Origin of the sequence: Solwaraspora sp. WMMD406, from assembly GCF_029626025.1 — a bacterium.
Taxonomy (GTDB): Bacteria; Actinomycetota; Actinomycetes; order Mycobacteriales; family Micromonosporaceae; genus Micromonospora_E.
The window spans coordinates 5,998,441-6,459,813 of the sequence record NZ_JARUBF010000001.1; the positions used below are offsets into that span (position 1 = coordinate 5,998,441).

Genomic DNA, 461,373 nt, shown 5'->3' on the forward strand with positions numbered 1-461,373 from the left:
GCTGGGCTGACCTGCCCGCACCGGCACGGCCGCACGCCCGCCGGTGTCTGCCAGCCGGCCTCGCCCTCCCGCGCCGTACCGACCCTCTATCCTCGCCGGGTGACGTCGACCGGGTGGTGCTTTCTCGCGGCGATGGTCGTCACCTACGGCGTGGCCCATCTGTTCCAGGCGATCGCGGCGGCACGTACCACGGTTCGGGGTCGGTGCGATCCCGGTCTGCTGTTCCGGCTCGCCCGCCACCGGATCTACCTGGCCGGCCTCGGTTGTCAGGCGGCGGCCTTCGTATTGGCGTTCCTCGCCCGACGGGACCTGCCGCTGTTCCTGGTCCAGGCGAGCGTCGCGGCGGCGCTGGGCGTCACCGCGATCCTCGGGGTGGTGGTGCTGAACTGGCGGTTGCCGCCCGCCGAGGTCTCGCTGCTGGTGCTGCTGCTGGTCGGGGTCACCGCGCTCGTGGTCTCCGCCCGACCCGCACCCGCGCATCAGCTCGGGCCACGGGCGGTGACGGTGCTGGTCCTGGCGACCGGTGCGATCGCCGGCTGCGGCGTACTGGCGGCCCGGTTGCCCGGGGCGGCCGGTGCGGTGACGCTGGGGTTGTTCGCCGGTTTCGCGTTCTCGGCGGCGGCGGTCGCTTCCCGCCCGCTGGCCGGGGCCACCTCGATAGCCACCCTGCTCGGACAGCCGCTGCTGTACGTGCTGATCGCCCACTGCGCGGTCGGTCAATGGCTGATCGGGTTGGCGATGCAGCGAGGTTCGGTGACGGCGGCGATCGCGGCCATGGACGCCGCCGGTTCGGTACCCGCCGCGATCGTCGGTCTGCTACTGCTCAACGACAGGGTCTGGCCCGGACGGGAATGGTTGGCGGTCACCGGATTCGTGGTGACCCTGGCCGCCGTCCTCGGCCTGACCCGGGTCGCCGCCACGCAGCACCTGATCACCAGTGGACTGGCTCCGATCGCGCCAGCGGCCGTCGGCGAGTCACCAGCCGGCCTCCGACGACCAGCCGACACCAGACGACCAGCCGACACCAGACAACCAGCCGCTGACGGGCCGGCTCAGGCCGCCCGCGCCCGGGTGGCCGCCGGATCGCCCGACGCGGCGGCGTCGACGATCTCGGTCGTCTCGACCTCGGCCAGGTTGATCTCCACATCGACCAGCTCGACCGAATCTCCGTCGGGCGGCTCGGCACCGGAGACCGATCCCACCGGTACGCATCGGCCACGTAGCCCGAGCACCCGGTGGTAGAGCCGCTCGACCGCGGTAGCCGTCCGCTCCCAGCTGTAGCGGCACCGGACCCGGTCGATCGCGGCGTGCCCGTAGGCGAAGCGCTCCGCGTCGTCGGCGAGCAGCCGACGTACCGTGAGCCCCAGGCTCCGGACGTCGCCGACCGGGACCAGACGGCCCGTCACCGAGTCGACCACGCAGTCCCCGACGCCGCCGTGGGCGTACCCGACCACCGGTACGCCGCAGGCCATCGCCTCCAGCGCCACGGTCCCGGCCGGGGCGTACCGGCTGGCGCAGACCACGAGGTCCACCGACCGGTACAGCTCCGGCATCTCCTGGGCAGCGACCACCCCGAGCAGCTCCACCTGGTCCGTCACCCCGCACCGGTCGGCCAGCGCGCGAAGCCGGTGCGCGTCGGGGTGGCCGCCGAGCGCGGTCGGTGCCGGCCCGCCGGCCACGATCAGGTCCGCGTCGCCGACCAGACGGAGACAGCGGATCAGATCGTCGTGTCCGTAGCCGGCGGTGAGGCCGCCGACGGACAGGATCCGCCGACGGCGGCGGGGACGCTCCTCGGTGTCGGGACAGAACCGGTCGATGTCCACTCCGGGCGGGATCATCGCCACGGAGGCGCGGTCGCGGCCCATCCGGGCGAGTTCGTCGACTTCGTCGGTGCACTGGGCGATGGCCGCGTCGACCACTCGGCTCAGGGCCTGCTCCAGCGCCACCCGTACCCGTGGTCCCCGGTAGTCGGGACCGAGTACCCGCTGCTGCTGGCTGCCGACGCTGTGGAAGGTCTGCACCAGCGGGACGCTGGTCCGACCGACCGCGCTCGCGACGGCGAGCCCGCCGGGCCAGAAGTGTCCGTGCACCACGTCCGGGCTCCAGTCGCCCCGCTGCCACTGCCCGGCCAGCCAGCTGCCGATCTCCGGCAGGTGCCCGAGCAGGTCGGCGGTGCCAAGGTCGTGCGGTGGACCCACCGGGACACTGATCACGCGGTAGCCGCCCCGCTCGTCGTCCGGCGGCTCGTCCGGGGTCGAACGGCGTTGGTAGACCCGAACGTCGTGGCCCAGCCGCGCCAACTCGGCGGCGAGCCGGTCGATGTGCTGACGGGTCCCGGTCGACGCTCGTCCGGTGGTGTCCAGGTGTGCTCCGTCCCGGTTGCCGGGGTCGCGACCGATGGAAGCTCCACCGTGTGCGGACACAAGGCCGACGCGCATCTGTCACCTCCTCCTGGCGTGCGATGGGGCCGGTGGCGGTCGCGGTCCGGGCCCCGCCACCGCCATTTCTAACCCCTGCCGCCAGCCGAATTCCGGGGTTCCGGTCAGCACCACCCCGAGGTGCGGAGTTGGCCCGGCCCGACTCCGAACATCGCCGGTATGAACAGGCCAAACCGGGGTACCCGTACGCATGGCAGCGACCAGGACGCAGAGCGGCCGCATCCGCCCATCGGGTCCGTCTCCGACGCGACCTGGTCCGAGCATCGCGGCGTACGTCGCCGAACGACGGTGTGCCCTGGTGCGTGATCGGACGGGTCCGGTGGTCCGGCTGGTCGGCACGCTGGACCGGCAGACCGCCGGTGCGGTACGCGAGGACTTGCTGACCTGCCTCGCCGATCGGGCCGAACCGGTGGCGGTCGACGTCAGCGCCGTACGGATCGCCGACATCGTGGCGGTGCGCGTCGCGTCCGACGTCGCGGCGACGGTCGAGCACTGGCCGGCCGGCGGTTTCGTGATCACCGCACCGCCAGCCGGTACGGGCCGGCTCTGGTCCGCCACCGGGGTCACCGTCGTCGCCGGTCAGCGGGTCGCCGGATACGAGTTGGTGCCGGCGTCGCCGTCCGGCGGGACGCTGCCTGACGGCGAAGCGACCTCGGCGCCGCTCGGGCTCGATCTGCTGCCGGTCGCGGGTGCGGCCCGCCGGGCCCGCGAGTTGGTCACCGACGGGTGCGCGCGGTGGGACGTGCCGCACCTCACCGGACCCGCGTGCGTCGCGATCACCGAGATGGTGAACAACGTGGTGGTGCACGCCGGCACGGCGATGTCGGTACGGGTGGCGTACCGAAACGGAACGCTGCGGTTGTCGGTGCGTGACGGTTCCGCCGATCTGCCCCGGCTGCGTGGCCCGGTCCCGCCGACCGCCCTGGGCGGTCGCGGAATGCTGTTGGTCGACGCGGTGGCACGGCGCTGGGGCGGTACGCCGATCAGCGGGGGCAAACTGACCTGGGCGACCATCGAAGCCACCGACGATCGACGTGGCGGCGTGTGATGGTGGCGCACGACAGCTCGACGGCCACGTCGCGGATCACCCGACTGGCCCTGGTGGCGTTCGGTGTCGCGGTCGGCTACCTGGTCGGACGGGAGACACGACGATCCGGGCGCAGGCTGCCGGCCGGACCGCCGCCGGTCGGACCGGCTCCGGCCGGCACCATGTCCACCGGTCCGAACCCACCCGCGGAGCCGACCGCCACCCGCCGGGCTGAACCGGCCGGCACCCACCAGGCTGAACCGGCCGGCACCCGACGGGCTGACCCCGCGGCCGGCGCGTCGGCGCCGGTACGGCCGGCGACGGCCCCACGGGGGCAGCGGCCCGGCGTCGATCTGGGCTACCGGCCCGGTCTGCCGGCGGACCAAGGCTTCGCGGCGGACACGGTGAGCGGCGCGTCGGCGACCACCGCGTCCGACTCGTACGAGGTGCTGCCCGGCCGGACGACGGCGAGCCCGACCGCGCCGATCGGGCACCCGGTCGAGGGTCGCCGTCCGGCCTCGGGTCGATCGCCGCATGCGACCCCGGATCCACCAGCCCAGCCGGATCCACCAGCCCGACCGGACGAACCGGCCCCGTCGGATCCGACGTAGGACCGCCGAGTCGCCTCAGACCAGGGTGTGTGACAGCTACGGCGCCGGGTAATGGGACGGCATGCGCGAAGACGACTTCCCCCGCCCGGTATCCGACACCGAGTCCGAAGGCATCCCGGAGACCGCCGACGACGACTCGACCGCCTACGACGACGTGGCGAGTGGCCGGGAGGCGGATGGGCCCGATCCGGCCAGCGTCCCGGGCGATGTGCCGATGGCGGTCGATCATTTCGGCAACACCGCGCAAGAGCAACGCGACGGGGAATCGCTCGACTACAAGGTTGCCCGGGAATCGTTGGAGACGCCGGTACGCGACCTGCTCAGTGGCCCCGCTGATCCGGCGTTGGGCGACGAAGCCGACAGCGAGCGGGCCGCCGCCCAGGCGCAGCTCGACGCCGACGTGATCGATCCCGGCCCCTCCTCCGACCCCGACTCGCCGGTGTCGGTCTACGACCACGGCCGGCTCGGTGGTTCCGCCGACGGGATGGTGGGGCGGCTGGTGGAACCAGACGAGGGCGCCCACAGCGACGCGGAGCCTGACGCGGTGGCGGCGGACGCCGGTGCGGCCGGCGGTGGGGCCAGCGCCGAGGAGCTGGCGATCCACGAAACCCAGCCACCGCCGGACCGACCGGTCGACCGGCAGCGGTAGTCCTGGCGACGGCGATATCCAGCTAAAGCTGACTCGGCGACGTCTGACCTGCGCCGAGGCGGGTATACCGACGGATGCACATTGACGTATATGAGCCGAAGGCTGCCGAACAGTTCTGGGAAGGGCTGCGGGACGTAGCTGCTGCCGCCACTCGCCTCAAGGATGACGAACTGTATGAGGCAATCGTCAAGATCGGCAGGGCGGGCCTGGCGCAGGGTGTCGAACTGGTGCCATCCAGCGGATTGTTTCTCCGATGCCCGGTTTGCGACGGCCTGCCCGGTCAGCGCTGCATCAACATGCCCCGACATCCCGTGAGCGACAACGCCTTGCACCCTGAGCGCATCGACTTGGCCAAGAAGGCGCTAGCGGGGGAAGTACCACTTCCCGCCCCCCTCCGTTGATGCCTCTCCTTGGCAAGATCCGGAACATGCGCGGGATGACCCACCCTGCTACCCGGTCGCCTATTCGTCGAGGCCCTGCTCGATCGCGTAGCGGGTGAGTTCGACCCGGTTGTGCAGTTGCAGCTTGCCGAGGGTGTTCTGCACGTGGTTCTGCACCGTACGGTGGGACAGCCCGAGCCGCGTCGCGATCTGCTTGTAGGACAGCCCTTTCGCCACCAGGCGCAGTACCTCGGTCTCCCGATCGGTCAATCGGGGTTCGTCACCGCCCGGATTCGGCGCGGCGGCGAGCCGGCGGTATTCGCCGAGCACCAGCCCGGCCAGCCCGGGGGTGAAGACGGTGTCACCGACGCTGGTGCGGCGTACGGCGTCGAGGAACTCCGCCGGGCTGGCCGACTTGAGCAGGTAGCCGGTCGCGCCGGCCTTCACCGCATCCAGGACGCTCTGCTGTTCCCCGCTGGCGGAAAGCATGAGGACCCGGACGCCCGGCTGGGCCGCGAGTAGCCCCCGGATCACCTCGACACCCGACATGTCGGGCAGCTGCAGGTCGAGCACCACGACGTCCGGGCGGGTCGCCTGGCAGATCCGGATCGCCTGGCGGCCCTCGCCGGTGGTGGCCACCACCTCGTGTCCCGCTTCGGACAGGTCGCGGGCCACTCCTTCGCGCCACATCGGATGGTCGTCGACCACCATGACGCGAATCGGGCCGCTGTCGTCTGTCGGCTGGTCGCCGCCCATCTACCGCTCCTCGGTCCCGGGTCGGGTAGCCGTCGTCGGCACCCGCAACTCGATCTCCGTACCCTCGCCCACGGTGGTGAGGATTCGCACCGTCCCGCCCAGTTCGACGATCCGGCCTTTGATCGACTGGCTCACGCCGAGCCGGCCTGCGGCGGCGGCCTCGTCGAGCCGGCCCGGCGGGATGCCGCACCCGTCGTCCCGGATCGACACGGTGACGACCCCTTCCTCCTCCTCGACCAGCACCCAGCACCGGGTACCCGGGCCGCCGTGCCGGGACGCGTTGTCGATCGCGGCCGCGACGGCGGCCCCGATCTGGTCGACGGCGTTCGCGCGGAGCCGGACCGGGTCGGCGGGGGTGGCGACGGTCACCGTGGGCGACTCGTAGCTGGCGATCACCGTACGCAGGTCGGTCGGCCGGGGGGCGCTCGGCGCGGTGGTGGCCGATTCGCCGCCAGCCGCGCCCCGGCTGGCGACCAGTGCGCGCAGGGCCGATTCCTGTTCGCCGGCGAGCCGGGCCAGTTCGCCGGCTTCCCCGTCGAGGTGGGCGCCGCGCCGGGCGACCATCGCGAGGACCTGGAGCACCGAGTCGTGGATGTCGCGCGCCAGGCGTTCCCGTTCTCGGGTCGCGGCGGCCAGTTCCCGGGTCGCGGCTTCGAGTTCCACGGCACGTTGCAGCCGCTGCTCGGCCTGCTCGATGAGCCGGGCGACGTGGCCGACAGCGATTCCGGCCAGCAGCATCAGCACGCCGGGGGTGACCGACGATTCGTTGAGCCGTTCCCGTACCGCCAGATCGGCCGCGGTGAGGATCAGGGCCGCGACCACACCGAGACGACGGCCGCCGGCGACGGCCCAGGCGAGGACCGGAGCGGCGAGCCAGGCGACGGCCAGGGTGGGGACGCCGTCGGCGAGCGCCGGCCGGCCGATCACCCACGGGCTGATCAGCAGGGTAGTCAGCGCCACCGCCAGGTCGGCGGCGAGCAACGGCCAGCGGCGCGACGCCGGTCGGGCGTACGCGTAGGCGGCGACGACGGTCCATGCGATCATGCCCAGGAGGACCGGGATCGCGATCAGAGGGTGTGCGTAGTCGCCCAGGTTGCGGACGTAGAGCACCAGTACGTAGCCGAGGGCGGTGAACCGGAAGACCGCGATGGCGCGCCAGAGCGGCACCAACAGGGTGCCCGGCGGCGAGGGGCTCTGGTGCACCCGACGACGATGGCACAGGAGCTGCGCGATGGCGAACCGGTCGCCGCAGTCGGCCGTACCGGATGCGAGGTCCGGTTGGCGGCTGACCCGATCTAGGGGGAAAATGACAATAAAATACCTTCCTATCTTCAGCCGGATGGATTCATGACCGACGCGGATCCCCCGTCATCGGCTACGGTCGTGCCTATCGACCCGACGGATCTACTCAGCGAGACCTTCGACCGGGGTCAGGTCACTGACCTCCGGCACCGCGTCGCATCCTGCGCACTGAGCGCCGGCATGCACGGGCAGCGGCTGGACGACTTCGTCCTGGCCGTCAACGAGCTGATCACCAACGCCGTACGTCATGGTGGCGGGCGCGGTTGGCTGCGGATGTGGCGAGAGGCACACTCGATGGTCTGCGAGGTATCCGACAACGGCCACGGGATCGAGACCGACCGACTGCACAACCGGGATCGACCCGCGCCGAACACCGCAGGCGGCTGGGGGCTGTGGCTCACCGAGCGGTTGACCGACACCATGGCCGTGGCGACCAGCTCCAGCGGCACCACCGTCCGGATCAGTCTCAGTGTCCCCGCCACCGGCTCCGCCGGTCGGGAGCCGGCCGGGCAGGCTCCGCCCGGCAGCTGACCGGCCGCCCGCGTCGTAGCCGTACAGACCCTGCGCCGCCCCGTCGCCACACGCCAGCCCGTCGCCACACGCCAGCTGCCATCCCGGCACAGCGCCGCGCCGCGACGGCGGCAGCCCGCCGATCAGGCGAACAACGCGCTGACCGACTCGCCGTTGTGAATCCGCCGCATCGCCTCGGCCAGTGCCGGCGCCACGGAGAGCACCTGCAGCTTCGGCACCCGCTTGCCCTCCGGAATCGGCACGGTGTTGGTACAGACGATCTCCAGGACCCCCTCCTGGCTACTCAGCCGGTCGAGGGCGCCACTGGAGAACAGCCCATGGGTGCAGGCGATCCGGATCGACCGGACCTTGAGGTCGCGCAGGTGGTCGATGAGTTCGATCACCGTACTGCCCTTGGCGATCTCGTCGTCGAGGACGATCACGTCGCGGTCCACGACGTCACCGATCACGGCGCTGATCTGCACCCGATCGTCACTGAAACGTTGCTTGGCACCGGCCGCCACCGGGAGACCAAGCATCCGGGCGAAGGCAGCAGCCTCCTTGGCGTTGCCGAGGTCGGGCGAAACGACCACCGTGTCGGCCAATTCGTGGCCGCGAAAGTGCGCGGCCAACTCCCGGAGCGCGTGCAGGTGGTCGACGGGGACGCTGAAGAACCCGTGCACCTGCGGCGAGTGCAGGGTCATCGCGAGCACCCGGTCGGCACCGGCGGACACCAGCAGGTCGGCGACGAGCCGGGCACCGATCGAGATTCGCGGGGCGTCCTTCTTGTCGGAACGGGCGTAGGCGTAGTGCGGCAGCACCACGGTGATCCGCCCGGCTGAGGCCCCCCGGGCGGCGTCGAGCATCAGCAGCAGCTCGACCAGGTGTTCCTGTACCGGCGGCACCAGTGGCTGGATCAGGAAGACATCCCGCTCGCGGCAGTTCGCCTGCAGCTGCACTTCCAGGCAGTCGTTGGCGAACCGGGACACCCGTACCGGTTGCAGCGGGACGTCCAGGTGAGCGCAGATCTCGGCCGCCAACTCGGGGTGGGCACTGCCGCTGAAAACCGCAATGTCGCGCACGCCGTACATCGTAGGTCAGCCGCCGTCGACGCCACCCACACCACGGTCGCCGTACCCGGGCCGCCACCCGCCGTGGCCTAGCCGAGCTGCTTGTGGACGAACTCGATCGACAGTTGGTCGAAATGGGCCCGGCCGCCCTCGTGGTCGTCCCACTCGTACACCTCGATCTCCTTCGGGCCGGAGTACGCGTGGTAAGCGGCGAAGACCGTCGACGGCGGGCAGGTCTGGTCCATCAACGCGGCGCTGAACAGCGCCGGTGCGGTCGCCCACGGCACCAGGTGCGCGGCATCGACGTAGTCGACCGTGGCGAACGCGGCGGCGGCGCGCTCTGGTTGCAGCCGGCAGAACCGGACCAGCTCGTTGTAGGGATCCGCGTCGGTGATCGTCACCGCCCGCCGGATCTGGCACAGGAACGGCACCTGGGACACCACCGCCCGGACCCGGTCCCCGGCCAACGCGGCGGCGGCCAACGCCAGCCCGCCGCCTTGGCTGGCGCCGACCACGGCCAACCGGGATCCGTCGACGCCCGGCAGGTCACCGGCGATCTCCACGGCCCGCGCGGCATCGGTGATCAGCCGACGGTAGTAGTAGCCGGCTGGATCGAGCACGCCTCGGGTGAGGTAGCCGGGAGTGGCCGGTCCGGACCCGTCCGGACCGGGATCCGGGGTGTCGCCGCCCCGCCACGAACCGCCCTGGCCGCGGGTGTCCATCACCAGATGGGCGTAACCGGCGGACGCCCAGAGCAGCCACTCGTGCGGGCGGCCCCGGCCGCCGCCGTACCCGATGAACTGGACGACGACCGGTAGCGGCCCGGCGGCACCCGACGGCACGTTGAGCCAGGCCTTGATCTCCTGACCCGCGAAGCCGGTGAAACTCACGTCGTACGTGTCGATCGCACGCAACGGGGTGGCCACCGGGGTGGCCACCGGCTTCGCCGCCATCGACCGGGCGTCCGACAGCGTGTCGTCCCAGAACGCGCGCAGATCGGCCGGCGGCGTCAGCTCGGGCTGGTAACGCCGCAGCCGATCGAGGGGAAGATCGAACCAGGCCATGAGCGGCACGCTACCAGCGACGGCGGGGCGGATGGAGTCCGATGTCCATGGCCATACTGGCCTGATGACCGCGCAGAGCAGCCCGGCCGCCGCCGGACGGTACATCGCCGCCATCGACCAGGGCACCACCTCGTCACGATGCATCGTGTTCGACGCCGACGGCACGATCGTCACCATGGCCCAGCGCGAACACCGGCAGATCTTCCCCCGCCCCGGCTGGGTCGAACACGACGCCGACGAGATCTGGGCCAACGTCGAGCAGGTCGTCCGGCAGGCCCTCGCCGACGCTGGCATCGGCGGCGCGGCCGACGCCGACGCCGACGCTGGTGGATTGGCCGCGATCGGCATCACCAACCAGCGGGAGACCACCGTGGTGTGGGACCGGACCACCGGCCGGCCGGTGCACCCCGCGATCGTCTGGCAGGACACCCGTACCGGCCCGCAGCTGCGGCGGCTCGGCGCGGCCGTCGGCGAGCAGCGGCTACGGGAACGCACCGGACTGCCGCTGGCGACGTACTTCGCCGGGCCGAAGGCGATGTGGCTGCTGGAACACGTCGACGGGCTGCGCGAGCGGGCCGAACGCGGCGAGGTGCTGTTCGGCACGATGGAATCCTGGCTGATCTGGAAGTTGACCGGCCGGCACGTCACCGACGTCACCAACGCCAGCCGGACGCTGCTGATGGACGTGCACACGCTGCGCTGGGACGACGAAATCCTGGCCGCGGCGGGCATTCCGGCCGCGATGCTGCCGGAAATCGTCTCGTCGGCGACGGTCTACGGTACGACGGACGCCGACGTCGCCGGCGGAGCGCTGGCCGGCGTACCGGTCGCCAGTGCCCTCGGTGACCAGCAGGCGGCGTTGTTCGGGCAGACCTGCTTCCAGCCCGGCGAGGCCAAATGCACCTACGGCACCGGCAGTTTCCTGCTGCTCAACACCGGTACGAGTGCGGTCACCTCACAGCACGGGCTGCTGACCACGGTGGCGTACCAGATCGGTGATGCCCCGGCCCACTACGCGCTGGAGGGTGCGATCGCGGTGACCGGGTCGCTGGTGCAGTGGCTGCGCGACAACCTGGGGCTGATCTCCAGCGCGGCGCAGATCGAGGAGCTGGCTCGCAGCGTCGACGGCAACGGCGGCTGCTACATCGTGCCGGCGTTCTCCGGGCTGTTCGCCCCGCACTGGCGGGCCGACGCCCGGGGCGTGGTCGCCGGATTGACCGGTTACATCACCAAGGGGCATCTGGCCCGCGCGGTGCTGGAAGCCTCGGCGTGGCAGACCCGGGAGGTGGTGGACGCGATGAACGCCGATTCCGACGTGGCGCTGCGCCGGCTGCGGGTCGACGGTGGGATGACCGCCAACGGGCTGTTGATGCAGTTCCTGGCCGACGTGCTCGACGTGCCGGTGGTGCGTCCGGCGGTCAGCGAGACGACCTGTCTCGGGGCGGCGTACGCGGCCGGGTTGGCGGTCGGTTTCTGGCCGGACCTGGACACGTTGCGCGCCCAGTGGCGGGCCGACGCGCACTGGCGGCCGGCGATGTCGGCGGCGCACCGGGACCGCGAGTACGCCCAGTGGCGCAAGGCCGTCAGCCGTACCCTCGACTGGGTCGACGACTGACGGCCAGCTCCTCATCGGCTCGGCTGTCCTTCTCGTCGGCTCGGCTGAGCGCCTCGTCGGGCGGCAGCAAATCGGCCGAGCGGTGCGCGACCGCCGAGGCGATGATGGCGACCGCCGAGGCGATGATGGCGACCGCGTCGGCACCGGGCATCGCCGGCAGCTGCCGGCCGTCGCGCAACCGCAACGCGACCCGACCGTACGGCGCCTCCCAGGCACCGATCACCGCCACGTACGGAATCCTGCGCCGGGCCGCCGTTCTGCCGCCGCCACCGAAACCGTTCGTCATCAACGGCGACTGGCGCGATGCTGTCCCGATGCCCACCCGCACCGCGTACGACGACGAGCTCGGCGACCACTTCGCCCGACACGCCGACACCAGCCCGTACAACGCCTATGTCGACCGGCCGGCGATGCTCGCTCTCACCGGCGACGTCGGCGGGGACGTCGGCGGGCAGCGGATCCTCGATGTCGGCTGCGGGGCCGGACATTACGCGGCGGAGCTGCTGTCGCGCGGTGCCGAGGTCGTCGGGATCGACGGCAGCTCGACACTGTTGGACCACGCCCGGCGCAGGTTGGGCGACCGGGCCGACCTGCACCGGCACGACGCCGAAGACCCGCTCGACTTCATCGACGACGCGTCGTTCGACGGGGTGATCTGCGCGTTGATGCTGCACCACGTCGCCAACCGACGGCAGTTGCTGGGCGAGCTACGACGGGTGCTGCGTCCGGGCGGATGGCTGCTGATCTCCACGACCCACCCGACCGCCGACTGGCGGCGCTTCGGCGGCTCGTACTTCACCGACGACTGGGTCGACCTTCCACTGGCCGGCGGCGCGTTGTCGATCCGCTACCAACGTATGACGCTGGAGACGTTCCTGGGCGAGCTGCTGGACGCCGGCTTCAGCCTGGAGCGGCTCGTCGAGCCACGCCCGGTGCCCAGCCTGCGTGACGTCGACGAGGCGGCCTACCACAAGCTGCGCCAGTCGCCGTCTTTCGTCGCCGTCCGGTTCCGGCGGCCCTGACGACAGGCGGTGGTCCGGTGCCCCGCTGGTCGCGGGGCACCGGACGACACCACCACTCGGGGTCAGGGGGCGAGCCGGTGCAGGTCACGCGGGAAGAGCGTGACCTGCCGGATGTTCGGCACGCCGAGCAGCCGGGCCACGAAACGTTCCAACCCGAACGCGAAGCCGCCGTGCGGCGGCATGCCGTACCGCATCGCGTCCAGATAACCGGCGTACGGGGTCAGGTCGGTCTCGCCCCGCTCGGCGAGCGCGTCGACGTAGTCGCCGTACCGGTGCAGCCGCTGCCCGCCGCTGACCAGCTCCACGCCCCGGAAGATCAGGTCGATCGCGCGCGAGTGGCCGGGCCGGGCCGGGTCCGGATGGGTGTAGAACGCCCGGTGCCGGGTCGGGTAGCCCTCGACGAAGACGAAGTCGCTGCCGTGCTCGCGCAGCGCCCACTCCCCCAGCCAGCGTTCGTGCTCCGGTGCCAGGTCCGGCTCGCCGGTGACGTCCCGGCCGGTCGCCGCGCTGATCATGTCGAGGGCGTCGGTGAAGTGCACGATCACCGGCTCGGCCGGAAGCTCCGGCAGCCGTACGGCGAGCGACTCCAGCGCCGGCCCGGCGCGTTCGGCGACCGTCGCCAGCATGCCGGCGACGGTGGCGTGGCAGGCGGCGATCACGTCCCGGTGGTCCTCGACGAAGCCGAGTTCGGCGTCGAGCGACGTGTACGCCGCCAGGTGCCGCGCGGTGTCGCTCGGCTCGGCCCGGAACACCGGCCCGACCTCGAAGACCCGTTCGAAGACACCCACCATGATCTGCTTGTAGAGCTGCGGGGACTGGGCAAGGTAGGCCCGGCGGCCGAAGTAGTCCAGGGCGAAGACGTTCGCGCCGCTCTCGGTCGCCGTACCGACGATCTTCGGGGTGTGGATCTCGACGAACCCCATGCCGGTCAGGGTGTCCCGGAAGCCGGCGACGGCGGCCGCCGCGATCCGGTGCGTGGCCGCCAGCTTCGGGTGCCGCAGCGCGACCGGCGCGTGGTCCAGGATCGTCGGCAGGTTGGCCCGCAAATCCGGTCGATAAAGATCAAACGGTACGGGCGCAGCTGGGTCGCTGAGCGGCGTGATCGTCGGACCGGTGACCTCGACGCCACCGGGGGCCGCCGGCTGGGCGGTCGCGGTACCGGTGACGGCGACGGTGGTCTCCTCCGGCAATTCTTCGAGCTGTGCCCGTACCGCCGGGTCGGTGACGACGACCTGGGCGAGCCCGGCGGCGTCCCGCAGGATCAGGAAAGCGACCGATTTCAGCAGCCGCCGCCGGTGAATCCAGCCAGCCAACCGTACGGGCTGGCCAACGTGGGCAGGGAGTTGAGCGGAAAGGATGCGTTGCATGGTGGTGACCTCCTCCGGTGTGCGCAACGCGTCCCCAGAGAGGTGTGGGCGAGCGGGATCCTCGCGGTGCCACCACACCTTCACCGCGCCACCGCGTGGTGCCGGCGGCGCGGCCTTCGCTTACCCGTGACGTGGGCGAGTCGGCGGGAGTCTACTGAGCCCGGACGGGCCGTTCTTTCCCGCAGCTCAGGAGGGTCTTCACGGCTGGGCCGGAGTCCGCCCTCTCAGCTGTGGGCGGCTCTCTGTCACTCCGGTGGGCGCAACCGCTACTCGGCTCCGTCATCGCTGTTGCCTGCAGACGTTAGCGGTACGGGGTCGCCGTCCGCATCCTGATTCCGACCGGTCAGACACGGTCCGCGCGCCGGACCCGCAGCCCGGTCACGGCCGCGATCGTGTCGAAGTCGCTGTCGATGTGTAGAACGGTCAGGCCCCAGGCTTGTGCGGTGGCGGCGATGAGGAGGTCGACTACCGATGGACCTTTGTTGTTCCCAAGGTTGACCAGTTCGTGTTGGGTACGTTCGACGAAGCCCCAGGCGCTGTCCGGCATGGGGTGCCAGGCGAACAGTGAGCGGAGGGTGGCCTGCAGTTGATCACGGTCTGCCTTGCTGGCCACCGCCCGAGTCAGCTCCGCCTCGACAGGAGGGCAGACCGCGACGAGGCCAGCACGGACCGCGTCGAGCCACTGCGGAGCGATGTCCTGTCTCCGTCGAAGGCGGACCACCATCGAGGTGTCGGCCAGGTAGGTCACGCCGCGATGTCCTTGTGATCGTCAGCCTCGTCCTGCTCGATGAGGTCGACATCGAGCCGGACGAGTAGTTCGCGGAAGGACTCCAGCAACTCGGCTCGACGGTTGGCATCGACAGCGGCGGCCAGCTCAAGCGCGGCGTTCACCGTGTCCCGCTTGGTGGTGGTCCGCAGGGCACGCTGAGCGCGGAGCAGCATCTCGTCGTCGACGTCGATCACGGTGCGACTCATATATCTCACCCACCTGCTAGATATCGAGATACCAGCCTAGCATCGTCTCCATCGTCGGTGTTGCCCTGGCGGTAGCCGTCCGTTACGGCATGCCCGGGTCGTCAGGCATCACCAGAGCTGCGAGCCGGCTTATGCCAGACAGATACGTGTTTCTCGCTGTCGGAGGTGAACGGCGAGCCGTCCCAGTCCGCTACCCGCTGCTCCAGCGTCAGGCCGGCGAGCCGGGCCATCAGGTCACACTCCGCCGGCCAGATGTAGCGAACGTTGCTGTTGCCGTAGCTCGCGCTGCCGTCGTCGCGCCGCCGGCTGGGTAGGGTCGGCGTCGTGACCGTCGCACGCTCCCTCGTCCTGTTCGTGCTCGCCGCAGTCGCCGAGATCGGCGGGGCCTGGCTGATCTGGCAGGGCTGGCGGGAGCACCGTGGCCTGCTGTGGATCGCCGCCGGGGTAATGGCGCTCGGGCTGTACGGGTTCGCGGCATCGTTACAGCCGGATCCGAACTTCGGCCGGATCCTCGCCGCCTACGGCGGGGTCTTCGTCGCCGGCTCGCTCGCCTGGGGCGTCGTGGTGGACAAGTTCCGGCCGGATCGCTGGGACATCACCGGCGCGGTGATCTGCCTGATCGGCGTCGCCGTCATCATGTACGCCCCACGCGGCTGAGCCAGCGGTACGGTCTGCCGCTCAGGGTCAATTCGCGGCGTACAAGCGGTCCAGGTCGACAAGCCGGACGCCGGGGTCCGTGGCCGCCACGGCTCGGAGGTCTTCGGCGAAGCCGCCGCCGCTGAACAGCAGCAGCCGGCACCGGTCGGCCCGGACCCCGTCGCGACCACGCAACAGGTCACGGATGTGTACAAGGCGTTGCAGGTGGCCGGTCCCGACGGTTGCCTGCCACTTGGCCTCGCCGATCGCGAGGAGTTCCTCGCTGCCCTGCTCGTCGCGGCCGAAGACCGCCACGTCCACCTCATGCCGCGTGCGGGCGGCGGGGTCGTTGACGACACCGGCAGCCACCCGGGTCGGAAAACCGCCGAGAACGTCCGGATCGGCTTCCCAGCGGGTCCATTCGCGGCAGATCGTCTCGAAGTGCGGGCCGACGACCTTGCTCAGGAACGTGCGCTGCAGCCGGGGCCAGACCTGCCGCGACCGGCCGGTACGTTCCAGATCGCCCCAGGCCGGGCGCATCACGGCGTGGTAGAAGACGAGCAGCGGCTCGGCGACCCGGTAGACGCCCCGGTTGCTTGTGAACGCGTCGTCCTCCCGCACGACCAGGCCGACGTCCTCCAGCACCCCCAACGGGTGGGCCAGGTCGGACGGCTGCCGGCCCAGGAAGTTCGCGATCTCCCCACGGCGGGTACGACCGTCCGCGATCGCCGCCAGCACCGAGTGATACAACGCGGGGTCCCGGATGTCCGGCTCCTCCGCCAACAGGTAGCGGGCCTCCCGGAACAGCGGGCGGGCCGGGTTCAACACGGCCCGCACCACCCAGTCGTCGAAATCGTCCGGCCCGGCCGGCGAGTCGTCCTGTGTGAACTCGTGCCGATAGGCAGGGGTACCGCCGACGATCGCGTTGACCAGCAGGGCGGTGCGTGGATCGGCGATCCCCCAGAACCGGGCCGCAGCCCGGTAGTCCAGTGTGCGGACCACCAACTCCAGGCCGGCCCGTCCCCGCAGCGACGCGGTGCCCGACAACAAGCCGCCCATGAACGACAGCGCCGAACCGCACAGCAGCAGCCGCACCTGGGTGTTGGACCGCTGTCCCGCCGGATCGAGCGCCCGCTGCATGATCGACGGCAACGCCGGACTGACTCGGGCCAGGAACGGGAACTCGTCGATCACCACCGGCAGCGGCCCGGCAGGGGCGAGCGTCATCGTCCGGGTGACCGCCTCGTCCCAGTTCGCGAACCGCAGCGGCGTCGCCTCACCCAGATAGCCGCCGAGCGCCTCACCGTACTGGCGCAATGCGTCAGCCTCGGACGACTCCGTGGCTGTGAACATGAACCCGCCAGCCGCCCGTACCAGTGCGTCGAGTAGGAACGTCTTGCCCTGACGACGACGGCCGGAGACCACGCCCAGCGTCGCCCCGCCCTGCGGCAGACGCGCGAACCGGACCAATTCGTCCCACTCAACGTCACGGTCGAAGATCTCCGCCGGCTTCTCCACCTCACCACCCCGTCGCACTACTATAAGTACAGTTACTATAACTCTACTTACACTTGAGGTGAGCCCTTGCAGGCGGGCGGCTCGGCTGGATCAGGCCGAGGCGGTGCCGCCGCGCCGGAGAGCGGTCACGAAGCCGGTCCAGGAGTCACCAGAGAAGGACAACACCGGACCGTACGGATCCTTCGAGTCCCGCACAACGACGCCGGGCAAGTCAGGGCCAGCAAGCTCAGCCACCTCGACACAGTTGGAGTTGGTGCCGCTCCGGCTCGACTTGAGGGCTGGCGCACCTTATTTTCGCGTTTAACGTGCGTCAGCCCTCAACTCGACGCAGGGCAGGTCAGGCCAAGGCGGTGTCGCCGCGCCGGAGAGCGGTCACGAAGCCGGTCCAGGAGTCACCAGAGAAGGACAACACCGGACCGTACGGATCCTTCGAGTCCCGCACAACGACGCCGCGCGCGTCAAGGCCAGCGAGCCCAGCCACCTCGACACAGTTGGAGTTGGTGCCGCTCCGGCTCGACTTGCGCCACGCCCGGCCCGACAGGTCGGCTGCGTCCATCCTCGCCTCACTCACGCTCGTGTTCAGCCGCGAGCCGGACCACCAGGTCGATCGACTCGGCAGGGCTCAGCGCCACTGTGAGCACCTTATCCAGTTCCTCGCGAAAGAAGCTCACCTGCTCGGGCTCCTCCAGGAACAACCCGGAGATCTTGTGCTCAAGGTGCACGACCGTCCGGTTACGGGGGAAGTCGAGGATGGCGAATGCGCCGTCCAGACCTGTGTAGCCACCAACCGACGATGGCACGACCTGCAGGGTGACGTTCGGACGGTCGGCGGCATTCACGAGATGTCCCAGTTGCCGACCCATCACCCACGGACCGCCGAGCGGCCGACGCAGCGCCGCCTCGTCCAGGATCGCGTGCAGTGCAGGTGGTTCGGATCTCGCCAGGATGGCTTGGCGCCCCAGCCGAGCGGTGACTCTGGTCTGCGTGTCGGCCTCCGAAAAGCCAGAATCCCGCAGGAGCGCTCTGGTGTAGTCGGGGGTCTGCAGTAGCCCCGGCACAAGCAGCGGTTCGAAGTCGACGATCGCCGACGCCTCGGCCTCCAGCTGGATCAACGTCCGGGACTCGACCGGGAGACCGCCCAGCACCTCCCACCAGCCGGGCTCGGAGCGCTCCGACATGGCGAGCAGCCGCTGCCGTTCCTCCCCGGTGACACCGTAGATGACCAGCAGGGATGCGACGTCCTCCAGCTTGCTGCCCTGCCGACCGGTCTCCATTCTGGACAACTTCGACGCCGGCCAGCCGAGTCTCGCCGCCACCCCACGGACGCTCAGCTTCCTGCTCTGCCGCAGCGTGCGCAGTTCGCCGGCGAGGCCACGGATGGCGATGGTGGGCGGCGTTGGCTTGGTCATCGAAATCCTCCTGTCCCCAACCTCTTGACAGGAGGCTACCGCCGTAGCCATGTTGTATGCAACGTTGCTTCTTTAAGAGATACAGCCTGAGTGAGGTGAGCCAGTGATGTTGGTGAAGGTACGGGCGTACGACCCGGCGGACAGTCCGGGGCCGATCCCGTCGGTGATCGATTGCTTCCGGCCCGGCCCGGACCTGCCCGATCAGCTCAGCGAGGCGGAGCACACGGCAGCCCGCTACACGGTGATCCTGGTGCCGCCGGAGGAGGCGGAGATCCTCGACCTCGGTCGGGAGAACCCGGGGCTCAAGCTCTACCTGGACCGCCACTGGGAGGCGGACGTATCCGACCTCGACGAGGCGGCGACGCTGATCTCCGAGCACTGCGGCAAGCCGGTCACGCTGGTCGAGCACCGGGCCGACCTCTGCTACTGGACGGCGCACGTGGAGCTGCCCTACGCCGACGGCGGGAGCTGACGCGCCGCCAGGACGGCGAACTGCGTACAGACGAACGGCTGCCGGGCTGGCCGTGATCGGCCAGCCCGGCAACGTACAGCGCGGTTTCTCAGGGTGACGGCGTGCGGTGGGCCCGGACGACGAAGTCGTGGATGGTCAGCTGCTTCGATTCGTGGTGCACCTCGCGGGTCCGGGACTCCGCGACGGCCACCTCCCACTGGGCATCGGGCAGGGACCCGACGATGGTGTCCAAGCCGATCGACGCAGTCTTCGGGGCGTGGGTCGCCGAGTGAGTGTCGGCGTGGTCGTGGCCGACGACCAGCAGCGTCCCGCCGGGGGCGACGGCGGCGGCCAGCCGTGCCACGAACTGGTCGAACGGCAGGTCGGGGTGCACGTACTGACTGGTCACCAGGTCGTAGCGCTGCGACGGCTCCCAGCTGGTCAGGTCGGCGGCGAGCCAGGTGACGTGCTGCGCGACGGCCGGATCCTGCTGCGCGGCGAGTTCCTTGGCGCGGCCGACCGCAGTCGGCGAGGCGTCGACGGCGGTCACCTGCCAACCTCGGCTGGCCAGCCAGATCGCGTCGGCGCCGGTGCCGCAGCCCGCGTCGAGCGCCGTACCCGGGGGCAGGTCCGCGACCTCGGCGACCAGCTGCGGTCCCGGCGAGACGTGTCCCGTCGGGTGTGCCTGATAGTGCTGCTCCCACCAGTGCGCGCTGAACGCGGGATGATCGGCGTGGGTGTCGTTGCTCATGTCTCGACGGTAGTGAGTCTTCCGAAAATCGGAAGGGGTCATGCGTTTTCCGCAAGATTTGGTCGAGAGCGCCTAACATGGTGGCGTGTCAGAGGTCGATCTTTCCGAGGTGGTCCGGCAGCGCATCCGTGGTCTGCGGCAGGCGCGCGGGTGGAGCCTCGACTCACTCGCCGCCCGGTGCCACCTCAGCCCGTCCACGGTGAGCCGCATCGAGACCGGCCACCGGCGGATCGACCTGGACCAGCTTGTCGCCCTGGCCAGGGCACTGGACACCACGATCGATCAGCTCGTCGAGCCGGTCGACGACGCCGATGTGATCATCCGGCCGATAAGCCACCAGGAGCCGGGCCTGGCCACCTGGATGCTGTCACGCAGCTCGGGGCAGCACGGCGGCAGCATGGTGGCGAAGATGCGGATCACCCCGGAGCGGCGTACCGGGCCTGGGCATCTGAGCGTGCACCCGGGGCGGGAGTGGTTCTTCGTACTCAGCGGCACCGCACTGCTACACCTGGGTGAGCGGCAGATCCCGGTCGGTCCGGGGAACGCGGCGGAGTTCTCCACGATGATCCCGCACTCCATCGGTGCGGTGAACGGGCCGGTCGAGATCCTCACCATCTTCGACCAGGACGGCGAACGGGCACACGCCCAGTCGTCGAGCGATGCGCCACCCAGTTAGCTACACCCAGCCTGGTCTTGCCATTATCGCAAGACCTAATGCCGATAGAGCAAGGCCGGGCTAGCTTTCCCGCATGACCTCTCCAAGCCTGTCTCCGCAGGTGTCCGCCGGGACGGAAGCCGCTGCGGCCGATTCCGACCCGACGATCCACGATCCACGCCGACGCCGCGCCGTCCTCGTCGCGGTCTGCATCGCGCTGATGGCGGTGATCTCATCCGTCACCGGGCTGGGCGTCGCCCAGCAGGAGTTCGCCGTCGCGTTCGGCGCTTCGCAGGGCACCGTCCTGTGGATCATCAACATCTACACGATCACCCTGGCCGCGCTGCTGCTGCCGCTCGGCGCGGTCGGCGACCGGTGGGGCCGCAAACCCGTACTGCTCGCCGGCCTGGCCGTCTTCGGCGCGGCCAGCGCTGCGGCCGGCCTCGCCGCCTCGACCGGAACAATGCTCACCGCGCGGCTCCTCAGCGGCGTCGGCGCGGCGATGATCATGCCGATCACGCTGGCCGTGATCACCTCGACCTTCCCGGATCAGGAACGGTCCCGGGCGATCGGGGTGTGGACCGGTGTCGCCGGTGGCGGCGGCCTGCTCGGCATGTACCTGTCGGCGTTGCTGGTCGACGTGGCGGACTGGCGCTGGCTGTTCGCCCTCCCGGTCGCGCTGGTCGTCGTGGCCGCCGGCCTGACCATCCGGTACGTCCCGAACTCCCGCGAGGACTCGGACAACCCGTTCGACGCCATCGGTTCGCTGTCGTCGGTGCTGGCCGCCGTCGGACTCATTTTCGTCCTGCACGAGGGCCCGGAACACGGCTGGACCGCACCCGCCACGCTGGTGGGTCTGTTCGTCGGCGTCGTCGGTGCCGTCGTCTTCGTCGCCTGGGAACTGCGTCGGCGCGCGCCGCTGCTCGACGTCCGGCTGTTCCGCGACCGGGGGCTGTCCAGCGGTTCGGTGGCGCTGCTCGCGGTGTTCGGCGTGCAGGCGGGCATCTTCGTCGTGCTCTTCCCGTACTTCCAGGCCGTCCTCGGCTGGTCCGGGCTGCGCTCCACGCTGGCGATGATGCCGATAGCCCTGCTGATGATGGTCGCCTCGGGCCTCGCCCCACGGGTGGCCGCGCTGGTCGGCGCCCGCGCGACCATGTCGACCGGGATCCTCCTCGCCGGCGCGGGCCTGGCCCTGATGGCCAGCTTCGTCTCGGTCGACGGCGGCTACCTGTCGGTGCTGCCCGGCATGCTCGCCATGGGGCTCGGCATGGGCCTGTCGATGACCCCCTCCACCGAGGCGATCACCAGCGCCCTGCCCCGCGCCCGCCAGGGCACCGCGTCCGCGCTCAACGACGTCACCAGGGAGTTCGGTGCCGCGCTCGGCGTGGCCCTGCTCGGGGCGATCGTGTCCGCCGGTTACCGCACCGCCGTCGGTCCCCGGCTCGACGAGTTGCCTGTCGACGCGCCCGACACCGCCCGGGAGGGCATCGCCACCGCCCTCGCCGCCGCTGACGACGCCGGCCCGTACGCCGACGAGCTGGTCCGAGCCGCGCAGCAGTCGTTCGTCGACGGCTGGCAGCAGGCGATGTGGGTAGGCGTCGGGGTGATGGCGCTGCTGTTCGGCTACGTGCTCGCCCGGGGTCCGCAGCGTCGGCCACGAGCCGAGCAGCCACCACCGTCGCCGGAACAGGTGATGTGATCGAGGGTACGGCTGCACCTGGTGAGCGGGGCTCACCAGGTGCAGCCGGTGATCCGTTCGTAGACCTCGACGTAGCGGGCCCGCGTCACGTTGTTTTCTGTGGTCCAACCGGCGGGCGGGGCGGCAGGGAACCTGGCCGTCGGCAAGGCGTCGGCGTGGCCGGTGAGCGCACGGTTAAGCTTCGATAATGCTGACTCGGCTGGAGGTGCAGGGCTTCAAGAACCTGGTGGACGTATCCATCGAATTCGGCCCTTTCACCTGCATAGCCGGTGCCAACGGCATGGGCAAGTCCAACGTCTTCGACGCGATCGAGTTTCTCTCGTACCTCGCGTCCGAGCCGCTCGTCGAAGCCTCGCAGCGGGTTCGAGGCGCATCAGGCATGCGCGGCGGCGACCCTCGGGATCTGTTCTGGGACGGCTACCGCGATCACGAGCACCGAATCAGACTTGCCGCAGAGATGATCGTGCCGGCGGAGGTAGAGGACGACCTCGGCGCGCCGGCCCAACCCACGACGACCTTTCTTCGTTACGAAGTCGTCCTCGGGTTCGAACAACCTGCCCATGCCGCCAGCATTGGCCGACTGAGCCTGCTCGGTGAGGAGCTTCGCCACATCCGACGGGGAGAAGCGGCGCGGCACATCCGGTTCGACCACAGTGCGAAGAAGTTCCGCAGTACGGTCATCCGTGGCGAGCGTCGCGGCGGCGCTTTCCTGTCAACAGAGCATCGCGAAGGCGGCACGGTCATCAACGTGCACGGCGACGGCGGCAGCTTCGGCAAACCGCAGCCGAGAGCAGCTGGTCGGGCCGGACGAACGGTGCTGAGCACGGTCACCACCAACGACTATCCGACGATTCTCGCCGCCCGTCGGGAGATGCAGAGTTGGCGGCGGCTCGCGCTGGAACCAACTGCTCTGCGTACGCCGGACGGGCTCGCCGACCCCCGCTCGCTGGGTACCGACGGTCGGCACCTCGCCGCGACCCTGTACCGGATGGCGCACGAGCAGCCGGTTGGACCGCACGACATGGGCCCGGAAGCGGTGTACGCACGGGTCGCGGGACGCCTGGCGGACCTCAGCGGCGTCGCGGTCGAAGGACTCACCGTCGAGCTCGATCCGGTCCGGGAAGTGTTCACGCTCTTTCTTCAAGAGAAAGGCGGACTACGGCTGCCGGCTCGGGCGCTCTCCGAGGGAACGCTGCGCTTCCTGGCGCTCTGCGTACTCCTTGAGGATCCGACGTTCACCGGGCTGATCGCCATGGAGGAGCCCGAGAACGGCATCCATCCCGCCAACCTACCGGCGATGGTGGAGTTGGTACGGGATCTCGCCGTGGATCCGACCGAAGCACCCGACGACGACAATCCGTTTCGCCAGGTCATCGTGAACACGCACTCGCCCGGCGTCGTTCAGCTCTGTCAGGGCGAGGACCTGCTGTTGGCCGAGGTCCGGGCGCGCAGGACGCCCGATTCGGCCATCACCCGGAGACTGTCGCTGCTGCCGTTCCGGCAATCCTGGCGGGCCGCACCGGGCGAGCCGACCTTCTCCGAGGCCGATGTCGTCGCCTTCCTGGCCGCACCGCCGGGTGCCCAGCTTCGCCTGCCACTGGACATGGTCGGATGACAAGCCGGACGTATCGCGGACTGTTCGTTTCGGAAGGCACCTCGGACCTGCCGTTGGCGGATCTCATCGAGACCCTGTTTCTCGACCGCGGTGTCGAGCTGTTTCTAAGCCGGCCGGACTTCGCCCTGCTCGGACGGGTGGAGCGCGACGTGCAGTCCAAGATCCACGCAGGCCTGCGGCTGACCGGCGGACCGGTGGACATCGTGGTCGTCCACCGCGACGCCGACACCATCGGGGCCGACGCGCGACGCCGGGAGATCGCTGGCGCGGCATCGACTGTCGCCGCCGGAAGCACGGTGATACCGGTTGTCCCGGTACGGATGACGGAAGCCTGGCTCCTCCTCGATGAGACACTCATCCGCCAGGTCGCCGGCAATCCTCGCGGGAAGATGGATCTTCAACTTCCCCGGCCGCACGAGGTCGAGAACCGCGCCGACCCCAAGGAGATCCTGCAGCAGTGCCTCCTTCGGGCAGCCGAGGTGACTGGACGGCGGCGGGAGAACCTGCGTAAGCGGTTCCCGCAGCACCGGCGACAACTGCTCGAACGTCTCGACAGATTCGGACCCGTTTCCAAGCTGACGAGCTGGAACCAACTGCTGATCGACATCGACGAGGCCGTACCGGCGATGCAGGGCTGATCAGCCTACCCGTCCCCACCGACCTGACCGGACGGGATCGGTTCGTCACCAGGTGCGGCCGGTGATCCGTTCGTAGACCTCGACGTAGCGGGCCCGGGTCACCTCGACGATCTCCGCCGGCACCTCCGGGGCCGGCGGGCGCTTGTCCCAGCCGGTGGCGGCCGCCCAGTCCCGCACGTACTGCTTGTCGAAGGAGAACTGGGCACGGCCCGGCTGGTACGCGTCGGCCGGCCAGAACCGGGACGAGTCGCTGGTCAGCACCTCGTCGGCGAGGACCAGGGTGCCGTCCGACGCCCAGCCCAGCTCGATCTTGGTGTCGGCGACGATCAGGCCACGCTCGGCGGCCAGCGCCGCACCGCGCCGGTAGACGTCCAGGGTGATCTGCCGCAGCCGCTCGGCGGTCTCCGCGCCGACCTGGGCGACCACGTCGGCGTACGTGACGAACTCGTCATGCTCGCCGACGGGCGCCTTGGTGGTCGGGGTGAAGATCGGCTCGGGCAGCTTTGACGCCTCGACCAGGCCGGCGGGCAGCGCGATGCCGGAGACCGAGCCAAACTTCTCGTACTCCTTCAAGCCCAGTCCGGTGAGGTAGCCGCGGGCGATGCACTCGACGGACACCATGTCCAGGCGGCGGCAGCGGATGGCCCGCCCGGCGAACTCGGCCGGTACGTCGGTGGCGGCGACGACGTGGTGCGGCACCAGGTCGGCGAGCTGCTCAAACCACCACAGTGACAGCGCGGTGAGCAGTTTGCCCTTGTCCGGGATCGGCGTGGGCAGCACCACGTCGTACACGCTGATCCGGTCCGAGGCGACCAGGATCAGGTCGTCGCCGTCGGCGTACACGTCCCTGACCTTGCCCGAGTGCAGCAGTTCCACGCCGGCAAGTACATCATGACGACGGATGCGGATCGCCCGGTGTCACCGCCCGCCCGTCGGCTGAAGGGCCCGTCCGCCCCTCAGCCGACGGGCGGACGGGCCAGCCAGGCGTGGGGGGATGCCGCCTGGCCGACCGGTACGCCGCCGAAGTTCCCGGATCGGCGGCGTACCGGGGTTCATGAGCCTGTCGCGCCGGCACTGCGTAAGCCGTCCCGGCGCTACACCCGTCGCCTCGGCGCTACAGGCGGGCGCCGAGGTGGGGCTGGCCGATCGGATGCAGGAATGGTGACATAGGGATGGTGCCATCGAGGTGGCGTGGCCCGGTGATCGTCGACGGGTCGGTGTTGACCAGTGACGCGTCGGTCCAGGTGCCGCCGATGTTCCACGAGTTACCGCTACCGGTGGACGAGCCGAGCGACACCGGGGTGGGGTTGGTCGCCGCCAGGTTGCCGGTCAGCACCGACGACGACCGGTTGACGGTGAAGCCGTTGCGACCGTTGTTCCAGGCGGTGTTGCGGTCGAAGCGGTGCGCGCCCGGGTTGCCGTTGTCGATGAACCCGTCGACGGCGTTGGCGAACGCGATGCTGTTACGGACGGTGTGCGGTATCGCGTCGGTTATCCCGCCGCCCATCTTGAAGCCGTTGCCGTCGCCGGCGAAGTCGGGGAAGCCCCACCGGTTGACGCCGTTGCCCCAGGCGACCGAGTTCTCGATGAGGATCGGTGACCGGAACATCCAGGCGTCGAAGCCGTCGTCGACGTTGTTCCACAGCCGCGCGCCCCGGACGACGTTGCCGACGCCGGTGCCCTCCTTGATGGCCAGGCCGTCGGCGCTCTCGCCGTTCTTGCGCGGGTCCCGGTTGCCGTACGCGTCGAGGTCGATGACCTGGTTGTACGTGGCGTCGCCCTGGATCTGCAGGCCGGATTCGTAGTTGTCGCGGGTGGTCAGGCGCTGGAAGACGTTGTGGTGGCAGGTGCGGCAGTAGACACCGTACGGACCGTTGGCGATCTCCAGGTCGACGAGCCGCCAGTACGACGCCTGCATGTGGATGGCGCCGCGTTCGATGTTGGGGATGCTGCCGCCCAGCGGGGCTGGGGTGTGTGGCATCTGCTCGCCGTCGATGAGCACCCGTTCGGTGCCGTACCGGGTGAGGGTGATCGGCGCGTCGGCGGTGCCGGAGGTGAGGATCCGGATGTTGGTGGTGGGGGCGTAGGTGCCGCCGCGCAGCCGGATGGTGGTGCCCGGTCGGGCCAGGTCGACGGCGCGTTGCACGGTACGCAGCGGTTGGGCGAGCGTACCGGGGTTGGCGTCGTCGCCGGTGGTGGCCACGATCAGTTCGTCACCGGGGCCGGAAGGCGACGTCGGCGACGCCGACGGCGACACCGACGGGGAGGTCGACGGAGACGGGGAAGCCGACAGGGTCGGGCCGGGTGTCGGGCCGCCGCCGATCGTGGTGACCGCCACGTCGTCGAAGGACGCGGTCGCCTGGTTGGTCTGCACGCCGATCCGGCCCTGGGCGCGTTGGCTGGTGCCGGAGCCGACCAGGTCACCGTCCACCCAGCCCCGAACGGTGTCCCCCGAGACCTCCAGGGTCAGGGTCGCCCAGCTGTCAGTGGTGACGGATCTGACGGCGGTGCCGAGCACCGTGACGGATCCGCTGCGTACGGCCTGCAGTTCGACCCGCCCGTCGAACAGCGCCAGCCGGTCGAAGCTGGTGGAGCCGGGCGAGCGGGCCGCGATGCCGGCGAAGCCGGCGCTGGTCGTCCAGCTCAACGGCTTGACCCGCGACTGGATCCGGTAGTCGGTCCAACTGCTGGAGCCGGCGAACATGCGGGCGAGGCCGGCGTCGGCCTTGGACTGGCGCAGTACGCGGGATCCGTCGTCGGCCACGCTCCAGGTGCCGCCGGACTTGGACCAGCCGGAGGTGTTGCCGTCTTCGAAGTCGTCGCCGAACAGGGTCGCGGCGGATGCACTGGTCACGTTGGCGGCGATCAGGACGGTGGCCACCGCTGCGGCGAGTACGGGCAGCCAGCGGCGTCGCCGGCTGGTCGGTCCGGCATGGTGGCTCATGTGCGGCGCCTCCTGTGCAAGGACGAGCTGGACGGGTTCGGTACACCACTTGGGGGCAGCGCGGCGGAAGCGGTGCGACGAGCACGGCGCGACGGCACGTGCGGACGGAATGTGTCGGTGCGACCCATCCCAGCACGGAAAGCGCTTTCCGCACTCCAGGACGCTACGACCACTTCACCGACATGTCAATGCGTCGATGCAATAGCGGCGACGACCAGCCGATCGGCCCGTTGACACCCGCCGACTCCCTTGCCTAAATGGTCGAGCCGCCCGACACCCCGGCCCTGATCAGGAGAAACCCGTGTCACGATCCACCGCCCCGACACGCAGAGCGCTCATCCGCACACTAGCGGTCGCCGTCACCGTCGCCATCGGACTCGCCGCCTGCGGCACCGGCGAGGCCGAGGAGACGACCGAAACCGGGCCGGTGGAGCTGTCCGTCTTCTGGTGGGGCGGCGAACGCCGCGCCGAGCTGACCCAGCAGGCGCTGGACGTTTACGCCGCCCGCAACCCCGGTGTCACCTTCACCGTGACCTGGCAGGGCAACAGCGGCTACTACGACAAACTGGCCAGCCAGGCGGCGGCCGGCAACACACCCGACCTGTTCCAGATCGACGACAACTACCTGACCGAGTACGCCGACCGCGACGTCGTACTCGACCTGACCGACCACGTCGACAGCGGCGCACTGGACCTGTCCGGGTTTCCCAGCAGCCTGGTCCAGTACGGGCAGATCGCCGGGCGGACCGTCGCGGTGGCCGCAGCGGCCAACACTCCCGGCATGGTCTACAACAAGACCCTGGTCGACGAGCTCGGCGTCGCCGAACCGACGATCGGGATGACCTACGAGGAGCTCATCGACTGGGCCGCCGAGATCACCGGGCTCACCGACGGCGCGGTGGCCGGGACGATGGACCCGTCGGCCGACTACAAGGCGCTCTGGCTCTGGCTCCGCTCGCAGGACCTGGAACTCTACCGGGGCCGGCAGATGGGCTTCGGCGTCCAGGACCTGACCGCCTGGTTCGAGCTGTGGGCGCAGGCCCGTGCCCGCGAGGCCACTCCCGCCGCCGAGGTGATCCGCTCCGCGAACAACGGTGACGTGACCCAGCAACTGGTCGCCACCGGGGCGGCGGCCACGTCGTTCATGTGGTCCAACCAACTCGCCGAGCTGCAGAAGTACACCAGCGACGAACTCGGCGTCGTCTCCTATCCCGGCGACCCCAGTGGCCAGTGGGCACGCGCGTCGATGTACTGGGCCGGCTTCCGGGGCACCCGGCATCCCGACGCCGTCGTCGACGTCATCGACTTCCTGGTCAACGACCCGCAGGCCGGCCGGATCCTCGGCACCGAGCGCGGCCTCAGTTCCAACCTGGAGGTACGCCGTACCGTTCAGGCGACGCTCGCCGATGACAAGATGCAGGCCTCGGTCGCGTTCGAACAGGAGATGGCCGAGCTGTTCGGCCCCGCCCCGGTCCCACCGCCACGCGGACACACCCGGATCCGCGCCCTGTTGATCACCGCTGCGGAAAGCGTGCAAAGTGGTTCCGCGACGCCGCAGGAGGCCGCCGAGCAGTTCCTCGCGCAGGCCAACGCCGCCCTGGCCAGCTGAGTCAGGCATTCGGCGCGGCGGTGTGCCGAGCACCGCTGTCTCGCCGGCGACGACCTCGGCAAGCGCCACACCGTAGGACGGACGTAACAAGTGGTTACATCTGTCGACGTGTCGCTGTTCGATACGTACGGTCGGCGTGGGAGGTACTCCGATGCCGGAGGATTACATCGGCCTGCGGGTCGCGCGGTGGCGCGACATCGCCGGCATGACGCAGCAACAACTCGCTGCCGAGATCGGGGTCAGCCGCGAGTACATTTCCATGATCGAGAACGGTAAGCGGGCCGTGACCAAACGGTCCATGCTGATCGCCCTCGCCTCCGCCCTGAAGGTATCCATGATGGACCTGACGGCGCAACCCTATCTGCCCCGCTCCCGCAACGAGCTGGCGCTGTACGCCGCCGTACCGGCGATCCGCAAGGCGATGGACGACGACGAGCCGGCCGCCGCCCGACCGGCCGCGCAACTCGCCGCCGAGGCCGACCTGGCCATGCGGGCCAGGATGGCCTGCGACAACCCGACGCTGGGCATCCTGCTCCCCCGCCTGATCGCCGAGATCCGGTCGACCGCCAACGCCGCCGGCGACGATCCCGCCTCGCTGCGGATCGCCGTCCAGGCGCTCGTCACCGGCTCACTCGCGCTCAAGCCCCAAGGCCACGTCGACCTCGCGATGCGGCTGGCCGAGCGGGCGGTACGGGCCGCCGAGCTGTCTGCGGATCCGGCGTGTCGAGCCGCCGCCGGCTACGCGCTGGCCCAGGCGATCCTCGCCACCGGCCTGCGAAAACGGTCCTGGAGCCTGGCCCGCAAGGCCGCCGAGGAGATTCAACCCCACCTCGGTACGGACGAGTGCCGCTCCTGGTACGGAATGCTGCATCTGCACGCGGCGCTCTCCGCCGCCAGCCTCAGCCAGATCGACGTCGCCGAGGAACACCTCACCGAGGCGGAGGAGACCGCCCGGCACACCACCGGGGACCCGTGGCGGATGGAGTTCACTCCGGCCAACGTGGCGGTGTGGCGTGTCGGGGTGGTGCTGGAGAACGGCGAGCCGGCGCGCGCACCGGAACTCGCCCGTATGGTCGACCAGACGGCCCTGCGCACTCCGCAGCGACACGCCAGGCTGCACATGGACGCCGGACGCGGATTCCACGCCGCCAAACGCAACGAGGAGGCGGTGCGGGCGTTCTTGCGGGCGGAGAAGATCGCCCCGCACGAGACCCGCAGCCGGGCCGCGGTCCGCGAGATCATCGCCCACATCGCCCGGGATTCCTCGCCCCGAGGCGGCTCCGACGAGCTGCGGCAACTCGCCGTACGGATGGGAATCGACCCACTCTCCCCAGAGGAACACAGAACGTAACCACACGTTACGAAATATCCACGTATGGCCTTCTATCTTCATAAGTGCGGGGTGTGGCGGCGGGTGTCAGTGGAGAGCCCCCGGCGTCACACCCCGCACTGTCGTGAAGGGAGGGATCGTGGTCTCGTACGACGAGTACCTGTTCGCCGTCGCGGCGACGCTGGCCCGGCGCCACCGCCCACAGTGGTCCTGGCGGCGGTGGCGGCACACCTGCCGCTGCGGTGCCGAACTCCCCTGCCGCACGCTGCACCGGGTGCCGATCAATCGGGGCCATTGGCCGCGTTGACCGGCCCGTCGGCGTCGGCGTCCGGCCCGTCATCGGCGGCGACCGGCCCATCGATGCCATCGGTCGCCGGTTGCGGCCGGCCCGGTGCCAGTCGGTAACCCACCGCCCCGGCTCCCAACACCAGGAGCGCGATCGCGGACAACGTCTGCGTCCGGCTGGCCCCGCCGCCGGTGTCCGTCGAACGCCCCTCCGGCCCGGCGGCGCCGGTCGGACTGAGCACCGCCCCGGTGGCGACCAGGGACGGCGCCGGTTGTTCGGCATCCGGCACGGTGTCGGTCCAGTCGTAGCCCGTACCGTCCGCGCAGCGCTGCACCGTCGGAAACCAGAACGTCTGCCCGATGCTGCCGGTCAGCCGGACCAGGACGGAGAACTCGGCGACACCGGCGGCGATCGCCGCGTCGTCGACCGGGGGCCCGGTCCAGTCGACCCGGCTGGGCGTGACCTCGGCGACCCAGCCGGGCGGTTGTCCGGTCGCCGTGGCCGCGATCGCCCCGTCCGGCATCGTGACCGTGAGCCCGGTGGTGTGTGCCGCCTCGCAGCCGTGGTCGAAGGTGAAGGTCAGCGTGGTCGCACCAGCTCCGTTGGGCTGTGCTCCGGCGAGCTGGGTGTGCGCCGCCGCCGGGACCGCCAGCCAGGCCGTGGCCACCGCTGCGGTGAGCAGTCCGAGCAGAACGGTGCCGACACGACGCCGGCCCCTTATCAGCCGGGTCAGGATCAGCCGGGTCAGGATCAGCCGGGTCAGGATCATAGGATCTCCACGGGCAGCGTCGCGATCGGGCTGTCGAACCGGGAGGTACGGGCATTCACCCGGATCTCCCACCGGCCGGGCAGCGGGAAGTCGGCTACCGCCTCGTATCGGCCCGTACCCACCTGGGCGAGTCGTCGGTCCAGCGGGCCGACCCCGACGTCGGGCTGGGTGACGGTGACCGTCGGCGGTGCCACCGGCTCCAGCGGTCGCCCGTCCGCGTCGAACAAGGCCAACTCCAGTGCGTTGATTCCGGTGGTGCCCGGAGTGATCCGGATCTCCACCCGGCCGTCGCCCAGCGTCCCGTCGACGGTGATCGCCGGATCACCGGTCTGGTCGGCTCCGGCGACGAACTCCGGGCCGGCAGGTGGTGCCGTCGGATCGCGGGTGACCAGCACCCCGGTCGTCGCCAGCACCGCGACCAGCAGGATCGCTTCCAGCCGTACGGTGTGGCGCAGCGACCGCAGCGCGGCGGCCTCGGTGTCGGGCCGGGCGGTACGGGGCACCAGCCGGTACCTGTTCCACCCGGCGATGGCGACGAGCACTCCCACCGCGGCGACCTTGGCGAGCAGCACCTGCCCGTAGGTGGTGCCGAACAGGGCCGACCAGGAGCCGAGGATCCGCCAGCCGAGCAGCACGCCGGCTACCGCCAGTACGGCCACCAGAAAGGCCGCCACCTGGGAGAAGGCAACCACCACCGCAGCCCGGTCCCGGGCCGGCAGACCGCCGCCGGCGGACACGCCGCCGGCCAGCACCAGCCCCAGTCCGACGATCCCGCCCAGCCAGACGGCGGCGGTCACCAGGTGCAGCAGGTCGCTGCCCAGCACGAGCCAGGCCGGGCCGAAGCTGCGGGTGTGCCCGCCGAGCGTCAGCGCACCGAGTGCCAGGCCGGCGCCGCCGAACACCGCCACCCCGGCGGATCGACGCCGCCGACCGGCATCGGTACCCGTACCAGGGGCCGCGACCAGCCTGACCCCGGCGAGCACCACCAGTACACCGGCGGCGGCGAGTCCGGCGGCGAGTCCGAGGTCGGAGCCGTACCCGGTGCGCCAGGTCTGCCCGCTGGCCAACGCGGCGACGTCGGCGGCGTCCTGCCATGCGGTGGTGACCGGCGGCATGGCGACCAACGCGACCAAGGCGAGCGTCCCGAACAGCCAGATCAGCCGGGTCTGCCGGCCACGGACCTGGCCGGCCGCCAACATGCCCGTCGGTCCGCGCAGAAAAGCCACGCCGAACACGGACAGCCCGACGCCGCCGAGGACCCCGATGTAGATCGCTGCCTCGGTCACCGGGCGCAGTACCCGCAGCGCGGTGTCCGGTTCGCTCACCGGGATGGCGACGCTGCCGACGCTCGGTGTCCCGACCGCGAAGCTGAATCCGCCGGCGACCGGGTGGCTGTCCGCCGAGATGACCCGCCAACTCACGACGTACGTTCCGTCGGCCAGCTCTGGCGGCAGGTCGATGACGACGGTGCTGTCCACCGACCGGGCCGTGGCCTCGACGGGTGTGCCGGCGGCGTCGAGCACGTTGACCCCGTCCGGCCGCACCTGGACCGCCTCGTTGAAGGTCAGGGTGACCGTCTGCGGTGCTTCGGCGAGCAGCGCGCCGTCGGCGGGGTCGTTGGCGAGGAGGGTGGCGTGCGCGGCGGCCGGGCTGGCCACGGCCGCCGCCAGCACGATGCCGAGCACCATCCCGGGTACGGCGAGCAGACAGGTTCGCCGTACCCGGGATGGGTGTCGCCTCGACGCCACGGATCGGACCGGCTGCGCCTCGTGGCGCAGCCGGTGACGATGATCCACGCCTACGCGGCCTTCCTCGTGCGGTGCAGGGCCAGGGCACCGGCGATGAAGCCGAGCAGACCGAGGAACAGGCCGATCCAGCCCAGCAGGGAGCTCGGTCCGGTGTCGGTGGTCGAACTGGCCGGGGTCAGCTCGGTCGACCCGGCCGCGTCGTCGGCAGCGTCGTCGGCAGCCTCGTCGGCCGCGTCATCGGCCGCGTGGCCGCCACCGGCGCTGTCGTCGTCGGCTGCGGTGATGACGAACGACGGTGCCGGGTAGTCCAGTTCGTGGCTGTCCTGGCCGTCGGCCGGGACCTGCGCCCAGGCCGCTTCGCCCTGCTCACAGGTCTGGATCGCGGGGAAGATCAGCTCCTCGCCGGCCGCGTCCGGCAGCTTCAGCGACAGTTCGAACACGTCGCGCATGTCGTCCGGCAATGGGGTCTTCGCGGTGTAGACGACCTCGGCCACCCGCTCGGTGAGTTCGTTGCCGTGGCTGTCGGTGACCGGCGGGTCGAGGTCGGCCATCACCTTTTCGACCGTCCAGCCCTGGTTGATGGTCGGCGTGACCGAGTTGATCAGGTCGGGAATCTGGATGGCGACCCTGGTGGTGGACGATCCGTCGCAGCCGTGCGGCACCGACACGGTCAGCACGGTGTAGGAGTCGGCGGTCGTCACGGTGGGACTGACCGTCACGTGGGCGGACGCCGGTGCGCCGGCCAACAGCACCGCCCCACTGGCGAGTGCGGCCACAGCGCCGGCACGCGTGACGCGCCGAAGGGAGGGGTTCATCGATGGTTGCCTTTCGTCTGTCGGCCCGCCCAAGGTGCCAGTGGGCAGGTGGCGGCTTTCGCATTGGTCGGATGCGTGCGCCGTCTGGTTCCCGACAGTTGCGACTACGTGTCGGCGGGAGCGCCAGGGCCGGAGGTCACTGGTCGCAGCGGGGTACGCCACATCGGCCACAGCGGCGGCCCGTCGGGCAACCGGACCGGGCCGCGCGGTTGGTAGCCGTGTCGGAGATAGAGCTCCCGGTTGCGCGGAGTGGTGGCTTCGAGATAGGCCGGTACGGATTCCTGGTCGAGCACCCGATGGTGGTGCCGCAGCAGCGCCGTACCGATCCCTCGGTTCTGCAGCCACGGAGTGACCGCGAGGTAGCCGAGGTAGTGGTGAGCCTCGTTCGGGTGGTGCTGGCCGAGCAGCGTGTCGAGGGCCGCGACCCGGTGTTGCCAGGCGCCGGCCGCGATCAGCATCCGCCGCTGGTGGACGGTCACCTGGTCGACGGTGACGGGCTGCTGGCGGCGGTGCCAGATCGCGACACCGGCGATCGGCCCGGCGATGTGCACCAGGCCACCGGTGTCCAGCGCGTGTTCGAGCTCGATGGTGAACAGGGTCCGGAAGGTGGTCACTCGGGCGTCGATGTCGGTGACGAGCCATTGGGACACCGGAGCGATCAGGAACGCCTCGGTGAGCAGGGTGGCGGCTTGGGCGATGTCGTCGTGCGTGGCGTTGCGAACGGCGGTCGCCGGGGTGGTCGCGGTCATCGGCGTACTCCAATGAGATGGGTGGCGGGTCGGGGCGAAGAGGTAACGCGTACGTCAGGCGCGTCCGGACAGCACGGCGTTGCCGACCGCCGCGCCGGTCTGCCGGAGCAGGTCACGCAGCGGGGTCCGCAGGGTGGCCAGCAGGCCGGCGAGATGCTGGTCGACGCCTGGCTCGGCGCCGTCGAGCAGGTAGGTGTCCAGGCCGGTCTCAGCGGCCAGTCCGGCGAGGAACAGGTCGGACTCGTCGAGGTGTTGCAGTCGACGCAGCCGCAGCGACAGCCTCGCCCACGGCCAGGCGGCGGTGTTCATGTCCACCGGCACGTACACCACCCGGGTACGGGTCCACCGGCGGACCTGTTCGGGCCGGACCACCCCGGCGGCGGCGAGCCGGCGCGCCACGTGTCGTTCGGCCCGCTCGGCGAGGACGGTGAGCCAGGTGCGTACCGCCGTGTGTTCGGGTTCGTCGAGCATCAGCCGCAACGCGGCCCGGCCCAGGGCGTCGGCCGGCGCGGCCGGGTCCCGTACCCACGCCTGACCGGCGTGGATGGCGATGGCCTCGGCGGTGAACAGCTCGGCCAGGACGGCACTGGCCAGTCCGAGACCGATCGCCCGGGAGTGCAGCCTCGGGCGGCCGGTGACATCGTGGTGGGCGAGGAGAAAGAACTCGTCAGCGAGCAGCGGCACCGTCCACCTCCTGCCGCCCGAGGGTCTGCGTACGGCGTAGCGCGGCCACGCTGACCAGCGCCTGTTGGCATGGTGGATGGTCTGGCCGGCAGTCGACGTGGTGTCCGTCGACCCACACCCAGGTGCCGTCGTAACTGCGGGCGGACGTGGTCCGCACCTTGGTGATCAGGAGGTCGAACGGCTCTCCGGGGACGGGTCCCCGTCCGTAGCGCCATTCGGACACGGCGAACCGGGCCACCGTACCTGCCGGCAATTCCGGCACTAGTGGGTGTTCCACAAAATATGTCATAGAAATGTCCAGCCGAATCACCGGACGCGAGGGCATCCGTACGCGAATGTGTCGAGGCCACCGACCGCGGCCAGGACAGGCGTCATTGAGCAGGCAATCTATGTCAGGGGAGAGCACTTGACGGACGGTCACGTGGACCAGATGAATTCCAACTCGTCTGCGGTCCCGCCGATCCGTACCTCGGCCAGCACTTTTCGGAAGGCCGCGGCGAGGCCTCCGGCGGCGGTGCGGGTCAGCAGGTCCGGATGGTGGGCCTCGACGGCGTTGAACACCAGGCGTTCGACGGTGAGCGCGTCGACCGGACTCAACCGGCAGCCGCACGGCGCACCGTACGCCCGGCCGTTGAGTCTCGTCATCGGGGTCATCTGCCGTTCGCAGGTCGCGCAGAAGAGCAGTCCGGCCAGTGGGGACGGATGGGTCACACCCGTTGTCGGGCCGCCCCCTACGCGAACATCGTTCACCTCGGGGAGATCAGCGATCTCATGGTGCGCGCCGCGGCTTTTGGCCATCGCGAACTCCTCACCATGATTCCCTGGATCGACTCGTCGCCATCGGCAGACGCAGATCGAGTCTGCCAGGGCACCCACAGTGGTGCAATGCTTAACTCGCCGGTGGAACCATAATCAAACCCGTTGAAGACCCCGAAAATACGTACAGTTCTCACGGAGTACGCCCGGGACAGGCGTTCGCACACGGCCGAGCCACACGAACGGTTGATCGACAGACGACAACCAACGATGACACCGACCCCACCGACCGACCCCCACGGCGCGCCGTTCTCCGCTAACCTTTTTCTTCCCACGCCTCGCGCGCGCGGTGAATACCGGTGGCCGGCAGGCTCCCTCCCCATCACCACTGTCTGCCGGCCACCGCCCGTCGACGGATCCGGCCCATGGCCTCGCGCGCACCCACCGAACATCGGTGTCCACGTCGGCCAGCCCATCGTCCGGCGCGCCCATCGGATCTCCAGCCGACCGTCCGCGCCCACAGTCACGGTGTGCGCGATCCAGCCTCCAGTCCTGACACGGGACCAGTGGCCGACCGTGGCACCGCTCGACCACCAGCACGAAATACATCGAGTTTCTTAGATCGCTCCAAACGATCACAGGTTGGACACGTGAGCATCCACGCAGGATCGGGCGGCACCTGCGAACGGACCTCGCGCGGCTCTGCTATGTGGATGATTGTTGGCCCGGACCCCGCTGGTACGCTCATGGCGAGATTGCGCAGTTGCTGACGATGCGGGGATGCTGGAGGTAACGTGAGCAGGCCATCCATCTTGCTACTTGGCGCAGACCCATACGTACTACGCGCGTGCGATCAACACGACATCGACACGGTGCTCCTGTGCAACTCGGGTGCCTACGACTCCGGCCGGATTCGCATGCCGGCGCAGGGGAAGATGATCCGGGTCGACGACGTGACGAACCCGGAGGACTGTCTCAGCGCGTTACACCGGGCTGGCCTGGGCAACCATCAGTTCGACGCGCTGCAGAGCACCTGGGAATTCTCCATCGTCACCGTGGCGGCACTGGGCAAGACGCTGGGCTGTCGGGCACTGGACCCCTCGGTCGCCGTGCGCTTCCGGGACAAGTCGCTGCAGAAGGCCCGGCTGAGTTCGGCCGGCGTCCCGGTCACCCGATGGGCTGTGGTCGAGGACATCTTCGACGTGAGCGGGGTGCCACTGGAATTCGAGCGGGCGGTCCTGAAGCCGATCGCCGGCGGCGGCACCACCTCCACCAGCGTCGTTCGCGACCGTAAGGACCTGGAGAAGGCGAGCCGCACCTGCCGCGAGGAGAAGGAAACCAAACGCACCTTCCTGCTGGAGGAATTCGTCGACGGCGACGAGTGGATGGCCGAAGGTGTGGTGTTCGGCGGCGAGGTGCTGTTCTTCGGTCTGGGCGCGTACACCGAGCCGTGTCTCGAAGCGCTCACCGGGCAGACGCCGATCTCGCTCCGCCGGCTCGATCCGACCCAGGACGCCGAGGCGTACGAGGTCGCCGGGCCGGTGGTCCACGACGCGATCGCCGCGTTGGGATTGCGGGACGGGGTGTTCCACATGGAACTGTTCCGCGAGCGCGACACCGGGCGGATCGTCTTCAGTGAGTGCGCCGCGCGCCGGGGCGGGGCAATGACCCAGGAGCAGATTCTCGGCAAGTTCAACGTCGACCTGGGCGAAGCCGCTCTGTTCTGCGCCCTGGGCCGACGCCCGGTCCTCAACGTGAAGGTCAATCCAAAGGTGGTGGGGTGCGCGGGACTGTTCGGTCCGGCCGGCACGCTGATCAGCTACCCCACTCCCGACGAGATGTTGGCACAGCCTGACGTCGTCTTCGCCCAATCGTGGGTACCTCCGGGAGCCAATCTCGACACCAAGTTCTCCGCGTCCGCAGACATGCTCGCCGCGATGCTGCTCGCCACCGACACCGTCGAGACGTTTGACGAACGGGTACGCCAACTGCGCGAGTGGTTCGCCGACCGGGTGGTGGTGGCCGAGCCGGCACTGACCAGCGGGCAGCGGTGGGCCTGGCAGCAGCGCACCGCTCCGGATCGGCAGTACCGCGACTGGCTGTACGACGGCCCGTGAACAGCCCAGCCGGCTCGCCCGCCGAATCGTCGTCGTCGGCATCGGGAGCGGGGGCGTCAGGAGTGGGCGCGCACCTGACGGCGTCTGCCGCACCGGCGTCCGACCACGCCGATCCGCCTGGACGGATCCGGACCGCGTTGACCCGCATGCTACCGCCGACCGGCCCGCAACGGGCGCTCGCCGGTTCGGTGTTCGCGGTGACCGTGGGCGGCGGACTTCTGCTGGGCAGCAGCACGCTGTATCTGACCCGGATCGTCGGGATGTCGGCGACCGAGGTCGGCACCGGCCTTACCGTGGGTGCCGTGGCCGGCTTGGCCGCCGGACCACTGATGGGGCACGTCGCCGACCGGCGTGGCCCGCGCGAAGTGCACATCGTGACCATGCTGTGTGGCGCCGCTGCGACCACGGGTTTCGTCCTGGTCCGGTCGTTCTGGGCGTTGGTCCTGGTCTCCCTGTTCACGACCCTGGTCAGTGCGGCCGGTCAGGCGAGCCGGGCACCACTGATCCGGGCGGTGGCCGCCGGGCGTACCACCTGGTTCCTGTCGTACCAACGGGCCATCTCCAACGTGGGCATCATGGGCGGCATGCTGATCGCGACGATCGGCATCCAGTTGGACACGGGGCCGGTCTACATCACCATGATCCTGGTCGCCGCCGCGACCTTCGTGGTGGCCGGGTTGGTCCTCACCCGGATACCGCACGTCGAACCGCTGGCGGTGATCGCCGGCCAGGGCAGCTGGATCGCGCTGCGCGACCGTCCGTACCTGTTGGTGGCGTTGATCAACGGAGCGATGTCGGTCCACCTCGCGATCCCGGCGTTCGCGCTGCCGCTGTGGATCGTGAACAGCACGTCCACGCCTCGGATCGCCGTCACCGGGTTCGTCCTGCTCAACGGCATCCTGATCGTCGCGCTCCAGGTGCAGGTGAGCCGAGGTGTCGTCAGCCCGGCCGCCGCCGCGCGGCGGATGGTGTGGGCGGGCGCGGCGCTCCTGCTGTCGCTGGGCCTCATCGGCGCGATGGCGGGTGTGCCATGGTGGGTGGCTCTCCTGCTGTTGTCGACCGCCACCGTCGTGTACACCTTCGGTGAGCTCTGGCACGCGGCTGCCTCCTTCGAGCTCGCATTCGGGTTGGCGATGCCACACGCTCAGGGCCAGTACGCCGGCGCGTTCGGTCTCGGGCAGGGCGCGGCCAACGCCGCAGGACCGGCGATCCTCGCCGTACTCTGCATCGAGGGTGGACTGCCCGGCTGGCTCCTGCTGGGGGCCGCGATGATGTCCCTCGGGCTGGTGACGCCGATCGCAGTGCGCTGGGCAGAGCGCACCCGGTCCGACGCCTCCAGCGCGTCTGAAGCGCCTGCGACGCCTGCCGTGTCTACGGTCGTGACGTGACAAACCATGCGAAGGTGAGATCGTGACGGGTGAGGATGTCTACCACAAGTTGATCACCCTGTTCGACGAGCGGGGTGCCACCTACCGGGTGATCGAGCACGAGCCGGAAGGCGTCACGGAGGCGGTCAGCAGACTCCGTGGTCACGACCCGGGTCAGGCCGCGAAATGCATCATCGTCATGGTCAAGATCGGCAAGAAGACGACCCGATTCGTGGCTGCGGTCATCCCCGGTGACCGGCGGGTCGACTTCGGCAAACTCAAGGCGCTACTCGGCGGCACGTACGCTTCCTTCGCCTCCCGCGAGGTCGCCGAGGAGTTGGCGGGTACGGCGATCGGCACCATCCCGCCGTTTTCCTTCGACGACCGGCTGGCGGTGATCTTCGACCCGGAGCTGCTCCCGCACCCCGAGGTCTTCTTCAACGCCGGCCGTTTGGACCGGACGATCGCGTTGTCCACCAGCGACTATCTGGCCATCGCCGAGCCTCGGGTGGAGTCGATCGCCCAGCCCTGACCCGGCGACACCGATCACTTCAGCATCCGCAACGCTTCGGCGTGCAAACGGCCGTCGCCGGCGGCGAGGACCTGACCCGGCGACGTCAACCGCAGATCGGCACCAGACCAGTCGGTCAGCAGACCGCCGGCCCCGCCGATGACGGCGGCCGGGGCGAACAGGTCGTACGGCTGCAGCCCGGCGTCGACCACCAGGTCGGTCCGACCGCTGGCCAGCAGGGCGTACGCGAACGAGCTGGCACCGTACATGGCGTATCGGGTGGCCCGACGGACCCGGGTGAACGCCTCAAACTCCTCGGCGGTGAAGAAGTCGGGATTGGAGCAGGTGACGAGGGCGATTGGCAGGTCCGCGCACGGCCGGGTCCGGACGGGCTGCCCGTTACGCCGGGCGAACGAACCGTTGACGCCGACCCATCGGTCACCGGTCGCCGGATAGTCGAGCACCCCGATCCAGGGTCGGCCATGCCGGCTCACTCCGATCAAGGTGCCGTACAACGGTATCCCGGCGACCAGGTGGGCGGTGCCGTCGACCGGGTCCACGATCCAGGTCACGTCCGCGTCCACGTCGACGCCGCCGTACTCCTCTCCCAGGATGCCGTGCCCGGGGTAGGCGTCGCTGATCAACTCACGCAGCCGGGTCTCGATGGCGCGATCCACCTCGGTGACGAAACTGTTGTCGGCCTTGCTGTCGGGCCGGGCGGTCGTCGGGGCGGCGGCGAGCAGCTGGTTGCTCTCATCCGCCAGCTGCTCGGCGAACCGCACCAGCTCGGCGGTGTATGTGTCGATCATCCGATCCGACCTTCCGTGGCGACCTGGCGCAGCGTGTCGGCGAACGCCCAATCGACCCAGGGCAACAGCGCCTGGATGTCTGCGGCGTCGACGGTCGGGCCTCCCCAGATCCGGATCCCGGGCGGTGCCTCCCGGTGGGCCGCTAGGTCGTATCCGGCGCCGTTCTCCTCGACTGTGGCGCACAGCCGGCGGACGAACTCGGCCTGTTCGGCACGGGAAAGCTGGTCGAGGATCGGGTGGCGCAGCCGGAGACAGATGCTCGTCGCCGAGATCGTCGCCGGGTCGCGGGCGAGGAACTCCACGTGCGGACTGTCCCGGACCCACCGGCGGACGAGGTCGAAGTTGCGCCGTGACCGGGCGATGAGTGCCGGGGCGCCGCCGAGGTCGGCGCACCAGTCGAGCGCGTCGAGCACGTCCTCGACGGCGAGCATCGACGGCGAGTTGATCGTGAAGCCGTCGAACAGGTCGTCGTCGAGCTTACCGTCGCGGGTCAGCCGGAAGATCTTGGGCAGTGGACGGTCCGGCTGGAAACAGGTGAGCCGGTCGACCGCCGCCGGCGACAGTGCGATCATGCCGTGGGCGCCCTCTCCCCCCAACGCCTTCTGCCAGGACCAGGTGATGGCGTCCAACTTGGTGTAGTCGATCTCCATCCCGAAGATCGCCGAGGTCGCGTCGCAGATGGTCAGCCCACGCCGCTCCGCGGGGATCCAGTCGGCTCCGGGGACACATACGCCGGAGGTGGTCCCGTTCCAGCAGAAGACGACGTCCCGGTCGAAATCAACGGCACTCAGGTCGGGGATCTCTCCGTATACGTCCGTCCGGTGCACGCGCACGTCGGTCAGACGTAGTTGCGCCACGATGTCGGCCAACCAGGTGAAGCCAAAGTTCTCCCAGCAGCAGACGGCCACACCGGTGTGACCGAGCAGGTTCCACATCACCATTTCGATCGCCCCGGTGTCGGAGCCGGGAACGACGGCGATCCGGTAGTCCGGTGGCAGCCCGAGGACCTGCCGGGACTTCTCGATCACGGCACGCAGCTTGTCCTGTCCCTGCGGGTGCCGATGGGACCGGCCGACGAAGGCGTCGTGGAGCTGCTCCGGTGCCCAACCTGGCCGCTTCGCGCAGGGTCCCGAGGAGAACCAGGGCCGGGCGGGCTTGCGGACGGGAGGCGCCGGTGGCGAGATCCGCATGGCGGCCCTCACCCGGCCAGGCTGACGAAGTGCCGCCGAGTGCCCTGATACGCGAACCGCCCGTGTTGCAGCACCTGGTTGTCCAGCACGAGCACGTCCCCGTCTCGCATCCGTACCGCCCGGGTGGACTGCCACAGCAGCCCGCGCAGGGCGGCGATCAGGTCTTCGTCGATCGGGGTGCCGTCGCCGTACGTCGTCGTCGCCGGGTAGTCCTGGTCGGCCAGATCCGCAGGGAAGTCCGGGTGCGACCGCCAGTAGGAGCAGTGCAGCTCGGTGACCTGGTTGAACCACAGCTGCTCGCCGGTCCCGGGATGGGTGACGAAGGCCTCCCTGCGGTAGTGGTACCGCAACTGGCCGGTGTCGGTCCACTGGTACTCGTACCCGGAGGTGCGCAGGTGCCGCTCGACGGCCGTCGGGGCGTCGGTGCCGAAGGTGTCGGACCAGCTCATCTGGCCTGGCGAGGAGACAGCAGGCAGGCTCCGGTGGTAGCGGATGCCACGGCTGCGGAAGGTTCGGGCGATGTCGTCCGGAAGATCCCGGGTGGTCTGCCGGATGTCGTTGATCGGGACTTCGCCGCCGGTGGCGGCCGCCTGCTCACAGAAGAACAGGATCGTACGTGGGAACGTCTGCAGGTACGCCATTTCGTTGTGCGGAGACAGGGTGATCCGCGGATCCTCTTCGGTGGTGGTGAGCGCGACGTCGGAGTCTTGTTTGCGAACGGCGATGCCGCCCTGGTAACCCATGCGCGGGTACCCGAGATCAGCCACCAGCCGCTCGAAGTCCGTCCGGTCGACCAGCGGCAGACCGCGCAGCAGGACCCCGCCGTGCACTGGCAGCGCCTCGTCGATGACGCGCCGCACTCCGGCGATCAGGGCGGTGCGGTGACCGTCCGGTCCGGACTCGGCTCGTAGGGTCGGGATCATCTGCCCGACGTCCGGCACGAAGTCGGGAAACGACGGGTGCGCCGATCCGGCGAGGAACGGGCGGTCACGGACCGGTATCCGGAACGGCTCGCCGTGATCGACCTGGTGGAAGGCGGGTACGCCCGCCGTCGAGTCGACCGTAGTCACATCGTCACCTCGTGGTCTACGTTGTCCGGGCCCTCAGGATGTCCACGTAGGACGACTACTTCGTGGAAGACCGGACGGGTGGGCTCGTTGGTCAGCCGCTGCCGCGCCTCCCACGCGCTGATCCGTTGACGTGCCTGTGGATCAGCGTAGAAATCGCAGGTGAAGTCCCGTTCGTAGCCCGTGCCTCGCATCGCGGTCTCCAGCCCGACGAAGAAGGAGATGTCGGTACGGCGATCCTGGCGCACGATCCGGGACGCCAGTTCCTCCGGACGGTAGCCGTTGGAACGGAACAGCTGCAACAGGATGTCCTTGCCGATCCGGCAGCCGAGGTTGAGGATGACCTGGGCATGTGGCGCGCAGGACCGGACCCGCCGCAGCAGGGCCTCGATCAGCCCGAGACCGACCACGTTGAACGGATACCGGTTGAAGGCCGCCCATGGGTAGTAGTGCGCTGCGTGGTCGTCCAACTGCCGCCCCGACCCGGTCGCCGCAGGCGGGGCGCCCAGGTCGAATCGCCTACCCAGCACGTCGCCGGGGTCCGGCACCTGCGGGATGCACGCGACGACCGCGTCCGCGCCGGCCGCCCGGGCCGCGGCGGCCGGCGGATCCAGCAGGTTCACCGCGCCTTCGACCGGGTGGAACCGGTCCAGCAGGTCAGGTACGGACTCGGCGACGAATCGATGTGCCAACCCGGTCAGCCGGGGGTCGAGGTCGCTGCCGTGCACCAGTTCCACCGCACAGTGCCGCAACAGGTAGGCGACGTTCACACCGCTGCCGACCCCGACCTCGTAGACTCGTCTGCCGCCGAGACCGGCACGACGGAGGCCGGCTTGGAAGGTCAGCGTCCACGGGTCGCGCGGGTCGAAGGCGAAGTTCGGCATCGGGCCAGCGGACCGGCGCGTCGGTTCCTGAACCGGCACCACCATGTCGGGGCTCATGTCATTGACCTCCCATCGTACGGCGGGCAGGCGGTAGCGACCGGTCCGACCGGTCCGACCGGTCCGACCGGTCCACCGAATCGTCGTCGATCAACAGGACCTCCCCGGCTCCGCCCCGCCGGCAGTGGTCGGAGCTCATCGAGGCGGCGTATCCCCCCGCGTTGAGCAGCGCCACCCGGTCGCCCTCGCACAGCCGGGTCATCCGCTGGTCGGTTGCCCAGACGTCGAGTGACTCGTTGATGTTGCCGACGACCGTGTAGGTGACCTCGTCTTCTCCCCATCGGGGTGCGACGGCGACCGGTTCGCAGGGCAGCCCGTAGAAGACCGGCTCCATCGCCAGGTTGAAACCCGCGTCGAGACTGGCGAACCGCACATCGCGCCGCTGTTCGACCGAGGTGACGGTGGTCAGCAGCAGCCCGGCGTCCTTGGCGACGTAGTCACCCGGTTCGACCGCGACCCGCAGGCCCTTGGCGGCGAACCGGTCGGCGATCGTCTCCGCCCAGGCGGTCAGGTCCAGCGGCGTGTCCTCTGGGGTGTGCGGCACACCGAGACCGCCCCCGACGTTGATCTCCCGCACCTCGCCGAAGGCGGCGACGAACTCGTCGGCCGCGTCGAACGCGGCGGCGAGTTGGTCGAGTTGCCCGTCGAGATAACCACATCCGACGTGCATGTGCAGCCGCACGACGCGCAACCCCCACTGCCGGGCGATCGCCGCCGCCTCGTCGAGGTGTTCCCGGTAGATGCCGAACTTGGTGGTGGCACCGCCGCTGTAGTTGAGCAGGTCGTTGTCCTGGTAGCCGACGCCGACGGCCGGGTTGATCCGCAGGCCGACGTCCCGACCCGGACAGGCCCGACCAAGCCGCGCCAGCGACGACACCGAGTCCACGTTGATCCGCAGATCGGCGAACCGGGACAGGGCGTCGATGTCGCGCACGGACAACGACGTCCCGGTGTACGAGATGGTTTCGACCGGAAACCCACAGGCGAGTACGTGTCTCAGCTCCCCGATGGAGCAGACGTCGACTCCGCACAGGTCGTGGGCGCGCAGGTAGGCCAGCAGCGCAGGGGCGCGGTTCGCCTTGATGGCGTAGTAGATGCGGTGGTCGACTCCCGCGTCCGACAGCGCCGCCGCGACTCGCCGGATGTTGTCCCGAACGCGGGCGGTCCGGTGCACGTACGTGGGGGTGCCGACCTGGGCGGCGAGCTCCTCCAGGTCGGTATCGCCGAGGTGGAGCCGGCCGTCCCGGTAACGCAGGTCGTCGCGCTGCCACCAGGGTGGCGTGTCCGGTCCGCTGTCCTGGTCGGCACGGACGTAGCGCACCCGGCCGGCGAGATCGGCCAGTGCGTCGGAGATTCGCTGGGATTCACAGTCGGGTCCCAGCGCGACCCGCAGCAGCGGGTCAGGGCTGCGGCTCGTGACCACGGCCTGCTTGATCCGCAGTACGGTCAGCGCCGGCGACAGGCCACGACAGTCGAGGATTGCGGGGGGTGCTTTCATGCTGTACCCGTCCCTAGCTGAGGTCGCCGGTGTTCAGGTCGTGCTCGGCCCGGGCGAGCGACTCGGCCATGATCGCCACGATCCGGTCGATCTCGCCTCTCGTGACGACCAATGGTGGCGACATGATGCAGAGGTTCTCGTACGGCCGCACTAGTAGGCCGGACGTCTCGCAGTACTGGTCCACCCAGCGGGCCAGTGCCTGGTTGCGGTCGGTGGGTCCGTCCTCGCCGGGCACCTGGCATTCCACGCAGGCCATCAGGTGGTCGCCGCGTACGGCGGCCACGATCGGCGATGACCGCAGCTCACGTAGTCGCCTGACGAAGTACGGCCCGACGTCGCGGACGTGGCCGCAGATGTCGTCGCGCCGCATCACCTCGATGTTGGCGAGCGCGGTGGCACAGGCGACCGGATGACCCGAGTAGGTGAATCCGTTGGAGAACACCGGCTTGGCCGGATCGGCCGACCGGGTCAATGTGTCGGCGACGTGGTCCGCGACGAGCACCGCGCCCAGCGGCTGGTAACCCGAGGTCAGCCCCTTGGCGGTGACCAGCATGTCCGGCACGATGCCGAACCGGGCCTCAGCGGCGAAGAAGTGGCCGAGCCGGCCAAAGCCGCAGACGACCTCGTCCGAGATGTACAAGATGTCGTGTCGCCGGCACAGCTCGCGGGCCGCTTGGTGGTAGCCGGGTGGCGGGACCAGGACCCCGCCGGAGGCGAGCACCGGCTCGGCGATGAAGCAGGCGATGCGCTCCGGACCGATCCGGCGGATTGCGGATTCCATGCCGGTGATCAGCTGATCGAGACGCTGCGCGGCGGTCACCGTGGACACGTCAGGGTCGTACACCGGGCAGTCGAGGTGGTGGATCCAGTCGGTTTCGTAGCGGAAGTCGGTCCGGTCGGCGCTCTTGCCGCACAGCGACGCCGCGAGGTAGGTGCTGCCGTGGTAGGCGTTCTCCAGTGACAGGACGTGATGCTTCTCGGGCCGCCCCTGACTGGCGAAGTAGTAGTGGGCGATACGGACGGCGGACTCCACCGCTGTCGACCCGCCGGTGGTGAAGTGCACCCGGTTCAGGTCGCCCGGTGCCAGCTCGGCCAGGGTGGCGGCGAGCCGAGCCGCTGGTTCGCTGCCCACGTCGCCGAACGGCGTGTAGTACGGCATCCGGCGGGCCTGTTCGGTCATCGCCTCGATGAGCTCGTGTCGGCCGTAGCCGACCGTGACGCACCACATGCCGCCGATGGCGTCGAGATATCGTCGACCTTCGCTGTCGACCACTTCGACGCCGGTGGCCTGCGACACGAGGAGCGACTCCGCACGGCCCAGCGTGCGCAGATCCGCCCACGGGTGCAGTACGTGGCGGGCGTCCATGGCTACGGGTGACGACGTCGAGGCCCGCGTACCGTTGATGTCCTGGGTGGGGTTCGACACGACCTTTCCTCTCGCTCGGCCGACCGCTACCGCGTGCCGAGGATCGCGCGATAGCTGTCGTGGGCGGCGGTGACGGCACTGGCCCGGTACATGGCCTGGTAATCGACGAGACTCGGGTAGTTCGCCTCGCCTTCCCTCGCGAGCGCCTCGACGAAGCCACCGTCGCGGATGTCGGCAAGGATCGCGCGCCCCTTGGCCCTGACCTCGTCGCCGATCACTTTGCCGAGGTAGCGCTGGACACCGAACCGGCAGGTCGGCGAGCCCTGCTGCTCGATCACCTCGTACAGGCCGGTCGTCGCCGCCTCGACCATCATCTCCGCCATCTCGCCGGAGGCGTGCATGTCCAGCAGCGCCGGCACGGGGTCGTAGCCGGCTTCCACCAGCACCTCGAAGGCCATTCGGCAGGCGTCCAGCAGCAACGGGGTCAGGAACTGCTCCTGGAACAGGTCGAGCTCGGTCTCCACCGCGTGTGTCACCGGCAGTACGCCGTACCGGGTGAAGCCGACCGCCTTGGCGACGCCGAGCGTGCGGCGCCGGGCCGTACCGGTGGCGTCCTGGACAACGTCGACGAAGGCGAGCACCCCGCCGCCGTCGAGGTAACGCTGCCGGATGGGCTTACCGAACATCTTGGGTGCCAGCAGCGCCACGTCGACGTCGTGCGGCAGCGCGATGCGTCCGTACCGGATGGAGAATCCGTGCGCCACCACGAACAGGGCGCCCTCGGCGAGGTACGGCGCGATGTCCGTGTCGTACACCTCGGGGTGCGCCTCGTCGGGAATCAGCAGCAGCACGATCGACGCGGCGCGGACCGCCGCCGCGATCGGCCTGGTGTCGAAGCCGTCGCCGACAGCGGCCGCACGGTACTCGTCGGCGCGATTGCCGACAATCACCTGAAGTCCGCTGTCGCGCAGATTGGCAGCGAACGCCTTGCCCTGGATGCCGTAGCCGATCACGGCCACGAGCTCGCCGTCGACGTCGTCGAGGCTCGCGTCTCTGTCGAAGTACATTCCTGACCACTCTCCGTATTCAGACGTACGTGTGGAGGGCCTGCCACCGTCGCCGCGCGCCATCACGCGTGGTCGTGCGTCATCGCGCCGGTGGGCGGACACGGGTACCGGGAGTCGGAAGGGACAGGTGTCGGGGTCGGCCGGTTGCCCGGGTTCTGGTGGATTGCTCGGATTCTGGTCGGTCAGTCGATCCCGCCGGCCCGGACGCGCTCGGCGGGAACCGGGGACATCTGGTGGACAGGGTGCTCGACCTGCGCGGACAGGGCCGCCGGTCGGTGTTCCCGGATGCGTGCGCCGAGATCCGCGAAGCGCATGTTGCGGGTGTAGACCTCGGCGAGCCGCGCGAACTCGGCTTCGCGCCGCTGCCCCGACCAGGCCAGCAGCTCACCCATCTCGCGCAGCGCCAGATCGAGGACGTCGAGGTCGAGGTCACAGCGACCGGCGTCGTCGAACACCACGGCGTCCCGGATCCCACCGAAGTTCAGCAGGTAGTCCGCGTAGCTGGTGGCCATCAGATGATGGACGTGGTGGGCGACCTTTTTCCGCAGGAACTGTGGATCCCGTCGAGCCGGTGGGGCGCTGTGCGGCGCGTACCGGTCATCCTCCGGTACGGCCAGGAAATCCAGCCGCTGCGTGGTCGACCGTCCGAGCCGCTTGACGCCCTTGCGGCGCAGCTCCCGAGCGATGTGCGCGGCGACTTCCCGGCCCGCCCACCGGAACTCGGTGAGCTTCACGTTGATCATGTCGTAGATGGCACCGCCGCCCTGACGCCGAACCGTGATCCGGAACATCCGGGAGATGTCCTGTACGGCTATCTCGCCGCCGTCGTTCGACGCCAGTGGCCGGATTCCGCAGAAGACGTTGAAGATGTCCCGTCGACCGATCTTCCACTGGTCGCTCACCAAAGCGTTGTAGGAGTGCAGGAGTTCCTCGATCTCGTCTTCCTCGGGAACGACGAGGTCGGGGTCGACGTGCGCCCGGTCGGTGGTGGTGCACTGGATGTACCAGAGGCCGTGCTGATGGAACGGCCGCAGGTAGTGCTGGCGTACGGCGTTGAGCGGCACCAGCCCGACCTGCAGCGCCGGATCCGCTGACAGGCTCTCGTGGATGAACCGATTCGTCGCCTCCAGGTGCGAGCCCCGGGAGTAGACCACCGACGTTCGCCCGTCCGGCTGCGCCGTCCGGCTGCGGGCCTGGTCGATCCACGGGCCGGCGGCGTTGGTGATCGTGTGGGCCTTGACGGTGATTTCCGTCGGCAGTGTGTCGTCGGCGAAACGCCGGGCCAGCGTCACCAGGAAGTGGCCGCCGGCGGGGTCGTCCGTCCACTCGTAGTGTGCGACCTCGACATGACACAGTGCGCGAATGGGATGCGTCTCGGTGCCCCGATAGTAGGCGTCGCGGATCGCCTTCACCACCAGGACCTTGTCGTTGTTCGCCTTGCCTTCCCAGTACCTGATGCCCCCGAGCACGTCGTCGGCGGCCAGGTTGGGCAGGGCCCGGTGCAGCGACTCCTTGTTCCAGTACAGTTTCACCCGGCTGAACCGGGGAACGAAACTCACCCAGGCCCACAGTGCGGCGAAGGCGTCGTAAAGCGAGATGCCGAAGAACACCGACCACTTCTTTTCGGGGCTGTCCGGCAGGACGAACACGACGTTGGGGATCTCGTCCACCGTCCGGCGACTGGTTTCGAGCAGGATCTTGCGCTCCCGGGTGCCGTACCAGACGAGCTGTAGATCCAGCCAGGCTCCCCGCAGGTTCTGCGTGAACGACTGCTTGATCTTGGGGTCGCGGCGCAGGCGGGCCGCCAGCAGCAGCCGGTGGAACGCCATCCGCAGGTAACGGATGCCAGGATGGATCGCCTTGCCCGTCTTGCTGGACGTCTCGCCCCCGAACGTGCCGCGCTCGACCAGGATAGCGCTGGCGTTGGACCGGGAGGCGAGGTCACGGAGCACCCCGGCGCCCGCCGCCCCGCCGCCGATGACCACCGTGTCGTACACGCGATCGGGTTGGGTCCCCGACTCCTCGGCCAGCTGCCGATACTGGCGCACGACGTCCGACATGGCGAACGAGTGGGCCGCCGGCCCGGTGTGCCTCGCCTCGATCACGATGCTCGACCTCCTCGATGTAGTGCGATCACCCGATGGTCGGTGTCGCGCCGAGCCCGGAAGGTGATCGCCCGGTCGGGTGGAATCGGCGAGGTCACCTGCCAGTCCCACGCTCTGTCGATCATGTACGCCATGAACGCGCGGATGTGGTCCCGTCCCATGCCACGGGCCCCGCGCCACCGCTCGACCAGTTGCTCCTGCGCTTCACGTTCCCGCACCATCTGCTCGAACGACGGCCAGTCGAAGCACCAGAGGGCGTCCATCCGGTCGAACACCGGTCGCCACGAACGCAGGTGCTCGGCGACCCGCCGACGAAGCCCGTCCGGCACCGCCAGCGGATCCACCGTGGTGTCCGCCCCGGCGAACCAGAGGTCGAACAGCAGAACGCCGATCGTTCCCCGTACCTCGAACCAGCGGTCCGGCCCGGACGGATGGTCGTCGATCTTCTTGTCGAAGTTGGCCATCCTGATCACGCTGCCTGGGTGGCTGTGCTCCATCTCCCGCAGATTCCGCAGCAGCCAGGCGAGGTCGTGGGTGCCCGGCAGCGACCGGTTCGACACCCCCGGCACCCCCGGGTCGTATCCGTCGGCGACGAGCAGTTCGCGTTCGCGCCGCCCGAGGTACCAGTGGTCGCCGCTACGCGCCACCGCCCGTCCCTCCGTGTCCGCGTCGAGCAGCTCGTCGAGCACGACCGCCAGCGCGTTGGTCAGCACCGTCTTGCCGGCACCCGGGCTGCCGTTGAAGCCGACGACGTAGAGCTCGTTGGAGCGCCGCCGCCGCTTGCGCGTCACGATCCACTCGGCGAGCGGAAGGTACAGCCGCCACAGCTCGACCAGCGGTACGGGGGTGCCGTCGGTGGAGAAGTACGCTCGCCACCACCGAGCGAACGCCGGCCACACCCGCCGCAGGGTGTGCAGCTGGCGCTCGGCTGTCACGGCTGTCCACGGCCCGTCGTTTCCTTCCCCGACGAGCAGCCCTGAGACCGGATCCTGCCGGATCGTCTCGACCAGGACCGCCAGCTCGCGCCCGCCGATGGCGGCACCGTCGACGACCGACCGCAGGATCGGATCGAGGCGGGTGTCGACGGCTGCGATCATCGGTTGGTCCTGTCTGGCTGGTAGCCGGCGAGCACCCCGTGCAGATCGCCGAGCCGCTGGTCGGGTTTCGCGATCACCGCCAGCGGTACTTCCGCGCCGAACGAGCTGGCGAAGTCCCCCCTGATCCGGGCGAAGTCCAGCGAATCAAGCCCAAGCTCGGTCAGCCTCTTCGACTCGTCCCATCGGTGCACGTACCTGCTCAGGAAGGCTCGGACGTCGTCGGTGCCGTCGACCGGCTCCGGGCCGGCGGCGCTCCGTTCAGCGGTGGTGGTGGTGCCCTCGGCAGGGAACCGGTCACCCGAGAACCGCCGGCCGGCGATCCGACGGGCGTCGGCGACCGCCGAGATCAGCGGCAGTCGCGCCCACGGCGAACGCGGCCACTCGATGTCGCAGACGACCAGGTTGCGCCGGGTCGCGCCGCCAGCGAGGGTGGCGGCGAGCACCCCACCGAGCAGGGTCAGCCCGACGCTGGTCCGTACCGGGGTTTCCCCGCTGACCCGCGCCGCCTCCACCGCCTTTGCGCTGCGCGCGGCCATCCCGGCCGCCGCCCAGCTTCCCCAGGCGATCGTGACCACGTGCGGACCACCGGACGGCGTCGACCACATCGCGTAGGTGTCCATCCACGCGTTCGCGGCAGCGTAGTTCGCCTGGCCGGGTACGCCGAGCAGCCCGCTGGTCGAGGAGAACGCCACGACCCATCCCGCGCCCGCCACCCGACCGACGTCGACCAGCTGGGACAACGCGAGCTTCGGGGCGAGCACCCCGGCGAGCCGCTCCCCGGTCAGGTTGCGCACGACGCCGTCGTCGAGTGTTCCGGCCAGGTGAAAGACGCCATCGAGCGGACCGGTGACGGCCGCGACCGCCGCCGGGTCGATCGGTGCGGCCAGGTCCAGCTCGACGAATCGGATACCCGGCCGTAGATCACCCCGGTCGGCCCGGCCGGACACGACGATCCGCTCGGGCGGTACGCCTTGGTGCTGGATGAGCCAGTCGGTGACCACCCGGCCGAGGCCACCGGTGCCACCGGTGAGCAGATACCGGCCGGTGGTGGCACCGAGCGTCCCCGCCGGCAGCCGCGGTACGGCGACCGACTGCAGCCGTTGGGCGAACAGGAGACCGCCGCGATAGAGCAGATCGTCTTCCTCCGGGTGCGCCGCCGCGAGTCGTAGGATCCGGCTGAGCAGGTCTTGGCCCGTTCCGGCAGCGGACCCGTCCGGTACGGCGACGCCGTCCGCCGGCCGGTCCCCCACGCCGTCCGCCGGCCAGGTGTCGACGTGGATCCGCTGGACGGTGAGCCCCGGTTCCTCCTGTGCCAGCGACCGGGTCAGTCCACTCACGATCCCGCTGGCCGCGTCGGCCGGCACGACCACCACCAGCCGTCCGCGTACCTCCGCGTCGGCCACCGCGCGGAGCAGGTCGAGCAGCCGGGTGGCGTGCTGGACCAGCGTGCGTCCCGGCGCGCTCCGACACAGCAGCGCGACCCGCGCGTCGGGGGCGGTCAGGGTGTCCCGCACGAACCGGACCCCGTCCGTGGTCGTGCCGGCCCAGACGTCGAGGCACCGGGTGGCGACGGTCGGCGCGACGGCGCTCGGCGAGGCGACCGGCACCCAGTTCACCTCGGCGCACAGGTCCACCGCCCGGTCGTCCGCCCCGCCGAGGATCGGGTCGAGTCGCTCGATCAGCGAGACGATTCCGTCAAGGATGCCCGCCCGCTCGCGGACCATGAAGTCGTGCGCACCGTCGTGGCATCGCACGTCGGTGATCACATTCGTGGTGATCGCTGCCCAGTCCCGCGCCGACCCGGCTGCTAAGGACGGGTCGCGCGTACCGCAGTGCACCTGCACCGGGGCATCGACCAGCGCTGCCCCGTGTGCCGCCTGACGCCGCCGGATCCGCAGCTCGGCGCGGGCATCGGCGGCCAGATCCGCTCGGAGGACCGGCAGCACCGACCTTGTCCACTGCGGATTGTCGCGGATCTCTTCCGGTGCCATCAGGTAGCTGTCCACGGGCTCGTCGCCGACGTCGACTCCCGGAACGATCGGGGCTCGGCCGACGAGGCAGAGCAGGCTCACCCGCCGGGCGTGTGCCCAGTCGGCGAGCGGGCCGCCAAGCAGGTCGAGCACCAGGGAGGCCCCGAAGCTCATGCCGCAGAAGGCGACCGCGCGGTCTCCGGCGTCCGCCCGGATACCAGCGGCGAGTCGGGCCAGCATCCGCACGTCGGCGTCGTCGGCGGCCGGCAGGTCGGCGTCATCGGCGGCCGGTGACGCGGGGCGTCCTGGCAAATCCACCGCCACGATGTCCAGCCACGTCGGGGCCGCGTGTGCCCACGACTGGAAAGCGGTCGAGCCGCCACCCGCGTACGGAAAACAATAGAGCGTCACCGTGGCGGCCGGCCTGGTCACGAACCGGACAATCCGGGCAGCTGCCGCCGTACCGTCGGTGTCGGCCCCTTCGGCGGTGCCAGCAGGCTCGACCACGGGGCTGGCGTCGCCGACGGAGCCCGGGCCGGCCGCCACCACCCCACCGACGTATATCGACGCCTCCGGCCTGGTCCAGTACCGGGTCCGTTCGAACTCGTACGTGGGTAGCCGATGCCGCACGACGGACCGCGCCGGTGACCCGGACCCGGTAGCGCGCAGCGCCCTGAAGTCGACGTCGACGCCGTGGCACCACAACTGGCCGATCGCCGCCAGCAGGATCTCGCCGTCGTCGCGGTGCGGATCGCGGGGGTCGTGCAGGAGGCTGACCGGCTCGGAGACGGGTCCACGCCCGTCGCCGGCACCGTCGCGCGGTTCCAGGCACTTCCTGGCCAGGGTGGTGAGCACACCGCCCGGTCCGACCTCCACCAGCACGTCGGGCGTCCACTTGAGCAGCGTTTCCACGTTGTCGCGCCACCGAACGGTGGAGACCGCGTGGTCACCCCAATACCTGGCCGGTTGGTACGCGGCGTCGAGCCAGGTGCCGGTCAGGTTGCTGGCCATCGGTATCGCGGCCGGCCGGGCCGGGATGTCGGCCGCCGCCGTGCGCAGCCGCTCGGCCACCGGGGCCAGCAAGTCACTGTGGAACGGATGCGACACCGGGACCGGCCGACATGTGAAGCCCAAGGTCGGCAAGTCTTCCAGGGCCCGCCGCAGCGCGGCCGGCGTACCGGACAACACCACTCGTCCCGGCGCGTTCACCACGGCGAGCCAGAGACCGGAACGGGCGACCAGCCAGTCGTGCAGCCGCTGCTCGTCACCGACGACGCTGAGCATCCCGCCGAGCGCGGAGTCGGCCGCGTCGGCGCCCGGTAGCGCCTCGGTCGCCTGGGCGCGTGCCGCCACCAGTCGCGTCGCCTCATCGAGAGTCAGCACACCGGCCAGCACCGCGGCGGCGTACTCGCCGACGCTGTGACCGGCCACCGCCACCGGACGCACGCCGATGTCGACGAGCGTCGCCGCGAGCGCGTACTCCACGGCGAACAGCCCGCACTGGGTGATCATGGGACGTCGCACCGTCTGGTCGTCGGCACCGAGAATCGCCTCGGCCGGATCGGCGGGCAGGTTCCGGGCCAAACCTCGGCAGGCGGCGTCGAAGTGGCGGCGGAACCGGCCGCCGTCGACCCGTCCCCGATAGAGGCCACGCGCCATACCCGCGACCTGGGACCCCTGTCCGGGAAAACAGAAGGCGACCGTACCCGCCCGGGCCGGCCGGCCGAGACCGGCCAGCAGCCGGGCGTCGAGACGGACCGAATCCGCGCCGGACACCGACTCTGCGGTCACGACGGCGCTGGCCCGTACGGCGTGCGCCGGCCGGGTCAGCCGCGCGACGTCGATCGCCGGGCCAACCTCGTCTGCCGGCAGTGTGGTGAGGAACCGGGTGAGCCGCGCCGCGTTGCGTCGGGCCGCCCGTTCATCGGCCCCCGAAACGGTCAGCAGATGCGGCGTACCCGGCGACGGTCGACGCTCGCCGGTGCCCGGGGAACCCTGCGACGCGGTCTCGTGCGGTGCCGCTTCTTCGAGGATGACGTGCGCGTTCGTGCCACCGATGCCGAAGCTGGAGACGCCGGCCCGGCGCGGCAGCTGGGTGGCGGGATCGGACACCGTCCAGTCCCCGTAGCTCTCCTGGACGACGAAAGGTGATCCGTCACAGTCGACCAGGTCGACCAGTTTCGGGTTGAGCGTCGCGTAGTTCACCGTCGGTACGAGTGCTCGGTGGTGCAGGCACAGCACCGCCTTGATCAGGCCGGTGATCCCGGCGGCGCAGTTGGCATGGCCGATGTTGCCCTTGACACTGCCGATCGCGCAGCTGCCGGTGGTCGGGCCGGCACCGTCACGATGGCGATCGAACGCCTCGCGTAGTCCGGCGAGCTCGATGGCGTCTCCGACGTGGGTCGCGGTCGCATGACACTCCACGTAGGAGATCTGCTCGGCGGTCACCCCGGCCATCGACATGGCGTCGGAGATGCACCGGGCCTGAGCACTGGCGCTCGGCGCGGTGTAGCCGGCCTTCATCCGTCCGTCGTTGGACACGCCGAAGCCGGTGAGGACGGCCCAGACATGATCTCCGTCAGCGATCGCGTCGTCGAGGCGTTTGAGCACGACCGCGCCGACCGCGTCGCCGAACAGCGTTCCACTCGCGTCGGCGTCGAACGGACGGACCCGTCCGTCGATGCTTCCCACCAGGCCTTCCTCGTAGCGGTAGCCGAAGTTGGGAAAATTGATCGACGACGCTCCGGCGATCGCCATCTCGCACTGCCCGGTCATGATGGACTGCGCCGCCGACGCGACGGCGACCAGGCCACTGCTGCACGCCGACGTCACCGTGACCGCCGGACCGCCCAGATCCAGCAGGTACGCCACCCGGGTCGCGATGTAGTCCTTCTCGTTGCCGATCTCGGTCAGGAACAGCCCGGCCGGGTCCAACGGCTGCGTCAAGCCGCCACCCTGGAGGTGATGGACCAGGTATCCGTCGATGCCGCAGGCGGCGAAGACGCCGGTGCGGTGGCGGTACGGATTGTCGCGCCGCGCGTACCCGGCCTGTTCGAGCGCCCCCCACGCCACCTCGATGAACACGCGGTGCTGAGGATCCATCAGCAGGGCTTCCCGTTGGCCGATCCCCCAGAATTCGGCGTCGAACGCGTCGACGTCGTCGATGACCTGCCCGACGCCTACCCACTGTGGATGGTCGAGGGCCCCGTCCGGGACGTTCTTGTCACGTAGCCGGTCGGTGGGATACACCGTGAGGGAGTCGACGCCCATCGTCAGGTTCGCCCAGAACTCGTCGATGGTCTTCGCACCGGGGAACCGCCCGGACATCCCGACGATCGCCACCTTCGTCGTCGGCGCGGCCGGGCCGGATCGCCGAGGTTGGCCGACGGGGGTCGCGACCGGCGCGGCGGTACCGGAGCATCGGGCCGCCATGGCGCGCAACGTACTGAACTGGAAGACCTCGATCACCGGCAGCGATATTCCGTACCGTTGCGCGAGCAAGCCGGACAACCGGGCGGCGCTGAGCGAGTCACCGCCGACGTCGAAGAAGTTGTCGTCCGGCGCGGGCGGTGGGATTCCCAGCACTTCCTGCCAGGCGGCGGCGAGCCGCTGCCGCATCATGGCGGCCGGCCCGGCCGGCTCTGGCCCGGCGCTGCCGCCCGAACCGGCGACGGCGTCGAACGCGGTGTCGTCGAGTGCGGCGGTGGTGGTGTCGATCGCGGTTGTCGTGTCGTCCGGCGCGGGCAGCGCGGACAGATCGAGCTTACGCGAACTGCCGCGGCTGATCGGCAGGGCGTCGAGTCCGATCACGCGCCGCGGTCTGGCGTACTCGGGAAGGTCGTTCCTGGCCCGCTGTCGCAGCCGCGCGAGAGTGGTCCGCGACGGGGCGCCGTCGTCGCCGACAACGTATGCCACCAGTCCGTTCGGCTGACCGGTGTGGGTGTCCGTCATCGGCCGCACCACGACCCGCGAAACGCCCGGCTGGCCGCTCAGAACGTGTTCGACGGCACGCAGTGACACCTTGAATCCGCGGATCTTGACCACGTCTCCGACGCGGCCCAGGATCTCCAGTGCGCCCTCGGGCAGCAACCGGGCACGGTCACCCGTTCGGTAGAAGGTCGCGCCGGCGAACGACGATCCGGCGAGAGCGGGCGGGCACGGCACGAATCGTTGCGCGGTCTTCTCCGGGTCGTTCAGATAGCCGACGGCGACGCCGGGACCGGCGACGTGGAGTTCTCCGACACCCCCGTAGGGAACGGGGCGTCCGTCGTCGCCGAGCAGGACGGCGGCGCTACCGTCCAGGACGCGGCCCACCGGCGCGTAGGCCGACGGCCGCACCGGGCGTGCGGCGTCGTCGGTCGGGCGCGGCAACAGATCCGCGTACGACACGTCCAGACTTTCCCAGGTGCTGTAGGCATTCACCAGCCGTACGTGACCGGGCAGCAGCGCGGCGGCCTTGTCGACGACCCGGGTGGGGACGACCTCGCCCATCAGGAACACCAGCTCCAGGTGGTGCAGTTGGTCGGCCAGCGACGGTCCGGCGGTCTGGTGGTCCAGCACGCTTTCCAGCAGGGACGGCGTGACGACGAGGCGCGTGACACCATGGTCGGCGACGGTACGCACGAGCCGTACCGGATCAACGATGTGGGCGTCCGGGATCACCACGGCGGGTTTGCCCACCAGCAGGGGCCGCAGACACTCCCAGGCGAAGAACACGTTGAGCCCTTCGCGAGACGACTCCTGGTACGGGTAGAGCGCGTACCGGGCGTCGAAGCAGTAGAGGCAGCCGAGGTGGGAGTTCACCACCGCCTTCGGGGTCCCGGACGTCCCGCTCGTCATGGAGATCAGCGCGGTGTCGGCCGGATCGACGTACGGGAAGCTCACCTGCCGGGCCGGGGCCGCCGCAGGTCCCTGGTCGGCCCGGGTGAACGGGTCCGTCGGTGACGTGCCGCCCAGGAGCACGAGACGTTCGGGGGCCTGGTAGGCGTCCGGGAGGAGGCCGGCGAGTTCAGCGGTGGTCACGACGGCTCGCACGCCCGCGCTGTCGAGGAACTGCGCGAGTAGTGACGCCGGCCAGTTCTTGTCCAGCAGGCAGGCGGGCGTGCCGAGGCCGAAGCAGCCGAGCAGGGCGAGACAGTATTCGGCGGAGTGCGGCAGGAGCAGACCGACCACGTCGCCTTTGTCGAGCCCACACGCGACGATGCTCGCGGCCACCGCCGTGGCGTCCCGGTCGAGCTCGCGGTAGGTCCAGGTCCGGGGCTCGTCGACCAGGGCCAGCGCTTCAGGGGTCGCCGCCACCTGCGCCTGGAACCGGTCCCACAGGCTACCTGCGGCGTGCGGCTGGTAGCCGCGATCGGCCATCACGATCGACGGACCGACCCGGGTTCGCACCTGGTCGAGGTGTCGGCTGACGCTGGCCAGCAGTGCGCGCTGGGCACTGACGGTGTAGAAGTGACCGCCGGGAAAGGTTTCGACGGTGTACGGCGCGGTGTCGGCGACATGCTCGCGCCAGGCGTGCAGGTCGGCCAGGTCGACCGTGCGGTCCTGGGCGCCGCCGTACACGACACAGGCGACTTCGAGCCGCTCGCCGGTGTCCCCGCCGGTCCGACACGGATAGGTCTCGTCGAGCTGGAGGTCGGCGCGCAGCGGGGGCAGGACGAGCCGTAGTAGGTCCCGGTCGGCGAGCAGGTCGTCGGGCACGAGTCCCCATGCGCGTACGAGCTCGACGAAGTCGTCGTCGTCAAGGGTGTGGCGGTTCTCGCCGGCAGGCACGTGTGGCGCCCGGTGCGCGGACAGGAAGAGGATCTCGGGCTGACGGCGGCCTGCCTGGCGCAACTGACGACAGACCTCGAAGGCGGTCAAGGCACCGAAACTATGGCCGAAGAAGGCGAACGGTGTGCCGTCGTCGATGCCGTCCAGCATCGCGAGGAGGTCGCTGACCATCGGCTGCCACTGTCGATAGGGGGCGACGTGTCGTCGGGTACCTCTGCCCGGTAGGGAAAACGAGACGAGTTCGACATCGTCGGGCAGGTCAGCAGGCCAACCGGAGAAGATGGAATGAGTTCCGCCGGCATGCGGGAACGCGATGAGCCGTAGGGCGACGTCCTCACGTCGAGAGAGGATCGACGCTTCGACGCCAGAGGTCGGGCCGGGCACTCGTGCGGACCGTAGCAAGCCGGCGCTCCCCCACGTGGTCGGCAGAGATGATCTTTACGCGCCATCACTGTAGCAACACGCAGTGTCAATAGACAGTCGATCATCGACAGTCGTGAATCCTCACATTCTCGACGTTCTCGCTCAGTCCGCCGCACATCCGCAACCCGGAGGAGCCACTGGGCACCGCACCATCCGGCCGCACGACCAGAGGTAGCCGAGACGTCGGCACCGCACCGGGCTCGCCGGGTTTGCCGACAGCCCGCGTGCGGTAATCAACAGGGATGAGGTGACCGTGACCCAGACAGGAGGCAGCATGCAGACCGATGGCTTCGCGAAGCTGGTCAGGTTGGGCGACACCGGTGAGATGGTGGCGGATCCGGCCGAGGACATTCGTGGCCGGAAGGTGCACGACGCGGAGGGCAACGAGATCGGCAAGGTCGACGACCTGCTGGTCGACGAGGCCGAACACAAGGTCCGGCTACTTCGGTTGGAACACGGCGGGATCCTCGGCTTCGGTGCCACGCCGTCGTTCGTCCCGGTCGACGCGATCACCCGGATCACCGATGACGTGGTGCACATCAACGAGTCGCGGGACCGGGTGGCCGGAGCGCCACCGTACGATCCGGAGCTGGTGTCGCAGGACAAGTACTACGAGGATCTGTACGGCTACTACGGGATCCCGCCGTTCTGGGGCGTCGGGTATGTCTACCCCGGCTACCCGTACTACCGCTAGCCAGCGCATCGGCGGACCTGCTCGACGGCCGGTCCACGAATCACCTGACCTGACATCCGGGCCGCGGCGACGACGCCGCGGCCCGTAGCCGTCTGGGACGCCGCGGCCCGTAGCCGTCTGGTTCAGCCGACCAGCTGCTGCCACAGGTAGTAGAGCGCGAACCCGGTGAAGAACACCACCGCCGCGACCACCAGTGTGGTCGCGGTCCGGCCGGCGCGCAGCGCGCGCGGCAGCGCACGCCGGTTGAGCCAGAGGACCAGGGCGGCGACCAGTGGAATGTGCACGGCCTCGATGGAGCCGGCCAGGGTCAGCAGCGCGACCGGGTCACCGAAGATCAGGAACACGGCGTACGGCAGGGTCGCCAGCCACACCACGACGGCGGTCCGGCTGATCACCACCGGGCGGGCGAGGGTGTGCTCGGCGAGTCGTTGCGGCAGCAGACGCCGTACGCCGTCGGTGTAGAGCCGCTGCCACCCGTCGACGTTGGTGAGCGTGGCGGTCCAGAAGGCGGACACCAGTCCGACGATCATCAGCCAGAAGCCGACGCTGCCGAACACCTCGCTGAACAGGCGGGTCAGGTCGCGGGCGACGTCGGCCTCGGCGGGCACGATTCCTTCCGGCCGCAGCAGTTCGGCGCCGAGGACCAGGAACGCGACGGTGATCAGTGCGACGCCGACCACCGCGAACGTCGAGTCGAGGGTCATCGTGCGCAGCCAGCCGCGTACCCGGTCGATCTGCCGAGCGTCGAGATCGCGCGGATCGCGGCGGTCCGTCGCCGGCACCCCGGCGTGGCCGATGCCCTTGGCGGTGACCCAGTACGAGTACCACATCAGCCCGGCCGCACCGTTGGACAGGAACCCGAGCCAGGGCAGGATCTCGGCTACCTGGAGATCGTCGGGCGGCACCGGGACGAACCCGGCGGCGGCCTCGGTCAGGTCCGGCCCGACCTGGATCGCGGCGACGACCGCGCCGAGGGCGAGCGCGACACCGAGGATCCGGGACACCCATTCCACGCCGGTGTAGCGGCCGAACAGCACCAGTCCGGCGGCGGCGGCGATGACCACGCCGGTCCAGAGCTGGATCGGACCGGGTACGGCGAGAGCGAGCGCGCTGCCGGCGGCACTGGCGATGCCGGCGATCGCGGCGATCCCGACCACCAGCTGTGGCAGCAGGATCACCCAGATGGCCCAGCCGCGCGGGCCGGGTAGGCCGGCCAGGCCGGTGAGCAGCCGGCGGCCGGTGACGACGCTGTAGCGGCCGATCTCCCTGGTCACGAAGAGCTTGAGGATCAGTACGGCGACCAGCGCCCACATCAGGCTGTAGCCGTACTGGGCGCCGACCCTTGGGGTGAACAGCAGTTCGCCGGTGGCGAGGGCGGCGAGCGCCCACAGCACACCGGGGCCGATGTAGCGGAACCGGCGCCAGCCGGTCGGCGGCTCGGGGATGCCGGTCGACCGCTGTGAGGCGGTCTCGGTCGCCTGGCTCATTCCGGGTCTCCTTCGGGGGGTGGGCTTCCTGGTCTGCGCCCTTGCCGAGCCCGTACCCAGTGACACCGGCCCGTACGCTAGATCGACTCACAGAAGGCGGATGACATCGCTCTGTAACATAGGTAGCCTTAGATGCGATCCCGTCGTGCGGTGACCGTCCTCAAGGGTCGGCGGGGCCACGGCCAGCCCACCGAGATCCACACCGGACCAGATTGGTCACGCGCACCGACCTCAGGAACCAGCACCAGCCTCAGGAAAGGAAGGACATGAAGCGTGCACTGCTGCGCGCGGCGACCGTCCTCGCCGCCGCACTCGCCGCCAGCGCCCTCGCCGCCAGCGGCGCGACCGCGAGCCCGTCGATCCTGCAACGGTTCTCCGTCCCGTCTGCGGACAACTGCACGTACGGCTACACGCAGGGCCACCTCGAATGGCGCTCCCCCGGGCCCTCCAGCGCGGTACGCCTGGCCGGGGTGATCGCCGACCGGCCGATGCCCAACGATCCGGGCACCGTCTGCCGCGACGACCGCCGGTACACCATCGCCAGCTACACCGCCTACGCCGGCAACGTCCCAGTCGACGAGGCCGCCCGCCGGGTCGACAACGGCCTCGTGGAGTTCGACTTCGTCCTCGGCGCGAACTCCTCCGCCCGGGGTATCGACCGCGTCATCATCCAGGTCTGCCGGCACGCGCTGCCCGGCAGCGTAACCCCGGCTCCGGACTACTGCAGCCGCCAGTACACCTTCACCCCGTGGACGACCAACCCGACGACGTCCTGAGACCTCGCCAGCGCACGACGACGCCCCGTACTCCGGTGTGGTGCCCACGGCCCGGTCGGACCGTGGGCACCAGTACGGCTAGCGGACGGCGACGGCGCGGCGGTGCGCCACCCAGAGAAGGAAGGTCGCCACGCACAGGATGACCATGCCCACTGCGAACGGCGCTCGGAGACCGGCCTCGGCGGCGACGACACCACCGATCGCGGCACCCGCCGACGCCGACGTGGCGCTGATGAAGCGAAAGATCGACGAGACCCGGCCGAGCATCTCCACCGGAGCCACGGACTGTTGCGTCGAGACAACCGGTACGGTGATCAGCGAGGATGCTCCACCGGCGAGCACCATCGCCACGGCGACCGCCCCCACGCCCGGCGCCACCAGCACGATCAGCCAGGAAATCGCCTGCAGGAGCAGGGCAGCCAGAACGAGCCGCATCGCGGAGGCCGATCGGAGGATACGCGGGGCCACCCAGCTACCGGCCACGCCGCCCAGGGCCCCGACAGCGAAGAGAACGCCGGTCGCTGCTTCGCTCAGCGCGAGCTCCAACGTCAGATACAGCACCAACGTCGAGGTGGCCAGCCGGAACGCGAAGTTGTAGGCGCCGCCGCTCAGGTACTGCACCAGCAACGCCCGGGACCGCCACACGAACGTCGCCGCGCACCGCAACGATTCCATGATCGAGGTGTGCCGGCCCGGTGTCGGGCTATCCACGACCGGCAGAAGTCGTACCATGACGGCCGAGACGGCGAAGGTCACCGCGTCGCCAACGAACGGCACGACCCTGCCCACGGCGAACGACAACGACCCCAACGGCGGGCCGATCAGGCCACGGCCCAGCATGTCCAGAGCCCAGTATCGGCTGTTGAACCGCTGCAGTGCGGCCTCGTCCCGGCCTACCAGCAGCGGGATCATCGACTGCGACGCGGTGTCGAAGAAGCACTGGGCGATGCCCAGTACGACGACGACCGCGATGATCGCGCCGATTCCGACCTGATCAACGACGATAAGGACGGCCAGGACGGCCAGAGCGATCACCCGCACCAGATCGGCCACGATCATCGTACGGCGCTTGGGCCAACGGTCGACCAGAGCGCCGGCGGGCATGCCGAAGAGCAGCCACGGGATGGAGAAGGCAGCGGTCACCAGCCCCAGCGCGACCGGGTCGTCGGTGATCGTCGTGGCCAGCAGCGGCGCGGCCAGAAAAAAGGCACCGTCACCGGTGGTGGAGATCCCGACTGCGGCGAGCATCGGGGTGGCCCGACGGCGACCGACACCAGGGGTAACGGACGGGGACGTTGTCGACACGTTTCCTCTCCACCGACACGGGCGGCAGTGCGATGGTGCGCGTCACCGCAGATACAGCCAGCGGTGACGCGCACCATCGCACTTAGCGGTCTCAACTCGTCAGCTGGTCCTCGAGGGTTATTCAGGCTAACGTCGAGCATAAGCTTGACCTGCGGCGATGTACACGCCTGAATAACCCTCCTCGTCGAACTCGCCCTGGCGCGCGCCGCCGAGGAAGGCAGCCCACTCGCCCGACGTGAAGGCAAGCACCGGACCCGCCTCACCTTGCTTGCTGTCCCGAACACCAATCAGACCGCCAGCATACGCAACTTCCACGCATTCACCCGTCATGCTGAGGTTTGACTTCCGCCAGCGCGCGCCGGCAAATCGGCTGTCCGTCACAGTACCTCTCCCTACCATCGGTTGGAGCTGCTACTGCTACTGACACTCCAACAAGGACCACCAGCAAGGCAACCAACCAAAACGGACCAATAGCCCGTGGCGGTCGAGTCGCGCTACTCAATTCCGAACAGCGCGCTACTCGGTTCGCGTCTGACTCCACACAGCAATCAACGAAGCGACAGTTGACGTGACGAGATTACGACAGCGGGCGCTCGCGGTGGACCATCCGGATGAACGGCCGCCCCGACGCGGCTGGCCACCTCGGTACGATGCACCGGCGGTCGCCAGCCGTCGCGGTACCCGATCGGCCCGTCGGCACCGGACCGGCCGTCGACATCAGAATGACCGTCGACACCGGACCGGCGGTCGGCGTCGCGGCGGAGCCGACGTTCGCCGTACCGGCTGCCGGGCACCGGCTCGGTCCGGATCACCGCCGGCCGTTCGACGAGGACACAGGTCTGCTCCCCCGGCCACCACCAGCCGGCGGATCGGGCCAGCGCCGCCCATTCGTCGAGCTGCCGTTCGTCGGAGCGCCGATACTGGGCCAGCCCGATCCGACGCGCCACGTCGTAGTAGGCGATCCAGGGTGCGTCCTGCTGGCCGTACCAGGCGCTCGGCACCGGCCGCCCACGGGCCGCGAGTGTGGCGCGGACCGGCAGGTAGAAGCCGTCGGCGAGACTGGTCCGCAGCGCGTCCCAGACTCCTTGCCGGAGCACCACCCGCAGTGGGACACCGGCGGCGAGGGCCTCGTCGGGCGGCAGCACCGGCCACCGTCGTCCTTCGTTCTCGGTCTTCTTCCTGGGCACCTTGCCGGATTCGCCGCGCCGGGTGGCCGGTGACGGTGGGGTGAGAATCGGATTGTCGAGGCATTCGTCGAGCGCGCCGCGCAGCCGGGACACTCCGGCCACGATGTCACTGATCAGCGGTGGTCGACCCGCCGGCTGCCGGGCCATCACCCACTGTTGCAGCTGGTCGTGGGTCGGCAGTCCGGCCACCAACGGCATCGCTTGGTCTGGTGAGTCGACCCAGCGGAACCGGGGTCGGGGACGGTGGTGGCGGGCGTAGATCCGGGACAGGATGTACTCGGTGGTCACCCGGTCGGCTGGCGCGGTGTCGAGGCCGTGGTCGAGCCATTCGCGCCGGATGGGTTCGGCCAGTCGCCAGTAGGCGACGGCCCGATCGACATAGGTTGCGGGAGCGGTGGAGCCGGCGGCGTCACGCCGCGCGGGCGCGGTCACCGCGTGAGGGCGAATCCGCCCTTCCGGTAGGAAGCGATCATGGTGACCATGGTGACGGGTCGTCCCGTCGATCGCAACCAAGAGTCCGCCGGATGCCGGGTACCCGCCTCCGACTCGGTCACCCCGTACCCCTCCGACCCGACCGACGCGAACCACTGACCAGCCGATCCCTGACCGCTCGACGGCCGGGTAGCGTGGCCGGGATCGTCGCCGCCGCAGTCGGACAGAGGAGCCATGTCAGAAATTCCCGGCACTGCCCGACGCAGGTTGGTGATCGGTGCCGTCGCCGTCGCCCTGGTCCTGGGTGCGCTGAGCGCGTGCCGGTGCGGCAGCGGCGGCTTCCTGGACTTCGACGTACTCGGCCTCACCGGTCCGGACGAGTTCGGGGTCCTGCACTCGGAGACCGGCCTGGCCGACGGCCAGGTGACTCAGGACGGTGACCGGCTGGTCGTCGTCAGCGGCTCCGAGGAACGGTCGGTGACGTATTCCGATGGGCAGCTCCGGTGACGGGCGTGACGAACAGCTCCGGTGCGGAGGACACGCCGACGCGACGGACGCGCGCAGCGGTCGCCGTCGGAGTCGTCGTGCTGCTTCTGCTGGCTGTCGTCGCCGTGACGGTCTGGCAGATGAGCCGCCGGGATTCCGCCGGACCGGCAGCCGGCGCACCGGCCCCGTCGGCCTCGCCGTCGGATGCCGTGGACGGTGACACCGACACTGCGGGTGCCGCGGTTCAGGAGTTGCTGATCACCCCGGAAGGGATCGGCGACCTGCGCATCGGCGAGAGCATCGACGAGTTGCGGCAGGCCGGGACGCTCGACGCCGATCCCGGCGGCTGCCCGGAAATCCTGGCCGGCCGAGACGAACTGACAGGGGTGATCGTCTACACCGCCGCGAGCGACACGGCGGCCGGCGACACCGCCGCGCTGATCTTCGTGGACGACCCGCCGCTGGCCACCGACGAGGGCATCGCGGTCGGCAGCACGAGTGCCGCGCTACGCGCCGCGTACGGCGACCGGCTCGTCCAGCACACCGCCGCGAACAATCCGTACGCGGAAAACTACCTGGTCAGCGACGGTACGGCGGCTATCGGGTTCGTCCTGTCGCAGGACGCGGTCAGCAAGGTGCTGGTCGCGCCGACCGACGTCCTGCGCAACGTCTTCGACGCCGGCGAGTTCCACTGCTGATTCCCCGGGTGACCCTCCGTGACGGCCGGTCAGGGCAGTGACAGCAGGTCAGGGCAGTGACAGCAGGTCAGGGCAGTGACAGCAGGTCAGGGCAGTGACAGCAGGTCAGGGCAGTGACAGCAGGTCGGCGCTGTCGGCCCACAGGGCGTCCCGAGCGTCGTCACTGCGCGCCAGGCGGGACGGGGCGGTCCAGGTGAGCTCGTTGCGTACGACGCGGGCGTAGTACTGCCCTGGGGGGGCCGTGACGGTGCCGAGGGTGAGGTCGGTCAGGGCCGCGGCCACCACCTCCCGGCGGTTGAACCGGGGTATCAGGCGGGTCGCCTGGCTGAGCAGCCGCCACGCCAGGCGCATCGCTGGCGAGGTGTCGCGCAGCAGACCGGTTCCGGGCGTCGGTCCGGGGTCGAACGCCACGACCCGCCAGTGCCCGCTACGGGCCTCGGGCCGGGTGGCCAGGGCCCGTACGGTCAGCACGTTGCACAGCTTCGACGACGTGTACGCGCGACCGCCGGCCGATCGTGGGTCGGTGTCACGCTCGGGGTCGGTCTCGGGACGGGCCAGCAGGCGCGCGTTGGCGTGTCGGGGCGGCGTCGGCAGCAGCGTGCCGTGGTCGGGATCGTGGGTACCGCTGGTGGTCACGACGACGGTCGCCTTCGGCGCGAGGTAGGGCATCAGCAGCCGAATCAGCAGGTAGTGCCCGAGGTGGTTGACCGCGAAGGTGGTTTCGAAGCCGTCGACGGTACGCCGGTCACCGGTGCGGAAGCTGAGACCGGCGTTGAGCACGAGCGCGTCGATGGGGGTGCCGTCGAGCCGGTCGGTGACGGCCTGCGCGAAGGCACGGACGCTGTCCAGCCGCGCGAGGTCCAGGGGCAGGGTGTCGGAGTCGCCCGGCGCGGTGTCTGGGCCGCCCGGCACGACGCTGCGGGTGCCGGACAGAACCTGGGTGCCGGGCTGCGTGACTAAACGCATCCGGGTTTCCGCGCCGAATCCCGAGGTGCCGCCGGTCATCACGATCGTCTTCACAGCCAGACAATATGAGTGACTGACTCACATTGTCAACCGGAGTCTTCGACTCACCTTTCCCGCTGGATAATGCCTCCGTGACCTCCTCCTCGTCTTCGCCGCAGCCCAGACAGATGCGGGCCGACGCTCAGCGCAACCGGGTCCGGATCCTCGCCGCAGCCGAACAGGTCTTCGCGGCGGCCGGCCCGTCCGCCTCGACCGAGGACCTCGCCGAGCTCGCCGGCGTGGCGATCGGCACCGTCTTCCGTCACTTCCCCACGAAGGCCGCCCTCATCGAGGCGGTGTTCGTGTCCCGGCTGCGGGAGATCACCGCGTACGCCCGGGAAATGGCCGCCGCCGCCGACGTCGGCACCGGCTTCTTCGCGTTCTTCAGCGAGGCCGTCCGGCAGTCGACGGTCAAGCACGCCTTCACCGACGCCATCGACTCCGGCGACGAGGCGATGGCTGCGGTACGAGCGGCGATCGCCTCAGCCGGCACCGACCTGCGCGACGCGATGGGCGACCTGCTAACCAGGGCGCAGGAGTCCGGAGCCGTTCGCCCGGACATCGCCACAGCCGAGTTGATCGGGCTGATGATCGGCACCGCGCGGGCGCTGGAGCAGATCGGCTCCGATCAGGAAGGCCAGCAACGGATCCTCGCCGTTCTGCGTGACGGCCTCCGGCCCCGCCCCGACCTCGAGTCGTCCACGCGGTCTCGACAGCATCGCCGCGACGCTTGACGAACCCGTGACGGGAGCATCTGCCGAGGGCGACCCAGTCGGTTAGAGCGTGTTCAGCGCGTTCGTCAGCTGCTCCTCGGTGCGGGCCGTGTCCGCCCAGTCGCGGCCGACCACGATGTACTCGACCGTACCGGTGTCGTCGGTGGTGTCGTTGTAAATGATCACGCCACGGTCCGAGCCCCGCGTGAACAGCAGTCCTTGCTCGGTCAGGAGCTTCACGAGCAGGTCGCACCCGGGAGCGGGCACGTCGATCCGCGAGGCGAGGACGTGATGGTCAAGGTAGTCGTGGCCGAGCAGCCGCCGTCCGATCGTGTCGATGCCGGTCGTGCCGCCGACCCGCCCGTTGAACTCGTTGAACAGCAACTCGCCGGACCGGGTGAGGATCGCGTCGATGTTCATCGGTCCGTGGTAGCCGAGCTGCTGGGCGACGATCGCGACCTGCTGCATGTACGCGCCCAGGTGGGCGTGCAGTCTGGGCGATAGGTTCTGCGGCGGATAGACGCTGCCCTTCCACGTTTCGGCCATCCGCAGGTCGCTGTAGCTCATCAGCGTCGGCGCACCCGTGCGCGGCACGAACACGTCGGCGGACAGTTCGCGGGCCGACTCGTGGTAGACCTCGACGACGCACCGCGCGGGGCTCGCACCGGCCGGCAGGTCGGGCACGTCGGTGAGGCTGAACGGCCTGAGCGCCGACCTGACCGTCGCCGGGTCCGTCGCGGCCAGGTGCACCACGTAGTGGGCACCGGCCTCCTTGCCGCCCCGGACCGTGGTCAGCAGGATGTTGCCGTCTCCGCCGGCGTTCACGTCCTGCTTGACGATGACGGCACCGGTACGGGCGAGCAGTTCGGACACGCTGTCGACGAGCTCGGGTCCACGATCGACGACACGTCCCTCCGCGACCGGGATTCCGCAGGCCGTCGCCATCGATCGGAAGACCGCTTTGGAGTTGACGAGTTCGGCGGTCCCCTGTGCGAAACGCACGGACTCGTCGGCGCCGAGACCGAGCAGGCGCTCCCAGCTGGCGATGTCCCGGTCGTGGATGTAGCACACCAGCCGCCACGGGTCCGCGGCGTCGCCGCTTTCGCCGATGCGGCCGCGCAGGGCGTCGGCGAGCTCGGAACGCGCGCCGGGGTACCACCCGTCGCCGGGGTAGTCACGCAGGGAGAGCACGGTGGGAACCGACACGAGGCCGAGCAGCTCGGCGACGTACGACAGCCACGCCGGGCTGACCCGGCCCGGAAGGACCGCGATGTCCTCCGCGTCCAGCGACCACAGCATCCGGTTGGCGAGTAGACGGTAGGAGTCCTTCGCGTCGTCCGGGACGTCGTCCGGCCGCGCCACCATCGCACGGCTGGTCGAATTGGCGAACATCAGCTTCGGCAAGGGTCGTCCTCCCGGTGTGGCGTGGCGCATTTCCAGATATACCGTTCCGCGCAGTCTGATAGTTGTCTTCTTCTGTATTGCTTGGTTAGCAATCAGGTCAGGGCAATTCAGAAGATGCGCCAACCCACCAACCCCACCATGATCAATATCCTGCGAACGTGCCGCGAGCGGCATTTACAGGGGGCGATGAAGCCGTGAAATACGATTCCGCCATGTCCGACGTCATGGATGTGAGATCCGAGTACATCCGCAACCGATGGGCGTTCGTCGACGGGGCGAGAATGGTCTCGCTACTGAGTTCGCTCGGCGCCACGGATGAGGACTTCGAACAGCTGAAGCTGGTGAGTGAACAGCTGCAATCAGATCCTACGCTCCCTTTCCGGAAGAGCAGGAACGGGCGGATCTGTCTCGACCCGAGGTCGCAGCGCGTTTACCGACTGGAAGCGCAGCCTTTCGTCCTCTCCCGGGAAGAGGACTTCGTCCGGCACGACTCGGAGACCCTGCGCGTGTTCGACGAAGTGCAGGACGACCTGCAACTGAACACGGCGCTGCAGGCGATGCTCGCTTTCAAGTTCCTGATCATTCACGGCGTCGAGGTGGCACGGCGCCCCCGGCTGGACTACCAACGCGCCGAGTGGATCTGCACCCTGTTCAACCTGCGGACCGTCACGACCGCAGGCCTGCTGGGCGAGCCCGCGCTCGAGGGGGTGCACTCCGACGGGGTCGATCACACGATGACCACGTTCCTCTCCGCACGGAACATGACCGCCGACAGCGCGGAGACCTTCCTCCACGACATGGGAGAAGTCAACGGCAGGCGGTGGAATGAAACGGATCCCGCGCTGGTCAAAGGCCGGGTGCAGCACCGCGACTTCCTCGACACTCTGATGGTCGTCGATCACGAGTACAAGCACAGCGTCTCCCCGGTCTACCCGATCGACGACACGGAGCCGGCCCTCCGGGACATGCTCATCTTCTTCACCAGAAAGCCCACTGAGAAGGGCCATGTGTCGTTCCGGTACGACTCGGTCGCCCCGCACCGAGGTCTGCCCATGTCGTTCGGCCTGCCCACCGACCTTCCCGCTCTCGCCACCGCGAACTGACTCTCGCCACCGCAAACCGATCGGAGTGACACCATGACCGAAGAGGCGCCGGCCACGGTCGAGCCCATCGAGCGAGTATGGTACGACGGTAGCTGTCACTGTGGCGGGGTGGTCTTCTCGGCGGCGGCCACTCGAAATTTGACCATCACCCTGTGCAATTGCGGAATCTGTCACCGGCACGGCCATCAGGAACTGATGATCCCGGAGGAGCGGTTCACGCTGCACCAGGGACAGCAGTTCCTCAAGCCGTACCGGTTCGGTAACTGCATCGCGGACCACACGTTCTGCTCGGTCTGCGGTGTGCTGCCGTTCTACCGCCCTCGGTCGCATCCCACCGGCTTCTTCAGCGTCAACGCACGGTGCCTCGATCTCAGCCCCGCCGAGCACATCGAGTTCGTGGAGTTCGACGGCCAGAACTGGGACGCGAGCATCGCCGCCGGAAAACACGTGCTGACGGAGTAGGTGACAGCGCAGGTGGGGACAGGTTCCGACGCCATCACAGTCGACGCGTTGCGCGAACACGGTGGGCTCAAGTGGGCCACCGCCGGCCCGGGAAAGCTAGCGGCGTGTGTGGCCGAGATGGACTTCGGGACCGCACCCGAGATCGCGCAGGCGTTGCGTGACGCGGTGCACCGCAGTCAGTTCGGGTATCTGACGCCTGCCCAGACGGCGCGACTGGCCGAAGCGTGCGCCGCCTGGCAGCACGACAGGTACGGATGGGATCTGTCGCCAGCGGACGTGCGGCCGTTACCGGACGTCATCCGGGCCCTGCACCTCGCCATCGAATGCTTCTCCCGACCCGGTTCCGCCGTCATCGTGCCGGTGCCCGCGTACCCGCCCTTTCTGGCCGTCCCCCGCCTGCTTGGTCGACGGGTCATCCAGTTCGAGATGGTCGAGTCCGGCGGCCGCTACGGCTACGACCTGGACGCGCTGGACCGTGCCTTCGCGGCGGGCGGTAACCTGCTCCTCGTCTGCAACCCGCACAATCCCCTCGGCGTGGTCATGGAGCCGGGCGAGCTACTGGCCGTCGCGGAGGTCGTCGAACGTCATCGTGGTCGGGTGTTCAGCGACGAGGTGCACGCGCCGCTCGTTTATCCCGGGCACCGGCACGTCCCGTACGCGACCATCTGCGACGCCGCCGCGGGGCACGCGGTGACGGCCACGTCGACGTCGAAGGCGTGGAACGTGGCGGGTCTGAAATGCGCCCAGATGTTGACCAGCAACGACTCCGATCGGAAGCGGTGGAGTCAGCTCGGGCGGCTGCACACCGACGGCACCGCCACCTTGGGCGTCCTGGCCGCCACGACCGCGTACCGGGCGGGTGGGCCGTGGCTCGACACGGTGCTCGGTCGACTCGACGGGAATCGGCGTCTGCTGGCCGACCTGCTCGACTCGCACCTGCCGTCGGCCCGCTACACCCCACCCGAAGGCACCTACCTGGGCTGGCTCGACCTGCGCGCATACCCGGCGGCTGGGGACATCGCCGAACGCGCGCTGGTGACCGTGATGGACGGTGCCGAGTTCGGCCCGCCCGGGTCAGGTTTCGTCAGGCTCAACTTCGCCACCACCCCGGCGATTCTCGCCGAGATCGTGCGACGGCTGGCGCGGGCCGCCGAAGCGCCGGGCCCGGTCCGGTCGATGACGTCCCGGAGGTTGGCCCCTTGACGACAGTGGACACGCCGCAGCGGGTACGGCCGGCCGACCACCTGCTGCGCTCCCATCGCGGGTTCCGGCTGCTGCTCGCCTCCGACGTGGTCAGCCGTACCGGCGGCCACGTCGCGCTCGTCGCCCTGCCGCTGCTCGCGGTGCTCGTGCTGGACGCCTCCGCCCAGCAGGTGGGGCTCCTGGTGGCGGCGAGCACGCTCGCTTTTCTCGTCGTCGCGCTCCCGGCCGGGGTCTGGGTGGACCGGCTACGGCAGCGGTCGGTGCTGGTCGCGGCCGACCTGGTCCGCGCGCTGGTGCTGCTGTCGGTGCCGGTGACAGCGGCGTTCGGAGCGCTCAGCCTCGGGCAGCTGTACGTGGTCGCCCTGGTGATCGGGGTCGGCAACGTCTTCTTCGACGTGGCGCAGCAGGGTTACGTCACGTACCTGGTGGGCAAGGACCGGCTGCTGGCCGGCTTCAGCAAGCTGGAGGTGGCCGGAAACGGCAGTCAGCTGGCCGGACCACCGCTAGGAGGGGCGCTGGTCCAGGTCATCACCGCCTCGGGCGCACTGGCGGTCAACGCGGTCGGCCACCTGGCCTCTGCCTGGCTGCTCAGCCGGATCCGACCCCGCGAGCCGCGGGTCCACCGGCCCGACCAGCGGCCACGGCTGGGCCGGGAGCTCACCATCGGGGTGCGGTACGTCGCCGGTCAGCCGATTCTCCGGCTGGTCGTGCTGCACGGCATGATCGCCCTGTTGTTCGAGTACGCGCTGCTCACCGTCCAGCCGTTGCTGCTGGTGAACACGCTCGGCCTGTCGCCGGCGGCGTACGGTCTGGTGACCGGGGCCGTCGCGGTCGGCGGGGTGGTCGGCAGCGTGTTCGCCAACCGCTTCGTCGCGACGTTCGGCATCGCCCGTACGCTGTGGCTGCCGTTCGCCGTGACGTTCCCGCTGCTGCTGCTCATGCCGCTGGTGGGTCAGGGCTGGCTGGTGGCCCTCTACCCGATCGGCTACGCCGCCTACATCGGCGGCAGTGCCATCCAGAACGTCGCCCAGATCACCTACCGTCAGGCCATCTGCCCGCCGGCACTGCACGGCCGGATGAACTCCGCGATGCGGTTCCTGATGTGGGGCATGATGCCGGTGGGCGGGGTGTTCGGCGGCTTTCTGGTCCAGGCCGTCGGGGAACGGACCGCGCTGTGGGTGTGCGCCGTCGGGATGCTGGCCAGCCTGCTGCCGATGCTCGGCCGGCCGGTCCTTCGGCTACCCCGGGATGGCGGCATCGACCAGGGCTGATCGGGCCCGGTCGGATCCGGTCGCTCGGGCGTCTTGCGTCATACGTGCCCGGCACGATGCTTTGCCGTCACGGGTTGTCAGTCTGCCGCGCACGCCCACTCTGAGCTGGGACCGTACGGTGCATCGATCCACTGTCCAGCCGGGGTCAGCAGTGACGGCGTGGGCTTCAGCGCGCGGGCGTCACGCCTGATAGCACGGTATGTAGCGGTCTCGTAGCGCGCGGCTGTGGGTGCCTAGATCATCGACAAGCATTGACAGTCGGGTTGGCGTGACCAGATAATGATGAATCTCAGTAAAACGATACACTGGATTCGGGTGACGATGCGACTACTTTGCGCCAGGATTCGCGGACCTCCACGATGCCGCCACCACTCGCCCCGGACCGGACCCACGTCGTCGACCACCCCGGTCAGACCCCGACCGGCCCCGACCGGCCCCGACCGGGCCCCGGCCGACCCCAGGAGCGCGCAGGGCCCGATCGATCTCCGCGTCCCCGGGCGAACAAGCCCGATCGATCTCGACATCCCGGGCGATCGAGGCAGACAGCCAACCGGCTTCTCGACGCACCGACCTCGCCGTAACAACCGTCCCGAACCGCGACACCGTCCCGAACCGCGACACCGTCCCGAACTGCGACCCGGAAGGATAACCGCACCGTGAAAACTGTCCGAACACGGGCCACGTCACTCGCACGGATAGCACTAGTAGGCCTCGTCGCCGCCGTGGCGTCCGGCACGATGGCCACCACCGCGAGCGCCGACACCGTGACCTTGGCCAATCCAGGCTTCGAAAGTGGCTACTTCGACGGCTGGGACATCGTCAACTCCCGCAAGGTGGCTCTCTCCGACGTCGGTAACAACGGTCGCCATTCGGCCAAAATCCAAGGTAAGGGCGGCGAAGTCCGGCAACACGTCACCGTGTCACCCGACACCGAATACACCTTGACGGCGTACGTCCGAGGAAAGGGCGTCATCGGCGCCACGGTGGACGGCGACACCGTCACCGCTTCCGGCGGTGGCCGCGACTTCGAGCCGGTCAGCGTCGAATTCAACACCGGTAGCGCCAGCACCGTCGAGATCTTCGCGGCCTACGGCGGTAAGACCGGCCGGTTCGACGATTTCACCCTGTCGACCGAGCCAGCACCGATCGCCGGTTTCGACCCGACCGTCTGGGACAGTTCGGAGGCGGGCGACTACATCAAGTCCAGCGACCCATACGTCTTGAGCTTCGACGGTTTGGAGAAGTTCACCGTCACCGGCAGCGGCGGCGGTCCGCGCGACGAACTGAAGACACCGGTGGCCGCCAGGAAGGCCTCGGACGAGATCTACGAGTCCTTCTCGGCCGACATCACGTTCGATCTCGACGACGGGGTCAAGCTCATCGCCCACCAGGTCCACGCCGGAACCGGTGCCGGCTTCTCCACCCAGGTCAAGCTCTACGTCCAGGATTCCAGCCCACTCGGGATCTTCAAGGGCGAGGGCGAACAGGACTTCACCATCGACGACTACCCGCTGCTCGAGGGCGTACCCAGCAACGGCGTCTTCGACGTGTACGTTCGTGTTCAAATCCCGGGCTTCGTGAGCGGTGACGGCGAGATCAACGAAGAGATCTTCGACCTCGGCACCATCCGGAGCGGAAAGACCATGAAGTACGAGTTAATCAACGACTACGGCGTGGTCACGGTCAACTCGAAAATCGGCCGTACGTCGACCAGCTTCACGTACGACATGCAGGACTCCCAGGCGTCGTACATGAAGTTCGGGAGTTACGTCCAAGCCCAGGACGCCGAGAGCGGCTGCAACGTCACCAACGATCTCGACTGTGAGTACCCCGGGTGGGTCCCGTACGGCGAGGCCCGCAGCCCGGCAGAGGCGGAGGTGCTCTGGCGGCAGTACTTCGCCGACTCCGACATCAGCAAGGCCAAGGTCACCTTCAGCAACGTCGTGCACGCCGGAGGACCGCTCCAGTAACGGAGTCGAGGAGACAGGTACCCAACCAAGGGCACAACCAGGACCAGACACAGCGTGGTCGCCGGATGACCGCCGTACTGTGTCTGGTCCTGGCCGCCTGATCGTCGCCAGCTCCCTCGGCGCGACCGACACCGGTCGCGCCGACGGTCGAGCGGCGCGAGGGCATACGCGTGACGGTGCTTCGCGGCTCGCGTGGAATCGGTGCGCGCAATCCCGCGTGCCGACTGACGCCGGCAGACCGCGCTACCTGAGCGCCCTCCCGGCGGTCGGCACCCCGCCCGGATGGCTGTCGACCCGGCACGAAACATCTTATTGACGTATCTGATTGCGTCTCCTATTCTCACCTGGCACTAGTGCTCGACAGTTCACAACTGTGAACAGAATGTGCACTCCTGGCGCGATGAATCGGCGCGCGACGAATCATCCGCCATGCGTGTCGATCGGCATCCAATCACCATCACCATCACCCGAAAGGCCACAACCGCATGACAACGCTCCGCACACAGCGACTCGTGACCACATTGCTGGCGACCACGGCTGTCCTGGCAGCATCTCTGCTCACCCCGGGAAGCGTCGCCACCGCCGCCGCCCCGTGCGACTACCCGGCCCAACAGCTCAACCTGACGAACTGGAAGGTCACGTTGCCGACCGGTTCATCCGGGTCGCCGACCGAGATCAAGCAACCCCAGCTCAAGACCTACTCGGCGAATCCGTGGTTCACAGTCAACTCCACCTGCACCGGAGTTCAGTTCCGATCCCCGGTCAACGGAGTAACCACGCCCAACTCGAGCTACGCGCGTTCCGAACTGCGCGAGATGGCCAGCAACGGCACCCAGAACGCCTCTTGGTCGGCGACCTCGGGCACGCACACCATGACCTTCCGGCTGGCGTTCAACAAGCTCCCGAACACCAAGTCCCACGTCGTCGGAGCCCAGATCCACGACGGCGACGACGACGTCACCGTCTTCCGCCTGGAAGGCACCAACCTGTACGTCACCAAAGGAAACACCACCAATCACAAGCTGATCACTAGCAACTACAAGCTGCACACAGTCTTCGAAGGCAAGTTCGTGGTCAGTGGCGGCCAGATCAAGGTGTACTACAACGGTGTCCTGCAGACGACCATCGCGCACACCGCGTCCGGCAACTATTTCAAGGCCGGGGCCTACACCCAGGCCAATTGCGGGAACTCCTCCCCGTGCAGCAGCTCGAACTACGGTCAGGTGAGCATCTACAAGTTGCTCGTCACGCACTCCTGACGACCGGTGACCTGTCGGGGTCCCCGGTTCCGGGGATCCCGACAGTCATCGACGTGCCGCGCGTCGGTGACCTCCGGTCGGTCGGGACGCAGCGGCCAATAGGCGCCGAGGGTGCAGACCGCCACCAGCAACACGATGACCGGCTGGTAGCCGGCCACCAACGCCGTACCGATGAGCGCGTGCGGGCAGGCGACCGCCAGCACGGCAGCCGGCTACTTGGTGCAGTGCGGGCCGCACAAGCAGAAGAAGACGTCGCCTACGGGCCGTCGCCCCGCGGGTGGGCCCAGCCCAACATCTGTCGCGGACCGTACGACTGGTGGGCCAGCAACACCGGTGGCCAGCTGTAGCGGCACCCGTCCGCCGCGATCGACGTCGACATGCCATGCCATGCCACTCGGTGTCATGTACGCCCGCGCCACTCGCTGTACGTCAATGCTCTCGCCAGCTTGATACCACTTTGATATAGACAGTGCACTGAGGATCGCACGGAAGCCCCGGGAACCACCAACGCTAGGATCATTCGTACCTGGGCATGAACCGAGCGACGATCGGAGTGGTGTTGGGACCGAACACGCAGACCACACGTGCGCAGATCATCCGGTTCTGGCGGACGGTGGAAATGTTCAGTCCGCAGGGTGTCGAGAAGACCGACCCTGATCGACTGGTGTTCCCGGTCAGCCCTGGGCAGCCGCTACCGTGGGAAAAGAGCCACCAGCTCGCCCGGCGGAAGCTACACCGCATGCAGGCCTGGCAACACGTCGTTTACCTGGGCATTTACCGACTCGATCGCCTGTTCGAGGAGCTGGCGACGGTCTTCAAGCCAGACCAGGACAGCTATGACGAGCGGCCGGCAGGAGAGAGCGCCCTCGCCGCCTTCGTGGTCGACGAGAACGGCTCGGCCCTTCCCGAGTCGGTAGTGCTGTCGAGTTGCGCCTGGGCCACCGGCAAGGTGGTACGGGACAAACACCTCGACAGCGGCCTGCGGTCCGAGTTCCAGGACGTGACATCCACATTCCGTACGACGGTGAAGGCGACGATCGGCTCGAACGACTTCTTCGAGGACCGCGTGCCGAGCCTGCAGTGGATTCCACATCTGATGGATCACGAGCTACTCGCCTCGTGTCTGGAGACGGCGGCGGAGGTTACAGGAATCGACACGTTGCTGTCGTGCACCGAGATCAGGATCAAGAGCCAGATCGTGGCCCGCAGCGCCGCGCAGGCCGCCGGCAGCGAGTTCCTCAACAGCTTCATCATGAGCGATCTCGATCTGGTCGCGGACGAGACAGCCAACGGCAGCATCGGCGTCGCGCTGCGGGACTACCTGCGTCCCGAGGCCGACATCACGACCAGGGACCGAGTGAACGTACGGGATCGGACCGACGCGGTGTTGACGGCGACGGCACCGGACACCGTTCCGGCGGGACGCTGGCCCAGCCAACCGGAGCACGCGCTCGCGCTCAATCAGCAACTCGCGGTCAACGAAGCCCTGAGCATGACCGACGGCGGTGTACGCGGCGTCAACGGCCCACCCGGCACAGGCAAGACCACGATGCTGCGCGACCTCGTCGCCGCGCTCGTCGTGGAACGCGCCCGCCAGCTGGCGGCGCTGACCGACCCGCGCCAGGCGTTCACCGGCCGGACACTGCGCTGGCGGACCGCGACACGGACCCGCACCGTGAACGTGTGGCGTCCGGCCCTCACCGGCTTCGAGATGGTCGTCGCTTCGGCGAACAACGGCGCCGTACAGAACGTCACCGACGAAATCCCCGCCGCTGGGGCGATCGGCGAGTCGTGGCGGGAACAGGCCGCCGCCGTGGACTATTTCCCCGATGTCGCCACGGCGCTGCTCGCCAAAGGCCCGGACGCCACGGCCACACCGGTCACGGAACACGCGTGGGCGCTGGTCGCGGCGCGGCTGGGCAACAAGAGCAACCGCAGTCGGTTCGTCGACAGGTTCTGGTACCACACCCCGGACAAACCGACGGACAGGCCAGCCGACAAACGCACGGGTGAGAGCGACGACGGTCACCGCTGGTCGGGACTGCTGTCGGTACTCAAGGAGTACGAGCAGACCGGCCCGGACGTCCCCTGGCCGCAGGCGGTGGCACAGTTTCGGGCTGCGGAAACGCGTGTGGCGCGGCTCCGTAGGCAACGGTCCGAGGTCTACCGGAACGTCCAGCGCCGGGCGCAGCTCGGCGAGAAGCTCGCTGACCTGCGTCATGCGGTGAAGTCGACGACGGACGCGGTCGAGGCAGCGCGACTACGGCACACGGCGGCCGTCGACGACGAACGCGCGCGGGCGGCGGAGGCCGACCGGTTCGCACTGACCCGCCAGGCCGAAGCCGAACAGGACGCCCGCCAGCGCCTCGTGGCCGCCGAACAGAGCATCGCGGACGGTCAACGCCACGCCGAACGCCTGATCGCGGGCCGTAAAGCGACCGCGGAGCGGGCTGTCCGGTCGTGGGAGGCCGAGCTGAGCCGGCGGTGGCAGACCCGTGCCGCGCACCAACAGTCGCGGCCGAGCCTGTGGGAGTGGTTGCGCACCCTCGGCGAGGCCTACCGGAGCTGGTCACACTACGACCGTTGGCTCCTCAACGAGGTCCACCGGGCACAAGCGTCACTCGACGCCGCGCACGCGGAGTCAAGCGCCGCCCAGCGGGAGATCGACGCCGTACATCAGGGTGTGGACGACGCACGGCGCGAAGCGGACGCGATCAAGCGCAAGCTGGACGCGGGCATTCCCAAGCCAAAGGTCGACCACCCGCCGCTGGCCGCCGCCCGGCGGTCGGTCGAGTCGGCCGCCCGCGAGGTCTCGGCCGCCAGCCGGGTCCTCCGCGAGACCGAGGACGCGGTACGGGCAGCCGACAGCGAGCTGGCCGCGCTGGACGTCACACTCGCCCGGGCGGCCGACGCCCTCGGCCGGCACTACCCCGACGCAGGCTGGCACACCGATCGTCCGCGCCGGGAAATGGTGGCGCCCTGGACCGACAAGGACTGGAACACGGCCCGCAGCGAGCTGTTTCTCGCCGCGTTGGCGCTGCACAAGGCGTTTCTTCGGCACAGCGCCGCCCCGCTGCGACGCAACCTGCAGGCCGCGATGGACCTGGTCAGCGGGGACGCCCCCGACGACGTGCCCGCCGACGCGGCGTTGGCGGCCTGGCAGAGCCTGTTCTTCGTCGTACCAGTGGTGTCCACCACCTTCGCCTCGTACGCCCGGCTGTTCGGTCACCTCGGCAAGGAGGCACTCGGGTGGCTGTTGATCGACGAAGCCGGCCAGGCGACGCCGCAGAACGCCGTCGGCGCGCTCTGGCGGACCAGACGCGCCGTGGTCGTCGGCGACCCGCTGCAGCTGGAGCCGATCACCACCCTGCCGTTCCCCACCGAACAGGCGATCCGGGACGATGCGGACGTCGACGAGCAGTGGTCGCCCAGCCGTACCTCGGTGCAGCGTCTCGCTGACCGGCTCACGCCGCTGGGCACCTGGCTGACGGACGCCGACGACAGCGACCCGACCTGGGTCGGTGTGCCGTTGACCGTGCACCGACGCTGCGACCAACCGATGTTCGACATCGTCAACCAGGTCGCCTACGACGGGCTGATGATCGACGGCACCGGTACGGCGGCCCGGGAGAGCTTTCGCGCCGACTACCCGACGCTGCCCCCGTCGAAGTGGATCGACGTCCCGGGCTCCGCGGCGCAGGGCCACTGGATTCCCGACCAGGGCCGACAACTCGACCGCGTCCTCGGAACGCTCGCCGATTTGGGCTTCGACATGTCGGAGGTGATGGTGATCGGCCCGTTCCGTGACGTCGCCCGGGAGATCAGGCGGCGTACCAGGCGCTATCCCGACCTGGTCGCCGGCACCGTACACACCGCCCAGGGCAAGCAGGCCGATGTCGTGGTGTTCGTCCTGGGCGGTGCGCCCGACCGCCTCGGCGCGCTCCGGTGGGCATCGAACAAGCCGAACCTGCTCAACGTCGCGGTCAGCCGCGCCAAACGCAGGTTGTACGTCATCGGGGACCGAAAGGTGTGGTCGACGATGCGCTACTTCGATGTCCTCGCGGCGAAGCTGCCACACCAGTCCCCTATCGAACCGTAGCGCCGCCCGGCAGGTCAGGCGGTCGTCCGGCCGAGTTCCACATCGATACGCGGCTGCTCGGCGTCACGGTATGCGGGAGCAACCAATGGGACCAGGATCAGGATTGGTCGTGCGACAGGATCTTGCCGGCCATCCTTCCCGCCGGCTCCGAGCTCACGATCTACGCGACGCGACACCAGGGAAAAACGTGGCGAAGCCGGACTTACGTGGGCACAGGCGAGAGGATAATCAAATGACGTTCGTCATGACCGACTATCACGGACATCGGGAGCTGCTGGCCGGCCCGGATGACGCCGGTGAGTGGTTCGACGAGCAGGCGTCATCCATCATGTCCCACGGCGGGTGCGGCCAGACGATCTGGTTCGGACCGGCCGACGCGCCGCCGGAGCTACGAATCGACGTGGACATCGACGTCGGACGAGCCGCCCTACGCTGGTCAGACGGCTCCTACGGCGTACAGCTCGATCCGACCGTGCCGATCGCCGTGCTGGAGTCACCCGACAGCGGGACCATCGACGTGCCCGCCTGGCTGGCCCGGGTCGGCGTCGACACCGCCCGACAGGCCGTTGTCGAATACGTGTCGACCGGCCAACGACCGACCTGCCTCACCTGGTCATCGGCACCGCGATCAGGCTGAGGCGAGGGCCGCGCGGACCAGCGAGTCGTACGTCTCGTCGGTGCGGGACGCCGCGACACCGAGTGCGGCGACGAACGCCGCCAGCTCGGCCTGCACCGCCACGCCGGACACGCCGTCACCGACGATGCGTTCCAACTCAAGGAAGGTGCCGAGGCCGGCGACGTCGTCGACGCACAGCACACCGTCGGGCAAATCGGCGGTACGGCGTACTTTGGCGATCCGTACGGTCGGGCGGAAGCCCATCGCCAGGATGGCGGCGTGCATCTGTTCGCGTTCGGCCACGATCGTCTCGTACTCGTCACAGGCCAGCGCGTTGTCGGCGGGACGCTTGAGGGTGAAGGTGTGTCGGCCGCCGACGGTCCGCAACCGTACGAAGGGGACGCCGAGCTTGCTGTCACCGTACGACCAGCTTTGCGGCGCGTACGCCTGGTCGTCCTGCACGACCGGCGGACCCGGCTCGATGCCGCGCGCGGTGAGCGCGACGAGCAACGCTTCCCGGTCCTGGACGCGGTACTTGACCTCGACCTCGCGCACCGCGCCTCCACCTGCCCGTCGCCACACTGACTGCGCAGCGTCGCACAAGCGTCACCGAGTCGCCAACGCGGCACGCCAGCGGCTACCCGCGTCGACGCAGGAGAAAAAGCGGTACAAGCCTCCGACAGCAGGTATAGTCTAGTCAGACTAGACGGAGGTACAGCTGAGATGCACTGGCAGGTCCAAGAGGCGAAGCAGAGGTTCAGCGAGGTGCTTCGCGCAGCCGAGCGGGGTGAGCCGCAGATCGTGACGAAGCACGGCGAGGAGGTGGCCGTGGTCATCGACATCTCGGAGTACCGCCGTCTCCGCGGCGAACAGACCAGCTTCATGGAGTACCTTCGTAGCAATCCCGACATGGACGACGACTTCGAGATCGAACGCCAGCAGGATCTCCCCCGCGACATCGACCTGGCTGGCTGACCGTTGGCATTTCTGCTGGACACCAACGTGGTGTCGGAACTGCGTAAGTCAAACCCGAACCAGAACGTCATCGCGTGGAACAAGACACATTCGGCCGCCGAGGCCTACCTGAGTGTGCTCGTGGTAGGTGAGATCCGGCAGGGAATCGAGCGGCTCCGCCCGCGTGACCCGCAGCGCGCTGAGTCACTTCAGCGCTGGCTGACCGGTCTGATCGCGAGCTTCCGAGATCGGGTGCTGCCCGTGACGACCGAGATAGCGATCGAGTGGGGCCGGATGAACATCCCGCCTGCGCCACCACCGGTCGTCGACGGACTGATCGCGGCGACCGCGAAGGTCCACCGCCTCACCCTGGTCACCCGCAACATCGCCGACATCTCTCGGACCGGGGTCAGCACCATCAACCCCTTCGATCATCACTGACAGGCGAGACCCCCTCACACGCCGACGTTAGACCAGCGACGGCCCGCTCGGGGTGCCGTGCCTGCCTCACCTCGATGCAGTGTTGGCGAACGATGTCGTACGACTTGTACAAGGCGTACGATCCGTACGTGACCGCAGAACCGATCAGACCCGAGCAGGAGCTGAGCATCTCGGCCGCCCGGGATAAGCTCGCCGACATCGTGTCCCGCGCCCACTACAGCGGCCGGATCACCTACGTCACTCGACGGGGTCAACGACTCGCCGCGATCGTCCCTGCCGACCTGGCCGAGGCGATCGAGCGTGCCGAGGACGCCGCCGACGTCGCGGCCGCCCGCGAGGCGCTGGCCCGCATCGACGCGGGCGAGAAGCCCGTCTCGCTGTCAGAGCTTCGCGCCGAGCTCGGGTTGTGACCGGACCGACTCGGCAGCCGCCGTACGAGATCCAGCTCGATACGAAAGCCGTCAAGCTGCTACGCAAGCTGGACCGACCCGTCCAGTCCCGACTTGTCGCGGCCATCGCCGCCCTCAGCATCGATCCACGACCACACGGGGTCAAAACCCTGACAGGACACCCTGGGCTCCTGCGAATCCGCGTCGGTGACTTTCGAATGGTCTACCAGATCGACGACGGCAAGCTCATCGTTCTCGTAGTGCACCTCGGCCATCGCAGCGACGTCTACGACCTGTTGTAGCCCGACGGCATCGGCAGCGAGGCAACGGCAGCCCAGTCCGTCGAGGCAGGTACCGGCGCTAGCGCACGGATTTCAGGATTTGTCGGTCATTGCGTTGGCGGAGCCGCTCGTTCAGGCGTTGCTCGTGCTGATGACGCTGTCAGAGGTTCAGCAAGGTGACTCGCGGGTCATTTCTTTTCGGGGTCGGCCGTCGTGTCCGCGTACTCGAACTCGACGTCCTTGACGCCTTGCCCCATGAACAGGGTCAGCCCCTCGTCGTCACATAGCCTGCGAATGACGGGGATGAGCTCCTCCCGGGTGCCGAAGGCGACGCTCTTGATTGCCTTGACGCCGTTGGGGTGCACGTATCCCCCGGAGGGGCGCACGTTCACGTTGAAGGCGCTGCCCAACACCAGGAGCTGCATGTCGTCCGGAAAGATGCCACGGAACCGGATCTTTCGACCCTTCGGGTCAGTTCTGCCCGACCTGCCCTTGAGGTAGGTCACCTTCGCCTCATCGAGGATCTTCTGTTCCTGGTCGACTTCCAGCCGGTCATTCTCGAGGCCCAGTCCGATGAAGCCTTCCTCTGCCCGGTCCCAGGCATCCAGCCGGTCGACGAAGGCGTGCTTTCCGAAGAGCCTCAACAGCCGCTTGGCGAACCCAGGCATGCCGGTAGACCCGAGCAGCTCGAAGTAGGGTCCCTCGGCGAAGTAGATCAGCGCGTTGTAGGGGTTCTTCGCCTTGCCGTACTCGACCGTGAAGCCCTTTGCGGTGTACTCCTCGACCGCCCGATCGAGGTCGTTCACCTTGTAGATGACATGACCCAGCTTCATCTCTTCACTCCAGGCAGCCGTACCGGGCGTCGATCAGCCGCAGCGCCTCGGTTGCCGTACATCGAGCGGTCGCGCGGAATCGGTAGTACTGCAGCTTCCACCCTCCGGCACGGGCACGATAGCCCATCGAGGCGCCCGTCAACCACTTCGACCAAGTCTGGCCGCCGCTCTACCCATCCGTCGGGCTCGTTCCCGGCCGGCCGTCGCTGGTGGCGGTGGTGGTCCAAGGCCAGGCGGTGAGTTCGATGATTCCACCGGCTGCGGCGACCGCGGCCACGATGTCGTGCGGGCTCGCGTCGGCGGCGAGGAGGGCACGAAGCAGGATGCGGGCCTTGTAGGGGTGGAGCCAGCCGACAGGGATGAGACCGCGACCGATGAGGTCCTGCTCCGAGCCAGGGAAGCCGTAGGTGTGGGTGAGGGTGGGTCCGGCGGGGGTGCGGGAGGCGAGGACGACGGGGATTCGTCCGGCGAGGGCGGTGAGGGTGTCGAGGAGGGGTTCCGGGACGTGGCCGACGCCGAATCCGGCGACGACGAGTCCGTCGCAGTGCCGTCCGATGGCGTCGAGGATCGTGGGGTCGTCGTCGAGGGTGACGGTGTACAGGGCGACGGTCGCGGTGTCTGCCCGGCGTGGGGTGGGGACGGTCAGCCGGTGGGGCACCCGGTTCAGCATTCGTACGGTGCCTTCGAGGACGTAGCCGAGAGGTCCGGTGTCCAGGGAGCGGAAGGTGGCACCGCTGGTGGAGTGGGTCTTGGTCACCCATCGTGCGGCGTGGATCTCGTCGGCGAAGGCGACGAGGCAGCCCTGGTCCCGCGCCGCCGGGGAGGCGGCGGTGTGGATGGCGGCGAGGATGTTCGCGGGGCCGTCGGCTCCGGCGAGGGTGGGGTTACGCATCGCGCCGGTGACGACGATCGGTTCGGGGCGGTGGTGGAGCAGGTCGAGCAGGTAGGCGGTTTCCTCGATGGTGTCGGTGCCCTGGGTGACGACGACACCGGTCGCACCGTCGGCCAGGGCGTGCGTCGCGGCGGTGTGCAGGTCGGTGAGGTCGGCGATGGTGAGGCTCGCGCCGGGGCGGCGGCGGAAGTCGACGACGTCGACCGCGATTGGGGCGTCGGCGAGTCCGGGTACGGCGTCGACGAGTTGCCGGGCGGTCAGGGTGGGGCTGACCGCGCCGCCGCCGGTGCCGCTGGTCATGGCGATGGTGCCGCCGAGGCCGAACACCACCACCCGTGGCGTGGGCGTTGCCGGAGTTGAGGACACCGGGTTCCTTCCGTACGGGCGGGAGTTGTTCGTGGTGGTGTCGGGAGCAGCGTCAGCCAGCGACGCATTCCTACGATCGGGAGGATGAGGCCATGAAGGGATACCACACCAGGTGGACTGTTCCGGACGAGCACCGGGCAAGCCCTGAGTACGTCGAGGCCGGTGCCCGCATCGCCCTTGGTCAGGCCGTTTACGACCGTCGGGTGGCTCTCGGCCTGAGCCAGGCCGAGCTCGCCGCTCGGGCTGGCACCACGCAGACCGTGATCTCGCGGCTCGAAGGTGGCGCGGTCACGCCGACACTCCCGCTGCTGCATCGCCTGGCCGGAGCACTGGAAGGCGAGCTGGACATCAAGATCACCGGCACCAGCACTCGTGCGGAGTTCCCGCTCGCTTCGTGACCCGCTGGCCTGCGGCAACGTGGCTGCAGGCCAGCGTCCGGTTCAGCCGACGCGGAGTGCTGCGGCCGTGGGTGGTTGGTCGGGTGGTGGGCCGCCTCGGCGCATCGACCACAGCGGCGGCCCGCCGGCCGGCAGGTTGGCCTTGCGTACGAGGTGGTAGCCGTGGCGGGTGTAGAACGCCTGGAACCGTGGGCTGCTCGCCTCGACCACCGCCGGCATGCTGATCCGATCGAGCCGGATGTGGTGGGCGGCGAGCAGCGCCGCCCCGATCCCCCGACCCCGAAACCAGGGTGCCGCCGCCAGGAACGCCAGATGATGATGCCGGCCGACCGGCTCCAGCTGCGCCGCCGTGGAGGCGTAATGCGTGTACGGGCCGTGCCGGTCACCACACGCCCGCAACCTGCGCCGCAGGTGTTCCGCGCCGAGGAGCCGGTCGGCCGGGTGCGGACACCAGATCGCCACCCCGTCCCGGTCGCCGACGACGTCGACGATCCCGTGCCGTACCGCGAACTCCAGCTCGGCGGTGAAGAACTGGTGCATCGTCAGATAGCGGATCGCGTAGTCCCGCATCGACCAGGCCACCACCGGGTCCAGCACGCACGACTGCGCCAACAACTCGGCCAGGGGTTCGACGTCGGCGGCGGTCGCCGCCCGTACGGTCAGCATGGCCGCCACGTCCACACCAGGAACCGGTCGAACAGCTCCGCCGCCGTCACGTCGGGCAGGTCGAACGCCGCTTCGGTCATCCGCTCCACCGCGTACGTCGCCAACCCGGCCGGCCCCAACACGGCCGCCAACTCCGACCTCGCCACCGGACACGGCCACAACCCGCCGCAGCCGGCGCACGACCAGGACGGCCGCACGGCCACATGACCACCACCGCCGCCGCCGTCGGCCGCCGGCTCCGCGCCGGTCACATCGCGGTACGCCGAGCAGCCGACCGGGTCGGTCCGAGGCTGCCCGTCATGGCGTACGACCAGCACCCCGCCACCGGACGCGGCCAGCTCCCGCAACAGCTCCCTCACCGGGCCGACCCGCCCCGGTAGACGCCGTCACCGGCGGCCGACGGGCCGGATCTGCCCGCGACACCGGGCCGGCCGGTCGGACTGAACCGCATCGAATGCCGAGGCGCGCACTCCGGACACCGCAACGTCGCCCCACACCCCGGACACCAGCGGCGGCGTGCAACGTTGAGAAGGAAACCCGCCGCGAAGCCAATGACGACTCCCACAAGTAAGCAGAGGACAAGCTCAGGCATCGGACGCCCTTCCGTCAGGTCGTGAAGATGGTGCGTCTGCGCCCTCGTTTCATGATCACCTTTTGGCAGGGCGATTCGACGCCCACTCAGCAAAGCGTCCGGGCTGCGCGCCAATCCACCCGTCACCTGTTGTCTTGGTGTTGTCTCCACACCCGACTGAACATGAATAGTCCTTTTGGTACACCTCGATCGACGCGCTCTCGGGTAGGTTGATCCGAGACGATAGGGGGACCCGTGAGAGGCGATCCTTCCCCGAGCGAGTCTCGGATCCTTGTGCACCCGCTGGCATACGTTCGGCAAGATCGAAATTGGAGTCAGCAGGATCTGGTCGACAAGATCGCCCGGCGGCTCAACACTGCCGCCCGACGTGAGAAGGCGTGGCGCTGGGAGCGTTGGGGCGTCGTGCCCGACCTCGCAACGCAGTGCGCGCTCGCCGACGAGCTTGGCGTACCTCGTCAGGCAGTCCGTGACCTGGGCTGGCCGCACTGGCTGCCGGCCGGTCAGCGCATCGACACGGAGACCCCTTGGACGATCGACGGCGGATTGGCGCTGTTGAGAGAGACGGCGGGAGCAGCAGTGATGGATCGTCGCGGGTTCATGATCCTCGGCGTAGGCGCAGCAGCGACACTCGCACAGCAGTGGCTCACGCTGGATCCGCCACCTTTGCGATCGGCCCTGGACGGCGGGCCGCTCGACAGCTCGCTCGTCGACTGCTTCGAGCAGCGACTCCCCACTCTCCGGCAGATCGACGCGTTCCTCGGCGGTGGGAGCGTCCGTGACGTCGTGGACGCCGAGCTGCAACTTGTCACCGACCTGTTGAACAACAGCTCCTACTCCGAGACCATCGGCCGGCGGATGTTCGCGGTGGCGACTGAACTCGGTCGGATCGCCGGCTGGGCCAGCTTCGACGCTGGTCACCAGGCCGCAGCCGAGCGCTACTGGGTTGCCGCACTCCACACCGCGCACCTCGCCGACGATCGGACCGCCGGCGCGAACATCCTCAAGTGCATGAGCCTGCAGCGAGTCGACAGCGACCGGGCAGACGAAGCACTCGCGCTGGCGACGGCAGCTGTCGACGGTGCCGGGGATGCTCCCGCCCGGGTGCTGGCGATGTTCGCCACGCGCCAGGCCCGCGCCCACGCCGCCCTCAACGATGCTGTCGCGGCTGAGCGCTGTCTCACCAGCGCCGAAACGCACATGGCCCGAGCAGATGACGAGCCCAGCCCTGCCTGGGCCGGCTACTTCGACCAGGCCGAATACTGCGCTCAGGTCGCAGCCTGCTACCTGATGCTCGGCCAGCACCAGCACGCCGACCGCTGGCTCGCCCAAGCCTTGGACCTGCAACCCACGACCCGCAGCCGGGACCGTGCCACCTACCTGATCTGGCGAGCGGATGTCACGGCCAGCCTCGGCGATGTCGAACAGGCCTGCGCGTACGTGCACCGCGCAGCACCCGAGGTCGTGAAGACCCGCTCGCTACGGAACCACCACCGGCTGATGGGCATCCACAGCCGCCTCGCCAAGTACGACACCCCTGCCACTCGCGAGTTGGACGAGCGCGTACGGAGTCTGGTCGCATAACACCATGACATCGGACGTCCAGCGGGTAGCCGTGGTCACCGGAGCCAATCGAGGGCTCGGCCGAGCAATCGCCCAGCAGCTCGCGCAGGCCGACCTCCGGGTCGTGGTGACCGCCAGGAGCGAGGAAGCCGCAGAACGGACAGCGGCCGAACTAACCGGACTCGGCCTGTCGGCCTCGGGTCACCAACTCGACATCACCGACCCGGCCAGCGTCGCCCGCGCCATGGCCGACGTCGGCTACCAGTACGGCCGGATCGACGTCCTGGTCAACAACGCTGCCATCGCCATCGACCGAGGACAAGCGGCCAGCGCGGCCGACATGGAGAAGGTAGCCGCGACCCTCGACGCCAACCTTATGGGCACTTGGCGCTGTTGCACGGCCGCCATCCCGGAGATGAAGCGAAACGAGTACGGCCGGATCGTCAACGTCACCAGCCACATGGGCACCTCAGCCGAGATGAGCACCGGCAGCGTCTCCTACCGCGTCTCCAAAGCGGGCGTCAACGCGCTCACCCAGATCCTCGCGGCAGAGCTACACGAGCACAACATCCTCGTGAACGCCGCCTCGCCGGGGAAGGTCGACACCCGCCTCGCCTACGGCAAAGCCAACCACACCCCCGACGAAGCAGCCGCCACCATCACTTGGCTCGCCACAGTCGACAACGACGGACCAACCGGCCAGCTCTTCTACAACCGCGAACCACTCCCGTGGTAGCAGGGACACGGGGTCATCAAATCGTGCATTGATAATCAACTCCAGGACAACTAACCAGGCTCGCGGATCGCATTTGATCGCAACCGAAATCCAATTGTGGCTTCAATTAGGTTACCCATCAAATCCTCTATCTTATCCGATTTCCGCACCGGCAAATCCATGGCCTCGCTTAGCGCCTGAAGCGCATTTCGCGACAACTTCAGCTGCCGCAGATACAAGAGACCATCGTCTCGAGAGTCCATTGCCACCAAAGTACTACGAATGCCATCGATATCGATAGATGAAGCGAAATTTCGGTTGCTACTCGGCTTAACTGATCGCGAGACAACAGCCAGCTTAGCTTCACCTTTCAGCAAACGCTCGACATCGTCAACCGAGAGGCTGCGCACGAGCTCAACGACTTCCGCCAACAGCTTGGCTGCACCCTCTGCACTACGCGGCATGTCGGTCACTAGATACCTGCCTTTATCTCAAACTCGTCGACCAGCAGCTCAAGCTCTTCGACGATATGATCAAAACCTTCATCGGACCGGAGCACCACCGGAATTCCGCTCCTCGGCGCATCCGTGAAAAATGATTTATTTTCACGCATGAACGCATCAAAGACTGGCACGCCAAGCGCCTTCGTCTGATTTATATAAGGACGCAGAGCAGATATTGGACGACCCCCATATATTTGAATCATCGTAAAGACAACACCTATAATCGAAGGTGCGATTGTTTCACCCTTCTCCCCAGACTCCAGCTTCACATACTCGTTATAATCGCCAACAAGTTCGTTAAGCCCGCGGCGCAAGTAGTCGATTCCCAAGGTCGATAGATAGTCAGCCTTCGCAGGTATGAGGATGCCGTCGCTCGCGATGATAGCATTCTTGGTGACGATATTGAAGTTTGGCGGACAGTCGATTAAAACAATATCGTACCGTTGGACTCCCTTGGCACTCAACCCTTCGGCAAGTCGCCGATGCGTCCGAAGATACTTGAGCTTTGACTGTTTCAAGGTCGCGCCGCCCAGTTCAGCCGCAAGCTCGAGATCAACATTAATAAGACCGAGGTGAGATGGGATCAAGTGAAGACAACCATCATTAGACTCGACACCAGCCGACTGCACACGGTTGGGCACCACGATTAGCCCATCCAGGGTAAGCGGCGAGGCTTCTGCGTTGAGAGAATCAAACCACCGCTTGATCGTTCTCTCATCAGCTAGATGCTGCGCCCAAACTTCGGGCGCAAATAGCGAGAATGTCAGACTCGCCTGTGGATCAAGGTCAATTAGCAGTACACGCTTACCGCGCCAAGCTAGCTCAGCACCCAGGTTTGCGGTTAGTGTCGTCTTACCGACACCGCCCTTATAGTTAATCACGGAAACGATACTTGCCACTTAGCCCTCCATGTAAATCGAATAGTCGAAGAGATAGCTGAGAGAAAACAAGCTGTCGAGTCAACTCCGACTCGAATAGAAATTGAGGGTTATTCAGGCTAACGTCGAGCATAAGCTTGACCTGCGGCGATGTACACGCCTGAATAACCCTCATTGTTGCAATGAGACATAGACACTGCCTACTTTCAATTAACTCCCGATGTGTCACTCTTGCCGGGCCTAACGGTCAGGGCTTCGGCGATGGCGGCGAACTCGCGTAGGGCGGCTTGCAGGTCTTCGACGATCTCCTGGGCGATGACCTCGGGCGGCAGGAGAGCGTCGGCGTCCTCCAGTGAGGCGTCCTTGAGCCAGGTGATGTCCAGGTTGACCTTGTCCCGGCTCAGCAGCTCGTCGTAGTCGTACGCCCGGAACCGCTCGCTCTCCACCCGCTCGCCCCGGTCCTTGCCCGGCAGGTAGCAGTCGACGAACTCCTGCAGATGCTGCCGGCGCAGCGGGTTCTGCTTGAGCGTGAAGTGCTGGTTGGTGCGGAAGTCGTACACCCAGAGCTTGCTGGTCCACGGCTCCTCGCGGGCGCGCTTGCGCTCGAAGAACAGCACGTTGGCCTTGACCCCGCCGGCGTAGAAGATGCCGGTCGGCAGCCGCAGCATAGTGTGCAGGTCGTACTGCTTGAGCAGCCGCCGCCGGATCGTCTCCCCTGCCCCGCCTTCGAAGAGCACGTTGTCGGGCAGCACCACCGCGGCCCGCCCGTCGATCTCCAGCATCGACGCGATGTGCTGCACGAAGTTGAGCTGCTTGTTCGACGTCGTCGCCCAGAAGTCGGCGCGCTCGATCTCCCGCTCCTCGCGGCTGGCCCGCCCGTCCTCACCGATCATGCGGATCGACGAGCTACGCCCGAACGGCGGGTTGGCCAGCACCAGGCTGACCTTGCCGTCCGGCTCCCGCCCCAGCGAGTCGCGGACGTCGATCAGCGACGGGCCGCTCGGCGTACCGATGCCGTGCAGCAGCATGTTCATTGCCGCGAGCCGCGCGGTGCCGTCGACCAGCTCGGTGCCGGTGATCCCGCCGTTGGCGAGGTGCCGGGCCTGGTCGCGGGTCAGGCTGTCGCCGTGGTGCCGCTGAATATGGTCGTACGCCGACAGCAGGAACCCTCCGGTGCCGCACGCCGGGTCGGCGATCGTGTCGCCCGGGGTCGGCTGCACGCAGTCGACGATCGCCTCGATCAGCGCACGCGGCGTGAAGTACTGCCCAGCACCCGACTTGGCGTCCTCCGCCCCCTTGGCCAGCAACTCCTCGTAGGCGTCGCCCTTGACGTCGACGCCGGCCTGCGACCACTGCTCCTTGTCGATCAGGTCGACGATAAGCTTCTTGAGCTTCGCCGGGTCCTGGATCTTGTTCTGCGCCTTGCGGAAGATCGTGCCGAGCGTGCCGGACTCCTGCCCGAGCCCGCTCAGGATGTTGCGGTACTGCACTTCCAGCCGGACACCGTCGCTGTCGAGCAGCGTCTGCCAGCTCAGGTCCGCCGGCACAATCTGCTCCGGCTTGAGCGGCCGGCGCGCCCGCTCGTCGGCCATCTTCAGAAACAGCAGGTACGTCAGCTGCTCCACGTAGTCGATCGTGGAAACCCCGTCGTCGCGCAGCACGTCGCAGTAGTTCCACAGCTTCTGCACCAGCCGGCGCGAATCCACGTTGCTCACAGCGGCAACTCTCCCTGCTGAAAATCGGTCCCAATCGCCCTGGTCGCGGGCGCTGCCAGCTCCTTGGCCGTACGCCGACCCCGCTGCTTCGGCACCACCACCCGTTGCGCTCGGATGCGCGCCAGCAACTCCGACGCCGGCTCATCCGCCGGATCCTGCTCCACCAACTGCCCCGCAAACGCCTCCGCCAACAGCGATGACCTCAAGGCCTTCAGACGCACCTTCAAGGTCGATAGCTCGGCCCTGACATGCTCGGCCCCAGCAGCAATACGGTCGATCTCGGCAACAATGACTCTCTGGATACCCAAGGGAGGTACCGGGATTCTAATGTCTCGAACCTTGGCTCGATTGAGCGCAGGCTGATTTCCGCCAGCAGAGCTCCGCCTACTCTCTGAGTAGCGGGCCAACAAAAAATAGTAGACATACTCCGGAACGATCGGAGTGTCAGACACGCGAATCGACGCACAATTCTGGTTGTGAGCTGCATGGATGTCGAGAACGGCCGCTTGACCGCGAGTCTTTCCCTCACCGATCATCGCCAGCAGCACCGTACCAGGAGGATGAATCTTCGGCACCCGAGCAGAACCTGAGCCCCCGATCGTCTCCCTGGTCTTCCTAATCCGACAAAACGCAACCTCGCCGCTCGATACCCAGGGAATTCCACCTCCCCACAAGTCTTTGTCCGAGCGACTCGGCGTCGATCCCACGTTGACCTCAAACAGATCTCCGATCGTCGACCATGCCCAGGTTTCCGGGACTTCCCAATCCCCGATAGATTCGCCATTTGAGTCGGCAAGCGAATTCACAAGCTCCAGTCCGGTTGACGATTCGGCATGCCCGTTCGAGACCAAGCTCCCACGCACTGCGTGGCGACAGGCAGAACCCACAAGGACGGCCGCTCGGCTCGCCGCAGACTTCACATGATCACCCACGATGCCTAGCGCTGCCAGGTGCCCGTCGAGGGCGGCGACGATGCTGCGCTGCTCGACGAGCGGCGGGACCGGGATCGCGAGATCTTCCAGGTAGCCGCGCGGAACTCGCCTGAGCCCTACGGCACCGGTCATCGCACGTGCAGCGTCCCGCCGGACCGAGTCCTGCAGCAGGTAGTAGGCAAGGTAGTCAGGGTCGATCGCGCCGTGAGATCGCAGCGAGAACAGCTCGGTGCTCCCCATCCCCCGACCGGACGACAGACCACGGGCGACCGCGATCTTGCCGTTCTCCATGCATGGTGTCACTTTGGCGAATAGGACGTCGCCATCCTGAAATCGCGTCAGGGATCGCTGCTTCAACTCTCCGTAGGGTGCCGTCTGCGAAGCATCCAACTGCCCAGACTCAGCCTCGACCGACGCCATCGGAACGAATGAGATCTGCTCATCGTCGTCTGGCTCGGCATCGAAGCGCCGTTGGTTGATGGCAACGAGTTCCGAGAGAGGTGCCAACTCCCAGCCTGGGGGGATGTCGCTCATGCGGTGAGTTCCTGGTTGAGTTCGGTGATGAGGGGCTCGGCCTGGGCGCCGAAGGCTCGGAGGTAGCCGTCGATGCCGCCGCGTTCGGTGAACGGGGCGCCGTCCAGGTCGTCGGGGGTGACGGCAACGCTTGCCGCTATCACGTTCTTGATCCTTTCCAGCCACCAGACTTGCTCGGGGGTGAAGGCGGTGCCGGCCTGCTTCTGGCGCAGCAGCCAACCTTGGAAGCGTTCTTCGACGACCGACCGGTACGGGCGCAGCTCCTGATCGAGGCCCAGCTCGTAGCGGACCAGGGTGATCAGGTCGGTGACACCTCGGTCGCCGGGTGCTTCGGCGGTGCGGCCGAGCAGCACGTACGCCTCCCAGAGCCGGTCCGGGGTCCACGCCTGCGGCGGTCGGGAGATCCGCGCGGCCAGCTCTTTGAGCTGGTCGAAGTCGACCCGGCCTTTGCCGTCGAAGAAGACCTGCAGCGCGGTGATCTCGTCGCGGTGTTCCTCCAGGTAGGCATGCCAGCTGCGGACGACCTTCTGTGCCCGTTCGGCGGCCGGCACGCCGGCGGCGGATAGCAGCGTGTCCGGGTTGACCTCGTCGATGGTGATGTCGTGGGCGCGGCGGATCTCCAAGATGCGCTGCCGCAGCTGCGGTGCGGCGGCCAGCGGCCGGAGGGCTTCGGCGAGCAGATCCCGTACCGCGTCGGGGCCGGCCTCGTGGGCGGGGATCAGCGATTCGGGGGCGACGGCGTCGGTAAGCCGGCGGGCGATCGCGGCGAGGGGTTGGCCGTCGGCGAGGTCGGTCAGCTCGGCGCGTTCCTCCGGGGTGAGTTGCCGGTCGAGTCGGGCCAGCCGGGCGGCCAGGGTCGCCACCTCATCCTGGTCGGCGGTGAGGGTGCCGGCCTTACCGAGCAGCTCCTCCAGCGAGATCTGCGCTTCGGTGCGCCGGTGCAGCGGCACCGCCTCGTCCAACTCCTGTTCGGTGACGCCGACCGCGTCGACGATGACGAACCGGTCCTTGACCTGGGCGTCCGGGGTGACAGCCTGGAACGATGCGGGGTCGATGGTGCGGGCACCCCGGCCTTTCATCTGCTCGAAGTAGGTCGCCGTGCGCACCGGGCGCAGGAACAGCAGGCATTCCAGCGGCCGGACGTCGGTGCCGGTGGCGATCATGTCGACGGTGACGGCGATCCGCAGCTCCGGGCTGTTGCGCAGCGCCTGGATCAGCTCGTCGGGGTTGTCGCCGGTGCGCTTCGACGCGTAGGTGATCTTGGTGGCGAAGTCGTTGCCGCGCTCGAAGATGTCACGGACCATGGTGACGATCTCTTCGGCGTGGTTGTCGTCCCGAGCGAAGATCAACGTCTTGGGTACGGTCGTGCGGCCGGGGAAGATCTCGGTGAACAGCCGCTCCTTGAACGCCGTCAGCACCTCCCGGAGCTGCCCGCGCGAGATCACCGACCGGCCGACATCGGAACCGGAGTAGCTGAAGTCCTCCTCCAACTCCTGGTAGCGCTCGGCACGGGTGCGCCGGTCGCGCAGCGGCACCACCGTCTTGGCCTCGATGACGTCGCCCGACTCGGTGATCTTGGTGCGGATCCGGTAGACGTCGAAGTCGACGTTGACCCCGTCGGCGACGGCCTGCTCGTAGGTGTACTCCGAGACCAGATTTTGCCGAAAGAAGCCCAGGGTCTGCTTCACCGGCGTGGCGGTCAGCCCGACCATGAACGCGTCGAAGTACTCCAGCACCGCCCGCCACTTGCCGTAGATCGACCGGTGACACTCGTCCACGATGATCAGATCAAAAGCTTCCGGCGGGATCTCCGGGTTGTAGGCGACCTGCGCCGGATCGTCCAGCTCATAGCTGTCGTACGCCTGGTCGTCGACGTCGACGTCCGGCAGGTCCCGTCCGCACAGCGCGCCGTACAGCCGCTGGATCGTGGAGATCACCACCGCCGACGAGTCGAGCATGCCCGCCCCGGCCAGCCGGTCCACGTTGAACAGCTCGGTGAACTTGCGCCCGTCCCCCGGCGTGGCATAGCCGGCGTACTCGCGCAGCGTCTGCCGGCCCAGGTTGTTGCGGTCGACCAGGAACAACACTCGGGTCGCCTTGGCGTAGTGCAGCAGCCGGTAACTGCTGGTCACCGCCATGAACGTCTTACCCGCGCCGGTCGCCATCTGGATCAGCGACCGGGGCTTGTCTGCGGCCAGCGCACCTTCGAGGCCACGTACCGCGTCGATCTGGGCCTGCCGCAGCCCCTCCTCCGCGAGTGGCGGCAGTTGCCGCAGCCGGGCCCGCAGCGTCGGGGCCGCCGGGTCGTCGTCGGCCTCGCGCATCCAGCGGGCCAGGGTCTCCGGCCGGTGAAAAGCGAAAACCTCCCGGGTACGCGGCTGCGGGTCCAGCCCGTTGACGAACGCCGTCTCGGTGCCGGTGGCGACGTAGCCGAACGGCAGCGGCGCGTCCCGCCGCCAAGCCCGCATCCGCTGCTCGCGGGTCAGCCCGCGCAGGTAACGGTCCAGCTGCGCCTCCACCCCACGCGGCGCGGTGCCTTCCCGCTTGGCCTCGACCACCCCGACCAGTTTCTGCTGTACGTAGAGCAGGTAGTCGGCGCGGCCGGTGGCCAGGGTCACCTCCCGGACGGCGACGCCCATCCCGGCGTACAGATTGAGCTGCCCCTCGTCCTGGACCTGCCAGCCGGCGGCGGTGAGTTGCCGGTCGATCTCGACCCGGGTCTGCACCTCGTTGAGCGGCTCGGCCGAGGCGCGCCGGGCGCGGCTGATGAAGTCCTCGCGTTTCGCCGCCGACACCTTCGCCGGCTTGCGGGCGGCGAACTCGGCGCTGGCCGCCGTCATCTGCGGCGCCAGGTCGGCGACCAGTTCGGCGGCGACGGTACGGCGGGCCGCCGACTCGGTGACCGCCCGGTCAGCCTCGGCTTCCGCCGCCGCCTGCGCCGCCGCCACCGACGGCTGCCCGTCGAGCAGCAGTTTCGCCTCAGCCAGCTCGCGGCGGTAGCGGTCCAGCTCGGCCCGCAGGCCGTCGACGATCTGCTGCGGCACCTGCTGCGGTGATGGGCTGGGCGGCACGAACCCGATCGGGCGGCGGTCGTCGGTCAACGCCCGGTGGAACCACACACCCAGCTCGAAGCAGTCGCGTAGCAGCTCCAGCGCGGTGCGTACCTGGTCGAGGTGGTCGTGGACGGCCTGGTTGCCGACCGTGCGCAGCCGGTGGAACGCCTCGTTGATCTTCGGCGTGAGTACGCCGTTGGCGTTGAGTGCCTGCACCTGGTCGACGAACCTGTCACTGCCGGCCTTGGTGCCGGTGCGATTCACCAGCTCACGGGCGAGGGTGTCGCCGAACGCCCGCGCCTTGAACATCGACGACTGGGCGTCCACATAGATCAGCGATTCGGCACCAACGCCGTACCAGACCAGCAACGGGTGCTCCACAAGGAACCCGAAGTTGGCGGACTGGTTGGCCAGTCGACGAATCCGCTGATGATCCACAACTCTCCACAGGGTACCTAACCGATGTAGAACGCCAGAGCATATCCGCGTGTGGATCGAGACGACATCGGCCGGAAAGCATCTGTTCGATACCGATCGGGCCGACTCCGCCAGCCGTGCGCTACACCTGTCTGACGGACCGGTCTGAGCGCTGACACAGCGGCCGGAACCGGCACTGACCCCGGGCGGGAGCCGACAGCGGTCCGGTGAATGATGGCTGGGTGAGCGAGTACCAGTACTACGACTTCCGGGCCATCGACCGGCCACTCGACCAGCAGCAGATGGCTGAGCTCCGTACGCTGTCCACCCGCGCGGAGATCACCCGTACCAGCTTCAGCAACGTGTACCACTTCGGCAGCTTTCGCGGTGATCCGCTCGCCATGGTCGAGGAGTACTTCGACGCGCACCTCTACATCGCCAACTGGGGCACCCGGCAACTGGTGCTGCGGCTACCGCTGCGGCTGCTCGACCTGGACACCGCGCGGCAGTACTGCTGGGCCGAGCCGGCCGAGGCGTACCAGTCCGGCGACAACCTCATCCTGAACTTCTTCAGTGAGGACCCCGACGGCGTCGAAGACTTCGACCGCGACGGCGACGGCTGGCTCGCCAGCATCGTCGGCGTCCGCGACCAACTCGCCGCCGGTGATCACCGCGCCCTCTACCTGGCCTGGCTGTTCCTCATCCAGGACGGCGAGTTCGGCGACGAGGCGACCGAACCGCCGGTACCGTCCGGGCTCGGCGACCTGACCGGCGCGCTGCACGAGTTCGCCGAGTTCCTGCGGATCGACCCCGACCTGATCGCCGCCGCGGCACAACGCGCCCCGGACGCCGCCGGTGCCGGCGCTGACCCAATCCGGCTGGCCGACTGGATCGCCCGGCTGCCCGCCGCTGACAAGGACACCGCGCTGATCGGCCTGCTGCGGGGCGACGGGCTGGCCGTCACCGCCGAGCTGCGGCAGCGGTTCCGGGCCGACATCGCGACGGCGGCCGGAAGCGGGACGGCGGCGGACGACGCGGCGGACGGCAAGCCCCGCACCATCGGCGAACTACTCGACGTCGCCGAGTCGCTGCGGCGTTGACCAGCGCGAGACCCGCACCTCACGGGTGGCGATCCGGCGCCACCCCGCGCCCGGGCTGTCGGGGGCCCGGTGAATGATGGCCGGGTGAGCGAGTACCAGTTCTACGAGTTCCTGGCCGTCGACCGACCTCTGGGCCACGAGCAGCTGGCCGAGCTACGGAAGCTCTCCGACACCGCCCGGATCACCCCGACGAGCTTCACCGACAGCTGCCACGGAGACACCTTCGCCGGTGACGTCACCGCCATGGTCGAGGCCTACTTCGACGGATTCCTCCAGCTGACCAGCTCCGGCAGCCGCCAGCTGGCCCTGCGGCTGCCCGCCCGGCTGCTGGACCTGGCCACCGCGCAACGGTACTGCTGGGCCGACCCGGCCGATGCCTACCAGGCCGGCGAGCACGTCGTGCTCACCTTCGGCAGCGACGACCCCGACGAGGAGAAGACCCTCGACGGCGACGGCTGGCTCGCTTCGATCGTCGGCGTACGCCAGCAGCTCGCCGCCGGCGACCACCGCGCCCTCTACCTGGCCTGGCTGGCCGCCATCCAGTCCGGCGAGTTCGGCGACGACGCCACCGAGCCACCCGTACCGGCCGGGTTGGCCGACCTCACCGCCGACCTGCGGAACCTGGCCGACTTCCTCCGCCTCGACCCGCTGCTGCTCGATGTCGCCGCCGAGCACAGCGCCAGCGTCGATGCGGCCGGGCCCGACCCGGACGAGGTCCGCGACTGGGTGACGCGGTTGCCGGACGGGGACACCGCCGACGCCGTGATCCGGCTGCTCGGCGTCGACGGGCACCTGGTCCGGGCCGAGCTGCTACGCCGCTTCCGGTCCGAGCGCGGCCAGCCACAACCCACGACCAGCGGTACGCGTACCGTCGGGGACCTGCTGGACGCGGCCGAGACGGCCCGATCGGCGATCTGAGACCGGTCGCCGGCGTGGCTGACATCTGACGGTGTGGGGGGTGCCCGGCGGCGTGGCGGCACCGGGCCCGACACCGCTATGGTGCTGCGGGTGAACCTGCCTTCCGCAGCTGCCTTCCGGCAGCGTGTCGTGCTGCCCGTGGTCGGGGTGTCGATCCTGCTGGGCGCCAACGTCCCACCGATCTACGACTTCACCAGCGGCTGGCTGCACGAACGCACCCTCAACAGCATCGAATACCAGCGGGAACACGGCTACTGGCAGGTGCTGGAGCTACCCGAGGACCAGCGGGTCAACGCCATCCACGCCGCGCTGCTGCCCACTGGCAAGGTGCTGCTGATCGCCGGCTCCGGCAACGACCGCGAACAGTTCGACGCCGGCACCTTCAAGACGCTGTTGTTCGACCCGGCCAGCGGCGACACCGAACTCGTCCCTACCCCGGCGGACGTGTTCTGCGCCGGGCATTCGTTCCTGCCCGACGGCAAACTGCTCGTCGCCGGCGGGACGCTGCGCTACGAAGTCCTCGAAGAAGACGTCGAGCGGGCCGGCGGCACCATGGTGGTCAAGAACGAATCCCCCGAAGGCGCGCCCCGGGCCTTCGTCGCCGGCACCGAATTCGTCGCCCCGGACGGCCGGCGCTACACCGCCGCCAACGATTTCGTCGTACCACCGGCCACCAAGACCGTCGAACTGATCGAACCCGGCGACCCGGACTACGACCCGGAGTACGCCGAGCACGCCGACGCCGACCATCCGGCCGAGCGGGTCACCGTCACCGCCAGCGAAACCGCCGTCTGGGTCGACGCCGCCGGTTTCGGCGACGACTACCTCATCGGCGAGCAGACCCAGTACCGGCTGCAGGGCCTGGCCGGCAGCGACGCGCAGAACATCTACGGCCTCGCCGAGTCGATCACCATGGAGAAGCAGGACTACCAGGGCCTGGCCGACGCGTACGAGTTCGACCCGTGGACCGAACGCTACGAACGGGTCGACGACATGCACGAGAAGCGGTGGTATCCGACGTTGACCGGCTTGCCCGACGGCCAGGTGCTGACCGTCTCCGGGCTCGACGGCGGCGGCAAGGTCCTCGACGGGTCACAGAACGAGATGTACGACCCGGCGACCAAGAGCTGGACGCTGCGCCCCGATCTGGAGCGCTACTTCCCCACTTATCCGAGCCTGTTCCAGACCGCCGAACCGGATCTGCTGTTCTACTCCGGTTCCAACGCCGGCTACGGCCCCGACGACCAGGGCCGCGACCCCGGCTTCTGGGACCTGTCCGACAACAGCTTCACCGAGGTCGACGGGCTACGCGACACCGACCAGCTGGAAACCAGCATGAGCGCCTGGGTCGGGCCGGTGCAGGAGCAGCGGATCATGGTCGTCGGCGGTGGCGGCATCGGCGAATCCGAACTGTCCACCGACCGGATCGACCTGATCGACCTGGACGCCGCCGCACCCCGTTTCACCCCCGGACCGGACCTGCCCGAAGGCACCCGCTACCCCAACCTGGTGCAGCTGCCCGACGACACCGTGCTGATCACCAACGGTTCCCGCGACTACCGAGGACGCGGCGACACCGACAACCACACCGCCCGGATCTACCACCCGGACACCGACACCCTGGCGGTCGCCGCCGACCCCCGGATCGGCCGCAACTATCACGCGGCGGCGCTGCTGCTGCCCGACGGCCGGGTGCTGACCGTCGGCTCCGATCCGCTGTTCCGCGACGCCAAGAACAGCATCAGCGGCGAATTCGAACAACGGCTGGAGCTGTACTCGCCGCCGTACCTGTTCCGGGGTGAGCGGCCGCTGATCGGCGGCGTACCGGAGCAGGTCACCCACGGCGAGCGGATCACCGTCAGCAGTCCCGACGCGGACCGGATCGAGACGGTACGGCTGATCCGCCCCGGCGCCGCCACCCACATGCTCAACAACGAGCAGCGGTCGGTGGCGGTCGACTTCACCGTCACGGCGGGCGGCCTGGAGCTGACCGTGCCGACCGAGGCGACGATCCTGCTGCCCGGGCCGTACCTGCTGTTCGCCGTCGACGCCGACGGAGTGCCGTCGGTCGGCGTACCGGTGCTGGTGAACTGAGGCTGGCCGGCGGTGGCCGGGTCGGCGCTCCTCAGCCGGCCCGGCCACCGCCGCGTCCGGACACTCAGCCGGCCTGGGCGGCCAGTTGCAGGGCGTACTCCGGCCACCACTGGCCGGCCGGCGGTTCACCCGGGCGGCAGTCGCCGTCCGACTCACCCGGCCGTTTGATCCACAGCAGCGCGTCCACCCGGTCCAGGCCCGGCGTGGTCGTCGGGGTCTCGCCGAGCCGGCGGCCCGGCGGATTGCACCAGGCCGGCCCGCCGGCCACGCTGGCGCCGTCGGCCGGTCCCGCGCCGTTGCGGCTGGTGTCGATCACGAACCGGGTACGCCCACCGAGCGCGTCGGAGAGACGGTGACCGTACTCGACGTTCTCCGCCGTACCGATGAAGTTGGAGACGTTGAGCGCGAAGCCGTCGGCCTGGTCGATCCCGGCCTGCCGCAACGCGTCGGCCAACCGCCCCAGGTCGCTGATCCAGCGCGGATGCCCGGCGTCGAGATACACCTGCGCGGTGCCGGTCTGCTTCAGGACGGCGACCGCCTCGGCCAGCAGCTCCAGCCGGGCACCCCCGGCACCGGCGGCACCGCAACTGTCCAAACTGTGCGCCACCGCGTCCGGTTCGACGATCACCGTGACCGGGCGACCGGCGATCCCGGCCGCGAACTGACGAATCCAGGCCTGGTAGTCGCCGCCGTCGACCGCGCCACCGCCGCTGAAGCTGCCGCAGTCGCGGTCCGGGATGTGGTACGCCACCAGCACCGGCATCCCGCCGGAGGTGGCCGCCCGGGTCAGCGCCGCGTCGACGTCCGCCGCCACCTGGGCGGTACTACTGGTGATCCAGACCGCCATCGGCTGCTCGCTGATCCGCCGCAGCTGGTCGGCCTGCTCCGCCTGCCCGGCCGCCTGCCAGAGCCTGACCTGGTCGGCAGCGGCTCCGGTCGGGTCCACGAACAGCGGCGCGCCGGCCAGGGCCACCGGGACCGACGTATCCGCCTGCCCCGGCGGGGTGGCGGTGGAAGCGACGCCGCCGGGCGCGCCCAGCGGCGGTTGCCGGTCGCCCGGCGCCGGGTCGGTGCCGCAGCCCGCCGCCAGCAGCGCCGCCGCGACGGACACCGACAGGGACAGTACGGTGACAGCCGACCGGGGTAGTGCGGGCACCAGCACCGCTCCTTCTCCGTCGTCGCAGGTCTCGGGCACGGCTGAGATTAGCTCAACCGGCCGATCCTGAGCGGGATTCGTGGTGCCGTACGATCGCGCGGTACTGCCGGTAGCCGACTGTGCGGCCGGCGTGATCGGGTGACGCGACGACGGGGCTGTGTCAGGTGGCCGAACCATTCGACATTCCGGTGTACGGGCGTTCCTGGGCCCGGCTGGAATCGTTCAGCCGGATCGCCGGGCCGCTCACCGCGCCACCGGCCGACCAGCCGTACCGGGTGCGCTACCGCAGCATGCACCGGGTGTACGGCAACCGGCAGATCGTCGGAGCGGTGGCCATCGCGCTGCTCAACGTCTGCTTCGAGATCTTCTTCTTCGTCTGGCTGCTGCAGCCGGGCCACTTCGCCGACACCAATCCGGGGCCCGTCGCCGAGATCGCCCGGTTCGCCAACATCTTCGTCATCTGCTCGATCGCCATCGTCGAGGCGTTGCGCCTGGTCAACGTACTGTCGCTGTCGTTGGCCTCGGTGATCGCCCGGGACCCGATCCCGGTCACCCCGCAGCCCGGCCTGCGGGTCGCGTTCCTGACCACGATCGTGCCGAGCAAGGAACCGATCGCCGTGGTACGGGACACGCTGCGAGCCGCCAAACGGATCCGGCACCGGGGCGTCTTCGACATCTGGCTGCTGGACGAAGGCGACGACGACGAGGTCAAGGCGGTCTGTGACGAACTCGGCATCCGACATTTCACCCGCAATGGGGTGGAACGCTATAACCAGCGACGCGGGCCGTTCAAGGCGCGGACCAAACACGGCAACTACAACGCCTGGGTCGACGCGCACGGCGACGACTACGACGTGTTCCTCTCCGTCGACCCCGATCACGTGCCGCTGGCCAACTTCGCCGAACGGATCCTCGGCTACTTCCGCGACCCCGACGTGGCGTACGTCGTCGGGCCGCAGTGCTACAAGAACGGTGAGGCGTTCGTCACCCGGGCGGCGGAGTCGCAGCAGTTCCCGTTCCACAGCGTCATCCAGCGGGCGGCCAACTCGTACGGCACCGCGATGCTGGTCGGCACCAACAACGCGGTACGGATCAGCGCGCTGCGCGGCGTCGGCGGGCTCAGCGACTCGATCACCGAGGACATGGCGACCGGTCTGGCCCTGCACACCGCCCGCAACCCGCGTACCGGTCGGCGGTGGAAGTCGGTCTACACCCCGGACGTGTTGTCCGCCGGAGACGGGCCGTCGAGCTGGAGCGACTACTTCTCGCAGCAGCGGCGCTGGTCACGGGGCACCTTCGAGCTGTTGTCCGGCCGCTACTGGCTGCGCTTTCCGCGTCTGTCGGCCGGCGGGATGCTGCACTACACGCTGATCACCACGTTCTATCCGTCGATGGCGGTCGCCTGGCTGCTCGGCATCGTCAACGCGCTGCTGTTCCTGGCGCTCGGGGTCAGTGGGATGAACATCTCGCCGCAGATCTGGTTCGCCCTCTACACCGACGCGACCGCCTTCTCGCTCTGGCTCTACCTGCACAACCGGCGGTACAACGTCAGCCCGTACGAGCCGCCGGGGTCGCGAGGGCTCAAGGGCATGCTGATGTCGATCATCTCCGCGCCGATCTACGCCGGGCAGCTGGTCAGTACGGTGTTGCGCCGCCCGGCCCGCTTCGTGGTCACCCCGAAAGGGGCGCGGAGCAGCAGCGACGGCTTCTACACGTTCCGGGCACACCTGGGCTGGATGGCGGTGTTGACGGTGGCGGTCGTCGTGTCGTTCGTACGGGACTACGCGAGCCTGCCGTCGCTGCTCTGGCCGGTGGTGGCGCTGCTGATCTGCCTGGCGCCGGTCGTGCTGTGGCGTCGCGACCGGCACCCGCAGCGGCTCGCGGCGGCGGAGACATCGACGGCGGGGTCGGGGTCGGCGGGGTCGCCGGGTACCGAGCCCGGTGGCGGCGGCGTCGCGGGCGCTGGGGTCGGCGACCGGGCGCGACGGCCGCTGGCCGTACCGCCCTGGGAAGCCCGTACGCCCGATCACGCCGGCGACATCACCATGGAGATCCCCCGCGAGCTACTCGACGCGCACCTGGCGAGCCGGGCGGCCGGGCAACAGCACGACGACGTGTCGGCGACCTTGATCCTGCCCAGAATCGAGGTACCCCGACAGGCCGGGCCGCCGGCCGTCGAACAGGACGGCGGACGGGACCGCGGACAGGACGGCGGCCAAATCAGCCCCGCATGAGGCACGGAAACGGCGCGCGCGTGCCACGACGTGAGCACGGCCTGGCGGTGCGCCCGAAGGCGGTGCCGCCCCCGAAGGGATAGTGCGATCTGGCCTGATCCCCTGAGGGGATCATGATCCCGCTGCGGGATCAGCGAGAAAACGACTATGGGTCCCCGGCTTCCAGGCGGCGTCGCGTGTTCCCCGTTGCAGACGCGAAACGGCCCGCCAGGGAATCCCTGGCGGGCCGTTCACCGTGGTAGCGGGGACAGGATTTGAACCTGCGACCTCTGGGTTATGAGCCCAGCGAGCTACCGAGCTGCTCCACCCCGCGGCGATGCGTTAACACTAGCGCATTGCGTCAGCCCGCCGCAAAACGACCCCCGAACTGCCTGGATCAGCCGCCCGGAGACGGACTGGGGTCGACCGCCGGTGGCGCCGCGCCACCGACCCCGGCCGCCTGCTGGGCCTGTTGGAAGGCCGTCATCGCGGCGTCGAGCCGGGCCAGTGCATCGCCGTACCGCTGGAAGTCACCCGCGGCCTGCGCGGCGCGGGCCTCGTCGATCGCGGCGCTGACCTCGGCGGCGGCCGCCGCCAGTTCGGGCGTGACCAGGCCCGGATCGGTCGGCGTCGTCGGCGGCGGGGTCGTCGGGCTCGGCGTACCACCCGGATCCTCGCCCTCACCTTCGCCCTCGCCCTCCGGTGGGGTCGTCGGCGCACCGCCCTGCTGGCCCTGCTCGATCAGCTGCCGGATGCCGTCCTGCACGCTGTTGGCCAGCACCACGTACGAGCCGCCGTCGCCGTAGGAGAGCAGCACCCGCTGCAGCAGCGGGTACGCGTTGGTCTGGTTGCTCTTCACGTACACCGGCTCGACGTAGAGCATGCCGTTGCCGAACGGCAGCGACAGCAGGTTGCCGTACTGCACCTGGGCCTGGTTGGAGGACAGCAGGTTGAGCTGCTGACGGATCGCGGCGTTGTTGGTCATCCGCTGGTGGACCTGAACCGGGCCGGAGATCGCCGTCTGGTCCGGCAACTCCAGGACCTGCAGCTGCGGCTCACCGTCGACGTACGAACCGGAGATCAACGCGGCCAGGTTCTGTCGGCCGGCCGGGGTCACCGCCGAGGTCAGCTGGAAACGTGGCTCGTCCTGCTCCGGCAACTGGGTCAGCAGGTAGTACGGCGGCTGCTTGACCCCGGTGTCCGGTGCGTCCGGGACGTTCGGCACCTCCCAGAAGTCCTGTCCGGAGAAGAACTCGGCCGGGTTGGTGACGTGGTAGCGGGCCAGCAGGTTGCGCTGCACCTTGAACAGGTCGGCCGGGTAGCGCAGGTGCTCCAGCAGGGCCGGCGGGATCTCCGCCTTCGGAGTCACCAGGTCGCCGCCGAAGGCCGCGTTCCACGCCTTGAGGACGGGGTCGTTCTCGTCGAACTCGTAGAGCCGTACCGTGCCGTCGTAGGCGTCCACGGTGGCCTTGACCGAGTTGCGGATGTAGTTGACGTTCTCCCGGGCCAGCACGAAGGTGCCCTGGCCGGTCAGCTCGTCGGCGGTCTCCACCTGCAGGTTGACCCGCTCCGAGTACGGATAGGTGGCCGAGGTGGTGTAGCCGTCCACGATCCACTGGATGCGCCCGTCGACCACCGCCGGGTACGGGTCGCCGTCCAGGGTGAGGAACGGCGCGACCTTCTCCACCCGGTCGCGCGGGTTACGGATGTAGAGCAGCTTGGAGTTCTCGTTGACCGCCTCGGAGAGCAGGAAGTTGGTCTCCTGTTCCTTGATCGCGTACAGCAGCTTGCGGCCGAACGAACCGACCTCGACACCGCCTTCACCGGTGTAGGTGTAGTACTGCTCGCCACCGCTGGAGGTCGGCCGGTCGAACTCGACGTTGGTGTCGCCCGGCGAGCCGACGATCGCGTAGTCGGTGCCGTCCATCTGCTCGCCGAAGTAGATCCGCGGCTGCTCGACCGGGATCTCCTCGGTGGCCGACGAACACTGCTCCTGGGCCTGGTCGCCGAGGAAGCCGGAGACGAAGTACGGCTGCCCGCCGCAGACCACCCGGTTGGCCGGGGCGCCGACCATCCCGTACCCGTGGGTGAAGACCGTGTGACGGTTGATCCAGTTGCTCTGCTGTTCGGTCAGCTCACCGTAGTTGATCTCCCGCATGCCGACGACGTAGTCCTGGGTCTGGTCGTCGATCGTGTAGCGGTCGATGTCGAGCTTGGTGCCGAAGTCGTAGAAGCCCCGGACCTGCTGCAGCTGGGTGTAGGTCTCGGAGACCAACTGTGGATCCAGCAGCCGGATGTTGGGCACCACGGCGGTGTCGGTGGCCAGGCTGTCCGGCGGGGTCAGGTTCGTCGCCGGGTACGGCGTCATCTGGCTGATGTCCAGCCCGAACGCCTCCCGGGTGGCGACGATGCCGCGTTCGATGAATGCCGACTCCTTGTCCCGCAGGCTCGGGTTGACCTCGAAGGTCTGCACCGCCCACGGGTAGATGCCACCGATCGCCACCGCCGAGATGCCGAGCAGCGCCAGCGAGATGCCTGGCCAGACCAGGTTCCGCATGACGGCGTTGGAGAAGACGATGATCGCGATCGCCACCACGATCGAGATGTACGCGAGGATCTCCTTGGCCGGCAGCAGCGCGTTGATGTCGGCGTAGCCGGCACCGTAGATGCGCGCCTGCTCGTTGTACTCCAGCAGCATGCCGCGCCGGTCCAGCACGTAGGCGACCGCCTTGAACAGCACGAAGACGGCGACCAGGGTGGTGAGGTGGGCGCGGGCGGCGGTGGTCATCCGGTCGCCGATGCCCTGCAGCCGTACGCCGCCGTAGATGTAGTGCACGGCCAGCGCCCCGATGACCGACAGCACCACGGCGGTGAACGCCAGTCCGAGTACGTAGCGCAGGAACGGGTACTGGAAGACGTAGAACCCGATGTCGACGCCGAACTCCGGGTCGGTGACGCCGAACTCCTGCGAGTTGCGGAACAGTAGCCACTGACTCCAGCGGCTCTGCGCCGACAGCCCGGCGAAGACACCGACGACGGCTGCCGCCAAGGCGATCCACATGCCGATTCGCGGGGTCAGCAGCATCCGGTAGCGCTCCAGGCTGACCTGTTCCGGGGAGTGCGGCCGCAGGTTGGGCCGCAGCCGGTAGGCGAGCCACAGGTTGCCGCCGATGACCAGCGCCATCGCCAGGCCGACCGCGGCGAACAGCAGCCCCCGCGTGACCAGCACGCCGGTGAAGACCTGCGTGTAATCGACCTCCTCGAACCACAACCAGTCGGTCCAGGCGTTCACCCCCCAGCCGAGCAGAGTGAACACGAGAAAGATCCCGACGAGTACGCCGACCGTGACGCGGCCCCGTCGACTCATTCCGGGCATTGGACTACTACGCATGACCACTATCGGCTCCGCACGTTCGGTGTGATCCCCTGGCGATCAGGCACCAAGACTACGGGGTGTGTCCACCAACACCACGGTTGAGGTCGAAACGCACCAGGGTCGGAGTCGACGCCGGCCCTGGTCCGTGTCGCCTCCGGCGGTGCTCGGCCGCTGCCGCACAGCGCCAGCGGTGCTCAGTCGCTGCCGCACAGCGCCGGTTCGCCACCGGTGCGCAACGTCTCCAACGCGTCGAGCGCCTCGTCGAGTGTGGCGACCCGCAGCAGCGGCAGGTCCTCCACGGCGTTCGCGGTGGCCTCGGCGCAGTTGGCCGCCGGGACGAGGAACGCCACCGCGCCGGCCGACTTGGCGCCGACCAGCTTCTGCGGGATCCCGCCGATCGCGCCGACGTTGCCGTCGTTGTCGATGGTCCCCGTCCCCGCGATGATCTTGCCGCCGGTCAGATCTTCCGGTTCGAGCTTGTCGATGATGCCGAGGGCGAACATCAGACCCGCGCTCGGGCCGCCGATCTCGTCCAGGTCGATGGTGAGTTCGAACGGGCGCGGCTGCGCCTCGGTGATCTCGATCCCGATCCGGGGCGGACCGCCGTCGGTCGCCTCGGTCGTGATCGGCGTGCTGCCCGGCTGATCCTGCCGCAGGTATTCGACGGTGAGCGTGGTGCCCGGCGGCCGGGCCCGGATCAGTTCGGTCAGCTCGGTGGCCGAGCCGATCGGCGTACCGTCGACGGAGGTGATCACGTCGTCGGCCCGCAGCAGCCCGACCGAAGGGCCGTCCGGGGTGACCGCCCGCACCACCACCTGTACGGGATAGCCGAGCTGCCGGAGCGCGGCTGTCTCGGCGGTGGTCTGCGAGGCGGCGAAATCCTCGGCGTTGCGCTCCTCGACCTCCTCCTGGGTCTGCCCCGGCGGGTAGATCACGTCGTAGGGCACGACCGCCTCGGAGTCGCTGAGCCAGCCGGCGACCGCCTCCCGCAGCCCGACGTTCGGCCGTACGCCGACGGTGGTCAACCGCAACTGGCCGGCGGAAGCCGAGGTTTCGGTGCCGGAGATCTGGATGACCTCGGATCCGTCGGCGCTGCCGAGTGTGTCGACCGTCGGGCCGGGGCCGAGCACCACGTACGGCACCGGGGCGGCGAAGACACCGTAGGCGAGCAGAGCGGTGAGCAGCGCGCCGAGGATGACCGTGACACCGCGACGTCTCATGAGCCGAGCGTACCGATCCGCGCCGTCGGGGTGACGTCGTCCCGGTCGGGTCCATCCGTGGACCGGCCGTCCACCCATGGACCGGCCGGGACGACCACTGACTTCGCGCTGAGCGGAACGCGCCCACCAGCGACAGGGCCACAGGTCCGCGTACCGTTGGGGCGTGCCTGATATCCCGTTCGGCTTCCAGATCCCCGGTGGCCAGCCGCCGGACCCCAACGACCCGAATCAGATGCAGCAGTTCATGGTGCAGCTGCAGCAGATGCTCGCCGCCCCGGGTAGCGGGCCGGTCAACTGGGACCTGGCCCGGCAGGTCGCCGCCAGTCAACTCGCCGCCGAGGGTGACCCAGCGGTCAACCCGCACGAGTGGCACACCGTCGAAGAGGCGCTGCGGGTGGCCGACCTGTGGCTGGAGTCGTCCTCATCGTTGCCGTCGGGGATCCGTACCTCGGTGGCGTGGAACCGCAACGAGTGGATCTATCGGACGTTGGACGTCTGGCGCAAGCTGTGCGACCCGGTGGCGGGGCGGATGGTGGGTGCCATGGGTGACCTGGTCCCACCGGAGGCGCGCAGCCAGCTGGGTCCGATGCACGCGATGATGACCACCCTCGGTGGTGCGTTGTTCGGCGGGCAGCTCGGCCAGGCGCTCGGCTCGTTGGCCACCGAGGTTCTCTCGGCCGGCGACATCGGGCTACCGCTGGGACCGGCGGGCACGGCCGCGCTGGTGCCGGCGAACATCCGGGCGTACGGCTCGGGCCTGGAACTGCCCGAGGAGGAGGTCCGCCTCTACGTGGCGCTTCGGGAGGCCGCCCACCAGCGGCTCTTCGAGCACGTGCCGTGGCTGCGGGGACATGTGTTAACAGCGGTGGAGACCTACGCCGCCGGGATCACCGTCAACCGCGAGGCGATCGAGGAGGCGTTGGGTCGGGTCGACCCGATGAACCCGGAGTCAATGCAGGAGATCGCCCTGGAGGGGATCTTCACGCCGGAGGACACCCCGGCGCAGAAGTCGTCGCTGGCCCGGTTGGAGACCGCGTTGGCGCTGATCGAGGGCTGGGTGTGCCACGTGGTGGACAGCGCCTCGGCTGACCGGCTGCCGAACGGGCTCAAACTCGCCGAGGCGTTCCGGCGGCGGCGGGCGGCCGGCGGGCCGGCGGAGCAGACCTTCGCCGCGTTGGTCGGGCTGGAGCTGCGACCCCGGCGGCTGCGGGAGGCGGCGGCGCTGTGGACCGCGCTCACCACACACCGGGGGGTGGAGGGCCGGGACGCGCTCTGGAGTCACCCGGATCTACTTCCCTCGGACGAAGACTTCGCCGATCCGGACGCGTTCGCCCGCGCGCGGGACGACTTCGACCTCGGCGACATCGACTTCGACGACCCGCCGACCACGCCCGACCCGCCGACCAGCTGAGTCCGGCGCCGCCTGGTCCGGTGCGCTGGTGCGCCCTGGTTCGGCACGGGCTGGTCCCTTCGACGCCGCGACCGGCGGGCTGGTCCCGTCAGACGCCGCTCAGCAGGGCACGGGTGGTGTCCCAGCCTTCGACCGCCGGGTCGAGGGTCGACAGGTCGGCCGGTCCGCGGATCCGCCGCCAGGCGGGGGTGAGTGCGACCGCGCCCCGGCGGGGGGCCGCCGACTGGACCGTGTGCGCGTCGGCCTCCAGGTCCAGCGCCGGGAGCCATTCGGGTGCCGGCAGCCGGGCGGCGACGCCCAACAGGCCCGTACCGGGTGGGCCGGCCGGTGCCACCGCCAGCGGCCGGGTGGTCAACGGCCGCAGCAGTTTGCCCACCAGCAGTCCGGGCAGGTCCGGGGCGTCGGCGGCCAGCACAGCGGCCTGGTCGAAGCCCTCGGCGTGGGCGGCGTCGAGCGCGGCGTTGACCGAGAGCTCCGGCAGCTGGTAGATCGGCATGCCCGGCCAGGCGACCGACCGGCCCAGCGGCAGGTCCGGTGCGATCCCGGCGAGCGCCGGTTCGATCTGGTTGAGGGTGGCCAGCAGGTCGACCAGGTCCTCGGCGAGCGCGGCCCGCCAGGTCGGCAGCGGGGTGCCGGGTGGTGCCCAGTCGACCGGGTTGAGCAGGATCACCACCGCACGTCGCATCCGCCCGACTCTAGTGCAGCGGCGTGCTGCTCCGTCAGTCGGCGAGGACGAATCCGGTGGCCGCCGCGACCCCTTCCAGATAGCCTCGGGCCCGCTCGGCCTTGGGGTAGCGGCCGACGAGTTCCCAGAACCGGGCGTTGTGGCTCGGCACGATCAGGTGCGCCAACTCGTGCAGCAGTACGTAGTCGATCACCCAGTCCGGCATCTCCTGCATGCGGTGCGAGATCCGGATCGTCCGGTCGGCCGGCGTGCACGACCCCCAGCGACTGTTCTGGTTGGTGACCCACCGTACGCTGGCCGGCACCGCGACCCGGCCGTGTTCCGGCAGGTAGCGGTCGATCAGGCGCTTGGCCCGGCCGACGAGCTCGCTGTCGGAGCGGCGGAGGCGTTCCTCGCGGGCGGCCAGCCGGGCGAGCATCCGGTCGACCCACTCGCTCTCCTCGGCCCGGGAGAACTGGTCCGGGATGAGGATGACGACCCGCTCGCCCTCGCGATAGGCGGACACCGTCCGGCGTCGGCGCTGGCTGCGCCGCACCTCGACGACTGGCTTGCGCGCCCCGGCCATTAGTGGCCCGCGCAGCCCCGGGTTTCGCTCACGATGGCACGCTAATGCGTACTGACCAGGGGAACGCAAGAGGCAACACCGGACAGCCCGCCCGAATCGCCCTTTTTGGGGCCTGATGTCGGGAAAAAAATCACCGCTCAGCCGCGATCCACCGCGCCCGAGTCGTCCTCGATCACCGTAGGCGATCACGAAGAACTTTTCATCTTCGATCCACCCCGAGGGGCGACCTGGGGATCTTCTACCGGCGTGTCACTGCGAATCTGACTTATCCGACGTATTCCGGCATGCACACTCTCGACGTCGACTTACTCACAGTGTCGACGAATTGTTGACATGGAACCGCCCAGTCCTGGGTAGGGTCCGCGGACCGGCGGTCAACAAGTGGCCGCGGAGAAAATCCCAGCGCGCGGCGCGACGGCGACCGCGACGCCGGTGCGCGCCGGGACGAAACCGCCCGGCGCGGGAGACGAGGAGGGCACCGTGGCCGACCAGGCCCAGACCTACAACGGTTACTGCGTGAAGTGCAAGGAGAAGCGGGATTTCGAGGGCACCGTCGAGGTGTCGAAGACCGGCATGAACATGGCCAAGGGCAAGTGCCCAGTCTGCGGCACAACAGTGAACCGGATCTTGGGCAAGGCCAAGGTCTGACCCCGACGACGCGGGAAGGGGCGGCTCCGGCCGCCCCTTCCCGCGTCCGGGAAGGCGCCCGGCCGACGCACACCTCGCCACGCCCGGCCGACGCACACCTCGCCACGCTCGGTCATGTCCTGGGCCCGACAGAGTTACCCGCCGGTTGTGGATAACTCACCGAGTTCTGTGGATAACCCAGCGGAGACGGCATCGTAGCTGTGGATAACGAGCCAAACACGGTTTCGATACGGTGACAGTCTGTCACTCATGACTAGGAATCCGCTGCTCCGGCCCACTCTCCTGCCCGGCGTACCTCGGCTCTGGCGAGACCCGCACACGCTCCAGCTCGGTGCCGACCCGGCGCACGCCGTACTGCTGGAAGTCGCCGATCCGGCGATCACGCGACTGCTCGACCTGCTCGACGGCAGCCGCCCCCGCCGCGCGGTCCTCGACCAGGCCGCCCGGCTCGGCGTCCCCCAAGGCCAGGCCGAGCAACTGCTCGACACCTTGCAGGACAGCGGACTGATCGTCGGTGCGCACACCCTGCTCCCGGCCAACCTTCCGGAACCGGCCCGGCTACGGCTGAGCACCGAGGCCGCCGCGCTGGCCCTGCGCGGCCGGGAGACCGGCGCCACCCCGGCCCAGATCCTGCGCCGACGCGCCGCCGCCCGGATCGTGCTGACCGGCCGGGGTCGACTCGCCCGACCGCTCGCCGTGACCGTCGCCGAGGCCGGCGTCGGCCATGTCGGCCTCGCCATGGACGACCCGCCGGTCGACCGGGCCGCGATCGCCCAGGCGGTCGCCGTGGCCGCGCCCGGGACGGCGACCGGACCGGTACGGCGAGGTCAGGCGACCCTGGTCGTCCTCCTCGGCGCGGACCGACCGGCCAATCTGATCGCGGCGAGCTACGCCCAGCACCGACAGGCTCACATCATGATCGACATCCGGGGCCGGACACCGGTCGTCGGACCCCTCGTACCGGCCAACGGCACGCCCTGCCTCAACTGTCTCGACCTGCACAGACGTGACCGCGACCCCGGTTGGCCACAGCTTGCCGCCCAACTGTCGACGATCGGCCCGGCGGTCACCTGCGACGCGGCCACCCTGTTGGCGGCGGCGAGCATCGCGGCAGCCGAGATCCTCACCTTCGTCGACGGCGGGAGCCCGGAGACGATCGGATCGGCGGTCGAGGTGCGCGCACCGGCCCAGCTGCGTCGGCGGGCCTGGTCGGCCCATCCCGACTGCCGCTGCCGCCGAAGGCGAAACCCGCAGCGTGGTATGAGCCACCCTCAGGGAGGGGTCACCGTACGCGATCGTCGGTAACAATGGCCGAGTGACCGATATCCCGCGCTGGGCCGTGTCCAGGACCGCCAAGCTCGCCGCGTTGCCACTCGGCTTCGCCGGCCGTACCGTCCTGGGCCTGGGTAAGCGGGTCACCGGACTCGCTTCCGACGTCATCTCCACCGAGATCCAGGAACGCACCGCCGAGCAGCTGTTCAGCGTGCTCGGCCAGCTCAAGGGCGGTGCGATGAAGGCCGGGCAGGCGCTGTCGGTGTTCGAGGCGGCCCTGCCGGACGAGCTGGCCGCCCCGTACCGGCAGGCGTTGACCAAGCTGCAGGAGGCGGCACCGCCGCTGCCCGCCGGCAGCGTGCACAAGGTGCTCGCCGACCAGCTCGGGGAGCGGTGGCGGGACACGTTCGTCGAGTTCGACGACCATCCGGCCGCCGCCGCCAGCATCGGACAGGTGCACAAGGCGGTCTGGCGGGACGAGTCCGGCGCGGGCCGCGACGTCGCCGTCAAGGTGCAGTATCCCGGTGCCGGCGAGGCGCTGCTGGCCGATCTCAAGCAACTGGCCCGGCTCAGCACGATGTTCCGGGCGATCCAGCCCGGCCTGGACATCAAGCCGCTCCTCGCCGAGCTGCGGGACCGGCTCGCCGAGGAGCTCGACTACGAACTGGAGGCGCGGTCACAGCGGGCCTTCGCCACGGCGTACGCAGACGACGAGCAGATCCGGGTGCCGGCGGTGCTGGCCTCGGCGCCCCGGGTGCTGGTCACCGAATGGCTCGACGGCGTCCCCCTTTCCAAGATCATCAACGATGGTACGGCTGACGACCGGAACCGGGCCGGCGAGCTGATGGCCGTCCTGCACTTCTCCGCGCCGGCCCGCGCCGGGCTGCTGCACGCCGACCCGCATCCGGGCAACTTCCGGCTGCTCCCCGACGGCCGCCTCGGGGTGGTCGACTTCGGGGCGGTGGCCCGGCTGCCCGACGGGCACCCCGAGCCGATCGGCCGGCTGGTCCGGCTGGCCTTGGCGGGCGACGCCGACGCGGTCGTCACCGGGCTCCGTGACGAGGGCTTCATCAAGCCGGACGATCCGATCGACGCGCCGGCGGTGCTCGACTTCCTGCTGCCGATGCTGGAGCCGTTGGCGGTGGAGGAGTTCCAGTTCAGCCGCAAGTGGCTGCGCGACGAGGCGACCCGGCTGGCCAGCCCGAAATCCCCGGCCTACCAGCTGAGCCGCCAGCTCAACCTGCCGCCGTCGTACCTGCTGATCCATCGGGTCACCCTCGGCTCGATCGGGGTACTGAGCCAGCTGGAGGCCCGGGCCCCGTACCGGCGGATCGTGCAACGCTGGCTGCCCGGGTTCGTCCCGGCCGGCTGACCGCCGGGTCGATCCGGCCGGGGCTGGCCGCGACCTCGTCCCGTACCACCGCCGTTGCACAGCGACGGCGACAGCGGCGCGGGCCGCAGGGGCGATGTCTGCCCCTGCGGCCCGCGCCGCTGTCAGTAGCTGGATGGTCGAAGGGATGGATGGTCAGGTGAACGCTGACGGTCCGGCGGGTGGCCGGGATCCGTCGGTCAGCGCCCGCCCAGCTCACGGGCCCAGCGCTGCCGGGCCTGCATCGCGATGGTACGGGCGGATCGGGTTGCCTCAGTACGCGTGTCGCCGGCCTGAGGCGATTGCATTCGGACCCGGGACAACGCTTCGTGCAGTAAGTTCATGGCGATTTCTCCGGTAGTGACGGTCTGTGTGGTGATGGTGGTGGTCAGCGCCGGTACCTGACCGGCGATCGTCGTGGTCGTACGCATGTCAGGCCGCCAACCGGACGGCCCGGCGGGTGCCGGCGACGCCGTCGGCCGCCAACCGCGCCTCGACCTCGCCCTGCAGGGCGGCGTCGCGCGCGAGGTCCTCCTTACGGGGGCGGCCACGCGGCCGCTTGCGCGGCACCACCGCGCCCCGCTCGAAGATCTCGCCGCCCCAGACGCCCCAGGGCTCGGCCCGCTCGACCGCGCCGGCCAGGCACTCCACCCGCAGTGGACAGTCCACGCAGAGCGACTTGGCCAGCTCCAACTCCGTCGGGGAGTCGGAGAACCACAGGTCAGGGTCGAACTTCCGACACGGTAGGTCTGCCACAACCTCCGACTGGCCCGTCGCGGCCGGCCGGCAACCCGGCTTCCAGACGCGCTCGAGTGTGGCCAACGCCAGACTCATAGCCCGGTCACCTCTTTCTTTCGCTTCGATCTTGTGGATCGCTTCCGACTTGTTCGTACCTGTGCGGGCGCAAAAACTAAGGCCGCGGATCCCGGTTGCGGGTTCCGCGGCCTCGAGGTGAGCCGGTTGGTCTGTTGGTCAGACCGGCCTTCCTCGAGGTGGAACACCGCGGGCAGCATCCAGGAACGGCTTCTTGACCGTCGGGATCATCGTGCGGAGGCTGCCCTCAGAGCTGTTGCCGGCGCTGGCCGCCACCACGGCCATGCCACGCCGCCGCTGCTGCCATGCCGAGGTCACCGGAGCCTGCCCAGCCGGCGCCGACGACGGGACAGACACGTCTGCCCGCAGTGCGGCGAAGGTGGGCCGGAGCTGGTGAGTCGGCGCGACCTGGACCTGGTGCGCCCCGGTCGACCCGGCCTGGACCCGAACCTGGTGGGTCCCGGTGGTCGGCTCGGCTGGAACCTGGTGCGCCTCGGTCGGCTGGCCGGCGGACACGACGGTGGTCGGCGCGACGGTGACCCGATAGCCACCGACCGTCGGAGCGCAGGCAGCACGCAGCGTCGACAGCTCTGGAATCGTGTAGATCTCCATCGTCGACACCTCCTGCCTGAACTCGTCGTGACTCGTCACTAACAACCGTTTCACCCCAGTCGAGCAGCGAGAACGCCCACTGCCCGCGAGGTGTGACCTGAGGCTAAGCCCCGTCGCCGGACGCTGGCAAACCATTTTCCGGGTCGGATTCCGAACTTTTTTTCCAGTCAAGATCATCTACTGCCGTGCCGTCCACCAACGCGCACACGTCCCGGCCGTAAAGGCCCAGCTTGCGCGGGCCGATCCCGGCGATCGCGAGCAGCTCGGCGTCGGTCCGTGGCCGCCGTTCGGCGATCGCCACCAGAGTGGCGTCGGTGAAGACCACGTACGCCGGCACCCGCTGATCCCCGGCCAGCCGACCCCGCCAGGTCCGAAGCCGGTCGAACAGCTCCTCGTCCAGATCCGACGGGCAGGTGGCGCACCGGCCGAGCTTGCGGTCGACCCCGGCGAGCAACGTCGTCCCGCAGACCCGACACGAGATCGGCTGTCCCCGGCGACGCTGCGCCGCACCACTCGCTGGATCGGTGCCCCCCCTGCCGGTGCCCCCCCTGCCGGTGCCACCGGCTCGTCCCGCCGCGCCGTCGGAACGGTCCAGCTGAGGCAGGAAACGGCAGGGACGACGGTTACGACCGCCCGGCGAACGAGCGGTGCCGTAGGACAACCAGAGCCACTGCCGGGCCCGGGTCACCCCGACGTAGAGCAGCCGACGTTCCTCCTCCAGCTGCTCGGCGCTGCGCGCGTACGGCGTCGGCAACGTGCCGTCGGCGAGGCCGACCAGGAACACCGCGTCCCACTCCAGCCCCTTGGCCGAGTGCAGCGACGCCAGGGTCACCCCGGACACCGTCGGGACGTGTTGCGCCGCCGCCCGACGCTGCAACTCGGCGCAGAAATCCGCCAACGACACCGCCCGCTCGCTGACCGCTGCCTCGCCGACCGGCACCAGCAGCGGCTCGGCACCGAACTCCTCGGCCAGTTGCACCAGCGCGGCCAGCGCCTCCCAACGTTCCCGGACCGCGCCACCGGCCGGTGGCTGGCCGGGAGCCCAACCCACCGCGCCCAGCCCGGCCACCACCGCCTCGACCAGCGGGGTCTCCCCCGGCGTCGAACGGACTGCGGCCCGCAACGCCACCATCGCCTGACGAATCTCGGCCCGTTCGAAGAACCGCTCCGCCCCCTGCACCACGTACGGCACCTCGGCTTCGGCCAACGCCTTCTCGTACGCCTCGGACTGCGCGTTGGTGCGGAACAGCACCGCGATCTCCTGGGCGGGCGTGCCGGCGGCGATCAGCTCGGCGCACCGGGCCGCGACCGCCGTCGCCTCGGCCGGCTCGTCGGTGAAGATCCGGACCTCCGGCTCCGGACCAGCCGGACGTTGTCCGACCAGTTCCAGACGCAACCGCGCCTCGGCCCCCCGGGCCTGCCGGATCACCGCGTTGGCCAAGCCGACCACCTGCGGAGTCGAACGGTAGTCGCGGACCAGCCGGACCACCACCGAGTCGCGGTGCCGGTGCGGAAAATCGACCAGGTAGGCCGAGGTGGCCCCGGTGAACGAATAGATCGTCTGGCTGGCGTCGCCGACCACGGTCAGGTCGTCGCGGCCACCCAGCCAGGCGTCGAGCAGGCGCTGCTGCAGCGGGTTGACGTCCTGGTACTCGTCGACCACGAAGTGCCGGTACTGGGCGCGGACCTGCTCGGCGACGTCGGGGTGGTCTTCGATGCCCCAGATCGCCGCCCGGAGCACGTCCTCGAAATCGATCACCCCGTTGGCCCGCTTGACCTGCTCGTACGCGGCGAACACCTCGGCGACCCTGGCCGGCTCGTGCGGTGTCTCCCGCATCGCCTTCGCCGCCGCCACCGCGTACTCACCCGGCTCGACCAGCGACGACTTGGCCCACTCGATCTCGCCGGCGAGGTCGCGGGCGGCGGCCCGATCGGTCCGTACGCCGAGCCGACCGGCGGCAAGGGTGACCAGTCTGATCTTGCTGTCGAGCAGCTCGGGCATCTCCCGACCGCCGAGCAGTCGGGGCGCGAAGTAGCGGACCTGGCGCAACGCGGCGGCGTGGAACGTGCGGGCCTGGACCCCCGCCACGCCGAGTTCGCCGAGCCGGGCGCGCAACTGCGCGGCCGCCCGCGCGGTGAAGGTGACCGCCAGGACGTGCCGGGCGACGATCTGGCCCGACAGGACCCGGTAGGCGATCCGACTGGTGATCGCCCGGGTCTTCCCGGTACCGGCACCGGCCAGGACGCAGACCGGCACCGCGGCCGCGGTGACCGCCGTACGCTGCTCCGGGTCGAGCCCAGCGAGCACCCGGGCGATCTCGGTACGCGCTGGGCCTGAGTCCTGGTCTGAGCCTGAGACTGAGCTGATGTCCGCCGCCACAGCTAGGAATCATCGCAGCCGTGCCGGACGTTGCACCGGCTAGCCCGGCGGCGACGACCGGGCCGTCCGCCGTACCGGCACCGGCGCGACGGAGCACCCACCCGCACCGCCAGGTGCCCGAGTTCCTGGGAGGACCCAGACGATGTTGACCATGTATTCGACCACGTGGTGCGGTTACTGCCACCGGCTCAAGTCCCAGTTCGATCGGGAGCAGATTCCGTACGAGGTGATCGACATCGAACGGGACGAGAACGCGGCGGCCTATGTGATGGAGGTCAACGGCGGCAACCAGACGGTCCCGACAGTACGATTTCCGGACGGTTCGGCATTGACCAACCCGAATATTGCTCAAGTTCGTCAGCGTCTCGCCAGCATCGCCGGTAACTGAGTCGCACTCACGGTCCGTCGCGCCGCCACGCGAGGTCGCATTTGGGCAAACACGCCCGGTGCGGGGGCCCCACTGACACGAGATCGGGGCCATACTGTTTCGGGCCGCGACACACGTCGCCGCTTCCATGGCGGATGCCGACGGATCGGGGGGAGTACCGGTGCAGCCCGAGCAGCCCATACCGAGTCCGACTATGCGCCGTCGCCGCCTCGGCAGTGAGCTGAGGCGGCTACGGGAAAACGCCGGGCTCACCGGCGAGCAGGTGATCGAGCGAGTCAACTGGGCCTCGGCGTCCAAGCTCTCCCGACTGGAGAACGGACGGAGTCGCCCGGGCGTCGGTGACGTGATGGACCTACTCGATCTGTACGGCGTCAGCGACGAGGTCCGCGACGAACTGGTCGGCATCGCCCGGGACGCCGGAAACACCCGGGCATTCCTGCGCTCGTACGCGGTGATGACCAGCCGGCAGCGGGCCTACGCCGAACTTGAGGCCGGTGCCACCGAAATCCACGAGTACGGCTCGGTGATCATTCCAGGACTTCTGCAGACCCCCGACTACGCCAAGATCCGAATCCTGTCGGCGCTACCGCTGTTCGACCCCACCAACGACAAACGGGTACCCGACGATCCCGACACAGAGGTGGCCGCCCGCACGTCGCGCCAGTCCATGCTGATGCGCAGCAACGGGGTCCCCCGCTACACCGCCGTGCTGGAGGAAACCGCACTCGGGCTACGGTGCGGGCCGCCCGACGTGATGGTCGCCCAGCTCATGCACCTGCGCTCGATGGCCCAGTTGCCGAACGTCACCCTGCGGGTGTTGCCGCAGACGGCGACCATCGCCTCCTGGTACCTGCCGGAGACCGCGTTCTCGATCTACTCGTTCGCCGATCCGGAGGATCCGAGCGCCGTGGCGGTAGAGACGCTGGCCGCCGACATGACCGTGAACGAGGGTCCGGTCCTGGACCGCTACCGGCAGGTCTTCGACTGGATGTGCCAGGCCGCCCGCGACCCCGAGGAGTCGATCGAGTGGCTCACCGAGGCGATCACCCGACACCAGGCGGCCGGCGCCACCGAATTGAGCACGCTCCCCGCACCGGACACCGCCTCCCCCGGCGGACCCCACGCGGACACCACCCCCGCCGTAGCCACCACACCACCCACCACCCCTGCCCCACTGTCCCCGCCCGCCACCGCGAGCGGGGCAGGCCCCGGCCGACCGGCCGGGCCGCCCATCCAGCGTGGACCGCACGACGCGACCACGCAGCGGGCCGAGCAGGTGACACCGGACTGACCGCACGTCGTCCAGCCCGGTCCGCCTTACCAGCAAGGAGCAGGAATGAACCCAGCAGATCAGCGCAGCGTGCGCACCGCTGGCGGGAACTCGCCCGCTTGGCGTAAGAGCAGCCGCAGCCAGAGCACCAACTGTGTCGAGGTCGGACCACTGGCTGGCGACCGGGCGCCGGTGCTGATGCGGGACAGCAAGAACCGTACCGGACCGGTCCTGTCGTTCGAGCGGACCAACTGGCGCGACTTCATCGACAGCGCGAAGGACGGGGAGTTCGACCTGAGCTGACCGTACGCCATGGGTCTGATTCATCCGCACCGGATCGTTCCGGTGCGGATGAATCGGGGCGGGAGACCACGTCCGACGCCACGCGTCGTCCCGGAGTCCACGCGCCGCCCGGAGTGTCCGGAGTCCACGCGCCGCCCGGTGTTCCGCAATCCACCGAACGGACATCTTGTTTCACCCGTTCGGCACGTTTAGCCCATCGCGATCCGGGGTTCTCTCGTGCCGGAGACATCCGGTGGAATTTCCAAGCAAGCACATTCCGACTGTGGGAACCCGCCGGCCGTCGATCATCGGTCACGGTTCCCCGGAGTCGCACATGCGATATCTGATCGTCCGCACGGAAGTCCGCGCGGTGGCCCATGACGAGCTCACCGAGGCCATCGCCAGCGGTCGACGGATCCGCGACGAATGGACCGCCCCCGAGCCTCGCCGGCAGACCGCCTGCGCCGAGAACCGCGAAGCCGCGATGAGTCTCGCGCGCGGTCCTCGGTCGGCTCGGTCCGCTCCGGCCGACAACGAGTCAAGGTGGTCCAGGTGCCGGATCCGCACGCGACAGACGTCGACCAACTGTCGGCACCGGCATCGACAACCGACCAGTCCTCGGCATCGGCATCGGTCCGCTGACCGGTGACGGACGACCGTCGCGGCTCGGCCAGCCCCGCCGTACCACCCAGGTGGCCGGCAGCGACGGGCCAGGACCTTGGCCCGTGGGCATCGCGGCAACGGCGCCCACGGGCCAGGGTTGGGCCGGCAGCCGGCTCAACCCGGCGGTCACCCACGATCGGCGACCCAGTGACCGATCAGGAAAGCCGCGATCGACGCGGGTGGCGCCAGCCGCACCGTGAACCCGTCACCCGAGTCCACCTGGTCACCGGCCAGCACCGCGCGCACCTCGGCCCGGCTGAACCAGCGAGCCCGGATGATCTCCTCCGGGTCGATCCGAACTGACTGATCCGGATCGACCCGCCCGAGGTAGCCGAGCATCAGCGTGCCCGGGAACGGCCAGGACTGGCTGCCGAGATAGGACAGCTCCGACAAGGTCATCCCGACCTCTTCCCGGACCTCCCGGGCCACCGTCGCCTCAGCCGACTCGCCCGGCTCGACGAACCCGGCCAGGCAGGAGTAGAGCCGTCCCCGCCCGTCACCGCGCCGGGCATGATGGTTGGCGAGCAGGCAGCGCCCCTGCGGGCCGGGCACGCCGTCGTGCGGCAGCACGATCACCGCCGGGTCGGTGCGCGGCCAGATGCGGACTTCGTCCGGGTCCGTCCGCGACCATCCGCCATCGCTCGGTCGGGTCGGCGACCCGGTGCCCGGCGCGTACGGATGTCGGGCATGCCAGCCGAGCAGCGCCGCCGCCGCGGTGAACAGCCCGGCGTCCCGGTCGTCGAGCTGGTGCCCGACCTCCCGCACCGTGGCCGGACGGGCCCCGGGCACCACCGGCAACGGCGCGTCCACCGCGAAGATTGGCGTTTCGTCCCGATCGACGCCGAGGAAGACCCGATCGTCCACCGCCGACGGCATCGGGTCGACCAGCACCAGCGCGACCGCCGCCGGGGAATCGGCCCGTTCGACGTCGTGGACCAGCGCCCGGCCACCAGCGGCCGTGTCCAGCACCAGCACCCGCGACCGGGTCCACGCCCGCTCCAGCCACCCCGGCTCGGTACGCCGATGCGCCGCCCGGTCCAGCGCGCTACGCGCCAACGGCGGCTGGTCGACGCCAGCCACGGCATCGCCCGACGGACCGCTACCGCTCACGCCGCGTCGCCGCTACGGCCACCACCGCTACGGTCGCCACCGGTACGGTCGCCACCAGGCGGCTCGACCGGGGTCACCGCCGCGACCGCGTCGGCGATCCGCGACACGTCACCCAGGATCACCCCGAGCGCCTGGGACGGTGCCAGGTAGCGGGCAGCGGCGGCGGCGACCTCCTCCCGGGTGACCGACGCCAACCGGGCGGCGTGTTCGGCCAGATGGTCGACGGGCAGCCCGAACCCGGCGTAGGTGCTGATCATTCCGGCCAGCCCGGCCTGCGTCGACATGCCGATCTGCAGGGTGCCGAGCGCGTACTGACGGGCCTGCTCCAGCTCGGCGGCCTCGGGCGGTACGACGGCGAGACGGCCCAACTCGTAGAAGGTCTCCAGCAGAGCCGGGGCGGTCACCTCGGTGGCGACGTCGGCAGCGAGCAGCAGCACCGATCCGGCGACCGAATGCTCCACCATCGAATGCGGTCCGTAGCTGTACCCCTTGTCCTCCCGGATGTTCTCCACCCACCGGGACGAGAAGTAGCCACCGAAGATCATGTTCGCCAGCTGCAGCGCCGCGTGATCGGGATGGTCCCGACTCACGCCCGGCAACGCGATCCGTAGCGACGACTGGACCGACCCCGGCCGGTCGACCAACGCGAGCGGAGCCGGCCGGGGGTCCGGCGCCGGTGGCAGGACGAGCTGCCGACCAGTCGGACGCCAGCCGCTGAGCGCCTGTTCGGCGGCGTCCAGAGCCCGGTTGGGGGCGATGTCGCCGACGAGCACGAGGTTCGCTCCGGCCGGATGCAACCGGTCGGTGTGCAACGCGCGCAGCGCCGCCGGCCGGACCGCTCGGATCTGGTCGACCTCGGGCATCTGCACCGCGTACGGATGCCGGCCGTAAATCCGGCGGACCAGCGCCGCGCGCGCCACGTGGGCGGGCTGGCTCAGCGCCACCTGGATCCGGTCGGCCAGCCGGTCGCGCTCGATGGCCACCTCGCCGGCCGGGTACGTCGCCCCGGTGAGCACCTCGTTGAGCAGTTCCAGGATCCGGGGCAGGCCGGAGACCAGCGCGGCGCCGGCGACCAGCAACCGGTCCGGGTCCAGGCCGGCGGACAGACCGCCGCCGACCGCCTGCAGCTCGGCCGCCAGTTCGCCGTTGGTCCGGTTGGCGGTGCCCCCGAACAAGGTCTGCGACAGCACCGTGGCCCGGCCCAGCGGGGCCCGGCCGAACGGAACCCACAGCCGGATCTCGACCAGCGGCACCGAAGGCCGCCGGACAGCGATCACCCGCAGGCCGTTGTCGAGCGTACGCCGCGCCACCTTGGGCAGCGGCGGAGTGCGGTTGGGCCCGAGCGGGGGCAGCGGCCGGCGGGGCCGGGCCGGGCCGGGCCGGGTGCTCCCACCGTCCGTGACGGTCGCGCTGGTCACTGGGTGCCTCCCGGAACGACTTCAAGCGCCGCGCGGCGCTGCGGGCGCAGGCTCGCGGCAGCCTCCCGTACCTGTGTCTCGGTGACCGAACCCAGCAGGCGGGGCAGCTGGTTGACCAGTTCCGGATTGCCGCGTTGCTGTTCGAGCACCGCCATCCGCAGCCCCCGACCGAGCACCGAGTCGGCGTCGCGCAACAGGTGGGTCGCCATCCGGGCCTGCACCCGGGCGAGTTCGCCTCGGCCGAAGCCGCCCGTCGCCAGCCGGTCCAGCTCCTCGTCGACCGCGACCAGGACCTTGTCGGCGTCGCCCCCGGGCGGCAGGTGGGCCTGCAGCACCAGAACCGACGGATCCCGTACATCGAACGGCTCGCCCTCGAAGCTGAGGTAGCCACCGAGGCTGGTCACCGTCCGGTCCCGCCGGACCAGCCGCTCCACCAGCCGGGCCGCGTCCCCGTCGGTGAGCACCTCGGCGAGCACGACGTACGGCAGATAGGCGTCCAGGTCCGCGATCGGGTCGGGGACCCGCCACGCGGCGGCGACGGCCGGCAGCGGGGCGAGCGGATCGGTGTGGACCTGCCGGCGTTCGGCGGTCAGCTCGGGTTCGGCGAAGTCCGGGATCGGCGGAGCCGGGCGGGCCGGGACGTCGCCGAAGTGCCGCTCGACCAGTTCGGTGGCGGTCGCGACGTCCAGGTCACCGGCGATCGCCAGCACCGCATTGCCGCAGGCGTAGTAGCGGGTGAAGAACTCGGCCGCCTCGGCCACCGTCGCGCTCTCCAGGTCGACGAACGATCCGTAGCCGTCGTGCGCGTTGGGGAAGGTGTCGAACATCACCGGCGGCAGGTGCAGCCAGGGAAACCCACCGTACGGCCGGTTGAGCACGTTGACCCGAATCTCTTCCTTGACCACGTCGACCTGGTTGCGCAGATTCTCCTCGGTCAACTGCGGGGCACGCATCCGGTCTGCCTCCAGGAACAACGCCCGTTCCAGCGCGTTGCTCGGCAGCACCTGGTAGTAGTCGGTGTAGTCCAAGTGGGTGCTGCCGTTGAAGGTCCCGCCCGAGCCCTGCACGTGACGGAAGTGCGCCAGCTTCTCCAGGTTCTCCGACCCCTGGAACATCAGGTGCTCGAACAGGTGCGCGAACCCGGTGCGGCCCGGAGGCTCGGAACGGATCCCGACGTCGTAGACGACGGCGACGCCGACCACCGGAGCACTCCGGTCCGGGGCGAGCACCACCCGTAGGCCATTGGCGAGGGTGAACCGCTCCACCGGGTAGGTCGTCGCGGGAATCCGAACTGTACGCGCCACCCGCCGACCCTAACCTGTCCCGGTACGCCGGGGAACCAGCGGCCGGACGGCGGCCGATCAGTCGACCCGGACCGAGGCGTACAGGTCGTCGACGATCCAGTCGTACTGCCGGTGGGTGCCGGGAATCGACACGAACAGCACCGCGGCGGTGGTCCGACCCACGTCGATGCAGGCGACCGCGACCAACTCGTCGGTGGCCCGCAGCCCGGGCTGGCTGAAGTGCAGCCGGAACACGGTCAGCCACGCCGGCCGGCCGTCGAGGACGGTCCGCTCGTCACGGATCGGATCCATCCGATTGGGCTGCGGATAGTACTCGGCACGCACATCGGCGGCGACCTGCCGGCCGACGCACTCCAGATCGAGGGAGAGCGCGTCGTTGTCGGCCGCCGGCACCGCCGCCGACAGAATGGACGCGTGGTAGTCGCTGAACCCGTTGTAGGCGGGCTCGGTGACGAAGTGCTGCCCGACCCGGTACGGCACCTGCAGCGAACCGGCGTTCCACTCGGCCCGCCACGGCTGCCACGGCTCGCCGTAGGCGGCGTAGGAGATGCCAGCCTCCGGGTCGACAGTCCGTGGATCAGACGGGTCAGACGGGTCAGACGGGTCGGACGGGTCGGACGGGTCGGACGGCGCCGCTCGCGGTGGGACCGCCGGCGACGGGCTCTGCGGTTGCTCCCCCGGCGCTCCACTGGGCCCGGGACAGAGTTGCGCCAGCGGCGGCCGGACGTCGGCCGGCGGGGCCGGGGCGCGAAACGGGTCGGCGTTGCCGGTGAGCACCAACGCCAGCACCACGATCAGGCCGGTGGCCAGCAGCCCGCCGGCCACACCGCCGAACCACCACAACCGGCGTACGTCCTGCCGGCGCCGGTCCTCACCAGCGGAGCCGGCCCGGCCACCACCGCCCGGCCCACCCGGCCCGCCCGGCCCACCCGGCCCGCCCGGCCCGGTCGGCCCGCCCGGCCCGGGGGCCGGAACACCAGTCAGCGGTGACCCGGTCGGCGGCGGACCCAGTCGGGTCACCGCGCCGGCGGACCAGTCACCGGCGGCACCGGACGGGTGCCGTGCGGGCGGCGGCGTGGCAGGCATCTTCCCTAGTGAATCACCCATGGCCGAAGAATCGGCAGCGCCCCGGCTCAGCGTGGGCGCGGCGCGCTGAGATCGGTGGCCTGCTGCGTCCGTTGCGGGGCGTGCAGTTCCACCACGGGCGCCTGATCGGTCGACGACGAACCGCCGTACCAGGGGGTGATCACGGACACCAACGCGATCAGCACACCCACCAGCGCGAATCCGACGACCAGTAGGACTTCACGTACCGCACCGATGTCGGCGGCCATCTCGCCCAGACCTCCCTGCCAAGGCAGTTCCCGGAGCCCCGTACTCCCCTGCCCCCGACAGGATCCCGGCAGACCCCGCATCCCGCAGTCGCCCATCAGACCGAAAGCGTGGGAAACCCGCTGTTTCGACCGGCCGGACGACGGTGCGACTCCGCCATCCGGGTCGATCGCTCAGCGACACTGGCGGATCTTGCCGCCGCCACGACCAGACTGATCGGCGGCGCGAACGAGTCGACCCACGTCGACCCGGGTAGGAGAGCCACACCAGGTGACGGCGAACTCGTCAGTCGACGACCCCGTCCACAGACGTGACCCCCGAGGAGGTGTCCGTGACCGACCAACTGGCGGAAATCACCGCCTGGCCGGTTCCCCAGCTCGACGACGGTTATCCGAGGATCGCCGACCATGGCCTGATCGGAGACGGGCAGACCGCCGCCCTGGTCGGGCTGGACGGCACCGTACGGTGGCTGTGTCTGCCCCGTTTCGACGGCCCGGCGCTGTTCGCGGCGCTGCTCGACAGCGAACGCGGCGGATCGTGGTCCGTCCGACCGGCCGGTCTGCGGGCGGTACGGCAGGAGTACCTGCCCGACACCGCCGTGCTGCGGACCGAACTGCACACCGCGACCGGCCGGCTGGAGCTGCGAGACGCGCTGGTGGTCGACGGAGCGCGGCGCCCCGACGGCCCGCCCGAACTCGGCAGCGCGGACGGTGAGCTGGCCAGACTGGTCACCGTGCTCGACGGCGACGTCGACCTGGAGATCGCCGTCAGCGGACGGGGCGGCATCACGGCCTCCGCGTCGGCCGAGGAGATCCGCATCAGCTTCCCGGCCGGCGCGGGACCAGCCAGCGCGGGACCAGCCAGCGCGGGACCAGCCAGCGCGGGACCAGCCGCCGGAGCCGCGACCGACAGCCCGTCGACGTTGCGCCTCACCACGACCAGACCCGTGCCCGGACTGGACCGGCTCACCGGCCGGATCCGGCTCAGCGCCGGACAGCGGCTCGGTCTGGTGCTGCGCTGGGGCGAGGGCCCCACCCGCCAGCGCAGCGCCGACCAGGTCGCCGCCGCGCTCGACCGGACCGCCGCGGCCTGGCGCTCCTGGAGCCAGGAGATCACTTACACCGGACCGTACGCCGAACTGGTCCGCCGCAGCGCGATCACCCTGAAGCTCTGCGACCACCACGCCAGCGGCGCGGTCGTCGCCGCCCCGACATCGTCGCTGCCGGAGGCGATCGGCGGCGAACGCAACTGGGATTACCGCTTCACCTGGGTACGCGACGCGGCGTACACCGTCTACGCGCTCCGCCGGGTCGGGATGACCACCGAAGCCGACGCGTTCCTGTCCTGGGTCCTCGACGCGTGCACCCGCGACGGCCGACCGCACGTCCTCTACACCCTGGACGGCACCCGGCCTGCGGCCGAACGGCTCGATCACGAGCTCGCCGGCTACCGGGGGTCACGCCCGGTACGGTGGGGCAACGCCGCCGCCGACCAGATCCAACACGACGTGTACGGGGAGATCCTCGACTGTGCCTGGCAGTGGGCCCGGGTCGGAGGGAAGGTCGACGACCGACGCTGGGCGAACCTGACCCAACTGGGCGACCTCGCGGTGGAACACTGGCGGACCCCCGATCACGGCATCTGGGAGATCCGGCACGAAGGGCGACCGTTCACCTACTCGGTGGCGATGTGTCAGGTCGCGACCGATCGGATGGCCCGGCTGGCCACCGCCACCGGCCGCCGCGACCAGGCCGAGCGGTGGCAGCGGGCCGCCGCCGACATCCGTACCACCCTGCTGACCGAGGCGTGGGACGCCGGCGCCGGCCACTTCACCGAGCATCTCGGGCAGCCGGGCACGGTCGACGCCAGCCTGCTGGCGCTGCCGCTGCGCCGGATCGTCGACGCCGCCGACCCTCGGATGGTCGCCACCGTCGACGCCGTGCAGCGCCGCCTCGGTGCCGGCGGCGACCTGCTCTACCGCTACCTGCCGGACGAGTCACCCGACGGCCTGGCCGGCGACGAAGGCGCGTTCCTGCTCTGCTCGTTCTGGTGGGTGGACAACCTGGCCGGCAGCGGTCAACTCGACCGGGCGTACGAACTGTTCGACCAGCTCTGCGGCCGGGTCAACCACGTCGGGCTGCTCCCCGAGCAGATCGACCCCGGCACCGGCGACTTCCTGGGAAACTTCCCGCAGGCGTTCAGCCACATCGGGTTGATCAGCAGCGCGGTCAACCTGGCCCGGTACGGAAGGAAACGGCCTTGACGGCGAACGTGATCGTGCTCGGTGCCACCGGCGACCTGACCACCCGGTACCTGCTACCCGGGCTGGCGCAGCTGCGTGAGCTCGGCCGGCCGGCCGGCGGGCTGCGGGTGATCGGCGTGGCCCGCGACGATCTCGACGACGACGGCTTCCGGCAGCGGGTCGGCGCCGCCCTGGACCGGCACGCGGCGGAGGTCGCTCCCGAGGCGCGGGCGGCGATCGCCGAGAACACCCGCTACATCGGCGGCGACGTGACCGACCCTGCGGTGCTGACCGCCGCGCTGGCCGCCGCCCGTACCGGCGGACTGGCCAGCACCGGCGGACTGGCCAGCACCGGCGGACTCGCCAGCACCGGCGACGACCCGGTGGTGGTCTACCTGGCCCTGCCGCACGGACTGTTCGAGCCGGTGGTCGTGGCGCTCGGTCGCTGCGAGCTGCCGCCCGGCGTACGGGTGGTGGTGGAGAAACCCTTCGGTGAGGACCTGGCCAGCGCCCGCCGGCTCAACGCCGTGCTACACCGGGTGCTCGCCGACGACCGGGTGTTCCGGGTCGACCACTTCCTGGCCAAGCAGACGGTGCTGAACCTGCTGGGGCTGCGCTTCGCCAACCGGGTGTTGGAGCCGTTGTGGAGCAACACCCATATCACCGGAGTCGACATCGTCTTCGACGAGACGGTCGACGCCCAGAGCCGGTCCAGCTACTACGACCACGCCGGGGCGCTGCGCGACATGGTGCAGAACCATCTGCTGCAGCTGCTGACCCTGGTGGCGATGGAGCCGCCACTGACCGTCGACCCGGCCGATCTGGCGGTCCGCAAGCTCGACGTGTTGCGGGCCGTACGCCCGATCACCGCCGACGACGTCGACCGGTGTACGGTCCGTGGCCGCTACACCGCCGGTACGGTGCACGGCCGCGCCGGCGAACGTCAGGTGGCCGCCTACGTGGACGCGCCCGGCGTCGACCCGCGGCGGGGCATCGAGACGTACGCCGAGCTGATCCTGCACATCGACAACTGGCGCTGGTCCGGGGTGCCGTTCCGGTTGCGGACCGGCAAGGCGCTGGACCGGGACCGGCGGGAGATCGTGGTCCGGTTCGCCGACGTGCCGCACGCCGCGTTCGCCGGCCGCGACAGCCAGTGCAACGAGCTGCGGCTGCAGCTCGATCCGGACCGGATGTCGTTGCGACTCAACGTCAACGGGATGGGCAATCCGTTCGATCTGGAGCCGGTCGAGCTGGTCACCGAGCTGGCCCGGCAGGCGCCGAGTCCGTACGGGCAGCTGCTGCTGGCGATCATCGACGGTGACACCCGGCTGTCCGCCCAGGCCCAGGAGGCGGAGGAAAGCTGGCGGATCATCGAACCGGTGCTGCGGGCCTGGGCGGCCGGGCACTCGCCGTTGCGTGACTACCCGGCCGGCAGCACCGGCCCGGAGCGCTGAGCGAGCCGCTGACCGGCCCGGCTTCGTAGTCGCTAGCGGGCGGCCGGGCGGCGGCTCGGCCGGCGACGCCCGCCGGGGCGACGGGTCGGCGCGCCACCGGCCCCAGCGGGGCTGGTGGGGCGGGCCGGCGCGGCGGCCACCGTCACTGGCACACCGGACGGTGTACGGGCTCCGGTGACCCGGGCGAGTTCGGTGTCGCCGGGACGGACCCAGATCGCCTCGGGGCGAATCCGGGCCGCGGCCAGCAGCCGGTCCATGTCCCGCCGCTGCTCGGGCAGGACCAGGGTGGCCACCACGCCGGTGGCGCCGGCCCGGGCCGTACGTCCACCCCGGTGCAGGTAGTCCTTGTGGTCTGCCGGCGGATCCACGTTGACGACAAGGTCGAGGTCGTCGATGTGAATGCCTCGGGCGGCCACGTCGGTGGCGACCAGAGCGGTGATCTGTCCGCTCTTGAACTGCTCCAGGATCCGGTTGCGCTGACCCTGGGATTTGCCGCCGTGCAGCGCGGCGGCCCGCACTCCACTGGCGAGCAGCTGCCGGGCCAGCCGGTCGGCCCGGTGCTTGGTGCCGATGAACATGATGACCCGGCCGTCGCGGGCCGCGATCGCGGCCGTCGCGGCCGGTTTGTCGGCCGCGCTGACGTGCAGCACGTGGTGGGTCATCGCGCTGACCGTGGCGGCGGACGGATCCACCTGGTGGGCGACCGGGTTGGTGAGGAACTGCCGGACCAGCCGGTCGACGCCACGGTCCAGGGTGGCGGAGAAGAGCATCCGCTGCCCGCCCGGGGCGACCTGACGAAGGATCGTGGTGACCTGGGGCAGGAAGCCCATGTCGGCCATCTGGTCGGCCTCGTCGAGCACGGTCACGGTGACCTCCTGCAACTGGCAGGAACCCCGTTCGACCAGGTCGTTGAGGCGGCCGGGGGTGGCCACGACGACCTCGGCGCCGGAGCGCAGCGCGTCGATCTGCCGCTGCATCGACATTCCACCGACGACGGTGACGCACCGCAGCCGTACCGCACGGGCGTACGGCTCCAGCGCCGCGGTCACCTGCTGGGCCAGCTCGCGGGTGGGCACCAGGATCAGTGCCAGCGGCCGACCGGGGCGGGCCCGGCGACCGGCGGTACGCGACAGCAACGGCAGGCCGAAGGCGAGCGTCTTGCCGGATCCGGTGCGGCCACGGCCGAGAACGTCGCGACCGGCCAACGAGTCGGGCAGGGTGGCGGCCTGGATGGGGAAGGGTTCGAGGATGCCGTTCGCGGTCAACGCGGCCAGCAGGCTGGCCGGCAGCGGCACGTCCTGGAAGGACGCCGGGCGGACCGGGGTGGCGGGCGTCGCGGGCGCGACGGAAGTCAGGGTAGGGCTCATGATCAGGCGGGCCTTCCGCTAGCGGCACGTAGCGAGGAAGGCGCCGGACGGACGAAACCGTCAGCGGTCACAAGCACGAACCATTGGGTGTGCGGTGCATGAGTACGAACCGGGGTGTGCGGTGCGTAGGCACCGACCGGGTGTTCGAGCGTGCACGAGCGCGAACCAGAGGTGCGCCAGCGCACGAGCACCGGGAAAGGGACTACGGTGGCGGCCCGACCCGCGCCACCGGTGTGGCGCGGGCCGGATCGACGCGTGGTTCAGAGCGGGCGGATGTTCTCCGCCTGCGGGCCCTTCTGGCCCTGGGTGACCTCGAACTCCACCCGCTGGTTCTCGTCCAGGCTGCGGTAGCCGGAGGTCTGGATGGCGGAGAAGTGGGCGAAGACGTCAGCGCCACCCCCGTCCGGGGTGATGAAACCGAAGCCCTTGTCCGCGTTGAACCACTTGACGGTGCCAACTGCCATGTAACTCGTCTCCTCGACGGAACGATCGGTCCCGAGACTGCCTACGGGCCGAAATGAGATCCCCGCTGGTGCGTGGATCGGCGTCGCGGTACTGATCGCCCCATCCGGTGCTGAGCCCGAACACAACAAAGAGCGCCTGGGCCGCAATCCCGCAGGCGCTCGCACTGTCTTAGCGACCGAGTGGGCGGCGCCAGCGGAGAGCTGACGTCGACCAAGGTCACCGGGAACCAAAACTGCAACCCGGTCAGCCTATCACGACTCCACCGGGTCACCCAGGCGTGGCAGGCCACGGATCAACGCCGCCAGGCCGTCGTGGTCCAGCAGATCGGCCGGCCGTACGGTGACACCCTCGCCGACGTAGTGGAACGCCGCCCGTACCAGCGCCACCGGCACCCCGGCCAGTTCCGCCCAGGCCAGCCGGTACGCGGCCAGCTGCACGGCGGCGGCCGACTCGGCGACTCCCGCCGGACGTCGACCGGTCTTCCAGTCGACCACGTCGTAGCGACCGGCCGGGCCGGCGAAGACCGCGTCCATCCGGCCACGTACCACCACTCCGGCGACCACCGTGGCGAACGGCACCTCCACCTCGACCGGCACCCGGTCGGCCCACTCGCTGGCCAGGAAGAGCTCCTGCAACCGCCGCAGTGCCTCGTCGGGCGCGGCGTCCTCGTCAGCCGCGCCCGGCAGTTCGTCGATGTCAAGCAGCCGGTCCGCGCCGAACCGCTGCTCCAACCAGGCGTGGAACGCGGTGCCCCGCCGGGCGTACGGGTCCGGCCGGGCCGGCAGCGGACGACGCAGCTGGCGGGCCAGCGCGAACCGGTCCCGACGCAACGCGACCAGTTGCGACACGGACATCTGCTCCGGCAGCGGTACGTCGACCGGACCGACACCGTTGGCCAACTGTTCGCGTTCGGCGAGCAGGATCTCCGCCTCGCGCCACCAGCGGCGCGCCGGCTGGTCCCGTCCCGACACCTCGGGGTCGTCGCCTGCCGGCCGATCGTCCCCGCTCGGCAGATCGACGGGATCTTCGGCATCGCCAGGGCTGGTCGGCGGTGGTCCCGGCACCGCCCGGTCCATCGCCCTCCGGACCAGCCCCGCCGCCTCCGCGATCCGGGTCCGGCCGGCACCGAGCGGATCCGCCGGCCAGTCCGCCCGTACCGTCACCTCGTCGATCGGGTTCGTCGCCTCAGCCGTCGGCTCCGGCGCCCAGTGGTCCACCAGACCCGCCCCGGCCAGGCAGTCGTCGTGGATCTCCCGCAGGAACACCGACGGGCCGCGATGCCGCTTCACCCCGGCACCCCACCAGTAACCGGAGCAGAGCAGCAGCCGCCGGGGACGGGTGATCGCCACGTACGCCAGCCGCCGCTCCTCCCGCTCGTCATGGTCGCGCCACAGCTGCCCGAACTCGGTCACCGCCCGGGCCAGCGCCCGCTGGTCGGCGACCTCGTCGAGCGCCAGCCGGGGCAAGCCGTCGGCGTCGCCGCGCAACGGGAACGGCAGCACCCCGAGGCCGTACAGGAAATGGTCCGACCCCCGTACCGGGCCGGGCCAGACCTCCCGGGTCAGGCCGGCCACCGCCACCACGTCCCACTCCAGGCCCTTCGCGGCGTGCGCGGTCAGGATCTGCACCGCGCCCTCCACCACGTCGACCTCGCCGGGCGCCAGACCGCGTTCCTCGTCCTCGGCGGCGGCCAGGAACGCCAGAAACGCCGACAGGGTCGCGGTGTCCGACTCGCCGGCGAACCGGGCGGCCACGTCACCGAGCGCGTCCAGATGCCCCTGGGCCAGACCGGCGTCACCACCGCTGCCGGCGGTACCGGCCCGGACCGCCACCTCCACGTCCAAGCCGGTGGTCCGCTCCACGTCGGCGATCAGATCCGGCAACGGCTGGTCCATCCGCTGCCGCAACAGGGCGAGTTCCCGGCCGTACGCCCGCAGCCGGGCGTAACCCTCCGCCGAGTAGAGCTGCGCCGGGCCCAGATCCGCCAACGCCTCCACCAGGCTCGCCTCGTCGAGCCCGTCCACCGCGATCTCCGGTTCGTCACCATCGGCGGCCCGGGGCAACTCCCGGCGGGCGGCGGCGATCGCCTTGGCCCGCCGGTGCAGGGCCACCAGGTCACGGGGACCAATCCGCCAGCGGGCACCGGTCAGCAGGCGCAGCAGGGCGGGACCGTCGGTCGGGTCGGCCAGCACCCGCAACGTGCTCACCACGTCCCGTACCTCGGGGGTGTCCAGCAGGCCGCCCAGACCGACCACCTCGACCGGCAGGCCCCGGGCCCGCAACGCCGCCTCGATCGCCGGGATCTGGCTACGCACCCGGACCAGGACCGCGCTGGTCGGCCGGGCGTCCACCGGGATCTCGTCGCCCCGGGCCGGATCGCCGCCGGCCGCCCCGCGCCAGGCGGCCAGCATGCTCTCGGCGACCCACTCGGCCTCGTCCAGCACCGTGCCCAGCAGGGCACAGTGCACGGTCGCGGCCGGCAGGCCACCCGCGCTGCGACCGGGAATCGGCGCGGCCACCTTGGCCGCCGCCGCCAGCGCGGCGACCTTCGCACCGGCGGCCCGCAGCGGACCGGAGAGCCGGTTGGCCACGCTGAGAATCTCCGGCCGGTTGCGCCAACTCGTGGTCAAGGTGAGCGTGCGGGCCGGCCGGCCGTCGACGCGGGCGAACTCGCCGACGAACCGGTCCAGCGTGCCGGCGCTCGCCCCCCGCCAGCCGTAGATCGACTGGCACGGGTCGCCGACCGCCACCACCGGATGCCCGCCGCCGAACAGCGACCGCAGCATCACCACCTGGGCGTGGCTGGTGTCCTGGTATTCGTCGAGCAGCACCACCCGGTAGCGTTCCCGCTCGATGTCGCCGACCGCCGGATGGTCCCGGGCCACCTGGGCGGCCCGCGACATCTGATCGGCGAAGTCCATCGCCTCGAAGTCCGCCTTGCGCTGCTGATAGGCCCGGACCAGCGGAAGCAGCCGCAGCCGGATCTGCTGGATGGTCAGCGCCCGCCGGACGTCGGCGTACATCCGGCCCGGATGCGACTGCACCTCGGCGAAGAACCGGCCGGTCCAGGCCGCCAGGTCGTCCGGGGTGACCAGGTGCTCGGCCAACTCGCCGGCGAGCGCCAGGACGGCGTCGGTGACCGTACCCGGCGCCCGCTCCACCTCGGACATGTCCCCGTCGTAGTTGCGGACCAGGAAGTCGACGATCTGCCAGCGGGACGCCTCGGTCAGGAGCCGGGCGGACGGTTCGAACCCGGCGCGCAGGCCGTGTTCGGTGACCACCCGGGCCGCGTACGAGTGGTAGGTGGCCACCATCGGCTCGCCGGAGAGCGGATCCTCCTCGGTACGGCGGCCTTCCCGGCCGAGTTGCCGGACCAGTTGTCCGAGTCGGATCCGGATCCGGTGCGCCAACTCGCCGGCGGCCTTGCGGGTGAAGGTCAGGCCGAGCACCTGCTCCGGGCGTACCTGCCCGTTGGCCACCAGCCAGACCACCCGGGCCGCCATCGTCTCGGTCTTGCCGGAGCCGGCACCGGCCACGACCAGCAGCGGCTCGACCGGCGCGGCGATGATCGCCGCCTGCTCCGGGGTCGGCGGCGGCTGCTTCAGCAGCCGGGCCAGTTCGACCGGGGTGTAGCGCGGGCCGGCGTCGGCGCGCCGGCGCGGCGGCGGGGTGACGAACAGCGACTGCTGGGTCATCGCCACTCCCGGGGCTGGGTCATGACGGCTCCGGGGGCGGTTCGACGACTTGGCGGCCTTTGCCGGAGACCGGGCAGCTGGTCTTCACCGGGCAGACCCGGCAACTGGAGTTGGCCACCGCCGAGAACGTCGACGCGGCCATGGTCTGGGCGGTACGCCGTACCATCGCCGTGGCCCAGCCGGCGTCGTCGCCGTCGGCCAACGGCGGCTGGTTCTGCTCCCGGGCATCCTTGACCGGGGTGCCGAGCTGCACCAGGGCCGCCCCGCCGGACTCCTCGCCGAAGTCGGCGAAAGCGCCCGCCTCCACCGCCGCCTGATAGGCACCGAGCTGCGGATGTTCGGCCAGTTCCGCGGCGGTGACCGCACTCGACTTGCCGGTCTTGAGGTCGATCACGACCAGCCGACCGTCAGCGTCGACCTCCAGCCGGTCGACCCGGCCGGCCAGCTCCACCGGTTGGTGCGGATCGTCCAGCCGTACGGTGAACTCGTGTTCGATGGCCAACAGCCGGCGGGGGTTCGAGGCCAGCCAGCGCAGCAGCTTGTCGACCATCGCCTCGGCCCGGGACAGCTCCGGGCCGGCCATCCAGCGGGCGGCAAGGTCGATCGCGTCGAACCGGGCGGCGACGTACTCCAGCAGCTTCGCCCGGTCCACGCTGGCGTCCTCGGCGAGCATCGCCGCCGCGTGCACCAGGTTGCCGACCCCGGCCGCCGTGCTCGACTCCCCCCGGCCGCCGTGCCGCTCCAGCAGCCAACGCAGGCTGCACCGCAGAGCGCTTTCCATGGTGGATGGTGTTACGCGCACCGGTTCGCCGTCGTCGACCAGCCGACGGTCGTCGGAGAGCCCCCGCAGCCCCCACCAGTCGTCCGGATGCGCGCCCGGTACCCCGGCGACCGCCAGCCGACCCAGGACGGCGGCGGCCTCATGGCGGCGTCGCGCGGACGCCGCGACGTCGGTCACCACCGTACGCAGCTCGGCCACCAAGGCGGGCAGGGTCAACGCCCGGGGCGGCCGGCCGACCGGCAGAGCCGGCGCGTCGGTGGGTGGTTCATCGGCGGCGGCGCCGCTCGGCGACTCGTTCACCGGTACGCCCCGTGCGGTCGACGGCGCGGCGGTCGACAGCGCGGCGGTCGACAGCGCGGCGTCGTCCGACGACCGATCTGCTCCGGCGTCGTCCGACGACCGGTCGCTGTCGGTGTCGGTGTCGGTGTCGGTGTCGGCATGTACTCCCAACTCGAGCAGAAAGCGACTCGGCTGCTCCTCGTGGTCCAACCCGCCGACCCCGGCGGACGCGACCGCGCTCACCAGCAGCCGGCGCCGCGCCCGGGTGGCCGCCACGTAGAACAGTCGACGTTCCTCGTCGAGCAGCGCCGAGGTCTGGGCGACCAGCGAGGCCGTCAGACCACTGCCGTCGGCGCGGCCGGTGAGCACGTCCACCAGGCGTTCCGAGCCGAGCAAACTGCCGCGCAGCCGCAGGTCGGGCCAGACACCCTCCTGCACCCCGGCGATGGCCACCACATCCCATTCGAGGCCCTTGGCGGCGTGTGCGGTGAGCAGGCGTACCGCCTCACCCCGGTCCCCCTCGGCGGCGAGGGTGTCGGCGGGCAACTGCTGGCCGAGCACGTGGTCGAGAAACACCTCGGTACGCGCGCCCGGCAGCCGGTCGACGAACCGGGCGGCCGTGTCGAACAACACCATCACCGCGTCGAGATCCCGGTCGGCGGCGGCGGCCCGCCACCGGGCCGCGCTGTCCGCGCCACCGGCGACTCCGACCGCGCCCGCCGGACCGGCAGGCGTACGGCCCCGCACGATCGCCCCGAACCAGCGGTCGGCCAGACCACTGGCCTGCCACACCGCCCAGAGCACGTCCTCCACGGTCGCGCCGGGCCGGGCCGCCGTTTCCCGGGCGGTCGCCAGCAACACCGCCACCGCCTGGGCCGGTGCCGCCCACCGGCGTTCGATCGCGGCGAGTTCCGCCGGGTCGCGTAGCGCGTCGACGAGCAGATCCCCGGAGGGCCGGCGGTCCCCGGCCGCCAGCGCCAACGCCCGCAGCCCTTGGCGCAGTCGCCGCTCGGCGAGCGGATCGGCACCGCCGAGCGGGGAATGCAGCAACGCGACGGCCGACTCCTCGTCGAGCCGGTCCGGTTCTAGCGCGCAGCGCAGCAACAACAGCAGCGGGGCCACCGCGGGTTGCCGGTGCAGCGGCAGGTCTTCGGCGTGCACCACGGTCGGCACGCCGGTCACCTGCAGTGCCCGCTGCAGCGGCGGCAACTGCCAGGTGGTCGACCGGACGATCACCGCCATCCGGGACCAGGGCACGCCGTCGATCAGGTGCGCCACCCGCAGGGCATGTGCCAGGTAGCTGGCCTCGCTGGTGGCCGAACGGAACACCCGTACCCGCACGGCGGCGGCCTCCGGGTCGGGCCCGGCAGCGTCGGGGGCGGGCCCGCTGGCGGCCGGTCGACGGGGCGAATCGGGGCCTGTCTCCGCCGCCGGACGCGTCAGCCGGTGTCCGGCCGGCCCGCGCAGCCGGCGGGCCACCCGGCCGGTCACGTCGAGCAGAGCCGGGTCGGCGCGGTAACAGACCCGCAGGGTGATCTGCCGGGCGACCGCGCCCGACGCGGTCCGGAAGCGGTGGCCGAAGACCGGCACGATTCCGGGATCGGCGCCACGGAAGGCATAGGTCGACGAGTCGGGGTCGGCGAACGCCACCAACGGCCGGCCGCCACCGGCGACCAGCCCGAGCAGTTCGACCTGCGCCGGGTCGGTGTCGGCGAGCTCGTCGACGTATACATGGGACAACCGGCGACGCTCGGCGGCAAGCAGCTCGGGGTCGTCGGTCAACAACCCGGCGGCGGCCCGGACCAGTTCGGCGTGGTCGTAGCCGACCGAGCCCCGGTTGCTCACGTCCCGCAGGGCCAGGACCGCGACGTACTGCCGGAGAAAGCGGGCGGCCGCCGGCCAGTCGGCGCGGCCGAGCCGCTCGCCGAGCCGGGCGAGCTGGACCGGCCCGACGCCCCGCTCGGTCGCCCGTTGCAGCAGATCACGGAGTTGGGTGGCGAACGCCCGGGTCGGTAGCGCGGCCCGCAGCTCGACCGGCCAGCCGATCGGATCGTCGATCTCGTCGGCGGGCCGTTGCGGCGGCGCGGACCGCCCGGCCGGGGCCGGATCGGCCGCGACCGGACCGGCGACGTCGAGCAGCTCCCGGATGATCAGGTCCTGTTCCGGGCCGGTGAGCAGCCGGGGCGACGGCTCACCGCGTTCGGCGGCGGCCCGGCGCAACAGACCGAACGCGTACGCCGAAAAGGTCCGTACCAGGGGCTCGTGGATGACCCGACGCGAATCGCCGGCGATCCTCGCCTCGATCTGGCGACGCAGGGTGTGCGCCGCCCGGCGGTTGAAGGTGAGCACCAGGACCCGTTCCGGGTCGGTGCCTTCGGCGATGCGGGCCACGACGGCCTCGACGAGAGTGCTGGTCTTGCCGGTGCCGGGTCCTCCGACGACGAGCAACGGTCCGTCGGTGTGGTCGACGACGGCCCGCTGATCGGGGTCGGCACGGCGCGCCGGCTCGGCCCGCGCCGGCCGGCGAACCAGCCGGTACGCCTGCACTCCGCTATCTCACCATGGTCGTGGGACAGCGGTGCTCATCCGGGGTCACCGAGCGCGCCGGGGACCACGGCCGTCCGATCGGCGGTACGGCCTCAGCCGAGCCGGGCATCGGTCGCGTCGAGCCGGGCTTCGATCGCGTCGAGCCGGGCTTCGATCGTGTCGATGGCCGCCGGCACCGAGTCGGCGACCAGCAGCAGGTCCCGGGCGCTGTGCCGGACGAACTCGGTGTCGGCCAGCCGGTCCAACCAGTCCAGCAGGCCCTGGTAGAACCCGTCGGCGTTGACCAGGACCACGGGTTTGCGGTGCATCCCCAGCACCGCCGTGGTCCAGACCTCGAAGAGTTCGTCCAGTGTCCCGAGGCCACCGGGCAGGGTGACGAAGGCGTCGGACTTCTCGATCATGAGTGTCTTGCGGCTGGCCATGCCGTCGGTGACGACCAACTCGTCGGAGGCGGTGTCGGCCACTTCGAGGTCGACCAGGGGTTGCGGAATCACCCCGAGGGTGTACCCACCGCCGGAGCGCGTACCGTCGGCGAGCGCGCCCATCATCCCGACGCATCCGCCGCCGGAGACCAGGGAGTGGCCCCGCGACGCCAGTTCGTGTCCGGTCGCGGTCGCCAGATCGAGCCACCGCTGATCGAGCGTGCTCGACGAGGCGCAGAAGACGCCTATCGCTGCCATGGCTCAGCCTCCGACATTCTCGTCCGCCCCGACGTTCTCGTCCGGTCGATGGTTCTCGGTCGCGCCGTCGGGTGTGTCCCCCGACCCGACCGGGGCTGATGTGTCCCCCGACCCGTCCGCCTCCGCCGCACGTTCGGCCCGGGTCTGCGCCAAGGCGGTGTCCCGCAGGGCCTCCTGTTCGGCGGCGAGTGCCGCGTCCGCGTCGACGATGTGCGCGACGGCTTCGGCGACGTCGTCGGTCAGACAGATCAGATCCAGATCGGCGGGACCGATCCTGCCCTGCGCCTGCATCGTGTCCCGGAGCCAGTCGATCAGCCCGGACCAGTAGGCCACGCCCATCAGCACCACCGGAAACCGGGTGACCTTGCCGGTCTGGACCAGGGTGAGCGACTCGAACAGCTCGTCCATGGTGCCGAAGCCGCCGGGCAACACGACGAAGGCCTGGGCGTACTTGACGAACATCGTCTTGCGGGCGAAGAAGTACCGGAAATTGATCCCGACGTCGACCCACTCGTTGATTCCCTGCTCGAACGGCAGCTCGATGCCGAGCCCGACCGAGACACCGCCGGCTTCGGCCGCGCCCCGGTTGGCCGCCTCCATCACGCCCGGACCGCCACCGGTGATGACCGCGTAACCGGCGGCGGCCAGGGCAGCCCCGAGCCGCTCGGCGAGTTGGCACTCCGGGCTGTCCGGTCCGCTGCGGGCGGAGCCGAAAACGCTCACCGCCGGCGGAAGGTCGGCCAACGTGTCGAAGCCCTCGACGAACTCCGACAGGATGCGCAACGCCCGCCACGCGTCCTTGGTCTTCCATTCACCACGGGTACGGGAATCGAGCAGTCCTTGGTCCGCCGTACCGCGATGAATGGCGTCCCGGCGGAGCGTCACCGCCCCCCGGTGGCGCTCCGGTCCGGGCTGGTCGGGTTCCGCCGACAGCTGGCCGGGTTCCGCCGGCCGATTGTTCAGTTGCCTCATCTGGTCAACCTTGACATCCTTCTCGCCCTAAAGCTAAAGGACGAGGATTCCCTCCACGCTGCGTGTGGAACACGCGGCGTCCGGGTAGGTTACCGCTTCACTGCGCGGTGCCGGGACAAGCCCTGGTCTTACCCGCGCTCGACGGTCGTTGAAGTCCGCCTGTCCGGCGGCCTTGATGTTGATGGCGGCGTTGATGTCCCGGTCGTGGTGACTGCCGCACGGGCAGTCCCACTCCCGGACGTTCAACGCGATCTTCTCGTTGATCCGGCCGCAGTCGGAGCACATCCGGGTGGACGGGAGCCACCGGTCCACCCGGGCGAAGGTGCGCCCGTACCGCTCCGCCTTGTACTCCAGCATGCGGGTGAAGGCGGCCCAGCCCGCATCGTGCACGGACTTCGCCAGCCGGGTCCGGCCGAGACCAACAACGCACAGGTCCTCGACGTACACCGCTTGGTTGTCGCGAATGATCGCCGTGGACAGTTTGTGCTGCCAGTCCCGCCGGGTGTCGGCCACCCGCGCATGAGCGCGAGCGACCCGCACGATGGCTTTCTCGCGGCGGTTGCTGCCCTTCTGCTTGCGCGCGAGGGCCTGCTGCAACCGTTTGAGTTTGCGGGCCGCCCGGCGCAGAAACCCCGGGGCGGTGATCTTCGTGCCGTCGGACATGACCGCGAAGTGCCTCAAGGGCGTCTCCTCGCGCCGCCGCCGGCAGGAGTTCCCCGACCTGGTGCAGCCACTACTACCGGGCCAACAACTCTGGTCCGGCTCGTACTTCGCCGGTCTGTCGGCGGCGCACCGCTGAGCGTCCCGAGCCAGACGACCCGCGCCGAGCCGGTGATCCTTGCCGCGGGCGATGAGGAAGCACGACGTCTCGTTGTCGTCCTCGCCCAGCACGACGACGATCGGCTGCTGTCGGCCGTGTAGCAGCCCGAGGAGGAAGTTCCGGGCGAGGAGCCTCTACTACTCACTCTTCATCAAGCAGTACATCGAGCAGCAGAACCGTCCCGGTCAAGGCACTGCTCGGGCCTGGCGGCCCTCCCAGCGCGGGCATTCACCCCCGGCCTGAAGGCCGGAGCACTGGCCCGCATTCCGGTAGCGGTCCGGGTCGGGCTGGTGGCGACACTGGTCAGCCGGGTCCAGTGCGGACGAAGCCGTGACGTCGACACGATCGGCGACGGTGCCGGCCGAGGGCGCGCGACAGGCGGAGAAGGAGCGCGAGAACGAGCGCGGGTAACGGGTCGGCCGCAATTCGCGGGGAAGTTAGCCGCAGGTGCAACCAAATCGGGTGCGGGTACGTCTGTGTTGACAGATACTTGGTGCGCCGGGCGGTGGGGAGGACGCCGTCACGGCACCTTCGGGGGGAGGAGCAATCATGATGACACGCAGCGAATTGATGCGGGTTCGGCGGCAGATGCATCGCCGAATCCAAGCCGTGGTGGCCGAACGTCGGATGGCCGGGGGGCGGCCCCACTCGACCGAGCCGGTCGCGGACGCCACCACCGATTCAGAGCAGATGCTGGTTGGCTGATCGGGTGATCAGTTGATCGGCGCGGTGTACGGCGGAGCCCGGGGGCTCCGCCGTACACCTTTCAGTCGGGCACGCCAGTCGGGCCCGCGCCGACGGTGAACGCCGGTCAGTCGGGCGCTCCGGCCAGCCAACGGCGCAGCGTCGCGGTCCCCTGACGGATCTTGTCGATTTCCACGTGTTCGTCGGGCGCGTGGGCCAGGTTGGGATCGCCCGGTCCGAAGTTGAGCGCGGGAATGCCGAGGGCGGCGAACCGGGCGACGTCGGTCCAGCCGAGCTTGGCGACCGCTGGCCGCGCCACCGCCGCCAGGAATTCCTGAGCCGGGGCCGAGGTCAGCCCGGGCAGTGCACCGCCGGCGACATCCGCCACGTCGAGGGCGAAGCCGTCGAAGACCTCGCGCACATGCGCCTCGGCCTGCTTCTCGTCGCGGTCCGGCGCGAACCGGTAGTTCACCTCGACCTCACACCGGTCCGGGATCACGTTGCCGGCCACCCCGCCGTCGATCCGGACCGCGTTGAGACCCTCGCGATACTCGCAGCCGTCGATCTTCACGGCACGCGGACGATACTCACCAAGCCGACGCAGCACTTCTCCGGCCGCGTGGATCGCGTTCACTCCCCGCCACGACCGCGCCGAGTGCGCCCGGCGACCGCTGGTGGTGACCACCGCCCGCATGGTGCCCTGACAGCCCGCTTCGACCACACCGTGGGTCGGCTCCAGCAGTACGGCGAAGTCGGCCAGCAGCCACTGCGGGTGCGCCTGCGACACCAGCCGCAACCCGTTGTACCGCGAGTCGATCTCCTCGGCCTCGTAGAACAGATAGGTGACGTCGTACCTCGGGGCGGCCACGTCGACCGCCAGATGCAGCGCCTGAGCGACCCCCGACTTCATGTCCGACGTACCGCAGCCGTAGATCAGGTCGCCGACCAGCCGGGACGGGAAATTGTCGGCCAACGGGACGGTGTCCAGATGCCCGGCCAGCACCACCCGCTGCGGCCGGCCCAGCTCGGTGCGCGCCATCACGGTGTTGCCGAAACGGGTGGTGGTCAGCCAGGGCACCTCGTCCAGCACCTGCTCGACACAGTCGGCGATGCGCTCCTCGTCGCGCGACACCGACTCGATGTCCACCAACGCGCGGGTCAACGTCACCGGATCGGCCAACACCTCGGGGCTCAGCGGGTTCACCATGGCTGGCACGGTACCGTCTCGACAGGGTCGGCCCGCCCACCGATGGCCACAATCGCCAGGAGGTCGGCCGGCTCCGACACGTACCCGATCGGGAAGGCGACAGTGCGGTGACGGTTTCGACCAGTGCGGTGACGGTTTCGACGCGGCCCGCGTGGGGCATCGGCCTGGCCACCATCACCGAGCAGGGTCAGGTGCTGGACACCTGGTACCCCGCCGGCCAGCTCGGGCTCGGCGAACGGCCGGCGCCGGCCGGGGACGGCACGGACGACACGGACAGCACGGACGGGTCGTCCGGTCTGCCGGCGGCGGCACTCGGCCCCCGCGCGCTGCCCGGACTGCGAACCGAAGCGGTGGTCACCGAGATCGGCTCGCTCGCCGACCCGATCAAGGACACCGCCGACGCGTACCTGCGGCTGCACTTGCTCTCCCACCGCCTCGTCCGGCCCAACGAGCTCAACCTCGACGGCATCTTCGGCCAGTTGGCCAACGTGGCCTGGACCTCGGCCGGGCCGTGCCCGCCGGACCGGGTCGACGAGCTGCGGATGATCGAACGCGCCGCCGGCCGGCACCTCGCCGTGTACGGGGTCGACAAGTTCCCCCGGATGACCGACTACGTGGTGCCGTCCGGGGTGCGGATCGCCGACGCCGACCGGGTCCGCCTCGGCGCCCACCTCGCCGCCGGCACCACCGTCATGCACGAAGGGTTCTGCAACTTCAACGCCGGCACCCTCGGCACCTCCATGGTGGAAGGTCGGATCGTGGCCGGCGTCGTGGTCGGGGACGGCTCCGACGTCGGTGCCGGGGCCTCGATCATGGGTACGCTCTCCGGCGGCGGTACCGAGAAGATCCGCATCGGGGAGCGCAGCCTGCTCGGTGCCAACGCCGGCATCGGCATCTCGCTCGGCGACGACTGCGTGGTCGAGGCGGGCTGTTACATCACCGCCGGCGCGAAGGTGACCCTGCCCGACGGCCAGGTGGTCAAGGCCCGGGACCTGTCCGGCGTCGACGGGCTGCTGTTCTGGCGCAACTCGGTCACCGGGGCGCTGGAGGCCCGTCCCCGCACGGGCGCCGGCATCGCGCTCAACGCCGCCCTGCACGCCAACGACTGAACCCGCGCGGGTCGTGGACCGCTCATCAGGGCCGACCCTGATGAGCGGTGCCACGGCCGCGCGGGCATCACCAGCCGGTCACGCGGTCAGCGCACCGTGATCCGGTACGCCTGGTGGATCGTCTGCTCCAGCGTGTTGCCGGCCCGGTCGACGACCGTGGCGCGCAGTGACACGTACCCGTCCTGCTTGGGATGGCGAACTGTGGCGGTCCACCCGGCCTTGGCCGAGGTGACCTCGGCCCGCTGCCAACTGTCGCCCCCGTCGTAGGAGACCTCGACGGTCGGCTTGCGCACCCCGATGCCGGTCACCCCGGGCTGGTGGGTGACGGTGAACGGGATATCCACCACCCGGCCCGCCGGGGCGGTGTTGGCCGGGTCCAGCTTCGGCGCGAAGCGCACCGCGAGCACCGGCAGCAGGTCGGTCCGCTGCCGCGCCACCGGCCCGGACGGAAACGTCCAGATCCCGCTGACCGTGGTCGACAGGTCGCTGACGTCGCGGGTCGCCGACACCTCCAGCCGGTAGTCGGCGTGTCGCCGGGGCACCTCGAACCACCCGTACCCGGGCTCCTCGGTCTGCCCGACCAGCTTGCCGTCCCGGTAGAGCGCCGTCCGGGCGGTGCTGGTCAGCGACGTACCCGGGTGGCCGTGTGCGTCGCTGAACATCGGTATGTCGACCGCGATCAGGTTGCCCTGCCGGCTGACCCAGCCGCTCGGCGACGGCGACGCCGGGAAGGCCGGACCGTACGGGGCCGCGTTCCAGGTGTCCTGCGTACCTTTGCCCGGCTGGTAGCGCTGCGGCAGTGACACGAGCAGCGCGGTGTACTGCGGCCAGTCCTCCCCCTCGACCGGCCGGGAGAACTCGAGGTAGCTGCTCCAGCTCAGCGTCCGGGTGACGTTGTGGTGTTCGACCCGTACCCCGGGCAACTCGACCGGTACGACGATCGCCCAGGCACCCGGATCCAGGCCGGTGTGTCCGGGGAAGACGAACCGGTCGGTGCCGCCGCCCGGGTTGGTGCCCCGGAACTGGTGCCGTACGGTGGCCAGGTCCCGTGGCCGGTAGGTCCGGGTGAGGCCGGTGGGTAGCCGGTCGGCGAAGAGCTCGCTGAGCCCGTAGAAGTAGGGACTGTCGGCGAAACCGCCTTCGTCGTCCGGGCGCAGCCACTGGCTGGCGATCGCGGAGGAGAACTCACCGTCCGGCGGCGGCGTGCCGAACTGCCCGGTGGTGAGTCCGTCGAAGCTCTCGGTCAGCAGACCGACGCCGGCTCCGCCGTTGTCGCGTTCGAACCGCAGGCTGACGTCCACCAGCGCGGTCCGGGCCGTCTCCTCGGGGATGCTCATCCGCACCGGTTTGCCGGCACGGGCGTCGAAGGTGACGGTCGCGTCGGCGTCGAGCCGGAAATTGGGTTCCGCCAGTACGGCGGTCTGCCATTCCCGCTCGCCGACCAGTCGTTCGACGACGCTGGTGAGTCCGTACCGGCCGGCCGGCAGCCGGAGGGTCACCTCGCCGTCCGGGTCGTCGCTCCAGGGCATCGCGTCCACCGGCTGGTCGAGACCGATGGCGAGGGTCCAGTAGCCGGTGGTCGGCGCGCCGGTCTGGTCGAGGTGACGCAACGTGACCTGATAGCTCTCCACCTCCTTGTGGATCCCGAACGGGGTGACCACGTCGACGTCGCCACCGGTCGCCACCAGATGCCCGGAGTACACGCCGTCCGGTCCTTCGACACTGGTGTCGGTGGTCACCGTCACGTCGGCGGTGCCGCCGGCCGGGACGGTCACCTCGGTGGCGTCGTGGGTGAACATGCCGGGCGGGGCGGGCGCACCGGTCGGGTCGACGGCCCCGAGCGACAGCGTCAGCGTCAGCGGTTCGGTGCCGCTGTTGCGGTAGGTGACCGTCTTGGCCACCGGCTCGTCGTCGTGGTGTGGCCAGGCGCTGCGCCCGAACGAGACGCTGGCCGGCTGGGTGGTCACCGGCTGGGTGACGGCTCGGGCCACGTCGACCCGGCCGGCACCCTGCTGGTACGCGGTGGCCCCGGCGGACGGTGCGGCCGACGCCATCAGCGCCGCCTTGAGCTGGCCGGCCGCCCAGTCGGGTCGCCGCTGGGCGAGCAGCGCCGCGGCGGCGGCCACGTGCGGCGTCGACATCGACGTGCCGGAAGCGGCGACGTAGTGTTCGCCGACCGGCTCGTCGAGCGTGGTGCCGGCGGCGCGGGCGGCGACGATCCCGACGCCGGGCGCGGTCAGGTCCGGCTTGACCGCGTCGTCGCCGGTGCGCGGGCCTCGGCTGGAGAAGTCGGCCAGGGTGTCGTCGCGGTCCACCGCGCCGACGGTCAGGGCGGCGTCGGCGCTGCCCGGTGAGGCGACGGTCCGCTCCTGGCCGGAGTTGCCGGCGGCGATCACGAACAGCGCTCCGGTCCGCGCGGTCAGGGTCTCGACCGCCTGCTCCAGCGGGTCGATCTCCGGCGAGTCCCAGCCGCCGAGGCTGAGGTTGATCACGCTGGCGTCCTGCCGCTCGGCCGCCCAGTGCATCCCGGCCAGGATCGCCGACTCGGTGCACCACGACGATTCGCAGACCTTGCCGGAGATCAAGGTGGCGTCCGGTGCCACGCCACGGTTGGCTCCGCCGGAGGCCGCACCGCTGCCGGCGATGATCGAGGCGACGTGGGTGCCGTGCCCGACCAGGTCGGCCGGATCGGGATCGTCGGTGAAGTTCCGCGACCGCGCCACCGTGCCGACGAGGTCGGGATGGGTGGCGTCGATCCCGCTGTCGAGGACGGCCACGGTCACGCCGGCACCGGTCAGACCGGCGGCGTGCGCCGCCGGGGCACCGATCTGCGCGGCGCTGCGGTCGAGCAGCAGTCGCCGTTTGCCGTCCAGCCAGATGCGGTACGGCCTGCGGGTCGGGCCCTCGGTGGCGGTAGCCGCGTTGGTCAGCCCGGCCCAGAACCTGGCGGCGGTCGCTTTGCCGGCGCGGGCCGCCGCGCCGTCGATCGCCGCGAGTTCCTGGGTGATCCGCAGGCCGGCGGGCAGCTCGGCCCGGCTGGCGACGCCGTCGGGGTAGGCGACGATCAACGGCAGATCGTCTCGGGCGGCGTCGTGGTAGCCGTACGAGATCAGGTTGGTGATGTTGAACAGTTGGCGGTCGAGCACCCCGGCGGCGATCAGCGGCTGCGCGTCCATCGGTACGACGTACTGGCCGTCCGCGCCGTGGCGGGTGATGAACCTCAGGTGGGACCGACCGGGCGCGGGTCGCACGGCGGTCCCCTCGGCGGTACGGACGACCTGGTCCCCGCTGATCAGTGTGACGGTGTGGGCGGGCTCTGGTTGGTCGGTGGCGGCGGGTGGTGGTGCCGCCGCTCGGTTGGCGGAGGCGACGCCGGGCTGGGCGAAGCCGATCCCGGTCGCGACGAGGACGGCCGCGAGGGTGGCGGCCGTGACTGTCCGGACTGAGTGCATGGAACCTCCCCGATCGACGTCGGACGAGACGTCAAGGTCGTGTGCGAGGTCCCAGAGTTACATACCGGATATGCCCTTAGGCACTTCGAAACACGGGGCAAAATAGACACTTTGCCGTCGCAAGATCAACAATTAGTGATGCGACGGCGACACGACTGGCTGATGGCCGCCGAGCCAGGGGACCACGTCGGTGTCACCGAGGGGGTGGGAGAAGAGGAAACCCTGCCCGAACCCGCAGCCCAGATCACCCAGCAGGTTGCGATCGACAACCGTCTCGATGCCTTCCGCCACCACATCCAGGTCGAGAGTGTGTGCCAGGCGAATGATCCCGTCCACCAGCGACCGCTGCCGGCGCGAGTCCGCGATCTCGGCGGTGAACGAACGGTCGATCTTGAGAACGTCGATCGGTAGCTGACGCAGGTAGCCCAGCGCGGAGAAGCCGGTGCCGAAATCGTCGATCGCCATCCGGACCCCGAGCTCCCGCAAGCGCGCCAGATCAGCCCAGATGTGATCGTCGGAGCCCAGCAGCAGACTCTCGGTGAGTTCCAACATCACCAGGCTGGGATCCAACCGGGCAGCGGCGAGCTCCCGCTGGACCTTCCCGATGAAGCCGGTACCTCGGAACTGCCGGGCCGACACGTTGACACTCACGTACGGCACCCGGCCGGACGACGGGCACGCCGGCCAGCGCGTCGCCGCCGCGATCGCCCGACCCAGCACCCAGTCGCCGATCGGCTCGATCAGACCGGTCTCCTCCGCCAGCTCGATGAACTGCACCGGCTGCAGCAGCCCCAGCGTCGGATGCCGCCAACGCAGCAGCGCCTCCAGACCGACCGCGTCACCGGTGGCCAGATCGACGATCGGCTGGTACTCGATTGCGAAGTCCGTTTCCGGCACCGCCCGCTCCAGCGCGGCCCGCAACTCCATCCGGCGGACCAGGCTGACGTGCAACGCCGGCTGATAGCGCCGCCACCGCCCCTTGCCGGCCCGCTTCGCCACATACAGCGCCAGGTCGGCGTGGCGGAGCAGTTCCTCGGTGCCGGTCGCGTCGACGGTCGTCGCCACGCCGACGGTGACCGCCCCGCCGACCACCCGGTCGGCCAGACGGAACGGCTCGGCGAACGCGGCCACCACCCGCTCGGCGATCCGCTCGACCACCGTCGGGTCGGCCGCGTCGTCGATCAACGCGGCGAACTCGTCGCCGCCCAGTCGCGCGACGGCGTCGGCCGAGCCCAAGGTGACGGCCAACCGGTTGGCGACGGCGATCAGCAGCTCGTCACCGGCCGCGTGGCCCATCGTGTCGTTGACCACCTTGAAGTCGTCCAGATCGATGAAGAGCACCCCGACGTCGTGGCTCCCCCGCTGGGCCCGGACCACCGCCTGCTGGACCCGGTCGTGAAACAACACCCGGTTGGCCAGCCCGGTCAGCGAATCGTGGAACGCCCGATGCGTCAACTCCCGCTCCAGCCGCCGCCGTTCGGTGACGTCCCGCAACGTGATCACCAGTCCCCGTACGGTCCGGTCGGTGCGCAAGTCCCGACAACGCACCTCGACCTGGACCACGCCGCCGTCGGCGTGCCGCAACCGCCAGTCCTCCCAGTCACGCGGCTCGCCGGACGAGCGGACCAGGCCGAGCCCTTCGGCGACCCGCTCCCAGTCGTCCGGATCCACCAGATCGGCAACGGTCGTCCCGGCCGGTGCCGTACGGCCGAGCACCGTCTCGATCGCGGGACTGGCGTAACCGATCCGGTCGCCGTCGTCGACGATCAGGATGACGTCGGAACTGTGCTGCACCAGGGTCCGAAAGTACGCCTCGGCGTCCCGTCGGTTGATCTCGTCACCGAGCCGCACCCGTTCCAGGGCCATCGCGGCCTGACCCGCCAGCACCTCGATCGCGTCGCGCAACACCCCGAGTACGGCAGTCTCCGCCGACACCAGCAGCACACCGGCCCGGGGACCAGCGCCCGGAACACCGGAGCCGGCGCCAGCGCCAGCGGCAGGACCGGGCCATCGGCCGACGGCACCCGATCCGGCGTCGGGCAGGGTGCCGCGTCCGGCGCTCAGGCCGTCGGACACGCCGCGCCCGGCGATCAGGCCGCCGGCCGGTCGGCGACCGTTGACCCGGGCATCGTCGACCGGCGGGCCGGCGGGCCGGCGTTCCGGCAACACCAGTGGGCAGAGCAGAGCGAACGGGAACGCCCCCAGCTGCCGGGCCAGGACCGGCGCGAGCGCCGGACGCCGCAGCAGACGGGTCCGCCGTACCGCGATCGTCGACGGGGTCAAGGTGCCGGACGCGGTCGCCGGGACCGCCGGACCCCAGATGCTGCTCGCCAACGCCGGCACCCCGCCGGACCGGTTGAGCACCAGCACGATCCGATGCTCGACGCCCTCCGGCATGATCCGCGCCACACCGGCCCGGACGGCCCGATCCACCTCGCCGACGTCGGCAGCGGACACCAACGCCGCGCACGCGTCGCGCAGACCCTGCTCCCGCCGTACGGTCTGCCGATGTGCCGCGAGGACGTCGCCGAACCGGCTGAGGACCAACGCGAACACCACAGCAGAGGTGATCGCGAGCATGGCACCGTCGCGGACCCGGCCGGTCATCGCCTCGACCAGCAGAATCGCCGGGGCGATCATCGTGGCGAGGATCAGCAGCACCGCCCAGGGCCGGCTGACCTTGCTCTGTTCCACGTCCAAGGGCTCGGACAGATCCGCCATCGACGGATGCAGGCCGGCCGCTCCCCAGCTCGCGTAGAGCAGCAGCCAGCCTGATTCGATCGGCCCGCCCGGCTGCCACTGTGCTCCGAGCGTGATCAGTCCGTAGAGGACGTCCGAGACCAACATCCCGGCCGCGCCGGTGATCAGCAGCAACAGCGCCGGGGTACGGGGGTTCGTCGCGAACAGCCGGATCATCACCGCCAGGATCAGCAGATCGCCGAGGGCGTACGCGGCCAGCAAGGACCGCTGCGCCTGGCTGAGCCCGGGCGCGGTGATGTACGGCCCGACGAGGAAGATCCAGGCGAGCAACGCGGCGGTGCAGAGGAACGTGAGGACGTCGAGCAGTCGGGCTCGGTCACCGATCACGCGTGCGCCCCGGGTGAGGCTGAACAGCCCGACCGCGGCCAGGACGAATACCACCAGATAACAAAGTTCCGTAAAAATCGAATCCGGAAATACGGCATACGCCGTGTCACCGGCCGCGAGAGTGACCACTGCGGCGGCCAGGCACCACCAGGCAAGCACCCGCTTCGGCCGGTACCGCCGGATGCCGAATACGATGCCGACGCCGCCGAGCACCCCGAGCGCCGGCCAGATGAACGGATGCCAGGCCGGTGCGGCGAACACCCCGGCCGACAGGACGATCATCACGATGGCGTACCCGCTGATGCGTTTCCGGACCGACACAAGCCTCCCCTCAGGCCACGTGCTGGATGACCGTCGGGCGCGGACGGCACGCCAGGCGGCGTCCAATCCGCCTACCGACGGAGGACGACACATCCACCGCTCGGTTTACCAGTCGGAGAAGCACTTTGCCATACCTCTGCCGGACAATGGTCACCGACGATGAGTTGCCGGTGTGGGCGGCAATTGTGGATCGGACCCGCCACGGCGGCCGGACAGTACGGTTCACCAGGGCGGACGAATAGCGCGCCGTCGCCGCCGGGTCAGCGTGTTCCGTCGAGCACCGTCGGCGGGCTGATCGCGAAGCGGGCCTCGACCACGGCGTGCACGGTCTGCACCTGCGGGTCGAGGTCGATCTCGGGAACCTCGCCCGGGGCCATCTCCATCGCGCCGAAACCACGGGCTGCACCGCGCAGCATCATCGGCTGGGGAGCGGACATGCCATGGTCGGCGAGCTCGATCAGCCCGGTCACCTCGGCGCCGAGAGCCAAGGCGTACTCCCGCGCCCGGCTGATCGCTTCGTCGATCGCCGCCCGACGGGCCTGTGCCAGGGCCGGACTGTCCGGGCGCAACGCCCACCACGGACCGCTGATCCGGGTCTGATCCTGGTCGGCGAGGCGGAGCATCAACTCACCGAGCACAGTGAAGTCGACCACCGTGACGGTGGTGCCGACGCTGGCGTGGTAGGCGCTGACCCGCTCACTCGAGCGCTTCAGCTCAGGCCGTACCAGCAGGCTGCCGGTCTCCCGGCGCTCGATCGCCGGTCCGTAACCGTCGATCAGGGACCGAACGGCGTCGCCGCGCTCCGCGAGGCGGGCCAGAGTGCCCGGTCGGTCCTTGCCCCGGGCGGTCACGGTGACGCTGAACCGGGCGAGTTCGGGCGGGACCTCGCGGGTCGTCTCACCCCGTACCGCCAGAACGGGGGCGACCTGCGCGCGGCCACCCGGCCGGTCGCTGGACACCGACCGGTCACCGGATACCGATTGGTCGCCGCGGCTCACGCTGTCATCCGCCATGTCAGCCAGCCTACGGCCGGCCGCCGATCCGAGCCATCCCAGCGGACCGACCACTGCCGGCCCGACCACGTCGACCCGCCGGTCCCCGTGGCCGGGACCGTGCCACTCGACCGTGCTACGGGACCGGGCTATCCGAGCCGCGCGACCGCAGCCGCGACCCGCTCGTCGCTCGCCGTCAGAGCGACCCGCACCTGGTGTTGACCCGCTGGGCCGTAGAACGATCCAGGAGCGACGAGGATGCCGCGGCTGGCGAACCAGTCCACCGTCGACCAGCAGTCCTCGTCGCGACCTGTCCAGAGATAGAGGCCGGCGGCGGAGTGGGTGACGGTGAAACCAGCACCGGTCAGGGCCGCGCGCAGCCGATCTCGCCGGGCGGCGTACCGGGCACGTTGATCCCGTACGTGGTCCTCGTCACCGAGGGCGGCGATCATCGCGGCCTGCACCGGTGCCGGCACGATCAGCCCCGCGTGCTTCCGGATCGCCAGCAGCTCCCGCACGATCCGCTCGTCACCGGCGACGAACCCGGCCCGGTAGCCGGCCAGGTTGCTGCGCTTGGAGAGCGAATGCACCGCGATCAGTCCGCTCAGGTCCCCGCCGTTGACCTGGTCGGAGAGGATGGACACCGGCTGTTCCTCCCAGCCGAGGCAGTGGTAGCACTCGTCACTGGCCACCACCGCGCCCCGCTCCCGGGCCCAGGCGACCACCTTGCGCAGATGCGCGACGGGCAGCACCTGCCCGGTGGGATTGCTCGGCGAGTTGACCCAGACCAGCCGGACGCGGCTGGTCGGACCGATCGCGGTCAGCGAGTCGGTCCGCACCACGTCGGCACCGGCCAGTCGCGCGCCCACCTCGTAGGTCGGATAGCAGACCTGCGGAATCACCACGGCGTCGCCGGATCCGAGCCCCAGCAGGGCGGGCAAACCGGCGACGAGTTCCTTGGAGCCGATCGTCGGGAGTACCCCGAGACCGTCGGTCGGGGCGTCGCACCAGCAGACGCACCAGTCCCGTACGGCCGCCCGCAACTGTGGCGAGCCGGCGGTCATCGGGTAGCCGGGGGTGTCCGAGGACGCCCGCAACGCCTCCTGGACGGTGGCGGGCACCGGGTCGACCGGGGTACCCACCGAAAGGTCGACGATCCCGTCGGGATGCCGTGCCGCGAGCGTCTTGGCCGGCTCCAACAGGTCCCACGGGAAATCCGGCAGGTCAGCGGAGCGGGCCCGGCGACGGGACCGGTCGGCTTCGCCGACCGGACCGACCGCCAGACCCGCTCTACCGGCAGTCAGTGTGCATCTCCGCGAGGCGGCTGGGCGGCGACGAACGGCGTGTCCTTCTCCACCTTGCCGATCTTGGAAGCACCGCCGGGGGACCCGAGATCCTCGAAGAACTCGTAGTTGGCGGTGGTGTAGTCCTTCCACTGCTCCGGCACGTCGTCCTCGTAGAAAATCGCCTCGACCGGACAGACCGGTTCGCAGGCACCGCAGTCGACGCACTCATCGGGGTGGATGTAGAGCATCCGATTGCCCTCGTAGATGCAATCGACCGGGCACTCCTCGATGCATGCCTTGTCGAGAACATCGACGCACGGCTCGGCGATGATGTAGGTCACTGGCCTTCCTCTCCGCACGACATGCCGCGATCGCCCGCGGCAGTTCGAGCCTAGTATCTCGCCGGAGAGGGGGTGGATCGTGCTCCGGCCACAGGATGTGGGACGCCGCGTGGTAGTCCGCAAGATTATAGGTGTCGGCGCGGGCCGTCCGCGCTACACCGATCATCTCGGCCTGCTCGCCGAGATGACCGAGACAGAGCTCACGGTCCTGACCCGGCACGGCCCGCGCCAGGTGCCGTTGACCGAGGTGCACCGCAGCAAGATCGTGCCCGCCTCGGCCAGCACCTCGGCCCGCCAGGCCGCCAGCCGGGACGCCGCCCGGGTCACCCGGTTGGAGCTGGTGGCCAACGAAGCGTGGCCCGCGCCGGAACAGCACCGCCTCGGCGACTGGCTACTGCGGGCGGCGGACGGGTGGACCGGACGGGCCAACTCGGCGCTGCCGCTCGGCGACCCCGGCCGACCGTTGCCGGCCGCGATCGACGCGGTCCGGACCTGGTACGCCGAGCGCGGGCTCCCACCGCAGTTCAACGTACCGCTGCCGGCCGCCGCGCCGGTCGCCGAGGAACTCGCCCGTGGCGGCGGGTGGCGGACCCGGCCGCTGGTGCTGGTGCAGACGGCGCCGCTGGCCGAATTGGTGGCCCGCGCCACCGAACGACCCGACCTGCCGGCGGTACGGCTCGACCCGCGACCATCGGCGGGATGGCTCGCTCTGGCCACCGCCAGCAAGTCCCCCACCCGGCCCGACGCCGCCACCCCGGCTGCCGCCGGCCCGGCCGGCACCACCTCCACCGGCACTACCGGTGGCACCGGTGCCACCGGAGACTCGGTCACGCTGCCGGCGGCGGCACGCCATCTGCTCACGACAGGCAACTCGGTGCGGTTCGCACACCTGGCCGACGGCGACGACCTGCTGGCCATCGCCCGTGCCTCGCTCAGCGCCGACGGCCACTGGTGCGCGGTGCTCCTGGTGGAGGTGGTGCCGTCGGCACGTCGTCGCGGCCTGGCGACGCACCTACTGCGGGCGATCGCGCACTGGGCCGGACACGAGATGGGTGCCCGGACCGCGTTTCTGCAGGTCGAGCAGCGCAACCCGGCGACCGAGCTCTACCGTCGGCTCGGCTTCACCACGCACCACGCGTACCTGCCCTGGCAGGCGGTCAGCGACGGACCACTCGACGCGGCTTGCTGAGTTTGGTCTCCGCGTACCGCTTCAGCGACTGCGACCGGTAGTCCCAGCCGAGCGCGGTGAGCAGCAGATAGCCGATCACGATCCCGCCCAGCGAGAAACCGAGATAGAGCCATACCTGGGAGAAGAACGCCCCGGCCCCGTTGGAAAACGCGTGGTCACCGCTGACGAACGGCCCGACGAAGATCGTCAACACCAGCGCGGCGAGCACCGTCGCGGCGAGGTCGCCGCTCCACCGGTCGACCGGGCTACGCCGGCCCCAGACGAACGCGACCGAACCGAGAACGACCGCGATGACGGCGAACATCGCCAACGAGAGCCGATCCTGCACCTCGCTGTCCGTATCGAACGCGAACCGGGTGATCAGCCTCGCCACCACGTTGACCGCGAACAGTGCCACCGCGAGCACACCGACCGGCAGCCATCGCTGCCTCATCGCTACCTCCGATCAGATGCACACCGAAAGACCGCACAGACTCACACCGAGAACGTCGATCGGTTCGACGTACCGAAATTCTAGGGAGTCAACGACGGTCGCGTCAGCTCCCACCGGTCGGTCCGATCCCACCGGTCGGTCCGATCCCGCCGTCCGATCCGGGCGGTGACGGCGGCGTACGCCGAGCCGCCGCCGGCTGGGACAGGATCATGCGGAACGCGATCACGGCGTAGGCGATCGCCCCCGCGAAGATCACCGCGAACCCGACCCAGTTGTTCCCCGCCAGCAGGATGTCCCCCTCGGTGGTCCCACCGGCCGCCAGCACCATCACCGCGAACCAGGCCGCCGCCGGCAACGCCAACGCCCACCGGGCACCGACCACCCGGACCGCGAACCAGCTGAGCCCCACGTTGGTGACCACCGCGATCAGGACCGAGACTCCCACCAGGTGTCCACCGACCCGTACGGTGGCCAGCAGCAACTCCAGGACGGCGGCGAGCAACGCCGCGACGGTGGCGAGCACGCCGCCGACGGTGCGCAGCCCCAGATCGACGAACCGGCGCCAGCGGGCCGGCGCCGACGGCTCGGCCACCGGCACCATGTCCTCCACCGCCGTCAGCTGGTCGGACGTCCCAGGCCAGGTCACCGAAGCGGCGCTCCAGCGACCGACGGGCCGGAACCCGGCGGACCGACGAGGGGTACGCCAGCGAACAGGTCGCTTTCCCAGCCGTACGGCCCGGCGCCCGGCCCACGGTCGCCGTAACCGAGGGTGAAGTATTCCACGCCCATGAACTCGCCGCCGAAGTTACCGGCGATCGAGTAGAGCCAGGAGCTGTCCGGGATCTGCGTGGCATGCGCGCGCATCGCGGCGACCTTCGCGGCGTACTCTTCGGTGCCGTCGATCCGCGCGGCGATTTCCGGGTCGGGCGTCCCGAACGGCAGGTCGTCGGCCGTCTCGACACCGGCGAACGGGTTGTTGGCGGCCCCCCGGAACGCGTCGATGCCGGCGGCGAGAACGCTCTTGGGCATCGCCGTCCAATAGATCTTGGCAGGTCCGAACCCGGCTGCGGCGGCCAGTTCAGCGGCCCGCATGGTCACCCGGTGCGCCTGGATGTGGTCCGGGTGCCCGTAGAACCCGTTGTCGTCGTAGGTGATCACCACCTGGGGCTGGAGCTCTCGCATCACGTCGAGCAGGTATCCGGCCGCTTCGTCGAGATCGGCCTGCCAGAACGCCCGAGGATGGTCGTTGGTGGGCAGCCCCATCATGCCGGAGTCCCGGTAACGGCCGGCCTCGCCCAGGAACCGGTGGTCGGCCACGCCAAGCGCCGCGCAGGCCGCCGCCAGCTCGGCGATCCGGTAGCCGCCCAACTGGTCGGCCTGCCCGGCGGCGATCCCGGCCAACGCCGGGACGTGCACCTCGCCCTCCTCACCGAGGGTGCAGGTGACCAGGGTGACGTGGGCACCGGCGGCGGCGTAACGGGCCATCGTGGCACCGGTACCGATCACCTCATCGTCAGGATGTGCGTGCACCAGCAGAAGCCGTCGAGCGGCGAGGTCGGTCACCCGGGCAACTTTACGCCGGATGGGCATCCACTCGAATTACCGGTCCCATCGCTGAACAGCCGGTTCTACGATCCGGGAGTGGAGTTTCCGGAGCTAGCCGCTCGTACCAGTGGATTCACCCGTGGCGCGCCACGGGCGGTGACGGTCGGCACCGACGGCGCGCGAGTGGTGTTCCTCCGTTCCGGCGGGCCGCAGGATCCCGCCGACCGACTGTGGTCGCTTGACACCCGTACCGGCGAGGAACGCCAGATCGCCGACCCGGCCCGGCTGCTCGCCGGCCGGGACCACCGCTCCGCGGCACCGCACACCGGCGTGGGGATCGACCGGTACGCCACCGACGCGGCCGCCCGGGTCGCCAGTTTCACCCTGGCCGGCCGACTGTTCCAGGCGGATCTGATCAACGGTGACGTGGTCGAGGTATCGGCGGTCGGCACCGTCACCGACCCTCGGCCGGACCCGACCGGCCGACGGATCGCGTACGTGTCGAACAGTTCGGACCTCCCGGACCGGTCGCCCGCATCGGACCGGTCGCACACCGTGGACCGGTCGCACACCGTGGACCGTGCCGTGCCCGCCGGGGACCCGTGGGGTGATCCGGCACCCGGACGGCTGCGGGTGGTGCACCCCGACGGCACCGACACGCTGCTCGCCGGCGAGGACGGCGACATCGTCTGGGCGGTGGCCGACCCGGTGGCCCGGCAGTTCGGTCGTGACCGGGGCTACTGGTGGTCCCCGGACGGCGCGAGCATCCTCGCCACCCGGGTGGACCAGTCCCGACTGCCGCGGTGGCACCTCGACGACCCGGCCAGCCCGCGACGGGCACCGCGAAACCGGGCGTACCCCTTCTGCGGTGGCCCGAACGCCGAGGTCACCCTGCACCTGCTCGACCTCGACGGCGGCTGGGTCGACGTGCACTGGGACCGGGAAACCTATCCCTATCTGGTGTCGGTCGACTGGTCCGACAACGGGCCGTTGATCACCGTACTGCGCCGGCTGCAACAGCACGGCCTGGTGCTCTCCATCGACCCGCGCACCGGCGAGACGCAGGTACACGCCGAACTGGCCGACCCCCGATGGGTGGAGCCGATCCCCGGCACCCCCTGCTATCTGCCCGACGGCCGGGTGCTGGTCGGCGGCGAACTCGCCCACGACGGGTACGACGCCCGCTGCCTGTTCGCCGACGGCACCCTGCTCACCCCGGCCGCGCTGTACGTACGCCGGGTCGTCGGTCGGCTACCCGGCCGGCACACCACCCCAGACCTCCTGGTCGAGGCGAGCGAGGGCGAACCGAGCGAGCAGCATCTCTACCGGGTCCGCACCGCCGCCGGTTCCAGCGGACTGGACGCCACCCGGATCACCACCAATCCCGGTTGGCACCACGGCGCCGTCGGCGGCGACGTGCTCGCGGTGGGTGCCGCCGCGCTCGACCACCACGGCGTGCGCTGGACCACTTGGCGGGACGGCACCGAGATCGGCGTCCTCAGGTCGCTGGCCGCCGCCCCGACGGTCACCCCGCGACCGGCGTTGGAGCGGGTCACCGACCGGCGGCTGCCCAGCGCCGTGCTGTATCCGCAGACGCACGTCGCCGGTCGACGGCTGCCGGTGCTGCTGGAGACGCACGGCGGGCCGGGCCACCAGCAGGTCCGCGCGGAGCAAACCAGTTGGCTGGCCCGACAGTGGTGGGCCGATGCCGGGTTCGCGGTGGTCTGCGTCGACAACCGGGGTACGCCGGGAGTGGCACCCAGCTTCGAGAAGGTGGTGCACCGGCGGCTCGCCGACGTACTGCTGGCCGATCAGGTGGACGCGTTGACCGCGCTCGCCGAGAAGCACCCGGATCTGGATCTCGGTCGGGTGGTGGTCCGTGGTCGTGGCTTCGGCGGCTGGCTCGCCACGCTGGCCGTGCTGCGCCGCCCGGAACTGTTCCGGGCGGCCGTGGCGGAAAGCCCGATCGCCGACTGGGAGTTGGCGGCCACCGCGTACGCCGAGCGTTACCTGGGTCTGCCCGAGGAGGGCGGGGAGATCTACCCGCACCACAGCCTGGTCGAATCGGCGACGGAGCCGGTGTCCGGCCCGCACCGGCCGCTGCTGCTGGTGCACCAACTCCTCGATCAGCAGACGCCGGCGGCGCACACCCTGCGGTTGTCGGCGGCGCTGCTGGCCGCCGGCCGGCCGCACGGGGTGCTACCGCTGGCCACCGGCGTCGGTCCGGACGCCGCCGAGGTCCTCCGGCTCGAGTTGGAGTTCCTTCAGCTCGCGTCGTGACGAGCTCGCGTCGTGACGGCCGGTTCCGCCGCGCCTGGCTGACCGGATTTGGCCCAGATCGACGGCTGCGACTCGTGAGGTGGCGTCGCATAGGGTCGAGCCCATGACGCACTTCGAGGTGGCCACCGCCGCGGTGCAGGCGGCCCTGGACGCGGGGGCGCGCTACGCGGATGCCCGGGTGATGCACCGCCGCTACGAGTCGATGACCGCCCGTAACGGCGAGATCGAAGCACTGGTGCAGCACACCGACGCCGGGCTGGGTGTACGGGCACTGGTCGGATCGAGCTGGGGCTTCTACGCCGTACCCGATCTGTCGGGGCCGGCCGCCCGGGCGGCCGGTGGCCGGGCCGCGAAGATCGCCGCGGCGAGCGCACAGGTGCCGGGTCCGCCGATCGATTTGGTGCCGACCGGCGCGGGTACCGCGAGCTGGGAAAGCATCTGCCTGGTCGATCCGCTGTCGGTGCCGCTGTCGGACAAGGGCGACCTGCTGGTCGGCGCCACCCGCACGATGTGCGAGCACGGCGCGGACATCGCCGAGGGGCTGTATCAGATCTGGGACACCAGCAAGTGGCTGGTGTCGAGTGCCGGACACCGGATCGACCAGCGGATCCGGGAGTGCGGGGCGGGGTTGTCCGCAACCGTGATCGGCGACGGAGAGACCCAACGGCGGTCCTATCCGAGTTATCGCGGCCAGTACGGCACCCGTGGCTGGGAGTTGGTCGACGAGCTGGACCTGCCGGCGCACGCGGCGCGGATCGCCGAGGAGGCGCGGGCCCTGCTCACCGCGCCGCCCTGCCCGGCCGGGGAGACCACGCTGATCCTCGGCAGCGAGCAGATGGCGCTGCAGATCCACGAATCGGTCGGACACGCGATCGAGCTCGACCGGATCCTGGGCTGGGAGGCCGCGTTCGCCGGCACCTCCTGGCTGGATCTGGCCCAGCTGGGCAGCCTGCGATACGGGTCCGAGCTGATGAACATCACGATCGATCCGACCATCCCGGGCGCGTTGGGCAGCTTCGGGTTCGACGACGAGGGATCGCCGGCGGTCAAGCGGGACGCGGTCCGCGAGGGACGCTGGGTGGGCGTGCTCGCCGGGCGGGACTCGGCCGCCGTCGCGGGCCTGGACTACGGCGGCAGCGTACGGGCGGACGGCTGGTCCCGGCTGCCGATGGTCCGGATGACCAACGTCGGTCTGGAGCCGGGGCCGCACTCCCTGGAGGAGATGATCGCCGCCACCGACAACGGGGTGTTGATGGACATCAACCGATCATGGTCGATCGACGACAAGCGGTTGAACTTCCAGTTCGGGTGCGAGATCGGTTGGGAGATCCGCGACGGCCGGTTGGGGCGGATGCTGCGCAACCCGACCTACACCGGGATCGGGCCGGTCTTCTGGCGCTCGATGGACATGCTCGCCGGCGACACCGTCGCCTGGGGCACCCCGAACTGCGGCAAGGGCCAGCCGGGTCAGGTCGGACACACCGGTCATCCGGCGGCCGCCGCGCGGTTCACCGGGGTACGAGTCGGAGTACGAGGTTGAGCACCAACGGAGAATCGGCCATGACAGCACAGGCGAGGGCCGGGACGGCACAGGCGGCGGCCGGGACGGTACGGGCGGCGGCGGAGACCGAGCTCGCCGGGCGGGTGGTGGAGCTGGTCCGCCGGGCGGCCGGGGCGGCCGTCGAGGCGGAGGCGTTCGTCGATCATCGCGCGCTGGCGTTGACCCGGTTCGCCAATTCGTTCATCCACCAGAACGTCGCCGACGCGACCAGCACGGTGTGGCTGCGGCTGCACGTCGACGGCCGTACGGCGATCGGGTCGACCACGATCACCGACGCCGACGGGCTCGTCGACCTGGTGGAGCGGACACTGACGGCGGCCCGGCTCTGTCCGCCCGATCCGGGCTGGCCGGGGTTGACCTCGCCGTCGGCGCTGCTGATCGGGGACGGGTGGGACGAGGCGACGGCACAGGCCGGGCCGGCGCAGCGCGCCGCCCTGGTCCGGGACTTCGTCGCCGCGGCCGAGGGCGAGGAGTGTGCCGGCTACTGCCGTACCGCCCACCGGTCGGCCGGGTTCGCCAACAGCGCCGGCCAGCAGGCGGGTGGCCGGGCGGCCGAGGCGGCGATGGACGGGGTGGTCCGCGCGGGCGGCGTCGACGGGGTGGCCCGTCTGGCCGCCGCGCGGCTGGTCGACGTCGACGGGACAGTGCTGGGGTCGCGGGCGGCGGTGAAGGCGCGCGCCGGACGGCATCCGGTGGACCTCGCCCCCGGGCGGTATCCGGTGGTGCTGGAGCCGACGGCGGTGGTGGACCTGCTGCAGATGCTGGCCCGTAACGGGTTCGCCGGCAAGGCCCACTACGAACGGCGGTCCTTCGTCGAGCTCGGTGCGGCGCAGTTCGATTCGGCGATCACCCTGGTCGACGACCCGTTGTCGGGGTGCGGGATGCCGTTCGACGCCGAGGGCACGCCGACTGCCCCTACGGTGCTGGTGGACTCCGGGGTCACCGTGGCGGTCACCCATGACCGGCGTACGGCGGCCCAGGCCGGCGCCGTCTCCACCGGACACGCCGCGCCGGGCAACGTGTCGTGGGGCCCGGTCGCTCAACATCTGCGTCTGCTGCCCGGCGACCAGATACCGCCGGGCGAGCAGCCACCGGCCGGCGAGCAGCCACCGCCGGGCGACGCCGTCCGGCCCGGCCCTGGCGGGGAGGTGCCGGGGCCGGCGGCCGACGTGGACAGCGCGGCCCTGGTCGCGTCGATGAAGCGGGGTCTGCTGGTCACCGATCTCTGGTACACCCGGGTGCTCGACCCCCGCAGTCTGGTGGTGACCGGGCTGACCCGTAACGGGGTGTGGCTGGTCGAGGAGGGCGAGATCGTCGCGGCGCTGCGGAACCTACGGTTCACCCAGTCGTACCCGGCCGCCCTGGCACCGGGCGCGGTGTCGGGCATCGGCGGCCGGGCCGCACGGTTGCCTGACGCGTGGGACAACACGTCCTGGCAGGCCCCCGCGCTACGACTGGCGAGTTGGCAGATCACCGGCGGGGCCACCGGCTGACCCTGGTTTGGGTATTGACGCCGACCAGCCTGGAATTTAGGTTAGGCATACCTCACTTCTGGTGGGTCCGCTGGCGGGTGGTGCAGGCTGGTCGACTGCGCCGCCCGCCGACCGCGACCGGCCGATCCCACCGAGCCGTGACCGGCCGATCCCACCGAGCCGTCGCCGGCTGATCCCCCCTGATCTGTGACCGGCGCCGCTGCCAACTCAGTGAGCTTCTGCACATCCACGCCCCGACGGGCAGGCCGGGCTTTCGTAACCGACGCGATACCGGCAAGACTCCCTTGCGCATACGTCCACCGGTACGCGGCGTAACGTGTGCACCGAACTGCGCCGACCCCACCGTGGGCACGGCGCAGGCTGGAGCACGCGGTCGCACGGCAGCACGGGCTCTGCCCCGCTCGCCACGGACCGGCCGAAGATATCCGGGTCCGCCTTCTGCGGGTCGGGCCCCGTCAGGGAGACAGGATGACGACTACGGCAACGATGCCGGGGCAGGCGCGGGCGCGCGCCGCCATCACGGCGAAGACGTTGCGCACCGACCGGTGGTGGCTGCCCCCGCTGATCACCGTCATCGGACTCGGTGCCTGGGTCACCTACGCCACCGTCCGGGTATTCATGCACGACTTCTACTGGGTCCAGGAGCACCACTACCTGACCCCGTTCTATTCACCCTGCGTCACGGAACGGTGTGTTCCCGAAGCGGCGCACTTCGGCCGGTTCCTACCCGGCTGGTGGATCATCCCGGACGCGGCGCTGACCCTGCCGTTCCTGCTGCTGTTCCGGCTGACCTGCTACTACTACCGCAAGGCCTACTACCGGGCGTTCTGGCTGAGCCCGCCAGCCTGCGCGGTGCCGGACGGCCACCAGCGCTACACCGGCGAGACCCGCTTCCCGCTGGTCTTCCAGAACGTGCACCGCTACGCCTTCTACGCCGCCGCGATCATCTCGCTGATCAACACCTGGGACGCGGTCCTCGCCTTCGACGGCGAGAACGGCTTCGGCGTCGGCCTGGGCAACGTCATCCTGCTCGGCAACGTGATCATGCTGTGGGCGTACACGCTGTCCTGCCACTCCTGCCGGCACATCGCCGGCGGCCGGCTGAAGCACTTCTCCAAGCACCCGGTGCGCTACCGGGCCTGGACGTTCATCTCCAAGCTCAACGTCCGGCACATGCAGCTGGCCTGGATCACCCTCGGCACGCTGGCGCTGACCGACTTCTACGTGATGGCGCTGTCCGCCGGCTGGTTCGGCGACCTGCGGTTCTTCAACTAAGGGCTTGGACGATATGACTACCCGAATCGAACGACACCACTACGACGTCGTGGTCATCGGTGCCGGTGGCGCCGGGCTGCGGGCGGCGATCGAGGCCCGGCTGGCCGGCAAACGTACCGCGATCATCTCCAAGTCGCTGTTCGGCAAGGCGCACACGGTGATGGCCGAGGGCGGCGCGGCGGCGGCGATGGGCAACGTCAACAGCCGCGACAACTGGCAGGTGCATTTCCGCGACACCATGCGCGGCGGCAAGTTCCTCAACAACTTCCGGATGGCCGAGCTGCACGCCAAGGAGTCACCGCAGCGGATCTGGGAGCTGGAGACGTACGGCGCGCTGTTCGACCGTACGAAGGACGGCAAGATCTCGCAGCGCAACTTCGGCGGTCACGAGTATCCGCGACTTGCCCACGTCGGTGACCGCACCGGCCTGGAGCTGATCCGTACCCTGCAGCAGAAGATCGTCTCGCTGCAACAGGAAGACAAGCGGGAGTACGGCGTCCACGACGCCCGGATCAAGGTCTTCGCCGAGACCACCATCACCGAGCTGATGCTGGAGGACGGGCCGGACGGCCCCCGGGTCGCCGGCGCGTTCGGCTACTACCGGGAGAGCGGAGAGTTCGTGCTCTTCGAGGCGCCGGCCGTGGTGCTGGCCACCGGCGGGGTCGGCAAGTCGTACAAGGTGACCTCCAACTCGTGGGAGTACACCGGCGACGGGCACGCGCTCGCCCTGCGGGCCGGCGCGACCCTGATCAACATGGAGTTCCTGCAGTTCCACCCGACCGGCATGGTCTGGCCGCCGTCGGTCAAGGGCATCCTGGTCACCGAATCGGTCCGGGGCGACGGCGGCGTGCTGCGCAACACCGACGGCAAACGGTTCATGTTCGACTACGTCCCCGACGTGTTCCGCAAGCAGTACGCGGAGACCGAGGAGGAAGCCGACCGCTGGTACACCGACCCGGACAACAACCGGCGTCCGCCGGAGCTGCTGCCCCGCGACGAGGTCGCCCGGGCGATCAACAGCGAGGTCAAGGCCGGCCGGGGTACGGAATCCGGCGGCGTGCTGCTGGACATCGCCAGCCGGCTACCGGCCGAGGAGATCCGCCGCCGGCTGCCGTCGATGTACCACCAGTTCAAGGAGCTGGCCGACGTCGACATCACCAAGCAGCCGATGGAGGTCGGACCGACCTGCCACTACGTGATGGGTGGCGTCGAGGTCGACCCGGACACCGCCGCTGCGGCCGGTCGGATCAGTGGCCTGTTCGCCGCCGGTGAGGTCTCCGGTGGCATGCACGGCTCCAACCGGCTCGGCGGCAACTCCCTGTCCGACCTGCTGGTCTTCGGCAAGCGGGCCGGCGAGCACGCTGCGGCGTACGTCGGCGAACTGGACCGGCGGCCCAAGGTGGCACCGGCCGACGTCGAGGAAGCGGTGGACCAGGCCCTGGCCCCGCTGTCGCGCGACACCGGGGAGAACCCGTACACCCTGCAGCAGGATCTGCAGGCGGTGATGGGCGACCTGGTCGGCATCATCCGGCGCGAGGGCGAGCTGGCGGAGTCGCTGGTCAAGCTGACCGAGCTGCGCGAACGGGTGGCCAAGGTGAGCGCGGCCGGCGGCCGACGCTACAACCCGGGCTGGCACCTGGCGCTGGATCTGCGCAACATGCTGGTGGTGTCGGAGTGCACCGCCAAGGCGGCGCTGGAGCGTACCGAGTCACGCGGCGGGCACACCCGCGAGGACCACCCGACGATGGCGCCGCAGTGGCGCACGGTCAACCTGGTCTGCGCGCTTGACGGCGACACGGTGACACTCGAACGCAAGCCGTTGCCCACGATGCGCCCCGAGCTGATCCAGCTCTTCGACCGGGCGGAGCTCGCCAAGTATCTGACCGACGAGGAACTCGTGGAGTTCGACGCGCTGGCACAGGACGCGCTCGCTGAGGAGGCGGACAACTGATGGGGACCAAGCGCCACTTCAAGGTGTGGCGGGGCGACGAGACCGGCGGCGAGCTGCAGGACTACCAGGTCGAGGTGAACGAGGGCGAGGTCGTCCTCGACGTCATCCACCGGCTGCAGGCGACCGAGGCTCCGGACCTGGCCTGCCGGTGGAACTGCAAGGCCGGCAAGTGCGGCTCCTGCTCGATGGAGATCAACGGCATGCCCCGGCTGGGGTGCATGACCCGGATGTCGACCTTCGAGGAGAACGAGACGATCAGCGTCACCCCGCTGCGGACCTTCCCGGTGATCCGGGACCTGGTGACCGACGTGTCGTTCAACTACCAGAAGTCGCTGGAGACGCCGGCGTTCAGCCCGCCGGAGGATCTGGCGCCGGGCGAATACCGGATGCAACAGGTCGACGTGGAACGCTCCCAGGAGTTCCGCAAGTGCATCGAGTGCTTCCTGTGTCAGAACACCTGCCACGTCGTGCGTGATCACGACGACAACAAGAAGGCGTTCTCCGGGCCACGGGTGTTCATCCGTACCGCCGAGCTGGACATGCACCCGTTGGACACCAGGACCGACCGCAAGGAGTACGCCCAGGCGTCGCAGGGTCTGGGCTACTGCAACATCACCAAGTGCTGCACCGAGGTCTGCCCGGAACACATCAAGATCACCGACAACGCGATCATCCCGATGAAGGAACGGGTCGTCGACCGGCGGTACGATCCCCTGGTGTGGCTCGGTAGCAAGATCTTCCGTCGTGGACACAACGGTGCCGCCGACGACGGGTCGACGCTCGGCAAGTCCGGCCTCGACCAGCCGGCTACCGTCGCGGCGGCCGGTCGGCCGGCCGACGGCGACCACAGTGCCACGGCCGACGCCGCGCGCGGAGTGAACTGGCACCGCCAGGTACCCCGGCCGCAGGCCGCCGCCGTGGACGAGAAGGGGCACCTGCCGATCAGCGAGTTGGCGTTCGACAAGCCGGCCGCGCCGTCGCCGTTCGGCGAGGACGTCACCTTCCCGCTGCCGGACAAGTCGCTCAACTACCACCACCCCGACCAGGACCGCTGACGCGGCCAGCACCCGACGCAGGACCGCTGACGCGGCCAGCACCCCCGGCACAGCCGACGATCGCCCCACCCGGTGCTTGGAGTACCAGGTGGGCGATCGTCGTAGGGTTGCCGGCACAGATCGACAGTCGTAACATCCTTCGCGGAGCCGGGAGCTGATCTCACCGATCGTCCCGTCGTGGGCGGTGTCGGGCCGCCGAGCCCACGGCATCAGTCCGCCTCGCGGGCTGCCCGCCAAAGGAGCTCCACGACCATGCCATCGCTGCGGCGCTACCGCCTGCCTTCGATAATCCTCGCCACAGCCATCGCCCTCGGCGTCACCGTCGTCTGGCTCGCACCGAACGCGGACGCCAGCGAACTCTGCGGCCGGACCGACGCGATCGACATCGCCGGCAAACGACACGTGGTGATGAACAACGTCTGGGGTGCTGACACCGCGCAGTGTCTGACGGTCGACCAGGACGGCGGATTCACCGTCAGCCACTCCGAACACGACAAGCGCACCGGATCGGCGGCCGCGTACCCGACGATCTATCAAGGCTGCCACTGGGGCAACTGCACCCTCGACAGCGGTCTGCCGATCAAGGTACGCGACATCCGGGCCGCCCGGTCGAGCTGGCGGATCGACACCGCCGACGCCGACGGTCGCTGGAACGCGACGTACGACCTGTGGTTCCACACCAGCGCCGACGTGCGCCGCTCCCCCGACGGCGCCGAACTGATGGTGTGGCTCGACCGGGCCGGCGGAGCCCGACCAGCCGGCACCCTGGTCGCCCGCGACGTGGCGCTGGCCGGGGCGGTCTGGGACGTCTACTACGCCGACTGGCACTGGAACTACATCGCATACGTGCGGGTCGACCCGACCGACCGGGTCGACGACGTCGAGCTGGCCGCGTTCACCCGCGACGCGATCGGCCGAGGCTACCTCGACCGTGACTGGTACCTCAGCGGTGTCGAAGCCGGCTTCGAGATCTGGCGCAACGGCACCGGGCTGGCCTCGAACTCCTTCCGGGTCGAGGTCACCAGCTGAGCCCTTTCAGCTCGATGTCGCCAGCTCACGAGTCGGCGAGCAGTGGCCGCAGGGCGGCCACGATCGGTACGTCGGCGGGCAGCCAGGTCACGTCGTCGAGCTCGTCGGCGGACAGCCAGCGCAGGGCGGCGTGCTCGAACGCCTGCGGCCGCCCGTCGCCACGCAGCCGGGCCTGATACACCCGCAGCACCGACCAGCCACGAGCCAGCGGTACGTCCGCACCGACTCGGTCACCGACAGCGACGGTAACGCCCAGTTCCTCCCGGCATTCACGGATCAGCGCTTCGTGCTCCGATTCACCGTCCTCTACCTTTCCGCCCGGAAACTCCCACTTGCCGGCGACCTCCGGCGGATGGGAGCGCGCGCAGGCCAGGACCCGGCCATCGAGCAGGATGGCGGCGCCGACCACCACCCGCTGCCTGCCTCGTTGCGTTCGCACAGCGAGTCAGCCTGCCAGATCAATCAGCAATTCGGGTAACCCTGCTGTCTGCTAGGACAGCAGATGCCGGAAAGGTGGACGTGGACACCCGGCCACTTAGAGGTAAGACTGAGGACCACCAATCAAGACACAGGACGGCGACAATTTGGCCACAAGCCGGCAACGACGCCTGGGAGGGGTGGCTTTGCGAGCGCTCTGGACCGGCCGGGCCGGCCGCGACTACCTTAGCGACGCGTTGACTCAGCTGGCGGGCTGGCGGCAGGACGGGCAGCAGATCCACCGCACTCTCGATCTTGACGACAGCCAGCACGCCGAGCTCACCGAGCGGATCAAGGTGGCGGCCGATGCCCTGCACCTTCGGCCCGACGTACGCCGAGCCGACGGACAGACCGAGATCATCCTCGGCTCCCTCAACGGCGACAAGATCACCGAAGGCGACGTGGCGCTCGCCGCCCGGATCGAGGAGGCCTACCGGATCATCGTCGGCACCAGCTGACCACGATCCGTGGTTGCCGGACCTGCCTACCCTTGCCTCCATGGCGAACGTGACGTACGACCGGCGCGAGCAGCTTCAGCAGATCCAGAGCGGCCTGCTCGACGGGGAACAGGTGATCGCGGTCTACGACGCGATCGGCACCGGCACCGGCTTCATCGGCCTGACCGACCGACGCGTGATCATCCAGGACAAGTCCTTCGTCGGCAAGAAGTTCGCCATCACCAGCATCCCGTACTCCAAGGTGACCAGCGTGAGCGTGGTCAGCAACAAGTCGTGGGGCGGCTCGTTCTTCTCCACCGGGGCGATCGCCATCCACGTCGGCACCCACACCTACGAGGTCGAGTTCCGGGGCGACCAGAAGGCCCACCACGTCCACAACGTGATCCTGCACTACATCTCGTAACCGACCATTCGCCGATTGTGGTCGTTTTGCGCGAGAAGACCCGGCTGGACCCTGGTTGTAACGCCGAGCTGTCTGCTCCACCCTTCGGATCAGCTGTCCCGTACGTCGCAGCGCCAGTGCGTGTCCGCATCGCGCCGGGTCTCAGCCTCACATCGTGCGGTGTCCGGTCCGGTCCGGTCCGAGCCGCTCCGCCCGCCGGGTTGGTGCGGCGCCAAGCGCGGCAGCCGGCCGCCGGATGGGTGGGGAATCGTCGACGGGGCGGGGTCGTTACACATGGTCGAGCCACGCACCCCCGCCCTACCGCGAGGCGCGCGGCGTCAGGCCCGTGAGCGGGCCGTCGGGACTGTGCAGACGCGCCGACGGCCCGCGAGCCGCCCGGGGGAATGACCGACCGGCCCGCGTGGTTGTACATGGTCACGACGCGCAGCAGCAAGCGCCCGGCACCGGACAGGCACCCGGTGCGTCCGGGCCTCCGCGTACGTGATGCGACACGATCCCGCGCATATCGCGCACCTGAAAATCACCCCGTACCACCCGGATGACCGTTTACCGCGCACCCGCCCGCACCGAGGTGCGCAACCCCCGGAAACGGAAGGTGGACCCCCCATGACCACGATCATCAGCCGCACCCTGCGTACCAGCCTGCGCACCACCGCCCTCGGCATCGCCGGCCTCACGCTTGCCGGCGGCGCGATCGCCGGCCCCGCGCTGGCCGCCGACCACGCCCCCACCAGCCTCGCCGCCCCGGCGTCGGCCGCTGCCGCCAGCGGGGTCGACACCAGCAAGCTCATCCCGCACGGTGTGCAGGGCCAGCAGTCCCGAATCGACCTGACCGCCGAACAGACCGACAACGCCAAGGGCATCATCGCCGCCACCAAGAAGGCCGGCATGGACGAACGCGCCGCCGTCGTCGCCATCGCCACCGCCCTGCAGGAATCCAAGCTGGAGAACCTCGGCCACCTCGGCGAGCGCAACGACCACGACTCGCAGGGCCTGTTCCAGCAGCGCCCCTCCTCCGGCTGGGGCACCGTCGAGCAGATCACCGACGTCGAGTACTCCACCACCGCGTTCCTCAACGGCCTCAAGGGAGTCGACGGCTGGCAGGACATGCCGCTGACCGACGCCGCGCAGAAGGTCCAGGTGTCGGCGTACCCGTTCCACTATGCCCAGTGGGAGACCCAGGCCGCCGAGATCGTCGCCGCCCACTGGAACAGCTGACCACCACCAGCCAGGACCGAAGGGCCGGACCCCGTACCCGGGGTCCGGCCCTTCGGCGCGTGCTTACCTCAGGATTGCTTGTCCGGGGTGACGAATGTGCCGCGCCCGGTGAAGGTGACCACCCGGCCTCCCTCGCGGAGCACGTCCAGCGCGGCGCGCACGGTGCCGCGCGCCACGCCGTACGTCTGCGCCAGCGTCACCTCGCCGGGCAGCTTGTGCCCGGGCGGCCACTCGCCGCTGTCGATCCTCGCCTTCAGGGCGTCGGCCACCTGCTCGGCGAACGAACGCGGCGACCAAGGGTCGATCATGCCTAACAGGCTGCCACCTGTATAGCCACGCCCAGCTGTCTATCTCATCCGTTCTATGGACATGCTGAACAGGCTGTACTAGCGTCGACGCCACTCATACAGAGCGGCCCTCGGCTCGCGTAGCAGCGCTTGCCGAGGGCCTTGACGCGAAGCGAGGTCGCGCCCGTGAGCATTCTGCCCGAAACACCCCCGCCTATCAGCGATCCCAAGGCTCCACCCGCACTGCCAGCGACCAAGGGGAACGCTCCCGGCGATGGGCCTACCAGCCAGAAAAGGGGGATCCTGGTCGCCGGGCCGAGAGAGTTGCCGGCGTACGGGACGGTGCGGATCTGGGTGGACGCCGGCTCAGGTGGGACCGGCGAGCGGGCAGACGTCGCCGTCGACCGACTCCGGCTGGCGGAGATCGACAGCGGCGAAGGGGCCACCGCCCTCTACCGACTGGCGACGTCCCACCACCAAGGCTGACCGGACGTCGGCACCCCGCTACGTCATCGAGGTGAGGCCCGTCCACGTCACCTGGCGATCGTAGGGTGGATGAGCCTCACCTCGATTCGGCGACAGTACGCAGCCGGGACGCTGCCTGTTCCCACCTACCGGATCGGTCGACTGATCATGGTCGGTGAGCCGGTCACCGGCACGTCGGCCGAGACGGGGCAGACCGTGGTGTACGCCCGGGTGTCCTCAGCCGATCAGAAACCCGACCTGGACCGGCAAGTCGCCCGGGTCACCGTGTGGGCCACCGGGCAGAAACTCGGCGTCGACCGGGTGGTGACCGAGGTTGGATCCGCGTTGAACGGGCACCGCAAGAAGTTCCTCGCGCTGCTGCGCGACCCGAAGGTGGCAACGATCGTGGTTGAGCATCGGGACCGGTTCGCCCGGTTCGGGGCCGAGTACGTTGAGGCGGCGCTGGCCGCGCAGGGCCGCCGACTGCTGGTGGTCGACCCGGCTGAGGTCGACGATGATCTGGTCCGCGACGTGACGGAGATCCTGACGTCGTTGTGCGCCCGCCTGTACGGGCGTCGCGCTGCCGCGAACCGTGCCCGCCGGGCGGTCGAAGCCGCCACCGAGAGTGGCCCGGCGTGAAAACGATCCAGGCGTACCGGTTCGCCCTCGACCTCACCTCGCGCCAGGAACGCGACGTCCTTGCACACGCTGGGGCCGCCCGGCTCGCCCACAACTGGGCGCTCGCGAAGGTCAAGGCGGTCATGGACCAGCGCATCGCCGAACGCTCCTACGGCGTACCAGACGAGTTGCTAACGCCATCACTGTCCTGGTCGCTGGCCGGTCTTCGGAAGGCCTGGAACGCCGCGAAGCCCGACGTCGCGCCGTGGTGGGGTGAGGTGTCGAAGGAGGCGTTCAACACCGGCCTCGACGCGCTCGCTCGCGGGTTGAAGAACTGGACTGACTCCCGCAGCGGGAAACGCGCCGGTCGGCCGTCGGGTTTCCCCCGGTTCAAGTCCCGCCGCCGTACCACGCCCAGCGTGCGGTTCACCACCGGGGCGATCCGGGTCGAACCGGACAAGATGCACGTGGTGCTACCCCGGCTGGGCCGGTTGAAGTTGCACGAGTCCGCCCGCAAGCTCGCCCGCCGTATTGAAGCCGGCACCGCCCGGATCATGTCCGCGACAGTGCGTCGTGATGGCGGACGGTGGCATGTGTCGTTCACCGTCGAGGTCGAACGCGCCGAACGCAGCCCGGCCCGACCCGGCTCGGTGGTTGGTGTGGACGTCGGTATCCGGCATCTCGCGGTGCTGTCCACCGGCGAGTTGGTCGACAACCCGCGCCACCTCGTGGCCGCGCGGCAACGGATGCATGCGCTCGGCCGGACGCTGTCGCGCAAGCAGGGCCCGGACCGGCGTACCGGACGACGTCCCTCGAAGCGGTGGGAACGGGCCGCGAGCCGGCTCGGTCGCGCTCACGCCCGGGTCGCTCATCTGCGCCGTGACGGGCTGCACAAGCTCACCACCCGACTCGCCACGACGTACGGCACCGTTGTGGTGGAAGACCTCAACGTCACCGGCATGCTGCGCAACCGGCGGTTGGCTCGGCACGTCGCCGACGCCGGATTCTCGGAGATCCGCCGCCAGTTGGCGTACAAGACCGGATGGAACGGCGGCCGGCTTGTGGTGGCCGACCGCTGGTACCCGTCCAGCAAGACCTGCTCGGGCTGTGGCACGGTGAAAACCAAGCTGGCCCTGTCCGAGCGTGAATACCGGTGTGAGGCGTGCGGTCTAGTCATCGACCGTGACCGCAACGCCGCTGTGAACCTGGCCGCCCTTGCGGCGGCAACCGCCGGGAGTGGCCCGGTGGCAGCACGTGGAGCCGACCAGAAGACCCGCACACGCGGGCAGGTGGCCGTGAAGCGTGAACCCGGCACCGCTCAAGCGGATCAGACCGGGACCGTCCTACCGCAAGGCAGGACTACCAACCGTGCGCTCACTAAAGCCCACTGAGAGGTAACGGTACGGTGAAGAACATTGACTGCGGGTGCCCGAATGGATGCGCCCGCCCCGCCCGGAGGGGTGGTACGCCGACGACTTGGACCACCTGCCCGAGGCACCGCGTCACACCGAACTAATCGACGGAGCACTCGTCTTCAGGCTGGTTCCCCAGCGAGCTTGGCACAGCCGGCTCGTCACCAACCTGGTGGTCGCCCTCGGTGAGCAGGCATCTCCAGGCGTCGAGGTCGAGCGGGAGATGACGATTCGGCTCGACGAACGGAACCGCCCCGAACCCGATCTCCTCGCCACGAGGGCGCCTTACTACGACCCGGACCGCACCTTCTACACGCCCGAGGAGATCCTCCTAGTCGTGGAGGTGGTGTCGCCGGAGTCGGCTCACCGCGACCGGACGGTCAAACTGCGCAAGTACGCGGAAGCCGGCATCCCGCACTACTGGCGCGTCGAGGACGAGGACCGATCACCAGTGGTCCACGCCTACGAACTCGACGAACCCACCCGGGCGTACGTGGCGACCGGGATTCACCGTCACGAGCTGCGGATCACGACGCCTTTCGAGCTCACGCTGGATCTGGACAGGCTGGTACCTGGTCGTAAGACCTGAACCGGGTACGAGTGAATTGAGGCTCACACCGAGCGATCCGTCTCGTCGGTCCCGTGCAGGAGCACCCGAGCCTCGGTCATCTCCTCGTCGGTGAACGTTCCATATTCAGCTTGATAGCGGTCCAGCTCCTCTCGGAGGAGCCTGCGCCGCTCGGCCCGCTCTGCCTCGGCCCGCTCTGCCTCGGCCAGGTAGCCGGAGTCGGTGCTTTCCTCGGCGAACACCTCGTCAAAGACGAGGCGAGCCCGATGACGCGCCTGCTCGGAGACCGGACCTTGTCGGCTCTCGTAGTCCGCCAGGTACTCGTCAAGTAACTGCCCGCGTAGTTCCCGCTCCATTGCCCCGGCGGACGCGGAGAACTGGCGCTCGCCGACCCTCGCCCGGATCGCCTCGGTGGTCTCCTCCGGCAGCGAGCGGCTCACCCGCGCCGCCGTCTCTTTCCCGATGTCGAAGGCCTTCTCACCCATGACCCCTAGTGTGTCAACGCTGGGCGACGTAAGTCCCTCGTTGTGGAACCACGAACACGACACCTTCGTCCACCAGGAGCGCGATCGATCGGCGGACCGTCGAGCGGGCCACCCCGTACTCCTGGACCAATCGGGACTCCGCCGGGACAGCCCGTCCGGGTGCCCAGTCTCCACGCCCGATCCGGGCCTTGAGGATGGCCGCGAGCTGGCGATACGGCGGAACCGGCCCCTTATGGTCGATCACCGCGTCCGGGTCCGCGCTCCCGCCGTTGGCTCCGCCCACGTCCATGGTGCGGACGTTAGACGTGCCATCACGAGCCGCAGCAACTTCATACGTATCTAGACGTATGAAGACTAGGACTTCTAGACTCGTGGTGTCCCCGGGGCGCGTCGCTGACCGGCCACGGATCACTCGGACCGCCCAGGGATGCGCCCGTACGAAACGGCCCCGAGCGGCGCGGACACGCCAACCCGGGGCCTTGATCGCCTACGAGGAGGCGACCCATGAACAGTTTCCCCGACCCGGCCCAACCGGCCGAACCCCCACCGACCCGACTGTTGGCGCGCTACGCGCCCGGAGAGAGTCCTGTCACCGACCGGGCGGAGAACGCTTTGGTTGTTCGAGGCCACCGACCGGGACAGCGCGCAACGTCCGCTGTCCCGGTCGTACCACCGCCCCGAGTTGTCCCGCCGGGATCGAGCCGCCGTACCGACCCGGTTCGATCTCACCGGTCCGGGCGAAGGGCGTCCGCCGTGACGATCCTGGCGATCTGCCCACGTGAACTGCCGACGACGGACATGGTCGAGGTGTGGTGTGACGCGGGTTCCGGCGCAACGGGACAGCTGGTCAAGGTGGCTGTCGACCGTCTGACCCTCTCCGAGCGCGACCGGGGGGAGGGTCGGACGGTGCTGTACGAGTACGAGTCGTACTACTGCCGGAGCTGAGCCGAACGCACTCGACGCACGGAGTCCCGGCCGATGGCCGGGACTCCGTCGTCCGTATGGGTCAGGTGGCCCGAGCAGGCTCGACCGCGCCGCACAGAGGAGCCGCCCGACCGCTCACTTGTCGCGCTACACGTTGAAGCGAAACTCGACGACGTCGCCGTCCTGCATGACGTACTCCTTGCCCTCGATCCGGACCTTGCCGGCCGCCTTGGCCGCCGCCATCGTCCCGGCCGCGACCAGGTCGTCGTACGAGACGATCTCGGCCTTGATGAAGCCGCGCTGGAAGTCGGAGTGGATCACCCCGGCGGCTTCCGGCGCGGTCGCCCCGACCGGGATGGTCCAGGCCCGCGCTTCCTTCGGCCCGGCGGTGAGGTACGTCTGCAGCCCGAGGGTACGGAAGCCGACCCGGATCAGCTGGTTGAGCCCCGGCTCGGCCTGCCCGGTCGACTCCAGCAGCTCCAGCGCCTCGTCGTCGGGCAGGTCGATCAACTCGGATTCGATCTTGGCGTCCATGAAGACCGCCTCGGCCGGGGCGACCAACGCCCGCAGCTCGTCCAGCAGTCCGGCGTTGCCCAACTCGTCCTCGTCGACGTTGAAGACGTACAGGAACGGCTTGGTGGTAAGCAGGTGCAGCTCGCGCAGCTCGGCCGCGTCGATGCCGGCGGCGCTCGCCCCCGCGTACAACGTGGTCCCGCCGTTGAGCAGCTCGGCGGCGGCCTTGGCGGCGGCGTGGATCGCCGCCCGGTCCTTGCGGAGCCGGGCTTCCTTCTCCAACCGGGGCAGCGCCTTCTCCAGGGTCTGCAGATCGGCCAGGATCAGCTCGGTGTTGATCGTCTCGATGTCGTCGCCCGGCGACACCTTGCCGTCGACGTGCACCACATTGGGATCGGAGAAGACCCGGACGACCTGGCAGATCGCCGAGGCGTCCCGGATGTTCGCCAGGAATGCGTTGCCCCGGCCCTGCCCCTTGGACGCGCCCCGCACCAGGCCGGCGATGTCGACGAACGACACCGGCGCGGGCAGGATCTTCTGCGAGCCGAAGATCTCCGCCAGCTTGTCCAGCCGACTGTCCGGCAACCCGACCACGCCGACATTGGGCTCGATCGTGGCGAACGGGTAGTTCGCCGCGAGCACGTCGTTCTTGGTCAGCGCGTTGAACAGGGTGCTCTTGCCGACGTTGGGCAGGCCGACGATGCCGATGGTGAGACTCACGTCGGACGAGTCTACGCAGCGTCCGGTCGGGTGCCGCATACCGCACCGGCGGCACCGGGCAGCGCCCGCCCGAGGGCTGGCCGGAGCGGACCGGAGCCGACCAGAGCAGACAGGAGCCGGGCCGCCAGGATCAGGCGCAGGCCGCCTTGATGTCGGCGGCGAGCTTCTGTACGCCGGCGATCGCCTCGTCCGTCGGCACGGCACCGTCCGGGTCGTTGATCTGGTCGACGAAGGCGGAGCCGTCGATCAGCACCTGCTTGAGGTCTTCCTCCAGCGGACCCGTGGCGAGCACGCTGAGCATCTGCGACCAGCCGCCGAGCTTGCCCCGGACGTTGGCTTCGATGGTCTCGGCGGCTTCACCGCCCTCGGCCGCCGCTTCGGCAAGGCCGGTCAGGTCCTGCTCGATGGTGGCCGCCCGCTCCTCGCTGAGCGGGATCGCCGACTCGCACGCGGCCCTGGTCGCCGACTCCACGTGCACGGCGTCGGACTTGGCGGTGTCCGCCGATCCGGCGGTGACACTCGGCAGGGCCGTGGGATAGCCCGTCGGCGGCGGTTGCGTGCCGCAGCCGGCCATCGCCAGCGACAGCAACGAGACGATGGCCGTGGTGATCATGAAACGTCGCATGGGGTTCCGTTCCGGGCTCAAGGACCGTACGAGATGGAGGACGAAGGCGGCACAGTCGCTACTCACAGACCGCCCGGAGCTTCTCCGGCACCTCCGAAACGGCGGCGATCTGCTCCTCGGTCAGCGGAGCCTCAGCGGCCCCGGCGGCCGCCTCGATCGCGGCGGCACTCTCGGTCAACGCGGTACGCAGTTCGGGGTCGACGGGGCCGGTGGCGAGCGAGGAGAGCGTCGCCGACCAGCCGCGCATCTGGGCTTCGAAGTTGTCGATGCCCGCCTGGTCCACCTCCAGCCCGTTGGCGGCGGCTTCGCCGAAGCGAGTGATGTCCCGGTTGAACCCGGCCGCGTTGTCGGAGCTCATCGAAACGGCTTGATTGCACGCCGCGTTGGTAGCGGCGAGGATGTCGGCTGCGGTGGCCGTGCTGGTCCCACCCGCAGGATCGCCGGAGGACGGGGTGGAGTCGAATCCACAACCGGCGGCGAGCGCGAAGACGGAGCCGACCGCGACGGTGATCAGCGAGCGGAGCAGGGTCGAGCTGCGGGTGAAGCGGCGCATGGTATCGAAGATCTCCTTTATCGAGGTTTACCAAACTGAGCCACTCTATCCGCTATCGCGCGGGCTGGCAGCCGACGGACGTCACCGACCGGCAGCTGTCTCACCGGGTGAATCGGGCCACGGCATCACCGGGTGAATCGGGCCACGGCCCGGCGGGCCAGCCCGGCGCCGACGACCACCGTGGCCACGGCGCCGACCGCAACGGCCGCCGCCGCGAGACCCGGCTCCCCCGACTCCACCGCCAGCTGGGCAAGGCTGACCGCGATCGGCGGCACGGCCGCCAACAGCGGCCACTCGACCAGCGGCGTCGGCAATGGGAACCATGGCACCGCCGCCGCCACCATCACCACCCCACCGAGGAGTTTGAGAATCGCCAACCCGTGCACCTTGTTGGCGGCGAACGCCGCCACGAGCAGCAGGATCAGCACCGCCTGACCGGCGGCGAGCAGCAGCACCGGAGTCAGCCGCCACAGCGCAGCCGTGGCCAGCCCGCTGATCGGCACCGCGCCGAGCAGACCCACCAGGGTCAGCAACCAGACCCCACCGGCCCGATAGCCGAGATAGCGCTCCAGGGTGACCGGGGTGACCCGCAGCAGCAACAGCCGTCGCTCGTCGACGTCGTCGAGCAACAGCAACGAGCCGACCATCCCGCCGATGATCGGTACGTGCGCCAGCACCAGCAGCGCCAGCAGCAGGCCGGCCTGGCCGCTGGCGTCCACCCCGTACCGGTCGTCAACGAGCCGTACGGCCGGCGGGTATCCGATCCGGATCGCCACCGCGAGCAGCAGTGGAGCCGCCAGTAGCACCAGCAGCAGCCGACTCGCCCCGAGGACCCGCAGATCCAGCCGGGCGAACGCGACCAGCCAGCCGAACGGACCACGTCGTGCCGGTCCGCCGTCCGCCCGGACATCACGCGCGGCCCCGCCGTCCGGCCCGCTACCGGGTCGCCGACGCGAACGGCCCGACGGATCCCCACCCGACGATTCCCCACCCGACGGATCCCCACCCGACGGATCCCCACCCGACGGATCCCCACCCGACGGATCCCCACCCGCCGGATCCCCACCCGCCGGCGGCCTGCCGACATCGAAGAAGACCCGCTGGTAGCGCCGCCGGGCCAGGGCCAGCACGCCGGCCGTCCACGCCCCGGCATACGCGAGCAGCAGCACCGGACGCCACCAGCCGCCGGGTGGCCATCCGCCGGATTCGATCCCGCTCTGGATCAGCTCGGCCATCCCGGTGGTCGGGATCAGATAGGCGGACGGATGGTCGACGAGCCCGGCCAGCCACGCCAGCGGGACCGCCAGGCCCGGCAGCAACACCAGCGGCGCGGCCGTCAGGTATCCGGTCACCGAACGGTGCGACAGGACCAACAGGTACGACACGCTGAGGATCACCAGCGCGGCCAGCCCCACGCCGAGCAGTGTCGGCAGTGGCGCACCGGGCCGCCCGGCGGCCACCACGATCGGTACGGCGCTGGCCACCGAGAGCACGGTCAGCGTCATCAGCTTCACCGCCAGGTACTCGCCGAACCGCAGTGGAGTGACCCGCAGCGCCGCGAACGCTCCTTCGCCACGCTCGTAGAGCACGAGCAGGGCGATGAAGAACGCACCGAAAGAGGCGGTGTCCACCAGCAGGACGAACGGCCCGATCGTCCGAGCCGCCGAGGCCGGTACGGCCAGCAGCAGCCCGCTCCACCCCACGGCCAGGATCGCGGCCACCGCCACCACCCGGTAGCGCCACTCGACGTGGAACTCCAGTCGCAGCGCACCGGCCACCCGTTTGCCCCGCCGGACCACCCGGACCACCCGGACCACCCGGGTCATCCGGGTCATCCGGGTCATCCTGGTCATCCGGGCGGCGGCTGTCGGCCGCTGGTCACCGCGACGAACACCTCTTCGAAGCTGGCTTCCCGGGTGTGCATGGTCTCGACCCGACCACCGCGCAGCAACGCCAGGAACGCCGGATCGGAGCCGACCGTGGCGAGGTCGAACTCGCGCCGCCCGACGGTCGCCCCGTCGCGGTACTCGACCACGACCGTGGGCCGGCCGTGCCGCAGCCGGAATCCCCGCGGCGTGTCCACGGCGGCCAGCCGACCCTCGACGACGAACGCCACCCGGTCACAGAGTCGTTCCGCAGTTGCCATGTCGTGCGTGGTGAGGAAGACCGTACGGCCACCTGCGGCCTGCCTCCGGATCAACTCCCGTACGGCGGCGGCGTGCACCGGGTCCAGGCCTGAGGTCGGCTCATCGAGGAAGACCACCTCCGGACGGTTGAGCAACGCGCGGGCCAGGTTGAGCCGCAACTGCATGCCTTTGGAGAACTCCGCCACCGGCCGGTCGGCGGCGGCGGAGAGCCCGACCTGGTCGAGCAGGACGTCGGCAGGCTCGGTCGCGGTGCGGTACAGCGCGGCGATCGCCCGCAGGTTCTGCCGCGCGGTCAGCCGGGCGAAGTGCGCCGGCAACTCGAAACCGACACCGATCCGCTCGTACAGGTCCGAACCCCAGCGATCCAGTGGCCGGCCGAGCAGCTCGGCGTGTCCCTGGTAGCCGCGTAGCAGCCGGGTCAGCACCTTTTGGGTGGTGGACTTGCCGGCACCACTCGGCCCCAGCAGGCCGAAGATCTCACCGGCCCGCACGCTGAACGAGACATCGTCGACGGCGTGCCGCGACGAATCGCGGTAACGCACCCGGAGCCGTCGTACCACGATCGGGTCCGGTCCCGGCACTGCGACGACCCTTCGCGCGACGATGGTGAGCATCGTCATGCTAGCGGGACGGGTCGACTGATCTACCGTCTGCGCAGGTGGCAGCCGGCAAACGGAAAGCGGGGCGACGGCGATGTCGGGGAAAGCGGACCAGTCGGCGGCGGCGGAGGCGGAGGCGGTGGCGGTGGCGCGTCCGGTCGTGGAACGGGCGCGGATCGCGGTCGGGATCGCCTTCGGAGTCAGCGGTCTCGCCTTCGCGTCCTGGATATCCCGGACACCGGCGATCCGCGACGGCCTGGAACTGTCCAACGCCCAGTTCGGTCTGCTGCTGCTCTGTCTGTCGATCGGCGCGGTCAGCGCGCTGCCGCTGTCCGGGCCGCTGGTCCACGCGATCGGCCCGCGCCGCACCGTGCTGGCCGGAGCGAGCGCGGTGACCGTCGGGATGCTGGCCGTCGCGGCCGGGGTGCTGCTGGGCGTCGCCCCGCTCGCCGGGGCGGGCCTGCTGCTCACCGGGACCGGAGTGAGCAGCTGGGACGTGGCGATGAACGTCGAGGGCGCCGACGTCGAGCGCCGACTCGACCGGCCGCTGATGCCCCGTTTCCACGCCGGGTTCAGCCTGGGTACGGTCACCGGCGCACTGGCCGGTGCCGGCTGCGCGTGGCTCGGCGTACCGGTCGATTGGCAGCTCGCCGCGACGGCGCTGCTGGTGATCGGCGTGATCGCCGGGTCGGTCCGCTGGTTCCTGCCGGTCCCGGCCCGGGAGGAGGGGACGCCGGCGAGCCGCTCCGGGGTGCTGCGGGCCTGGCGGGAACCGCGCACATTGCTGATCGGCCTGCTGGTGTTGGCGTTCGCGTTCACCGAAGGGGTCGCCAACGACTGGCTCACCCTGGCCGTGGTAGACGGCTACGGCACCAACGACGCGGTCGGCGCGGTGGTGTTCGGATTGTTCGTCACGGCGATGACCGGTGCCCGGATGGTCGGCGGATCGGCCCTGCAACGCTGGGGACGGGTGCTGGTGCTGCGATGCACGGCCCTGCTTGCCCTGGTCGGCCTGCTCCTGGTGGTCTTCGGGCCGGCGCTGCCGTGGGCGCTGGTCGGCGCGCTGCTGTGGGGTGCTGGCGCGTCGCTGGGCTTCCCGGTCGGGATGAGCGCCGCCGCCGACGTCGCCGACCGGGCAGCGGTACGGGTCTCCGTGGTCAGCTCGATCGGCTACACGGCGTTCCTGGCCGGCCCGCCGCTGGTGGGTTTCCTGGCCGAGCGGGACGGAATCCTGCGGGCGTTGCTGGTCGTCCTCGGGGCGTTGGTGATCGGTCTGCTGGTCGCCGGCGCCACCGCACCGCCACGTCCGAATCCCACCGCACCGCCACGTCCGAATCCCGCCAGCCGTTCGCCGCATGAACAGTCAGGATCAGACCCATGGAGCTCGACTTCGACCGCTGCTACCGAGCGGTAGACAGCCGCGACCCGCGCTTCGACGGCTGGTTCTACACCGGGGTCACCTCGACGGGCATCTACTGCCGTCCGTCCTGCCCGGCGACCACGCCCAAGCCGGCCAACGTGGCGTTCTACCCGTCGGCGGCGGCCGCGCAACGCGCCGGCTTCCGGGCCTGCCGGCGGTGCCGGCCGGACGCCACTCCGGGGTCGCCGGACTGGGACCTGCGGGCCGATCTGGTCGGCCGGGCGATGCGGTTGATCGGCGACGGGGTGGTGGACCGGGACGGGGTGCCGGGCCTGGCCCGTCGGCTGGGCTACACCGAGCGGCAGGTGCATCGGGTGCTCACCGATCAGCTCGGTGCCGGGCCGGTGGCGCTGGCCCGCGCGCAGCGGGCGCAGACCGCCCGGATCCTGATCGAGACCACCGACCTGCGGCTGGCCGACATCGCGTTCGCCGCCGGGTTCGGCAGTGTCCGGCAGTTCAACGACACCCTTCGGCAGGTCTACGGGATCGCCCCGCATCTGCTGCGCGCCGCTGGCCGGCCGGGTGGCCGGCCGGGTGGCCGGCCGGGTGGCCGATCCGACTCCGGGCCGCTGCCGGCCGGCACGATCCGGGTACGGCTGCCGTTTCGCCGGCCGCTGCACGCCGCCGGGCTGCTGGAGTTCTTCGCCGTCCGGGCGGTGCCCGGGGTGGAGTCGGTCGACGACGGCACGTACCGCCGGGTGCTGCGGCTGCCGCACGGCACCGGCACGGTCGCCCTGACCCCGGGTGACGACCACGTCGGTGCCGCCCTGCGCCTGACTGATCTGCGCGACCTGGCGCCGGCGGTGGCCCGGTGCCGACAGCTGTTCGATCTCGACGCCGACCCGGCCGCCGTGGACGACGTCCTCGGCGCAGACCCGCGGTTCACCGCCGTGGTCCGCCGTGAACCGGGCGTACGGGTGCCGGGCGCGGTGGACGGCTTCGAGTTGGCGGTCCGGGCGGTCGTCGGGCAGCAGGTCTCCGTGGTGGCGGCCCGGGGCGTCCTGGCCCGGATCTGCGCGGCTGCCCAGCCCGGCGACCCGGCCGACCGGCTCTGCGCGGCGGCTGCCCAGCCCGCCGACCCCGTACCGACGCCACCGGACGACCCGGCGCTGGTGTCGTTTCCCGACCCGGCGCGACTGCTCGACCTGCCGGACACCGCGTTCGCGATGCCGGCGGCCCGCCGCGCCACCCTGCGTGCCCTGGCCGCCGCCGTCGCCGACGGGACCATCGTGCTCGGCCCCGGTGGTGACCGTGTCGAACTCGTCCACCGGTTGCTGGCGCTACCCGGCATCGGCGCCTGGACCGCCGGTTATGTGGCGATGCGCGCCCTCGGCGACCCCGACGTCCTGCTCGCCGGCGACGTGGGCGTGCGACGCGGCGCCGACCTGACCGGTCTGCCGTCGGGCGGGTCCGCGTTGACCGCGCACGCCGACGCCTGGCGGCCCTGGCGCTCGTACGGCACCGTCCGGTTGTGGCGGGTCGCCGGTCAGCTCCAGGCAGACACCCGGCAGCCCTCGACGAACAGGAAGAACCAATGATCCATAGCAGACTGGACGCTGCCACTGTGCCCACCCCGGTCGGTCCGTTGACCGTACTGGTCGACGCCGACGGGAAGGTCCGGGCCGCCGGGTTCACGCACGACCACCGCGAGCTGTCCCCGCTGATCCATCCTGAGCTGCGTCTGCCGGTCCGTGCGCGCGAGGAACTGGGCGTCGTCACCGCCGCGGTCCGGGCCTACCTCGCCGGCGAGCTCACCGCCCTCGACGACCTGCCGGTACGTCAGCACAGTGGACCGTGGCGGGGGCGCGCCTGGTCGGTGCTGCGCGACGTCAAGCCGGGCGACCCGATCACCTACACCGCGTTCGCCGCGCTCGCCGGCCGGCCATCGGCGGTACGGGCGGCGGCCAGCGCCTGCGCCCGCAACGCGGTCGCGCTGATCGTGCCGTGCCACCGGGTACTGCGCCTGGACGGCACACTCGGCGGTTACCGGTGGGGGCTGCGGGTAAAGAGCTGGCTGCTCGACCACGAACGTCAGGCGGCCGGCCTCGGCGTTCGGAGCTGACCGGTCACGGCCTGGCCGGATCGTCGGTGACCTACGGCCATAGGCGGGCAGACCGAATCAGGGTACGCCAGGACCGGCCGATCCACGGTACGAAAGCTGACCGATCCGGGGCAGTTACGCAACGCCGACACCGGCTACCGTCGTTGTGTGGCCGCCGCATCCGATCGATCGTTGCCTGATCGGCGCGCGGTCCACCACCTCTGGCGGCTACGCAGATATCTCCGGCCCTATCTCCACCAACTCGGCTGGCTGCTGGTGGCGGCCGCCGCCGCCACCGCCGCCGGCATCGCCATCCCGTTGGTCATCGCGGCCGTCGTCGACGGCCCGCTGACCGACGGCGACCCGGTCGGGCTGGTAGTCCTCGGTGGACTCGCGCTGCTCCTCGGCTCGATCGAGGCGTTTCTCATCTTCATCCGGCGGTGGACGCAGAGCGCGTCCTCGATCGGCATGGAAAGCACGATCCGCGACGACATCTACGCTCATCTGCAACGACTGCCGGTCACGTTCCACGACCAGTGGCAGTCGGGCCAGCTGCTGTCCCGGGCGACCAGCGATCTGTCGGTGATCCGCCGGTTCCTCTCCTTCGGGCTGCTGTTCCTGATCCTCAACTCGGCGACCTATCTGACCGTCGTCGCGCTGCTGCTGCACATGCACTGGCCCCTCGGTCTCGTGGTGGCCGCCAGCGCGGTGCCGCTCTACCTGTTCAGCCGTCGCTTCACCCGCGCGTACCTGCGGGTCTCCCGGCAGGTGCAGGACCAGCAGGGCGACCTCGCCACGCTGGTGGAGGAATCCGCGCAGGGTCTGCGGACCATCACCTCGTTCGGGCGCGGACCGTTCCTCGCCGAGCGTTTCGCGCGCCGGGCCGGTGCCCTGCACGACACGGCGGTTGGCAAGGGACGGCTGCTGGCGGGTGCCTCGGCCCGCTACGACCTGGTGCCGAACGCGACGCTGGCGGTGGTGCTGGTGGTCGGCGCGGTCGCGGTCGCCGACGACCAGCTCACCATCGGCCAGCTCGTCGCCTTCGTCACCCTGCAACTGATGCTGATCTGGCCGATCAAGTCACTCGGCTGGATCATCGCTCAGGCGCAGGAGGCGATGACCGCGGCCGACCGGATCTACGAGGTGCTCGACACGCCACCGGCGATCACCGACCGGCCGGACGCGGCCCGGATCCAGGTCACCGAGATCCGCGGCGAGTTGCGATTCGACGACGTCACGTTCGGCTACCCCGGATCGGCGTCGCCGGTGCTGTGCGGCGTCGATCTCACCGTACGGGCGGGTGAGACCCTGGCCATCGCAGGACTCACCGGCAGCGGCAAGACCAGCCTGGTGTCGCTGGTGCCACGCCTGTACGACGTCGACGGCGGCCGGATCACCCTGGACGGGCACGATCTGCGGGACCTGCGGCTGGACGAGTTGCGCCGCTGCGTCGGGATGGCCTTCGAGGACCCGACCCTGTTCTCCATGTCGGTCCGGGAGAACCTCACCCTGGGTCGGCCGGACGCCACCGACGCCGACGTGCACGCCGCGATCCAGCTGGCCCAGGCCGACTTCGTCCACGACCTGCCGTGGGGGCTGATGACCCGGATCGGCGAGCAGGGACTCTCCTTGTCCGGTGGGCAGCGCCAGCGACTGGCGTTGGCCCGCGCGGTGCTCGGCCGGCCCCGGGTGCTGGTGCTGGACGATCCGCTGTCGGCGCTCGACGTCCACACCGAGGCGCTGGTGGAACAGGCGCTGCGTCGGGTCCTGGCCGGCACCACCGCGCTACTCGTCGTACACCGGGCGTCCACGGTGGCGCTGGCCGACCGGGTGGCGCTGCTCGACGGCGGGCGGATCACCGCGATCGGTACGCACACCGAACTGCTCGCGACCGTACCCGCCTATCGGGCGGTGCTCTCCGCCGACGGACACGGCCTGGTCAGGTCGTCCGGATGACCGCGAGCCGCGAGCGGCGTGCCGACCACGGACACCCCGACCACGGTCCGCGCCACGCGACTCGTCAGCCGTCGCAGCAGCCGCAGCAGCCGCAGCAGGCTGATCCACCGGCATGGACGCCGGCGCAGCCGCCGGACTGGCGCGGGATCGCCGACGCGGCGGCGGACGATCCGCTGGGGGGACCTGACGCGGTGGCCCCGGCCGCCGGACGGCTGCGGGCGCGCAGCCGGGCGCTGCTCGGTTCGCTGACCCGGCCGCACCGTCGGACTATCGCGGTCGCGGTCGTGCTGCTGCTGGTGCAGAACGCCGCCGCGATGGCCGGCCCGTACCTGGTCATGCTCGGCATCGACCGGGCCATCCCGCCGCTGCGCGACGAGGGCGACCCGGGCCTGCTGATCGCGATCGGCGTGGCGTTCGCCGTCACCACGGTCGCCGAGTACGTCGGCAAGCGCAGCTTCCTCGTGCTGTCCGCCCGGATCGGCCAGTCGATCCTGCTCGACCTGCGACAACGGGTCTACCGTCATTTCCTGCGGCTCTCGGTGGGTTTCCACGAGCGGTACACCTCGGGTCGGGTGGTGGCCCGGCTGACCAGCGACATGGACTCGATCGCCGACCTGGTCGACGGCGGCATCGACGACCTGGTGCTGGCCGGGCTGTCGGTGATCTCGGTCGCCGGCATCCTGCTCTGGCTGGACCCGCCGCTGGCCGTGGTGACTCTACTGGCCTTCCCGTTCCTGCTGTGGATGTCGGTGTGGTTCGCCCGGTCCTCCACGGTGGCCTACCGGCACACGCGGGAAGCGGTCTCGTTGCTGATCGTGCACTTCGTGGAATCGCTCGGCGGGGTACGGGCGGTGCACGCGTTCCGCCGGGAGCCCCGCAACCAGGAGATCTTCGCCGAGGTCAACGGCGGCTTCCAGCAGGCAAACCTGCGGGCGTTCCGGTTGATCGCGATCTACTCGCCGGGGTTGAAAGGCATCGGCAACGTGGCGATCGCGGTGGTGCTGACCTTCGGCGGCTGGCAGGTGCTGCAGGGCGACACGGAGATCGGCGTACTCGCCGCGTTCCTGCTGTACCTGCGCCGGTTCTTCGAACCGATGCAGGAGCTGAGCCAGTTCTACAACTCGCTGCAGTCGGCCACCGCCGCTCTGGAGAAGCTGTCCGGGGTGCTCGACGAGCGACCCGAGGTGCCGGATCCGGCCGACCCCCGCCCGCTGCCGGTGCCCGTACGCGGATCGGTCGAACTCCGGGCGGTGTCATTCGGCTACCGCCCGGACCGGGTGGTGCTGCCGGAGCTGACGCTGCGGATCCCGGCGGGGCAGACCGTCGCGCTGGTCGGCGCGACCGGAGCCGGCAAGTCGACGATCGCGAAGCTGGTCGCCCGGCTCTACGATCCGGTCAGCGGATCGGTCACCCTCGACGGGGTCGACCTACGCGACGTCCGGGACGCGGACCTGCGGCGGCACGTCATCATGGTCACCCAGGAAAACCATCTCTTCGCCGGCAGCGTCGCGGAGAACATCAGGTTCGGCCGGCCGGACGCCAGCGACGCGGAGGTGCAGGCGGCGGCGCGGGCGATCGGCGCGCACGACTTCATCGCCGGGCTGCCCGACGGGTACGCCACCGACGTGCACCGCCGGGGCGGGCGGCTCTCCGCCGGGCAGCGGCAGCTCGTCGCGTTCGCACGGGCGGTGCTCGCCGATCCGGCCGTACTCATCCTGGACGAAGCCACCTCGTCGCTGGACGTACCGACCGAACGTCTGGTCCAGCGGGCGTTGCACACCATGCTGCGGGGTCCGGCCGCCGGTAGCGGACGCGGACGGACCGCGCTGGTCATCGCGCACCGGCTGTCCACCGTGCAGATCGCCGACCGGGTGCTGGTGCTCGACGGTGGTCGGGTGGTGGAGGACGGCACGCCGGACGAGTTGATCGCCGGTGGGGGGCACTACGCGGCGCTGCACCAGCAGTGGCGGGACAGCCTCAGCTGACCTTGACCGCCTGCAGCGTGTAGCTGAGCGGCAGCCGCGCGGGACGTTCGGTGAGCCGCCACTCACCGTCGTCGCCCTTGGTCATCCGGCCGGGCAGCGCGTTCCACGGCACGCTGTCGTGCTCGATCAGCATGGTGACCCGCAGACCAGCGGCCGTGAGCGCGGTGAAGATCTCCCCCAGGCCGTGGTTCCAGGAGTGGGTGACGTTGTGGGTGAAGTTGGCGTCGGTGCTGACGTAGGTGCCGTTCTCGTTCCAGACCAGCGGTTCGGCGGTCTCGAAGTACGGCAGGTCGAGCACGAGCAGCCCGTCGGGCCGGGTCTCGTCGATGGCCCACAGCGCCGGATGGCCTTCGCGCAGGAACAGCCGCCCGCCGGGACGCAGCAGGTCGGCGACCACGCCGGCCCAGCGGTCGACGCCGGGCAGCCAGCAGAGTGCGCCGATGCCGGTGAAGACCAGGTCGAAGCCACCGGCGCCGAGCACCTCGGCCGCCCGGTAGACGTCGGATTCGACGTACTCGACCGGCGTGCCGGCGGCTTCGGCGATCCGGCGGGCCTCGACCAGCGACGCGCCGGACAGATCCACCCCGGTCATCCGGGCACCGAGCCGGGCCAGGGACAGCGTGTCGGTGCCGATGTGGCACTGCAGATGAACCCCGCGTACGCCGGTGAGGTCACCGAGTCGGGGCAGGTCGAAGCGCACCACCTCACTGAGCCGGGTCGGGTCGGCGAGCAACTGGCTCACCTGGTAGTCCGGGGAGGCGGCGTGCGCCGGAGCCCGCTCGTCCCAACTGGCCCGGTTGATCGCAAGGTAGTCAGCGGTCATCCGGCAGACGATGCCATCGTTTCCCGGTCACGGCATCCCGTTATCCATACAGCCCGGCAGACAGCACGCGGCGGGTGGCCCGGAGTAGTTCACCCCGGACCACCCAATCCGTCTCTGCCGCTCGCGGCTACGCCAGGTTCGCGCGCCTACGGGCGAGGAGAAGCAGTGCGATGCCCAGGACCACGAGGGCACCACCACTGGTGATCAGGTTCGTAGTCGCACTACCGGTGACCGGCAGTCCGACGTACCGGAAGGCGACCTCGTTCGAAGTCCCGTTCGGCGTGGTCACCCTGACGGTCGTGTGCTTGACGTCGCAGGGTGGAGTGACGAACGTCAGCGACGTTCCGGCGCTGTTGACCGTCACCGAACTCGCCGGAATGGTACGACCACAGATCGTGACCGTGGTCTGGCCGGGAACGAATCCGCTCCCGCCCACCGTCACCGTCGTGCCGCCGCCAGCCGGTCCTTGGTTCGGATCGATCGAATCGATCACCGGCGCCGGACCAGAGGTGTAGGTGAACCCGTCCGGAGCGACCGCGTCGTCACCCGGCAACACCACCACCACATCAACCGGACCCACCGGCCCCGGCGGCGTCACCACCGTCAACGACGTACCCGACGGATCCACCACCAGACCAGTCCCCGGCACACCACCGAACGTCACATCAGTCGCCCCGGAAAACCCGGAACCCGTGATCGTCACCGACGTGCCACCCGTGTTCGGACCCGAATCCGGCACCACCGAAACAATCGTCGGCGGCACATACGTGAAGATGCCCGCGTCCGCCGTACCCGCCGGGAACACCAACACCACATCAGCCGGACCAGCAGCACCCGGCGGAGTCACCACCGTGATCTCCGTACCCGCCGGATTCACCGAGAACCCCGTACCCGCCACACCATCGAACGTGACCCCGGACGCCCCCGTGAAACCCGAACCCGTGATCGTCACCGTGGTACCACCAGACGTCGGCCCGAAATCAGGATCCAACCCGGTCACCACCGCATCCGAACCATCAGCCAGATACGTGTACGCCAACGGATCCGTCGAACCACCACCAGTGGTCACCACCACATCGACCACACCAGGCGCGTGCGCCGGAGTCACCGCCGTCAACGACGTACCCGACGGATCCACCACCACATCAGTAGCCGGCAACCCGTCAAACGCCACCGCAGTGTCACCAGGCACAAACCCCGAACCCACGATCGTCACCGTCTGACCACCAGACTGCGGACCAGAATCCGGATCAATCGACGACGCCGTCGGCGGCGCGACAACATACGTGAACCCGTCCGGAGCGACCGCGTCGTCACCCGGCAACACCACCACCACATCAACCGGACCCACCGGCCCCGGCGGCGTCACCACCGTCAACGACGTACCCGACGGATCCACCACCAGACCAGTCCCCGGCACACCACCGAACGTCACATCAGTCGCCCCGGAAAACCCGGAACCCGTGATCGTCACCGACGTGCCACCCGTGTTCGGACCCGAATCCGGCACCACCGAAACAATCGTCGGCGGCACATACGTGAAGATGCCCGCGTCCGCCGTACCCGCCGGGAACACCAACACCACATCAGCCGGACCAGCAGCACCCGGCGGAGTCACCACCGTGATCTCCGTACCCGCCGGATTCACCGAGAACCCCGTACCCGCCACACCATCGAACGTGACCCCGGACGCCCCCGTGAAACCCGAACCCGTGATCGTCACCGTGGTACCACCAGACGTCGGCCCGAAATCAGGATCCAACCCGGTCACCACCGCATCCGAACCATCAGCCAGATACGTGTACGCCAACGGATCCGTCGAACCACCACCAGTGGTCACCACCACATCGACCACACCAGGCGCGTGCGCCGGAGTCACCGCCGTCAACGACGTACCCGACGGATCCACCACCACATCAGTAGCCGGCAACCCGTCAAACGCCACCGCAGTGTCACCAGGCACAAACCCCGAACCCACGATCGTCACCGTCTGACCACCAGACTGCGGACCAGAATCCGGATCAATCGACGACGCCGTCGGCGGCGCGACAACATACGTGAACCCGTCCGGAGCGACCGCGTCGTCACCCGGCAACACCACCACCACATCAACCGGACCCACCGGCCCCGGCGGCGTCACCACCGTCAACGACGTACCCGACGGATCCACCACCAGACCAGTCCCCGGCACACCACCGAACGTCACATCAGTCGCCCCGGAAAACCCGGAACCCGTGATCGTCACCGACGTGCCACCCGTGTTCGGACCCGAATCCGGCACCACCGAAACAATCGTCGGCGGCACATACGTGAAGATGCCCGCGTCCGCCGTACCCGCCGGGAACACCAACACCACATCAGCCGGACCAGCAGCACCCGGCGGAGTCACCACCGTGATCTCCGTACCCGCCGGATTCACCGAGAACCCCGTACCCGCCACACCATCGAACGTGACCCCGGACGCCCCCGTGAAACCCGAACCCGTGATCGTCACCGTGGTACCACCAGACGTCGGCCCGAAATCAGGATCCAACCCGGTCACCACCGCATCCGAACCATCAGCCAGATACGTGTACGCCAACGGATCCGTCGAACCACCACCAGTGGTCACCACCACATCGACCACACCAGGCGCGTGCGCCGGAGTCACCGCCGTCAACGACGTACCCGACGGATCCACCACCACATCAGTAGCCGGCAACCCGTCAAACGCCACCGCAGTGTCACCAGGCACAAACCCCGAACCCACGATCGTCACCGTCTGACCACCAGACTGCGGACCAGAATCCGGATCAATCGACGACGCCGTCGGCGGCGCCGGCGCGGCCGGACGTTCACAGGTGGCCTCCGCGATGATGACCTCGCCGACCGGAATGACCACCGGAAGCCCGAGGAGCAGGCCCGAGAGTTCCGCGGTGAGCACGATGGTCGCCGCCGCCGCACTGTCGGCGGTGACAGTCTCGATACGCGACAACGACACGTCGAGCATTGCTCCGACCAGACCCGGAACCGTCACCGCGGCGCTCGCGTCGACGCTCGGCCCGTTGGGGAGCAGGACTTCCGCCAAGCCGAACACGGTCAGCCCGGTCAGCGTCGTGTCGGCGGTCTGCGGGCCGACGAACGGGCAGCTGACCGCGGCCTCGACCGCCGAGGCGGTCAGCACGTTCACACCGAGGATATCCAACGACACGTCGGCGACCGACGACGACGCGAACGACGAGATCGGGCCTCTGGTCGCGCTGACCTCGAGGACGGTGCCGTCGGCAGCGACCCCGATGGCACCGGGCAGGGTGATGTCGATCAGGGCCTCGGTATCGGTGCCGCCAGCGGGTGGGGCGGTCACCGAACCGATCACCGCGCTGGCCTCGATCACCGGAATTCCGAGCACCTCCGCCGAGAGGTCGACGATCAACCCCCTCGCCTGCGCATCACCGGGAGCGGCGTGGGCTGGCGCGGCTGTCACCGCCAATCCGCCAGCGGTGCCAAGTAGCGCGGCCAGCGAGAGGCCGGCCACCCGTTTCAACGTTGACTGCACCTTTTCCCCCGTCTCGTCTTCTGCGTGAGCCGGACAGGCCGGTGTGCCCATCCGTCACAAACGAGAACGATGACAAATAGGGCAAGTTTCGCAAATCCTCGATGGGTCGAACCAGTCGACACGCATGTCCGTCGCGGCGTAGCTGGCCAGACTGGACGGCGTCCACTGAACGGATCCACTTCCGCCGTTCGCCGGACGTGCCCGCAGGTTGATCCCTAAGCTCGCTCAGCTGGCCCGGACGGACTGCCCGATCAGGAGCACCGAGCCGCCAACCGGCAGAGCGGGATCCGCGTCACAGCACCTACCGGTATCGGAAGGTAACTTGGTGCCGCTGGTTTCGCGGGACGGGGAGGTCTCGGGTGCGGTACGTGGCGATCGGGGACAGCTTCACCGAAGGGCTCGGCGACGAGTTGCCGGACGGGACGGTACGTGGCTGGGCGGATCTCGTCGCCGCCGGACTCGCCGCCGCCAGCGACAGCCCCGTGCGGTACGCCAACCTGGCGGTCCGGGGACGGTTGCTGGAGCCGATCGTCACCGAACAGCTCGACCGGGCGCTGTCGCTGTCCCCCACGCCGACGATGATCACGCTCAACGGCGGCGGCAACGACATGATGCGACCCGGCACGGACCTGTCCCGGCTGGTGGCGCTCACCGAAGGCGCGGTACGCCGATGCGCCGCCGCCGGCGTACGGCTGGTGCTGCTCAGCGGTGGCGACCCGTCGGCGCGGCTGCCGTTCGGCTCGGTGATGCGGCGGCGGGGGGTCGCGTTGACCGCCGCCACCGCCGAGTTGGCGGCCCGGCACGGCCTCGACTTCATCGACGTGTTCAGCGACGCCGAGATCCGCCGCGAGCAGTACTGGTCGACCGACCGATTGCATCTCAACTCGGCCGGGCACCGTCGGGTGGCCAGCCTGGTGCTGGACGGGCTGGGCTACGCCACCGAGGCGCACGTGGTCGAACCGACACCGGTCGGCCAGCGGAGTCTGCTTGTCGAGGCCCGGTACTACCGGAAGTTCGTGCTGCCCTGGATCGGGCGCCGGCTGGGCGGCCGGTCGTCGGGCGATGGTCGCAGCGCGAAGTACCTGGACTGGACCCCGGTCCACGCCGGCTGAGTGGAATCCGCTCGGACCGTCCGGTTCACCAGCCGCGCAGGAAACGCAGGCCGAGCAGGAAGGTCACGATCGACGGCCCGGCCAGCAGGGTGATCGCCTGCAGCCGGTACGGCATCCGGTGCTGGGTCAGTTCGAGGGCGTTGGCGAGGACCGCGACTCCGGCGAACATCATGAACGCCCCCCACCAGCCGAGCCCGCCGAAGTCGACCCGGTCCGTGTTGATCAGCAGGAAGGTCACGCCGAGCCCGGCACCGGTGAGGCCGAGCAGCGCGATGGTGCGGTGCAGGCCACGGGCGAGCGGGTGCTCCGGCCGCCACCGGTAGGTGCCGGCGACCGCGAGGCACGGCAGGACGATCATCATCGGCCAGCCGACGATCATCACACCGAGCATCAGCAGGGTACCGACGGTGAAGACCAGGACACCGACGCAGGTGATCACGTACCCGCCGAAGGCCCGCCCACCGCCCCGGACGAGCAGCGGCCCGCCGGAGGCGGCGATCAGCGCGCCGGGCACCAGGATGAACCCGGCCCACCAGTGGAACCGTCCGGTCGACTGGGCGGCGGCGGTGACCAGGCCGACGGCCAGGGCGGCGGCGCCGAGCCCGGCGAGCCAGCCGACCCGGGTCGGTTCGCCACCGGGTGTACGGGTGGCCGGGCCGGCGGCGACGTGCGTCGGTTGCTGCGTGTCCACGGGTCGACTCTGCCTGGCGGCGGCCGCCCGCGCCATCAGGTCAGCACTACCTACCTGTCGTCAGGTCAGCCCTACCTCCGGTCAGAAGTCGCCGAAGTCACCGCCGCCGAAGTCACCACCGAAATCGCCGCCGAAATCGCCACCGCCACCGAAGTCCTCGCCGCCACCGAAGTCCTCGCCACCGGCGTCGTCCATGCCGGCGTCGTCCATGCCGGCGTCGTATCCGGGGTCGCCGAAGGACGGCGACAGCAGAGCACTGAAGATCAACATGCCGCCGATCGCGCCGGCCGCGCCGGCCAGGGCGGGCTTCCACAGCGGCTGCGAGTACCAGCCGGCGGGCACCGGCCGGCCCTGGTAGTAGCCGCCGGGATAGTAGTGCGGGGTCTGCGGGCCGGGATTCGGTCCGGCACGGAAGGTCTGCCCTTGGACGGCGACCTCGCGTTCCTTGGTGAGCTGACCGGCACCCCGGGCGGCGGCCAGCGGCGGCAGCTCCGGGCCGGGATCCAGGCCGAGGGCCACCCGGGCCGCCCGGACGTAGGCGAGTCCTTCGAGCGCGGTCTCCCGGGCCAGCTCGTACTGCTTCGGGCTTCTCGCCTGCTCCAGCTGCGAACCGGCCGCGTTGTACCGCTCGCCGGCGTCCAGCAAGGCCTGCCGTACGGCGGGCTCGTCACCGTGCAGGTTCATCACCTGGCCGCCGAGCCGCTCGTACCACCGCTGTGCCTCGGCGCGGGCGTCGGCCAGGGCGCGCTCCTTGCGGGCGGAACTCTCCCGCCGCCACCACAGCGCCGCACCGCCGAGCAGCGCGACCAACACCAGGAGCAAGAGGAATTCCATGGCTACGACGGTAGCCGTCCTGATCCACCAGCTGCCAGCACCCGCCCCGCGACGACCAGCACACACTCGGGTCGTACCCGTTTGACATGCTTTCCCCCGTGGATGTCGCGACGGTGGCGGTGGTTATCGTCTGTCTGGGCTGCGGCGGTGCGCTCGGCTGGTTCGCCGCCCGGTCCCGGTCGACGACCGAGATCGCCCGTCTGGAGGCCACGTTGCGGGCCACCCGTGACGGCGAGGGCCGGCTCGAGCAGTCGATGCGGGCCCTGTCGTACGAGGCGACCGCCCAGTCGCAGGAGGCGGTGGCGCGGGCGGTGGCGCCGCTGCACGACGCGCTGCGGCGCTACGAGCAGCGAATCGCCGAACTGGAACACGACCGGGTCGATTCGTACGCGCAACTGCGCGAACAGGTCCGGGCGATGAACGCCGTTTCCGGGGAATTGCGGACCGAAACCAAACAGTTGGTCGCCGCGTTGCGCGCGCCGCAGGTCCGGGGCCGGTGGGGCGAGCACCAGCTGCGGCGGATCGTCGAGGCGGCCGGCCTGCTGGAGCACTGCGACTTCGCCGAGCAGGTCACCGCGACCACCGAGCATCAGGGGGTACGCCCGGACCTGGTGGTCCGGTTGCACGGTGGCCGGTCGGTGGTGGTCGACGCAAAGGCACCGTTCGACGCCTACCTGTCGGCGATGGAGGCGCGCGACGAGCGTTCCCGCGATCAGCAACTGGACAATCACGCTCGGCACCTGCGGGCGCATGTGGACGCGTTGGCGGCCAAGGAATACTGGTCCGCCTTTGATCAGACGCCGGAGTTCGTCGTGTTGTTCGTGCCGGCCGACCCGTTCCTCGACGCGGCGTTGCAGCGCGACGCGACCCTGATGGAGCACGCGTTCCGCCGCGACGTCGTGTTGGCCACCCCGGCGACCCTGGTGGCGTTGCTGCGCACCGTCGCGTACTCCTGGCGGCAGGAGGCGTTGGCCCGCAACGCGGTCGCGGTGCACACGCTGGCCCGTGAGCTGTACGGGCGGCTGGCCACGTTGGGCGATCACGTGTCGAAGCTGGGTAACGCCCTCGGTGGCGCGGTGACGGCGTACAACCGGGCGGTGGGCTCGCTGGAGGCGCGGGTCCTGGTCAGCGCGCGCAAGTTGGCCGATCTCGGGGTATCCGACACTGAGTTGGTCACGCCAGCGCAGGTCGAGGTGGCTCCCCGGCAGGCGCAGGCACCGGAGTTGGTGGAGCCGGCCGACGCCGGCGCCGCGCGTCCGGCACGTCCGGAGTGGACCGGTTGAACGGTTAAACCGCCGAATTGACATTACTCATTGCAGGCAAACCACTACACTATAGTCACCCATTCAGGTCAATATATGTCACGGGCTGGTCACAACGCGGTGCGAAGTAGTGACAGCGATCGTCCGTAGCGCCAAGGATGCGGTCACACGTGCCTTGCACCCCAGGGCCCAGTTCTTCCGGAGGAAGAGAACGTGAGTAAACCCCGCATCTGGAGACGGCGAACCTCGGCCGCGCTCCTGGCATCCGTCATGGTGGCCGGTGCCGTGACGCTGGTGGGTGGCGCCTCCACCGCGAGCGCCAACCCGTCGACCGAAGCCGACGTCTTGAAGGACACCCCTACCGATACGTTGGGGTCACATGATCTCGACCTGCTCGCCGAAGCCGAGGCCAAGAGTGAGCAGACCGTCACGCTGATCGTCGCGACCGACAAGGGTCAGGCCCCCAAGGTCGCGGCCGGGTTGAAGGAACTCGGCGGCACCATCGGCAACCAGGTCGACGAGGTCGGTTACGTGCGGGCCCGCGTGCCGACCAGCAACGTCATCAAGGCTTCGAAGATCCCCGGCGTGTCCGCGATCGACCTCAACGAGGAGATCGCGCTGCCCGACCCGACCCCGGAGAGCCGGGCAGCCGCTTCCTCCGTCTCGACCGAGGCCGCCGGCCCCGGACCGGACACCCCGGCGGTCAACCCCTACATGCCGACCAACGAGACCGGCGCGGTCTCGTTCAAGAAGAGCCACCCGCGGTGGGACGGCCGCAACGTCGTCGTCGGCATCATGGACTCCGGTATCGACCTGGACCACCCGGCGCTGCAGACCACCACCACCGGCGAGCGGAAAATCGTCGACTGGGTCACCCCGATCGACCCGGTGTTCGAAAACGACGGCACCTGGCGGCCGATGCTGACCGACGCCACCGGCCCCAGCTTCAGCTACGCCGGGGTCACCTGGACCGCCCCGGCCGGCACATACAAGATCAACCTGTTCGCGGAGAACATCACCGTCGGCGGAGCCGCCAACGGCGACGTCAACCGCGACGGTGACACCACCGACCGGTTCGGGGTGCTCTACGACCCGGCCACCGGCGACGTCCGCGTCGACACCGACCAGGACTTCGACTTCACCGACGAGCCGTTGATGCGCCCGTACAACGAGAGCTTCGACATCGGCCACTTCGGCACGGACGACCCGGCCACCCCGATCGCCGAGCAGGTGCCGTTCGTCGTCGAGTACCGCACCGACGTCGACACCACCCCGGTCGGCGGCCCCGGTCTGGTCGACTACGTCAACATCGGCATGATCTCCTCGTCGCACGGCACGCACGTCGCCGGCATCGTGGCCGCCAACGACATGCTGGGCAACGAGGACTTCGACGGTGCGGCACCCGGCGCCAAGCTGGTCTCCTCGCGGGCCTGCACGTTCGCCGGTGGCTGCACCGCCGCGGCGCTGACCGACGGCATGATCGACCTGGTGCTCGTCCGGGGCGTCGACATCATCAACATGTCGATCGGTGGTCTGCCCGCGCTCAACGACGGCAACAACGCCCGCGCGCAGCTCTACGACATCCTGATCGACGAGTACGGCGTGCAGATGTTCATCTCGGCCGGCAACTCGGGCCCGGGCGCCAACACGATCGGTGACCCGTCGGTGGCCGCCAGCGTGGTCAGCGTCGGCGCCAGCATCAGCCGGGACACCTGGGCGGCCAACTACGGCTCCGAGGTACGCACCCGCAACGCGATGTTCAACTTCTCCTCCCGCGGTCCCCGCGAGGACGGCGGATTCAAGCCGAACATCAGCGCCCCCGGCTCGGCCATCTCCACTGTCGCCGGTTGGGAGGCAGGCAGCCCGGTCCCCGAGGCCGGCTACCCGCTGCCGCCCGGCTACGCCATGTACAACGGCACCTCGATGGCCGCTCCGCAGGCCACCGGCGCCGTCGCCCTGCTGCTCTCCGGCGCCGCGGCCAACGACCTCGAGGTGACCCCGCAGCAGCTGCGGCGGGCGCTCTACACCGGGGCGCGGTGGATCAACGGCGTACCGGCGTACGCCCAGGGCAACGGCATGCTGCACGTCGCCGACACCTGGAAGCTGCTGCGCGAAGGCGTGGAAGCCCCCAGCTACACCGTCGACGCTCCGGTCTGCACCCCGATCTCGGAGTTCCTGGCCACCCCCAACCGGGGCACCGGCGTCTACAACCGGTGCGCAGCCGACGCGGGCGGACACCGGCCGGGTCAGTTCAAGTCCTACCCGGTGACCATCACCCGGACCACCGGACCGGACTCGGACGTGCTGCACAAGCTCAAGTGGGTCGGCAACGACGGCACCTTCGCCGCCCCCGGCCAGGTGGTGCTGCCGCTGAACGAGCCGGTCACCATCACCGTGCGGGCCACTCCGGAGAGCGGGATCCGCAGCGCGATCCTGCGGGTCGACAACCCGTTCACCTCGACGGTCGACTTCGAGATCATGAACGCGGTCGTGGCATCGAACCCGCTGCCCGGACCCGAGTTCGGGTTCAGCACCTCGGGCAAGGTGGACCGCAACGGCTTCACCTCGTACTTCGTGACGGTGCCGGAAGGCGCGTCGGCCCTGCAGGTCAACCTCTCCGGGCTGGCCGACGGGTCGCAGACCCGGTTCATCGCCATCAATCCGTGGGGCGTGCCGGTAGAGAGCACCAGCAGCCTGGTCTGCTTCAGCAACTTCTCCGACCCGGCCGGCTGCAAGCCGGACGAGCGCGACTACCAGAACCCGATGCCGGGTGTCTGGGAAATCGAGGTCGAGTCCCGGCGGACCTCGCCGCTGCTGCAGAACCCGTTCACGCTGACCGCACGGGTACAGGGCGTGACCGTGGACCCGGCCACCACGGTGCTGGAGAACGTCACCGCTGGTGAGCCCAGCCCGCTGAGCTGGACCGTCACCAACACCTTCGGCCCGGTCAACGTGTCCGGGCAGGGTGGTTCGCTGGGTTCGGCCAGCAGCGAGCGGCCGACCATCGCCGACCTCGAGGTGCAGACCTTCCAGGTCACGGTGCCGGCCGGGGCGACCCGGTTGTACGTGGCGATCGGCAACACCAGTGACCTCGGCGCCGACCTCGATCTGTTCGTCTACCGTGGCGGATCGTTGATCGCGTACAACGCCGACGGTGACTCGGAGGAGACGGTCACCATCAACAACCCGCCGGCCGGCGTCTACGACATCGAGGTCGACGGATACGCGGTGCCGGCCGGCACGACCGAGTACGACTACCTCGACGTGTTCTACTCGACAGGCCTGGGCACCATCGCGGTCGAGGCCGGAGAGGTCGAGTTGGCCAACGGGGCCAGCGCGACCCTCACCGGCAGCGTCACGGTTGACTCCGTACCGGCCGCTGGTCGGGAACTCTTCGGTGAGATGCTCGTCGTCACCGAGGAGGGCGCCGTCGTCGGCCGTGGCGCGGTCTCGGTCGAATCGGTCAGCTGAGCAGGACCGGTGGGGTCGGGGCGGGCTCGCCCCGGCCCCACCGGAACCGGCACCACCGGGGGCCGACTGACTGAGCCGACTGATCGGTCCGAGTAACCGCACCGACAGGTACGACCCGAAGGGCCGACCCCGATCGCGGGGTCGGCCCTTCTCACGTGGGTCGGCCGGTCAGGCCATCAGGTAGGTCGACCGGTCAGGCGGGCTCGATCCGCTGGACCACGAACGGGATGCCCTGCTGGCAGGTGGTCATCAGATCCGGCTGCACATGGCCGGTGACGCTGACCCTGGTGCCGGCCTGGATCAGCTCCGAGGTCCCGCCGACCAGCAGATAGCCGTCGAGCAGGAAGCAGTTGTGCTCGACGCCGGGCACGATGGTGCCGGTCAGCGTCATCGGCCGGCTCGTGCCGCTGGACTTGCCCGGACCGGGCGTACGGCCCGGTGAGACGGTCGGCAGGTCTTCGGGAGGGCCCGGGGTACGCCCCGGCGGTGCTGTGGTCACGGCTGGACCTCCAGAGGGGGTCGGGGTGGCCGGTGGCGACGCCGGTGCCGACGCCGTCGGCACCGGGTCGGACGGGTCTGGCTCAGTCGTGGGTTCGGTGGTGCCGCAGGCCGGCAACGCCAGAAACACCAGAAGCAGAGGTACGCCGATCCGAGTCGCTTTCATACGGTTATGACGCGGCGGAGCGAAGATCCGTTCCCGCCGCCGCGGCGCGCATGTCCCGCCGCAGCTCGGACGGCAGAGAGAAGGTGATCGTCTCCTCCACCGTGGTGACCTGCTCCACGTCGGCGAACCCGCGCTCGGCCAGATGGTCGACGACCTCGTGCACCAAGTCGTCGGGCACGCTGGCACCGGAGGTCAACCCGATCGTGGTGGCACCGGCCAGCCAGGCGTCGTCGATCTCGCTGGCGAAGTCGATCAGGTAGCCGGCGCGGGCCCCCGCGCCGAGCGCCACCTCGACGAGCCGAACCGAGTTGGACGAGTTGCGGGAGCCGACCACCAGCATCACGTCGCACTCGGGGGCGATCTGCTTCACCACCTGCTGACGGTTGGACGTGGCGTAGCAGATGTCGTCCGAGGGAGGCGACTGCAGCATCGGCAGCCGCCGCTTGAGCCGGGCCACCGTCTCCATGGTCTCGTCCACCGACAGCGTGGTCTGGGACAGCCAGACCACCTTTTCCGGGTCGCGTACGGTGATCGTGTCGGCGTCGTCGGGGCCGTCGACCAGCTGGATGTGCGCCGGGGCCTCACCGGACGTGCCGATCACCTCTTCGTGGCCCTCGTGACCGATCAGCAGGATGTCGTAGTCCTGGGCGGCGAACCGGCGGGCCTCCTGGTGGACCTTGGTGACCAGCGGGCAGGTGGCGTCGATCGCCTTCAGCGCGCGGGCCTTGGCCTGCTCGTGCACCTCGGGGGCGACCCCGTGGGCGGAAAAGACCACCGTCGCGCCGTGCGGCACCTCTTCGTTCTCCTCGACGAAGATCGCTCCCTTGGCTTCCAGGGTCGAGACCACGTGCTTGTTGTGCACGATCTGCTTGCGTACGTAGACCGGCGCGCCGTAGAGCTTCAGCGCCTCTTCGACGGTCTGCACCGCGCGGTCCACGCCGGCGCAGTAGCCACGGGGGTTCGCCAGTAGCACCCGCTTGCGTGCAGTGGTGCTCACCTGCGCCGGGTGCGCCTGCGCGGGGTACGTCGCTGCCGTCTTCGCCTCTGCCTCGCTCACCCGTGCGAGTCTACGTGCCGGCGGCCCGGCCGGCAGCGCTGGACAGCCAGCGGCCCGTGCGGGGCCAGGCAGCCAACGGCCCGTGCGAACGGCGGAGTGCGAACGCGGGCGGAGTGCGAACGCGGGCGGAGTGCGGCGACGCGGCGGGGCGCACGCCGACGGCGCGCCGGCCCGCCCGTACCCTGACCGGATGACCGCAGCCGAGACGCCCCGCAGCAGCGCGGAGGAGCCGTGGCCGGTCCGGGTGGTCAGCCAGAAGATCAGCGCCTGGATCGGCCGGCTCGGCTGGGTCTGGGTCGACGGCCAGGTAGCCCAGATCAGTCGGCGGCCCGGCGCGACCACCGTGTTCCTGACGCTGCGGGATCCGTCGGCCGACCTGAGCCTGACCGTCACCACCAACCGGGACGTACTGGACAGCGGTGCTCCTGAGTTGTCCGACGGCGCGCGAGTGGTGCTACGCGCCAAGCCGGAGTTCTATCCGGCACGCGGCACCCTCAGCCTGCGGGCCGACGAGATTCGTCAGGTCGGGCTCGGTGAACTGCTGGCCCGGCTGGAGAAGCTCAAACGGCTGTTGGCGGCGGAAGGGCTGTTCGACCGGGCCCGCAAGCGGCGTCCCCCGTTCCTGCCGCAGCGGATCGGGTTGATCACCGGCCGGGCGTCGGCGGCCGAACGGGACGTGCTGACCAACGCCCGACGCCGCTGGCCGGCGGTGGAGTTTCGGGTGGTCAACGTCGCGGTGCAGGGCTCCGGAGCGGTCCCGCAACTGCTGGACGCGCTCGCCGTGCTCGACGCCGACCCGTCGGTCGACGTGATCGTCATCGCCCGGGGTGGTGGCAGCGTGGAGGATCTGCTGCCCTTCTCCGACGAGGCGCTGTGCCGGGCGGTGTTCGGCTGCCGCACCCCGGTGGTCAGCGCGATCGGGCACGAGACCGACGCCCCCCTGTTGGACTACGTCGCCGACGTCCGGGCCTCCACGCCGACCGACGCCGCCAAGCGGCTGGTGCCGGATCTGGCAGAGGAGTCACGGCTGATCGCCGTGGCCCGACAGCGGCTGGACCGGGCGGTGCTCGGAATGCTCGACCGGGAGGCGCACCGGCTGGAGATGGTCCGGTCCCGCCCGGTGCTGGCCCGGCCCCAAGTGCTGCTCGACGGGCGGGCCGGCGAGGTCACCGGCCTGCGGGACCGCGCCGCCCGGTGCCTGGCGCACCGGCTCACCGCCGGCACCGCCGAACTGGGCCACACGCTCGCCCGACTGCGGGCGCTCTCGCCGGCCGCGACCCTCGACCGGGGGTACGCCATCGTGCAGGACGCGGCCGGCCAGGTGGTCCGCTCCCCCGGCCAGGTGTCCGCCGGTGACCGGCTACGACTGCGGCTGGCCGGCGGCGATCTCGGTGCGGTGGCCAAACCGGATTCAACGGGCGAACAGGGACAGGGACAGGAACCGAGATGAGCAGCACGAAGAAGGCAGCGGCCGGCGACGACCCGGCGGCGGACTCCACCACCGCCGAGACGATGAGCTACGAACAGGCCCGCGCCGAACTGGCCTCGGTCGTCGAACGGCTGGAATCGGGCGGCACCTCGCTGGAGGAGTCGTTGGCCTTGTGGGAACGCGGGGAGCGCCTCGCCGGCATCTGCCAACGGTGGCTCGACGGTGCCCGCGAACGGCTGGAGATTGCCCGCGCGGCGCGTTCCACCGACACCTGACCGCTCCACCGACACCTGACCACCCACCGAGATCCCCGACCGCTCCACCGAGTCCGTTGTCGGATTCGACAGTCGCTGTTTTCCGACAGTATCCACAACGGATCCAGACTGCCGGCCGGCCGGGAACATGACTACGGTGATAGGTAATTCCCGTGACCGGACGTGAGGAGCCCGTCATGTCCAAGCCGATCAAGGTCAGACTGCCCAGTGGCGAGGTGGTGTGGACCTTGGCCGACGTTCCCGGCCGGCCGACCGACGTGGGTTTCCTCGACGACCGGATCCACGACGTGGAAGGTCTGACGGAGACGATCCGGGGGATCGGCGCCAGCGTTCGTCAAGGGCTCGCCGACCTGGCACCGGACACGGTCACCGTCCAGTTCGGTCTGACGCTGACCGCCCGTACCGGTCGGGTGATCAGTGTGCTGGCCGAGGCTGGCGGGCAGGCCAACCTGACGGTCACCCTCGGTTGGGGTCCGGGCGGCGAGACCGGGGTCGCGGTCGAGCCGGCCGCCTCCGGCGGCCCGGGTGATGCCGAACAGCCGGGCAGCCCCGGCGGATCGGTGGAGCCGACCGTCGGTGGCGAACTCGGCTGACCGCGACGGTCCGGCAGTGAACATCATGACGGTCCCGAACCACACCGAATGGCTGCGCCGAGCGGTGCGGTCCTGCGTCGTGCACATTCCCGCCGCGCCGGGTGTCCCCGGCGGCACCGGCTTCTTCGTGGCTCCCGGAGTCGTGCTGACCTGCGCCCACGTGGTGAGCTCCGGGAACGGGGCGGACCCAGGCGACCTGACGGTCCGCTGGGACGGGCAGGACCTGCCGGTCCGGGCCGTACATCCGGAACCCGGCCGGCACGACGCGGACACCATCTGGCCGCTGCCGGATCTCGCTGTGGTCGAACTGGCCTCGGCACCGCGACACCCCTGCGGGTGGCTGGGTGACGCGCACATCGACGACGACACCCCGCTGTACGCCTACGGGTACGGTGCCGTGTACGCCGACGCCGGTGCCACCACCGCGCAGCTGCGCGCGGCCGGGCCGCAGGCGGTGCCGGGCGGAGTCGCGGTACGGGTCAGCGGCGACGAACTGCCCGCCGGGATGTCCGGCAGCCCGGTGCTCAACCTGCTCACCGGCGAGATCTGCGCGGTCGTCAAGACCGCGCGCACCCCCGACCAACCGTACGGCGGGGTGGTAGTCCCGCTGGTCCAGTTGCGCGGGTTGCCGAATGATCCGCTACTGCGGGACCTCTGGCGCGGGCACGATCGATATCACGCCGAGGAGGGCGACTGGGCCGGGCGGATCGACCGGCTCCGGGACGATCGACATCAGCTGGGCGCCTTGCCGTGGAATCCGTGGGATGCGCTGAACCCGGACATCCCGCTGCCGGTGCTGCGGGCCGGCGAGGAGGCCAGTCTGCAGGCCGTCCTGTCGTCGATGCCGCCGACGGTCGATCCCATGACGATCTATCACGATCTCACCGACCCGTTCCGGCCGAGAGCGGCCCAGCCGTTGACCCATCCACGGGATCTGATCCGGGCGCTCGACGACGCGCGCGGCACCTGGCGCGGAGAGCTGCACCATCTCGTCCGGTTCGCGCTCCTACTCGCCGAACGGGTTCCCGAAGCCCAGGCCGGGACGCTGCGGCGGTGGGCCTGGGAGGTGGCCGGCCGGATCCAGCAACGTAAGGAGTTGCGCCGGTTCCTCGACCAGCGACAGCGGACGTCCGCTCGGGCGGCCGGGGACCAGCGTGACCCGGCGGCCGGGGACCAGCGTGACCCGGCGGCCGGGGACCATCGTGACCCGGCGGCCGGGGACCATCGTGACGCGATCCCGAGGCAGCGCAGCGGCGATCCCGCGTCGGTCCAGGTCCGCATCACCAGCAGCGGGCACGACAGCGGGCTCTACACCATGAGCGTGTCGATCTACTCCGCCCGCGACGACGTCCGGGCGTTCCGGCCGACCGACCCGGAGGCGTTGGAACGCATCGACCGGCCCGCTCCGCTGCACAAGGTCTGGCGGGAGCTGCGGGATCTGGTGCCGGCGGCCTGGCGGGAGGCGGGCGCCCACGAGTCGGTGCTGATCGAACTCGTCCTGCCCGAGGAACTGCTCGACGAGCCGGTCGACCAGTGGCCGATCTCGGTCGACCGCCCGTACGCCAAGCTCGGCCACCGGGTGCCGGTGGTGGTCCGGGTCGCGGACCACGACGACGAGCCGGAGCGGCTCGACTCGACGCGGCGATGGTGGCGGGAGCTCCAGACCGCCGGCACCGAGTGGCGGATGCGCGACTTCGACTGCGGCGGGGCGGTCGATCCGGCGCGGTTGCACGCGGACCTGCAGCGTCCGGAACCGGTCGTGTTCGGCCTGCCGGGGCCGGCGTGGAGCGTGCCGGAGCATCGGACGATCGTCGATGTCGGCACCTATGCGGGACTACCGGTGGCGGTCTGGCGGCGGCCGCCGTGCCCTCGACATCACGACCGCCGATCCGAGGCGTGCGCGGGGCAGCCGTTCCTGGCGGGCGTCGCCGCCGAGCTGCGGGACACCACGGTCGATGATCTCCCGCAGCGGGTCCGGCAGATCCGGATCGCGGCCGACCGCGACGGCGACGCCTGCCACTGTGGACACGATGTGGTGTTGATGTGGGACAATCCATCGCGCCGTCTATCTGCTCCGTCGTTGACCTTGGACACCTGGCAGCAGTGAATCCGGCTCAGAAGGGAACGTGACCGGTGATGGACTGGTGGATCTATCAAGGAGTGCCAGAGCCCCACACCGGTATTCGGCGGTTGCCGCCACCACCACCGTGGCGGGAGTTCGACGGTGGACCACCGGTGCCGCTGCCGCCCGGCGAGGACCAGGCATCGCAGCGCCGCCTCGGCGACCTGCACCGGGCCGTCGCCTACCGGCCCGACCCGACCGACCTCGACCTGATCAACGCGGCGTTGTATCTGCGCCGGCCGCTGCTGGTCACCGGACGGCCGGGGATCGGCAAGTCCACGCTCGCCGCCTCCATCGCCCACGAACTGGCGCTCGGGCCGGTGCTGCGCTGGCCGATCAGCAGCAGATCGACCCTGGCCCAGGGGCTCTACAGCTACGACGCGGTCGGCCGGCTGCACGACGCCGGTCTCGCCCACCGGGGCCACGACGGCGGCGGGCGCCGGGGCCACGACGCCGACCAGGGCGGTGAGTACGGCGGCGAGGCCACGCCGAGCGCCGACATCGGCCGCTACCTGCGGCTCGGCCCGCTCGGGACCGCGCTGCTGCCGTACGAGCAGCCTCGGGTGCTGCTGATCGACGAAATCGACAAGGGCGACATCGACCTGCCGAACGATCTACTCAACGTCTTCGAGGAAGGCGAGTACGCCATTCCCGAGCTTCGTCGGGTGGCCGTCGACCAACCACGGATCCGGGTGCAGATCGACGGCAGCGACGAACTCGTCACCATCGAAGAAGGCCGGGTCCGCTGCCGGTCGTTCCCGATCGTGATCATGACGAGCAATGGTGAACGGGACTTCCCACCCGCGTTTCTCCGTCGCTGTCTCCAGCTCAAGTTGCGGGAACCGAGTCGGGAACACCTGGCCTCGATCGTCGCCGCGCATTTCGGTGCCGATCTGCTCCGGGAAAGCGACCAACTGGTCGACCAGTTCCTCGCCCGCCGCGATCGCGGCACCTTGGCGACCGACCAACTGCTCAACGCGATCTATCTGACCAGCAACATCGCCGCCGAGGACGGCCGCAGCCGCGAGCAACTGGCCGAGCTGCTCTTCGTCAACCAACGCACCAATCCCGACTACTGATGACCATCTCCCGGCTGCTGCGTCTGCTGCGGGACGCCGATGTCGACCCGCAGCCGACCGCCGTCGCCGACGCGCTCTGGCTGGCGCGCTACCTGCCCGACCCGGCCGGCGGGGACGCCCCCGGACCGACCGGGCAGGACGTCGGACCCGGGCCAGGCTCACCGGACGCACCACGGCGCGGTCCGGACGCCGATCCGGTTCCGGGTACGGTCGCGGCCGCCGGCACCGTCTCCGCCGACGAGCGTGACCTCGCCGTGTACGCGGTGGAGTCGGCGGCGGATCCGGGCCGGGAGCACCTGCTCGAACTGCGGGCACCGGCCGCGTCGGCGCTCCCCGGTGCGCTGGCGATCAGTCGGGCCCTACGGCCGCTACGCCGTACGGTCGCCGACCCGCACCGCATGGAGATCGACGAGGAACGGACCATCGAGGCCATCGCCGAGACCGAGCTGTGGCTGCCGCTGTGGCGGCACGGGCAGCGTCGCTGGCTCGACCTCCGCTTGGTAACCGATCTACACACATCGATGGCTGTCTGGCACACGCTGGTCGACGAGCTCATCACCCTGGTCCAGGGACTGGGCGTGTTCCGCGACGTCCGGACCGGTGAGTTGTCCGCCGGGACCGACGGCCGGCTCAGAGTCACCGGCGCCGCCGGGCACGACTCGGCCCGCCAGCCGCCGCCGGCCGGCGGCGGCAGCCTGGTCCTGCTGGTCAGCGACTGTGTGGCGCCTTACTGGCACGACGGTTCGGCGTACCAGCTGATGCAGCGGTGGGGTCGGCGAGCGGCGGTGGCGGTGCTGCAGCCCCTGCCACAGCGGCTCTGGCCCCGAACCGGTCTGGTGCCCGAACGGGGCAGGCTGGCCAGCCGGGGTGCGCCGACCGGGCCGGTGACGAACGCCGATCTGCGCTTCACCCCGTACCGCTGGCGGCCGGACCGGCGACTCGGCAGCGAGTTGCCGATCCCGGTGCTGGAAATCGAACCCGACTGGTTGATCGGCTGGACGCGGCTGCTGGCCGGCAGCGGCCGGACGGACGCGATGATCACGCTGCCACCCCGGCCGGGCGACGGCGACCGCCCGCCGACGGCCGCCGATCCGACCCGCACCCCGATCGACCGGGTACGGACGTTTCAGGCCACCGCCAGTCCGCAGGCGTTCCGGCTCGCCACCTATCTGTCGGCGGCACCGACCACCCTGTCGGTGATGCGGCTGGTGCAGCAGTCGGTGATCCCGGTGTCGCGCCCCTGCCACCTGGCCGAGGTGCTGCTCGGTGGCCTACTGGCCCGTGTTCCCTCCACCGACACCGAGCTGCGGTTCCGGTTCATGCCCGGGGTACAGGCACTACTCAGCCGGTCGTTGCTGGTCAGCGACCTGCAACGCATCCGCTACCAGATCTCCGGATTCCTCGCCGACCAACTCGGCATCAGCATGCGGGAGTTCACCGCCGCCGTGTCGGCGCCGTCCGGCACCAACGGCGCACTCGGCGTGGAGTCCGCTGGTCGGCCCTTCGCCGCCCTGCCGGCGCCCGTGGTGGCCCGGCTCGGCGACCGGTTCCGGGACCTGGTCGAGCCGATCCCGGACTCGCCCATCGACTCCGGCGACCGTTCGCCGGACAACGCGGGCCCGCCCGCCGGCGATCAAGACACCGACACCGACACCGACGCACTGGCCGACCGACGGCGACAACTGGCGGATCTCCTCGACCGGATCCACCGGTGGGACGCCGAGGTCATGGACCGCGTCGGCGCCGCGCCGGCCGGACCGACGAACCGGCCGGCCGGTGAGCTCGGGCCGGTGCTGGACGAAGCGGTCTATCTGCTCCGGGACCTGATCCGTCGACGGCGGCCGCCACCGGGAGCGACCCGGGAGCTGGCGGCCCTGTTGCGCATCCGCTACGAGATGGCCGGCGAACCCGCCGACCTCACCGAGGCGCTGAGCCTGATCCAGGATGCCCTGGACCGCCGGTCGCCGCCGGCCCAGGTCCCGCCGCAGACCCAGGTCCCGCCGGACGATCAGGTCCCGCCGTACGATCAGGTTTCGTCCCGGCCGGCGGCGGAGACCGACGTCGTCGCCGAGGCGGCGCTGATCAGGATGGCGCTTTTCCGCCGCGACGGTCGGGCGTCCGATCTGACCGAGGGAATCCGGCTGGCCCGAGTCGCGGTCGCCGCGACCGCCGAGGACGGCCCGATTCTGATCCGCCGCCGGATCGCCCTGGCGGAGGCACTGCTGACCCGGTTCGCGGCGCTGGCCGCGCCGGCCGACCTCGACGAGGCGTTGGCGATCTACACGGCCGAGCGGGACCGCGCGCCGGACACCTCCCGGGTGGAGCTGCTGGCCCGGATCGCCGACCTGCACCGGGTGCGCTACCGACGGGGTAACGGCCGACGTGATCTCGACGCGGCGATCGCCGCCACGCGGGCGGTGGTCGCGGCGCGCGGCAAGGCACCCGGCTCCGCCGCCGACACGACCAGCCTCGCGGAGCTGCTGCACGAGCGGTTCGCCGTCACCGGTGACGAAGCGGACCTACGAAAGGCGGCCGACCTGTACGCCAGCGCCGCCAGCCTGGCCCCCGACGCCACCGACCGGGTCCGCGCGGTACGCGGCCGGGTCCGCGCGGTGGCGCAACTGCTGCGCCGCGACCCCGACCCGGACCGGCACGACCCCGACCCGGATCTGCTCGACGCCGACCCGGATCTGCTCGACGCCGTGATCGCGGCCGGCATGTCCGTGGTGGAGCCGGCCACAGCCGACGATCGGCAGACCGTGTCGCATCTCGACACGATGGCCGGCCTGCTGGCGCTGCGGGCAGGTCGACGTCGAGAGCGACACCGCGACGACCGGTCCGTGGAGATCCGGCTGCTGCGTCACCTGCTCGATCTGGTGCCGGTCTACCATCCGAAACGGCCCGACTACCTCTACCGGCTCGGCGTCGCGCTGCAGCACCGCTACCGCGACGGCGGTGAACTGAACGACCTGTGGGAAGCCGGTGAACGGTTCCGCACCGCTGTCGAGTTCACCCCCGCCAACCAGCAACCGACGGCCCGCTATCTGGCCGCGTACGCAGAGGCACTGGCCATGACGGGTGAACAGTCCGGCAACCGGTCCGATCTGGAGCGGGCGCGCCGGGTGATGCAGCAGGCGATCCACGCCACCCCGAGCCTGGACGCGGCGCTACCTCAGCGATCATGGCGGTTGGCCGAGATCCTGCTGGCCCTCGGCCAACCCGGTCCCGCCGCCGACCGGATGCGGCTGGTGGTCCAGGAGTTCGCCCGCAGCCGGGGTCCGGACGACGAGGAGACCCTGCGGGCGCGTACAGCGTTCGGCCGGCTGCTGGGCGACCTCGGCCGGTACGGCGAAGCCGCCGACGAACTCACCTCGGTGGTCGACGTCCTGGTGCAACGGCACGGGCCGGACCATCCGGCGGTGCTGGCGATCCGGCGCGACGCCATCCGCGCCGGCCAGCGACGCGACGATGGTCAGGACGACGTCCAGCACGATCCACGCCAGGCGGGAGGGAACGATCCTTGAGCGACACCGGTCCGCCGTCGACCGGACGCCCTGACCCGGCGTTGCACACGATGTTCGAGGCGGGTGACGACGGACTCCGGTCAGCCGTCCGCCTGCTGCTGGCGGACGCCCGGTCGGCGCGACATCCGGCGGTACGCCATCGTGCGGCGGATCCGCAACCGTTCTCCCCGTTCGACAACAGCCTGACGGTGCCGCCGGGGCGACCCGCCGCGTGGCACCACGGGAACGGTCCGGATGCCGACCGCGCTCCCGGAACCGACGACGCACCCGAAAGCGGATACTCGACGTAGCCGCGATTGCGCGCGGCGGTGACAATTACGTAGGGCGAACCCCGATTACCACCAAAGCGACCTGATCCGTTGTCCGTCAGAAAGTCCATACCGCCCGTGGAAAGCGAGCCGCTCCGATGACCGTTCCCGCCGAGGCCCGTACCGGTGCCGATTCGTCCGCGCCGGTCGTGGTGCTGCACGCCGGCACCGATCGCGCCTGGGCGGAATGGATCTCCGAACAGCTCGGCTGGGCCGGCCTGACCACCGGGTTGACGATGCTCGGCACACCGATCGCGGATACTCTGGCCGACTACCTGCCCGGCGTCGCCAAGGGCGACGCCACGCTGCTGGTCGTGCTCACCGAGGCGCTGGTCCAGCTGAGTGGCAAACCGACGGCGGATTGGTCCGAGCAGCTGCTGGCGCTGCGGGCCGCCCGCCCGGGCCGGGTGCTGACCGTTTCCGGTGGCGGGCCCGGCGTACCGCTGGTCACGCCCCGCTCGGCGCTGCTCGGCGTACCGGAGGAGGATCCGGCCCGCCGGCTGCTGCTGGCCTTGTTCGACCTGCCCGCCGACCAGATCGGTCCACCCGCCCCGATGCTGGGCGCGGCCCGCTATCCGCTGCGTCGCCCCCGCTACTGGAGCCCGCACATCCCGGCGCGCAACCCGCACTTCTCCGGGCGCGACGACATTCTCGTCGATCTACGGGAACGGCTCAGCGGCTACGTGACAGCGGTCGTGCCGAGCGCGGTGCACGGCACGGCCGGGGTGGGCAAGACCCAACTGGCCATCGAGTACGCTCACCGCTTCGCCTGCGACTACGACCTGGTGTGGCTGGTGCGCTGCGAGCAGTTGGCCACCGCCCGCTCCGACCTCGCCGCGCTGGCCGCCTATCTCGACATCCGTACCAGTGACGATCTCGGAGTGACCGCCGACGCGGTCCTCGATGCGCTGCGACGCGGCGAACCGATCCGCGACTGGCTGCTCATCTTCGACAACGCCGGGTCGCCCCAGCAGCTGCGCCGGTTGCTGCCCAGCGGTGGCGGCCACGTGCTGGTGACCTCCCGCGACCAGCGGTGGCAGGCCAGCGTCGACGCCGTGACGCTGGAGGGATACCGGCGTCCGGAGAGCCTGCACTTCCTGCGCCGCCGGGTGCCGGGCATCTCGGCCGAGCAGGCGGTGGCTCTCGCCGACGAGCTCGGCGACTTCCCGCTCTATCTCGACGGGGCGGCGGCGCTGCTCAGCACCACCAAGATGCAGGTGAAGGTACTGCTGGAGCAGATCCGCCGGTACCCATCGAAGGTCCTCGGTCGGGCGCCGGTGCCGTCGTACGAGCATCAGCCGGTGACGATCTGGACGATCGCCGTCAACCGACTTCGGGAGGAGCGGCCGGCCGCCGCCCAGCTGCTGCGGCTGTGCGCCTTCGTCGGACCTGAACCGATCTCGCTCCGCCTGCTCGCCGGTCAGGCCCTCGGCGGAGACCCGTCCGAGCATCTGCCGCCCCCGCTGCGCGGCGAGATCGGCGACCCGATGAACCGCAGCGAACTCCTCGCCGAGATCGGCCGGTAGGGGCTGGCGAAGCTGGGGCAGGGCGAGAGCGGCGAAACCCTGCAGATGCATCGGCTGATCCAGTCGTTCCTGCGCGACCAGCTCTCCCCCGCGCAGGACGCCGAATACCGCGCCATCGTGCACCAACTGCTCGCCGCAGCCGACCCCGGCGATCCCGACCAGCCGGGTAACCGGGCCCGCTACGCGGAGATCCTGCCGCATCTCGGGCCGGCCCAGGTGTCGACATCGACCGACCCACGAATCCGCCAACTGGTCCGACACATGGTCGGCTACCTGGACGGACGCGGCGAATACACCGCCACGGTGGAACTGGCACGGGCCGCCCTGCCCGGCTGGACCGACCATCTCGGTCCGGACGCCGACGACGTGATCGCGCTGCGGGTGATGCTGGCCAACTCGCTGCGCAGCCTCGGCCGCTACGCCGAGGCCAAAGAGCTCGACGACGGCAGCCTGGACCAGGCCCGGCGCAGTCTCGGTGCCGGCCACCCGACCACACTGGCCGTCGCCAACGGCCTCGCCGCCAGCCTGCGCCGGCTCGGCGACTGGCACGCCGGTCTGGCCCTCGACGAGGACGTGTTGGTGTTGAGTCGGCAGCTGCCCGAGGGGCACCGACGCCGGCAACTCGCCACCCACAACTACGCGGTCTCGATGCGGATGATGGGCCGGTTCACCGAGGCGTTGGCGGTCGACGAGCAGACGCAGGCCGAGCTGCGACAGCGGTCCGGCGGGGTCGACAACGCCCACCTGCTGTTCTCCGCCAACAACCTGGCGCGAGACCTGCGGGAATGCGGTCGCTACCAAGAGTCGGTCGAACTGCAGGAGGACGTCTACCGCCGCTACCGCGAACTGCTCGGCGAGGACCATCCCAGCTCGTTGCGGGCGATGAAGAACTTGGCCGTCACCCTTCGCAAAGTCGGACGGTACGCCGACGCCCGCGACCTGGCGCAGGCCAGTTACGAGCTGCACCGGCGTCGACTCGGGCCGAAGCATCAGGAGACACTGGCCGCCTCCACCAACCTGGCTAACGACCTGCGGATGACCGGCGAGCTGTTCGGCGCGCGGGCCCGGGCCCAGGACGCCTACGAGGTCCTCGACCGTACGGCGGGCGAACGGCACCCGTACACGCTGGCGGCGGCGACGAACCTGGCGATCGCGCTGCGCCGTACCGACCAGCTGGAAAAGGCCAGGGAGATCACCGAGCGCACCTATCGCCTCTTCGGCGAGGTGCTCGACCCGGCGCATCCGTACACGCTGGCGTGCGGGACCAACCTGGCCAGTGACCGGCAGGCGACCGGTGACCGGGACGGGGCCTGTGAGCTGGGCACGGAGCTGCTGGCGATGTCGCGTAGGGTTCGCGGCGACGCCCACCCGTACACCTTGGCGTGTGCGATCAACCTGGCCGCCGATCTGCGGCTGGCCGGCGATCACGCCACCGCCCGTACGTTGCAGGCCGAGACGGTGCAACGCTACGTCGAGGTGCTCGGACCGGAACATCCGGAGACGCTGGCGGTCAGCACCACCCGGGAGCGGATCGACTGCGACATCGAGCCACCGCCGACCTGATCACCGCCGACCCGCCCCCGCCTGGTCTGGTCTGGTCTGTGAGTGAGCGGCATGGCCGGGCCGGTCGGTCAGGTGGCGCGGTCGGTCTCGGGCCATTCGGCCGGGGTGCGGGCGGGCGGCACCGATCCAGCGGTACGGATCTCGTCGCTCCGCCCGGCCACGACGTGCCCGTCAACCGGCTGGCCCTCCAGCGGCCGGCCGTCGATCACCCGTATCGCCAAGGGCTTGTCCGGTGTGGACTCGGTCGATGCCGGCCCGACCGACGTCGGCTCCGGAAGGCCGGATTCGGATCGGTCCCGCAGTTGGCTGCGGTAGAGCGTGCTGTCCCCGACGATCAGGGCGGCGAGGGCGGTGGCCGCCATCGCCGGCAGCAGTACGGCGGTGCTGCCGGTGGTTTCGGCGACCATCACCGTCAGCGCCAGCGGCGCGTGGATGATCGAGCCGAGACAGGCGGCCATCCCGACGAGTACGAACGGCACCGGTGACTCGGTCGCCAGGCCGTACGGCTCCAGCAGCCGCCACAGTGCGGCACCGGCGGTTCCGCCGATGACGAGGCCGGGACCGAAGATGCCGCCGGAACCACCGGACGCCACCGACAGGGAGGTGGTCAGGATCTTGACCAGCGGGATGGCCAGCACCAGCCACAGTGACATGCCGAGAAGTGCCCGACCGTCCAACATGTGCTGGGCGGTGCCGTAGCTGGTGCCGAGGATGTCCGGGATCGCCAGCCCGATCACGCCGACCAGCAGGCCGCCGATCGCCGGGCGCAGCAGCCGGGGTATCCGTAGCGTCCGGGTGACCAGCCGGGAGGCGAAGACGGCGGCGGTGCCGTAGAACACGACGGCGTAGAGCCGGGCGAGTAGTCCGGCGAGGACTCCGATCAGCGGCAGTGCCAGCCACAGCAGCGGATCGGCGCCGGTGACGCCGTCGACCATGCCGAACAGTGGGTCGAAGCCGTGGAACAGGCCGAACACCCCGAACGCCACCGCCGACGAGATCAACGCCGGGACGATGACGGCGGCCGCGATGTCGGCACGGTAGAGCAGTTCGGCGCCGAGCAGCGCGCCGGCGAGCGGGCTACGGAAGATCGCGCCGACGCCGGAGGCGAGTCCGACAGAGACGGTGATACGGGCCTGTTCCGGTTTCAGCCGGCTGACCCGGGCCACGATCGAGCCGAGCGCGGCGGTGATCTGGGCGATCGGTCCTTCGCTGCCGGCGGATCCGCCGGATCCAATCAGGATGGCCGAGGCAAGCATCTTCACCGCCGGGACCCGCGCCCGCATCCCGGTGGGGTCGTGGTGTGCGGCGTGAATGGCGGCGTCGGTGCCGTGGCCACTGGTTTCCGGCGCGACCCGCAGGACCAGCACGGTCGCCACCAGGGCACCGGCGGCGACCAGCAGTGGCAGCACAAGCCAGTGTGGACTGCCGATCGCGGGTGCGCCGCCGTCGCTGGCGAGCTCGGCCGGGTGGTAGCCGGTCAGCTCGACCAGCAGATAGCGGGTGGCGACGGTCAACAACCAGAAGAACGCGGCCGCGGCCAGCCCGGACAACAGCCCGGTCACCAGCGCGACCGGAATCCACAGGCGCAGCGACCGCCCGATGCTGAGTTCCGCCACGGCTCTCCTCGCCATGTCGATCCGGACCCGTACCCCCCGGCCCGGCCGACCCGCTGCTCCCCGCCGGTCCGCGCGGCCGGGAGTTCGCGCCCGCCGGTGACGCGTCGCCGTTGGCGCACAGTGATGCTATCGGTTCGCAACGTATCTTGGGGCAACCCGCCGTTGACCAGCGACGACAGTTGTCACGCCCACGGCCACCCTGCCCGGACGGCGGGACGAGACACTTCTTCGATTCGTCAGCCGTTCGTGCCGTTGGCGGAGCCGACCACCAGGAAGGTGTTGTCGGGCCACACGTACGAATCGGCGTCGTCCGGCTCGGCCGGCCGTACGAAGACGATCCGCACCAGCCGGGGCCACCAGCGGGTCGGCTCCGACCAGGAACACTGGACCCGCCGCTCCCCCGTGTCGGCGCAGTCCCCGACCTGCTCCCATCCGTCGAGCTGACCGGCGACCCCGGACCGGACCTGGTCCCAGGTGGCGGCGGGCGGCAGGGCATAGGTGTCCACCCGGGGAACGCCGCGTGCGGTGCGCAGATCGGTGAATATCTCAGCTGCCCGATTGTCGACGACCATTGTGTATTCGCCCTCGGGCAGCACCGTCGACGCCCCGACCGGTGCCACGACGGGCACCGGCTCACCGGCGGCGGTCCAGCGCACCCCGGCCGCCACCGCCGCCGCGCCCAGGACGACGAGGATCACCCCGGCTATCGCATGGGAACGTCGCATGGCCGGGAGTCTACGAAACCGGGGCCAGCTGGCATGGCCCGTCGGTCGAGTCACATCAGCGCCTGCTGTTGCCGGGCAGCCGACAGCCGGCAGTAAGCCGGTCAGGGCAGCAACCAGCGATCACCCTGGTTCAGCCGACGCGGAGTGCGGCGGCCATGGGTGGTGGTGGGCCGCCTCGACGCATCGACCACAGCGGCGGGCCGCCGGCCGGCAGGTTGGCCTTGCGTACGAGGTGGTAGCCGTGGCGGGTGTAGAACGCCTGGAACCGTGGGCTGCTCGCGTCGACCACCGCCGGCATGGCGATCCGGTCGAGCCGGATGTGGTGCGCGGCGAGCAGCGCCGCCCCGATCCCCCGGCCGCGAAACCAGGGTGCCGCCGCCAGGAACGCCAAATGGTGGTGCCGGCCGACCGGCTCTAGCTGCGCGGCGGTGGACGCGTAATGCGTGTACGGGCCGTGCCGGTCACCACACGCCCGCAACCGACGCCGCAGATGCTCCGCGCCGACGAGCCGATCGGCCGGATGCGGATACCAGATCGCCACCCCGTCCCGGTCGCCCGCGACGTCAACGATCCCGTGCCGTACCCCGAACTCCAGCTCGGCGGTGAAGAACTGGTGCATCGTCAGATAGCGGATCGCGTAGTCCCGCATCGACCAGGCCACCACCGGGTCCAGCACGCACGACTGCGCCAACAACTCGGCCAGGGGTTCGACATCGGCGGCGGTCGCCGCCCGTACGGTCAGCACGGCCGCCACGTCCACACCAGGAACCGGTCGAACAGCTCCGCCGCCGTCACGTCGGGCAGGTCGAACGCCGCTTCGGTCATCCGCTCCACCGCGTACGTCGCCAACCCGACCGGCCCCAACACGGCCGCCAACTCCGACCTCGCCACCGGACACGGCCACAACCCGCCGCAGCCAGCGCACGACCAGGACGGCCGCACCGCCACATGACCACCACCGCCGCTGTCGGCCGCCGGCTCCGCGCCGGTCACATCGCGGTACGCCGTAGCGCCGACCGCGCCGACCACAAGCTCCCCGTCATGGCGTACGACCAGCACCCCACCACCACACTCGGCCAGGTCCCGCAGCATCCGTTTCACCGCGCCGACCGCCCCCGGTAGACCCCGCCACCGGCCGACGACGGACCCGACCGACCCGCGTCACCGGGCCGGCCGGTCGGGCTGAACCGCATCGAATGCCGAGGCGCGCACTCCGGACACCGCAACGTCGCCCCACACCCCGGACACCACCGCTGCTTCAACTTGAAGGTGAAGAAGCCAAGCATGAATCCAGCAACTATGCCCATCGTCGTGAACACCAGCAGTCTTGCCACAGTCGTCTCCCGCAAGGTCGAACGGACACGGATCACGTGCCCACTGAGCGAACTCGCCCGATCTCCTTGTCGGCTACGGCGTCGCGGCGACGGCAGCAATCGGCTGACACTCGGGGCACCGCCGCTGTAGATCCACTGGTGCGCCATGATGAGGAAATGCGGCTGCTGATCCTGGGCGGAACCTGGTTCCTCGGACGCCACCTGGCCGAGAGGGCGCTGGCCGCCGGCTGGGCGGTCACGACCTTCAACCGGGGTACGTCATCGGCCGATGTACCAGGGGTCTCCGCTGTTCACGGCGACCGAGAGAACCCCGACGACCTCTACCGGCTAGCCGAGCGCGGGCCGTGGGATGCCGTCATCGACACCATCGGCTACGTACCGAACCAGGTCCTAGCCGCCGCGTCGGCGCTCGCCCCGGTGGTCGGGCACTATGTCTACCTCTCTACTGTCAACGTCTACACCGATTGGCCCGACCAGCCGCTCGACGAAGACTCACCGGTCTTCGACTGTCCACCTGACGCCGACGCCAACTTCGGTGCAGACCTCGGCTACGCTGGCCAGTACGGCGCGCTCAAAGCCGGCTGCGAGCAGGCGGTGACAGCGGCGGTCGGCGTCGACAAGGTAACGATCCTGCGCCCCGGCGTGATCCTCGGCCGCTACGAGTACGTCGGCCGGCTGACCTGGTGGCTCGCCCGCGCCGCCCGCAGCGGCCAACTACTCGCACCCGCGCCGGCGACGCGACCGATCCAGCCAATCGACGTACGCGACGTCGCCGACTTCGCCCTACGCTGTGCCCACCTCGGCACATCGGGCGTCTTCAACGTCACCGCCCCGCCAGGCCATGCCACGTTCGCGGATCTGGTCACCGGCTGCATCGTCGCGACCGGGTCGGACGCCGACCCGATCTGGGCTGACCCCGCCTGGCTGATCGCCCAGGGTGTTGAGCAGTGGACCGGGCTGCCGTTGTGGCGGACACATGCAGGAGTCTGGGCGGTGGACAGCACACGCGCGCAGGCTGCCGGGCTGCGCTGCGCACCGCTCACGGAGACGATCGACGACACCTGGGCCTGGCTGACCGAGGGTGGCAGCTGGGTCGTCGGCGAAGGCGAAGCGGCCCGCGCCGCCGACCACGGCCTGCCACAGGATCGCGAACGCGAACTGCTGGCCGAGTGGCGGCGCAGCTCAGACGCCAGGTAGCGCCGGAAGTGCCGGCCGTGCGGCCACGAACGCTTCGGCCCGGTCGACGGTGGATCGGGCGATCGAGCTGTCACGCCACCTACGGTCGTTGAGTGAGCCTCGGAGACTGTCGATCCGGCCGATCAGCCCGGCGCGACGCCACTGCGGCGGCATCGCCCACACAGGCGTGAGCGTCGGCTCCACCGCGTCGAGTTGCCCACCGAGCAGCAGACAGACCGCCAAGTCGACGCGGGCCTCCGCCACGACCGTAGGCCACTGCGCCTGGGTCGCCGCCGCCAGATCGACCGCACGTCGCGCCGCGTCGGTGGCCTGCGCGACCTGGCCAACCTGCAGCAGCGCCGTACCATCACAACGGGCCTGCTGCTCGACGGTGAACCCGAACTCACCGCCAACGAGGTCATGCAGTTCGTCACGACCGGCCTGGCTGCGGGCGTCCGCAGCGGTGGCGATCGCCGTCATGACCGCGTCAGCATTTCCCCGGTAGGCCAAGGCACGAGCAAGGACGCTGTACGCACGGACCCGCGCGACACCGGCCGGGGCGAGGTCGGCGGCGGCCTGTGCGTACTGAACGGCATCGTCGACTTGACCGGTCCAGTAGGCGATGGTCGCCTGCATCCCTCGGGCGTAGGCACATGCACCAGCGTGGCCAATGATCTCGCCGTAGGCGTAGGCCGCTCGGGCGTACTGCATCGCCGGTGACCACAGACCGAGATCAACACTTTCGCTGGCCAGCAACGCCGCCGCCTGGGCGACGATCAGGTACAACTCGGTCTGCTGCGCCGGCCGGCGGGTGTGCTCCAGCAGACGCACCGCGAGATCACGGATCCGAAGGGTCTCGCCGACGATCTGCTGCAGCTCCAACTCCGGGAAGCGCCGCGCCAGCCGGCTGGCATCGTCGCGCAACTGCTCGATAGCAACATCTGACACTGCCAATGCACCTGCGTTCAAAGCATGTTCACGGGTCTCGTGCGCGGCCTGCACGATCGATCGGACGGCTCCGCCCTGACCAGGCTCCGGCGGTGTCTCCGGAATCACCTCGGCCGGGAACCGGCTGGCCATCTGATCAACCTTACGCCGGCGGTGCCGCGACTCGACACGGTCAAACGCCGCCAGCAAGTCACCACCGGCGTCCAGCAGCTTGTCCGCACGCTGCCAGAAGTCGCGTGGCGCCCGCTGACGACCGGTCTCCACGTTCGCCACACTGCTGCGGTGGTAGTGGATCACCGCCGACAACTGATGCTGCGTGTAGCCGGCCGCCTGCCGCAACACCGCCAACCGATGACCCAGCGCACGTCGCACCCGCAAAAGATCATCGACCGCTGACTCTTGATCAACCCGACCCTCGGACATACCTAAATAATCTCGCATCCGCCGCCCTACGTAGAGACGCCGGTTGTCAACATTTTGTCGGAGGGCTCCGAAGATCACCTACACAGACCTTGGACCTATATGGTTTCCCCAAAGCTTCGTGACCAAGCCAGGCGCCCACACAGGTTCGCCCTGATCGAGTCATCCCGGATTCGAGAATTTGCGATACCAGGGAGAACGCTTGGGCGCGATCCCGGCCAAGATATTCCAGGAGGTAGGAATATGAGATAATTTAGCACCCTGAGCCTTGATCAACCGTTCGGAGACTTCACCGCCATGCGCAACACGTTTGACTTTGTGATGACCGAGCACGCCGCCTGGCAACCGGCGAACGGCACCGTACAGCGAGTCCTCGTCCTTGACAACGGCGGCCGATGGTTGGCCTCACTCCAGAACGGCAAGCTGACTCTCGACCGTTTGACCGGCACTGGGGCTGGGCCGATTCACGATGTCTTCACACTGCCGAACACGTTCGACGACGCTCCCGAGCTGGCAGACTCGCTACGCTCTCTGGGCTCGGTCATACGGCTTCGGAACCCGAGCCTATGGGACGCGATCAGCACTGCGGTCATCCGGCAAGTCATCCGCGCCGGACAGTCGAAGAAGCTGTATCGGGCCTTCTGCGATGCGCATGGCGAGAAGATCCCCCTACCGGACGGCAACTTGTACGCCCTATTCCCGGCACCAGAGATCGTGCTTGAGTTGAGCGATCACCAGTTCGGTTCCCTCGGGATGGCTTTCAAGCGTCGCCCCTTGCGGGCTGCCGCCGAGGCCTACCTGGAGCGTGGCTTCAAATGGCGTGAGCTTGTGCCCGATGTGCTCGTCGCCGAACTCCAGACCGTGCCGCGCATCGGCCCATGGACCGCGCAGGCCGCCGTGGCTGACTGGTGCAACGACTGGTCGTTCTATCCCTACGCCGATCTGGCAGTGCGCACCTGGGCCAAGCGAGCTGCACCCTCACACGACTGGCCGGCCGACGAATCGGCTTTCGGTCGCACCTGGCGCGCGCTCGCTGGCGAACATCTCTGCTCGCTCACGCTGCTGACGCTCGCTTGGGGTTCCCGACATGGAGATATCGGCTGACCGTGCCGTGGCAGGCGCGGACATCACTCGCCCTCTTGACGCCCTGTTCATCAACGCGCCGCTACGCGACTACAGTCTCCGTCCCCGCGTGAACGACTTCACGCTGCCCGTGCTCGGCATGGGCTACATCGCCACCTACGCCAAACATCAGGGTTTCAACGTCGGCATCATCGACGCCGAAGCCCTCGGGCTCGGCCTCAGCCAGACCGCGCAACTCGTCAACCGCCTGTCGCCACGCTGGGCAGGCTTCAACCTGCTCGCCCCGACCTACGAGATCAGCGCCCGGATGGCGTCGCAGCTCGACCCGTCGATCAGCCTCATGCTCGGCGGCCATCAGGCCAAAGCCATGCCGACTGAGGCGCTAACCGACCCACGGTTCGCCCGCTGCGAGGCGTTGGTGCTGGGCGAAGGCGAAACACGAGTGGCCCAACTGCTTCAGGACCACCGCTTCCGCACCGAACTTCCGGGCGTGATGTGGCTCGACCCCATCCTGCGCACCCCGGTCACCGGCGGCAGCGTCGGTGCCGGGTACCACCTCGCGCCCGACATCAACCGTCTGCCGTTCGTGGATCGCGCGTTTCTGGCTGACGACCCGTACATCGCCGCTGACGGACGGCTGGAGGCGAACATGGTCGGGGCTCGGGGCCGCCCCTACGACTGCTCGTTCTGCGGAGCAGCCGTGTCAGCCAACCCTGACATCACCATCCGCACCCGCACGCCGGAGAACATCATCGAGGAAATGATGGACCTGCAGACAAGCTACGGGGTGACGGCCTTTCGTTTCGTCGACGATTTGTTCCTGGGGTACGAGCGCTTCATCCAACCCTGCATGGCCGCGTTCGCGGCAGCCGGCATCGGCGACCGCTTCGTCTGGGATGCGACCGGCCGCATCAACATCCTGCACCGCATGAGCGACGACATGCTGCAGACGTTGAAGCTCAACGGCTGCCGGGAGGTCGCACTCGGCATCGAGTCCGGCAGCGAGCGACTGCTGAAACACATGGGCAAGCGCATCACCTCGGACATGACGCGCACTGTTGTCCGGCGCCTGACCGAACGCGGCATCTCGGTCAAGGGCTACTTCATCCTCGGGTTCCCGACGGAGACCCGGCAGGAGTTAGCGGAGACCGTGCGGCTCATCCACGACCTGTGGAAGACAACCGCCGACCAGCCCGGACGCTTCCGGGCCAGCGTCTTCGAGTTCCGGCCCTACCCAGGCACACCTGAGTGGAAGCGACTCATCACGACAGGGAAGTACAGCCCGCAGCAGCTCCTGGACTACACCGCCGTGGACCTCACCGCCGGTGGCGTCGATGAGGCGATGCGCGGACGAGACGAGTTCAACTTCTCGGTCAACATCCAGTTCGGCGAGGCTCCCGTGCACGAGGTGCGAGCCCGACTGACGGAACTGTCCCGCGAACAGTTCCAGCGTTCGTTGGCGGTCTCCGCATGAACCTGGAGCCTGGTCTCTTCGTCGTCGTCGAAGGGCCGAGCGGCGTAGGCAAAAGCACGGTGGTCGAACACCTACACGCCGACCTGACCACCCGTGACATCCCGGTCGTCGCCACCAAGGAGCCGTCGGACTCAACGCTCGGCAAGCTGGCACGCCAGTGCACCGACGAATACCGCGGTTTGGTGCTCGCCTGCCTCGTCACCGCCGACCGGTATCACCACCTGGAACACATCATCCGGCCTGCCCTCCGGACAGGCACCATCGTCGTCTGCGACCGGTATGTGCCGACATCTCTCGTGCTGCAGCGGCTCGACGGCGTCGATCCAGAGTTCTTGACCCAGCTCAACCAGTACGCGGCCAAGCCCGACCTGACGGTCGTGTTGACCGGAGAACCGGAGCGCTCAGCCCAACGCGCGTCAGACCGTGGCATCTACAGCCGGTTCCACCATGGCGGAGCAGCAGCTCGGGTCGTCGAAGACCAGCTCTACCGAGACCTTGTACGCCAGCTTCGCGAGACCGATTCGGACGTGCTGCACCACGAGGTCACGGACGAACCGGCCGAGGCCGTGGCAGCCGTCGTGCTCGGTGCCGTACTGCAACGGTGGGAACAGCGATCAGGCTGAGGCGAGGGCCGCGCGGACGAGGGAATCGTACGTTTCATCGGTACGGGACGCCGCGATCCCGAGCGAAGCAACGAACGCCGCCAACTCGGCCTGCACCGCCTCACCCGACACGCCGTCGGCCACCACGCGCTCCAACTCCAGGAACGTGCCCAGACTCGCGACCTCGTCCACGCACAGCTCACCAGCGGACATCCTGGCGGTACGGCGTACTTTGGCGATCCGCACCGTTGCGCGGAAACCCATCGCCAGGATGGCGCTGTGCATCTGCTGGCGGTCGGTGACCTCCGCCTCGTACTCGTCACACGACAGGGCGTTCTCGGCGGGACGCTTGAGGGTGAAGGTGTGCCGCCCGTCGACGGTCCGCAGCCGCACGAAAGGGACGCCGAGCTTGCTGTCGCCGTACGACCAGTCCCCAGGCGCGTACGCCTGATCGTCCTGCACGACGGGCGCACCCAGCTCGATGCCGCATGCTGCAAGGGCGGCGAGCAGCGCCTCAGTGTCCTGGACGCGGTACTTGACCTCGACCTCGCGCACTGTGCCTCCGTCCCGCCATGCTGACGGCGCAGCTTCGCACGATCAGCACGGCAGAGCAAAGCAACGCGCCAAGGCGGGGCTGACGGCTCAAACCCGGGCGGCAGCTTACTCGGCCTACACCGGCCGCTGGCCGCAGACCCGTCCCGGCTCAGTCGACGCGTATCGTGGTGGCCACCGGCAACTGCCGGGCGCCAAGACCGAAGTCAGCCCGTACGACGGCAACAGGTGGTGGTCGGTGCTCAGGCGGGTTCGGAGACGTGGGCACTGACGATCCGCCAGCCGTCGTCAACCCGTACCCAGGTCTGTGACTGCCGGCCGGAGACGGTGCCGCCGGGATAGTCGAACCGGCAGGTGACCACCGCGAAGTCGGTGCCAAATGTGGTCACCACGACGTCGTGCAGCCGCCGGCCGGGCGGCAACGGCGGCTGCGCCGCCCGCCAGCGGCGCTGCTCGTCGATACCGTACTGATGATCGGCGATGCCGAACCGTACGGTGTGCTCAGACGACCAGAAGTAGTCGACGATCGCCGGCACATCGTTGTCGACCAAGGCCTTCTCGTAGCCGTCGAACGCCGCCCGGACCTCGGCGAGCACCCCCGGACGGTTGATCTCGGTGATCACGCGACGGTGGCCGGGCCGAGAGCGGCGAGCAGGTCAGGCGACTCGGCGACCCAGCCGAAGATGCCGCCCTGCGCGGCGATCATCTCCAGCCCGACCTCGTGGAACCGCGGAAAATAGGAACCCACGCAGTCGGCGAGCACCAGACACTCGTAGCCTCGGTCGTTGGCTTCCCGGACCGTGGTGTGCACGCAGACCTCGGTGGTGACGCCGGTGACGATCAGGCTGGTGATCAACCGCTCGGCGAGCAGCCCGTCCAGGTCGGTGGCGTAGAAGGCCCCCTTGCCCGGCTTGTCGATCACCGGCTCGCCGGGTGCCGGAGCGAGTTCGTCGATGATGTCGTGGCCGTACTCGCCCCGGATCAGGATCCGGCCGTACGGGCCGGGGTCGCCGATCCGCTTGCTGGGCGCACCGCGCTGCAGCTTCGCCGGCGGACAGTCCGACAGGTCCGGCAGGTGCCCCTCGCGGGTGTGCACGATCGTCAACGCGGCCGCGCGGGCGGTCGCCAGGAGTCGGCGCAGCGGTGCGATGGTGCGCCGCAGTTCGCCGACGTCGTTGCCGAGGCTCTCGCCGAACCCGCCCGGCTCCAGGAAGTCGCGCTGCATGTCGATGACGAGCAGCGCGGTGGTCGCCGGCTCGAAGGTGTACGGACCCGGCCGGGCCGGTACCCGTACCAGTGGGGGTTGGTCTGTCGTCACGGCAGCAATCATCGCTCGGTCGCGGCGATCACGTCATCGGCCGTGGCGACCGCGCCGAACACGCCGCCCTGCATGGTCACCATGTGCAACGCCGCCGCGTGGTTGCCCGGGTCGGTGGCGCCGGTGCAGTCCGACAGGATCAGGCACTCGTAGCCCCGGTCGTTGGCCTCGCGCATCGTCGTGTGCACGCAGACGTCGGTGGTGATCCCGGTCAGGATCAGGTGCGTGATCCCATGGGTACGCAGGACCAGGTCCAGGTTGGTGGCGTAGAACGCGCCTTTGCCGGGCTTGTCGACGATCACTTCGCCGTCGACCGGGACGACCTCGGGCACGATCTCCCAGCCCGGCTCGCCTTTGATCAGGATCCGGCCGCACGGGCCGGCGCCGCCGATCTCCGCGCCGATGCGCGCCGAGCGCCACCGCTTGTTGGCCGGCAGGTCGGACAGGTCCGGGGCGTGGCCTTCGCGGGTGTGGACCACCAGCATGCCGAGCGACCGGGCGTGCTCCAGCAGCCGGGCGGTGTGCGGCAGGCCGGCGCGGGTCAGGCTGATGTCGTAGCCCATGGCATCGACGTAGCCGCCGGGTCCGCAGAAGTCGGTCTGCCAGTCGATGCAGAGCAGCGCGGTCCGTTCGACCGGGGCGGCCCCGTCGTACGGCCAGAGGTAGGGGTCGGCCTTGACTGGTCCGATGCGGGCCATCGCGCCTCCTTCGTCAGTACAGTCGATTGTCGACCGTACTGTTTCCGGAAGCGCCTCCCCTGGTAACGAGCGTGTGACGTGATCACCGAAACGTCCGGTACGGGCTCAGCCGAGATAGGTACGCGCTCCGTGCGCGGCCAGCTCGTGCAGCACCACCGCCGGATCCCCGGCGACGATCGCCGCCAGCAGCCGCTCGTGCCGCAGCACCCCGTCGGTCGGCTGCGCCACCTCGGCCTCCCGCCGCAGATTGATCGCCATATACAGCTGGAGTTTGACCAGCACGGATTCGTAGACCGCGCAGAGCTGCTGGTTGCCGGCCAGGCTGACCAACTCGACGTGGAACCGGCGGTGTGCCTCAGCCACCCGCAACCGGTCGTCGACCGCCGTCGCCGCCCGCATCTGGTCGATCGCGGCGCGCAGCCCGCCGAGGGCGCTGTCCCGGCGCACCGGCAGCGCGGCCTCCACGGCGTACCGCTCCAGCACGTCGCGGACCGCGTACAGCTCCCGCACGTCGCGGTCCGACAGCGTCGCGACCCGTACCCCCCGCCTGGGTACGTGCTCGACCAGACCTTGCTGGGCCAACAGCCGCAACGCTTCCCGCAGCGGAGCCCGACTGATCCCGAGCCGGCGGGTCAGATGCTCCTCGACCAGCCGCTCGCCCGGGTCGGTCTGGCCGCTGAGGATCTCCCGACGTAGTCGCCGCACAGCCAGTTCCACGAGGCTGAGGCTTTCCAGCTCACCATCCACCGACGATGCGGCAACGTCGCTCACCCCGATGAGTCTGCCACTGTCCCGGCCAGGGGCCGCAACGAGATCAGCCAGGCCGGCTCGAGGTGGCGACGACGACCGGATCAGCCCGGGGGGCTCAACGCGGTCGCCAAGGCACGCAACTCGTCGTCCGGGGCTCTGCCGAGCACCAGCACACTGTGCTGCGGTGCCAGCCGGACCAGGGCGCGTTCGCCCGGCCGGGCGGCGTACCACTGCCAGCTCTGCCCGGCGATCTCCTCGCCGCCCTGCGGGCTGGCGGTGCGGGACAGCTCCGCGACCAGCAGCTCCGGCGCGGGCCGGCCGCTCTGCACGATCTGCACGGCACCACCGGACGGCGTGATGTAGCCGACCCGCAGGGTCGGCCCGTCGGCGTCGTCGGCCGGCCGGAACGTGGCGCTCACCGGACGCCAGTCCGGCCCCAGCCCGGTCGGCTCGGCGACCGGGAATCCGCCGCCGGCCCGCGCCTGCGCGAAGGCCGGCGCCGGGTCGATCACCACCGGCTGGTCGGCCCCGAGGGAGATCCGGTACGCGCCGAAGACCAGCAGGATCGGCACCAGCAGGACGAGCAGCGACAGCGTCATGTCCTTGGGCGAACGCACGGAACGACTGCCGGCCGACGGCTCGGCGGCCGGGCCGGAGCCGGTGCCGGAGCCGGTGCCGGGCGGGGTCTGGGCGGCGTCCATCGTCCCATCTTCGCAGCACCGGTCATCCCACCCGCCGGGCCCACCACCGCCCGCCAGTACGGATACCTACCGTGACGTGCCAGGATCAGCGGTAACGCTGGAGTCGGCCACCACGACGGCCCGACTCCGGCGTGCGCCCCGCACCGTAGCGAGGAGGAGCAGCCGATGTCCGGTCCACAGACCCGTAAGCCGCAGAATCTCGACCGTAACCTGGCCCTGGACCTGGTCCGGGTCACCGAAGCCGCCGCGATGGCCGCCGGCCGTTGGGTGGGCCGGGGTGACAAGGAAGGCGGCGACGGCGCGGCCGTCGACGCGATGCGCAAGCTGATCAACTCGATCCAGATGCGCGGGGTGGTGGTCATCGGCGAGGGCGAGAAGGACAACGCCCCGATGCTCTACAACGGCGAGCGGGTCGGCGACGGCTCCGGACCGGAGGTCGACGTGGCGGTCGACCCGATCGACGGTACGACGCTGATGAGCAAGGGCATGCCGAACGCGCTGGCCGTGCTGGCGGTGGCCGAACGTGGTGCGATGTTCGACCCGAGCGCCGTGTTCTACATGGAGAAGTTGGCGGTCGGCCCGGACTGCGCCGACGTGATCGACATCGACGCCGGCGTACGCGAGAACCTGCGCCGGATCGCCAAGGTCAAAAAGTCCAGTGTCTCCGACGTCACGGTCAGCATCCTTGACCGGGCCCGTCACACCGAACTGGTCGACGAGATCCGCGACGCCGGGGCTCGGATCCAGTTCCTGTCCGACGGTGACATCGCCAGCGCCATCTACGCGGCCCGCGATGACTCCGACGTCGACGTGATGATGGGCATCGGCGGTACGCCGGAAGGGATCATCGCCGCGTGTGCGCTCAAGTGCATGGGCGGGGCGATGCAGGCCAAACTCTGGCCACGCGACGACACCGAACGGGAAAAGGCCCTGGCCGCCGGGCACGACCTGGACCGGGTGCTGGGCACCGACGATCTGGTCACCGGCGACAACTGCTTCTTCGTCGCCACCGGCGTGACCTCCGGTGACCTGCTCCGGGGTGTCCGTTACCGCTCAGGTGGGGCGTACACGCAGTCGATCGTGATGCGGTCCAAGAGCGGCACCATCCGGGTCATCGACTCCTACCACCGGTTGGAGAAGCTGGCGCTCTACTCGGCGGTGGACTTCGACGGCCGGCCGATCGCCGAGATCGACGCCTGACAGGCCGGGGCGGGGCGGTTCAGGCCGGGGCGTTGGAGGAGTGGCCGGGGACCAGGTGGGCCGCCGGGTCGATGGTCACGGCCGCGTTGTTGACCGCGGTGGCCGCAAGGCGTTCGCGTCGAACGGCACCGCCGGTGATTCGCGCGTACAGGGACGCGGCTGGTTCGACACGGTGGAATGGCCGAGGACCGTGACGGCTGCCGCTGGAACCCGGCACCCGACTCCGGCCAGACCCGCGTCCACCTGCAAGGTATCGGGCACGTTCGGGTCTACGCCCATCGGAAGGTCGAAGGCCGGGTGAAAACGGTCGCCGTGAAGCGGGAGGGCCGCCGCTGGTTCGTGGTGCTCGCCTGCGACCAGGTGCCCGCCCACGCCCTGCGGGAATCAGGCCGGGCGGTCGCCCAGAAGTCCGGGCTGAACCGGAGCACCGTGCTGTCCACCCCGATGTGGATGGGCGACGATCGCCGGCGCCGGTCAGGGCATGGTCAACGAATCCGAGTCGTACGGGTCGTAGTCGCGTCGCCGACGGAACAGGATCGCGGCGAGCACCCCACCGACGAAACCGAACAGGTGACCCTGCCAGCTGATCAGCGCGTCGGTCGGCAGGATCCCGACCAGTTGCCAGCCGTAGAGCAGCCCGACCAGCAGCACCACGCCCAGGTTCCACCAGGTGCGCTCCACGATCCCGCGCATCAGGACCAAGCCGAGGTAGCCGAAGACGACTCCGCTGGCGCCGACGACGACCGTACTCGGGGAACCGGTCAGCCACACGCCGAAGCCGCTGACCAGGATAATCACCAGGGTGGAGTAGAGGAAGCGGCGGACGCCTGCGGCGAGCACGAAGGTGCCGAGCAGGATCAGCGGCACGCTGTTGCTGTAGAGGTGGTCGAAGCCGTGGTGCAGGAATGGGGCGAAGAAGACGCCGTCCAGCCCGTCGATACGGCGCGGGATGATCCCGGCGGCGAAGTCGAAGCCCGCGTTCAGCCAGACGTCGAGTGCCTCGATCACGAACAGCACCGGGACGACGGCGCACATCGCGACGAACGCCCGGCCCAGGGAGGCGTAGAACGCCTCGGTGCCGAACCGGTTCGGGTCGCCACCTGAGGTGGACATGCCGTACGCCATCCCCTAGTAGCTATCAGGTCGGCGCAACCAGTGCCACCCGTGCGCCCGGAAGAGGGGCACGAACCACAGACGCGGCACCAACCACGACGGCGGTACGGTCCCGTACCGGGTCCGTACCGCCGCGCGGTGATCAGTCGGCGGGATGCCGCCGCGGATCGGTGGGCCGGTCGTCAGTACCAGCCGACGTTCTGCGAGTGCTGCCAGGCACCACAGGGGTTGCCGTACCGGCCGCTGATGTATCCGAGACCCCATTTGATCTGGGTCGCCGGGTTGTTCTCCCAGTCGGAGCCGGCCGACGACATCTTGTTGCCCGGCAGAGACTGTGGGATGCCGTACGCCCCGGAGGACGGGTTGCGTGCCTTGTGGTTCCAGCCGCTCTCCTTGTTCCAGAGCTTGTTGAGGCAGGCGAACTGGTCGAGCCCCCAACCCCGGTCCAGGGTCAGGGCACAGCCGATCGCCCGGTTGCCGCTGAACTCGTCACACGAGGCGGGGATCGGGCCGTTGAACGGCACGGTCGCACCCGACGACGACGACTGGCTGGTCTGCTGCTGTTGCTTCTGTTCGGTGACCTTCTCAGCCCGCTTGGCCTTGGCCGCCTCGGCCTTCGCGATGGCGACCGCCTTCTCGGCCGCTTCCCGCTCGGCGGTACGCCGTTGCACGGTCAACCGCTGGTGCTCGGCGCGGCGCTGGCGGAGCACTTCGAGTTCCACCTGCTCGGCTTCGGCGGCCAGTCGGGCGTCGGTGATGCGTTGCTGGGTTTCGCGGTCGCTGTCCAGGTAGAGCCCGCCAGCGACGCCCAACACGAGCAGGCCGACAGCGAGCGCCCGGATTCCGAACCGGCTCCACAGCCGACTCACGAAGTGGTCCCTTCGTCGGGGGCAAGGGCACGACGGGTCCGTACCGGTGGGTCCCCTCGACACGCCGTGAGTGGGTCCCCCTGGACACGCCGTGAGCGCCCGACCAGGTGGGTCGTGCGCCGGACGGCCGCGATCGGTGGCCGACTGACGCACCACCACCGACGTCTCGATTGTCTGACGTCGCTGGCGCGCGCTCGCCGACCACCATCGCTCACGGTGAGGCGGATGGGAAACGCGCGGCCGCGTTTGTGATATTGACCACGCCGTTTTTCACCTGAAAGTGGGGCATAAACCCCCGGGTACCCGAGTCAGCGGGGGATGTCCTCCAACAGGTCGGTAACCATTTCGGCGATCGGAGATCGCTCCGAACGGGTCAACGTGACGTGGGCGAACAGCGGATGTCCCTTGAGTGCCTCGATCACCGCGGTCACCCCGTCGTGCCGGCCGACCCGCAGGTTGTCCCGCTGCGCGACGTCGTGGGTGAGCACCACCCGGGAACCCTGTCCGATCCGGGACAGCACGGTCAGCAGTACGTTGCGTTCCAGCGACTGCGCCTCGTCGACGATGACGAAGGCGTCGTGCAGGCTCCGGCCCCGGATGTGGGTCAGTGGCAGCACCTCCAGCATCCCCCGGGCCAGTACCTCCTCCATCACGTTCTCGTGCACCACCGCGCCGAGGGTGTCGAAGACCGCCTGCGCCCAGGGCGACATCTTCTCCGACTCCGAGCCCGGCAGGTAGCCCAACTCCTGGCCACCGACGGCATACAACGGGCGGAACACGATGACCTTCTTGTGCCGGCGGCGTTCCATCACCGCCTCCAGCCCCGCGCACAGTGCCAGCGCGGACTTACCGGTGCCGGCCCGGCCACCCAGCGACACGATTCCGATCGACTCGTCCAGCAGCAGGTCGAGGGCGATCCGCTGTTCCGCCGAGCGGCCCCGCAGCCCGAACGCCTCCCGGTCGCCGCGCACCAGCCGTACCGTCTTGTCGGCCATCACCCGGCCGAGCGCCGATCCCCCGGTGCCGTGCAACACCAGTCCGGTGTGGCAGGGCAGCCCGGCGGCGCTGTCGAGGTCGACCGCCTCGCCGGCGTAGAGCTGTTTGACCTGCTCGTCGGTCAGCTCCTGCTCGGCCATGCCGGTCCAGGTCGGGTCGCTGGCCTGACCGTGCCGGTATTCGTCGGCGGTCAGACCGACCGACGCGGCCTTGACCCGCAGCGGCATGTCCTTGCTGACCAGCACGACGTCGCGGCCTTCGGCACCCATGCTGAGCGCGACCGACAGGATCCGGGTGTCGTTGGACTCGTTGCGGAAGCCTGGCGGCAGGACGTCGGTGTCGGCGTGGTTGAGCTCGACCCGCAGGGTGCCGCCGAGTTCGTTGGCGGGCACCGGCTCGTCGAGCCGCCCGTGACGGACCCGCAGTTCGTCAAGCATCCGCAGGGACTGCCGGGCGAACCAGCCGAGTTCCGGGTGGTGCCGCTTGCCCTCCAACTCCGAGATGACCACCAGCGGGATCACCACTTCGTGCTCGGCGAACCGGTGGAACGCGCCGGGGTCGGACAGCAGGACCGAGGTGTCCAGCACGTACGCGCGGGTGGTGGGGATGGGCTGCCGCTGCTCGGCGCCGGCGGGCTCGCTGGCCGGTCCGGATGCGCTGGCGGCATCCGGGGCGCGGCGACGGGTCCGGCTACGGCTGGACGGGACAGTGGCGGTCGGGTCCTGATCGGCCCGGGGGGTGGTACGTCGACTCGTCACAGGCCTGCTCCGTCGGGCGTGCACCCGGTCCGCCCGCGTTCCGGCTCCACCGGGGCCCGGAGGCACGGGTCGGATGCGGAACCCGTGCGTACCTAGCAGGTCCGGGCCGTCCGGCTGACCCGGGATGACCCCAGGCCATGTCTAGACGCTAGCCGCCGGATCCGACCTCGGCTAGGCATCTTCGGCGATGATCGGCCGGTGGCCGGCACCGACCGGCCGAATACCGGCCGCCGTACCCATGCCGGACATCCGCCGGTCACAGTCCGGACACATCCGCTGCCAACGCGCTCCGCGCCGGGCGGTACGCCGCCGGCGGCGCCGGGCGGTGATCCCGGCGGCGACCCCCGGCGGCGACCCCCGGCTCAAGCCATCAGCGCAGGTAGCGGCCCAGGTGTGGGCTCCGTGGTGGCGGGCCCGCCGTGGCCGCCGGACGGGGCCGGGCCGGCCGTCGGACGGCGGCCGGCCGGGATGCGCACCCCCTGCACGCATCCCGGCCGGAGGGAACGCCGGCGCGGTGACGCCGGGTTCCCGCACGGCGTCGCGTCCGCCTCAACGCCGACGCCGTGTTCAACAAAGCACTTCGGAACATCGCACTGCTCGACAAACCGACCGGCCGGCGGATGTCGACCGGCCGGCGGATGTCGACCGACCGGAGGTCGACCGACCGGAGGGTCAGGTGTGCCAGCCAGCCAGGATCTCCTTCGAATGCCGGCCACCACCCGAATCGGTGAACGCCGCACCGGTGTAGGTGGTCCCCTGCCGGACGGCGACGTCGGTGCGGGCCGATCGGGTCACCGCCGCCGAGCCGACCGGGGTCTGGCCGACCATCGCCGAGCCGACCGGTGTCTGGCCGACCATCGCCGGTCCGACCGGACTCGAGCCGACCGGGGTCGGCCGGGCCGAGGTCGGGCCCATCGGATTCGGGGTGGGAAGTACGGAGGCGATCGCCGCCTGGGCGTCGCGTCGACGGCGGCTCCAGGCTCCGCGATCGCCGTCGAAGTAGCCCTGGCGGTAGCCGAACCGGTAGCCGATCCGATAACTGAGCTGGCCGTGCAGGCGGCCGGCGGCATAGCTGGACGAGGCGAGCAACAGCACCAGGAAGACGGCGAAGAACGGGCTCATCCGGTGGCCTCGATCCGTATGATCATGTTTCCTCCGACTCGAACGACGTCGGGTCGTCGGTGAGGAGCCGATCGATGTCGTCGGTCCGCACCTCTTCGACCAGTTCCACGCTGATCCGGCAACCACCCAGCACGACCTCCGCCACGGACGCGCGCCGGATCTCCCCGTCCGCGTCGTAGACCCGCACGCTCAACTCGGGGCAGCCCAGGTGCGCCCGCCACGCGTTCCACTCGGCACGGTCCCCGACGTTGAAGCACAGGTAGCGGCACCCTCGGGCGAGGTAGAGCCGCCAAGGAGCGCTGAGGCCCGTGGCGACCCCGGCGGCGATCAGACCGAACGCCTGTGCGCGGGTCGCTACTTCAGTCACCGTACCGTCTCCGTCACGTGCAAGCGACAACTCCACGTCACTCAGCGTCTCAGGCACGTGACGTAGAGTAAAGCGTCACGCGCAAGTGACAGCATCGTCTTTTCGGGTGATTAGCGCGGCCTCACTCAACTCCTAGACTGCCCCCGTGACACCCCTCTTTACAAGGGATGATTTCCCGACAGAGATTCACAAAGCTCTGTCACATACGCAGTACGGCAGACTTCCCGGCCCTCGGAAAAGCAGGGAATCGCCGTACCGTCGGCCGGTGCCGGACTCCTCCGCCGGGCGAAAGATCGCCTTCGCCGCCTTCGTTCGCAAGGCACTCGCCGACGCGCGAGCGACCCGCGCGTGGACCGGCTCGGAGGTCTCCCGACGGACCGGCGTCTCCCGACAGACCATCAACCGATGGGTACGGGGCGAATGGTCCAGCGACCCCGAGGCCGAGCGGGTGGTCGCCTTCTGCGAGGGCCTGGGGATCAATCCGATCGCGGCGTTCGGCGTACTCGGCTGGGACCGGGGTGCCGCCACCCGGCCGGCGCCGGCCGCCCCGCCGATGGACCCCGACGTCGAGGCGCTGCTGCGCCGGCTGGTCGACCCCAACGTCTCCGAAGCGGAGAAGTTTCACATCCGGGAAACCATCCGATACCTTGCCTACCGGCCGCCGTTACCGGGCGAACCACGCAAAGGCCCCAAGCGGGCAGGGTAGTTCTCAGATGGCGAAAGAAAGCCGATCAAGCAGCCCGATTCCGTCCCACTTGCACTCTGAGTCACGATAACGTCTCTCTCCGTACTGCTTGGGCTCGTCGTCGGCGGGGGACGGGACAAGGCCGGACTCAGCCCTGCGGGACAGAAGGGGGGGTCGAAACCAATGACCCTCAAATGGTCGGCAGTGGTGATCGCGGCCGTCGCGATCACACTTTGCGCCACCACGAATATCGTTGTCGCGGTTCTCCGTACCGGTGAGGTGCCGGCGGTGGTGAACATGTTCGCGATCGCCGGCGCGGCGGTCGCCACCCTGGTCGCGGTCATCGCGCACCTCAACGACCGACAGCAGGGACGGATGACCGCGCTCACCGAATTCCTCGTCGCCAGACTCAATGAGGTCGACTCGCACGTCGGCGATCGCAACGCCGGTTTCGTCGAAGGCTATTTGCTCCGACAGGGGCAGCAACACGACGCCGCCGTCGTGCACATCGCACCCCGGATGCAGAGTCGACGACTGATGACGGGCGGTGACGACTGACCCGGCCGGCAGGTGGCGAAGCGTAGTCACCGGGTGGGGCGTACCCGAACGTTCATCCACCGAGAGGTCTGGCACCAGCGATTCCAGCAGGTACGCTGACGCCCGTGCGGCCGTTCGATGTAGGTAACCAGCGCTTGGCCCGTCCGCTGACCGCGGAGCAGGCCTGGCGAGCCACCATTGATCGTGCCGACCGGTGCGTGCTGTTCTTCGACTTCGACGGCACCCTCGCCCCGGTCGGCGACGATCCCACCTCGGTGCAACCGGCGCCAAAAGTGCTGGCGGCCATCGAGTCACTCACCAGCGTGGTGCAGCGGATCGCGATCGTCTCCGCTCGCCCGGTGGACTTCCTCCGCGCCCAGTTCGCGGAGATCGCCGAGGTCGACCTCTACGGTCTCTACGGGCTGGAGCACAGTCACGGCGCAGGGCCGACGGTGACCGAGCCGGCGGCGCTGCCCTGGGTCCCCGCCATGGAGGAGCTGGCCAGCAAGGCCCAGGCCGAGCTGCCCGCCGGCACCCTGGTCGAGTTCAAACGGCTGTCGGTCGCCCTGCACTACCGGACCGCGCCCGACCTGGCCGGCGAGGTCGAGTCCTGGGGCCAGGCCGAGGCCGAGCGGCTCGGGCTACGGGTCCAGGGCGGTCGGATGGTGCTGGAGCTGAAGCCCCCGGTCGACCGGGACAAGGGGATGGTCATCGGCGAGGCGGTGCACTCGGCGAGCTGCGCCTGGTACTTCGGCGACGACGTCTCCGACATCAAGGCCTTCGCCGCGTTGCGGGCACACGAGAGCGCCAACCCGGACTTCTTCGGGGTGTGCGTCGCGGTCGCGAACGCGGAGACCGGGCACGAGGTGTCCGCCGCCGCCGACCTGACCATCGACTCCCCCGAAGCGTTGGGCGATTTCCTCACCTCCGCCGTACACGCGCTCGACTGACCAGCCGGCAGGTAAGAGGATCAGGCGCCGTAGCGGCGCTGTCGACTGGCGTACGACCGCAGGGCCCGCAGGAAGTCCACCCGGCGGAAGTCCGGCCAGTTGACGTCGCAGAAGTAGAACTCCGAGTGCGCCGACTGCCAGAGCAGGAACCCGGAGAGCCGTTGCTCGCCGCTGGTCCGGATGACCAGATCCGGGTCCGGCTGCCCCCGGGTGTAGAGGTGCTCGGCGATGTGGTCGACGTCGAGGACCTCGGCCAACTCCTCCAAGGTGCCGCCCGACTTGGCGTGCTCGTACAGCAGGGAACGGACCGCGTCGGCGATTTCCCGCCGCCCGCCGTAGCCGACCGCGATGTTGACCTGGGCACCGTCGCTGCGACCCTGGGTCCGTTCCTGGGCGGTCTTCAGCGCTGTCGCGGTGGCACCGGGCAGCAGGTCGAGCGCGCCGACGATCCGCAGCCGCCACGGGTTGCCCTCTTCGGCCAACTCGGTCACCAGATCCTCGATGATCTTGAGGAGTGGGTCGAGTTCCCGGGCCGGCCGACGCAGATTGTCGGTCGCCAACAGATAGAGCGTGACGTGCCCGATGCCGGCCTGGTCACACCAGTTCAACAGGTGCTTGATCTTCGCCGCGCCGACCCGGTGGCCGTCGTTGGGGTCGACGAAGCCCATCTCCCGTGCCCAGCGACGATTGCCGTCGCACATCACGCCCACATGGCCGGGCACCGGCTTGCCCGCCAGCCTCGCCATGAGCCGCCGCTCGTAGGCGGTGTAGAGCAGGTCCCGCAGAGTCATCCCCTGCAGACTAGCGATTGCGCCGCCGCCGCGCGGGATCGGACCACCACGCGGACTCCCCGTCGGCCTCACTCCGGGTCCGTGGCCGGTGACCCGGCACCATCCGACATGGTCGTTTCGGCGCGGCCCGCGCGCCACACACCGTAGACCGCCAGCGCGCCGGCGGACACCAACGGCGTACCGTCGCGAATCAACCCGTCCACTCCGAGCAGCCACCAACACAACGGCAGATCGACCGCGACCACCGCAATCGTGAACGCGACGAGCAGCCGTCGCGCCCACCGGCTGCCCCGCAGCAGGAAGAACGAGATCAGCAGCACGACGTAGCTCGTCGCGAACCCGACGGCGAGCCACCCCAGCACCACCGGGGTCGCGCCCAGTCTGCCGTCGACCAGCACACCGATCGACACCAACGCCGGCACCAGCATCAGCGGCGCGTAGGTGAACGCCGACACCCGCGCGACCAGCAGCCAGCCGGCGACCGGTGGCCGCCGCGGTGGTGCCGCCCGCCACGCCGGCCGGCCCCCGTCGAACACCAGCCGGGCCGGATGACGGACCAGATGCGCGCGTACGCCGGGCGAGCGGTAGAGCAGCCACACCACGGCGACGCAGAGCCCGGCCAGCAGGCCGAAGCCGAGCGCCCCGGCCAGCGGCGGTACGCCGGACCGGGGCACCACCAGCCGGCCGATGGCGAAGATGGTGGTCACCGCCAGGATCAGGCCGAACGGTCGTGCCCCGGGCCGGCCCCGGCGCACCTGCCAGACGAGGATGACGAACCCGAGCGCCCGCAGCATCGCCCAACCAGAGCGGACCGCCATGGCGAAGTCGCGGTCCGGCGCGTACCACCAGTTGAGCAGGTCGATCGCGACGGTCGCGACGGCGGTGACCGCCAGCAGCCCGACGAGCAGCCGTACGGCGGACGGCGGACGCTGCGTCCCGGAGCTGGCTGCCACCACCGCCGCAGGTTATCCGGCGGCGTCCAGCCGGGCTCGCAGCGCGTCGAGTTCCGCCCAGAGCACGCCGGGCAGCTTGTCGCCGAAGCGCTCGAACCACTCGGTGATCTGCGGCAGTTCGGCTCGCCACAGCTCGGGATCAACGGCGAGGGCGGCGGCGACGTCGACCGGATCGACGTCCAGACCGGACAGATCGAGCGCGTCGACGGTCGGCACGTGACCGATCGGGGTGTCGACCGCACCGGCGGTGCCGTCGAGCCGCTCGACGATCCACTTGAGGACGCGCGAGTTCTCCCCGAACCCGGGCCACAGGAAACGCCCGGCCTCGTCGCGCCGGAACCAGTTGACGTAGAAGACCCGGGGCAGCTTCGCCGCGTCGCCGTCGACGCCCTTGCCCATCTCGATCCAGTGTCGGAAGTAGTCCCCGCCGTGGTATCCGATGAACGGCAGCATCGCCATCGGATCCCGACGCACGACACCGACCTGACCCGCCGCCGCGGCGGTGGTCTCGGAGGAGAGGGTGGCACCCAGGTAGACCCCGTGCACCCAGTCCCGGGCCTCGGTCACCAGCGGTACGGTGGTCCGCCGTCGACCGCCGAACAGGATGGCGTCGATCGGCACGCCGCGCGGATCGTGGTACTCCTCGGCCAGGATCGGGCACTGGGTGATCGGGGTGCAGAACCGGCTGTTCGGGTGGGCCGCCTCGGTGCCCCGGTCCGGGCTCCAGTCCTCGCCCCGCCAGTCGGTCAGGTGGGCCGGCGGCTCCCCCATCCCCTCCCACCACACGTCGCGGTCGTCGGTCAGCGCAACGTTGGTGAAGATCGAATTACCCCGATCGAGGGTACGCATGGCGTTGGGGTTGGTCTTCCAGTCGGTGCCGGGGGCGACGCCGAAGAGCCCGTACTCGGGGTTCACCGCGTACAGCCGGCCGTCGTCGCCGAAGCGCAGCCAGGCGATGTCGTCGCCGATGGTCTCGACCTTCCAGCCGGGGATCGTCGGTTCCAGCATCGCCAGGTTGGTCTTGCCGCAGGCGGACGGGAAGGCGCCGGCGACGTAGCGGACCCGCCCGTCGGGGGCGGTGAGCTTGAGGATCAGCATGTGTTCGGCCAGCCAGCCCTGGTCCCGGGCCACGACGCTGGCGATCCGCAGCGCGTAGCACTTCTTGCCGAGCAGGGAGTTGCCGCCGTAGCCGGAGCCGTACGACCAGATTTCCCGGGTCTGCGGGAAGTGCGAGATGAACTTGGTCTCGTTGGCCGGCCACGGCACGTCGGCCTGGCCGGGCTCCAGCGGGGCACCGACCGAGTGCAGCGCGGGTACGAAATCGGCGTCGTCACCCATCGCGGCAAGCACCTCGGCACCCATCCGGGTCATGATCCGCATCGAGGCCACGACGTAGGCGCTGTCGGTGATCTCGACGCCGAACATCGGGTGCGGGGCGTCGAGCGGGCCCATGCAGAACGGCACGACGTACATCGTGCGTCCCCGCATGCAGCCCCGGTACAGCTCGGTCATCACCCGCTTCATCTCGACCGGGTCCATCCAGTTGTTGGTGGGTCCGGCGTCGGCTTCGTCGGTCGAGCAGATGAAGGTGCGTTCCTCGACCCGGGCCACGTCGGTGGGGTCGGTACGCGCCCAGAACGAATTGGGTCGGCGTTCGCCGCCCAGCCGCACCAGCGTACCGGTGTCGACCAGTTCGTCGGTGAGTCGGTTCCATTCGGCGACGGATCCATCCGCCCAGACGACCTGGTCAGGGGTGGCCAGGGCGGCGATTTCCTGGATCCAGGTCAGGAGTCGGCGGTGCTGGGTCGGGGGTGGGCTCGAGCCGGGGCTGCTGGACGAGACGGGCGCGGTGGCCGCTGCGGTCATGGTGGTCTCCTCGTGGTCGGCGCTGACCTCGTTCCGGGAGTGCGCGGCACCGGCGGATGGCCGGGCCAGCCGCCGGGGAAACGAATCCGGGAGTTGGACTCAGGGTAAACCGATCGACCGTTCAGGACAGCCGGGGAGCTTGTGAAGAACTGCACAAGATAGCGCCAAATGCAATCTGACGAGCTGTTTCTCGCTCCCATGAGCAGTTCTACGCACATTCTTCCGGCAGATCGACGCGGGAGCGTTGACTACTTTACGTAAACATCCCGGCGGCACGGGTCGGTTGGCCGAGCAGCACCACACCAGCAACTCGCGTGGTGCGGCCACGAGCCGGGGCGCCTGCCGCTAGGCTCGACGGCGTGCCCGCGTCCGCCACCGGCGATCCCTCCGCGACCGCCACCAGCGAGGGACTTGTTCGTCGACTTCGTGACCGTTTCGGGCAACTCATCCATGAATTCGGCAAGTTCGGCGTCGTCGGCGGCATCGCCTTCGTCATCGACATCGCCCTGTTCAACGTGGCGGCCAGCGTCTTCGACCTCGGGCCGCTGACCGCGAAGACGCTCTCGACGGTCGTCGCCGCCTCGTTCGCGTTCGTCGGCAACCGCTTCTGGACCTGGCGGCACCGAGCCCGCTCCGGACTCGCCCGCGAGTACGGGCTCTACTTCTTCTTCAACGCTGTCGGGCTGGGCATCGGGTTGGCCTGCCTGGCGATCAGTCACTACGGGCTGGGCAGCATCTGGCCGACGGTGTTCCGCACGCTGCTCGCCGACAACATCGCGGCCAACGTGATCGGTGTGATGCTGGGCACCCTGTTCCGGTTCTGGTCCTACCGGAGATTCGTGTTCATCGCTGCAGCACCGGCTGCGGTCGCCGCCGCCACGGCCGAAGGCGACTGACCGCACCGATCGCCCGGCGTACTCGCCGGTCAGCCGGAACCGCCCGGTGAACTGCCGTATGGTGATCTGATGCGACTACTCCGCCTTGTGCCCGATCGCTGGCAGAGGTTGGTCCGCGAGGTTCTGAAGTTCGGCACCGTCGGCGGCATCAACACGGTGATCAACTTCGCGGTCTTCAACGCGCTGGCGCTCACCATCCTCAGCGATGGCCAGCTCAAGGCGACCGTGATCGCTGCGGTGGTAGCCACCACCAGCTCGTACTTCATGAACCGGCACTGGACGTACCGCGACCGGCCCAAATCGGCCATCCGCCGCGAGTACGTGCTGTTCTTCCTGTTCAACGCGACCGGGTTGATGATCGAAGTCGGAGTGCTGGCACTGGCCAAGTACGGCTTCGGCATCACCGGTCTGCTCGCGCTCAACATCGTCAAGACGATCGGCCTGGTGCTCGGCACCGTGTTCCGCTTCTGGGCGTACCGGACGTTCGTGTTCCGGCCGGCGCCCCGGCCGACGGCCGCCACGCCAACGGAGGCCGCCACCCCAGCGGAGGCCGCCACGCCAACGGAGGCGAACCTCGACGACGCCGCAGCCAGGAACGGCACGAACAGCACCGCATCGGTCCAAAGCAGTACGATGAACCCGCTGGACACCGACGAGACCGCCGGGCGGATCCCGCAGCAGACGCAGCCCGCCACCAGCGACCTGTCCGACCCGATCGGTGTCGAGCTCGCGGCGGAGATCGCCGCCGCCACCCGACCGGCCCGTCGCTGATCGACGACCGTGCGGGCCGGCACCGGCGGTGACGCCGAGCTGTTCTTCGAGGATCTCGCCCCCGGCGGATCCTTCGACCTCGGCATCACCACCGTGGACGGCACCGAGATGATCGACTTCGCCGAACGGTTCGACCCGCAGTGGTACCACGTCGACACCGGTCTCGCCCGCACGAGCCGGTACGGCGGCGTGATCGCCAGCGGCTTCTTCACCGTCAGCCTCTTCATGCGGGCCTACGTCGACGCCGTGCTGTCCCGGGCGGCGGCCGACGCCTCCCCCGGGCTGGAGGAGCTGCGGTGGCTCGCCCCGGTCTACGCCGGCGACCGGCTGGCCGGTCGCCTCGACGTACTCGGCCGTAAACTCTCCGCCGCCCGCCCCGGGCTGGGCACCGTCACCCTGGTCGGATCACTGACCCGGCTGGACGTCTACGACCGGCCCGAACGGGAAGTGCTCCGGACCCGGTTCCGTGGCTGGTTCGCGCTACGGGACGGGGACCCCGGGCAGGCCACCGGGCCGGGCTGAGCCAGCCCGGCGAGCCGGGGGTCGAGCGGCTCAGGGCGTCGCTGGTGCCTCGCCGGTCCGGTCCTGCCGAACCTCGTCGAGGATCTGCCGCATCTCGCCGTCGCCGAGGCTGTGCTCGTCGTGGTGCGCCTCCACCAACTCGTACAAGGTGGTCTGCACCCGTCCCACCCCGGGAATGTCGGTCAACACCGTCTGGCCGCGCTCGCCGGCCGACTCAATGGTCAACGTGCCGCACCCCAACAGCCGCTCGACGAACCGCTGACTCATCGTGTGATCGTTGACCCGGTTCAGCGGGATGTCCCGCCGCTCCCGGGAGAACACACCGTGCTGCAGCACCACCCGTTCGTTCGTGAAAACGTAGTGCGTGGTACGCCACACGGTGAACGGCCAGACGGCCAGCCACACCACCAGGATCAGACCGAGACCCGCGATCGCGTAGAGCGCGACCAACCCGCCGGTGCCCGCCGGCAGGAACACGAACCCGACGACCACGGCGGCCACCGCCACGACGACGACCAAGACCGGCCGGATCAACATCTTCCAGTGCGGATGCAGGTGCAACACGACATGCTCGTCGTCGGTGAGCATGTCCTCGGGAAACGCCACGCCAACCTCCTCACCCGGTGCCAGGCGATCGTCCGCCCGGCGTTCCACACCGGGTCGCCGGGGTGACCGTAGCGGCTTACCGCCGTCCACGCGGTCAACCGTGCGTACCGTTTCCCGGCGCGTCGCCCGGACGCACGTGCAGCACGTCCCCGGCGGCGACCGTGAGATCGCCGTCCGCGTCGCGCACCACGAGGCGGCCGTCGTCGTCGACACCGACGGCCACGCCGGCCCGTACCGCCCCGGTAGGCAAAGAGACCCGCACCCGGCGGTCGACCGTCACGCAGTGCCGCAGGAACGCCGTACGCAGCCCGGCGGCGGAGGCGTCGCCACCGGCGGCACGCCAGCGGCCGTACCAGCTCTCCAGGCCACGCAGCAGGGCCCGGAGAAGGGGATCACGGTCGGCCGCGGCGGCGCCGGCGAGCCGCAGCGACGTCGCCGGAAGCCCGGTGCCGGCCGCCGACGGAAGCTCGTCGGCCCGTACCGTCACGTTGAGCCCGATGCCGAGCACCACGGCCGGCGCCGCCCCACCCGGCACCGCCCCACCAGACGCCGTCTCGCCCGATGCCGTCTCGCCCGGCACGGTCTCGCCCGGCACGGTCTCGCCCGGCACGGTCTCGCCCGGCACGGTCTCGGCGAGAATGCCGGCGCATTTGGCCTCACCGATCAACAGATCGTTGGGCCACTTCAAGCCGGCCGGCACCTCCGCCAGCCGCAGCACCGCCTCGGCCAGCGCCACCCCCGCCAGCAACGGCAGCCAGCCGTACCGGGCCGGCGACACGGCCGGCCAACCCCGCTCAGGCCGTGGCAGTCCGGGCCGCAGCAGCAGGCTGACCGCGAGCCCGGCCCGTGGCGGCGACACCCAGTCTCGGCCCAGCCGGCCACGACCGGCGGTCTGCTGCTCGGCGGTCACGACCAGACCTTCGGCAGCCCCGGTGCGGGCAGCGGCGATCACGTCGGCATTGGTGGAACCGGTTCGGGACAGGACCCGCACCTCGGTCCAGAGACCGTCCGGGGTGAGCAGGGCGCGGCGCAGGGCCGACCCGTTCAGCGGGGGACGGTCCAGATCGGTGTACGGCGAGCCAGCCATCCCGCCAGCGTACGGCTGGCCTCAGTCGCGATGGTGGCGGCCGGCCCACGCCGGCACTGGCTCCCGCAGCGGCGCTGGCACTGGCACTGGCTCCGGCGCTGGCTCCGGCTCGGCGGTGACCCGGCCCCGGATCAGCGGCACCCTGATCGCACCAGCGGCCAGTGCCGCGCTGACCGGATCCCGGACCAGCGGCACTCGCACCACACCACGGTACGGTCGGCCGGCGACCGTCGTTCCCACCACCGGTACGGCGACCGACGCCTGGGCCGACGGCACGTACCCGGGCCGATCGAACCAGTCGAACTCCTCGGTGGTGTCGCCGTAATCGTCGTGACCCGGCCGACGTGGGCTGACCGGCAGATAGACCGTGCCGCGCGACCGGACCCGATCCGGCCGGTGACGGTCGGGACCGGCCGGTAGCCGCTGCTGGGGAACCGTCACCGGCCCAGGCACGGGCTCGGGAACAGGTACGGCGATGGCAACCGCAGCAGGACCGGGAGGCGGCGTGGCGCGCCGTCCTGATGCCGCGACCGCCTGACGCCGCAGGATCCCGACTCGACCCGCCCGACGCCGACCACGGCGACAGCCACGTCTTCCCGCCGCGTTCGAGGGCCACAGCGTGCCGCGCATGGCGAGCAGCACCCCCACCCCGGACACGATCAGCGCGATTCCCAAGACCGCCACGGTGGAGGTAACGAACCGGGGAACACACAGGAAACGTCGTACGGTTTGCCGACTCGTCGCAGGGCCGACCTGTCGCAGGGCGACGCGTCGAAGGGCCGGACGCGTCGGGGCCCGCTGCCGACCCACCCGGCGGGACACGCCGCGGTTCGAGGCGTCGATACCATCCGCGTGTGGGCGTGACGAGCGAACAACCCGAGACCGAGATCGACATCCATGGCACCGCCGGGAAGTTGGCGGACCTGGAACGCCGGGTGGACGAGGCGGTGCACGCCGGCTCGGCCCGGGCGGTAGAGAAGCAGCACGCCCGAGGCAAGAAGACCGCCCGGGAGCGGATCGCCATGCTGCTCGACGAGGGCTCCTTCGTCGAGCTGGACGAATTGGCACGGCACCGCTCCACCAACTTCGGGCTGGAACGCACCCGCCCGTACGGCGACGGCGTGATCACCGGGTACGGCACCGTCGACGGCCGTCAGGTGTGCGTCTTCGCGCAGGACTTCACCGTCTTCGGTGGATCCCTGGGCGAGGTGTTCGGCGAGAAAATCGTCAAGGTGATGGACCTGGCGATGAAGACCGGCTGCCCGGTGATCGGCATCAACGACTCCGGCGGGGCCCGGATCCAGGAAGGCGTGGTCAGCCTCGGCCTGTACGGCGAGATCTTCTTCCGCAACGTCCGGGCGTCCGGGGTGCTCCCGCAGATCTCCCTGGTGATGGGGCCGTGCGCGGGCGGGGCGGTCTACTCCCCCGCCGTCACCGACTTCACCGTCATGGTGGACCAGACCTCGCACATGTTCATCACCGGCCCGGACGTGATCAAGACGGTCACCGGCGAGGACGTCGGGATGGAAGAGCTCGGTGGTGCCCGTACCCACAACACCACCAGCGGCAACGCCCACTACCTCGCCAGCGACGAGCAGGACGCGATCGACTACGTCAAGGCGCTGCTGGCGTACCTGCCGAGCAACAACCTGGACGACCCGCCGGCGCTGCCGGTCGACGCCGAACCCGCCGTGACCGAGACCGACCGGGAACTCGACACCCTCATCCCGGACTCGGCCAACCATCCGTACGACATGCACCGGGTGATCGAGCACGTCGTCGACGACGGCGAGTTCCTCGAGGTCCAGCCGTTGTACGCGCGCAACATCATCGTCGGGTTCGGCCGGGTCGAGGGCCGGCCGGTCGGCGTGGTGGCCAACCAGCCGATGCACTTCGCCGGCTGCCTGGACATCGGCGCCTCGGAGAAGGCGGCCCGGTTCGTCCGTACCTGCGACGCGTTCAACATCCCGGTGCTCACCTTCGTCGACGTACCCGGTTTCCTGCCCGGCACCGACCAGGAGTGGGACGGCATCATCCGGCGCGGCGCGAAGCTGATCTACGCGTACGCCGAGGCGACCGTGCCGAAGGTCACCGTCATCACCCGCAAGGCCTACGGTGGCGCGTACGACGTGATGGGCTCGAAGCACCTCGGCGCGGATCTCAACTTCGCCTGGCCGACCGCGCAGATCGCGGTGATGGGCGCGCAGGGTGCGGTGAACATCCTCTACCGGTCCGAGTTGGCCGCCGCCGACGATCCGGTGGCCGTCCGCGCCCAACGGATCGCCGAGTACGAGGACCGGCTGGCCAACCCTTACGTCGCGGCCGAGCGGGGCTACGTGGACGCGGTGATCGCGCCCGCGCAGACCCGGCTGCAGGTGGCCCGGGGGCTGCGGATGTTGCGCGGCAAGCGCGAGACGTTGCCGCCGAAGAAGCACGGCAACATCCCGTTGTGAGAACGGGTGCCGAGGCATCAGGGTCGGCCGGCGGCAGGCAGGCCGGCGGCAGGCAGGCTGAGTTCGGGCAGCATCGGGCCGGTGAGCAACAACGCGCCGACGACCAACGCGGCGAGGTTCACCAGCCCGAAGAAGCCGACCCAGAACAGTCCGGGCACCCGGGTCAGCCAGGCCAGCTGGTCGGCGTCGGATTCCGGGGACCGACCCCGGGCGCGCAGCCGCTGCAGTTCGCCGACCGGGCGGATGCCGCCGATCAGCAGGAACCACACTCCGGTGTAGGCGAAGGCGGCCTGGACCTCAGGGCTGGCGAACCAGGAGACCGCGAAGACCACCCCGCCGGTGACCAGGATCGACACGATCCCGAACAGGTTGCGGATCATCACCAGCATGGCGAACAGCAACGCGACGGCGATCCACAGCAGGAGGGTGATCCGGTTGCCGCCGAGCAGCCAGGCACCGGCCAGGCCGACGAGCGATGGTGCGACGTACCCCACCAGCAAGGTGAGGATCATGCCGAGTCCGGTGGGTTTGCCGGCCGACAGGGTCAGACCGGAGGTGTCCGAATGCAGTCGGATGCCTCTGAGCTTGCGGCCGGTGAGCAGCGCGACGAGGGCGTGGCCGCCCTCGTGGGCGATGGTGATCGCGTTACGGGCGATCCGCCACGGCAGCCGGGTCGCCACGACGGCGAGCGCCACGGCCGCGGTGATCAACACGAGCAGCGGCGGCGGGTCGGGCTGCGCCCCGAAGAGGCGGTCCCACATCTGCGTCAGCCCGGTGATCGACACAGCCCGCGAGCCTACTCACCCCGGGCGAGGCGCACCAGGCGCGGTGCGTGCCAGGCCGGACGAAGCAGGGCGGCGGGTGGACGGCAGCGGAGCCGGGCGGCAGCGGGATCGGCCATCGGGGTACGTCGTCGTCGATGACTGGTCCGGCTGCCGCCACCTCGCTCCGGAATCACCTCAGCGGCGCTGCGGAGCCGACTCAGCTGCGGCGCCGGATCGGCACGGTCGCCGGGACTGGCGTCCGGTTGTCGCCGGCCAGGTCGCGTCCGATCAGTTGGTACGCCCCGACCGCGGCGACGGCCACGGCCGCGACGCCACCGAGAACCAGCAGTACGGTCAACAGCCCCACGCTGGCGACCAGCAGGGCCACGTCGGCCAGCGCGACCAGCATCCACAGTGCCACGCTGGGCTTGGCAATCCGTCGTCGGTTGCTCATGTCGCACCTCCCTTCCGTCGTGCCGGGGGAGGTACCCAGAAGATCAGCGGCCCATGCCTGTCAGCTGCCGGCGGGCTGGAAGCGGCTGGCCATCAGCTCGAAGTACGACAGGTCCTGCTCCCACCGTTCGGCGGTGGTGGACCAGTAGATCGAGTACGCCTGGTCGGGCGCGGTGACGAACCCACGGTTGAGCACCTGCAGCCGGTTTCCCCGGTTGCTGGTGTAGCGGAACTCCCAGTCTGCGGCGCGCAGGTAGTAGTCGACGGCGACGATCCGGACCCGTTCGTAGTCGCGGTAGCCACCGCGGCGGCTCTGCTCCTGGCTCTGCCAGTCCGCCACCGGATCGGCCTTCGGTTCGTTCGTCTGGTCGATGATGATCAGGCGGCCGAGCCCACCGCTCTCGCGGAACTCGACACGGGTGCGATCGCGGCTGACCGACCATCCTTCGGGTACGGGCACGGCGAACCCGGTGGAGTCGCGATGCAGCCGCCACCCGGCGGGCAGGTCACCGTCTTGTTCTGGCGGGTCGACGGGGTCCGGCACGGGCGGCGGTACGTTGGGCGCGCTGGTGACCACGGATGGCGACGGCGTCACGTTCGAAGTCGGTTCGAGCGTCGGTTCGGCGCTGGGCGCGGCGGAGGTGGGTGGCGCGGCTTCGGTCGGCGCCGACGAGCTGGCCGGCCCGGTGCCGACCTGTCCGCGCCGTTCGCCTTCGCCGCCGCCGCTGAGCAGCGCGACGGTCACCAGCAACGCCAGGACGAGTACGCCGGCCACTCCACCGAGCAGCCAGGTACGGGGAATCGAGCCGGCCGTTCGGCTGACCCGGTCGACGAGCAGCGCTGGTCTGGACCAGTTCTGGTCACGGGGTGTGGCAACAGCGGCTGCGGCCGCCACCGGCGCGGCGGTGCCGGCCGACACGGGATGGGCGGCTGGCTCACTACCTGGCCCTTCCGGCTCGTTACCTGATTTTTCCGGTGCGGCCGCGGTTTCCGGGCCCTCGGCGTGGACCTTCGGTTCCAGGGTGTCGGCCGGCTCCTGCGGGCCGCCAGCGGAATCGCTGTCGTCTACCGGCGCTGCCGGTTGCTGCGCTTCACCGGTGGCGGTCGCGGCGGTGAGCGCCGCCCCGGCCAGGGCGGATCTCGGGTCGACATCGACGCCGTCCGGGGCCTTCGGGTGCGTCGCGCCAGACTTCGCCGGGCCCGTCCGGCTGGCACCACGCTTGGGCCGAGCCCGTTTGCCGGGCGTACCCGCGCCGGACCCGGTGCCCGTGTCAGCGGTCCCGGTCCCCGTCGCGCCGGCCGTCGACGTGGTCTGATCGTCAGCGGTCACAGCGTCACGGACGACGGCGGTCGCGTCGTCACGGACCACGGCGGTCGCGTCGCCGCCCTGTCCCACCGGCAGCACGCTGGTCTCAGCGGCCGGTGGCGTCACCGCTGGTCCGTCCGACTTCGGCAACACCGTCGTCTCACCGGCCGGCGGCGGTGCCGAGACGGCAGCGGTCGGATCCGCCGACGACGGCGGGGAGACCTGGCCGTACTTCGCCGGCCCGGGCACCACCGGCAACGCGGTCGGCAGCGGAGCGACCGGCGGCGGGGATCCGGGGTCCGGCGGCGGGATCGGCGTCCGGGTCGAGGCGGTACGCGGACCGGGGACGAACTCGGACCGCGACTCACGCGGACCGAACGGGCTCGGCCGGCGTACTCCGTCCAGCAGAGACCGTCCCCGACGCGGACCGCGACCCGTGGCGCGGATCAGCAACCGCTCCGCCTCGTCGGCCCGCATCCGGGCCAACGGATCCTTACGCAGCAGACCGGCCAGGACCGGCTTGAGCGGCCCGGCGCGCCGGGCCGGTGGCGGTGGTTCGGTCGCCAACGCGGAAAGGGTGGCGATGGCGGTCGGGCGGGCGTACGGGGACTGGCCTTCGACCGCCGCGTAGAGGGTCGCGCCGAGCGACCACAGGTCACCTTCCGGTCCGGCGCTACCGGTGCGGGCGCGCTCCGGCGCGATGTAGGCGGGCGAGCCGAGCACCAGGCCGGTACGGGTGACGTTGGGGTCACCCGGCACGGTGGCCAGGCCGAAGTCGGTGAGCACCACCCGGCCGTCGTGACCGAGCAGGACGTTTCCCGGTTTGACGTCGCGGTGCATGACGCCGGACAGATGCGCCGACCGCAACGCCCCGAGGACGCCGAGTCCGATCTCGGCGGCGCGTACGGACGAGACCGGACCGTCCGTGGCGAGCACGTCCTGCAGCGACCGGGACGGCACGTATTCCATGACGATCCACGGATCACCATCGGTCCGTAGGACGTCGAAGACCCGGACCACGTTGATGTGATTGAGTCGGGCGATCGCCCGCGCCTCCCGCAGCGACCGTTCCCGCATCTCGCGGCGTTCTTGGTTGGTCAGTCCGGGCGGTGGCACGAGTTCCTTGATCGCCACGTCGCGGTGCAACACCTCGTCGCGGGCCTTCCAGACCCGGCCCATGCCACCTTGACCGAGCGGCTCGACCAGCCGGTAACGGTCTGCGACAAGTTGCGGGGGCACGACGGACATCCAAATGACCGTACCCGGAAGACCTGAGTGCCACACTGTCGGCACGCGGCCGGTGTGAGCCGCGCGTCATCTTGTACGATCCGCGAACCTTTCCGCCTGGCAAAAGGTTCAGCACGACCATCTCGTACGGCTGTCACCATCGTGCACCGTACCGGCGCGATCCGACCATCGTGCCCGGCCGCCCCGACCGCGCCGGACATCCGGTGCGTCCCAGCGGCGTACGCTCGCCGGGTGGCCGACGTACCGCAAGAACCCCTGGCCGCCACCGCACCGGCCGCCCCGGCGGCGCAGGGTCTGGACTGGCGGATCGTCCGGGGTACGCCGAACGCCGAGGAACTCGCCGCCCTGGTCGCCGTTCTGCTCACCCGTACCCGTCCGGTTCCCGACAGCAGCCCCTCGCTGCAGGCGCCGTCACGGTGGGCCCGCAGCGCCCGCCCGGTCGCGGGCCGACTTCCCCGACCTGGGCCGCAGGCGTGGCGTGGGTCGGCGCTCCCGCGCTGAGCGCCGGTCGTGGCGGTCGCGGCGGTCGACCCGGCCGGCACCGCCCGAATCCAACGGACGATTCGACGTGCGCGCGCCGGCTAGCCTCACCGACAGAGACCCTGCGGTCACACCTGGGGAGGTCGGATGGGTCTGCTCGATGAGGATCGGCATCCACCGTCGTGGCTCGCCGACTATGGCGCGATCGAGGCGGACGTCGACGGGTTGGCGGAGTTCGCCGACTCGTTGGCGGCGGAGGTCACCGGGCACTACGCGCGGCATGTCGAACAGGTCTTCACCGACCTGCTACCGGAGGGATCAGCCGGGGTCACGGGAGTCGCCGACGCCGCTGCGGATCCGGACACGTTCCCGGAACTCGCCGGATTTCTCGGCACGCACGGGATCGCCGCCCGGGACACCGCGTATCTGATGCACTTCTACCAGACCGCCACCGGTGCCGTCGCGACGGCGGCGGCGACGGTCAGTGCGCGCTATCGCGACGTGGACGCGCTGGCCGCCGCCCGGTTGGCGGACGTCGAAGCGGCCCTGGACCGGGTGTCGCCGGATGCGTGAGCCCGGCGTCGGCGGGGCGGGGACGGACTGGCACCGCTTCGACACCGAGGCGATGTGGCGGCTGCTGGAACGACAGGACGTCGCCGGCCGGTGGCGGCAGGTGGTTGGCTGGCAACGCGCGTACGAGCTCGCCGCGACCCACCTAACTGGACTGCGTCGGCATCGGGACCGTCTCGTCGCCGTCTGGCCGCCGGATCGCAGCGGTGCGGCCGCGCTCTTCGTGAACCGGATGGATCAGCTGATCGCCAACGTCCGGTCGACGTACGAGGTGGCGGTGGCGAACCACACCGCGTTGCGCGTCGCGGTCACCACCTTGTCGAACTCGCGGTACGAGTTGCGCCGGCTGTACGAGGAGTACGTGGACCTGCGCCGGCAGCGGGCGGTCCAGGAGCAGCTCGGCGTCGCCGGCCAGCGGCCGATGCGGGCCAGACAGATCGATCCGCCCCAGGTCACCGACGCCGATCTGGCCCGGATCGACGACCGGGCCCGGGCCGTGATGCGACAGCTGAGTGACACCCTGGTGCAGGCCCGCGTCCAGATCCGTCAACCACCCGCGTACGTCATCTCCGGCACCGGCACCGGCGTCCCCGGCGCCGACGTCCCTGCCCCCGGCGCCAGCGTCGTGGGCAGCGGCGGTGCCCGCGGCGGCACCGCCCCGGTCGGCGCGGCTGGTGCGTCGAGCCGGCCGGACATCGGTACGGGCGCGGGAATCGGCCTGGCGAGCGGTCACGCCGGCACTGCGTCCGCCGCTCTCGGCACCGCTCATGTCGCCACCATCGACTCCATCACCAGCGGCGGCACCGCCGGCATCGGCCCCGCCGGCACCGACGTGAGTCGGTCGGTCGTCAGCCTCGCAGGTGGTGCCGGTCTGGCGGCGGCCGCGATCGGGGGTGCCGCGATCGGGGCGCGAGCCAACGCAGGGGCGTCGTCGACCGCGCCGGCCGGGGCGAGTCGACCGGCGGGTACGCCACCGGCAGCGGACCGCGTCCCGGGCGGCCCCGCAACGACCGGGTACGGCTCGGTGGCCGGGCACGGGGTGTCCGGTCGGCCCGGCCAGCCGGCTGCCACGACCCACCACCGACCGCCACAGGTCGCGCTGTCCGGCGGTGTCATCACGGCGGGTGGCGGGCCGAGCCCGGCTCCGGTTCAAGGTGTCCCGCCGGCGTCAGCGGCGGTCGGTCCGGCTCGCGGCACGACACCGGCGTCACGGCTCAACCCGGTCGGCGGGGTCATCGTGCCGGCGACCGCCCGCCCGGTCACCGACCGACCGGGGCGCGAGGAGGTCGACATCGAGTTCGACGAGTCCCGGCGGACCCACCGCAGCGATCCGGCGGTGCTCCGGCCCGCCGCCGCCCCTCGACACGATCCCGGCCCCGCCATCGAGGCACGGCGCTGATGCGTGACCTTCCAGAAGCGCTGCCGACGCACGGCCGTCACAGCGTCCTGCCGCACGTCCTGTCGCTGGTGCTGGCGCAGGTCCTGCTGCTGGTCCTGGTCGGCGCCGTCGGTGTCGGCGCCGTCGGTGTCGGCGGTGTGGTCGCCGACCCGGCGGTCGCGGCCGCGCGGCGGCCCGATCCGGATCGTGGCCGGCAGTGGCATCTGGACTTCCTGGCGGTCTCCCGTGCACACCAACTGTCCCGGGGATCCGGGGTACGGGTCGCGGTCGTGGACACCGGTGTGGCCGGTCACCCTGACCTGCGGGACAACCTGACCACCGGGGTCGACCTGGTCACCAGCGACCCCGCTGCCGCCACGATCGACGACGACGGACATGGAACCTCGGTCGCGGGGCTGATCGCCGCGCACGGCCGGCCGGACGGCTCCGGCGTACTCGGGATCGCGCCACGGGCCACCCTGATCCCGGTACGGGACCGGGTCCGGTCCGGTGACGCCCTGCCCGACCAGCTCGCCGCCGGCATCGACGCCGCCGTACGCGCCGGAGCCGACGTGATCAACGTGTCCACGTCGAGCGCCCCGTCTCCGTCGCTCGCCGCTGCCGTCCAGGCGGCGTTGGCCGCCGACGTCGTCGTCGTCGCGGCAGCCGGCAACCGGCCACGAGACGTGGGCGTCGCCTTTCCCGCTTTCGTCGACGGAGTCGTGGCGGTCGGCGCGGTCGGCCGCGACGGGGAGTACGACCCGATCTCGGTCACCGGTTCCCGGATCAGCGTCACCGCGCCCGGCGTACAAATGCACAGCACAACCCCGGACGGCGGCTACCTCGCCAGCACGGGCACCTCGACCGCGACCGCCGTGGTCTCCGGCGCCGTCGCGCTGATCCGTAGCCGCTTTCCGACCATGACGGCCCGCGAGGTGGTCGAGCGGCTGACCGCGACGGCCGCCGACCGGGGACCACCGGGTCACGACGACCGGTACGGGCACGGCGTCGTCGATCTGGTGGCGGCGTTGACCGTCGATCCGCCGCCGACCGGCGTCCCATCGGCCGGCGAGCCGCCGCCGGACCCGGTGTCCGTCGACGAGCGGCCCGCCGGTGCACCGCCGCCGGTGGGGGCGGTAGCCGGCGGGCGGGAGGCGCGGCCGCTGGCTACCGGCGTGCTGGTGGCCGGTGTCGGTACGGTGACGCTGCTCTGCGCCGTCGGGCTGCTGCTGGTGGTCCGGCTCCGCCGCCCGGTATCGGCCCGGGTTCGCCGCCCGGCACCGGCCCGGGTGCGCGGCCGGTCGGGGCCGGTGCCGTAGCGTGACGAGTCGTGCGTACCTCCCTGCAGCCGCGTCTGGTGCTCGCGTCGGCGAGCCCGGCCCGGCACAAGCTGTTGCAAGCCGCCGGGATCACCCCTGAGGTGCTGGTGAGCGGGGTCGACGAATCGTCGGTGCTGCTGGACCGGGCCGACGAGCTGTGCCTGGCGCTGGCCCGGTTGAAGATGACGGCCGTCGCCGACCGGCTCCGGGGACGCGATCCCGACGCGGCGGGCGCGCTGGCGGAAGGCGACGCTGCGGCCGGCGACGCTGCGGCCGGCGACGCTGCGGACGTACTGGTGCTCGGTTGCGACTCGGTGCTCGCCTTCGACGGCGAGGTGTTCGGCAAACCCGCCGACGCCGACGACGCGACCCGGCGCTGGCGGCAGATGCGTGGCCGGTCCGGGGTGCTCTACACCGGGCACAGTCTGATCAGCCTGACCACCGGAAAACACGCCGAGGCCGCCGCCGCGACCGTGGTGCACTTCGCCGACGTCACCGACGCCGAGATCGCCGCGTACGTCGGCACCGGCGAGCCGTTGCGGGTGGCCGGCGCGTTCACGATCGACGGTCTGGGCGGGGTGTTCCTGGATCGGATCGAGGGTGACCACGGCACGGTGGTCGGGCTGTCCCTGCCGGTGCTGCGCCGGCTGGTCACCGAGATCGGCCATTCGATCACGGATCTGTGGGGCGCGGCCGACGACGGGCGGTGATCGGGCTAGCGTCTGCCCTATGACCACCAAGACCTTGCCGATGACCGACGCGCTCCAGGAGTACGTCGTGGCTCATGGCACCCCGCCGGACGAAATCGTCGGCGATCTGATCGAGGAGACCGCGACCGCGCTGCCGGACAACGCGCAGATGCAGGTCGCGCCGGAGCAGGCAGCGTTGCTGACCCTGTTGACCCGGCTGGTGAACGCCCGCCAGGCGGTCGAGGTCGGCACCTTCACCGGGCTGTCCGCGCTGGCCATCGCCCGTGGCCTCGGTCCGGACGGGCAGCTGGTCTGCCTCGACGTCTCGGAGACCTTCACCTCGGTGGCCCGCCGCTACTGGGAGCGCGCGGGCGTACAGGATCGGATCGATCTGCGGATCGGACCGGCGGCCGAATCGCTGCGGGCGCTGCCGGCCGAGCCGTACCTCGATCTGGCCTTCATCGACGCCGACAAGATCAGCTACCCGGTGTACTGGGCCGAACTGGTGCCCCGGATGCGACCGGGCGGGCTGATCGTGGTGGACAACGTGCTGCGGCACGGTCGGGTCCTGCAGCCGCAGAGCGAGGAGGACCGGGCAATGGTGGCGTTCAACCGCGAGGTCGCCGCCGACGACCGGGTGGACGTGGTGATGCTGGCGATCGCCGACGGGCTGACCCTGGCCCGCCGCCGCTGACCGCCCGGCTTCGTGCCGGCCGAGTTCACGGTCCGCCGGTAGTCTGGTGCCGCTGCCCTCTGTGCCGTTGCCGTGCGCAGAGGGCAGCCCGACTCCAAGGGACGAGCAAGGCAGGCCAGCCGGTTCAGCGGACGCTGCGGGCGAAAGCGCGAGCGGCCCAGGTGACCGCGAGGCTGGCCAGCACCAGGGTGATCAACAGCCCCTGCCAGACGGCGTCGTTGCCGAGATCGCCGGCGAACAGCGCCCGGGTGCCGTCCACCGCCCAGGCGAACGGGTTCCACTGGGCGACCCGCTGCAACCACAGCGGGGCGAACGCCAGCGGCAGCAGGATGCCGGAGAGCAGCAGCACCGGCTGGGCGACCGTGTTCATCAGCGGCGCCAGCGCGTCCTCGCTGCGCACCAGCAGCGCCACCCCGTAGGAGACCGCCGAGGTCATCAACGCGATCAGGGCCAGCAGCAGGTACGCCAGCAGCAGGTTGCCCAGGTGTACGGCGAGGCCGAACGGGATCGCCAGCGCGGTGATGATGACGGCCTGCAGCAGCAGCGACATCACGTCGCGCAGGCTGCGGCCGAGCAGCAGCGCCAGCCGGCTGATCGGGGTGACCCGGGACCGTTCGATGACGCCGGCCCGCAGTTCGGCGATCAGGCCGAAGCCTTGGAACAGGCCACCGAAGATGGCCAGCAGCACCAGCAGACCGGGTACGAAGATCCGGTACACCTCGGCGTCACTGCTCGCCCCCATCGGGGCCAGCGCCGGCTTGAGCAGCGGCGCGAACAGCAGCAGGTACATGATCGGCTGGAACACCCCGACGAAGATCCAGACGGGGTTGCGTAGCAGCAGCAACGCCTGCCGCTGGAAGATCAGCCAGGTGTCGCGGGCGAGTTTCATCGTACGGGCTCCAAAATCAGCTACGGCCGGGATCAGCTACGACGGCGGACCGGGTCAGGACTCGCGCAGCGAACGGCCGGTCTTGGTGAGGAAGACGTCGTCGAGGCTGGGCCGGTGCAGTTCGATCGAGCCGAGTTCGAGACCGGCGCCGTCGAGGGTACGCAGGATCTGCGGGATCGCGGTCGCTCCGTCGTCGACGAACAGCCGCAGGCCCCCGTCGTCGGGGGTTTCCAGCTTGCTGACGTACGGCTGGGAGTCGAGCAGTTGCGCGGCGGTGGGTGCCTCGCCGGCTCGCAGGCCGACCGAGACGACCTCCCCGGCGATCTCCCGCTTCAGGGCGGCCGGGGTGCCTTCGGTGACGATCTGGCCGTTGTCCATGATCGCGATCCGGTCGCAGAGCGCATCGGCCTCGTCGAGGTAGTGGGTGGTGATGAAGACGGTCATGCCTTCGGCGCGCAGCCGGCGGATCTCGTCCCACATGTGGGCCCGGCTCTGTGGGTCCAGGCCGGTGGTCGGTTCGTCGAGGAAGACGACGCGGGGCTCATGGATGATGCCCAGTGCGATCTCCACCCGGCGACGCTGCCCACCGGAGTAGGTCTTGCACTTGCGGTCGGCGTACTCGGTGAGCTGGAAGGCGTCCAGCGCGCGGGTGGCCCGCTGCTGCGCCTCGGCCTTGCCAATGCCGTACATCCGGGCGTGCATGACGAGTTCCTCGCGGCCGGTGACCTCGTCCCAGGTGCTGCCGCCCTGGGCCACGTAGCCGATCCGCCGGCGTACCTCGCCGGGGTTTTTCATCAGGTCGGCGCCGGCGATGACGGCTTCCCCGCCGTCGGGTTCGATGAGGGTGGCGAGCATCCGCAGGGTGGTCGTCTTGCCGGCGCCGTTGGGGCCGAGGAAGCCGAAGATCTCGCCTTCTTCGACGACCATGTCGACGCCTCGGACCGCGTCGACGGTCTTGGATTCGCGTCCCTGCCGGGAACGGAAGGACTTGCGCAGCCCTTTGGTCTCGATCATGCCGGTGTGCTCCTGGCTTACCGGGCCGGTTGCCCACCGGCCGTGCTTACCGGGCCGGAAGGCAACCGGCCGTGTCCCCCGTGGGCAGGGCTCACCGTGCCGCCTTTCCCACGCTGCGTGGCACGCTATCCCCGCCGACGTCGATTAGTCAATCTTGATTATCGCCGGCCCGATCCCGCTCACCCCGGTCCCGTTCGTCCCGATCGAGATCAGCCTGCCAGCCCGACCAGCTCTCGTCAGCCGATTTGTCCACCGCCGAACCGGGCTGGTAAGGCACGCCGGACTCGATCAGGTCGGCCACCCGTTCACACCAGGCCACCTCCCCTTCGGCGCGGGCGATGGTCAACTCCAGCATCCAGCCGACGTGCGCCGGCTTGTGGCGCGCCCAACCTGTGGTGAGCTCGGCCCGGGCCGCGACGTTGCCGCCCCGCAGCGCCGCCGCCCGGCCGCGCAGCGCGCTGACCGCCTCCGCCCGGGGCATCGCCGGCAGGAACGCGAACGCGCTGAGGAACGGATCGACCGGCGGCCGGCAGTCCCGCCAGTGCTGGCGCAACAGGGTCTCGAACTCGTCGATCCCGGTCGGAGTGATCTCGTAACTGGTCCGCGCCGGCCGGGCCCCGACCTGGGCGGTGCCCACCGTACGGAGCAGCCCGTCCTGCGCCAGCGTCCGCAACGCGTGATAGATCGATCCAGGTTGGATATTCGCCCAGGCGTCGGCGCCCCAGCTCAGCAGCTCCCGCCGCACGTCGTAGCCGTGCACCGGTTGCATCCACTTGACCAGGCCGAGAATCATCATCCGGGTGGCAGACACACCGGCAGCCTAGTGACCAGGACACCATCGCCGGGGTACGCGACGGTCGAAACGGCGTGCTGCGCGACCGTCGAGGTCGGTGGCGGATGTCGATAGGCTCGGCGGGATCGCCGCAGCGACAATCGGCGAACGTGAGCAGAGGGAGTGCGGGCGTGCAGAAGGTTCTCATCGCCAACCGGGGCGAGATCGCGGTCCGGGTGATCCGCGCCTGCCGGGACGCCGGGCTGGGCAGCGTCGCGGTCTACGCCGACGCCGACCGCGACGCACCGCACGTCACCCTCGCCGACGAGGCGTACGCCCTCGGTGGGCAGACCGCTGCCGACACCTACCTGCGGATCGACAAGCTGCTCGACGTCGCTGCCCGAGCCGGTGCCGACGCCGTCCACCCCGGCTACGGGTTCCTCTCCGAGAACGCCGAGTTCGCCGCCGCCGTCATCGACGCCGGGCTGGCCTGGATCGGGCCGACCCCGCAGGCCATCCGGGACCTCGGCGACAAGGTCACCGCCCGGCACATCGCCCAGCAGGCCGGCGCGCCGCTGGTGCCGGGCACCGCCGATCCGGTCGCCGGACCGGACGAGGTGATCGCCTTCGCCGAACAGTACGGCCTGCCGGTCGCGATCAAGGCGGCGTTCGGCGGCGGCGGCCGCGGCCTCAAGGTCGCCCGCAGCCTCGACGCGATTCCCGACCTGTTCGACTCGGCCACCCGCGAGGCGGTCGCCGCGTTCGGCCGGGGCGAATGCTTCGTGGAGCGCTACCTCGACCGGCCCCGGCACGTCGAGGCGCAGATCCTGGCCGATCAGCACGGCACCGTGATCGTCGTCGGCACCCGGGACTGTTCGCTGCAACGCCGCCACCAGAAGCTGGTCGAGGAGGCACCGGCGCCGTTCCTCACCGACGCCCAGCGGGCCACCATCCACGATTCCGCCAAGGCCATCTGCCGGGCCGCCGGCTATCACGGTGCCGGCACGGTCGAATACCTGGTCGGTACGGACGGCACCATCTCGTTCCTGGAGGTCAACACCCGGCTGCAGGTCGAACACCCGGTCACCGAGGAAACGTCCGGCATCGACCTGGTCCGTGAGCAGTTCCGGATCGCCGCCGGTGAGCGGCTGCGGTTCGCCGAGGATCCCACGCCGCGCGGACACTCGATCGAGTTCCGGATCAACGGCGAAGACCCCGGTCGGGGTTTCCTGCCCGCGCCGGGGACGGTCACCGCGCTGCGGCTGCCGGCCGGCCCAGGCGTACGGGTGGACGCCGGGATCTCCGCCGGTGACGTGGTCGGCGGCAACTTCGACTCGTTGCTGGCCAAGGTGATCGTCACCGGCGAGACCCGTACCGAGGCGTTGGAACGCGCCCGGCGGGCGCTGGACGAGATGGTGGTCGACGGGCTGGCCACGGTCCTGCCGTTCCACCGGCTGGTGGTCCGCGACCCGGCGTTCACCGGCGAACCGTTCACCGTCCACACCCGATGGATCGAGACCGAGTTCGACAACACCATACCGGCGTTCAGCGCACCGGCGGCGGCACCCGACGCGCCCGAGGACCGCGAGACCATCGTGGTCGAGGTGGGCGGCAAGCGCGTCGAGGTCAGCCTCCCCGCCGGCGTCGGCGGCGGTACGGCCGCAGCGTCACCGGCGGCCCGTAAGCCGGCCCGCCGTCGGTCCGCCGCGACCCCGGCGGCCGCTGTCGGCGGCGACACGCTGACCTCGCCGATGCAGGGCACCATCGTCAAGATCGCCGCCGCCGACGGCGACCAGGTTGCCGAGGGCGACCCGATCGTGGTGCTGGAGGCGATGAAGATGGAACAGCCGATCAACGCCCACAAGTCCGGTACGGTCAGCGGTCTCGCCGCCGAAGTCGGCGCAGTGGTCAGCGCCGGCGCACCGATCTGCGTGATCAGCTGACCGGGGATTGCCGGTCACACCGGCCGGGCATGATGATCGGGTGCGGTTCATCTCCGGCGGGCCACCCGCGCACGACCTGACCTACAACGACGTCTTCCTGGTGCCCAGCCGGTCGGCTGTCGCGTCCCGGCTCGACGTCGACCTGGCCAGCTCCGACGGCACCGGCACCACGATCCCGCTGATCGTGGCCAACATGACGGCGGTCGCCGGGCGGCGGATGGCCGAAACGGTCGCCCGCCGGGGCGGGCTCACCGTGATCCCACAGGATATCCCGATCGACGTCGTCGCCGAGGTGATCGCCTGGGTCAAGCAGCGGCACCTGGTGCACGACACCGCGCTGTCGCTGGCCCCCACCGACACCGTCGGGGACGCCATCCATCTGCTGCCGAAACGGTCCCACCGGGCGGTGATCGTGGTCGACGACGGCCGGCCGGTCGGCATCGTCACCGAGACCGACTGCACCGGTGTGGACCGCTTCGCCCAACTGCACGAGGTGATGTCGACCGGGCTGCTGACCGTGCCGGCCAGCGCCGATCCGCGTACCGGGTTCGATCTGCTGGCCCGGGGACGCCGCCGGGTCGCCCCGGTGGTCGATGACGACGGACAGCTGGTCGGGGTGCTCACCCGGGCCGGTGCGCTGCGGGCCACGCTCTACCGACCGGCTCTCGACGACCGGGGCCGGCTGCGGGTCGCCGCCGCCGTCGGGATCAACGGGGACGTCGCCGGTAAGGCGGCCGCGTTGATCGACGCCGGGGTGGACACCCTCGTCGTCGACACCGCCCACGGCCACCAGGAACGGATGCTCGCCGCGCTGCGCACCGTACGGGCACTGGATCCGCCCGTACCGGTGGCGGCCGGCAACGTGGTCACCGCCGACGGGGTCGACGACCTGATCGACGCCGGAGCCGACATCGTCAAGGTCGGCGTCGGACCTGGTGCGATGTGCACCACCCGGATGATGACCGGCGTCGGCCGGCCACAGTTCACCGCCGTGCTGGACTGTGCCACGGCGGCCCGTCGGCGCGGCCGGCACGTCTGGGCCGACGGCGGGGTACGCCACCCCCGCGACGTGGCCCTCGCGCTGGCCGCCGGGGCCGCCAACGTGATGATCGGTTCCTGGTTCGCCGGCACCTACGAATCCCCCGGCGACATCTACACCGACGCCGACGGCCGCCGCTACAAGGAGAGCTTCGGCATGGCGTCGGCCCGCGCGGTCAGTGCCCGTACCGCCGACGACAGCCCGTTCGACCGGGCCCGTAAGGCCGTCTTCGAGGAAGGGATCTCGTCGGCGCGGATGCTGCTCGACCCGGCCCGCCCCGGCGTCGAGGACCTGATCGACGATATCGTGGCCGGGGTACGTAGCGCGTGCACGTATCTGGGGGCGGCGACGCTCGCCGAATTTCATGATCGGGCGGTGATCGGGGTGCAGAGCACCGCCGGCTACACCGAAGGCATGCCGGTGGCGGGCAGTTGGTGACCGCACTATCTTGAGCGCCGGAACAACCGGCCTCGTCCTGAGTGCCGGAACAACCGGCACTCAGGACGCCGGCGCGGACCGGTGGCGAACGGATGGAGTCGCAGTGGCGCCCGATCGTGAGCAGACCGTCGCCGAACTTGGGCAGGTGTTGTGGGACTACGCGCAGCAGGCGTACCGCCTGCAGGCGGCCATCGGGGAACGGCTCGGCCTGCACGCGACCGACCTGGCGTGCCTGGCGGTGCTCAGCAGCACGCCCCGGCCGACCGCCGGTGATCTGGCCGGCCAGCTCGGGCTGACCACCGGGGCGGTGACCCGGATGGTCGACCGGCTGGCCGAGCGGGGCTACGTCCGCCGTTCGGCCGACCTGACCGACCGGCGGCGGGTGCTGATCGAGTTGACCGCCAAGGCGGTCGCCGAGGTCGGACCGGCCTACTACACCATCACCGCCGACCTTGAGCGGGCGGCGGCGCAGTGCACCGACGAGCAGCTGTGCTTCCTGCTGTCGTTCGTGCGGGACCGGGCCACGGACTGCGTGGCCGAGGCGGCCCGGATGCGGTCGGGGCAGCCGGCCGCCCGCGCTCACCGCAGTCGGGTGATCGCCACCTCGACGCCCTGACCGGTGTTCGCCGGCCCGGCGTACACGCCCTTCAGCGGTGGCACGTCGCCGTACTCCCGGCCCCGGCCGACGACGACGTGCCGTTCACCGACCGGGATCCCGTTGGTCGGGTCGAACGCCGTCCACCGGCCGGCCCACCACTCCACCCAGGCGTGGCTCTGCCCGACGACCCGGTCGTCGATCTCCGCGTCCCGGCTGGGATGCAGGTATCCGGAGACGTAGCGGGCGGGGATGCCAATCACCCGCAGCAGACCCACCGCCAGGTGGCTGATGTCCTGGCAGACCCCTTTGCGTTGCCGCCAGGCGTGCACCGCGTCGGTCTGTACGCCGGTCGACCCGGTCGTGTAGGCGACCTCCTCGCGGACCCGTTCGCAGATCGCCAGGGCGGCCGCGTGCGGGGTGGTGGCGTCGGCGCGGGTCGCCTCGGCCAGTTCGGTCAGTTCGTCGTCGAGCGCGGTCCGTTTGGTGGGCAGTAGGAACTCGTGCCACCGGTCGACCTGGTCCGGCTCGGCCAGCCGGTTCCAGTCCGCGCCGCCGTCGGTGTCCAGCAGGTCCCCCGGCGGCAGTGTCTCCACTGTGGACGTCGCGGTGACCTCCAACGTCTCGTGCGGGGTCTGCACGTCGAAGGCGGTGACGACGGTGCCCCAGTAGTCCTCGTACCGGTAGGTGCGGGCCGGCGGGAACACCTCGATCCGTGCCTCCAGCACCGCCTGCCGGGGTTCGTTGCGCGGCGACATCCGGGCCTCGTTGAACGACGACCCGACCTTGCCCGCGTAGCTGAACCCGGTGCGGTGTTCCACCTTGAGTCGCCAACTCCGCACACTCATGCCACTGCCTCCGGGAGCCAGGCGACCGCCGACGTCTGGCGGAAGTAGCGCCGGGACACCGCGTCGTTGACGTGCGAACAGGTTCGTTCCAGGCTCTGCAGTACGGCGGCCAGGTCGGCGAGCAGTTCGTCGGCGCCCCGGAACTCCAGGTTGGTCCGGGCCCGCCCGACGATGCGCTGCGCGTCGGTGACCACCCCGGTACGGCCGGTCGGTCCGCCGGCGGCCGGTTCCAGCTCGGTCAGGCAGGACTCGGCGCGGCTGAGCGCGGCGAACGCCGACCGCGGGAAGAGCCGGTCCAGCAGCAGGAACTCGGCGGCGTGCTGGTCGTCGAGCGCGCCCCGGTAGGTCCGCAGGAACGTTTCCCACGCGCCGCAGGAGCGCAACAGGGTCAACCAGGACGGGATGCTGCCGCCAGCTCGGACGTGGGTGGACAGCAGCCGGGCGGTCATGTCGACCCGTTCGATGCTGCGGCCGAGGACCAGGAACAGCCAGCCTTCGTCGCGGCTCATGGTGGCGTCGGTCAGCCCGGCCATCAGCGCGCAGCGTTCCCGTACCCAGCGGAAGAAGGCGTGCACGCCCTGCTGCTCGACGCGGCGCCGGGCGTCCGGCAGGCCGTGCCAGGTGGCGTTGAGGCATTCCCACATCTCGGAGGAGATCGTTTCCCGGGCACCACGGGCGTTCTCCCGGGCGGCGGCCAGGGAGCCGACCACCGAGCTCGGGTTGTGTTCGTCGAGGCCGAGTAGTCCGACCACTCGCGACGAGGAGCACGGCTGGTCGTCGACGGCGACGCCCATGACGCCGAGCAGTGAGCGGCAGGCGGTCTCCTCGGCGACCCACGGATCGGAGATGATCCGGTGCAGGTGGACGTCGAGGATTCGGGCGGTGTCCTCGGCCCGTTCGACGTAGCGGCCGATCCAGTAGAGCGACTCGGCGATCCGGCTCAGCATTCGCCGCCCTCCCCGCGTACCCGTTGCTGTTGCTGTTGTTGCTCTTGTTGCTGTTGCTGTTGTTGCTGCTGGGCGGAGGTCTCGGCGGCGCCGGCGCCGGGGCCGGGGTCCGGGCTCGGCGCGGCCGTCCCGCCCGGATCACCGCCGGGCGGGGCAAGCTCGGCCAGCACCGGCGCGTCGTCCGGGTGCGGGGTGGCCTGCGGCGACGCCAGCACCCAGGTGTCCTTGGAGCCGCCGCCCTGGCTGGAGTTGACCACCAGCGCGCCTTCCGGCAACGCCACCCGGGTCAGCCCGCCGGGCAGCACCCAGACCCGGTCGCCGTCGTTGACGGCGAACGGCCGCAGATCCACGTGCCGGGCGCGCAGCCGGTTGCCGACCAGGGTCGGCACCATCGACAGCGCCACCTCCCGCTGGGCGATCCAGCCGCGCGGGTCGGCCAGGATCGCCTCGCGCACGGTGGCCAACTCCTCGTCGCTGGCCTGCGAGCCGATCACGATGCCGGAGCCACCGGAGCCGTCAACCGGTTTGAGCACCAGCTGGTCCAGCCGGTCCAGCACATGATCGAGCACATCCGGGCCGTCATCCAGGCGGTACGTCTCGACGTTCGGCAGGATCGGATCCTCGCCGAGGTAGTAGCGGATCAGCTCCGGCACGTACGTGTAGAGCAGCTTGTCGTCGGCGACCCCGTTGCCGACCGCGTTGGCGATCGTCACCCGGCCGGCGCGGGCCGCGTTGAGCAGCCCCGCCACCCCGATCATCGAGTTGGCCCGAAAGTGCACCGGATCCAGGAAATCGTCGTCGATCCGCCGGTAGATGACGTCCACCCGCCGCTCACCGCCGGTGGTGCGCATCGCGACCTCGTTGCCGACGCAGACCAGGTCACGTCCCTCGACGAGTTCGACGCCCATCTCCCGGGCCAGCAGCGCGTGTTCGAAGTACGCCGAGTTGTGCACCCCGGGGGTCAGCACGACGACGGTCGGATCGGTGACGCCGGCCGGGGCGGCGGCCCGCAACGCCCGCAGCAGTTGCGCCGGGTAGGACTCCACCGGCTGGATCCGGGTCGAGGCGAAAACCTCCGGCAGTACGTGCGCCATCGCCCGCCGGTTCTCCATCACGTAACTGACCCCGGACGGCACCCGTACGTTGTCCTCCAGGACCCGGAAGTCGCCCTGTTCGTCGCGGATCAGATCGACTCCGGCGACGTGGATCCGGACCCCGTTGTGCGGGGTGATGCCGACCGCCTCCCGGTGGAAGTGGGCGCTGGTCACCACCAGCCGGCGCGGCACCACGCCGTCGACGAACACCCGCGCCGGACCGTAGATGTCGGCCAGGAACGCCTCCAGCGCCCGCACCCGTTGGGCCACCCCGGCCGAGACGGTGCGCCACTGGTCGGCGGCGATGATCCGGGGCACGATGTCCAGCGGGAACGGCCGCTCGACGCCCTTGAGCGCGAAGGTGATGCCCTGGTCGAGGAAGGCGCGGGCGAGTACGTCGGCCCGCAGGCCGAGTTCGACGCTGGACAGCGGCTGCAGGGTGGCGTACAGCGCCTCGTAGGTCTGCCGGGGCATGCCCGGTTCACCGAACATCTCGTCCCAGCCGGGGCCCAGGCGATAGTCCTCGAACAGATCGGCCATCCGCCCACCCCGCCCTTCGTCCTGCGGCTGCCGCCCACCGCTGCGCGTGTCCCGTACCCCCGTTGCATCACACCACGATGCGCCTCAGCCTGCATCTTCGCGATCCTCGACGGTACGTCAGCCTCGTTGCGTACGGGTAACGCGATCCATCGACAGCCGTCACCCCATCTGCCCCGCCCGCCAGCGCGGCGGCCATGATCAGTTGTCGTTCTGCCAGGCGGATGTCGGCGTGTCGCCCGGCAGAACGACAACTGGTCATGAGCACCCATCGGCATCATCGGTGGAGAGTCGCGGGCGGCTCCCCCGCCCGGCGCGACCAGGAGGACCCGACGCGACCAGGAGGACCAGCATGTCGGAACCCGGCGCCACCGCGCAGCCAGGCATCAGCCCAGCGGTAGACCGGACCGCTGGCACCATGTTCGCCGCCCTGTATGGCGAGTTGACTCCGCATCCGTGGCGTGCCCCGAAACAGGACGCCGACGCGCTGTTCCACGACCGTTCGCTCGCGATGGGCTGGCTCGACGACCGGTCGACCGGCCAGCCGGGCAGCGCACCGGGGCTGTGGGCGGTCGACGACGCCGGATGGCACCACCCGGGCGGACTCGATAAGGGGCTGGTCGCCTGGTTTCAGGTCGAGGCCAGCGCGGTGGCCCACAATCGGCCGTTGCCGGTGCGGCCGTTCCTGGGGTGTGCGCGGGACACCGTCGGGCGAGCGGGCACGCTGCGGTTGTCCGCCGTTCAGGTCCTGTTGCCGGTGCACGGGCTGGATCCGTCGTCACGGCCGCCGTACGCGCCGGTGCCGGCGATCCGCACCACCCAGTGGTACGCCGACACCGATTCGCACGCCCGCACACCGGTCCGGGTCAGCGTCGACGGCGGCCGGGACCGGTCTGTCGTGGCGGTCGCCGAGCAGCTGGTCGACCAGTTCACCAGCTGTGATCAAGAGGTGTTCGCCGATGCGACGCGCGATGTCGCCGGTGACGTCGCCGACTCGGACGCCGTACCGCCGCCACCGTTCGACGACAGCTTGTGGAACGGTCCGCCCGGGTACGCGGTGGCGCTACGCGGCACACTTGCCGAGTGGTCGTGCGACGCGGTCGGATGGCTGGCCGAGGTCGTCGCCGACCGCGCCGCCAACGTCGGCGTCCGCTCGCCGCTGCTGCTCACCGTCACACGTGCGGGAACGAAATGAGCCAACAGCAGGCAAGATCAATGTGAGCGCCATGGTTGTCAAGACCGCGATATGGCAACAATGGCGCTCACATTGATCTTGTGGAGCCAGGTGTCAGCCCCGGCGGTAGGGCTCGACACAGCACCCGTCGGGCCGACGCGTCGGGCGGTGACGTCGATCAGGTCGATCGCGACGGACTCAGATCGACCGCTGGCGACGGACCGCCGCAGCCGCTCGTCGTCGGTGTGCCCAGGCCAGCCGTTGGCATTCGTCGCCGGCACAGCCCAGGTGGCAGGGCCGACCGGCGGCGTGCTGGCGCAGCACGGTCGCGGCGGCGTCAGCGATATCCCGGTCGCTCACCGGGCCGTCGTCCATCGCGGTCACCGTGCCGCCACCGGGCACCGGGTCCAGGCGACGAACCGCTCGTACCACTCAGCGGGGTCGCGGACGCCGGCCTCCACCGCAGCCGCCGGCATCAGCCCGGCCACGGGTACGGCGCGCGCGATCGGATCACCGGAATACGCCTCGGCCAGCTGCACCCGGGCCGGTGAACACGGCCACGGCGTACCGCCCGGACACACCGCGCACCGCCACGACGGCCGGTGCGGCTCGTGCGCCGGCTCGATCGTTCCTCGCGGCTTGGCCAGTTCGCGCGACTCCGACGCGGTCACGGCAGCAGGTAGTGCCGGCCAGCGTTGCCGCCGCGCCGCTGCGCCCGATCCGTACGGGTCACCGGCCGGCGGTCCGGCGGTACCGGCCGCTCGGCGTACCGCCGCCGACCCGGCACCGGATAGACCACGTCGATCACCACGTCCTGGCGCTGAAACCACTTCCCGAGCACGATCCACTCCTCCACGGTCGCGGGGCGGCGGCCCGGCTCGCGGGCACGGGGGAACCCGGCCGGACCGCCGCTTATCTGGGCGGCCCGGCCCCGCTGATCCCACGCGAGGGCATACGCGGGTACGGGCAGGACCGGGCCGTACGGGCGCTGCGCGGCCCGGCTCCCAACGGAGTCGCGGTCCGCAGCGCCCCTGACAGCAGGATGCGCACTACCCGATGTGACGGTCTACCCTCCGGTCCGTCACGCGGACGGTGCGGACAGAGCACGGACGCCTGCGGACGCCCGTGCCGCCAAGCGTTCATCGCCAGTCGCGTCCGCCACCGTCGCAGCCTCCGCGTAGGCCGCCTCGGCTGCGCGCCGGTCGCCGACATGGGCATGCGCGTCGCCCAGATCGCAGAGGTGCGTGCCGGACCAGCCCGGCCGTCGCCGGTCCGGGGCCAACCCGGTAGCCAGCAACTCGACGGCCTGATCGGCGTAGCCGGCGTGACCCGCGTCAGCGAGGTGCAAGAACACGATCCCGCGTTGCACCAGGAAGAACTCGCCAGTGTGAAAGTAGTTCCACGCAGGCGTCGGACGCTCGCCTTGCCGAGCCGCGTACTCAGCGGACCGGTCCAGCGCGCCCAGCACCACGCCCGGCCGTTGCCCAGCGGCCGCCAGCCCTCGCGCCTCCTGACTGGCCGAGTAGGCCAGCTGCCCCGGGTGTACACCGGGCTGGTGCTGGGCGGCTTGCGACAGCGCGATCGTCGCCCCGATCTGTCCGGCCTGTTCGGCAGCCCAGCCACGGAAGCTGAGGATGGTGGCGGCGAGGTCGGTGTCCCCGATCTCCGCCGACCACCCCAGGCCGCACATCCACGTCTGCTCGGCACGGGCGCCGTCGCCACACGCCGCATGCAGCCAGCCGACGAATTGGGCCCACTGGGCGGCGACGTCGACCAGTGCGTGCCGGTGGGCGCCGGACGCGTCGGCCACCAGTCCGGTGATGATGTCGAGTTGCATCGCGGCGGCGGGCAGCACGGCCCCGGAACCGACCTCGTCGTCAAGTCGCCGCTGCGCCGCCAGGAGGTCGGCGAATGCCGCGATACCGCCGGCGGTGATCCGGCCGGTGCGCCGGGCGTCGTGAATCCGGGCCGCTCGGTCACCGTCGAGCACTGAGGCTGGTGTGTGGATCATCGCCGTGAGCGTGCCGCCGGTCTGAAGGGCCTCGTCGACACGGGCGAGCAGATCAGGACGGGGTCGCCGCCGACCCTGTTCGATGTCGTGCAGGTGCGACCGGCTGGAGTACACCATCCGGGCGAGGTCGCGCAGCGACAGTCCAGCTTGCTCACGCAGAGCCCGTAGGGTTGCTGGCAGGCCCGGGTCAACGACGCGCATACATGCCCTCCCACGCGAGAGACGACGGTCCGTCGTCCGCATTGGCCGACGCTCTACTGGCGACGGTACGCCACGGACGGCGTTCAGCGCGGCCGGTATCGCGGAGGGTTTCGGCGCGGATCGATGATCTCGTAGCGTTTTCTCGTGGGGTCGATCCCCGTGACGTGCACGAGGCGCTGCCCGTCCGCGTTGCTCAGGATGTCGATCACGCCCGGCATGGCGGCTACGAGGCTTCCGACGGCGATGGCAAGCCCATGCAGGCCAGGATGACGTTGGTTGTAGGAGATGCGGTGGATCCCTGACTTCTTGACCTCGCGACACTCGTCAGGATCGGCCATTTGTGCGGCGTCGTTGGTGACGATCGCCTCGTAGCCCGCTCTCCGCGCGTCGCGGTAGATCTTGTCGTCGGGCTTGCCGGACCACTTGATCAGGTGGACATGGTCGACGTCGTGACCCCGTAAGACGTGCTTGAGAACATCGACGACCTGACGAGGGACATCTTCGTCAAGAAGTATGTGCATTATGCCGATTTCCGCCTGGAGGTCCGTTCTACGTAGTCAGCGAACGAGGCGGCGTCGCGGGCCGCGGCTGCGGTGACGCCGGGATAGAAGTCCTTGACTTCTTCAGGCGGTACGCCGTCCCGGACGAGACCTGCGACCAACTCGTAGTTGACCCGGGTCCCGGCGACGACGGGATGACCACCGCGGACCGTCGGCCGCACGGAGATTCGCTGGCGAGGCCGGGTCAGGTTGGGGACCTCCATGTCTCCAAGCGGGAAGGACTGGAGCACGTCGCCAAGCTTGATCACGGTCAACTGCTGTCCCGGCTTGTCGACCAGGTCGATCGCCCCTTCACCGTCTTCTTGGACGAGCGCGATACTCCGTCGACCCTGCTCGACGAGCTTGTACCGCGAGAGGTGGTCGACCTCGACGATCTCGCGAAGGTTGTTCAGCGCCCGCCGGATGGTCTGGAGCGGTCGCTTCTCTCGCAGCAGGACGAAGGCGCGCAGGGCGATGATGTCGCGGAACGAATAGAGGATGGGTCGCTCGGCCGACACCTCGGGGACCAGGATCTGGTCTTGCCCTCGTCGCCAGTAAGACAGCTGTCCGACCGTGGCGCCGGACAGCGCGGAAGCCATGCGCGGTTCGTACGCCATGCACATCAGAATGTCACATCAGGCAGGGCGCGCACCTACCCAGTCACCAGCATGTCGGGTGGGGGCGGGCTGCCGGCACGGGACCTGCCGGCAGCCCGGGCGCTCCGCGGCCACCGGGAACGGGGGGAAATCCGGGGGCAGCGGATGTTGCCGCGTCAACGGTACGTCGTCCTGCCTGTTCTCCGCCGCCCCGGATTCGTCTTCGGTTGGTCACTCTTCGTCGTTCCACATCAGCTGACGTGCGGCTTCAGCGATTGATCCGGACAGAGAAGGATAAATTGTGATTGTGTGAGCTAGCTGACTCACCGTCATGTGGTTCTCGACCGCGACCGTGATCGGCATGATCAACTCGCTGGCCTTGGGCGCCACGACCACGCCGCCGATGATCTGTCCGCTGGCCGGGCGGCAGAACAGCTTGACGAAGCCGTCGCGCAGGTCGGCCATCTTGGCCCGCGCGTTGCCGGCCAGCGGCAGCATCACCTGCCGGGCCTGCACCCGGCCGTCGTCGACCTCGTCCTGGGACACCCCGACGGTGGCCAGCTCCGGGTCGGTGAAGACGTTCGCCGCGACCGTCCGCAGCCGCAGCGGCACCACCGCCTCGCCGAGCGCGTGCCACATAGCGATCCGGCCCTGCATCGCGGCGACGCTGGCCAGCGGCAGCACGCCAGTGCAGTCGCCGGCGGCGTAGATGCCGGGCACATTGGTCCGCGACACCCGGTCGACCGGGACGTGGCCGCTGTCGGAGACGGTCACCCCGTACTCGGCCAGACCGAGGCCGGCGGTGTTGGGCACCGAGCCGACCGCGATCAGCGCGTGCGAGCCGGTGACCGTACGGCCGTCGCTGAGCCGCACCTCGACGGCGTCGCCGGCCCGGATGACCGCGTCGGCCCGCGAGTTGTTGAGGATGGTCATCCCCCGAGCCCGGAACACCTGCTCGATCGCCATCGCGGCGTCGGCGTCCTCGTGCGGCATCACCCGGTCACGGCTGGAGACCAAGGTCACCCGTACGCCCATCGCCAGGTAGGCGCTGGCGAACTCGGCACCGGTCACGCCGGAGCCGACCACGATCAGATGCTCGGGCAGCTCGGGCAGGTCGTACACCTGCCGCCAGGTCAGGATCCGTTCGCCGTCCGGTACGGCGGTAGGCAGCTTCCGGGGGGTGGCGCCGGTGGCGACCAGTACGGTCGACGCGGCGATCGCGTACTCAGCGTCACCGTCGGCCGGGGTGACCAGCACCCGGTGGGTGTGACCGAGCGTATCCTCACCGAGCCGCGCTGTGCCGGCGACGAAGGTGACGCCGGCCTTGACCAGTTTGTTGTGCACATCGGCCGACTGAGCCAGTGCGAGCCGCTTGACCCGGTCGTGCACCGCCGCCGCGTCGACGGTGACGGCTTCCAGTCCGTCCGAGTGGATCCCGAACTCCTCGGTGTCCCGATAGCCGGTGACCACCTCTGAGCTGGCGATGAACGTCTTCGACGGGACGCAGTCGGACAGTACGCAGGCACCGCCCGCGCCGTCGGCCTCCACCACCGTGACGTCGGCCCGCAACTGCGCCGCGACCAGCGCCGCTTCGTAGCCGGCCGGGCCGCCGCCGATTATCACTATCCGCTTCAAAACGACTTTCTCCCCAAATCTGACTTATGCTTCCTGATCGGCCGTCCGGGCTCGACGTCCGACCAACTGCCTGACACGCGACACGCTCACTCGTATTCTCCCCCACCCCTCCGGCGGGCTATCGTCATCGCCGTGCGTCATTACGCCGCGTATGGCTCAAACCTCGACCCCGCTCGGATGCGTGCTTACTGTCCGCATTCGCCCATGGTGGGCACCGGCTGGCTGGAAGGCTGGCGGCTCACGTTTGCCGGCGAGGGGGTGATCGGTTGGGAAGGCGCGGTGACCACCATCGTGGAGTCGCCCGGTGACCGGGTCTTCGTCGCACTCTACGACGTCCACCCCTGGGACGCCGCCCAGCTCGACGAAGTCGAGGGTGCCCTCGCCAGCACCTACCGCCGGTTGACCGTCCGGGTGGCCACCCTGGACGGCGAGGTGACCGCCTGGGTGTACGTCTTCGACGGCTACGAGGGCGGACTGCCGACCGCCTGGTACCTGTCGGAAATCGCCAACGCGGCGGAGAAGGCCGGCGCGCCGGACGACTACGTCGCCGAGCTGCGCGCCCGACCCACCCGTACCGCCACGCCCTGACGCCCCGGCGGGCCGCGCCGAGACGGCCGTCGCCGTCGCTCACCGGACGTGGTCGGCGGCTCCGTCGAGCAGGGTCACCAGTTCCTTGCGCTGCGCGGCGGTGAGCACCGTGAACGCCTGACCGGCCAGCCGGTTCGTCATCTGTTCCGCCCACACCCGGCGGCGGATCAGCGATCCCGTCGGCGGCCACGGTGGTGCCCACCCCGCCGCGATCGCGCCGTCCGGCCCGTCCGGTCCGGTGAGGATCGCCTCCAACGGCGTCAACCCCGCCACCCGTACGGCGAGCAGATGCACGCCCACCCGGTGTTCGACCAACAGTCGGACCACGGCGGCGGCCCGTGCGCCAGCGGAGTCGTCCGGACAGGGCGTCGCCCGCCAGGCGGCGAACAGCGGCAGGCCGGTGGCGTCGGCGCTGTCCACCACCTGGTCGGCCAACTCGGTCAGCCGTGCCACGTCCGGGTAGTCGCCGAGTCGCTCGACACCCCACCGGCAGCACTCGGCCAGGCTCATCGCGGCGACCTCCGCCGGCGTGCTGGCCGCGCGGGCGGCTTCCCAACCGTCCGCCACCGCGTCGACGGCGAGGAACCCGAGCGCGGCGGCGGCCGTCTGCGCTGACACCTCGCCCAGCACGCCGCCGCGGCCGGCGACCTGGTACGCCCAACCACCGAGGCCGAGTCGACGGCACCGCGCCAGGGCAGCGGGGCACTCGCTGTACGCCACACTCAATTCGTGCAGGCTGCGCCGGCACGCACCGGCTGCCTGATCCGGATTCACCGCGATCCGCCCTTCACCCGCCCGATCGACGTCACCGTCACCGGTCCGGCCCCTGTCCCGACAGGTCTTCCAACGCGGCCTGTACGTCGCCGACGTAGCGCCGGGCGGCGGTGGCCGCCCGTTCGGCCGTCTTGCGCGCCACCTTGCGGCGGGCGAGTTCCTGCTCGGCGGCGGAGCGTCGGCGCTCCCACTCAGCCACCGTCCGCTGTGCCTCGGCGACCGCTTCGGCGGCGTCGTGTTCGGCGGCGGCGGCTCGGGCGACGTCCGCCTGGGCGGCGCGCTGATCGGCCCGTGCGGTGTCGAGTTCGGCGGTGAGCCGGTCGCGGCGGCGGTCGAGTTCCCGCTGCGCGCGTTCGGCCCGCGCCTGCTCGGCCCGGGACGTGCCGGGCGGGCCCTGCTCGGCCCGGGACGTGCTGGGCGCGGCCTGCTCGGCCCGGGATCGGTCGGACGCGGCCGGTGCCGGGGCGACCTCGTCGTCCGGGCCGACCAGCCGCAGCCGGGGACGCGGCACCTCGCCGAACCCGGCGTAGTCGACGGCCCGGATCAACCGCCCGGAACGTACCTGCGCCGCGATCGACTCGTCGGCCAGGCTCGCCGACAGGGTCGCCTCGACCTCGGCCAGCGGCAGCTTGCCGGCGGCGGTCGCCGGATCCTGCTCGACCGCCAGGGTTCTCGCCTCGGCGACCAGCGCTTCGATCAACGCCCGGCGGCGGCCGGAGAGTTCTCGCAGCGCCGAGCCCTGCAGGTCGCGCTGCGCGGCCCGCAGTTCGCCGGCCAACTCCACCAGGCCACCGACCAGGTCGGCCCGGTGCCAGGCGAGCAGATTGACCAGCCAGGCGGCCACCGTCGGCTTGCGGAGTCCGGCGATCGCCCGCGCGGCGGCCGGGTCCGTGGACCGGGCGGTCGCCACCGCATCGGTACGGACCGCGACGAACCGCCCCGGTGGCAGCGTGTAAAGCTGCCGCACCACCTCCGTGGGTGCCTCCGTCACGCCGTGTCGCCTCCGCTCAGCGCAATGTGGTCCCGGCTGGCAGGCGAGCGTACTCGCAGCCGGCCAGTGTGGTCATGTTGCCGTCGGTCACCGTGTGTCCGGCGTCGTTGAGCAGGCCGTCGTGCAGGGCGATCGCCCGGCGGGGTGCGACGGACCGGACGAAGTCGACCGCCTCGGCGAGCTTGAGCCAGGGTGCCGACACCGGCACGAACAGGGTGTCCACCTCGGCGTCGGCCGGCACGTCGAACGAGTCCCCCGGATGGTAGACCGAATCGGCGACGAGGAATCCCAGGTTGGGCACGCGTGGAACGTCCGGGTGGATCTCGGCGTGCCAACCGCCGTACGCCCGTACCGGCATCCCGGCCGCCTCGAAGCTGTCCCCCGACTCGACCGTACGCACGACGTCGCCGAAGGACTCCAGCTTGGACCGTACGGCCGGATGGGTGTGGATGGTCACGGCGGGCCGGCGGGCCAGCGCGTCGGCGAGCTGGTCGACGTCGAGGTGGTCGAAGTGTTCGTGGGTGACGAGGACGGCGTCGACGCCGTCGAGCGCGGCCGGTTCGCTGAACGCGCCGGGATCGATCACCAGTACGGCACCGTCGTTTTCCAGCCGTACGCAGGAATGGCCGAACTTGGTCAATCGCATCGTGACTCCTTGACAACCGAATCGTGATCCGCCGGTTCGCAGTCTGCCGGAACCGCTGACCGCGCGCCGCGCGTCTGAGCGACAACGGGCGGCAACGTGAAACGAACGCGAGGAGAACCCTTTGATAGCGAACGGTAGGCAACGACGTCGGCAGGGCCACGGACGGCTCGCCGGCACCGTGACGGTGGCGGCGCTCGTCGGACTACTGACGGTGGCCGGATGCTCGGCGACGGATCAGTCCGGTGGCGACTCGGGTGAGATGGCGTCGCAGGCGGACGCCCCGGCGGCGGCCCCCTTCGCGGAGGGCCGTCCGGCCCAGGAAGAGGCGGGCGGCGGTGGTGAGGACGCCGCCAGGGAGGGCGCCGCAGCGCAGCCGGACGGGGCCCCGCCGGTCGATCTGCTGGTCGACTCCCGGTCGATCATCTACGCCGGGTCGATCACCGTACGGGTCGAGGACGTGACGGCGAAGGCCGGCGAGGCGGCGACGATCGCCAGCTCCGTCGGCGGTTTCGTCGGCCGCGACCAGCGATCGGAGTACGACTCGCACGCCCGCGCGACGCTGGAGCTGCGGGTGCCGGCGGCCGAGTTCGACGCGGTGATCGACCGGCTGTCCCGGCTGGGCGAGGAGGAACACCGGGAGCTGAGCACCCAGGACGTCACCGAGGAGGTGATCGACCTGGACGCCCGGATCGCCACCCAGGAGGCGCGGGTACGCAGTGGTCGCGCCCTGCTGGCCCGCGCCGAAACCCTCGCCGACCTGGTGATGCTGGAAAGTGAACTGGCCAAGCGGGAGGCGGACCTGGCGTCGCTGGAGGCGAAGAAGCGGCACCTGGCCGATCTCACCGCGCTGTCCCGGGTGACCGTCGAACTCGTCGGCCCGGACACCCCTCCGGCCGACGACGAGCCGGGGCTCGGTTTCCTGGCTGGTCTGGCCGCCGGCTGGGACGCGTTCGTCGCCTCGTTGCGGGTGCTGGTCACGGTGCTCGGGGCGCTGCTGCCCTGGCTGGTCGCGCTCGGCGTACCGGTGCTGGTGGTGGTGTGGCTGTTGCGCCGGTCCACCGGGCGGTCGCGCCGGGCCGAGCCGGCGCTGTCCGCCACCGCGCGGACCGATCCGGCACCGGCACCGGCACCGGCACCGGCACCGGCACCGGCGACACCTACGCCGCGTGAACCGACCGACGCGGAAAGCAAGGACCCGCAGACGCGGTGACGCCGCAGACGCGGTGACGGCCGTCCGGCGGCGACGGTCGTTACGGGGGCGGGCCGAGCGCGGTCCGCCCCCTGCGTGCGCGGCTCTCGACGAGAGTTCAGTCCGCCTCGGCGGCCTGCAGCACGGTGTGCACGAGCAGTCGTGCGCCGACCGCGATCGCCCGCTCGTCCACGTCGAACGAGGCCCGGTGCAGGTCGCTGCCGGGTTCGGACCGACCGACGCCGAGACGCGCCAGGGCACCCGGCACGTACTCCAGATACCAGGAGAAGTCTTCGCCGCCCATGCTCTGCGGGGTGTCGGCGACAGCGGCGGTTCCCAGGGCTGCGCTGGTGGCGGCGGTGAGTACGCCGATCGCCGCCGCGTCGTTGATCACCGGCGGCCGGCCGCGCAGATATTCGATGTCGACGGTGGCCCCGGTCGGGGCGACCACCTCGCGGATGATCTGGGTGACGATCTCCGGTGCCGCGTTCCAGGTGGGGCGGTCCAGTACCCGCAGGGTGCCGGCGGCGCTGGCCTCGTTGGGGATCACGTTGTACTGGGTGCCGGCGGACGCCTGCCCGAAGACCAGCAGCAACCCGGAGTTGGCCGGGACCCGGCGGTTGACCAGGGCGGGGACCTCGGTGACGAGGCGGCCGAGGGCGTTGACCAGGTCGACGGTCAGGTGGGGGCGGGCGGTGTGTCCGCCGGGTCCGGACAGCCGCACGCTGATGTTGTCCGCCGCCGCGGTGATCGGTCCGACCCGCAGACCGACCTGGCCAACCGGCAGGTTGGGGTCACAGTGCAGGGCGAAGATCTGCGTGACGTCCTCCAGTCCGCCGGCGGCGATCACCTCCAGGGAGCCGCAGGGCAGGATTTCCTCGGCCGGCTGGAAGATGAGCCGGACCCGCTGGCGGAGCTCGCCACGGGCGGCGAGTTCGGCGAGCAGCATGCCGGTGCCGAGCAGTACGGTCGTGTGCACATCGTGCCCGCACGCGTGACAGACTCCCGCGACGGTCGACCGGTACGGCACGTCCTTGACGTCGGTCAGCGGCAGCGCGTCGATGTCGGCGCGCAGCGCGAGTACGGGTCCGTGCGCCATGCCGGCGTCGATGTCGCAGATGACGCCGTTGCCCTTGGGCAGGAGTCGGGCGGTGAGTCCCATGGCGGAGAGTTGGTGGGCGACGTAGGCGGCGGTCTCGAACTCGTGGCCGGACAGTTCCGGGTGGGCGTGCAGGTGTCGCCGGATCGCGGTCAGTTCTGGGCTGCGAGCGTCGAGCAACTTGTCCAGCCCGACTGGCAGGGGTTGGGTACCTGGCAGCGGATCGGGCCAGGACGACGCCATCTCGCTGCCGGTAGGCAACGTCAACGCACTCGTCACGTCAGATTCTCGATCACTGTGGATGGGATGGGACCCCGACAGCGTAGACCGGGGACGGTAACGCTGCGCAACATCATTCGGGTAGTGACCGCATCGCGTATTGTCATGGAATGCCTGGTAGAGGCGTTCAGACCGCTGCGGTCCGCCCCGATTGTCACTATCGAAGGCAGCCATGGGTCCCACACCTCCTACGGGGGGTAACGGTCGACGCGGCCAGCCGGTTGTCGGTTCGACCGAGAACTGACAGATATCCGACTCTTGATCTTCGTACCACCGGAGCCTGCGATCGTCGCGCGCGCGGACCACGACCCGGCGTCGGACCGCACGCCCGAAAGACGTTCCGGCACGGTGAGTGGTTCGGTACCGAGAGTCCGATCCGATGTACATTGGGCTATCACACAACCACACAGAGTGGACTTCTGACCAACCTCGGCCCGTGGCTTTCGTTCGGGCGGAGGACCCAGCAAGATAGAGGGGTTGCTTCCCCGGCCCCTCAATTCTCTCGGCGGCATTTCCTGTGACTCAGATTCCGACGTGGAGTGGCGGACCAGTTAGCTCTACCAGCGCACGAGCCGCACCCGGCACCACCATCGGTGGCCGGTATTCGCTACGTGCCGCTGTCGGGCACGGTGGCATGGGCACCGTCTGGCGAGCCTCCGACACCCTGCTCAGGCGCGACGTGGCGGTCAAGGAGGTCGTCCTTCCCCCGGGACTGGCCCCCTCCGACCGTGACGCGATGTACGAACGCACCCTGCGCGAGGCCCGCGCGGCCGCCGCGCTGCAGCACCCGGCCGTGGTCCAGGTCTACGACGTGGTGACCGAAGCCGGGCGCCCGTGGATCGTGATGGAACTGCTGGACGCCCGCAGCCTGGCGGACATGGTGATCGAGGACGGGCCGATCGCGCAGCGCGCCGTCGCCAAGATCGGCATCGCGTTGCTCGGCGCGCTGGAGGTCGCCCACGCGGTCGGCGTGCTGCACCGCGACGTCAAGCCGGCCAACGTCCTGATCTGCTCCGACGGTCGCTGCGTGCTCACCGACTTCGGCGTCGCCCGGATGCCCACCGACGTGCAGCTCACCACGCCCGGGATGGTGCTCGGCTCCCCGCACTTCATCTCCCCGGAGCGGGCGATGGGCCAGGACTTCGGACCACCGAGCGACCTGTTCTCCCTCGGCGTGACGCTCTACACCGCCGTGGAAGGTCGGCCCCCGTTCGACAAGGGCGACCCGATCGAGACCATGCACGCCGTCGTCGAGGATCCCCCGGCGGCGCCGGTCCGCTCCGGCCCACTCACCGAGGTGCTGTTCGGCCTGCTGGAGAAGGACCCGGCCCGGCGGTTCGACGTACCGACCGCCCGCAGCATGCTGCGCGAACTGCTCGCCGGCCCGCTGGCCAGCAAGGCGCCGGCCAACCTGGTGACCGATCCGTACGCCGTGGTCGCGGTCCAGCGCCCGCCGAGCTGGCAGCAGCAGGCCCCACCGGCACCGGCACCGGCCGCGCCGCAGCCGACCGGCCAGATCGGCGGCCGGGCGATGATCGGCCCCAACGAGTCGCTCACCGACCGGCTCGCCGAGCTGCGCAAGGCTGGCCGGCAGATGCCGTCCGCCGCCCAGTGGTCGGCCGCCGGTCTCGCCAACGCCAACCCGAACCAGCAGGCCGGACCGGTCAGCCCCGCCGGACCGACCCAGCACGTCGGGCCGGTCAGCCCAGCGGGTGTGCCCGGGCCCCGGGGACAGCAGGCGCCGCACGCCCACCGACCCGGATACCCGGCCCAGCCCGGACATCCGACCAGTCCGGCCGGGCCGGCGGCGCCGACCACTCGGCACGGCGATACGGGCAGTGACGCCCTGATCACCCCGACCGGGGCGATGCCGGCTCAGCCCTGGAGCGACGGACCACCCGGCTGGTCGTCGCCACCGTCGGACCAGCCGAAGACGATCGGCACCACCGCCGGGGCGATGCTGGACCGGGCAGTGGCCGGTGCCCGACAGACCAGCACCACGATGGTCACCACGATCAAAGGCTGGGACCGCAAGATCCAGGTCGGCGCGGCCGCCGGCGTCACCCTGCTGATCCTGCTCGCCTCGACGCTGCTGTTCAACGGCGGCGACGAGGACCCGGCCGGTCCGACCTTGTCGATACCGCAACCCACCGCCGAACCGGCACCGGCGTTCGCCACCAAGACAGTCGACGAGCGCGGCGTCAGCGTCAACGTCCCCGAGACCTGGGAAAAGGGGTCCGGCGGGTTGTTCGTCGACTTCACCGACCCGGAAGACAAGGGCCGCCGGGTACGGATCGTGGTCGAGCCGTTCGGCTCCGGCCCGCAACGCTGGGCCGAGGTCGCCGAGAACGGTCTGAAGAACCCCAAGTCGAAATCCTGCGCACGGCCGTACGTCCAGCTCGGCATGACCGGCGAGGTCGAACTGGACGGGCGGGAGGCCGCCCAGTTCGAGTACACCTGCGGTGAAGGCGACGGAAAGCGGCACGGGGTGTGGCGGGCCATCGTCGCCAACGGCAAGGCGTACTCGTTCTACCTGACGACGACCGACGCCAGATTCGAGGAGAGCAAACCGATCTTCGACGAGATGGTCCGGTCCTTCCAGCTCACCGACGCGGGCTGACACCATGCCGGCGCTGGACCCCGACGCGCTGCGTACCCAGGTCGAGACCTGGCTCGCTGACGACCCGGACCCGGCGGCCCGCGCCGAGCTGCGCGAGCTGCTGGGCCGGTTGCCCGCCAGCGCCACCGAGTTGGCCGACCGGTTCGCCGGGCCGTTGACGTTCGGCACCGCCGGGCTACGGGGTCCGCTGCGGGCCGGCCCCAACGGGATGAATCTCAAGGTGGTCACCCGCGCCGCCGCCGGCCTGGTCACCTGGCTGGCCGCCGCCGGCGCGGGTGGTCCGCTGATCGTCGGCTATGACGCCCGGCACGGTTCCCGCGCGTTCGCGATCCGTACCGCCGAGGTCGCCACCGGCGCCGGACGGGACGCCTACCTGTTGCCCCGCCCACTGCCGACCCCGGTCCTGGCCCACGCGGTACGAGCCCTGGACGCCGTCGCCGGGGTGATGGTGACGGCGAGTCACAATCCGCCGCAGGACAACGGCTACAAGGTCTACCTCGGTGCGGCGCTCGGCGGCGTGGCGGGCACCGGCGCGCAGATCGTGCCCCCCGCCGATCAGGAGATCGAAGCCGCGATCCGGGCGGTCGGCACGCTCGCCGAGGTGCCGTTGGGCGGCCCGGGCAAGAGCCTCGACGAAGAGGTGCTGGCCAGTTACCTGCGAGGTGCCGCCGCCGTGGTGGAACCGACCACGGCGCGGACCTTGACCGTGGCGTACACCCCGCTGCACGGGGTCGGCGGCGAGGTGCTGCGGGCGGCGTTCGTCGGGGCCGGTTTCGCGCCGCCGCTGGTCGTGGCCGAACAGGCCGATCCCGATCCGGACTTCCCGACCGTGGCGTTCCCCAACCCGGAGGAGCCCGGCGCGATGGACCGGGTGATCGCGCTGGCCAGCGAGCACGACGCGGATCTCGCCATCGCCAACGACCCGGACGCCGACCGGTGCGCCGTCGCCGTACCGGTGCGGGCCGGGTCTGGTGCCCGGTCCGCCGACGGGTCGGGCACGGCGGCCGGGTGGCGGATGCTGCGCGGCGACGAACTCGGCGTCCTGCTCGCCGACCATCTGCTGCGCGGCGGCCGGCACGGCCGCTACGCCACCACGATCGTCTCGTCGTCGCTGCTGCGAGCCTTGTGCGCGGCCCGCGAGGAGCCGTACGCCGAGACCCTGACCGGCTTCAAATGGATCGTGCGGGCCGGTGACGACGACGAGCGGATCCCGTTGGTCTTCGGCTACGAGGAGGCGTTGGGCTACTGCGTCGCGCCGTGGCACGTCCGGGACAAGGACGGTGTCACCGCCGCGTTGGCCGTCGCGGAACTGGCGGCGCGGCTCAAGGCCGGCGGACGTGACCTGCTCGACCGGCTGGACGAACTGGCGGCGGAGTTCGGCGTCCACCAGACCGACCAGTTGTCGGTCCGGGTCGACGACCTCGACGAGATCGCCCGCGCGATGGCATACCTCCGGTCTCATCGACCGGCCACCCTGCTGGACGAGCCGGTGACCTCGTTCGAGGACCTGCGGCCCGGTGCCGACGTGGTCGTCGTACGGACCGCCGCCGCCCGGGTGGTCGTCCGTCCATCAGGGACGGAGCCGAAGCTCAAGGCCTACCTGGAAGTGGTTGAGCCGGTGGTCGACGGCGACGTCGCGCAGGCGCGGGAGCGGGCCGGCGCGGCCGTACGGGCGCTGCGAACGGAGACCGCCGCCGCCCTCAACTTGTGGTGATGTCCGGATAATTTGACAGGCGCGACCATACCGGATTTCTAATCGTTGACTAGGTATGCTGGCTCGCCGCTGTCTCGAACCGTTGACCGCTACGACACAGGGCCGCCGGTACGCGCTGCTCCCGTTCCACCGGCAGGTTCCCCTGCTCCGGCTGATCCACCATCCCGGCCGGGTCACCCTCTGCTGGCTGGCCCGTACGCTGCGCCCACCACGGCATCGGACGGCCGAGCCGATCCACCGCTGGACGATCGTGGACGGTCGGGTCGTCTCGGCCGTCGTCGACGACGACGTCACCCCACTGGCCGCCCACCAACGAAACCTGCACCTGGTGACCGCAGCGCTCACCCGGGCCGGAGTCGACCACTTCGTCATCCCGGCCAGTTCCGGTCTCCGCAGTCGGGTCGGCGTACCGGACAGCGCCCGCGCCGCCGCGCTCCAGGCGCTGGACGCCACCGCCGGGCTGCTGTTCGCGCCGCCCACGCCGGTACGGCCCGACCAGACCTACCCGGTACGGGGTCCGCGCCCGCGCCCCCGGTTGTCCCGCCGGTGGCGGCGGGCACCGGTCCTGCGGGCGTTCCAACCGGTGACCGGTTCGTCCGGCGAACTCGCCTACGGTGCCACCACCGCCTGCGACATCGAGTTCTGGTCCACCCAGGAGGGCGGGCAACTGCGTGCCCCCCGACCCAACGAGTGTGCCCGCGTGGTACCCGCCGACCCCGCCCCGGTACGGGTGGCCGAGTCCGACGTCACCGCCTTCGCGCCGGACGACCCGATCGCCCCGCACCTGACCCGGCCCGCTTTCGCGCGGCGATCCGCCCGGTGGCCGAACTTCCCGGTCGATCTGGTCTGCTGCTGGACCGACACCACCGACCCCCGCTGGCGGCTTCGGCGCCAACGCGCCCTGGCCGGGTCGGCCGGGTCGGCCGGCCCGGCCTCCGCCGCCGTACCCGGGCCGGAGCGCAGCCGGGCGGCACGCCACCGGCCGACACCGCCGACCGTGCCGGCCATCGGCTGGACCAGCACCGAAGAGCTGCGGCATCTGCTGCGCTCCGTGCACCTGCACGCCCCCTGGATCCGGCGGATCTTCCTGGTCACCGCAGGCCAGGTACCGACCTGGCTCGATGTGGAGCATCCCCGGCTGACGGTGGTCGACCACCGCGACCTGCTCGACGGCCGCGCGGTCGCGCCCACCTTCAACCCGTACGCGATCGAGTCGACGCTGCACGACATCGACGGGCTGGCCGAACGGTTCCTCTACCTGCCCGACGGCGTCTTCTTCGGCCGGCCGGTCACTCGGGAGACCTTCTTCCACGCCAACGGAGTTCCCAAGCTCGTCCTGACCGACGACGCCGCACCGGTCACCGAGGTCTGCCGGCAGGTGATCCTCGACCAGTTCGACCGTACGGTCGACGCGCCCGCGCCGACCGATCTGCCGCTGCCGCTGCGCCGCTGCACCCTCGCCGAGATCTGCGCCAGTGTGCCGGATCTGGTGGACCGGATCCGGTGCCACCAGTTCGCCCAACCCGACGACGTGTCGCTGGTCCGTACGCTGCACCACCCGTGGTCGTTTCTGCGCGGGACCGGCGTACCCGGCGAACTCCGCCGGCTGACGGCGAACCTCGCTGATCGGGCCACGCCGCTGCGGCTGCACCGGCTGCTCGACGAGCGCGACCATGACGCCTTCCGCCTGGTCCACCCCGAGCCGCGGGTCAGCCAGCTGGCGGACGACTTTCTGACCCGGTACCTGCCGGTCAGGTCACCGTACGAGGTTGCCGAGGAGGTCGCCGCCACCCGGGCACCGTTCACCGCCACCGAACTCGCCCAGCGGTTGCTGCGCCCGCCGGTCGGTCGTTTCCCGGCGGGCCCACTGGTCCGACTCGTCCCGGCGGAGCTCGGCCCTGCCGAACCCGCCCCGACGGAACTCGTCCCGGCGGAGCTCGCCCCGGCGGAGCTCGCCCCGGCGGAGCTCGCCCCGGCGGAGCTCGCCCCGGCAGCCGAGGTTCCGCACCAGGAGACCCGCTACCCCGATTGGCGCGAGCCGGACCTGTCCCGTCCGGAGGCACTCGCCGGCCGGCGCTGCGGCTGACCGGCCCGGACAGCTGCCGAATCCAGGTCACCTAGAGTGGCCAGGTGCAGGCGATCATCGCAACCCTGGGCTACGTACTCTCGGCAGACGGTAAGCAGGTCCTGATGCTGCGCCGAGACACCCGCCCGGACGACATCCACTACGGCTACCACAACGGGCTCGGCGGCAAGCTCGAACCCGGCGAGGACGTGGTCAGCGGGATGCGCCGCGAGGTCCGGGAGGAGTCCGGGCTGGAGTGCGAGCGGGTGGAGCTGGCCGGCACCGTCTCCTGGCCCGGCTTCGGCCGCAACGGGGAGAACTGGTTCGGCTTCCTGTTCCGGATCCCGGCCTGGTCCGGCCAGCCACACGACACCTGTCCGGAGGGGACGCTGGTCTGGAGCGACCTGGCCGACGTACTGGCCGGTCGGGTGCCGATGTGGCCCAGCGACCGGCACTTCCTGCCGCTGGTCTTCGCCGCCGAGCCGACCGTGTTCCACGGTGTCATGCCGTTCGCCGACGGGGCCGCGACCAGCTGGAGCTGGACCGCCGCCGGTTGAGCCAGGCAATCGGCGACGGTGGCCCGTCCACTCAGAACCGGGGCATGCCGCCGAACTGGCGGTCACCGGCGTCGCCGAGTCCTGGCACGATGAACATCTTGTCGTTGAGCCGTTCGTCGATCGACGCGGTCACCAGCCGCAACGGCAACCCGGATCGCTCCAGCCGCTCGATGCCCGCCGGCGCGGCGAGCGCGCAGATCACCGTGACGTCGGTGCATCCCCGGTCGACGAGCAGCCGGCAGCAGTGCTCCAGCGAACCGCCGGTCGCCAGCATCGGATCGAGCACCAGCACCGGGATGCCGGTCAGCTCCACCGGCAGCGACTCCAGATAGGCCCGGGGTTCGAAGGTCTCCTCGTCGCGGGCCAGCCCGACGAAGCCCATCGACGACTCCGGCAGCAACGCCAGCGCCGAGTCGGCCATGCCGAGGCCGGCGCGCAGCACCGGGACCAGCAGCGGCGGGTTGGCCAGCCGGATCCCGTCGGTCGGTGCCACCGGCGTGGTCACCGGGTAGGACTCCACCGGGAAGGAACGGGCCGCCTCGTACACCAGCATGGTGGTGAGTTCGTGCAGCGCGGCGCGGAACGCCGCCGAGTCGGTCCGGGCGTCGCGCATCGCGGTCAGCCGGGACTGGGCGAGGGGATGCTCAACTACGAGTACGTCCACGGTCGTTGAACCTACTAGCCAGTCCGGCGGCGGACGCATACACCTCACGGATCGCCTCGGCGTACCGGGCCGGGGTGTGCTCGGCGGCCCGGGCGGCGGCCGTGGCGGCCTGCCGGCGGGCCGCGTCCGGGTCGAGCAGCAGCCGCAGCACGCCGGCGGCGAGCGCGCCGGCTTCCGGGTCGGTGCGCAGCGCGGCACCGGCCAGGGCACCGTGCGCGTGCAGCGCGCGGTCGACCAGGACCACCGGTACGCCGGCCAGGCCGGCCTCCTGCAGCACCAGCGCCTGGGTATCGGTCTGGGAGGCGAACGCGAACACCTCGGCGGCGCCGTACGCGGCAGCCACCACCGCCGGGCTCTGCTGACCGGTGAGGACGATCCGGGCGGACACCCGGGGGTCGAGCTCCCGCAGCAGCCCGGCCAGCCAGCGGGGTTCGTACAGCGCGCCGACCAGCACCAGGCGGGCCGCCGGGCAGCCGGCCAGAATCCGGCCGAACGCCGCGATCAGCAGGTCGATGCCTTTTTCCCGGTTGATCCGGCCGACGTAGAGCACCACCCGGTCGCTGGGCGCGATGCCGTGCCCGTACCGGAATGCGTTGACCTCGCGGGCGGTGGTACGCCGGGGAGCGACCCCGGTCGGCACCAGGTGCACCCGGTCGGCGGGTACCGGCAGGTGAATTCGGTCCAGCACCGCCCGGGTCGGTACGACGACCGCGTCGGCACCGCCGAGCAGCAGCGTGTTGGTGGCGTCCATGGCCGCGCGGCGGCGGGCGACCGCACCGCTGGCCAGCGGCCGGTGGTCGCGGGTGTGACCGTGGATCTTCCCGCTGCCGTGCTGATGGCTGTGCGCGGGGCCGTGGGCGTGCGCGGGGCCGTGGGCGTGCGCGGGGCCGTGGCTGGTCGCCGGTGACGGTGCCGGACGCGGTACGCCGAGTCGGCGGGCGTACAGCCGTACCCCGGCGCTGAGCGCCCGCGCCGGCACCCGATAGGCGTCGGCGTACGCGTGCAGGTCGGTGTGGTAGGTCTGCACCAGCGGCAGGCCGAGCCGGCGCGCGGTGAGGACGCCGAGCAGCCCGACCGGCCCCGGGGTGTGTACGTGCACCACGTCCGGGGCGACCGCGGCGATCTCGGCGATCGTGCCGGTGGCGGCGGCACCGCGCAGCAGCCACGGTGACAGCCGCAGGTCGGCGACTCCGCAGGGCAGCGCACGCAGCCGCAGTACGTCCGGTTCGGCCGGCTGATCCGGGTGCCGGGGCACCACGATCAGCCCGGGATGCCCCGCGTCGGTCAACGCCGCCGCCAGAGTCCGCAGCGAGGTGACCACCCCGTCGCGGCGGGGCAGGTACGTATCGGTGAAGTGCACTGCTCGCACGTCAGGGACGGTGGGTCACCGGGTTCAACATGATGTAACGGTAAGCCAACGGCACAGTTAAGTCTGCTCGTCTGATCGGCCGACGATCAAGATCGTCAAATGGCCGGCGACGTAGACTCACACGCATGACAGCGGTGACCACATCGACACCCGGGCGCCATGATCTGGCCGAGGTGGGACACAGCGCAGCGACCCTGCGGGCGTTTCTGCACGGTCTGCCGGGCGTCGACCAGATCGGGGCGCAGCAGCGGGCCGCCATGCTCGGCACCCGGTCGATCAAGACCACCGCCAAGGCGCAGGCGATCGACCTGGCGATCCGGATGGTCGACCTGACCACCCTGGAAGGCGCCGACACTCCGGGCAAGGTCCGGTCGCTGTGTGCCAAGGCCCGCCGCCCCGATCCGACCGACCCCGGCTGCCCGCCGGTCGCCGCCGTCTGTGTCTACCCGGCGATGGTGCCGACCGCCGCCGCCGCGCTCGCCGGCTCCGGCGTCCACCTGGCCAGCGTGGCGACCGCGTTCCCGTCCGGGCAGGCACCGCTGGCCGTCAAGCTCGCCGACACGGCCGCCGCCGTCGACGCCGGCGCCGACGAGATCGACATGGTGATCAACCGGGGGGCGTTCCTCGCCGGCCGCTACCACGAGGTGTACACCGAGATCGTCGCGGTCAAGCAGGCCTGCGGCGACGCCCACCTCAAGGTCATCCTGGAGACCGGGGAGCTGTCCACCTACGACAACGTACGCCGCGCCTCCTGGCTGGCGATGCTGGCCGGCGGCGACTTCATCAAGACCTCCACCGGCAAGGTGCCGGTCGCCGCGACCCTGCCGGTCACGTTGATCATGCTGGAGGCGGTCCGGGACTTCCACGCCGTCACCGGGCGGCGGATCGGCGTCAAACCGGCCGGCGGCATCCGCACCACCAAGGACGCGATCAAATATCTGGTCCTGGTCAACGAAACCGTCGGCGCGGACTGGCTCACCCCGGACCTGTTCCGGTTCGGCGCCTCCACCCTGCTCAACGACCTGCTGATGCAGCGGTCGAAGCTCACCACCGGGGTCTACTCCGGTCCCGACTACGTCACCCTGGACTGATGAGCGTGTTCGACTACGCACCCGCACCCGAATCCCGCGCGATCGTCACCCTCCGCGAGTCGTACGGCCTGTTCATCGGCGGCGAGTTCGTCGACCCGGTCGACGGCGGCGCGTTCAAGAGCGTCAACCCGGCGACCGAGGAGGTGCTCGCCGAGGTCGCCGAGGCCGGCGCGGGCGACGTCGACCGGGCGGTGGCCGCCGCGCGTACGGCGTACCAGCGGGTCTGGGGTCCGATGCCTGGCCGCGACCGGGCCAAGTACCTGTTCCGGATCGCCCGAGCGCTCGCCGAACGCAGCCGCGAGCTGGCCGTACTCGAATCCCTGGACAACGGCAAACCGATCCGGGAGTCCCGCGACGTCGACCTGCCGCTGGCGTCGGCGCACTTCTTCTACTACGCCGGTTGGGCCGACAAACTGCCGTACGCCGGCTTCGGCCCGGACCCGCGCCCGCTCGGCGTCGCCGGCCAGGTCATCCCGTGGAACTTCCCGCTGCTGATGCTGGCCTGGAAGATCGCCCCGGCGCTGGCCGCCGGCAACACGGTGGTGCTCAAACCGGCCGAGACGACCCCGCTGACCGCGCTGTTGTTCGCCGAGATCTGCCAGCAGGCCGACCTGCCGCCCGGTGTGGTCAACATCGTCACCGGGGCCGGTGCCACCGGGCAGGCCGTCGTCGCCCACGCCGACATCGACAAGGTCGCCTTCACCGGCTCCACCGACGTCGGTCGGCAGATCGCCCGTGCGGTCGCCGGCAGCCGCAAGAAGCTGACCCTGGAGCTGGGCGGCAAGGCCGCCAACATCGTCTTCGACGACGCCCCGATCGATCAGGCCGTCGAAGGCATCGTCGACGGCATCTTCTTCAACCAGGGCCACGTCTGCTGCGCCGGTTCCCGGCTGCTGGTCCAGGAGTCGATCGCCGAGCCGCTGCTGGAGTCGTTGAAGCGGCGGATGGCCCGGCTGCGCGTCGGTGATCCGCTGGACAAGAACACCGACGTCGGGGCGATCAACTCGGCCGCCCAACTGGACCGGATCCGTACCCTGACCGCCGCCGGCAGCGACGAGGGCGCGCAGGCCTGGTCGCCGCCGTGCGAGCTGCCCGAGCAGGGCTTCTGGTTCGCGCCGACCCTGTTCACCGGGGTCAGCCAGGCGCACCGGATCGCCCGCGAGGAGATCTTCGGCCCGGTGCTGTCCGTGTTGACCTTCCGCACCCCGGACGAGGCCATCGCCAAGGCCAACAACACGCCGTACGGGTTGTCGGCCGGGATCTGGTCGGAGAAGGGTTCCCGGGTGCTGTGGGCCGCCGACCGGCTGCGCGCCGGGGTGGTGTGGGCGAACACGTTCAACAAGTTCGACCCGACGTCGCCGTTCGGCGGCTACCAGGAGTCGGGCTACGGCCGTGAGGGCGGCCGGCACGGGTTGGAGGCGTACCTCGATGTCTGACAGTGCTGCCGTGGCCGCCGGGCCGGCGCGGGTTGCCGTACGCAAGACGTACAAGCTGTTCATCGGCGGGAAGTTCCCGCGCAGCGAGTCGGGACGGACATACCAGGTGCAGGACTCCAACGTGGCGCTCGCCTCGCGCAAGGACCTCCGAGACGCGGTGGTCGCCGCGCGGGCGGCGGTGAAGGGCTGGTCGGGCGCGACCGCGTACAACCGGGGTCAGATCCTCTACCGGGTCGCCGAGATGCTGGAGGGCCGCCGCGAGCAGTTCGTGGCGCTCGGCGAGCCGGCCGGTGAGGTCGACGCGGCGATCGACCGCTGGGTCTGGTACGCCGGTTGGTCGGACAAGCTTCCCCAGGCGTTCGGCGGCGCGAATCCGGTCGCCGGGCCGTACTTCAACCTGTCGACACCGGAGCCGACCGGAGTGGTCGGGGTCGTCGCGCCGGCCGAGCCTTCGCTGCTCGGCCTGGTCAGCGTGGTCGCTCCGGTGATCGTCAGCGGCAACACGGCGGTGGTGCTGGCCTCGCCGACCGGGCCGTTGGCGGCGGTCACCTTGGCCGAGGTGCTGGCCACGTCCGACCTGCCCGGCGGAGTGGTCAACATCCTGACCGGCGCGGTCGCCGAGACCGCGCCGTGGCTGGCCGGGCACCTGGACGTCGACGCGCTCGACTTGACCGGCGTGGCCGATCCGGAGGTGGCGACCGAGCTGGAGCGGGCCGCCGCCGGCAACCTCAAGCGGGTGCTACGCCCGGCGGCCGGTCCGATCGACTGGCTGGCCGACCCGGGTACCCGGCGGATGACCACGTTCCTGGAGACCAAGACCGTCTGGCATCCGAAGGGCAGCTGATCCGGTTGCCGGTCGTCGGGCGTCGTGGGTGTCGTCGGGGTCGTCGGGCGTCGTCGGGGGTCGTCGGGTGTCGTCGGGCTAGGCCGGCTCGGGCACCGGTCCGGGGCCGTCCGGATCGTCGTAGATCGGCGTCTCCGGGATCGGCTCCGGCTCGACCGGAGCCGGGGGCAGCGTGTCCGGGGTGTCCGGGGACAGCTCCCCCGGGTCGTCCGGCACCGGCTCGGTCGGGTTGATCGGCGGGTACGTCTCGGGTGCCGCTGGCTGCGTCATGCGGCTGCTTTTCCCGATTTCGCCCGACCGTAATCCTTGGCCACGGCGGGTCAGTCCAGGGCGAAGGAGCCGGTCGCGATCTCGCCGGCCGGCTGGTAGGTGCACATCAGCACGCCGGTGCTGGATACCGAACTGCCGACCAGCCGCAACGCCGTCGGTACCGTGCCGTCGCCGAACAGCCGCTTGCCGGGTCCGACGACGACCGGGAAGGTCCAGATCCGGAACTCGTCGACGAGGCCGTGCCGGACCAGCGTCTGCAGCAGGTCGGCGCTGCCATGCACCTGCAGCTCGGGGCCGTCGGTGCGCTTGAGCGCGGCGACACCCTCGGCCACGTCGCCGTCGATCAGCGTCGAGTTGCGCCACCGCAGGGCAGGCCGGCCGCGGGAGGCGACGTACTTGGTGGCGTCGTTGAGCGGCTTGGCGTCCTCTTCCGGGGCATTCGGCCAGTGGGCGGCGAAGATGTCGTACGTGCGGCGGCCGAGGACCATGTCGAAGGGGACGCCCATGGTCGCACCCATGGTCTGGCCCATCAGCTCGTCCCAGTAGGTGACCGACCAGCCGCCGTGGCGGAATCCGCCGTCGTCGTCCTCGCCGGGTCCGCCGGGTGCCTGCATGACGCCGTCGAGAGTGAGGAAGGTGTTGACGATGAGTCTACGCATCGGATGACGACCTTTCGGATGGCTGGTGGCGGTCACGAGGTCGGCAGCTGGTCCAGCCATCGCTGCCAGGACTGCTCGGTGTGGACCGGTTCGGCGTCGGGGTCGAAGACGTGGTGGCTGAGGAAGAGCACGTCGCCGCGTTCCTCGCCGGAGTGGACGAAGCGGTAGAGCCCACCGGCGGTGCGTACGCCGAGGAACGCCGACGGCGTACTCAGGTCGACGACGCCGTCGATCGATGCCGCGCCGGGTACCGCGAGGCGCACCGGCGTACCTTCGGTGAGCGGGTGGGTGCCGCCGACGGCGGCGGCGACCGCCGGCCACACCCGGTCCGGGTCGCCGGCACCGGGCCGCAGCACGGTCACCGGGATCGCCGTCCGGCCCGGGAAATACCGCAGGTACGCGGCGAGGGTGCCCAGGTAGAGGTCCCAGCCGACCGTCATCGCCTCGTACTCGGTCTCCCAGTTGTCGCCGAGTACGCCGCTCTGCACCATCCGCAGCACAGTGCTGCCCTGGTCGCGGCCTTCGATGAGGTATTCGGTGGCCATGAACGAGCCGTCGTCGGCGGTGGCGGTACGGTCGGCGAACCGCTTGCCTGGTTCCCAGCCGACGATGGTGGCCTCGTCGGTGTGCCCGGCGATGGTGAGGCGTGCCGTGCCGCCCTCCCGGGGCTCGATCTCGCTGCGGCCCATGAACCAGGAGTCGAGTCCGGGGCCGGTGGCGATGGCGTCCCACACCTGCTCCGGCGTTGCCGGCAGCTCGATTTCCTTGCGTAGCTCGAATTCGTGTCCCATCGCGGGCTCAGCCTTCCTGTGCGGTTCCGGTGCTCGGCGTCTCGGCGCTCGGGTGCAGGGCGACGACGAGGCGGTGCGACCGGCCACCGGGGATCGTTTCATCGTGGTATCTCGCGACCAGGGCGGTGACCGTGTTGGTCAACTCCTCGGCGAAGGCGGCCCGGTCGGCGGCCGAGGCGAAGCGGATCTCGCCGTCGACAGCGAAGGTCGCGACCCGCTTGTTCGCCCGCTCCGCGCCGGTGAGCAGTGCGCCGACGTCGCGGACCAGCCGGGCGGCGAGGGCGAGCAACCAGCGGGCGGAGAGCCGGTCGGGGGCCTGGGCTGGGTCCGGCGCGACGGCGGCGAGCGCGGCCGGCGAGATCACGTACGCTCCGGCGGTGGCCCGCATGATCCGCTCGGTGACGTTGCCCTTGCGCCGCTGCTCGACCAACTCGACCAGGCCGTGCTGCTCCAGCGCTTTCAGGTGGTAGTTGACCTTCTGTCGGGGCAGGCCGATCCGGGCGGCGAGCATGGTCGCCGAAGCAGGCTCGGCCAGCTCGGCGAGGATCCGGGCCCGGATCGGATCGAGTGAGGCCTCGGCCGCCGCTGGGTCCTCGATCACCGCTACGTCCAACATGCGACCCAGGCTGCCACCGAATAGAAATGTTGTCAAGAACGCAAAACTGTTCGGTGAGCCCGTCGTCGGTCACTCCCCTGCTCGACTGGCTGGGCCAGGTCGCGCGGGGTGAGGCGCAGCCCGGACGCGGGCGAGGCCACCCCGTCGTCGCCGGCCGTCCAGTGGAACTGCTCGACGCCGAGCGGCGCGAACAGCTTCGCCCAGCCGTACGCCTCCAACGCCTGCCCGGTGCCGGCGGCGCTCAGCTTGCCGAGCAGCGCGGTGGCACCGCCGGGGCCAGGACCAGGCGCTCGCCCATCCGACTCGTCGCCACACGCCACCCCGTCACCATCCACGAAGGATATGCCGGACCGTCGACCGCCGCGGTCCGCTCCATCTCCTGCCTGGCAATCACATGGTGACGACGACCTTGGCTCGGGCGTGTTCCGTCTCGACATACCGAATCGCGTCCGGCACCTCGCTCAACCGGAACGTCCGGTCGACGACCGGGGCCACCTTGCCCGCCTCGACCAGATCCCGCAGCGTCGCCAGGTGCCCCTGGCCGGCCGTCGCCATCGGCGCGACAATGCGCTGGCGGACGAAGCCTGCCACGATCCGGGCCCGGATGAACAGCGCCAACGGCCCGAGCAGGCTGCCGCCGGTCGACACTCCGCCGCCGCACAGCACCAGCGTCCCGTCCCTGGTCAGCACCTGCCGGCAGTCAGCCAACGACCGGTTGCCGACCAGGTCGAGCAGTACGTCGTAGCGGCAGCCGGCCGCGACGGCATCGGTACGGGTGAAATCGTCCCGGGTGTAGTCGACGACGTGGTCGGCACCGAGCGACCGGACCAACTCGACGTTGCGGGTCCGGCACACCGCCGTCACCTGCGCCCCGTACGTCTTGGCCAGCTGCACCGCGAAGGTGCCGACCCCGCCGGACGCCCCGTTGACCAGGACGTGCTGCCCGGCCCGCAGGTCGGCGGCGTCCCGCAGGCAGACCAGGGCGGTGGTGGCGGCCAGCGGCACCGCCGCCGCCTGCGCGAAACTCAGGTTCGCCGGTTTCGTCTCGACCAGGTTCTCCGTCACGCAGAGGTACTCGGCGAACGCGCCGCCGGCTGGGCCGGCCTCGCCGTACACCTCGTCACCGGGGCGGAACCGGGTCACCGCCCGGCCGACCGCCTCGACCCGGCCGGCGAAGTCCTGACCGCGCACGGCCGCGCGGGGCCGGCGCTGCCCGAACGACAACCGGGCCAGGTACGGGTCGCCGCGCATCGCGTGCCAGTCGTACGCGTTGACCGAGCTGGCGTGCACCCGCACCAGCACCTCACCATCGCCGGGGATCGGGGTGTCGACGTCGCGCCACCGCAGCACGTCGGGAGAGCCGTACCGGTCCTGAACGATCGCCTTCATCGCTGATTCTCCTCACTGGATTCGCTGGTGGACACAGCGTGTCGGCGAAGGCCGGGGCAGTGCGTCGGTGCGGCGGCGGCACCACGACTGCGCCCGACGCGGTAGCGCGGCGACGGCCTACTCCCCCGGGCGTACGCCGGACTGCCTCCGTCGGGGCTGCCGCCCTCAATGCCGGCCGGCCTACAGTGCGGGGATGAGCCGGTCGAGCCCAGATGCCGACGTGACGGCACCCGACGAGCGACCGCCGTCGCGGCCCGGACCGGGCCTGGCGGTGCTGACCGCGGTCGGGCAGCCGGTCGGCACCGCGATCGCCGCCAGCTGGCAGTCCGGCGGCGTCGGGATCATCGGGTACGCGCTGCTGGTGTTCAGCGGGCTGGCGCTGGCCGACCGGCACCGGTTCCCGCGGCGCAACTTCCTGATCGTGGTCGCCGCGACCCTGGCGTACCACCTGCTGGACCAGCCGGCCGGGGTGACGCTGCTGGCACCGATGATCGCCGCGTCGGCGGCGCGCGCTGCCGGCCACCGCTGGCTCGTCGGGGTGGCGGCGGTGACGGCGTACGGCATCTGGGTGCTGGTCGCCGGGGCGACGCCGCGGCAGGCGATGCTGGCGGTGGCGCTGATCGTCGCCGCCGGGCTGGTCACCGAGATCGGCACCCTCGTCGCCGACCGGGTCCGCGAGGGCGTCGCGGAGCAGCGCCGGCTCTCCGAGGAGCGGCAGCGCCGCCGGGCCACCGAGCAACGGCTGCGGATCGCCGCCGAGCTGCACGACGTACTCGGGCATCATCTGTCGCTGATCAACGTACGGGCCGGGGTCGGTCTGCACCTGATGGACCGCGACCCGGAACAGGCCCGCGCGGCGTTGGAGGCGATCGCGCAGTCCAGCGCGGAGGCGTTGCGCGAGGTCCGCGCGATGCTCGACACGCTCTACCCGCGCGGCGAGGCCGCGCCGCGTGCCCCCGCGCCGGGGCTGGACCGGCTCGGCGAGCTGACCGACGACGCGGCGGTGCCGACCCGGACGGTGATCGACGGTACGGCCCGGCCGCTGCCGGCCGCCGTGGACCGGGCGGCGTACCGGATCGTGCAGGAGGCGTTGACCAACGTGCGGCGGCACGCCGGCCCGGGTGCCGCCGCCACCGTCACCATCGGATACCGACAGGATGCGGTGATGCTCCAGATCGATGACGACGGCGGCGGCGCCGGTGCGCCGGGGCCGGCTGCGTCCCAGGCTCCTGCTCCGGCTGGCAACGGGATCACCGGGATGCGGGAGCGGGCCGCCGCGCTGGGCGGCGAGGTGACCGCCGGTCCCGCGCCGGACGGCATCGGCGGTTGGCGGGTACGGGCCCACCTGCCGCTGGATCCTGACTCGTCGCCGGAGGAGGTTGCTTCGTGATCCGGGTGCTGTTGGTCGACGATCAGGTGCTGGTCCGGGCCGGGTTCCGGGCACTGTTGGCGGCGGAGCCGGACATCGAGGTCGTCGGTGAGGCCGGCGACGGCGCGCAGGCGGTTCGGTTGGCCGGGCAGACCCGACCTGACGTGGTCCTGATGGACATCCGGATGCCCGGGGTGGACGGGTTGACCGCCACCCGCCAGATCGCCGCCGACCCGCAGCTGGACGAGGTACGGATCATCGTGCTGACCACGTTCGAGCTGGACGAGTACGTCGGCGAGGCGCTGCGCGCCGGGGCCGCCGGGTTCCTGGTGAAGAACACGCAGCCGGCCGAGCTGATCCAGGGGGTACGGGTGGTGGCAGCCGGAGATGGTCTGCTGTCGCCGAGCGTGACCCGGCGGGTGATCGAGCAGTTCGCCGCCCGGACGGCCACTCCGGCCGCGCCCCGGCGGCTGGCCGAGCTGACCGACCGGGAACGGGAGGTGGTGGCGTTGGTCGGCACCGGACTGTCCAACGACGAGATCGCCGTACGGCTGGTGGTCAGTCCGGCGACGGCGAAGACGCATGTGTCGCGGGCGATGGTGAAGCTCGGTGCCCGGGACCGCGCCCAGCTGGTCGTGTTCGCGTACGAGGCCGGCCTGGTCCGCCCCGGCTGGCTACCTTGACCATCGCACATGCTACTACTCTTGTAGCATGGTGGCATGATCTACGCGATGCCTCGGCTCGACGGCGCTGACCGGCAGGTCCTGCATGAGTTGGACCAGATGCGTGCCGACCTGCGGCTGCAGCTACGGTCCACCCCACGCTGGGCGGGCCAACTGCGGCGGAGCCTGTTCGCCGCCGCGATCCAGGGCTCGAACACCATCGAGCACATCACGATCAGCGGTTCGGACGCCCGAGCGCTCGTCGAGCAGGCACCCATGTCGGCGGAGACCAGCGACGAGGTCCGCCAGGCGGTCGTCGGCTACCGCGACGCGATGACGTACGTGCAGCAGACACCTGAGTTGGACTTCTTCGAATACTCGCAGACGCTGCTCTCGGCCTTGCACTTCATGATCACCAAGTATCAGCCGGCGAAGTGGCCTGGCCGTTATCGGACCGGCGGGATCTTCGTAACCAGTGCCGACCCGCTGGAGCCCGTGTACACCGGCCCGGACGCGGAACGGGTCTCCGGGCTGATGGGCGAACTGGTCGAATGGCTCCGCCACGGCGACCTCGACGCGCCGGCGTACGCGCGAGCGGCGATGGCACACCTGAACCTGGTCAGCATCCACCCCTGGCGCGACGGCAACGGGCGCACGGCCCGCGCCCTGCACACCCTCGTGCTGGCCCGCACCGGGGAACTCGCCGCCGAGTTCTCCTCGATCGAGGAGTGGCTGGGCGAGCAGATCAACACGGTCCAGTACTACGAGGCACTGCGGTCCGCTCAGGACGGCAGCTTCCAACCTGATCGCGACGCCCACCCCTGGCTGCGATTCGTCCTGGCGGCGCATCACCGGCAGGCGCAGCGGGTGAAACGGCGCTCCGAGTGGGCAGTTCGACTGTGGAACGATCTGGAACGCCTCACCGAGCAGAAGGGCCTGCCCGGACGGGTCGTCTCGGCGCTCTACGCCGCCGCCGCTGGCGAGCTACGGCGGACCACTTATCAGCAGGACGAAGGTCTCAGCCGCGACCAGGCCATCCGCGACGTCCAGGCGCTGACCCGCGCCGGACTGCTGACGCCGCGCGGCAACGCGACCTCCCGGGTCTATCTGCCGGCCGGGGCGGTGGCCGAGATCGCCCAGGCGGCGACCGCAGCAGTACGCGGGCCGGGGCGCGACCCCTACCAGTGAGCGCCCGCCCCGGCCCGCGTACTGCTGTGAGAACGCCTGCTGGGGCTACCGTGCAAGGTTGAATTCCGCGAACGCCGCAGCCTCCTCGCCGGTGAGGGAGGCGTGCCAGGCAGCAGCGGCGTCGACGGCACGACGGTCGAGGTGTTCGCGGATCGCCTGAGCGACCAGAGCCGACCGGTTGCCACCAGCGACGGCGGCGACAAGATCCTCGCCGAGATCGTCGTCAAGGGTGATCGAGATGCTCATGGTCATGCCGCCAAGACTGCCAGCAATCGTGCCGGAGCAGGATCACCGATCGCATCGGCGTGTTGGGAGTCGGCTCGATCCACCGCCATGATCAGTTGATGCTCCGCCGGGCGACACGCCGGCAAAACTCCCGGCAGAGCATCAACTGATCATGATGAACTGCGGCCCGTCGCCGCACCGCGTGACCCGGGACGTGCCGCGTCGAGGTGAGGTTCACGCCGGGCTGACCAGCTGGATGAGATTGCCGCAGGTGTCGTCGAGTACCGCGCCGACGAACGGGCCCATCGGCGTGGGGGTCTGGATGAAGGTGACCCCGTCGGCCTGCAGCGTCCGGTAGGCCTCCTCGACGTCGTCCACGGCGAACGAGGCCGCCGGGATGCCCTGCTCGGCGAGCGCCTGCTTGTACGCCTGGGCGGCCGGGTTCTCGTCGGGCTCCAGCAGCAGTTCGACGCCGTCCGGGGCGTCGGCACCGACCACGGTGAGCCACCGGTGTTCCCCGACCGGAAAATCGGTCTTGGGGACGAAGCCGAGTTTGTCGGTGTAGAAGGCGAGCGCCTTGGCCTGGTCGTCGACGAAGACGCTGGTCACGTAGATGCGGGCTTTCATGTCTTCTCCTCATCGCTGAGCGGCCACCGCTCGGTGATCGAGCGCAGCGGCCGGGTGTCGAGGTAGTGGAGCTTGGTGCGGCCGACCCGTTCGGAGCGGACGAGTCCGGCCTCCTCCAGCACGGCCAGGTGCTGCGAGATCGCCTGCCGGGTGGAGGTGGTGCCGTGTTCGGTGAGCAGGCGGGTGCAGATCTCGAACAGGCTCATCCCGCCCTTGCGGGCGAGCTCGTCCATGATCCGCCGCCGGGTCGGGTCCGCGAGTGCCCGGTAAAGGACCGCCACCCGCCCCACAATAGGCAAGCCTGCACTTGCATATCAAGTCCGAGGGACCACAGGGTGAGGCCGGCCACCTGAGTGGCCGGCCTCACCTCGGCGGGTGGCGGTCGTCAGATCGCGGTGAAGGTGATCGTGGCGACGTAGGTGCCGGCAGCCACGTCGGTCGGTGCCTCGATCCGCAGGCCGGCACCGAGCTCACTGGTCCCCCGGGCACCGACGGCACCGATCGCGAGCGGGCTGCTGTCCAGCAGGCCCCGGCCGGAGTCGAAGGCCGGAGCGACGCTCTCACCGGCCGTCACCGCACCGACACCGGGCTGCGACACCACGCGCGGCGTCCAGCCGAGGAACCGGCCGGAGAGCGTCTGCGTATCGGCGACGAAGTCGCTGACCTGGCCGGAAGCGGTCCAGCCCGGTGCCGACGCCCGGGCGTCGGTGACCCGTACCGGACGCAGTTCACCGGTCGACACCCAGCGGTCGGCCTCGGCGCTGAGCGCGAAGTCGCTCATCAGCACCTGGTCGTTGGCGTCGACGCTGATCACCAGGGTGCCGTCCGGCACCGCGGCGATGACCTCCTGGCTCGTCGCGCCGACCCCGCCGCCGGAATCGTCGACGGCGAGGGTGACCGATGCCGACGGCCCGTACGCGATCTGGCCGGTGGGTGTCACCACCGCGACAATGAGTTCGCGACTGTGGTGCCCGGCGGTGACGGTGAACGAGTACTCGCGGCCGGTCGCGCCCGGGATCGGGGTGGCCTCGGCCGCGTCCGGCGCCTTCTCGAACCACTGGTAGCTGGTCAGCACGGTCGCGGTCGACACCTCGGCGGTGAAGGTCGCGACGTCGCCGACGGCCACCGACGTCTCCCCGGTGACGGTCACCTGCTGACGCGGCGCCGCACCGTGGTCGTCGACGTGGATCGTCACCGCGGTGGCTCCGACCACTCGGGCCTGGAGCAGGTCACCGGGCTGGTACGACTCGGCGATGCCGGCGATGCCGAACTCGACGCCGGAGTCGTCGGTGACGGTGACCGCCACCGACGCCGAGGTGGAACCCCCGGCGAGGTTGCCGACCGCGGGCACGAAGGACGCGGTGAGCGGGTGTGCCCCGACCGCCAGATCCGGTACGACGAGCTCGGCCGAGCCATTGTCGACCGGCGCGTGGCCGAGCACGGTGCCGCCGTCGCGGAACTCCACGTACCCGTCGGTTTCCGCTGGGGTCACCGTCCCGGTCAGGGTGACCGGCTCGCCCACCCGCAGCGCGGTCGCCGACGCCGTCAGCGCGGTGGAGGTACTCACGACCTCCGGCAGGTCACCGACCACGAACGTGTAGGTGGCGGTGGCGGCCATCGGGGTGGCACCGGCGGTGGCCGTGGCGATGACGGTGAGCCGGTAGGTGCCAGCTGCGGTGAACGCCCAGTTGGCGTGCATGTGGGTACGGCCGACGCTGAACGTCTTGTGATCCTCGTCGGAGGACCACAGCCGGGTCGGAGTGCCGAACGACCCGGTGCGGAAGAGCTCGACGTCGCCAGGCCCGTCGAACCCGCTCAGCGTGAAGGTCGTCTGGTCGCCGGAGACCGCGCCGGCCGGCACCGACTCGGTCGAGAAGCCGGGCCAGAGCTGCCCGCCGCCCGGGTTCGACTCCGGCGCGATCCAGACCTGCTCGCCGGCGGCGGCGATGAACTCGTAACCGGCGGGTACGGGTCGGGCCGCGTCGTCGTCGATGTGGAACCAGACGTCGTCGTCGTCGAACCGGGTGCCGGTGCCTTCGGCGACGTCGGCCTTGGTGCCGAGGGCGAGGACGCCGTCGTCCAGGAAAGTCGATATCGCGTCGGTGTGAATGTCCTGCAGGACGCGGTACTGCTGCGGCGCGGGTGCCGGGCCGGGTGCGGCGGCGGCCTGGTTGGTGGGGAGTAGCAGCGCGCCGGCGGACGCGGCGGCGGCGACCGCGACGGCCCTTTCATGATCGTTCCCTTCTTCGCGCGCAGCCTATAGCTAACGAAAACCATTCTCAATAGCTGCAGATGTGCTGCTCAGCTCAGGGATACAACCCACGCGCGGCAGGAAAGGAACCTCCACCCCTCAGGGCGGAGAGGAGGTCAACGCGCCCAGCTCGACGCCCGCGCGTCCCGACCCAGCAGGGCGAGCAGCTCGGTCTGGCGGTCCGTGGTGGGCCCCACCTCCGGCGGTGCCGCGAAGTGCCCGGTCGGCAGGGAGTCCGCGACCGGCGCGAAGAACGCGTGGGCGGCTTCGACCAGCATCGGGTCGAGGGTCACGTCGACGCCGATCGCCTGTGCGAGGTCCCAGCCGTGCACCAGGTTGTCGGTGAAGCACAGTCCGGCCAGCCTTCGACCCCGCAGGTCGCCGACCGGGTGGTGCACGACGGTGTCGAGCACCCCGGGTTGGGCGAACGCCTCGACCGCGACGTCGACCGAGCGGCGGACCGCCGTGAGCGGATCGGCACCCAGCACGTCGACGTCCGGCCGGGCGATGTCGAGCCTGCCGAGGTCGGCGAGGGGGATGCCGTCGAGCACCGGGACCACCGCGAGGTTGCCCCGCACCACGTGGTCGACCAGCGCCCGTACGTCCCACTCGGAGCACGGCGTGGGGGCGCCCCACTGCTCGGCGCCGACCCGCGCGACCAGGTCACAAAAGCGGCGGCTGGCCTGCTCGTAGAGAGGGACGAAGTCGATAGCCATGTGGCACCTCCCTGCGGCACGGAGGCCGCCTCTGCGATTCACCCATGTTCTTGACTGATCGGTCAACACTCCTAGACTCTTGACCGCACGGTCAAGAGAATGAGGTCAGCTGATGGCGAGAGACACCCGCGAGCGCCTGCTGCGCACGGCACGCGACCTCGTGCACGGCACTTCGCTGGCCGAGGTGAGCATCGAGGACGTCTGCGCGGGTGCTGGCGTCCACCGGGGCAGCCTCTACCACTTCTTCCCATCGAAGGACGCGCTCGGCTTGGCGGTGCTCGACCTCAACTGGTCGATGGTGCGGGCCGTGCTGGACGAGGCGTTCCAGGCCGAGGTCGAGCCACTCGCCCGCATCGACCGCTCCATCGATGGGTTCGCCCGGATGCTCGGGTTGATGCGCGAGAAGATGGGCACGACACCCGGCTGCCCGCTGGGCAACCTCACCGCCGAGTTGTCCACCCAGCCAGGGCCGGGCCGCGACCGTGCACAGGACGTCCTGCGCGCCTGGGCCCGCTACTTCGGCGACGCCATCCGGGAGGCTCAGGCCCGTGGTCAGCTGGCCCGGACCATCGACCCGGAGGCGGCGGCGCTGCGCGTCCTGGCTTACCTGCAGGGCATGGCGCTGCTGGCGAAGGTCTACGACGATCCGACTCTCGTGGCGACCGCCCGCGCCGCCGTCCGGGCACTCATCGACCAAACCGACTGACTGACCGCGTGTCGACGACGACACGCGGGTTCGCGTACCCGCCGAGTTGACTGATCGGTCAACTGTCACCCAGCACACGAGGAGAACCAGCCATGGACAGGCCAGCGACAGCGACCGGCAAGCGACCCACCGCCACGCCGGGATCCACGTACCGGTTCGAACGCTTCACCACCGCGTTGCTCGTCGACGACATGTTCTTCCGCGCCGACGCGCCCGGCGCCGGCGACCGGGTGCCGGCCTTCGACCTGCCCACCCTGGACGGCGGGCGGTTCCGCAGCGACGACCTGGGCCCACTGCCGGTGCTGATGGTGTTCGGATCACGGACCTGCCCGGTCACCGAGAGCGCCGGCCCGGCGCTGCGCGCCCTGCACGCCGAATTCGCCGGACAGGTACGGTTCGTGCTGGTCAACACCCGTGAAGCACATCCCGGCGACGTGTTCACCCAGCCACGGTCCACCTCGGAGAAATGGGCCCACGCCCAGGAACTGCGTACCCACCACGGGTTCACCTTCGAGGTCGCGGTCGACGACATCGACGGCGACCTGCACCGGGCGATGACCCCGAAACCCAACTCGGCCTACCTGCTCAGCCCCACCGGCATCATCGTCTACCGGGCGCACTGGGCCAACGACGAACGCGGGCTGCGGGCGGCACTCACCCGCGTCCGCGCCGGCCAGCCGCCCGTACGGGGGGCCAGCCGGGCGATGGTGGGACCGTTGCTGCGGGCGGTCGGCCACCTGCCCGGCGTGGTGGCCTTCGCCGGACGCGGCGTCGAACGCGACGTCTGGCGCGCGGCGGCACCGCTGGCGGTCCTCGGCCGGCTGTCCCGGCTGTTCCGTGGCCTTCCCACCGACCTACGTGGCCCGGCCGCGACGGTGCTGCTCCTGACCGTCGCCGCGATCGCCACGCTCGCCGGGAGCCTGCTCCTACGGTGAGCACCGCGCCACCCGTCCGGCGGAGCCATGCCGATGGCCCGACTGGCAGGTCCCGCCCCCGGTCGGGCGGCGTCGACCTGCCAGGATGAGGCGGTGTCGTATCCCCCTCATCCCGGCTACCCGCCGATGCCCGGTCCGGCGTCTCTGCTGATCGCCTACCCGCACCCGATAGCTCCGCCGCCGGGCTGCGCCGTGCTGGTGGTCTCGGTCAACCGGGGCCCGTACCTGGTGCCGGCGACGGCGGCGGGGCGGTTCAAGGTCGGCGGCCGCGACGTTCCGATCCCCCACGAGGGCACCTGGCACGTGGCGGTGCCGGCCGGTCAGCACGACGTCCGGTACACCGACTTCATGGGCCTGCCGGTGATGACCACGACGGTCATGGTCCAGCCCGGGACGGCGCATCCGCTGTCGTTCCGGTTCGGCGGTTGGCGCAACCGGGTCCACGACGGGTACGGCACCGACGTGACGAAGTTCGGCCTGTGGTCGAACTACCTGATCGCGCTGGTCACGCTGGTGGTGTTCGGGGTGGTGTGCTGCGGCGGGTTCGGGCTCGTCGCCGCGCTGTCCGGGTCGCCCTGACGGCGAGTCTCGGACAAATCAGACAGGTACCGGAACCGATGGCGCCGCGTACGCGTCCAAACACTGTCTGATTCCCACGCCCCTCGCCCAGGAGGTGGCCATGCAGAACAATCGAAAGAACATCAGGAGGCTCGCGCTTCTCCCACTCGTCGTGGCGCTCGCCGCCGCCGGCTGCGCGGGCACCGGTACGGGAGGTTCCGCCGGGCCCGCGCCGGCACCCGAGGAGGGTACGACCGTGAATCCTTCATCACGGGCGAGCGCCGACGCGCTCGGCTGCGGTGCACCGTTCGAGGTCGCGGCCGACGGAGTGCTGACCGTCGACGGCCAGTTCCCCTCGACCGCGGCGGCCGCCGACCGCGACGTCACCGGCACCGTCGAGGTCACCAGTAACCGCGCCGTTCGCGGCGTGGTCAGCCCACGGGCCGAGGTGTTCCTGGTCCGACAGGGCCGGGTGGCGGCGGTGCCGGCCGCCCAGGACCTGGTCGGCGTGCAGTGGGACCTCGCCGCCGGTGACGTACGACGGTTGCCCGGCGACGTACCGCTGGTCTCCTGCGAGCCGGACGGCGGGCCGATCCCGGCCGGGACCTACCAGCTGTACGCGCGGGTGTCGATCGTCCCGGACGACGGCGCCGACCGGCTGGTGTCCTACGGCGGCCCGTGGCAGCTACGGGTCGACTGAGACCGCGGCCGCACCGGGCCGGGAACCTCTGTGATTCCCGGCCCGGTGCGCTTCCCGGTCGCCGCACCGTACGAGATCGCCGCCGGGCGCGCCGACGCCGGACCTGATCAGCCGGTGACGATGCTGACGCCGTACGCGGCCGCGACGTCGATGTAGCGCTCGGCGTAGCTGGTGGTGCCGTTGCCGGCGATCACGTTGCCCCGGATCCACGCCCCACCCGAGGTGTCCTTCACGTAGAACGGGCTGCCCGAGTCGCCGCCGGCCGGCTGCGTGCCGCCGTTGAAGACGATCACCGGAGACTTGCAGCCGGTGGAGGTGCAGACCTGGCCGGTGATGCTGGTCGCGGTGTGCCCGCAGTGCTCGCCGGTGGTCCGGCCACTGTGGCAGTAGTCGGTGAAGCCGACGTAGGCGGTCCCGGCCGCCACGACGGGTGCGCTGGAGGTGCTGGTCACGCCGCCGGTGAAGATCCGGCCCGAGTAGGACCGGCCGCCGACCAGCTCCATGTCCTGGGCGTGGCCACTGACCGTGGGCAGTCGCCGGTTCGACACGACACCGTACGGGTTGGCTCCCGACTCGGTGAGCACGTTGATGCCGTTGGCGAAGCAGTGCCCGGCGGTGACGGAGAAGCGGGTACCGGCGCCGTTCTGCACGGCGTACCCGGCCGAACACCAGGCCACCCCGGCGGTCTGGGTGATGCCGCCACCACCCCAGTACGGCTGGATGTCGTCGCGGCGGTGCCAGAAGTCGCTGGTGGTGGATTGGTTCACCTGTACGGCGTTCGCCGCCTGCAGGTGGCCTGCGGTCATGCCGGTCGGCTTCGTCAGCGCGGCCACCACGTCGGCGGGCGCGTCGGTGTCGAGGACGATTTTGCCGGTGGTGGCGTCGAAGTAGCTGCCGAAGGTGTACTTCGTGCCGTGGGTGGCGACGTAGTCGGCGATCCGTCGCTGGATCACCGCCAGGGTCGCGGTCGCCGCCGCCGAGGCGGCGACGGTGGCGCGGGCGTTGCGGTCCGGCGCGTGCCTGTCGGCGAGTTGGACCGTGGCCGAGCGGGCGGTCTCCTTGCCTCCGTTCGGCGCGGCGTGCGCCGCGCTCGTGCCGAGCACGGCCAGCGCGACGGCCGCAGCAGCCACGGCGCCGGCGAACGCCCTCCTTTTCGCGAACATGATTCCTCCTTATGAATTGCGGCCCGTTACCGCAAGATGGTGCATGCATAAGAAGCGATCACGACGCAAGATCGATAGTAGAATGTCAATGTTGAGACAGTACGGACATGTACATCCGCCGGCCCGGAAACAAGAATGACGGATCTAGGACCAGCCGACGACACCTACAGTGGGAAGTATCAATAATCGCTTGACACCTGTCCCGGCGATGTGTCCGAAATCCAGCGGCAGCCGCGCTTCGATGCGAGAATTCTTCCACCTCTACGGACACCGAACAGGCAGCTCGGAGCGAGCGGTGAAGCGGTGAAGGCAGATCGACTGGGGTCGTTCAGCGATGGCGTACTCGCCATCATCATCACGATCATGGTGTTGCAGCTGAGAGTGCCGGAGGGTCACGAACTCGACGACCTGATTCGCTCGACCGGCGTCGGCCTCCTGACGTACCTGCTCAGCTTCGTTTACATCGCCACCTACTGGAACAACCATCACCAAATGTTCCACCTGGTCCAGCATGTCGACGGATCCATGTTGTGGGCCAACCTGGCACTGCTGTTCTTCCTGTCGCTGCTGCCGTTCACCACCTCCTGGCTGGACCAGTCACAGTTCGCCACCACCCCGGTCGTGGTGTACGGCCTCAACCTGCTGGTCGCGGCGATCGCGTACTTCGTGCTGCAACGGGCGATCATGTGGCGGCAGGGGCCGGACTCACCGCTGCGCCGAGCGGTCGGCACCGACGCCAAGGGCAAGATCTCCCCGATCCTGTACGTCGCCGGGATCCTCAGCGCACTCACGATCGACCGAGGCGGGCCGGTCGGCGTCGGGATCGCGTTGGCCTGCTTCGTCGGGGTGGCGGTCCTCTGGATCGTCCCGGACCGGCGGATCGTCCGGGTGATCGACCAGGCCGACCGGACCTAGCCGGGTCCTCGACCAGACCGACCGGACCTAGGCGTACCGATGGTGTTCCGGCGCTTCCGCGAATGGCCTCGTGGGGTACGCGATCCCCGGCTCAGGGAGTCCGGCATGCCGGGTGAGGGTGCCGTCGTCGAGCCGGCGACCGGGTAGCCGGGTAGCCGGGCCGGAGACAGCCGGACGAGACCGTCGATGGTGACGAACTTCGGCATCGCGGATCCTCTTCAGCCAGGCCCTACCGCTCAGACAATGGCAGAATTCTCCGCCAATCGGACTGAGCGTACCGCTTGGCAGACCATGCCCGACGGACCGCTCGCCGGGCACCGTCACTCGGGTAGGTTCGATCTTCGAGAAGCAGGCCGGGTGACTGGGAGTACGAGTTGGCGCAACCGTCCCGTCCCGTGACATCACCACCGCCGGTGGAGATCGAGGAGCTCTTTCCCGAGCTGCGGGAGCACGCGGCGACCGCGATCCGGCTGCACCCCCGGCCGGGTGAACCGGGCGTCGACGACAGCTCCGTCGGCGGGCCGCTGCGCTGGCCGGCCGGCGAGCCGTGGCCGTACTGCACCGACCAGGACCACTACGTCGACCAACTGTTGACGCCCGACACGGTCCGCCGGACCCGCCGGGTCTACGCGGCGGCGAAGGCCCGCGCGACGGCCACCGGGCAGAAGTACACGTTGACCGAGGCCGAGCAGGCAGAGGTGCCGGAGTTCGACTACACCGAGCCGTTGGCGTTGGCGAAGCAGCCGATCGCGTTGGTCCCGGTGGCCCAGCTGTACCGGCACGACGTCCCGGATCTCGACCTCGGCGGGCCGCCGGACGCCGACCTGCTCCAGGTGCTCTGGTGTCCGCTGGACCATCCGGACACCGGTTACCAGCCTCGGGTCGAGCTGCGTTGGCGGCGGGTCGCCGACATCCACGGCCAGCTGGACCCGGCGCCCGAGCCGGTGGTGGTGAACGAGAACTATCTGCCGACGCCGTGCGTGGTGCACCCCGAGCCGGTCCGGGAGCACCAGTACGCCGATCTGCTGCCGGAGAACCTCAAAACACGGCTGTACGCCTGGGAGAAGCAGTCCGGTCACAGTTACCAGAACGACTTTTCGCTGGCCCCGGGCTGGAAGGTCGGCGGTTTCGCCAACTGGTCGCTGTCGGACTGGCAGCCGGTCGACTGCACCGCCTGCGGCACACCGATGACGTTGCTGCTGACCGCCGACTCGGGTGCACGCACCGGCAGCCAGCGGTGGCGGGCCACCGGTGAATCGGCCGACGCGCCGATGAACCCGGTCGACGTACTCATCGGTCGGGGTTATGCGTTGTACGTCTTCGCCTGCCCGACGTCGGCGGCACACCCGGCGGCCACCGCGATGCAGTGAGGTCGACGCCCCACCTCGACGTGCCCTGCTACCGGAATGCGGGCCGGTGCTCCGGCCTTCGGGCCGGGGGTGAAGGCCCGTGCTGGGAGGGCCGCCAGGGCCCGAGCAGTGTTCTAACCTGGCTGGTTCTGCTGCTCGATGTACTGCTTCACGGCGCTCGGCGGCGTGCCGGCGACGGAGCCGGCGAAGTACGAGCCTGACCAGAGCTTGTTGGCCCGGTAGAAGTGGCGTGCGAGGTCGGGGAATTCCTGCCGCAGGCGGCGCGACGAGACGCCCTTGAGGCTGTTGACCAGGCGGGCCACGGCGACTTTGGGTGGGTGGTTGACCAGCAGGTGGACGTGGTCGTGGCCGCCGTTGAACTCGACCAGTTCGGCCTCGAAGTCGTGGCAGACGTCCCGCATGATCTGTTCCATGCGGGTCAGGTGCCGGTCGGCGAACACCTCGTGCCGGAACTTCGTGACGAAAACCAAATGGACGTGCATCGCGAAACACAGTGCCTGCCGGTACGGACACCTTCGAGTTCTGCCATAGACCAACATGATATCGTGTGGTTCGTGCAGCTCCGGTACCAGTTCCGGGTCTATCCGACACCCGACCAGCAGATCGCGCTGGCCCGGGCGTTCGGATGCGCCCGGGTGCCGGTTCCGGTCCCGTAAGGACAACCGGCAGGCTGTCCGCTTCACCCGCAACTCCCGGTTCACGGTCCTGGACAACGGCCGTCTGCGGCTGCCGAAGATCGGCGACCTCACGGTCCGCTGGTCGAGGTCGTTGCCGTCGGACCCGTCCTCTGTGACGGTCATCCGGGACGCCGCCGGGCGGTATTTCGCCTCGTTCGTCGTCTCGTCCACGGACGAGCCGCTGCCCGAGTCGGACTCGGAAGTGGGGATCGATCTGGGGCTGACGCATTTCGCGGTCATGTCGGACGGTACGAAGGTGGCCGCACCCAGGTTCCTGCGCCGCGCGGCCCGCAAGCTCAAGCGGCTGCAACAGGCCCTGTCCCGCAAGCAGCGCGGGAGTCAGAACCGCAAGAAGGCTGTGGTGAAGGTCGCCAGGGCACACGCCCGGGTGGCCGACACCCGGCGGGACTGGCAGCACAAGCTGTCCACGACGATCATTCGCGAGAATCAAGCGGTGTACGTCGAGGATCTGTGCGTCGTCGGTCTCGGCCGCACGAGGCTGGCGAAGTCCGTGCACGACGCGGGATGGTCGTCGTACGTCGCCATGGTGGAGTACAAGGCGGCGAGGTACGGACGCACGTTCGCCCGGGTGGACCGGTGGCTCCCGTCCACCCGGATGTGCTCGGACTGTGGCCGGGTCAACGAGAAGATGGCGCTCGACGTCCGGTCGTGGGTGTGTCCGTGTGGCGGTCTCCACGACCGGGACGTCAACGCGGCGATCAACATCAAGGCCGCCGGGCAGGCGGACTTCAACGACCGTGGAGCGCGGGTAGGACCGGGACCCGTCCCGGCACCGCGCGGTGAAACGGTAACCCACCAGAACACCGCGCGTGACACGCGCGGTGTGGCTGGAATCGCCGCCGCTTAGGGCGGCGAGGATGTCAAGGTGAGCCCCGACGCGGTCCTGGTACGACGGAGGTCACGTGGGCGGTCGACGGTCGTTGCCAAAGCAGTTCGTGGGCAGATTCAACGCCTGCGTTCTGACGTTGCGTTCGTCGCCCCGGTGGGGCCGGCTGGTCCAACGCCACCTGACGGTCGTCACCTACACCGGGCGCCGGTCGGGCCGCACGTTCAGCACCCCGGTCAGCTTCCGCCGTACGGGCGACACCGTCACCATCAGGGTCGCGATGCCGGACGCCAAGAACTGGTGGCGCAACTTCACCGACGGCGGCGGCCCGCTCTCACTGCACCTCGATGGGGTCGACCGCCCCGGGCACGCCGTCGCCCGACGCGACGACCGGGGCCGGGTCACGGTCGTCGTCACCCTGGACAGCTGACCCGACGCTGGCGAGCATGCCGCGCCGACGGGCCCACCGCTCGAAGGCGAGCGTCGCGAACGGCGGCACCGCGCAGATCATGGCCAGCACGGTGACCGGCACCCGCCACCGGTGCACCCAGGCCACGGCCAGCGTGAGCAATCCGTACGCGGCGAAGAGCGCCCCGTGGATCGGCCCGAAGATCTGCACGCCGAGTTCGTTGCCGGGCGGCCCGTACTTGACCGCCATCCCGACCAGCAGGCCCGCCCAGGAACCCGCCTCCGCGATGGCCGTCACGACGAACAGCCGGGTCACCATCTCGCGCATCCACCCGATGGTAGTGGCGCTGTCGGCCTCAACCACGGTTGACGTGCTCCGCGAGCTGCTCCGGGGCGCGCATCCGCCACGCGTCGGTGACCAGTTCGGCGAGCCGGTCGACGTCGACCCGCTCCAGTCGGAGCATCACCAGCGGCAGACCGTCGTAGGCGGGTGTGGTGAAGAACAGGTCGGGTTCGCCGAGCAGCAGCGCCTGCTTCTCTGCCTCGTCGCCGACGTACAGCACGGCGACGTCGGTGCGGATCACCCGTGGCTTGCCAGGTCGGCGCTCCGGGTAGGACCAGACGAAGCCCTTGTCGGCGACCCGGAAATCGAAACCGTCGCTGGGTATCTCGACGACCTGCGGCAGCGTCAGCGCCAGGCGACGAACGTCGTCGGCGTCAGCCATCGGGACTCCTGCGCACCGCCGCACCGCACATGGCCACAGGTTAGCCGTCGGTCCGGTCAGCCGTCGGTCCTGGTCGCCACGACGAACACCCGGCGGAACGCGAACGCGACAAGTCCGTCCCGGATCGGGTATCGGAGCGCGAGGTCCGCGCCGAGCCACTGGCGGAACAGCGCCCATTCGTCGTCGTCCAGCGCCGCCCGGACCGGCCGGGCAGCCGTACCCTCGACCCAGGCAAGCACCGGATGCGCCGCCGGGTCGGGGTCACCGGCGGGCAGCAGATGCAGGTACGTGGTCTCCCACGCGTCGACCGCGCAGCCGGAGGGCAGCAGCACGGCCGCGTAGCCCGCCGGGTCGAGCACCGCGTCCCCGCCCCGGATGTCGGACAGCCGGTCCCGCCACCGGGGATCCGTCGCGACCGAGCGGATCGCCTGATGCGCCGGGGCGTCGAAGTTGCCGGGGACTTGGACGGCCAACACCGCCCCCGGCCGCAACCGGGCCGCCCACCGCTCGAGCAACGCGGGATGCCCGGGCACCCATTGCAGTACGGCGTTGCAGGTCACCACGTCGGTGTCGGGCGCCGGGTCCCAATCGGTCACGTCGCCGACGTCGAACCGTACCGGTGACCCGAGCGCCCGGGCAGCGGAGATCATCTCGACCGACGAGTCGAGCCCGCTGATCCGGGCCTGCGGCCAGCGCGCCGCCAAGCGGAGCGTCATGGTGCCCGGCCCGCAGCCGAGGTCGACGACCACTGCCGGGTCGTCGACCGCGATCCTCGCCAGCAGGTCGTCGAACGGACGGGACCGGTGGTCGGTGAAGCGCAGATAGGCGGCCGGGTCCCACATCGCTACCGTCCTCCCGGCGGTGCCGGCGTGCCGCCGGCCCGGTACGCCGCCCATTCCTCGGCGAGCATGGCGAAGTCGAGTTCCGTGCTCCACTCGCCTTTGAAGAATTCGTTGCGGACCAGTCGGGCTTCCTGCCGCATGCCGAGTCGCCGCGCGAGTCGGGCCGACGGCTCGTTGCGTTCGTCGATCCGGGCGACGATCCGGTGCAGGCCGAGGTGGTCGAACCCGAGGCCCAGCAGTGCGTACGCGGCCTCGGTGGCGTAGCCGTTGCCGCCGACGTCGGGGTGTACGACGTAGCCGATTTCCCCGCCACGATGCACGCGGCTGCGCCAGAAAAGCACCACGTCGCCGATCAGCCGGCCGGTCCCGGCGATCTCGACGCCCAGGGTCAGCGCCTGACCGTCGTCGGTCAGACCGGTGTTGGCCCACATGGTGGAGAGCCGTCTGACGATCTCGTCGCGGGTCATCGGCCCGAACGGCACGTACCGGCAGACGTCGGGCAGGCTGCGGTAGGCCAGCAGCGCGTCGACGTCGTCGATGGTCAGCGGGCGCAGCAACAACCGCTCGGTGCGTACCGGGTAGTCGGGGCGCAGGCCCGACGGCGGTGCGGTCATCGGATTCCTTCCGTGGATACTCCGGTGTTGCGGCCGGAGAGGAAACGGAACTCCTGCGGAGCAGGACAGGGCAAGTCGATCCGCCGCCGAGGCGGATCGGCGTCCACCCCACACGCAACCCCACCGCTCACGACCGGATCGCTAGACTGTCGACTGTGTCCAGGACCGTGAAGCGGGCGTTCAAGTACCGCTTCTACCCGACCCCCGGGCAGGCGGCCGAGCTCGCCCGGACGTTCGGCTGTGTCCGGCTGGTCTACAACAAGGCCCTGGCCGCCCGCACCGAGGCCTGGACCCAACGCCAGGAACGGGTCACCTACCACGCCACGTCGGCGATGCTGACCGCGTGGAAGAAGACCGAGGAGTTCGCGTTCCTCGGTGAGGTGTCGTCGGTGCCGTTGCAGCAGGCGCTGCGGCACCTGCAGACCGCGTTCACCAACTTCTGGGCGAAACGGGCCCGATACCCGACGTTCAAGTCGAGGAAACGGTCGCGGCGGTCTGCGGAGTACACCGCCAGCGCGTTCCGCTGGCGCGACGGCCGCCTCACCCTGGCGAAGATGACCGCACCGCTGGACATCGTCTGGTCCCGGCCACTCCCGCAGGGCGCGGCGCCGTCGACGGTGACCGTGTCCCAGGACCCGGCGGGCCGCTGGTACGTCTCCCTGCTCTGCGACGACCGGATCGAACAGGTGCCGGCCTCCACCGCTGTGGTGGGGGTCGACGCCGGTCTCGACAGCCTGTTCACCCTGTCGACCGGGGAGAAGATCGCCAACCCGAGGCACGAACGCCGCGACCGCCAGCGGCTGACCCGCGCCCAACGCAACCTCGCCCGCAAAGCCAAAGGCTCGGCGAACCGGGCCAAAGCCCGACTGGCGGTGGCCCGCGTGCATGCCCGGATCGCCGACCGCCGCCGCGACCACCTGCACAAACTGACCACTCGGCTCGTTCGTGACACCCAAACGATCGTGATCGAGGACCTGACCGTCCGCAACATGACGGCCAACCACCGTCTGGCCCGCGCCATCTCCGACGCGGCCTGGCGGCAGTTCCGCACCATGCTGGCCTACAAGGCCGACTGGTACGGCCGGGACCTGGTGGTCGTCGACCGCTGGTTCCCGTCGACCCGACTGTGCTCCGCGTGTGGTGCCCTGGCCGAGCGGATGCCGTTGGCCGTCCGGTCGTGGACCTGCCGGTGCGGGCGGACCCATGACCGGGACGTGAACGCGGCCCGCAACCTTCTCGCGGAGGGGCTCTCCGTGATTGCCTGTGGAGGCGGTGTAAGACCTCACCGGGAGTCCTCCTCTCGGACGGGGCGGTCGTCGGTGAAGCAGGAACCCCCTGGGGCGACCCAGGGAATCCCCGTCCCTTAGCTTTAGGCGGGGAGGATTGTCAACTCCGCCGGCCAGTCAGTGTCGGCATGGTTGGTATTGTCGCCGCCCGGTCCGACAATGTGGCGATGGCATCGGAGTCCGACCGCGACCAGTCGACACGGATCCTGCGCACCTGGTCCGTGCAGCTGGTGGCGGTCGCCGGGGCCTGGGCGGTGGTCGTCGGAGTTCACCTGTTCGGCGTACGGATCGCCAGCCTGTGGCTGCTCGCGCCGGTGGTGTACGTACTGGTCTGGTTGCTTGCCATGCTCGTCACGACGACGGTCGTGGTGTCCGCCTGGCGACGTCGGCGGCGGGCAGCGGCAGCGGGCGTCGTGACCATCGCGGTGCTGGTGGCCGCAGGTGTGGTCGCCGTCGACTGGACGTACGCCTACGCGCAGGGCTTCTTCCGGCTCCACCGCGCGGACTTCGCGGCTCTCGCGGCGCTCGCCGATGCCGGCGGGCTCGCCTCCGGGGAGTACTACGGAGCCCGGCTGCCAGCTGATCTGCGGCACCTGTCGGTCACCGGTCGGGCGGCCTGGATCGGCCCGCGTGGTGGTGACCGCACGGTACTGTTTGTTCCGATGTGGACAGGCTTGTTGGATGGCGCGGTCGGCTACGCGTACGACCCGAAGACCCCGGCACCGGCAACCGGGGGCCGGCTCGACTGCTTCGCCGACCTCTGCGAGGTCCGCTGGACGCTGGGTGACGGCTGGCGGTGGGTGGGGTGACGCGCCGTGGGATCGATCGACCGGCGGCGGCGGCCGCCGGGCCGCCGGCGCCGGACGAGCACCCCGACCACGTACGGGTGGCCCGGCACCGGACCGTCGCCGCGCACCTGGCCGCGCTCGACGACGACGAACTCGCCACGCTGCTGGCCGGCGCGACGCCGGGCGACACCGGGATGGGCGGTGCGACGGCGACCATGTCGGTCGCCGGCGTACCGGTGTTCGTCAAACGGGTTCCGCTGACCGAGCTGGAGCAGCGCCCGGGCAACGTCGGCTCGACCCGCAACGTGTTCGGGCTGCCGACCTTCTACCAGTACGGCTTCGGCTCCACCGGATTCGGCGCGTGGCGGGAGCTGGCGGCGCACCAGCTGGTCTCGGACTGGGTACGGCGGGGCCGGTTCGCCGGCTTCCCGCTGCTGTACCACTGGCGCGGGGTGTCGCGACCGGCGGTGGCGTCGACGCAGATGCCGTTGTGGACGCCGTCGCCGTTGTCCACACCCGAGGCGATCGACACCTGGGTCCGGCGCTGGGATGACTCGGCCGCGGTGCGGGACCGGCTCACCGCCATCGCCGACGCGTCGGCCGGCATCGTCCTGTTCCTGGAGCACATTCCGTACCAGTTGGACACCTGGCTGGCCGATCAGGCTGGCGCGGGCGAGCGAACCGGCCCGGCGGAGCGGGTCGCCGCCGCGTACGACCTGGTCGACCGGTCGTTGCGGGCCGGTACACGGTTCCTGTCCACGCAGGGTTTCGTGCACTTCGACGCACACTTGCGCAACCTGCTCACGGATGGCCGGCGGGTCTACTTCGCCGACTTCGGCCTCGCGGTCCACTGCGGATTCGAGTTGAGTGCGGAAGAGTCCGCGTTCCTCGCCCGACACCGGGCCTACGACCGGTGCTACACCGCCACCCAGCTGACCTTCCGGCTGATCAAAGGCACGCTCGGGCTGGACTGGCCGGACAGCCTCGAATACCTGCGCACGGAGCGGGCAGCCGGCTGTCCGGACCTGCCGGCGGCGGCCCGGGTACTGGTGTCACGGGACGGGCGGATCGCCGAGCTCATGGGCGGCTTCTGGCACCGGATGCTGCGGGACCGGACAACGTCCTACCCGTACGGCGAACTCGAGGCGGCGCTCGCGGCGCGGTGACCACCGGTCGGGACACCGGCGACGGTCGGCCACCCGTACCGGTGCCGACCCCGGCCTGCCGATCGACACCGAAGATCCGCCGATCGACACCGAAGATCCCCTGTATCGCAATGTGAAGGGTTGACGGCAGGAAGTCATCAACATCACGATGGTCGCCGACAGCGTTCCACGAGCTTCGATGAGTTCGGACTGATCCCGGCCCCGCGATCCAGGAGACGATCGATGTCAGGACGCAAGCGTACGCCTCCACCACCATGGACCAGATTCCGTCGCCTGCTGGCGGCCGCCGCCAGCGCCGTCCTGGCCGGCGGGCTGCTCGCCGCGCCGGCCGCCGCGACACCCGTCGGCGACGACGCCGCACCGGGAGCCGCACCGAAGACCGCGACGGCGACGATCGCCGCCGAGCTGCGGACGACCGTCGCCGAGTCGACCGGTGAACGGATCCAGGCGCTGCTGATGCTGCCCAACCCGCAGCGGTACCCGACGAACCCGGACACCGCCGTCGACCAGCTGCGCACCCACGCCCAGGAAGTCCAGGACGAGGTCGAGACGGCGCTCGAGGAACGGGCCGAGACCGCCGGTGACGTACGGGTGGTCAACCGGTTCTGGATCACCAACATGCTGCTCGTCGAGTTCACCGCCGACGCGTCCCGGCTGGCGGCGCTGGCCGCCCTGCCCGGCGTACAGCGGGTGTTGCCCAACTTCACCCTGAGCCTGCCGGACACCGAGATGACCGCGACCGCCGACCCCGCCGCGGCGATCATCGACGGCCGGATCACCTGGGGCCTCGACCGTATCGGCGCCGAAAAGGTCTGGACCGAACTGGGCCTCGACGGCACCGGCGTACGGGTGGTCACCCTGGACACCGGGGTCGCGATCAACCACCCCGACCTGGTCGGCAAGATGGCCACCGACGACCCGACCGACCCGACCTACCCGGGCGGCTGGATGGAGTTCAGCTCCAGCGGCGGCCTCGTCTCGTCCCAGCCGCGGGACTCGTCCACCCACGGCACCCACGTCTCCGGCACGATCCACGGCGGCGCGGCGTCCGGCGTGATCATCGGCGGCGCCCCCGGTGCCGAGATGGCCCACGGCCTGGTCATCCCCGGCGGCTCCGGCTCGTTCACCCAGGTCGCCGCCGGCATGCAGTGGGCGATCGCGCCCACCGACGCGGCCGGCAACCCGGCCGGCCGGCCCGCCGACGTGGTCAGCATGTCGCTCGGCGCGGCGAGCTACTCGGCCGAGATGATCGCCCCGACGCGGGCGATCGTCGCCGCCGGCGCGTTCCCGTCGTTCGCCATCGGCAACGAGGACATCTTCGGCAGCTGCGGCGTCGGCTCGTCCAGCCCGGGCAACGTCTACGAAGCGGTCGGCGTCGGCGCCACCGACATCGACGACAACGTCGCCGACTTCTCCTGCGGCAACGTGGTCAACAAGTCGAGCTGGGCCAGCCCGCCCGCCGACTGGCCGGACAGCTGGGTCACCCCGGACCTGTCCGCCCCCGGCGACGAGGTCTGGTCGGCCAGCCCCGACGGCAGCTACCGCTACGCCAGCGGCACCTCGATGGCCACCCCGCACACCAGCGCCGTCGCCGCGCTGCTGCTGCAGGGCGCGCCGGAGCTCAGCGTCGACGCGACCCGTACCGCCCTGATCGACACGGCGTTCTGGGACGACCGGTACGCCGACGTGGCCCCCGACACCCGCTACGGCCACGGCCGGATCGACGCGTACGCCGCCGCCAGCCAGGTGGCGCTCGACAGCGGCGTCACCGGTGCGGTGACCACCGCCGGCACCAGTGCCCCGATCGCCGACGCCGTCGTCACCGTCACGCCCGGCGGAGCCTCGGTCCGCACCGGCGACGACGGCGCCTTCACCCTGCGCCTGCCGCCGGGCGACTACACGCTGACCGCGTCCGCGTTCGGCCACGAGACCACCAGCGCCTCCGCCGTCGTGGTCGAGGAGTCGTTCACAACGGTCGACCTCGCCCTCGAACCGCTGCCGATCGGGGTGATCACCGGTGCCGCGACGTTCGAGGAGAGCGGCCACGGCGTGCCCGGGGTGACGATCACGGTCACCGCCGACGGCGCCCCGGTGGACCGTACGGTGGTCACCGGAGCCGACGGCGCGTACCGCATCGAACTGCCGGCCGGCGACTACCGGGTCGCCGCCGACCATCCCCGGTTCGCCGCCTCCCCGCCGGTCGAGGTGACCGTGCCGGACGGCGGCACCGTCACGACCGACTTCACGCTGCGCCCGCCGCCGCAGACAGTCGCCCTGGTCGGCAGCTACGCCGAGTCGTACGCCGAGGAAATTTTCACGCCGCGCGGCATCGAGACGGTGATCTACGACTGGAGTGAGCTGGCCGACGCCGCCGAACACTCGCTCGTGGTGCTCGGCTACGGCGTGAGCAGCAACTACAACGAGGCGACGTTCCAGGCGTTCCTGGACGCCACCGACGCCGCCGGCACCGGCGTGATCTTCACCGACCACGCGTACAGCACCGGCAACGGCATCCGGCAGCTGTCCCGGCACACCGGGCAGCCCGTGTCGACCGGTTCCAACACTGGCGGGACCGGGGTCGCCGAATCGTTCTACGAGGTGACCGCAACCCACCCGATCCTCGACGGGTACGCCGTCGGCGACCGGATCCCGCTGGACACCAGCACCCAGGCGAAGTGGATCGCCTGGTTCGGCGACTACTCCGGCGAGGGCCGGCAGACCCTGGCCGACCTCGGCCGCAGCGACGCCACCGGCATCTACGGTGGCGGCATCGGCGTCGACCAGCGGCCCACCAACCGGCACGTGTTGCTCTCCACGCACGGCGTGTCGGTCACCCGGGGTCCGGTCGACTGGAGCCCCGAGGCGACCGAGGTGTTCCTGAACGCCGTCGACTGGGCGGCCCGGCCGGCCGAGGACGGGCAACCGTACTTCGCCGTGCACGGGTTGACGGTCGGCCCCGACGAGGTCAAGAGCGACGAGCCGGTGACGGTGACCGTGCAGGTCAAGAACGTCGGCGCGTCGGCCGGGCCGTACCAGGCGGTGCTGCGGGTCGACGGCGAGCCGGCGGCGACCACCACGGTCACCCTGGACTCCGGTGCCAACCGGAGTCTCACCTGGACGATCAGCGAGCGGGAGATCGGCGACTACGCCGTGTCGGTCGAGTACCTGACCGACTCGTTCCGGGTTCGGCCGCCCCGGGTGAGTTTGACCGCCCGTACCGTCGACGCCCCGGACGCCGCGCCCGGCCCGCTGGCCGGCGCGACCGTCGAGCTGATCCACGACGGCGCGGTGGTCCCGGTCGGCGCGACCGGCGACGACGGCACCCTCACCTTCGAGACCCCGGCGGCCGTCGACCGCTACACCCTCGTCGTGCGTCGGGCCGCGACCGAGGCCGACGGTACGGCGTACCTGCTGCACCGGGTGATCACCGTGATCGACGACGACGAGGTGGTGTTCGCCCCCCGGGTGTTGGCCGGCGGCATGACCGAGGGGTCGACGGCGGCGGAGAACCTGTCCACCCGGATGGAGTTGGCCGCCGAGCAGGTCGATGACGCGCATGAGGCGCTGGTGTATCTGCGGTCGACCGGGACCGCGCCGTGGGCGTACCCGTTCGGACCGGGGCCGCTGGTCGCGTCCCTGGACACCTACCAGGCGGTCGCCGTGCACCAGGTGCCCCGGCTGGAGCAGGACTGGTGGCTGGTCAGCGAGATCCTGTCCGATCTGGACTGGACCGAGCCGTTCGACGGCACGCTGCCGTTCGGTGGGGCACCGAAGGTGGAGGTGGCGGCGAGCGTACCGGCGCCGGCGACGGCCGAGGTGGACTGGTCGGTGACCGACGCGTACGGGCATCCGTTCGCGACCGTACGCGCGACCGAGGTTCGCCCGTTCGCGGATCTGCCGGCGGTGACCCGGCTGGAGGATGTCGCGGCGGCGGTCCGGACGTTGGCGCCCGTCGAGGCCCGCCCGGTGCTGCGGTTGTCCGCTCCGGACGGCACCCCGGTGCGGGGCGGCTATGTGAACTGGGCCGACCGGCCGTACACGTTCGAGGTCGACGATCCGCAACCGGGCCGCTACCAGCTCGAACTCGAACTGGACACCGGCTGGTACGGCGGGAGCGTCGACGCCGAGACGTCGGTGGTGCTGGCTCCGGCGGCGACGCTGACCGCCGACTATCCGGCGGCGGCCGAGGTCGACGGCTGGGTGCACCCGACAGTCCGGGCGGTCAACTCAAGCGGGGTGGACCAGGGCACCGCCGCCCTGACCCTGACGGTGACCCACCCCGACGGTGACCTGCTGGCCCGGGACCTCGCCGTGCAGGTACGGGTCGACGACGCCTGGGTCCGGGTGCCGCTGACCGTACGGGACGGCGCGTTGACCGCGACGCTGGCACCGGAGGTGGCGCTGCCGGCCGGGGCCGACCACACCTGGTTGCTGCATACCCGGGCCCGCCGGGCCGGCGAGTTCACGTTCACCCACGAGCTGTCCGGCGACGGGGTGTCGGTGACCGCCAGCAGCGTGGTGTCCGTCGTCCCGGCGACGGCCGGTTACGGAGCGTTGCCGGTCTGACGTTCCCGCGTTTCGACGTCATCGCAGCCTGACCCGGCGGCCACCGGTACCGGTGGCCGCCGGGTTAGGGTCTGCCCGTGCGAACCAAGCAGGAGTTGACCGAGGCCATTCGGCGACAGCGCCGAGCGGCGCTGATCGTCAACGCCAAGTCGCGGCGGGGGCGTCAGCTCTACAGCGACGCCAGGCAGCGGCTCACCTCGGCCGGCTTCACGCTGGTCGGTTCGTATCCCGTCGACGAGCCGGGTGAGCTGGAACGCAGCCTCGACGAGGCGGTCCGACTCGCCCCGGACCTGCTGGTGGCCGGCGGCGGGGACGGCACGATCGGGGCCGCCGCCCGGTTGCTGGCCCACCGCGACATCGCGCTCGGCCTGCTGCCGCTGGGCACCACCAACAACTTCGCCCGGACCTTGGGCATCCCGATCGACCTGGACGCCGCCGTCGCGGTCATCACCACCGGCAAGGTGATCGACGTTGACCTGGGTCTGGCCGGTGACCTGCCGTTCGCCAACCACGTCGGCATCGGGCTGTCGGCCGAGGTGATGCTCCGTACCCCGCCCCGGCTCAAGCGGGCGGTCGGCAAGCTGGCCTATCCGGCGACGGCGGCGGCGTTGATGGCCCGGCACCGCCCGCTGCGGGTCACCGTCCGGGCCGAGGGCCGGATCCGGGAGTTCACCACCCATCAGCTGTACGTCGCCAACGGCGGTCATCAGGCGGGGCGGCCGATCACCGCCGACGCCAACGCCGACGACCGGCTGCTGGTGGCGTACCCGGTCGGTGGGCCGAGCCGCCGCGGCCTGTTGGGCGCGACGGTGCGCAACGCCGCGACCGGCCATCGCCGGACCTTGCGGCACGATCCGTTCCTCGCCGTCGGCGAGCTGCTGGTGGAGGCGGACCGGCCGGCCGCCGTCGAGATCGACGGCGAGCCCAGCGGGGAGACGCCGATCCGGCTGTCGGTCGATCCCAACGCGCTACGGGTGATGGCCGCCGCCGACGTCGTCGACCGGTGAGGTCGACGCTCACCAGACGAACCCGGCCGCCGCCGATCCCGAAACCACCAGGCCGAAGGATCAGCGGGCCGGATCGGGCGAGGTACTTAAAAACGCCAGCGCCAGAAACGATATTCGTACCGGACGAGCAGCGTGCCGGCCGCGACACTGCCGGTGATCACGACATGCGGCGCGGTCGAGCCCGGCTCCGGAACCGCCGGCACCTTGACCCTGGCCGAACCGGCCGTGGTGCGCACGCCGTCGACGTTCGCGGTCGCCCCCGCCGGCAGCACGATGGTCGTCGAGCCGGCCTGCGTCGCCAACTCGATCTCCACCACCCGGTGGCTGATCACCGCCTCCCGAAGATCGAGATGGACCGATCCCGCTCGGCCCCGTACCCGCAGCCGGCGCGGCACGCTCCAGCGGCCCTTACGCCGCAACTCGCCCGCCTCGCTGTGGAGCTCGACCACGTCGGCGACCTCGGCGACGGCAGGCTCGACCGCCGGCAGGTCGGCGACGTACGGCTCCACCTCGCCGAACGTGACCGACCGCAGCACCCCGTCGACGCGCTGCTCAAACTCGGACAGGGTCAGCCGGCCCTCGGCGACGGCGGAGTTCAACCGGGCGACGACGGCTTCCCGGTCGGCGTCGGACATCCGCAGATCCCGCCGCTGCGGGACGAGTTCGCCACTCACCCGCACGACTCTACGGGCGGCCGGGCCGGACGACGACCGCCCCGGCCACCCCGGCCACCCCGGTCTGCCCGGTCTGCCCGGTCTGCCCGAGTCAGTACCGGATCGGCATCAGCAGCGAGAAGAACCGATCGTCGGCCGGAGCCCGGACCACCAGCGGCCTGATCGGACCGTCAAGGTCGAGGACCAACTGACCACCGCCGGCCGCGTCGAGCGCCTGCAGCAGAAACTCCCGGTTGACCGCGACGTGCCGGTCCGGGGCCGACCGCCAGTCGGCCTCATCGGAGATCCGCACCGTCCCGGAACCCGAGACCGCCAGTACGGCGACCGGATGCACCGCACCCTCGTGCTCACGTACCACCGTCGGTGCGGAACCCGGCGCCAACGCCTGCCGCAACGCCGCCGCGTCGACGGTGACCCGCTGCCCGCCCGGACCGGTCGCCACCGGCACCAGCGACCGGTAGTTGGGGAAGTCGTGGTCGATCGGCTCGGCGGTGATCCGCCAACCCGGCGCGAAGGCTTCGACGCCGTCGGGGCCCAGGACCAGATCGATCCGGGGGTCGCGGTCCAGCTGGCTGCGTACGCCGTCGACGAACGACGTCGGTACGAGCACCGACACGGCCGGACCGTCGATGGCTGAGGGCGCCAGTTCAGCGAAGGCCAACCGGTATCGATCGGTAGCGGCGAACCGCACGGCGCTGGCGTCGACCTCGAACTGCACCCCGCTCAAGGCCGGGATGTCGGGGTTGTCGCCGACCGCGAAGCGTACGGCGTCCAACGCGCCCGCCAGGTCGGCGGCGGCGACGGTGACCCGGGTGGTCGTCATAGTGATCTGGTTCTCCTCGGTGTCGAGTAGGGCATCAACGCGGGCGAGCTCACGGCGGGCATCGGACAGGCCGTCCTCCAACCGGCGTAGATGGGTGTCCAGCAGCCGGCGGGCACCGACGGATTCCCATCACCCAGCCGTACGCCTGGCGCCCCGACCAGGAGGTTCCACCGCCGTGACGCCACCGCCGACGATCCCCGGCCTTCCTCACCGGATGTACCAGCGTCTTCGAACGGATCCAGCTGGTGGACACCGTGCCGGCCGATCTCCGCGACGGGAGTTGACATCACCAAGGCATCAGGGCATCGCGGCCGATGACGCTCGTACGCGATGATGGTGCGGTGGCGGACCGGGCGTGGGAGACGGAACTACGGATCAACGCGCTAATCGCCGAATCCGAACAGCACAGTGCGCGCCGGGACTTCGACGCGGCGCTGGGCGCTCAGCGCCACGCCGCCGACCTGGCCCGCGATCTGGTCTCCCGGTCGCCGCAGGACGCCCGGTGGCGGCAGGGGCTGGGAAGTCTCCTCTATCGGCACGGTGCGCTGCTGTTGGCGGTCGGTGAACCAGCGGCGGCCGTGTCCACGCTGGACGAAGCCGAGCGGGTCTACGCCGATCTGGTCGGCACCGTACCGGAGATGGAATTCTTCCGGGCCGACGTGCTGGCGCGCCGGGGCCTGGCCCGGTCGGTGGCTGGTCGGGCCGTCTCGGCGGCGGTCGACGCCGACGAGGCGGTGATCACCTACCTGTCGGTGACCGGTGGCGACCCGCGCCACCCGAAACGCCACGACCTGGCTCGCGTCCTGGCCATGAACGCGGCGATCCTGGCCCGGCATGGCGATCCCGACCTGGCGATCTCCTCGGCCAACGCGGCGCTCGGCTACTTCGGCTACCCGGGCTCGGACGGCGCGGACCAGGAGAACGACACGGACGACACGGACGCCGAGAACGGCGCGGACTCCGACGGCTACGTCGACGCCCAGGACAGTGGGTACGTGCACAGCGCGGCCACCGTGTCGGCGCTGCTGAACTTCACTGACGGCCGGGTCGCCGAAGGATTCCTGCCGGCCGTGGTGGTCTTCAGCAACCTACGGGCCGACGACCTACCGCGGGCGCGCGCGCTCGAAACGGATCTACGGCTGGTGGACGAACTGCTGGTCGCCGGCCGGTCGGTGCCGTATCCGCTCGACTACGGCCGCGAACTGGCCCGGAAACTACTGCCCGTCGTCCGGGGTCGCGGCCTGCTGTGGGTGCCACCCGACGAATGGGTGGAGCGGGGGGCGCGGCCCACCTTGGCGGCGGTGTTGCGGCGACACGCGGCCGATGGCTCCGAGCTCGACGTACAGTTGTCCTATCAGGACAGCCTGGAGTTGCTCTGGACCGGATCGATGCGGTGGCTTCCGGCCCTGCCGCTGGCGACCGTGCTGCGGCTGGCCGAGCTCGCCGTCGAGGTGCTGCCCCGCTCGTACGCCGACGGGCTGCGACTGGCGCTGGACGCCCACCTGCTGTTCGCCACCGCGCACCGTCGACGGGCCCACCTGCCGACACCCGATCGTCACGAGTACGGCCAGCCCTGGCTCCGGCTGCTGACCGTCGCCGCCGAAGCCACCCGGGCGACCGGTGACGACGAGCTCGCCGCCGATTTCGCCGGGTGGATCACTGCTGTGCGCTGACCGGTCCACTCACCGAACCGGCACCGGCGCTCGGGCCACCGACGGGAGTTCCGGCAGCCGTGCCGTATCCCTCGTGGACGATCTGATGGGCCTGGGCGAGATAGCTGTCCGGGCTGTCCGGCGCGTACGTGTCCAGCCCATCGACGTACCGGTTGAACATGCAGAACGCGGCGGCGATCAGAACCGTGTCGTGGACCTCGAGGTCGGTCGCGCCAGCGGCGCGGGCCGCCGCGACCAGCCCGCTGGTCACGCTGCGGCCGTCCTGCTGCACCGCAGCGGCGATTCGCAGCAACGCTCGCAGCTTGTTCGACACGGACGCGGTGTCGGGATCCGCGAGAACCTGGTCGACCAGCGCCGCTCCCTCGTCGAGCTGCACGGCGGCGAACGCCGAGTGTGACGAGCAGCAGAAGGTGCACTGGTTGAGCCGCGAGACGTAGGCGGCGATCAGTTCCCGTTCGCCAGGAGTGAGTGGGTGGGGAGTCCTCCGAAGCAGGACCTCCGCCAGTTCGTTGAGCGGCCTCGCGGTCTCGGGTCGGAACCTCATCGGCCCGATGATCCCGGGGAATTCCTGCTCGTCGACACCGAGTTCGATGTGAGCCATGGCGCTCCTGCCGGTGGTCGTGACGAAACCCGTTCCCTGTCAGATGGTCGCAGTTCCGTCAGTCTCGGTCGCCTTCCTCCGTGCGGTCTCGCGGTGGCGTCGTGACAGTTGGCGTCGTGACAGTTGGCGTCCTCCGCACCGGCGTCCTTGGCATAGCCAACGAGAAGCATCGATAGCGTAACTTGAAGTGATGGTCCCCGATACCGCGCTGTCCGGAGTCGGTGTTCTGGTGGCGGGGATGGTGGCGTCACCCGCCTGCCTGGCTCGTCGGGGCTCGGCCAGCTTCGGCCGGGAGGCACCCGGATGGCCGATCGTGCCGTACGCGCTGCAGATCGGGACCGAGCGGCTGTGCGACCTGATCGAGCCGGTGTACGAGCGGTTCCTCCGCGACGCGCTGATCGACGCCCAGCATTTCCCCCACGACTGGCCGGAGCTGGTGGCGGTGATCGACGCCGAGTGTCCCCCGCTGGCCCGGCTCCCCGCCGAGTTGCCCGACTATCTCGCGGAGATCATGTGCGGGCCGCTGGCCTCGGACGTCCTCGAGGCCCTCCTTCCGCCCGACGACGCGGCGCCGGCCCGGTACCTCGCCAACACGGTGGACTACGTCCGGGTCGATCCGGCGTGGACCACACTGTGCGGCAGGGCCGTCCAACGCCCCGGGTAGGCGACCAGTCGTCATGCCCGCCGCCGGTAGCGGACCAGGGCGTACCCGCAGGCCACGCCGAGAACCAACTCGACGGCGGTCGCGGCGACCAGGGCACTCGCCGGCGGTCCGTCCACGGCCAGACTGACCAGCCGGGCGAACCCGTACGCCAGGTAGAGGACCGTACCGACCACCGTGGCGGTGAAGGCCAGTCGGCGGACGAACGCCCCGAGCGCGATCAGGAGGCCGATGGCCAGCAGGGCACCACCGGCGGCACGGGTCTCGCTCAACAGGCTGCTGTTGCCGGCGTACACGATGCCGTTGCCGGCGTGAAACGCGTCCGGCACCGTCAGGATCGCTCCGCCGACGCCGACCACGACCAGGCCGGCGGCGACCAAGATGACCTTGAGCACGATCAGCTCCCGCATACTCGCCTCCGGCACGGTCGGCCCCGGCATGGTCGGCTCCCGCATACTCGCCTCCGGCACGGTCGGCTCCGGCACGGTCGCCGTCACCGCCGCCACACTCCGGACGCGGCGGCCTGCCGGCAGACCTCGGCGAAGTCGCGCGGCTCGCGGCCGAGCGCCCGACGGACGCCGTCGCCGAGCGAAGCGTTCCGACCGTCGAAGACCTCCACGCACAGGTCGGTCAGCAGGCGGGCGTGGTCCGGGCCGACCTCGGCGACCAGCCGGAGGTGGAACTGTTCGGCGGAGACCGGCAGATAGCCGACGTCGAGTCCGCTGGCGACGGATATCTCGGCCGCCGCCTGCGCGAAGGTCAACAGCCGAGGGCCGGTCACCTCGTACACCCCGCCGATGTGCCGGTCGTCGGTGAGAACGGCGACCGCGACGTCGGCGATGTCGTCCACGTCGACGAACGGTTCCGGCGTCGTCCCGGCCGGCAACGCGACCATCCCGGCGCGGACCGCGTCCAGCAGCTGCCCTTCGGTGAAGTTCTGGGCGAACCAGCTGGCCCGGACGATGCCGTACGCCAAGCCGCCGGCGGCGACGATCTCCTCGCAGCGCCGCGCGTTGGCCTCACCCCGGCCGGAGAGCAGCACCAGCTTGCGAAGTCCGGCGTCGCGGGCGGCGGCGGTGAACTTCTCGACGACGGCCGGGGCCTCGGGTGCGGCCAGGTCCGGGTAGTAGGACAGGTAGGCGGCGTCGACGCCCCGCAGCGCCGCCGACCAGGTGGCCGGGTCTTCCCAGCGCAGCGGTTGGTCGCTGGTACGGCTGGCGCGCACCACCGGGTGGCCGAGCGCGGTCAGCCGGTCGGCGACACGCCGGCCGGTCTTACCGGTCGCTCCGGTGACGAGCACTGAAGGTCGAGACATGTGGTGACTCCCATTCGAGGTACGGCGTTCCCGGGCGGGTCGCCGGTCGTTCCGCTGTGGTGATGCCGTTCCAGTTTGGCGGGCCGTCTCTGGTCGATCAATGACTGGGAGACCGGGATCGTTTGCCGTACGTCCAACGTGCTGGACGATCGGCAAATCCTGCGCGATTCTGGTGGGGTGCACTTCACCTTCCCCCACACCGGCACCGGCCCGGTCCGCACCGATCCACTCGGCGAGACCCTGCACCTGTTCCGGTTGACCGGCACGCTCTACTGCCGGGCCGAGTTGACCGCACCGTGGGGGGTCGACGTGCCGGCGATGCCGGGCTGCATGGCGCTGCAGGTGGTCACCGCCGGACAGTGCTGGCTGGAGGTGGCCGGCGAGCAGCCCCGCCTGGTCGGCGCGGGCAGCCTGACGTTGATCCCGCACGGGGTCGCGCACCGGTTCCGCAGCGACCCGTCGGCGTCGACCAGGCCGTTGGCCGACATCCCGGTGCGGCAGCTCAGCGAGCGCTACGAGATCATGCGCCACGGCGGCGGTGGCGAGCTGACCCAGGTCGCGTACGCGGTGCTGCGGGTGGACCATGTGGCGGCCCGACGGCTGGCGGCGCAGTTGCCTGCCGTCCTGCAGCTCGACCGGTTCGACGACGACGAGTCCGGTTGGCTGCACAGCACGCTGCGGTTGATCGCCCGCGAGTCGCAGGCGCTGCGGCCGGGTGGCGAGACGATGTTGACCCGGCTGGCCGACGTGCTGGTGATCCAGGTGATCCGGATGTGGCTGGACGCCGCGCCGGAAGCCCGCCAGGGTTGGTTGGCGGCGCTGCGCGACGAGCAGCTCGGGCGGGCGTTGACAGCGGTGCACCGGGCACCCGAGCGGGACTGGACGGTGGCCACCCTGGCACGGGAGGCGGGCATGTCCCGGTCGGCGTTCGCCGCCCGGTTCACCGGGCTGGTCGGCGAGCCGGTGATCCGCTATCTGGCCGCCTGGCGGCTGCAGCTGGCGCACGATCATCTGCGCGGCTCAGGGGATCCACTGCCGGTGGTGGCCCGCCGGTTCGGCTACCAGTCGGAAGCGGCGTTCTGCCGGGCGTTCAAGCGGGAGTACGGCGTACCGCCGGGCCAGGTCCGTCGGGCCGGCGTCGCGACCGGGTGGCCGACGACGTCGAGGGTGGCCGACGTCGATCCCGACTGACCCGGCACACTGGTCGGATGGCACTTCTGCGGGTCGACTTCTTCTCCGACGTGTTGGAGCAGGGCACCTCGATGACCGTCCTGCTGCCGCAGCGTTCCCGGACCCGGATCGGCGCCCCGGCGCGCGGCGGCGACACCGATCCGCCGGTGCTCTACCTGTTGCACGGGCTCACCGACGACGCCACCGCCTGGCTGCGGTACAGCTCGATCGAGCGGTACGCCGAGGAGCGCGGGCTCGCCGTGGTGATGCCGCAGGTCCACCGCAGCATATACGCCGACGAGGCGCACGGGGCACCGTTCTGGACGTTTCTCTCCACCGAGCTGCCGGCGGTGGTCGACTCGTTCTTCCGGGTCTCGCGGCGGCGGGCCGACACCTTTGTCGCCGGCCTGTCCATGGGCGGGTACGGCGCGTTGCGCTGGGCGTTGCGCCAACCCGAGCGGTTCGCGGCGGCGGCCAGCCTCTCCGGCGTACTCGACGTGGCCGCCCGGCAGTACGGACCGTCGGTGTCGGCCACCGACCCGTTGATGCGACGGGTCTTCGGCGATCACGACGTCGCGGGTAGTGACGACGACCTGTTCTGGCTGCTCGACAAGGCGGACCCGGCCGCGCTACCGAAGCTGTGGCTGTGTTGCGGCACGTCCGACGAGCTGTATCCGGACAACGTACGGTTCCGCGACCGCTGCGCGGACCGGGGCGTTCCGCTGGCCGTCGACTTCGGCCCGGGCGACCATCTGTGGACCTACTGGGATGCCAAGATCCACGAAGTGATCGCCTGGCTGCCGCTGTGAACGAACGCACCGACCGCATGCCGGCACCGGACGAGACGACGTGCGAGGAGACGACGCCGGACGCGGTGGCGCGGTCGGTGCGTCGCTGGCGGAGCGGCTCACCGCGCTGACCTTCTCCGAGCTGACCACCGAGCAGGTGACCGCGTTGCTCATCGACACGGCCGTCGCCTGGGGTACTGAGCAGGGCTGGCGGGTGTACCGGCGGGCGGCCAGCGTCCTGCCGTTGCCGCCGCCGCTGTCCCGGCAGCACTCGGTGGTCGACGTCGCCTGCGCCCGGCCGGACGCACCGCCCCTGGTGATCGAGGTCGATCACACCGACCGGCGCCGTACGGTCGAGAAGCTGCTCGCCGAGGCGGCCGCCGGACGGGTGCCGATCTGGGTCCGTTGGGGTACCCGCGGCTTCGTCCCGCCGCCGAATCCGGTATTCATGGTCACCGTGTCGGTCACTACCCGCGCCACCGCCGGGTCGGGCGTACGGCTGCACTCGCGACTGCCGGCACGGTACCTTCCGGCGCCGGAGCACCGCGCCGCACCGATGACCGCCGCCAGCCCGCCGGATCCACTCTTCGACCCCGCCGGCACCACCCGGGCGGCGGATTGACCGGATGCCGCGATGCGGGAAAGACGGACGAGTCGAGCACCGCCGCAGGTGCCCGGGCCGTCCCCGTGTCCACGTTGGGCGCCGTGAACCGGCCCCGGCACCCGCAGGTCGGGCTACGGAGGCGCGGTACGGACTCGCGCCCCCGGCTCGGGAGCAGATCACGTCGGATCTCGCTGCGATCAGTTTCGACCACACGCGAAGGCCCGCAAAACTCACATCGAGTGACAGAATAAGGGGGCGCAGTCACAGAGTGGACAAAGATGACTCTCCTCGGAAGGGACGGTGACATCGGTGTCCGCAGTGGAGATCAAGTCTGAGCTCCGCTCGTTGCGGGCCGGCCGTGGTGTCGCGGCACCCAACCTGTCCGCGCGCCTCGGTGACCATCTGCGTGCCCTGTGCGGCGGCGGTGGCGGCAACGGCCGCGTCGACGAGCCAGCCAACCTACGGGAACGGGTGATCGCCGAGCTCCAGGGGCAGACCCGACACCTGCCCGACGACATGGCGCTCGCCGCGCGGGTCGCGCTGGGCATGCACGCACCGGCCCAGGACACCCACTTCCGAGGACGGGTCGCCTGGTTGGCCCGGCGACTGGGCCGTGAGGACCGGACCGCGCTGCGGCGCATCAACGAGGCGGAAGTGCTGCTCGCCGAGGCGATCGGCCGCGAGTTGGGACGTCGCACCGCGCATCCGGTAGGCGACGGCTGGCACGTCGCCGCGCTGCGCGTCCTGGTCCGGCTGGACACCCCGACGATGGAGGCGTACGAGGAACGGCGGATCGTCGCCGATCGGGACGGCGTCGGGGAGGTCACGCTCGGCATGTCGCTGCCCTGTCCACCGGACAGCACCGGTCTCGACATCGAGGCCGGCGTGCACTGGGGCGGACGGTTGATCCGGCACGAGCGTCCGCTACCGCAACGGTCTCAGCTGGTGATCGGCCTGCCCCGGCCACTCGCCGCAGGCGAATCGTGCGACTTCAGCGTGGTCACCCGATTGGGGCCGAGCCAGGTCGCTTCGCCGCACTACGTCCTCACGGCGACCAGACGTTGTCGACGCTTCGAACTGCGCGTGAGATTCGACCCGGACCGATTGCCCAAATGGGTACGGCGAGTGACCGGGGAGCCTGTTCGGTTGTTGGATACGCCACGACCAGTGAGCGAGCTGCTGCAACCGGACGCGGTCGGAGAGGTGTACACGGAGTTCGACGAGCCAGAACTGTATCTCGCGTATGGCGCACAGTGGCTGGCCGTCCCGGAACCGTGAGGCGAGTTCACGGGGACATCGGCTGGGGTCAGTCGGTCTCCATCGCGCATCACCTCCGTTGAGATGGACAGACACGACCGAGCAACAGGCGCATCCAGTGGCGCGGATGGCATCCCTGGCCACCGAGGTCGACATTGCTCGGATAGGCGTAATGGCTGGACGACGAGTACCCCGCGCTGGTCGGCGCGAGCAGGCGAACGACGCCAGGAGTCGAGTGCCGCAAGCCGGCCACGCCGGCCGGTGGACACACGGAACTCCTGGGCATCCAGGTACGCGATGGTCCGTCACTCGGCCCGACGGCCGGACGGATTTCGTCAATGGTCAGATGGTTACCTGGGCCGCGACTCTGACGGCACGGCCCAGCGGCTTCAAGCGGCGAGTGACCTGTCGAAACAGCGTCGGATCGCTCCTCCGGTCATCGCACCAAGCGCATACATGTCTCATTGCTCAGCATGTCTGTATCCCCCGTTGAGTCGCCTACGCCAACGGTAACACCGCCTGTCGAGATCGCCATCGTAAATATGACGGGCCGGAGGTCCGGTCACCCACGGCCATCTCGACCAAGGCCCTGACCACGGGCGACAGTCGAGTGTCGACGGCTGGGGGGCGGGACGATGCTCGTTTCACTTCCGGTAAACTCTCCGCAGCGTCGCGTGCCGGTGGCAGACCGTGTCAGGCATGGAGGCGCCGGACCGAAGGGAACGCAGCGTTGACGACCGTTGCCCCTTCGCCCTCCACCTGTGGATGAGGGCGAAAAGTCCAGGCTCATGGCCTGGGACCGAGAGCTGCGCAGGGTTCATGACCGGTTGCGCGAAGCGCTGAGCGTGACCCGGCAGGCCGTTGCCGCCGGCGAGCCGGCGGAACCGGCGACCAGGGATCTGCTGTTGTTCTGCCACGGGTTCTGCGCGGCCCTGACCGCGCACCACGACGGTGAGGACCGGGACCTGTTCGCGGCGATCGCCGAGCAGCACCCCGAGCTCCACGAGACGCTCTACTACCTGCGGCAGGACCACTCGATGATCGCCCACCTGCTGTCCGGGTTGAAGGCCGCCGTGGCCAGGTCCGCCTCGCCCGCGGAACTCGACCGACACCTCGAAGGTCTGGCCGCGATCATGGAGTCGCACTTCCGGTACGAGGAACGCCAGTTGCTGTCGGTGTTGGAGACCTTGTCGCTCGACGCGGATCCGGACGACGTACTGGGCCCGTTGTGACTCACCCGACCAATTACGGATCCGGGGCCGATCGGGGCAGGTCAAGGCCGATCGGGGCGGTACGGCGACGCTGGCCGAGTCGGGACCGCAGCGCGCGCCGGGCGATCGGTCCCAGGTCGTCGACGACGTCGACCAGCACCGCCAACTGGTCCAAGGCGGCCAACGCGTCCTGCGCTCCGGACGGGTCGACGCCGTCGTACAGCTCGAGCCCGATGAAACCGGCGGCCACGGTACGGGCCAGACCGACCGGGTCGGCCAACTCGGCGAGCGGCGAACCGGCGAGCAGCCGGCGCAGCACCTGCTCGATCTCGTCGACCCACAGGCGCAGCGCGGCGGCGGTGGCCGGCGCGAGCCGGTCGTCGGACTGCGCTCCGGCCAGCAGCTGGGCCAGCACCCCGAGGTTGCCCTCCGCACGCTCCCGCTCGTGCAGTTCACGGCCGAGGTCCAGCAACTCCCGCAGCGAACCGACAGCGGCGAACCGGGTGTGGTAGGCGGCCACCCGCCGCGCGGTCGCCGCGTGGCAGGCGGCGGCGAGCAGGTCGTCGAGGGTGCCGAAGTGGTAGAACACCAGCGCCTGGTTGACGCCGGCACAGGCCGCGACGGTCCGGGCGGACACCCCGGCTATGCCGTGCCGGCGGATCGCCAGCACCGCGCCGTCCATCAGCCGCTGCTTGGTGGTGGCGCGGTCGACGTGGGTCCGGCCAGCTACCGCAGGGGTGGGTTCGCCGGCCGGCGGGGCGGACGCCCCGCCAGCCGGGTCCGGGTCCCCGGCAGGGCCTGACTCGGTGTTCATCAGTGCCTTCCGTGGGCTGCCGTGGCTTCGATGGCTTCCGTGGCCGCCCACCGCACGGCGGGTGGATCACACCTGGGCATTCTCCCGCAGGGGCCGCACGGCGGCGGGTACCGGGGCCGTCCCCGTGTCCACGTACTGTGCCGTGAACCGGCCCCGATAGCCGAAGACCGGGCCGAGGAAGCGGTTGGTGACCCGTACCTCGATCCGGAAGCTGTCCTCGGCGTCGTCCCACCACTCGTGCACCTGCGCGCGGCCGGAGAGGGCGACCGGGAAGCGGTGCCCGGCGTAGCGCTGCTCGCCGGTACGGATGATCAGTCCGCCACGCCGGTCGACGGTCAGGTGCAGCAGCACCGCGTAGTGCTGATGGGTACCGAGATAGTCGACGATGGCTCCGCTGGCCGGGCTGTAGACCATGGTCGCGTCGAATCGGCGACGGCGGTGGGCCGCCACGTCGAAGGTACGGACGAAGCTCACCGTCTCCCGTCCGTAGCTGTCCCGGTAGGCGTAGTTCTCGATACGGAACGCGATGTCGGTGCCCTGCTCGGGAAAGAGGATGTGGCGGGTCGCGCCGAGCCGCAGCAACGGCACGGTGACCGCCGGCCCGTGCCAGATCCGGTCCATCACACCGGTGCCGACGCAGGCCGTACGCCGTGCGCTGCTGATTCCGAAGCGTTGCCGCAGCCGAGGGTGCAGGCGATCGAAGTCGCGGCCGAGCGCCTGCTGGAAGATCGACGTCATCGGAGTCCTCTCCGCCGATAGCTACGTGGCCGGCAGCGGCGGGCGGCCGGAGTGGTGGGCAGCGGCGGCGCCACCAGCATCATCGCCGTGATCAGCAGCCCGGCCGGGTGGCCGCCGGCTGTCGCCGTGGTCACCCCGGCGACGGCGACCACCAGGCGTACGGTCGCCTCGACGATCGCCTGGTCGCGGCTGCGTTCCGGTGGTACGCCGCGCTCCAGCCACAGCCGGAGCCGGTCGAACGACCAGGCGGTGGCCCAGCCGAAGACGGGACGAAAGAACCAGTCGGCCAGCTGGCCGATCCGCCCCCAGCCGGGCAGATAGTCGTAGCCGGTCCAGAACCGCACCCCGTCGGGGGTCGGCTGGTAGCGCCAGAAGCCGCTGCCGGACCGGATCAGCGACAGCTGGTGATCGCAGACGAAACGCAGTACGGAGGTGGCAGAACCGTCGGGGCGGCGACGCTCACCGGCGGTCTCGCCGACACCGACGATCGTCAGACCGGGCAGCAGCCGGGTGGCGTACCGGAAGCGGCCGTCCGGCCCGTACGGGTCGATGCGGGTGAACCGCAGATCCCACCGGCTGTGCCGGTCCGGATCCCGGGTGTGCCGCCACACCCGGTCGATCGGTGCCCGGATCAGCGTCTCGACGTAGATCACCCCGACCTCCCGTTTGAGCGATCGCTCAGAATTCAGGCTAGCACTGGTTGAGCACTCGCTCAACCAGCCGACGCACCGGGTAGCCGGTAGCGTGCCGAAGGGCAGGATGCGCACGACGGCCGTCACCCGGGAGGCTGGCGATGATCACGCTGGACGAATACCGCCGGCAGTCCCGGTGGTCCGATCCCGGGCCGTACGCGGCGTTGCTCGATCCGCTGCCCAGCACGATCCCGCAGCTGACCACGGTCGTCCGCAACCTCGTCGTGCACTACGTGGCATCCGGCGAGAGATTCGCCCCGGATCGGCTCGCCGAGATCGACCTCCGGTGGATCGCCCGACGCCTCGCCGTCGACCAGGACCGCTTCGACGCGCCGTTGGCGCGACCCCGGCCGGTGCCGGACCGGGTCGCCGGCTGCTGCCGCGACTTCACCCTCACCACGGTCGCGGCGCTGCGCCACCACGGCGTCCCGGCCCGCAGCCGGGTCGGCTTCGCCGGCTACTTCCTACCGGACTTCCACGTCGATCACGTCGTCGTCGAACACTGGAACGGGGCCCGGTGGATCCGTACCGACGCGCAACTCGACCCGGCGGCAGGCTGGCCCTTCGACCCGGCGGACCTGCCCCGGCCGGTCGTCGCCACACCGGAGGGCGAGCGGGAGGGCGAGCCAGGGTTCGCGACCGCCGCGCAGGTGTGGACCGCCTACCGCCGCGGCGAGGTCGACCCCGACCGGTACGGCGTCAGCCCGCACCTGCCACTGCGAGGACCCTGGTTCCTCCGCAACTACGTGCTGCACGAGTTGGCCCACCGGCAGCGCGACGAACTGCTGCTGTGGGACAACTGGGGCGCGATGTCACAGGACCCCGACGCCGAGGTGGAGCTGGTCGACGAGATCGCCACGCTACTCCTCGCGGCCGACGGCGACGGCGACGCCGCCGCCGCCGAGCGCGAGCTGTCCCGCCGGTACGCCGCCGACGAGCGCCTGCGTCCGATCGGCGAGATCGTCTGCCACTCGCCCACCGGATCGGTCACCACAATGGACCTGACCGACTGACCGTACCATTGGTCGATGGCCCGTCACCTGCTCGTCCCCGGTCGCGGGCTGCCCCGCCCCGAACACTGGCTCAATCGCTGGGCGGCGGCCAACCCCGACTACCGGTGGGCTCCGGAGCCGCCCGGTCCGCCGTACGTGCTCGACGACCGGCTGGCCGCCCTGCACGCGGCGATCAGCGCCAGCGACGAGCCGGCGGTGCTGATCGCGCACAGCGCCGGATGTCTGACCGTGGCGCACTGGGCGGATCGGCACAGCGGTTCGGTGGCCGCCGCGCTGCTGGTCACTCCGCCGTACCTGGACCCTGGCTGGCGGCCCGGACCGGACGACCCGACCGACCTGTACGTCGACGCGGTCCCCCGGCGACGGCTGCCGTTCCGCACCGTGCTGGTGGCCAGCCGCACCGACCCGTACACGACGTTCGAGGAGTTCGAGCGGTACGCGGCCGACTGGGGCGCAGAGTTGTACGACGCCGGCGATGCCGGACACATCGAGACGGCGAGCGGCTACGGTCCCTGGCCGGCCGGCGAACGACTGGTCGCCGCCCTGAACTGATCGGCGGCTCAGGCGTCGTCGGCTGGTGACGCGTCGTCGTCCTCGTCGTCGTTCGACGACTCGTCGATCCACCGCCACCAGGCCTCGTCGCCGTCGACGTGCAGCAGGAACTCGGACACCGGCCGACCGTCCGGATCGATCAGGACGGTCGCGGCACGTAGTTCGAGGTACGCCCGCTCCCAGGCGTCGACCGCGCCGGCGGCGTCACCAGCGGCCTCACCGTCCTCGCTGGCCCGCATCGCCCGCAACTCCTGCTCGAACAACGGCCGCACCGGCTCGAACGCCTCCGTCTGGTGCAGCGTCGCGTACAACCAGGGGAAGTCGCCGTCGGTGACCACCAGCTCGGCGAGCAGCACCCCGTCGTGGTCCCGCAACAGCCAGCGTCCACCGAACCCGCTCACGTCGACTCCTCCATAGATCGCCCGCCGGACTCCGCAGGACGCATGGTCCGCCCGGCTGGTGCCGTCCGGCCCTGCCGGTGACAGTGTCGGGCAGGCGATCGTATGGGCATGACCAGTCGAACTCACCGCCGGGTTCCCGAGGCGAAGTGCCCGATCCGGCCCGGCGAGCCGTGCACACTCTGCCTACCCGGCGCCACCGGGCCCGCCGACTGCGGTCTCGTGTACCTGGTGATGGGCGACGACGAACTCCGCGAAGGACTGCGCCAGGCCCGCCTGGAAGCGGCCGGCGAAACGGTCCCGGCATAGTGCGACCTCACCGGCCGTCTCAGGTACCAGGTGTCCCGATCGACCGGGCCGGGATCGGCCGCTCGACAGCCGTTCCCGGTTCGTTGCCGGGCTCGATCCGGTACGCGCCGGCCCTGGCTCGGCTGGTGACCGCCTCGACCAGCGTGGTGCCGACGTAGTGCAGCCCGACGCCGTCGTCCGTGGCGTGACCGGCCGGGAGGACGCCAGCGGCGACGGCCTCCAGGTAGCGGGCGCGACGAGGCTGCTCGGGCAGGTCGTGATGCACCCCGTTGCTGTACGGCAGCAGCGCCAACGCGTCGGTGACCGGGTCGAGCCGGTCGGAGAACGAGTCGGTCATCCCGCCGGTGTGCCAGCAGAGGCTGCCGGCGCTGCCGCCGCCGAGCACCACGCCCGCCTCCCAGCACTCGCGCAGCACCTCGTCGAGGCGGTGGGCCCGCCACACCGCCAGCAGGTTGACCACGCTGCCGCCGGCCACCCAGATCAGGTGCTGGTCGAGCAGGAACGACCGTACGTCGGCGACGTTCGGCTGGGGAAACAGCCGCAGATGTGTCGCGACCGCGTGCCGTGCCCCGTCAAAGGCCGCGTGGAAGGAATCGATCACCTGCTGGCTGTCGCCGGTAGCGGTGGGGATCAGGCAGACGTTGGCGACCGTCGCGCCGGTCAACGAGATCGCGTGGTCGAGCAGTGCGCTGCGCTGCGGCGTCGGCTGGTGTGCCGACGGGTGCACGATGCCGGAAACCGCGAAGATCTGGCGAAGGGGAGCCACTCGTCCAGCATGCCCCGACCGAGCGGTCGATCGGGATTCCGGTTCTCCCCGATCCGGTCCTCCCCTGCGTCGGCACGTCTACTACCGGCGGTAGGCTTGGCTGGTGAGGCGACTGGGTGACCTCGAACGCGCCGTGATGGACGTGCTGTGGGATCGCGATCCGACGGCCGGCCCGGTCACGGTCCGCGACGTCGCCGAGGCACTGCGCGAACGCGACCTCGCCTACACGACGGTGATGACCGTGCTCGACCGGCTCGCCGGCAAGGGCATGGTCAGCCGCGAACGCTCCGGCCGGGCCTGGCACTACCAGCCGGTGGCCAGCCGGGAGGCGTACATCGCCCAGCTGATGCTCGACGCGCTCGACCTCGCCGGCAGCCGGGACGCGGCGCTGGTGCGGTTCGCCAAGTCGGTGACCGGCACCGAGGCCGAGGTGCTGCGGACCGCGCTCACCGAGCAGGCCCGACCGGCGGATGACGACGCACAGCCGGCCCAACGGCGGGCCCAGCCGGCGGAGCGGCAGGGCTGAGCCGGTGATGGCACCCGCCACCCACTTCGCCGCAGCGGTGCTCGCGTGCTATCTCGTCGCCCAGGCGATGACCCGCTCCGCCTGGCTCGGTCGGGCGTGGACGTGGCGCACGCCCCGGCTGGCGATCCTCTGCTGGCAGGCGTTGGGGCTGTCCGTCGGACTCGCCGCGATCGGCCTGCCGCTCTCCCTCGGACTCGCCCCGTACCAGGCCGGGCCGGGCACCGCGACGCTGCGTTTCCTGCGCGACCTGGCCGGCGCGGGCACCTCGCTGCTCGGTGGACACGGCTGGCCCGCCGACGCCTTCCCCACCGGCCTCGGTCCGCCCCGGCTCGCCCTGATCGCGCTGGCCGCGACGATCGCCGTGGTGCTGCTCGGCTCGACCGTACGCAGCCTGTCCGGCGCCGTACGGGTCCGGCGCCGCCACCGCGACCTGCTGACCCTGGTCGGCCGGGCCGATCCGGCGGTACCCGGCGCGTTGGTCCTCGACCACCCGAGCGCCGCCGCCTACTGCCTGCCCGGCGTACGCCCGACCGTCGTGGTCAGCGCCGGCACCCTCGCCCTGCTCGACGCGAGACAACTGGCCGCGGTACTCAGCCACGAGCGTGCCCACGCCGACGAACGCCACGATCTGGTGCTGCTGCCGTTCACCGCGCTGTGCCGGGCGTTGCCCCGGGTCGCCTGGCTGCGGGCCGCGCACGACTGCGTCGCGCTGCTGGTCGAGATGCGCGCCGACGACAAGGCCCGCCGGCAGCACGCCGACGAATCGCTCGCCGCCGCGCTGCGCCGCTTCGCGACGGCCGATTCACGGATCGTTCCCGCTGGCGCGCTCGGCGTCGCCGACCGGGACCTCGACGCGCGGGTCCACCGACTGCTCTGGCCCGGTCCGGCTCCCCGGCTGCGTCCACTGGCCGCCAGTGCCGTGGCGATGCTGCTGCTCGCCCTGCCGGTGTCGCTCTACCTGAGCTGATGGAGACCGCCACCGCGCCCCGGCGCCGCCCCTTCGACCCCCGGCTGGTGCGACACGTGCCGGCCGTACGGCGACAGCTGGGTACGCTCGGGGCGCTCGGGGTCCTCACCGCCGGGTTGATCATCGCGCAGGCGACCGCGCTGGCTACCGTGCTGGCCGCCGCCGCGCAGGGCCGACTGGACCGACCCGCGCTCGGCGCGTTCGTGCTGATCGTGGCCGCGCGCGCGGCGGTGGTCTGGGCACAGGGTCTGATCGCCGCCCGGGCCGCCGCAGGCGTCAAGGCGCGGTTGCGGATCGACCTGCTGGCGGCGATCCAGCGACACGGCCCGGGCTGGCTGTCCGGGCAACGGACCGGCCGGCTGGCCACCCTCACCGGACGGGGGCTCGACGCCCTGGACGGCTACTTCACCGGTTACCTGCCGCAGCTGGTGCTCAGTGTGACCGTACCGGTGGCGGTCCTCGCCCGGCTGGTCTTCGCCGACTGGAGCTCGGCGCTGATCGTAGCGGTCACGCTGCCGCTCATCCCGATCTTCGGGGCGCTGCTGGGCTGGCACGCCCAGGCCGCGACCGAACGGCAGTGGCATCGGCTGAGTCAGTTGGGCGGCCACTTCCTGGACATGGTCGCCGGCTTGGCGACGCTGCGGGCGTTCGGCCGCGAACGCGGACAGATCGACGTGGTCCGGCGGATGGCCGACCGGCACCGGGTCGCCACCATGGGCACGCTACGGATCGCCTTCCTGTCCGCGTTGGTGCTGGAGCTCGTCGCCACGTTGGCGGTGGCGTTGGTGGCGGTGCCGATCGGGCTACGGCTGCTCGGCGGCGGCATCGCCCTGCAGACCGCGCTGCTGGTCCTGCTGCTCACGCCGGAGGCGTACCTGCCGCTGCGGGCCGCCGGCAGCCGCTTCCACGCCAGCATGGAAGGGCTGACGGTCCTCGACGAAGCCCTGACCCTCACCGCGACCACCACCACCGCGACCGCAGCCACCGCCACCGCCACCGCAACCACCGTCACGACCGAGTTCGCCGACGGCCCGGCCGAGCCGGACCGGTCCGCCGTGGTCAGGCCGGTCCCGGCGGCGACCCCCCCGACTGGCCCGGCCCCGCCGTTCCCGGTCGAGGAAATCAGGTTCGAGTCGGTCACCGTCGAATACCAGCGGACCGTCGCGCTGCGCGACGTCTGCCTGACGGTACGGGCCGGCGAACGAATCGCCGTGATCGGGCCGAGCGGGGCCGGCAAGAGCACGCTGCTCGCGCTGTTGCTCGGCTTCGTCCGGCCCACCTCCGGTCGGATCCTGATCGACGGCGTCGACCTGGCCACGCTCGACCTCGACCGGTGGCGCCAGCAGCTGGCGTGGGTGCCGCAGCACGCCCACCTGTTCGCCATGTCGCTGACCGGCAACATCACACTCGGCGTACCGTCGGCTCCCCCGTCGCGGATCGCCGCCGCCGTACGGGCCGCCGCGCTGACCGACGTCGTGGCCGCCCTGCCGGACGGGCTCGACACCCAGCTGGGCGAACGCGGCTACGGCTTGTCCACCGGTCAGCGGCAACGCGTGGCCCTGGCCCGGGCCTTTCTGCGCGACGCCCCGGTGGTGCTGCTCGACGAACCGACCGCCCGCCTCGACGCCACCTCGGAGGCGGCCGTGCTGACCGCGTCCCGGCGGCTCGTCGAAGGCCGGACCGCGCTCGTCGTCGCGCACCGGCCGGCGTTGCTCGACGGCGCCGACCGGATCATCCGGGTCGACGCCGCACTGGTCACCGAGCGCCACCGGCTCAGCGGAGCGCCGACATGAACGGCGGAACCGACACGCGCGGCGGGCCGGTGATCCGACAGTGGTGGCGGCCGGAGCGGACCGTACTCGCCGTCGCCCGGCCCTACCTGCTCCGGCTGGTCGGTGCCGGGCTGCTCGCCGCCGCGACGGAACTGGCGGCGCTGGCCCTGATGGCGACCGCGATCTGGTTGCTGATCACCGCCGCCGGCCGGCCGCCGCTGGACGCGATCACGGTGGCGATCGTCGGCGTACGGGCGCTGGCGATCAGCCGGGGCGTGTTGCGCTACACCGAGCGACTCGCCGGGCACGACGCCACGTTGCGGGTGGTTACCGACGTACGGGCGCGAATCTTCGCCGCGCTCTCCACCCGGCGGGCCACCACGGCCGACCGGTCCGGGGACGCGCTGAGCCGGCTGGTCTCCGACGTGGAGGCCGTCCAGGACCTGCTGCTCCGGGTGCTGGTGCCGGGTACGGCCGCAGCGGTGGTGGCGGTGCTGGCGGTGGCCGGGGCGGCGGTGATCAGTCCGGCCGCGGCGGTGATCCTGGCCGTCGGGCTCACGGCCGCCGGTGTCGTGCTGCCGCTGGCGGCGCTGGCACTCACCCGCCGTACCGCCGATCGGGTGGCCCCGCTGCGCGGCGCGCTCGCCGCCGACACCACCGATGTGATCCACGGCGCCGCCGACCTCGCCGCCTTCGGTGCCACCGCGACCGCGCTGGCCCGGACCACGACGCGCGTCCAGGAGCTGGCCCGGCTGGAACGGCGGCTGGCGGCGACCGGTTGGGCCGCCGACGCGGCCGGCGTGCTGATCGCCGGGCTGACCGTGGCCGGGGTGGCGGTCGGCGCGCTGCGGGCGGACGTGGACGGTGTCTTGGTCGGGGTGCTCGCGGTCGGCAGCCTGGCTGCGGTCGAGATGACCTTGGCGCTGGTCGCCGCCGTACGCCAGTGGGCGCAGCTGCGCGGCGGCCTGCGGCGGGTGGCCGACCTGCTCGGACCGGCCGACCTGGCCGGACCGGCCGACCTGGCCGGACCGGCCGAGGACGCTCCGTCGGCGGGATCCGAGGCACCGGCGAGGGCGGCTGAACCAGTGGAGGTGCAACTGGACGGGGTCTCGGTGCGTTACCGGCACGACGCCCCGGCGGCCGTGGCCGACATCGACCTGCGGCTACCGGTGGGACGCCGGATCGCGGTCGTCGGACCCAGCGGAGCGGGCAAGAGCACCCTGCTCGCGCTGCTGACCGGGGCGCTCCCACCCAGCACCGGACAGGTCAGGATCGACGGTCGGGACCTGGCCGGCATACCGGTCGACCATCGGCATCGGCTGGTTGGCGGACTGCTCGCCGAGGCCTACGTGTTCAACGCCACAGTTCGCGACAACCTGCTGCTCGCGCGCCCGACCGCCGACGACAGCCAACTCGCGGCGGCTACCGAGGCCGCCGGGCTGCTGGACTGGATCCGGGAGCAGCCGGACGGCTGGCAGACCCTGGTCGGGGCCGCTGGCGGTCAGCTCTCCGGCGGCCAACGCCAGCGGCTGAACCTGGCGCGGGCGATGCTGGCCGGTCCGGCCGTACTGGTACTGGACGAACCGACCGAGGGCCTCGACCCGGCCGCCGCCGACGACGTGCTGGCCAGGGTCCTCGCCGCCGCCGGCCGGCGCACCGTCGTCCTGGTGACCCACCGGCTGAGCGGACTGGAGTCGATGGATGAGATCCTGGTGCTGGACGCGGGTCGCGTCGTCCAGCAGGGCACCCATGCCGCGCTGGTCGACCGGCCAGGTTGGTACCAGGACCAGTGGATCATGCAGCAGGCAGCCGAACAGGGATACCTGACGGTTTCAGATTAGGTTGAGCCGAGACGGGGTGCGGGCAGCCGCCTGGACCACCGGACCACTAGGGTGTGCGCAGAGTCACCCACCCGACAGGCCAGGTCCGGGTCGGGCGCCGTCACCGGAAGACAAACGGAGGTCAGCGTGGCCAAGTCGCCGAACCGGCCCAACGCCGACGGGCTCGCAGCCCAGTCCCCCGAGATCGACCCCGACGCAACGTCCGACGCGGCTACCGCCGACGCCGACGACGACGTCGAATCGGCTGTCGACTCGGCGGAGACGGGCTCGTCTTCACGCACCGAATCGTCCGCTGACCGGTCACTGTGGCGCGACGTACGGATCGATCCGGTGGAGATCGCGCTGCCGGCCGGCGTCGGATACACGCTGCGCGCCTATCGGCCGTCCACCGAACTGACCCCCACCGACATCTCCGAACGTGAGGAAGACGACCCGTTCGCCGCCCGTCGCCGCGCCGCCGAGGCATCCGAAGACGACGAGGACGAAACGGTCGTCATCCTCGACGAGGAGTTCGCCGCCGCACTCGCCGAGGAAGAGGCCGCCGAAAAGAAGCCGGCCGGCGGTGAGCGGGCCAGCGACGGCGAGGTGGACGCGGACGACGAGGCCGACACCGAGGCCGACGCCGGCGAGGAGGTCCCCGTCTTCCTGACCCACCGGGGCAACCTGCTGTTGTTCAAGAACCCGCAGGCGCTGGTGAGTTTCGTACGCTCGGGCGCGCCCAACGACCTCGACCAGCTCGACACCTGGCCCGAGCTGGTCGAACGGCTGCAGCCGGCGGACGTCGAGGCCCTGCCGGAAGACACCTACGAGCTCGATCTCGTCGTGGAGAACCTCCGTGGCGGGCACGACGTGTGGGACGCCCCGTTGCTGATCCAGTCGGGCGAGGTCGCCCGCGACCTCGCCTACGCGCTGCGCATGCCCTCGGTCCTCGAGATGCTCTCCAGCGGTTCCAGCCTGGACGATCTCGACGAGGCGCTAAGGTCGACGGTCGACGGCGGCATCGGCGGGTTCATGGCTCGACGGCGCCTCAAGAAAATCGGGGCACAAACGGCAAGTCTCGGGTGGCGCACGATTATCGGGAAGATCTCTGCCGCTGCGGACTGGCGCGACTGACCCTTACCAGGGAGCATCAGTTCTTGGCACATGGCAGGTGTCCCGGGAGGAGGACGGCGCAGTGGCGCTCGTGCGGGTGTACTGCGGTCTGGCAACGGCGGACCGGTCTACCCGGTCGGCTCCGGCTGGTCCGGCCCTGACCGCCGCGATAGTCGACGACGCCGGACGGCTGCTCGACCTCCGCGAGATCGGGGACGATCCGGCTGGCTACGCCCGGCTCGGTACCCTGCTCGTGGAGCGCTCCAGCGGCCCGAGCGGCGCGGCGATCGCCGCCGACAGTGACGATCATCTGGTCACCTCCCTGCTCACCGCCGCCGGTCGCCCGCTGGCCATCGCCGACGACGATGCCGCCGACGACTACGCCGAGCGCTTCGCCGACGACGAGTCGTTGGAGGAGATGTCCGCGCCACAGGCGCTGCGGCGAGCGATCGGCTTGGCCAGAGCGCTCCAGGCCGGTGCGTTGTCAGCCGTCACCCTGCCTGCTCCGCGTGACCTGGTCGCCTACAAGCCGGTGCTGGCCGCCCACTCGGCTCTGGCCAACGGACGCCTGGCCGCCGCGGTCGCGCTACGCGAGGTTCTCCGCGAGCTCTACCCCGCTGCCCTCCGGGCTTATCCGGATCCGGCCGATCCGGTCGCGCTCGCCGTACTGGACGCGCTTCCCGAGCCAGGCATGCTCAGTGGCACCAGCTCACGTAACCGCGAACTGTCGGTCGCGGCCGACGCGGTCGCGGCCCATCTCGCGGCCGACGGCGTCGCTGACGCCGGGACCATCGACGACGCGGTGACCGCGCTGCGGGTGGCGATCGTCGAATCGCCCCGACGGAGCGTGGTCAACAAGGCCCTCACCTCCGCCACCGCCGAGACGGTCCGGCATGCGGTCGCCGCCGTCCGGTCCTGCGACGCCGCTGCGGACGCCCTCGTCGCCACGCTGGCCGCCCGGGTGACCACTCCGACCCCGCTGAGCGCCCGGCGAACGGTCCGCCGATCCGCCGATCCGACCTCCGGCCCGCCCGCGACCGGTCTACACGCCGTACCGACGGTCGATCCGGAGCAGGCACCCGGCCGGCAGCCGGCCGGCAGCCGCCGGGCCCAACCGCAGCCGGTCAGCGCGACCGGGTCGATCATGACTCCGCAACCGATGACGACTCCGCCGGTGGCTCCAGCCCCGGTCGCCCCACCGCCGATGGCCCCGACCCCGCTGACGCCAGCGGCTCGGCGTACCGACATCGGCGGCGACCGGCCGGTGTCCGCACCACCGCCGCCCCCCGGCATGACGCCGATGCCGACGCCCCGGCCGCAGCTCGCTCCGGCGGACGCCGGGGAGCCGTTCCGGGCCACTCTCACCACTGCGGCGCTCAACGACGCACGCGCGCAGCGTCGGCCGACTCCGATCACGCCCCGTCCCAACACTCGAGGCGGTACGGGCCCAGCCGCCGCGCCGATGTCCGGAGCGCCGATGTCCGGAGCGCCGATGTCCGCACCGCCGGTCTCCGGTGCCCCGGTGTCGGCCAGCCCGGTGTCCGGACCGCGCGTGCCGACCGCCCCGGTCTCGTCGGCCCCGGTCTCCTCAGCGCCTATCTCGTCGGCGCCGATCTCCAGCGCTCCGCCCACTGCGCCGTCGAACGGGCGTTTCTCCGCCACCGACTACACCCTGCCGGTCCCCGCGCCGCGTCCGGGCCCGGCCGGGCCCCCGGGGTCACGGTCCAATTGGCCGCTGGTCGCCCACGCCAACGACGAGACCCCCGCCGGCCCGGTCGGACCGTCCCCGTACGGGTCGCGTGACGAGCACCGTACCGCTGTACCCGCTGGGTACGGATCAGCTGAGCAGCCACCGGGCGGGACCGGGCACACCGGGCGGGTCAAGCCACCGTGGCTCGCCGACGACCTGCCGCCCGAGCCACCGGTGCTGCGCCTGGTCGAGCCAAAGCTCGCCGAGCGCGTATCACGCGACGAATACGGCCGGCCGGCGGAGACGACGCTGGAGGCGCCTGCGCTGCGGCTGGTGGAGCCGGGACAGCCCGATTACGCCCGAGGGGCTGGCCGGGGCCGACGGGCGGCTCCTGAGCCGTTCAGCGCCCCACCCGTGCCCGACGAGGGTGACGGCGATTTGCTGATCTTCGCGGCAGCCCGGTCGGCCTGGTTCGTCCGGCAGCCGGAGGAGGCAGACGTCGACTTCACCACGCCGGCGGACACCGGCTGGCGGGCCGCGGAGCAGGCCGCCCAGCCGTCGATCGGTGCCGAGACCGAGGCTGGTCTACCGAAGCGCGTACCACAGGCCAACCTCGTTCCCGGATCGCCGCTACGCGACGAGCGTCCGCTCCGGATCGTGCGGGACGCGGCGAGCATCGCGGAGCACACCAACGGCTACTTCCGTGGTTGGCGACGTGGGCAGGAAATCGGCGGATACGCGGTCGGTGGCCGGCCGGGCCGGGAAGCCGCAGGCGGATGGGACTTCAGCCGGGACCAGAGCGGTCAAGGCGACGGACGCGAGTTCGAGTACCGTCCGGCCAGCTACCAATCCTGACCGACGGCTGAGCCAAGCTAGGCCTGACCAATGGCTGGGCCAGTTACCGGGCCTGGCCCAGCTCGGAGGCAAGCGTCAGGCAGCTGTCTCCCGTTCGCGGCCGGACGTCAACCGATGGATCGGGTCGACCATACGCGGCTGTCGAGATCATCGGTCGACCGAGATCATCGGTCGACCGAAGCGACCATCACGCGGTAGGAAACCAAGCGGATCTGTCGATATAGCCGTCGCCTCAAGCCCTTACGGGCACGCTCGCCCGTAAGGGTGGGAATCGTCGGAGCGGTGCGACCGATCCGAGGACGGCGACGAGGCGCTGCGCGGCGTTACCGGCGACGACACCAGCGTCGCCGGTGATGAGTACCGGCCGAGCCCCGAGCGGACCGGTACGGCCGACCGAGCCCGGTCAGGCTGGAGCGACGGCGCGCTGGCGACGCATCGTCAGCACGTACTCGACCAAGGAGATCAGCACGTGCTTCGTCGATTCGCGGTTCCGCGCGTCGCAGGGGATCACCGGTACGTCGCTGGAGATCGCCAGCGCGTCCCGGACATCCTGCGGGTCGTGGTACTGCATCCCGTCGAAGCAGTTGATCGCCACCAGGTACGGCAGCCGCCGGTGCTCGAAGAAGTCGATCGCCGCGAAGCAGTCGGCCAGCCGACGGGTGTCGACCAGCACCACCGCCCCGATCGCACCCCGTACCAGTTCGTCCCACATGAACCAGAATCGAGTCTGGCCCGGCGTACCGAACAGGTAAAGGATGAGATCCCGGTCGATCGAAATCCGTCCGAAGTCCATAGCGACCGTGGTGGTCGTCTTGCCCGGCACCTGTCGCGTGTCGTCGACGCCGACCCCGGCCGAGGTCATGATCGCCTCGGTGGTCAGCGGCGTGATCTCCGAGACCGAGCCGACCAGCGTCGTCTTGCCGACGCCAAACCCACCGGCGATCACGATCTTCGCCGATGTCACGCGCCCGGCCATGGGGCGGTGCGCCATGTCAGAGCCTGCGAAGTCCACTCAGCACCCTCTCCAGCAGTTCCGTGCCCACCGCGTCATTCGTGTCGTCCAGGGATGTCGGTTCGTATACCGCGACCAGGCCGTCGGAGGCCATGTCCGCGATAATGACCCGGGCTACTCCGAGTGGAAGCTGCATCCGCGCCGCGATCTCCGCGAGCGACTGCAGCCGGCCGTCACATAGCGCGGCAATGTATTGGTGCTCTCGACCGCTGCCGCCCTTTGTCGCGCCTGCGGACCGACCACGCACCGTTGTTTCCACGAGCGCCTCGAGGGCGATCTCCAGCTTCGGCCGGGTACGACCACGGGTAACGGCGTACGGCCTGACCAACGCACCCGTCGGCTCATCGCGTTCGGTCATCTGCCATCACCCCCTCTCGTCCTGCCAACAGCCCCACCCCGTCGGAGCTCGTCGTGTCGAATTTCGTCAGGTCCACAGCGGCCGGATGCATCCCGGGAGTGGACGTCGTGTGCCGGGTCAGCCCAGCATTCCCGCAGCCGTACGCGGCGCCGGCGTGAGCGCGTCACCGACTCGATCGACCAGTAGCGCCATTTCGTACCCCACCTGGCCCACGTCACTGCTGCGAGCGGCCAGCACCGCGAACGACGAGCCGTCCGAGATCGACATGAGGAACAGGAATCCGTTGTCCATCTCGACCACTGTCTGCAGCACAGCACCACCTTCGAAACAGCGTGCGGCACCTTGTGTGAGGCTGACCAGTCCGGAGGCGATGGCCGCGAGTTGGTCCGCCCGGTCCCGGGGAAGGTCCCGGGACGCCGCCAGGAGCAGACCGTCCGCCGAGACCGCGATCGCGTGAGCGACCCCGGGCACGCGGTCGGCGAAGTTGGCCAGCAACCAACCGAGATCCTGCGTAGATGTCATCCCTCATGCTCCTTGCCAGCCTGCGAGGATTGCTGCCCTCCCGGGGCCGCCCCCGGGTTGGTCGAGTGGTCGTCCTTGGGCTGCGTCCGGCCGCGTTGCACACCACGGTGGTACGCGGACAATAGCCCACGGACCGCTTCTGGTGAACGACGCTGTACCGAACTTGTCGCCTTGTCTACGCCACCTGGTACCAGCTGTGCCATCGGGACCCGTTTCGGGAGTCCCGCCTGGGTCTTTTCGGCTACCGCCACCTCGGCCGCAGCGCTGGCCGCCCGCCAGCCGTCGTCGGCGGCGGTCTGCCAACCGTCCGGCCGGCCGCCGTCCCGGGAGTTGCCGTCCCGGGAGTTGCCGTCCCGGGAGTTGCCGTCCCGGGAGTTGCCGCCACCGTTGCCGCCGCCACCGGTCGCGACCGGCTCTGGCCGGCGCGGCAGCCCTGTGCCCGTTCCCGAGCCACTCGCCACGGCGGCCGGTGCCGGCCGAGCGGAGTCCGTGGCCGACTGGGTGGATGCGACCGACGCCGACGAGGTCGATGGTGTCATCATCGCTACGGCAGCCTCGCGTGCCTCCTCCGCCGTCGGGCGGCGGGTCCGGAACCACGCGGATTCGAGTTCACGGAAGATCGGTAGTTCCATGGTCTCGTCCGCGAAGCGTTTGGGCGCTGCGGCGGGAGCGGGCACCGGATGTGGAGCCGAAGCGGGGTTTTCGGCGTCCGAGCGGGTCACCCGTGGCAGTTCCGCCGTCATGTCGAGCGCGGCCGCCAACTTCTCCGGCACCGGCGGAGTGACGGCGTCGCGGTCGGCCGCGACCGGCGGCCAGGCCGGTGGCGCAGAAGCCGGCGGTGCTGCGGATGGCACCACCGTCGGGGGCACCGCCGGTGGTGCCGAACTCGCCGGAACGATCGGATGCTGCGCCGTGGGGGCCGACGACGCGGACTGATGAAAGGCCGCCGGATGCTGCTGATTGCCCGCCGACGACGGTGGCACAGGTGGCGCCGAGAACGGTCGTACCGGTGGCGCGGAGACCGGTGGGACCGACACCGGTGGCGCGGAGACCGGTGGGATGTACGGCTGTCCGCTGACCGGCTGTCGACCACCGGCACCCGGTGTCTCGGGCGACGTCGGGATCTGCCGGGGGATCACGCCACCCGGTGTGCCGCCGGCCACCTCGCCGTCGACCGTCCAGTGGTCGTTCGATCGGCGTTGCGGCAACGGCTCCGTACGCGATCCGCCGTTGGTCGGCACGCCGTTGAACATCTCCGAGCCGTTGGCGCCGTTGCTTCCGTTGGCGCCGTTGCTCGCTCCGGTGAGATCCGACCAGGCCGGCATGGCCCTCGCCGGGGTGGACGGTTTCACCGGACCGCCGCCGTTGACCGGGGCCGGCTCGAACGGACGCGGCGGCGGTCCGATCTGCGCCGGTGGTTCGGTCGGCGGGCCGAAGCCGGTTCCGGGGCCACCAGGGCCGGTTCCGGGGCCACCGGGGCCGGCCGGGCCGCCGCCTTCGAGCGCCAGCGGCGCGGGGAACGGTGATCGGGCGGGTGCCGCCGGGGTGTCCGGCCCGGCGGCGCCGAACGCGGCGGGTGCGGTGGTGCGGCCCGCGAGTGCCCGTGGGATGAGCACCGCGGTCGGCAACGTGACGTCGGCGATGGTGCCCCGTTCGGTAGCCGGCCGCAGCTCGACCTTGACCCCGTGCCGGGCGGCCAGCCGGGCGACCACGACCAGGCCCATCATCCGGGACACCGCGACGTCGACCATCGGGGGTGTGGCGAGCCGTTCGTTGAGGTCACGCAACTGCTCGGGGGTGATGCCGATACCCCGGTCCTCGACGTAGAGCACCGCCCGGTCACCGACCCGCCGGGCCTCCACCATGACGTGGGAGTCCGGCGGCGAGAAGGCGGTGGCGTTGTCGAACAGCTCGGCGACGAGGTGGACCAGGTCGTTGACGGCGTGCGCGGAGACCTCGATGTCACGGTCGACGACGCCGAACTCGATCCGGGTGTAGTGCTCGACCTCAGACTGGGCGGCACGCAGCACGTCGATCAGGGCAGCTGGCTCGCGCTGCACCCGGGTGGAGTCGGCACCGGCGAGTACCAAGAGGTTCTCGTCGTTACGCCGCATTCGGGTCGCGAGGTGGTCGAGCTGGAACAGCTCGCCGAGGCGGTCCGGATCCTCCTCGCCGCGTTCCAACCGGTCCAGGTGTCCGATGAGGCGGTCGACCAGGATCTGTGACCGGCGGGCCAGGTTGACGAACATCGTCGAGACCGACGAACGCAACGCGGCCTGTTCCGCCGCGGTCCGGACGGCCTCCAGGTGAACGGCGTTGAACGCCTCGGTGACCTGGCCGAATTCGTCCTTGCTGCGCACCGGCAGCGGCTCGGCGATCTGATTGGCCAGTTGCACCGGGGATGCCTGGGCGGTGACCTGTGGATCGCGCAGCCGGGCGACGGCCTGCGGCAGGCCGTGCTGAGCCACCGCGAGCGCGCCCTGGCGGAGTTCGCGCAGCGAACGGGCCATCGACCGGGCGACCAGCGCGGCGAAGAGGATGGCGAGCAGCAGTACGAACAGCAGCAGGATCGTTTCGACGAGCAGCCGCTGCTGGACGTCGTTACTGAGCACGGTGGCCTCGTTGACCACGTCGCTGTCGATCTTCTGCTCGACGGTACGGATCAGATCGGCGTGACCGACCAGCGCGGCGTCCCAGGCCTCGGCGTCGAACGGCGTGTTGCGCATCGACTCTTCGCTCTGGCCACGGATGAAGCCACCGTAGGTGTCCGCCTCACGCAGCGCCGGACCCGCCACGGTCTGGTTGTAGAACTCCAGGTCGTCCGCTGTCGCGGCGGCTTCGAACGCCTGCCGGGACTGAGCCTGACCGGCCCGGGTGCTGATGTAGTCGGTACGCAGCGCCGGAGTCAGGGCGTCCTGGCTGAACGCCCGCAGGACCACCACCCGTTCGCGGGACAGGAACTCTTTGTTGCGGGCGAGCGCGGCGGTGGCCCGCATGTGGTCACTCAGCGCGGTGTCGTTGGCCAGCTGGGCGGCCGAGTCCCGGATGTCCAGCAGGTCGCTGAGGAGCACCTCGTACGCGCGGGCGGCCTCGGTGAGCCGGAAGGCACCGTCTTCGGTGGCGCTGTTGACGACCTGGCTGCGCAGGCCGGGAAGATCGGCGAGGTTCTGATCGACTCGGGCGAGCAGATTGCGGAAGTTGACTGGCAGGTCGGTCAGCTCGGCCCGCCGCTGCGAGTACGGCGTCCGTGATTCGTCGACGGTGCCGTGCAGGGCGTTGTAGGCGTCCAGGTAACGACGCTCGAGTTCCTCGTCCTGCGTACCGAGGAGAAGCACGGCGGCGGCGCGCTCGTTCTGCAGGTCGTGGACCAGGTCGCCGGAGGCCCGGGTGAGGGTGGCGAGGGTGTGGGCCTGGCTTGCGTTGTTGGCGGTCTCGAGGTGGCCGATCAGACCGTTGGTGCCGACGACGATCGTCGCCAGGGTGGGCACGATCATAATCAGACCGAGCTTGGACCAGATCGGCAGATCGTTAAGCCGGCCAACCGGCCGGCGGAGACGCGACAGGAAGGAGTCTGCCGTCTTCGGCCGCTTGCTCACGTCACCGCCCTCCTCATCGGTGCCGGTCGGATGCACCGGGCACCGCCCATCGGCCGACCCGGGCGGATCGGACCTCCGAGATTCCATCACGACACCACCCAAAGAGAAAGCCCAGGTGGTCAGTCACTCGGAGTGTGATGCGATGGTTATCCGGACTTCTAACGATTTGCACTCTCGTGGCTACCGTAAGTAATCGTCCCTGTCCAGAATGTCTCGTTCGCACGCCGCTACGCTCGCGATGCGCGACGTGCCATCGTACGCCCGGCGGCGACCCGGCGTGCGCGGCGGACATGCCGGATTACGCGGTACCTGACGACCGCGCGTCCGTCCGGCCGATCCGGCGTCGACCGGACGGCCGGTCGGCAGGCCCCTACCAGGCCTTTGTCAGGGACTGGTCGGCCAGGACCACGGCCGGCGGCCAAGGTCAGGCCAGCAGCTTCGCGTAGCCCGGCTTGATGACGTCGTCGATGATCGCCAACCGCTCATCGAACGGAATGAACGCACTCTTCATCGCATTAACCGTCAACCACCGCAACTCCGACCACCCCCACCCAAACGCCTCCACCAACAACCACATCTCCCGCGACATCGACGTCCCACTCATCAACCGATTATCCGTATTCACCGTCACCCGAAACCGCAAATCACGCAACAACCCGATCGGATGCTCACCAATCGAACCCACCGCACCCGTCTGCACATTCGACGACGGACACAACTCCAACGGAATCCGCTTATCCCGCACATACGCCGCCAACCGCCCCAACCGCACCCCACCATCCGCACCCACCTCCACATCATCCACAATCCGCACCCCATGCCCCAACCGATCCGCCCCACACCACTGAATCGCCTGCCAAATCGACGGCAACCCAAAAGCCTCACCCGCATGAATCGTAAAATGAAAATTCTCCCGCTGCAAAAACTCAAAAGCATCCAAATGCCGAGTCGGCGGAAAACCCGCCTCCGCCCCCGCGATATCAAACCCCACCACCCCCGCATCCCGATACCGCACCGCCAACTCCGCGATCTCCTGCGACCGCGCCGCATGCCGCATCGCCGTCAACAACGTCCCCACCCGCACCACCCGACCCGCCCCCGCCGCCCGCGCACACCCATCCGCGAACCCCGCCAACACCGCCTCCACCACCGCACCCAACCCCAACCCCCGCTCAAGATGCTGCTCCGGCGCGAACCGCACCTCCGCGTACACCACCCCGTCCGCCGCCAGATCCACCGCACACTCCGACGCCACCCGAAACAACGCCGACTCCGTCTGCATCACCGCCACCGTGTGCGCGAACGTCTCCAGATACCGCTCCAACGACCCCGAATCCGCCGCCGACACGAACCACCGACCCAACCCCACCGGATCCGCCACCGGCAACACATGACCCACCTCATCGGCCAACTCCACCACCGACTCCGGACGCAACCCCCCATCCAGATGGTCATGCAACAACGCCTTCGGCGCCCGGACGATCTCCTCAAACGAAACAGCCACCATGGATGGCAGGGTAGTGGGTGACCGTACGCACTCGTGTCGGCCACACCGAGCCCGGCACCCGGGCCCGGCACCCGAGCCCGACACCCCGACCAGGACGCACGGCGAGAAACCCCGGCCGGCAAGATGACAGGCGATGCTCGCCGACCTGGTGCCGTACCTGCGCTGCCCGTTGTGCCGTCAGCCGTTCGCCGCCGGCAGCACCACCGCCGGCAACGCCGCAGCCGGCAGCACTGCGGCCGAAGCCGGCACGGTGCGGACGCTGCGCTGCCCGACCGGACACCACTTCGACGTCGCCCGCCAGGGCCACGTCGACCTGCTGCCCGGCGCGGTGACCCACGGCGGCGACACCACCGAGATGGTCTCGGCCCGGGACCGGTTCCTGGCCGCCGGTAATTTCGCGGCGGTCCGGGACAGCGTCGTACGAGCGGCCAGCGCACACCTCCACGTCATCGCGAGGCCCGCCGGTCAGCCGCCCGCCGGTCAGCCGCCCGCCGGTCAGCCGCTCGTCGTCGACGCCGGGGCCGGAACCGGTGCCTACCTGTCCGCCGTACTCGACGCCCGGACCGACGGTCACGGCCTCGCCCTGGACATCTCCAAGGCGGCGGTACGCCGTGCCGCACGGGCCCACCCCCGAAGCGGCGCGGTCCGGTGCGACACGTGGCGCTCGCTGCCGATCGTCAACGGCTGCGCGGACCTGGTACTCAACGTGTTCGCCCCGCGTAACGGCGCCGAGTTCGCCCGGATCCTGCGCCCGGGTGGAGCGCTGATCGTGGTCACCCCGGAACCAGATCATCTCGGTGAACTGGTCGACGCGCTGCGACTGCTGCGGGTCGATCCGGAGAAGGAGGCACGGGTGGCGGCGGCGCTCGGCCGCTACTTCCGCCCGAGCCAGAGCGCGACGATCCACGATCGGCTGGAGCTGGACCGGGCCGGGGCCGAGGCCGTCGTGGCGATGGGCCCCAGCGCGCGGCACGCGGATCCGGGCGGGCTCGCCGAGCGAATCGCCGGGCTGCCGGAACCGATCGGCGTGACCACGGCGGTCCGACTGACCGTCTACCAGGCCGACTGACCGTTCACCAGGACGACCTATCAACTACCGAACGACGGAGAGTCCGGGTCGCTCAGGTGGAAAGGTCGATCTCCTCCCAGCCGGCGGGTGGATCGTGGTACGGGCCGCGAAATATCACCGCCCATTCCAGTGCCCATCGGCGCTGTCCGATCGCGTTGGCGTCGACCACTCCGGGCAGCGGTTCGCCCCGTCGTTCCGCCTCCAGATATCCCCAGTCGAGACAGTAGTAGAAGTCGAGCAGCACTGCGGCTTCCGCCGCGTCACGCGGCGCGACGAGCGTCCGGGACCGCCACTGGGCGAAGGTCTCCCCCGCTGGCAGGTTCGGCAGCAGCGACATCAGCCGGTCGTCCGAGGCGGCGACCGGGTCGAGATGTCGGGTCAGCCCGAGCACCCAGGCGAGCGCGAAGATGGCGTCGTGGTGCAGGACGAACGACCGATGGTCGCCTCGGCCGCCGATGACGAACTGCCATTCCGGCGGCGTGACCAACTCGACCAGATGCGAGCCGAGCAACCAGCTCATCGCCGCCTGCGGCGGCATCCCGAAACAGCGGGCCAGGACCAGGTGCAGGATCGCGGTCCGGGCTTCGATTTCGGCGGTCGGCCGCAACTCGACCGCGTCACCTGGTTCCCAGACCAGCGGGAACTGCGCAGGCGGCAGCGGTAGGCGGAGCCGACGCAGCTCGTCGAGACTCTCCGCGCGAATGGCCCGGGGGTCAGGAGCGAGTACGGTCACAGGCCTCGTTCCCTGCTAGTCGGCGTCGGTCTTCTCCTGGACTACCCCCCTGGCGAGGCAGGATATCCGCTCGCCGACAGCGGTGCCACGACCGGTCACGGTCGACGGCGCCACTGCCGGTCACGGTCGACGGCGCCACTACCGGTCACGTCCGGCGGACGACCGGCGGCTCAACCGATCCGCTCGATCACGAGATCGCCGTCGGGTGGCGGCTGGTCGGTCAGCCGTACCGCGTCGGCGATGCCCGGCAGCACGTCGGCGATCCGGTCGGGCGTGTCGGCGCGCAGTTCCAGCAGCGGGTCGCCGGCCCGGACCGCGTCGCCCGGCCGCCGGTGCAGGATCACCCCGGCGGCGGCGCTCACCGGGTCCTCCTTACGGGCGCGGCCGGCGCCGAGACGCCAGGCGGCGACCCCGACGGTACGGGCGTCCACCGCCGCCACGTAGCCGTCCCGGTCGGCGCGGATCAGCTCGGCCTCGGCGGCGACGGGCAGCGGCGCGGACGGGTCGCCACCCTGTGCCCTGATCATCGCCCGCCAGCTGTCCATCGCCCGGCCGTCGCGCAGCGCGGCCGCCGGGTCGGCGTCGGTCAGCCCGGCGGCGTCGAGCATCTCGCGGGCCAGGGTGAGGGTGAGTTCGACCACGTCGGCGGGTCCGCCGCCGGCGAGGACCTCGACCGCTTCGGCCACCTCGATGGCGTTGCCGACGGTCCGGCCCAGCGGGGTGGACATGTCGGTGAGCAGGGCGACGGTCCGCACGTCGTGTGCGGCACCGAGGTCGACCATCGTACGGGCGAGTTCCCGCGCGTCGGCGACGGAGGACATGAACGCGCCGGTGCCGACCTTGACGTCCAGGACCAGCGCCTCGGTGCCTTCGGCGATCTTCTTGCTCATGATCGAGCTGGCGATCAGTGGTATCGCCTCGACCGTGGCGGTGACGTCGCGCAGGGCGTACAGCTTGCGGTCGGCCGGCGCCAGGTGGTCGCCGGCGGCGCAGACGACGGCCCCGATGTCACGGAGCTGCCGGACGAACTGGGCGTTGGTCAGCTGTGCCCGCCAGCCGGGGATGGCTTCGAGCTTGTCCAACGTACCGCCGGTGTGGCCGAGCCCTCGGCCGGACAGCTGCGGTACGGCCGCCCCGCAGGCGGCGACCAGCGGGGTCAACGGCAGGGTGATCTTGTCGCCGACACCGCCGGTGGAGTGTTTGTCGACCGTCGGCCGTGCGACTCCCGACAGGTCCAGCCGCTCGCCGCTGGCGATCATGGCGGCCGTCCAGCGGGCGATCTCCCCGGCGGTCATCCCGCGCAGCAGGATGGCCATGGCGAGCGCCGACATCTGCTCGTCGGCGACGTCGCCCCGGGTGTAGGCGGCGACGATCCAGTCGATCTGCGCGTCGCTGAGCCGACCGCCGTCGCGCTTGGTCCGGATCACGTCCACGGCGGTCGGGCCGACCTGCGCGCTACCGGCGGCCACGCCGACCTGCGCCCTATCGTCGGACAACGTCGTCACCATCTCTCGTCGGCACCGCACGCGGACACGCGCGGATCGGTGTGGTAGATCGGTGTGGCAGGTCGGGCAACGGCCAGCCTGCTCGGCCGGCCAGCGGGTGCTCAGCCGGCCCAGCGGGTGCTCACCTCGGCCGGCGGGTCCCCCTCGCCGGCCCAGGAGACCGTGCCGTCGGCGTCGACCACGACCACCCGGTGCGTCCGGGCCCGCCCCCAGGCCACCGCCGACTCGGCCGACGGCCAGCTCGGCGCCTCCTCCAGGATGCCCGAGTCGGCGGTCCCGCCGGTGGACTCCGAACGCTCCCAGTAGCCGGTCCAGACCACCTCGCCGCCGGCCGAGTCCGGGTGCACGAAGACGGTGCCCCGCCCCCGCCAGCGGGCCAGCCGGGCGGGCACCGCCGTGTCCGGAGCGACCACCGCCCGGCCGGCGGCGTCGGAGCGGCCGATGTGCTCGGCTCCGACCCGGCTACGGTCCGCCGGCGCGGTCAGCGCGGCCGCCGCCAGGTCCGCCGGGCCGAACGCGTGGGGCAGCAACTCCGCCACTGTCAGCGGTGCGGGCAAGGCCTCCACCAGGCATTCCGGGCCGCCGTGCTCCCAGAGCAGTTGGCGGCACCGGCCGCAGGGCATCAGCGGGCGGCCGTCGCCGCCCACGCAGGACAGCGCCACCAGCCGACCGCCGCCGGTGCTGTGCAGCGACGACACCACCCCGCACTCGGCGCAGAGCGCGACACCGTACCCGGCGTTCTCCACGTTGCAGCCGACCACCACCCGGCCGTCGTCCACGAGCCCGGCCGCGCCGACCGGGAAGCTCGAATACGGCGCGTACGCGTGGCGCATCGCTTCCGTCGCCGCCCGCCGCAGCTCCACCCAGTCGATCTCCACGGCTGTCCTCCTTCACCCTGCGCCCGGCCGGACACCGGGCACCGCGGTCACCGACCGGCGGGTGCCCGCCTCCCGGCGGGGACCGGGCACCCGACCGGTCAGTGGTAAACGGTAGACGGCGGTGATCAGGCTTTGATGTAGGGCTTGCCGTCGGCGGCCGGTGCCCGTACCCGCCCGACCAGCCCGGCCACCGCGAGGATCGTCGCCAGGTAGGGCAGCATCGCCAGGAACTGGCTCGGGATCGCGCTGCTGATCGCCCCCAGGTAGGCACCGAGCTGGTCGGCGAAGCCGAAGAACAGCGACGCCAGCAGTGCCCCGGTCGGGCTCCACCGGCCGAAGATCAGCGCGGCGAGCGCGATGAAGCCCTTGCCGCCGATCATGTTCTTGGTAAACGAGTAAAGCAGCAGGGTGTACGACCCGCCGCCGACCCCGGCGACCATGCCGGCGAGCAGCACGTTGCGGTAGCGCAACCCCAGCACCCGTACGCCCAGGGTGTCGGCGGCGATCGGGTGCTCGCCGACCGACCGGGTCCGCAGCCCCCACCGGGTCCGGAACAACGCCACGTTGATCACCACGACCAGGATCAGCGCCAGGTAGAGGAAGATGTTGCCGCGAAACAGCGCCGGCCCGATCACCGGGATCTGCGACAACAGCGGAATCTCCCAGGTGCCGAAGTGCGGCGGCTGGTTGTAGGCCGGCTGGTCGGTCTGCATCAGCCGCTCGTAGAGGAACCCGGTCAGACCGACCGCGAACAGGTTGAGCACGATCCCGATGACGACCTGGTCGACCAGGTAGCGGATGGCGAACAGGGCGAGCAGCAGCGAGATGAACGCCCCGCCGAGGGCGGCGGCGATCAGCCCGACCCAGACGCTGCCGGACATGGTGCCGATCAACGCGCCGGCGAAGGCACCCATCAGCAGCTGGCCTTCGATGGCCACGTTGACCACGCCGGAGCGTTCGCAGAGCACCCCGGCGAGCGAGCCGAAGATCAGCGGCAGGGCCAGCAGGAACGTGCCGCGCACCATGTTGACCATCGGCATGAAGTTCTGCCCGGTCGGGGCGGTGGAGATCTGCCAGCAGAGGAAGCTGACCACGAAGCCGACGACGCCGACGGCGAGCAGCGGCGTGAACCAGCGGGCACCGTACGGGCTGAGCAGGGCGACCCCGGCGACTACGGCGATCAGGCCGAACAGGACCGCGCCGAGGGTGCCGGGAATCCGCAGCGCCGCCCCGCCGGCGGTCTCGCTGAGGGTGAACCGGGCCTCCTGGGAGTCGGCCAACGTGCCGAAGACGGCCGTGGCGACGCCGCCGGCGGCGACCAGACCGACCCCGGTCATCCGGGTACGGTTCCAGAAACGCTCCGCGACGGTCACCGGAGTATCAGTGACGACCATGGTGGACAACTCCGGTCACCAGCCCTTCGCCATGCTGGTCTGCAACCGGGCGGACCGGGCCGCCCGGAGCTGGAAGATCGCCTTCACCAGAGCGGGGGCGGCGATGAAGATGACGATCAGTGCCTGCAGTACGGTGACCAGCTCCAGGGAGATGCCGGAGCCGGACTGCATGGCGTTTCCGCCGGCCCGCAGCGCCCCGAACAGCAGCGCCGCCAGCGCGACCCCCCAGGGTTTGACCCGGCCGAGCAGGGCGACCAGGATGCCGTCGAAGCCGATCTGGGCGGCGACCAGCGGGGTCAACGCGTTCGCCGTACTGCCGAGCACCATGGTGGCACCGCCGAGTCCGGCCAGGCCGCCGGCGACGACCATCAGCAGCACGTACGTGCCGGTGACGCTGATCCCGGCGGTCCGGGCGGCGTCGGGGTTGGCGCCGACGGCGCGCAGTTCGAAGCCGAACGTGGACCGGTTGAGCAGCCACGCGATGGCGGCGGTGGCGGCGATGGCCACCAGGATGCCGGCGTGGACCCGCAGGCCGTCGCCGAGCAGCCGGGGCAGCTGGGCGGTGGTCTCCACCGGCCGGCTGATCGCGTCCGGCCGGTCCGGGTTCTGCACGCCGGGCTGCACGATGATCCAGGTGAGGAAGTACAGCGCGATGTAGTTGAGCATGATCGTGGTGATCACCTCGTGGGCGCCGGTACGGGCTTTGAGGAAGCCGGGGAAGAAGCCCCACAGCGCGCCGCCGAGCGCTCCGGCCGCCACCGCGACGATCACGTGCAGCACCAGCGGCAGCGGCAGCAGGAAACCGGCGAGGGCGGCCACGATGACGCCGATGATCGCCTGTCCCTGGGCGCCGATGTTGAACAGGCCGCCCCGGAACGCCAGCGCCACCGACAGTCCGGTGAAGACCAGCGGGGTGGTGTAGGTCAGCGTCTCGGAGATCGGCCGGAGCACCGCGGTCCACTCGGCCTCGCCGGCGGTCCACGCCCGTACCGTCTCGGGGTTGATCACCGAGCCCTTGAACAGGTTGGCGTACGCCTCGCTGACCAGCGTCCAGCTGGCGCTGAACGCGTCACCGGGCCGGGCGAACAGGTAGGTGTAGGTGGCCAGCACGTCGGCGTCGGAGACGATCATCAGTACGCCGCCGATGACGACCGCGAGGGCCAGGGCGAGCACGGTGACGGTGACCGTGTTGGCGGCCCAGAGGTGGTGCAGGAAACGCTGCCCGAGGGATTCGTCGGCGTCGGACGCCGGTCCGCCGGTCGGCACCGTGGCCGGCTGGCCGGCTTCCGGTGTCGGGGTGTCCGGACTGGCGGCGTCGCTGGCGGCCGCGTCGTGCGCGGCGGCGGCCGGTTCGACGCCGGCGGGCGGCTTGTCCGGCGAGCCCGCCGGCGAGCCGTTCTCGCTGGTCATTGCGTCCCTTCTTGGTCTACCGCCGAGCCGGGCTCCGACTCGGTCGGGCCGGGTTTCGACTCGGGCGCTGCGGGGTCCGATCCCGGCGCTGCGGTGACGCCGGCCATCAGCAGGCCGATCTGTTCCCGGGGGGTGTCCGGCGACACGACGGCGATGATCCGACCGCGATACATCACCGCGACCCGGTCGGCCAGCCCGATCACCTCGTCGAGTTCGCTGGAGACGACCAGGACGGCGGTGCCGGAGTCACGTTCGTGGACGATCCGGCTGTGGATGAACTCGATGGAGCCGACGTCGACGCCCCGGGTCGGCTGGGCGGCGATGAACAGCTTCAGTGGCCGGGACAGTTCCCGGGCCACGATCACCTTCTGCTGGTTGCCGCCGGACAGGGTGGCCACCGGGGCCTGCGCCGACGACGTGCGTACGTCGAACTGGGCGATCCGTTCCTGCGCGGAGGCGGCGATGGCCGCCGGGCGCAGCACCAGCCCGGAGCCGTACGGCGGCTGGTCGTAGAGGTCGAGCACCAGGTTCTCGGCGACGCTGAACTCCTTGACCACCCCGTCGACGCTGCGGTCCTCCGGCACGTAGCCGACCCCGGCCCGCAGCACCCGTTTGGTGCTCCAGCCGTCGATCCGCTCGCCGTTGAGGCTGACGTCGCCGGACAGCACCGGCCGCAGACCCATGATCGCCTCGACGAGTTCGGTCTGGCCGTTGCCCTGCACACCGGCGATGCCGAGCACCTCACCGGCCCGTACGGTCAGGTCGACGCCGTCGACGACGCGCACGCCCCGGTCGTCGTCGACGACCAGCCCGGCGATGTCGAGCACCGGTTCCCCGGGCTGCGCCGGGGTCTTGTCCACGGTCAGGCTGACGTTGCGGCCGACCATCAGCGCGGCCAGTTCGTCGCGGCTGGCGGTCGGTTCGGCGGTGGCGACGGTACGGCCGCGCCGGATCACGGTGATCCGGTCGGCGATCGCCTTGACCTCGCCGAGTTTGTGGGTGATGAAGACGATCGACTTGCCGGCCGCCTTGAGCGAGCGCATGACGGCGAGTAGTTCCTCGGTCTCCTGCGGGGTGAGCACCGCGGTCGGCTCGTCGAGGATCAGCAGGTCGACGTCGCGGGTGAGGGCCTTGACGATCTCGACCCGCTGCTGGATGCCGACTGGCAGGTCCTCGATGACCGCGTCCGGGTCGACGGCCAGGCCGTACCGGTTGGAGACGTCGACCACCTCCGCGCGGGCCTTGCGCTGGTCGAGGAAGCCGAGCAGTCCGCCCCGGGTACGTTCGGCGCCGAGCATGACGTTCTCGGCGACGGTGAGCACCGGGACCAGCATGAAGTGCTGGTGCACCATGCCGATGCCGGCGGTGATGGCGTCCCGGGGGTTGCGGATCTTGATCGGGGTGCCGTCGACGAGGATCTCGCCCTCGTCCGGCTGCAGTAGGCCGTACAGGACGTTCATCAGGGTGGATTTTCCGGCACCGTTCTCGCCCAGCAGGGCGTGGATCTCGCCGGGTTCGACGGTCAGGTCGATATGGTCGTTGGCGACCAGGTCGCCGAAGCGTTTCGTGATGCCGCGCAGTTCGAGTCTCAGCGGAGCCTCCTGGGAGACCTCCGGGCCACCGGCGTGCGCCCGGACGGGTCGATGGCTGACGCCGCCCCTGTCACCCGGCGAGAAATCCCAGGTGACAGGGGCGGGTTTCGCGTGCCGCGCCGGTGACCGGCGCGCCGGCGGTCGTTACTCCGGCTGCGCCGCGGAGGTGACCTCGATGGTGCCGGCGATGATGTCGGCCTTGAGCTGCTCGATCTCCGCCTTGAGGTCGCCGTTGACCCGGTCGTCGAACTCGTTGTACGGGGCCAGCGAGACGCCCTCGTTCTCCAGGTTGCCCAGGTAGCCCGGGTCGGAGCTGAGCTCCTCGCCGTTGGAGCCGGCCAACACGGCCTGCTTGACGGCGTCCGGGATGTTCTTGACCACGGTGGTCAGGAACACGTCGCAGTACTGCTCGGCGCTCTCGCAGCCGTCGACGTCGACCCAGATCACGCTGTACGCGCCACCGGCGGCCTGCGCGGCGGCGGCGGTGCCGAGGCCGGCGCCACCGGCGACCGGCATGATCACGTCGGCGCCCTGGGCGACCAGGCTGTCGCTGACCTTCTTGCCCTCGTCCTGCTTGACGAAGTCGTTGGTGAAGGAGCCGTTCTGGGCTGCCTTGTCCCAGCCGAGGACCTGCACGTCGGTGCCCTTGACCTCGTTGTAGTGGGCGACGCCGTCGACGTAGCCGTCCATGAAGATGGTCACCGGCGGGATCGGCAGACCGCCGTAGGTGCCGACGATGCCGCTCTCGGAGAAGCCGGCCGCCAGGTAGCCGGCGAGGAACGCGGCCTGGGCGGTGTCGAACTGCATCGGGTACGCGTTCGTCGCCTCGATCTTGGCGTCGACGATGCCGAACTGCTGGTCCGGGTTGGCGGCGGCGACCGCCTGGGTCGCGTCGCCCATCAGACCGCCGACGGCCAGGATGAAGTTGCAGTCCTGGTTGACGTAGCCGGTCAGGTTCGGCTCGTAGTCGGCTTCGGCGCTGGAGGCGACGTAGTCGCCCTCGATCGCGTCGTTCTCGCTCTCCGCCGCCTCGATGCCCGCCCAGGCCGAGGCGTTGAAGGACCGGTCGTCGATGCCGCCGACGTCGGTCACCATGCACGCCTTGTACGCCTCGGTGGCCTCTCCACCAGTGCCTTCGTTATCGGGCGCCTCACCGCACGCGGCGAGCACGAGCCCGCCAGCCGCGACCACCGAGACGATCCGCATCCCACGCGTAGAGCGCAAGACGGTCTCCTTCCATTTGCACACCGCCACTGTCGCGGCTTAGCGTTCCCCACCCGGCCGATCGGACCGGACGTACTTTGGACGGGAGCGTACGCGTCCTCCCGTCCCCCGGCAGACAATCGTGCACGACTGTTGAGCCGCCGTTACCCTCGTGTGACTGTCCCGTACGAAGGTCACCTCTGCTACGCCTGCCGGCCTCCAGCGCCGACCCTAACCGGGGCCGCGCCGGGCCGTGTCGGGTCGCGTCCGGTTCACCCGGCAGTCACCCTGACCAGCGGCGACACCGCCGGTGAACCGTTCCAGACGGTGCGTCAACGCCAGAAGACGGCCACGGCGGCGTTGACGAGGGTCAGCACGATGATTGCCAGGAAATGGCCCTTGTTGACCGATTCGCGCTTGCGGGAAAAGAACACCATCGCCAGGATGGCGAGCGCGAGCACCAGTTTGGTAACGAGTTTCGCGGGAGCCGGTTCGTCGCCGTCGCGCAGCGGCGCGGACAGGCCGATGCCGGTGACGACCTGGATGACCGCACCCCACAACATGGCCGAGTTGATCCGGATCCGGCCACTCTGCCATTGGACGACAGCGCCGCCGAGCAGCAACGCGAAACCGATCAGGTGCGCATAGAGCAGTACGAGTCTGAGAGCTTCCACCCGGTCATCCTCGCCTACCCGACCGGTCCGGCCGGCGCAGGGGTTGCGCGGGCACGGCCGGCCGGTCGCCGCCCTCGACCTCAGCTCGCCGGCGTCGGTCGCCGGCTGACGTCGGTACCGCACCGGTGGTCATCGGCGACTCGTCGGTCGGGCGGATCGCCCACCAGCACGCCGCGACCCAGCACAGTCCGAGCAGCAGACTGCCGACCAGGTCCAACGGATGGTGCACACCCCAGTAGAGGCGGGACAGCGCCACCCCGGTCGGCGCGAGCACCGCGACCGCGACCGCCGTCCAGCGCGGCCAGCCCCGAGACCAGTGCCAGACCAGCAGGGCCAGCGCGAGGTAGAGCGACAATGGCGCGGCCACGTGCCCGGACGGGAAACCCGCCGTCGGCGGAACCTCCTCCCCCAGGTGCGGCACCTCGGGCCGGTCACGGCCGACGACGCCGGAGGAGACGAGGAACAAGGTGATCTCGCCGGCCATCACGGCGACGAGGAACACCACCGGCCGCAGTCGGCGGCGTACCGCGACGACGACCACACCGACACCGAGCGCGCCGGCCATCGACCAGTTCGTGTCGCCGAACCGGTTGCCGGCCGCCACGATCGGATCGAGCGCGCTGTCGCGTCGTGCGACGAACCACTCCACCGCCGCCTGGTCGGCGGCGAGCAGCGCCGAGCCGGTCAGCGGGCCGGTGACGAGCAGACCGACGCCGATCAGCAGGCCGAGGATCAGCGCCCAGGCCGCCAGCAGGTAGGCGGCGGTCCGCCACGGCCGGGGCAGGACGGTCCGCTCGTCCGGCGCGGCCCGCAGCCCATGATCGACCTGGGATCGATCCGGTCCGCCGACCGCTGCGCGCCACAGGTCGTCGCCGGTCAGCCAGCGGTAGCCGGCGACCGTCGTCGCCAACCAGACCAGGCCGAGCAGCCAACCGGCGCCGATCGCGCCGAGCAGCGGGCCACCGAGCAGGACACGGAGCACGTCGAGCACGACGACCAGCAATGCCGCCGCACCGGCCGTCGGGATGCGCCACCGAGGTGCCACCGCCGGGAGAAACACCAGCAGCAGTACGCCGTACGCGACGACCGAGGCGACCGCCTGACCGCTGGGCAAGCCCAGGTCGAGCCAGCGGTAGGCCACCGCCCCGCCGGCGGTGACCACGACGTAGCCGGCGAGCCGGGGCCGGCGGCGGATCAGCAGGTACACCGTTGCCAGCAGCAGTACCCGTACCAGCATGGTGTGGCCGCCGAAGTCGGTGACCCCTCGGGCGACCTCGACCCCGACGGATCCTTCGGCAGCAAGCGGCATGACCGGCTGTGCTACCCGCCCGGACGGTCACCTCAAACGGGTCACGTCAGCGACGACCGACGATCACCAGGTCGCGGCGGCCGACGATCACCAGGTCGCGGCGGCCGACGATCACCAGGTCGCGGTGCGGCGCATCCGGCGCGGTCGGCCGTCCGGGTCGTAGAACAGATGGTACGGCGGGGTCGCCCAGGCGCGGGTGAACGTGGACAGTTTCGCCGGATCGTGCCGGCGCAGCCGGCCGGGTGGACGCGGGCCGCGCCGACCGTGGGCGTACCAGGCGTCGAGGGCGTCGGCGCTGGCACCGGCCGCCCGGACGGCGTCGGTCGGGTCGAGCAGATCGTGATCCTGGCTGCCGTCCGCTGCCCGGTCCAGGTGCTCGCGCATCAGGGTGAGCCGCAGGTCGCGGGCGAAGACCCGGGCCTGGTCACCCAGTCCGGCCGGGTCACGTGGTGCTCGCGGATCGGGCGTGTCGTCGAGCACGGCGCAGGACAGCTCGCTGTCGTTGGTCCAGGACCGACGGTTGAAGTTGTCGCTGCCGACACAGGCCCACACGTCGTCGACCACGCACGCCTTGGCGTGCACGTAGACCGGGGTGCCGGCGTGGTTCTCCACGTCGAAGACGTGCACCCGGTCGGGGTCGGCCCGGCGACAGACGTCGATGGCGTACTCGCGACCCACCACGTTCGGTGGCAGGGCCAGCCGGCCGTCCACGTCCGGGTGGCGGGGCACGACCACCATCAGATGCAGGTCGGGACTGTCCCGCAGGGCGTCGGCGAACAGCTGGGCCACCTGCGCGGACCACATGTACTGGTCCTCCAGGTAGATCAACCGTCTGCCGCGCCGGATCGCCTTGGCGTAGCCCCGGGCGATCGTCCGTTCGCCATCCGGCGCGAACGGGTACGGGTGTGGGGTGGCCGGGTAGGTGCGCAGCACCTGCACGCGATGCGGACCGCACGGCGGTGGCGGCGCGGTCGCCGACGGCGGTGGCAGCGGTCGGCCGGTGCTCGGGCGGCCGGCGAGCCGGTCACGGAGCATCGCGACCGGGTTCCCCCGCCGCAGTACGGTCGGGTCGTCCCAGCGTTCCCGGAAGGTCAGGTCGAGCGCGGCGACGACCGGGCCACGCAGTTCGAGCTGGATGTCGTGCCAGGGCGGTCGGTCGCCGTACCGGGGTGACATGCTCACCGGCTGCGGATCGCCGTGGTGGTCGGCGTCGTCCCGGCGGCTGTGGCACAGGTCGATCCCGCCGGCGAACGCGACGTCCCGTTCGGGTCGGCCGGGGTGGCGGGCCACCACCAGCTTCTGGTGATGCGATCCGAACCGGCGTACCCGCTGGTCGAGCAGCACCTGCCCGCCGTCGTCGTTGATCTCGTCGGCGAGGTTGCGGTTCTGCTCGGCGCTGTAGATCAGCCGGTCGAGGTGCGAGCGCCAGACCAGGCCGCAGACCAGCACACCGCGTTCGGCGGCGGTGGACAGCAGTTCGGCCACGGTCGGCCCGGCCGGGCGCAGCCGCTGGTCGGGGTCGCCCCGCCAGTCGGTGAAGAAGAGCTGGTCGCCGTCGCGCATCGCGTCGACCACCTCGACCAGCCGGTCGAAGTACGCCGCCCCGTGCACGTGTACGCGCACCTGGTTGCCGTCGCACCAGGCCGGCAGCGCGGAGGCGGGATTGTCGCGTTGCTCCCCGGTCAGAAACCAGTCGTCGATCGACACCCGCACCTCCTCGCCGGTTCCTCCGGCGCTCCCGGCCGGTCGGGTTTGGGGCTACCCCGCGACGTGGCCGGCGACACCTACCCCGACGATCCGGGTCCGTTCGCGGACCGGACGTCCGTCCTCAGCGTGCTCACAGCGCACCTGCAGCATCATCGCCCGCATGCGAGCGGTGATCTTCGACGCGTACGGCCCGCCCGAGGTGCTCACCCAGGTCGACCTGCCGACGCCGGTGCCCTGCGGTGACCAGGTGCTGGTCCGGGTGCACGCCACCACGGTGACGTCGGCCGAGTGCGGGATGCGCCGGGGCGAACCCCGGTGGGGTCGGGCGATCATCGGTCTGCGGCGCCCCCGCAAGGGAATCCGGGTGCTCGGGCTGGAATTCGCCGGCGAGATCACCGCGACCGGTCCGGCGGCCAGCCGGTTCCAGGTCGGCGACCGGGTCTTCGGCTTCACCGGCTTCGGCGTCGGGGCGAACGCCGAATTCAAGTGCCTGTCGGAGCGGGCGTCCATGACGACCGTGCCGAAGAACGTGACGTACGCGCAGGCCGCCGCGTCCGTCGACGGCTTCACCACCGCCTGGCATTTCCTGCACGACCTGGCCGACCTCCAGGCAGGTCAGAAGGTGCTGGTCGTCGGTGCCTCCGGCAGCATCGGCACGTACGCCGTCCAACTCGCCCGGCAACTCGGCGCCGAGGTGCACGGCGTGTGCAGCGGCCGCAACGCCGAGCTGGTCGGCTCCCTCGGCGCGCACCGGGTGTTCGACTACACCGCCGAGGACTTCACCACCAGCGGCGAGCACTACGACGTCGTCTTCGACACGGTCGGGCGCAGCTCGTTCGCCCGGTGCCGGCCGGTGCTGACCCGGCGGGGCTGCTACCTGCCGACGACCGGGTTGGTGGTGAACAACCTGCTGGCGGCCGGCACGGCAGTCACCGGCGGCCGGCGGGTCCGGACCGGGATGTCGGTACGCAAGCACAGCGCCCTGGCCGCGCTGCGGGATCTGCTCGGCGACGGCCGGCTCCGGGTCGTCATCGACCGCAGCTACCCGTTGGCCGAGATCGTCGAGGCCCACCGGTACGTCGACAGCGGGCACAAGGTCGGCAACGTCGTGATCACCGTCGTGAACGGCGACGGCCCGGCGGCCGTTCCCAGGCATTCGCCGCCCGCAGCAGGGTGAGCGCCGACTCGTCCGATCCGCAGGTGTATCAGCTGGTCGCAGCCCTGGTCACCAGCACTGACCATTCGGCGTCCGACTCCCCACGACATGATCGCGTCAGCAGCCCGAGCAGGTCCACAGTAGCGTCGGCTTCGGCGGAGTGCCCGCACCCTCGTCGGTGCGGCGACCTCGCTCGCCGCAGAAGACACTCCACCGGTCACCGCCGTCGACTCGGTAGAAGGCGAAGGTGCCGAGGCGGCCGAGTCGACCCCTGCTGCGGCCGTTCTCCGTGACGCCGGTCAGGCCGGCCTCGGCCAGCGCGGCCAGGACCCGCTCGGGCCGGCTGGTCACCAGTCGGGGGGTCGTCGTGCAGCCGAGCAGAGGGTGACCACCTCGCGATCCGGCCGGCGCAGCGACGCGAGCGCGGTCAGCACCTGAGCGAGCCGGCGGACGCGAACGCGGCGACCGCCGACCGGTAGCGCCGGTTGCCCCGCCGTGGTTGTAACCGTCTTGGCGTACCGGTCGAACAGCTCGCCGAAGGCGGCGGCGTCACCGGCCCGCGCCCGGGTGCGTAGGTCCGTCGTCATGCTTCTTGTCTGTCTGCCACCGCCACCCGGGTTCCCACCTGATCGGTCACCGCAGCCGCAGTTCATGCCTTCGTGGCTGGCGACGAAGCCAAGCCGCCGGTAGAAGCGGTGCGCGTCGGCCCGCGTCTTGTCGGTGGTGAGTTGGACCAGTGCGCAGCCCCGCTCGCGCGCCCGGTCGATCACCCACGTCATCAGAGTCCCGCCGAGGCCCTCGCCACGGCGGTCGGAGATGTAGGTGACCTGCAGGCACGCGACGACGGCTCCGTCGTCGGCGTCGGCCGGCCAGCAGGGTGTCGAGCTGTACGCCAGCCACCTCGGGCTCGCCGGCAGACGTGGCTGGCGTACAGCTCGCGGTCGCTCAGCTCGCGGTCCGCTCAGCTCGTGGTCCGCTCAGCTCGTGGTCCGTGGCAGGATCGGATCGTGGCAGTCATCGAAGTCGTCGTCGGCGACATCACGCGCGAGGACGTGGACGCCGTCGTCACCGCTGCGAACGAGTCGCTGCTCGGCGGCGGCGGTGTCGACGGAGCCGTCCACCGTGCGGCCGGTCCCCGCCTGGCGCGGGCCGGCGGCGCGATCGCGCCCTGCGCGCCGGGCGACGCCAAGGCGACCCCGGCGTTCGACCTCGACCCGCCGGTGCGGCACGTCATCCACACGGTCGGGCCGATCTGGGAAGGCGGCGACCGAGGCGAGGCCGACGTCCTGGCCTCCTGCTATCGACGCTGCCTGCGGGTCGCCGACGAACTCGGCGCCCGGACGATCGCCTTCCCCGCGATCGCCACCGGCGTGTACGGCTTTCCCGCCGACCGGGCCGCCCGGATCGCCGTCGCGACCGTCATCGCCACCCCGACCTCCGTCGAACGGATCCGACTCGTCGCGTTCGACGAGGCCACCGCGACGCATCTGCGGTCCGCGCTGGCCGCCCTGCGGTGATGACGCCCTGACCGAAACATGAGAATCGATCATGTCCGAATTTCCGGTTCTGATGCATACCGTTCTGGACGCTACCGATGTCCGATCCTTGGCTGAGTTCTACCGGGTCTTCCTCGGTCTGCGCTACCGTCCCGGCGACGAGCCCCGGGCCACGGAGTCCCGGCGGATGAGCACTGGCTCGTGCTGGTCGACGGCGACGGCAACCGCAGGCTCGCGTTCCAACAGGTTGGAGCGGCATCGTCGACGAGCGGAACAGCTCGGAGCCAGCCTGCTCTACGACCGCACCGATGACGCCGAGGAACCGCTCTACGTACTCGCCGACCCCGCCGGGCACCCGTTCTGCATCCTCGTCGGTCGACAGTGAGCGAGCACCGCGCGGACCCGGCGAGAAGCCCGACCGGGCTTCGCCCCTCCTTACCGGACTGACGAAGCCCGGGTGCGGGTGTCGCAGCCACATCCGCTACCTATGCTCGTGGATCGTGACGTCGGACAGGTGATCAGTGGACGGACCGGTCGGAGCAGGAGGAGGAGACAGATGGCTGCTGGCGGCTTCTCGGCGAAAAGGCTGGTCCGGGTACGGGAGCTACTCGAGCGGCACGTCAACTCCGGTTTCGTACCGGGGGCGGTGGCCGTCCTCGCCCGTCGCGGCGAGGCACACGTCGAAGCGACCGGCCATCTCGCGTTCGAGGGCGCGGGTTCGACGACGCCGATGGCCGCCGACACGATCTGCCGCCTGGGCTCGATGGGCAAACCGATTGTCGCCGCGTGCGCGATGACGCTGGTCGAGGACTGCACCCTGCGCCTCGACGACCCCGTCGACGACCTGCTGCCGGAGCTGGCGAACATGACAGTGCTCGCCGATCCCGCCGGGCCGCTGGACGACACCGTGCCGGCACACCGCCCGATCACGCTGCGGGACCTGCTGGTCTACACCATCGGCACCGGCATGGTCCCCGCCGAGCCGGGAACGGTGCCGATCTCCGACGCGCTGAGCACGCTCGGCAAGCCGCCGCCGGACGAGTGGATCCGCCGGCTCGGCGCGCTGCCGCTCGTCCACCAGCCAGGTGACCGATGGATGTACGACACCGCCGCCGACCTGACGGGCGTGCTGGTCGCCCGGGCCACCGGCAGGTCGTTCGCCGATGCCCTGCGCGAGCGGATCTGCGAACCGCTCGGGATGACCGACACCGGCTTCACCGTGGGCGGCGACAGTGTCGGCCGGCTGGCGACGGCGTACGAGCGTGACGACGCCGCCACCGGCGGGGCGATCGTCGAGGACGGCGCCGACGGGCGGTGGACCCGGCCGCCGGTGTTCGCCTCCGGCGGCGGCGGGCTCGTCTCCACCGCCGACGACTACCTGGCCTTCGCTTCGGCGTTGCTGGCCGGCGGCACGCATCGTGGTGAGCGGGTGCTGTCGCGAGCGTCGGTGGCGCTGATGACGAGCGATCAGTTGACCCCGGCGCAGAAGACGGTATCCGGGTTCTGGCCCGGGTACTTCGACGACATGGGCTGGGGTTTCGGGATGTCGGTGCGCACCCGCCGTACGCATCTCGGCCCGTCGGTCGGCAGCTACGGATGGCCCGGCTTCTATGGCACCGCCTGGTACAACGATCCCGCCGAGGAGTTGACCGCGATCCTGATGATCCAGCGGGCGCATGCGGGCGACCAGACGCTCCCGAGGTCGCGCGATTTCTGGACCGCCGTCTACCAGGCGATCGACGACTGACAGCGCCCCGATCCGGTGACCCGCGACGGACGCGGTAGGGATGGTCAGGGACGCGGGACCGACCGTACGTCGACCAGGTCGGTCAGGCCTACGAAGTCGTCCGGGTTGGTGATGTAGAGCGGCAGCCCGTCGACCATAGCCACCGAGGCAATCATCAGGTCGGCGAGCCGACGACGAGGCTTTCGGCCGGCACCGAGCACGGCCGCGCAGATCATTGCGTACGCACGGTCGGCCTCCGCGTCGAACGGCAACGGGTCGAAGGTGGCCTCGGCGTGCTGCAGGACGTTGAGTCGGCGCGCCCGCTCGGTCGGGTCGTCGGTGTGATGCGGGCCAGCCGACAACTCCGCGAGGGTGACCGTGCTGATCACGAGTTCGTCCGGCAGGTGATCGGGGTCGAGCGCGGCCAGATGCACGACGACGTTCGTGTCGATCAGGCCACGGCGGACGGGTCTCACCAGTCACGGTCTCACCAGTCACGGTCGAACGGATCCTGGTCGACGGCGTCGTCGAGGTCGGCCCGGAACCGCTCGGCGTCGAGGACCGGGGCAGTGGCGAAAGCGGCCATCGCCTCAGCCCGTGGGGCGAAGGTCCGTCTCCGGAGTGGGATGAGCCGGGCGATCGGGGTGCCGTTGCGGGTGATGACGTACGACTCGCCGCGCTCGACGCCGCGCATGATCGCACCGGACTCGGTTCCGATCGTGGTCGCCGGCAACCTTGACCGAGGTCGCCGCCATCCTCAGCGAGGTCACCGGTCGGACCATCACCGCTCCGGTCCTCACCCCGCAGGAAGCGGTGGAACGCGGCCTGCCGCCGTTCGCGGTCAACGCCGCCGAGCAGATCAACGAGAACGGCTCCCCCGCGCGTCCGGAGATCGCCCAGGCGCTCGGCCTGCCCACCACCGACCTGCGTACCTTGGCACGACGGCCTTCTCCTGATCCGCAGCGGTGGGCGGGCCGGTCGACCTACCCGCAGATCCACTCAGGACAACCAGTGCACGGCAAGCGGTCACCGCCGGGTACGGCGGCGGGGCTGCGGCACCGGCGGGAGCGGGACCCCGGCGGCCTCCAACGCGTCCCGCTGACCGCGCGCGGCGAGCCGGTCGGCGCGTTCGTTCTCCACATGACCGGCGTGGCCCTTCACCCAATGCCAGACGACCTCGTGATGCCGGGCGACGGCGGCGTCGAGCTCTCGCCACAGGTCCTCGTTCTTGACCGGCTCGCCCGCCTTTGTCCGCCAGCCGTTGCGTTTCCAGTTCGCCATCCACGACATGACACCGTTACGGACGTACGTGCTGTCGGTGTAGAGGTCGACGGTGGACGGGCGGGTCAGCGCGGCCAGCGCCCGGATCGGGGCGGTGAGTTCCATCCGGTTGTTCGTCGTCGCGCCGGCCTCACCGCCGCACAGTTCCTTCTCTGCCGCGCCGTAGCGCAGCAGGGCACCCCAACCGCCCGGCCCCGGATTGCCGCTGCACGCGCCGTCGGTCCAGATCCCCACCCGCGTCGTCGCCACCCCCGTCACCCGGACAACCTACCGTGACCGGGGCAGAGCCCGGCCCGGCGCTGTCGGCAGGCGTGCCGCGTACCGGCCGGCCGGCCGTCCCGCTGCCTGTCGGCTAGCGCAGCAGGCCGCGCCGGTACCCTTCGGCGACAGCGGCAGCCCGGTCCCGGACCCCGAGCTTGTCGTAGATGTGCTGCAGGTGGGTCTTGATGCTCGCCTCGCTGATGAACAGCAGTCTCGCCGCTTCCCGGTTGGCGGCACCGTCGGCGACCAATTGGAGCACCTCACGCTCCCGGCTGCTCAGCGCCAGTCCGGTCGGCCGGCGGACCCGGCCCATGAGCTGGCCCGCGGCCGAGGGCGCGAGGACCGACTCGCCGCGGTGGGCGGCCCGGACGGCACGGATCAGTTCCTCGGGTGGGGTGTCCTTGAGCAGGTAGCCGGTGGCGCCCGCCTCGACCGCCGGCAGCACGTCGGTCTCGCTGTCGAAGGTGGTGAGCACCAGTACGCGTACCGAGGGTGCGGCCCCGGCGAGGGCGGCGATCGCCTGTACGCCCGACATCTGCGGCATCCGCAGGTCCATCAGCACCACGTCGACCCGCAGCCGTACGGCCTCGGTCACCGCGTCCCGACCGTTGGCGGCCTCGCCGGCCACCTCGATGTCGGGCAGGTCCGCGAAGGCGCCCCGAAGTCCGTTGCGGACGATCGGGTGGTCGTCGACGATCAGGATGCGGATCATGCCGCCACCGTCGGGATCGCCGGCACCCGTACGCTGATCGCGGTGCCCTCGCCCGGGCCGCTCTCGATCTCCATCGCACCTCCCACGCTGCGGACCCGCTGCACCATGCTCCGCAGGCCGAAGCCCTGGTCCGAGCCGCCGCTCATGCCCTGCCCGTCGTCGCGGATGTCGAGCAGCACCACGTCGGTCAGGTAGGACAGGGTCAGCCCCACCCGGGACGCGTCCGCGTGGCGGGCCACGTTGTGCAGCGCCTCCTGCGCGACCCGCAACAGGGTGACATCGATGGCCGGGCTCAGCGCGACCTGTTCGCCGGTGACCTCGAACCGCAAGGCTATGCCGGTGTCGTCGGCCCAGCGCCGGGCCAGCTCGCCCAGGGCCGCCGGCAGGTGGGCCGCCTCCAGTTGGCGCGGCTGCAGTGCCTGCACCGACCGGCGGGCCTCGTCCAGGCTCTCCCGGGCCAGGGCCAGCGCCCGGTCCACGTGCTCACGCGCCCGGTCCACGTGCTCACGCGCCGGAGTCGGCGAATGCCAGACCCGCTGGGCAGCCTGCACCTGGGTGATGATGCCGGTCAGGCCCTGCGCCAACGAGTCGTGGATCTCCCCGGCCATCCGCTGCCGCTCGTCGCGCACGCCGGCCTCGCGGGCCTGGGCCAGCAGTTGGGCATGCAGCCCGGCGTTCTCCTCCAACGCCGCCTCCAGCCGGGCGACCAACTGCTGGCGCCGCTCGTGCTGCTCGGCGCTCCGCTCGGCCAGCACGATGCCGGCGCTGATCGCCACGGTCTGGATCACGATCACCCCCAGGTAGGTGCCGAGCGACTGCACCGTCGCGGCCGGTGTCTCGGTCGCCATCGTGTTGATGACGACCGAGGTGCCGAGCACGCCGGCCGCCCCCAGCGGCCACGGTCGCAAGTGGTACGCGTGGAGGAACCCGGTGATGGCGAAGAGCAGGAAGATCACGTCACGGGCCATCAGGGCGACGCTGAACGTGAGCAGCCCGGCGAAGTAGATCAGCGTCGGCAGGGTCCGGCGGCGGTCCGGCGGCACCCGGGTGTGTCCCAGATACACCCACCCGGCGGTCGCCCCGACCAGGCCCAGGGTGATCGCATGGTCGCGCGAGGTCCGGCCGGGCTGGGTCAGGGCGATCGCCGTCGAGGCGGGCAGCAGCAGCCAGGGCACCAGGACGAGCAACCTGTCGTACCAGCGGTCCCAGCCGGGGCCGGTGTCACCGCTCGTCGAAGCTCGCACCTTCGCCTCGCTCCCGGTGGAACAGCTGTGGCTCACTCCCAACGGAACAGCTTCGCCGCCGCACCGCCGGCGGCGACCGCGATCAGCGCCATTATCCCGAGTCGCAGCAGCTGCGACGAGCCTGCCGCCCCGGCCTGCGCCACCGCGTCACCCGACCAGCCGTACAGCAGCGACTGCACCCCGGGCGGCGTGTAGTCGCCGAGGCGCATCAAGAAACCCGGCAGGAGAAACCGCGGCAGGAAGACACCACCGGCGAACATGGTCACCATGTACACGACCATCGCCAGCCCGTTGGCGACCCGGGCCGTGGGCGCGACAGCGGCGATCAGCATGGCGATCGCCAGCACCGCGCCGAACCCGAGCAGGAACGCGGCCGCGAACCCGAACGGCCGTCGCGGCGGTGGCACGTCGAGGACCAGCCAGGCCGAAACGATCAGGAGTACGGCGGCAACGACTGCGGCGGCCAGGGCGACGATGAGCTGCGCGGCCAGCACCGTACCGGGGTGGACCGGAGTGGTGGACATCCGGCGGAGGATGCCCCGCTCCCGGTAACCGGCCACCGTCGCCGGGATGTGGTGCAGCCCGACGATGCCGAGGCCGAGCACGAGCGCGCTCGGTGCCCAGAGTTCCACGAACCGGACTCCGCCGAACTCCGGCGACGGTTCCCGCAGCGCGGGGACGGCACCGAGCCCGAGCAGGATCGCGGTCGGGAACAGCACCCCGAAGACGACCGCCATCGGCTCCCGCAGGAACAGCTTCGCCTCGGCGACGGTGAGTCTGTACAGCGCGGACATCAGGCAGACTCTTTTCGGGTGAGGGTGACGAATGCGTCGTCCAGGCTGGTCTGCTCGACCCGCAGGTCCCCGGCGATGATGTGCTGGCGGGCTAGGACCGAGGTGACCGCCTGCAGCAGGTTTCCGGTGCCGGTCACCACCATCTGCTGCCCGTGGTGCCGGACGCCGGTCACCTCGGGCAGGTCGGTCAGCAGCCGCTCGTCCAGTGCCGCTGACGGCCGGAACCGTACCCGCTGCTCGGCCGCAACTGACGCGACCAGGCCGGCGGGGGTGTCGAGCGCGACCACCCGGCCGGCGTCGATCAGCGCGAGTCGGTCACCGAGCCGCTCCGCCTCGTCCATGAAGTGGGTGACCAGCACGATTGTCACGCCGGTGTCGCGTACCTGCTCGACCAGGTCCCAGGTGTCCCGCCGGGCCTGCGGGTCGAGCCCGGTGGTCAACTCGTCGAGCACCGCGACGGTGGGTCGGCCGGCCAGAGCGAGCGCGACCGACAGTCGCTGCTGCTGCCCGCCGGAGAGCTTCCGGTACGGGGTGTCACGCTTGCCGGCGAGCCCGAGCATGTCCAGCAGCCGCCGCCCGTCGGCCGGCTCGCGGTAGAACGACCGGTACAGATCCATCGCCTCAGCCACGGTCTGCCGGTCCGGCAGCCGGTGCTCCTGCAGCTGCACCCCGACCTTTTCCCGTAGCTCACGCCGGTCGCGTCGCGGATCGAGACCGAGCACCGTGACCCGGCCACGATCGGGGGTACGCAGGCCGCTGACGCATTCGACGGTGGTCGTCTTGCCGGCGCCGTTCGGACCGAGGATTCCGAAGATCTCACCCGCCTCGACGGTGAACGACACGTCGTCGACGGCGACCGTGTCCCCGTACCGCTTGTGGAGGTTCGTCACCTCGATGACCGCCATGGCGGTAAGCGTCACCCGCCGCCGGGGGTGCCGGATCGTCCAGCCGGCACCGAGGTCGGTCGATCCGGGCGTCAACCGATCGGTTGACTCATCATGCGCACGATCGGTTGACTCATCGTGCGCACGATCGGCGGGGCACTGGGCGCCCAAGCGGTGCCGGCGTTCGTGACGTCGGCCCTGGCGGCCGGCACGTCCAGTCCGGCCGAGTCCGGCTACGCCACCGCCTTCGTCGTCTCGGCGGCGGTCATGGCCGCTGCGGCGCTCGCCGCGCTGGCCGTATCAGGTTCTCGCCTTGCCGCCTGACGCGACGCGGTCCATGTTCGCCTCCGCCCAGCTCTTGATGGCGATCATGACCGGGAACAACTCGTGGCCGAGCGGGGTGAGCGCATAGTCGACCCGGACCGGCACCGACGCGGTGACCGTACGGGTGACCAGGCCGTCGCGTTCCAGCGTCCGCAGGGTCTGGGTGAGCATCGGCGACGAGGTCATCGGCTTCTCGCCGTGGCTGCAGACCACGACCGGTGCCCACGCGGAGTACGTACTGCTCGATGCCGCCTGGCTGACCTCCGCACCCGCCGGTGTCCCCGCCACCGAGGCCGCGACTCTGCCGGTCAATGGTCTCGCCGCCGCACAGGACTCGACCTGCTCGCGCTCCCGGCGGGTGCGACCGTGCTCGTCACCGGCGCCGGCGGGCAGGTCGGCGGGTTCTTCCTGGCGCTGGCCCGCGCGGCCGGCCTGCACGCCGCCGGGCTCGCCGAAAACGACGACCGCGAGTTCGTCGAGTCGCTCGGCGCGACCTTCCTCCCGCGCTCCGACGAACCGACGGGGACGTTCGACGCGGTCGTCGACCTGGCGGTGATCGGCTCGACGCTGCTGGAACGGGTCCGCGACGGCGGCGGTTACGTGGCCGCGACGGTGCCCTGGTCGAGGTCACCGTGTTGGACGCCGTACCCGACATCCTTGACCTGACCGACCGGATCAACGGCCTCGCGGAGCCGATGCCAACCGACCTGTACGACGGCTGAACCCGCCAGCCTTCCTCCGCGGCCGTCCGCACGCGCGCGGGCTGTACGACGGTCTCGGGTTCCGGGAGCTGTCGCGGGACGCGCCGCTGATCAAAGCCGCTACCGCGAGCTGAGGACTGACTCGTTCGGGCAACACGGCCGTCAACTGTGGTTTCGACGGGTGTCGAGGTCACGCAGGGCGAAGCGGAGATGTTCCCACTCCTCGTCCAGGATCACGTGCAGGCAGTGCAGTACGGACACGGTGTGCTCGGGTGACCAGGCGCTCGGACGTGGCTCGGCGAGCACATCCGCCGTGACGGTCGCGAGAAAGTCCCGGACCATGGCCTGCCGCTCGGCTCCCGTCCGGGGAATCGCCGGTCGAGTTCCGCCTCGACGAACGGCACGACGTCGACCCCGTTGACCAGCAGGGCCCCGTCGGCAAGCCACGGCGCGTCGATGTCCAACCCGCGTACGTCGACGCCGCGCATCACCGCGCCGGCCAGCGTCGACCTGTCGAACCGGGCACCTCGCAGGTCCCGGTCGACGAAGCGGATGACGTCCTCCCCAGCCATGGTGCCCTTTCCTCCGGCGATCCGGCTCCGGCGATCGGGCGATGCTAGCGCCGCGGTGCGACGACGTGGGTGCTCCGGCGTCGGTCGTCGGTTCATCGCCGGTCAATCGCCGGTCGCGCTCCCGGACGCTGATGGCGGAAGCGGCGCGTTGACAGGCGGAAGCGACCCGCTGGCCGGCGGGAGTGCCGCGCTGAAGCGGGCCGCGACCGTGGCGACGGCCGCCCGCAGTTCGGGGCCTTTTTCCACGGTGAAGCCGAACGGGACGACAGCCAGCCACTCCTGGGCGTACATCGCGGGGTTGCGGGTGCTGCCGACCAGGACGCACCGGTCGCCGGCCGGAGTGAGGCGGCCCATCGGCGGCCGGATCCACGGGGCCACCCGTTCCTGCGGCGCGTGGAACACGACCCGGGTGGGGTACTGCCAGCCCACGCCGAGATGCGCTTCGAGGGCGGCGACCGGTTCCAGGTCGTCGGGCGGGATGAAGCCGTGCGGCAGCTGCCGTACGGCCCGGACCCGGTCGATCCGGTAGGTGCGTACCGCGTCGGCGCGGTGCGAGTGGCACAGCAGGTACCAGCGTCGGTGCCGCACCACGACCGCCCACGGGTCGACCTCGGCGTCGTACTGCCCGCCGCTCTCGCCGCGATAGGTGATCGCGACGCGGCGCCGGTCGGCGACGGCGGTGACCAGGGCGTTCGTGATGGCCGGGTCCGTATGGGCCGCATGCCGGTCAGGGGTGGCCGAGGCGTACCCCCGAAGGGCTGCCGCCTGCCGGCCGACGCTGTCGGGCAGAGCCCGGATGACCTTGCTGAGCGCCACGCCGATCGGGTCGTCGGGGTCGATCGCGGCGGGCTGCCCGTCGAGTACGGCCATTACCAGGCCGAGGGCCTGTTCCTGGGTGAAGACGACCGGCGGCAGCCGGGTGCCCCGGCCGAGCCGGTAGCCGCCGTACGGCCCTCGGACCGATTCGACCTCGATCCCGGCCTCCCGAAGGATCCCGACGTAGCGTCGCGCGGCCCGTTCCGTCACGCCCAGCGCGGCGGCGAGCTGGTCGGCTGTGACGCCCGGGCGTTCCCGCAGGATCTCCAGCGTTCGGATGGCGCGGGCGGTCGGGCTCGGTCCGGTGCGCACAGCCCAGACCATACCGGAAGTAGAACGTCCGGAATCGCCGTTAGGTTGAGGCCATGACTGATGCCTTGACCGCAGAACAGATCGTGCTCATCGGTGGTTTGTGGCTCGACGGGTCGGCGTGGACCGACGTCGCCGCCGAGCTGGAGAAGATGGACCGGCGTCCGGTGCCGGTGACCCTGCCGGGGCAGGGCGACGGGAACACCGCCGCGACGCTCGACGACCAGCTGGCCACGGTGCTCGCCGCCGTGGACGCAGCCCCCGGCAGGTCGGTGGTGGTGGGGCACTCGGCTGCCTGCAGCCTGGCCTGGATGGCGGCCGACGCCCGGCCAGAGCGGGTGGCGAAGGTCGTGCTGATTGGTGGCGTCCCGGCGGTCGACGGAGACACGTACGCCGACTTCTTCGAGGTCGACGGCGGTGTGGTGCCGTTCCCGGGCTGGGAGCCGTTCGAGGGCGCGGACGCGGCCGACCTGGACGAGCAGGCCCGGCGGGACTTCGCGGCGGCGGCGGTCCCGGTCCCCGAGGGCGTGGCCAAAGGCGCCGTACGGCTGACCGACGAGCGGCGGTTCGACGTACCGGTCGTGCTGGTGTGCCCGGAGTTCACGCCGGCCCAGGCGCAGGAGATGATCGCCGCCGGGCAGGTGCCCGAGCTGGCCCGGGCCAAGGATCTCGACCTGGTCGACATCGACTCCGGGCACTGGCCGATGCTCACCCGACCCGCGGATCTCGCCCGGATCCTCGCCGAGGTCTAGCTACGGACAGCGGCGTTGGCGGGTGTGGGCACTATCGTGCTGGGGTGCGTATCCGTTTCGATGTCCCCGCCGATCCCGACTACCCCGGCAAGGCGGCCGCCGCGCTCAGCCGGGTGCGGCTGCGGAAGTACGCCTACATCGGCGCGGCGCTGGCGGCGGCCGGGGCGGCCGGTTACGTCGCCGCGCGGGAGTACGGCTGGGGTGAGCAGTTCTCGCTGCTCTGGATGTCGCTGGTCACCGCCGGGGTGCTGTCGATGCTGTACGGGCCGTGGGTGCGTTCGCGGGCCCGGCGCCGGTCCGGCGAGTACGCGGTCGACGGCGGCTACGACATCACCGACGACACCATCACGATGCGCAGCGGTACGGAGTTCGGCGACATCGCCTGGGACAGGGTCAGCAAGGTGGTCGACACTCCCGGATTCTGGATCGTGTACGTGGGCCGGATGCCGGCGACCGTGATCCCCCGTGAGTTGATGTCCGCCGACGACGTCGAGACGTTGCGGGACTTCATGGTCAACCGTGGCCTGCTCCAGACTGGGTGACGGCGGGTCTCAGCCGGTGCGGGCGCTCTCAGCCACACCGCTCACGAGCTCTCAGCCGTACCGCTCGACGAGATCTCAGCCGTACCGCTCGACGAGATCTCAGCCGTACCGCTTGACGAGCGCGGTGCCGATCGCGGCCAGGTGGCCCCGCACACCCGGTGGGCCGGTCACTTCGAGCCATTCGACCTGCCAGGCGAGCTCGCCGGCGAGCGAATACTCGCTGTAGCCGCGGATCACGACCTCGATGCGGCCGTCGGCCGTGGGGCCGCCCACCTCGAGCCGATCACCGAGCGCCATCCGGAGCGTGCCGATCCCGTCGGGTGCGCAGACCGCCTGGATCTCGACGGGCATCCGGCTGCGGTCGACCTCGTCGGTGATCTCCCGCCAGCTGCCGGCGAGGTCGAAGTCCGCAGGTCGGTGCACTGGATCGTCGGTCGGGTCGACGGACGACACCCGGTCGATCCGGAAGGTCCGCCGGCCGGCCTCGGTGGTGGCGACGAGGTACCACCACGGAGCTTTGGCGACGATGCCCAGCGGGTGGACGGTCCGCTCGGTGTCGGCGCCGGTGCTGTCGACGTAGCCGAGCCGTACCTGGACGCCCCGGATCACCGCGTCCTGGAGTTCGTCGAGGAAGCGGGGCGGTGGGCGGTCGACCCGGCTCGCCCCCCACCGTTGCGGGTCGACGGCGATCGACGACGCGGCCGCCTCGGCCTGCGCCCGGAAAGGCTCCGGCAGGGCGCGGACGAGTTTGCGCAGCGCTGATCGCACGGCCGGCGTCGTGGTCGAGGCCGGGCCGGCGACCAGGAACAGGGCGCGGGCCTCGCTCGCGGTCAACCCGGAGAGATCGGTACGGGCACCGCCGACGAGGCGCCAGCCGCCGCCTCGGCCCTGTGTGGCGTACACGGGCACCCCGGCCATGGCCAGGGCGTCGAGGTCGCGGCGGGCGGTGCGCTCGGAGACCTCTAGCTCCCGGGCGACCTCCGCCGCCGTCACCTGCTCGCGCTGCTGCAACAGCAGGAGTACGGCCACCAGCCGGTCGGTGCGCATGCCGCCAGGATTGTCAGATAAACCGGTCATGAGGTGACCGGTTTAGGTCGGCACGATGGCGGCATGAATTTTCCCGAACCCAGTCTTGTCCCCGTCAACGGCGTCAAGCTCGAAGTCTTCGAGGCTGGCCGACAGAATGCCGGAAAGCCGATCGTGCTCTGTCACGGCTGGCCGGAGCATGCCTTCTCCTGGCGTCACCAGGTGCCGGCCCTGGCTGCGGCGGGCTACCACGTCATCGTCCCGAACCAGCGCGGCTACGGCAATTCGTCCCGACCGACCGAGGTGACCGACTACGACATCGCACACCTGTCGGGTGACCTCGTCGCGCTGCTCGATCACTACGGGTACGACGATGCCACCTTCGTCGGCCACGACTGGGGCGCGATGGTCGTCTGGGGGCTGACCCTGCTGCATCCGGACCGGGTCAACAGGGTGATCAACCTGAGCCTGCCGTACCAGGAGCGCGGCGAGACACCCTGGATCGAGCTGATGGAAGCCGTACTCGGCGGCGACTTCTACTTCGTCCACTTCAACCGACAGCCGGGTGTCGCGGACGCCGTGTTCGACGAAAACACCTTCCAGTTCCTGCGCAACCTGTACCGGAAGAACCTGCCCCCCATGGAGCCTCGGCCCGGCATGGCGTTCATCGAGCTGGCCCGAGCGGAAGCACCGCTCGGTGATCCGGTGATGAGCGACAGCGAACTGGCCGTCTTCGTCTCCGCCTTCGAGTCGACCGGGTTCACCGGCAGCATCGACTGGTACCGCAACCTCGACCGCAACTGGCACCTGTTGGCGGACGTCGACCCGATCATCCGGCAGCCGACGCTGATGATCTACGGCGATCGGGACACGATCGCGAAGTCCGACCGACTGGCCGACTTCGTGCCCAACGTGGACGTGGTCACCCTGGACTGCGGCCACTGGATCCAGCAGGAGAAGCCGGAAGAGACGACCCATGCGATCCTGCAGTGGCTGCAACAGCAGGAAACCTCCGTCCGCGTCGGTTGATCCGACAATTGACGTACTCGTCTAGGCTCCGGCGTCATGGACGAGTCGCGCGGGTCGGGTGTGCTGCGTCATCAGCCACTCCACGACGGATTCGTGGCGGCGCACGGGTCACAGCAGGTCTTCGCTGACGCGATCGGACGCCACATCTCCGACCACTTCGGCCCGGTCGAGTTCGTCTCCCACGAGTTCGTCTCCCACCTGGTCGGGGTGCACATCTACGTCGTGGCACCGACCGAGAAACGCCCGTGCTGGACGCTGGTCACCTCGGGGATGAGCGAGCTGTCGATGACCGTCCCGCCGGGTCACGACATCAGCCCGTACGCCGAACTGACGCTCAGCCTACCGGCCGACTGGCCGCTGACCGCGACGGCCGGACCCGATGACGCGACCGGGTGGCCGCTGCACGTCCTCAGGCAGGTGGCCCGGGTGGCAGGAGTCCGGCAACACATCGTAGTGCGCGATCGTCCGCCCGATTGCCGCCTGTAGCGGTGCCGGTCGGCCATCTTGAGTCCGAGAGCGCGGTTCCTCGAACTGACCGTTGGCGCAAGTAGCTGCCAACCCGGAGAGCTGGGTCTCGGCGTGGCCGAGCGCACCGGCCCGGGCCTCGCACTCCGGGTTCCTCCATCCACCCCGGTCGGCTCTCCGAGGTTGCCCGGTGGTGAGGAACGCCATGGCCGCTACGCAGCTTGACATTCGACCTGCTGGGCGTCTGCATCGACCCTGGTTGGACGAAATCCGCTCAGTTCCGTCCGATGCGGGACGGGCTCCCGGGCCAGGGCTCGCTCAGGGAACGCCTGAATCAGGCCGCGACGCTCACCTTGCGCGCCTCGGCCCTGGACAGGATCACCGCGAGCAGCAGCACGCCGCCGTTGAAGATCGGCTGCACCCAGAACGGCACACCGAGCAGGCTCAGGCCGTTGAAGCCCACGGCGAGCAGGAGGATGCCGACGACCGAGCCCACCACGTTGTACCGTCCGGGCCGATATGTCGTCACGCCCAGAAACGCGGCGGCGTACGCGGGCAGCAGCAGGTCCGGGCCGTAGCCGGGGCTGGCGCCGCCGCTCTGCCCGAGCGCGATCACCGAGCCGACGCCCACCAACAGTCCGCTGAGCATGAAGGCCGCGATCTTGAGCCGTCGGGTGCGCAGACCGGCCAGGAACGCCACCCGTTCCGATCCGCCGACCGCGTACCAGGAGCGGCCGACCGGCGTCCGCTCCAGCATGTAGAAGAGGACGGCCGCAACCGCCAACGCGAGCCATACGGCGACCGCCAGCGGGCCGGCGTAGGAGTTGCCGATGCCGGTGACGAACTCGGGAATGCCGGTGAAGAGCACCTTGCCGCCGCTGACTCCCTGGTTGAGCCCTTGCAGCACGATCCCGATGCCCAGTGTGGCGATGAACGAGCTGATGCCGACGCTCACCGTCAGGAGTCCGTTGACCAGGCCGACCAAGGCCCCCCCGAGGATCATCACCGGGACCACCACCTCGGCACCGAACCCGTGCCCGGCCAGGAACGCCCCGAGAATCGCCAGGAACCCGATCATGTACCCCACCGACAGATCGAATTCGCCCACGATCAGCGGGAACATCACGCCGAAGGTCATCAACGCGATGATCGCCTGTTGGATCAGCACGTTCTGCACGTTGCGCAGCGACAGGAACGAGTCGGTGGTCGCCGAGAAGATCACGATGAGCGCGAGCAGGAGCAGCACCGATCCGAAGCTGCGGCTGTGCGACACCAGGCTGCGTAGGCCACCTCCCGGCCTGGAAGGGCTCCCGGCGGACCGGTCCGCCGCGACCTCGGCCCGCTTGCTTTCCGAAACCGTCATTGCTCGCTCCGCTCGACGAGATTCTCCAGAGTCAGGTCGGCACCGCTGAGTTCGGTGCCGATCTTTCCGTTGCGTAGCACGATCACCCTGTTGCAGATCCGGACCAGCTGTTCTGGCTCCGTCGAGAAGAACAGCACGCAGACACCGCGACTGGCGGCGTCCTGGGTGGCCTCGAAGATCGTTTCCCGGGCCGCCGGGTCGACGCCGTATGTGGGATCGCCGAGGACGAGCACCGTCGGCCGCATCAGCAGCCATTTTCCGAGCAGCACCTTCTGCTGGTTGCCGCCGGACAGGCCGCCGAAATGGCTCTCGGGCGTCGGCGGGCGTACGTCGAACGCCCTGATCACGGCCCGTACGACCCGGTCCTGCAGCTGCGGCCGGTGCCAGTAGCGCCCGAGCGCGGGAAGCACCACGTTCTCCTCGACGGTCAGTGCGGGCACCCCTCCGGCACGCAGCCGGTCGGCGGCGATCGCGGTCAGGCCGGCCGCGATCATCCGACGGGGATCGCCGCCTTCGGTGAACGTGACACCGGGCAGTTCGACGCGCGCGTCCCGCCACGCCAGGTCGCCGGAGAGCAGCCGGGGCAGATCTTCCACGCCGCTGCCGCGCAGCCCGGCGAAGCCGACGATCTCCCCGGCGGTAGCCGTGAACGAGCAGTCCCGCAGGTGGCCGCCGTGCAACCCGGAGACCTCGATGGCGGGCGTGGGCCGCTCGCCCGGCTGCGGCTCATGGCGCGTCGGCGCCGAGTTCCACAGCTGCGACAGACGGTCGCTGGTCCGCTCGCTGACCGACACCGAGTGCCCGGCGGCGGTGTCCTTCTCGCCGACCATCTCGGCGACCAGTTCGTTGTTGGGGCGACGCGGACCGCCGGCCTCGCGGTAGACCACGTGACCTGCCCGCAGGACGGTGATGTCGTCGGCGACGCGTAGCTCGGCCATCCGGTGCGTCACCATCACCACCCCGACGCCCATGTCCGCCACGGCACGGAGCCGCTCCAGATGCCGGCCTGTCTCGGACTCCGGAATCGCGGCGGTGACTTCGTCGACGATCAGAAGGCGCACCGTCGGCGACGAGTTCCGTGACTCGTCGAACAGATCGCCGACGACGATGGCCAGCGCCAGGCCGGCCCGGTCGGCTGGGCCGAGCGATCCGCACAGGTCGGTGGCGCGCACCGGCACGTCCATCCGGTCCAGCAATGCCTGCACGTGGCGGCGCAGCCGGCCCCAGGCGATCGGCGCCAGGTTCCGCGTCCCGTAGCCGCGGAACATGGCGACCGCCTCCGCCACGGTCAGCGAGTCGATCAGCGGCGCCTCCTGGTGCACCACCCGCACGCCGCGCTCGGCGGCTCCGGCCGGCGAGCCGAAGCTCGCCAGCCGGGCGCCGTCCATCACCATGGCCCCGCCGTCCGGCTGGTAGACGCCGCTCATCACCTTGACCAGCGTCGACTTGCCGCTGCCGTTCGCGCCCAGCAGGGCGTGGATCTGGTGCGGGGCCACGTCGAGGTCGACATGGTCGAGGGCGACCAGTTCACCGAATACCTTCGTAACGCCATCCAGCGATAGCACGGACGTGGTGTCCACATCGGTCGAAGCCATGGTTGCTGTCACTTCCAGAGAGCGATGAACTTGCTCTCGTACTCGTAGGGGGCGGTCCAGCTGGTGTCGCCGTCCGGCAGGTTGGTCTCGTCCAGCACCCGGAACGGGAGTCCTTCACCGAGCGGCTCGATCAGCGGCTGGTTGTTGAGCAGGCGAATCGACTGGTCGACGATGGCGAAGCCCATGTACGTGTTGTCGTACGCGGCGTCGGCGGCCTGCACCTGTCCGTCGCGGATGAACTGCAGGTTCTGCGCGTTGCCCAGAACACTGACGATCTTCACCTGGTTGCCCAGGCCGGCCGTCTGCAGGGCGGTCACCTGAGCCGCCGCGGGCGGGTCGAAGGCCGAGTAGATGTAGTCGACGTCGGGATTCGTCCGCACGTAGTTGACCGTCTGCGGGCCGAGGGAACTGGCGATCTGGGTCGCGGTGAAGTACATGACCTCGGACACCGTGCAGCCGCCGCAGGCCTGCAGCGCGGGCACGATGCCGCTTTCCTGGGCGTTGATCGAGTCGAACTCCTTGTCGCCGTAGACGGCGATGTTGGCCTCGCCCTTGGAGTCGGCGATCACCCACTGGGCCAGGTGCTCGCCCAGCTTCTTGTAGTCCGGCGAGACATCGAACTCCGGCCACACCTCGCCGGGCTGTGGCTCGATCGTGGCGTTCGGCGAGCTCAGTCCGGATGAGCCGGAGACGATGAGGGCACCTGCGTTCTTGGCTGCCTGCAGGCCGGACTGCACGGCGCTGGGAGTGATGGCGATCAGCGCGATCACGTCGGCGCCCCACGAGACCGCGTTCAGGATCTGGGCGTTCTGGGTGTTCGGGGTGCCGCCGCCGTCGAAGGTGCGGGCTTCCCAGCCGATCGCGCTCGCGGCCTTCTCGATGCCCTCCGCGGGGATGACACAGCCTTCCAGGATGCTGTAGCAGGTGATCGCCGCGATCTTGATGCCGGACGGTGCCTGGGCCGGGGTGGTCGGTCCCTCGTAGGTCGCGGGGACCATCTCACGGGCCGCGTCCATCATCGCGGAATAGTCGACGCCGGAATCGTCCGAACCATCGCTGTCGTCAGCGGCACCGTTACCGTCGCCGGTGCCGCATGCCGCGAGGGCGAGTGCAACGACCGCCGCCAGTGCGGCGAATCGGCCGCCATGCCGTACCTTCACCGGAATCTCCTTTGCTTCGATGCGTGTCGGGGGGTGGGGTGTGCCGTGGCTGCGGCCACGGCATGGATCGGTTGAAGCGAAACCGTTCGCGTCATGCCGTCTCGGCGGCGCCCGTTCCGCGCCCGGGGAGAGTCTCGATGGAGCCGGGTAGCGGCCCGCTGCCGATCGCCGGAATCATCGGGAAATTTGAATCCTGGTATTTGCTGATATTTGGGTCATGGTTCATCAGCACTCGTTGCGCACTTTCGCGGATGCGCTCCAGCGAGGCGAAACCCTCCTCGATCGAGGTCGCTCCGCCCGGCGGCGCCGGTCGCCAGAAGCTCTCCGGCAGGCAGGCCGCGTCACCGGCGACGCAGAGCGTGCCCTCTTCCGTCTGGATCACCACCGACTGGTGGCCCTTGCTGTGCCCGGGCGTCTGGATCAGCCGTACTCCCGGCAACACGTCGTAGTCGTCGACGGAGATGAGCTGGTAGTCGAGGTAGTCGACCGACTCGTCGGTCCACTCGAAGTCGTACAGCTTGGTCTGCGACGGGATCGGGTTCTTCGCGTACTCCCACTCGACTCGCGACACCACGAACCGGGCGTTCCGGAAGCTGGTGTTGTTCTCCGCGTGGTCGTAGTGCAGGTGTGAGTTGATGACCACGTCGACGTCGGACAGCGACCAGCCGATCTCGGCGAGCGCGGTCTCGATCGTCTCGTCGCGCTCCGCCCAGCACGGATTGAGCTCGCGGTCCCATTTGTCGTGGTCCCGTATCCCGGTGTCGACGAGCATCTTGACGCCGTTGCCCTCGACAGCGGCCGCCCACACCGGAAGATTGATCTTGCTTCCGAAGCCCGACATGTACGTCATAGCGGCTTTGTCCACGCCCAACGTACCGAGCTTCAACGCGGTCACCTTGTAGGTCTGCAACCTGGTCACTGCTCCGCCTCCTCAGAGTTCTCCCGCTCCGGTACGCGCACCGGGGCGGCACGCTCGATCGCCTGCAGAAACCGCAGGTAGGCAGTGGCACCGCCATCGGGATGACCGATGGTCCGTTCACCCACCCACGCGGCCCGGCCCCGCTGCGACTGCAGCCCGGCGGTTTCGGTCACCGCCTGCCGCGCGGCGTCGATCATCTCGGCCAGCACGCCACGTGCCTCGTCGTTCGGGTTCTGCGCCCGGCGCAGCACCTCGGTGGTAGGAACCAACGCGTCGACGATCGTCTTGTCGCCGATCTGTGCCCCGCCGCGCGCCTGGATGGCCGCGGTCGCGGCCTCCAGCAGAGTCAGCGCTCCGGCGCGGTCCAGGCCGGGCGCGTCGCCGAGCGCGCGAGCGCCGGCCAGCAGGCCGGCGGCCACCAGCGCCGACATCGTGGACGGGTTGGCCGAGGCGAACCGCTGGGCAATGATCCGCAGTGTCTGTGCCGGGGTGGCGTCGTCCGGCAGACTCCGCACGCCTTCACGAGCGGCGCGGGCGCCGTCACTGACGGTGATCCCGAGATCGCCGTCGCCGATGGCCGCGTCGAGGTCGCGCAGTTCGTCCCGGGCGGCCTCCAGGGTTCGCAGCGCGTCGTCGAGCAGCAGGCGCAGGTCGGTGGCGTTCACTGGACGAAGAAGGGTGAGGAGGCCGGGGCCTCGACCAGTTCGGACAGTTCGTCGTCCAGTGCCATCACCGAGATCGACGCACCAGCCATCTCCAGGCTGGTGGCGTACTCGCCGATGTACTTCCGGGCCACTCGCAGCCCGAGCTTGTCCAGCCGCTGCTCGGTACGCGCGTAGAGCAGGTACAGTTCCTCCAGCGGCGTGGCGCCGAGCCCGTTCACCAGCACCGCGACGTTGCCTCCGGCGCCCGGTTGGACCTCGGCCAGGATTGCGTCGAGCAGCCGGTCCACGACCCGGTCGGCGGTCTCCAGCGGGCCTCGGTGAGTGCCCGGTTCGCCGTGGATGCCGACGCCGATCTCCATCTCACCGTCCGCCAGTTCGAAGGTCGGCTTCCCGGCGGCCGGAAGGATCGTCGGCGACAGGCCGACACCGGCGGTACGGGTCGCGGCCACCGCCTTCGCCGCGATCCGAGCGACCTCGGCGAGGTCGTCGCCACGCTCCGCCGCGGCGCCCGCGCACTTGTAGCCGAGCACCATGCCGGCCACGCCTCGACGGGATTCGGCGCGCTCAGCCGGCGCGCTCAACACGTCGTCGGTGACCAGGACGGTCCTGACCGCTGTGCCGTCCAACTCGGCCAGGTCGGCGGCGAGACCGAAGTTGAGCACGTCGCCGCCGTAGTTGCCGATCAGGTGCAGCACGCCGCGGCCGGAGTCGGAAGCCTTGGTCGCGGCGAGAACCGCCTCCGACGACGGTGATGAGAACACGTTGCCGACGGCGACGCCGGAACACAGCCCGACCCCGACGTACCCGAGGAAGACCGGAAGGTGTCCAGACCCGCCACCGGTGACGATGCCGACGCGATCTCCCGGCGCGTCGGCGCGCACCAGTGCGCGGCGCTGATCAGGCACCCGCCGCAGTCGATCCGGATGCGCCAGCAGGATGGCGTCAAGGACCTCGTCGACGAAGTCGTCGGGGTCGTTGATGAGCTTCTTCATCAGCGGGTCTCCTCTCCGATGGCGCGATGCCAAAGGTCGTCGAAGTGGTGCACGGGGCTGCCGAGGATGAGGGCCCGACCACAGTCGATGGCGTGGGTGGACGCTTCGACGCGAGCGTCGATCGGCAGGATGTCGATGTCTTTCGCGTGAGCCAGGCCGACGACGCGGCGGATCATCTCCATACCGGCGAAGCGGGCCGCGTCGGTGAGCAGGTGGGCCAGGAACCGGTGGTACCAGGGTTCGGACGGGTCCCAGCGGCGGCGCATCTCGTCAACGAGCGCGTTCCAGTAGGCCAGCGCGCAGGTGTCGAGGAAGCGGCAGAAGGCGGCGTTGCCCGAGGACCGGTGCGCCAGGCGCGACAGCGCCAGGTTGGCCAACAGCACTCCCGGATCGAATCCGGACGGTCCGAAGAACGCGAACTCGAAGTCGATGATGCGCGTATCGCCGGGCTTGATCATCACCGAGCCGGTGTGCAGATCGCCGTGGATCAGCGCTTCGTCCCTGGTCTTGAAGGAGAAGCGCAGCTCGGCGGCGGCAGCCCGCAGCGGGCGATCCCGGCGCAGCTCTGTCACCCGGTCGGCGATCCCCTCGACGTAGCGGTTCGACTCCGCGTCGATGTACGGCGCGGTGAAGACGAGGTCCTCGGTGACCAGGCACAACTCGGAGTAGACGAAGCTGCGCTTGAGCGTCCGTCGTTGTCGGCTCGGCAGTATCACATCGCTGGTGCCGAGGATGATCGCCGCCGAGTAACGGCCCACGGACTCGGCGACGTCCGCGATCTCCTGTCCGGCGATGAGGGCCTCGCGCCAGGTGAGGTGCTCGGTCAGGTCTTCCAGGACCAGTGCCGACAGTGCGTCGTCGAAGTGGAGCAGTTGTGCGGGGCGACCGGGGGCGAGCTTGTTGTGAATCTCGATGGCCTCGGCCTCGATACGGGCCCGGTGGCGGGTCAGCGGCCAGGACTCGCCGGCCACCCGCAGATACGGCAGCGCCTGCTTGACGATCACCGATCCGGACTCACCGTGGACGCGGAAGACGACGTTGAGGTTGCCGTCGCCGATCTCCACCGCGCTGACCGGCACGCCTTGGAGGTACGGCGCGGCGAAGCCGAGCACCGACTCAGCGTCAAACGGAATATAGTGCTCATTCTTCGCCATAGCTATCTCCTTCACATTTCACCTCCTACCACTACCCGACTTCCCCGGCACCATCGGCGAACGTTGCCCGCAAGTACCGCCCCTGTTACGGAGACCCGCCTTGGCCAAGACTTGTCTGACATCAGACGTCTGTCAAGAGGCACCTTTCGGTGTGTAGACTGCCCACGACGGGTGTTTGGACGTTTGGAGGAACCCGGTGACCGTTCCGGCAGGCCGCGCCAAGCTCGGGGACCGCAAGTCCCTGCCCGTGCGGCTGGCCGAGGATCTGCGTGATCGGCTCGCCAGGCGCGAGTGGCGGCAGGGCGATCAGCTGCCCACGGAGGCCGAGTTGGTGACGGCGTACGGGGTCTCGCGCGCGACCGTACGGCAGGCGCTGAAAACTCTGGAAAGTCAGGGTTTGATCATCACTCACCGGGGCCGGGGCAGCTTCGTCGCCGACGATTCGATGATCCGGGCCGGAATGCAGGAGCTGACCTCGATCACGTCGACCATCCGGGAGATGGGCCACGTACCAAAGATGATCTATCATCATCGGGTCGTCCGCCCCGCGAAACCGGACGAGTGCGACACGTTCGACCTGCCTGAGAACGCCGAGGTGCTGGACATCCAGCGCAAGATCCTCGCCGACGACATCACCGTCTGCTACTCGTACGACGTACTCCCCCGCTGGGCGTTCCCCGCTGACTTCCAGGCCGCCGATCTGACCGGCTCGGTCTTCGCGTACCTGGCTGAACACGGTGGACCGACGCCCCTACGGGCGCTCGCGCGGGTGCACGCCGTGACACGCCCCGAGGTCGTCTGGGACAAGGAAGGTCTCGCCGACGACCAGTTGTTCGTGCTACTCGATCAGCTGCACTACGACCAACGTAGTCGGCCGTTCATGCACACCACCAGCTACTTCATCGAGGGCCGGTTCAACTTCACAGTGGTCCGGACCAGCCCAGGTCGGTGATTCGATGGGCATCTGGTGCGGGGGTGGGCAGGTCGTCGAGGGTCACGGTGCCGTGCAGCAGCTCGACGACCCGGTCGGCGCTGATCACGCCGCGCCGGTAGGCACGCACCACCGCCTGCGCGTACGCCGGGGCGAGCGCTGGCGGCTGAAGCTCCTGGACGAACCGCACGCCACGGACCTCGAGGTAGTCGCCGACGGTCGGCCGCTGCACGTGCAGCAGGTCGCGCTCGGCCCGGGAGATCAGCTCCAGGGTGTACGCGTGGGAAACGGCCGCCGACCAGCTCACCCGGTATTCGGCCGCCAGGACGAACAGCCGTTGACGGGGATACTCCCACTCGCCCGACAGCTCAGCACAGCGGGACCTGACCGACAGCCCTGGCACCAGGCTGCAGGGCTGCGGCCGTCAGCGTCAGTGTTCCGACGTCGGCGAGCAGCTCGACGTCGCGGCTGACCTGGTCCAGCACGTCTTCCAGCCCCTGCGCGTCTTCGTCGGGCGAGATCCCGGCCCGCCGGCTGGCAAGGGTCTCCGCCGGGGCGGTGAGAAACCACTCGACGGTACGGCCGAGCAGCTCGGCGATCCGCGGCGGCGCGTCGAGCCGGAGCAGAAGGTCGGCGACCTGAGCTGGTAGCGGCCGCAGCGCCGGGTCGTCCAGGGCGTGGCGCAGCGTCAATGGCATGCATGCTCCGTGCTTGGTCGGCGTGTAGGGTCCCAGCGACACATCGTAGTGACGAATCGTGGTCGCGCCGCGTCGCGGCGAGGGCGATGATCGGGTCCGTGACCAGCTTCCCGGCGCAGGCGCGCCGCGTACGCGACAGCACGCTTGCGCCACAACGCAGGCTGTCCGCGTTGCGGGAGTGCACCCAGCACTGCGCGCCGTACGGATTCCGCGCCACCTGGCACCACCTGGTCGTCTCCGCGCGCATCCCACGCAAGCCGGACGACGACCCCGACGCGCTCGTCCGCGCCGTCGACGAACTGCAGCGGGTACGCGACGTGGTCCTGCCACTCGCACACGAGTACGCCCGCCTACGACGGCGGCTCACCGGGAGTTGCTGGAGGAGACCGGCCTCACGGTGCAGGAGCTGCGCCCGTTTGGCGGGGCCTCGCCCCGTCGGCGAAGTTCCCCGGCGCGGTCGGCGAGTTCTCGATCTTCTACGCGCCGACGAACGCCACGGACGAGGATGTGGTGTGCGGGGAGGGTGCCGCGATGCGGTTCGTTGCCGGCACCGTCGTGCGCACTCTGGAGTTCGGCCGGGCGTACGGCGAGATCGTCCCGCGTTTCCTGGACTCTCCGCTCTACCGCGAGCTGATCGTCGTCGGTTGACCCACGGCTCGCGGCCGACCGCCCCGCCGCTACCCGCTGCGACCGCCGCCGACGTCTTGTTCTGCTGCTGATCGCGGCAGGTCAGTTCGGTTCTTCGCGGACGTCCTTCCCCTGTTCGGCGAACGCCTTGAAATCCTGCATGTGCTGCTGCGACTGTTTGCGGAATGCGCCGGGCATGAGAAGCCCCACCAGCCGCATCGGCAGGCTGCTGAACCGGAATTCGCTCTCGCTCTCCCAGAGGGTCGTCTCCGGGTTGACTTCGGTCAGCCGATCGCGTACGACACTCCACATCCCCGCGCCGACGGTCTCGCGGTCGAAGTGAACGACGGCCTCTTTCGGGATGTCGTGCAGGTCTGCCGGATCCCGGCGGGTGATCGTTTCGGTCAACTCCATAGTTTGCTTCCCCGCTTGCATCGCGACCTGCGACGTGGTGCCGAGCTGCCCGTGCATCCCGTTCACCGGCTCGTGCCGCACCAGGCCCCGCAGCCACTTCGGTATGTGTGCCGGGTCGGCGAGCAGCTGGGCGACCTCCTCCCGTGGCAGTGCGATCTCGATCGAGTTGGTGTACTTCATGGCGTACGTCCCTTCCACGCGTCAGACAACCTGCGGTGGTAGCTGGCCGCAGCGCGCGGCGATGTCAGGTCGGGTCGGGATCATGTTGTGGTCCGTGGTCTCGCCACCGGTTACATGTCCTTCATGTCACGTCCCCGTCGTCGGTGGGTCGGTCTTGCCCGGACCGGGCCGGTCGGGTGGGCTCCCCACCGGCCGGAGTCCGAGCTGCACGCCTGCCTAGGGCCAGCTCGGTTCCCAGCGTGTCGAGGCGTTGATCCCAGAACCGGCGGAACCGGTCCAGCCACGCGTCGATCTCGCTCAGCGGCGCGGGCTCGACGGCGTAGATCCGTCGAGCGCCCTCAGCCCGCACCGACGCGAACCCGCTGTCCCGCAGCACGCGAAGATGCTGTGAGACAGCCGGCTGGGAGAGCCCGAACTCGGCCCGGATCACGTCCGTGATCACGCCGGACGACTGCTCACCGTCGGCGAGCAGCTCCAAGATCCGCCGACGGACCGGGATGCCGAGGACGTCGAACGCGTGCATGAGCAAGACCATACCGGGTTGAGCTTATATAAGAAAAGACCGGCATCTTGGGCATCGGCGCTGGAGATCAGCTCCAGGTTGAGCACCTGGAGCAGTAGATCATTGTTGTAGACGAAACGTAGCCTGATCCGTAGACTTGCAGCATGGCGACTACGACGATCAGAGTCAGCACGGTCACTCGTGACCGACTGATGCGGACCCGCGCAGAGGATTTCGGTGACGCACCGATCGACGACGTGATCTCGCGCCTCCTTGACGAGCATGCCGACCAGGCACTGCGGGCAAAGATGCGAGCCGACGCAGAGCATGCTCGCAGCAACGCCGATGATCTCGCGGAGGTTCGCCGGGTTCAGGCGGAGATGGACGAAATCAGTGCGTGGTGACGTCTACCGGCTGCGCGCGCCACGCGATGCGGTCGGTCACGAACAGCAGGGCCGCCGGTACGCCGTGGTAGTGCAGTCAGACGATCTCAACCTGTCGACGACGGTCGTTGCTCCTACTTCCACTTCAGCACACCCGTATGTGTTCCGACCTGAAGTCACGGTACGCGGCGAGCCGACCCGACTCATGCTGGATCAACTGCGCGCTGTCGACGTCGAAAAGGCAATCGGCGACCGGGTCGGACGGCTGAGCCCAGCTGAGATGGCCGAGGTCAACCGGCTGCTCCGGGCTGTTCTCGACATCCTCTGACCGGAACGTTGCTGACGGTGGCGACATTCGAATCATGGATGCGGTAGGCGTACGGCCGGGTGGCAGCCTGGTGGGGACTCTGGCCAGCGCCTACCGGCGGACGGTGCGCGACGGGCAGCTGGTGGTGAGCTCGGCCCAGGTGCTGCGCCGGGGCGTGATGCAGGTTTCTTCTGAGCTGGACGGCTTCCCGCTGCCGTGGTCACGGGCCTGGCGGCAGGGGCCGGAGCCGGCCGACGATGAGCCGCCACCGCATCGGTCGCGTCTGTTCCCCGAGTTCGATCAGCAGGTGGAGCTGTTCGCCGAGGGTGCGCTGCGGGAGGCGACCCACAACGGCGGTCCCGGCGAGGCCGTGTTCTCCGGGCTGGTCCGGCACGCCGTCTACGAAGCTGTTCACGAGGCGAGCCGCCTCCACGGGGCGCCCGCTGGAGTCCGCCACCTACTGGCGGCGATGTACGCCGTGCCAGGTAATGCTGCCGCCCGGCTCGCCGAGCAGATGTGGGTGCCCGGCCACGGGGATGATCGTCTGTTGAGCCGCCAGTTACCCCGGTACCGCGCTGGCGACTCTCCACCGAACTGGGCTCCGGGGATGCTCAAGGCTATGGGCGTCCTCCCGACGACGATTCCTGTCGTGCCGCGGGTCCTCTGGAATGCTGTCGTGACTACCGGCGGATACTTCCTGCTGCGTCGCCCGTTCCGTCGGCACGGCACCCGCTACGGACATGTCATTCCGATCATCGTGGAGCGGGATGCCGCCCTACAGGCAATCCGGCTCGGCCGCGCGCGCACCGGCACCGTCGAGGTGTTGTTGAGCATCCTGGAGCTGCACGAGCAGCTACACGCTGCCGGCGTGGACCTGCCGGAGCCGGTCGCCCAGCACAACACCGCCGGTCAGATCCTGCGTACGCAGGGAGTCACCTTGCTCGGCGCGACCGTCGCCGCTGCCTGCTCGCCGGACACGCCGCAGGTCGTTGCCGAGCCGGCTGCGGTGGGGTCGCCGCCACGACCGACGGCCTGTCGAACCGCAGCGCCGCTGGATCCCGATGCCGAATCCGCACTCCGTACGGCGAGCATGGCCGCACGGGAGTCCGGTCACCCGTTCGCCGGCACGACACACCTGCTGGCGGGCATCCTGCGGGACCGCGACGGCCCAGCCGCTCGACTACTGCGCGGCCTCGGTGCCGACCCCGCGGCCATCTTCGAGCAGACATCCGTACGGCCAGATTGACGAACCGCGCAGCACACCGCTCCCGTGGCGGATGCGTGGGCTACCCGTTCTCTTGGCTGAGCTGGAGACAGGAACGGCTTCCGGGGACAGCCAGGGTCACAGAAACCTGGCGCCGGCTCTCGTGATGTGCGCCGCGAGAACCCTGTGTCCTCCATCGTCGCGCCAAGCTTCGGCGCGCCCACTCTCTCGCAGCAGTTCGTCACCTGTCACAAGGGTGCCGTGATCCCATTCGGCTGGCCAGCCGTCGAATCTGCGCACCTCGACGAGGCCTCGGGCCACCAACGAGACCAGGCCCGGCCCGAGGATTTCAGCTAACCAACTCGCTGACTCGGCCTCGTCCCAGCCGAGTTCCCACAGGGGAAGCGGCGAATCCTCCCGGGGGGCAGAGGACCAGCTCTTCTGCGCGGTCCAGACCTATGTCATCGTCCATCGAGTCCCTCCTCGGTGAGATCCGGTGCTCCCCACGCTTGAGCTGGAGCAACCGCGATCCACTCAGACCGGCGGGGCGTACTGGCTCCAGTGCGCAGCAACTCTTCGACGCGCTCGGAGATGTCGTCGTGCCCGCTCCGACCGGCCGCACGGGCAGCAAGCGTCCGCTGGCCAGACGGGCCGAGCTCTGCCGAGGAGCGCAACGCCACACGGACGTCGGCGACGGTCAGGCCCGGTAGTCCTCCACGAGGTCAGCCTCGCTCACTTCCTCAGCGACCATTCCAACGGCATGGCAGCACCGTATCCGGCCGACCGGCAGCTCCACGGGATCGACGCCACCCTTCGGCGTGCAGCAGTAGGCTGCTCGAGTGGCCGTACGAGTGGATGCTCGGATCGCGGGCGTGATCCTGGTCGATCCGGCAGGTCGGTTGTTGCTACAGCTCCGTGACGGCAATACCAGCGTCGACCCGTACCGCTGGTGCTTGCCGGGCGGGAACGTCGATCCGGGCGAGGATCCGCTGACGGCCGCTCACCGGGAGCTGATCGAGGAAACCGGCCTCAAGGTGCAGGAGCTGCGCCTGTTCTGGCGGGGCCTCGCCCCGTCGGCGAAGTTCCCCGACGCGGTCGGCGAGTTCTCGATCTTCTACGCGCCGACCGACGCCACCGACGAGGACGTGGTCTGCGGGGAGGGTGCCGCGATGCGGTTCGTGGCCGGCACCGTCGTGCGCACTTTGGAGTTCGGACGGGCGTACGGCGAGATCGTTCCGCGTTTCCTGGACTCCCCGCTGTACCGCGAGCTGATCACCGCCGGTTGACCCGATGGCTGGAGGCCGGGTGGATTGCTGCCCGATTGGGCCGTTCGTCAGGAGGCGCGCATGGTGCCCGGCACCGCGAGCAGATCGTCGATCGCCGCATAGAACCCCTCGAAGCTATCGATCCGGTCGAACTTCCCCAGGTATCGGCGAAACGCCTGGCTAAACGTGCTCGGGATAGCTTGCCAGTTCAGGCCACCGTGACATAAAGACCGGTCGAGAGCCAGCCAAGAATGGCGACCCCGTACAGCAACCGAAGCGCCTCGGTTTTGGTCCACGCCAGGCCGAAACGACGCGGTGGTGGAATCCGACCATGTGGAAGTACGCCGGGCGTCGATTCACTTCCGTGCTGGCGTAGCCCGTAATAGTCCTGTTCCAGGGTGGCCGCCCACCGGCGGAAGTGCCGACAGTTCTCCATATTCTTGCGTTCCCACCGGTAGATAGCGAAGGTAACAACTGCCGCGAAAAGACTCAGAAGCACAACCGCAACGCGAGGAACCGCCGTCCCGGGTGAGCGCATCAGCAGCACGATCCCGATTCCGGTCACCAACGGAATCGCCGTCATGAGCTTGAGGCTGATCTCGTCAGTCGCTCTCGCGTGAGCGCATAACTCCTGGTAGACGATATTCAGATCGCCTTGGCCGAGTGGGAACGAGTGATCCGGTGTCACCTCGTGATTGTCTTCCATCGTTGCTCCGATCCAGTGACCAGTTGGACCTCCAACACCCGGATCATCGCACCAACCGACAAACACCCTGGTAGCAGGTATCGATACCAAGATCAAAATACGACGATACCTGCTTGCACGTCTATCCTACGATGCACACATGGCTGTTGATCACGAACCCGGACCGGCACCGCAAATCCCAGAGGCCAGTAAGGCCGAGCTGGAGAACGCCCGCGTCGGCTATCAAGCAGCGGTTTCACTGATGGCGTTTGAGGGCAATCTCGTGTGGGCACGTTACGGGCTGATGGTCCTCGTGCACACGATCATCCTGACAGCGATTGGGCTGACATCCGGCGCGCAGCAGCCAACAAGAACCATCACTCTGGTCGGCCTCTCGCTGGTCGGACTCACGCTGTGTGTCGTCTGGTGGCTGGTCAATGACATCGGCTTTCGCTACTTCTTCTACTGGCTATTCGCGGCACGTGAGCTGGAGGAGCGCTATTTAGCTCCCGTGCGGACTCTCAGCAGAGGCATTCCCCTCGAAAGCAACGAAGCTACGACGATCGTTCTTGCCGGGAAGGAATACCCACCGGACGTCAAGATGGAAGATCGGTTTAGGATGGTAAATTCCTCGAAGGCCGTGATTATCATCGTTGGTCTGCTCTACATGGCTCTCGTCGCCGCACTCCTGCTGCCATGATCTCGGAAACGTCGACCTGGTGTGGTTCTCGTGTCAGGTCCGTCCGACGCTGGCGATGGTGACGCAATCGCCGCCGGGGACAGCAGGCTCCAACGTCACCGGCGGCGGTGGGCGGCGCCGTCGAGGCGGTGGCGGGCGATGGTGAACAGTTCGGCGATCTCGGCCGGCGACCGGGCGGCGGTCTCCCGGTGCAGGTGGCGGCGGGCCGCCGCCGGCAGGCCGGTGAGCAGGAAGTCGTCCAACCCGGTCACCAGACACAACCCGCCCAGCCGCGCCTCAGGAGCCGACAACGGTTCGCCGCGCTGTAGGCGTACGGACAGGCGGGCCCGGGCCCAGGCGGCCCGGTTCATGTCCGTCGGCACATGGACCACGGCGGTGGTCAGCAGCCGGCGGCGTACCGTCCGGGGCCGGACCACACCCGCCGCGGTCAGCCGCCGCGCGACCTGGCCGTGCGCCCGCGGCGCCAGCAACGCCAACCACGTCCCCACCCGCCGGTGTCGCGGCTCGGCGTCCAGCCAGCGCAGGATCTGTCCGCTCCCCCTGCACCGGCCGGCTGTTCCCAAATCCAGTAGCACCGCCGAACGCCGTACGCCGCCGGCTGCTGACCACCGGGAGTTCTATGACGGCCAGCAGCCTCTGCTCAATCCTCGCCGAGATGCCTGCGGTCAAGACGGCGGTGTGACCGCAGAGATGACGTGCAGGAACGCGAACTCTCCGCCGCCGCTCAGACACTCTGCCGGCACGTCCGGCAGGTCGGTGTCGCTCGTGCCGGCGTTGGCGTATCCACCGCCGCCGGTGACCCGGCTACCGGTGGCAATCGGATCGTGGTCCGGCACGGTCACACCGGCCACGTCCGCGCCGTCCATCCACACTGTCGTTCCCGGCGGCCACACAGCGACATTACGCACGCCGCCGGCTGCTGGCTCTAGGACGAAGCAGTCAGAGCCGGCGAGGTATCGAAGGTAGCCATCGATTCCGGCGTCGTCGCCTCTCTCCCGGACGTCGTGCACGAAGAGTGTGGGGTCAGTCTGTGCAACCGACACATCAGCGCTCGAGCCGCAACTGACGCACGCCACAGCGGCCAGAGCAATACCAGCCATACCCATCGGACGGCCCACTCGACCCATGCAAGCACCGAGCCGACCCCAGCGGACGCGCTTCTCCCTAGTAAGTCGCAACCGTCACTCCCAATGCCGAAGGAAGGTAGACGACCGGAGTGTACAGGTCGCGATTACCAAACCAGTACTTGTAGCCCTGGTGGATGCCGTAAGCATGGTTGTTCGAGAACCAGGGTCCACCACTGTCTCCCCCTGCAGCCAACCTGTTGTCCACGGCGACTAGCCCCAACGCCGCTCGGTTAGGGCGGGTGGATGGTTAGCAAGTGTTTGTGATTATATCGATGGCTATGGTGGCTTTGTAGCTGCGTCGGTCTACGTTGGGTCCGCGGGCTTGGTACTTGGAGTTCGAGCGTTTGATCATGCGGGTCTTCACCCGGATCCGACGCTCAGGTAGCAGGTGGGCCAGAACCGCACGACCGATGGCGCCGACCAGGTCGATGACGGTGTCGGCGAGGACGCCGGCGGCGTGGGTGACCTGGTCGCGGGCGGCGTTCAGGGCGGTGGTGAAGCTGGCCCGGTCAGGGCCGGTGCCGGGCCGGCTGTCGGTGGCGTCGGTCATGGCGTTACGCAGGATCTGGTAGACGACCAGCAGGGCGTAGACCTCCTGGTCGATGCCGTCGGGAGTACGCGCGCGCAGGACCCGGCCGCCGAGGATGCTGGATTTGATCTCCAGGTAGGCGGTTTCGACCTCCCACCGGCGGTGGTACAGCTTTATCAGTTCGCCGGCCGGGTGGGTGCGTGGGTCGAGCAGGGTGGTGATCAGCCGGTAGCCGCCCGTGCGGACGCCGTCGATGGTCTGGACGCTGATCTCAGCGTCCACGACCCGCACCCGTACCGTGCCGATGGTCGACAGCCAGGATCCGTCGTGGTACCGGCGGATCACCGGCAGGCGGCGGCCGTTCTTGCAGCGGATCAGCAGGTCGGCCCTGGTGGCGGCGAGTGTCTGGATGAGGTCGGCGGCGGCGTAGTTACGGTCGGCCAACAGCAGCATCCCGGCGGCCAGGCTCCGGGCCAGGGAGCGGGCCTGGTCGAGTTCGCTGGTGCCGAGTGGAGCGAACACGGCGTCGATGATCGAGCGGGTGCCGCAGGTCAGCAGGACACTCAGCCGTAGTGCCGGGTAGCCCGCGCCGCCGTGGTTACCCCGTTGTTTGCGGTAACGGACCCGGACCGCCTCGGCGTCGGCGACCGACATCGTGGTCCCGTCGATCGCTGTCACCAGCAGGCCCCGCCACCGCACGGCGTGCGTCGCCGTGGTGACCGCCGGGCCGCGCAGCAGATCGAACAGGGCCCGCAACGGCGTCGACCCGAGCCGCTGACGCGCCTCCCGTAACGTGCCTGAGGCCGGCTCGGTCAGATCCAGCCCGGTCAGACCGGCGGTCAGTTTCCGCCACACCTGCCCGTAGCCGAGTTCGGCGAACAAGCAGCCTGCGAGGACGAGGTAGACCACGACCCGGGCCGGGAGTAGCCGGATCCGCTGCTGGGTACGACGGGTCGCGGCAAGGACCTCATCGACCATCTCGAAGGGCAGGAACTGGGTCAACTCACCCAGATGACCCGGCGCGAACACACCTGCGGCTACCCGCACCGTCCGAGTTATGGCAATCTGATCGACCAAAGCGGAGTTCCTGGTCTCGAGGCGTCTTGGAGTGACTCACCTCGTTACAGGAACTCCGCTTTCCCATGTCCGACCGACACACCCTTGACCGCTGCCGCAACGGCTTAACCGAGCGGCGTTGCGACTAGCCCACACCGGCTGCCGTTGCAATGGTTGAGCTGATAGACCGCATCACAGTGGTATCCAGAAGACTTGCCGTTGAGGCACAGTTGCTGGTTTTCTATAGCTGCACCGACGCCGTTGACCGCCCGATTACTGCCATTAGCGGTGAAGTGATTCGGGAAACTGTGGCCATTAAGCCGGTGAATCAGGTTGTAGACCTGCACCTGTCGCGGTTCGGTAAGCTTGACCAGCTCGTGTGCAAGCAGTTCTCCGTTAACCGGGTCGAAGATCAGCAAGTGTTGGACGTTGTGCTCGGTGTCGTCGGCCGTGACAGCCACACCGGTCCGACCAGCGCGGTCGACAACCTCGCCACGCCAGTGCAGACCGGGCGTGTCGGCGAGGATGCGTCACGCTCCCCCGTGGGCTTCATACGGTCTCCTGACTGACGGGCTGATGCGGTCTCCCTTACTTGTGTACAGACTCGCGTGAGTGTTACCGCCAAGGACACGACGATCAGCAGCCGGGCGGGGGGAAGGCGTGACTGCCCGGTGTCACCGTCAGCGGCGGCGGTGGGCGGCGCCGTCGAGGCGGTGGCGGGCGATGGTGAACAGTTCGGTGATCTCGGCCGGTAACCGGGCTGCGGTCTCCCGGTACAGATGCCGGCGGGCCGCCGCCGGCAGGCCGGTGAGCACAAAGTCGTCCAGCCCGGTCACCAGACACAACCCGCCCAGCCGCGCCTCAAACGCCGGCAACGGTTCACCGCGCTGTAGGCGTACGGTCAGGCGGGCCCAGGCCCAGGCGGCCCGGTTCATGTCGGTCGGCACATGGACCACGGCGGTGGTCAGCAGCCGGCGGCGTACCGTCCGGGGCCGGACCACGCCCGCCGCGGTCAGCCGCCGCGCGACCTGGCCGTGGGCCCGCGACGCCAGCAACGCCAACCACGTCCCGACCCGCCGGTGCCTCGGCTCCGCGTCCAGCCAGCGCAGGATCCAGCCGCCGAGCGCGTCCACCGGCACGTGCCGCGCGGCCAGCCACAACCGGCCGTCGTGCACCCGTAACGCGCCCGCGTCGACCAGGTCGGCCAGCAGAGCGGCGGCCAGACCGTACCCGACCGGCCCGGCCGGCAGACGCGGCCGCCCCGTCACATCATCGGCCGCCAACAGGAAGAACTCGTCCGCCAGCAGCGGCGACCGGCCCCGTACCGCCGCAGCCGGCACCGGCACCCCACCACCGGAAGCGACAGCGGCCGTGGCGGCGGCGGTGGCCTGGGTGCGGTAGACCGTCATGCCGGCCCCCGCCGCCGCGCCCAGGCGATGAACCGCGCGTACGTCTGCTCCGGAGTCAGGCCGGGCAGGTCACGGGCGGCTTCGGCGGCGAGCTCGGCCACGTACATGCAGCGGCCGATCCGGTCGAAGCTCGCCAGCAGCTCCGCGCGGGCCGGCTCGCACGGCCACGGCCGGCGGCAGGCCCGGCACCGCCACGACGGACGCCACGCCACATGCCCGACCCGGCCGACCACGGCCACCACCCGCGCGGTCACCGGCCGGCCCGCCGCCGGGACCGGCCGGGCCACGCCCAGGTCCGCCGCAGGGTCACGGTCCGCGCCGGCTGCGGCGCCCACCGACGCCCGGCCGCCTCGACCTGCGCGGGCAGCAGCCCGCCGGTCGGACACGCCGGGCAGGTCAGGGTACGGCCGCAGCCGGGACACCAGCGGTGCCGATGCCGACACAAACTGAACCCGACGACCGCGCCGACCAGCAGCGCGATCGCGGCGGCGAGCACCACATCCAGCATCAACGTACCCCTCTCCCTACATCGTCCACTGTGTTTACCGGCCGGCGGGTCCGGTCGACCCCGATCAGGCCGGCATCCCGGCCTGGAACTGCCGCGACTGCCAGTCCCGCAACGCCTGCTTGATCCGCACGTTCTCGTCCCGGGCGGCCGCCAACTCGGCCCGCACCGCCGCCAACTCGTCGGCGACCAGGTGCAGGAAGGCGCGTACCTCGATCGGGTCGCAACCGCGCCGGGTGCGGACCGGGAACCGGCGGTCGCGGACCAGCCCTGGGCTGATCGACGGCCGCACCACGCTGGCGCCGTAGTAGAGGTGGGTGGCGGCGTTGCCGCCGTGCCGGGCCGGCGGACGCGACCCGCCGCCGCCAGCAGCAGCGGCGGGAGGCCGGGCGGCTGGCCGGGTCTGGTTGGCGAGGCTGGCGAGCAGCCGGGCCTGCCGCCGGGTACGCCAGGGCTATTGCGTAGTCGGGTAACTCCTGGTCACGGCGTCGATGAGGTCTGTAGAACGGCGGTTCGCTCGTCGGGTGGCGCGGGCGATGTTGGGTTCGCCGTTGCTGCGGTGGTAGCCGACCGCGGTGTTACGGAGTGTGGCGAAGACGGCGGGTCCGTTTCCGGTCCGGGCGTGATGGGCATCCTCACGTAACGTGACATCGCGGACGTAGTGCAGGCGGTTCTCGATATGCCACTCCGCCCGGGCCCAGGTGCCGAGGTCGGCGGGTCGGGCCTGTCCAGCGGGCAGGGACACCGTCAGGTACGCCGTTTCGCGGCTGGTCCTGCCCTTCACCGTGCGGGTACGGGTGATCCGGACGGCCTGCTGGGCGTAGGGGAAGCCGAGCCCGCCGGGGGTCGCCACGGTGACAGCTTTGACGGTGCGGGTCTCCGTGCGGCCGTGTCCGGTGTCCCGGGTCCGGGCTCCAACCGGGACCTGCGCCCAGGGAACAGCTTTGAGCTGGGCGAACGTGGTCGGCCGGTTGGCTTTGACCGTGACCATCAGATGTCCGCCGGCGGCGGCCAGGTACTCGGCGTGTCCGGTCTGGGCGTGCAGGGCGTCCGCGACGACCAGGACGTCGGTCAGCGATCCCAGCTGGGCGGCGACCAGGCGCAGCAGGGGCGTGAACGCCGGGATCTCATTCGACTTCGCGGCGATCTGGACCTGGGCGAGCACGACGCCGGTGCTGGTGTCGTAGGCCGACAGCAGATGGATCTGACGTCCGTCGGCGAGTCGGGCGCCGCGTACGACCTTGCCGTCGACGGCGATGACGAGGCGCCACCGCCGCCCGCTGCGGGTGACGGGTGTCGTGCGTGCCAGTAGCCAGCTGGCCAGCACCGTCGACAGGGCCTGCGCGTCGACGCGGATCAACAGCCGCCACACCGTGGTCGCGGCGGGAACCCGGTCGGTGAAGCCGAGCCTCGCCCACGCGGTGCGGTCCAGGTCCCGTACCCAGTCGGCGATCGCGGCGAAGGTACATGCCCCGGCCAGTACCGCGCACACCGCGACGGCGAGCACGCTGACCAGGGGGTAGCGGCGGCCACGCGGATCACGCGGATCGGGTACCGCCCTCAACGCGGCGAACAGGCCGTGATGCTCGCTGTCGGTGACCGCCGCCGGTGGTGGCGTATCGGTGGGTCGGTGCGGAAGCAGAATCTCGGTGGGTGATGATGGCATCGGCGGGTGCGGTCCTTCTCGTGATCATGTGGCTTCGCAACTTCATGATCACCAACGGGCCGCGCCCGTCCTGCATAGACCCCCGAATTCCTCCCGAACTCCCAGCTCAGCCAGCCCTCAACCGACTACGCAACAGCCCTGCCGGGTACGCCGAGGGAACAGGACACGGTCGAGGAGTCTGCGCACGGGTGGGACCGCCCTTTCGAAGGTCACGGGATCGCCGCTACATCGCGGTTCGGTGGGGAAGGTGGGATGGGCGGCCCGACCCCGAACGGGGGCGCGGAGGTCGGGCCGCCCGCCCTGCGCACGCAGCCACAAACGGCAGTACGCCCACAGGGCCGCTGGTACGGGCGTCCGGCGGCTCACGTTCCGCCGTACGCCCACAATCGGGAGCACTCCTGGGTTGCGTGCAGTGGCCGACGGTGCCGCGTGCACCGGCTCGGCCGGGGGCGTCGATGGGGGTCGCCGAGGCAGCGCCGACCGTCGAAGGAGCAGCTGAGCGCCGCTCCACGGGATCGACGCCACCCCGGCGGGTCTCCCGCAAAGGCCGAGCTGGGGCACGATTTCGGCATGCCCGCACGTCAGTTCGAGCCGCACTACCGGCGGATCATGGCCGACATCCGGGAGCGCATCCTCCGGCACGACCGGGACCTCGTCGTCGGGCAACCGGGGCGGCACGCACCGCTTCCAGCATCACAACCCCTTTCCGGGTACGTCCACTGTGTTGGCCGATCGGCCTGGGCTTCTTCGCGGGGCCTGCCGCCGCCGGTCACGGGGGCTTCCGGCGGCGGCAGGCCGCGTCGGGGTCCGGCAACTTCAGCGGTACGGCGTCCGTGCCGAACCCCGCACACACCGTGGCCGATGGCTGACCGGCTGCGGTAGGCGTCCCGCCCGGGACGGGGCGACGCTCCCCCACTACTGGAAGGGATGCTTCCCGTTGCGGGAACCATCCCCTGCCTCCCCTCTTGACAATTCTCCGTTGACGTATTCCCTGGCAGGGGCAGCGAATTGCTCGACGCAGATGGTTGATGGCGGCATTCACCGGGTGGGATACTGTCCAAAATCGATTACTGCCACAGGCAGTTCGCGCCACCGCGCATCAATCGTGCGCCACACTTCGGGGGTGTCATGCAGAACCATCCACTCACCGCAGCACGCGAACGCCTGGGCCTGACCCGCCGGCAACTCGCCGACGCCGTCAACAAGATCCTCTACCCCGACCCCGGACAAGCAGCCCACAGCGCCTTCACCGCCAACTACCTGGGCAAACTCGAAAACGGCAAGATCCGCTACCCCGCCGAGGACTACCGCACCGCCCTACGCATCGCCCTCAACGCCGACACCGACGACGAACTCGGATTCCGCCGTCGGGATATCAGCATGCGAACGAAAGGCATGCTCGCCGTTCGATCAAATCGATACGAGTCCCCGGCAACAGGGCTGAGTCCCGCCGCCGCTGCTCCGTTGACGTCCGACGCCATCCCGTTGATGTCGTTGCTCGGCCCGCAGGTCGTCGACGAGTTGCCGCGTCAAGTCAGCCAGGAACACATCACCCAGGTTCTGGAAGCAGCGGAGATCTTCGAGCAGTGGGACAACGCGCACGGTGGCGCGCTGGTCCGGGAGATCGCCGACGACAAGCTGCACCGCATGTCCCGGCTGCTGGAGGTGAGCTGCCCGGCGCACCTGCGACCCGCGCTACACAAGGCGCTGGCTCAGTTGGCGGGGGTCGTGGCGTTCATGCTCTTCGACGCGTACCACCACGAGGCGGCCCGGCATCGGTTCACGTTCGCCCTGCGCTGCGCCAGCATCGGCGGCGACTGGCACCAGCGCGCGATGTTGCTGTCCAGCCTGGCCCGGCAGGCGGTGTGGTGCGGTCAGCCCGACGACGGGCTCACCCACATCGAAATGGCCCTGGTCCGCGCCGACTGGCTCACCGCCTCCGAGCGCGCCATGCTCCACACCGTACGAGCACGGGCACTCGCCAAGCTTGGGCCGGGCAGAGCACAGGAGGCGCTGGCCGCCGTCGGGGCCGCCGACGAAGCGTTCGCGCACGCCGCGCCAGCGGAGGACCCGCCGTGGATGTGCTTCTACGACGATGCCCAGCACCACGGCGACACCGCCCACGCACTGTTCGACGTGGCCCTGCACACCAGACTCGATACGGAGTCGGCCGACCGGTTCGCCTACTCGGTGGAGCATCACCTCCCGGCGTACCTGCGGTCCAGGGCGATCTCCCGGATCAAGCTCGCGTCCCTCACGATGGTGCAAGGTGACCCGCTGGAGGCCGTGACGATCGGCAACCTGGCCCTCGACGACGCCGGGCCGGTCCGGTCGCTGCGCGCCGCCGACGACCTACGGGAGCTGCACCGGATGGCCGGGCAGCACGGCAAGCTCACGGAAGTAGAGGAGCTGCGCGCCCGGATCCGGGAGACGGTCGGAGCCGTCGCATGACGGATCCGCAGGAAGCGCTGCTGCTCGCCTGCCAACAGGTCGGGGTCGACGCGACCGGCGCTGAGCTGATCCGATCTGCGGAGAACGTCATCTACCGCCTGCCCGGCGGCGTTGTCGCCCGCGTCAGCCGCGACGGGCAGCTTGCCACCGCAGGCAAGGAAGTACGGGTGTCCCGTTGGCTCAACGAATCCGGGATACCGGCTGTCCGCGCGATCGACGATTTGCCGCAACCTGTCGCGGTCGACGAGCGAGCCGTCACCTTCTGGCATGAGCTGCCGCCGCATCGGGAAGGCAGCATCGGCCAGCTCGCCCAGGTGCTCCAACAGCTGCACCGCCTGCAGCCCCCGGCAAGTCTCGACCTGCCACCGCTGGCACCGTTCGTACGCCTGGAGCAGCGCATCGCCGAGGCGACCGTGTTCTCAGCCGATGACCGCGCCTGGCTGCTCGATCACCTGCACGGCTTGCAGGACCGTTACCGCGAGCTTCCTCCCGGCCTCCCCCACGGTGCCGTGCACGGCGACGCATGGGCCGGCAACATCGTCGACACCGACGCCGGGCCGGTCGTGCTCGACCTCGAACGATTCGCCTTCGGCCCGCCCGAGTGGGACCTGGTCTCCGTCGCCGTCGACCACCTGACCTTCAGCGCCGAGTACGCACCCGGCTGGACCGAGTTCTGCCAGCACTACGGCTACGACGTCACCGACTGGCCCGGGTGCTCGGTGCTCCGCGACGCCCGAGAGCTGCGCAAGGTCACCTTCGCCGCCCAACTCGCGCGAGGCAACCCAGCCCTACGCGACCAGGCCCACTACCGCCTCGCCTGCATCCGTGGCGAGCACGGCGACCGCCCCTGGGGCTGGACCCCGGTCCCGTGAACGAACCGTCGGCCGCCGAGCGATCACTACACCAACTCGAATCCAGCCTGACGAAGAACTTAACTCTGGCGACCAAGCCCTTGTTGCTGCATGCTGGTAGCGGAGGAGGTAACACATCGTGGCGGCCGATAGCAAAGCGTAGTGGAAGGAGGTAGCATGGCCCAGCCTCGGCTCGTACCTGCCTTCGAACAGCGACCTCAAAGTCTGCCGACCGGCCTCGCAGACGTCCTGTGCGCCCTTCTCGCGAGCGGCCCCGTCACCCGCGCACCCGTCGATCCGGCATGGCCGCTGCATCGTGCCCTGCTGGAGCTCCGGGAAAAGGCCGCTGCCGCCGGCCTTGCCGATCCACTGGGTGGGGCAGTCACCCGGCCGGATCCGCACGTCGGTGTCAGGGTACTAGGTACCGAGCAGGCCCTACGCTCGCTCAAGTCCCAAGGCGTGCTCGTAACGGTCGGTTTCGGCGCGTCAGCGGGCTGGGAGTTGGCCGCAAGTTTCGCGACCTCTAAACGGCGCGATTTCTTACGTCGGTGTCCAGCTGATGCAGACCTGCTGTTCTGGGCTGCTCAGCGCTGGAACGCATCCCTGTCCGCCGCCGAGAAGGCTCGGTCAAGGGCTTCTTGGTCGTCGAGGTCCGCAACAGAGTCGGGTGCGAGCCGGCGCCAACCACCGCCAACTCGGTTACGGTAGGAGACCTTCACACGGACGCGACCTCGGTTCGGACCGGCCGATAAGGGGATCGTCTCTACCCGGTAGGAGCGAGCTTTCCCGTCGCGGCCTGGCAGTCCAGTACCCTCCCATTTGCTAGGCACGTCGCTGCGCGGGCCGCATGGCCTCCAGTCGATGGTCTTGCACTGCTGTAGCCGTTGGAGCGCGTCCATTGCGGAGGCTGGCCGGGACGCCGGAGTCTGTGACGTCAGTGCGCGCACCACCCGACGCACCTGCGCGTTGATGTACGGCGGCAACTCCGCGAAGCGGTCTAGAAAAGCGCGCCGGCCGCGGCCGAGGCGGTCCTCCATCTGCAACGGGTCCAGCTCAGCATATGGGAACGGCCCCGTAAGCATCTCCAGGAGAGTCACGCCGAGGCTGTATACATCCGACCGCACGTCAAGGAGACCTGACGTGTACTCCGGTGGCCGATAGAGTAAGGTCCCGCCGTGCGCCTCGCAGGTTCGATCGTCCTCTGACAATGGTGCGGCAGACCCTAGATCACCGAGGTATGCAGTCTCACGGTTCTGATCGAGCAGGACGTTGCCGGGCTTAACGTCGCGATGCAGGAACCTATGCCTGACGTGAAGGTGGTCGAGTGCATCAAGAACCTGCCCCGCGAGCAGCAGCGCCTGCCGAACCCCGAAGCGATAGCCGTCTTGCAGGGCACCGTGAACGCTCCCGCCGGGCAGATAATCCATGACGATCGTCAGGCCGTAGTTGACGTCCGGGTCCGGCTGGGCGTCACGGATCCTGACAACGTGATCATGCTCAACCCGGTCGAGTAGTCTCGGCTCCCGGTATGCGACGGCGTCCTCCAAGCCGAGCAAGTCAACGGTCTTCTGTACAAGCATCCGCTGCAGCGGCTCATGCCAGACGAGCCGGACCTCGCCGACCGCACCGCCAGGCAGGGTTCGGAGGAACGAGTAGGACGGCTGGTCGAGCCGATCACCATGGAGCACGTCAGGCCCCCACTTCCACAGCGACGGCCGCGAGCGCGGCCAGACCCCGACCCTCGCCCCAGTACCTGCCGCTACGGGCGACTCGGCCCGCGCCGAGCGTCGCCAATCCACCGCGTCCAGCCAGTCCAAGCGCACCCTTCACCGCCTGGTGCGACAAGTACCGGCATGGCACGCCCGCCTTCGCACATTCCAGCCGAAGCAGAGTCTCCATCGCCAGGCGGTCCGTCCATCCGTTGTGTGTGTCCGTATAGTTCGACGCAGCCCGCAGGGCTACAACCTCAGACGCCCCTGTGTCACGTAGCGCGCGTGCAACATCCTTGCCGAACTCGACCAGCTGATCGGCCTCCGGTAGACCGTCGCGGAACGCTAGCCGCTCCGGCTTGCCGTCGACCACGGCTTCTCCGTCCGCAACCACGAGGTAGGCAAACGACGATGTACAGGCGACCCCGAGCGTAGCCATGGTTCTCCTCCTACCTATGCCAGTCGCAGCCGGTCAGGGCATGTGGCACCTGACCGGACGTGACCCTAGTCCAACCCCCGTAGAGCTCCTAACACGATCTTGATAGTCGTCGCTGGTTAGGACAGCGGTAGATGTGGTTCGTTCTATACGGGCGAGCAAGCCGTGGATCATCGATGACGACCTGTGAGACCCAACCGATCCGCTGCTTCCGCCCTCGCCACAATGATCCCTCGGACCGCAACCGGAGCGCGACCGGCTCTGCCCGCAAGGCATCCTGTACGTGCTCCACATCAGATTGGCTGGAGAAACTGCCCCAGGAGTCAAGCTTCGGCTCCGGGATGACCTGCTGGCGCAGGCTACGCCGCTGGGCCGACGCTGACGTGATCGACCCGCTCGCCTCCTGGCGCCCCGCATCGCCGCCAACACCGCCGGCCCTGACCGGGCCGGCACCCTCTGTTGACCGACGGGCCTGGCTCTCTGGCGTCTACCGGCGGCGGTAGCGGCGGCTTCCGGCGGCGGGTGACCAGCGCTCATCCACTACCGGAAGGGATACTTCCCGTATCGGCAACCATCCCCTGCCTCCCCTCTTGACAATCCGTCGTCGACGTATTCCCTGGTGAGGTCAGGAATTGCTCGACGCAGATGGTTGAAGGCGAAATCCACCAGGTGGGATACTATCCAAAATCGATTACCACCACAGGCAGCTCGCGCCACCACGCATCGATCGTGCGCCACACATCGGGGGTGTCATGCAGAACCACCCACTCACCGCAGCACGCGAACGCCTGGGCCTGACCCGCCGGCAACTCGCCGACGCCGTCAACAAGATCCTCTACCCCGACCCCGGACAAGCAGCCCACAGCGCCTTCACCGCCAACTACCTGGGCAAACTCGAAAACGGCAAGATCCGCTACCCCGCCGAGGACTACCGCACCGCCCTGCGCATCGCCCTCAACGCCGACACCGACGACGAACTCGGATTCCGCAACCGGCGCACGGTAGTACAGCAGGATGCTGCTGTTGTCGACTCGGAGATCAGTGCCGTCTCCGGCAACAGGAGGATTGTGCCCGCTGCCCGAAGCGTAGGTTCCGAAGGGCTGGTCGAGCAGCCCTCGGTCATCCTGGCCCGGATTCGCGAGAACAACGACGCGAGCGTCAACCACGCTCTGCTGGACACTCTGGATCTCTACGTTTCGGATATCGTCGCACGCTACGAGGAGGAAGGGCCGCTCACGCTGGCCGCCGACGTGGTGCGGCAACGACGCTGGGTGCAGAGCCTCATCCCGCTGCGGATGCAGCCCCGGTACAGCGCTCGGCTGCTTGCCATCGCCGGGCAGCTCTCCGGGCTGCTCAGCTACATGTCGGTCAATCTCGGCCGGTTCAGCTCCGCGCGGGCCTACGGGATCGAGGCGTTTCAGCTCGCCGACTTCGCGGAGGACCGGGAACTGAAGGCGTGGGTCCGGGGCACGCAGAGCTTCGCCGAGTTCTACGACGGGCAGTACCGCAAGGCGCTCGGCTACGCCGTGGACGGCCGCCGGTTCGCCGGCCGTGGAGCGCAGGCGGTACGTCTCGCCGTCAACGGCGAGGCACGAGCGCACGCGAAGCTCGGCCAGACGCAGGAGGCAGAACAGGCGATCGGCACCGCCTACGAGGTGCTCTCAGGCCTGTCGCCCGAGCCCGGCATGAGTTCATGCGTCTCGTTTGGCCTCTACAGCGAGGCACGGGTGGCATCGAACGCGGCGACGGCGTACCTGGCGCTGGGACGCACCGAGCAGGTTCTCGACCTGGCCGGCCGCGCGGTCACGATCGTCGACACGTCACCGTCCGTGTGGAGCCAGGCCCTGGTCCGGCTGGACCTGGCAACCGCGCTGGCAGGCGGGAATCGACCCGACGTCGAACAGGCCACCGACGTCGCCCGCCAGGCCATGCGAGCCTGCCAGGACAACCAGATCGAGTCGATACGTCAGCGAACCCGCGCCCTCGCCACGATGGTCAGGGAGAACTTCGACGATCCCTGCGCCGAGTCGTTCGTCGACGAGGTACACACGTGGCTCGACGAAGGCCGAGGGAACCGATGACGATGCAGCCCGGAGCGTTGGACCACGACCACGAACGCCCCTGGGCGGACCAAGAGTGGACGCAGTTCCAGCGGGTCCAACGGATGGTCAACCACTGGGACCGGCCGGGGTGGACCCCGGGCCGGCGCTCCTACCACTGGATGGTGATGCTCGGCCACGTCCCAGCCCTCACCGCCATGGCGACCCACTGTCAAGAGCAACTGCGCGACCTACCCCACCTCGACCTGGTCCCGATAGCCAGCCTGCACATCACGATGCAGCGACTAGCTTTCACCGACGAAGTCTCACCTGACGTGGCCGCAGCTGTGGTCAACGAAGTACGCAGGCGCTGCGCCGATCTTCCGGCCGTCCCCATCGAGATCGGCCCGCTTGCCGGGTCGCCAGGCGCAGTCCGCTTCAGTGTCGGTCCCCCAGAACCCGTCAGCAGGCTCCGTAACCTCATCTGCGGATCCATCGCCGAGGTCTGCGGCAACGCAGCCCTACCCGAACGGGCAAGCAGGTTCGTCCCCCACGTCAGCATCGCCTACCACAACACCACCGCCAACGCGCAACCCCTCATCCAGCGAGTAGCCAGCCTTCGGCACCTCCGGCCGGTCACCACGGTCGTCCAATCCGTTGACCTGGTCGAGCTACGCCGCGAGGGCCACCAGTACATCGCGTCAAAGCACGCCGGCGTCTCCTTGACTAACGGTCCGTTGCAGCACCGCTAGACGCCGTTTCGACAGGTGACAGGCACATCACTCGCCTGCAGACGTCGTGACGGTCGCCGACGTTGCCGGCTCGTGATCGACGCCTTCGATACCGTCCGTCCAGATCATCGCTGGCCACGCCGTACGTGTGCCGTCGGCCGCCGACAGCGCGTCGAGCGGCAAGGCTGTCATCCCGGGACACTTTCGTACCAGCACCTGCCCCAACCTAAGCAAGCCGATCTCGATCTTGGAGTCGATCCACGGACCGAACAGGCCACGACGTAGCTCCGAGATCTCAACTGCTTCGACCGCCTCGCCAGCGGTCCTGGTCAGCCTGCGGACCGTTGCTGCGGCTTGAAGACTTCCACTCCAGCCAGGTCTGCTCGTCGGCGGGCTCGGCGTGGGGTAGACGGCGTCCAGTACGGCCGCCCACTTGGAGGGGCGGACGGATCGTTTGGACGTGTCCATGTTCAGGACATACCGAACCTACTGCGTGCTCCGACAGGCCCGTGTAGCCGGGCGGCGGGGTGCCCGATGGTCAGCTCACCTGACGTTCGGCCGGCTCGCTGTCGTCGGTCGCATACGGACAAAAGCCTCCGATGTGCTGGTAGTGAGGGGCGGTCAGGCAGGTCCGGCGGGCACCGACGCGCAGCTGGCCGTGCCTACCGAGCATTAGACGTCTGTTTGCCGGATGGGCGGCAGGGTCCATGCGCCGCGCTCGAACGGCTGGATCATCTTTGGGCGACGATCCAGCCTCAGATATCCGATGGGCTATTGCGTGATCACTGTGTGATCGTGTTCGCTGGACGTGAGGCCACGCTTACCGATCGCAAAGAAGGTGAGGCATGTCGTGACAGGTGACGCTTCATCGAGAGTCGAGCAGGACCGCGACTTGATCATGAGCGTCGACCCGAGCGGCCAGCTTGCACTCGACCTATATCGACAACCGATCGAGGACGCGGGTGCCCCGACTCAGGGCAACTATCACTACCAGACGGAGATTATCGCGTCCTTCTGCCTGAGCATGCCGTCCGACCCTTCGATCAGCAAGATCATCTGCGAGTGGCACGAAGACTTCCTCATCGTGCGGGACCAGCCCCCATTCCTGGAGTTGGTGTCGGTGAAGCACCACGACCACACGGTGTACACCACGATGAACAAGCTGTGCGACGAAGGCGGCCTGACTCACCTCTTTGACAAGTGGCTCGGATACACCAGCGGCCCAGCAGCACGTCTAGCCAGCAACACGAGACTGGGCGGGAAACGCAGCGACCCGTCACCACTGGCCCTGTACGACGTGTGCCGGACAGCTGCGCTCGCTACCCCGGCCGGAACAAGGCTACTCGCGCACCTGGCGTGGGCCATGATGGACGTCGCGAGACGGACCGCCGAGCTGGAGAACCTACCGAGACCGACATCACCGTCGCCGCCCAAGGCGAGGAGGCACGACCCGAGTGGCCTACCGCCGGGCCTGTTCGACATGCTCCTTCGGTTCATGCTGGTCTTCAGATTCGACTGCGACCGGGCGGCGAAGGGCCACATCCAGGACATCAACATCCGGCAGCTAGCGGAGCCGGCGATGGTCGGGCTGGGGTACTCGCAGGCGGCGGCTCCAGATGCCTACGGTGCGGTGGCCCAGCTCATTGGGGAGGCGAGTCGAGATCGCAGCGGCCGACCAAGCGACTTGGCCCGGTTCCTGACCAACCCCGGTGCGTATGACCCGTTGTCGGAACTGGCGCAGACGGTGGAGCGACGGACCGTGTCGCGGGATGCAGTGCTCGCCGCTATGCGCCTCGGTGCACGACGATCAGCCGGCGAAACCGTCCCGTTGCTCCGGTCGGGTCAGGCACCGCCGCGCGCCGCCGGAGGCCATCGCCTCATCGACAAGATGCGGCTCGGTCTGCTCGACGAGGCCGAACAGGACAACGCCCTGCGGCTTCGGGACCTGTGGCTTCACACATGGCCGCAAGCAAAGACCGGGTTTCCCGAAGACATCGAGACCGAGTTCCGGTTGGAGATGGAGATCCTCGACGTCGTCCGGCGGGTTCGTCATCAACTGATCGACAAGGCCGGCCCCTACGGCGTCCAATTCCAGGCGCTTCTCCACCAGGAGCTACGCGAGGCGAAACTCAGCTCAAAGGTCAGCGTACCGCTGGACGACTTCCACATCGTGGGGTTCGCCTACGAGTTGAGTGATCTGTGCAAGTTCGGGTTCGCGCGACCGGGGGCCGCGTGATGATGGCCTCGCCACTGTCACGGGGCGCCTTGCTGGCCATCCGACAAGAGAGCTTGTATCACGAGGCCCGCGTGCTCATTCTCATCTGCCAGTTCGCTGATCCGGGCCACGCCTTCCGCGGCCTGACCAAGCTCGCCAAGGTTGACTTTCTGCTCAGGTATCCCGTCATGGCGGAACGCCTGCTGCCGGCGGGAACGCCATGGTCAGGAACCGCACCGACCTCCGACGAGCGTCTAGCGGTGGAGACTCGGATGATCCGGTACAAGTATGGGCCTTGGGACGACCGGTACTACCCCATACTCGGTGCTCTGGTCGGCAAGCGCTTGGCGACGTTCGCGAGCGTCGACGGGGCTACCGAGATCAGACCGACGGACGCCGGCCGAGAACTCAGTGGGCAACTCGAAGCCACGCATCCGTGGACGGTTGTGGCCCAGCGAGCCCGGTTCCTCCGGCAGTACTTCGATCTGCCCGGCCGTGAGCTGAAGGACATGATCTACGAGCGACTGCCGGACGTTGTCGCGCTCCCGCTCAGAAGCGAGATCTAGATGGCCACGAACCTTCGCATAAGGTCGCTCTCGGTTGCTACCAACACTGCGGCACGCTCGTTCGACTTCGCCTCCCCGCTCACCCTCGTCACGGGCACGACCGGCATGGGGAAGTCGACGCTCCTGATGCTCATCAAGCATGCGCTCGGGGGAAACGCCGCCTTGACACCGGCGGTGGTCCAGCACGTCACGCACGTCGACCTAGCCATCCAGGCCGGCGACAACCCCCTGATCCTGCGCCGGCGGGTCGGCACCGACGCAGGGATCGTGGAGATCATCGAGCCTGGGTCGGGCGTCGTGGAGCAAACCTGGCCGGTGAGCCCGACCCCAGCGGACGGGCCGTCGATCTCCCGCTTCCTGCTGGAAGCACTCGGGATACCCGTCGAACGCGTACCGACGAGCCGCATGGGTGTCAACGCGCGTACCACAGCGCTGACCTTCAGGGACGTCTTCCGCTACTGCTACCTCCAGGCGAAGGAGATTGACCGCTCAGTGGTCGGTCACCTCGACCAAAATGTCAATCCCAAGCGCATCGCCACGTTCGAGCTGATGTTCGGTCTCACCGACCCCGAGCTACTCGACCTCAAACGCCGGCGAGGTCTTGAGCGCGACCAAGCCAAACAACTGGAGAAGGACGCCGTCGCGGTCGACCGCTTCATCCGAGAGGCTGGCATCGCTGACCCCGACGAGCTGCGTGCACGGCGTCTACAACTCCTGCAACAGCTCGGAGCGGCCGAGGACGGGCTCCGGGCGATACGAGAAGAGGTCGAGGCCCTGACAGCGGCTGAAGAGGAACGTCGGGGGCGGCTGTCCGCAGCGCTGTCCAATTCGAAAAAGCTTCACGAGGAAGCCGACCTGCTGGCGATGGCGGTACGCGGCAGGGAAGCGGTACTGGCACAGCTGAACCTGGACCTCGCCAAGGCGGAACGGCTCAGCACAGCGGTCGGGCTCCTCTCGCCATTCGAGTTCTCCACCTGTCCTCGATGTATGCAGGAACTCGGGTCGCGCGAGCTCGCCGAGACGGACTGCCTTCTCTGCTGCCAGCCGGTCCAGCCGGTGGACCTGGGCGACATCCAGTCGTCGGCTCAGAACGTCGAGCGGATCCACGACCAGATGGCCGAAACCGAGCAACTGCTACGCAGCGATATCGCAGCCCATGCACAGGCACAACAGGTGGCGGGCCGGGCGGATGCCGAGCTGGAGGTGCTCCACCGTGAGTACGACCAGGCGACCGCAGGGGCCGTATCTCCCCGGATCGAATTAGTTGCGCGGCTAAGCCGCGAGACAGAAGCGCTGCGGCAGCGAGTCGAGGAGACCAACCGGCACGCCGCGATGTGGCGTCGGCTCGACCAGCTTCGCGCACAAGTTGCCCTGCACCGCAAGAACGATCGTCAAATCGCAGTCGACATCACCGAGCGGGAGAAGGCCCTACGGCGTCGAGGCGCTCAACTCGAAGACATCGACGAGGCATTCAAGGAGGAAATCGAACGCATCGGTATACCTGTTGACGGCGTGGCTCGAATCGACCCCACATCTTTCCTGCCGCTGGTCGGCGACACGGCGTTCGAGGATCTCCAGGCGAGTGGCGGCGGAGCCAGCACTGCCCTCAACGTCGCCTACCACCTGACCCTCCTCACGACAGCCATCGACTACCCCGGCGTCCTCCTACCCGACCTTCTGATCATCGACTCGCCACGTAAGGCAATCGGGAACCGGGAACCAGACGTGGCACTTGGCCGGCGCCTATACGCCCGACTGGTGACACTCGCGGAGACCTACGGCAAGAAGATCCAGATAATCGTCGCCGACAACGATATCCCTACCGGCATCGTCAGCACGCATGCGACGATCGATCTCACTTCACAGCACTCGGTCGTTCCTGGAGTTACGAACACCGGGGTCGGCCAGGGGCAACGGGTCGAAGACGTCCAAGGGGAACAGTGACAGCCTGGGCCGGACCCCTCCGCAAGCTGCCGCCTCAACCAAGCCTCCTGCCGGGCACCGGCAACATGCGACCGGCTTCCGCAGAGTCTGCCGCCGCCGGTCATGAGAGGCCTCCGACGACGGCCGGCGGCGCTCCCGCGCTACTGGAAGGGATGCTTCCCGTTGCGGGAACCATCCCCTGCCTCCCCTCTTGACAATCCGTCGTCGACGTATTCCCTGGTGAGGTCAGGAATTGCTCGACGCAGATGGTTGAAGGCGAAATCCACCAGGTGGGATACTATCCAAAATCGATTACCACCACAGGCAGCTCGCGCCACCACGCATCGATCGTGCGCCACACATCGGGGGTGTCATGCAGAACCACCCACTCACCGCAGCACGCGAACGCCTGGGCCTGACCCGCCGGCAACTCGCCGACGCCGTCAACAAGATCCTCTACCCCGACCCCGGACAAGCAGCCCACAGCGCCTTCACCGCCAACTACCTGGGCAAACTCGAAAACGGCAAGATCCGCTACCCCGCCGAGGACTACCGCACCGCCCTCCGCATCGCCCTCAACGCCGACACCGACGACGAACTCGGATTCCGGCCAGCACGCGAGCTGAGGACCACAGTCGCCCTGGTCCGAAGGGTCTACTCCCGATCGTCGAGACATGAGAGTGACCCAGCCGGCGTACTCCCAGGGAACGACATGCGATCCGGGCAGATGCCAGAGCGCGGCGTGGCTGGAGAACCGGACACGAACCGTCGCTCCCTGCTCCAGGGAATCGCGGCGGTCGCTGCCTCGGCCGGTCTGCTCGGCGGCTCCGCCGACGACGGCTCGCGTCGGGTTGGCCACAGCGACATCGACCGGCTCGACGCCGTGATCTCCCTCTACCGATCTATCGACTACGAACGCGGCGGTGGCGCGCTCTACCGCGACGTCGCACACCTGGCCGACTCCGCGTCAGCCATGCTGGACCAGCCCTACCCCTCATCGGTGGGCTCTAGGTTGCTGCGGTCGGTCGCGTCAGTCCGACAACTGGCGGGTTGGACCGCGTTCGACGCCTGCCGACATCTCGATGCACAGAGGCACTTCCTCCTGGCCGAGCGGATGGCGGTCGCCGCGAACGATGTACTGCTCACAGCGCGGGTGCGCTACTGCCAGGCCCGCCAGTTCCAGCACCTGCGCCACAACAAGGACGCGCTGGAGACGCTTCGCCTGGCCCGCGACGAGGTGGGCCGGCAGGTCACCCCGGCTGTCAGCGCGATGCTCCACGGAGCCGAGGCCGCCTCCCTGGCCGCTCTCGGCGACGGGCCGTCGGCAACACGCGCCCTCGGGTCGGCCACAGACGAGTTCGACCGCATCAACCCGGACAACGAACCAGACTGGATGCGCTTCTACGACCGCGGTGAACTCCTCGCCCAGTACGGACGGGTCTACCGCGACCTCGCCCGGAAGGAAGGAAGCGACCGCTACGGTGAGGCCGCAACCCGCACCGTTACTGAAGCGATCGACACGCTAGTACTCCAGCCGGGGATGTTGACCTTGGCTGAGCTGCGGTCTGGTGCGGTGCGGGAACGGGTGCAGCCACCGTCGATCATGGGCGGTTGTGTGGACTGACCATGACGCGGCGGTGGCTGCGGGATACAGGGTAGACGCCCGCCTGTGGCAGGTGTTGTTCGACGACCTGATGGTGACGATCGGGCGTCGTTTCCGCAGACCGGAGCCTCGCCGTCGGGTGCGTGACTTCGTCCGGGGCCTACTGGCGCCGTTACCGTCGAAGAACTGTTGGACGATCGCTGAGCATGCCGGGGACACCAGCCCGGACGGGATGCAGGATCTGCTGACCCGGGTGCGCTGGGACGACGCCGCCGTTCGAGCGGATGTCCGCGAGTTCGTCGGTGAGCACCTCGGTGACACCGAGGCGGTGCTGGTCATCGACGAGACGGGGGACCTGAAGAAGGGCCGGCACACCGTCGGTGTCCAGCGGCAGTACTCAGGCACGGCCGGGAAGATCGAGAACTGCCAGCTCGCCGTGCACCTCGTCTACGCCACCGACACCGCTCACGCGTTACTCGACACCGCGCTCTACCTGCCGAAGTCCTGGTGCGACGACCCCGAACGCCGGACGCGGGCTGGCGTCCCCGAGCAGGTCCGGTTCGCCACGAAGCCGCAACTGGCGTCCCGGATGATCACCACCGCGGTCACCGCCGGACTGCCGTGTCGATGGGTGGCCGGCGACGAGGCCTACGGCGGCGATCCGCGCCTGGCAGCCCAACTCCGTGGGCTGCGACTGGGCTACGTCCTGGCCGTGGCCTGCTCCCACCAGGTGACCACCGGTCTCGGCGTCCACCGCGTCGACGCCCTCGCCGCCGCTCTTCCCACCACCGCCTGGCACCGGATCTCCGCCGGCAGGGGCGCGAAAGGCCACCGCTGGTACGACTGGGCATTCATCGCACTGCCACACGCCGCCGACGCCCACGGCGGACATCACTGGCTGCTGATCCGCCGCAACCGCAGAACCGGCGAGCTGGCCTTCTACCGCTGCTGGGCACCCGACACCGTTCCGCTCCGCAGCCTCGTCACCGTCGCCGGCCGCCGATGGAAGATCGAAGAGTCGTTCCAGGCCGCGAAGACCGGACTAGGCCTGGACCAGCACCAACACCGCCGCTGGACATCCTGGCACCGCTGGACGACCCTGGCGATCCTCGCCCACGCCTTCCTCGCCGCCGCGACCACGCACCGCAGCCGCCCCGACCCGGCCGGGTTGATCGCACTGACCGTCAACGAACTACGTCACCTGTTCAACGTCCTGATCATCGAACCCACCCGCCGCCACCGCGACCCGCTGCTCTGGTCCATACGCCGACGCCGTCACCAGGCACGAGCCAAAACCAGCCACTACACCCGACAAGCCCTCACTGAGCCATGATCACGATCCCCGGCTGGAGTACTAGGGTCACAGAACATACGGAGCAGTGTGCTCAGCGGCGTCAGCTTGTGCAGCTCACTGTTCCTGGCAGACGAACCCGACGAGGCAGTAACCGTCGGCGCCCGCGTCATCGAACAAGCCCGGCAGCTCAGCTCACCACGCATCCTGGACCGCATCCACAACCTCCGACGGGATCTCAAGCGCCACGAGCACCTGTCCACCGTCGGCGACTTCTCCCGCACCGTAGCTGCGATAGGCGTAGGCAGCTGATGACCGGATCGGCCGGACGGTTCACCGAGCAGACGATGAGAGCAGCGATGCACCAGATCGCCGCCCAACTCGGCGTCGCCGCCAGCGACGCCCAACTCCTACGGCTGACCAACAACGCCGTGTACGCGTTCCCCTCGGCCGGCCTCGTCATCCGCATCACCCGATCCCACGCCCTACACGACCGGACGCTGAAGGTCGCTCGCCTGGCAACCTGGTTCGCAGCAGTCGACGCCCCGACCATCCGCCTCGCCCCCGACGTCAGCCAGCCGGTACGGGTCGGCAACCTCTCTGCAACGGTGTGGCGGCTCGTCGCTCCCACGCCACGACCGCCGACCGTCGAGGAACTCGGTCAGGTACTCCGCGAGTTCCACGCCCTGGGCCTGCCGCTGTTCCCGCTACCCGAATGGGACCCGGTCGGCGACGTCCTTACCCGTCTCACCGACGCGGAAGCCCTGAACCCCGACGACCGAGACTTCCTGCTGGATTGGTGCGATCGGCTCGCACCACGCATCGCGGACCTGAACGCCCAGGCTCGCGGCCTGGTCCACGCCGACGCCCACGTCGGCAACCTGCTCCGCGAAGCCGACGGCCGCGTAGTCCTCTGCGACTTTGACCCGACCTGCATCGGCCCATGGCAGGTTGACCTGGCCGCCGTCCCCGTCGGGGAAATCCACTTCGGCCGGGCCGGCGCACACCAAGCCCTCACTTCGGCGTACGGCTACGACGTCACCACCGACCCCGCCTGGCCGACCCTCCGCGAAGCCCGTGAACTCAAAATGATCGCCGCCGCCGTACCCCTACTGGCCAGCACCCCCGGCGTCGGCGACGAGTTCGCCGTCCGCCTGGCCTCCGTCCGCGACAAAGACGACACCGTACGCTGGACCCCCTTCGCCGACCTCGTTGGTCGAGCCGGGTAGAACTCCATCGTTGCAGACCATCTCATCGCCGCATCCATCTCAGACTACTGGCTTCGCGTGCTGGGATAGCCGCCGCAACCTGCCTTTGCTCGGCCATCGCACGTCGTGCGCCCAGCCAAGGCGTTCGAAGAGCCAGATGAGCCGCGCCGAGACGTCGACTTGGCCGCGCAGGACGCCATGCCGCGCAGAGGACGGGTCAGCGTGGTGCATGTTGTGCCACGATTCACCCATCGACAGCAGCGCCAACGGCCAAAAATTGGCCGATCTGTCCCTGCTACGGAATGGCCGGGACCCAACCATGTGGCAAATCGAGTTCACCGACCAGGTAACATGATGTTGAAATGCGATCCGCCCCAGCCCTGCCCAGATAAATCCAGTAAGCGCACCGCGCCAGGAATGCGAGATAAGGCCACCGACGGCTGCGGGGAGCAGCACGCTGAGGGAAACCCAGAGGAAGAACAACCGGTCCACCACGAGCAAGTCGCGGTCGGCAGCCAGATCAGGTGCGTAACGGTCGATGTTCGTCCGCTCCCGGCCGAACATCCAGCCCATGTGCGCATGCCAGAATCCCTTCATCAGCGCAACCGGCGACGTCCCGAAAATCCAGGGTGAATGTGGGTCGCCAGCCTGATCCGAAAACGCGTGGTGGCGACGATGATCGGCAGCCCACGGGATCACCGAGCCCTGGGCGGCGAACCCGCCTGCCACGGCAAGGGCAATGCGCAGCCCTCGGCTCGCCCGAAAGGACCGGTGCGTGAAGAGGCGGTGATAGCCGACAGTCACGCCGATCATGGAAACCACGTAGAGGACGGTGGACATCGCCAGGTCGGTCCACCCGAATCCCCAGCCCCAAATCCAGGGTATTGCGACCGCAGGTACCACAAGCGGTACAATGAGAAAGATCCGGATGGTCCATAGCTCCGACCGGCCTGCCTGATGGGAAATGATCGGCTTAACGGTTGGCATCGAAGAATCCGGCGAACACGGATCAACGTTAGATATGGTCATCGATACACCCATCTCAGCCCATGCACCGACACGGCGGCCAGGCGGTACGATGTTTTCCGGGACAACAGCTTAGCACACCGCCCGGCGCGGCAATTATCTCGCAAAGCGGCGGAGATCAGTTCAAAATGTACCCAAGGATCAGATTGAGCGATCATCGGACCGATGCGATCTGGGCAACTAGAATTGCCCCGCTCACGGCCACAATACTCGACAGGCCGTATAACATAGGATAACCGCTTCCGGCAGTCACAATGGGTGCTGCTATCGCGGGGGCGAGCACCTGCGGCAACGAGCTAGCGATGTTAAGTGTACCCATGCTTTGACCGCGCGAATCGGATGCTGGAAGCACCTGAGTAATAAGCGCAAAATCCACCGAAGTATAAATTCCGAAACCAATGCCGAGCGCGAATGCGCAAGCCACCACCACAGGCCAGGTTGGACGGATGGCAATCATTGCCGACGCGGCCGCCATTACAAGGCTTGACGCGACAACAAAGACCTTACGCCGGCCCAGCTTGTCCGAGGCGTAGCCGGCGAGCACCACGGACAGAACGACTGCTGCGAGATTCACGCTGCCGAGCAACAAAACCCCTTTTTCGGCGTTAACGACGTGTAGCTCATCGCGCAAGAAATAGAGAGTGTAAGTTAATGCCAAAGCATTACTCAGATTAATCAGTAACCGTGCCAACCAAGCCCAGGAGAAGTCCGGGAAACGCCGAGGATCGATCCAGAATCCGGCCACGAAGCTACGGAGATCTGAGCCTCGGCGCGCTGGGCCGTACCCCAGTTTCAGGCGCCGGTCAGCCAGGAGAAGAGGTGTTACCAATATAGCCAGGAAGGCTGCGCATGCGAAATAGCCGAACACGCCTGGGAATATGGTGGCGAGCAGCGCGGCGAACGCGATGCCGACAACCTGCGACAAACCGATGTAGCCGGCCACCGCACCGCGCTTTCGGTCCGGAACACGGTCCGGGACGAGTGCACTCAGCGCCGACCAAGAAGCGTTAAGCGCCGCCTGCACGGCACACCAGAGGACGGCAACCTGCACCACATCACGCGCGAGACCCAGCGCCACCAACCCGGCGAGACCCAGCAGCGTACCGCCCGTGATCCACGGCAGACGTGGACCTGACCGCGACACGGTCCGGTCAGAGAACGCACCGGCGATCGGATTGACAAACATCGAGATCAAGGCACCGACGGACAGGACCCAGGCCAGCGCTCCCTCCTTATTGCCTGGTGCCAGGTGTTCGAGCTGGTTGGGAAGCAGAATCTGTATAGGCCCGAATAGCGCGGTCGCGGTGCCGGACCAAGCGAGACAGAAGGTAAGCAGCCAGCACCGGTCTTGCCGACCGAAGAAGCCCTGCTCTGAGGTGGGGACCTTCATGCCACGTCCGACGCCACAATCGGACATCGACACATCATCACGGATGTAGTGAACCATATAGCCAGCACCGACGCAACAGTTGAACCTCGCGGCATGGCAACAGTTTTAAGGCAGAAGACGAGACTCGAAAAGACGGGAATCTTTGTCTATACTCACACTCATGACTCGACTTGAGCCCGCGAAACGCATTGTGATCGCCACCGCTCCTTTCGGAAATGGTCATACCGCCGCCGCTAGAGCAATCGCCGATGCCCTGCGGAGCACCTGGCCGAAAGCCGCAGTTGACATCATCGATGTCGCAGCCGGGCTGTATCGGAAAATTCCTTTGGGTTCCGGAATGCGCCGGTTCTACCGATGCGCCTCGACCAAGTGGAACGGCGTTCTTCATCGCGCCATATATTGGGCCTTTGATCGGCTGCCCGCCCCGCTCGCCCGGTGTACCGACCTGCTGTGGGGCCGCCGGATCTTCCGCGCAATCCGGCGACCAGGGGAACCGGATCTCGTAGTGGCGACCTATTCGACGATAGGGTTCATCCTGCGCCGCAGGATGCCGCCAACGGTGCCGGTCGTAAACTACGTCACCGATGCGGGCCGCGCGAACCGAATCTGGTTCGAGGGATCCGTCGACGCATACCTGGTTATCGACGAGGCTGTCGCCCATCGCGCAGCGTCCTGCGGTGTTGACCGCAGCCGGATACACGTAGTCGGCCTGCCTACCCCACTACCTCGGCTCCCGATGCCGACCAAGAAGCAAGCACGCGACCTGCTCGGGATAGCGGAGCACGAATTTGTCGTACTCTTCACGGCCGGAGGTGCTGGGCTCGGTTCTGGCGTGCTGCGGACCGCCCAGTTGATCATAGGGCATGGATTGGATGTGTTTGCAATACTCAATGCTGGCGATAACGCACGTCTGTACCGGTGCTTCCGCGAACTGGCTGCCAAGGGCCGCGGGCTGGCGACCGAGCTCATCGAAGACCTGTCCGTCCCTCTGATCGCGTGCGATCTCGTCGTCGGCAAGGCCGGAATGATGACTCTCGCTGAGGCAACTGCCGCCGGACGGCCGACCCTGATTGTTGACGTCATTCCTGGACAGGAGAGTGGGAATGCGCGGCTGGCCGTCGACATTGGCTCGGCATTGATCACGTCGCCGGAGGACGCGGTGCGCCGCGTCGCTGGGTACCTCGGGAGCCGAACGCTCATCGACGAGCACTTCGCCGTCGAGCGCGCCCGGTGCCAGCTCGACGGATGGGCGTCACGATGCACCGATTCGCTAGCTGAGGTGGCGGCTTGGCAGCAAACGCGGGCTACGACTCCTATGTCCTAAGATCTCGAGGGTACCTTCTGCGCCCAGGCTCGGCATGGGCGCCAAATGCGTAATCGATCTCGCCTAACGCATACGTCCTACGACTCAGCCGACGCGCCAGATCGATCACCAGGTAGCGCCAGAACAGCCTGGCCGAGGCGGCGATCGGGAGGTCGAACCGACGTGTCGAGTAGATCAGCCATGGTCGCGCGTACAGGCTTACGCTATACCCGGCTGCGAACAGGTCGTCCGAGAGGACGAAGTCCTCGGATATCGCCAGGTCGTTGCGATATCCTCCGATTTCCGTGAATGCCCTTCTGCTTACCAGGGTGGCGAATCCCGGCAGGGCGGCGCGGCCAAACAGATTCATAAAACGGAGGTACCACCAGGACACCCGAGTCCCCGCACGCAGGTACCATTTGAACGAGTCGGCGTAGAAATTGAACGCCGCCGCGTTCGGATTGTCACGCATTATGATCTGGCGAACGTGGGCAAGAAACCCGTCCGGCAAGATTCCGTCGGCGTCGAGGAACAGAATCCAGTCACCCGCCCCCGCAGAGGCCCCGGCGTTTCGGGCCGCACCGATGCCCCGCGGTGCATGGACGACGGTCAGCTCTGGCATCATCCCACTGGCCGCCCGCCCCTCCGGCACCTCCTCCCGGTCGTAAACTACGAAGATTCGCGTCCGAGTGAGATTCTGCTCTACGACCGAGTCGAGCAGATGCTCGAGCCAAGCACCGTCGCGGTAGGTCGGAATAACGACGTCGAGCAGCACGCCAAGCGACTCATCGCGGCTGGTACGGTCTCCATCCGTCATGCCCGCCGCCCGCGCGTCGAGTGCGGGAACAGCTTGTGGACAGCTTGATCGAGGAAGAACTCCCAATGAAAGACAGCATAACTGCTGAGCACATTCATCTGTTGCCTCCTTGGATTTATCCGGGGGTCGAGGGTAGCCAATTGAAGCGCCATCGGCGACATGCACTTTCGTATAGTGCCCTGGTCGTAATGCGTCATTCGGGCAGTCACCTCGTGCGCCGTCGACCCAGCCGCCAGCGCTCGCCAGATCGCCCGCCATTTGATGTCACCGAACAGCACATTTCGTATCGGCAGGAGGTTGGGCCGGGGCAGAAAGGCCTTGATCGCGCTGTCAACATGGGATCGTCGCGCTGCGGCGGCCTCGACAGCCCTGGCGATTTCCTCGACGCTCGACTCCTTAGAGCAGTAGGACCGCACACCGAACTCCTGATGCGCCAGCACCAGGTGCAATGCCCGGTTGGGATCACCACTGGTCCATATCACGGCGGCAGGTACCCGGTCCAGCGTGGATGCGTAGAGTAAGGTTGCAAGGCCGCTCTGATTGTATGGTTCGAGCTCAGACAGCGAGTTCCTCGCTGCCTCTCGGACCGCGTTATAAGTCTCAGACAAAGCCCGGTAGAGCACGTCGACCACGACCACGTCGTAGCTCCGCTCCCTTAGACGGCTGTTTGCCTCATCCGGGGTCAGCGCCAGCTCCACGTCGTGATGGAAGCCCTCCGCCAGCTTCTCGCAGATGAGGCCCGCGTACTGCCGATGATCCTCGACTACCAGTACCCTCACCTGCGGACCTGCCATCCATGCGAGGTGCTGGAGATGGTCACCCGGGCCGCCTTCCGCTTCGAATCTGACGTCGTAGCTTCCAGGATGAGGTCTCCTCCCGCCCGACGCAACGCCTCCCTCAGCTTGAACAGGCTGCCGGTCGGGTCGTCGGCCGCTCGCAGCGGAAATGGTGGAGCGTTGTCTGCAACCTCCAGATACACAAGGCCAGCATCGGCCCGAAAGTCGATCCAGACGCATGTAGCCCCGTGGGTGATAGAATTCTTTAGAAGATCACCGAGCGCCCTACTAAGGAGGGCTCCGGTAGGTTGTGCAACCGTCATTACGTCTACCTGCGGGACCGTCTGGACAGAAACCACCTGTCGGATTCGTCGAATGTGCAAACCGATCACTTCCGCTACCGAAACATACTGCTGAGCCACCGACAGTCTCATACGTTCCTCTAGAACCGAATGAGACAATTCCTTGAGCGCTTTGACTACCTCGTCAGGCCGCTGATCACGGTAACCCATCTCCGCCAGTCGCAGTCCTGTCTCAATGTCGCTGTGCAGGTAGCCGAACTGCCGGTCGTACTCCTTGCGCAGCAACTCGGCCTGCGACGCAGCCGCCCGCCGGCAGATCCGGCCGATCGCCTCTCCCGCCGCCCACATTCCGCCCACCATTATGGCTTGCGCCAAGGTGCCTCGGATATTGTTCGATGTGATCACACCATTCACGACCCGCATGACAACCAATGGCTCCAGCGCGATAGTCACAGCAATGGCGCCCTTAATCCAGAAGCTGATCGGCTTATACTGATTTCCGATCCAAGGATAAAAGGCAGCGATTGCCACTGGAGAGACGGGATAGCCGCAGAGCTGCGGACATACAGGACTAATGCCGTAGTCGCCGGGTGGCACGAAGCTGGCCATCAAGATAGGCATCGAGAACACCGGGGCGAACCAGAGCAGCGGCCAGAATGAGCCCCGATAGAAAGGGCCGCCGAAACGGGCCGTTACAGCTGCGACGACCAAGTGCAGGATTGCGAAGAGAATCATGAACGCTTGTTCGTTTCGAGACAATTTGTCGGCATTGACAGTGCTAAAAATGGCGAAAGCTTGAATGACGAACGCAACCGACTCAACCCTGCCGACCAGCGACCGGATAGTCGTTCGAGTCATCTCGGTATTAAGCGGTACCGGCGACCGCCCGGAGGGCGGAAACGCTTCGGCCATCGAGTCGGAAACCTCCATAATATCAGCTCGATCAGGAACAAGTGTTCTCGATCTGGCACCCCGATCTCGGGATCATTCCAGATAGCACAACGAAGCGACGGTGGTGAAACGCTGGCGCAGTCCGAGGGAGTGGGCGATGCGAAAGATCAAACGCAGTGTGAGTCGCGCGGTTGAAGTGGATACTACCGCCGGGCGGCCCGATCAGCACCGGGTCCGCACGTCGATCTTCTTGATGGAAGGTGAGGGCCGGATGCTCGCACTGACGCTCAAGATCGTCACCGCAGCGGGCACGTTGCTCAACGGAGTGGCCGCCCTGATCCGGGCCCTGCACTGAAGAAGAAGCACCAGCACAGGGAGCGCAGCCTCGGTCGGTGGCCGCGACGACTCCGACCGAGGCGTTCCCGTCAAACGGGTGGTTGTGACCCCACCGTCGCGACACCGGGTCCGCCCGCCGTACGCGCCGTCGTTGCGTGGCCCCCGTCTGCGGAGTCTCGCTGTACGCGTCGCGCGCCGAAATCTCGGCGGTGCGCCCGGGAACCCGAGCCTGCCACCCCGGAATCCGTCGCACCGAGGGCAGACTTCTGCTGTTTCGATACGACGACACGCAGGCCTAGCGCCGCGCGCTTCTTTCGAAATCGCCTGCACCCGCATCCCGACGAAGTCTTGCTTGGAGCCGTGCCGGGTAGGCAGGCGCTGACCCGATCACCCCAGGCCGGCTGGCCAGCGCGCTACTGTGGACACGCTCCACCTACTGCTCGTCCCGGGCAGAGTGGGCTTGCGTGAGCGACCGGTAGGCGTTTGGGTGTTCTCGAGTGCCACTGGCCAGGGGGTCAGTGGAGGTGCCAGAGTTGGAAGGTGGGGCCGTCGGACGGCAAGGTCAGGGTGCCGTCGGCGGCCGGGCGTAGCGGTGGTGCGCCACCGTACAGGTTGACCAGTGCCGGAGCAGTGGCGTCCGGCGGGGCCACCAGACCGGTCAACCGGATCGGAGCACCCGACGCACGCCGGGCCAACGCCAACACCGACCCGGTCGGCGACTCCCGCAGGTAGACCAGGGCGTCGTCATCGGCGTACACCCAACGAAGGCCGCCATGCCGCAGCTCCGGAACCTCCCGACGCAACGCCACCAACGCCCGGTACACCCCGAACGTCGCCTCGTCCCACGGGCCCGGCCGATCCCACGGCATCGGCGTCCGCGAACCCTCCCCGTTCTCCCCCCGCAACCCCAACTCATCCCCAGCGAACACCATCGGCGTCCCCGGCAGGGTGAACTGCAACCCGGCCGCCACCTCCTGCCGACCCGCGTCCCCCACCACCGTCCGCACCCGGGCCGAATCATGCGAGCCGAGCAGCTGCCACGAATGCACCAACGACCGCCACGACACCAACGCCCCGAACGCCCGCATCGTCGCCAACGCCGCCGACCCGGACCGGGCCGGCACCCCACCCGGTACGCCGAGGAAGTCCGGCAACTCCAACGATGATGACCGCAGCCAGCTCCACACCGGCCGGGTGAAGCCGGCGTAGTTCATCGTGCCGTGCCAACCATCGGCGTCCAGGTCACGGGTGAAGTCGTGCCCGTGCTCGGCGACGATCAGCCCGGCCGGCCGGGTGTCGGCGACCGCCCGGCGCAGCAGCGCTGCCACCTCCAGGGTGTGCGCGTCGGCCCCGCGCCGGCCGGTCATGTTGGCCACGTCGATCCGCCAACCGTCCAACCCGTACGGCGGCAGCAGCCACCGCCGCGCCACCGAGGCTGGCCCATCGACGAAGCGTCGCCGCAGCTCAGCGCTGCCCCAGTTGAGTTTCGGCAGCGACTTCACGCCCAGCCACGACTCGTAGTCGCCGTCGTCGCCGAAGTAGTACAGCTCCCGCTCCGGCGACGATACGTCCGACACGGCGGCGGTGAACCACGGGTGGGCGTCGCCGGTGTGGTTGCTGGTGATGTCGCCGAGCAGCCGCCACCCGCGAGCGTGCACCGCCGCCGACAGCCGCGCCAAAGCCTCGTCGCCGCCGAGCAGCGGGTCGACGTGGTCGAACGCGGCGGCGTCGTACCGATGATTGGACCGGGCCGGGAAGATCGGCGTCAGGTAGACGGTGTTGACGCCGAGCCGCTCCAGGTGGTCGAGCCGCTCCCGGATGCCGTCCAGGTCGCCGCCGTAGAACTGGTACGGCGTCTCCGGCCCGCGCCCGACGACCGGGGTGTCCCAGTCGCACCGGATCGCCCACTCCGGCAGCTCCCGCCCGTCAGCAGCATGCGACCGGGCGAACCGGTCCGGGAAGATCTGGTAGATCACCGCGTCGGCGGCCCAGGCCGGCGGCGCATCGTGGGTGACGAGTCGGAAGTCGGTCGCGTCCGGCACGTCGTGGTCGACCTCGCCGACCCCGGTCAACCAGCGCCGCCCACCACCGCCGCCACCAGCAGACCCGCCAGCAGCAGACCCGGCCGGGCCGTCGCCGCCGGCCAGCAGAAAACGGTACGGCGTGACCGGGTTACGGGCCTCCACCTCGCCCCGCCACCACACGTCCCCGTTCGGATCGTGCCGGTCGACCACCGCCTCGGTGAAGCACGGCTCACCGTCGGCTGTGGAGCGTACCCACAGGTTGTCGACCGGCCGCGCACCCGCCGGCACCCGGACGAAGACCGGCAACCGATCACCCAGGTTTACCCCGGCGGCGGCACCCGGCGCATACAACGCTGATCCGTCGTGATGCGCCTCGAACAGCTGACCCACAGTGTCAACCCTTCACAGACCCGGAGGTGAGACCGGAGACGATGTAGCGGCTGAGCAGCTGGAACACCAGCACCGTCGGGATCGCCGTCAACAGGGTGCCGGCGGCGAAGATCCCGAAGTTGTTGTTCCGCTCCCCCGCCACCAGGCCGTACATGCCGACCGCCAGCGTCTTCGCCTCCGGGTTGGTGAGGAAGACGTTAGCGATCAGGAACTCGTTGATGGTGTTGATGAACGCCAGCAGCCCGGTGACCGCCAGGATCGGCGCCACCAGCGGCAGCATGATCCGGAAGAACACCTGGGCGTGCGACGCCCCGTCCATGGTGGCCGACTCGTCCAACTCCCTCGGCAGGGTGTCGAAGAAGCCTTTCATCAGCCACGTGTTCACCCCGAGCGCGCCGCCGAGGTAGAGCAGCATCAGCCCCCACGGGGTGTTGAACCCGATGGTCGGCCACAGGTCGGTGATCGTCGAGAAGATCAGGAAGATCGCGACGATCGCCAGGAACTGCGGGAACATCTGGATCAGCAGCAGCGACAGCAGCCCGACCCGGCGGCCGCGGAACCGCATCCGGGAGAAGGCGTACGCCGCCAGCGACGACAGGAACACCGACGCGAACGACGCCAGCCCGGCGATCAGCAGCGAGTTGCCGAACCAGCGGCCGAACGACGTGTCGGCGAACAGCCGACGGAAGTTGTTGCCCGACGCCCCGGTCGGGAACAGGTCGGTCGACGACAGGGTGCCCAGCGGGTTCACCGCCGCCGACAGCACGAACACGATCGGGAACAGCGAGAACGCCACGGCCAGCAGCGCCACCAGGTGCCGCCAGCCGACCCGACCCAGCCAACGGGTCAACGCACGCCGGTTCACGCGTACACCTCCTCTTGGGCCCGGGTGCGCCGGAAGCTGACCGCGGAGATCACCGCGACGAGCGTGAAAATGAAGATCGAGATGGCGGCGGCGAAGCCGTACTGCGCGCCGGCCGCGCCGAACGCCAACCGGTACGTGTAGGTGATCAGCAGGTCCGTCGCGCCGACGCTCGGGTTGTCCGCCGGGAACGGCCCACCCTCGGTCGTCAGATAGATCGCGTTGAAGTTGTTGAAGTTGAACGCGAACGAGGCGATCAGCAGCGGCGTCAACGCCACCAGCAGCAGCGGCAACGTCACCCGGCGGAACGCCTGCCACGGGTTCGCGCCGTCGATCGAGCTGGCCTCGGTCAGCTCCTTCGGGATGGCCTGCAACGCGCCGGTGGCGACCAGGAACATGTACGGGTACCCGAGCCACAGCTGTACGCCGATCACCGCCAGCCGGGCCGACCAGTCCTGCCCGAACCAGTCCACAGTCAACCCGAAGAACTGGTTGATCAGCCCGAAGTCGGTGTTGAACATGTCCCGCCAGACCAGCAGCATCGCGAACGACGGCATCGCGTACGGCAGGATCAGCAGCACCCGGTAAAGGTTGCGCCCCCGCACCCGGTCGGAGTGCAGCGCCAGCGCGCAGAGCAGCCCGAGGACGAACGTGCCGCCGGTGGAGCCGATCGCGAAGGCGAAGTTCCAGACCAGGGTGCCGAGGAACGGCCCGGAGATGCTGCGGTCGGTCAGCACGCGGGTGAAGTTGTCCAGGCCGACGCCGACCCGCCAGCCCTGCAGCAGCCGGTCACCGTCGGCGGAGACGAACGAGCCGGCGTCGTCGTCGGCCGTCCACACCGTGCCCGTCACGGTGTCGGTCACACAATCACAATTCTCGTCGTACGCCCGGACCGCGACCCCTTCGTACGCCCGCGACAGCCCGATGGAGCGGATCGCCCCGTCGTCGGTCGGCACCGCCAGGTCGGTGATCTCCTGGCTGCGGGCGCTGGCCTGACCGGCGTTGAGCAGCGTGAACCCGTCGGCCGCCGTGACCTTGCCGGCGTCGGTGACGGTGACGTCACCGGCCGGCAGCTCGGTCAACCCATCCTCGTCCCCGGCGTAGACGACCCCGTCGGCCGGGTCGACGACCAGCAGCACCAGATCACCGGTGGCCGGGTCGCCGACCGTGGCGACGGTCATCGCGTACTCGATGGATCCTGGGACCTGGACCACCGACGTGGCCTGGATGGCCGCGATCGCCTCAGCCTTGCTGCCCCGGTGTCCGTCGCCAAAGTTGGTGAACGCGGTGGAGGCGGTGTAGAGCACCGGGAAGATCTGGAAGGCGATCAGGAACAGGGTGCCGGGGATCAGGTACTTCGCCGGCACGTGCCGCCGGCCCAGGTAGAGGTAGCCGATGCCGGCGGTCGTGGCGACCAGGATGCCGAGCCCGGCCCACGCCTCGGCGTCGATCAGCGGGAACGCCGCCCAGATCGCGATCGCCGCGACCAGGCCGAGCAGCAGCGCCTTGGCCAGCAGACCGCCGGCTCCGGTGTCGCGCATTACTTGATCTGTTCGGCGATCGTCTGACCAGCGGCGGTGATCGTGCTCGCCACGTCGGCACCGCCGATGATCGCGGCTTCGGCCTTGCCGAACGGGTCCCAGATGGCGGCCATCTCGGGGATCGCCGGCAGCACCGCGCCGCCCTGCCCGGCCTGCTGGAACTTCGCCAGATCCGGGTCGGCCCCGGCCACCTGGTCGAGGGCGGCGGTCAGCGCCGGCGGGCGCGGCTCGGCCTCGTAGAGGGCGACGGCCAGCTCGGTCTGGGTGGTGTAGTTGGCGACGAACTCCTGCGCCAACGCCTTGTTCTCGCCCTTGGCCGCGACGTAGAACGTTTGCACGCCGACGAACGGCTGCGCCGGTGCACCGCCGGCGAAGCCGGGGACCGGGCTGATGTCGTACGCGATGTTCGCGCCCTTGGCGTCGGTGATCGCCCACGGCCCGGAGACCAGGAAGGCGCACTTGCCGCTGGTGAAGGTGGCGATCGAGTTCTCCGGGGTGATGGAGCGCTTCAGCGCGCCTTTGCCCTTCTCGCCCAGCGTGGCGATCTTCTCGAACGCGGCGATCGACTCGGGCGTGCCGACGCCGAGTTGGGTCGGGTCGTAGTCGCCTTCGGCTGTGGTGCCGAACAGGCTGCCGCCGGCCGAGGTGTAGAGCGGGTACAGGTGGTAGGCGTCGCCGTTCTGGCCGACCTGCAGGCAGAGGATCTCCGACACCTTGCCGTCGGCCTTGAGCTGCTCGCCGGTGGCGACGAGCTCCTCGATGGTGGCCGGGGCGTCGGGGGCGAGCGCGGTGTTGCGGATCAGGGCGACGTTCTCCATCGCGTACGGGACGCCGTAGACCTGGCCGTTGAAGGTGACGGCTTGGATGGCGACGTCGGCGAAGCCGGCGGTCTGGTCGGCGGTGAGCTGGACCGGCTCGATGGCACCGTTCTGCACCAGGTTGCCGATCCAGTCGTGCGCGCCGACCATCACGTCCGGGCCGCTGCCCTGCTGCGACGCGGTGACGAAGGTGGTCTGCTGGTCCTTGCTGATCGCCTGGACCTCGACGGTGACGCCGTTGTCGGCGCCGAACTTCTCGGCGAACGGGGCGAGGGCGGCGCTGCGCTTGTCGTCGGCCCAGATGACCAGGGTGCCGCCGGCGGCGGCGTCGGGGCTGTCGGTGGTGGCGGGTTCGCCGTCGCTGCTGCCGCAGCCGGCGGCGGCCAGCGCGAGCGCGGCGGCCAGCCCGGCGGCCACCGACGTGGTACGGACGCGCATCGGGACTCCTGTCGTGGAAGTTATTGCAGTATGGTGCCGTGTGCCCGGCACGGTTTTCGTCGCGTGTTGCCGGGACGTTAGCAAGGTGTTGCAAGCAATGGAAGGGCTTGCAGGCACCGTCGCAAGAACTTGCCGGTGCGCTACCGTGAACGCCATGCGCGCACGACTGTCCGACATCGCCCGCCAGGCCGACGTCAGCGAGGCCACGGTGTCCCGGGTGCTCAACGACCGCCCCGGAGTGGCAGCCGAAACCCGCCAGGCGGTGCTGACCGCGCTCGACGTCCTCGGCTACGAACGCCCCGCCCGGCTGCGCAAACGCAGCGCCGGCCTGGTCGGCCTGGTCGTACCGGAGCTGGACAACCCGATCTTCCCGGCGTTCGCGCAGACCATCGAGTCGGCTTTGGCCCAGTCCGGCTACACCCCGGTGCTCTGCACCCAGACCCCCGGCGGCGTCACCGAGGACGAGTACGTGGAGATGCTGCTGGACCGCCAGGTCGCCGGCATCGTCTTCGTCTCCGGCCTGCACGCCGACACCGCCGCCGACCACGAGCGCTACCGCAAACTGATCGCCCGGCCGCTGCCGATCGTGCTGATCAACGGGTACGCCGAAGGCATCGAAGCGCCGTTTGTCTCCTGCGACGACCGGGAAGCCGGCGAGCTGGCCGTCGAGCATCTCGTCGCCCTCGGCCACCGGCGGATCGGGCTGATCACCGGCCCGGACCGGTTCCTGCCGGTGCAGCGCAAACTGGCCGGCTTCCGGGCGGCGATGCGGCGGCTGGTCGGTGCCAGCGACGCCGAGATGGACGAGCTGACCGCCCTGTCACTGTTTGGTGTGGAGGGTGGAAAGGCGGCGGCGAACCGGTTGCTGGACAAGGGTGTCACCGGCATCACCTGCGGCTCCGACCTGATGGCGCTCGGCGCGATCCGGGCCGCCCGCCAGCGTGGCCTGTCGGTGCCGGGTGACGTGTCGGTGGTCGGCTACGACGACTCGGCGCTGATGGCGTTCACCGATCCGCCGCTGACCACGCTGCGCCAGCCGGTGATCGCGATGGCGGTGGCGGCGGTCCGAGCACTGGTCGACGAGATCAACGGGCACGCCGCCCCCAACTCGGAGTACGTGTTCCGCCCCGAGCTGGTGGCCCGTGGCTCCACCGGCATCGCCCCGCAGGTAACCCACCTCGCCGCCGCAGCGGCCGCGCCCGCCAGCTGAGAGCTTGCGCAAGGGTTGCTTGACTCTTGCAAGAACCGGCAGGCATGCTCGGAGCAGAGCCAGCATCGCACCGACAGGACGGGGAACCCGTGACGATCGATCCTGCCCAGGCCGCGCCCCGCACCGCGCGCGACGACTGGTGGCGCACCGCCGCCGTCTACCAGGTGTACGTGCGCAGCTTCGCCGACTCCGACGGCGACGGCGTCGGTGACCTGCAGGGCATCCGCAGCCGCCTGCCGTACCTGCGGAAGCTTGGCGTCGACGCGCTCTGGCTGACCCCGTTCTACCGCTCCCCGATGATCGACGGCGGCTACGACGTCGCCGACTACCGCGAGGTCGACCCGATGTTCGGCGACCTCACCGACTTCGACGAGATGATCACCGACGCGCACGCGCTCGGCCTGCGGATCATCGTCGACATCGTGCCGAACCACACGTCCGACGTACACCCGTGGTTCGTCGCGGCGCTCGCCGCCGCGCCCGGATCGGCGGAGCGGGACCGGTACATCTTCCGCGACGGCCGTGGCGACAATGGCGAAGAGCCGCCGAACGACTGGGAGTCGATCTTCGGCGGGCCGGCCTGGACCCGGCTGCCCGACGGCCAGTGGTACCTGCACCTGTTCGACCCGGCCCAGCCCGACCTCAACTGGCGGCACCCGGAGGTGCGCGCCGAGTTCGAGCAGATCCTGCGGTTCTGGCTGGACCGGGGCGTCGACGGGTTCCGCATCGACGTCGCCCACGGGATGATCAAGGCCGACGGGCTGCCGGACATCGGCTGGACCTCGGCCACCACCGGCCGCCGGCAGATCGAACTGCTCGGCAAGGGCCGGCTGCCCTACTTCGACCAGGACGAGGTGCACGACATCTACCGCGCCTGGCGGCCGATCCTGGACAGCTACCCGGGCGGGCGGATGGCGGTCGCCGAAGCCTGGGCGGAGACCCCGCAGCGGCTGGCCCGCTACATCGGCCAGGACGAGCTGCACCAGGCGTTCAACTTCGACTTCCTCGACGCCACCTGGTCGGCCGACTCGTTCCACAAGGTGATCGACAGCGCGCTCGCCGAGGCGACGATCGTCGGCGCGCCGACCACCTGGGTGCTGTCCAACCACGACAAGCAGCGCCACGTCACCCGGTACGGCGACGGCGAGGTCGGGCTGCGCCGGGCCCGCGCCGCCGCGCTGCTGATGTTCGCCCTGCCCGGCAGCACCTACCTCTACCAGGGTGAGGAACTGGGCCTGCCCGAGGTTCTCGACCTGCCCGACCACCTGCGGCAGGACCCGGCGTTCAGCCGGACCGGGCGCAGCCGCGACGGCTGCCGGGTGCCGCTGCCGTGGAGCGGCGACAATCCGCCGTACGGTTTCGGGCCGGCCGGGTCGGTCGAATCCTGGCTGCCGGCCCCGGCCGACTGGGCGCCGCTGACCGCGCAGGCCCAGGCCGGCGACCCGGCCTCGACGTTGGAGCTGTACCGGCGGGCCCTGGCGATCCGGGCCGAGCACCCGGCGCTGCGGGAGGCCCCGGCCGGCGACGGCACCGGGCTGACCTGGCTGGAGGCCGGGCCGGGCGTGCTGGCGTTCAAACGCGATGGCGATAGTGGCGCGGACGCGCTGATCTGTGTGGTCAACCTCAGCGGCGCCGAGGTCGCCGTCGGCGGGTACGGCACGGTGCTGCTCGCCAGCGCGCCGGTGTCGACCGGGCCGGACGGGGTGCCCGTCCTGCCGATCGACGCGGCGGCCTGGTTTACCCCGGCCTGAGCCGGGTATCCCAGAACCAGATCCTGGTCGTTCGTCGAGCGGGCAGCGCCGCCGGGCGACTAGGCAGTGGAACCCCTTGTGGTGGGGGGCGAAGGTGGTGATGGTGCCCCGGAACCGTGTTGACGGTCCCGGGGCACCGCCGCGCGGAACGGCGCGAAACGGTGCCGACACTGCGAGCCGGTTTTCCGGGCGTACGGTCAGCTTTCGGCGGTGAGGATGGCGGCGATCCGGGCCATGCCGGCCCGTACCTCGTCGGGTGACGGCGGCGGCGAGGGTTCGACGTGTCGTTGTTCCGGTTCGTCGTCGGCGTCACCGACCAGGTCCTCGTAGCCGCCGTAGTCGGTGGCGTCGTCCTCCCCGGCGGCCTGGGTGGCGGCGATCTCGGCCCGGATCTCGTCGACGGTGACCAGGGTCAGCAGTGGTTCGACCACGGCCATCAGTTCCTCGTCGGCGACGACCGTCTCGGCCAGCGCCAGGGCGTGCGCCCGCTCGTACGGCCCGCACACCACCGGTTCCCACTGGCCGTCCTGCTCGCCGAGCGGACCGAAGGTGATGATCCACGGCATGGTGTGTGCCGGTGAATCGTCCGGCAGCTCCAGCGTCACTAGTGCCCCCACCCGACCGATCATCGCCGCGTCGCGCGACCGTTTCACGTCTTTCGCGTTATTCACCCCATCTGGCGGGGGTGCGGTCTCTGCCCGGGGCGCGGTCCCCGGGGGCGCGGTCCCCGGGGGCGCGGTCCCCGGGGGCACGGCGGCCCGCGCCGGAGGCTCGACCGCGATGGCCGGTGCCCGTCGGGCGAGGTCGATCACCCGGCCGTGCCGACTGGTCGCCGCCAGCGCCGCGCCGAACAACAGCAACTGGTTGAGCAGGTAGAGGTAGATGAGCAGACCGACGGCACCGGCCACCACCGTGTACGCCGGATTGCGCTCGAACCGGCCCACGTAGAACCGGCCGACGGTGTTGAGCACGGTGATCCCGACCGCCACCCCGATGATCGGGGTCACCAGCCGCCGGGCCGGCATCCGCAACCGGGGTACGGCGATCAGCAGCGCCGACGCGAGCACCATGTTGATCACGACAGCGAGCAGCACACTGGCCACGGCGGCGGCTACCGAACCCTCCCCGAGCAGCCAGCCGAGCAACGACCGCAGGGCGTCGACCGCGCCGACCGAGATCCCGAGCAGGACGAAGACCCCGACGAGTACGGCGAGGTCGACGAGTTGGCGCAGCCCCAGGTAGCCCGGCTGCTGGTCGAGTCGGTAGAGCAGGCGCTGGGAGGAGCGGATCGCCTCCACCCAGCCGATCCCGGTGAGGGCGAGCAGGACCAGACCGATCACCCCGACCCGGCCGCTGTTGTCCTGGATCTGCTGCAGGTCGAGGAAGGGCAGGTTCTGCAGGAGGAAGTCGCTGACCGCCTCGCTGATCTCCGCGTTGCCTTCCACCACCGCGCCGAAGACCCAGTAGGCGACCAGGCCGAGGGCGAAGACCGCGAAGAAGCCGTAGTAGGCGATCGCCGCCGCCAGCCGCCCGCCGAGCACGTCGTTGTAGCGTTCACCGGCCCGCCAGAGGTGGTCGAACCGGGGATACCGCCGTCGGGCTCGGGTCGACACGCGTTGGACGCCGGAGACGGCCCGGTCGAAGTAGTTCACGCGGTCATCCTGATGCATCCGGCTCGCCCACGGCAGCACCCGCCGCGCCGGCCTGCCGACGTGGCCGTCCGGCCGTCCGGGCAGCCGGCCGTCCGGGCAGCCGGGCAGCCGGTCAGCCGATCGGCCGGCCAGCCGATCGGCCGGTCAGGGCGAACTCGCGCCGGGGGCGCCAACGACCCACACCGGTGTGCGAAAAGAGGGTGAAGGCGGCGACGTCGAACCGGGCCTCGAAGCCGGCCAGGTCGTCGTAGACCTTGTCGAGCGCGGCGGCGGACACGTCCTGGGCGACCGTGACGTGCGGGTGGTAGCCGTAGCGGGTCTCCAAGGTCAGCTCCCGCGCCGCGCGGATCGCCGAGGCCAGCATCTGGCACTCGGTGAACCCGGCGGCCACCGCGACGAAGACCACCTCGGTGATCGGCCGGAACGTCCCGGTGCCGCACAGCTGCAGCAGGTACGGCGGGTGGGTGGCGGCCACGGCGGCCAGGTGTGCCTCCACCTGCGGCAGTCGGTCGGCCACGATGTCGGTCGGGCTGAGCAACGTCACGTGCGCGGGGAAGTACTGGGCGGCGGGATCACCGGCCTCGGCCCGGCGGCGGGTCAGCAGTTCGCCCCAGGGCTGCGGGACGTCGACGGCGACACCGATCCGCACCCACCCGGGCGCCGGGGCCGGCCCGATCGCCGCCGCCACGCTCGGCGGTCCCCCGGCCGCCACGCTCAGCGGTCCCCCGCCGGCGGCAGGAAGCCGACCCGGTCGTAGACGGCCGCCAGGGTGGCGGCGGCCACCGTACGGGCCTTCTCGGCGCCGATGGCCAGCATCTTGTCGAGCTGGGCCGGGTCGTCGAGGTAGCCGTTGGTGCGTTCCTGGATCGGCCGGACGAAGCTGGTAACCACCTCGGCCAGGTCCTTCTTCAGGTCGCCGTAGCCCTTGCCGGCGTAGGCCTCGACGAGGTCGTCGAGCGTCCGGTCGGTCAGCGCGGCGTAGATGGTGAGCAGGTTACTGACGCCGGGCTTGGTCTCCGGATCGAAGAGGATCTCCCGGCCGGTGTCGGTGACCGCCGAGCGGATCTTCTTCGCCGACCGGGCCGGATCTTCGAGCAGGTCGATGATGCCGGCCGGCGACGACGCTGACTTGGACATCTTGGCGGTCGGGTCCTGCAGGTCGAGGATCTTGGCGGTTTCCCGCACGATGTACGGCGCGGGCACCGTGAAGGTGGCCCCGAACCGGGTGTTGAACCGCTGGGCCAGGTCGCGGGTGAGTTCGAGGTGCTGGCGTTGGTCCTCGCCGACCGGCACCGCGTCGGCCTGGTAGAGCAGGATGTCGGCGGCCTGCAGTATCGGGTAGGTGAACAGCCCGACGCTGGACCGGTCGGCGCCCTGCTTGACCGACTTGTCCTTGAACTGGGTCATCCGGCTCGCCTCACCGAAGCCGGTGATGCAGCTCAGCACCCAGCTCAGCTGGGCGTGCTGCGGGACCTGCGACTGCACGAACAGCGTGCATCGGTCCGGGTCGAGACCGGCGGCGAGCAGTTGCGCGGTGGCGACCCGGGTCCGCTGACGCAGCACGGCCGGATCGTGTCCGGCGGTGATGGCGTGCAGGTCGACGACGCAGTAGAAGGTGTCGTGGCTGTCCTGCATCGCCACCCAGTTGCGCACCGCACCGAGGTAGTTGCCGAGGTGGAACGAGTCGGCGGTGGGCTGGATACCGGAGAGCACCCGGGGGCGGGAGGCGAGCTCGGACATGTCGTCAATTCTGACAGCAACGGCCGGTGGTCGTCCGGCCGGATCCGACCCGGCGGTACGCTGCCGGTCCGACCCGGCCGTGCCCTGCGGGCGCACCCGGCCACAGATGTTCGACTCTGTTGAATCATGGCCGAATATGATGGAATGCAGGTCGAGTCGTTCCACGAAGGGATACCGATCGTGAAGCTCCTGGTCACCGGAGGCGCCGGCTACATCGGTAGCGTAGTCACCCGACTACTGATCGACGCCGGACACGAGGTCGTCGTACTCGACGATCTCCGGACCGGGCATCGGGTGGCGCTCGCCCCGGAAGCGACGTTCGTGCAGGCCAGCGTGCACCAGGCCGGCGACGTCCTGACGGCGGACGCCGGGTTCGACGCGGTGCTGCACTTCGCCGCGCTGATCGCCGCCGGCGAGTCGGTGGCCCACCCCGAGCGCTACTGGCACAACAACGTGGTCGGCTCCCTCGCGCTGATCGACGCGGCCCGCGCCGCCGGCGTACGCCGCTTCGTCTTCTCCTCCACCGCCGCCGTCTACGGCGACCCCACCGAACTGCCGATCACCGAACGGGCCGTCAAGGCCCCGACCAACCCGTACGGTGCGACGAAGCTCGCCGTCGACATGGCACTCACCGGCGAGGCGACCGCCCACGGGCTGGCGGCGGTGTCGCTGCGCTACTTCAACGTGGCCGGCGCCTACCTGCGCGCCGACGGCCCGCCGCTGGGCGAACGGCACGACCCGGAAAGCCACCTGATCCCGATCGCGCTGGAGGTCGCCGCCGGCCGCCGGGACAAACTGCAGCTCTTCGGCGACGACTACCCGACCCCGGACGGCACCTGCGTGCGCGACTACATCCACGTCGAGGACCTGGCCCGGGCCCACCTGTTGGCGCTCGACGCCGCCACCGCCGGGGAGCACCGGATCTACAACCTGGGCAACGGCAACGGTTTCTCCAACCGGGAGGTGGTGGAGGTGGTCCGATCGGTCACCGGCCGACCCGTACCGGTGGAGATGTCACCGCGCCGGGCGGGAGATCCGGCGACCCTGGTCGCCTCGGCCCGCCTCGCCCACGACGAGCTGGGTTGGCGGCCGGCGAAACCGACCCTCGCCGAGATGGTCGCCGACGCCTGGGCGTTCCTGCCGCACCGCCGGGAGCAGCGGTGACCGGGACCGCCGACGGGCCGGTCGCGCCAGTCGGGCCGGTCGAGCACCGCGCCGGTGCCGGTTTCCAGCAGCGGTACGGCGCAGCGCCGGCCGGCTACTGGGCGGCCCCCGGTCGGGTCAACCTGATCGGCGAACACACCGACTACAACGACGGCTTCGTGCTGCCGTTCGCCCTGCCGCACCGTACCGTCGTGGCGGCCGGACCGGTGGCCCGACCAGCGGACGGACCGGCGGACGGACCCGGACCGGCCGCGAACGTCAGCGGCTGGCCGGTCTGGTCCGAACAGTCCGACGAGACGATCACGATCAGCCCGGCCGACGTGGCCCGGCCCGGCAGGGTCACCGGCTGGGGCAGCTACGTCGCGGGGGTCATCTGGGCGCTGCGGGAAGCCGGCGTCGACATCCCGTCCGCCCGGCTGGCGATCGCCTCGGACGTACCGCTGGGCGCCGGCCTGTCGTCGTCGGCCGCGCTGGAAGCGGCGGTGTTGACCGCGCTGGTCGACCTCGCCGGCATCGACGCGGCGCGGCTGCCGGTCGACGACCGGCCCGCGCTGGCCCAACGCGCCGAGAACGTCTACGCCGGGGTGCCCTGCGGGATCATGGACCAGTCGGCGTCGATCCGCTGCCGGGCCGGGCACGCGCTGTTCCTGGACTGCCGCACCCTCGACGTCGAGCAGATCCCGTTCGACCTGGCCGCCGTCGGCCTGGCGGTGCTGGTCGTCGACACCCGCGCCCCGCACCGGCACGTCTCCGGCGAGTACGCCGCCCGCCGTACCGCCTGCGAGTCCGCCGCCGCCGCGCTCGGCGTGCCGGCGCTGCGCGACGTCGCCGTCGACGCGCTGCCGGCCGCCCTGGACCGGCTTCCCGACGACACCGTCCGCCGCCGGGTCCGGCACGTGGTCACCGAGAACCAGCGGGTACGCGACACCGTCGCGCTGCTGAACGCCGGCCGGATACGGGATGTCGGTCCACTGTTGACCGCCTCGCACACCTCGATGCGCGACGACTTCGAGATCACCGTGCCCGAGGTGGACACCGCGGTCACCGCCGCCCTGACCGCCGGGGCGTACGGCGCCCGGATGACCGGCGGCGGTTTCGGTGGCTGCGTCCTCGCACTGGTCGATGTGGACGCCGCCGAGCGGGTCGCGGCCGCTGTCGCCACCTCGTACGCGGACAAGGGATTCGCCGCGCCGCGCTGCTTCACCGCCCTGCCGTCGCCAGGTGCCCACCGGATCCACTAACCTCGCCGCGACACGTTCCCCCCGGTGCGGAAGAGGATGCCCGTGGTGCAGGAGTTGACCAACCAGTCGCCGGTCGACGCACCATTTCTGGTCCGGGTCGACGGGCGACGGTTTCTTGCCTGGTCGGGCGGGGTGGCGGCGCTCGGCTGGCTGCTGAGCGCGGGTGCGCTGGCCGGGGTGGCGTACCTGGTCGCGGTGGAACTGGCGGCGAACGGTTTCCTGACCGCGGTGCTGGCCGGTGGGCCGGCGCTGCTGATCGGGGCGGCGTTGGCGGTGGCGGTGGCGATGTGGCACGGCCGGTTCACCGGTCGCGGGCCGGTGCTGGCCGCCGACCGGACCGGCGTCTGGGTGGCCAACGGCAGCTTCCGGGCCAATCCGGTGTGGCTGCCGTGGGACGCGGTGTCGGCGGTGTACGTCCGGCGTACCTGGGTCGAGGATCTGATCTTCATCGACGCCCGGACCCCGCATCCGGCGGTGCCGCCGGGTGCCCGGCTGATGGTGCCGACGTTGCTGGTCGACCAGTCCAGCGAGCGGATCGTCACCGTGCTGGGGGCGCTGGCCGCCGGCCGGGCCCCGGTCTACCGCCGCTGGTGAACGAGTCCTACCGCCGCTGGTGAACGAGTCGGAACCGGGGTCGGTCGACGCGAGGTGCGCGCCGACCGACCCCGGTCCCGCTGGTCGTACGGCTGGTCAGGCCGCTTCGATGATCATGCCGGCGGCGGCGGTCCGGTTGGTCGTCTCATCGATCAGGATGAAACCGCCGGTGGTCCGGTTGCGCCGGTATTCGTCGGTGAGCAGCGGGACCGTGGTCCGGAACGTGACCCGGCCGATGTCGTTGAGACCCAACTCGCTGGCCGCCTCGTCACGGTGCAACGTGTTGACGTCGAGCCGGTACTGCACGCCACGGACCACGGCGCGGGCACCCCGGGTGGTGTGCTTGATCGCGTACTTGCCACCGACCCGCAGCGGATTGGCCTCGTCCATCCAGCAGATCATCGCCTCGATGTCCTGGGCCGGAGTGGGCGCGTTGTGCGGCCGGCAGATCAGGTCGCCCCGGGAGATGTCCAGCTCGTCGGTGAGCCGTACGGTCACCGACATCGGCGGGAACGCCTCGGCGACCGGGCCGTCGGCGGTCTCGATGCTGGCGATCGTGCTGGTCAGACCGGAGGGCAGCACCATGATCTCGTCGCCCGGCTTGAGCACCCCGGAAGCGACCTGCCCGGCGTACCCCCGGTAGTCGGTGACCGTGGTCGACTGCGGCCGGATCACGTACTGCACCGGGAACCGCACGTCGACCAGGTTGCGGTCCGAGGCGATGTGGACGTGTTCCAGGTGGTGCAGCAGCGACGGGCCCTCGTACCAGGGGGTCTTCTCCGACCGGGTGGCGATGTTGTCGCCGTGCAGCGCGGAGATCGGAATCACCGACAGGTCGGGTGCCTCCAGCTTGGCGGCGAAGGTGGTGAACTCGTCGGCGATGGACTCGAAGACCGCCTGGTCCCAGTCGACCAGGTCCATCTTGTTGACGCAGAGCACCAGGTGCGGCACCCGCAGCAGCGAACAGAGGAACGCGTGCCGGCGGGACTGCTCGACCAGGCCCTTGCGGGCGTCGACCAGGATCAGCGCCAGGTCGGCGGTGGAGGCCCCGGTGACCATGTTGCGGGTGTACTGGATGTGCCCCGGGGTGTCGGCGATGATGAACTTGCGCCGGGGGGTGGCGAAGTAGCGGTAGGCGACGTCGATGGTGATGCCCTGCTCGCGTTCGGCGCGCAGGCCGTCGGTGAGCAGCGCCAGGTTGGTGTATTCGTCGCCCCGGGCCGCGCTGACCGCCTCGACCGCTTCCAGCTGGTCGGTGAAGAGCGACTTGGTGTCGTAGAGCAGTCGGCCGATCAGGGTCGACTTGCCGTCGTCGACGCTGCCGGCGGTGGCGAACCGCAGCAGGTCCATGGCCCGGTTGGTGGAGGCGTCGGTCGCCTCGGCCGTCACCGTCATCAGAAGTAGCCCTCCCGCTTGCGGTCCTCCATGGCGGCCTCGCTGACCCGGTCGTCGCCGCGGGTCGCTCCGCGCTCGGTGATCCGGGTGGCGGCGACCTCGTCGATCACCTTGTCGACGGTGTCCGCCGGGGAGCGGACCGCCGCCGTGCAGGAGGCGTCGCCGACCGTACGGTAACGAACCTGCTCGATGAACGGCGTCTCGCCGGAGCGGGGCTGGATGAACTCGTTGACGGCGTAGAGCATGCCGTCGCGTTCGATAACCTCGCGCTCGTGGGCGAAATAGATCGACGGCAGTTCGATCTGCTCGCGGGCGATGTAGTGCCAGACGTCGAGTTCGGTCCAGTTGGACAGCGGGAAGACCCGGATCGATTCGCCCGGGTGGTGGCGTCCGTTGTACAGCGACCACAGCTCGGGGCGCTGGTTCTTGGGATCCCACTGGCCGAACTCGTCGCGGAACGAGAAGACCCGCTCCTTGGCCCGGGCCTTCTCCTCGTCGCGGCGGGCCCCGCCGAACAGGGCGTCGAACCGGTACTTCTCGACCGCGGCCAGCAGCACCGGGGTCTGGATGCGGTTACGCATGCCGTCCGGTGACTCGCGGACCAGGCCGGACTCCAGGGCCTCCGGCACGCTGGCGACGACCAGTTGCAGGCCGAGTTCGTCGACCCGGCGGTCCCGGTAGTCGAGCACCTCTTGGAAGTTGTGCCCGGTGTCGACGTGCATCACCGGGAACGGGATCCGGGCCGGGGCGAACGCCTTCTGCGCCAGGCGCAGCATCACGATCGAGTCCTTGCCGCCGGAGAAGAGCAGCACCGGCCGCTCCAGCTCGGCGACGACCTCGCGCATGACGAAGATGCTCTCCGACTCCAGCGCGTCGAGGTGGGAGACGCGGTAGGCAGCGGTGGCACCACCACTCATCGCACCCACCTCCGGTTGGGGGTCGTCCGAAGCTTGGTCATCCGAATACCAGACCTTTCCGGTTGGCAAGCTGGAGATCAGAGGTCAGGATACCTGCAGATGCCGCCGCAACGCTGCGAGCAGTTTGCTGGCAAGATCTCGTCGGCATACCACTAAATCTGGCAGCCGCGGATTGGCCTCGTTGTAACACAACGGAGATCCGTCGATCCGCGAGGCATGCAGCCCGGTCGCGGTCGCCACGGCGACCGGCGCGGCCGAGTCCCACTCGTACTGGCCGCCGGCGTGTACGTAGGCGTCGGCGTCCCCGGCGATCACTGCGGCGATCTTGGCACCGGCGGAACCCATCGGCACCAGCTCGGCACCGATCTCCTCGGCGAGGGCGGTGACGAAGGCCGGCGGCCGGCTGCGGCTGGCGGCCATCCGGATAGCGCCGCCGGACGGGCCCGGAGTCGGCATCGGCGGGTACGGCGGCGGGTGCTCGGTGCTGATCGTGCGGTGCTGGGCCGGCAGCGCCACCGCTCCGGCGACCAGCTTGTGCGCCGTGGAGCCGTTGCGCGACCAGAGCGCCACGTGCACCGCCCAGTCGGTCCGGCCCTGCTCGGAGAACTCGCGGGTGCCGTCGAGCGGGTCGATGATCCACACCCGGTCGGCGGTGAGCCGGGACGGACCCGTCCCGGCGTCGGCACCCTCCGGGTCGGTGATCGCCTGGCGCGCCCCGTCGTCTTCCTCTGACAGCACCGCGTCAGCCGGGCGCCAGTGTGCCAGGTCGGTGCGGAGCAGGTCGTGGGAGACCTTGTCCCCGGCGGCCTTCAGCGCGGCGGGATCGGCGTGCCCCAGCTCCTCACGGACCCGCAACAACGACTCGCCGGCGCGCCCGGCGAGCCAGCGGGCGAATGCGGCGTCGGTTACCGGTGGCGTGCTCATCTGGCTCCTCTCCTGCCTGCCCCGAGGATCGGGTCCCTGTCGAAAATACGGGCAGGCGCTGCCCGGTTCACGATCCAGCTGTCCCAGATGTAACGGACAGCCGCCTGTTCAGGTGCTGTGGTAGTGGTTCTGCGCCCACTCGAGTCCCCGGGAGATCACCGCTTCGACCAGGTCAGCGGCACGATCGACCAGGTAGTCGAGTTCTTTGCGTTCGGTTGCCGAGAATTCCGACAATACGTAATCAGCCGGATCCTGGCGGCCGGGCGGACGGCCGATGCCGAATCTGACCCGGAGATATTCCTTGCTACCCAGCGATCGCGACATCGAGCGCAGACCGTTGTGGCCGCCCTCGCCGCCGCCCTGCTTCGCCCGCAGCCGGCCGTACTCGATGTCCAGTTCGTCATGCACCGCGACGACCTGCTCGACCGGGATCTTGTAGAACCTGGCCAACGCGACGACCGGCCCGCCGGACAGGTTCATGAAGGTCATCGGCTTGGCGAGGACCAGTCTGGGGCCGCCCGGACCGAGGTGTCCCTCGCCCGCCTCGGCGGCGGCCCGACGGTGCCGACCCATCCGTACGCCGAGCCGACCGGCGAGCAGATCGGCCACCATAAAACCGACATTATGCCGATTTCTGGCGTACTCCTTGCCGGGGTTGCCGAGACCGACGACCAGCCAGGGCGCCGCGTCCACCACACCTCCCGCAGAGGATCAGGACCACCCGAAACGGATCAAGGCGTCACCGCGCCGGCCAGGCCAGCGACGGGACGCCCAGATCGCGCGACGGCAGGTCGGGCTCAGGCCTGAGCCGGCTGCTCGACGGGTGCTTCCGCGGTCGCCGCCTCGGCCTCGCCAGCCTCGCCGGCCGCCTCGGTCGACTCCTCGGCCTCGCCGGCCTCGCCGGCCTCGCCGGCCTCGGCCTCAAGCTGCTCGGCGGTCGGCGCGCCGGTGATCACCACGAGCACCGTCTCCGGGTCGACGGCGAGCTCGACGCCGCTCGGCAGCTTGACGTCACCGGCGGTCACGTGCGAGCCGGCCTGCAGACCCTCGATCGAGGCCTCCAGATGCTCCGGCAACCGGGTCGCGTCGGCACTCACCGAGAGGGTGTCGTGCTCGTGCATCACCAGGGTGTCGCGGGCCGCCTCACCGGTCAGCTGGACCGGTACGTCCACGGTGACCTTCTCGCCCCGGCGTACCAGCAGCAGGTCGACGTGCTCGAAGGTGTCCTTGATCGGGTCACGCTGAATCGCCTTGGGCAGCGCCAGAGCCTGGGTGCCGTCGGCGATGTCGATCGCGAAGAGCTGGTTGGCGCCACCATGGCGGATCGCGGCGGCGAACTCGCGGGCGGGCAGCGCGATGTGCTTGGGCTTCTCGCCGTGGCCGTACAGCACGGCGGGCACCTTGCCGGCCCGGCGGGTACGGCGGGCACCACCCTTGCCGAACTCGGTGCGGGGCTCGGCGCTGATCTTTACCTCGGACACGGGAGTACTCCTGGATTTCGGCAGTGCGTGCGGGGGGCAAACCTGATCCGGCCCCGAAGAGCCGGACATGATGTCGGCGGTGCCGGGCGAAGGGGCACGCTGGGCGCTCTCATCCGAAAGCAGTGCCCGGAGCACCGCGTCGATCACGGTGCTTCCTCGCGGCAGCGCTTCGTCAGCAGCGGCCCGCAGGGCACCCTCGCCGTGGCAACCGCACTAGTCTACCCGAGGCTGCGACGGTGGTTCACCCAGTACCCGGTCAACCGCCCTCGCGCGCCGCCGCCACGGCCGGCGACCGGCTCGACACCCACCGCCGGCCGGGCGAGGTTCAGCTCAACCCACCGAACAGAGTGGTCACCGAACCGTCGTCGAACACCTCGTGGATCGCCCGGGCGAGCAGCGGCGCGATGGAGAGCACCGTCAGCTTGTCCAGGCGCTTCTCGGGCGGCAACGGCAGCGTGTTGGTCACCACGACCTCACTGATCCGGCTGTTCTTGAGCCGCTCGGTAGCCGGGTCGGACAGCAGGGCGTGGGTCGCCGCGACGGCGATGTCGGAGGCACCGGCCTCGTGCAGGATCTCCGACGCCTTGTAGATCGTGCCCCCGGTGTCGATCATGTCGTCCACGATCAGACAGACCCGGCCTTCGACGTCCCCGACCACCCGGTTGGCCACCACCTGGTTGGGCTTCGCCGGATCCCGGGTCTTGTGGATGAAGGCGAGCGGGCAGCCGCCGAGCCGGTCGGTCCAGCGCTCGGCCACCCGTACCCGACCGGAGTCGGGGGCGACCACGGTCATCGGCCGGCCCGCGAACCGCTCCTCGACGTAGCGGGCCAGAATGTCCATGGCGAACAGGTGGTCGACCGGGCCGTCGAAGAACCCCTGGATCTGGGCGGTGTGCAGATCGACGGTGAGGATCCGGTGGGCACCGGCCGTCCGCAGCAGGTCGGCGATCAGCCGGGCCGAGATCGGCTCCCGGCCACGGTGCTTCTTGTCCTGCCGGGCGTACGGGTAGAACGGCAGCACGACGGTGATCCGCTTGGCCGACCCGCGCTTGAGCGCGTCGACCATGATCAGCGTTTCCATCATCCACCGGTTGACCCCGTGGGTGACCGACTGGACGACGAACGCGTCCGAGCCACGGACAGACTCCTTGAACCGAACGAAGATCTCGCCGTTGGCGAATTCGTACGAGTCGGTCGGGGTGGGCGCGACGCCGAGCACCTCACCGATCTGGTTGGCCAGCTCGGGGAATCCCCGGCCGGAGAAAAGCATGAGGCTCTTACGGTTCTCGGCGACGATGCTACCCATCGAGACGTCTGCTCCCGTCAAGCGGTGAAACGCGGGTGCCGACCAGGACGGATGGCACCGGCGGACTAGTCAGTCGCAGTATCCCCGATGCACCGCAACAGCACCGCCATCGTGGGCAGCCTCACCAGCCGCCGGCGACGCCGGACGACGAGGACCCGACCCTGGCCGGCTGGCGGCCAGCTACTCGGCGCCCGGCGGCTCGGCTACGCCCGATGGCTCGGCGCCCGGCGGCTCGGTGGTGGCCGGTTGGTCGGCGCCCGGCTGCCCAGTGGCGCCCGGCGGCTCGGTGGTGGCCCGCCGGGCCGCCTCCGCCGATTTCGTCCCGGCCCGCCGGGACCGCACCCAGCCGTCGACGACGCGCAGCGGGGCACGGGTCACCGCCAGAGCGCCCGGCGGGACCTCGCCGGTGACCGCGCTGCCGGCCGCCACGTACGCCCCCGCCCCGATCTCCACCGGCGCGATGAGGCTGCTGTCGCAGCCGACGAAGGCGGCCTCCCCGACGGTGGTGTGGTGCTTGGCGACCCCGTCGTAGTTGACGAAGATGGTCGCCGCGCCGATGTTGGCGTCCGCGCCGATCGTGGCGTCGCCGACGTAGCTCAGATGTGGCACCTTCGCACCCGGACCGATCTGCGACTTCTTGACCTCGACGAAGGTGCCGACCTTGGCCCGGTCGTGCAGGTCGGCCTCCGGACGCAGATAGGCGTACGGACCGACGCTCGCGCCGGCCCCGACGCGCGCCTGCTTGGCGTGGGAGCGCAGCACGGTCGCGCCCGCGCCGACCACGGTGTCGATCAGCGTGACGTCGGGCCCGATGATCGCCCCGGCATCGATCGTGGTCGCCCCCCGCAGTTGGGTGTTCTGGTCGATCACCGCGTCCCGGGCCACCTCGACCGTTACGTCGATCCAGGTCGTCGCCGGATCCAGGATGCTCACTCCACTGCGCATCCAGGCCTCGTTGACCCGGTCGGCGAGCAACCGGCGCAGCCGCGCCAACTCCACCCGGTCGTTGCAGCCGAGCGTCTCGGTGACGTCGGCGGCGACGTACGTTCCGACCGGCGCACCAGCCGCCGCGAGCAGGCCGACCGCGTCGGTCAGGTACTCCTCGCCCTGGTCGTTGTCGGTGGAGAGCTTGCCCAGGGCGTCGCGCAGACCAGCGGCGTCGAAGGCGTAGATGCCGGCGTTGATCTCACGAATCGCCCGCTGCTGCGGGCTGGCGTCCCGTTCCTCGACGATGCGTTCCAGCGCCCCGGACGGGGTGCGCACGATCCGCCCCAGACCGGTGGGGTCGGTCACCTCCGCCGTCAGGACCGTCGCCGCCGCGTCGGCGGCCTCGTGGGTGGCGATCAGGTCGGCGACCGTCTCCGGGCGCAGCAGGGGTACGTCACCGTTGAGCACCACGACCGTGCCGGTCACGTCGGGTACCGCGGCCATCGTCAGGCGTACGGCGTGTCCGGTTCCGTGCTGTTCGGCCTGCAGCACCGGGACGGCGTCCGGGGCGATCTCCGACAGGTGGGCGGTGACCAGGTCCGCCCGGTGACCGACCACGACGAGACTCCGGTCCGCGCCCGTCGCGCGGGCGGCGGTCAGCACGTGCCCGACCAGGGTCCGGCCGAGCAGCGGATGCAACACCTTGGGCAGATCCGACTTCATCCGCTTGCCCTCGCCGGCGGCCAGGACGACCACCGTGCGGGACCGGGGCTGGGTCACGACAAACTCCCGTCAGGACAGCGGCACACGTTGGCTTGACCACGGATGGCACTCAGCGTCAGCACAGCGAGGCTGAGTGCCATGGGAAGCTCGGCCGCTAGGACTCGAACCTAGAATATCGGGACCAAAACCCGAGGTGTTGCCAATTACACCACGGCCGATCGTGCTACCGGACAGCCTAGCGTGCCACCGCCGACCGGGCCGCCCGCCCATGCCGCGCCGACGGCGACAGGCCGTCCGCAGGGCGGGTACCGGCCCACGCCGCGTCGACGGCCGCGCGTTGCTGGTCGTCATCGTGATCTGGATCGGTCCTGGTACCGCTACCGTAGAAAACTACGGCTCCGTAGGTTACGGTGACGTAGGCGTAAGTTTCCGATCTTCACCGCTGGCCGCCGCAACGGCTCGAACGCCCCGGCGCACGCGGTCGAACCGTCACCGCTGTGAGGTGCCATGTCCACCGCCCTTCTCGAGCCGCCACCGGCCACCGCCGGCCCCGCCCCCAAACCCCTGACCGTCGGCAAGCAGTCCGTCGGCGTCCTGATCGCCCTCGGGGCCTTCGTGATCATCCCCTTCCTGGCGGTGATCGCCGCTGTTCCGGTCGCCTGGGGCGGCTGGCTCGGCTGGTCCGACGTGATCATCGGGCTGGTCTTCTACGTGGTCGCCGGGCTGGGCATCACCGTCGGCTTCCACCGCTACTTCACGCACGGCTCGTTCAAGGCGAAGCGGTGGCTGCGGATCGCGTTGGCGCTCGCCGGGTCGTTGGCGATCGAAGGCAACATCATCCAGTGGGTCGCCGATCACCGACGACACCACGCCTTCTCCGACGTCGAGGGCGACCCGCACTCCCCGTGGCGGTTCGGCCCCAGCGTCTGGGGCCTGACCAAAGGTCTGTTCTACGCCCACATGGGCTGGCTGTTCCACCGTGACATGACAAACCAGGAACGCTTCACCCCGGACCTGCTCGCCGACAAGGACATCCGGCGGATCGACAAGCTCTTCCCGCTGCTGGTCGTCGTGACGATGCTGTCCCCCGCCGCGATCGGCGGACTGGTCACCTGGTCCTGGCAGGGCGCGCTGACCGCGTTCTTCTGGGCCGGTCTGGTCCGGGTCGCGCTGCTGCACCACATCACCTGGTCGATCAACTCCGTCTGCCACGTCTACGGTGAGCGCCCCTTCGAGGTCCGTCAAGGCGACAAGGCGTCCAACTTCTGGCCGCTGGCCATCCTCTCCTTCGGGGAGAGCTGGCACAACCTGCACCACGCCGATCCGACCTGCGCCCGCCACGGCGTGTTGCGCGGTCAGATCGACATCTCCGCCCGGGTGATCTGGCTGCTGGAAAAGTCCGGTGCCGCGTCGAACGTCCGCTGGCCGAAGCCGGAACGCATCGCCGCCAAGCGCATCAACCCGGCCACCGGGGCCTGATCGGGTCGGTGCCGGGCACCCGCGCCGTGGCCCCGCACTGGCAGGATGGGCCGAGTGACTGAGCATCCGATCACAAACGGTGACGGCTCGCGCGCCGCAGCCACCCCGTCGACACCAGCATCGCCGCCGGCACCGCCGCCACGACCGGCGGCGGTGCCGGCGAAGCCGAGTTCCCGGGTACGGATGTCCGCCGCGCAGCGGCGCGAGCAGCTGATCGTCATCGGTCGACAACTCTTCGCCGTACGCGGGTTCGACGCCACCTCCATCGAAGAGGTCGCCTCCCGCGCCAAGGTCTCCAAACCCGTCGTGTACGAGCACTTCGGCGGCAAGGAGGGTCTCTACGCGGTGGTGGTGGACCGTGAGGTTCGCGCCCTGCTGGACCGCATCACCACCGCGCTGACCGCCGGTCACCCCCGGGAGCTACTCGAGCAGGCCGCCCTCGCGCTGCTCGACTACATCGAAGCGGAAACCGACGGCTTCCGGGTGCTGGTCCGGGAATCGCCGCCGCTGTCGGCCACCGGCAACTTCTCCAGCGTGCTCAACGACGTCGCCCACCAGGTGGAGCACATCCTGGGGGCCGAGTTCAAGAGCCGGGGCTACGATCCCAAACTCGCCGAGCTGTACTCGCAGGCCCTGGTCGGCATGGTCGCGTTGACCGGTAGATGGTGGCTGGAGGTACGCAAACCACGCAAGGAGACCGTCGCGGCGCACCTGGTCAACCTGGCGTGGAACGGGTTGTCGCATCTGGAGGCGAAACCTATTCTGCTCACCCGCCGCCGCGGTCGCGCTCGCGGTCGCTGACCCGTACGCGGCCGCACCAGCACGGCTCAGGTGCTGGTACGGCTGCTGTCGCGGTGCCGGCCCGGGACGGGTGCCCCGTCGCGGGCGTACGGGTCCTGTGTGTCAGCCTCCTCCGCCGGGCCGACCTTGTCGTACAGGCCGGTGGCCAGGAAGATCATTCCGAAGATCAGCGACACGACGACCGTGGACATGGAGAAGTTCAGGACGTTGGCCGAGGTCCGCAGGACCGCCATCATCAGCAGGCCGGTGACCATGAAGACCACCGCGATGGTCAGATTGGCCAGGTGCCCGTACCGTCCGCCGGCGATCGCCCCGATCAGGATCAGCCCGCCGTACAGGACCGAGGACAACGCGAACGCCAGGTTGGTCCGCAGCCCGAGCACCCAGACGTCGTCCCGGGCGAACAGCGGGTCTCCCCAGGTAGCGAGGACCCCGGCGATGCCGAATACCAGAATGTAGAGCCCGGTCAGCCCGGCGATCGTCCGGTAGACCGGTCGTAGCGGATGATTGACCGGGATGTGAGCCATCACTGCTCCAGGCGGCGTACCCGGCCCGCGACAGCTTCGCGGGCGCGTCCCTGCGATTGTCGCCGGTCGGGGGCCCAGCCGCAGGAAAACCGGCGAGTACGCGGCGCGCGGGCGAGTACGCGGCGCGCGGGCGGCAGCGGGAGGACCCGATCAGAGCAGCAGGCGGCCGTCCTGCCAGGCCTTGGCTTCCTCCTCGGTGCCGGCCTTGCCGTACATCCCGGCCGTCAACAGCACCAAGCCGATGATCATCATCACCACGCAGGTGGCGACGGTGAAGTTGAGGACGTTGGCGTCGGTCCGCAGCACCGCCAACTCGGCCAGGCTCAGCGCCATCAGGCCGTACCCCAGGATCTTGTTGATCGCGGTGTCGACGTTGCGGCCGATGCCGACGCCGGCCAGGATCACCACCCCGAGCACCAGACTGAGTACGGCGAACGCCAGGTTGGCCCCCTGCCCCAGCACCCGGATCTCCTCCTGGGTGAAGGGATCCTCTCCACCGGTCCCGACAATCCCCAGGATGCCGAAGACGACCAGGTAGAGGCCGGTGATCGCGGCGATCGCCCGATAGATCGGCCGGGCGGGGTGGTTGACGGGGGTGTGCGCCATGGGGGTGTCTCCAACGCCGGACGTGAGCTGGTCTCCGGTATTCTCACCTACCGCCCACGACGCGCCTCCGGTGGGTTGGGTCCACGCGGTCTGGCTCACCCGCCCCCGCGCCGGCTGGCTCAGCCGGCTAGCTCACCTGCTCGGCCAGGGCCAGCCACTCCTCTTCGACCCGGCCACGTTCCGCCTGCACCTGTCGCAACCGGGCGTCCAGCTCGGCGACCCGCTCGAAGTCGGTGGCATGCCTGGCGAGTTCGTCGTGCAACGCCGCCTCCTGCTGCTCCAACTTGCCGACCTGCCGCTCCAGCCGGGCCAGCTCCTTGCGGGCCACGCGGACCTCACCGGCGGACAGCCCGTCCGCCGGGACCGCCGCACTGGTCGGGGCGGTCTCGCCGCCGGGTCGGCCGGCGGAGGTCCCGCCGCCGGGTCCACCAGCGGCGGTCCCGCCCCGGCCGCCGGCCGGCCCGGCCGCCACCCGCGCCAGATACTCGTCGACCCCACCCGGCAGATGCACCAACCGGCCGTCGCCGAACATGCCGTACACCTCGTCGGTGACCCGCTCGATCAGATAGCGGTCGTGGCTGGCCACCACCACGGTGCCCGGCCACGAGTCGAGCAGATCCTCCAAGGCGGCCAAGGTGTCGGTGTCCAGGTCGTTGGTCGGCTCGTCGAACAACAGCACGTTCGGTTCGGCGGCGAGCAACCGCAGCATCTGCAGCCGCCGACGCTCGCCGCCGGACAGGTCACCGACCGGGGTCCACAGCCGCCGATCGTCGAAACCGAACAACTCGGCCAGCTGCGAGGCCGCCAGCTCCCGGTCACCGAACTGCACCCGCCGGGCGACCTCCTCGACCGCCTCCAGCACCCGCAACGTCGACGGCAGCTCCGCCAGCTCCTGCGACAGGAACGCCGGCCGGACCGTCGACCCGGTGATCACCCGGCCGGCCTGCGGAGCCCGTACGCCGGCGAGCAGCCGCAGCAGGGTCGTCTTACCGGCACCGTTCGCGCCGACCACCGCGATCCGGTCACCCGGACCGACCTGCCAGGTGAGGTCGTCGAGGATGAGCTTGTCCCCGGCGTACGCGGTGACCTGCTCCAACTCGTAGACCTGCTTGCCGAGCCGGGCGGTGGACAGCCGCTGCAGGGACACCGAGTCCCGGGGCGGCGGCACGTCGGCGATCAGCGCGTTCGCCGCCTCGATGCGAAACCGCGGCTTCGACGTCCGGGCCGGCGGGCCGCGTCGCAGCCAGGCGATCTCCTTGCGGAGCAGGTTCTGCCGACGGGCCTCGGTCGCCGCCGCCACCCGTTCCCGCTCGGCGCGGGCCAGCGTCCAGGCGGCGAACCCGCCCTCGTAGGCGCGGACCGTCTGGTCGGCGACCTCCCAGGTCGCGGTGCAGACCGCGTCGAGGAACCAGCGGTCGTGGGTGACCACCACCAGGGCCCCGCGCCGACGATGCACCAGATGGTCGGCGAGCCAGGCCACCCCGGCCACGTCCAGGTGGTTGGTGGGTTCGTCCAGCACGAGCAGCTCGGCCGGGCGGATCAGCAACGCGGCCAGGGCGATCCGGCGGCGTTCCCCACCGGACATCGGGCCGACCGGTTGGTCCAGACCCAGATAGGGCATGCCCAGCCCGTCGAGCACCCCACGGACCCCGGCGTCACCGGCCCACTCGTGCTCCGCGCCGAACCCGTCGGACAGCCAGGCGGTGCCGAGCACCACGTCGCGTACGGACGCGTCGGGAGCCAGATCGAGCGCCTGCGGAAGGGCCGCGACCCGCAAATCCCGTCGGTGCGTGACCCGCCCGTCGTCGGGTGCCTCGACCTTGGTGAGCATGCGCAGCAACGTCGACTTGCCGGCGCCGTTGAGTCCGACCACGCCGATCCGGTCGCTGTCGTCGAGCCCCAGCGACACCTCGGTGAGCAAAGGTCCTGCGGCACCGTAGCCCTTGGAGACCCGGTCCAGGTTGACGATGTTCACCATGTGAGCGACGGTATCCGGCCGATCAGACCAGTCGGGCGCCGGGCACCGCGCCGTACGCGAGGTGCACGTCACGGCAGACCCCGGCGTCGGCGAGCGCGTCGGCGACCGCCTCGGCCTGTTTGCCGTCGGCGGCGAGGAACACACAGGTCGGACCGGAGCCGGAAACCAGTCCGGCGAGCGCCCCGGCGGCCACCCCGGTGTCGAGCACGTCGGCCAGCGCCGGACGCAACGACAGGGCGGCCGGCTGCAGGTCGTTACCGAGGGCGGCGGCCAGCACCAGCGGATCCCGCTGACGCAGCGCGGCGAGCAGGTCGTCGGACTGCCCGACCGGGGGTGGCGCCGCGTCCGTCGCCCGCAGCCGGTCCAGCTCGGCGTAGACCTGCGGGGTGGACAGGCCACCGTCGGCGACCGCGACGACCCAGTGCCAGGTGGTGGGGCGGGCCAACACCGGACTGACCGATTCGCCACGGCCGGTGCCCACCGCCGTACCGCCGTAGAGCAGGAACGGCACGTCCGATCCGAGGTCGGCCGCCAAACCGGCCAACTCGTCGCGGGACAACCCGGTCCCCCACAGCTCGTCGCAGGCCACCAGCGCGGCGGCGGCGTCCGCGCTCCCGCCGGCCAGGCCCCCGGCCAGCGGGATCTGCTTGCGCAGATGCAACCGGGCATTGGCCGGCACCCGGGCGTGCGCGGCCAACGCCCGAGCGGCCCGGATCACCAGGTTGGACTCGTCGAGGGCGAGTACGCCGGTGCCCTCGCCGTCCATCGTCAAGGTGAGATTGTCGCCCTCGCGGGCGGTCAGCTCGTCGTACAGGGCGATCGCGTGATAGACGGTGCCGATCTCGTGGTAGCCGTCCGGCCGCAGCGGACCGACCGACAACCGCAGATTGATCTTGGCGGGCACTCGTACCTTGACCGAACCCCAGGCACCCCGGCGGGACCGCTCATCCTCGTCGTCCGGCCGCCACGCCTCGGTCACCGGGGGAAACCCCTGCGCGAGCAGGACGGGCACGTACCTCTGGTCACGATCACGGCGTCAGCCTACTCGGCCGTCGTGGTGACGATCGGCGCTGCCGCCGCGATCGCCGCGAACTGTGCGACGGTCAGCTCCTCGCCCCGGGCGCGCGCGTCGATCCCGGCCGCGACCAGCACCTCCTCGGCCCGCGCCGGACCGCCGGCCCAGCCGGCCAACGCCGCCCGCAGAGTCTTGCGGCGCTGCGCGAACGCCGCGTCCACCACCGCGAAGACCCGCTGCCGCAACGCCCGCTCCGATTCGGTCGCCACCACCAGCGGCGGCTCGCGGCAGGTGAACGCCACCAAGCCGGAGTCGACGTTGGGCACCGGCCAGAAGACGCTCGGCGGGACCCGCCCGGCGGTCCGGGCGGCGGCGTACCAGGCCAGCTTGACCGACGGAATGCCGTACGTGCGCGAGCCCGGACCCGCCACCAGCCGATCGGCGACCTCCTTCTGCACCATCACCAGCCCGCGCCGCAGGCTCGGCAGCTCGGCCAGCAGGTGCAGCACCACCGGCACCGCGACGTTGTACGGCAGGTTCGCCACCAGCGCGTCCGGTGCCGGAGCACCGAGCGCGGCACCGGTGATCCGCAACGCGTCCGCCTGGTGCACCGTCAGCCGGCCCAGATCCCCACCACGATCGGCGACCGTGCCCGGCAGCGCCGCCGCCAACACCGGGTCGATCTCCACCACGTGCAGATGCCGTACGTGGTCGAGCAGGCCCAGGGTGAGCGAGCCCAGCCCGGGACCGACCTCCAGGACGACCGCGGCGGCGGGCAACTCGGCGGCGGCAACGATCCGCCGGACCGTGTTCGGGTCGTGCACGAAGTTCTGCCCGAGCCGTTTCGTCGGAGCCACCGCGAGCCGACCGGCCAGATCCCGGATCTCCGCCGGACCGAGCAGCCCGGTCACCGGCGGACCACCACGGCCAAGCCGCCGGTCACCACGGCCCGAAGACCCGGTCGCCGGTGGCCGAGAGCGCCGCGCAGAGCTCGTCGAGATCGGCGTCGACGGTCCGCGCCAACGCCCGTACGGTGTCCGGAATCAGATAGGAGGCGTTGGGCCGCCCCCGGTGGGGCACCGGAGTGAGGTACGGCGCGTCGGTCTCGACCAGCAGCTGGTCCAGTGGCGTGACGGTCGCCGCGGCGCGCAGCCCGGCAGCGTTGGCGAAGGTCACCGTACCGGCGAAGCTGAGCACGAACCCCCGGCGTACGCACTCGCTGGCGAAGTCGGCGTCGCCGGAGAAGCAGTGCATGACCACGGTGTCCGGCGCGCCTTCGGAGTCGAGCACCCGCAGGACGTCGGCGTGGGCGTCCCGGTCGTGGATCACCAGCGGTTTGCCGTACCGCTTGGCGATCGCCACATGGGCCCGGAAGCTGGCCTCCTGGGCGGCCAGGCCGTCCGGCCCGGTCCGGAAGTAGTCCAGCCCGGTCTCGCCGACGCCACGTACCCGGTCGGCGGCGGCCAGCGCCTCGATCACCCGCAGCGCCTCGTCGAGCTCGGCCAGGCGGGGTGCTTCGTTGGGATGCAGAGCCACGGTCGCGACCACCGCCGGCGTCCGCGCCGCCAGGTCGACCCCCCAGCGTGACGAGTCCAGGTCGACACCGACCTGGACCAGCCGGTCGACGCCGACCGCGACCGCCGCGTCGACGAGCGCCGCGACCGGGTCGCCACCGCCCGCGACGTCTCCGCCTCCGCCAGCACCGCCAGCGCCGTCGACGCTGCCGGACGTGTTCGCCCGGCCCGGTGCCCCCGGTTCGGCACTCGTCAGGTCGAGATGGGTGTGGCTGTCGATCACCGGCACCGGCAGCGGCTCGGGTGCCGGCGGGAACTCGCCCGCCCGGCGGGCCGCCCGCTGGCGGCGGGTCTCAGCTGGTTGCATCATCCCGGAAAGCATCACACGCCCGACAGCCGACCGATCACGGACCTACCCGGCGGCTCGGACGATGTCCGGCCAGAACCCACGACAACCCCTGTCACCTGCGACAATAGACACAGCCCGGTAACCGCGAATTCACCCGGTACGGTCACGACCCGACTACCTTCGGCGCGGTGACCGTGAGCTTCCCGCGAGGTGACCTGGCTGACGCCGCAGCCGGTCTGCGCGTCGAGTACGCCGGCTCGGTCTACGCCGCCGAGGAGATCGCGCGCGGCGCGGCCTACCGGCTGATCAGCCCCACCGCCGACGCCGGCTTCCACCCCACCGACCGGGTCGGCGGACAGTGGCACCGCTTCGTGCACGTCACCGAGATCAGCGCGGTACACGGCGAACGGCCCGATCCTGGCTCCAGGACCGGGGCCGGTGGCCATGGCGGTGCGCTGGTACGCAACACGTTGGACGCCCCGCTGATGGCACCGTTGACCAGGACCACGACCTGGTCGGACGTCCACCAGCTCAGTCAGGCCCAGGTCCGAGCCGGTGAGCCGGCGATCGCGGGGATCCGGCGGACCGCCACGATCGCGCGGGGCACCCGGATGATGAAGGTGCTCTCCGGCCGGCAGGCCGCCGGCTTCCTGCGCGGTTGGTCGCCCGCCGGCTTCTGCTACCGCGAATACGACATCGCGCACCTGCGTACCCCGACGGATCTGACCCTGCTGCGCACCGACGGCGACGCCGGCCGAGACAGCCTGGACGTGGCGTACGCCCTGCGCTGGCGGGCCATCGACCCGGTCGACTACGAGATCCCGGCCGGCCCGGCGTACCAGGGACTGGTGACCATGCCGCCCCGGGACCGGATCGGCCCGCCGGTGCTCGGCACCGGATTCACCCCGAGCGACCGGCACCTGATCCCGGAGTTCGTCACCGCGAACTTCACCGACGTACCGCTGTCGGCGAACGCGGCACTGCTGGCGTACACACCGGACGGCGCGGAGCTGGTGCTCTACACCTTCCAACCGGAGCAGCGGGGCTGGATCCGGATGGCCGGCCCGCAGTGGCGGCACCTGCTGGACGGGATTCCCGAGATCTCCTCCGACCAGGAATATCTCCGGACCGCAGACGTGGCCCAGCCCAGCCAGCTCGTCGGCGGCTATCACGGCCAGTACTACGAGGCGGTCGCCGATCCGCCGGACGACTTCCGGATTCTGTCGATGACCAGGGCAGCTCGCTACCCCATCGAAACGATGGCCCGCCGGCTCCGCTTCACCACCTGGCGGCAGGCCCGGTGCCAGGTGCTCCGGCAGGAAACCGGGTGGAGCCGGCTCCGGCTGTGCCATCCGACACCGGAGGCGGTCGCGGGCCTCGGCGCGCAATGCTACGAGCGCGGCGTCTACGAGGTCTGGGCGCCGACCGCGGAAATCACCGACGAGGGGCCGACCGACCTGCCGTACGAGCTGTAGGTGGACGGGGTCGCGAGGCCAGCGGTCGATCCACCCGTGCCGCGACACGCCCTCGGGCTACCACCACCGCGCCGCCGGTGGGGTGTCAAATGGCGGAGTGACCCGTGATTCCGCCGTACCGCACCCCAGCGACGGTCCGGAGGCAGTGGATCCGCACCCAGCGCCGACCCCACCCGCCGGTGCGCCGACCGGCACGTCCGCTGACGCCCTCGCTGGCCCTCGCGCCGGGTCAGTCGACCCGCCGAGCCCGTGGGCGGCCACCGGCCCCGATGCCACCTGGTGGCACGGCGGCACCGCCCGGCCGGCTCGCGCGGCAGGGCCACGCGGTCACGACCGCCGGACCGGCATCCGGGTGCGACAGCGCCGGGAGATCGAGACCGGACCACGGCCAGCGGCGCAGCCGGAGGTTCCCGAGGTCGCGGCGGAGCCGACCCGCACCGAAGCGGCCGCCGCGATCGAGGATCCGACCACCCACGACGTCGACTCCGAGCACAGCACCGGCTCCGAGCACGACGTCGACTCCGAGCACGGCGCCGACTCCGAGCAGGACACCGAAGCGATGCCGCACGACGAGGCCACACGTACGCTCGGTAACGAGGTCGGAAACGAGACGGAGGCCGCCGGCGGGGACGCCGCCCGAGACGCAGCAACGGACGTGCCGGAGGAGCCGGAACCGGCCCCACCCGTCGAGGCCACCACGCCGGGCCGGCGACCGGTACGACGCAGCGACGCGACGGCCCGCCGCACCGTCCGTACCCGGAGTCGACGCCGCAAGCCCCGCCGGCCGGCCACCGGAATCGCCTGGATCCTGGTGTTGTCAGCGGCGGCGGCGTTCTTCGGCTGGGTCAGCGCCGAACCACTCTGGCTCGCCACCGGACGAGGCACCGCCGGCACCGCCACCGTCACCGGGTGCACCGGAAGCGGGCTGGGGCAGCGGTGCCTCGGCGAGTTCGTCGCCCACACCGGCTTCACCGCCGATCAGGTCCGGTTGTTGGGCGTTGCGCCGCACCAGCAGACGTACGGGACCGAACTGGCCGCGCGGATGCTGCACCCCGATCGGGGCACCGCGTACGTGGTGGCCGATCTGGCCATGACGCATCTGCGGTGGGCGGTCGGTTGGACGTTGGTCCTGCTCTGCGGCGTCGGCCTGGTCTGGGGTAGTGGAGCCCGCCGGCTCGCCACCCGTTCGGCGCGCCACGGCGCCACGCTCGCCGCGCTCGCCGCGCCGGTGGTCGTCGCCGCCGGCTTCCTCGCCGCCAGTTGGTGAGAACATGCCGCCGGTCGGCGGGAACATATCGACGACCCGAAATGCCATCTGGTGAGCGAAGCTCCCCAGATCGTCGATGAGCGGCCTACGATCACTGCGTGATCTCGGCGGCGACTTCTGACGCAGTAAGCGGTGACCCGGCGACGGCGAGGGCGCGGCCAGCGAGCCCGCCGGACGCCGACTCGATCGGACCTGCCCAGCCGGCCGACGCCGATCCGGCCGGCCGGGGCACGGGCCGGGACGATCAGGCCAGCGGTGGCCTGCCAGCGGTGATCCGGCGCCGGCTGGCACCGCTGGACAACTGGCTGGATCCGTGGTCCTGGCTGGCTACCGCTGTGGTCGTGGCGATCGGCGCGGCGCTTCGGTTGCTCAATCTCAGCCATCCGTCCGGCACCGTCTTCGACGAGGTGTACTACGCCAACGAGGCCAACGAGCTTCGGCAGTACGGCTTCGAGTGGGACGAGACCAACAACACCCCCGCGTACGTGGTCCACCCGCCGCTCGGCAAGTGGATCATCTCACTGGGCATCAGAGCGTTCGACTTCACCGAGTTCGGCTG

At 70.0% G+C, this 461,373-nt stretch carries 429 protein-coding genes, 2 tRNA genes and 14 pseudogenes (1 of these 445 only partly in view); 197 read left to right on the forward strand and 248 right to left on the reverse strand.

Annotation, left to right across the window (positions count from 1 at the left end; translation table 11 throughout):
• Positions 1 to 132: 132 nt before the first annotated feature.
• Positions 133 to 909: pseudogene (locus O7632_RS26645) on the forward strand (hypothetical protein); the annotation flags it as partial.
• 143 nt (positions 910 to 1,052) lie between these two features.
• On the opposite strand, the gene O7632_RS26650 reads toward O7632_RS26645, so the two are convergent.
• Entirely contained in the window at positions 1,053 to 2,438 is a 1,386-nt protein-coding gene (locus O7632_RS26650) for a glycosyltransferase (protein ID WP_278118214.1), read from the reverse strand.
• Positions 2,439 to 2,736: 298 nt separating this feature from the next.
• Between O7632_RS26650 and O7632_RS26655 the strand changes: the two genes are divergently transcribed.
• The 4 genes from O7632_RS26655 to O7632_RS26670 all read left to right on the forward strand — a co-directional run bounded on the left by O7632_RS26655 (position 2,737) and on the right by O7632_RS26670 (position 5,126).
• Positions 2,737 to 3,486, forward strand: a complete 750-nt coding sequence (locus O7632_RS26655; RefSeq protein ID WP_278118216.1) for a hypothetical protein — start codon at positions 2,737 to 2,739, stop codon at positions 3,484 to 3,486.
• Between the two features lie 2 nt (positions 3,487 to 3,488).
• Positions 3,489 to 4,076, forward strand: a complete 588-nt coding sequence (locus O7632_RS26660) for a hypothetical protein (RefSeq protein ID WP_278118217.1) — start codon at positions 3,489 to 3,491, stop codon at positions 4,074 to 4,076.
• A 61-nt stretch (positions 4,077 to 4,137) separates the two neighbouring features.
• A complete protein-coding gene (locus O7632_RS26665; RefSeq protein ID WP_278118219.1) occupies positions 4,138 to 4,725 on the forward strand; it encodes a DUF5709 domain-containing protein in 588 nt (195 codons plus the stop codon).
• A 74-nt stretch (positions 4,726 to 4,799) separates the two neighbouring features.
• Positions 4,800 to 5,126 carry a hypothetical protein gene (locus O7632_RS26670; RefSeq protein WP_278118221.1) on the forward strand — a complete coding sequence of 109 codons (327 nt, stop codon included), beginning with the start codon at positions 4,800 to 4,802 and terminating at the stop codon, positions 5,124 to 5,126.
• A gap of 60 nt (positions 5,127 to 5,186) precedes the next feature.
• Here the strand turns inward: O7632_RS26670 and O7632_RS26675 are convergent, their stop codons facing one another.
• Positions 5,187 to 5,861 carry a response regulator transcription factor gene (locus O7632_RS26675; RefSeq protein WP_278118223.1) on the reverse strand — a complete coding sequence of 225 codons (675 nt, stop codon included), beginning with the start codon at positions 5,859 to 5,861 and terminating at the stop codon, positions 5,187 to 5,189.
• Positions 5,862 to 7,064, reverse strand: a complete 1,203-nt coding sequence (locus tag O7632_RS26680) for a DUF5931 domain-containing protein (RefSeq protein WP_278118224.1) — start codon at positions 7,062 to 7,064, stop codon at positions 5,862 to 5,864.
• A 144-nt stretch (positions 7,065 to 7,208) separates the two neighbouring features.
• Here O7632_RS26680 and O7632_RS26685 point away from each other — a divergent pair, with 144 nt between their 5' ends.
• Positions 7,209 to 7,694, forward strand: a complete 486-nt coding sequence (locus O7632_RS26685; RefSeq protein ID WP_278118225.1) for an ATP-binding protein — start codon at positions 7,209 to 7,211, stop codon at positions 7,692 to 7,694.
• Positions 7,695 to 7,816: 122 nt separating this feature from the next.
• Here the strand turns inward: O7632_RS26685 and O7632_RS26690 are convergent, their stop codons facing one another.
• Both O7632_RS26690 and O7632_RS26695 read right to left on the reverse strand, forming a co-directional pair.
• Positions 7,817 to 8,755 carry a ribose-phosphate pyrophosphokinase gene (locus O7632_RS26690; RefSeq protein WP_278118227.1) on the reverse strand — a complete coding sequence of 313 codons (939 nt, stop codon included), beginning with the start codon at positions 8,753 to 8,755 and terminating at the stop codon, positions 7,817 to 7,819.
• Between the two features lie 77 nt (positions 8,756 to 8,832).
• The gene (locus O7632_RS26695) at positions 8,833 to 9,807 is read right to left on the reverse strand and encodes an alpha/beta fold hydrolase (protein ID WP_278118229.1); all 975 of its coding nucleotides are present in this window, start codon (positions 9,805 to 9,807) and stop codon (positions 8,833 to 8,835) included.
• A gap of 64 nt (positions 9,808 to 9,871) precedes the next feature.
• Here O7632_RS26695 and glpK point away from each other — a divergent pair, with 64 nt between their 5' ends.
• Positions 9,872 to 11,422, forward strand: a complete 1,551-nt coding sequence (gene glpK / locus O7632_RS26700; RefSeq protein WP_278118231.1) for a glycerol kinase GlpK — start codon at positions 9,872 to 9,874, stop codon at positions 11,420 to 11,422.
• Here glpK and O7632_RS26705 read toward each other — a convergent pair.
• Positions 11,391 to 11,708: a hypothetical protein gene (locus O7632_RS26705; protein WP_278118233.1), complete on the reverse strand. Its 318-nt coding sequence runs from the start codon at positions 11,706 to 11,708 to the stop codon at positions 11,391 to 11,393. The two genes, glpK and O7632_RS26705, sit on opposite strands and share 32 nt — an antisense overlap.
• Positions 11,709 to 11,736: 28 nt before the next feature.
• On the opposite strand from O7632_RS26705, the gene O7632_RS26710 reads away from it, so the two are divergent.
• Positions 11,737 to 12,444, forward strand: a complete 708-nt coding sequence (locus O7632_RS26710; protein ID WP_278118235.1) for a class I SAM-dependent methyltransferase — start codon at positions 11,737 to 11,739, stop codon at positions 12,442 to 12,444.
• Between the two features lie 62 nt (positions 12,445 to 12,506).
• Here the strand turns inward: O7632_RS26710 and aspS are convergent, their stop codons facing one another.
• From aspS to O7632_RS26725, 3 genes are all read right to left on the reverse strand, one after another.
• Positions 12,507 to 13,811: an aspartate--tRNA(Asn) ligase gene (gene aspS / locus O7632_RS26715; protein ID WP_278118237.1), complete on the reverse strand. Its 1,305-nt coding sequence runs from the start codon at positions 13,809 to 13,811 to the stop codon at positions 12,507 to 12,509.
• A 343-nt stretch (positions 13,812 to 14,154) separates the two neighbouring features.
• A complete protein-coding gene (locus tag O7632_RS26720) occupies positions 14,155 to 14,559 on the reverse strand; it encodes a PIN domain-containing protein (RefSeq protein WP_278118239.1) in 405 nt (134 codons plus the stop codon).
• On the reverse strand, positions 14,556 to 14,786 hold the full coding sequence (locus O7632_RS26725; protein ID WP_278118241.1) for a type II toxin-antitoxin system VapB family antitoxin: 231 nt from the start codon (positions 14,784 to 14,786) through the stop codon (positions 14,556 to 14,558). The genes O7632_RS26720 and O7632_RS26725 overlap by 4 nt, the downstream gene beginning before the upstream one ends.
• Before the next feature lie 324 nt (positions 14,787 to 15,110).
• On the opposite strand from O7632_RS26725, the gene O7632_RS26730 reads away from it, so the two are divergent.
• On the forward strand, positions 15,111 to 15,443 hold the full coding sequence (locus O7632_RS26730; protein WP_278118243.1) for a YnfA family protein: 333 nt from the start codon (positions 15,111 to 15,113) through the stop codon (positions 15,441 to 15,443).
• 27 nt (positions 15,444 to 15,470) lie between these two features.
• On the opposite strand, the gene O7632_RS26735 is transcribed toward O7632_RS26730, so the two are convergent.
• From O7632_RS26735 to O7632_RS26750, 4 genes and pseudogenes are all read right to left on the reverse strand, one after another.
• Positions 15,471 to 16,940, reverse strand: a complete 1,470-nt coding sequence (locus O7632_RS26735; protein ID WP_278118245.1) for an ATP-binding protein — start codon at positions 16,938 to 16,940, stop codon at positions 15,471 to 15,473.
• 90 nt (positions 16,941 to 17,030) lie between these two features.
• Positions 17,031 to 17,213 (reverse strand): annotated as a pseudogene (locus O7632_RS26740) (DUF397 domain-containing protein); the annotation flags it as partial.
• A 64-nt stretch (positions 17,214 to 17,277) separates the two neighbouring features.
• Positions 17,278 to 17,496 (reverse strand): DUF397 domain-containing protein, encoded by a 219-nt coding sequence (locus O7632_RS26745; RefSeq protein WP_278118247.1) that lies wholly within the window; start codon positions 17,494 to 17,496, stop codon positions 17,278 to 17,280.
• Positions 17,497 to 17,503: 7 nt separating this feature from the next.
• Positions 17,504 to 18,349 (reverse strand): helix-turn-helix transcriptional regulator, encoded by an 846-nt coding sequence (locus O7632_RS26750; protein ID WP_278118248.1) that lies wholly within the window; start codon positions 18,347 to 18,349, stop codon positions 17,504 to 17,506.
• A 106-nt stretch (positions 18,350 to 18,455) separates the two neighbouring features.
• Here O7632_RS26750 and O7632_RS26755 point away from each other — a divergent pair, with 106 nt between their 5' ends.
• Positions 18,456 to 18,821 (forward strand): hypothetical protein, encoded by a 366-nt coding sequence (locus tag O7632_RS26755; RefSeq protein ID WP_278118250.1) that lies wholly within the window; start codon positions 18,456 to 18,458, stop codon positions 18,819 to 18,821.
• A gap of 88 nt (positions 18,822 to 18,909) precedes the next feature.
• On the opposite strand, the gene O7632_RS26760 is transcribed toward O7632_RS26755, so the two are convergent.
• A complete protein-coding gene (locus O7632_RS26760) occupies positions 18,910 to 19,551 on the reverse strand; it encodes a class I SAM-dependent methyltransferase (RefSeq protein WP_278118252.1) in 642 nt (213 codons plus the stop codon).
• An 85-nt stretch (positions 19,552 to 19,636) separates the two neighbouring features.
• Here O7632_RS26760 and O7632_RS26765 point away from each other — a divergent pair, with 85 nt between their 5' ends.
• From O7632_RS26765 to O7632_RS26780, 4 genes are all read left to right on the forward strand, one after another.
• On the forward strand, positions 19,637 to 20,227 hold the full coding sequence (locus tag O7632_RS26765) for an XRE family transcriptional regulator (protein WP_278118254.1): 591 nt from the start codon (positions 19,637 to 19,639) through the stop codon (positions 20,225 to 20,227).
• 73 nt (positions 20,228 to 20,300) lie between these two features.
• Entirely contained in the window at positions 20,301 to 21,905 is a 1,605-nt protein-coding gene (locus tag O7632_RS26770) for an MFS transporter (RefSeq protein ID WP_278118255.1), read from the forward strand.
• A gap of 187 nt (positions 21,906 to 22,092) precedes the next feature.
• On the forward strand, positions 22,093 to 23,520 hold the full coding sequence (locus O7632_RS26775; RefSeq protein ID WP_278118257.1) for an AAA family ATPase: 1,428 nt from the start codon (positions 22,093 to 22,095) through the stop codon (positions 23,518 to 23,520).
• A complete protein-coding gene (locus O7632_RS26780; RefSeq protein WP_278118259.1) occupies positions 23,517 to 24,158 on the forward strand; it encodes a DUF4276 family protein in 642 nt (213 codons plus the stop codon). The genes O7632_RS26775 and O7632_RS26780 overlap by 4 nt, the downstream gene beginning before the upstream one ends.
• A 45-nt stretch (positions 24,159 to 24,203) precedes the next feature.
• Here O7632_RS26780 and O7632_RS26785 read toward each other — a convergent pair whose 3' ends face one another.
• Both O7632_RS26785 and O7632_RS26790 read right to left on the reverse strand, forming a co-directional pair.
• Positions 24,204 to 25,034: a phosphoribosylaminoimidazolesuccinocarboxamide synthase gene (locus O7632_RS26785; RefSeq protein WP_278118260.1), complete on the reverse strand. Its 831-nt coding sequence runs from the start codon at positions 25,032 to 25,034 to the stop codon at positions 24,204 to 24,206.
• 238 nt (positions 25,035 to 25,272) lie between these two features.
• Positions 25,273 to 27,102, reverse strand: a complete 1,830-nt coding sequence (locus O7632_RS26790) for a right-handed parallel beta-helix repeat-containing protein (protein WP_278118262.1) — start codon at positions 27,100 to 27,102, stop codon at positions 25,273 to 25,275.
• 301 nt (positions 27,103 to 27,403) lie between these two features.
• Between O7632_RS26790 and O7632_RS26795 the strand changes: the two genes are divergently transcribed.
• The 3 genes from O7632_RS26795 (at position 27,404) to O7632_RS26805 (ending at position 30,348) form a co-directional block, all read left to right on the forward strand.
• Entirely contained in the window at positions 27,404 to 28,711 is a 1,308-nt protein-coding gene (locus O7632_RS26795) for an ABC transporter substrate-binding protein (RefSeq protein WP_278118263.1), read from the forward strand.
• A 151-nt stretch (positions 28,712 to 28,862) separates the two neighbouring features.
• A complete protein-coding gene (locus O7632_RS26800) occupies positions 28,863 to 30,062 on the forward strand; it encodes a helix-turn-helix transcriptional regulator (protein ID WP_278118265.1) in 1,200 nt (399 codons plus the stop codon).
• A 118-nt stretch (positions 30,063 to 30,180) separates the two neighbouring features.
• Positions 30,181 to 30,348, forward strand: coding sequence for a hypothetical protein (locus tag O7632_RS26805; protein ID WP_278118267.1), 168 nt, complete (start codon positions 30,181 to 30,183; stop codon positions 30,346 to 30,348).
• On the opposite strand, the gene O7632_RS26810 is transcribed toward O7632_RS26805, so the two are convergent.
• From O7632_RS26810 to O7632_RS26840, 7 genes are all read right to left on the reverse strand, one after another.
• Entirely contained in the window at positions 30,323 to 31,096 is a 774-nt protein-coding gene (locus tag O7632_RS26810; RefSeq protein WP_278118269.1) for a DUF1775 domain-containing protein, read from the reverse strand. The two genes, O7632_RS26805 and O7632_RS26810, sit on opposite strands and share 26 nt — an antisense overlap.
• On the reverse strand, positions 31,093 to 32,892 hold the full coding sequence (locus O7632_RS26815; protein WP_278118271.1) for a copper resistance protein CopC: 1,800 nt from the start codon (positions 32,890 to 32,892) through the stop codon (positions 31,093 to 31,095). The genes O7632_RS26810 and O7632_RS26815 overlap by 4 nt, the downstream gene beginning before the upstream one ends.
• A gap of 2 nt (positions 32,893 to 32,894) precedes the next feature.
• Positions 32,895 to 33,620, reverse strand: a complete 726-nt coding sequence (locus O7632_RS26820; protein ID WP_278118274.1) for a YcnI family protein — start codon at positions 33,618 to 33,620, stop codon at positions 32,895 to 32,897.
• A gap of 143 nt (positions 33,621 to 33,763) precedes the next feature.
• Positions 33,764 to 34,408 (reverse strand): GNAT family N-acetyltransferase, encoded by a 645-nt coding sequence (locus tag O7632_RS26825; RefSeq protein ID WP_278118276.1) that lies wholly within the window; start codon positions 34,406 to 34,408, stop codon positions 33,764 to 33,766.
• Between the two features lie 54 nt (positions 34,409 to 34,462).
• Entirely contained in the window at positions 34,463 to 35,092 is a 630-nt protein-coding gene (locus tag O7632_RS26830; protein ID WP_278118278.1) for a GPP34 family phosphoprotein, read from the reverse strand.
• Positions 35,076 to 35,381, reverse strand: coding sequence for a hypothetical protein (locus O7632_RS26835; protein ID WP_278118280.1), 306 nt, complete (start codon positions 35,379 to 35,381; stop codon positions 35,076 to 35,078). The genes O7632_RS26830 and O7632_RS26835 overlap by 17 nt, the downstream gene beginning before the upstream one ends.
• A gap of 128 nt (positions 35,382 to 35,509) precedes the next feature.
• Positions 35,510 to 35,803 (reverse strand): zinc ribbon domain-containing protein, encoded by a 294-nt coding sequence (locus O7632_RS26840; RefSeq protein ID WP_278118281.1) that lies wholly within the window; start codon positions 35,801 to 35,803, stop codon positions 35,510 to 35,512.
• A gap of 839 nt (positions 35,804 to 36,642) precedes the next feature.
• On the opposite strand from O7632_RS26840, the gene O7632_RS26845 reads away from it, so the two are divergent.
• The 3 genes from O7632_RS26845 to O7632_RS26855 all read left to right on the forward strand — a co-directional run bounded on the left by O7632_RS26845 (position 36,643) and on the right by O7632_RS26855 (position 39,864).
• On the forward strand, positions 36,643 to 37,965 hold the full coding sequence (locus tag O7632_RS26845) for a hypothetical protein (protein WP_278118283.1): 1,323 nt from the start codon (positions 36,643 to 36,645) through the stop codon (positions 37,963 to 37,965).
• Between the two features lie 146 nt (positions 37,966 to 38,111).
• Entirely contained in the window at positions 38,112 to 39,353 is a 1,242-nt protein-coding gene (locus tag O7632_RS26850) for an MFS transporter (RefSeq protein WP_278120422.1), read from the forward strand.
• Positions 39,354 to 39,375: 22 nt separating this feature from the next.
• Positions 39,376 to 39,864 carry a YbaK/EbsC family protein gene (locus tag O7632_RS26855; protein WP_278118285.1) on the forward strand — a complete coding sequence of 163 codons (489 nt, stop codon included), beginning with the start codon at positions 39,376 to 39,378 and terminating at the stop codon, positions 39,862 to 39,864.
• A 14-nt stretch (positions 39,865 to 39,878) separates the two neighbouring features.
• Here O7632_RS26855 and O7632_RS26860 read toward each other — a convergent pair whose 3' ends face one another.
• The 10 genes from O7632_RS26860 to O7632_RS26905 all read right to left on the reverse strand — a co-directional run bounded on the left by O7632_RS26860 (position 39,879) and on the right by O7632_RS26905 (position 59,109).
• Positions 39,879 to 40,652 (reverse strand): inositol monophosphatase family protein, encoded by a 774-nt coding sequence (locus tag O7632_RS26860; RefSeq protein ID WP_278118287.1) that lies wholly within the window; start codon positions 40,650 to 40,652, stop codon positions 39,879 to 39,881.
• The gene (locus O7632_RS26865) at positions 40,649 to 41,854 is read right to left on the reverse strand and encodes a phosphoserine transaminase (protein ID WP_278118289.1); all 1,206 of its coding nucleotides are present in this window, start codon (positions 41,852 to 41,854) and stop codon (positions 40,649 to 40,651) included. The genes O7632_RS26860 and O7632_RS26865 overlap by 4 nt, the downstream gene beginning before the upstream one ends.
• On the reverse strand, positions 41,851 to 42,912 hold the full coding sequence (locus O7632_RS26870) for a TauD/TfdA family dioxygenase (protein ID WP_278118290.1): 1,062 nt from the start codon (positions 42,910 to 42,912) through the stop codon (positions 41,851 to 41,853). Before O7632_RS26870 ends, O7632_RS26865 begins: the two co-directional genes overlap by 4 nt.
• A complete protein-coding gene (locus tag O7632_RS26875; protein WP_278118292.1) occupies positions 42,909 to 43,850 on the reverse strand; it encodes a hypothetical protein in 942 nt (313 codons plus the stop codon). Before O7632_RS26875 ends, O7632_RS26870 begins: the two co-directional genes overlap by 4 nt.
• Position 43,851: 1 nt before the next feature.
• Positions 43,852 to 45,348, reverse strand: a complete 1,497-nt coding sequence (locus O7632_RS26880) for a diaminopimelate decarboxylase (RefSeq protein WP_278118294.1) — start codon at positions 45,346 to 45,348, stop codon at positions 43,852 to 43,854.
• Between the two features lie 13 nt (positions 45,349 to 45,361).
• Positions 45,362 to 46,774, reverse strand: a complete 1,413-nt coding sequence (locus tag O7632_RS26885; RefSeq protein WP_278118296.1) for an aminotransferase — start codon at positions 46,772 to 46,774, stop codon at positions 45,362 to 45,364.
• A 26-nt stretch (positions 46,775 to 46,800) separates the two neighbouring features.
• Positions 46,801 to 47,781, reverse strand: coding sequence for an NAD(P)-binding domain-containing protein (locus tag O7632_RS26890; RefSeq protein ID WP_278118298.1), 981 nt, complete (start codon positions 47,779 to 47,781; stop codon positions 46,801 to 46,803).
• A gap of 182 nt (positions 47,782 to 47,963) precedes the next feature.
• The gene (locus O7632_RS26895) at positions 47,964 to 49,886 is read right to left on the reverse strand and encodes an FAD-dependent oxidoreductase (RefSeq protein WP_278118300.1); all 1,923 of its coding nucleotides are present in this window, start codon (positions 49,884 to 49,886) and stop codon (positions 47,964 to 47,966) included.
• Complete coding sequence (locus O7632_RS26900) at positions 49,883 to 50,983, reverse strand: hypothetical protein (RefSeq protein WP_278118302.1); 1,101 nt, start codon at positions 50,981 to 50,983, stop codon at positions 49,883 to 49,885. The genes O7632_RS26895 and O7632_RS26900 overlap by 4 nt, the downstream gene beginning before the upstream one ends.
• Positions 50,980 to 59,109: a type I polyketide synthase gene (locus tag O7632_RS26905; protein ID WP_278118305.1), complete on the reverse strand. Its 8,130-nt coding sequence runs from the start codon at positions 59,107 to 59,109 to the stop codon at positions 50,980 to 50,982. Before O7632_RS26905 ends, O7632_RS26900 begins: the two co-directional genes overlap by 4 nt.
• A 313-nt stretch (positions 59,110 to 59,422) precedes the next feature.
• On the opposite strand from O7632_RS26905, the gene O7632_RS26910 reads away from it, so the two are divergent.
• Positions 59,423 to 59,842 (forward strand): PRC-barrel domain-containing protein, encoded by a 420-nt coding sequence (locus O7632_RS26910; RefSeq protein ID WP_278118306.1) that lies wholly within the window; start codon positions 59,423 to 59,425, stop codon positions 59,840 to 59,842.
• Positions 59,843 to 59,964: 122 nt separating this feature from the next.
• Here the strand turns inward: O7632_RS26910 and O7632_RS26915 are convergent, their stop codons facing one another.
• A complete protein-coding gene (locus O7632_RS26915; protein WP_278118307.1) occupies positions 59,965 to 61,329 on the reverse strand; it encodes an Nramp family divalent metal transporter in 1,365 nt (454 codons plus the stop codon).
• A 266-nt stretch (positions 61,330 to 61,595) separates the two neighbouring features.
• Here O7632_RS26915 and O7632_RS26920 point away from each other — a divergent pair, with 266 nt between their 5' ends.
• Positions 61,596 to 62,105 carry a hypothetical protein gene (locus tag O7632_RS26920; protein ID WP_278118308.1) on the forward strand — a complete coding sequence of 170 codons (510 nt, stop codon included), beginning with the start codon at positions 61,596 to 61,598 and terminating at the stop codon, positions 62,103 to 62,105.
• A gap of 78 nt (positions 62,106 to 62,183) precedes the next feature.
• On the opposite strand, the gene O7632_RS26925 is transcribed toward O7632_RS26920, so the two are convergent.
• The 3 genes from O7632_RS26925 to O7632_RS26935 form a co-directional block, all read right to left on the reverse strand.
• Positions 62,184 to 63,410: an MFS transporter gene (locus O7632_RS26925; protein ID WP_278118309.1), complete on the reverse strand. Its 1,227-nt coding sequence runs from the start codon at positions 63,408 to 63,410 to the stop codon at positions 62,184 to 62,186.
• A gap of 126 nt (positions 63,411 to 63,536) precedes the next feature.
• Entirely contained in the window at positions 63,537 to 63,809 is a 273-nt protein-coding gene (locus O7632_RS26930) for a DUF397 domain-containing protein (RefSeq protein WP_278118311.1), read from the reverse strand.
• A 149-nt stretch (positions 63,810 to 63,958) separates the two neighbouring features.
• On the reverse strand, positions 63,959 to 65,029 hold the full coding sequence (locus O7632_RS26935) for a DUF6745 domain-containing protein (protein ID WP_278118313.1): 1,071 nt from the start codon (positions 65,027 to 65,029) through the stop codon (positions 63,959 to 63,961).
• A gap of 234 nt (positions 65,030 to 65,263) precedes the next feature.
• Between O7632_RS26935 and O7632_RS26940 the strand changes: the two genes are divergently transcribed.
• Together O7632_RS26940 and O7632_RS26945 are read left to right on the forward strand one after the other, a co-directional pair.
• Complete coding sequence (locus O7632_RS26940) at positions 65,264 to 65,536, forward strand: hypothetical protein (protein WP_278118314.1); 273 nt, start codon at positions 65,264 to 65,266, stop codon at positions 65,534 to 65,536.
• Positions 65,537 to 65,541: 5 nt separating this feature from the next.
• Positions 65,542 to 66,213 carry a hypothetical protein gene (locus O7632_RS26945; protein WP_278118316.1) on the forward strand — a complete coding sequence of 224 codons (672 nt, stop codon included), beginning with the start codon at positions 65,542 to 65,544 and terminating at the stop codon, positions 66,211 to 66,213.
• A gap of 105 nt (positions 66,214 to 66,318) precedes the next feature.
• Here the strand turns inward: O7632_RS26945 and O7632_RS26950 are convergent, their stop codons facing one another.
• Positions 66,319 to 67,233: an SDR family NAD(P)-dependent oxidoreductase gene (locus tag O7632_RS26950; protein ID WP_278118318.1), complete on the reverse strand. Its 915-nt coding sequence runs from the start codon at positions 67,231 to 67,233 to the stop codon at positions 66,319 to 66,321.
• A gap of 77 nt (positions 67,234 to 67,310) precedes the next feature.
• Here O7632_RS26950 and O7632_RS26955 point away from each other — a divergent pair, with 77 nt between their 5' ends.
• Entirely contained in the window at positions 67,311 to 67,952 is a 642-nt protein-coding gene (locus O7632_RS26955; protein WP_278118320.1) for a TetR/AcrR family transcriptional regulator, read from the forward strand.
• Positions 67,953 to 67,994: 42 nt separating this feature from the next.
• Here the strand turns inward: O7632_RS26955 and O7632_RS26960 are convergent, their stop codons facing one another.
• Positions 67,995 to 69,335 carry a peptide ligase PGM1-related protein gene (locus tag O7632_RS26960; protein ID WP_278118321.1) on the reverse strand — a complete coding sequence of 447 codons (1,341 nt, stop codon included), beginning with the start codon at positions 69,333 to 69,335 and terminating at the stop codon, positions 67,995 to 67,997.
• A 212-nt stretch (positions 69,336 to 69,547) separates the two neighbouring features.
• Here O7632_RS26960 and O7632_RS26965 point away from each other — a divergent pair, with 212 nt between their 5' ends.
• The 6 genes from O7632_RS26965 (at position 69,548) to O7632_RS26990 (ending at position 76,603) form a co-directional block, all read left to right on the forward strand.
• Positions 69,548 to 70,438 (forward strand): 2OG-Fe dioxygenase family protein, encoded by an 891-nt coding sequence (locus O7632_RS26965; protein ID WP_278118323.1) that lies wholly within the window; start codon positions 69,548 to 69,550, stop codon positions 70,436 to 70,438.
• Between the two features lie 33 nt (positions 70,439 to 70,471).
• Positions 70,472 to 70,900: a GFA family protein gene (locus tag O7632_RS26970; protein WP_278118325.1), complete on the forward strand. Its 429-nt coding sequence runs from the start codon at positions 70,472 to 70,474 to the stop codon at positions 70,898 to 70,900.
• Positions 70,901 to 72,103 carry an aminotransferase class I/II-fold pyridoxal phosphate-dependent enzyme gene (locus O7632_RS26975; protein WP_278118327.1) on the forward strand — a complete coding sequence of 401 codons (1,203 nt, stop codon included), beginning with the start codon at positions 70,901 to 70,903 and terminating at the stop codon, positions 72,101 to 72,103.
• Between the two features lie 5 nt (positions 72,104 to 72,108).
• Complete coding sequence (locus tag O7632_RS26980) at positions 72,109 to 73,374, forward strand: MFS transporter (RefSeq protein ID WP_278120424.1); 1,266 nt, start codon at positions 72,109 to 72,111, stop codon at positions 73,372 to 73,374.
• 722 nt (positions 73,375 to 74,096) lie between these two features.
• Entirely contained in the window at positions 74,097 to 75,344 is a 1,248-nt protein-coding gene (locus O7632_RS26985) for a hypothetical protein (RefSeq protein WP_278118329.1), read from the forward strand.
• Between the two features lie 512 nt (positions 75,345 to 75,856).
• The gene (locus O7632_RS26990; RefSeq protein ID WP_278118331.1) at positions 75,857 to 76,603 is read left to right on the forward strand and encodes a polysaccharide lyase family 7 protein; all 747 of its coding nucleotides are present in this window, start codon (positions 75,857 to 75,859) and stop codon (positions 76,601 to 76,603) included.
• Here the strand turns inward: O7632_RS26990 and O7632_RS26995 are convergent.
• A complete protein-coding gene (locus O7632_RS26995) occupies positions 76,576 to 76,806 on the reverse strand; it encodes a hypothetical protein (RefSeq protein WP_278118332.1) in 231 nt (76 codons plus the stop codon). The two genes, O7632_RS26990 and O7632_RS26995, sit on opposite strands and share 28 nt — an antisense overlap.
• 353 nt (positions 76,807 to 77,159) lie before the next feature.
• Between O7632_RS26995 and O7632_RS27000 the strand changes: the two genes are divergently transcribed.
• A complete protein-coding gene (locus O7632_RS27000; protein ID WP_278118334.1) occupies positions 77,160 to 80,702 on the forward strand; it encodes an AAA domain-containing protein in 3,543 nt (1,180 codons plus the stop codon).
• A gap of 232 nt (positions 80,703 to 80,934) precedes the next feature.
• Positions 80,935 to 81,339: an Imm1 family immunity protein gene (locus tag O7632_RS27005; protein WP_278118336.1), complete on the forward strand. Its 405-nt coding sequence runs from the start codon at positions 80,935 to 80,937 to the stop codon at positions 81,337 to 81,339.
• Here the strand turns inward: O7632_RS27005 and O7632_RS27010 are convergent.
• Entirely contained in the window at positions 81,331 to 81,873 is a 543-nt protein-coding gene (locus tag O7632_RS27010; RefSeq protein ID WP_278118338.1) for a class IV adenylate cyclase, read from the reverse strand. The two genes, O7632_RS27005 and O7632_RS27010, sit on opposite strands and share 9 nt — an antisense overlap.
• Before the next feature lie 168 nt (positions 81,874 to 82,041).
• On the opposite strand from O7632_RS27010, the gene O7632_RS27015 reads away from it, so the two are divergent.
• The 4 genes from O7632_RS27015 to O7632_RS27030 all read left to right on the forward strand — a co-directional run bounded on the left by O7632_RS27015 (position 82,042) and on the right by O7632_RS27030 (position 83,404).
• Entirely contained in the window at positions 82,042 to 82,293 is a 252-nt protein-coding gene (locus O7632_RS27015) for a type II toxin-antitoxin system Phd/YefM family antitoxin (protein ID WP_278118340.1), read from the forward strand.
• A gap of 3 nt (positions 82,294 to 82,296) precedes the next feature.
• Positions 82,297 to 82,713, forward strand: a complete 417-nt coding sequence (locus O7632_RS27020) for a type II toxin-antitoxin system VapC family toxin (protein ID WP_278118341.1) — start codon at positions 82,297 to 82,299, stop codon at positions 82,711 to 82,713.
• Positions 82,714 to 82,841: 128 nt separating this feature from the next.
• Positions 82,842 to 83,123 (forward strand): type II toxin-antitoxin system prevent-host-death family antitoxin, encoded by a 282-nt coding sequence (locus O7632_RS27025; RefSeq protein WP_278118343.1) that lies wholly within the window; start codon positions 82,842 to 82,844, stop codon positions 83,121 to 83,123.
• Positions 83,120 to 83,404, forward strand: coding sequence for a type II toxin-antitoxin system RelE/ParE family toxin (locus O7632_RS27030; protein WP_278118344.1), 285 nt, complete (start codon positions 83,120 to 83,122; stop codon positions 83,402 to 83,404). Before O7632_RS27025 ends, O7632_RS27030 begins: the two co-directional genes overlap by 4 nt.
• A gap of 167 nt (positions 83,405 to 83,571) precedes the next feature.
• On the opposite strand, the gene O7632_RS27035 is transcribed toward O7632_RS27030, so the two are convergent.
• Positions 83,572 to 84,216, reverse strand: a complete 645-nt coding sequence (locus tag O7632_RS27035; RefSeq protein WP_278118346.1) for a VOC family protein — start codon at positions 84,214 to 84,216, stop codon at positions 83,572 to 83,574.
• A gap of 169 nt (positions 84,217 to 84,385) precedes the next feature.
• Positions 84,386 to 85,474 (reverse strand): asparaginase, encoded by a 1,089-nt coding sequence (locus O7632_RS27040; RefSeq protein WP_278118348.1) that lies wholly within the window; start codon positions 85,472 to 85,474, stop codon positions 84,386 to 84,388.
• A gap of 92 nt (positions 85,475 to 85,566) precedes the next feature.
• Between O7632_RS27040 and O7632_RS27045 the strand changes: the two genes are divergently transcribed.
• Positions 85,567 to 85,872 carry a helix-turn-helix domain-containing protein gene (locus O7632_RS27045; RefSeq protein WP_278118350.1) on the forward strand — a complete coding sequence of 102 codons (306 nt, stop codon included), beginning with the start codon at positions 85,567 to 85,569 and terminating at the stop codon, positions 85,870 to 85,872.
• A gap of 42 nt (positions 85,873 to 85,914) precedes the next feature.
• Here O7632_RS27045 and O7632_RS27050 read toward each other — a convergent pair whose 3' ends face one another.
• Both O7632_RS27050 and O7632_RS27055 read right to left on the reverse strand, forming a co-directional pair.
• The gene (locus O7632_RS27050) at positions 85,915 to 86,547 is read right to left on the reverse strand and encodes a GNAT family N-acetyltransferase (protein WP_347403605.1); all 633 of its coding nucleotides are present in this window, start codon (positions 86,545 to 86,547) and stop codon (positions 85,915 to 85,917) included.
• The gene (locus O7632_RS27055; protein ID WP_278118352.1) at positions 86,532 to 86,897 is read right to left on the reverse strand and encodes a hypothetical protein; all 366 of its coding nucleotides are present in this window, start codon (positions 86,895 to 86,897) and stop codon (positions 86,532 to 86,534) included. Before O7632_RS27055 ends, O7632_RS27050 begins: the two co-directional genes overlap by 16 nt.
• A gap of 635 nt (positions 86,898 to 87,532) precedes the next feature.
• Here O7632_RS27055 and O7632_RS27060 point away from each other — a divergent pair.
• Complete coding sequence (locus tag O7632_RS27060) at positions 87,533 to 88,711, forward strand: transcriptional regulator (protein ID WP_278118354.1); 1,179 nt, start codon at positions 87,533 to 87,535, stop codon at positions 88,709 to 88,711.
• A 4-nt stretch (positions 88,712 to 88,715) separates the two neighbouring features.
• Positions 88,716 to 89,426, forward strand: a complete 711-nt coding sequence (locus tag O7632_RS27065; RefSeq protein ID WP_278118355.1) for an SDR family NAD(P)-dependent oxidoreductase — start codon at positions 88,716 to 88,718, stop codon at positions 89,424 to 89,426.
• Between the two features lie 50 nt (positions 89,427 to 89,476).
• On the opposite strand, the gene O7632_RS27070 is transcribed toward O7632_RS27065, so the two are convergent.
• From O7632_RS27070 to O7632_RS27090, 5 genes are all read right to left on the reverse strand, one after another.
• A complete protein-coding gene (locus O7632_RS27070; protein ID WP_278118357.1) occupies positions 89,477 to 89,878 on the reverse strand; it encodes a hypothetical protein in 402 nt (133 codons plus the stop codon).
• Positions 89,878 to 90,807, reverse strand: coding sequence for an AAA family ATPase (locus O7632_RS27075; protein WP_278118358.1), 930 nt, complete (start codon positions 90,805 to 90,807; stop codon positions 89,878 to 89,880). The genes O7632_RS27070 and O7632_RS27075 overlap by 1 nt, the downstream gene beginning before the upstream one ends.
• 185 nt (positions 90,808 to 90,992) lie before the next feature.
• Positions 90,993 to 92,501, reverse strand: coding sequence for a class I SAM-dependent DNA methyltransferase (locus O7632_RS27080; RefSeq protein WP_278118359.1), 1,509 nt, complete (start codon positions 92,499 to 92,501; stop codon positions 90,993 to 90,995).
• Complete coding sequence (locus O7632_RS27085) at positions 92,498 to 93,967, reverse strand: restriction endonuclease subunit S (protein WP_278118362.1); 1,470 nt, start codon at positions 93,965 to 93,967, stop codon at positions 92,498 to 92,500. The genes O7632_RS27080 and O7632_RS27085 overlap by 4 nt, the downstream gene beginning before the upstream one ends.
• Positions 93,964 to 97,458, reverse strand: coding sequence for a type I restriction-modification enzyme R subunit C-terminal domain-containing protein (locus tag O7632_RS27090; protein WP_278118364.1), 3,495 nt, complete (start codon positions 97,456 to 97,458; stop codon positions 93,964 to 93,966). Before O7632_RS27090 ends, O7632_RS27085 begins: the two co-directional genes overlap by 4 nt.
• Before the next feature lie 221 nt (positions 97,459 to 97,679).
• On the opposite strand from O7632_RS27090, the gene O7632_RS27095 reads away from it, so the two are divergent.
• The 3 genes from O7632_RS27095 (at position 97,680) to O7632_RS27105 (ending at position 101,549) form a co-directional block, all read left to right on the forward strand.
• Positions 97,680 to 98,537, forward strand: a complete 858-nt coding sequence (locus O7632_RS27095; protein ID WP_278118366.1) for a hypothetical protein — start codon at positions 97,680 to 97,682, stop codon at positions 98,535 to 98,537.
• Positions 98,538 to 98,621: 84 nt separating this feature from the next.
• The gene (locus tag O7632_RS27100) at positions 98,622 to 99,455 is read left to right on the forward strand and encodes a hypothetical protein (RefSeq protein ID WP_278118367.1); all 834 of its coding nucleotides are present in this window, start codon (positions 98,622 to 98,624) and stop codon (positions 99,453 to 99,455) included.
• Positions 99,456 to 99,545: 90 nt separating this feature from the next.
• The gene (locus O7632_RS27105) at positions 99,546 to 101,549 is read left to right on the forward strand and encodes a kelch motif-containing protein (protein WP_278118368.1); all 2,004 of its coding nucleotides are present in this window, start codon (positions 99,546 to 99,548) and stop codon (positions 101,547 to 101,549) included.
• Between the two features lie 64 nt (positions 101,550 to 101,613).
• Here the strand turns inward: O7632_RS27105 and O7632_RS27110 are convergent, their stop codons facing one another.
• Entirely contained in the window at positions 101,614 to 102,705 is a 1,092-nt protein-coding gene (locus tag O7632_RS27110; RefSeq protein ID WP_278118369.1) for a glycoside hydrolase family 6 protein, read from the reverse strand.
• Between the two features lie 164 nt (positions 102,706 to 102,869).
• On the opposite strand from O7632_RS27110, the gene O7632_RS27115 reads away from it, so the two are divergent.
• Complete coding sequence (locus O7632_RS27115; protein ID WP_278118370.1) at positions 102,870 to 104,939, forward strand: glycosyltransferase family 2 protein; 2,070 nt, start codon at positions 102,870 to 102,872, stop codon at positions 104,937 to 104,939.
• Positions 104,940 to 105,175: 236 nt separating this feature from the next.
• Here O7632_RS27115 and O7632_RS27120 read toward each other — a convergent pair.
• From O7632_RS27120 to O7632_RS27130, 3 genes are all read right to left on the reverse strand, one after another.
• Positions 105,176 to 105,252 (reverse strand) — tRNA-Met (locus tag O7632_RS27120).
• A gap of 63 nt (positions 105,253 to 105,315) precedes the next feature.
• Positions 105,316 to 108,309 (reverse strand): UPF0182 family protein, encoded by a 2,994-nt coding sequence (locus tag O7632_RS27125; protein ID WP_278118371.1) that lies wholly within the window; start codon positions 108,307 to 108,309, stop codon positions 105,316 to 105,318.
• A gap of 179 nt (positions 108,310 to 108,488) precedes the next feature.
• Positions 108,489 to 109,514 carry a PDZ domain-containing protein gene (locus tag O7632_RS27130; protein WP_278118372.1) on the reverse strand — a complete coding sequence of 342 codons (1,026 nt, stop codon included), beginning with the start codon at positions 109,512 to 109,514 and terminating at the stop codon, positions 108,489 to 108,491.
• 163 nt (positions 109,515 to 109,677) lie between these two features.
• Between O7632_RS27130 and O7632_RS27135 the strand changes: the two genes are divergently transcribed.
• Positions 109,678 to 110,925: a zinc-dependent metalloprotease gene (locus O7632_RS27135; RefSeq protein WP_278118373.1), complete on the forward strand. Its 1,248-nt coding sequence runs from the start codon at positions 109,678 to 109,680 to the stop codon at positions 110,923 to 110,925.
• 88 nt (positions 110,926 to 111,013) lie between these two features.
• On the opposite strand, the gene O7632_RS27140 is transcribed toward O7632_RS27135, so the two are convergent.
• Both O7632_RS27140 and O7632_RS27145 read right to left on the reverse strand, forming a co-directional pair.
• Positions 111,014 to 111,610 carry a hypothetical protein gene (locus O7632_RS27140; RefSeq protein WP_278118374.1) on the reverse strand — a complete coding sequence of 199 codons (597 nt, stop codon included), beginning with the start codon at positions 111,608 to 111,610 and terminating at the stop codon, positions 111,014 to 111,016.
• A gap of 34 nt (positions 111,611 to 111,644) precedes the next feature.
• Positions 111,645 to 112,175: a M48 family metallopeptidase gene (locus O7632_RS27145; protein ID WP_278118375.1), complete on the reverse strand. Its 531-nt coding sequence runs from the start codon at positions 112,173 to 112,175 to the stop codon at positions 111,645 to 111,647.
• Between the two features lie 480 nt (positions 112,176 to 112,655).
• Between O7632_RS27145 and O7632_RS27150 the strand changes: the two genes are divergently transcribed.
• The 3 genes from O7632_RS27150 to O7632_RS27160 all read left to right on the forward strand — a co-directional run bounded on the left by O7632_RS27150 (position 112,656) and on the right by O7632_RS27160 (position 115,467).
• A complete protein-coding gene (locus O7632_RS27150) occupies positions 112,656 to 112,823 on the forward strand; it encodes a DUF5679 domain-containing protein (RefSeq protein ID WP_233606684.1) in 168 nt (55 codons plus the stop codon).
• 249 nt (positions 112,824 to 113,072) lie between these two features.
• Entirely contained in the window at positions 113,073 to 114,128 is a 1,056-nt protein-coding gene (locus tag O7632_RS27155) for a hypothetical protein (RefSeq protein ID WP_278118376.1), read from the forward strand.
• A gap of 10 nt (positions 114,129 to 114,138) precedes the next feature.
• The gene (locus O7632_RS27160) at positions 114,139 to 115,467 is read left to right on the forward strand and encodes an AarF/ABC1/UbiB kinase family protein (RefSeq protein WP_278118377.1); all 1,329 of its coding nucleotides are present in this window, start codon (positions 114,139 to 114,141) and stop codon (positions 115,465 to 115,467) included.
• A gap of 197 nt (positions 115,468 to 115,664) precedes the next feature.
• Here O7632_RS27160 and O7632_RS27165 read toward each other — a convergent pair whose 3' ends face one another.
• The 4 genes from O7632_RS27165 to O7632_RS27180 all read right to left on the reverse strand — a co-directional run bounded on the left by O7632_RS27165 (position 115,665) and on the right by O7632_RS27180 (position 119,206).
• Entirely contained in the window at positions 115,665 to 115,895 is a 231-nt protein-coding gene (locus O7632_RS27165; protein ID WP_278118378.1) for a hypothetical protein, read from the reverse strand.
• Position 115,896: 1 nt separating this feature from the next.
• A complete protein-coding gene (locus tag O7632_RS27170) occupies positions 115,897 to 116,286 on the reverse strand; it encodes a WhiB family transcriptional regulator (RefSeq protein ID WP_278120429.1) in 390 nt (129 codons plus the stop codon).
• Between the two features lie 150 nt (positions 116,287 to 116,436).
• Positions 116,437 to 116,889 (reverse strand): hypothetical protein, encoded by a 453-nt coding sequence (locus O7632_RS27175; protein ID WP_278118379.1) that lies wholly within the window; start codon positions 116,887 to 116,889, stop codon positions 116,437 to 116,439.
• 103 nt (positions 116,890 to 116,992) lie between these two features.
• Positions 116,993 to 119,206, reverse strand: coding sequence for an ATP-dependent DNA helicase UvrD2 (locus O7632_RS27180; protein WP_278120432.1), 2,214 nt, complete (start codon positions 119,204 to 119,206; stop codon positions 116,993 to 116,995).
• A 205-nt stretch (positions 119,207 to 119,411) separates the two neighbouring features.
• Here O7632_RS27180 and O7632_RS27185 point away from each other — a divergent pair, with 205 nt between their 5' ends.
• From O7632_RS27185 to O7632_RS27200, 4 genes and pseudogenes are all read left to right on the forward strand, one after another.
• Positions 119,412 to 119,657 (forward strand): mycoredoxin, encoded by a 246-nt coding sequence (locus O7632_RS27185; RefSeq protein WP_278118380.1) that lies wholly within the window; start codon positions 119,412 to 119,414, stop codon positions 119,655 to 119,657.
• A gap of 193 nt (positions 119,658 to 119,850) precedes the next feature.
• A complete protein-coding gene (locus tag O7632_RS27190) occupies positions 119,851 to 120,948 on the forward strand; it encodes a helix-turn-helix transcriptional regulator (protein ID WP_278118381.1) in 1,098 nt (365 codons plus the stop codon).
• 45 nt (positions 120,949 to 120,993) lie between these two features.
• Positions 120,994 to 121,230: a DUF397 domain-containing protein gene (locus O7632_RS27195; protein WP_278118383.1), complete on the forward strand. Its 237-nt coding sequence runs from the start codon at positions 120,994 to 120,996 to the stop codon at positions 121,228 to 121,230.
• A gap of 313 nt (positions 121,231 to 121,543) precedes the next feature.
• Positions 121,544 to 121,851 (forward strand): annotated as a pseudogene (locus O7632_RS27200) (hypothetical protein).
• Positions 121,852 to 121,998: 147 nt separating this feature from the next.
• Here O7632_RS27200 and nudC read toward each other — a convergent pair.
• Genes nudC through O7632_RS27225 form a run of 5 tightly spaced genes read right to left on the reverse strand, consistent with a single transcriptional unit; the run spans position 121,999 to position 127,038 of the window.
• Positions 121,999 to 122,952 carry an NAD(+) diphosphatase gene (nudC, locus tag O7632_RS27205; RefSeq protein WP_278118385.1) on the reverse strand — a complete coding sequence of 318 codons (954 nt, stop codon included), beginning with the start codon at positions 122,950 to 122,952 and terminating at the stop codon, positions 121,999 to 122,001.
• A 26-nt stretch (positions 122,953 to 122,978) separates the two neighbouring features.
• The gene (locus O7632_RS27210; protein WP_278118386.1) at positions 122,979 to 124,400 is read right to left on the reverse strand and encodes a pitrilysin family protein; all 1,422 of its coding nucleotides are present in this window, start codon (positions 124,398 to 124,400) and stop codon (positions 122,979 to 122,981) included.
• Positions 124,397 to 125,704, reverse strand: coding sequence for a pitrilysin family protein (locus tag O7632_RS27215; protein WP_278118388.1), 1,308 nt, complete (start codon positions 125,702 to 125,704; stop codon positions 124,397 to 124,399). The genes O7632_RS27210 and O7632_RS27215 overlap by 4 nt, the downstream gene beginning before the upstream one ends.
• Positions 125,705 to 125,761: 57 nt before the next feature.
• Entirely contained in the window at positions 125,762 to 126,811 is a 1,050-nt protein-coding gene (locus tag O7632_RS27220) for a hypothetical protein (RefSeq protein ID WP_278118390.1), read from the reverse strand.
• A gap of 26 nt (positions 126,812 to 126,837) precedes the next feature.
• Positions 126,838 to 127,038 (reverse strand): hypothetical protein, encoded by a 201-nt coding sequence (locus O7632_RS27225; RefSeq protein WP_278118391.1) that lies wholly within the window; start codon positions 127,036 to 127,038, stop codon positions 126,838 to 126,840.
• A gap of 329 nt (positions 127,039 to 127,367) precedes the next feature.
• On the opposite strand from O7632_RS27225, the gene O7632_RS27230 reads away from it, so the two are divergent.
• On the forward strand, positions 127,368 to 129,299 hold the full coding sequence (locus O7632_RS27230; RefSeq protein ID WP_278118393.1) for a glycoside hydrolase family 15 protein: 1,932 nt from the start codon (positions 127,368 to 127,370) through the stop codon (positions 129,297 to 129,299).
• Positions 129,296 to 130,732, forward strand: coding sequence for a glucose-6-phosphate dehydrogenase (locus O7632_RS27235; RefSeq protein WP_278118395.1), 1,437 nt, complete (start codon positions 129,296 to 129,298; stop codon positions 130,730 to 130,732). The genes O7632_RS27230 and O7632_RS27235 overlap by 4 nt, the downstream gene beginning before the upstream one ends.
• A 32-nt stretch (positions 130,733 to 130,764) precedes the next feature.
• Here the strand turns inward: O7632_RS27235 and O7632_RS27240 are convergent, their stop codons facing one another.
• The 7 genes and pseudogenes from O7632_RS27240 to O7632_RS27270 all read right to left on the reverse strand — a co-directional run bounded on the left by O7632_RS27240 (position 130,765) and on the right by O7632_RS27270 (position 142,181).
• The gene (locus tag O7632_RS27240) at positions 130,765 to 132,099 is read right to left on the reverse strand and encodes a DEAD/DEAH box helicase (RefSeq protein WP_278118397.1); all 1,335 of its coding nucleotides are present in this window, start codon (positions 132,097 to 132,099) and stop codon (positions 130,765 to 130,767) included.
• Between the two features lie 260 nt (positions 132,100 to 132,359).
• Entirely contained in the window at positions 132,360 to 132,563 is a 204-nt protein-coding gene (locus tag O7632_RS27245; protein ID WP_278118398.1) for a cold-shock protein, read from the reverse strand.
• A 252-nt stretch (positions 132,564 to 132,815) separates the two neighbouring features.
• Positions 132,816 to 136,259 (reverse strand): UvrD-helicase domain-containing protein, encoded by a 3,444-nt coding sequence (locus tag O7632_RS27250; RefSeq protein WP_278118400.1) that lies wholly within the window; start codon positions 136,257 to 136,259, stop codon positions 132,816 to 132,818.
• Between the two features lie 19 nt (positions 136,260 to 136,278).
• Positions 136,279 to 139,851, reverse strand: coding sequence for an ATP-dependent DNA helicase (locus O7632_RS27255; RefSeq protein ID WP_278120434.1), 3,573 nt, complete (start codon positions 139,849 to 139,851; stop codon positions 136,279 to 136,281).
• Between the two features lie 107 nt (positions 139,852 to 139,958).
• Positions 139,959 to 140,546: a TIGR00730 family Rossman fold protein gene (locus O7632_RS27260; RefSeq protein ID WP_278118402.1), complete on the reverse strand. Its 588-nt coding sequence runs from the start codon at positions 140,544 to 140,546 to the stop codon at positions 139,959 to 139,961.
• Positions 140,547 to 140,660: 114 nt separating this feature from the next.
• A pseudogene (locus tag O7632_RS27265) lies at positions 140,661 to 141,518 on the reverse strand (TIGR00730 family Rossman fold protein); the annotation flags it as partial.
• 33 nt (positions 141,519 to 141,551) lie between these two features.
• Positions 141,552 to 142,181, reverse strand: a complete 630-nt coding sequence (locus O7632_RS27270; protein ID WP_278118404.1) for a transposase — start codon at positions 142,179 to 142,181, stop codon at positions 141,552 to 141,554.
• On the opposite strand from O7632_RS27270, the gene O7632_RS27275 reads away from it, so the two are divergent.
• Positions 142,180 to 142,317 carry a transposase gene (locus O7632_RS27275; protein ID WP_278118406.1) on the forward strand — a complete coding sequence of 46 codons (138 nt, stop codon included), beginning with the start codon at positions 142,180 to 142,182 and terminating at the stop codon, positions 142,315 to 142,317. The two genes, O7632_RS27270 and O7632_RS27275, sit on opposite strands and share 2 nt — an antisense overlap.
• A 570-nt stretch (positions 142,318 to 142,887) precedes the next feature.
• Complete coding sequence (locus O7632_RS27280; RefSeq protein WP_278118408.1) at positions 142,888 to 143,043, forward strand: hypothetical protein; 156 nt, start codon at positions 142,888 to 142,890, stop codon at positions 143,041 to 143,043.
• Between the two features lie 106 nt (positions 143,044 to 143,149).
• On the opposite strand, the gene dapE is transcribed toward O7632_RS27280, so the two are convergent.
• Positions 143,150 to 144,229, reverse strand: a complete 1,080-nt coding sequence (gene dapE / locus O7632_RS27285; RefSeq protein WP_278118410.1) for a succinyl-diaminopimelate desuccinylase — start codon at positions 144,227 to 144,229, stop codon at positions 143,150 to 143,152.
• A gap of 128 nt (positions 144,230 to 144,357) precedes the next feature.
• Here dapE and dapD point away from each other — a divergent pair, with 128 nt between their 5' ends.
• Entirely contained in the window at positions 144,358 to 145,338 is a 981-nt protein-coding gene (dapD, locus tag O7632_RS27290) for a 2,3,4,5-tetrahydropyridine-2,6-dicarboxylate N-succinyltransferase (protein ID WP_278118412.1), read from the forward strand.
• 86 nt (positions 145,339 to 145,424) lie between these two features.
• On the opposite strand, the gene O7632_RS27295 is transcribed toward dapD, so the two are convergent.
• From O7632_RS27295 to fdxA, 5 genes are all read right to left on the reverse strand, one after another.
• The gene (locus O7632_RS27295; RefSeq protein ID WP_278118413.1) at positions 145,425 to 148,790 is read right to left on the reverse strand and encodes a S8 family serine peptidase; all 3,366 of its coding nucleotides are present in this window, start codon (positions 148,788 to 148,790) and stop codon (positions 145,425 to 145,427) included.
• Between the two features lie 132 nt (positions 148,791 to 148,922).
• Positions 148,923 to 152,159 carry an EAL domain-containing protein gene (locus tag O7632_RS27300; RefSeq protein ID WP_278118414.1) on the reverse strand — a complete coding sequence of 1,079 codons (3,237 nt, stop codon included), beginning with the start codon at positions 152,157 to 152,159 and terminating at the stop codon, positions 148,923 to 148,925.
• A 299-nt stretch (positions 152,160 to 152,458) separates the two neighbouring features.
• Positions 152,459 to 153,211 (reverse strand): SIMPL domain-containing protein, encoded by a 753-nt coding sequence (locus O7632_RS27305; protein ID WP_347403606.1) that lies wholly within the window; start codon positions 153,209 to 153,211, stop codon positions 152,459 to 152,461.
• A gap of 128 nt (positions 153,212 to 153,339) precedes the next feature.
• Entirely contained in the window at positions 153,340 to 154,473 is a 1,134-nt protein-coding gene (gene dapC / locus O7632_RS27310; protein WP_278120438.1) for a succinyldiaminopimelate transaminase, read from the reverse strand.
• A 17-nt stretch (positions 154,474 to 154,490) separates the two neighbouring features.
• Positions 154,491 to 154,817 carry a ferredoxin gene (fdxA, locus tag O7632_RS27315; protein ID WP_278118416.1) on the reverse strand — a complete coding sequence of 109 codons (327 nt, stop codon included), beginning with the start codon at positions 154,815 to 154,817 and terminating at the stop codon, positions 154,491 to 154,493.
• Between the two features lie 79 nt (positions 154,818 to 154,896).
• Between fdxA and O7632_RS27320 the strand changes: the two genes are divergently transcribed.
• Positions 154,897 to 156,006, forward strand: a complete 1,110-nt coding sequence (locus O7632_RS27320) for a GNAT family N-acetyltransferase (RefSeq protein ID WP_278118418.1) — start codon at positions 154,897 to 154,899, stop codon at positions 156,004 to 156,006.
• On the opposite strand, the gene O7632_RS27325 is transcribed toward O7632_RS27320, so the two are convergent.
• The 3 genes from O7632_RS27325 to mshB all read right to left on the reverse strand — a co-directional run bounded on the left by O7632_RS27325 (position 155,975) and on the right by mshB (position 158,029).
• Positions 155,975 to 156,439: a hypothetical protein gene (locus tag O7632_RS27325; protein ID WP_278118420.1), complete on the reverse strand. Its 465-nt coding sequence runs from the start codon at positions 156,437 to 156,439 to the stop codon at positions 155,975 to 155,977. The genes O7632_RS27320 and O7632_RS27325 overlap by 32 nt on opposite strands.
• 103 nt (positions 156,440 to 156,542) lie before the next feature.
• A complete protein-coding gene (locus O7632_RS27330) occupies positions 156,543 to 157,085 on the reverse strand; it encodes a hypothetical protein (protein ID WP_278118422.1) in 543 nt (180 codons plus the stop codon).
• Positions 157,082 to 158,029 carry an N-acetyl-1-D-myo-inositol-2-amino-2-deoxy-alpha-D-glucopyranoside deacetylase gene (gene mshB / locus O7632_RS27335; protein WP_278118424.1) on the reverse strand — a complete coding sequence of 316 codons (948 nt, stop codon included), beginning with the start codon at positions 158,027 to 158,029 and terminating at the stop codon, positions 157,082 to 157,084. The genes O7632_RS27330 and mshB overlap by 4 nt, the downstream gene beginning before the upstream one ends.
• 51 nt (positions 158,030 to 158,080) lie before the next feature.
• On the opposite strand from mshB, the gene O7632_RS27340 reads away from it, so the two are divergent.
• The 7 genes from O7632_RS27340 (at position 158,081) to O7632_RS27370 (ending at position 168,628) form a co-directional block, all read left to right on the forward strand.
• Complete coding sequence (locus O7632_RS27340; protein ID WP_278118426.1) at positions 158,081 to 160,264, forward strand: prolyl oligopeptidase family serine peptidase; 2,184 nt, start codon at positions 158,081 to 158,083, stop codon at positions 160,262 to 160,264.
• Positions 160,265 to 160,367: 103 nt separating this feature from the next.
• On the forward strand, positions 160,368 to 161,804 hold the full coding sequence (locus O7632_RS27345; RefSeq protein ID WP_278118428.1) for a TldD/PmbA family protein: 1,437 nt from the start codon (positions 160,368 to 160,370) through the stop codon (positions 161,802 to 161,804).
• Positions 161,805 to 161,824: 20 nt separating this feature from the next.
• On the forward strand, positions 161,825 to 163,318 hold the full coding sequence (locus tag O7632_RS27350) for a metallopeptidase TldD-related protein (RefSeq protein ID WP_278118430.1): 1,494 nt from the start codon (positions 161,825 to 161,827) through the stop codon (positions 163,316 to 163,318).
• A 468-nt stretch (positions 163,319 to 163,786) separates the two neighbouring features.
• Positions 163,787 to 164,593, forward strand: a complete 807-nt coding sequence (locus O7632_RS27355) for a hypothetical protein (protein ID WP_278118432.1) — start codon at positions 163,787 to 163,789, stop codon at positions 164,591 to 164,593.
• Between the two features lie 13 nt (positions 164,594 to 164,606).
• The gene (locus tag O7632_RS27360) at positions 164,607 to 166,544 is read left to right on the forward strand and encodes a fumarate reductase/succinate dehydrogenase flavoprotein subunit (protein WP_278118433.1); all 1,938 of its coding nucleotides are present in this window, start codon (positions 164,607 to 164,609) and stop codon (positions 166,542 to 166,544) included.
• Positions 166,544 to 167,599 carry a succinate dehydrogenase/fumarate reductase iron-sulfur subunit gene (locus tag O7632_RS27365; RefSeq protein WP_278118436.1) on the forward strand — a complete coding sequence of 352 codons (1,056 nt, stop codon included), beginning with the start codon at positions 166,544 to 166,546 and terminating at the stop codon, positions 167,597 to 167,599. Before O7632_RS27360 ends, O7632_RS27365 begins: the two co-directional genes overlap by 1 nt.
• A gap of 252 nt (positions 167,600 to 167,851) precedes the next feature.
• Positions 167,852 to 168,628, forward strand: coding sequence for a hypothetical protein (locus O7632_RS27370; protein WP_278118438.1), 777 nt, complete (start codon positions 167,852 to 167,854; stop codon positions 168,626 to 168,628).
• 25 nt (positions 168,629 to 168,653) lie between these two features.
• Here O7632_RS27370 and O7632_RS27375 read toward each other — a convergent pair whose 3' ends face one another.
• The gene (locus O7632_RS27375) at positions 168,654 to 169,040 is read right to left on the reverse strand and encodes a (deoxy)nucleoside triphosphate pyrophosphohydrolase (RefSeq protein ID WP_278120439.1); all 387 of its coding nucleotides are present in this window, start codon (positions 169,038 to 169,040) and stop codon (positions 168,654 to 168,656) included.
• A gap of 211 nt (positions 169,041 to 169,251) precedes the next feature.
• Between O7632_RS27375 and O7632_RS27380 the strand changes: the two genes are divergently transcribed.
• From O7632_RS27380 to O7632_RS27390, 3 genes are all read left to right on the forward strand, one after another.
• Positions 169,252 to 169,563, forward strand: a complete 312-nt coding sequence (locus tag O7632_RS27380; RefSeq protein ID WP_278118439.1) for a 4a-hydroxytetrahydrobiopterin dehydratase — start codon at positions 169,252 to 169,254, stop codon at positions 169,561 to 169,563.
• Between the two features lie 40 nt (positions 169,564 to 169,603).
• Positions 169,604 to 169,966, forward strand: coding sequence for a PH domain-containing protein (locus tag O7632_RS27385; protein ID WP_278118441.1), 363 nt, complete (start codon positions 169,604 to 169,606; stop codon positions 169,964 to 169,966).
• Between the two features lie 630 nt (positions 169,967 to 170,596).
• Positions 170,597 to 171,184, forward strand: coding sequence for a hypothetical protein (locus O7632_RS27390; protein ID WP_278120441.1), 588 nt, complete (start codon positions 170,597 to 170,599; stop codon positions 171,182 to 171,184).
• A 68-nt stretch (positions 171,185 to 171,252) separates the two neighbouring features.
• Here the strand turns inward: O7632_RS27390 and O7632_RS27395 are convergent, their stop codons facing one another.
• Entirely contained in the window at positions 171,253 to 171,492 is a 240-nt protein-coding gene (locus O7632_RS27395; protein WP_278118443.1) for a GntR family transcriptional regulator, read from the reverse strand.
• A 165-nt stretch (positions 171,493 to 171,657) separates the two neighbouring features.
• Between O7632_RS27395 and O7632_RS27400 the strand changes: the two genes are divergently transcribed.
• From O7632_RS27400 to O7632_RS27415, 4 genes are all read left to right on the forward strand, one after another.
• Positions 171,658 to 171,957: a hypothetical protein gene (locus O7632_RS27400; RefSeq protein WP_278118445.1), complete on the forward strand. Its 300-nt coding sequence runs from the start codon at positions 171,658 to 171,660 to the stop codon at positions 171,955 to 171,957.
• Positions 171,958 to 172,026: 69 nt separating this feature from the next.
• Positions 172,027 to 172,575, forward strand: coding sequence for an IS607 family transposase (locus O7632_RS27405; RefSeq protein ID WP_278118447.1), 549 nt, complete (start codon positions 172,027 to 172,029; stop codon positions 172,573 to 172,575).
• Positions 172,572 to 173,945, forward strand: coding sequence for an IS607 family element RNA-guided endonuclease TnpB (gene tnpB, locus O7632_RS27410; protein WP_278113181.1), 1,374 nt, complete (start codon positions 172,572 to 172,574; stop codon positions 173,943 to 173,945). Before O7632_RS27405 ends, tnpB begins: the two co-directional genes overlap by 4 nt.
• A gap of 34 nt (positions 173,946 to 173,979) precedes the next feature.
• Positions 173,980 to 174,555 carry a Uma2 family endonuclease gene (locus O7632_RS27415; RefSeq protein ID WP_278118448.1) on the forward strand — a complete coding sequence of 192 codons (576 nt, stop codon included), beginning with the start codon at positions 173,980 to 173,982 and terminating at the stop codon, positions 174,553 to 174,555.
• 23 nt (positions 174,556 to 174,578) lie between these two features.
• On the opposite strand, the gene O7632_RS27420 is transcribed toward O7632_RS27415, so the two are convergent.
• A complete protein-coding gene (locus tag O7632_RS27420) occupies positions 174,579 to 175,019 on the reverse strand; it encodes a hypothetical protein (protein WP_278118450.1) in 441 nt (146 codons plus the stop codon).
• 13 nt (positions 175,020 to 175,032) lie between these two features.
• Positions 175,033 to 175,308, reverse strand: a complete 276-nt coding sequence (locus tag O7632_RS27425; RefSeq protein WP_278118452.1) for a GntR family transcriptional regulator — start codon at positions 175,306 to 175,308, stop codon at positions 175,033 to 175,035.
• Positions 175,309 to 175,635: 327 nt separating this feature from the next.
• On the opposite strand from O7632_RS27425, the gene O7632_RS27430 reads away from it, so the two are divergent.
• Complete coding sequence (locus O7632_RS27430; protein WP_278118453.1) at positions 175,636 to 175,776, forward strand: hypothetical protein; 141 nt, start codon at positions 175,636 to 175,638, stop codon at positions 175,774 to 175,776.
• A complete protein-coding gene (locus O7632_RS27435) occupies positions 175,773 to 175,964 on the forward strand; it encodes a hypothetical protein (RefSeq protein ID WP_278118455.1) in 192 nt (63 codons plus the stop codon). The genes O7632_RS27430 and O7632_RS27435 overlap by 4 nt, the downstream gene beginning before the upstream one ends.
• 126 nt (positions 175,965 to 176,090) lie before the next feature.
• Here O7632_RS27435 and ychF read toward each other — a convergent pair whose 3' ends face one another.
• The 5 genes from ychF to O7632_RS27460 all read right to left on the reverse strand — a co-directional run bounded on the left by ychF (position 176,091) and on the right by O7632_RS27460 (position 181,115).
• Positions 176,091 to 177,176 carry a redox-regulated ATPase YchF gene (gene ychF, locus O7632_RS27440; protein ID WP_278118457.1) on the reverse strand — a complete coding sequence of 362 codons (1,086 nt, stop codon included), beginning with the start codon at positions 177,174 to 177,176 and terminating at the stop codon, positions 176,091 to 176,093.
• A 130-nt stretch (positions 177,177 to 177,306) separates the two neighbouring features.
• Complete coding sequence (locus O7632_RS27445; protein WP_278118459.1) at positions 177,307 to 177,801, reverse strand: hypothetical protein; 495 nt, start codon at positions 177,799 to 177,801, stop codon at positions 177,307 to 177,309.
• Between the two features lie 58 nt (positions 177,802 to 177,859).
• Positions 177,860 to 178,354, reverse strand: coding sequence for a hypothetical protein (locus tag O7632_RS27450; protein ID WP_278118461.1), 495 nt, complete (start codon positions 178,352 to 178,354; stop codon positions 177,860 to 177,862).
• A gap of 125 nt (positions 178,355 to 178,479) precedes the next feature.
• Positions 178,480 to 180,189 (reverse strand): hypothetical protein, encoded by a 1,710-nt coding sequence (locus O7632_RS27455; protein ID WP_278118462.1) that lies wholly within the window; start codon positions 180,187 to 180,189, stop codon positions 178,480 to 178,482.
• A gap of 14 nt (positions 180,190 to 180,203) precedes the next feature.
• The gene (locus O7632_RS27460; protein WP_278118464.1) at positions 180,204 to 181,115 is read right to left on the reverse strand and encodes an ABC transporter ATP-binding protein; all 912 of its coding nucleotides are present in this window, start codon (positions 181,113 to 181,115) and stop codon (positions 180,204 to 180,206) included.
• Between the two features lie 79 nt (positions 181,116 to 181,194).
• Here O7632_RS27460 and O7632_RS27465 point away from each other — a divergent pair, with 79 nt between their 5' ends.
• From O7632_RS27465 to O7632_RS27485, 5 genes are all read left to right on the forward strand, one after another.
• Positions 181,195 to 182,514 (forward strand): MFS transporter, encoded by a 1,320-nt coding sequence (locus tag O7632_RS27465; protein WP_278118466.1) that lies wholly within the window; start codon positions 181,195 to 181,197, stop codon positions 182,512 to 182,514.
• Positions 182,478 to 184,058: an AlkA N-terminal domain-containing protein gene (locus O7632_RS27470; RefSeq protein ID WP_278118468.1), complete on the forward strand. Its 1,581-nt coding sequence runs from the start codon at positions 182,478 to 182,480 to the stop codon at positions 184,056 to 184,058. Before O7632_RS27465 ends, O7632_RS27470 begins: the two co-directional genes overlap by 37 nt.
• Positions 184,055 to 184,582, forward strand: coding sequence for a methylated-DNA--[protein]-cysteine S-methyltransferase (locus tag O7632_RS27475; protein ID WP_278118470.1), 528 nt, complete (start codon positions 184,055 to 184,057; stop codon positions 184,580 to 184,582). The genes O7632_RS27470 and O7632_RS27475 overlap by 4 nt, the downstream gene beginning before the upstream one ends.
• Positions 184,583 to 184,753: 171 nt before the next feature.
• Positions 184,754 to 186,517 carry an ABC transporter ATP-binding protein gene (locus tag O7632_RS27480; protein ID WP_278118472.1) on the forward strand — a complete coding sequence of 588 codons (1,764 nt, stop codon included), beginning with the start codon at positions 184,754 to 184,756 and terminating at the stop codon, positions 186,515 to 186,517.
• On the forward strand, positions 186,514 to 188,502 hold the full coding sequence (locus O7632_RS27485; protein WP_278118473.1) for an ABC transporter ATP-binding protein: 1,989 nt from the start codon (positions 186,514 to 186,516) through the stop codon (positions 188,500 to 188,502). Before O7632_RS27480 ends, O7632_RS27485 begins: the two co-directional genes overlap by 4 nt.
• Here O7632_RS27485 and O7632_RS27490 read toward each other — a convergent pair.
• Both O7632_RS27490 and O7632_RS27495 read right to left on the reverse strand, forming a co-directional pair.
• Positions 188,495 to 189,325, reverse strand: coding sequence for a class I SAM-dependent methyltransferase (locus O7632_RS27490; RefSeq protein ID WP_278118475.1), 831 nt, complete (start codon positions 189,323 to 189,325; stop codon positions 188,495 to 188,497). The two genes, O7632_RS27485 and O7632_RS27490, sit on opposite strands and share 8 nt — an antisense overlap.
• Positions 189,326 to 189,452: 127 nt before the next feature.
• The gene (locus tag O7632_RS27495; protein WP_278120442.1) at positions 189,453 to 192,839 is read right to left on the reverse strand and encodes an IPT/TIG domain-containing protein; all 3,387 of its coding nucleotides are present in this window, start codon (positions 192,837 to 192,839) and stop codon (positions 189,453 to 189,455) included.
• 380 nt (positions 192,840 to 193,219) lie between these two features.
• On the opposite strand from O7632_RS27495, the gene O7632_RS27500 reads away from it, so the two are divergent.
• A complete protein-coding gene (locus O7632_RS27500; RefSeq protein WP_278118476.1) occupies positions 193,220 to 193,972 on the forward strand; it encodes an SGNH/GDSL hydrolase family protein in 753 nt (250 codons plus the stop codon).
• 25 nt (positions 193,973 to 193,997) lie between these two features.
• On the opposite strand, the gene O7632_RS27505 is transcribed toward O7632_RS27500, so the two are convergent.
• Positions 193,998 to 194,663 carry a hypothetical protein gene (locus O7632_RS27505; RefSeq protein ID WP_278118477.1) on the reverse strand — a complete coding sequence of 222 codons (666 nt, stop codon included), beginning with the start codon at positions 194,661 to 194,663 and terminating at the stop codon, positions 193,998 to 194,000.
• 81 nt (positions 194,664 to 194,744) lie between these two features.
• Positions 194,745 to 195,497, reverse strand: coding sequence for a hypothetical protein (locus O7632_RS27510; protein ID WP_278118479.1), 753 nt, complete (start codon positions 195,495 to 195,497; stop codon positions 194,745 to 194,747).
• Between the two features lie 86 nt (positions 195,498 to 195,583).
• Between O7632_RS27510 and O7632_RS27515 the strand changes: the two genes are divergently transcribed.
• Positions 195,584 to 196,780, forward strand: coding sequence for a DNA recombination protein RmuC (locus tag O7632_RS27515; protein WP_278118481.1), 1,197 nt, complete (start codon positions 195,584 to 195,586; stop codon positions 196,778 to 196,780).
• A 192-nt stretch (positions 196,781 to 196,972) separates the two neighbouring features.
• A complete protein-coding gene (locus tag O7632_RS27520) occupies positions 196,973 to 200,230 on the forward strand; it encodes a S8 family serine peptidase (RefSeq protein WP_278118482.1) in 3,258 nt (1,085 codons plus the stop codon).
• 193 nt (positions 200,231 to 200,423) lie between these two features.
• On the opposite strand, the gene O7632_RS27525 is transcribed toward O7632_RS27520, so the two are convergent.
• Both O7632_RS27525 and O7632_RS27530 read right to left on the reverse strand, forming a co-directional pair.
• The gene (locus tag O7632_RS27525) at positions 200,424 to 200,729 is read right to left on the reverse strand and encodes a hypothetical protein (protein WP_278118485.1); all 306 of its coding nucleotides are present in this window, start codon (positions 200,727 to 200,729) and stop codon (positions 200,424 to 200,426) included.
• Between the two features lie 169 nt (positions 200,730 to 200,898).
• Complete coding sequence (locus tag O7632_RS27530) at positions 200,899 to 201,891, reverse strand: 4-hydroxy-3-methylbut-2-enyl diphosphate reductase (protein ID WP_278120444.1); 993 nt, start codon at positions 201,889 to 201,891, stop codon at positions 200,899 to 200,901.
• Positions 201,892 to 202,141: 250 nt separating this feature from the next.
• On the opposite strand from O7632_RS27530, the gene xseA reads away from it, so the two are divergent.
• From xseA to fxsT, 8 genes and pseudogenes are all read left to right on the forward strand, one after another.
• Positions 202,142 to 203,401, forward strand: a complete 1,260-nt coding sequence (xseA, locus tag O7632_RS27535; RefSeq protein ID WP_278118486.1) for an exodeoxyribonuclease VII large subunit — start codon at positions 202,142 to 202,144, stop codon at positions 203,399 to 203,401.
• On the forward strand, positions 203,398 to 203,655 hold the full coding sequence (locus tag O7632_RS27540; protein WP_278118488.1) for an exodeoxyribonuclease VII small subunit: 258 nt from the start codon (positions 203,398 to 203,400) through the stop codon (positions 203,653 to 203,655). Before xseA ends, O7632_RS27540 begins: the two co-directional genes overlap by 4 nt.
• A 176-nt stretch (positions 203,656 to 203,831) precedes the next feature.
• Positions 203,832 to 204,248, forward strand: a complete 417-nt coding sequence (locus tag O7632_RS27545; RefSeq protein ID WP_278118490.1) for a CU044_2847 family protein — start codon at positions 203,832 to 203,834, stop codon at positions 204,246 to 204,248.
• 25 nt (positions 204,249 to 204,273) lie between these two features.
• Positions 204,274 to 206,355 carry a trypsin-like peptidase domain-containing protein gene (locus O7632_RS27550; RefSeq protein ID WP_278120446.1) on the forward strand — a complete coding sequence of 694 codons (2,082 nt, stop codon included), beginning with the start codon at positions 204,274 to 204,276 and terminating at the stop codon, positions 206,353 to 206,355.
• Positions 206,356 to 206,408: 53 nt separating this feature from the next.
• Positions 206,409 to 207,449: a MoxR family ATPase gene (locus O7632_RS27555; RefSeq protein WP_278118491.1), complete on the forward strand. Its 1,041-nt coding sequence runs from the start codon at positions 206,409 to 206,411 to the stop codon at positions 207,447 to 207,449.
• Positions 207,449 to 210,973, forward strand: coding sequence for a tetratricopeptide repeat protein (locus O7632_RS27560; protein ID WP_278118493.1), 3,525 nt, complete (start codon positions 207,449 to 207,451; stop codon positions 210,971 to 210,973). The genes O7632_RS27555 and O7632_RS27560 overlap by 1 nt, the downstream gene beginning before the upstream one ends.
• Positions 210,970 to 211,263 (forward strand): hypothetical protein, encoded by a 294-nt coding sequence (locus O7632_RS27565; RefSeq protein WP_278118494.1) that lies wholly within the window; start codon positions 210,970 to 210,972, stop codon positions 211,261 to 211,263. Before O7632_RS27560 ends, O7632_RS27565 begins: the two co-directional genes overlap by 4 nt.
• Positions 211,264 to 211,835: 572 nt before the next feature.
• Positions 211,836 to 214,370: pseudogene (gene fxsT / locus O7632_RS27570) on the forward strand (FxSxx-COOH system tetratricopeptide repeat protein).
• 68 nt (positions 214,371 to 214,438) lie between these two features.
• Here fxsT and O7632_RS27575 read toward each other — a convergent pair.
• The 5 genes from O7632_RS27575 to O7632_RS27595 all read right to left on the reverse strand — a co-directional run bounded on the left by O7632_RS27575 (position 214,439) and on the right by O7632_RS27595 (position 218,045).
• Positions 214,439 to 215,986 (reverse strand): chloride channel protein, encoded by a 1,548-nt coding sequence (locus O7632_RS27575; RefSeq protein ID WP_278118495.1) that lies wholly within the window; start codon positions 215,984 to 215,986, stop codon positions 214,439 to 214,441.
• A 236-nt stretch (positions 215,987 to 216,222) separates the two neighbouring features.
• On the reverse strand, positions 216,223 to 216,711 hold the full coding sequence (locus O7632_RS27580) for a hypothetical protein (protein WP_278118497.1): 489 nt from the start codon (positions 216,709 to 216,711) through the stop codon (positions 216,223 to 216,225).
• Between the two features lie 130 nt (positions 216,712 to 216,841).
• Complete coding sequence (locus tag O7632_RS27585; RefSeq protein WP_278118499.1) at positions 216,842 to 217,465, reverse strand: GNAT family N-acetyltransferase; 624 nt, start codon at positions 217,463 to 217,465, stop codon at positions 216,842 to 216,844.
• The gene (locus O7632_RS27590) at positions 217,450 to 217,812 is read right to left on the reverse strand and encodes a hypothetical protein (RefSeq protein ID WP_278118501.1); all 363 of its coding nucleotides are present in this window, start codon (positions 217,810 to 217,812) and stop codon (positions 217,450 to 217,452) included. The genes O7632_RS27585 and O7632_RS27590 overlap by 16 nt, the downstream gene beginning before the upstream one ends.
• Complete coding sequence (locus O7632_RS27595) at positions 217,809 to 218,045, reverse strand: hypothetical protein (protein ID WP_278118502.1); 237 nt, start codon at positions 218,043 to 218,045, stop codon at positions 217,809 to 217,811. Before O7632_RS27595 ends, O7632_RS27590 begins: the two co-directional genes overlap by 4 nt.
• Before the next feature lie 156 nt (positions 218,046 to 218,201).
• Here O7632_RS27595 and O7632_RS27600 point away from each other — a divergent pair, with 156 nt between their 5' ends.
• Positions 218,202 to 219,242, forward strand: coding sequence for an NAD-dependent epimerase/dehydratase family protein (locus O7632_RS27600; protein ID WP_278118503.1), 1,041 nt, complete (start codon positions 218,202 to 218,204; stop codon positions 219,240 to 219,242).
• Here O7632_RS27600 and O7632_RS27605 read toward each other — a convergent pair.
• Complete coding sequence (locus O7632_RS27605; protein WP_278118505.1) at positions 219,228 to 220,670, reverse strand: helix-turn-helix transcriptional regulator; 1,443 nt, start codon at positions 220,668 to 220,670, stop codon at positions 219,228 to 219,230. The genes O7632_RS27600 and O7632_RS27605 overlap by 15 nt on opposite strands.
• Before the next feature lie 216 nt (positions 220,671 to 220,886).
• On the opposite strand from O7632_RS27605, the gene O7632_RS27610 reads away from it, so the two are divergent.
• From O7632_RS27610 to tmk, 3 genes are read left to right on the forward strand one after another with little or no spacing between them, the layout of a single operon-like run.
• Positions 220,887 to 221,693 (forward strand): hypothetical protein, encoded by an 807-nt coding sequence (locus O7632_RS27610; protein WP_278118507.1) that lies wholly within the window; start codon positions 220,887 to 220,889, stop codon positions 221,691 to 221,693.
• Positions 221,677 to 223,146 carry a radical SAM protein gene (locus O7632_RS27615; protein ID WP_278118509.1) on the forward strand — a complete coding sequence of 490 codons (1,470 nt, stop codon included), beginning with the start codon at positions 221,677 to 221,679 and terminating at the stop codon, positions 223,144 to 223,146. The genes O7632_RS27610 and O7632_RS27615 overlap by 17 nt, the downstream gene beginning before the upstream one ends.
• The gene (gene tmk / locus O7632_RS27620) at positions 223,143 to 223,769 is read left to right on the forward strand and encodes a dTMP kinase (protein ID WP_278118510.1); all 627 of its coding nucleotides are present in this window, start codon (positions 223,143 to 223,145) and stop codon (positions 223,767 to 223,769) included. The genes O7632_RS27615 and tmk overlap by 4 nt, the downstream gene beginning before the upstream one ends.
• Here tmk and O7632_RS27625 read toward each other — a convergent pair.
• The 6 genes from O7632_RS27625 to O7632_RS27650 all read right to left on the reverse strand — a co-directional run bounded on the left by O7632_RS27625 (position 223,761) and on the right by O7632_RS27650 (position 227,767).
• Entirely contained in the window at positions 223,761 to 224,303 is a 543-nt protein-coding gene (locus tag O7632_RS27625; RefSeq protein ID WP_278118511.1) for a CYTH domain-containing protein, read from the reverse strand. The genes tmk and O7632_RS27625 overlap by 9 nt on opposite strands.
• Before the next feature lie 239 nt (positions 224,304 to 224,542).
• On the reverse strand, positions 224,543 to 224,923 hold the full coding sequence (gene hpxZ, locus O7632_RS27630; RefSeq protein WP_278118514.1) for an oxalurate catabolism protein HpxZ: 381 nt from the start codon (positions 224,921 to 224,923) through the stop codon (positions 224,543 to 224,545).
• Entirely contained in the window at positions 224,920 to 225,618 is a 699-nt protein-coding gene (locus tag O7632_RS27635; RefSeq protein WP_278118516.1) for an isochorismatase family cysteine hydrolase, read from the reverse strand. The genes hpxZ and O7632_RS27635 overlap by 4 nt, the downstream gene beginning before the upstream one ends.
• An 8-nt stretch (positions 225,619 to 225,626) precedes the next feature.
• Positions 225,627 to 226,316 carry an isochorismatase family cysteine hydrolase gene (locus O7632_RS27640; protein ID WP_278118517.1) on the reverse strand — a complete coding sequence of 230 codons (690 nt, stop codon included), beginning with the start codon at positions 226,314 to 226,316 and terminating at the stop codon, positions 225,627 to 225,629.
• Between the two features lie 105 nt (positions 226,317 to 226,421).
• Entirely contained in the window at positions 226,422 to 227,087 is a 666-nt protein-coding gene (locus O7632_RS27645) for a GntR family transcriptional regulator (RefSeq protein ID WP_278118519.1), read from the reverse strand.
• 80 nt (positions 227,088 to 227,167) lie between these two features.
• Entirely contained in the window at positions 227,168 to 227,767 is a 600-nt protein-coding gene (locus O7632_RS27650; protein ID WP_278118521.1) for a DUF4245 domain-containing protein, read from the reverse strand.
• Positions 227,768 to 227,932: 165 nt separating this feature from the next.
• Here O7632_RS27650 and glpX point away from each other — a divergent pair, with 165 nt between their 5' ends.
• Positions 227,933 to 228,967 carry a class II fructose-bisphosphatase gene (gene glpX / locus O7632_RS27655; protein WP_278118523.1) on the forward strand — a complete coding sequence of 345 codons (1,035 nt, stop codon included), beginning with the start codon at positions 227,933 to 227,935 and terminating at the stop codon, positions 228,965 to 228,967.
• A 474-nt stretch (positions 228,968 to 229,441) separates the two neighbouring features.
• Here glpX and O7632_RS27660 read toward each other — a convergent pair whose 3' ends face one another.
• The 6 genes from O7632_RS27660 to O7632_RS27685 form a co-directional block, all read right to left on the reverse strand.
• Positions 229,442 to 230,080, reverse strand: coding sequence for a rhomboid family intramembrane serine protease (locus O7632_RS27660; RefSeq protein ID WP_278118525.1), 639 nt, complete (start codon positions 230,078 to 230,080; stop codon positions 229,442 to 229,444).
• A gap of 182 nt (positions 230,081 to 230,262) precedes the next feature.
• On the reverse strand, positions 230,263 to 230,949 hold the full coding sequence (locus tag O7632_RS27665) for a lytic transglycosylase domain-containing protein (protein ID WP_278118527.1): 687 nt from the start codon (positions 230,947 to 230,949) through the stop codon (positions 230,263 to 230,265).
• Positions 230,950 to 231,257: 308 nt separating this feature from the next.
• Positions 231,258 to 232,703 carry a PhoH family protein gene (locus O7632_RS27670; protein ID WP_278118529.1) on the reverse strand — a complete coding sequence of 482 codons (1,446 nt, stop codon included), beginning with the start codon at positions 232,701 to 232,703 and terminating at the stop codon, positions 231,258 to 231,260.
• Positions 232,704 to 232,874: 171 nt separating this feature from the next.
• Positions 232,875 to 233,069 (reverse strand): hypothetical protein, encoded by a 195-nt coding sequence (locus tag O7632_RS27675; protein ID WP_278118530.1) that lies wholly within the window; start codon positions 233,067 to 233,069, stop codon positions 232,875 to 232,877.
• Positions 233,070 to 233,375: 306 nt separating this feature from the next.
• Positions 233,376 to 233,825, reverse strand: a complete 450-nt coding sequence (locus tag O7632_RS27680; protein ID WP_278118532.1) for a hypothetical protein — start codon at positions 233,823 to 233,825, stop codon at positions 233,376 to 233,378.
• 22 nt (positions 233,826 to 233,847) lie between these two features.
• On the reverse strand, positions 233,848 to 234,192 hold the full coding sequence (locus O7632_RS27685) for a hypothetical protein (RefSeq protein WP_278118534.1): 345 nt from the start codon (positions 234,190 to 234,192) through the stop codon (positions 233,848 to 233,850).
• Between the two features lie 265 nt (positions 234,193 to 234,457).
• Between O7632_RS27685 and O7632_RS27690 the strand changes: the two genes are divergently transcribed.
• From O7632_RS27690 to otsB, 3 genes are all read left to right on the forward strand, one after another.
• Positions 234,458 to 234,898, forward strand: a complete 441-nt coding sequence (locus tag O7632_RS27690) for a helix-turn-helix transcriptional regulator (protein WP_278118536.1) — start codon at positions 234,458 to 234,460, stop codon at positions 234,896 to 234,898.
• A gap of 162 nt (positions 234,899 to 235,060) precedes the next feature.
• Positions 235,061 to 235,435 carry a hypothetical protein gene (locus O7632_RS27695; protein WP_278118538.1) on the forward strand — a complete coding sequence of 125 codons (375 nt, stop codon included), beginning with the start codon at positions 235,061 to 235,063 and terminating at the stop codon, positions 235,433 to 235,435.
• Positions 235,436 to 235,539: 104 nt separating this feature from the next.
• Positions 235,540 to 236,364, forward strand: coding sequence for a trehalose-phosphatase (otsB, locus tag O7632_RS27700; RefSeq protein ID WP_278118539.1), 825 nt, complete (start codon positions 235,540 to 235,542; stop codon positions 236,362 to 236,364).
• A gap of 20 nt (positions 236,365 to 236,384) precedes the next feature.
• Here the strand turns inward: otsB and O7632_RS27705 are convergent, their stop codons facing one another.
• The 3 genes from O7632_RS27705 to O7632_RS27715 form a co-directional block, all read right to left on the reverse strand.
• Positions 236,385 to 237,155 (reverse strand): isoprenyl transferase, encoded by a 771-nt coding sequence (locus O7632_RS27705; protein ID WP_278118540.1) that lies wholly within the window; start codon positions 237,153 to 237,155, stop codon positions 236,385 to 236,387.
• Positions 237,156 to 237,223: 68 nt separating this feature from the next.
• Positions 237,224 to 238,111: a hypothetical protein gene (locus O7632_RS27710; protein WP_278118541.1), complete on the reverse strand. Its 888-nt coding sequence runs from the start codon at positions 238,109 to 238,111 to the stop codon at positions 237,224 to 237,226.
• Between the two features lie 9 nt (positions 238,112 to 238,120).
• Complete coding sequence (locus tag O7632_RS27715; protein WP_278118542.1) at positions 238,121 to 239,974, reverse strand: phosphoenolpyruvate carboxykinase (GTP); 1,854 nt, start codon at positions 239,972 to 239,974, stop codon at positions 238,121 to 238,123.
• Positions 239,975 to 240,333: 359 nt separating this feature from the next.
• On the opposite strand from O7632_RS27715, the gene O7632_RS27720 reads away from it, so the two are divergent.
• The 3 genes from O7632_RS27720 to O7632_RS27730 all read left to right on the forward strand — a co-directional run bounded on the left by O7632_RS27720 (position 240,334) and on the right by O7632_RS27730 (position 242,163).
• Positions 240,334 to 240,870, forward strand: a complete 537-nt coding sequence (locus tag O7632_RS27720; protein WP_278118544.1) for a GtrA family protein — start codon at positions 240,334 to 240,336, stop codon at positions 240,868 to 240,870.
• Positions 240,871 to 240,939: 69 nt separating this feature from the next.
• Positions 240,940 to 241,641 (forward strand): GtrA family protein, encoded by a 702-nt coding sequence (locus O7632_RS27725; RefSeq protein WP_278118546.1) that lies wholly within the window; start codon positions 240,940 to 240,942, stop codon positions 241,639 to 241,641.
• Between the two features lie 9 nt (positions 241,642 to 241,650).
• Positions 241,651 to 242,163 (forward strand): MaoC/PaaZ C-terminal domain-containing protein, encoded by a 513-nt coding sequence (locus tag O7632_RS27730; RefSeq protein ID WP_278118548.1) that lies wholly within the window; start codon positions 241,651 to 241,653, stop codon positions 242,161 to 242,163.
• Between the two features lie 30 nt (positions 242,164 to 242,193).
• On the opposite strand, the gene O7632_RS27735 is transcribed toward O7632_RS27730, so the two are convergent.
• The 3 genes from O7632_RS27735 to O7632_RS27745 all read right to left on the reverse strand — a co-directional run bounded on the left by O7632_RS27735 (position 242,194) and on the right by O7632_RS27745 (position 244,297).
• Entirely contained in the window at positions 242,194 to 242,769 is a 576-nt protein-coding gene (locus tag O7632_RS27735) for a PH domain-containing protein (RefSeq protein WP_278118550.1), read from the reverse strand.
• 94 nt (positions 242,770 to 242,863) lie between these two features.
• A complete protein-coding gene (locus tag O7632_RS27740; RefSeq protein WP_278118552.1) occupies positions 242,864 to 243,856 on the reverse strand; it encodes a biotin--[acetyl-CoA-carboxylase] ligase in 993 nt (330 codons plus the stop codon).
• A 21-nt stretch (positions 243,857 to 243,877) separates the two neighbouring features.
• Positions 243,878 to 244,297 carry a hypothetical protein gene (locus O7632_RS27745; protein ID WP_278118554.1) on the reverse strand — a complete coding sequence of 140 codons (420 nt, stop codon included), beginning with the start codon at positions 244,295 to 244,297 and terminating at the stop codon, positions 243,878 to 243,880.
• 419 nt (positions 244,298 to 244,716) lie between these two features.
• Here O7632_RS27745 and O7632_RS27750 point away from each other — a divergent pair, with 419 nt between their 5' ends.
• The gene (locus tag O7632_RS27750; RefSeq protein WP_278120448.1) at positions 244,717 to 246,309 is read left to right on the forward strand and encodes an acyl-CoA carboxylase subunit beta; all 1,593 of its coding nucleotides are present in this window, start codon (positions 244,717 to 244,719) and stop codon (positions 246,307 to 246,309) included.
• Between the two features lie 17 nt (positions 246,310 to 246,326).
• Here O7632_RS27750 and O7632_RS27755 read toward each other — a convergent pair whose 3' ends face one another.
• The 3 genes and pseudogenes from O7632_RS27755 to O7632_RS27765 form a co-directional block, all read right to left on the reverse strand.
• Positions 246,327 to 247,070 (reverse strand): M50 family metallopeptidase, encoded by a 744-nt coding sequence (locus O7632_RS27755; RefSeq protein ID WP_278120450.1) that lies wholly within the window; start codon positions 247,068 to 247,070, stop codon positions 246,327 to 246,329.
• Positions 247,071 to 247,290: 220 nt separating this feature from the next.
• Positions 247,291 to 247,527 carry a hypothetical protein gene (locus O7632_RS27760; protein WP_278118556.1) on the reverse strand — a complete coding sequence of 79 codons (237 nt, stop codon included), beginning with the start codon at positions 247,525 to 247,527 and terminating at the stop codon, positions 247,291 to 247,293.
• A gap of 1,620 nt (positions 247,528 to 249,147) precedes the next feature.
• Positions 249,148 to 250,080: pseudogene (locus tag O7632_RS27765) on the reverse strand (serine/threonine-protein kinase); the annotation flags it as partial.
• A gap of 255 nt (positions 250,081 to 250,335) precedes the next feature.
• Between O7632_RS27765 and O7632_RS27770 the strand changes: the two are divergent.
• From O7632_RS27770 to O7632_RS27795, 6 genes are all read left to right on the forward strand, one after another.
• Entirely contained in the window at positions 250,336 to 250,581 is a 246-nt protein-coding gene (locus O7632_RS27770; protein WP_278120452.1) for an acyl-CoA carboxylase subunit epsilon, read from the forward strand.
• A 126-nt stretch (positions 250,582 to 250,707) separates the two neighbouring features.
• Positions 250,708 to 251,133 carry a hypothetical protein gene (locus O7632_RS27775; protein ID WP_278118558.1) on the forward strand — a complete coding sequence of 142 codons (426 nt, stop codon included), beginning with the start codon at positions 250,708 to 250,710 and terminating at the stop codon, positions 251,131 to 251,133.
• Positions 251,126 to 252,529 (forward strand): hypothetical protein, encoded by a 1,404-nt coding sequence (locus O7632_RS27780; protein ID WP_278118559.1) that lies wholly within the window; start codon positions 251,126 to 251,128, stop codon positions 252,527 to 252,529. Before O7632_RS27775 ends, O7632_RS27780 begins: the two co-directional genes overlap by 8 nt.
• Positions 252,529 to 253,827 carry a S8 family serine peptidase gene (locus tag O7632_RS27785; protein WP_278118560.1) on the forward strand — a complete coding sequence of 433 codons (1,299 nt, stop codon included), beginning with the start codon at positions 252,529 to 252,531 and terminating at the stop codon, positions 253,825 to 253,827. The genes O7632_RS27780 and O7632_RS27785 overlap by 1 nt, the downstream gene beginning before the upstream one ends.
• An 11-nt stretch (positions 253,828 to 253,838) precedes the next feature.
• On the forward strand, positions 253,839 to 254,537 hold the full coding sequence (locus O7632_RS27790) for a Maf family protein (protein ID WP_278118563.1): 699 nt from the start codon (positions 253,839 to 253,841) through the stop codon (positions 254,535 to 254,537).
• A gap of 19 nt (positions 254,538 to 254,556) precedes the next feature.
• The gene (locus O7632_RS27795) at positions 254,557 to 255,210 is read left to right on the forward strand and encodes an O-methyltransferase (protein ID WP_278118564.1); all 654 of its coding nucleotides are present in this window, start codon (positions 254,557 to 254,559) and stop codon (positions 255,208 to 255,210) included.
• A gap of 124 nt (positions 255,211 to 255,334) precedes the next feature.
• Here O7632_RS27795 and O7632_RS27800 read toward each other — a convergent pair whose 3' ends face one another.
• The 3 genes from O7632_RS27800 to O7632_RS27810 form a co-directional block, all read right to left on the reverse strand.
• A complete protein-coding gene (locus O7632_RS27800) occupies positions 255,335 to 256,099 on the reverse strand; it encodes an ABC transporter permease (RefSeq protein WP_278118566.1) in 765 nt (254 codons plus the stop codon).
• A gap of 54 nt (positions 256,100 to 256,153) precedes the next feature.
• Positions 256,154 to 257,113: an ATP-binding cassette domain-containing protein gene (locus O7632_RS27805; protein WP_278118568.1), complete on the reverse strand. Its 960-nt coding sequence runs from the start codon at positions 257,111 to 257,113 to the stop codon at positions 256,154 to 256,156.
• A 148-nt stretch (positions 257,114 to 257,261) separates the two neighbouring features.
• Positions 257,262 to 257,924, reverse strand: a complete 663-nt coding sequence (locus O7632_RS27810; RefSeq protein ID WP_278118570.1) for a PadR family transcriptional regulator — start codon at positions 257,922 to 257,924, stop codon at positions 257,262 to 257,264.
• A gap of 152 nt (positions 257,925 to 258,076) precedes the next feature.
• On the opposite strand from O7632_RS27810, the gene O7632_RS27815 reads away from it, so the two are divergent.
• From O7632_RS27815 to O7632_RS27825, 3 genes are all read left to right on the forward strand, one after another.
• Positions 258,077 to 259,828: a biotin carboxylase N-terminal domain-containing protein gene (locus tag O7632_RS27815; RefSeq protein ID WP_278118572.1), complete on the forward strand. Its 1,752-nt coding sequence runs from the start codon at positions 258,077 to 258,079 to the stop codon at positions 259,826 to 259,828.
• A gap of 40 nt (positions 259,829 to 259,868) precedes the next feature.
• The gene (locus O7632_RS27820; RefSeq protein WP_278118574.1) at positions 259,869 to 261,305 is read left to right on the forward strand and encodes a GuaB1 family IMP dehydrogenase-related protein; all 1,437 of its coding nucleotides are present in this window, start codon (positions 259,869 to 259,871) and stop codon (positions 261,303 to 261,305) included.
• Positions 261,306 to 261,408: 103 nt separating this feature from the next.
• A complete protein-coding gene (locus O7632_RS27825; protein ID WP_278118575.1) occupies positions 261,409 to 261,921 on the forward strand; it encodes a MarR family transcriptional regulator in 513 nt (170 codons plus the stop codon).
• Here O7632_RS27825 and O7632_RS27830 read toward each other — a convergent pair.
• From O7632_RS27830 to O7632_RS27840, 3 genes are read right to left on the reverse strand one after another with little or no spacing between them, the layout of a single operon-like run.
• The gene (locus O7632_RS27830) at positions 261,885 to 262,748 is read right to left on the reverse strand and encodes a transglutaminase family protein (protein ID WP_278118577.1); all 864 of its coding nucleotides are present in this window, start codon (positions 262,746 to 262,748) and stop codon (positions 261,885 to 261,887) included. The genes O7632_RS27825 and O7632_RS27830 overlap by 37 nt on opposite strands.
• Positions 262,745 to 263,695: an alpha-E domain-containing protein gene (locus O7632_RS27835; RefSeq protein WP_278118579.1), complete on the reverse strand. Its 951-nt coding sequence runs from the start codon at positions 263,693 to 263,695 to the stop codon at positions 262,745 to 262,747. The genes O7632_RS27830 and O7632_RS27835 overlap by 4 nt, the downstream gene beginning before the upstream one ends.
• On the reverse strand, positions 263,689 to 265,329 hold the full coding sequence (locus O7632_RS27840) for a circularly permuted type 2 ATP-grasp protein (RefSeq protein ID WP_278118581.1): 1,641 nt from the start codon (positions 265,327 to 265,329) through the stop codon (positions 263,689 to 263,691). Before O7632_RS27840 ends, O7632_RS27835 begins: the two co-directional genes overlap by 7 nt.
• A gap of 349 nt (positions 265,330 to 265,678) precedes the next feature.
• Between O7632_RS27840 and O7632_RS27845 the strand changes: the two genes are divergently transcribed.
• A complete protein-coding gene (locus tag O7632_RS27845) occupies positions 265,679 to 266,521 on the forward strand; it encodes a hypothetical protein (RefSeq protein ID WP_278118582.1) in 843 nt (280 codons plus the stop codon).
• A gap of 177 nt (positions 266,522 to 266,698) precedes the next feature.
• Here O7632_RS27845 and O7632_RS27850 read toward each other — a convergent pair whose 3' ends face one another.
• The 7 genes from O7632_RS27850 to O7632_RS27880 all read right to left on the reverse strand — a co-directional run bounded on the left by O7632_RS27850 (position 266,699) and on the right by O7632_RS27880 (position 271,482).
• Positions 266,699 to 266,875 (reverse strand): hypothetical protein, encoded by a 177-nt coding sequence (locus tag O7632_RS27850; protein ID WP_278118584.1) that lies wholly within the window; start codon positions 266,873 to 266,875, stop codon positions 266,699 to 266,701.
• Between the two features lie 5 nt (positions 266,876 to 266,880).
• On the reverse strand, positions 266,881 to 267,171 hold the full coding sequence (locus tag O7632_RS27855; protein WP_278118585.1) for a flavin reductase: 291 nt from the start codon (positions 267,169 to 267,171) through the stop codon (positions 266,881 to 266,883).
• Positions 267,168 to 267,341: a hypothetical protein gene (locus O7632_RS27860; protein WP_278118587.1), complete on the reverse strand. Its 174-nt coding sequence runs from the start codon at positions 267,339 to 267,341 to the stop codon at positions 267,168 to 267,170. Before O7632_RS27860 ends, O7632_RS27855 begins: the two co-directional genes overlap by 4 nt.
• A gap of 240 nt (positions 267,342 to 267,581) precedes the next feature.
• The gene (locus O7632_RS27865) at positions 267,582 to 268,712 is read right to left on the reverse strand and encodes a helix-turn-helix transcriptional regulator (RefSeq protein ID WP_278118589.1); all 1,131 of its coding nucleotides are present in this window, start codon (positions 268,710 to 268,712) and stop codon (positions 267,582 to 267,584) included.
• Positions 268,713 to 268,795: 83 nt separating this feature from the next.
• Positions 268,796 to 269,233, reverse strand: a complete 438-nt coding sequence (locus O7632_RS27870) for a DUF5615 family PIN-like protein (protein WP_278118590.1) — start codon at positions 269,231 to 269,233, stop codon at positions 268,796 to 268,798.
• Complete coding sequence (locus O7632_RS27875; RefSeq protein WP_278118592.1) at positions 269,233 to 269,868, reverse strand: DUF433 domain-containing protein; 636 nt, start codon at positions 269,866 to 269,868, stop codon at positions 269,233 to 269,235. The genes O7632_RS27870 and O7632_RS27875 overlap by 1 nt, the downstream gene beginning before the upstream one ends.
• A 210-nt stretch (positions 269,869 to 270,078) precedes the next feature.
• Positions 270,079 to 271,482 (reverse strand): NAD(P)H-quinone dehydrogenase, encoded by a 1,404-nt coding sequence (locus O7632_RS27880; protein ID WP_278118594.1) that lies wholly within the window; start codon positions 271,480 to 271,482, stop codon positions 270,079 to 270,081.
• Between the two features lie 132 nt (positions 271,483 to 271,614).
• On the opposite strand from O7632_RS27880, the gene O7632_RS27885 reads away from it, so the two are divergent.
• Positions 271,615 to 272,070, forward strand: a complete 456-nt coding sequence (locus O7632_RS27885; RefSeq protein ID WP_278118597.1) for a gamma-glutamylcyclotransferase family protein — start codon at positions 271,615 to 271,617, stop codon at positions 272,068 to 272,070.
• Between the two features lie 39 nt (positions 272,071 to 272,109).
• Here O7632_RS27885 and O7632_RS27890 read toward each other — a convergent pair whose 3' ends face one another.
• The 3 genes from O7632_RS27890 to O7632_RS27900 form a co-directional block, all read right to left on the reverse strand.
• Entirely contained in the window at positions 272,110 to 272,790 is a 681-nt protein-coding gene (locus O7632_RS27890) for a hypothetical protein (RefSeq protein ID WP_347403648.1), read from the reverse strand.
• A gap of 91 nt (positions 272,791 to 272,881) precedes the next feature.
• Entirely contained in the window at positions 272,882 to 273,835 is a 954-nt protein-coding gene (locus tag O7632_RS27895; protein ID WP_278118600.1) for a hypothetical protein, read from the reverse strand.
• Positions 273,836 to 273,851: 16 nt separating this feature from the next.
• Entirely contained in the window at positions 273,852 to 274,481 is a 630-nt protein-coding gene (locus tag O7632_RS27900; protein WP_278118602.1) for an MBL fold metallo-hydrolase, read from the reverse strand.
• 121 nt (positions 274,482 to 274,602) lie between these two features.
• Between O7632_RS27900 and O7632_RS27905 the strand changes: the two genes are divergently transcribed.
• Complete coding sequence (locus tag O7632_RS27905; protein WP_278118604.1) at positions 274,603 to 275,691, forward strand: DUF4349 domain-containing protein; 1,089 nt, start codon at positions 274,603 to 274,605, stop codon at positions 275,689 to 275,691.
• Positions 275,692 to 275,788: 97 nt separating this feature from the next.
• Here O7632_RS27905 and O7632_RS27910 read toward each other — a convergent pair whose 3' ends face one another.
• Positions 275,789 to 277,048 (reverse strand): amidohydrolase, encoded by a 1,260-nt coding sequence (locus O7632_RS27910; protein ID WP_278118606.1) that lies wholly within the window; start codon positions 277,046 to 277,048, stop codon positions 275,789 to 275,791.
• 517 nt (positions 277,049 to 277,565) lie between these two features.
• Between O7632_RS27910 and O7632_RS27915 the strand changes: the two genes are divergently transcribed.
• From O7632_RS27915 to O7632_RS27930, 4 genes are all read left to right on the forward strand, one after another.
• The gene (locus tag O7632_RS27915; RefSeq protein ID WP_278118608.1) at positions 277,566 to 279,668 is read left to right on the forward strand and encodes a protein kinase; all 2,103 of its coding nucleotides are present in this window, start codon (positions 277,566 to 277,568) and stop codon (positions 279,666 to 279,668) included.
• Between the two features lie 4 nt (positions 279,669 to 279,672).
• A complete protein-coding gene (locus tag O7632_RS27920; RefSeq protein ID WP_278118609.1) occupies positions 279,673 to 281,382 on the forward strand; it encodes a phospho-sugar mutase in 1,710 nt (569 codons plus the stop codon).
• A gap of 82 nt (positions 281,383 to 281,464) precedes the next feature.
• Entirely contained in the window at positions 281,465 to 283,468 is a 2,004-nt protein-coding gene (locus O7632_RS27925) for a hypothetical protein (RefSeq protein WP_278118611.1), read from the forward strand.
• A 44-nt stretch (positions 283,469 to 283,512) separates the two neighbouring features.
• Positions 283,513 to 284,004 carry an 8-oxo-dGTP diphosphatase gene (locus O7632_RS27930; protein ID WP_278118612.1) on the forward strand — a complete coding sequence of 164 codons (492 nt, stop codon included), beginning with the start codon at positions 283,513 to 283,515 and terminating at the stop codon, positions 284,002 to 284,004.
• A 31-nt stretch (positions 284,005 to 284,035) separates the two neighbouring features.
• Here O7632_RS27930 and upp read toward each other — a convergent pair whose 3' ends face one another.
• Positions 284,036 to 284,668 (reverse strand): uracil phosphoribosyltransferase, encoded by a 633-nt coding sequence (upp, locus tag O7632_RS27935; protein WP_278118614.1) that lies wholly within the window; start codon positions 284,666 to 284,668, stop codon positions 284,036 to 284,038.
• Positions 284,649 to 286,037, reverse strand: a complete 1,389-nt coding sequence (locus O7632_RS27940; protein ID WP_278118616.1) for a glycosyltransferase — start codon at positions 286,035 to 286,037, stop codon at positions 284,649 to 284,651. Before O7632_RS27940 ends, upp begins: the two co-directional genes overlap by 20 nt.
• Before the next feature lie 125 nt (positions 286,038 to 286,162).
• Here O7632_RS27940 and deoC point away from each other — a divergent pair, with 125 nt between their 5' ends.
• The 3 genes from deoC to O7632_RS27955 are packed head-to-tail and all read left to right on the forward strand — an operon-like array spanning position 286,163 to position 289,408.
• Entirely contained in the window at positions 286,163 to 287,128 is a 966-nt protein-coding gene (deoC, locus tag O7632_RS27945; RefSeq protein WP_278118618.1) for a deoxyribose-phosphate aldolase, read from the forward strand.
• Positions 287,129 to 287,133: 5 nt separating this feature from the next.
• Positions 287,134 to 288,564, forward strand: a complete 1,431-nt coding sequence (locus O7632_RS27950; protein ID WP_278120454.1) for an aldehyde dehydrogenase family protein — start codon at positions 287,134 to 287,136, stop codon at positions 288,562 to 288,564.
• Positions 288,557 to 289,408, forward strand: a complete 852-nt coding sequence (locus O7632_RS27955) for an aldehyde dehydrogenase family protein (protein ID WP_278118620.1) — start codon at positions 288,557 to 288,559, stop codon at positions 289,406 to 289,408. Before O7632_RS27950 ends, O7632_RS27955 begins: the two co-directional genes overlap by 8 nt.
• Positions 289,409 to 289,486: 78 nt before the next feature.
• Here the strand turns inward: O7632_RS27955 and O7632_RS27960 are convergent, their stop codons facing one another.
• From O7632_RS27960 to O7632_RS27985, 6 genes are read right to left on the reverse strand one after another with little or no spacing between them, the layout of a single operon-like run.
• Entirely contained in the window at positions 289,487 to 289,678 is a 192-nt protein-coding gene (locus tag O7632_RS27960) for a hypothetical protein (protein ID WP_278118622.1), read from the reverse strand.
• A gap of 50 nt (positions 289,679 to 289,728) precedes the next feature.
• On the reverse strand, positions 289,729 to 290,337 hold the full coding sequence (locus O7632_RS27965; protein WP_278118624.1) for a dihydrofolate reductase family protein: 609 nt from the start codon (positions 290,335 to 290,337) through the stop codon (positions 289,729 to 289,731).
• A gap of 32 nt (positions 290,338 to 290,369) precedes the next feature.
• Positions 290,370 to 291,128, reverse strand: a complete 759-nt coding sequence (locus O7632_RS27970; RefSeq protein WP_278118626.1) for an SRPBCC domain-containing protein — start codon at positions 291,126 to 291,128, stop codon at positions 290,370 to 290,372.
• Between the two features lie 7 nt (positions 291,129 to 291,135).
• Positions 291,136 to 291,744 carry a helix-turn-helix domain-containing protein gene (locus tag O7632_RS27975; protein ID WP_278118628.1) on the reverse strand — a complete coding sequence of 203 codons (609 nt, stop codon included), beginning with the start codon at positions 291,742 to 291,744 and terminating at the stop codon, positions 291,136 to 291,138.
• Between the two features lie 32 nt (positions 291,745 to 291,776).
• Positions 291,777 to 292,079 (reverse strand): hypothetical protein, encoded by a 303-nt coding sequence (locus O7632_RS27980; protein ID WP_278118629.1) that lies wholly within the window; start codon positions 292,077 to 292,079, stop codon positions 291,777 to 291,779.
• A gap of 55 nt (positions 292,080 to 292,134) precedes the next feature.
• On the reverse strand, positions 292,135 to 293,133 hold the full coding sequence (locus tag O7632_RS27985; protein ID WP_278118631.1) for an NAD(P)-dependent alcohol dehydrogenase: 999 nt from the start codon (positions 293,131 to 293,133) through the stop codon (positions 292,135 to 292,137).
• Between the two features lie 193 nt (positions 293,134 to 293,326).
• Between O7632_RS27985 and O7632_RS27990 the strand changes: the two genes are divergently transcribed.
• The 3 genes from O7632_RS27990 to O7632_RS28000 are packed head-to-tail and all read left to right on the forward strand — an operon-like array spanning position 293,327 to position 296,352.
• Positions 293,327 to 294,523, forward strand: coding sequence for a histidine kinase (locus O7632_RS27990; RefSeq protein WP_278118632.1), 1,197 nt, complete (start codon positions 293,327 to 293,329; stop codon positions 294,521 to 294,523).
• A complete protein-coding gene (locus O7632_RS27995; protein ID WP_278118634.1) occupies positions 294,520 to 295,185 on the forward strand; it encodes a response regulator transcription factor in 666 nt (221 codons plus the stop codon). Before O7632_RS27990 ends, O7632_RS27995 begins: the two co-directional genes overlap by 4 nt.
• Positions 295,186 to 295,221: 36 nt before the next feature.
• Positions 295,222 to 296,352, forward strand: coding sequence for a Fic family protein (locus O7632_RS28000; protein ID WP_278118636.1), 1,131 nt, complete (start codon positions 295,222 to 295,224; stop codon positions 296,350 to 296,352).
• A 45-nt stretch (positions 296,353 to 296,397) separates the two neighbouring features.
• Here O7632_RS28000 and O7632_RS28005 read toward each other — a convergent pair whose 3' ends face one another.
• The 4 genes from O7632_RS28005 to O7632_RS28020 all read right to left on the reverse strand — a co-directional run bounded on the left by O7632_RS28005 (position 296,398) and on the right by O7632_RS28020 (position 299,287).
• Positions 296,398 to 296,604, reverse strand: a complete 207-nt coding sequence (locus tag O7632_RS28005) for a hypothetical protein (RefSeq protein ID WP_278118638.1) — start codon at positions 296,602 to 296,604, stop codon at positions 296,398 to 296,400.
• 207 nt (positions 296,605 to 296,811) lie between these two features.
• Entirely contained in the window at positions 296,812 to 297,204 is a 393-nt protein-coding gene (locus O7632_RS28010) for a VOC family protein (protein ID WP_278118640.1), read from the reverse strand.
• Entirely contained in the window at positions 297,201 to 297,485 is a 285-nt protein-coding gene (locus O7632_RS28015) for a metalloregulator ArsR/SmtB family transcription factor (RefSeq protein WP_278118641.1), read from the reverse strand. The genes O7632_RS28010 and O7632_RS28015 overlap by 4 nt, the downstream gene beginning before the upstream one ends.
• 104 nt (positions 297,486 to 297,589) lie before the next feature.
• Entirely contained in the window at positions 297,590 to 299,287 is a 1,698-nt protein-coding gene (locus O7632_RS28020; RefSeq protein ID WP_278120456.1) for a choice-of-anchor M domain-containing protein, read from the reverse strand.
• On the opposite strand from O7632_RS28020, the gene O7632_RS28025 reads away from it, so the two are divergent.
• Entirely contained in the window at positions 299,198 to 299,389 is a 192-nt protein-coding gene (locus tag O7632_RS28025; protein WP_278118643.1) for a hypothetical protein, read from the forward strand. The genes O7632_RS28020 and O7632_RS28025 overlap by 90 nt on opposite strands.
• A 182-nt stretch (positions 299,390 to 299,571) precedes the next feature.
• Here the strand turns inward: O7632_RS28025 and O7632_RS28030 are convergent, their stop codons facing one another.
• Positions 299,572 to 300,171, reverse strand: a complete 600-nt coding sequence (locus O7632_RS28030) for a TIGR03086 family metal-binding protein (protein ID WP_278118645.1) — start codon at positions 300,169 to 300,171, stop codon at positions 299,572 to 299,574.
• 112 nt (positions 300,172 to 300,283) lie between these two features.
• On the opposite strand from O7632_RS28030, the gene O7632_RS28035 reads away from it, so the two are divergent.
• From O7632_RS28035 to O7632_RS28050, 4 genes are all read left to right on the forward strand, one after another.
• A complete protein-coding gene (locus O7632_RS28035; RefSeq protein WP_278118646.1) occupies positions 300,284 to 300,877 on the forward strand; it encodes a TetR/AcrR family transcriptional regulator in 594 nt (197 codons plus the stop codon).
• A gap of 92 nt (positions 300,878 to 300,969) precedes the next feature.
• The gene (locus tag O7632_RS28040; protein WP_278118647.1) at positions 300,970 to 301,812 is read left to right on the forward strand and encodes a redoxin domain-containing protein; all 843 of its coding nucleotides are present in this window, start codon (positions 300,970 to 300,972) and stop codon (positions 301,810 to 301,812) included.
• Positions 301,813 to 301,905: 93 nt separating this feature from the next.
• Positions 301,906 to 302,391 carry a hypothetical protein gene (locus O7632_RS28045; protein ID WP_278118648.1) on the forward strand — a complete coding sequence of 162 codons (486 nt, stop codon included), beginning with the start codon at positions 301,906 to 301,908 and terminating at the stop codon, positions 302,389 to 302,391.
• A gap of 100 nt (positions 302,392 to 302,491) precedes the next feature.
• The gene (locus tag O7632_RS28050) at positions 302,492 to 303,070 is read left to right on the forward strand and encodes a hypothetical protein (RefSeq protein ID WP_278118650.1); all 579 of its coding nucleotides are present in this window, start codon (positions 302,492 to 302,494) and stop codon (positions 303,068 to 303,070) included.
• Between the two features lie 107 nt (positions 303,071 to 303,177).
• On the opposite strand, the gene O7632_RS28055 is transcribed toward O7632_RS28050, so the two are convergent.
• Complete coding sequence (locus O7632_RS28055; protein WP_278118652.1) at positions 303,178 to 304,233, reverse strand: hypothetical protein; 1,056 nt, start codon at positions 304,231 to 304,233, stop codon at positions 303,178 to 303,180.
• Between the two features lie 303 nt (positions 304,234 to 304,536).
• On the opposite strand from O7632_RS28055, the gene O7632_RS28060 reads away from it, so the two are divergent.
• Positions 304,537 to 305,148 carry a TMEM175 family protein gene (locus O7632_RS28060; RefSeq protein WP_278118654.1) on the forward strand — a complete coding sequence of 204 codons (612 nt, stop codon included), beginning with the start codon at positions 304,537 to 304,539 and terminating at the stop codon, positions 305,146 to 305,148.
• Positions 305,149 to 305,543: 395 nt separating this feature from the next.
• Positions 305,544 to 306,518 carry a hypothetical protein gene (locus O7632_RS28065; RefSeq protein WP_278118655.1) on the forward strand — a complete coding sequence of 325 codons (975 nt, stop codon included), beginning with the start codon at positions 305,544 to 305,546 and terminating at the stop codon, positions 306,516 to 306,518.
• A gap of 113 nt (positions 306,519 to 306,631) precedes the next feature.
• Here the strand turns inward: O7632_RS28065 and tnpA are convergent.
• Positions 306,632 to 307,047: pseudogene (gene tnpA / locus O7632_RS28070) on the reverse strand (IS200/IS605 family transposase).
• Positions 307,048 to 307,072: 25 nt separating this feature from the next.
• Between tnpA and O7632_RS28075 the strand changes: the two are divergent.
• From O7632_RS28075 to O7632_RS28085, 3 genes and pseudogenes are all read left to right on the forward strand, one after another.
• Positions 307,073 to 307,174, forward strand: coding sequence for a helix-turn-helix domain-containing protein (locus O7632_RS28075; RefSeq protein ID WP_278119963.1), 102 nt, complete (start codon positions 307,073 to 307,075; stop codon positions 307,172 to 307,174).
• A 43-nt stretch (positions 307,175 to 307,217) separates the two neighbouring features.
• A pseudogene (locus tag O7632_RS28080) lies at positions 307,218 to 308,063 on the forward strand (transposase); the annotation flags it as partial.
• Between the two features lie 55 nt (positions 308,064 to 308,118).
• A complete protein-coding gene (locus O7632_RS28085) occupies positions 308,119 to 308,472 on the forward strand; it encodes a hypothetical protein (protein WP_278118657.1) in 354 nt (117 codons plus the stop codon).
• Here the strand turns inward: O7632_RS28085 and O7632_RS28090 are convergent.
• From O7632_RS28090 to O7632_RS28105, 4 genes are read right to left on the reverse strand one after another with little or no spacing between them, the layout of a single operon-like run.
• A complete protein-coding gene (locus O7632_RS28090) occupies positions 308,377 to 308,778 on the reverse strand; it encodes a DUF3817 domain-containing protein (RefSeq protein ID WP_347403607.1) in 402 nt (133 codons plus the stop codon). The two genes, O7632_RS28085 and O7632_RS28090, sit on opposite strands and share 96 nt — an antisense overlap.
• A gap of 28 nt (positions 308,779 to 308,806) precedes the next feature.
• The gene (locus O7632_RS28095; protein WP_278118659.1) at positions 308,807 to 309,175 is read right to left on the reverse strand and encodes an MmcQ/YjbR family DNA-binding protein; all 369 of its coding nucleotides are present in this window, start codon (positions 309,173 to 309,175) and stop codon (positions 308,807 to 308,809) included.
• Between the two features lie 56 nt (positions 309,176 to 309,231).
• Positions 309,232 to 310,017 (reverse strand): trans-aconitate 2-methyltransferase, encoded by a 786-nt coding sequence (locus O7632_RS28100; RefSeq protein ID WP_278118661.1) that lies wholly within the window; start codon positions 310,015 to 310,017, stop codon positions 309,232 to 309,234.
• 2 nt (positions 310,018 to 310,019) lie between these two features.
• Positions 310,020 to 310,631, reverse strand: a complete 612-nt coding sequence (locus tag O7632_RS28105) for a GNAT family N-acetyltransferase (RefSeq protein ID WP_278118662.1) — start codon at positions 310,629 to 310,631, stop codon at positions 310,020 to 310,022.
• Positions 310,632 to 310,786: 155 nt separating this feature from the next.
• Here O7632_RS28105 and O7632_RS28110 point away from each other — a divergent pair, with 155 nt between their 5' ends.
• The 5 genes from O7632_RS28110 (at position 310,787) to O7632_RS28130 (ending at position 319,444) form a co-directional block, all read left to right on the forward strand.
• On the forward strand, positions 310,787 to 311,998 hold the full coding sequence (locus O7632_RS28110) for a transposase (RefSeq protein ID WP_278118663.1): 1,212 nt from the start codon (positions 310,787 to 310,789) through the stop codon (positions 311,996 to 311,998).
• Positions 311,999 to 312,084: 86 nt separating this feature from the next.
• On the forward strand, positions 312,085 to 312,726 hold the full coding sequence (locus O7632_RS28115; RefSeq protein WP_278118665.1) for a hypothetical protein: 642 nt from the start codon (positions 312,085 to 312,087) through the stop codon (positions 312,724 to 312,726).
• Positions 312,723 to 313,871: a hypothetical protein gene (locus tag O7632_RS28120; RefSeq protein ID WP_278118667.1), complete on the forward strand. Its 1,149-nt coding sequence runs from the start codon at positions 312,723 to 312,725 to the stop codon at positions 313,869 to 313,871. Before O7632_RS28115 ends, O7632_RS28120 begins: the two co-directional genes overlap by 4 nt.
• 222 nt (positions 313,872 to 314,093) lie before the next feature.
• The gene (locus tag O7632_RS28125) at positions 314,094 to 318,437 is read left to right on the forward strand and encodes a S8 family serine peptidase (protein WP_278118668.1); all 4,344 of its coding nucleotides are present in this window, start codon (positions 314,094 to 314,096) and stop codon (positions 318,435 to 318,437) included.
• Between the two features lie 77 nt (positions 318,438 to 318,514).
• Positions 318,515 to 319,444, forward strand: coding sequence for a YegS/Rv2252/BmrU family lipid kinase (locus O7632_RS28130; protein WP_278118670.1), 930 nt, complete (start codon positions 318,515 to 318,517; stop codon positions 319,442 to 319,444).
• Positions 319,445 to 319,530: 86 nt separating this feature from the next.
• Here the strand turns inward: O7632_RS28130 and O7632_RS28135 are convergent, their stop codons facing one another.
• Complete coding sequence (locus O7632_RS28135; RefSeq protein ID WP_278118671.1) at positions 319,531 to 320,118, reverse strand: DUF1707 domain-containing protein; 588 nt, start codon at positions 320,116 to 320,118, stop codon at positions 319,531 to 319,533.
• Positions 320,119 to 320,209: 91 nt separating this feature from the next.
• Positions 320,210 to 321,022, reverse strand: coding sequence for a DNA polymerase III subunit beta (locus O7632_RS28140; RefSeq protein ID WP_278118674.1), 813 nt, complete (start codon positions 321,020 to 321,022; stop codon positions 320,210 to 320,212).
• 260 nt (positions 321,023 to 321,282) lie between these two features.
• Between O7632_RS28140 and O7632_RS28145 the strand changes: the two genes are divergently transcribed.
• Complete coding sequence (locus tag O7632_RS28145) at positions 321,283 to 322,614, forward strand: hypothetical protein (protein WP_278118676.1); 1,332 nt, start codon at positions 321,283 to 321,285, stop codon at positions 322,612 to 322,614.
• Here O7632_RS28145 and O7632_RS28150 read toward each other — a convergent pair.
• On the reverse strand, positions 322,598 to 323,215 hold the full coding sequence (locus O7632_RS28150) for a peroxidase-related enzyme (protein WP_278118678.1): 618 nt from the start codon (positions 323,213 to 323,215) through the stop codon (positions 322,598 to 322,600). The two genes, O7632_RS28145 and O7632_RS28150, sit on opposite strands and share 17 nt — an antisense overlap.
• Before the next feature lie 190 nt (positions 323,216 to 323,405).
• On the opposite strand from O7632_RS28150, the gene O7632_RS28155 reads away from it, so the two are divergent.
• Entirely contained in the window at positions 323,406 to 323,879 is a 474-nt protein-coding gene (locus O7632_RS28155; RefSeq protein ID WP_278118680.1) for a hypothetical protein, read from the forward strand.
• Positions 323,880 to 323,890: 11 nt separating this feature from the next.
• Here O7632_RS28155 and O7632_RS28160 read toward each other — a convergent pair whose 3' ends face one another.
• Positions 323,891 to 324,373 carry a DUF4345 family protein gene (locus O7632_RS28160; protein ID WP_278118681.1) on the reverse strand — a complete coding sequence of 161 codons (483 nt, stop codon included), beginning with the start codon at positions 324,371 to 324,373 and terminating at the stop codon, positions 323,891 to 323,893.
• A complete protein-coding gene (locus O7632_RS28165; protein WP_278118683.1) occupies positions 324,370 to 325,191 on the reverse strand; it encodes an NAD(P)H-binding protein in 822 nt (273 codons plus the stop codon). The genes O7632_RS28160 and O7632_RS28165 overlap by 4 nt, the downstream gene beginning before the upstream one ends.
• Before the next feature lie 177 nt (positions 325,192 to 325,368).
• On the opposite strand from O7632_RS28165, the gene O7632_RS28170 reads away from it, so the two are divergent.
• The 5 genes from O7632_RS28170 (at position 325,369) to O7632_RS28190 (ending at position 330,242) form a co-directional block, all read left to right on the forward strand.
• Entirely contained in the window at positions 325,369 to 326,382 is a 1,014-nt protein-coding gene (locus tag O7632_RS28170; protein WP_278118685.1) for an AraC family transcriptional regulator, read from the forward strand.
• A 17-nt stretch (positions 326,383 to 326,399) separates the two neighbouring features.
• Complete coding sequence (locus O7632_RS28175) at positions 326,400 to 327,170, forward strand: alpha/beta hydrolase family protein (protein WP_278118687.1); 771 nt, start codon at positions 326,400 to 326,402, stop codon at positions 327,168 to 327,170.
• 40 nt (positions 327,171 to 327,210) lie between these two features.
• Positions 327,211 to 327,771: a hypothetical protein gene (locus O7632_RS28180; protein ID WP_278118689.1), complete on the forward strand. Its 561-nt coding sequence runs from the start codon at positions 327,211 to 327,213 to the stop codon at positions 327,769 to 327,771.
• Positions 327,772 to 328,062: 291 nt separating this feature from the next.
• Complete coding sequence (locus O7632_RS28185; RefSeq protein ID WP_278118690.1) at positions 328,063 to 329,031, forward strand: hypothetical protein; 969 nt, start codon at positions 328,063 to 328,065, stop codon at positions 329,029 to 329,031.
• A 767-nt stretch (positions 329,032 to 329,798) separates the two neighbouring features.
• Positions 329,799 to 330,242 carry a hemerythrin domain-containing protein gene (locus tag O7632_RS28190; RefSeq protein WP_278118691.1) on the forward strand — a complete coding sequence of 148 codons (444 nt, stop codon included), beginning with the start codon at positions 329,799 to 329,801 and terminating at the stop codon, positions 330,240 to 330,242.
• Between the two features lie 13 nt (positions 330,243 to 330,255).
• Here the strand turns inward: O7632_RS28190 and O7632_RS28195 are convergent, their stop codons facing one another.
• The 3 genes from O7632_RS28195 to O7632_RS28205 form a co-directional block, all read right to left on the reverse strand.
• The gene (locus O7632_RS28195) at positions 330,256 to 330,903 is read right to left on the reverse strand and encodes a TetR/AcrR family transcriptional regulator (protein ID WP_278120457.1); all 648 of its coding nucleotides are present in this window, start codon (positions 330,901 to 330,903) and stop codon (positions 330,256 to 330,258) included.
• 198 nt (positions 330,904 to 331,101) lie between these two features.
• A complete protein-coding gene (locus O7632_RS28200; protein WP_278118692.1) occupies positions 331,102 to 331,773 on the reverse strand; it encodes a DUF4166 domain-containing protein in 672 nt (223 codons plus the stop codon).
• A complete protein-coding gene (locus tag O7632_RS28205; RefSeq protein WP_278118693.1) occupies positions 331,770 to 332,426 on the reverse strand; it encodes an SRPBCC family protein in 657 nt (218 codons plus the stop codon). The genes O7632_RS28200 and O7632_RS28205 overlap by 4 nt, the downstream gene beginning before the upstream one ends.
• 140 nt (positions 332,427 to 332,566) lie before the next feature.
• On the opposite strand from O7632_RS28205, the gene O7632_RS28210 reads away from it, so the two are divergent.
• Together O7632_RS28210 and O7632_RS28215 are read left to right on the forward strand one after the other, a co-directional pair.
• Positions 332,567 to 333,478 (forward strand): transglutaminase-like domain-containing protein, encoded by a 912-nt coding sequence (locus O7632_RS28210; protein WP_278118695.1) that lies wholly within the window; start codon positions 332,567 to 332,569, stop codon positions 333,476 to 333,478.
• Between the two features lie 15 nt (positions 333,479 to 333,493).
• Positions 333,494 to 334,030, forward strand: a complete 537-nt coding sequence (locus O7632_RS28215; protein WP_278118696.1) for an alpha/beta fold hydrolase — start codon at positions 333,494 to 333,496, stop codon at positions 334,028 to 334,030.
• Between the two features lie 8 nt (positions 334,031 to 334,038).
• Here the strand turns inward: O7632_RS28215 and O7632_RS28220 are convergent, their stop codons facing one another.
• Positions 334,039 to 334,431, reverse strand: a complete 393-nt coding sequence (locus tag O7632_RS28220) for a hypothetical protein (RefSeq protein WP_278118697.1) — start codon at positions 334,429 to 334,431, stop codon at positions 334,039 to 334,041.
• 108 nt (positions 334,432 to 334,539) lie between these two features.
• Between O7632_RS28220 and O7632_RS28225 the strand changes: the two genes are divergently transcribed.
• Entirely contained in the window at positions 334,540 to 334,737 is a 198-nt protein-coding gene (locus O7632_RS28225; RefSeq protein ID WP_278118699.1) for a DUF6767 domain-containing protein, read from the forward strand.
• Between the two features lie 19 nt (positions 334,738 to 334,756).
• On the opposite strand, the gene O7632_RS28230 is transcribed toward O7632_RS28225, so the two are convergent.
• Positions 334,757 to 335,503 carry a peptidase E gene (locus O7632_RS28230; RefSeq protein ID WP_278118700.1) on the reverse strand — a complete coding sequence of 249 codons (747 nt, stop codon included), beginning with the start codon at positions 335,501 to 335,503 and terminating at the stop codon, positions 334,757 to 334,759.
• A gap of 103 nt (positions 335,504 to 335,606) precedes the next feature.
• On the opposite strand from O7632_RS28230, the gene O7632_RS28235 reads away from it, so the two are divergent.
• The 6 genes from O7632_RS28235 to O7632_RS28260 all read left to right on the forward strand — a co-directional run bounded on the left by O7632_RS28235 (position 335,607) and on the right by O7632_RS28260 (position 344,246).
• Positions 335,607 to 336,029 carry a BlaI/MecI/CopY family transcriptional regulator gene (locus tag O7632_RS28235; protein ID WP_278118702.1) on the forward strand — a complete coding sequence of 141 codons (423 nt, stop codon included), beginning with the start codon at positions 335,607 to 335,609 and terminating at the stop codon, positions 336,027 to 336,029.
• A gap of 7 nt (positions 336,030 to 336,036) precedes the next feature.
• Positions 336,037 to 336,996: a M56 family metallopeptidase gene (locus tag O7632_RS28240; RefSeq protein ID WP_278118703.1), complete on the forward strand. Its 960-nt coding sequence runs from the start codon at positions 336,037 to 336,039 to the stop codon at positions 336,994 to 336,996.
• Entirely contained in the window at positions 336,996 to 338,789 is a 1,794-nt protein-coding gene (gene cydD, locus O7632_RS28245; protein ID WP_278118705.1) for a thiol reductant ABC exporter subunit CydD, read from the forward strand. Before O7632_RS28240 ends, cydD begins: the two co-directional genes overlap by 1 nt.
• Positions 338,786 to 340,609, forward strand: coding sequence for a thiol reductant ABC exporter subunit CydC (gene cydC, locus O7632_RS28250; protein WP_278118706.1), 1,824 nt, complete (start codon positions 338,786 to 338,788; stop codon positions 340,607 to 340,609). Before cydD ends, cydC begins: the two co-directional genes overlap by 4 nt.
• Before the next feature lie 126 nt (positions 340,610 to 340,735).
• The gene (locus O7632_RS28255) at positions 340,736 to 341,722 is read left to right on the forward strand and encodes a DNA primase (RefSeq protein WP_278118707.1); all 987 of its coding nucleotides are present in this window, start codon (positions 340,736 to 340,738) and stop codon (positions 341,720 to 341,722) included.
• A gap of 37 nt (positions 341,723 to 341,759) precedes the next feature.
• A complete protein-coding gene (locus O7632_RS28260) occupies positions 341,760 to 344,246 on the forward strand; it encodes a transposase (RefSeq protein ID WP_278118708.1) in 2,487 nt (828 codons plus the stop codon).
• Between the two features lie 403 nt (positions 344,247 to 344,649).
• Here the strand turns inward: O7632_RS28260 and O7632_RS28265 are convergent, their stop codons facing one another.
• The 5 genes from O7632_RS28265 to O7632_RS28285 form a co-directional block, all read right to left on the reverse strand.
• Positions 344,650 to 345,237, reverse strand: a complete 588-nt coding sequence (locus O7632_RS28265) for an ATP/GTP-binding protein (RefSeq protein WP_278118709.1) — start codon at positions 345,235 to 345,237, stop codon at positions 344,650 to 344,652.
• Position 345,238: 1 nt separating this feature from the next.
• Positions 345,239 to 345,616 (reverse strand): DUF742 domain-containing protein, encoded by a 378-nt coding sequence (locus O7632_RS28270; RefSeq protein ID WP_278118710.1) that lies wholly within the window; start codon positions 345,614 to 345,616, stop codon positions 345,239 to 345,241.
• A 117-nt stretch (positions 345,617 to 345,733) separates the two neighbouring features.
• Positions 345,734 to 346,138: a roadblock/LC7 domain-containing protein gene (locus O7632_RS28275; protein ID WP_278118711.1), complete on the reverse strand. Its 405-nt coding sequence runs from the start codon at positions 346,136 to 346,138 to the stop codon at positions 345,734 to 345,736.
• Positions 346,135 to 349,734, reverse strand: a complete 3,600-nt coding sequence (locus tag O7632_RS28280; RefSeq protein ID WP_278118712.1) for a nitrate- and nitrite sensing domain-containing protein — start codon at positions 349,732 to 349,734, stop codon at positions 346,135 to 346,137. Before O7632_RS28280 ends, O7632_RS28275 begins: the two co-directional genes overlap by 4 nt.
• Before the next feature lie 424 nt (positions 349,735 to 350,158).
• Positions 350,159 to 351,241 (reverse strand): adenosine deaminase, encoded by a 1,083-nt coding sequence (locus tag O7632_RS28285; protein WP_278118721.1) that lies wholly within the window; start codon positions 351,239 to 351,241, stop codon positions 350,159 to 350,161.
• Positions 351,242 to 351,374: 133 nt separating this feature from the next.
• Here O7632_RS28285 and O7632_RS28290 point away from each other — a divergent pair, with 133 nt between their 5' ends.
• Positions 351,375 to 352,310 (forward strand): putative RNA methyltransferase, encoded by a 936-nt coding sequence (locus O7632_RS28290; protein ID WP_278118723.1) that lies wholly within the window; start codon positions 351,375 to 351,377, stop codon positions 352,308 to 352,310.
• Positions 352,311 to 352,362: 52 nt separating this feature from the next.
• On the opposite strand, the gene O7632_RS28295 is transcribed toward O7632_RS28290, so the two are convergent.
• The 10 genes from O7632_RS28295 to O7632_RS28340 all read right to left on the reverse strand — a co-directional run bounded on the left by O7632_RS28295 (position 352,363) and on the right by O7632_RS28340 (position 364,715).
• Positions 352,363 to 353,043, reverse strand: a complete 681-nt coding sequence (locus O7632_RS28295; RefSeq protein WP_278118724.1) for a DUF4272 domain-containing protein — start codon at positions 353,041 to 353,043, stop codon at positions 352,363 to 352,365.
• Positions 353,044 to 353,213: 170 nt separating this feature from the next.
• Positions 353,214 to 354,512: a thymidine phosphorylase gene (locus tag O7632_RS28300; RefSeq protein ID WP_347403649.1), complete on the reverse strand. Its 1,299-nt coding sequence runs from the start codon at positions 354,510 to 354,512 to the stop codon at positions 353,214 to 353,216.
• A gap of 137 nt (positions 354,513 to 354,649) precedes the next feature.
• Entirely contained in the window at positions 354,650 to 355,426 is a 777-nt protein-coding gene (locus tag O7632_RS28305; protein ID WP_278118729.1) for a cytidine deaminase, read from the reverse strand.
• Between the two features lie 125 nt (positions 355,427 to 355,551).
• Positions 355,552 to 356,820: an ABC transporter permease gene (locus tag O7632_RS28310; RefSeq protein ID WP_278118731.1), complete on the reverse strand. Its 1,269-nt coding sequence runs from the start codon at positions 356,818 to 356,820 to the stop codon at positions 355,552 to 355,554.
• A 15-nt stretch (positions 356,821 to 356,835) separates the two neighbouring features.
• Positions 356,836 to 358,230: an ABC transporter permease gene (locus O7632_RS28315; RefSeq protein WP_278118733.1), complete on the reverse strand. Its 1,395-nt coding sequence runs from the start codon at positions 358,228 to 358,230 to the stop codon at positions 356,836 to 356,838.
• Positions 358,227 to 359,822 carry an ABC transporter ATP-binding protein gene (locus O7632_RS28320; RefSeq protein ID WP_278120460.1) on the reverse strand — a complete coding sequence of 532 codons (1,596 nt, stop codon included), beginning with the start codon at positions 359,820 to 359,822 and terminating at the stop codon, positions 358,227 to 358,229. Before O7632_RS28320 ends, O7632_RS28315 begins: the two co-directional genes overlap by 4 nt.
• A gap of 144 nt (positions 359,823 to 359,966) precedes the next feature.
• Positions 359,967 to 361,028, reverse strand: coding sequence for a BMP family ABC transporter substrate-binding protein (locus O7632_RS28325; protein ID WP_278120462.1), 1,062 nt, complete (start codon positions 361,026 to 361,028; stop codon positions 359,967 to 359,969).
• A gap of 329 nt (positions 361,029 to 361,357) precedes the next feature.
• Entirely contained in the window at positions 361,358 to 361,699 is a 342-nt protein-coding gene (locus O7632_RS28330) for a hypothetical protein (RefSeq protein WP_278118735.1), read from the reverse strand.
• Between the two features lie 4 nt (positions 361,700 to 361,703).
• Complete coding sequence (locus O7632_RS28335) at positions 361,704 to 363,008, reverse strand: phosphatase PAP2 family protein (RefSeq protein WP_278118737.1); 1,305 nt, start codon at positions 363,006 to 363,008, stop codon at positions 361,704 to 361,706.
• A 111-nt stretch (positions 363,009 to 363,119) separates the two neighbouring features.
• On the reverse strand, positions 363,120 to 364,715 hold the full coding sequence (locus O7632_RS28340) for a phospholipase D-like domain-containing protein (RefSeq protein ID WP_278118739.1): 1,596 nt from the start codon (positions 364,713 to 364,715) through the stop codon (positions 363,120 to 363,122).
• A 160-nt stretch (positions 364,716 to 364,875) separates the two neighbouring features.
• Between O7632_RS28340 and O7632_RS28345 the strand changes: the two genes are divergently transcribed.
• Positions 364,876 to 365,892, forward strand: a complete 1,017-nt coding sequence (locus O7632_RS28345) for an NAD(P)-dependent alcohol dehydrogenase (RefSeq protein ID WP_278118741.1) — start codon at positions 364,876 to 364,878, stop codon at positions 365,890 to 365,892.
• A gap of 198 nt (positions 365,893 to 366,090) precedes the next feature.
• Here O7632_RS28345 and O7632_RS28350 read toward each other — a convergent pair.
• Both O7632_RS28350 and O7632_RS28355 read right to left on the reverse strand, forming a co-directional pair.
• A pseudogene (locus O7632_RS28350) lies at positions 366,091 to 366,216 on the reverse strand (methyltransferase type 11); the annotation flags it as partial.
• Positions 366,217 to 366,521: 305 nt separating this feature from the next.
• A pseudogene (locus O7632_RS28355) lies at positions 366,522 to 366,737 on the reverse strand (GNAT family N-acetyltransferase); the annotation flags it as partial.
• A gap of 141 nt (positions 366,738 to 366,878) precedes the next feature.
• Between O7632_RS28355 and O7632_RS28360 the strand changes: the two are divergent.
• The 3 genes from O7632_RS28360 (at position 366,879) to O7632_RS28370 (ending at position 369,114) form a co-directional block, all read left to right on the forward strand.
• Complete coding sequence (locus tag O7632_RS28360) at positions 366,879 to 367,388, forward strand: O-acetyl-ADP-ribose deacetylase (RefSeq protein WP_278118743.1); 510 nt, start codon at positions 366,879 to 366,881, stop codon at positions 367,386 to 367,388.
• 52 nt (positions 367,389 to 367,440) lie between these two features.
• A complete protein-coding gene (locus O7632_RS28365) occupies positions 367,441 to 367,752 on the forward strand; it encodes a VOC family protein (RefSeq protein WP_278120463.1) in 312 nt (103 codons plus the stop codon).
• A gap of 171 nt (positions 367,753 to 367,923) precedes the next feature.
• Positions 367,924 to 369,114, forward strand: a complete 1,191-nt coding sequence (locus tag O7632_RS28370; protein WP_278118745.1) for a serine hydrolase domain-containing protein — start codon at positions 367,924 to 367,926, stop codon at positions 369,112 to 369,114.
• 44 nt (positions 369,115 to 369,158) lie between these two features.
• Here O7632_RS28370 and O7632_RS28375 read toward each other — a convergent pair whose 3' ends face one another.
• From O7632_RS28375 to O7632_RS28405, 7 genes are all read right to left on the reverse strand, one after another.
• A complete protein-coding gene (locus O7632_RS28375; protein WP_278118746.1) occupies positions 369,159 to 369,569 on the reverse strand; it encodes a type II toxin-antitoxin system VapC family toxin in 411 nt (136 codons plus the stop codon).
• A gap of 11 nt (positions 369,570 to 369,580) precedes the next feature.
• Entirely contained in the window at positions 369,581 to 369,826 is a 246-nt protein-coding gene (locus O7632_RS28380; protein ID WP_278118748.1) for a type II toxin-antitoxin system prevent-host-death family antitoxin, read from the reverse strand.
• Between the two features lie 293 nt (positions 369,827 to 370,119).
• Entirely contained in the window at positions 370,120 to 370,632 is a 513-nt protein-coding gene (rnhA, locus tag O7632_RS28385) for a ribonuclease HI (protein WP_278118750.1), read from the reverse strand.
• A gap of 94 nt (positions 370,633 to 370,726) precedes the next feature.
• Positions 370,727 to 371,347 (reverse strand): response regulator transcription factor, encoded by a 621-nt coding sequence (locus O7632_RS28390; RefSeq protein WP_278118752.1) that lies wholly within the window; start codon positions 371,345 to 371,347, stop codon positions 370,727 to 370,729.
• On the reverse strand, positions 371,344 to 372,591 hold the full coding sequence (locus O7632_RS28395; protein ID WP_278118754.1) for a sensor histidine kinase: 1,248 nt from the start codon (positions 372,589 to 372,591) through the stop codon (positions 371,344 to 371,346). The genes O7632_RS28390 and O7632_RS28395 overlap by 4 nt, the downstream gene beginning before the upstream one ends.
• Positions 372,592 to 372,623: 32 nt before the next feature.
• Positions 372,624 to 373,385 carry an ABC transporter permease gene (locus tag O7632_RS28400; RefSeq protein WP_278118757.1) on the reverse strand — a complete coding sequence of 254 codons (762 nt, stop codon included), beginning with the start codon at positions 373,383 to 373,385 and terminating at the stop codon, positions 372,624 to 372,626.
• The gene (locus O7632_RS28405) at positions 373,385 to 374,290 is read right to left on the reverse strand and encodes an ABC transporter ATP-binding protein (RefSeq protein WP_278118759.1); all 906 of its coding nucleotides are present in this window, start codon (positions 374,288 to 374,290) and stop codon (positions 373,385 to 373,387) included. Before O7632_RS28405 ends, O7632_RS28400 begins: the two co-directional genes overlap by 1 nt.
• A gap of 117 nt (positions 374,291 to 374,407) precedes the next feature.
• Between O7632_RS28405 and O7632_RS28410 the strand changes: the two genes are divergently transcribed.
• Positions 374,408 to 374,593 carry a hypothetical protein gene (locus tag O7632_RS28410; protein WP_278118761.1) on the forward strand — a complete coding sequence of 62 codons (186 nt, stop codon included), beginning with the start codon at positions 374,408 to 374,410 and terminating at the stop codon, positions 374,591 to 374,593.
• On the opposite strand, the gene O7632_RS28415 is transcribed toward O7632_RS28410, so the two are convergent.
• Positions 374,570 to 374,779 carry a helix-turn-helix domain-containing protein gene (locus O7632_RS28415; protein WP_278120464.1) on the reverse strand — a complete coding sequence of 70 codons (210 nt, stop codon included), beginning with the start codon at positions 374,777 to 374,779 and terminating at the stop codon, positions 374,570 to 374,572. The genes O7632_RS28410 and O7632_RS28415 overlap by 24 nt on opposite strands.
• A 180-nt stretch (positions 374,780 to 374,959) precedes the next feature.
• Between O7632_RS28415 and O7632_RS28420 the strand changes: the two genes are divergently transcribed.
• On the forward strand, positions 374,960 to 375,259 hold the full coding sequence (locus O7632_RS28420; RefSeq protein WP_278118762.1) for a hypothetical protein: 300 nt from the start codon (positions 374,960 to 374,962) through the stop codon (positions 375,257 to 375,259).
• Between the two features lie 268 nt (positions 375,260 to 375,527).
• Here O7632_RS28420 and O7632_RS28425 read toward each other — a convergent pair whose 3' ends face one another.
• Positions 375,528 to 375,866 (reverse strand): hypothetical protein, encoded by a 339-nt coding sequence (locus tag O7632_RS28425; protein ID WP_278118764.1) that lies wholly within the window; start codon positions 375,864 to 375,866, stop codon positions 375,528 to 375,530.
• A gap of 102 nt (positions 375,867 to 375,968) precedes the next feature.
• On the reverse strand, positions 375,969 to 376,994 hold the full coding sequence (locus O7632_RS28430; RefSeq protein WP_278118766.1) for a WYL domain-containing protein: 1,026 nt from the start codon (positions 376,992 to 376,994) through the stop codon (positions 375,969 to 375,971).
• Positions 376,995 to 377,059: 65 nt separating this feature from the next.
• Between O7632_RS28430 and O7632_RS28435 the strand changes: the two genes are divergently transcribed.
• Positions 377,060 to 377,743 carry an alpha/beta hydrolase gene (locus tag O7632_RS28435; RefSeq protein ID WP_278120466.1) on the forward strand — a complete coding sequence of 228 codons (684 nt, stop codon included), beginning with the start codon at positions 377,060 to 377,062 and terminating at the stop codon, positions 377,741 to 377,743.
• Positions 377,744 to 377,787: 44 nt separating this feature from the next.
• On the forward strand, positions 377,788 to 378,285 hold the full coding sequence (locus O7632_RS28440) for a YcxB family protein (protein WP_278118768.1): 498 nt from the start codon (positions 377,788 to 377,790) through the stop codon (positions 378,283 to 378,285).
• A gap of 99 nt (positions 378,286 to 378,384) precedes the next feature.
• Here the strand turns inward: O7632_RS28440 and O7632_RS28445 are convergent, their stop codons facing one another.
• Positions 378,385 to 379,332, reverse strand: a complete 948-nt coding sequence (locus tag O7632_RS28445) for a WYL domain-containing protein (RefSeq protein WP_278118770.1) — start codon at positions 379,330 to 379,332, stop codon at positions 378,385 to 378,387.
• Between the two features lie 63 nt (positions 379,333 to 379,395).
• Here O7632_RS28445 and O7632_RS28450 point away from each other — a divergent pair, with 63 nt between their 5' ends.
• Positions 379,396 to 380,340 (forward strand): alpha/beta hydrolase, encoded by a 945-nt coding sequence (locus O7632_RS28450; RefSeq protein WP_278118772.1) that lies wholly within the window; start codon positions 379,396 to 379,398, stop codon positions 380,338 to 380,340.
• Between the two features lie 36 nt (positions 380,341 to 380,376).
• The gene (locus O7632_RS28455; protein ID WP_278118774.1) at positions 380,377 to 380,826 is read left to right on the forward strand and encodes a suppressor of fused domain protein; all 450 of its coding nucleotides are present in this window, start codon (positions 380,377 to 380,379) and stop codon (positions 380,824 to 380,826) included.
• Positions 380,827 to 381,139: 313 nt separating this feature from the next.
• On the opposite strand, the gene O7632_RS28460 is transcribed toward O7632_RS28455, so the two are convergent.
• The 7 genes from O7632_RS28460 to mtnK all read right to left on the reverse strand — a co-directional run bounded on the left by O7632_RS28460 (position 381,140) and on the right by mtnK (position 388,653).
• Positions 381,140 to 382,168, reverse strand: coding sequence for an ABC transporter permease (locus tag O7632_RS28460; protein ID WP_278118776.1), 1,029 nt, complete (start codon positions 382,166 to 382,168; stop codon positions 381,140 to 381,142).
• Positions 382,165 to 383,763 carry a sugar ABC transporter ATP-binding protein gene (locus O7632_RS28465; RefSeq protein WP_278118778.1) on the reverse strand — a complete coding sequence of 533 codons (1,599 nt, stop codon included), beginning with the start codon at positions 383,761 to 383,763 and terminating at the stop codon, positions 382,165 to 382,167. Before O7632_RS28465 ends, O7632_RS28460 begins: the two co-directional genes overlap by 4 nt.
• A gap of 8 nt (positions 383,764 to 383,771) precedes the next feature.
• Positions 383,772 to 384,923: a sugar ABC transporter substrate-binding protein gene (locus O7632_RS28470; protein WP_278118779.1), complete on the reverse strand. Its 1,152-nt coding sequence runs from the start codon at positions 384,921 to 384,923 to the stop codon at positions 383,772 to 383,774.
• A 91-nt stretch (positions 384,924 to 385,014) separates the two neighbouring features.
• Positions 385,015 to 385,842, reverse strand: coding sequence for an N-acyl homoserine lactonase family protein (locus O7632_RS28475; RefSeq protein ID WP_278118781.1), 828 nt, complete (start codon positions 385,840 to 385,842; stop codon positions 385,015 to 385,017).
• Complete coding sequence (locus O7632_RS28480) at positions 385,839 to 386,507, reverse strand: DAK2 domain-containing protein (RefSeq protein WP_278118783.1); 669 nt, start codon at positions 386,505 to 386,507, stop codon at positions 385,839 to 385,841. The genes O7632_RS28475 and O7632_RS28480 overlap by 4 nt, the downstream gene beginning before the upstream one ends.
• Positions 386,504 to 387,499, reverse strand: a complete 996-nt coding sequence (locus O7632_RS28485) for a dihydroxyacetone kinase subunit DhaK (protein WP_278118784.1) — start codon at positions 387,497 to 387,499, stop codon at positions 386,504 to 386,506. Before O7632_RS28485 ends, O7632_RS28480 begins: the two co-directional genes overlap by 4 nt.
• Positions 387,499 to 388,653: an S-methyl-5-thioribose kinase gene (gene mtnK, locus O7632_RS28490; RefSeq protein ID WP_278118786.1), complete on the reverse strand. Its 1,155-nt coding sequence runs from the start codon at positions 388,651 to 388,653 to the stop codon at positions 387,499 to 387,501. The genes O7632_RS28485 and mtnK overlap by 1 nt, the downstream gene beginning before the upstream one ends.
• A gap of 196 nt (positions 388,654 to 388,849) precedes the next feature.
• On the opposite strand from mtnK, the gene O7632_RS28495 reads away from it, so the two are divergent.
• Positions 388,850 to 389,605, forward strand: a complete 756-nt coding sequence (locus O7632_RS28495; RefSeq protein WP_278118788.1) for a GntR family transcriptional regulator — start codon at positions 388,850 to 388,852, stop codon at positions 389,603 to 389,605.
• On the opposite strand, the gene O7632_RS28500 is transcribed toward O7632_RS28495, so the two are convergent.
• Together O7632_RS28500 and O7632_RS28505 are read right to left on the reverse strand one after the other, a co-directional pair.
• Positions 389,574 to 389,987, reverse strand: a complete 414-nt coding sequence (locus O7632_RS28500) for a hypothetical protein (RefSeq protein WP_278118790.1) — start codon at positions 389,985 to 389,987, stop codon at positions 389,574 to 389,576. The genes O7632_RS28495 and O7632_RS28500 overlap by 32 nt on opposite strands.
• On the reverse strand, positions 389,953 to 390,282 hold the full coding sequence (locus O7632_RS28505; RefSeq protein WP_278118791.1) for a hypothetical protein: 330 nt from the start codon (positions 390,280 to 390,282) through the stop codon (positions 389,953 to 389,955). The genes O7632_RS28500 and O7632_RS28505 overlap by 35 nt, the downstream gene beginning before the upstream one ends.
• A gap of 358 nt (positions 390,283 to 390,640) precedes the next feature.
• Between O7632_RS28505 and O7632_RS28510 the strand changes: the two are divergent.
• A pseudogene (locus O7632_RS28510) lies at positions 390,641 to 390,930 on the forward strand (NUDIX domain-containing protein); the annotation flags it as partial.
• Between the two features lie 81 nt (positions 390,931 to 391,011).
• Here O7632_RS28510 and O7632_RS28515 read toward each other — a convergent pair.
• Both O7632_RS28515 and O7632_RS28520 read right to left on the reverse strand, forming a co-directional pair.
• Entirely contained in the window at positions 391,012 to 391,503 is a 492-nt protein-coding gene (locus O7632_RS28515; RefSeq protein ID WP_278118794.1) for an SRPBCC family protein, read from the reverse strand.
• Between the two features lie 121 nt (positions 391,504 to 391,624).
• Complete coding sequence (locus O7632_RS28520) at positions 391,625 to 392,026, reverse strand: metalloregulator ArsR/SmtB family transcription factor (RefSeq protein WP_278118796.1); 402 nt, start codon at positions 392,024 to 392,026, stop codon at positions 391,625 to 391,627.
• A 143-nt stretch (positions 392,027 to 392,169) separates the two neighbouring features.
• Between O7632_RS28520 and O7632_RS28525 the strand changes: the two genes are divergently transcribed.
• From O7632_RS28525 to O7632_RS28540, 4 genes are all read left to right on the forward strand, one after another.
• The gene (locus O7632_RS28525) at positions 392,170 to 392,409 is read left to right on the forward strand and encodes a hypothetical protein (protein ID WP_278120569.1); all 240 of its coding nucleotides are present in this window, start codon (positions 392,170 to 392,172) and stop codon (positions 392,407 to 392,409) included.
• Complete coding sequence (locus O7632_RS28530; RefSeq protein ID WP_278120468.1) at positions 392,351 to 392,716, forward strand: type II toxin-antitoxin system PemK/MazF family toxin; 366 nt, start codon at positions 392,351 to 392,353, stop codon at positions 392,714 to 392,716. Before O7632_RS28525 ends, O7632_RS28530 begins: the two co-directional genes overlap by 59 nt.
• 34 nt (positions 392,717 to 392,750) lie before the next feature.
• Positions 392,751 to 393,941, forward strand: a complete 1,191-nt coding sequence (locus O7632_RS28535) for a Clp protease N-terminal domain-containing protein (protein WP_278118798.1) — start codon at positions 392,751 to 392,753, stop codon at positions 393,939 to 393,941.
• A gap of 809 nt (positions 393,942 to 394,750) precedes the next feature.
• Complete coding sequence (locus tag O7632_RS28540) at positions 394,751 to 395,185, forward strand: NUDIX domain-containing protein (protein ID WP_278120469.1); 435 nt, start codon at positions 394,751 to 394,753, stop codon at positions 395,183 to 395,185.
• Between the two features lie 187 nt (positions 395,186 to 395,372).
• Here O7632_RS28540 and O7632_RS28545 read toward each other — a convergent pair whose 3' ends face one another.
• Positions 395,373 to 395,870: a hypothetical protein gene (locus O7632_RS28545; RefSeq protein WP_278118800.1), complete on the reverse strand. Its 498-nt coding sequence runs from the start codon at positions 395,868 to 395,870 to the stop codon at positions 395,373 to 395,375.
• Positions 395,871 to 396,009: 139 nt separating this feature from the next.
• Between O7632_RS28545 and O7632_RS28550 the strand changes: the two genes are divergently transcribed.
• Positions 396,010 to 396,549: a hypothetical protein gene (locus O7632_RS28550; protein WP_278118802.1), complete on the forward strand. Its 540-nt coding sequence runs from the start codon at positions 396,010 to 396,012 to the stop codon at positions 396,547 to 396,549.
• 95 nt (positions 396,550 to 396,644) lie between these two features.
• On the opposite strand, the gene O7632_RS28555 is transcribed toward O7632_RS28550, so the two are convergent.
• From O7632_RS28555 to O7632_RS28595, 9 genes and pseudogenes are all read right to left on the reverse strand, one after another.
• Positions 396,645 to 397,124, reverse strand: a complete 480-nt coding sequence (locus O7632_RS28555) for a GPP34 family phosphoprotein (RefSeq protein WP_278118804.1) — start codon at positions 397,122 to 397,124, stop codon at positions 396,645 to 396,647.
• Positions 397,125 to 397,214: 90 nt separating this feature from the next.
• Positions 397,215 to 397,559, reverse strand: a complete 345-nt coding sequence (locus tag O7632_RS28560) for a hypothetical protein (RefSeq protein WP_278118806.1) — start codon at positions 397,557 to 397,559, stop codon at positions 397,215 to 397,217.
• Between the two features lie 364 nt (positions 397,560 to 397,923).
• Positions 397,924 to 399,282: an IS4 family transposase gene (locus tag O7632_RS28565; protein ID WP_278112971.1), complete on the reverse strand. Its 1,359-nt coding sequence runs from the start codon at positions 399,280 to 399,282 to the stop codon at positions 397,924 to 397,926.
• 104 nt (positions 399,283 to 399,386) lie between these two features.
• Complete coding sequence (locus tag O7632_RS28570; protein ID WP_278118808.1) at positions 399,387 to 399,722, reverse strand: hypothetical protein; 336 nt, start codon at positions 399,720 to 399,722, stop codon at positions 399,387 to 399,389.
• Between the two features lie 219 nt (positions 399,723 to 399,941).
• Entirely contained in the window at positions 399,942 to 400,670 is a 729-nt protein-coding gene (locus tag O7632_RS28575; protein WP_278118810.1) for a GPP34 family phosphoprotein, read from the reverse strand.
• Complete coding sequence (locus O7632_RS28580; protein WP_278118812.1) at positions 400,667 to 400,957, reverse strand: flavin reductase; 291 nt, start codon at positions 400,955 to 400,957, stop codon at positions 400,667 to 400,669. Before O7632_RS28580 ends, O7632_RS28575 begins: the two co-directional genes overlap by 4 nt.
• Positions 400,921 to 401,178, reverse strand: a complete 258-nt coding sequence (locus tag O7632_RS28585) for a hypothetical protein (RefSeq protein ID WP_278118814.1) — start codon at positions 401,176 to 401,178, stop codon at positions 400,921 to 400,923. Before O7632_RS28585 ends, O7632_RS28580 begins: the two co-directional genes overlap by 37 nt.
• 64 nt (positions 401,179 to 401,242) lie before the next feature.
• Positions 401,243 to 401,455: pseudogene (locus O7632_RS28590) on the reverse strand (DivIVA domain-containing protein); the annotation flags it as partial.
• A gap of 174 nt (positions 401,456 to 401,629) precedes the next feature.
• On the reverse strand, positions 401,630 to 402,841 hold the full coding sequence (locus O7632_RS28595) for an ISAs1 family transposase (protein WP_278111103.1): 1,212 nt from the start codon (positions 402,839 to 402,841) through the stop codon (positions 401,630 to 401,632).
• 1,128 nt (positions 402,842 to 403,969) lie between these two features.
• Here O7632_RS28595 and O7632_RS28600 point away from each other — a divergent pair.
• Together O7632_RS28600 and O7632_RS28605 are read left to right on the forward strand one after the other, a co-directional pair.
• On the forward strand, positions 403,970 to 405,292 hold the full coding sequence (locus O7632_RS28600) for a hypothetical protein (protein ID WP_278118816.1): 1,323 nt from the start codon (positions 403,970 to 403,972) through the stop codon (positions 405,290 to 405,292).
• Positions 405,289 to 406,164: an aminoglycoside phosphotransferase family protein gene (locus O7632_RS28605; RefSeq protein ID WP_278118818.1), complete on the forward strand. Its 876-nt coding sequence runs from the start codon at positions 405,289 to 405,291 to the stop codon at positions 406,162 to 406,164. The genes O7632_RS28600 and O7632_RS28605 overlap by 4 nt, the downstream gene beginning before the upstream one ends.
• Before the next feature lie 563 nt (positions 406,165 to 406,727).
• Here O7632_RS28605 and O7632_RS28610 read toward each other — a convergent pair.
• Both O7632_RS28610 and O7632_RS28615 read right to left on the reverse strand, forming a co-directional pair.
• Positions 406,728 to 407,831: a serine/threonine-protein kinase gene (locus O7632_RS28610; RefSeq protein ID WP_278118819.1), complete on the reverse strand. Its 1,104-nt coding sequence runs from the start codon at positions 407,829 to 407,831 to the stop codon at positions 406,728 to 406,730.
• 1 nt (position 407,832) lies between these two features.
• Positions 407,833 to 408,291, reverse strand: a complete 459-nt coding sequence (locus O7632_RS28615; protein ID WP_278118821.1) for a hypothetical protein — start codon at positions 408,289 to 408,291, stop codon at positions 407,833 to 407,835.
• A gap of 268 nt (positions 408,292 to 408,559) precedes the next feature.
• Here O7632_RS28615 and O7632_RS28620 point away from each other — a divergent pair.
• From O7632_RS28620 to O7632_RS28630, 3 genes and pseudogenes are all read left to right on the forward strand, one after another.
• Positions 408,560 to 408,659 (forward strand): annotated as a pseudogene (locus tag O7632_RS28620) (IS5/IS1182 family transposase); the annotation flags it as partial.
• A gap of 381 nt (positions 408,660 to 409,040) precedes the next feature.
• Positions 409,041 to 410,369, forward strand: coding sequence for a hypothetical protein (locus O7632_RS28625; RefSeq protein ID WP_278118823.1), 1,329 nt, complete (start codon positions 409,041 to 409,043; stop codon positions 410,367 to 410,369).
• Positions 410,366 to 411,079, forward strand: a complete 714-nt coding sequence (locus tag O7632_RS28630; protein WP_278118824.1) for a 2'-5' RNA ligase family protein — start codon at positions 410,366 to 410,368, stop codon at positions 411,077 to 411,079. Before O7632_RS28625 ends, O7632_RS28630 begins: the two co-directional genes overlap by 4 nt.
• 27 nt (positions 411,080 to 411,106) lie before the next feature.
• Here O7632_RS28630 and O7632_RS28635 read toward each other — a convergent pair whose 3' ends face one another.
• The gene (locus O7632_RS28635) at positions 411,107 to 411,241 is read right to left on the reverse strand and encodes a hypothetical protein (protein ID WP_278118826.1); all 135 of its coding nucleotides are present in this window, start codon (positions 411,239 to 411,241) and stop codon (positions 411,107 to 411,109) included.
• A gap of 715 nt (positions 411,242 to 411,956) precedes the next feature.
• Here O7632_RS28635 and O7632_RS28640 point away from each other — a divergent pair.
• The 7 genes from O7632_RS28640 (at position 411,957) to O7632_RS28670 (ending at position 419,885) form a co-directional block, all read left to right on the forward strand.
• Entirely contained in the window at positions 411,957 to 413,294 is a 1,338-nt protein-coding gene (locus tag O7632_RS28640; RefSeq protein WP_278118827.1) for a dsDNA nuclease domain-containing protein, read from the forward strand.
• Between the two features lie 71 nt (positions 413,295 to 413,365).
• Positions 413,366 to 413,839, forward strand: a complete 474-nt coding sequence (locus tag O7632_RS28645; protein WP_278118829.1) for a hypothetical protein — start codon at positions 413,366 to 413,368, stop codon at positions 413,837 to 413,839.
• Positions 413,840 to 415,783, forward strand: coding sequence for an AAA family ATPase (locus O7632_RS28650; RefSeq protein WP_278118831.1), 1,944 nt, complete (start codon positions 413,840 to 413,842; stop codon positions 415,781 to 415,783). It abuts the gene before it with no gap.
• Positions 415,784 to 416,135: 352 nt separating this feature from the next.
• Positions 416,136 to 417,386: a hypothetical protein gene (locus tag O7632_RS28655; protein WP_278118833.1), complete on the forward strand. Its 1,251-nt coding sequence runs from the start codon at positions 416,136 to 416,138 to the stop codon at positions 417,384 to 417,386.
• A 70-nt stretch (positions 417,387 to 417,456) separates the two neighbouring features.
• Positions 417,457 to 418,698 carry an IS701 family transposase gene (locus O7632_RS28660; RefSeq protein WP_278120470.1) on the forward strand — a complete coding sequence of 414 codons (1,242 nt, stop codon included), beginning with the start codon at positions 417,457 to 417,459 and terminating at the stop codon, positions 418,696 to 418,698.
• 48 nt (positions 418,699 to 418,746) lie between these two features.
• A complete protein-coding gene (locus O7632_RS28665) occupies positions 418,747 to 418,968 on the forward strand; it encodes a hypothetical protein (RefSeq protein ID WP_278118835.1) in 222 nt (73 codons plus the stop codon).
• Positions 418,968 to 419,885 (forward strand): aminoglycoside phosphotransferase family protein, encoded by a 918-nt coding sequence (locus O7632_RS28670; RefSeq protein ID WP_278118837.1) that lies wholly within the window; start codon positions 418,968 to 418,970, stop codon positions 419,883 to 419,885. Before O7632_RS28665 ends, O7632_RS28670 begins: the two co-directional genes overlap by 1 nt.
• Positions 419,886 to 419,924: 39 nt before the next feature.
• On the opposite strand, the gene O7632_RS28675 is transcribed toward O7632_RS28670, so the two are convergent.
• Both O7632_RS28675 and O7632_RS28680 read right to left on the reverse strand, forming a co-directional pair.
• Positions 419,925 to 420,905, reverse strand: coding sequence for a fatty acid desaturase (locus O7632_RS28675; RefSeq protein ID WP_347403608.1), 981 nt, complete (start codon positions 420,903 to 420,905; stop codon positions 419,925 to 419,927).
• 139 nt (positions 420,906 to 421,044) lie between these two features.
• On the reverse strand, positions 421,045 to 422,337 hold the full coding sequence (locus O7632_RS28680) for an MFS transporter (protein WP_278118841.1): 1,293 nt from the start codon (positions 422,335 to 422,337) through the stop codon (positions 421,045 to 421,047).
• A 103-nt stretch (positions 422,338 to 422,440) separates the two neighbouring features.
• On the opposite strand from O7632_RS28680, the gene O7632_RS28685 reads away from it, so the two are divergent.
• On the forward strand, positions 422,441 to 423,604 hold the full coding sequence (locus O7632_RS28685; protein ID WP_278118843.1) for a hypothetical protein: 1,164 nt from the start codon (positions 422,441 to 422,443) through the stop codon (positions 423,602 to 423,604).
• On the opposite strand, the gene O7632_RS28690 is transcribed toward O7632_RS28685, so the two are convergent.
• From O7632_RS28690 to O7632_RS28700, 3 genes are read right to left on the reverse strand one after another with little or no spacing between them, the layout of a single operon-like run.
• Complete coding sequence (locus O7632_RS28690; protein ID WP_278118845.1) at positions 423,594 to 424,358, reverse strand: glycosyltransferase; 765 nt, start codon at positions 424,356 to 424,358, stop codon at positions 423,594 to 423,596. The two genes, O7632_RS28685 and O7632_RS28690, sit on opposite strands and share 11 nt — an antisense overlap.
• A 38-nt stretch (positions 424,359 to 424,396) precedes the next feature.
• Positions 424,397 to 425,179, reverse strand: a complete 783-nt coding sequence (locus tag O7632_RS28695) for a hypothetical protein (protein WP_278118846.1) — start codon at positions 425,177 to 425,179, stop codon at positions 424,397 to 424,399.
• Positions 425,176 to 426,390 carry a hypothetical protein gene (locus O7632_RS28700; RefSeq protein WP_278118848.1) on the reverse strand — a complete coding sequence of 405 codons (1,215 nt, stop codon included), beginning with the start codon at positions 426,388 to 426,390 and terminating at the stop codon, positions 425,176 to 425,178. Before O7632_RS28700 ends, O7632_RS28695 begins: the two co-directional genes overlap by 4 nt.
• Positions 426,391 to 426,526: 136 nt before the next feature.
• Here O7632_RS28700 and O7632_RS28705 point away from each other — a divergent pair, with 136 nt between their 5' ends.
• A complete protein-coding gene (locus O7632_RS28705) occupies positions 426,527 to 426,724 on the forward strand; it encodes a hypothetical protein (RefSeq protein ID WP_278118850.1) in 198 nt (65 codons plus the stop codon).
• A 496-nt stretch (positions 426,725 to 427,220) separates the two neighbouring features.
• Here the strand turns inward: O7632_RS28705 and O7632_RS28710 are convergent, their stop codons facing one another.
• From O7632_RS28710 to O7632_RS28725, 4 genes are read right to left on the reverse strand one after another with little or no spacing between them, the layout of a single operon-like run.
• A complete protein-coding gene (locus O7632_RS28710; protein ID WP_278120471.1) occupies positions 427,221 to 429,080 on the reverse strand; it encodes a glycoside hydrolase family 13 protein in 1,860 nt (619 codons plus the stop codon).
• 43 nt (positions 429,081 to 429,123) lie between these two features.
• On the reverse strand, positions 429,124 to 429,984 hold the full coding sequence (locus tag O7632_RS28715) for a sugar ABC transporter permease (RefSeq protein ID WP_278118852.1): 861 nt from the start codon (positions 429,982 to 429,984) through the stop codon (positions 429,124 to 429,126).
• On the reverse strand, positions 429,981 to 431,522 hold the full coding sequence (locus O7632_RS28720) for an ABC transporter permease subunit (protein ID WP_278118854.1): 1,542 nt from the start codon (positions 431,520 to 431,522) through the stop codon (positions 429,981 to 429,983). Before O7632_RS28720 ends, O7632_RS28715 begins: the two co-directional genes overlap by 4 nt.
• Positions 431,522 to 432,778 (reverse strand): maltose ABC transporter substrate-binding protein, encoded by a 1,257-nt coding sequence (locus tag O7632_RS28725; RefSeq protein WP_278118856.1) that lies wholly within the window; start codon positions 432,776 to 432,778, stop codon positions 431,522 to 431,524. Before O7632_RS28725 ends, O7632_RS28720 begins: the two co-directional genes overlap by 1 nt.
• Positions 432,779 to 432,932: 154 nt before the next feature.
• On the opposite strand from O7632_RS28725, the gene O7632_RS28730 reads away from it, so the two are divergent.
• Positions 432,933 to 433,988, forward strand: coding sequence for a LacI family DNA-binding transcriptional regulator (locus O7632_RS28730; RefSeq protein ID WP_278118858.1), 1,056 nt, complete (start codon positions 432,933 to 432,935; stop codon positions 433,986 to 433,988).
• A 95-nt stretch (positions 433,989 to 434,083) separates the two neighbouring features.
• Positions 434,084 to 435,739 carry a glycoside hydrolase family 13 protein gene (locus O7632_RS28735; RefSeq protein WP_278120472.1) on the forward strand — a complete coding sequence of 552 codons (1,656 nt, stop codon included), beginning with the start codon at positions 434,084 to 434,086 and terminating at the stop codon, positions 435,737 to 435,739.
• 197 nt (positions 435,740 to 435,936) lie between these two features.
• On the opposite strand, the gene O7632_RS28740 is transcribed toward O7632_RS28735, so the two are convergent.
• From O7632_RS28740 to trpS, 4 genes and pseudogenes are all read right to left on the reverse strand, one after another.
• On the reverse strand, positions 435,937 to 436,356 hold the full coding sequence (locus O7632_RS28740; RefSeq protein ID WP_278120474.1) for a hypothetical protein: 420 nt from the start codon (positions 436,354 to 436,356) through the stop codon (positions 435,937 to 435,939).
• A 180-nt stretch (positions 436,357 to 436,536) separates the two neighbouring features.
• Positions 436,537 to 437,409 (reverse strand): annotated as a pseudogene (locus tag O7632_RS28745) (YhjD/YihY/BrkB family envelope integrity protein); the annotation flags it as partial.
• Positions 437,410 to 437,503: 94 nt separating this feature from the next.
• The gene (locus O7632_RS28750; RefSeq protein ID WP_278120476.1) at positions 437,504 to 438,079 is read right to left on the reverse strand and encodes a 2'-5' RNA ligase family protein; all 576 of its coding nucleotides are present in this window, start codon (positions 438,077 to 438,079) and stop codon (positions 437,504 to 437,506) included.
• 26 nt (positions 438,080 to 438,105) lie between these two features.
• Complete coding sequence (gene trpS, locus O7632_RS28755; protein WP_278118860.1) at positions 438,106 to 439,131, reverse strand: tryptophan--tRNA ligase; 1,026 nt, start codon at positions 439,129 to 439,131, stop codon at positions 438,106 to 438,108.
• Between the two features lie 126 nt (positions 439,132 to 439,257).
• On the opposite strand from trpS, the gene galE reads away from it, so the two are divergent.
• The 3 genes from galE to O7632_RS28770 are packed head-to-tail and all read left to right on the forward strand — an operon-like array spanning position 439,258 to position 442,130.
• Complete coding sequence (gene galE, locus O7632_RS28760) at positions 439,258 to 440,295, forward strand: UDP-glucose 4-epimerase GalE (RefSeq protein ID WP_278118862.1); 1,038 nt, start codon at positions 439,258 to 439,260, stop codon at positions 440,293 to 440,295.
• Entirely contained in the window at positions 440,292 to 441,536 is a 1,245-nt protein-coding gene (galK, locus tag O7632_RS28765; RefSeq protein ID WP_278118864.1) for a galactokinase, read from the forward strand. The genes galE and galK overlap by 4 nt, the downstream gene beginning before the upstream one ends.
• Before the next feature lie 24 nt (positions 441,537 to 441,560).
• Entirely contained in the window at positions 441,561 to 442,130 is a 570-nt protein-coding gene (locus O7632_RS28770) for a hypothetical protein (RefSeq protein WP_278118866.1), read from the forward strand.
• 96 nt (positions 442,131 to 442,226) lie between these two features.
• Here the strand turns inward: O7632_RS28770 and O7632_RS28775 are convergent, their stop codons facing one another.
• The 8 genes from O7632_RS28775 to O7632_RS28810 all read right to left on the reverse strand — a co-directional run bounded on the left by O7632_RS28775 (position 442,227) and on the right by O7632_RS28810 (position 450,021).
• On the reverse strand, positions 442,227 to 443,525 hold the full coding sequence (locus O7632_RS28775; RefSeq protein ID WP_278118868.1) for a GTP-binding protein: 1,299 nt from the start codon (positions 443,523 to 443,525) through the stop codon (positions 442,227 to 442,229).
• Positions 443,525 to 444,442 carry a sulfate adenylyltransferase subunit CysD gene (cysD, locus tag O7632_RS28780; RefSeq protein ID WP_278118870.1) on the reverse strand — a complete coding sequence of 306 codons (918 nt, stop codon included), beginning with the start codon at positions 444,440 to 444,442 and terminating at the stop codon, positions 443,525 to 443,527. The genes O7632_RS28775 and cysD overlap by 1 nt, the downstream gene beginning before the upstream one ends.
• 84 nt (positions 444,443 to 444,526) lie before the next feature.
• Complete coding sequence (locus O7632_RS28785; RefSeq protein ID WP_278118872.1) at positions 444,527 to 445,366, reverse strand: 3'(2'),5'-bisphosphate nucleotidase CysQ; 840 nt, start codon at positions 445,364 to 445,366, stop codon at positions 444,527 to 444,529.
• A gap of 108 nt (positions 445,367 to 445,474) precedes the next feature.
• Positions 445,475 to 446,062: an aminoacyl-tRNA hydrolase gene (pth, locus tag O7632_RS28790; protein ID WP_278118875.1), complete on the reverse strand. Its 588-nt coding sequence runs from the start codon at positions 446,060 to 446,062 to the stop codon at positions 445,475 to 445,477.
• A gap of 101 nt (positions 446,063 to 446,163) precedes the next feature.
• Positions 446,164 to 446,847, reverse strand: a complete 684-nt coding sequence (locus O7632_RS28795; protein ID WP_278118877.1) for a 50S ribosomal protein L25/general stress protein Ctc — start codon at positions 446,845 to 446,847, stop codon at positions 446,164 to 446,166.
• Between the two features lie 325 nt (positions 446,848 to 447,172).
• The gene (locus O7632_RS28800) at positions 447,173 to 448,153 is read right to left on the reverse strand and encodes a ribose-phosphate diphosphokinase (protein WP_278118879.1); all 981 of its coding nucleotides are present in this window, start codon (positions 448,151 to 448,153) and stop codon (positions 447,173 to 447,175) included.
• 180 nt (positions 448,154 to 448,333) lie between these two features.
• Entirely contained in the window at positions 448,334 to 449,860 is a 1,527-nt protein-coding gene (gene glmU, locus O7632_RS28805; protein ID WP_347403609.1) for a bifunctional UDP-N-acetylglucosamine diphosphorylase/glucosamine-1-phosphate N-acetyltransferase GlmU, read from the reverse strand.
• An 89-nt stretch (positions 449,861 to 449,949) separates the two neighbouring features.
• Positions 449,950 to 450,021, reverse strand: a tRNA-Gln gene (locus tag O7632_RS28810).
• A gap of 289 nt (positions 450,022 to 450,310) precedes the next feature.
• Here O7632_RS28810 and O7632_RS28815 point away from each other — a divergent pair.
• Entirely contained in the window at positions 450,311 to 451,282 is a 972-nt protein-coding gene (locus tag O7632_RS28815) for an acyl-CoA desaturase (RefSeq protein WP_278118881.1), read from the forward strand.
• Between the two features lie 183 nt (positions 451,283 to 451,465).
• A complete protein-coding gene (locus O7632_RS28820; RefSeq protein ID WP_278120480.1) occupies positions 451,466 to 452,083 on the forward strand; it encodes a TetR/AcrR family transcriptional regulator in 618 nt (205 codons plus the stop codon).
• 26 nt (positions 452,084 to 452,109) lie between these two features.
• On the opposite strand, the gene O7632_RS28825 is transcribed toward O7632_RS28820, so the two are convergent.
• The 6 genes from O7632_RS28825 to O7632_RS28850 all read right to left on the reverse strand — a co-directional run bounded on the left by O7632_RS28825 (position 452,110) and on the right by O7632_RS28850 (position 458,105).
• Positions 452,110 to 452,610, reverse strand: a complete 501-nt coding sequence (locus O7632_RS28825) for a DUF4383 domain-containing protein (protein WP_278118884.1) — start codon at positions 452,608 to 452,610, stop codon at positions 452,110 to 452,112.
• Positions 452,611 to 452,760: 150 nt separating this feature from the next.
• The gene (locus tag O7632_RS28830) at positions 452,761 to 453,216 is read right to left on the reverse strand and encodes a DUF4383 domain-containing protein (RefSeq protein WP_278118885.1); all 456 of its coding nucleotides are present in this window, start codon (positions 453,214 to 453,216) and stop codon (positions 452,761 to 452,763) included.
• A 127-nt stretch (positions 453,217 to 453,343) separates the two neighbouring features.
• Entirely contained in the window at positions 453,344 to 455,194 is a 1,851-nt protein-coding gene (locus O7632_RS28835) for an ABC-F family ATP-binding cassette domain-containing protein (RefSeq protein WP_278118887.1), read from the reverse strand.
• A gap of 22 nt (positions 455,195 to 455,216) precedes the next feature.
• The gene (locus O7632_RS28840; protein ID WP_278120481.1) at positions 455,217 to 456,173 is read right to left on the reverse strand and encodes a 4-(cytidine 5'-diphospho)-2-C-methyl-D-erythritol kinase; all 957 of its coding nucleotides are present in this window, start codon (positions 456,171 to 456,173) and stop codon (positions 455,217 to 455,219) included.
• Positions 456,174 to 456,235: 62 nt separating this feature from the next.
• Complete coding sequence (gene rsmA, locus O7632_RS28845) at positions 456,236 to 457,120, reverse strand: 16S rRNA (adenine(1518)-N(6)/adenine(1519)-N(6))-dimethyltransferase RsmA (protein WP_278118890.1); 885 nt, start codon at positions 457,118 to 457,120, stop codon at positions 456,236 to 456,238.
• Positions 457,121 to 457,148: 28 nt separating this feature from the next.
• The gene (locus tag O7632_RS28850; protein WP_278118892.1) at positions 457,149 to 458,105 is read right to left on the reverse strand and encodes a TatD family hydrolase; all 957 of its coding nucleotides are present in this window, start codon (positions 458,103 to 458,105) and stop codon (positions 457,149 to 457,151) included.
• Positions 458,106 to 458,260: 155 nt separating this feature from the next.
• On the opposite strand from O7632_RS28850, the gene O7632_RS28855 reads away from it, so the two are divergent.
• The 3 genes from O7632_RS28855 to O7632_RS28865 all read left to right on the forward strand — a co-directional run.
• The gene (locus O7632_RS28855; RefSeq protein WP_278118893.1) at positions 458,261 to 459,547 is read left to right on the forward strand and encodes a hypothetical protein; all 1,287 of its coding nucleotides are present in this window, start codon (positions 458,261 to 458,263) and stop codon (positions 459,545 to 459,547) included.
• Positions 459,548 to 459,644: 97 nt separating this feature from the next.
• Positions 459,645 to 460,814 carry a hypothetical protein gene (locus O7632_RS28860; protein WP_278118895.1) on the forward strand — a complete coding sequence of 390 codons (1,170 nt, stop codon included), beginning with the start codon at positions 459,645 to 459,647 and terminating at the stop codon, positions 460,812 to 460,814.
• 260 nt (positions 460,815 to 461,074) lie between these two features.
• On the forward strand, positions 461,075 to 461,373 hold the 5' portion of the coding sequence (locus tag O7632_RS28865) for a phospholipid carrier-dependent glycosyltransferase (RefSeq protein ID WP_278120483.1). It continues 1,213 nt past the right edge of the window; the window shows 299 of its 1,512 coding nt (coding positions 1-299); its start codon is at positions 461,075 to 461,077; its stop codon lies beyond the right edge, outside the window.

Bases quoted from the DNA above. Each gene is read 5' to 3' on its own strand.
- O7632_RS27455 (WP_278118462.1), bottom strand. From the start codon at position 180,189: ATGACCCGGATGACCCGGGTGGTCCGGGTGGTCCGGGTGGTCCGGCGG.
- O7632_RS28030 (WP_278118645.1), bottom strand. From the start codon at position 300,171: ATGGCTATCGACTTCGTCCCTCTCTACGAGCAGGCCAGCCGCCGCTTT.
- O7632_RS27870 (WP_278118590.1), bottom strand. From the start codon at position 269,233: ATGCACATACTTCTTGACGAAGATGTCCCTCGTCAGGTCGTCGATGTT.
- O7632_RS26780 (WP_278118259.1), top strand. From the start codon at position 23,517: ATGACAAGCCGGACGTATCGCGGACTGTTCGTTTCGGAAGGCACCTCG.
- cysD (WP_278118870.1), bottom strand. From the start codon at position 444,442: ATGAGTGGTGGTGCCACCGCTGCCTACCGCGTCTCCCACCTCGACGCG.
- O7632_RS26900 (WP_278118302.1), bottom strand. From the start codon at position 50,983: ATGATCGCAGCCGTCGACACCCGCCTCGATCCGATCCTGCGGTCGGTC.
- O7632_RS28830 (WP_278118885.1), bottom strand. From the start codon at position 453,216: ATGGCGCACACCCCCGTCAACCACCCCGCCCGGCCGATCTATCGGGCG.
- O7632_RS27550 (WP_278120446.1), top strand. From the start codon at position 204,274: ATGACGGTCCCGAACCACACCGAATGGCTGCGCCGAGCGGTGCGGTCC.
- O7632_RS28325 (WP_278120462.1), bottom strand. From the start codon at position 361,028: ATGCGGATCGTCTCGGTGGTCGCGGCTGGCGGGCTCGTGCTCGCCGCG.
- O7632_RS26710 (WP_278118235.1), top strand. From the start codon at position 11,737: ATGCCCACCCGCACCGCGTACGACGACGAGCTCGGCGACCACTTCGCC.
- O7632_RS27350 (WP_278118430.1), top strand. From the start codon at position 161,825: ATGACAGCACAGGCGAGGGCCGGGACGGCACAGGCGGCGGCCGGGACG.
- O7632_RS27515 (WP_278118481.1), top strand. From the start codon at position 195,584: ATGCTTTCCCCCGTGGATGTCGCGACGGTGGCGGTGGTTATCGTCTGT.
- O7632_RS27650 (WP_278118521.1), bottom strand. From the start codon at position 227,767: ATGGACGCCGCCCAGACCCCGCCCGGCACCGGCTCCGGCACCGGCTCC.
- O7632_RS26915 (WP_278118307.1), bottom strand. From the start codon at position 61,329: ATGAGCCAGGCGACCGAGACCGCCTCACAGCGGTCGACCGGCATCCCC.
- O7632_RS26760 (WP_278118252.1), bottom strand. From the start codon at position 19,551: ATGAGCAACGACACCCACGCCGATCATCCCGCGTTCAGCGCGCACTGG.
- O7632_RS28850 (WP_278118892.1), bottom strand. From the start codon at position 458,105: ATGCTTTCCGGGATGATGCAACCAGCTGAGACCCGCCGCCAGCGGGCG.
- O7632_RS26965 (WP_278118323.1), top strand. From the start codon at position 69,548: ATGTCCGACGTCATGGATGTGAGATCCGAGTACATCCGCAACCGATGG.
- tmk (WP_278118510.1), top strand. From the start codon at position 223,143: ATGAACCTGGAGCCTGGTCTCTTCGTCGTCGTCGAAGGGCCGAGCGGC.
- O7632_RS27425 (WP_278118452.1), bottom strand. From the start codon at position 175,308: ATGGACGTGGGCGGAGCCAACGGCGGGAGCGCGGACCCGGACGCGGTG.
- O7632_RS28215 (WP_278118696.1), top strand. From the start codon at position 333,494: ATGGCCCGTCACCTGCTCGTCCCCGGTCGCGGGCTGCCCCGCCCCGAA.
- dapE (WP_278118410.1), bottom strand. From the start codon at position 144,229: ATGGTGAACCCGCTGAGCCCCGAGGTGTTGGCCGATCCGGTGACGTTG.
- O7632_RS27345 (WP_278118428.1), top strand. From the start codon at position 160,368: ATGACGCACTTCGAGGTGGCCACCGCCGCGGTGCAGGCGGCCCTGGAC.
- O7632_RS28525 (WP_278120569.1), top strand. From the start codon at position 392,170: ATGGCGACTACGACGATCAGAGTCAGCACGGTCACTCGTGACCGACTG.
- O7632_RS26790 (WP_278118262.1), bottom strand. From the start codon at position 27,102: ATGAGCCACCATGCCGGACCGACCAGCCGGCGACGCCGCTGGCTGCCC.
- O7632_RS27165 (WP_278118378.1), bottom strand. From the start codon at position 115,895: ATGCGTACGACCACGACGATCGCCGGTCAGGTACCGGCGCTGACCACC.
- O7632_RS27275 (WP_278118406.1), top strand. From the start codon at position 142,180: ATGACCGCGAAGTGCCTCAAGGGCGTCTCCTCGCGCCGCCGCCGGCAG.
- O7632_RS28265 (WP_278118709.1), bottom strand. From the start codon at position 345,237: ATGGCGCACCGCCCCATGGCCGGGCGCGTGACATCGGCGAAGATCGTG.
- O7632_RS28785 (WP_278118872.1), bottom strand. From the start codon at position 445,366: ATGAGCACGCCACCGGTAACCGACGCCGCATTCGCCCGCTGGCTCGCC.
- O7632_RS28485 (WP_278118784.1), bottom strand. From the start codon at position 387,499: ATGAAGAAGCTCATCAACGACCCCGACGACTTCGTCGACGAGGTCCTT.
- O7632_RS27045 (WP_278118350.1), top strand. From the start codon at position 85,567: ATGAAGGGATACCACACCAGGTGGACTGTTCCGGACGAGCACCGGGCA.
- O7632_RS27245 (WP_278118398.1), bottom strand. From the start codon at position 132,563: ATGGCAGTTGGCACCGTCAAGTGGTTCAACGCGGACAAGGGCTTCGGT.
- O7632_RS26810 (WP_278118269.1), bottom strand. From the start codon at position 31,096: ATGATCCTGACCCGGCTGATCCTGACCCGGCTGATCCTGACCCGGCTG.
- O7632_RS27490 (WP_278118475.1), bottom strand. From the start codon at position 189,325: ATGACCGCTGACTACCTTGCGATCAACCGGGCCAGTTGGGACGAGCGG.
- O7632_RS26725 (WP_278118241.1), bottom strand. From the start codon at position 14,786: ATGAGTCGCACCGTGATCGACGTCGACGACGAGATGCTGCTCCGCGCT.
- O7632_RS27615 (WP_278118509.1), top strand. From the start codon at position 221,677: ATGGAGATATCGGCTGACCGTGCCGTGGCAGGCGCGGACATCACTCGC.
- O7632_RS28165 (WP_278118683.1), bottom strand. From the start codon at position 325,191: ATGTCTCGACCTTCAGTGCTCGTCACCGGAGCGACCGGTAAGACCGGC.
- O7632_RS28125 (WP_278118668.1), top strand. From the start codon at position 314,094: ATGTCAGGACGCAAGCGTACGCCTCCACCACCATGGACCAGATTCCGT.
- O7632_RS27085 (WP_278118362.1), bottom strand. From the start codon at position 93,967: ATGAGCGACATCCCCCCAGGCTGGGAGTTGGCACCTCTCTCGGAACTC.
- O7632_RS27755 (WP_278120450.1), bottom strand. From the start codon at position 247,070: ATGTGGGACCGCCTCTTCGGGGCGCAGCCCGACCCGCCGCCGCTGCTC.
- O7632_RS27175 (WP_278118379.1), bottom strand. From the start codon at position 116,889: ATGGAGATCTACACGATTCCAGAGCTGTCGACGCTGCGTGCTGCCTGC.
- O7632_RS28225 (WP_278118699.1), top strand. From the start codon at position 334,540: ATGACCAGTCGAACTCACCGCCGGGTTCCCGAGGCGAAGTGCCCGATC.
- O7632_RS27640 (WP_278118517.1), bottom strand. From the start codon at position 226,316: ATGGCCCGCATCGGACCAGTCAAGGCCGACCCCTACCTCTGGCCGTAC.
- O7632_RS28545 (WP_278118800.1), bottom strand. From the start codon at position 395,870: ATGGAAGACAATCACGAGGTGACACCGGATCACTCGTTCCCACTCGGC.
- O7632_RS28700 (WP_278118848.1), bottom strand. From the start codon at position 426,390: ATGGCCGAAGCGTTTCCGCCCTCCGGGCGGTCGCCGGTACCGCTTAAT.
- O7632_RS27830 (WP_278118577.1), bottom strand. From the start codon at position 262,748: ATGAGTGTGCGGAGTTGGCGACTCAAGGTGGAACACCGCACCGGGTTC.
- O7632_RS28390 (WP_278118752.1), bottom strand. From the start codon at position 371,347: ATGATCCGCATCCTGATCGTCGACGACCACCCGATCGTCCGCAACGGA.
- O7632_RS28405 (WP_278118759.1), bottom strand. From the start codon at position 374,290: ATGGCGGTCATCGAGGTGACGAACCTCCACAAGCGGTACGGGGACACG.
- cydD (WP_278118705.1), top strand. From the start codon at position 336,996: ATGGAGACCGCCACCGCGCCCCGGCGCCGCCCCTTCGACCCCCGGCTG.
- O7632_RS28155 (WP_278118680.1), top strand. From the start codon at position 323,406: ATGGTCCCCGATACCGCGCTGTCCGGAGTCGGTGTTCTGGTGGCGGGG.
- O7632_RS27270 (WP_278118404.1), bottom strand. From the start codon at position 142,181: ATGTCCGACGGCACGAAGATCACCGCCCCGGGGTTTCTGCGCCGGGCG.
- O7632_RS28615 (WP_278118821.1), bottom strand. From the start codon at position 408,291: ATGGCTACGCTCGGGGTCGCCTGTACATCGTCGTTTGCCTACCTCGTG.
- trpS (WP_278118860.1), bottom strand. From the start codon at position 439,131: ATGTCCGAGCTCGCCTCCCGCCCCCGGGTGCTCTCCGGTATCCAGCCC.
- O7632_RS28190 (WP_278118691.1), top strand. From the start codon at position 329,799: ATGGCCTGGGACCGAGAGCTGCGCAGGGTTCATGACCGGTTGCGCGAA.
- O7632_RS27800 (WP_278118566.1), bottom strand. From the start codon at position 256,099: ATGAAACTCGCCCGCGACACCTGGCTGATCTTCCAGCGGCAGGCGTTG.
- O7632_RS26665 (WP_278118219.1), top strand. From the start codon at position 4,138: ATGCGCGAAGACGACTTCCCCCGCCCGGTATCCGACACCGAGTCCGAA.
- O7632_RS28370 (WP_278118745.1), top strand. From the start codon at position 367,924: ATGGCTGCTGGCGGCTTCTCGGCGAAAAGGCTGGTCCGGGTACGGGAG.
- O7632_RS27545 (WP_278118490.1), top strand. From the start codon at position 203,832: ATGTCCAAGCCGATCAAGGTCAGACTGCCCAGTGGCGAGGTGGTGTGG.
- O7632_RS28685 (WP_278118843.1), top strand. From the start codon at position 422,441: ATGACTCGACTTGAGCCCGCGAAACGCATTGTGATCGCCACCGCTCCT.
- xseA (WP_278118486.1), top strand. From the start codon at position 202,142: ATGACCGCAGCCGAGACGCCCCGCAGCAGCGCGGAGGAGCCGTGGCCG.
- O7632_RS28150 (WP_278118678.1), bottom strand. From the start codon at position 323,215: ATGGCTCACATCGAACTCGGTGTCGACGAGCAGGAATTCCCCGGGATC.
- O7632_RS28115 (WP_278118665.1), top strand. From the start codon at position 312,085: ATGGCATCGGAGTCCGACCGCGACCAGTCGACACGGATCCTGCGCACC.
- O7632_RS28335 (WP_278118737.1), bottom strand. From the start codon at position 363,008: ATGCCGCTTGCTGCCGAAGGATCCGTCGGGGTCGAGGTCGCCCGAGGG.
- O7632_RS27260 (WP_278118402.1), bottom strand. From the start codon at position 140,546: ATGGCAGCGATAGGCGTCTTCTGCGCCTCGTCGAGCACGCTCGATCAG.
- O7632_RS28105 (WP_278118662.1), bottom strand. From the start codon at position 310,631: ATGACCGCACCGCCGTCGGGCCTGCGCCCCGACTACCCGGTACGCACC.
- O7632_RS27785 (WP_278118560.1), top strand. From the start codon at position 252,529: ATGCGTGACCTTCCAGAAGCGCTGCCGACGCACGGCCGTCACAGCGTC.
- O7632_RS28445 (WP_278118770.1), bottom strand. From the start codon at position 379,332: ATGCGCACCGACCGGCTGGTGGCCGTACTCCTGCTGTTGCAGCAGCGC.
- O7632_RS28835 (WP_278118887.1), bottom strand. From the start codon at position 455,194: ATGGTGAACATCGTCAACCTGGACCGGGTCTCCAAGGGCTACGGTGCC.
- O7632_RS28465 (WP_278118778.1), bottom strand. From the start codon at position 383,763: ATGGCTTCGACCGATGTGGACACCACGTCCGTGCTATCGCTGGATGGC.
- O7632_RS28195 (WP_278120457.1), bottom strand. From the start codon at position 330,903: ATGGACGGCGCGGTGCTGGCGATCCGCCGGCACGGCATAGCCGGGGTG.
- O7632_RS26910 (WP_278118306.1), top strand. From the start codon at position 59,423: ATGCAGACCGATGGCTTCGCGAAGCTGGTCAGGTTGGGCGACACCGGT.
- deoC (WP_278118618.1), top strand. From the start codon at position 286,163: ATGACAGCGGTGACCACATCGACACCCGGGCGCCATGATCTGGCCGAG.
- O7632_RS28605 (WP_278118818.1), top strand. From the start codon at position 405,289: ATGACGGATCCGCAGGAAGCGCTGCTGCTCGCCTGCCAACAGGTCGGG.
- O7632_RS26775 (WP_278118257.1), top strand. From the start codon at position 22,093: ATGCTGACTCGGCTGGAGGTGCAGGGCTTCAAGAACCTGGTGGACGTA.
- aspS (WP_278118237.1), bottom strand. From the start codon at position 13,811: ATGCAACGCATCCTTTCCGCTCAACTCCCTGCCCACGTTGGCCAGCCC.
- O7632_RS27715 (WP_278118542.1), bottom strand. From the start codon at position 239,974: ATGACCGCAGCGGCCACCGCGCCCGTCTCGTCCAGCAGCCCCGGCTCG.
- O7632_RS27445 (WP_278118459.1), bottom strand. From the start codon at position 177,801: ATGCGACGTTTCATGATCACCACGGCCATCGTCTCGTTGCTGTCGCTG.
- O7632_RS27405 (WP_278118447.1), top strand. From the start codon at position 172,027: ATGAGCCTCACCTCGATTCGGCGACAGTACGCAGCCGGGACGCTGCCT.
- O7632_RS28050 (WP_278118650.1), top strand. From the start codon at position 302,492: ATGCAGAACAATCGAAAGAACATCAGGAGGCTCGCGCTTCTCCCACTC.
- O7632_RS28090 (WP_347403607.1), bottom strand. From the start codon at position 308,778: ATGCGCGAGATGGTGACCCGGCTGTTCGTCGTGACGGCCATCGCGGAG.
- O7632_RS28415 (WP_278120464.1), bottom strand. From the start codon at position 374,779: ATGACCTCGTCGCCGATGCTCACCCAGACCCTGCGGACGCTGGAACGC.
- O7632_RS26860 (WP_278118287.1), bottom strand. From the start codon at position 40,652: ATGATCGACACATACACCGCCGAGCTGGTGCGGTTCGCCGAGCAGCTG.
- O7632_RS26750 (WP_278118248.1), bottom strand. From the start codon at position 18,349: ATGACCAAGCCAACGCCGCCCACCATCGCCATCCGTGGCCTCGCCGGC.
- O7632_RS28515 (WP_278118794.1), bottom strand. From the start codon at position 391,503: ATGAAGTACACCAACTCGATCGAGATCGCACTGCCACGGGAGGAGGTC.
- O7632_RS27705 (WP_278118540.1), bottom strand. From the start codon at position 237,155: ATGACTCTGCGGGACCTGCTCTACACCGCCTACGAGCGGCGGCTCATG.
- O7632_RS28200 (WP_278118692.1), bottom strand. From the start codon at position 331,773: ATGACGTCGATCTTCCAGCAGGCGCTCGGCCGCGACTTCGATCGCCTG.
- O7632_RS27005 (WP_278118336.1), top strand. From the start codon at position 80,935: ATGACGTTCGTCATGACCGACTATCACGGACATCGGGAGCTGCTGGCC.
- O7632_RS27305 (WP_347403606.1), bottom strand. From the start codon at position 153,211: ATGGCGGATGACAGCGTGAGCCGCGGCGACCAATCGGTATCCGGTGAC.
- O7632_RS27695 (WP_278118538.1), top strand. From the start codon at position 235,061: ATGACCCTCAAATGGTCGGCAGTGGTGATCGCGGCCGTCGCGATCACA.
- O7632_RS27355 (WP_278118432.1), top strand. From the start codon at position 163,787: ATGACGACTACGGCAACGATGCCGGGGCAGGCGCGGGCGCGCGCCGCC.
- O7632_RS27600 (WP_278118503.1), top strand. From the start codon at position 218,202: ATGCGGCTGCTGATCCTGGGCGGAACCTGGTTCCTCGGACGCCACCTG.
- O7632_RS28035 (WP_278118646.1), top strand. From the start codon at position 300,284: ATGGCGAGAGACACCCGCGAGCGCCTGCTGCGCACGGCACGCGACCTC.
- O7632_RS27920 (WP_278118609.1), top strand. From the start codon at position 279,673: ATGCCGGCGCTGGACCCCGACGCGCTGCGTACCCAGGTCGAGACCTGG.
- O7632_RS28460 (WP_278118776.1), bottom strand. From the start codon at position 382,168: ATGACGGTTTCGGAAAGCAAGCGGGCCGAGGTCGCGGCGGACCGGTCC.
- O7632_RS28450 (WP_278118772.1), top strand. From the start codon at position 379,396: ATGAATTTTCCCGAACCCAGTCTTGTCCCCGTCAACGGCGTCAAGCTC.
- O7632_RS28800 (WP_278118879.1), bottom strand. From the start codon at position 448,153: ATGGGTAGCATCGTCGCCGAGAACCGTAAGAGCCTCATGCTTTTCTCC.
- O7632_RS27985 (WP_278118631.1), bottom strand. From the start codon at position 293,133: ATGAAGGCGATCGTTCAGGACCGGTACGGCTCTCCCGACGTGCTGCGG.
- O7632_RS27475 (WP_278118470.1), top strand. From the start codon at position 184,055: ATGATCCATAGCAGACTGGACGCTGCCACTGTGCCCACCCCGGTCGGT.
- O7632_RS28575 (WP_278118810.1), bottom strand. From the start codon at position 400,670: ATGACGGTCTACCGCACCCAGGCCACCGCCGCCGCCACGGCCGCTGTC.
- O7632_RS27845 (WP_278118582.1), top strand. From the start codon at position 265,679: ATGTCGGAACCCGGCGCCACCGCGCAGCCAGGCATCAGCCCAGCGGTA.
- O7632_RS27220 (WP_278118390.1), bottom strand. From the start codon at position 126,811: ATGGGTGATTCACTAGGGAAGATGCCTGCCACGCCGCCGCCCGCACGG.
- O7632_RS27955 (WP_278118620.1), top strand. From the start codon at position 288,557: ATGTCTGACAGTGCTGCCGTGGCCGCCGGGCCGGCGCGGGTTGCCGTA.
- O7632_RS26755 (WP_278118250.1), top strand. From the start codon at position 18,456: ATGTTGGTGAAGGTACGGGCGTACGACCCGGCGGACAGTCCGGGGCCG.
- O7632_RS28550 (WP_278118802.1), top strand. From the start codon at position 396,010: ATGGCTGTTGATCACGAACCCGGACCGGCACCGCAAATCCCAGAGGCC.
- O7632_RS27900 (WP_278118602.1), bottom strand. From the start codon at position 274,481: ATGCGATTGACCAAGTTCGGCCATTCCTGCGTACGGCTGGAAAACGAC.
- O7632_RS28815 (WP_278118881.1), top strand. From the start codon at position 450,311: ATGTCCACCGCCCTTCTCGAGCCGCCACCGGCCACCGCCGGCCCCGCC.
- O7632_RS28650 (WP_278118831.1), top strand. From the start codon at position 413,840: ATGGCCACGAACCTTCGCATAAGGTCGCTCTCGGTTGCTACCAACACT.
- O7632_RS28365 (WP_278120463.1), top strand. From the start codon at position 367,441: ATGCATACCGTTCTGGACGCTACCGATGTCCGATCCTTGGCTGAGTTC.
- O7632_RS28010 (WP_278118640.1), bottom strand. From the start codon at position 297,204: ATGAAAGCCCGCATCTACGTGACCAGCGTCTTCGTCGACGACCAGGCC.
- O7632_RS27420 (WP_278118450.1), bottom strand. From the start codon at position 175,019: ATGGGTGAGAAGGCCTTCGACATCGGGAAAGAGACGGCGGCGCGGGTG.
- O7632_RS27610 (WP_278118507.1), top strand. From the start codon at position 220,887: ATGCGCAACACGTTTGACTTTGTGATGACCGAGCACGCCGCCTGGCAA.
- O7632_RS28730 (WP_278118858.1), top strand. From the start codon at position 432,933: ATGCGCGCACGACTGTCCGACATCGCCCGCCAGGCCGACGTCAGCGAG.
- O7632_RS28585 (WP_278118814.1), bottom strand. From the start codon at position 401,178: ATGCTGGATGTGGTGCTCGCCGCCGCGATCGCGCTGCTGGTCGGCGCG.
- O7632_RS26675 (WP_278118223.1), bottom strand. From the start codon at position 5,861: ATGGGCGGCGACCAGCCGACAGACGACAGCGGCCCGATTCGCGTCATG.
- O7632_RS28625 (WP_278118823.1), top strand. From the start codon at position 409,041: ATGCAGAACCACCCACTCACCGCAGCACGCGAACGCCTGGGCCTGACC.
- O7632_RS27865 (WP_278118589.1), bottom strand. From the start codon at position 268,712: ATGCGCGTCGTTGACCCGGGCCTGCCAGCAACCCTACGGGCTCTGCGT.
- O7632_RS27295 (WP_278118413.1), bottom strand. From the start codon at position 148,790: ATGCACTCAGTCCGGACAGTCACGGCCGCCACCCTCGCGGCCGTCCTC.
- O7632_RS28660 (WP_278120470.1), top strand. From the start codon at position 417,457: ATGGTGACGATCGGGCGTCGTTTCCGCAGACCGGAGCCTCGCCGTCGG.
- glpX (WP_278118523.1), top strand. From the start codon at position 227,933: ATGTCCGGTCCACAGACCCGTAAGCCGCAGAATCTCGACCGTAACCTG.
- O7632_RS28270 (WP_278118710.1), bottom strand. From the start codon at position 345,616: ATGACCGAACGCGATGAGCCGACGGGTGCGTTGGTCAGGCCGTACGCC.
- O7632_RS28720 (WP_278118854.1), bottom strand. From the start codon at position 431,522: ATGCGCGACACCGGAGCCGGCGGTCTGCTGGCCAAGGCGCTGCTGCTC.
- O7632_RS26970 (WP_278118325.1), top strand. From the start codon at position 70,472: ATGACCGAAGAGGCGCCGGCCACGGTCGAGCCCATCGAGCGAGTATGG.
- O7632_RS28315 (WP_278118733.1), bottom strand. From the start codon at position 358,230: ATGACCAGCGAGAACGGCTCGCCGGCGGGCTCGCCGGACAAGCCGCCC.
- O7632_RS26835 (WP_278118280.1), bottom strand. From the start codon at position 35,381: ATGACATATTTTGTGGAACACCCACTAGTGCCGGAATTGCCGGCAGGT.
- O7632_RS28640 (WP_278118827.1), top strand. From the start codon at position 411,957: ATGAGCGTCGACCCGAGCGGCCAGCTTGCACTCGACCTATATCGACAA.
- O7632_RS27560 (WP_278118493.1), top strand. From the start codon at position 207,449: ATGACCATCTCCCGGCTGCTGCGTCTGCTGCGGGACGCCGATGTCGAC.
- O7632_RS27875 (WP_278118592.1), bottom strand. From the start codon at position 269,868: ATGGCGTACGAACCGCGCATGGCTTCCGCGCTGTCCGGCGCCACGGTC.
- O7632_RS28000 (WP_278118636.1), top strand. From the start codon at position 295,222: ATGATCTACGCGATGCCTCGGCTCGACGGCGCTGACCGGCAGGTCCTG.
- O7632_RS28595 (WP_278111103.1), bottom strand. From the start codon at position 402,841: ATGCCATCATCACCCACCGAGATTCTGCTTCCGCACCGACCCACCGAT.
- O7632_RS28670 (WP_278118837.1), top strand. From the start codon at position 418,968: ATGACCGGATCGGCCGGACGGTTCACCGAGCAGACGATGAGAGCAGCG.
- O7632_RS27850 (WP_278118584.1), bottom strand. From the start codon at position 266,875: ATGGACGACGGCCCGGTGAGCGACCGGGATATCGCTGACGCCGCCGCG.
- O7632_RS26850 (WP_278120422.1), top strand. From the start codon at position 38,112: ATGCTACCGCCGACCGGCCCGCAACGGGCGCTCGCCGGTTCGGTGTTC.
- O7632_RS27395 (WP_278118443.1), bottom strand. From the start codon at position 171,492: ATGATCGACCCTTGGTCGCCGCGTTCGTTCGCCGAGCAGGTGGCCGAC.
- O7632_RS27250 (WP_278118400.1), bottom strand. From the start codon at position 136,259: ATGACCCAGCAGTCGCTGTTCGTCACCCCGCCGCCGCGCCGGCGCGCC.
- O7632_RS26695 (WP_278118229.1), bottom strand. From the start codon at position 9,807: ATGGCCTGGTTCGATCTTCCCCTCGATCGGCTGCGGCGTTACCAGCCC.
- O7632_RS26825 (WP_278118276.1), bottom strand. From the start codon at position 34,408: ATGACCGCGACCACCCCGGCGACCGCCGTTCGCAACGCCACGCACGAC.
- O7632_RS28425 (WP_278118764.1), bottom strand. From the start codon at position 375,866: ATGGCTGGGGAGGACGTCATCCGCTTCGTCGACCGGGACCTGCGAGGT.
- O7632_RS26930 (WP_278118311.1), bottom strand. From the start codon at position 63,809: ATGGTAGGGAGAGGTACTGTGACGGACAGCCGATTTGCCGGCGCGCGC.
- O7632_RS27460 (WP_278118464.1), bottom strand. From the start codon at position 181,115: ATGCTCACCATCGTCGCGCGAAGGGTCGTCGCAGTGCCGGGACCGGAC.
- O7632_RS27300 (WP_278118414.1), bottom strand. From the start codon at position 152,159: ATGATCGTCCTGTCGGCCGGGGTGTTCGCCGCACCGGCCTGGCATCCG.
- O7632_RS28505 (WP_278118791.1), bottom strand. From the start codon at position 390,282: ATGCCATTGACGCTGCGCCACGCCCTGGACGACCCGGCGCTGCGGCCG.
- mshB (WP_278118424.1), bottom strand. From the start codon at position 158,029: ATGCCCATCCGGCGTAAAGTTGCCCGGGTGACCGACCTCGCCGCTCGA.
- O7632_RS28290 (WP_278118723.1), top strand. From the start codon at position 351,375: ATGCTCGCCGACCTGGTGCCGTACCTGCGCTGCCCGTTGTGCCGTCAG.
- O7632_RS27660 (WP_278118525.1), bottom strand. From the start codon at position 230,080: ATGTCCACCTCAGGTGGCGACCCGAACCGGTTCGGCACCGAGGCGTTC.
- O7632_RS26670 (WP_278118221.1), top strand. From the start codon at position 4,800: ATGCACATTGACGTATATGAGCCGAAGGCTGCCGAACAGTTCTGGGAA.
- O7632_RS27035 (WP_278118346.1), bottom strand. From the start codon at position 84,216: ATGAAGCTGGGTCATGTCATCTACAAGGTGAACGACCTCGATCGGGCG.
- O7632_RS26890 (WP_278118298.1), bottom strand. From the start codon at position 47,781: ATGTACTTCGACAGAGACGCGAGCCTCGACGACGTCGACGGCGAGCTC.
- galE (WP_278118862.1), top strand. From the start codon at position 439,258: ATGGCCGAATATGATGGAATGCAGGTCGAGTCGTTCCACGAAGGGATA.
- O7632_RS27990 (WP_278118632.1), top strand. From the start codon at position 293,327: ATGAGCCGGTCGAGCCCAGATGCCGACGTGACGGCACCCGACGAGCGA.
- O7632_RS27960 (WP_278118622.1), bottom strand. From the start codon at position 289,678: ATGACGCAGCCAGCGGCACCCGAGACGTACCCGCCGATCAACCCGACC.
- O7632_RS27965 (WP_278118624.1), bottom strand. From the start codon at position 290,337: ATGCGTAGACTCATCGTCAACACCTTCCTCACTCTCGACGGCGTCATG.
- O7632_RS27125 (WP_278118371.1), bottom strand. From the start codon at position 108,309: ATGCGTAGTAGTCCAATGCCCGGAATGAGTCGACGGGGCCGCGTCACG.
- O7632_RS27185 (WP_278118380.1), top strand. From the start codon at position 119,412: ATGTTGACCATGTATTCGACCACGTGGTGCGGTTACTGCCACCGGCTC.
- O7632_RS27740 (WP_278118552.1), bottom strand. From the start codon at position 243,856: ATGGCTGGCTCGCCGTACACCGATCTGGACCGTCCCCCGCTGAACGGG.
- O7632_RS27835 (WP_278118579.1), bottom strand. From the start codon at position 263,695: ATGCTGAGCCGGATCGCCGAGTCGCTCTACTGGATCGGCCGCTACGTC.
- O7632_RS27365 (WP_278118436.1), top strand. From the start codon at position 166,544: ATGGGGACCAAGCGCCACTTCAAGGTGTGGCGGGGCGACGAGACCGGC.
- O7632_RS27385 (WP_278118441.1), top strand. From the start codon at position 169,604: ATGGCGAACGTGACGTACGACCGGCGCGAGCAGCTTCAGCAGATCCAG.
- O7632_RS27725 (WP_278118546.1), top strand. From the start codon at position 240,940: ATGCGACTACTCCGCCTTGTGCCCGATCGCTGGCAGAGGTTGGTCCGC.
- O7632_RS28175 (WP_278118687.1), top strand. From the start codon at position 326,400: ATGGCACTTCTGCGGGTCGACTTCTTCTCCGACGTGTTGGAGCAGGGC.
- O7632_RS26940 (WP_278118314.1), top strand. From the start codon at position 65,264: ATGTCAGAAATTCCCGGCACTGCCCGACGCAGGTTGGTGATCGGTGCC.
- O7632_RS28655 (WP_278118833.1), top strand. From the start codon at position 416,136: ATGCAGAACCACCCACTCACCGCAGCACGCGAACGCCTGGGCCTGACC.
- O7632_RS27580 (WP_278118497.1), bottom strand. From the start codon at position 216,711: ATGCGACGTTCCCATGCGATAGCCGGGGTGATCCTCGTCGTCCTGGGC.
- O7632_RS27360 (WP_278118433.1), top strand. From the start codon at position 164,607: ATGACTACCCGAATCGAACGACACCACTACGACGTCGTGGTCATCGGT.
- O7632_RS28310 (WP_278118731.1), bottom strand. From the start codon at position 356,820: ATGGTCGTCACTGATACTCCGGTGACCGTCGCGGAGCGTTTCTGGAAC.
- cydC (WP_278118706.1), top strand. From the start codon at position 338,786: ATGAACGGCGGAACCGACACGCGCGGCGGGCCGGTGATCCGACAGTGG.
- O7632_RS26770 (WP_278118255.1), top strand. From the start codon at position 20,301: ATGACCTCTCCAAGCCTGTCTCCGCAGGTGTCCGCCGGGACGGAAGCC.
- O7632_RS27775 (WP_278118558.1), top strand. From the start codon at position 250,708: ATGGGTCTGCTCGATGAGGATCGGCATCCACCGTCGTGGCTCGCCGAC.
- O7632_RS28535 (WP_278118798.1), top strand. From the start codon at position 392,751: ATGGATGCGGTAGGCGTACGGCCGGGTGGCAGCCTGGTGGGGACTCTG.
- O7632_RS28775 (WP_278118868.1), bottom strand. From the start codon at position 443,525: ATGACGGTGACGGCCGAGGCGACCGACGCCTCCACCAACCGGGCCATG.
- O7632_RS27015 (WP_278118340.1), top strand. From the start codon at position 82,042: ATGCACTGGCAGGTCCAAGAGGCGAAGCAGAGGTTCAGCGAGGTGCTT.
- O7632_RS27155 (WP_278118376.1), top strand. From the start codon at position 113,073: ATGACTAGGAATCCGCTGCTCCGGCCCACTCTCCTGCCCGGCGTACCT.
- O7632_RS27970 (WP_278118626.1), bottom strand. From the start codon at position 291,128: ATGGGACACGAATTCGAGCTACGCAAGGAAATCGAGCTGCCGGCAACG.
- O7632_RS27465 (WP_278118466.1), top strand. From the start codon at position 181,195: ATGTCGGGGAAAGCGGACCAGTCGGCGGCGGCGGAGGCGGAGGCGGTG.
- O7632_RS28600 (WP_278118816.1), top strand. From the start codon at position 403,970: ATGCAGAACCATCCACTCACCGCAGCACGCGAACGCCTGGGCCTGACC.
- O7632_RS27225 (WP_278118391.1), bottom strand. From the start codon at position 127,038: ATGGCCGCCGACATCGGTGCGGTACGTGAAGTCCTACTGGTCGTCGGA.
- O7632_RS28455 (WP_278118774.1), top strand. From the start codon at position 380,377: ATGGACGAGTCGCGCGGGTCGGGTGTGCTGCGTCATCAGCCACTCCAC.
- O7632_RS26705 (WP_278118233.1), bottom strand. From the start codon at position 11,708: ATGACGAACGGTTTCGGTGGCGGCGGCAGAACGGCGGCCCGGCGCAGG.
- O7632_RS28825 (WP_278118884.1), bottom strand. From the start codon at position 452,610: ATGGCTCACATCCCGGTCAATCATCCGCTACGACCGGTCTACCGGACG.
- O7632_RS26875 (WP_278118292.1), bottom strand. From the start codon at position 43,850: ATGAGCCCCGACATGGTGGTGCCGGTTCAGGAACCGACGCGCCGGTCC.
- O7632_RS28285 (WP_278118721.1), bottom strand. From the start codon at position 351,241: ATGGTGGCTGTTTCGTTTGAGGAGATCGTCCGGGCGCCGAAGGCGTTG.
- O7632_RS27065 (WP_278118355.1), top strand. From the start codon at position 88,716: ATGACATCGGACGTCCAGCGGGTAGCCGTGGTCACCGGAGCCAATCGA.
- O7632_RS27780 (WP_278118559.1), top strand. From the start codon at position 251,126: ATGCGTGAGCCCGGCGTCGGCGGGGCGGGGACGGACTGGCACCGCTTC.
- O7632_RS28005 (WP_278118638.1), bottom strand. From the start codon at position 296,604: ATGACCATGAGCATCTCGATCACCCTTGACGACGATCTCGGCGAGGAT.
- O7632_RS28055 (WP_278118652.1), bottom strand. From the start codon at position 304,233: ATGTTCGCGAAAAGGAGGGCGTTCGCCGGCGCCGTGGCTGCTGCGGCC.
- O7632_RS27805 (WP_278118568.1), bottom strand. From the start codon at position 257,113: ATGATCGAGACCAAAGGGCTGCGCAAGTCCTTCCGTTCCCGGCAGGGA.
- O7632_RS27450 (WP_278118461.1), bottom strand. From the start codon at position 178,354: ATGCGCCGCTTCACCCGCAGCTCGACCCTGCTCCGCTCGCTGATCACC.
- O7632_RS28630 (WP_278118824.1), top strand. From the start codon at position 410,366: ATGACGATGCAGCCCGGAGCGTTGGACCACGACCACGAACGCCCCTGG.
- O7632_RS26745 (WP_278118247.1), bottom strand. From the start codon at position 17,496: ATGGACGCAGCCGACCTGTCGGGCCGGGCGTGGCGCAAGTCGAGCCGG.
- O7632_RS26880 (WP_278118294.1), bottom strand. From the start codon at position 45,348: ATGAAAGCACCCCCCGCAATCCTCGACTGTCGTGGCCTGTCGCCGGCG.
- O7632_RS26650 (WP_278118214.1), bottom strand. From the start codon at position 2,438: ATGCGCGTCGGCCTTGTGTCCGCACACGGTGGAGCTTCCATCGGTCGC.
- O7632_RS27540 (WP_278118488.1), top strand. From the start codon at position 203,398: ATGAGCAGCACGAAGAAGGCAGCGGCCGGCGACGACCCGGCGGCGGAC.
- O7632_RS28100 (WP_278118661.1), bottom strand. From the start codon at position 310,017: ATGTGGGACCCGGCCGCCTATCTGCGCTTCACCGACCACCGGTCCCGT.
- O7632_RS27325 (WP_278118420.1), bottom strand. From the start codon at position 156,439: ATGAGGCAGCGATGGCTGCCGGTCGGTGTGCTCGCGGTGGCACTGTTC.
- O7632_RS28680 (WP_278118841.1), bottom strand. From the start codon at position 422,337: ATGGTTCACTACATCCGTGATGATGTGTCGATGTCCGATTGTGGCGTC.
- O7632_RS28095 (WP_278118659.1), bottom strand. From the start codon at position 309,175: ATGGCTGACGCCGACGACGTTCGTCGCCTGGCGCTGACGCTGCCGCAG.
- O7632_RS27195 (WP_278118383.1), top strand. From the start codon at position 120,994: ATGAACCCAGCAGATCAGCGCAGCGTGCGCACCGCTGGCGGGAACTCG.
- O7632_RS27760 (WP_278118556.1), bottom strand. From the start codon at position 247,527: ATGAGCAACCGACGACGGATTGCCAAGCCCAGCGTGGCACTGTGGATG.
- O7632_RS28275 (WP_278118711.1), bottom strand. From the start codon at position 346,138: ATGACATCTACGCAGGATCTCGGTTGGTTGCTGGCCAACTTCGCCGAC.
- mtnK (WP_278118786.1), bottom strand. From the start codon at position 388,653: ATGGCGAAGAATGAGCACTATATTCCGTTTGACGCTGAGTCGGTGCTC.
- O7632_RS28705 (WP_278118850.1), top strand. From the start codon at position 426,527: ATGCGAAAGATCAAACGCAGTGTGAGTCGCGCGGTTGAAGTGGATACT.
- O7632_RS28240 (WP_278118703.1), top strand. From the start codon at position 336,037: ATGGCACCCGCCACCCACTTCGCCGCAGCGGTGCTCGCGTGCTATCTC.
- O7632_RS28210 (WP_278118695.1), top strand. From the start codon at position 332,567: ATGATCACGCTGGACGAATACCGCCGGCAGTCCCGGTGGTCCGATCCC.
- O7632_RS28675 (WP_347403608.1), bottom strand. From the start codon at position 420,905: ATGGGTGTATCGATGACCATATCTAACGTTGATCCGTGTTCGCCGGAT.
- O7632_RS26800 (WP_278118265.1), top strand. From the start codon at position 28,863: ATGCCGGAGGATTACATCGGCCTGCGGGTCGCGCGGTGGCGCGACATC.
- O7632_RS27145 (WP_278118375.1), bottom strand. From the start codon at position 112,175: ATGGCCGGGGCGCGCAAGCCAGTCGTCGAGGTGCGGCGCAGCCAGCGC.
- O7632_RS27130 (WP_278118372.1), bottom strand. From the start codon at position 109,514: ATGAGACGTCGCGGTGTCACGGTCATCCTCGGCGCGCTGCTCACCGCT.
- O7632_RS28400 (WP_278118757.1), bottom strand. From the start codon at position 373,385: ATGTCCGCGCTGTACAGACTCACCGTCGCCGAGGCGAAGCTGTTCCTG.
- O7632_RS27240 (WP_278118397.1), bottom strand. From the start codon at position 132,099: ATGAGCCCTACCCTGACTTCCGTCGCGCCCGCGACGCCCGCCACCCCG.
- O7632_RS28725 (WP_278118856.1), bottom strand. From the start codon at position 432,778: ATGCGCGTCCGTACCACGTCGGTGGCCGCCGGGCTGGCCGCCGCGCTC.
- O7632_RS28040 (WP_278118647.1), top strand. From the start codon at position 300,970: ATGGACAGGCCAGCGACAGCGACCGGCAAGCGACCCACCGCCACGCCG.
- O7632_RS27190 (WP_278118381.1), top strand. From the start codon at position 119,851: ATGCGCCGTCGCCGCCTCGGCAGTGAGCTGAGGCGGCTACGGGAAAAC.
- O7632_RS27795 (WP_278118564.1), top strand. From the start codon at position 254,557: ATGACCACCAAGACCTTGCCGATGACCGACGCGCTCCAGGAGTACGTC.
- O7632_RS28530 (WP_278120468.1), top strand. From the start codon at position 392,351: ATGATCTCGCGGAGGTTCGCCGGGTTCAGGCGGAGATGGACGAAATCA.
- O7632_RS27975 (WP_278118628.1), bottom strand. From the start codon at position 291,744: ATGTTGGACGTAGCGGTGATCGAGGACCCAGCGGCGGCCGAGGCCTCA.
- O7632_RS26685 (WP_278118225.1), top strand. From the start codon at position 7,209: ATGACCGACGCGGATCCCCCGTCATCGGCTACGGTCGTGCCTATCGAC.
- O7632_RS27510 (WP_278118479.1), bottom strand. From the start codon at position 195,497: ATGGAATTCCTCTTGCTCCTGGTGTTGGTCGCGCTGCTCGGCGGTGCG.
- O7632_RS27140 (WP_278118374.1), bottom strand. From the start codon at position 111,610: ATGCGACGTGCGGTGGTGATCCTGCTCAACCCGGTCGACTGGGCACCA.
- O7632_RS27680 (WP_278118532.1), bottom strand. From the start codon at position 233,825: ATGAGCCCGTTCTTCGCCGTCTTCCTGGTGCTGTTGCTCGCCTCGTCC.
- O7632_RS28520 (WP_278118796.1), bottom strand. From the start codon at position 392,026: ATGCACGCGTTCGACGTCCTCGGCATCCCGGTCCGTCGGCGGATCTTG.
- O7632_RS27485 (WP_278118473.1), top strand. From the start codon at position 186,514: ATGACCGCGAGCCGCGAGCGGCGTGCCGACCACGGACACCCCGACCAC.
- O7632_RS26920 (WP_278118308.1), top strand. From the start codon at position 61,596: ATGAAGCGTGCACTGCTGCGCGCGGCGACCGTCCTCGCCGCCGCACTC.
- O7632_RS27280 (WP_278118408.1), top strand. From the start codon at position 142,888: ATGATGACACGCAGCGAATTGATGCGGGTTCGGCGGCAGATGCATCGC.
- O7632_RS28820 (WP_278120480.1), top strand. From the start codon at position 451,466: ATGTCCGCCGCGCAGCGGCGCGAGCAGCTGATCGTCATCGGTCGACAA.
- glpK (WP_278118231.1), top strand. From the start codon at position 9,872: ATGACCGCGCAGAGCAGCCCGGCCGCCGCCGGACGGTACATCGCCGCC.
- O7632_RS28345 (WP_278118741.1), top strand. From the start codon at position 364,876: ATGCGAGCGGTGATCTTCGACGCGTACGGCCCGCCCGAGGTGCTCACC.
- O7632_RS27370 (WP_278118438.1), top strand. From the start codon at position 167,852: ATGCCATCGCTGCGGCGCTACCGCCTGCCTTCGATAATCCTCGCCACA.
- O7632_RS27470 (WP_278118468.1), top strand. From the start codon at position 182,478: ATGGAGCTCGACTTCGACCGCTGCTACCGAGCGGTAGACAGCCGCGAC.
- O7632_RS27840 (WP_278118581.1), bottom strand. From the start codon at position 265,329: ATGGCCGATCTGTTCGAGGACTATCGCCTGGGCCCCGGCTGGGACGAG.